Consider the following 461,373-nt stretch of genomic DNA (forward strand, 5'->3'; position numbering starts at 1 on the left):
GCCGAATTCGTCGCCGCGCAGGGGGCCGATGCGCTAAACGAGTTGGTCGGCAAAGCGGTTCCGCTTCTGACGTACGGCATCGAGCGCAGGCTGGCCCGCCACGACCTGGCGACGGCCGAGGGGCGAACCCGTGCGCTGGCCGACGCGCTGTCGGTGCTCGCACCCATCAAGAATTCGCTGCTTGCGAAGGATTACGCCCATCAGATCGCCGACCGCTGCCGCGCGCGGGAGGAGGACGCCCTGGTGATGCTCGCCCGTTTGCGGCCCCCGCAGCGGGCTTCCGAGGATGAAGGCGCTTTTTCCCTGCGGCAGCCGGGCGTTTCCCAGGCGTCCGGTTCGGAGGGGTCGCCCTCTGCCTTGCAGCCATCCGTGCGGATCGAGCAGGCAGAAAGCAACCGACGTCGCATCGAGCGCGATTTTCTGTGTCTGTGCGCGCGGGCGCCCCATCTGGCGCTCGCCAAAGCCGATGCGCTTGTGCAGACGCATTGGCATCTGCCGGTTCACGAGGTTTTGGCCCGAAGCATCGCCGACACCCTTGCCGAGCGCCCGTCTGCCTCGGCGGGCGAGATCGTCACGGCTGCTGCCACCGCCGAGCAAAGGGCGCCGCGCATACTGACGGCCGGTTCGGCTCGCGAAGGGGTCGATGACGCGGTGCTCGCCGACTACCTTGCCGACGAGCTGGCGATCGGTGATATGGAAGACGATATCGAGGCCGTGCGCGGCCAGCTGTCCGGCGCGAGCGGGCTTTCTCCCGATGAAAGAGACCTGATGTTCCAAAGCGTGGTTGCCTCCCAAAAGCAATTGCGCGCTTTGAAGGCGGCGCATAAGCTGCCGGTTTCCTAAGGGCGCGGTTCTTTGAGCCGAGACGTGTTGTTAGGTTGTCGTTTGGCTTTCGTTTGGCAGCGTGGCGGGTTGCCCTCTCTTCGAGACGCTATACTGCACGTAAGTTTTGCTTACCGACGCACCTCGTGCGTTCTTTGATAACTGAAGGATGGTTACGATGCTCAAAGTGGTCCAATCGCCGGATCCCCTGCTGAATACGGTGTGCGAACCGTGCGATCTGGGGGATAAAAGTTTGAAGAGGCTGTCTACCCAGATGGCGCACACGATGTATAAGAACAACGGGGTGGGGATCGCCGCCCCCCAGGTGGGTGTGCTCAAGCGCCTCATCGTGGTCGACTGCGACTGGGACGAGCATCAGCGCGATCCTTTGGTTCTCGTCAACCCCGAACTGGTCGATACCTGGGGGGATCCCGTCGTCGATCACGAGGGCTGCCTGTCTGTTCCGGGCATTTCGGCGCCCGTTTCGCGCGCCCCCTGGGCTCGCGTGCGCTACTTCGACTTTTCGGGCGAGCAGTGGGAAATCGAGAGCGACGGTCTTTTGGGTCGCTGCCTTCAACACGAGATCGACCATCTGAACGGGCGCACGCTTTTCGAGAGTTGCGTTCCCGAAGCGCGCATCAACCTGCTTGCCGCCTACGAGCGGGCGCGTCTCGAAGGCGCTCGTCCCGGTGAAACCGCTATCGAAGTGGGTATCGACTGATGCGCGCAGTCTTTATGGGGACGCCTCCCATCGCGGCGACGATCCTCGAGTCGCTTGCGGAAAGCCACGAGGTCGTGTCGGTGTACTCGCGGCCCGATGCGGTGCGCAAGCGCGGCAACGAGCTGTCGGCGTCTCCGGTCAAGCAATTGGCCGAGCGTTTGGGTATCCCGGTTCGCACGCCCGAAACTCTGCGCGATCCCGATGAAATCGCGTATCTTGAAAGCCTTGCCCCCGATGTCATCTGCGTGGCGGCCTACGGAGCGCTGCTTCCGGAAGCGGTGCTTTCGATCCCGCGTCACGGTTGCCTGAACGTTCACGCATCGTCGCTTCCGCGCTGGCGCGGCGCGGCTCCCATAGAACGCGCCATACTTGCGGGCGACGAATTCGCGGGCGTATGCGTCATGCGGATGGAAGCGGGTCTCGATACAGGCGATTTCGCCTGCTTGCGCGAGGTCGAAATCGGCTCGAGCAGCGCAGAGGATCTTACCGAGCGGCTCGCACGCTGCGGCGCCGAAGCGCTTGTCGAGGCCCTTGATTTGGCCGCCCGCTGCGAACTTTCCTGGACGCCCCAAAACGAAGGCTTTGCCACCTATGCCGGCAAGATCGACAAGGGAGAGCTCGACCCGCAGTTGGGCGACGCCGCTTTGGAGATCGAGCGGAAGGTGCGGGCATCGAGCGCGGCGCATCCTTCGCATGCGGTCATAGCCGGGCGCCCGGTTACCCTTGAATCGGTTCGGGTCCTGACCGAACCCGACGACGAGCAGCTGACTGCGGGACTTCAAGCCGGTCAGGTGCGTTTCGTGCGCAAGCGCTTCGTCCTCAAATGCTCTGATGGAGCCGTTGAGGTGCTGGGGTTGAAACCCAAGGGAAAGACATCGATGGACGCCCGGTCGTTTGCAGCGGGCATCCAAAACGTGAAGAACATCGTCATGGAGTGGGGGACCGAATAATGGGCGAAAGCCAACCTGGTAAGCATCGCGACGACAGGGGTCGCAAGGGGCGTCCGACCGGGCAGGGCGGAGCGCATCGTTCCTTCTCCCGTTCGGGTGGGGAGTCGTCGCGCCCTCGATCGAACCGCTTCTCGTCCGGAGCGGAGCGCGGGCGTGTTCCGCGTACGGAGGGCGGCTCGTCCGGGGCAGCGCCGGGCTCTCGCATCAAGGATCATCGCTCGGTTGGTAGCAGCGCATCTTCCGATGGGCGCTCTTCGCGTTTCGGCAAGGGAGGGGAAGGTCGCGATCGCAGCGAAGGTTCTCGCTTCGGGGGCGCGAAGCGACGCTCCGACGACCGCAGGTCGCTTGACGGGTCGCGCGAACGCGGCGACAAACGCGGGTTCTCCCATCGCGATGACAAGCGAGACGGTAAGCGCGGTTTTGCGGGTCGCGATGAGAGGCGCGGCAATCGTCGCGGCTCGGAGGGCAAGGATCGGCGAAGCGCCTCCAAGGGCAAGGCGGCTCGGGAGGGTCGCGCGAAGAAGGTGTTCGTTCCCCGCAATAAAAAGGCGTTCAACGAACGGCAGATCGCCCGCCTGGTCGACGAGACCGCCGGTATCTACCGCGGCGAGCTCGATCCCAAGCTGGGGCAGCGTACGAAGATCGCGCCGGGCCGCAACACGCGCGAAAAGCTTGAAGAGCTGCGCGAGGTCGAAAGGGAGAAACGCGCCGACGAGAAGAAGCGCGGCGGCGGCCCCGATACCAACGAGGATGGGACGGTGCGGTTCTACAAGAACGCCGCCAGTCCCGCTCGTTTGGCGGCGCTCCAGGTCACGCGCATTGTTCGCATGCGCGAAGCGTACGCGCAGGAAATCATCGAGACCGTGGTCGATTCCTCGAGCATGTCCGAGGCCGACCGGGCGTTCGCCACGCTCTTGTCGCTGGGCGTCGTGAGCACGTACGGCGTGCTCGACGAGATCATCAATCGCGCGCTCGACCGTCCGGCCGACGCCTTCAGCGATGTGCGCGATGCGCTGCGCATCTCCACCTACGAGCTCGTATTCCTGGGAAAGCAATCTCATGCGGCCATCGATCAGGGGGTCGAGCTGGTCCGCGCGATCTCGCCGTCGGCGCATGGTCTGGGCAACGCGATTCTGCATCGGATCGAACGCATGAGGGGCGAGTTCCCCTTCGGTGATCCGAACACCGATCTCGATGCGCTCGCTCGCGTGTACGCCTTTCCGAAGTGGATGACCCGCCGTCTGATCGAGGACATGGGCGCCAAGGATGCGGCGACGTTTTTGCGCGTCTCGAACGACCCGGCTCCTCTTTTCATCGCCGTGAATGCCCTGAAGGCGACCGACGAGGAGGTTTTCGAGACTTTCGCCCGCCATGACGTTGTGCTTACGCCCGCTCTGGCGAACGGTGCCGAGGTTGCCGGGTGCTTTCACGTGTCCAATCCGCGTGTGCTGTCCGAAGCGTCCATCGCCCGTTTGTTCGAAGAGGGCAAGATTCTCGTATCCGATGCATCGGCCCAGCTGATCGCTTCGCGCGTACTGGGTGACGAGAAGCCTTCGTCGGTGCTTGAGGTGGGGGCTGGGCGCGGAACCAAGACCATCCTCATCCAAAGCGATGCCCAGCGTCGTTTCGGGTCGCAGGTCGACCTCACTTCGCTCGACCTTCACGAGTTTAAGGTGGGGCTGCTGCGCGACCGTGCGCGCGTTTACGGTGCCGAGCTCGCCGATGCGGTCGTTGGGAATGCGACGCGTCTTGAAACGGTTCTGGGAGATCGCGCGTTCTCTACGGTATTCGTGGACGCGCCCTGCTCGGGCTTGGGGACGCTGCGCCGCCACCCCGAGATTCGCTGGCGCATCAACGAGCAGCATATCGATGCGGTGGCCGAGACCTCGTTTGCTATGCTGTGCAGCGCAGCCGAGCATGTGGAAGAGGGCGGTCGCTTGGTCTTTTCCACCTGCACCGTTACGTATGATGAGAACACCGGCATGGTAAAGCGTTTTCTCGAAAGCCCCGCCGGATCGCGGTTCTCGCTTGCGCCGCTCGACGGTGCTCCGTGCATATCCACCAAGCTGGACGAAGGGTCTTCCGACGCGCATTTTGCCGCGTGCTTCGTTCGGAAGGGCTAAGGGGCTTCGCGCTTTTGCCCGGCGCCGACCCGATGGCGCCGTACCGCCGCTTTTCGGATGATGAGCCCTGCTGCGGGCAAAAACCTTGTCGCTCGCCGTCTTTTCGGGCGGCGAGCGGTCGTTTAGAGGTAGAATCGCGCTGATTGGGTACCGTCGCATCGAGTTTCAACCGAAAGGTGAGGGGAATGCACAACGCACGCATCATGGAGATTCTGAACGTTGCCGAAAAAGCTGCGATCGCAAGTGCGGAATGGAACGGCTTGGGTGACAAGATGGCGGCTGACCAGGCCGCTACGACTGCGATGCGCGAGGCGTTCAACGAAATCGACTTCTCCGGGCGCATCGTTATCGGAGAAGGCGAGCGCGACGAGGCCCCCATGCTGTTCATCGGCGAAGAGCTTGGTCGCGGCGGCGAGGAGATCGACATCGCGGTCGATCCTTTGGAGGGAACGAACCTGTGCGCTGCGATGAAGCCGAACGCCCTGTGCACCATCGCCATCGCCCCGCGTGGCTCGCTTCTGTTCGCCCCCGACACCTACATGCAGAAGATCGCGGTGGGTCCTGCGGCCGCCGATGCGATCCATATCGACAAGAGTCCTGCGGACAACGTGCGCGATGTTGCCCGTGCTTTGGATAAGCCCGTCGAGGAGCTGTGCGTGTGCATCCTCGACCGCTCCCGCCATGCCGACCTTATCGCCGAGGTTCGTTCCACCGGCGCACGCGTGCGCCTCATCGACGATGGCGATGTGTTCGGCGCCATCGCCACGGCGGTTCCGGGAACCGGGATTGACCTGTACATGGGTTCGGGCGGTGCTCCCGAAGGCGTGCTGGCCTGCACGGGCCTCAAGGCCATCGGCGGTTCGTTCATGGGTCGTTTGCGTTTCGACCTGGATAAGGACGGCGTCGAGAAGCGCGCTCGCGCCGAAAGGACCGCCGAGATCGACCTTGACGGCGTTTTGACCATGGACATGCTGGTGCGTTCCGACGATGCTGCCTTCCTCGCCTGCGGCGTTACGGATGGCGAGATGGTGTCGGGTGTCTCGAAAGCGGGCGGGTCCATCACCACCGAAAGCGTTGTGATGAATGCCGCCGACCGTACGGTGCGTTTCGTGAAAACGTGCCATCGCGGCGAAAACGGCGTGGTGCGTTTCCGTTAAGCCCTTAAGAGGGCGAAAAGCAAGGGGCCGTACGTTTTGTCGGCGGTTATAGGCACGACGGCAGTCTATTTCGCTTTATATCACGGAGAAGTTGCCGCATGGCTGTAAGTCGGAAGCGCCGCTTTGCTTTTCATCGGTTGGGCGAAGTTTCGACTTCGCGGGCGCAGTTTGGCCAGACCCATTCGAGCCTGCTTGCAGACTTAGCCGAACGGGTTTTCGAAATAGATCTCCGTCCCGGGGGGGACTGCGGACATTTTTTGTCCCGTTTATGCGGCTAATTCTATCGATTGTCGGTATTGAGCGGGGCTTTGCCAGCCAAGGTTTTGCTGGATGCGTCCTTCGTTGTAGTAACGCAACCAAGCATTCAACCTGGCGATGAGCTCGTTAACGGTTACACCTGCCCAGTTAGTGGAGTAGAAGAACTCGTTCTTGAGTCTGGCAGGAAAAATTTGCTCCCTGTCTCTCTAGAGAATCAGACGCTCTCTTCAGATTCAAATAGCTATATATTTTCTAGAGTTTTTGGGGAAATATTTGTAAATTTATCACTGGAAACCGGGAAATGTTGACCGACACGGCGAGCTAGGTAAAAATACTTCCTCCATTGCAGTATTCCCGCAAAGAGAAAGAGAGAACACCGCATTGAATACTAAAAAAACCAAATGCCTAGCTGCAGCACTATCACTGGGTATCGGTTTCACGATTGCCACTCCGATTGCCACTCCGAATGCTTTCGGAGCCAATAAACCAGCACCGGACTCCACCCCAGTTTCTTCGACCAATACTAAAACTTCCTTAACCCGTGAGCAGCTACAAGCCGCTATTAAAAACGCTACAAATGAAGCTGCTCAGGCTAAGAAAAATCTTGATGAAAAGACTGCCTTATTGAATGAGGCAAAGAAAACATATGATAAGGCCGTTTCAGCAGTAGAAGCCAAACAGGCCGAAGTTAAAGATTTGCAAACGCAAATTGAAGCTTTGTCGCAGAAAAAAGAAGAAGCTGAAAAAGCCGTTCAAGCTGCAAAAGATAAATTGGAAAAAGCTATCAAGGACTCTGGTGCTGCTGACGAGCTTAAGAGGCTAGAAGAGGCTCAAAAAGTAGCTGCAAAAGAGGCTGAGGAAGCGGCTGCAACCGAGCTTTCAGCAAAACAGAAGCTAGAGAAAGCTCAGCAAGAGAAGAATCGAGCCGACGAAAAAGTTGCTGAGCTTGAAAAAGCAGTTGGCTTAGCTACCGAAAAAGTTAATGAGGCTAAAACCCAGATTAACCAGCTTGAACAAAAACAAAAAACGCTCAAAGAAACCATTGAGCAGTTACAGAAAAATCACCCGAATATTGCTGGTGAATTGCAAAAAGCAAAAAGTCAACTAGCAGAAGCTGATACAACCAAAAAAGAGAAGGAAGCATTCCTTACTAAAAAGACCAACGAGTATGAGAAGCTCGCAGAAGAGGCAGAATCCGCTAGGGACGCAGTCACTACCCTGAACAAGAAGTTGGAAGAAAAACGGGCTCACCATGAGGAGCTTAAGGAAGAGAACAAACAGAGCCTTAAGCAAATTAACGAGCTTGAAAATAAGAAAAAGACATTCCAGGCTGATCTAGAGCAGAAACAACAAGAAATTGAGTCTTGTGACCAGGGTATCAAGCGGGCACAAGCGGATTATGAAGCAGCGCTAGCCGAAGACAAGAAGCAATCTACCGCCGAGACACAGAATAAAATTAAGAATGCTGAAAAGAAGAAACAGCTAGAAGAAAAGAATAAGAAGACAGCCGAAAGGGAAGCTGATGCCCTAAAAGCTGAGGTTGATGCTTTGACAGAAAGAATTCCTACCTTAAGGAATGAACTTCTGAAAAAGGAAGTTGAAAGAGGAACTCTAGAAGCTGACATCAAACAACTTGATCAAGAGCTTCAGACGAAAACGCGCACTGCCGAGAATCTCTTCAAAAAAGCAGACGAAGCCGAAGAAACCCAAAAAGAAGCTAAAAAAGCAGCTGATGCTGCCATAAGAGATTACGAGAATAAAAAACGTACTGCGGATGAGCGAGAGGCAGTTGCAAAGAAGCTAGAAAAAGCCATACAAGACGAAAAAGAAGCTACGCAGGAAAAGCAGCAATTCGAAAGCCTACTAGCTGAAGCCCAAAATAATCTGAATTCAGCGATAAGCAACAAGGAACAGGCCGAGAAAAACGTTGAATTGAAAGATAAACAGCTTAAACAAGAACAGGCAACTGAGAAAAAAGCCGAGGAGGAAAAGCGAGCTGCAGAAGAAACGCTTTCCCAAGCGAATTCTGATTTGAAGAAGGCCATGGATAAGGATGCGTCTGTCGCCTCTGCCAACGAAGCGCTTCAGGAAGCGAAGCTGAACTTGGTCAACGCCCAGGAAACTTGGGAAGCTAAGAACGAGGCGTTAGCAAAAGCGCGGCAGAACCTATCTGAGTTGAAAACTACTGAAGAAGCTGCTAAAGCCGCTTTAGAATCTGCCACATCAGAACTTAACAAAGCTAAACAATCTAGCGAAGAACTAGAGAGCAAGTTAGCTGAACTACGAGCTGATCTGCAGACTACGAAAATGCTTTCTAATGCTACAGACCCCTCTACAGACTCATCTAGTGCGCGAAAAAATAATTCAAAGAACAAGCGCGACAGTCAGCAGCCAAAGGCAGAACAGCTTCCGAATACCGGCGAAGACATCGCACTATTACCCGTGGGAGCAGGTATCTCTTTGCTAGGCATTAGCATCCTTGGAGCTAGAAAACGCCGAGCTGAATAGGAAAGGCAGATTAAGTCAATCTGATATGTGATGCATAAATTTGTATTGACCATCGCTGATGGACAATAACCGCCAGATCCAATACAAGCGTTAGACCTGGAGATAATGCAGGAGCACATACAGAATATAATCAGCAACGGATACATCCAAGAGGGGGCGACTCGTACCACACGGTATGAGCCGCCCCCCTCTTATTTATGGCAAGTCCGTATTATTCGGGCATTGGCCCTTCGGATCCCTACACATCCGCAAAGGCTGGACAGGACGATAGCGAAAGACATGGCGCATGCCTTCGGTATGATTCGAGTTGTCTAGATTCGATCATGCTAAGGCGGCACAGCCATGTTCGCACCCATCGTAACAGTCGATTACGAGGCGATAAAGGCCGACTTGTCCGAGCTCGTGAGAAAAACCGTCGAGGACGCCCTGAACGCACTGCTCGCGCAGGAAGCCGACGACCTCATAGGCGCCGAGCGCGAGGCGTACCGCGCCGGCCACTACGACCGCGGGCTCACCACCACGTCCGACGAGGTGACGATCCACATGCCCAAGTTCAAGGGCATGAGGTTCGCGACGGCCATCATAGAGCGCTACAAGCGCCGGGAGACCAGCGTCGAAGAGGCGATGATCGAGATGTACCTGGCGGGCGTCTCCACCAGGCGCATCGAGGACGCCTTTGGCCGCCGTCCGGTTGGCCTTCATCTCGGCCGCAACCGAAGAGGGCGGCCTTCCGAGGTCGGAGGCGATCCGCCTAGCGCTGAGCCGCGCGTCCGGGCCCCTCTCGATCGCGGCCCTCTCGGCCTCGTCCAGTCTGAGGCACTTCCTTCGTCCCGACATGGATGCTCCCTCCTCTCGGGCGGGTCCCCTTTGGGCCCGCGCCCCAGGAAGGGAACGTTGCATGCTTAACCGAACGCGTACAGCTAAGTTTGCGAGCAAGTCTATGCGTTCGGTTCAACTTGCGAATCAAGCTCCAAATATGTAGGAATTATCGAGACGGCGTTTTCGATCCTGCGGCTGCGGTCGAGGCCTTATCATCGATACAGTCCTTTAAAGACGGTACAGAGAGACCGGCAAGGCACCGCGGCGGCGCACCACGCACTTCACATACCTGCGCCATTGACGAGCCTTTGCCTGATGCAGAGGCATTTTTTGTTTCTGGATCGGGCGATGCGTCTGTCTGTCCGTGCAACTTCGAGCAAGGAGCGCACATGACGGATCCAGGTAAGCTGAAGACGGTCTGCATGGATGCAGACGAGATCGAGCGATCGCTTACGCGCATGGCTCATCAGATCCTCGAGAAGAATAAGGGCGCCGAGGGCGTCTCTCTCGTGGGCATCGTGACGCGGGGCGATTTGCTTGCCAAGCGCCTTGCCGACAAGATCGAGCAGATCGAGGGTACGCGCCCTCCGCTGGGTCGGCTTGACATCAGCTTCTACCGCGACGACTTCGCAACCCATCTCGCACCCGAGGTGCACTCCACCGATATCCCCTTCGAATTGGATCGCGCCCATGTGGTGCTGGTCGACGACGTTCTGTACACGGGCCGCACCATCCGCGCCGCTCTCGACGCCCTGATGGACATCGGGCGCCCCTCCTGCATCCAGCTTGCGGTTCTGGTTGATCGCGGGCATCGCGAGCTTCCGATCCGCGCCGATTTCGTCGGCAAGAACGTTCCCTCGGCGCGCGACGAGAACGTCAGGCTGTACCTGGAAGAGGCCGACGGCGAATCCTGCGTCGAGATCTTCGCCGCCGCTCCGGGCGAGCGGATCGGCTCGGCACCGTTGGGCAGCGCCGGAAAGATCGGAGCATAGCATGGGCTTTCATCATCGCCACCTCATCGACATCCGCGAGTATTCCGCCGACGACATCATGCTGATGCTCCAGACCGCCGAACGGTTCCGCTCGGTGAACGAACGCCGCGTGAAGAAGGTTCCCATGCTCAAAGGGTTCACGGTCGTCAACATGTTCAACGAACCTTCTACCCGCACGCGCTCGTCGTTCGAGATCGCCGAGAAACGCCTGTCGTGCGACAGCCTGAACTTCGGAGGATCCAGCACCTCCTCGGTGAAGGGGGAGAGCCTGAAGGACACGGTCGAGACGCTGTGCGCCTACAAGATCGACATGATCATCGTGCGCGATAAGCATGCCGGAGTGCCCCACCAGATCGCCGAAACGTCCGGCGTCAGCGTAATCGACGCGGGCGACGGCAAGCACCAGCATCCCACTCAGGCGCTGCTCGACCTGTACTCCATCTGGCAGGCGAAGGGAACGCTCGACGGGTTGAAGGTGGGCGTCGTCGGCGACGTGGCCCACTCGCGCGTGTGCGGCTCTCTGGTTCCGGCTCTCAACACTATGGGCTGCGAAGTGACGCTCATCGCTCCTCCGACGCTGCTTCCCGCCGCCCCCGAGGCTCTCGGCGCCCATCATGTCACATCCGATCTCGATGCCGCGCTCGGTGAGCTCGACGTCGTCTACATGCTGCGCATCCAGCAGGAACGTCTCGAGAATTCGCCGTTTCCCAACCTGCGCGAGTACAGCATGCTGTACGGTCTGAACGAGAGGCGCGACAAGCTTTTGCGCCCCGATGCGATCGTGTGCCATCCCGGCCCCATCAATCGCGGTGTCGAGCTGGACGACTTCATGGCGGACCATCCGCAGCGCTCGGTTATTCTCGACCAGGTGTACGCAGGTATCCTCGTCCGCATGGCTGCAATGTACCTACTGCTCGGAGGGAGCGAAGATGGCCTTACTGCTTAAGAACGCCCGCTTTATCGATCCTCAGACCGGTCTGGACGAGGTCTGCGAGATGCTCGTCCGAGACGGCAGGATCGTGCAGATCGGTCACGGTCTGAAGATGGACAAGGGCATCGAGCGCGACCTGGGGGGCAAGATCGTCGTTCCCGGCCTGGTCGATATCCATGTCCACTTCCGCGATCCTGGTCAGGAATACAAAGAAGACCTCGAGTCCGGTACGCGAGCGGCGGTTCACGGCGGCTTCACCGATGTGTGCTGCATGCCCAACACCGCACCTACGATCGACAATGCCGTTGTGGTGGACTACGTGCGCGGCAAGGCCGACCGAGTGGGCAAATGCCGCGTGCACGTGTCGGGGGCCTGCACGAAGGGGCTTGGCGGGGATGTGCTGTCCGATATGGGCGACATGGTCGCGCATGGTGCGGTGGCCTTTACCGACGACGGACGCGGGGTGCAGAGCGCCGGCGCGATGCGCCGCGTGATGGAGTACGCCTCCCAATTCGGCAAAACGGTGATGAGCCACTGCCAGGACGAAGGTCTGGTCGATAAGGGCCAGATCAACGAAGGGGCGGTTTCCACGCGCCTTGGCCTTTTGGGTTGGCCTTCCGCTGGTGAGGAAATCCAGATCGCACGCGATCTAGAGATCAGCCGCCTTGCGGGCTGCCCTTTGCACATCCAGCACCTCACCACCAAGCGCGCGCTCGACATGGTGCGCCGCGGCAAGGAAGAGGGTATCGCGGTGTCGTGCGAAGTCACGCCCCATCACCTGTTCCTCACCGACGAATGCATCGACGAAACGTACGATACGAACCTCAAGGTGAATCCGCCTCTGCGCACGTCCGAGGATGCGCAGGCGCTCATCCAGGGGGTTGTCGACGGAACGGTCGACTGCATCGTCACCGACCATGCTCCGCATGCGATCTACGAGAAAGATCGTGAGTTCGAGCTGGCGCCCTTCGGTATGACGGGGCTCGAAACCTCGCTTTCTGCGGTTATCACCGGATTGGTGAAGCCGGGCCGTATCGATTGGAACCGCCTGGTCGAGCTCATGAGCATTCGCCCGCGCAAGATCATCGGAATCGAACGGGTTGCCTTCGAGCCCGGGTGTCGCGCCGATCTGACCGTGATCGATCCCGACCTCGAGTGGGAAGTGACGAAAGACGGCTTCGAATCGAAGTCGGTCAACAGCGGCTTCATGGGGAAGAAGTTCGTCGGGCGCGCCACCGACGTCTATGTTGCCGGTTACGCCATGCTCGAAGACGGGGTGGTTACCGACGAGGTGCTTCATACGGCGTAGAAGAAGTTGCGGTGCGCTCGAAGCCGTCTTCGGATGGTCCGCATCGCGGTCGAGCGACCTTGAGTTTCCTATCGAATGCGCTGTGCTCTTCGGTGCGCAGCGCATCGTCGCAGAGAGAGGGTGACCCGTGTCCGTACTTGCCAACGAGCCGGCAAGGCTGCTTTCGAACGAACCGGTGGGACCGAGACTCCATATCATGGAGCTCGAGTCCCCCCATGTCGCAAAGACCATACTTCCCGGCCAGTTCGTCCATATGCGTGTGAACCAGATGGCCGACCATATCTTGAGGAGGCCCTTTTCGGTCTATCGCTGCGATCCGGAAGCGGGAAGGATCGCCATCCTCTATCAGGTGGTCGGGTACGGAACCGACTACATGGCCGAACTTTCGCCCGATGCGAACCCCGCTATCGAGTTGGTGGGCCCCGTCGGGCGGCCCTGGGGGGCCCGCATGGGCGGGGAGCTTGCCGATGCGGGTCGCGTCTTGCTGGTGGCGGGAGGCGTGGGCGCTGCGCCTTTGTACCTGCTTGCCGAACAGTTGGCGGCACGCGGCGCGAACGTCGACGTGGTTATGGGGGCCCAAACCGAAAGCGCGCTGGTGACGCTGTCGGATTACCGCGATCGTTTGGGGATCGGGGTCGAATGCGCCACCGACGACGGAACGTACGGGGAGCGGGGGTTCTGCACGGGCCTTGCGAAAAACCGCATGGTCGCGGGCTGCGTTGCGGACGGTTCGCCTTACGACCTGGTTTGCTGCTGCGGCCCCGAGCCGCTTATGCGCATCGTGTCGGATATGGCTGCCCAGGCGGGTATTCCGTGTCAGGTGTCGATGGAGCGGCGCATGGCGTGCGGTGTGGGCGCGTGCCTTTCGTGCGTAGTGGATACGGTTGGGGGCAAGCGCCGCGCATGCGTTGACGGACCGGTTTTCGATGCTGACGAGGTGGTGTGGTAATGGTACGGGTAGAGCGGCTATCTCCGCGGCCTACCGAGGTGGCCCTCGCGGTCGATTTGGGCGGACTTCGCATGAAGAACCCGGTCACGGTTGCGTCGGGGACGTTTGCGGCGGGGCGTGAGTTTCACGATTTCGTCGATGTGGCTTCGTTGGGGGCGGTTACTACGAAGGGCGTATCTCTCAACGGATGGGAGGGCAACGCCTCTCCGCGCATCGCCGAAACCCCGTGCGGAATGCTGAATTCCATCGGTTTGCAGAATCCCGGCGTGCGTCATCTGCTCGAGCACGACGTACCTTGGCTCCAGTCCGTTGGGGCGACGACGATGGTGAACGTGTCGGGCCACAGCTTCCAAGAGTACGTGGACGTCATCGAGGCTCTCGAGCAATCCGACGCGGTCCATGCGTACGAGGTGAACATTTCGTGCCCGAACGTGGACGCTGGCGGTATGGCCATGGGATGCAGCACCGATAGCGTCGAGAAGGTTGTGTCGAAGTGCCGGCAGGCGACCGAGCGTCCCCTGATCGTGAAGCTCACCCCCAACGTCACGGATATCGGCGAGATCGCGCGCGCCGCCGAAAGCGCGGGTGCCGACGGGATTTCGCTCATCAACACGCTTCTGGGTATGGCGGTCGATGCCGAGCGACGCCGCCCCCAGCTCGCACGCGTGGTGGGGGGTCTTTCGGGTCCCGCGGTCAAACCCGTCGCCCTGCGCATGGTGTGGGAGGTATCCCGCGCAGTGCAGGTTCCCGTGCTGGGTATGGGAGGTATCTCGAGCGGCATCGACGCGGTCGAGTTCATGCTGGCGGGCGCTACCGCCGTGGCCGTTGGGACGGCGAATTTCGTTGACCCCCGGGCAACCGTGCAGGTGATCGACGGCATCATCGATTACTGCGAACGACAGGGCGTATCCGATGTGAACGAATTGATAGGAGCTTTGGAATGCTGAGCATCTTCGACGAGATCCCCGCGCGCGAGCGCATCATCGTGGCTTTGGACTGCCCGCGCGACGAAGCCCTGTCTTTGGCCGACGATCTTCGCGGGCACGCGATATGGCTGAAGGTGGGTATGACGCTGTATTACGCCTGCGGCCCTTCGATCGTTTCCGAGCTGCGCGAAAAGGGATTCAAGGTGTTTCTCGACTTGAAGCTTCACGACATCCCGCATCAGGTGCGCGGCGCAGCCGAGGCGGCGGCGCGTTCGGGTGCCGATATGCTCACCATGCACGTGTCGGGCGGGTCGGCGATGCTGGAGGCGGGCCGCCAAGGCGCCTTGGCCGGATCGGAAGGCCGTAGCGAAGGTGACATCGTCACGCTGGGGATCACGGTGCTCACCAGCATGGATGAACCCGCGCTTGCGTCGGTGGGGGTGCCGCGCACACCCGAAGAGCAGGTTGCCCTTCTCGGAGACGTGGCGAAACGGGCTGGCATATCGGGCGTAGTGGCTTCTCCGCGCGAAGCGGCCGCCTTGCGCTCGATCATGGGCGACCGTGCATATATCGTAACCCCCGGAGTACGTCCCAAGGGAAGCGAAAAAGGAGATCAAAGCAGGATTTCAACCCCTTCGGACGCATTTTGCGCCGGTGCATCGCACATCGTCGTGGGCCGTCCGATCACGCAAGCGAAAGACCCAGTTCAGGCTTTTGAGCGTATTTGCGGCGAGATTGCGTAGACGCGGAGTTTTCAATCGGCTACAATCACCGTCGATGGAGCCGTTGGGTGTCCTGTTCAGGTTTTTTGCTACTTGAAATGGGGTTTGTTGTGTTTGCCTGTTGAATTTTTCGACGGCAACGCTAAACTACTCATCGGAATCCGAAATGTGAGGTACGATTTCACCACCGATAGCCAATCTTATAAAGGAGATTACGATGGCCATTCCTCAACTCAGCGCAGAAGAGCGCAAGGCTGCCCTTGAGAAGGCAAAGGCGGCTCGTATCAAGCGCGCCGAGATCCGCGAGCAGCTGAAGAGCGGCAAGCTCTCCGTCAAGGATATCCTGGGTATGAAGGACGACCCCGTGGTCGGACGCATGAAGGTTTCCACGCTGATCGAGACCCTTCCTGGCTATGGCAAGGCTAAGTCCGAGAAGATCATGGCCGAGCTCCAGATCGCCGAAAGCCGTCGCCTGCGCGGTTTGGGCGAGCGTCAGCAGACCGCTCTGCTGGAGCGCCTCTCCTAATTCATGCGGCGCGGAAATCTCTTCGTCATATCTGGGCCATCAGGTGCCGGCAAAGGCACGCTGGTGGCTCGTCTTTTAGACGAACTTCCCGATGCGTGGGTGTCCGTCTCCGCTACGACGAGGAAGCCTCGTCCGGGCGAAGTTCACGGAACCCATTATTTCTTCTTGAGCAACGATGAGTTCGACGATCTGGTGGCCCATGACGGGCTGTTGGAGTGGGCGTCGTATTCGGGAAACCGATACGGTACTCCGCGTGCGTCGGTCGAGGAGCGCGTGGCCGCAGGCGACCAGGTGATACTCGAGATCGAAGTGCAGGGGGCCTTCCAGGTCAAAGAAAGGATGCCCTTCGCGCATCTGGTCTTCGTCGAGCCCCCTTCGCTTGACGAACTGAAGCGGCGCCTCGAGGGGCGGGGCACCGAAGATGCGGCTGCCATCGAGCTGCGCATGCGTACGGCCGAAATCGAGCTCGCACGCAAACATGAGTATGATCACTGCCTGGTCAACGATGATCTCGAGCGGGCGCTCGGGGAGCTCGTCGACTATGTGAACGAACAAGCCGAACGATAACGGGGATGACTGTATGAGCATTATCGAACCCAAAGTGGATGTACTTCTGAATCACGCCGACAACGACCGGTTCCTGTTGTGCGCGATGGCCTCCAAGCGCGCCCATGACATCAACGATATGATGCATGGCCAGCGGGAGCGCGCCATTCAGCTGCAGACCGCGGTGGAGATCGCCCGCGCTGCCGATGCCAAGCCGCTCAGCATCGCGTTTGGCGAGATCGCGCAGGGGGACGTATCCTACGACCCCTCTTCCATCGATGCGATGAACCACTAGATCCGCGCATCCTATGAAACAGGATCATCAGCGCATCTGCCTGATCCACTATCACGAGATCGGGCTCAAGGGTCACAACAGAGCGCGATTCGAGATGAGGCTCCTCAAAAACGTGGAGTCTCTTCTTGTCGGGTACCCGGTGGTCACCATCCACCGCATCTCGGGGCGTTTGTGCGTGTTCCTGAAAGAGGGAACCGATCTCAAGACGGCCGTGCGCGCCTCCGAGGTTGTCTTGCGCGTTCCCGGAGTTGCCCGCGTTTCGTGCGGTTTCAAATGCATACGCGACCTGGATGTTATGGGACAAGCCGCCGTCGATGCCCTTTCCGAGGCAGGGGACTTTGCGAGCTTCAAGGTGCAGGCGCGGCGCAATCATACCGACTTCGAAACCACGTCGATGGATATGAACCGGATCATCGGATCCGTTCTGTGCGCGCGCTTCCCCGAAAAGCGGGTCAAGATGAAGAACCCCGATATCCAGGTGGGAGTCGAGGTCGTGCAGAACGCCGTGTACGTGTACGCGCGCAGCGTGCGCGGAGTGGGAGGACTTCCCGTGGGCAGCTCGGGCAAGGTGGTCACCCTGCTTTCCAGCGGTATCGACTCGCCCGTTGCCACCTGGCGCATGGCGCGACGCGGAGCCATATGCATCGCGGTTCACTTTTCCGGTCGTCCCCAGGCATCCGATGCGAGCGAATACCTGGTTGACGATATCGCGCGGGTTCTCGAGCGTTCGGGGTGCATCGCGCGTACCTACGTCGTTCCATTCGGCGATTACCAGCGCGAGATCTCCCTCAAGGTTCCCCCGCAGCTGCGCATCATCATGTACCGTCGCCTGATGTTCAGGGTCGCCCAGGAGATCGCCTTTCGCGAAGGAGCGGGTGCGCTCGTTACCGGCGAGAGCCTGGGGCAGGTGGCTTCCCAGACGCTTGCCAACATCCGCTGCACCGATGCCGTTGTGCGGCTTCCGGTTTTCAGACCGCTGATCGGTTCTGATAAACAGGAGATCATAGCCGATGCCGAGTCTCTGGGTACGTTTGACATATCCGCCCAGGACGTGTCGGACTGCTGCACGCTGTTCATGCCGCGCAATCCCGAAACGCAGGGCGACCTTGCGGTTGTGGAGGAGGCGGAGCGGGTGCTCCCCGTTTCGGAGTGGGTTTCGGCCCTTGCAGATTCCGCGGAGATTCATGACTACGCGTGTCCTTCGTATAAGCGTCCTCGTGCGAACCCCGCGTCCGCTCATCAAGAGGAATAGCCGATTTCGATTCCACGGAGTTTTTCAGGCGGTAAAAGGAAGATTAGCTGGAAAACCGGCCCCTTGGGCCGGTTTTTCGTTTGATCGGGTTGGTTTTGCCCAGACTTTGCACTGCCTATCGGGTTGGATTCCGATGGATGATGGATGGATGCGCGTAAGGTTCGAGGCCCATTCTTTCCCCGAGGGAAGGAGCCGTTATGCATATCGATACGCGCTTCGAGGCGCTGAAGGATCGAGCGTCGTCGCATGAGTCAACTAAGTCCCTGATCGGATTGGGGTTGCTTGCAGTTGCGATACTTGTCGTTGCGCTTGTCAAAACGTTTGCGTTCCAGCCCGCCTCATTCGATATCGAGGCCAAGGCCGACCAGGCAGCGCCAAGGGAGATCGAGCGGGATTCGGCTTCAACGGTGAATTCAGTTAATGAAGAGCCTCGCAGTATCACGGTTCAGGTTTCGGGGTGCGTGCAAAAGCCGGGAGTGTACGCGCTTGCGGAAGGCTCCAGAGTAAACGATGCCGTGGATCTTGCCGGGGGCCTTGCCTCCGACGCTGCCGATGCGGGGCTGGGCCTCGCTCGAGTTCTAGCCGATGGGGAAGAAGTGCACATACCCTCGAAAGACGATGCGGACCGTGTCGCGCCAAGCGCAGAGGGTTCGGCGCCAAGCGCTCGCTCGAACCCCGGATCTCAAGGTGGGCGCGTGAACGTCAACACCGCGACTGTCGATGAGCTTCAGTCGCTTAACGGGATAGGTCCCTCCCTTGCGAAGAGGATCGTCGCATACAGGACGGAACACGGGAGGTTCTCGGCGGTTGACCAGCTTACCGAGGTGCCGGGCATCGGCCAGAAAACGCTTGCAAAGCTTAAAGACAAGCTTGCGGTATGAGTACTCGGAAAACCGGCGACGCCCAGCGGGTGCGCATCCCGTTTCTCCTCGGGGCGGCGCTGTGCTTCTGGGGAATAGGGGCGGCGCTTCTGGAATCGGGAAGAACCAGCCCTCGATCGGCGTTTGCCATGGCATTCGTACTTTCCTCGACAGCAGTCCTTCTTGGCGTCGCAACGCTGGTCATCTATCGGTTCGTTCGATGCCGCAAGACCGATGAGGCAAATAATCTTGTATTATTTAAAATCAATCAATGGTTATCCTTATATTATCTAAAAGTAATATTTACGCTCATTCTCGCCTTATGCGCAATCGCCTCGTCGTGCGCTGCCTTGGAGCGACTGCATAGGGACGCCGGTTCGACCGAGTGCCTTTCCGAAGAGACCGCGATCGTTCTTACCAGCGATGCCCGGCCGTCTTCATGGAGCGATACGGCATGGGGGTACGTGCCTTCGCGCAGATCGAGGGCCAAGGTCGTGCTCCCGAAAAGAAGCGGTTTGCTGTACGGAGACCGCCTAACGGGGATCGGATCGTTTTCCCCGATCGATTTTACCGACGATGCATCGGCCTGGAGCGCGGGAGCCTCCTGCGTTGTGAGGATGCGCGAAACCAAGCTGGAGCCGGATTGCTACCCCTGGGCTGCAATCGGCAGGATGAGACGGGGTTCGATCGAGCGCCTGAAAGAGCAGGGAGAAGCCTCGGCGGTCGTCCAGTCGATCATATGCGGGTATCGCGGCGATCTTCTGGAAACCGAGGCGGGGGAGGACTTCAAAACGTGCGGCTTGGCGCATATGGTGGCCGTGTCGGGCGCTCATCTCGCGATGGTCGCGGGCATGATCACGGTGGCGATGAGACGATTGCGACTTCCGCGCGCTCTGGGTACCGTGCTGCTCATAGGGGTTTTGCTGGCTTATCTTGTGTTTTCAGCGGCGCCCGTGTCGGCTGTGCGGGCGACGGTCATGTGCGTACTCGCAACGGCGTCGTTCTTCGCACGCAGGAGGCCCGCGTGTCTGCAAGCACTGGCACTGGTTATCATCGGCTGTCTCGCGCTCGATCCGTTGAGCTCCCTCTCTGCGTCGTTCGCCCTTTCGGTTCTCTCCACGTTGGGCATCGTTTTGTTTCAGGGGAGCCTTGCGGCGGAGATTCGGCGGTTCGCACCGTTTTTGCCGGGCGCGGCTGCGGAGGCTATCGCCCTGTCGCTTTCGGCGAATCTTCTATCGCTGCCTTTGTCGATTCATCTGTTTTCCAGGATTTCGCTGGTTTTTCTGCTGTCCAACGTGGTGGCGGCTCCGTTTTTCCCCGCGATATGCGCCTGCGGGCTTCTCGCGTGTATCGTCTCGGAGGCGCTGCCCGCGCTCTCGGGGTGGGCGTTCGCCCCGTCTCTGTTTTTCTGTGGTCTGCTCATCCGGGTCCTTTCCCTGTTGTCGCAGATTCCGTATGCATCCCTCCCGTTTTGGCTATCTTCGCTCGAAGCGCTGGCTGCAACGCTTGTTCCCGCTACTGCGTTCTACCTCTTTCGTCCGCGTTTGACGAAGAGGCACGTCATCGTCGTTCTTGCGGCGCTTCTGGCGTTTTCGGTCTTCACGGTTACGTGGCCTCCGCATTGGTTCTGTTCGCGCATCATCATGCTCGATGTGGGCCAAGGGGATTCTTTTCTTCTGATAGGAAGGGGAAAGACGATGCTCATCGACACGGGGCGCTCGGATGCGAGTCTCGTGAGGGGCTTGGCGCGAAACCATGTGGGTCACCTCGATGCGGTCGTCATCACACACGCGGACGACGACCATTGCGGTTCGCTCGATGCTCTGGGGCGCGTTGCTGAAATCGATCGCGTCGTGCTTGCGCGCGGAGCCGATGAGTGCTCGGAGAAAAAGGTCGAGGACCTTGTTGAGACCGCGCGGCACGTTTCCGACGAGGTGAGCTACGTGGCGGCGGGCGATTCGATGTCGCTGGGTACGTTTTCGATGAAGGTGGTGTGGCCGCACCGTCTCGAGCACGACTGCGGCAACGCCGATAGCGTCTGCCTCGATGTCCGATGCGATGCCGACTCGGACGGGTGTTCGGACTGCAGGGTCTTGTTCACAGGAGATCTGGAATCCGATCAGCTTTCTGCGATCGTGGAGGAAGGGGTGCGCGGCATCGACGTACTGAAGGTGTGTCACCATGGATCGGACTTCGGTCTCGACGAGGCTTCGGCGAGGGCCTTGAGCCCCCGTCTTTCCCTGGTAAGCGTGGGGAAGGACAATCGCTATGGCCATCCCGGCAAACGGGTGCTCTCGCTGCTGGAGGATACAGGCTCGGTCATTATGAGAACCGATTTAAGCGGCGAGGTTTCGTGCGAAATAACGGCTTCGGGTCTGAAGGTTGCCGCGCAACGGTAGAATAGGCGCATGGATACCTCATCGAAACAACCAACGCTTCTGCCCGCCTACCTGATCGTCGGCGAAGACCTGCTGAAGCAGCGCCGTGTAGTCGAGCGTCTGCGGAGCAGCGCGGCAAAGCTCGGGGACCTCGAGTTCAATCACGATCGGTTCGACGGCCAGTCGGTAACGGGTGCCGATGTGGTGGCAGCATGCAACACCTTGCCGTTTATGAGCGACGTTCGCCTTGTCGAAGTGGTTCAGACCGACAAGATGCGAAAAGAGGATTCCGAAGCCCTGGTCGAGTACCTGGCTTGTCCGTCGCCTTCAACCGTGCTGGCTCTGATAGCCGAAAAACTGGCCAAGAACACGCGTCTGTACAAGGCCGTCGCAGCTGTGGGAAAAACGGCGGTTATCGATTGCGCCCCCATGAAATCCTACGAATTGGCCCGGGCAGTGCGGTCCATGGCTCCCGCCCATGGCTTCACCATGACCGCTGCTGCGGCCGACAAGCTTGTCGAGTTCGTCGGGGCCGATACCGTCCGTATCGATTCCGAGCTGAAGAAGATCGCGCTCTCCTGCGCTGGGGCGGCTGCTCCGGTTACCGATCGCGACATCGAGTCCATGGTAGCGCGCACATCCGAGCTCGCTCCGTGGAGCTTCGTCGATGCGCTGGCGCGCCGTGACCTTGCAGCCTGCGTGAATATGTATCCTCGTCTGGGAAGGAATCCCGGCTATGGGTTGCTTGCGCTGTGCGCGACGAGGGTTCGCGAGCTTATTCTGGCCAAGACGATCGAGCAGCGAGGGGATTTTGTGCCGCTCGAGCGCGTTTTGGGCGGCCCCTCGTGGCGTTACAAGAACCATGTATCCGACGCGCGGCGTTTCTCACTGGCCGAACTCGAGGGAGCTCTCGTGTTGCTCAGAGACACCGAGCGGCTTATGAAGAGCGGAGCGGATCCCGATCGGGCCTTCATGGACTGGGTGGTTGCGGTAGCGGGCGGTAGGCGCCCGTAAAACGGGGAAGGGCCCCGTTGGGGGCCCTTCGACCTTGATATGCGGACAGATCCGAGGATCGTGCGCTTTCGCTATTTCGCTATTCGGCGGCGGCTTCGTCGGAAGCGGTTTCCTCAGCTTCGGCAGCGGCCTTCTCGGCCTCGGCCTTAGCCTTAGCCTTAGCCTTAGCGGCCTGGGCTTCAGCTTTCTTCTGAGCCTCGACGCGCTTGGCCTTCTCAGCGTTCCGGGCTTCCTGCGCGACCTTGCGGGCAGCCTTGGCCTCGGCCTTTTTGGACCCGGTCTTCTGGGCCTTGGGCTGGGGCTTCACATAGGCGGCGCGATCGGCGTCGGTCACGATCTCGCGGATGGAGGCCATGATGCCGGACTTGCGGTTGGCGGCCTGGTTCTTGTGGATCACGCCCTTGCCAGCTGCCTTGTCCAACAGGCGGCAAGCGGCGAGAGCTGCGGCGTAAGCCTCGGCGCCGTTGCCGGCCTCGACGGCTTCCCTCACGCGACGAGCTGCGGTTTTCAGCTCGGACTTTGCAGCGCGATTACGCTGACGAGACTTCTCGTTCGTGATGATGCGCTTCTTCTGACTCTTGATGTTTGCCACTCTAATCCTCCGTAGTTATAAACCTTGCGTTTCCAGACGAAACTCGATGATTCTAGCATACAACCCCGCTTTTTGCACAAGGTCAGGCTAAAAAAGGGGATCGAAAAGCCGCACGTATAGGCACTCTACCCGACCTTGCATCGGTCCGGGTTGCCGATTCGCAAGGTTCCACATGGTTTCCGCAGATGAGGTTTTACTATTATGGTCGATTGCCGCAGTCGGGTCGCAGAATGCCCGTCGGGTATAATAGCGACCTTATCGTCTTGCATTGGAAAGTCCGCTTCGTCCCCCGAAAGAGACCCTATGGCCCCTCAACGTTCTCGAAAGTCCACCCACGATCAGAGCAAGATCAGGAACTTCTCCATCATAGCCCATATCGATCACGGCAAATCCACGCTGTCCGACCGCATCCTCGAACTTACGGGGGCGGTTTCTGCGCGCGATATGCAGCAGCAGATCCTCGACACCATGGATATCGAGCGCGAGCGCGGCATCACGATCAAAAGCCAGGCCGTGCGCGTCGAGTACCGGGCCGACGACGGGGAAACCTACGAGTTCAATCTGATCGACACGCCGGGCCACGTCGATTTCACCTACGAGGTTTCGCGTTCGCTCGCGGCTTGCGAAGGGGCGGTTCTCGTGGTCGATGCGACGCAGGGAGTCGAGGCCCAAACCGTCGCCAACGCCATGATGGCCATGAATGCCGATCTGGAGATCGTTCCGCTCATCAACAAGATCGATCTTCCGGCGGCCGAGCCCGAGCGCGCGCGCGAGCAGATCGAGGACGGACTGGCCATCCCCGCCGACGATGCCGTCTTATGTTCGGCGAAGACGGGCGCGGGCGTGCACGACCTGCTGGAGGCCGTCGTCTACAACGTTCCGGCTCCCAGCGGCGACGTCAACGCTTCCCTGCGCGCGCTGATCTTCGATTCGTTCTTCGACCCGTATCGAGGCGTTGTGGCGTTGATCAGGGTCGTTGACGGTTCGATTGCGAAGGGCGATCGTCTGCGCATGATGGCGACCGAAACCGAGACGCTGGTCGAGGAAGTGGGCGCGCGCTGTCCCAAGGAGGTTCCGCTCGATGCGCTGTGCGCGGGCGATGTGGGCTACCTCGTCACCGGGTTGAAAGACGTCTCCCAGGTGAAGGTGGGCGACACGATCACCACCGCATCGGGCGGCGCGCACGAGGCGCTTCCGGGTTACCGCGACGTGAAGCCCATGGTGTTCACGGGCCTGTTTCCCATCGAGGGCGACCAGTTCGAGCCCTTGAAAGAGGCGCTGGAAAAGCTTTCCCTCAACGATCCCGCGCTCATCTGGGAGGCGGAGAAGTCGCATGCGCTGGGTTTCGGCTTTCGCGTCGGCTTCCTGGGGCTTTTGCATATGGAGGTGATCGAGGAGCGCCTCGAGCGCGAGTTCGGGCTGAACCTGCTGGCCACGGCCCCTTCCGTCGAGTACCACGTCTACCGCTCGAACAAGGAGATGGTCTCGCTCCACTCCCCCCAAGAGCTTCCCGATCCTTCCGAGATCGAGCGCATCGAGGAGCCGTTCTTGAAAGTGAAGATTCTGGTTCCGCCCGATTACGTGGGCGCGGTCATGGATCTGACGGTTTCGCGGCGCGGCAACTTCATCACGATGAACTATTTGTCCCCGACCACCGTCGAGCTTCTGTGGGAAATGCCGCTGGGCGAGATGATCATGGATTACTTCGACCGGCTGAAGTCAAGCACTAAAGGCTACGCTTCGCTTGACTACGAGTTCGCGGGGTATCGGGAAAGCAAGCTGGTGAAGCTGGATATCCTGCTGTCGGGCAAGCCCATCGATGCCCTGTCCTTCATCATCCATAAGGACAAGGCCTACGACCGCGGGCGCATCCTGACCGAGAAGCTTAAAGGCATCATTCCGCGCCAGATGTTCGAAGTGCCCATCCAGGCCGCCGTCGGGGGTCGCGTTTTGGCGCGCGAAACCATCAAGGCTAAGCGAAAAGACGTTTTGGCCAAGTGCTACGGCGGCGATATCTCGCGTAAGCGCAAACTCCTCGAAAAGCAGAAGGAGGGCAAGAAACGTATGAAGAACATCGGAAACGTCGAGGTGCCCCAGGAGGCGTTCATGGCTATCCTGAAGGTCGATGAATAGGCTGCGGTTCGAAAGGTGTCCCGATGGGGAGAAACGACGAGGAGACAAGCTGGATTGACGATGCGTTCGACGATAAGAAGGCCGCTCGCGAAGAGGCGTCGTCGGGCATGGGCGGAGGCATGAAGGTCGCTTTGGGGGCGGGATGCCTTGCGGCGTTCGTTCTCATCGCGGTGCTCGTTGTTTTGGCCGTGGCGTCGCTTTCGGCCCTCGCATCGGCGTAGGCGCGCCGCTCATGGGAGGTTTTTTCGAAAGTCCGCGCCTGTTGCTGGCGCCGATGGCGGGCGTTTCCGACGAGGTGTTTCGCTTTTTGGCCAAAGAACAGGGCGCCGACCTCGCGTATACCGAGATGGTGTCGGCCAAGGGCCTGTCTTATGCGAGCAAGAAGACGCGCAAGCTTCTAGAGCTGGGAGACGGCGAGGATCGCATCGCGGTTCAGATCTTCGGCCACGAACCCGACACCATGGCCGCCCAGGCTGCATGGGTGGAAGACGTGTTGGGAGAGGCGCTTGTCTACCTCGATATCAACATGGGATGTCCGGCCCGCAAGATCACGGGCAAGGGCGACGGCGCCGCCTTGATGAACGACCCCGACCTGGCCGCGCGCATCGTCGCGTCGGTATGCGCCGCCATCGAGCACCCGGTGGCCGTGAAGTTCCGACGCGGGTACGACGAAGGCGTTGAGACCTGCGTGGATTTCGCACGCCGCATGGAAGACGCCGGCGCGGCCTCGATGGTTGTCCACGGCCGGTACGCCCGTCAGATGTACCGGGGCCGTTCCGATCGCGGCGCCATCGCGCGCGTCCGCCAAGCCGTCTGCGTTCCCGTGATCGCCAACGGCGATGCGGTCGATGCGGGCTCGGCGCTCGATCTCGTGCGGGAAACAGGGTGCCCCTCGATCATGATCGCGCGCGGAGCGCAGGGGAATCCCTGGGTTTTCTCCCAGGTGAAAGCGGCGCTTGAAGGGCGAGTCGTTCCCGGTTTTCCCACGGTGCGCGAGCGTATCGACATGGCGCGCCGCCACGCGCGGCTGTTAGCCGAGCGCACGGAAGGGGAGATCGTTCGCATGCGCAAGCACGCCATGTGGTATGTTGCGGGCATTCCGGGGGCCTCGGCGGCCCGCGCGCGGTTCACCCGCTGTTCGACGCTTTCCGATTTCGATGCGGTGCTCGACGACATGATCGAGCAGGCCGCGCTTCACGACGCGCTCGATGCGCGCTGCGGCCATGTCTAGGGAGACGACGGCCCTGCTTGTTCCGCACGAGCCGTTCAGGGCACTCTACATCCACATTCCGTTTTGCAAGAAACGGTGCTCGTACTGCGATTTTTCCACCGAAGCGATCGCGCGGGACGACGATGCGGTGCAGTCTTACGTTGAACGGCTGGTGGTGGAGCTGTTCCGCGTTTCGCGCGCAGGCGAGCTGTCGCAGGTCGAGAGCGTCTACATCGGCGGCGGCACCCCGACTCACCTGGGGCTGTCGAAGCTGTCCGGATTGCTGTACGCCCTGTCGCTGTCCATGAGCCTTTCGCCGGAGCGCTGCGAGGTCACGATGGAGGCGAATCCCGAGAGCCTGACCGATCGCATCGTGTGCGATGCCTGGGCGATGGGCGTGAACCGGCTTTCGATTGGGGTGCAGAGCTTCGACGACGGGGTGCTGCAAACGCTGGGCCGCGCGCATGACGCCGAAGGCGCTCTGCGGGCCATCGAGACCGCCAAGCTGAGGTTTCAGAACGTCAGCTGTGATCTGATGTGCGGCATTCCCGGCCAAAGCGAGGCGTCGCTCAGGCGCAGCGTCGAGGCGGCCGTCGAAGCGGGGGTTTCCCATGTGAGCGTCTACCCGCTGTCCGTCGAACGGGGCACGCCCCTTGCGCGCTCGATCGAGGCGGGGATGATGGTCGAATCCGACGACGACGAGCAAGCCGATCATATGCGCGCCGCCGAAGAGCTGCTGGTATCGGCGGGATTCCATCGCTACGAGGTGGCAAGTTACGCCAAGCCGGGCTTCGAATGCCGGCACAACCGCGCGTATTGGACGGGCGCGCCGTATCTGGGCTTGGGCTCCTCGGCGGTCTCGATGCTGCAGAACGGAAGCGAGCGCATCCGCGTGCGCGACGGCGTGGTAGAGGATCGCATGCCGGCTTGCGAGGCCCTTATAGAAGACGTCATGCTGGGCATGAGAATGAGCGAGGGCCCCGCCTCCCAGCTTACGGCTCGGGCGATGGAGGCATTTCCGTGTTTGCAGGCGGCTTTGGAAGACCTCGAAGCGCGCGGCTACGTCGAGCGGGCGCTGGGTTGCTGGCGGCCGACCGATGCGGGGTGGCTGTGCGGCAACGATCTGTACGGGCGAATCATCGACTGCGCGGAATCCCCCGACCAACCGAGAGGCCCCGCGCCGGCGAAGTAACGCTTTGGTTGTGGGGCCTTACCTGGAGGGCGTTTTTTAGCACACGGGATGGCTAACTGCTAGAATACAGCGGACGGTATCGGGTGGGCGCGGGATGCGCGCACGGTTGTATCAGGGAGGTGGCATCGATGCTTTCGGATAGACGCCAACGCGTTTTGGCCGTTCTCATCGAAGAATACGTCGCCCAGGCGCTTCCCGTTGGCTCGCGTACGCTCACCGAGCGCTACAACCTGGGGGTCAGCTCCGCCACGGTGCGCAACGAGCTTTCCTACCTCGAGGATGCGGGCTATATCTCGCAGCCCCACACGTCGGCCGGACGCATACCTACCGATCTGGGGTATCGCACCTTCGTCGACAACTTGCTGGCGAACGGGGCCATCAAGGACGGCGAAGGCGATCGCGAGCTGGTGGAGCGCTTGAAAAGCAGCGCGAGCGAGCTCGACGAGCTTTTGGACTCGGCGTCCAACGCCCTTGCCCGGCTTACCGACTGCCTTTCCATCGTGGTGGCGCCCTTGGCACGGACGGCTACGGTGAAGCAGATCACCCTCATCTCGCTTTCGGATCGCCAGGCGGTGGTCGTGGTCGTCACCAAAGACGGTCAGGTGTACAACCGTCAGATGGAATTCGCCGAGGCGGTCGAGTCCGAACGGCTTTCGGAGGTGCAGCGCATCCTGAACGACTTCTTTGCGGGGCGCTCTGCGCGCGATGTGAAGATGAGCGCCGAGGGTTTGAGCAACCACTATTTCGGAAACCCGCTGGTGCGCCTCGTCATCGACGAGATCATAGCCTGCCTGCACGAGCACGATACCGCGCACGCGTACCGCATCGGGATGAGTTCGCTGGCGCGCAAGCCCGAGTTCAGCGAATCGAGCGCGCTCATACCCATCATGCAGGTGCTCGAGGACGACGCGGTGCTTCTCCAGATACTCGATCCCACCTCTGACGCGGATCGGGGCGCCCCGATGGTGCGCATCGGCAGCGAGAATCCCACTGAGCAGCTCTCCGGCGTCTCGGTTGTGGCGAACCGCTACGGTCGCGGCGATTCGGCGGGCGTGGTGGCGGTTATCGGTCCGACCCGCATGGATTACTCGCGCGTGCTGAAAGCGGTGCGCATCGCCAGCGCGGCTTTGGACGAAGACTAGAATCAAGAGGGAAGCGGGCTTGCTTTGCCCGATAGCGAAAGAAGGTATGCCGAAGCATGGCCAAAGATCTGTACGAGGTTCTGGGTGTCGAGCGCGGGGCGTCTGACAGCGAGATCAAGAAGGCGTTTCGAAGCAAGGCGCGCAAGCTCCATCCCGACGTGAACGGGTCGGAGGATGCGGAAGACCAGTTCAAAGAATTGAACGAAGCGTACGACGTCCTATCCGATCCAGCCAAGCGCTCCGCATACGACCGTTTCGGCACCATTCCCGGCGCCGCAGGTGGATCCAATGCGGGCGGGTACGTCAATCTCGACGACCTGTTCGGCGGTGTGGGCGATATCTTCAGCTCGTTTTTCAACGGCGGGGCGCAGAGTGCCGCCGCCCGCCGCGAAGGCCGCGATATGGGCGTGGGCCTGCGCCTCACGCTCGAAGAAGTGGCCACCGGCGTGAAGAAGGAGATCGTGTACGATCGTCTGTCCCCCTGTCCCGAGTGCTCCGGTTCGGGTTTGGGCGAGGACGGTAAAGAGGTCACCTGCCCCGATTGTCAGGGGCGCGGTCGCGTAGTCACCGTTCAGCGGACGTTTCTGGGCGATATGCAGACCGCAACTACGTGCCCGCGCTGCGGCGGCACGGGTCGCATCATCGAGAACCCCTGTTCGGAGTGCGATGGCCAAGGGCGCGTTCCCGATCGCCAACGGGTGACGGTCGAGGTGCCCGCCGGCATCCGCGACGCCCAGCAGCTGCGCGTGAGCGGTTTCGGCGAGGCGGGCCTGCGCGGGGCGAAGCCGGGCGATCTCATCGTCACCTGTCGCATCCAGCCGCACGAGTTCTTCGAACGAGACGGCGACAACCTGCATGTGCGCGCGAACGTCAGCATGGTTCAGGCGGCGCTGGGCGCCGATATATCGCTGGGCGGGATCATGCCCGACGAACGGGTTTCGGTTCGCGTTCCCGAGGGATGCCAGAACGATCAGGTGGTCCGCGTTAAGGGCTTCGGCCTTCCGCGGTTCCGCAGCGATGCGCGCGGTGATCTGTTCGTCCACATGAACGTGGTTATCCCCAAGAAAGTCACCAAAAAGCAGCGCGATCTTCTCGAGCGGCTTGCCCAGGAGCTGGGCGACGAGGTGGCCGATGCGCGCAGCCCGCTCGAGCGCCTGCGCGACGTGTTCAACTAAGGGCAGCCTTGAAGTTCTCGGTTATCAATCTCGGATGCAAGGTCAACCGCGTCGAATCCGACGACGTAGCGGCCGCCCTCATTGCGCAGGGCGGCCGTTCGGTTCCTTTGGACGAAGCCGATCTCGTGGTGGTGAATACGTGCACGGTTACCGGCGAGGCCGATAAGAAGGCCCGCAAAGCCGTTCGGCAGGCTTTGCGGGCCAACGGGTTTTCCCAGGTTCTGGTGACCGGCTGCGCCTCGGCGATCGATCCTGGCGAGTTCAGGCGCATGGATGCGCGCGTCGAGGTGGTTCCCAAAGGGCGCCTGTCCGATCGCATCCCGTCGAATCCCGAAGCGGGCGCCCTGCGCATGGGGGAGGGCTTTCGCACGCGGGTCAGCATCAAGGTTCAAGATGGGTGCGACCATGCCTGCACGTTCTGCATCGTGCACGTCGCACGCGGTCGCGCGACCAGCGTGCCCGCAGGCCGGGTTATCGCCGAGGCGGTTGCCTATGCGCGCGCCGGGGCCAAAGAGATCGTGCTTACCGGCATCAATCTCGGTTCGTACGCTTCGGAGGGTTTGGATCTGGCCGGTCTTCTGGCGCGGCTGCTCGATCGAACCGCCGGGTTTCGCGATCGCGGTGCTGCCCCCCGCATCCGCGTGTCGAGCATCGAGCCGCAGGACGTGGACGAGGCGCTTATCGACATCATGGCTCGCTCCGAGGGCCGTATCTGCCGCCATCTCCATCTTCCGCTGCAATCGGGAAGCTCGCGGGTCTTATCCGAAATGGCGCGCGACTACTCGGCCGATTGGTTCGAAGCACTGGTTTCCCGTATGTACGACCGCATGCCGATGCTGTCGCTGTCAACCGATGTGATCGTGGGCTTTCCGGGGGAGACCGAGGAGGATTTCCTGATGACCAGGGATCTTGTCGAGCGGTTGCGTTTCTCGCGCCTGCACGTGTTTCCCTACTCGCTGCGCGAGGGAACGCCCGCAGCGCTTAGAACCGACCAGGTAGACGATCGGGTGAAGCGTCTGCGCGCGGCCGAACTGCGGCGGCTGTCGGCAGAGCTCGGGCGTCGGGACTACGAACGGCGCGTGGGAACGGTCGAAGCCGTGGTGGTCGAGGAGGACTGCGCTCTTACCGAAAGCTACCACGAGGTTCCCGTTCCGCTGATGACCGTGCCCGGCGATCTCGTTTCGGTGGTCATCCAGCCGCCTGCGAAGGGGTGCTAGAATGGGTCGCATGGAACAACAGCGGCAGAAGCGGTGCGCGTCGTCGCTCACGGCGCCCCCCGGTACGGATATGGATCTGGTCGTAGGTCCCCATGATGCGAACCTTCGCCTCATCGAAGGTTTGTTCTCCACATGCGTCACGGTGCGCGGGAACCGCGTGTCCCTCGAAGGTCCAAGCGCCGAGGTCGAGGTGCTTCAATCCCTGTTCAGCGAGATGTTTCGCCAAGTCGGGGACGGGGAGGCGCCCAACGGTGCTTCCATTAGGCGCTTCGCCCGCCTGATCGAGGCCTCCGACCTCTCGCCCGCGCAGCTGCGCGAGGACGTGCTCTACGCTCGAGGTGCGGTGGTCGTGCGCCCCAAGACAGCGGGCCAGAAACGTTATGCCGACGCGATACGCAGCCATACCGTTTCGTTCGGACTCGGTCCGGCGGGCACGGGCAAGACCTACCTTGCGATGGCCCTTGCTGTCGCCGCCCTCGAGCGCAAAGAGGTCGGTCGCATCGTGCTTGCCCGACCGATCGTCGAGGCGGGAGAGAACCTGGGGTTTCTTCCGGGGACGCTCACCGAGAAGGTCGATCCCTACATCAGGCCCCTCTACGATGCGCTGTTCTCGCTTGTCGGCCCCGACCGGGCGCGGCACCTCATCGACAGCGGCGCCGTCGAGATCGTCCCCTTGGCATTCATGCGCGGTCGCACGTTCAACGACAGCTTCATCATCCTCGATGAGGCTCAAAACGCCACGTCCGAGCAGCTGAAGATGTTTCTCACGCGGTTGGGCTTCGGTTCGACCGTGGTCGTCACCGGCGACGATACCCAATTCGACATACCGCGCGCGACCTCGGGGCTGAAGGGGGCGCGAGCGATTCTCGAGGGGATCGACGACATCGCGTTTTGCGATCTTTCGGCACGCGATGTGGTACGTCATTCCCTGGTCGCCCGTATCGTGGCGGCCTACGAGCGCACAGGCGAGAGAGGATAGCGATGGACGTTTCGATCAACTGCCCGCACCGTCCCGATGCGGCCCACCTCATCGACATCGAGGGCATAACCCGCCTCGTTGTCGAAAGCGAGGGGAAGCCGGCGTGCACGGAGGTTTCCGTGAACTTCGTGACCGACGAGGAAATCCATCGATTGAACCTCGAGTACCGCGGCATCGATCGTCCCACCGACGTTTTGTCTTTCGAATGCGACGGCGTTTCCGATGCCGGGTTCGACGTCGCCGAGGCGGATGTGTACGAGCTGGGCGACATCGTCATCGCTCCGGACGTGTGCGAGCGCCAGGCGGCGGAATTCGGCACGACGCTTTCCGACGAGCTGAGCCTCATGCTGGTTCACGGATTGCTCCACCTGTGCGGGTACGATCATTGCGAGGACGGCGAAGCCGAGCAGATGGAGCGCCGCGAACGCGAGCTGCTTTCGTCTTTCTACGGCCGACCGTTCGCCCGATGACGCATCAGCATCGTCGGACGGGTGCAAAGGGCGGTCCGTACCGGCCATCCCGCTTCACGCTTGCCGATGCGTTGAGATGCGCGGGCAAGGGCGTTCTCTACGCGTTTTCCACCCAGCGCAACATGAGGATCCACGCCGCTGCCGCCGTCGCGGTCGTCGCGGGCGGGGTCTTAGCGCGCGTCGGGGCGGTCGAATGGGTGCTGCTGGCGCTGTGCATCGGGTTGGTCTTCGCCGCAGAGTGCGCCAACACCGCCATCGAATCGCTGATCGACCTTGTGTCGCCCGACTATTCGGAACTGGCCGGACGAGCCAAGGACTGTGCGGCCGGCGCGGTTCTGGTGTGCTCGATCGCCGCGGGGTTCGTCGGCCTCATCGTGTTCGTCCCGCGTATCCTGGGCATGCTCGGGTTTTAAGAAGGAAGGTTTCATATGGCCTCGAATTTCGACTTCAGCAGCCCGGAGGGGTTCCGCTCTGGATTCGTGACGCTTGTCGGGCGTCCGAATTCAGGTAAATCGACGCTGCTCAACGCTATCATGGGGAAGAAGATCGCTATCACGTCGAACACCGCCCAAACCACGCGCCACAGGTTTCGCGCCGTGCTGACCCGGCCCGATTTCCAGATGATCATGGTCGATACCCCGGGCTTGCATAAGCCCCACGACGCTTTGGGGGAGGAGCTGAACACCTCGGCGCTCAAGGCCCTCGAAGACGTCGATGTGGTGGCCATGCTGATCGATTCGTCAAAGCCCGTGGGTACGGGTGACGAGTGGGTGGCCCAGCAGGTTGCCCGTGCCCGCTCGAAGAAGGTGCTGGTTCTGTCGAAGACCGACCTTGCGACCCCCGAACAGTTAGAGGCCCAGATCGAAGCGGCTCGAAAGCTGGCTGATTGGGATTCGGTGGTGCCGTGTTCGTCCAAGACGCTCGAGCGCGTCGACGAATTCGTCGATGCCGTGGTGGCGCGCCTTCCCGAAGGCCCCAAATGGTTTCCCGACGATATGGAGACCGATCAGCCCATCGAGGTGGTGGTGGCCGAGTTTATCCGCGAGAAGATCCTCCGTACGTTCAAAGACGAGGTTCCGCATGCGATCGGCGTGCGCGTGGAAGAGATGAAGTACACGCGCAAGACGAATCTCGACAGCATCCGCGCCATCATCTACGTCGAGCGCGACAGTCAGAAAGGGATCATCATCGGCAAGCGCGGAGCGGCGATCAAGCAGATCGGGATCGAAGCGCGCGAGGATCTTCAGCAGCTTTTGGGAACGCGGGTGTACCTCGATCTGAACGTCAAGGTGAAGAAGAACTGGCGTCGCGACGCAACCCAGATCCGGCGTTTCGGCTACGGGGAGGGATTGTAGCCCCGCCGCCTTCGACGGTCGGTTTGAAATTTGCACCTTATCGGGTCTTCGGGTCGTATGTGCAGGCAGATTTCGTATAGAATTGTCTGGATCGTACCCAGAGGAGCATTGAACGAATGATTTGTCCCAACTGCCAGAGCCATAACCGCGAAAACGCCAAGTTCTGCGACGAGTGCGGGGCGCTTCTGCGTCCGGCGCTCGGCGAAGACGATTCCGGGACCCTCGATTTCGATTTCAGCGAGATAGCCGATGCGAGCGAAGCGCGCGACGAACGGGATGGAGCCGCTTCGGGTTGCGCTCCTGCCGATAGCGGGTCCGAATCGGTGGTCGAACAGCCCGCCGATCCGCACGTTTCTGATGCGGAGGAGGACGGAGCCGCTCGATCCGGTCGGGTCGGTTCGGCGTCCGACGCGCCCAGTCCGGCACCGGATGCACCCGCAAGCGTGAGGTTCCTTTCGAGTTCGGCGGATGCCACTGCGCGCATCGACCTTTCCGGGCTCGACGCCTCCGGCTACGGGCTTTCCGAGTTCGGCGAGGCGGTCGTCTCCGCCGCCGCCGCGCCTCGTCCGGTATGGAACGATGGGCGCACTATGGAGTTTCCGCGCGTGGCCGATGAGGAGAAGCCCCGATCGAAGGACTTTCTGGCATCCGACGCCAAGAAGAAGCGACTCGGACGCGGCAAGATCGCCATCGCGGCTATCGTGGTTCTTCTTGCTTTGGCGGCCATTGCCGGCGCGGTGACGTATCAGATGGAGCTTTGGGGGGGCAGGACCGTTCCCGATGTGACGGGGCTCACTCAGTCCGAAGCCCAGACGGTTCTGGGAGAGGCGGGCTTCAACGCGAGGGCGCTTCAGGTGAAGTCGGACGAACCCGAAGGGCTCGTGTTGGTGATGGATCCGGAGGCGGGTGAGCGCCAGAGCACGGGAACCGAGGTCATCATCCATGTTTCCACGGCCCGCATCGTCCCCGACATCGTGGGCGAAACCAGGGAGGATGCCGAGCGGCTGTTGAAGGACGAAGGGTTCGCGTCGGTCTCCTTCTCCGAGGAGAAGTCCGACGAAACCGAGGGAGTCGTGTTGGGGGTTTCTCCCGCTGCGGGCGAGCGGGCGGCCAGCACGACCGAGATCAAGGTGGCCGTTGCGATTCCCTATACGGTTCCCGATGTGTCCGGCAAGTCGGCCGAAGCGGCTCAGAAGGCGCTCGAGGATGCGGGATACCGCTGCGAGATCCAGTACTCGTACTCCGACCAGGTGGATAACGGCACGATTCTGGGATGCTCGCCTTCGGCGGGATCCAAGCTGGAGTCGGGCTCCACGGTTGTGGTGAACGTATCGAAGTCGCGCGGGGCCGAGCTGGTGGCCGCTGTTCAGGCGTATGTGTACAAAGGCCAGCATCTTGCGGTGGGCGGCGTCAGCTACGAGGTGCAGAGTCTTACCGGCGTGAAGTACATCGGGAACAACCAGACGTCGGTTCAGTTCGTCGGCAAGCCCTTCGTGAGCTTTTTGGGCGAGACGCTTTCGCTGTCGGCTCGTGATGTCGAGGCGGTTATAACCTGGACCGAGTCGAACACGGTCTCGTCGATTTCATAGCGCGTCTGTGGCCGACCATACTTATCGGGCGCGCGGCGTCGTTCTGAAGAAGACCAAGCTGGGGGAAAGCGACCTCATCGTGACGTTGCTGGCCGAGGACGGTTCGGCGCTCAAGCTGGTGGCGAAGGGCGCCCGCAAGCCCCAGAGCCCGTTTTCGTCGCGCCTCGAGCTGTGCGCGGTCGTCGACGTCCTCGTTGCAAAGGGCCGTGCGTCGCTCGGCATCGCCCGAGAGGTGCGGCTGGTGGCGGGCAACGCCGGGCTGCGGGGCGATGTCGATCGCACCGCTGCGGCCAGCCTTGCAGCCGAGCTTGCCGAGCGGATCGCCCAAGAAGAGCTGGCGGTTCCGCGGTTGTTCGACATGACCTGCGCCGCTTTCTCACGCATGGAAACCGCGGATCCACGGGCGGCTCGGGCCCTTGCAGCCGCTTATCTGCTGAAAGCGCTTTGCGTCTCGGGGTTCTCCCCGTCGCTGCGCGTGTGCGTGAGCTGCGGCGCTCCCGTGCCCGAAACAGCTGATACGGTGCGCTTTTCCCCTGTTGACGGCGGGTATGTGTGCGATGCGTGCGCGCGCTCGGCCGAGGCGGTTCGGGTTGCGGCGCGCACGCTTGCGCTTGCGGAGTCCCTGATCTATTCGACGTTCGAGGATATTTCGGGCTCTTGTTTCGACGTTGCGGCGGTTTCGGAAGTGCTGCAGCTGTGTCGGCGCTGGATCGAGGTCCATATCGGAGCGAATCTGCGATCGTTTCCGTTCGTGCTCTCATCCGCCTCGATGCACTCGTAGCGATTCCGAGCGCATCGTCGTTTCCGTTTTCCTTTCGAGCGTGCCTGCGGGAAGCCCCGGCGTGCAGGGGGGCCGTCTTGCCTGCGCAGGGCGGGCGCGGCCATGCGTTGCTGTTCGATTGATGTAGGTTGCGAAATCCGTTGTGGCGGCAGAGCCGTTCCCGTACAATGGGGCGTGCTGCAAAAGGCAGCGGCTCCCCACCTGGTACGCATGCACCACCGCTTGCGCACTCGGTTCGGAGGCAATCTCCCCGAGATGGGGAACAGACTCGCACGTACGTGCGGAAAGGTGGATATCGTGGCAGAGAAGCTGAGCATCACCAAGGAGCGCACCGCCGAGCTCGTCGCAGAATTCGGCAAGGGCGCCAACGATTCGGGCAGCGCCGAGGTTCAGATCGCGATCCTGACCGAGCGCATCCGCAACCTTACCGAGCATCTGAAGACGCACAAGAAGGACAACCATTCTCGTCGCGGCCTCATGAAGCTCATCGGTCGTCGCCGCGGCCTTCTGAAGTACATCAAGGCCCGCAACATCGAAGAGTACCGCGCGCTCATCAAGAAACTTGGCATTCGCGACAACATCTAAGTCACCGCAGGGGCCCGCTTCGGCGGGCCTTTGTGCGATTCCAGCCTTTCGCTTTGGGTTCACGAAGCACGATGCTTCTTACCGGATGCGGTCGGAGTCATAAGGATGGCTTCGCTCGCGGGAGGGCGCAGAGGGCGGCTTCCCGAAGACGTTTCCCTGCAATAGGGCAGGGGAAGAAGAGAAGGATCTTCATACATGAACAAAATCGTCGAATCATTCGAGCTGTACGGCAAACAGTACCGCTTCGAGACGGGCGAGCTTGCCAAGCAGGCTTCCGGCGCCGTTCTGGTCACCCAGGGCGACACCACCGTCCTCGTGACGGCCGTCGTCTCTAAAGAGGAGAAGGACTACGACTTCTTCCCCCTGACCGTCGACTATATCGAGAAGATGTATGCCGTGGGACGCATTCCCGGCGGGTACCTGAAACGCGAGGCGCGCCCCTCCGAGCGCGGTACGCTTAACGCGCGCATGATCGATCGTCCCATCCGCCCCGGTTTCGCCGACGGATTCAAAAACGAGGTCCACGTCGTCGCAACTACGCTGGTGGCCGATCACGTGAATCCCATCGACACCATCTGCGTTCAGGGCGCGTCCGCCGCGCTCATGGTGGGCTCGGCCCCCTTCGACGGGCCGGCTGCCTGCGTGCGCGTTGCGCGCGATCCTGAAACCGGCGACTTCATCTGCAACCCCACCTACGAGGAAGAGGCCGCTTCCGACCTCGACCTGGTGATCGCCGGCACCCGCGACTACATCTCGATGATCGAGGCAGGCGGGAAGGAGATCTCCGAAGAGGATATGCTGGCCGCCATGTCGTTCGGTCAGACCGCCATCGCCGCGTTCTGCGACGCTCAGCAGCGTTTCTTGGACAGGTGCGAGATCGAGCACGTCGAATGGGCCATCCGCAAGCCCGATGCGTCCATCGCCGAGCGCGTCGAGGCGTTCTACGACGATATGTCCGCCGCATTGAAGGATGCGGACAAGCAGGCGCGCATGGATAAGGTCGCCGCGCTCAAGTCCCGCATCCTCGAAGAGCGCTTCACCCAGGAAGAGCGCGCCGCATGGAAGTCCGACCTGGCCGCCGCTCTCAAGAAACTTGAAAAGCACGCGATGCGCCGCATGATCATCGAGACCGGCGAGCGCGCCGACGGCCGCGCGGCCGATGAGATCCGTCCGCTGCACATCGTCGCGGGATACCTCCCGCGCGTCCACGGCTCGGGTTTGTTCCAGCGCGGTCAGACCCAGGTGCTCTCCATCGCCACGCTGGGCATGCTCAACGAGTGGCAGCGTCTCGATACCATCGAGCCTGTCGAGGGCAAGCGCTACATGCACAACTACAACTTCCCCCCGTACTGCACGGGCGAAGTGGGCCGCATGGGTTCGCCCAAGCGCCGCGAGATCGGCCACGGCGCGCTGGCCGAGCGCGCGCTGATTCCCGTGCTTCCCTCCGAGGAGGAGTTCCCGTATTCGATCCGCGTGGTTTCCGAGGTGCTCGAGTCCAACGGTTCGTCCTCGATGGCTTCGACGTGCGGTTCGACTCTCGCGTTGATGGATGCCGGCGTGCCGATCAAGGCTCCCGTCTCGGGCATCGCCATGGGTCTCATCAAAGAGGACGACGGCGTGGTCATTCTGTCCGATATCCAGGGCCTCGAGGACTTCCTGGGCGATATGGACTTCAAGGTCACCGGAACCGACAAGGGTATCACGGCTTTGCAGATGGACAACAAGGCCCGTGGTCTTTCGGTCGAGATCCTGGCCCGTGCGCTCGAGCAGGCCAAGCGCGGACGCGCTTTCATTCTCGAGGGGATGCTGGCCACCATCGCCGCCCCGCGCGAGCAGCTTTCCGACTTCGCCCCGCGCATCGAAACCATCCATATTCCGGTCGATAAGATCCGCGAGGTCATCGGCACGGGCGGCAAGGTCGTTCGCGGTATCCAGGAAGAGACCGGCGCTCAGATCGACATCCAGGAAGACGGCACCATCCACATCGCCGCGATCGAGGGCAAGGCCGGCGAGGCCGCCAAGGCCATGATCCTCGGCATTGTGAAGGAACCCGAGGTGGGCGAGGTGTTCGAGGGCGAGGTCGTCGGCATCAAGGACTTCGGCGCCTTTATCAAGCTGACGCCGGCCAAAGACGGCCTGCTGCATATCTCGCGCGTGGCCAACGGCCGTGTGAACTCGGTCGAGGATGCGCTCAGCATGGGCGATGTCATCAAGGTTCAGGTGCTCGAGATCGACCCGAAGACGGGCAAGATCTCGCTCGACCGCCTCGAGAAGCCCGATGCTCCCGAAAGTTCGGGGTCCGCATCGCGCGATCGCTTCGATCGCGACGGGCGCGATAACCGTCCCGGTCGCACCAACCGCGCGGGCAACCGAACCCCGCGCCGCCATCACGAGGGCTAGGTTTGTCCCATCGGGCTCTTCGCATATGCGAGAGCCCGTTATAACAGGCGTTTCGGCGGGCGGCGACCATCGGTTTGCCGCCTGCTTTCATTGGTCTGCGATAGGGCGTAGAGGTCAACGCAAAAAAAGGAGCGGCTATGCCTTCCATTCCCAGCGAGAAGCTCGATCCGCGCATCAAGAACATCTGGCGCATCAACGATCTGATTGCCTCTCTTGTCTCCATCAACCTTTTCCTGCTGATTACCGCGGGCGTGCTGCGGCTGGCTGCTTCCGAGGGTGCCGTGGGTTTTCTGAACCAGATCGCAGATGCGCTGATCCCAGCGGACGTCGCTCTTTCCGTCGCGGCGGTTGTCCTGTTCGCCTTCGTTATTCCGCCGGTTCGCTATGCGCGGTGGCGCTATCAGATAAGCGACGATTTCCTCGAGATCATGACGGGTATCGTCTGGAAGAAGCGCACGGTGATCCCCTTCATTCGCGTTCAGAACACCGACACGAAGCAGGGTCCCTTGATGCGGCTGTTCGGGTTGTCGAGCGTGACCGTTTCGACGGCGGCGGGAGAGCATGAGATTCCCGGCCTGGATGTTCGGGTGGCGGACGAACTGCGAAATCGAGCCGCCGAACTCGCCCGCGTGGCGCGAGAGGACGTGTAGGGCGTGTCTGCAGCTTCCAACATCACCCATTTCACGACCGGCGAAATGCGCAAGGTTCATCATTCCTACCTGTGGCTGCGCTTTCTGTCGATCGCGTTCAGTCTGGCCGTTGTGGCCTTCACATCGCTTCCGGGTATCGTTTCGGCGGTGGTTTCCGACGGTTGGAGCGTATCGGGACCTTTCGCTTCGGGCTTCGAGATCGCAGCGGCGCTCGTTTTGTTCGCATTCGTGCTGGCGGCGGCATTCGCTGTTAACGTGATGGAGTATAACCGATTGCGCTACGCGTTCGACCAGGGGGAATTCTCTCTGCATTCGGGGATCTTGACGAAAAAGCGCGTGCATGTGCCCTACGCCAAGGTTCAGTCCGTCAATCACACCGCCACCGTTTTGCAGCGCGTCGCCGGTGTGTGCACGCTGCAGATCGAGACGGCGGGCGGAGCGGGCAACAAGGGCGTGAAGGTTCCTTATGTCAGCTTGGCCGATGCGGAGCGCATTCGCGAGGAGCTGTTCTTGCGCAAGGCGCTTGCCCTGGGTGCGGTTCCACCCTCTGCTGCGGGCGCTTTCGATCCCGCTGCTTCGGCCTCCGGCACTCCGGGCGCACCGGTGCGCGCCGACGCGGTCTCCGACGCGGCGCGTGCTCGGAATATCCTCGATCAGGCTACAAGCGATGTGAGCGATTGGCGCGGCGCTTGGGGAGGGGGAGCGGTCGGGTTGGAGCCGATCGTTGCGGAAGGCTCGCTTACGAACAGGCAGCTGGCTCTCTCCGTCCTCGCAAGTTCCGAATCCCAAGCGCTTGTTGTGCTTCTAGTCATCGTCGTGGGTGCGTGCGCGGTCGCGTCGTGGCTGGTTCATCCCGCCTTCATGCTGCTCGCCGTCGGATCGTCCCTATTGATGCTGTTCATCTGGGCCTGTATTCTCGTTGGGATTGCGGCGCGCTTCGCCGGGTTCAAGATGCGTCGCCGCGGATCGCGCATCGAGGTCGAGCACGGTCTGCTGCGGCGGGTGTTCAGCAGCATCGAGGTCGAACGCATTCAGTCGGTGAATGTCAGGCAGTCCTTCGTGCGCAAGTGCTTCGGATACTGCGAGCTGTCTTTGGGCCGCATCGACTCGGTGGATCTCGAGGAGGGGTCGAAGGGCTCTTCGTCGATGTCTCCAGGGGTGCTGGTCGTCCATCCGTTCCTGAAGCTTTCCGAGGCCTCGGTTCTTCTGGGAAAACTGCTTCCCGAATTCGAAGCCCGCGTTGATCGCCCGGTTTCCCATCGGGTTGCGCCGGTTGCTTTGCGTCGTGCGCTTATCCGGGACTGTATCTGGAGAAACGTCGGGTTCTATGTTGCCGCGGGCGCGCTTGCCCTGGAGTCGATCTTGCGGGAGGCTCCCAACCATCTTTCCGTCGATTATTACGGGGTCCTGGTCATTCAGGGGCTTGCGGTTGCCTGCTGGCTTGCGGTTGCGCTTGGTTTGGTCAAGACGGCGGTGGCGGCGGTAAACGCCGTCATATGGACGAAAGAGTCGGGCATCGACTTCGGTTCGGGCCGTATCGCCATCCTGTCGGGCGGACTGCGCAGCTCGCTTACGATCTGCCCGAAGTCCAAGGTGCAGGATCTGAGGCTCGAGTCCAATCCGTTCCAACGGGCGGCGGGGGTGACCAGCGTGGTCGCCACAACGGCGGCGGGGGTGAGGCGTACCCGCGTGCGTTTGCGCGACCTGTCCGATGAAGATGGATTTGCCATGCTAAGCTGGTTCGCTGGCCGAGTGAAACCGAACTGAAACCTCCTATCCTGTAGAATCGTGCGTAAGGGCAACGTTGAAGCGAGGAAAGAGGCTCCGATGATCAAAGTCGCTGTCGCCGGATATGCGGGACGAATGGGAACGGCCGTGGTCGATGCGGTGGGGGCTGCCGACGATATGACGGTGGTCTGCGGCATCGATCCCAGTGCGCCCGCTCGGGACTTTCCCGTCTTCCCTGCGATTGACGAGGCGTTGTCGGCAAGCGAATTCGATGTTCTCGTTGATTTCACCCAGCCCGCTTCGGTCTACGCGAATCTCAAGGCCGCGCTCGCGCAGGGCAGAGACTGCGTGGTGGGAACCACCGGCCTCACCGACGATCAGCTCGAAGAGCTTGCGGCGGGCGCTGCGGCGGGAGCGTGTCTGTTCTACGCGCCCAATTTCACGACGGGCGCAGTGCTCATGATGCAGTTCGCCCAGGCCGCTGCACCGTTTTTCCCCGAGGCCGAGGTCATTGAGTTCCATCACTGCAACAAAAAGGACGCTCCGTCCGGTACTGCCGTGCGCACGGCGCAGATGATCGCCGATGCCCGAGGCGGACGCGCGTCTGCGGCGCCGGGTCGCGAGACCGAGATGGAGGGCATGGAGGGCGCGCGCGGCGCCCTTGTCGCCGGCGTACCCGTTCACGCGGTGCGCTCGATGGGCTACGTCGCTTCGCAGGAAGTCGTTTTCGGTTCGATGGGGCAAACGCTCACGATTCGCCACGACTCGTGGGACCGTACCTCGTACATGCCCGGCGTCTTGCTGGGTATCCGCAGCGTTGCCGATCGAGAGGGCCTTATCGTCGGTCTTGAGAACTTTATGAGCTGATCTGCTTTCGGCAACCAGCTTTCCACTATCGCGTCATCAGCCATCGCCCATGATTGGAGAAGCCATGTCAGACTCACCGTTCGGTCGCCTGATTACCGCCATGATCACCCCGATGAGGGCCGATCTCGATCTCGATCTCGATCGTATGGGGGATTTTGCCGACCGGCTCATACGCGGGGGCAACGATTCCCTGTTGGTGTGCGGAACCACGGGCGAGAGCCCGACGGTGTTTTACCCGCAGAAGATCGAGGTTGTCAAGGCGGTGGTAAGCGCAACCGCCGGACGCGTTCCCGTCATCGCCAACGTCGGCGACAACTGCACGGTCGATACGGTCGATTTCGCCCGAGAAGTGGAGAAGCTCGGTGTGGACGGCCTTATGTGTGTGGTTCCCTACTACAACAAACCTCCGCAAGAGGGTCTTTACCGCCACTTCCGCACCATCGCCGAGTCGGTGGATCTGCCCGTCATCCTGTACAACATCCCCGGCCGCTGCGTTACGAACATGACCGCCCAGACCACTTTGCGTCTGGCGCACGACGTTGACAACATCGTTGCGATCAAGGAGGCGTCGGGCGATATGGCCCAGGTCGAAGCGATCTGCGCGGACGCGCCCTCTGGTTTCTGGGTGTATTCCGGAGACGATTCGGCAACTTATGACATCATGAGGCGCGGAGGCTACGGGGTTATCTCTACAATAGGCAACATCGCTCCCGATCGCATGAGCCGCATCGTCGGTCTGTGCGCTGCGGGGGAGTGGGAGCGCGCGAAAGAGGAAAACGACGCGTTGCTTCCCCTTATGGAGGGCCTGTTCGAGACCACTAATCCCATTTTGGTGAAAGAGGCGCTCAAGCTTTCAGGCTACCCTGTGGGCGGGGTGCGCCTGCCTCTGGTGGACGCGACGCCCGAGCAAAGCCAACGTCTTGCGCATCTCATGCGAGAGGTCGGTGTTTTGTAGAGAGTTTGTTTGACCGGGTTTGAAGCACCGTAACGGTGCAATGAGATAGAAAGGCCGCGTAAGGCGGCGAAGATCCCTCCCGTGAGGAGGGAACGGCGAGAAGAGAGGCCCGAAGCGGGGCTTCTCTTTTCGTGCGTTGACCAACGGAGTGACTATGGAGCAAAACGAAAAGAAGCCGCGCCGCGCGAAGGCGGTTGCGCCGCGTGACGACGAGCGCAAATCCGCCTCTCCCGCCGCGCTGCGCGAAGGTGCTGCGAGGACCGCGCGCAAACCGCGCGCGTCGCGCAATTCCAATAACAAAGCGGCCAAGGCCGCCGTGGCGAAACGCGCGACGGCGCGTGCCAGGGGTGCCGATCAGCTGAAGAGCCGCACCCCTAAGCGGACGGGTTCGACCGACAAGAACCCCCGCTCGACGATGAAGATCATTCCTCTGGGCGGTTTGGACGCCATCGGAAAGAACATGACCGTGTTCGAGTGCGACGGCGACATGATCCTCGACGATGCCGGACTGATGTTTCCCGACGACGATCATCCGGGCATCGACCTCATCCTTCCCGACTACACCTACGTGTTGGAGAATGCGCATCGTTTGAAGGGCATCTTCATCACGCACGGCCACGAAGACCACACCGGGTCTTTGCCCTACCTGTACAAAGACCTCGACCGTCCCGTTCCCATCTACGGAACCAAGCTCACACTGGGACTCATCGAGGGCAAGTTCGCCGAGCACCGCATCAAGAATGCCAAGCTGGTGGAAATCAAACCGGGCGATTGCGTGAAGCTTGGCTGCATAGAAGCCGAGTTCTTCGCCGTGAACCACTCCATTCCCGGTTCGGTGGGCATTTTCTACCAGACTCCTGCGGGCAACGTCTTGCACACGGGCGACTTCAAGCTCGACCAGTCGCCCGTTGACGGGGTCCATACCGATTTCGCTGCGCTGTCGCGCTACAACGAGATCGGTGTCGATCTCATGCTGTCGGATTCCACCAACTCGATGAACAACACGTTCACCCCTTCCGAATCGGAGGTGGGAAAAGCGCTTACGCCCATCATCGCCCAGGCGAAGGGCCGCGTCATCGTCGCGTCGTTTGCAAGTCATATCCATCGTCTCCAGCAGATTTGCGATGCGGCAGTCGCCAACGGGCGCAAGGTGGTCGTCACGGGTCGCTCTATGATCCAGAACACCGAGATCGCGCGTCGTTTGGGTTACCTCAAGATCAACGACGAGGACCTGGTGGACGCATACGATCTGAAGGGCATTCCGCCCGAGAAGATCGTGGTCATGTGCACCGGTTCGCAGGGAGAGCCCCTTTCGGCGCTTTCACGTATTGCGGGAGGCAGTCACAAAACGGTCAGCATCGAAGAGGGAGACACGGTCATCATTTCGGCCACTCCGGTTCCCGGCAACGAGAAGGCCGTCACGCGCATTGTGAACATGCTGGCCAAGATTGGCGCCGATGTGTACGACAAGCGCCGCGCACTCGTGCATGTTTCGGGCCATGCGAGTGCCGAAGAGCTCAAGATCGTCTTGAGTATCGTGCGCCCCGTCCACTTTATGCCCGTGCATGGAGAAGCGACCCATCTGCGCGCCCATGCCAAGCTGGCCGAAGCGACGGGGGTCGATCCCAAAAACGTCTTCATCCTGGAAAACGGGGAGAGCCTCGAGCTCACCGCGCGCGGGGTGAAGTTCGGCGAGACCGTTCAGAGCGGCGTTGTGTTCGTGGACGGCCTGTCGGTGGGCGATACGTCGCAGGTTGTCTTGGATGACCGTTCTCAGCTGGCTTCCCAAGGCTTTGCTGCGGTCGCGGCCGCCGTTTCGTACAAAAGCAAGAAGATCTGCGGCGAGGTTCTGGTGGAAATGCGCGGCATCACCGGCGGGGACGATCCGTACCTGGTCGAGGAAGCAGTGCGCTGCGTTACCGGTTCGCTGAAAAAGCAACTTGAAAAGGGCGGGAAGGATGCCGAGCTCAAGCGGGCGGCGTGCGATTCCCTCCTGTCGGTTCTGTGGGAGCGAACCAAGCAGCGTCCCATGGTCGTTACGAGCATTTTAGATATTTAAGCTGCTGAAACGGAGTTTTTGCCGTAGCATTGCCCTCGCGAACGCAGCGTAAACGATCACACTGAAGGAGATGGGCGTGGCGAAACCGTCGTCGCTTAAGAACACCGGCAAACCGGCGGCGCGTCCGAAAGCGCGCGCCGCGGCACCCCAGGAGAAGGCGGCCCGCAAAGCGGCCGCCTCTTCGCGCGCCCGCGTACCGGAGCCCGAATTAGCTCCGGTTTTGGAAGAGCGCGCCCGCCGCGACATCGCCGGCATCTCCTTCATCGTGCTGGGCGTCGCTTTTCTGCTGGTGGCGCTTATCCCTGGATCGGCGGTCGTCACCACGGCGCTGTCGACGGTCGTCAAGCTGCTCATCGGCGTAGGATCCTATCTGCTTCCCCTGCTTCTGTTCGTGGTGGGCACGTGCTTTCTCGTGCGCATCGACAACGGACGGGTTCCGGCGCGCCTTGCGATCGGTCTGGGGATCATCTTTTTCGCGCTGCTCGTGATCCTCTCTTTGTTCACGCCCTACCTGGCAACCGACGGAGCCGTTCCCAGTCTGATGTTCGATGAGAGCCAGCTGAAGGCTCGGGGCGGCTATCTGGGTGCCGGGATAGCCTGGGCGGGTCTGAATTTCTTGGGCTTTCCCGTCTCGCTTGTCATCATGGTGGGCGTGGTGCTTATCGGCTTGGCCGTGATCGGCCTGTCCGCCTCGCGCCTTATCGAGCGCGTCTGCGAGAAGGGCCGTTCGCTGCGCAGGGGCGACGACGACGATGCAGTGGTGCCTGCGGCTCCCTTCGCGACCGCGCGGATGGCGGCGCCTTCGGTGGAAGGAGAGCCCACGCGCGCGCTGGATCGGCCTTCGGCCGATGCGGTTCGCGAGCAGATGGTTCCCGCTCCCGATTCTCGCGCCCTGCTCGAACAGGCTTTGGGAAGCAGGCGGTCGAGCGCTTCGGGCAGGGCGTCTACCGGCGCCCTCACGCGTCGTCTGGGGCAGGCCGAATCCCAACCCGCTGCCACCAAGCCGCTGGCGAAAAGACCGTCCGCACCGGGGTCCGCGTCGGGTCCGAAGCCTCAGGATGGATTCGAGCTTCCCGCGATGGATCTGCTCAAGGTCAGCAAGAAAACCAAGAAGTCCCAGGCGTTTGCCGCAGAGTTGGCCGATACCGCCGCTCGTTTGCAACGGACGCTCGAGGACTTCGGCATTATGGCTACGGTGGTCGATTGGATTGCCGGCCCGACGGTCACCCTGTTCGAAGTCGATCTTCCCGCAGGCGTTCGCGTCAACCGAATCACGAACCTCGGCGACGACATCGCGCTTGCCCTGGCGGCACCCGGCGTGCGCATCTTCGCGCCCATCCCCGGCACGCACTACGTGGGCATCGAGGTTCCCAACATCACCCGCGAAAACGTCTTGCTGGGCGATATCTTGAAGGAGGCCAAGGGAGGCCCGCTCGAGGTGGCGATAGGAAAAGACGTCGAGGGCCGCCCCATCGTGTCGGATCTGGCCAAGATGCCCCATCTGCTTATCGGCGGCACTACCGGCTCGGGCAAGTCGGTGGGCATCAACTCCATGATCATGTCCATGCTCATGCGCGCCACCCCCTCCGAAGTCCGCTTCATCATGATCGATCCCAAACGCGTCGAGTTCACGCCCTACAACGGCATTCCGCACCTCTACGTGCCCGTGGTTACCGAGCCCAAGGAAGCGGCCAGCGCGCTTTCCTGGGGCGTTGCCGAGATGGAGCGGCGCCTCAAGGTGTTTTCGAAGGTGGGCGCCCGCAATATCGGGCAGTACAACGACAAGGTTCAGTCGGGCCAGGTCGATGCCGAAGAGTTCGAAGAGCTTCCCTATATCGTCATCATCATCGACGAGCTGGCCGACCTCATGATGAACGTCGGCAAAGAGGTGGAGTTCTCCATCAGCCGCATCGCCCAGCTCGCCCGCGCTGCCGGCATCCATCTTATCGTGGCGACGCAGCGGCCCTCGGCAAACGTGGTGACGGGCCTCATCAAGGCGAACATCACGAACCGCATGTCGTTCAACGTCGCTTCGGGACTTGACAGCCGTGTCATCCTCGATACGGCCGGCGCCGAGAGCCTTATCGGCAACGGCGATCTGCTGCTGTCCAAACCCGAGTTCGCCAAGCCCGTCCGCATCCAGGGCTGCTATGTGGGCGAGGACGAGATCGCATCGGTGGTCGAGGCGATCAAGGCTCAAGGCGAGCCCGAGTACCACAACGACATCCTCAAAACCAACCTCATCACGCTTGGGGCGTCCCAGCCCGATGGATCGGGCGGATCGGCCGAAGATGACGATCCTTTGATCTGGGATGCCGCCGAAATCGTGGTGGCAACCGGTATGGGTTCGACCTCGAACATCCAGCGCAAGCTGAAAGTTGGCTATTCGCGTGCCGGACGTATAATGGACATGCTCGAGGAAAAGGGCGTCGTCGGCCCCGCGAATGGCAGCAAGCCGCGCGACGTGCTGGTCGATGCGATGGAGCTTGAAACACTCAAGGCGTTCGAGCAGAACGACTAGGCGAAAAAGGAGCGTTGAACCGTGTCGAAGAAATCTTCCGGAGCCGTGCTGCGCGAAGCGCGCGAGCGCCAGGGGCTCGACCTCGCCACAGTGGCCCGTCGTTTGCGCATCCGCGCCGATATCCTGCGTTCTATCGAGGGCGGTGACTTCTCGGTGATGCCCCCGCGCGGCTATACGCGCAACATGGTCAACGCCTATGCGCGGCTTTTGGGGCTGAACCCCACCGATATCGTGAACCAGTACCTCGAGGAAGCCTACGCCAACCAGGTCGAGCGGGCGCGCACTTCGTCGACGGGCCGCAGGTTCGATATGAGCTCTCCCGAGAACCGCAGGTCATCTCGGCGTGCGCGGAGGGATGACGACGGGTTTTCGTCCGAGCCCGAACGCCGGCGCAGCGCTCTGGGACGCGACCTGTACGACGATCGCACCGAGTTCGCCCGCGCGGATTACGGCTTGAACGGCGCGGTTCGCCGGACCCGCCGCAGTGCGCCGGAATACGACGACGATTACGGGTTCCCGGCTTCGCGTTCGCGCACCCCGCGCGCGACGAACCATAAGGCGGTGCCCAATTCGTATACCAACCTGGTATCGAGCCCCGCCGTTCAGGGCGCGCTCCATTCGCGTCTGCCCTTCGTCATTGGCGGCGTCGTGGCGCTTGCGGTGATCATAGTCATCCTGGTCATGCTGTTCGGACACAAGTCCGCATCGAATGCTGCGGTGGATACCTTGCCCATCACGGGCATCAGCGATACGACCGGCGAGGACGAGAGCTCGTCTGATACCGCCGCACCGGCGCCAGCCCCCGTCGAGACGGCTCCTACCAGCGTGTCGGTCTCCTATGCGGTCGAAGGGGCCGGGCAGGCCTGCTACATCGAGACCTATGTTGACGGGAAGCTGGAAAACGCGCAGACGCTCATAGGGCCCACCTCCCAGAACGTGTCGGTGACGGGCACGTGGGTGATCACCACGTGGGCGGCCGACGCCCTCAAGCTCACGGTTGATGGCAAGGAGGTTAGCCTCGCTTCCGATCCGAACTACAACGGCATGTACTCCTATACCGTGAATTTCCCCCAGATCCTCGAAGAGTGGAACAAGGCGCACGGCATCGCGACCCCGTCGTCTTCCACCGCAGCATCGACGAACGGTTCGGCCGGCTCGACCGGATCGAAGGGCGCTGCGGCAGGCGGATCGACCGCTCAGTCTTCGGGCAACGGGGCCGCGTCGGCCACATCGGCTCCGACCAGCGGATCGGTGGCGGCGGTGGTTCAGCAGAATTCGTCGGGTGCGCAGGCGCCCGCTTCCCACTAGCTTTTAGAGAGAGGTTTGTTCACATGGCAAAGGAATCCAGTTTCGATATCGTGTCCACGGTCGATATCCAGGAGGTCGATAACGCTTTCCAGCAGACGAAAAAGGAGCTTGCGCAGCGCTACGACCTCAAGGATTCGGGTGCGACGGTCGCTTTCGACAAGAGCGGCAAGACCATGACGGTTCACGCTCCCAGCGATTTCGTGGCCGGTCAGGTGATCGACGTCGTTTCCTCTAAGCTGGTCAAGCGGGGGATCGATCTGGCTGCGGTCAAGTGGGGAGCGCCCCAGGCCGCTGCGGGCTCCACCGTGGTGAGGGCCGCTTCCATCGTCGAGGGCATCGACAAAGAGACGGCGAGCCGCATCAACAAGGACATCAAGGTCCAGAAGTTCAAGGCCAAGGTGACCATCGATGGCGACAAGCTGCGCGTCAGCTCGGCGTCGCGCGATGTGCTGCAAGACGTGATCGCCTTCGTCAAGTCGAAGGATTACGGCCAGCCCCTCCAGTTCAACAACTACCGCTAGGCCCGTTCGCACATGCAGCAATCACAACGCATGGAAACGGCTAGATCCGTCTCGTTCATCACCATGGGATGCGCGAAAAACGAGGTGGATACCTCTCGTATGCGATCTCACCTGATCAAGGCGGGCTATTCCATCTCCGAAGACCCCGAAGCGGCCGATGCCGTCATCGTGAACACCTGCTCGTTCATACAGGCGGCCACCGAGGAGAGCATCGAGGCGATTCTCGACGTCGCGGATTTCGACAGCGTGAGAAGCGGCCGCGCGCACCTTGTGGTGTCGGGTTGCATGCCGGCGCGATACGGGGACGACCTTGCTTCCGAGATCACGGAGGCCGGCGCTTTCGTTCCGTGCTCGAAGGAAGACGACATCGTGGCGATCGTGGACGACCTGTTCGATCTGGATCGCTCGGAGCTTGGCTGCTCCGGTGTCGAGTTGGGGCGGGAGGCGGATCCTGCACCCGTGTCTTCGTATGTCAAGATATCGGATGGCTGCAATCGTTTCTGCTCGTTTTGCTCCATTCCCTATATCCGCGGTCGCTATCGCAGCTTCGGATACGACGAGATCGAATCTCGAATCGACGATCTGGTTCGGCGCGGCTCGCGCGAGATCGTGCTGATCGCCCAGGATACCGGCCGGTGGGGAGACGACTTCGAGGAGCCTCGGACGCTCGCGCAGCTCGTGGGAGATCTTGCCGAGCGCTTCCCCGATACCTGGCTTCGGTTGATGTACATTCAGCCCGAGGGCGTTACCGACGAGCTGATCGAGGCCATCGCATCTCACGACAACGTATGCGATTACTTCGACATACCGTTTCAGCACGTTAACCCTCGTTTGCTGAAGCTTATGCGGCGCAAGGGATCGATCGGGGAGTTCGATCGCCTTACTCGGCGTATTCGCGCGCGCATTCCGGATGCCGCCTTGCGCACGACGTTCATCGCGGGTTTTCCCGGTGAAACCGAAGAGGAGTTCGAAGAGCTTTTGGACTACGTGTCCGAGTGCGATTTCGACTACATCGGAGTTTTCCCCTATTCGCGCGAAGAGGGCACGCATGCGTTCGAGCTGCCCGGCCAAATCGACGAGGACGAGAAGCTCGACCGCGCCCAGCGCTTGCGCGAGCTGGCCGACGCGGTATGCGCCGCCCGCATCTCCGAGCGCGTCGGAAGCGTGCGCAAGGTGCTTGTGTGCGGGGAAGAGGATGATGGCCAGGTGTTCGGTCGCGCGATGTGCCAAGCCCCCGATGTCGACGGCGTAACCTATCTCGATGCGGGAAGCGTGGGAGAGATCGTCGAGGCGCTTATCGATGAAACGCTGCTCTACGAGATGGAAGGAAGCGTGTCGCCGTGCAACGACGTTCTGTAGCGAAGGCACCCCAGGTAAGCCCCGAGGCCGTTCTCACGCCTGCCAACGTTGTGACCGTGGTGAGGATCGCGCTGGTTCCGGTGTTCGTTCTGGTTCTGCTCAGCCCCTGGCCCGAGTGGCTCAACGTGGCCGCGGTCACCGTTGACGCCCAGCGCCTGCTTGCGGCCGGCGTGTTCATCGCCATCTCGGCCACCGACTGGCTTGACGGCTATCTTGCGCGCAGCCGAAACGAAGTGACGAACTTCGGCAAGTTCATGGACCCGCTTGCCGACAAGATCCTCGTGGCTGCGGCGCTGCTGGCCCTGATCGAGCTCGATGCCTTGCCGACCTGGGTGGTTCTGATTATCCTAACGCGCGAGTTCATCGTTTCGGGTGTGAGGATGATGGCTGCAAGCGAGGGAGTCGTTATCGCCGCTAGCTACATCGGGAAGTTCAAAACCGTGTTTCAGATGGCTGCGATCGTTCTGTTCACCGTCGAGGATTCCGACCTGATTCGATTCGTGTCCAGCGCGCTTTCCGACAGCATGTGGTGCATCAGCTGGGTTGTCATGATCATCGCCCTGGTTCTGACCGTCGGATCGATGATCGATTACGTTGCCAAGGCCCGCGATATCATCGGATTGTCGTCGTTTCATCGAAAGAAGAACTGCAGAGGGGACGACGAGGCGGTGCCGGCAAGCATCGAGGAGCTGGCCTCGTCCATCGTCGAGCATGCGCGCGTGCAGGGAAGGACCGTCGGTACGGCGGAAAGCCTCACGGGCGGTTTGATCGCCGGCGCGCTCACTTCGGTTCCCGGCTCGTCGTCGGTGGTCAAAGGATCGGTGGTCAGCTACGTTGACGAGGTGAAGCACGCGGTGCTCGGGGTCGAAGAGCACGTGTTGGAAACCGACGGAGCCGTTTCGCGCCGCTGCGCCGAGCAGATGGCGCAGGGCGCTCGGGAACAGCTGGGAGTGAACCTCGCCGTGGCCGTTACCGGCATCGCGGGTCCTACGGGGGCCGAGCCCGGAAAGCCCGTGGGCACCGTTTGGATGGGCCTCGCTTCCGATCGGGGCGTCAAAAGCTTTGAATTCCATTTCCAGGGCGATCGCGATGAGGTGCGCGAACAGACCGTTGCCGCAGCGCTTTCGGCTCTTCTGGCGAAACTGAAGGAGACCGCGTAGGGGTTTCGTTGGGATGACGCGTACTTTGCTTGGCGTTTTGCCGAACGTGCGCGACTTACCATGTTTCCTAGTCGGGAAAAGCGGGATTTTCGGGTTTGGTTCCGACGGCTTCTCGTTTGCGTTTCGTCGGCTTTTGGTTGGCTGTCCGCTTGATCTTTCCATCAAACTTCCAGCGCAGATCCGATTGCGGGATTGACGCAAACAAATGTTCGAGTAATAATGATCGCCGTGTCGCGAAGAGAAGGTGTGCGTATGAGCGAAGAAAAAGAGAAGATGGTCAAGCTGACCACGGATCAGATCGAGTCGAAGTTCGGCAAACATGCCATCATGAAGCTGGGTGAAAGCGAAAAAGATCTTACGCTTGGGGCGATTCCCACAGGTGCGCTTTCCTTGGATGCCGCGCTGGGTATCGGCGGCGTGCCGCGCGGGCGCATCGTGGAGGTGTACGGTCCCGAATCCAGCGGCAAGACCACGCTTGCCCTGCAGATACTCGCCGAGGCCCAGGCGCTGGGCGGCATCGTGGCCTTCATCGACGCCGAACATGCGCTCGATCCCGTTTATGCGGCGCGTTTGGGAGTCGATGTGGACGAGCTGCTCATCGCGCAGCCCGATACCGGCGAGCAGGCGCTTGAGATCTGCGATATGCTGGTCCGGTCGGGCGCCATCGACTGCGTGGTGGTCGACTCGGTCGCGGCGCTCGTTCCGCGCGCCGAGATCGAAGGGGAGATCGGCGATTCCACGGTCGGCCTTCAGGCCCGGCTGATGTCCCAGGCGCTGAGGAAGCTCGCGGGGTCGCTTTCCAAGTCGAACACTACGTGCATCTTCATCAACCAGCTGCGCGAGAAGATCGGCGTCATGTTCGGAAGCCCCGAAACCACTCCGGGCGGGCGCGCCCTCAAGTTCTTCTCCAGCGTCCGCATCGACATACGACGCATTGAGACCATCAAGAAGGGCAGCGACGTGGTGGGCAACCACGTCAGGGCGAAGGTCGTCAAGAACAAGGTGGCTCCTCCCTTCAGGCAAGCCGAGTTCGACATTATGTACGGGGAGGGCATTTCAAAAGAAGGATGCGTTCTCGACATGGCGGTTGAAGCCGGCGTGGCCAAGAAAAGCGGGGCTTGGTACACCTATGGCGAAGAGCGATTGGGTCAAGGCCGCGAGGCTGCGAAGGAAACGCTGCGTGCGAACCCCGATCTGCGCGACGAGATCGAAACCAAGGTGCGCGTATCGTTCGACATTCCCGTCATCGTGGTGAGCGAAGATTCCACGAATGAAATGAAGCCTCAGCCGAAACCCACCAAGAAGCGCTAACCATGGCGAGGCGCGAGGTCATCGAGTCCATGCAAAGCCGCATGGACTCGATCATTGCCGACAGGCGCGGGTCGATGGAAGAGGGCGATCCATCGCCTGCGACATCATCGGTCGCCGATGCGTTTGCGCGGCTGCTTCGCACGGTGTCCAGTCGAGATCGGTCGGAAGCCGATGTGCGCAAACGTCTTTCCGAGGCAGGTTTTTCAGAGGCCGCCATTGATCAGGCGGTTGACAGGGCCCGAAGCGCCGGCATCCTCGACGATGCGCGATTCGCCGATGTGCTTATTCGCAGCCGCGTGTCCCAGGGAAGGGGAAAGGCGGGTATCGAGCGCGAGCTTGCAGACCAGGGCATCGATGTCGATTCGGTTTCCGGCTGGCCCGACGATTATTTCACCGATGGGCGAAGCGAACTCGATCGCGCTTTATGCTTGCTCGAAAGAAAGCCTCCCGCGGCCAAGAACAAGCGAGAGGCCGCATATCGAAAGCTTGTGGGTAAAGGGTTTTCCAGCGGCGTTGCATCGGAGGCCGCTCGTGTGTTCGCTTTTTCCCAATTGCGGGATAATTAGCTGAAACGCCGTCTTTCAGCTTCCGAAAACGTGCGTTTGCCAGTATTATGTAACTGCATGAGATTATTTGCCCTTAACGGGTTTTTGAATAGTTAATCGAATAGATCTATCGCCTTAAGAGCATCTAACTCTCTTGGCGGCCTTTGGCCGCACCCTAAACGACAATGAATTCAAACGAACAGCGGGAGGGTTGAGATGCTTGTTACCATTCTTGTAGCGATAGTCTGCATCGCAGCGGGTCTCGCTCTTGGTTTCTTGGTTGCGCGCCAGTTGGCTGCGGCTGCCCTGAAGCGGCAAGAGCGGGAGGCCGAAGATATCGTCGCAGGTGCGAAGCGTCAGGCAGAAAACATCAAACTGCAGGCGGAAACGTTTAAGCGCCAAGTCGAGGTGGAAGCGAAAGACGAAGCGCTGAAACTTCGAGCTGAAATCGAGCAGGAGCGCAAGGAACGCCAGAGCGAGGTGCGCGCCGCGGAGAGCCGCGTTGCGCAGCGTGAAGAATCGCTTGATCGCCGCACCGAATCCCTTGACAGCCGAGAGCATCAGCTGTCGTCGATGCAGGGCCAGGTCGAGAAGCGCCAGCGCGATCTGGAAGCTGCCGAAACCGAAGTCGGACGGCGTCTCGTGGCCGTTGCCGGCATGACGCCGGATGAAGCCAAAGAGGAGCTGCTCGATTCGCTTCGCGACGAGGTTGCCCACGAAAGCGCAACCATCATCCGCGATTCGGAGGCCCGTACTAAGGCGGAAGCCGACAAGCGGGCCCGCAATATCCTCAGCCTCGCGATCCAGCGCCTAGCGGCCGATCATACGGTTGAGAACACGGTTTCCACCATTCATATCCCCTCTGACGAGCTCAAAGGACGCATCATCGGTCGAGAAGGTCGTAACATCCGTGCGTTCGAGCAGCTTACGGGAACGAATCTCATCATTGACGATACCCCCGAGTGCGTTACCATTTCGTGCTTCGAACCGGTTCGCCGTGAAATCGGCAAGGTTACGATGGAAAACCTTATCGCCGACGGGCGCATTCATCCTGCGCGCATCGAGGAGATGCACAACAAGGCCGAGGCTCTGGTGAGCCAGCGCGTACGCGAGGCCGGCGAGCAGGCGGTGTTCGATGTGGGCATCCACGATCTGCATCCTGAGCTTGTCAAAACCCTGGGCAAGCTGCGTTACCGCACGTCGTACGGCCAAAACGTGCTGAACCACTCGCTCGAGGTGTCTTATCTGTGCGGAATGATGGCTTCCGAGCTGGGGCTTGATCCCATTCCAGCCCGCCGCGCCGGTCTTTTGCACGATGTCGGAAAAGCTATCGACCGCGAACTTGAGGGCAGCCACGCCGTTCTGGGGGCCGATCTCGCCCGTCGTTTCGGCGAGAAAGAGCATATCGTCCATGCGATCGAGGCGCATCACAACGACATCGAGCCCAACAGCGTTCTCGATGTGCTGGTGCAGGCTGCCGATGCGGTATCCGCCGCCCGTCCGGGTGCGCGTAAGGAGACGCTCGACGCCTACGTCAAGCGTCTGGAAAAACTCGAAGAGATCGCCAGCTCTTACGAAGGTGTGGAGCGTACCTATGCTATCCAGGCAGGTCGCGAAGTGCGCGTCATGGTAGAGCCGGATAAGGTGGACGAGGCGAAGACGGTCGTTCTCGCACACGATATCGCGAACCGCATCGAAAACGAGTTGCAGTACCCCGGCCAGGTCAAGGTGGTCGTGATCAGAGAGTCGCGCGCGATCGGCCTTGCCAAGTAATATGGACGGCGATTCCCTCATCGGTTTCGTAGAGCGCGTTTCGGGCGATGCCCACCTCCGAGTCGAGGAAGATCTCGGGGGTGGGTTCGTTCGTTTGAGAACCTCTGAAGCGGAGCGTCGTCAGGCGATCCAGGATATTCGATCCTCCGAAGACATCGTCATCGAGCTTATGCGCAATGCGCGCGATGCACGTGCTTCCCAGATCTTCGTCGCTTCGTCCCGAGAGGGAAGCACCCGTTCGTTCACGGTGGTCGATGACGGGGACGGCATTCCGCCCTCGATGCACCAACGCGTGTTCGATTCGCGTGTGACCTCGAAGCTCGATAGCTCGCGTCTCGATAAGTGGGGGATACACGGGCGGGGTATGGCTCTGTTCTCCATTTCCGAAAACGCCGAGCAAGCCTTCGTCAAAGATTCGCTTCCCGGTTTGGGGACGTCTGTCAAGGTCGTCACGGATCTGGGGAAGATCGGCGAGAGAAAGGATCAGTCAACGTTTCCCCGGTTCGTCAAAGGGGAGGGCAACGAGGTTTCGGTCAGGGGGCCCCGCAACATCGTGCGCTGCTGTTTCGAGTTCGCGATCGAAGCGCGCGCTTCCTGTCGCGTGAAGGTGGGTTCCCCAACCGAGGTTGCCGCGGCCCTGTATGAATACGGGTGCGCTTCGCTATCCGATATCGATCGCATGTTTTGCTCCGATACCGCCCGGCTTCCGCTTGCGAAGCGCCTTGCGACGGCTCAGGATCCCGCCGACTTCGTTTCACTGGCATCGGGTCTGGGGTTGGACATATCGCAGCGTTCTGCACGGCGTATTTTGGACGGGGAAATAGACTCGGCCCCCGATCTGCTCGACGCAATCGTGATCGAATCCGAGGGGCAGCCGGCAAAGCCTAAAAGGGAGGCTTGCCGATCAAGCTCTGTTCACGGGCCGTCTCTGTCGCTCGATCAGGTTGATATCGACTCCCTGAAGCAATCCACCCGACGGGCGTTCGCCGGTTTTGCGGACAAATACTACCTTTCGGGCGATATCGAGCCCTCTGTTCGCATCGAGCGGGGTCGCGTGGTGGTCTCCATTCCGCTTGTGGGGCGAGACGACGTCCGGTAACGTTTTCCGATCGAGTTGAGAAACGCGCTCCACCAGTGCGTATGCTGCGAATCTCATGTGCGCCATGAGCTGTTTTAACCGAGATGCGCAGCAAGTTAAGGTAAAATGCAAAGGCTATACACGGCGAAGTCAATTCAAAGCAAACGCACGAGCAAATCTAAGGTAATCGTACTATGCCATTTGAAGAAATGCAGGTTGGAAGCTGTCTGAAGGTTTCCTCGAAGTCGTCTCCGGCTTCGGTGGCCGGAGCCATAGCCGGAATGGTGAAAGACGGCGTTCCCGTCGAGATGCAAGCCGTCGGCGCGGGAGCCGTGAACCAGGCGGTCAAGGCCATTGCCATTGCGCGTGGCTTTCTTTCGCCTATCGGCATCGAGGTTGCCTGCATTCCCTCGTTCGCCGATATCGTCATCGACAACGAGTACCGGACCGCTATCCATTTTTCGATTGTCGCGCATGCGGTGCACGGCGTCACCGACATTTCCGCGGAATAGCACCGACACCGCTTTTCCTCCGATCGTTACGCGAGGTTTCTCTTTATGATTTCCACCCAAGCTCCCTTTATGGATCTGAAGTTCCACGTCCAAACCTATGGTTGCCAGATGAACAAGCACGATTCCGAGCGCGTGTACGGCATGCTGGAGAGCATGGGTGCCGAGTCGGTCGACTCTATCGAGGAGGCCGACGTGGTGGTCTTCATGACGTGCTGCGTGCGCGAGGCGGCCGATACGCGCCTGTTCGGTCAGGTGGCTTCGATGAAGAATCTTCCTGTGCGATCGAATTCTCCGCTCGATCAGCGTTTGGTGGCGGTGGGCGGCTGCATCGGGCAACGCGATGGCGAGAAACTGTTCGAGAACCTTCCGAACCTCAACGTTGTGTTCGGAACGCAGAATCTCTCGTCGCTGCCCGCGCTGCTTATGGATGCATATGGGAAAGGGGGCCGTTACGCAGAGGTGATGGAGGCGTCCTCCGAGTTCTCCTCCGAGCTTCCCACCGACCGCGAGCATTCCTGGGCGGCCTGGCTTCCCATCACGGTGGGCTGCGACAACTTCTGCACGTACTGCATCGTGCCCCATGTTCGCGGGCGGGAGCGCTCGCGTGCCATCGAAGACATCGTCAAAGAGGCCGAAGGCTACGTGGCTTCGGGCGTGCGCGAGATCACCTTGCTTGGACAGAACGTCAACTCATACGGTCGCGACCTGTACGGCGAGCCGCGGTTCGCGGAGGCTATCGAAGCGGTGGCCGCGACGGGCATCGAGCGATTGCGATTCGCGACAAGTCACCCGAAAGACCTCACCGATGAGGTTATTGCGCTTTTCGGCAAGCTTCCTTGCCTGATGCCGTATCTGCACCTTCCGGCCCAGTCGGGCTCGAATGACGTTTTGAAGCGCATGAACCGAAAGTACACGGTCGAGCATTATCGGTCGCTTATCGACAAGGTGCGCGCGGTCCGTCCCGATATCGCGCTTTCGACCGATATCATCGTCGGTTTTCCCGGAGAGACGGCCGAGGATTTCGAGGCGACGTTCGACCTTGTTTCCAGCGTGGGATACAGTCAGGTGTTCACCTTCATCTACTCGAAGCGCGAGGGAACGCCCGCTGCGAAATGGAACGATGAAACGCCCCGTTCGGTTATTCAGGAGCGCTTCGACCGTTTGGTGGGAGCCGTCCAGGAAAGCGCCTTCAAGGCCAATCAGGTAGATCTCGGCGCCGAAGTCGAGGTTCTGGTCGAAGGAACCTCCAAGCGCGACGATTCCGTCCTGGTGGGTAAAAGCCCCAAAAACCAAACGGTGCACGCGCCTATTCCGGAAGGTGTTCGCGCGGCGGACCTTATCGGGAACATGGTGACGGTGCGCATCGAGGAGGCGCGAACGTGGTATTTGCGCGGCGCCGTTGTCAAAGGCTGCCAAGCGGCCCGTTAAGCACGCGGGAGGGTGCCCATGAATGACAAGCATGTCGTGTGCATCGTCGGACCGACGGGGTCGGGTAAGTCATCGCTTGCGCAGGCGCTGTGCGTCTCCAAAGGGGGAGAGGTGGTCAGCGCCGATTCCATGCAGGTGTATCGGGGCATGGATATCGGAACCGGCAAGGTTCGCCCGCACGAGCGCATGGTCGCCCATCACTGCCTCGATTTGGTCGATCCGGGAGAACCTTATTCGGCGGCTTTGTTCCAGCGCGATTCTCGCGCGGCTATTGGGCAGATTCAGTCGCGCGGGCTCATTCCCGTTCTGTGCGGGGGAACCGGTTTCTACGTGCGTGCGGCCATTGACGATTACGAGTTTCCCGAGGGCGAGCAGATCGGCAATCCCATCCGCGATCGTTACCTTGCGATGTTTCGCGACGTCGGCGCCCACGGGTTGTGGGAAGAACTTTACCGGGTCGATCCGGCAAGCGCATCGATCATCCCCGAAAACGATGTCAAACGCGTTGTGCGGGCCTTCGAGCTCATCGGGGACGGCACCTCGTACGCGCATCAGAAAAAGAAGCTGGCTTCGATACCGCAGAAGTTTCCTGCGGTGATGTTCGGGTTGCGGGTGACTCCCGACATCTTGCGGAAGCGCATCGATGCTCGGGTTGACCAGATGGCCGAACAGGGTTTGGTAAGCGAGGTGAAATACCTTCTTGACCAGGGATTTCGCGAAGGCATTACCGCGCCTCAAGCGATCGGCTACAAAGAGATCGTCGAGCATCTGGAGGGGCGTGCGTCGTTGGACGAGGCGCTTGACCAGATCAAGACGGCAACCCGCCGGTACGCCAAGCGTCAGCGCACGTGGTTCAATAGGGACGTTCGGATCTTATGGATCGATTACGATTCCATGAATAGCGATGCTGCCTGCGAGTTCATATCGAACAGGCTTGATACACTTGCATGAACGGGTAGACCGAGAAAGGGCCGTCATGAAACTGCATTTCGCCAAGCTTCACGGAGCCGGAAACGACTTCGTCATGATCGATGATCTCGACGAGGCTCTCAACCTTACGCCTGAGCAGGTCGCTTTCTTGTGCGATCGTCATTTCGGCATCGGTGCGGACGGCGTTATCTTGGTTCGTCCCGCAACGACCGAGGGCGCTTCGGGTTTCATGCACTACATTAACGCCGACGGCACGCTTGCCCAGATGTGCGGGAACGGCGTTCGCTGTACGGCGAAATGGATTGTCGATCGGGGTCTGGTCGATCGATCTGCCGCGACAACCGTCATCGACACGCTTTCAGGCCCTAAACCCATCGAGTTCGCCTGCGACGAAGATGCAACGATGCGGGTTGCCACCGTCGATATGGGCGCACCCGTTCTCGAGCCGGCTTGCGTGCCCACGGTGCTTGCGGCTACGGATACCGCCGAGAACGGTTGCGCGTTCGCCGGCGACGTCACGCTTAAATCTCCTTTCGGTGACTTCAGGTTCACATGCGTGTCCATGGGCAATCCCCATGCGGTCGCGTTCATCGAGGACTGGGATGCCCTTCGAGACGGGGCGTTCACCGATCCGGCCAGCAAATCCCTCGCTACGCTCGACGTTGACAAAGTGGGGTCGTTCTTCGAATCCCATGCCGCGTTTCCCGAGAAGGCCAACATCGAGTTCGTCAGCGTCGAAGCAGATCATCTGGCCATGCGCGTGTACGAGCGCGGGGTAGCCGAAACGCTCGCTTGCGGAACGGGCGCTTGCGCGGTGGGCGTTGCGGCGTTCATCACGGGGCGGTCAGGCCGCGTGAACGAGGTGAAGCTTCTGGGCGGTACGCTCCATATCGAGTACGCCGAAGATGGGCGGGTGCGTATGACCGGTCCCGCCGCTCAGGTTTTCGAAGGGGATATCGAGCTCTAGGCTCTCAAGCCAGGGTGCGAACGCGGAGGTGCGCTTGGATCGATTCGAGGGAGTGACCGTCAAGGGGGCGACGATCGTCGAGGCGCCGCGTGAGCGCGCGGTTGTCGTCGGCGTGGACCGTCCCGGTCTTGACTGGCCGATCGATTCGTCGCTTCAAGAGCTGACGCGTTTGGTGGATACGGCGGGAGCGGACGTGGTCGCCTCGTTCACCCAGCGTCTGGCCAAGCCTAATCCGCGCACGCTTATCGGTTCGGGAAAGGTAGCGGAGATAGCTGAGGCCGTTCGTGCGCTGGATGCCGATATCGTGGTGTTCGACGATGAACTTTCCCCATCTCAACAGGCTAACCTCGAGAAGGGTTTCGACAAATCGATCAAGGTGCTCGACCGCACGGCGCTGATCCTCGACATCTTCGCGTTGCATGCAACGACGAAGGAAGGCCGTCTGCAGGTGAAGTTGGCTCAGAACCAGTACCTTCTTCCCCGTTTGCGGGGTATGTGGGCGCATCTCGCATCCAACCGCATGGGCGGCGGTGTGGGGTCGCGTTTCGGGGAGGGGGAGAGCCAGCTCGAGGTGGACCGCCGTATGGTGCGCAAACGCATCACATCGATCAAGCGCGAGCTCGAGCATGTGAAAAGCGTTCGCTGCGTGCAGAGGGAGGAGCGCTATAGCGCCGGCGTGTTCAAGGTGGCTATCGCGGGTTATACGAACGCGGGAAAGTCCACGCTCATCAATCGCTTGACCGGTGCGGGCGTGTACAGCGACGACAAGCTGTTCGCCACCCTCGACTCTACTACGAGACGCTTCGCGCTGCCCGAAGGGCGCGTTATTACCCTCACGGATACCGTCGGGTTCATCAAGAAGCTTCCAACCACTCTTGTAGAGTCGTTTAAATCTACGCTTGACGAGATCAACGGAGCGGATCTGATCTTGCATGTGGTGGATGCTTCAAGCGAGGAGCTGGCATTTCATATCGAAGCGGTGAACGAGGTGCTTGGCCAAATAGGGGCCGAGCGGATCCCTCGTCTTCTCGTGTTCAACAAAACGGATGCGTTGAGCGAGACAACGCTCGGAGCTTTCAACAAACGCTATTCGGAAGGTGTGTTTATCTCGGCTGCAACCGGCGAGGGGATAGACGATCTGCTGGCGGTGGTGTCGCATGCAGCATCTTCCAACGAGGTTCTGCTCGAGGTCGAGATTCCGTATTCATGCGGAGAGTTGGTTTCTCTCGCTCACGAGCGCTGCCGTGTCGTATCCGAAGATTACACCGAGCAGGGTACGCAGCTCTCGCTGTTTGTGCCCCCTGCGTACGAGCGGTTCTTTTACCCTCATAGTATTCGTGAAAGCTAATTGGACCTCTTTCGTACTACCTGCGGTTTAAACTATATATTCTTTTGGTTAATACCTTACGTTGATGATGGTTGATATTAATCAAACCTTAGATTCTTCTGAAAACCGCAACCACTTTTCCTACGATCGTGCAGTCGCGGGTGATGATAGGTTCCATGGAGGAGTTTTCCGGTTGGAGGCGGATGTGATCGCGCTCTTTGTAGAAGCGCTTCACGGTTGCGCCATCTTCGATGAGGGCTACGATGATCTCTCCGTTGTTGGCGACCTTCTGCTCTTTCACCACGACGTAATCCCCGTCGTTTATTCCGGCTTCGATCATGGATTCTCCGCGCACTGAAAGCATGAACGACGGTGAGTCTCCGACTATCTCGGTGGGAAGCGTCATGGTATCCGTTATGTTCTCTTCCGCAAAGATAGGCTCACCGGCGGCGACGTTGCCGACCAAGGGAATCTCAACCGCATTGCCGAACCGCGGAGCGATGATGTTCGTCGGTTCGACGAGCTGCTCTTCACACGGATGCGTGAGTGTTATCGAACGCGACTTCAGGGGATCGCGCTCGATATAGCCCTTCTGCTCAAGCGCTCCGAGGTGGACATGGACGGTGGAGGGGGAGGAGAGGTCGAGTGCGGCGCAGATCTCCCGCACCGTGGGGCCGTATCCCTTTTCACGTATGCATGCTTCGATGCAATCGAGCACCGCACGCTGTTTCTTGGTAAGTTTCTCGGACATGCTTCCTCCAAACACGAACATTTGTTTGAAAAATCTTTGACAAGAACCTTTGTTCGATTTATTATAAACACGAACAAAGGTTCTATGCAAGCGAAAGGCACCGTATGAACGTCAAAGATTCCAAGCGCTGTCCGGTGGTGGGAACTTCGGCTTTGCAGCTTCAGGGGGTTCGTCCCGGAAAGATCATTTCGTTTGACGACATAAGGCATCAAGCCGAACATGGTGAAGCCGATTCCCGATACAGCCGCAGGTACCGGGTTTCTTTCGAGCGGTCGTCGCACCTTGTGGAACCCACGGTTTCTCATGGGTCGATGTCGGTTGTTGACGACCTGCTGAATACGACTGCGCTCGGTTGCAGCGATGCCGTGTGCAGCATCGCTTACGAGGATGCTCGCGGAATATCGTTCGGCCTGCTAACCAAGTATCAGTCTCTGCTGTTCGGTGCCGGGTTGGTCGCACTCATGTCGATCGGTATGTTTTTCGGCATCTAAAGCTCATGTTCGACCTCCTGCGCTCTGTATGGGCTTGACGGTCCCTCGAGCACGAAGCGCTCGTTGCGTGGTACTCTAGTCCAACCGAAGCAAAGGAGCGATATGCGCTGTTCAGCATGTGGAAATCTTGAATCGAAGGTTGTGGATTCGCGTCCTTCCGACGATGGGACTTCGATTCGTCGCCGACGCGAATGCCTTAAGTGCGGCAATCGGTTCACCACCTACGAACGCCTGATAGATACGTCGTTTATGGTGATTAAATCCGACGGCTCGTCTGAAGCGTACGATCGAGATAAGCTGATGAGGGGTCTTTTGATCGCCTGTGCCAAACGCCCCATCTCTCCCGAGCAGATCGAGAGCTTGGTCGATAACATGGAATCGACGTTGAGATCCGAATCAAAAACGGATGTGTATTCGAAGGACCTTGGTTCGATGATCATGGACCGTCTCGCTAAGCTCGACGATGTTGCCTATGTCCGTTTTGCGAGTGTATACAAGCATTTCAACAGCGTTGAGGAATTCGCCGAAGCGCTTGAGGAGTTGAACAAATGACCGGTGTCGAACTGAAAATCATGAAGTTGGATCCTTCGATCGAGCTTCCTTCGTATGCTTATCCGGGTGATGCAGGATTGGATCTGCGCGCAGCGGAAAACGCGGTTTTGAAGCCGTTCGAACGCAAGCTTGTGAGAACCGGCTTGGCTGTTGCCATCCCCGAGGGATATGCGGGTTTCGTTCTGCCCCGAAGCGGGTTGGCTGCAAAGCACGGTATTTCCATCGTGAATGCCCCCGGGCTCGTTGACAGCGGGTATCGAGGAGAGCTGAAGGTTGCACTGCTCAATACCGATGCCGAAAACGAGTTCAAGGTCGAGCGCGGCGATCGTATTGCCCAACTCACTATTTTGGCCACGCCGATCGTTACGTTGGCTCCTTGCGACGAGCTGCCTTCTTCAGAGCGCGGTGTCGGCGGGTTCGGCAGCAGCGGAGTTTAAGGTGCTCGATCCGATGTCAAATCGGTAGGGGTTCTTCGATTTCTCAAATATAGGCCCTCAGAATCGATCTGAGAGCTTTACATAGCATTTCACCAGTTCAAACTATAGGAAACGTATGACTGAAAAGAAGAACGAAGATACTGAAGATCACCTGCATGACGAAGCGGGGGGCGATCAGCGCGAGCAGGGTGCTCCGGAGCCTCCCAAAGGATACGACGAGAGTGATCGCGACAAGGCTCAGAGGATGTTCGATCGGCGCGTGCAGGATGGTTTGGAAAACCTGCTTATGAACGGGCTGTCGTTTCGCGCCACCGACGAAGAGCGCGCTCAGGTAAAGAGCGGACGGACGCTGCTTGCGATTGCGAATATCGCCGGACCGATATCCTTGTTCATCGGCGGTATTTTGCTGAGCGGGGTCGGTATGGTGTGCGGAATCATATCGTTTGTGAAGTTCAAACGCGTCGGTGATAGTCATCCTGAAAAGCCGCTCGTGGGAAAGCTGCTGAAGCGCCAGGCGGCAGTCGGTATAGGGATTTCAGGAATAGCGCTTGTTATCAACTTGGTTGCGGCTATCGTGCTGTTTCCGGTAATCATGGATGCGGTTGAAAGCGGAGACCTGTCGGCTGCGTTCAATCCCCAGGATCGAGCGCTCAACTCATCGGCCGACCACGGTGCGGGAACCGGTACGGACAGCAACTCCACATGGGGCTAAAGCCTTCTTCTCTTGGGCACCATATAAGATTGATAATATATGTTATGTAAACTAAGAGGTTTGACAAAGGGCGGGTCGGCTTGAAGAGAGCCGACCCGCCCTGCTGTCTGTCACAAGTTGCTCCGCTTCGGCGTCAGAGCGAGTGAGCCCGCCTAATCGCTTTCAAGCTCGCATTCGACGGCTTCCTTGTATTTCGCATACAGTTCCGGACAGGATTTCCTCATGTTAAGCGGTTCGAAGGTTTCGGCGTCAACCATGCATAACGTAGTGAATCCCGTTACGCATGGTTTCTCGAATCGAAGATCCATCCCTTTACGGAAGATCTCGTAAGAATACGTGATTCGCACGGCCGTCAGCTTGGATACCCAGATTCTGATGAGGGCGGTATCGCCGTATCTCAACGATGACGAATAGGACAGATGCATTTCCGTTACCGGGGCCATGATGTTCTGACGCTCCAGATCAGCATAAGGGAATCCCAGATCAGAAATAAATTTTTCGCGAGCGTCTTCGAAGTACAGCGGATAGTTCGCATGATACACGACGCCCATGCAGTCCGTTTCCCCGTAGCGTATCGGGACTTCGACCACCTTGACCATAACCTCTCCTTTTGATGAGTTCCGCCGATATTATATTCCCGAGGCAAAACGGCAGACCGAGTGGCGCGCCGGGTTGCCATCATTCCACAATTTAACGTGCTCATGGCAGGTATTGTTGGTCCGCTTATGGCATGATGGTTCAGTATGCGAGAAGAAAGGCGAACCATTGAGTTCAAACGATCGTATGACCAGCGAAAACACAGGACGGCTTACGGCGAAGATGGCGCTTGAGCTTGCGGCGCCCCATACGTGGCCCGCTGCGATCCTCCCCACCTTCGCAGCGGTATGCATGGCATCGGTACTGGTCGGATCGGTTTCGTTGTCGCTGTCGTTGGCCGTATTGGCCATCGTCGTGTTGTTCCAATCAGCCGCGAACACGTTCAACGATTATTACGATTGCATCAAGGGAACGGATGGCGAAGAGGACTTCGTCGACCCGAGCGATTCGGTGCTCGTCTATAACGACCTTGATCCCCGTTCTGCGTTGAGGCTTGCGGTGTGCTTCGTGATCGCTGCGTTTGTACTCGGCATCTACGTGATCGCGCGCGCGGGATGGTTTCCCTTGGCAATCGGCTCGATCGGAGCGGTTTTCGTTATCGTGTACTCGGCGGGAAAGACTCCCCTGTCCTATTTGCCCCTTGGAGAAGCGGTAAGCGGTGTTGTCATGGGGGCGCTCGTGCCCCTCGCCGTTGTTTACGTGCTTACCGGATCGATCGAACCGTTGGTGCTTGTATGGAGCGTTCCCTTCATATTTCTAATCGGACTGATCATGTTTACCAACAACATCAGCGATATCGAACGCGATATTCCCGCGCATCGCAAAACCTTGGCGATCGTGCTGGGACGCGAGCGCGCACGGCGCCTGTATCGGGCGCTCACGGTGGCCGGCATCATCTCGATGCTTGCCGTTTTGACTGTTTGGTTCCCCAGGGGGCTGATTGCGGCGCCGTTCATGGTGCTGGCGGCGCTCCCGCTTTTACAGGCGCTGTTCCGCAATCCGCTTACTCCCGAGAGGCGCCTTCAGTCTATGCCTCAGATCCTCACGGTGAATATCGTGCTGGGGGTGTTTTACGCGGCGGCTATCCTTCTGTCGGCTTCGACCGGCCTGTCGCTGTAGCTGCTTTCCAGACGGGATCCTCGCACCACTCCAATTGTGCCAGGCCGTGTCGCTTCCCAAGCTGCTGACGCCATCGATCGAGGTCGAACAGCGCAAGAACCTCGTCGGGAGAAGCGGGTTCGTCTGTCTTCAGGATACCGGCGATGTGGGCGATATGTCCGATTATGCCTTCGGGAGTTCGGTATCGGCCGATCAGCTCATCGAACGACGCATCTCGGTTGCGCTTGGAAAGCCGCCGTCCACTGGAATCTGCCAGCAAGGGGATGTGGGCGTACGAGGGGCGCTCGAAGCCCAGCAAATCCTGCAGGTATCTTTGCTGAGGGGTTGATGAGAGCAGGTCGCAACCGCGAACGACGCAGGTGACGCCTTGCTCGAAATCGTCTGCAACGACGGCCAGCTGATAGGCGAACGATCCGTCGGCACGCCGCAAAACGAAGTCTCCGCACTCCGTTGCGAGGTTCTGCCCGAACGTCCCCTGTATCATATCGTTCACGCGATACGTTTTGTCGGGGACGCAGATTCTCCAAGACGGTGAGTGCAGCTTGGATCGGCGCTCTGCCTCGTCGGGAGAGATGTTTCTGCAGGTTCCCGCGTAAACGAAGCGTTCTCCGACATGGGGCGCCGATGCGGCCCGCAGATCGGCGCGCGTGCAGAAGCAAGGGTAGACGCGCGCTTGGGAGGAAAGGCGTTCGAGCGCGGCTCGGTACACCTCGTCGCGGTTGTGTTGGAAGAAGGGCCCTCGGTCCCAGGTAAGGCCCAGGGATTCGAAATCGCGCATGATCTGGTTGGCATACGCAGGGCGGGATCGCTCGCGATCGAGGTCTTCGATGCGCAAAACGATGCTCCCCTTCTGGGATCTGACGATCAGCCACGAAAGGAGCGCGGCGTAGATGTTTCCCGCATGCATGCGTCCTGTCGGGCTGGGCGCGAAGCGCCCGACAACCGCCATGACGCGCTAGCCTAGGTTTTCCTGCGCGAATTCCAGCGCAAGATCGAAGGCCCGCGTGTTCGCCTCGACGGTTTTGGGGGGAACCTTTCCCTCGATCGCCTTGATCCAGGCCTCGCGCCCGAACCCAAGACGCGCTTCGAGCGCCCCGAGAAGGACGACGTTCACGGTTTTCGGGTTGCCGGCCTCGCGCGCGATCTTCGTTGCGGGAACGATCACGGCGCCGAGCCGTTCAAGCTTCATACGCGCCTGCGCGGGCATGGACGCACGTCCGCAGGCAACGGGCAGCGGCTTGATGGTTTCGTCCGCGACGAGGAGGTATCCCCCCTCTTTCAGATACGGTGCGTTGCGCAGGGCCTCGGTGGTTTCGAACGACACCACGCAGTCGGTCATGCCGGCGTCTGCAACCATGGTGGAGACGCTTTCGCCGAAGCGAACGACCGTGGTGACGGCTCCGCCGCGCTGGGCCATGCCGTGGATCTCGGAAACCTTCACTTCGAGGCCCGCCGCCAAAGCGGCACGGGCAAGCAGGTCAGCGGCGAGGATGGTTCCCTGCCCCCCGACTCCGCAAAGAAGGACGGTGCGCGCGTTCATAAGACTTCCCCCTTAGGCCGAAAGGCCGGTCAGCTGTTCGATGGCGTTCGAGTGGCAATACTGCTCGCACTGCCCGCATCCGACGCAGAGGGTCTGGTCGATGGAAGCCAGACCGCTTTCGAGATCTTTGGACAGCGCGGGGCACCCGATGGAGGTGCAGGCTCCGCAAGACGTGCAGTTGCCGTTAACGAAGTAGTTGGGTTTGCGGTCTTTGCTGAGAAGCACGCAGGGCGCTTTGAACACGATGACGGTCAGCTTGTCAGCCTGATCCTTTGTCGCAGTGCGCAGGGCGCCGCGAACGGATTTGGCGTTATGGGGATCGACTTCCAGGACATGGTCGACGTCGATCGCGTGCAGCAGTCCGACCAGGTCGAGCTCTCTGCTGGGCCGTCCCTGGAGGGTTTCGCCGTTGAAGGGATTGCCCTGGCGACCGGTCATGGCCGTCGTGCGGTTGTCCAGGATGCAGACGGTGCCCTTCCCTCGATTGTATACGGTTGAGATAAGCGACGAGAGGCCCGAATGCGCAAACGTCGAATCGCCGATGATGCCGACGACGGGCCGGTGCTCGGTTCCCTCGAGGGCCAGTTCGAATCCGTGGGACATCGACACCGAGGCTCCCATGTCGAGGCAGGTGTCGATCGAGGACAGCGGCGCGAGAGCCCCCAGGGTGTAGCAGCCGATATCGCCGGTGACGATGGCTCTCATGCGCGAAAGCTCCTTGAACACCAGACGGTGCGGGCACCCCGGGCACAGCGCGGGCGGACGCGCGGGAACATCGCCCATCGCGTCGGCGTGCGCGGGCTCGCTGAAACCGAAGGCGGTGCGGATGAGCCCGGGCGAAAGCTCTCCGTCGCGCGGAAGAGGGCGCTCGAAGGCATCGAGTTCGATGCCGAGCGCGCGCACCTGGTCGGCGAAGTATTCGGACGCCTCTTCGACCACGTACACCTTGTCAACCGATTCGGCAAACGCGCGCAGCGCATTTGGAGGCAGCGGCCAGCTGACGCCGAGTTTGAACACCGAAGCGTCGGGCAGTGCTTCGACGACGTGCTGGTAGGCGGCCCCGGCGCATATTACTCCGATGTCGGCGCCTTTTCGGATCACGTGGTTGTAAGGGCAGGTTTCCACCCACGCGCGAAGCTCGTCGATGCGCTCGAGCTGGATTTTGCGGCGCGGTTTGGCGAACGCGGGCATCATGACCCACTTGGCCGCATCCTTTTCGTACGGCTTGATCGGACAGGCGCGACGGGGCCCAACCTCGACGGCGGTTTTGGTGTGGGACACGCGCACGGTCGAGCGGATGAACACGGGCACGTCGAATCGCTCGGAGATATCGAAGGCATCGCGGGTGAAGGCCAGCGCTTCGGCCGAGTCGGCGGGATCGAGCATGGGGATATGCGCTGCGCGCGCGTACCAGTGGGAGTCTTGCTCGTCTTGGGACGAGTACATACCCGGATCGTCGGCAGCAAGGATGACGAAGCCGCCGTTGACGCCGGTGTAGGCAGCGGTGAACAGCGGATCAGCGGCGACGTTCACCCCGACGTGCTTCATGGTGGAAAGCACGCGGGCTCCGGCCGCGGAGGCTCCCATGCCCACCTCGACGGCTACTTTCTCGTTTGTGCACCATTCGGCGTACACATCGTCGAAGGTGCAGAAGGTCTCGAGCGTCTCGGTGGACGGCGTTCCGGGATAAGCGACGCCGATGTGGGCGCCTGCTTCCCATGCGCCGCGCGCTATGGCTTCGTTTCCTGATAAAAGTTCCATGTGATGCCTCTCGTCAATTCGACGGCTCTGGGCGTCTGCGGGCCCTCTCGTCGGTAACCCCCTCGGATGGCTGCAAGAACCGGAGCTGTCGGAACAGGATAAACGCTTCGGGTTTCGATGGCGCTGCAAACAGAGCCATCGTTGCGATTTCGCAGTTGTTCGGACGTCGTTCCATACGCCGTTCGGGGATCGTATGGCCGGTCGGTCCGTTTCGGCGCAGCGGGTTGGCCTTCAAAAAGACGCTTCCCTACTGCGCCTCGCAATAGTGCAGGCAGAACTCGCCGATCTGAATCTTATCGCCTACCGTAAGTGTGGCGACATCGACGCTGCTGTTGTTCACCCATACGCCGTTGAAGGAGTTGTTGTCGCGAATCGTCGCGCTTGCACCCTGCACGGTAAGCGTCGCATGATTGCGCGACACCGTCATATCGTTGAGGAATACGTCGCAGCGCGGGTCGCGTCCGATGGAAAGCTCGCCATCGTACAGGTCGATGACGGCTCCCGTGCGCGGGCCGCGCACGACTTTGAGGCATCCGGGTTTGCGCGGCGCGGCGCTTTGAACGGGACGGTTTGCGCCGGTAAGCTGCAGCGGTGCGAACGATTCGGTCGAGCCGTTGAATTTAAAGCCGCATGCAGGGCAGGATGGGGCCGCGTCGTTGGCGATGCTGTTGCAGATGGGGCAGGTTCGGCTCATGGTGCACCTCCGGGCGCGGTTACGCTTGGTTTTTCTGGTTGTTCTTGATTATAGGCATATTGTTGTGCACGGTAACGACGTTCTGGCGGTCATCGCTGCTTCCGAACAGACCCCAGAACCAGTTCGAAACGCGGTCGAATATCCCAGGGGCGTCAACGGTTTCAGCGGCCAGCAGGTCGTATCGGGCTATGGTCTGGTTGTGTTGCTTGAACGATATGGAACCCACCTTCTGACCGGCTTTGACGACCCCCGAAAGCGCCCCGTCGTCTATCTCGACGTCCTGGCTTACGTTTCCGTCGAGATCGAACACGCGCTGCGAGGCGTTCGGATCGGAGATCGTGACGTCGAGGACGGCATCGTGGCGGTCGGCTAACTTAACCTGGGCCACCAACGGAACCTCGGTGACCGTGGAATTCGCCGCCATGCTTATCGTTTGATCGGCGTTTATAAAACGATAGTCGATGTAGTGGCGGTATCCCCACTCGAACAGCGCCTTCGCATCGTCGAAGCGGGTTTGGGCGGTGTCGGAGTGCAGCACGACGGCGTAGAGCTTCATGCTTCCGTCGCTGGCCGCTCCCATAAACGAAGGTCCGGCCAAAAGGGTCTCCCCCGTTTTGACGCCGATCGCACGGTCGTACATTTCAAGGAGCGCATCGGTGGTCTGAAGATCGATCTGGGTGTTAGAGCCGCCCCGCTTGACGACGATCGACGTGCTGCCGCCCTTCACGATGGCAGCGATGACGTCGCTGTCCATGGCCTTCGCTGCAATAAGCGCCTGATCGGATGCGGTGCTGTGGAGGCTTCCGGCAAAAGACCCGTCGTCGAGGCCGTGCGGGTTCTCGTAGACGGTGTCGGTGCATCCCAGCTCTTTCGCCTTTTCGTTCATCTTCGCGACGAAAGCTGCGGCGGGGGTGTCGCCCAAGCCGGGTTCCCGTTCGAGGATGGCCTGGCCTGCAGCTTCGGAAATGGCGACGGCGGCGTCGTTTCCCGAAGGGACCAGCAGCGCTTTCAGCGCGGTTTCGAACGACATGGCATCGCCCGCCCTGAGGTTGGCCGACGATTCGCCGATGGCGGCGGCTGCCTCGCTTACGACGATCTGATCGTCGAGCTTCAGGTACTCCATGCTGACCAGCGCAGTCATCACCTTGGTGATGGAAGCGATCTGTGCGGGTGCGGTTGCCTGGCGCTGGAACAGGGGCCTGCCCGCAGAATCGACCAGCACGGCGTAATCGGAGGCCACATCGGGGCAGTCCCCCACCGAAAGCCCCAGCGCTTCGACGGTGGAGTCGCCGATCTGATCTGATTTTCGCACGTCCGCGAAGGCCGGCAGCGCGGGCAGCGCGAGCGCACCTGCAAGAGCCAGCGCGAAGAGGGTGCGTGCGCATCCTCCCTTTCCGAACGCACAGGTTCGCATGTTAGGCATGTTAGTCCAGTTCATAGATATCAGAGGGGTCGGCGATACGGAATCCGGCGTTCTTCAGCGCTTCCTCGACGGACTGCGGGTTTTCGACTTTCAGGATATCGAGGGCATCGTCGGTGCTGGAGGAAATGCAGTAGAGGTACTCGATGTTCACGCCGGTGCCGTCGAGGGCATCGAGCGCCTCTACCAGCCCGCCGGCGCGATCGGCTACATAGACGCCCAGGACATCGACGGTGCGGGCGCGGTATCCACGCCGCTCCAGCTCGAGTGCCGCCGCTTCGGGTCGATCGCATAGGAAGCGCGCGACTCCGTATTCGGCCGTGTCGGCCAGCACGAGCGCGTGCACGTTGATGCGCGCGTCGGCCAGCGCCCTGCATACAGACGAGAGCCGTCCCTGCTCGTTTGCTAGAAAAACGGTAAGCTGCTTGATCATCGCGCCACCTTCTCCCTCAGATCGAATACGCGCTTCGCTTTCCCCTCGGAGCGCTCGATGCTCATCGGTTCGACCAGCTTTACGTCCACGCCTATCTGCAGGTTGCTCTTGAGCTCGGCTTTGAGGCGGGCTTTGACTTCCTCGAGCTTCCTGATCTCGTCGAAGGGGAACTCGGGAACGGTTTCCACCTGCAGCTCCATGCGGTCGAGGTGCCCGTCTGTGCGCAGGATGATCTTGTACTGGGCCGCGATTTCGGGAATGGCGGTGATCACCTGCTCGATCTGAGACGGGAACACGTTCACGCCGCGGATGATCATCATGTCGTCGGAGCGTCCGACGATGTTGTCGATCATGCGGTGCGTGCGTCCGCAGGCGCACGTGCGATCGACGATGCGGGTGATGTCGCGCGTGCGGTAGCGCACCATGGGGCAGCACTCGCGCGTGAGCGTGGTGAACACCAGTTCGCCGTATTGGCCGTCGGGAACGGGAAGAAGCGTGTCGGGATCGATGATCTCGGCGTAGAAGTGGTCTTCTGCAAGATGGAGCCCGTTGTCGTGCTCGCAGGAAAACGCGACGCCCGGCCCCATGATCTCGGAAAGGCCGTAGACGTTCACGTAGCGGATGCCCAGCTTCCGCGCAAGTTCGGTTTTGAGGCCGTCGGAGGCCGCTTCGGCTCCGAAGATGCCGGCCGTCAGCTTCAGGTCGGTGCGCGGATCCATGCCCATCTCTATCATGGTGTCGGCCAAAAGCAGCGCGTAGGAAGGCGTGCAGGCGATGATGGTGGTGCCCAGATCCTTCATCATCTGGATCTGGCGCTGCGTGTTGCCCGACGAGGTGGGGATAACCGTGGCTCCGGCCCGCTCGCTTCCGGTGTGGGCTCCCAAACCTCCTGTGAACAGGCCGTATCCGTAGGAAACCTGAACGGTCGACTTGGGTCCTCCCCCGGCCATGTAGATGCCGCGCGCGAAGCAGTCGGCCCAGTTGGCCAGGTCGGACGCGGTGCTGCCCACAACGGTGGCCTGCCCGGTGGTGCCCGATGACGCGTGGATGCGCGCAACGCGGTGCTGATCGACCGCGAATAGGCCGAACGGGTAGTTATCGCGCATATCCTGCTTCTTGATGAAGGGGAATTCGGAAAGGTCTTCAAGCGACCTGAGGTCGCCCGGCTCCACCCCCGCCTCCTTCCAGGATTCGCGGTAGAAGGGGATGTTGTCGAAGGCGTGCTGAACCGTCCATCGAGCGCGCTTGAACTGCAGCTTCCTCAGCTGCTCTCGAGACATGGTCTCGATGTCCGGCTGGTAGTACGCCATCATCCTCGCCTTTCTTTCCAAACAGGGTCGCGAAAAAAACATCCCCTGCTGGGGACAACGCAATCATACCAGGTGATTAGCTATTTTCTGGATGTGTTGGATTCGTTAACACACAAGTAATACGTTTGGGGAAAGCCCCTACGACACCAAAACGGCCAGCAGCGGGATGGTGGCAAGAGCGAGGATCGTGGTGATGAACGTTCCTTGCGACATGGCCTTCACGTCGCCGTCGTACATGAGGGCCATCATGATGCCCATCGACGCCACCGGCATGCCGGCACCCACGACGATAACGCCGAGGATCAGCGGATCGTCGATGAAGGGGCGCAGCGCGAAGAACAGTGCGACGGGGATCGCCAGCAGGCGCACGAGAGAGGTGAGGTAGGGTTTGACGTGCGACAGCGTTTCCTTCGGCGACAGGGTGGCAAGAGTCGAGCCGATGATCAGCATCGAGGCGGGAACCGTCATCTGGCCTATGTAGTTGAGGGTGCTGCCCACCAGGCCCCCGTTGTCGGTGATTCCCAGCGATGCCAGCACGAGCGCGACGATGCAGGCGATCATGGCGGGGTTCATGAGGTTGCGCAGGACCTTTTTCGCCCGTCGCTTGAACGACGCCCCCTTTGCGGCGCCCCCCTGCCTGATCATTGATTCTCCGCAGGTGAATGCGAAGATGTTGAACGGAATGTTGTTGATGACGCCGTAGAACACCGCGGCTGGCCCGAATATGGCGTTGAGGATGGGAAGCCCGACGAAGCTGGTGTTTCCGAATCCCATCATGAACGAGTGGGCGCCGCGCGTTGCGGGTTCGATGTTGGGGTACAGGCGCGGCACAAGATAGGAAATGACCATCATCAGCGCGTAGGCGAGCATCGAAAATCCCAGGATGCGCATGATGGTGGCGAAGTCGGGCAGGCCGGTGTTGTTCAGCACCGACGACACCATGAGGGCGGGCAGCGAGAAGTTCATCACGAGACGCGACAGCGCGGTGTCGAACGCGCTGTTCATGAAGTCGAGTTTACGGGCGATAACGCCGGCGGCGGCAAGAAGGGTGAGCTCGATCATCTGAAAGGCTGCGTGCGAAAATATATCCATGCTGAACTTCTTAGTCTCTTTAGTCTCTTCAGGTTCCAACGAACAGGGAGACACCTCGCGCGAAGGTGTCTCCCTGAATTCAATCTATACCAACGGACCGCGGTTTTCCCCTCTTACAACCGAAACCCACAGGTACGTAACAAACGCTTAATTCTTCCGATCGGACAGCAGGCGGTTGAGGGCGTTCACGTAGGCCTTCGCAGACGACACGATGATGTCGCCGTCGGCTCCCCTGCCGGCGAAGACGCGTCCGTCGGATGCGGCCACGCGCACCGTGACCTCGCCGAGGGCGGCCAGGCCGCGGGTGACGGACTGGACGGAGAATTCCGACAGCTCGTTATCGACGCGGATGATCTGATTCACGGCCTTGAACACCGCATCGATGGGCCCCACGCCGTAGGTGCACACCGTGGCATCGGCGCCGTCGGGGTCTTTCAGGGTGACCGTGGCCGTGGGGATAAGGGGATATCCGCTGGACACCTGGACGCTCACGATGGAGTACAGGGCCGCAGCCTCGCGCTCGCGTTCGTTCACCAGGCTTTCCAGGTCTTCGTCGAACACTTCCTTTTTCTTGTCGGCCAGGTCGAGGAAGGCTTCGTAGATCTTGTCGAGCTCGTCTTTTTCGAACTCGTACCCCAGTTCGATCAGGCGGTGCTTGAGCGCTGCGTGGCCCGAGCGCGCTGTGAGAATGATCTTGGACTGTCCCGCGCCAACCTCTTCGGGGTCGATGATCTCGTAGGTCGAGCGCTGCTTCAGCACGCCGTCTTGGTGGATGCCCGAGGAATGGGCGAATGCGTTGGCGCCCACGATGGCCTTGTTGGCCTGGACGTTCATGCCGGTGATGGACGACACGAGGCGGCTTGCCCTCACGAATTCGCGGGTGTTCACATCGGTGTGGGCGTCGAGCTCTTCGCCGTGCATGCGGATGGCCATGACGACCTCTTCCATGGCGGTGTTGCCCGCGCGCTCGCCCAGGCCGTTGATGGTGCACTCGATCTGGGTCGCGCCGTTTCGCACGCCGGCCATGGCAAGTGCGGTGGCCATGCCTAGATCGTTATGGCAGTGCACCGAGATATCGACGTTTTCGATGCCGCGCACGTTGTCGTGCAGGTACTTGATGCGCCGTCCGTATTCTTCGGGCAGCGAGAACCCGGTGGTGTCGGGAATGTTGACGACGGTGGCTCCCGCGTCAACGACGGCTTGGATCACGCGCACCAAGAAGTCGTAGTCGGAGCGGCCCGCATCTTCGGCGTAGAACTCGACGTCATCGACGAAGCGCTTGGCGTACGAAACGCATTCGACAGCGCGCTCGACAACCTGGTCTTCGGTCATCTTCAGCTTGTCGCGCATATGGGAGGGCGAAACGCCGATGCCGGTGTGGATGCGGGGGCGCTTGGCGTATTTCAGGGCGTCGGCGGCGCTGTCGATGTCTTTTTTGACGGCGCGGGTGAGGGCGCAGACCGTGGCGTTGTCACCCGCCAGCTCGGCGATGCGCCGCACGCTCTCGAAGTCGCCCGGGCTCGAAATCGGAAAACCCGCCTCGATCACGTCGACGTTCAAGCGCAGAAGCTCGCGCGCCACCACCAGTTTCTCCTCGGTGTTCATCGATGCGCCGGGCGACTGCTCGCCGTCGCGCAAGGTGGTGTCGAAGATCTTGATCTTCCGAGTCATGCGAGTCTCCTTTCCGGGAAGCAAGGGTTTGCCGAGGCCGGAGGCGCGCCCGCTTCCGGCCTCGAGGGTTTGCTATTTCTTGATCCAGGTGAACATCGAGCGGATCTTCTCGCCGGTCTTTTCGATCTCGTGGTTGTTGATGGCTTCGCGCTGCTCGAGCAGCCACTTGTGGTTGTCGTTGCAGTCGGCCACGAACTCGCGGGCGAAGTCCCCGTTCTGGATGCGTTCGAGGATTTCCCTCATAGCCGCGCGCGACTCGTCGTTGATGACCTTGGGGCCGGCGTAGTACTCGCCGTACTCGGCGGTGTTGGAGATCGAGTAGTTCATGAAGTGGATGCCGCTTTCGTACATGAGGTCCACGATCATCTTCATCTCGTGATAGCACTCGAAGTAGGCAAGTTCGGCCGGATAGCCTGCGTCAACCAGCGTCTCGAAGCCGGCTTTCACCAGCTCGACCAAGCCGCCGCACAGAACCGCTTGCTCGCCGAAAAGGTCCTCTTCGGTTTCCTGGGCGAACGTGGCCTTGATGATGCCCGTGCGGGCGCCGCCCACGCCCCAGCAGTACGACAGCGCGATGTCCCAGGCGTCGCCCGTGGCGTCCTGGTGCACGCAGGCCAGATCGGGAACGCCCGAACCTTCGGTGTATTGGCGGCGGACGATGTGCCCGGGGCCCTTGGGAGCGCACATGATAACGTTCACGTCTTCCGGAGCGGTGATGTATCCGTAGTGCACGTTGAAGCCGTGCGCGAACGCGAGGGTGTCGCCGGCGTGCAGGTGCGGGGCGATTTGCTGTTCGTAGACCTTGGCCTGGATCTCGTCGGGAACGAGGATCATGATGACGTCGGCCTCTTCGGCGGCCTGCTCGATGGAAACGACGTTGAGGCCCGCTTCGCGGGCGGACTCGGCCGAAGAGGAGCCTTCGCGCAGGCCGACGCGGACGTCGCATCCCGAATCCTTGAGGTTGAGCGCATGGGCGTGACCCTGCGATCCGTATCCGATGACGGCGATCTTTTTACCCTTGATGACCTCGGGGTTGCAGTCCTGTTCGTAGTAGATGGTGACAGCCATGTCGTTTCCTTTCGTCTGGTTGGCTGCTGTTACTGGTATCGCGAGCGCGGGCGCGCAGGTGATCGGTTAGCTTTCCTTCGAGCTTCGGCCCATGGCGATCTTGCCGGTGCGCGTGGCCTCCTTCAGGCCGTAGGCGCGGAACAGATCCTCCATGCCCTTGAGCTTCGCCTCGTCGCCCGTGGCTTCGACGGTAAGCGAGGTGCGGCCCACGTCCACGATGTTGGCGCGGAACACGTTGGCGATCTCGATGATCTCGCCGCGCCGTTCGGCCGGGGCGTTCACCTTGAACAAAACCAGCTCGCGCTCGATGGCGCTGTCGTTGGTGAGGTCGCTGATCTTGTGCACGCTGGTAAGCTTGTGAAGCTGCTTGGTGAGCTGCTCGTAGGCCACTTCGTTGGCGTTCACGATGACGGTGACGCGCGACTTGGTGGGGTCTTCGGTGGGTCCGACGGACAGCGACTCGATGTTGAACCCGCGTCGCGAGATGAGGCCGGTGACGCGCGAGAGCACGCCGGGGCTGTTCTCGACCAAAATGGAAAGCACGTGTTTCATCAGTTCGCTCCTTCCGGCGTTGCCACTTCCGGCGAATCCTCGGGTCCTACACGCACGGCGCCTGCCGAGCTGTCGATGGCCCCGGTGACTTCCGAGAGGCCCTTGCCCGGCGCCACCATGGGAAACACGCTCTGGTCGCGCGGGATGCACACGTCTAGCAGGTAGGGGCCCTGCGCATCGAGCATGCGCTTGTAGGCCGCTGCGAGCTCGCTTGCGCTGGTCACCTGTTCTCCTTGCCATCCGTAGGCGTCGGCCAGCTTCACGAAATCGGGGTTGTCGGCCAGTTCGGTGAAGGAGTAGCGGCGCTTGTAGAACAGCTTTTGCCATTGGCGCACCATGCCGAGCGCCCGGTTGTCCAGCACCACCACCTTCACCGGTACGTTGCCGATGGCGGCCGTGGCCATTTCCTGGCTGTTCATCTGGAACGATCCGTCTCCGGCGATGCAGACGACGGTCTTGTCGGGACACCCTATGGCCGCTCCGATGGCGGCGGGGAACCCGAACCCCATGGTGCCGGCGCCCCCCGAACTGAGGAAGGTGCGCGGGCGTTCGGTGTCGATGAACTGCGCGGCCCACATCTGATGCTGGCCCACCTCGGTAACGACGATGGTGTTCTCAGCGTCGATGAGGCGTGAGAGCAGCTGGATGGACACCTCGGGCACGATCACGTCGTTGTCGGGATCGAGGCGCTTGTCGTAGAGCGGGTAGCGGTTGCGCCAGGCGGCCACCTCGGCCAGCCAGTCGGCAGTGTCGGGTGCCTTCTTAGACTTGGCGAAGATTTCGATAAGGCTGGCGAACACGGACTTCAGGTCTCCCACGACGGGGATCTGCGGGTCGATGATCTTGCCGATCTCGGCCGGATCGATGTCGATGTGGATGAGATCGGCGTTGGGCGCGAAGCTTTTCACGTTGCCCGTCACGCGATCGGAGAAGCGCGCTCCCGAGGCGATGATGAGGTCGGCGTGGTTCAGGGTGAGATTGGCGTACTTGGAGCCGTGCATGCCCACCATGCCGAGGTTCAGCGAGTCGTCCGTCGCCATGATGCCCTTGCTCATAAGCGTGGTTACCACGGGGATTTTCAACATGTTGGCGAGCTGGGACACCTCGGCCGCCGCGTTCGACGCGATGGCTCCCCCGCCGACGTAGAACACCGGGCGGCGCGCCTGCGCGATGCGCTCGGCTGCAGCACGGATCTGCTTGGCGTTGCCGCGGTAGGTGGGTCGGTACGACGGGATGTTCACGTCGTCGGGATACTGAAACACCACGTCCTCGACGGTGATGTCGGACGGAATGTCGATCAGTACGGGGCCGGGACGCCCTGTTTTCGCGATATGGAAGGCTTCGCGGAAGGTCGACGCCAGCTGGTCCACCGACTGCAGCAGGTAGCTGTGCTTGACGATGGGCATGGTGATGCCCACGATGTCGGATTCCTGGAAGGCGTCGGTGCCGATGACGGCACGCGGCACCTGTCCGGTGATGATCACCAGGGGAACCGAGTCCATGTAGGCCGTTGCGATGCCGGTGACCGTGTTGGTGGCCCCCGGACCGCTTGTCACCAGCACAACGCCCACGTTGCCCGTGGCGCGCGCATAGCCGTCGGCGGCATGCACCGCTCCCTGCTCGTGGCGCACCAGCACGTGCTTGATGATCTCGGAATCGTACAGGGCGTCGTAGATGCGGATGACCTGTCCTCCCGGGTATCCGAAAAGGGTGTCGACCCCTTCGGCCTCAAGCGAGGCGATGACGGCCTGCGCGCCGGTCATCCGCATCCCCTGCTTGGCGTTGCGGCTTCCCAAACCCTTCGGCGCGCCGGCGCGGGCGACTGTTATGGCCGCGCGCTCGCCGGTGGCGGTGTTCTTGGTGGATTCGCTCACGATACAAACGCTCCTTCATCTGCGGAACTGACAAGTTTTGCGTATTTAGCCAGCACGCCGTGGTTGTGCTTGGGGGCTGGCGGGACGAACGCGGTGCGTCGGCGTTCGAACTCTTCGTCGCTGATGTTGAGGTTGAGCGCTCCCCCTTCGATATCGACGGTGATGGAGTCGCCCTCTTCGACAAGCGCGATGGGCCCGCCCGCCGCGGCTTCCGGGCTGATGTGCCCGATGGCCGGGCCCTTCGTCGCGCCCGAGAAGCGCCCGTCGGTGAGAAGCGCCACGCTGGTGGACAGCCCCATGCCGACGATGGACGAGGTGGGCGTTAGCATCTCGCGCATGCCGGGCCCGCCCTTGGGGCCTTCGTAGCGGATAACCACGACGTCTCCCGGGTTGATGCCGCCTGCGTTGATGCAGGCGCAAGCCTCTTCCTCGCTATCGAACACGCGGGCGGGGCCCGTGTGGGTCATCATGGAGGGATCGACTGCCGATTTCTTCACGATGCCGCCTTTGGGAGCGAGGTTTCCATGCAGGACGCGCAGCGCTCCAACCGGGGAGAACGGGTTTTCGGCAGTGCGGCACACTTCGCCGTCTGCGGGCGCGGTGCAGGTTCTCAGGTATTCGTCGAGCGGACCCATGCAGGTGAGCGCGGTGCGATCGAGCTTCCCGGCGCGGTCGAGCTCGTGCATGACCACGGGAACGCCGCCCACTTCGTAGAGGTCAGACAGGGGGCGCGGGCCCGAGGGCTGGAGCTTCACCAGATGGGGCGTGGTCGCCGAGACGCGGTCCCAGTCGTCCATCGTGACGGGATGCCCTGCCTGCCGCGCGATGGCGGTGAGGTGCAGCACCGTGTTGGTGGAGCCGCCGAACGCCATGTCGCACGACATGGCGTTGTGGATCGCGGGCGCGCTTACGATGTCGCCGATGCGCACGTTTTTCTCGACCAGCTCCATCACTTTCATGCCCGCACGCTTGGCCAGGCGGATGCGTTCGGAGTACACGGCCGGGACGGTGCCGTTTCCGGGAAGCGCGATGCCCAAAGCCTCGCACAGGCAGTTCATCGAGTTGGCGGTGAACATGCCCGAGCAGCTTCCGCAGGTGGGGCACGCCGTATTCTCGAAGTACTTCAGCTCGTCTTCGGGCATGCGGCCCGCCTGAACGGCCGCTGCACCGTCGAACAGCGTGTTCAGGTCGGTAGAGGGGCCGCATCCGCCTCGCTGCTTGCCGGCAAGCATGGGGCCGCCCGATACGAACACCGTGGGGATGTTCACGCGCAGAGCGCCCAAGATCATGCCGGGAACCACCTTGTCGCAGTTGGGGATGCAGACGATGCCGTCGAACGCGTGACCCTCGACGGCGCACTCCAGCGAGTCGGCGATAACGTCGCGGCTCACCAGCGAGTAGTGCATGCCGCGGTGGTTCATGGCGATGCCGTCGCACACGCCGATGGTCGAGATCTCGAAGGGAACGCCTCCGGCCATGTAGATGCCCGCCTTGACGGCGTCGGCGATTTTATCCAGGTTGTTGTGGCCGGGGATGATGTCGTTGCGGGAGTTGACGACGGCGATGAGGGGGCGGCCCATCTCCTCGTCGGTGACGCCGTCGGCCTTCAGCAGGCTGCGATGCGGCGCGCGCATGACTCCCTGCGTGATCTGCGAGCTTCTCAAATCCATCGTGCTACCTCTCTCTTTTTTTTGCCCGGCTGCCGGTAAACCGGCGGCTGCAATAAAAAAATCCCACAGCAGCAAGCCTGCTGGGGACCTCAGAGAGAACTGACGGATACAGGGTACACCGCACCTGCAACGGTGCGGATCCGCTCGTTCAGACCTGTAACGGGGCCGCCGGCTCAGCTTACTGACCATGCAAGCAGAGCGGATGTTGGCCGATACTCGCACAGCGTTCAGAAGAACTGCTCGGAGGGGGCATTCGGAGCATTCACCATCGGCTTGCAGCAACCGCCGACTCTCTTGAAGATGAACTAGCTCGTACTGTCCTCGTCATCGCATTTCATGTAATGAACTGCTGCGCAGTATACGCCGCCCGTCCGGGGCGCGATGGTGAAAATCGGACCCACACAAGGGCAACACATCAGGCGCGTTACGCTTCCTTCATTACGCGCAGGATGGCGGCGTAGACGGCGTGAACGTGCTCGTCGTCGAGGGGACCCTCGTTTGCTTCGGCGGTTTTCTCCAGAATCTCCTCTTCGCGCCGCGCGTCGAAGATTCCCAGGTGCTCGGTGGATTTCAGATCGCGGATCGCCAGGGAGCGTGCGCAGCGTTCGTTCAAGAGACGCACGATCTGACGGTCGATGCGGTCGATCTCGATTCGATTGCGTCCGATCGCATCGAGGTTCTCCTGATTGGTCATGATGCTCCCCTTCCCTTTTCCTGCCTGCGGTTGCTTCCTGTGTCGCTGTTTGCCTCGGCCGGTGCGGCTTTCGGCGCGCGGTGTTTGCCGGCGAATCCTACACGATGGTCTTTCCCAGTGCGGCGGCGATGGCGCGCAGGTCGTTCACCAGCGATTCGAACTGAGGAAGCGATAGCTGCTGGGCGCTGTCGGATTTCGCGGCGCGGGGGTTGGGGTGCACCTCGATCATGATGCTGTCGGCACCCGCTGCGATGGCCGCCTTGGCCAGTGCGGGAACGAGGTCGCGCTGGCCGGCCGCGTGCGACACGTCCACGCACACCGGCATGGTGGACAGCTTGTGGATCACCGGGACGGCCGAGATATCCAGCGTGAAGCGGGTGGCGGTCTCGAAGGTGCGCAGGCCTCGTTCGCACAAAACGATGTTGCGGTTGCCCTCCATCGCAAGGTAGTCGCTTGCGGCCAGCCACTCTTCAATGGTTCCGGCAAACCCGCGCTTGAACAGCACCATCTTCTGGGATGCGGCAGTGGCCTTCCCCACTTTGCGCAGAAGACTGAAGTTCTGAAAGTTGCGCGCGCCGATCTGGATGCCATCGACGTGGGAGTCGACCAGGTCCACCAATTCGGTGTCCATTACCTCGGTGAGCGCTTTGAGGCCATGCGCATGCGCCGAGTCGCGCATGATGCGAAGGCCCTCCTCTCCCAGGCCCTGGAACGAGTACGGGTTCGTGCGCGGCTTGTAGGCGCCTCCCCGGATCCAGGTCAACTCCAGGTTTTTCAAGCAGGCGGCCACTTCGTCGAACTGCTCGAAGGACTCTACCGAGCAAGGGCCGCAGAACAGCGTGACGGTATCGTCTCGCTGCCCCAGGTCGGGAAGTTTTTCGGCAAGGTCTGCGCCCATGGTCACCTCCTTTCTCTCGCTCGCCGTGCTGCGCACGTTCTTATTGCGCGAAGCCGCCCATGAGGACGCCGAAGTAGCCCAGGACGGCCAGGCCGACAAGGATGCGGTAGATGCCGAATGCGGTGAAGTCGTGGCGCTTCACGAAGTTGACCAGGAATTTGATGGCGACAAGCGACACGATGAAAGCGGTGACGATGCCGATGCCGAAGACGGTCCATTCGGCCTGCGTGTAGTCGAAGCCGTGCTTGACGAACTTCAGCAGGCTCCATCCGGCCATGATGGGGATGGCCAGGAAGAATGCGAACTCGGTGGCTATGGTGCGCGAGGTGCCCAGAAGCATGGATCCGATGATGATCGAGCCCGAGCGCGAGGTGCCGGGCACGATGGCGAGGCTCTGGAATACGCCGATGGCGAACGCTTTTCCCAGCGACAGGTCGTCGAACGTGCGGACTTTCGAGATGATCTCGGAGGTGTCCTCAACCTCTTTCTCGTCGGTCCACTTGAAGGAGCGGATGCGCTGGCATTCGGTATCACCGGGCTTGCAGGCGGCGTGGCGGCCCCGCGGAGCCTGGGCGTCGGCGATGCGGCGGCGGTTGACGGCCTCCATGACGATGAAGACGACGCCGTAGGCGATGAGCGCCGCGGCGACCACGATGTAGCCGACTTTAGCATTGTTCATCACATGCTCTTCGAACCAATGGTCCAGCAAGATGCCCACGATGGCGGCCGGGATGGACCCGACGACGATCTTCGCCCAGATGCCCCAGGTGCTCTTGCGCTCGGCGGGAGTCTTGCGGATGGCGAAGGGGTTGAGTTTGCGGAAGTAGGTGGTGATGACCGCAAGGATGGCGCCAAGCTGGATGACCACGAGGAACACGTCGTAGAACGCAGGCGACACGTTCAGACTGACGAACTGGTTCAGCAGCATCATGTGGCCGGTTGACGAGACGGGCAGCCATTCGGTGATGCCCTCGACGATGCCGAACAACAGGGCTTTCAAAAGCTCGATAAGGTCCATGCAGGTAACTCTCCTACTTTTCGCGTCGGTGGCGTGCGGATTGCGGACAGTGAACCATCCTAGCGCAACGGGGTTTCCGGGTGCGCTTTGGCGCGGATGGAGCACCAAAGTACCACGGGGTGCGGGTTTTGCATGGGTTTCGCCGTGACGAGGGCGGTCGGCCTTCCCTGCTGCTGCCGCTGTTTGGCTGTGCCGCGTCGATGAAGCGTTCGGGCGAGGTGCCCGCAGTCCGCTCGCGCAGCTATAATGCACGTAGGTATGTTGTGCGTGCCCGCAGCCCGAAGCGGTGGCGGCGCGTTGCTTTCGCCGGGCGGAAAGCTTGGCAGCGATCGAGAAGGAGCCGTTTTGTCTAACGAAGCCCAGAGCATGCAGAAGGTCGTCGTCCTCGATTTCGGCGCGCAGTACGGTCAGCTGATCGCGCGCCGGGTGCGCGATCTGTCGGTGTATTCCGAGATCGTCCCCTGCGATATTTCCGCCGGCGAGTTAAGCGCGCTCGATCCTGCCGCCATCATCTTGTCTGGCGGCCCGGCCAGCGTGTACGCCGAAGACGCTCCCAAAATCGATCCCGACGTGCTGAACCTGGGCGTTCCCGTGCTGGGCTTCTGCTACGGGCAGCAGATCATGGCGGTCACCCTGGGCGGCGTCGTGGGCCACACCGAGAAGGGCGAATACGGCGCGGCCCAGATTGTGCGCGAGGGCGACAGCTGGCTTCTGGGCGACACTCCCGCACAGCAGACTGTGTGGATGAGCCATCGCGACGCGGTGAGCGAGGTTCCCGAGGGGTTTGCGATCACATCGCGCACCGAGACCTGCCCCGTCGCTTCCATGGAGTGCGCCGAGCGCAACCTGTATGCCACGCAGTTCCATCCCGAGGTGCGTCATACTCCCCACGGCACCGACATGCTGAAGAACTTCCTGTTCAAGATCTGCGGTCTTGAGGCCAACTGGAATATGGACAGCATCATCGAAGAGAGCGTGGCGGCCATTCGCCAGAAGGTGGGCGACAACCGCGTGATCTTGGGGCTGTCGGGCGGCGTTGACTCCAGCGTGGTGGCCGCGCTGTGCGCGCGTGCGATCGGCAAGCAGCTGACGTGCGTGTTCGTGAACCACGGGCTGCTGCGCAAGAACGAGCCCGAAGAGGTTGAAGAGGTGTTCACCAAGCAGTTCGACGTGGACTTCGTGCACGTTCACGCCGAGGATCGCTATGCCGATTTGCTGGCCGGTGTGACCGATCCCGAGCAGAAGCGGCGCATCATCGGCTCGCAGTTCTGGAACGAGTTCTTCAGCGTGGCACAGGATCTGGATGGCGTGAAGTTCTTGGCTCAGGGCACCATCTATCCCGACATCATCGAGAGCGGCGCGCGCAAGACCGGAGGCAAGGCGTCCACCATCAAGAGCCACCACAACCTCATCCCCTTCCCCGAGGGGGTGCATTTCGATCTGATCGAGCCTTTGGACCATTTCTTCAAAGACGAGGTGCGCGCGTTGGGAGAGGCCCTGGGCCTGCCCGACCACATTGTGCACCGTCAGCCCTTCCCCGGCCCCGGCCTGGCCATCCGTATCATCGGTGCGGTTGACAGGGAGAAGCTCGAGACCCTGAAGAATGCGGATGCGATCGTGCGCGAGGAGCTGGACGCGTACAACGCGCGCCTGTTCGAGGAGACCGGCGAGCGCAACGGCGAGCACAGCGTGTGGCAGTACTTTGCCGTGCTGCCCGACGTGAAGAGCGTGGGCGTGATGGGCGACGAGCGCACGTATGCGCGCCCCGTCATCCTGCGCGCGGTGGAGTCGAGCGACGCCATGACGGCGGACTGGGCGAAGCTGCCCTACGAGGTTTTGGCGCGCGTGAGCAGCCGTATTGTGGCCGAGGTGCCGGGCGTGAACCGCGTGGCCTACGACATCACCAGCAAGCCGCCCGCGACGATTGAGTGGGAATAAGCCTGGGTCAGGTTTATAAAACCACCTGCAACCATTCACTGCAATGCATGGCGACGCACTGCGTTTCAACGGTTGCCACGCCACTTGCAACAAACGGGAATAACAATTCCGAATCAGCCTCCGAAACCGCTTGGAATCGGGGGCTGTTTGTGCTGGTGTATGAACGATTTTGATTCGTGGTTACTCTATGGAGTGACGGGCGTTGGCGCGATTTGGCGCTGCCTGAAGATTGCTGGTCGCCATGGCGACTGACCAAGCCACCCGTAACAATTCCCAAGCGCGAAAACGCCGATTTTCGCCTGATTCGAATCAAACCCGAATCACGGTGCTTTCTAAAGATCAAATATCGCAAAACCGCAGGTAAAGCTAAGGGAATAACAAACCACGATTTCACTCGAAAATCCATCTGAATAACGCCCTCGCAGGCGCGAAAAAGTGGCCCGAAAGCCGCCTGTCTGATTCGCAATTATTCCCCGAGTGGCTTGCTCAGGCGCCGAATTCGGCCTTCCACGACTCGAGTTCCGCCTTGGTGATATCCCCGGCCTTCGCCGAATCAAGTACGCCCTTCCACGCTTTGATCGCAGCGGCGAGCTTCGGCGACTTCTCGGAGCGAGAATCGAAGCCGAGCACCATCATCCCGTCGACCTTCATCGGGACGAGCCCGAGCTCCTCGTTGAGTCTGAACAACAGCTCCAGAGCCTGTCTGCTCGATTCTAAGGGCACTTCCCTCAGCGCCTCGGGGGCGATTGCCAGAGCGGAGGCGATCGCCTGAATCTGGGACTCTCCCGGAGTCCTATTGCACAGCTCGTAGTTGCGGATGGCGGAGTCTGTCTGCCCACAGGCGGCGGCGAGCTGCTTCTGCGTCATCTTGCGCATCTTCCTGTACTTCTTTATGAGCTTCCCGGTCTTCAACTTCCCCTCCATGGCGATCTCAGTGCGGACCATTTTAATTCGTGTGGAAACTATAGCACGATATTGAACGGTATGTATTGACCGTTCGAAAATGAACGACTACCATGCAATTGCAAAACAGTTCAGAAACGAACGCTATGAGGTAGCATGGAAAAGCAGGAACCGCGCCTTCTCGGTGCGGCGGAAGTCGCCGACAGGCTCGGCGTCTGCCGCACGAAGGCCTACGGGATCATCCGGGAGCTCAACGAAGAGATGGAGACGCGCGGATGCAAGGTGATAGCCGGCCGCGTGAGCAACGAGATCTTCGAGGAGACGTTCTTCAACCCGAGGGGAGGGACAAAGCATGACCGTTAAGCAGTCCAAGAACGGCACCTGGTTCACGCAGTTCCGGTGCAAGAACAAGTTCGGCGAGGAAGTGCACAAGTGCAAGCGCGGATTCGGCACTGCGGAAGAAGCCCAAGCATGGGAGGACGACTTCATCGCCTCCGCCGGGTGCACGATGGCAATGACGTTCGAGGAGTTCTACGAGGTGTACGAGGCCGACGTGAGGCCACGCCTGCGCGAGCACACGTGGCGCAACAAGGACTACCTGGTCAGGTCGAAGATCATGCCCTACTTCAAGAACCGCCGCATGAGCGAGATCCAGGGCATCGACATCATCCGCTGGCAGAACGGCCTCATGGACGGCGGAAACAACCACGGGCAGGGCTACGCGCCCACGTATCTGCGCACCGTGAACAACCAGCTCTCCGCAATCCTGAACCACGCCGCCCGCTACTACGGGCTCCATCCCAACCCCGCGGTGCGCACCGTGAAGATGGGCGGCAAGGAGACGTCCGAGATGCGGTTCTGGACCAAAGAGGAGTACCTCAGGTTCGCCGACGAGATGATGGAGAGGCCGCGTGAGTTCCTGATGTTCGAGATCCTCTATTGGACCGGGATTCGCGAGGGGGAGATGCTCGCGCTCATGCCGTCGGCCTTCGACCTGCAACGTGGAACCATGCGCATCGACAAGTCGTACCAGCGCTTCGACGGCAGGGACGTCATAACGGATCCGAAGACCCCCAAGTCGATCCGAACCATCAAGCTCTCGAAGTTCCTTGTCGAGGAGATCGCCGACTACCTCAAGCGCCATCCGGAAATCGGCGCAGGAGACCGCATGTTCCCGGTCACCAAGTACCAGATCTCGCGCGCGATGAAGAACGGCTGCCAGAAGAGCGGGGTCAAGAAGATACGCGTGCACGACCTGCGCCACAGCCACGTGAGCCTGCTCATCGACAAGGGCTTCACAGCCCTCGCGATCGCCGAACGCATGGGCCACGAAGCAACCGACATCACGTTCCGCTACGCCCACCTGTTCCCCACGGTACAGGAGGACATGGCGAACGCGCTCGACGACGAGAGAGGAGGGTTCTAGATGCCCTGCCCCAACTACCGCAGGAAGCGGACCATCTCCAAGGCATTCCGCGTGAGCCGCGAGGAAGGCGAACGCATAGAGCTGCTGGCGAAGGCAGCCGGCGTCACGCAGCAGGAGTACATCATGGCAAAGCTCGAGGACAGGGAGTTCACCGTTGTGCCCGACATCCGCACCTACAAGATGCTCCGCGACTCGATGCGCCAGATCTACCAGGAGCTCTGCCGCCTGCGCGACTGCTCGACCATGGACGAGCGCCTGATCGCGAAGATCGAGCTGCTGAGCGACCTTTTCGTCGGCATCGCCGGAGATGCGGAACACGGCGAGCTCGAGAAGGAAGACAGTCTGATCGCGGATATGGAACGAGAGTAAAACAGCCTACATTCCAATCTGAGCCATCAGCATCGATCCTGCGATTTTCACTGCAACAGACTTCACGATTTCGAAGGTAGCGGAACCGACCGTTTCCGAAATCGTCGACTTCGTCTTCATCCAGACCGTATCGTTTCTGACGGCATCAAGGAAGTCGTTACCCTCCCATGTCAGAGACGAAATGAAGCACTGATAATAAGGGTCGTTATCGGCACTCATGATGGAGGCCTTTATTAAGCCGGCATCTTTCATGATGCTTATATGGTAGCCAACGAGTTGCCTATCGTGGTCGCCATCAACGAGAGCGTCGATAGACACAGAGTCGTCCGAGTCGGCTACCTTCATCAGGATAGACCTGACGAGGTCCATGTCGCGTTTCATGTTTCCTCCTCTATCGTTATGAGCACAATCCTTCGTCGATTAAACGTTGGCGTGCCTGTTTAAGCTCCTGGTTCAGCACGTCTACGTATTCCCTGCAAACGTCTTCGTACATGGCCACCTTATAGTCGGCGGTTTTGTTGAAAACGACTTCGACATCATCTTTTGAAAGCTCCTCGAGCAGAGAAGAGAACATCTTTTTCAGCTGCTCTGTGCCGTTGGAGTCCTTGATGTCTACATCGACCGAAGGACTGGTCCCCAAGCGAAACACATCTCTATCGTTTTCGTCTTTTGTGACGGTCATGGTTACTTGCATGATTCACCTGCTTCGTAAATTGTCTGGCGATCTCGAAATGCGTCTGGGCCGCCCTCCAGCGTTGCCATGCTGATCTCGGCCCAATTCAGCTTGTTCGTAGAATCATTGATGTCGACAAGTTCATTGGAGTATGGGTTGCCGATATACGTTCGGTACGTATCCCCTTTGACATGCTCTCGATAAATCGAGCAATATGGAAGCGTCCGCACGGCCAAATTGGCGTTATGAGTGGAAACGATGATAGTCTTCCCCTCGGCCGCACGATTCTGCAGAATCGGCCGCACTACGGAATCGATGTAGAGGTTGCTCATTCCCAGCTCAGGCTCATCGAGAAGATAAGCCGTCGCTTCCTCTCGCAGCTTTTTCTCTATAACGAGAATGCCCTTTTCGCCGTCAGAGGGGACATAGGGATCTTCCGAGCCTCCGATGACAACATACTTCGTCAAGCCAATGAAATCCGAGAGATCCGTAACGCCAGAATCCCGGTGCGTTTCAACGAACGCAGCCACTTTTGCTGGAAGGTCAAAAGAGAGAACGCTGGCCCTAATCGCTTCGAGGTCTCTCTTCCATTTCTTCAACTTGTTGATGCCGATATCAAATTCTTCCGTTTTCGAATCTGAGGTGAGGTACCTGCGCTTGACTACCGTAAAGAGCTCTCCCTTGTCTTCCAGAGTGCCCAAATACGACCGTCGTACCTTTTCGCTCTTGCTTATGGCTCCAAGGATTCTTGAGGAGGCCTTCCACAGACGAATCCGGCCTTCTACAAAGTCCGTGAAGGAAGCGGTGCTCGGTTTTGACTTCGTGTCTGACTTCCTGTCAATAATCGATTTGATTGCATCGAGGGCGGTGTTCGTCATGGTGATAGAGTTGATGGCAAAGTATTCGGCACGCGCTTTGCCTTCGATCTCCTTATTGAGCGATTTAAGAAGCAATGAAAGCTCATTCGCGTGTTCGTTTGAGAGGTATCCGGAAAGGTTCTTCTCGATGTAGTTGTTCGAGAAGCTCTCGACGATTGACTTGTTCGATTTGTGTCTGTGATACTCGTCGTTCGGCCGCTCCGGCAGCTTCTGGCTCTCCGAAAGCTTGAAGCCGTCTTTCTTCTCGCTATTCCCTCTGGTGGCATGCCATCTAACATATTCGCGGAGCGGCGTTGGCGGATTCTCGGCCCAGTTGAGGACAATATCTATGTCATCGGTCCCGTCCTCACGCCCAAAGTCCTTCGAATCCCGAATTTCATCAGCAATCGAAAGCAGCTTCTCGTACTCATCGTATTTTCGACCGCCGATATAGCTGCTGTACTTGATGCCGAGCTTGTCATATTCAGCGCACAGGGACTTTACAATCTCTGTCTTCCCCGTACCCTTCTGGCCAAATACGATGTTCACGTCATTGAATATCGGCAATGAAAGCGTTACGGAGCTATGCGGTTTCGCAGGGAGAATCGATTTCTCTTTCCTCCCAAGCAGGGTTTCAATAACCTGACTGTCCCTGCGCGCAAGCAGGCAAAACTGCTCAAAGCTGTCTACGTGAAGACGAAGGTTGGAAAACGTACACTCCCCATATAGATCCCAGTTCTTCACATCGCTTCCGATGAGCATGCTTCGCCCATGATTTGACCAAATGCCCAAAGTGATTAGAGATCGGGGCTCGAAAAAGAGTCTCCAGCTCTCTTCTCCCGCATCTGCCATGATTGATTCAATGTTGCTTTCAGAGATCGCCGGGCTTTTCTGGTGGCAATGCGAAACGAAAAGCGCATTCAGCCCATGCAACCGCTGCCAAGCTTCCGAGAAAGCACACTGGAAATCATTCGCACTTGCGTTTCCCACGAGTTCGCGGACTGCAGCGTCGAACGATTGCGCCTCCCTTGGAGAGCAAATCGCCAGAGTGTGCCACCTCTGACCATCCTTGCCCGTTACGTCGAGTTCGACGCCGGGCCAGACCAATGCCTTGCCTTTCACGGATTCGGAAAGCTCGAGAAACTGCTCATAGTCGAAATGGTTGTGGTTGGTGATAGCAACGACCTGCACGCCGGCTTGCTCGATTCTTTGAGCAAAAACATTCGGAGGCACGGTCCGGCCTTCTTCACCATGCTTCGTCGTCTTTGTATGGCAATGGAAATCCGCCTTCACTACGTTCTGCCTCCCTAGATGCCCAGCGCTTTGCGTGCGGCGGCTACGACGTCGCCGCCCTGGTTGAAATCGGGGCTCACGCTGCTTGCCAGCTCCATCGACACGTCCTGCAGGTCGCGGATCGAGCTGAACGGGAGCAGGATGCGCTTCGCCCCGGCATCCTTGGCGGCCCTGAGAATATCCTCCAGGCCCTTCAGCTCGTCCATGGGGTCAGAAAGCCTGACTATGCCGGGAATGATCCTGCCTGCAAGCTCTTTATTTCTCGCCATCGAATAGCTCCTTGTTCGCGATGACCTCGTCAACGGCAAGTGAGGTGATGAGAGCGGAGAGGCTCACGCATTTCTCCCGCGCAATCGTCTCCAGCGCCTCCTTGAGTTCCGACGTCGCCGCGAAGATGATCCGCTCGGTCTTCTTCGCGCCGAGGACATGTTTCCTCAGCTCCCGTTCGCCCATCAGAGTCCGCCTCTTCCGGTCGTGTTCCTTTCATAAAAGTTATGAAAGATTCTACCACGGCGGAGTGAGCGCTGAATAGAGCCCCGCGCATATGGTGACAATCCCCGTCGACGTGCGGCTCAGCTTATTTCAACATGGCGCACCATAGGACAAGACAGAAACCTAGGTGTACGCCAATCGTCCCAGCTGAGAATTTCCATCTGAGGTCGGGGAGGTCCAGCATGACGTACACGGTGCCCGATACTGCCTCAGCATTCGGAATTCAGCATCGCTTCGCGCGCTGTGAGAATCGGACCAAGCAGTTGATGCGGCAGCAGCACGTGTCAAGAGCGCGATGCCGTTGCGATTTCTGAAGATGCGAGCGATGACGCTGCTTTAGCCCTACCGAACTCACCAATCTGCCTTCCGCGTCCACCTCCATGCACGGCTTCCCGGATCAACCACGTCGGGCGTTCCCTTCTCGAAGCCGAGCGCCCCATCCTGCTGAGTTTCCGAGTCCCAGACTCAACCACCACTGCGCATTCGCCATCCGACGCCCACTCAGGCAACGACATCCGACCCGCGAAGCGGAAACATGCCACCTTGGAGCCTCCGCCCGTCCGACTGGCAGCCTCCTGGGAGCCAGCGGGAACCCCTTCGGCTCCTGCCTTGGACACGCATCGACGCACGGAACCCACCGGACGCACAAGGGCACGCGATGTTTTCGAAAAACTTTAGCCGGGAGACCGGTTTTCCAGGGCCGGCTAAACTTTTTAGAAAACACCGGAGGACGACTTGTCTTTCAAATCCTCCTTCGCTTTCCACCCTTGCACGCCCGCTGGAGCCCGAGCGTCAGCCGCGCCACAAGGCGGAAGGCCAAAGGGGCGAACTGCCGGAAACCAAGGAGGTCAACCATGTCCGAACTCAAGCAGAAGGCCATCAAGGCAGCGGCAACCTTCCTCGACCGTCGCGGTTACGAGGTCATCGACACCGAGTGGGAGTCCGAGGACGGCGGCTACATCGACGTGGTGGCGCGCGACGAGGACGCGATCGTGTTCTGCGACGTGCAGGCCCGCAGGGGCGTCGAGAAGGGAATGCCCGAGGAGAGCCTGGGAGCCCGCGAGCGCATGGAGGTCAACGCGGCCAAGTGGCTCGGCCAGCACGGGGACGATCCGGAAAACGTGGACGTCGCCATCCGCTTCGACAGCATCGTGATGCTGGTCATCGGCGAGGACCGGGCGCTCCTGAGGCACCACATCAACTGCCTGGGATCCGGAACGATCGCCGCCGCGACCGAATAGCGATCCGCCGGCAACGTTGAGGCCGCCTCGGGCACCGCGCCCGGGGCGGCTTCCCGAACAACCAAGAGAGGAGCGATTCGCATGACGCTAGCGACGATGGAGACTGGGACTCGAGCCGCTGCTCACGATCAAGGACCTGGCCGCCTACCTGCAAGTGAGCACCACGACGGTCTACCGGCTCATCAAGGACGGAGCCCTTACCGGCACGCGCATCGGGCAGAGCCTGCGCTTCACGCGCAAGAACGTCGAGGGCCTGCTGGAACGCCGTGCCGTCGATAGGATTCAACAACAGCGCAACATCGGCCCCGAACTCGCGCAGGTTCGGGGCCAACCATCAGAACGAGATGTCCCCGCAGTACACCGGAACCTGCCCTGACGATTCCGCTTCCCGCCCGGTGTGCCGTTCGTAGAGCCTCCATAGGAATATTCCGAGTGTCGCCGACACGTTGACGACCGTTTCGGCCCAGAGGGAATCGTCCACAACGTACTCACCAGGTGCCTTCCCGTGTGCTGTCGACTTGTCGCTTCGCAAATTGTCAATCGAGCTCCCCAGGCTCCGAAGCTGCGCGGCGAGGGTCTTCACCTCCTGCGGAGTAGACGGATCACAGGCGTCCACCAGCTCTTTCACCACCTTGGAGGTTAGTTTTGAAAGAGATAAGTTTCCCACGGAGGCGTTCGGGTCCATATCTTGGATAATTGCCTTGAAGACCCCTTCCAGCGTCGAGGCCGCAAGAGCAACGGACTGATCGGGGCAATCGTAGACGTCGCGCACTGCGCGCTCAAAGTTTGCATACGCACTTGCGTTGGCCTTGCCCAGGATGTTCTTCATCACCGGGATGCATGGGAGTAGCCCGGGGGTCTCGATGCCGATGTCGGCTGCCATTTTTATCAGAATATCATTGGGCATTTCTGCAAGTGTGCACCCAAGGTCTATGTGGCCGTCCTTTTCGTAGACGGAAAAGTTTTCCCAGAAATTGCCGTCATCTTCATGCCAGCGTCGGACATACTCTTCGACCTGTCTGTATTTCGATTCGTTGAACAGGTCCCAAAGTGCGCTTTCCACCCGGGTTTTCAGCCTCTGCATGTACAGAGGGGATATCTTTCCGTAGTCGTCTTCCATCATGTTCATCTGCTCCATACGGTCGTATCCTAATCGACGAGTATTGGTTCGGGCAACCGAGGAGCTGCTCGAACTGTTTTCCGAATCGCTTAGCGCTGCTGTGGAAATCCGTGTTCTTCTCAGATTGAAGCAAAACTTCCGAATTGCAGAAGAAGAACTATGTTCGGTCGGTGTTGCAACCGTTTTTGTTTTCCTAGCTCATTTATTCTACCGGCGAACACAAGCCCTGACGGTCCCTTCAGCCCGAAAGGCCACAGTAGGAAATGACGATGCATCGCATCAGAAGACTTTCACCGGCATTTAAAACCGTTCGATAATGAACTGTTTGTGGTATAATGCTCCTATCGTAGCAAGTAGCCCATCTTGTATCACGTTCTCCCGAACACTCACAAGATGGCACTTGGCCCGGGGAGTCGGGGAGGGTTGGTCGAGTATGGCACCGACCTCCGCCGTCGACCGCCCCACCCCGCCCCGGGCATACGTCATCCGCCCGCGCCGCTGGCTGCGCAGCGCCTGCAGATGACTGCGGGGGCTGCCCCCGCTCCCCGTTGCTAGCAGACAAGGAAATGCCGGCAGCCTCCACGTAAAGTCGGCGATGCAAAGGAGAACACCATGACGAAACGAAAGTACAGGTTCGTCCACTGCCGGCTCTCAGAAGCCGACTTCGAACGCTTCCACGAGCACGCCGAGGAGCTCGAACTCGCCCCATCGGAGTACCTGCGCTATATAATCCGCATCCCCGTGAAGACGGGCGAAGGCAGCGGCAAGGTCGTCGCGCTGGACACGAAGACCATGTCGCAGATATACGGCGAGCTCGTACGCTGGGGCCATCACTACAACCAAGCCGTGCACGCGCTGAACACCATCGCGCTCTTCGCCAGCCGCGGTGGCAACAACATCGACTACTTCGTCGAGCAGCTCGAGCGCGCCAACCGCAACCTGGAGGATGTGAGGGCCGGCGAGCACGACGTCGAGAACAGGATCCGGAAACTTGAGGGCACTACTCTGGTGGGTGGTCAGTGATGCCGATAGTGAAGGCGATATCGGGGCATACCAACTGCCAGAAGGTGAAGACGTACCTGGAGAAACGCAACCGCGCCCTGGCGCGCGACTTCTTCAATCTGTCGTGGGACGAGCGCGATATGGAAGGCTACGACGAGACGATGAAGGATGCCGTGGAGTGGGCCGACGAGATGGACGCCACGCGGGCCCGATGCGGCAACGACGAGCCATACGAGGGCAGGCGCGCCCGCACCTACAAGCACTTCATCATCTCGCCCGACCCCGACGACCACATAGACCTTCCCGCCCTGCGCGAACTTGCGGGAGCGTGGGCCATGAAGTTCTTCGGCGACTACCAAGTGGCCATCGTGTACCACGACGACAACCAGAACCGGATCCCGCATGCGCACCTGATCGTGAGCTGCACCAACCTGGTCACCGGAAACCGGCTGCACACCGACAACCCTTTCGAGCTGAACCGCGCCCTTCAGGACATGGCGCGTGATAGGGACTTGAGCGGGCTTTCCAACGTGATGGAACACGACGAGGGGCTGTCGCGCCTAGCGGCAAAGGATGAGCCGGAGAAGACCGCCAGGACGATACAGCCGACGTACATGAGCCGCCCAGAACGCGAGCTCGTGGACAGTGGCGCATACTCCTGGGTCGCGGACATCCGAAGCCGCGTATCCGTGGCTAAGGGCCTTGCGCGCAACGAGAGCGAGTTCCGCAGCATCCTGGACATGCTGGGCGTGACGGTGGCGGACAACTCGCCGAAGGCAACCAACCGGGACTGGATCTACTCGCTTGCAGACGACCCCAAGTGCAAGGTGACCGGCGGGCACCTGGGATACCTCTACAGCCGACGCTCGCTCGAAAACGGGTTCGAGAACAAGGCTGCCTACCACCCCGACGCCGCGTCGTCGCGGACGATCCTGAAGGCCGCGAAGGACGCCGTGGTTCTGAACGACCTCGTCGAGCTCGACCGCATGGCGAAGGCGCTGGAAACGTGCTCGCGCTTCGGGATACGCAGCATCGCCGACTGCGACGCCAGGATCGGGATGGTCGAGAAGCGCATCGCGGCAGGCAACGGCAGCGAGGCCGAGCGCAAGTCGCTCGAGGCTCTGCGCGAGGCACGCGACTTCACGGCCGCGAACGGCCTGCTCCCCAGGGCCTCCTCGAAGCCGAAGGGCGTGAAGCCCAAAGCGGACGGCTCGCACGGCAACGGCAAGAAGAGGCCAGCAGAAAAGCGAAAGCACAACCGTCGCGACCCGCAGCGCGGCAACCGCGAGAAGGGAGAGCGCTGATGGAGATCCGCATCAGGTACAGGAGCAACCGCGTCGACGTCTTCGACACCGACACCTTCACCAAGTCGGAGCCCTTCGGCAACGCGAACATGCTCACCGACTTCGAGATCCTGTTCGACCAGCTGGGCAAGACCGGCATCTGGCTTGCCGCCCACAGCTACGACGCGAGCCGGTCGTACCGCGGCGAAGCTGCAGACGACGAGATCCCCGTTGCGCGCCGCAAGAAGGGCTGGCGCTTCCTGCTCGCAGAGAGCGAGGAAGTTGCCGGCATCGAGACCTTGAGCATCGGAAGCGACATCGCCCTGCAGCGGATCTGCGGCGAGCTCGTGGACATGCTGCGGCTCGACGAGACGGCATCGGCGTGGATCGGCAACATCAACGGCCTCTCCGCCGTCGACAAGACAGTGGCGCTGTTTGAGGTGCTCACGAGGGCAGCTCCCGCAGGATCCGCACCCGAAGACATCGCCCGCATGTGCGGCTGCAGCCTTGCGCTGGTGAACACGTTGCAGGCGATGGGGGTCGCACCAGAAGAGGACGAGGAAAACGAAGAGGAAGATGAGTACGACGGCTGGATGGAGGGACTGGGCCATGAGGCCGTTGATCAAGCTGACCGGCGCATTCGCGCGCTTTCTGGTTCGCGCGGTGTTCAGGTTCATGTAGGGGCGGCCATGACGGCGCGATCGGATGCGCTTTCGGGACTCACCGTGTCAATATGATTACGAATACGTATGCTTATGGGTATGTATCATACCCATTTCTGATAGAATCTCTAATCATGAAGTTCACCAGGTACATAGAGACCCACCACGTGTTCACCACCGAGGGCCTGCTCGCGGAGTCCGATTCCGAGGATTCCGCCCGCAAGCAGCTCAAGCTCGCGCTCGCCTCGGGGAAGGTCGAGCGCGTGCGGCGCGGGCTCTACGCATCGCACGCGGGCAGGTTCGAGGGCGTGGGCGTCGACCCCTACGAGGTCGTCACGGCCCTCGACCCAGGCGCCGTCCTCTCGTACCACACCGCCCTCGAAGCCCTCGGCGTGGCGCACAACGTCGCCTTCGAGTGCAGGTTCCGAACCGACCGCGCCAGAGCCCCGTTCTCCTTCGGCGGCATCGACTATGTCCCGCACCCGGCCGACGGCGCCGTGCCCAGCCGAAGGGTGCGTGGCAGCGCATTCGGCAGCGCGCTCGCGACCACGCGGGAGCAGACCATCGTGGACTGCCTGAAGCACCCGGAATGGTCGGGCGGCATCGAGGAGGCGGTCAGGTCCCTTTCCGCCATGCCGTACGTGGACTCGGCGGTCGTCGCCGAGCTCGCATGCGCCGACAGCGCGTCGCTCGCCGCGAGGGCGGGCTGGCTGCTCGAGGCGAGGGCGGAGCATTGGCGCGTGCCCGAAGATGTAATCGAACAACTGCAGGAGAGGTGCGTTGGCGTGACCTCCAAACTCGACAAGCGGTCGTCCGAATCGCGCGGCTGGTCAAATAGGTGGCGCATGACGCTGCCGGAGACGGAGGAGGAGGTGCGCTCGTGGGTATCGTGAGCATGGACGAGTTCCAGCCAAGGACGGCAGACAAGGTGAACAGGCTCCTCGACATCCTCGAGGAGATGGGACAGCATCCCGATCTGCGGGGCAAGCTCGCCATGCACGGAGGCACCGCCATCAACCTCTTCATGCTCGGGATGCCTCGGCTCTCGGTCGACATCGACGTGTCGTACGTGGGCGCCGTCGACCGCGCCGCGATGCTAGCGGAACGCCCCCTCGTCGAGACCGCCATCGGGGAGGTGGCGACCGCGCTCGGTTACGCCGTGAGCCCCGGGGAGGGCGGCCACGCGGGAAGGACCTTCGTGCTGCGCTACGGCGGCGCGTGGGGTTCCGACCACGTCAAGATCGACTGCATCTACATGAACCGCTCGCCGCTCGCCGCGCCCACGCTGCGGTCGTGCCCGCTCCGCCCGGACGCCGGCGTGCTCATGTTCGGCGACGCCGAGCTCGCCGCCGGCAAGGTCAAGGCCTTCTTCGACAGGATCAAGGTTCGAGACCTCTACGACATCTCCAACCTGGGCAAGTACGCCGATGGGCTGGACGGAGACGCCGAGGCCTTCTTCCACAAGGCCGTGCTCTTCTACGCCTCGCTGTCGGCCAGGTTCCCGCTGCCGTTCGAGGGCCGCGCCGGGCGTTTCGGGGACAGGCAGGGCGAGCTGGAGGACCAGCTGCTGCCCATGCTCCGCCTGCGCGACGAGAAGCCCACGCTCGCGGGGCTCGTGGAGGGTGCCGAGGAGTTCGTGAGGCGCCGCGTGCTCCCGAGAGACGATGCCGAGAGGGAGTATCTGGACAGGCTCGCGGATGCGGACTACCGCCCAGACCTCCTCTTCGCGGACGCCGAAACGGCCGGCGCCGCGTCAAGGAGCCCCGAAGCGCTCTGGAAGCTGCGGAACCTCCAGAAGATGGCGCGCGGATAGCGAATCGAACATCTGTCCGACCTCGCGAGGGCCCGGTTTGAGCCCACGACGTTAATGGGCGTATTCCCAAGAGCTCTATCACCGGCCGCACATTCGAGCACGGCAAGGCCAACATGCTTGCCGGTGACCGTGCGAGTTCTTTAGGCTTAACCCCTAGCTGAAAACGGAAGCTGTCCGACCATGACCATGTTCTATGCCTTTCTCTTCTTCGCCTTTCTTTCCGGCAGCTCCGGATACATCGCTTCCACCATATTTTGCAGCGCTATCTTGTTGTCCAAGATGGTTACCGGCAGCATGGGCTTTGCGCCTTCGTATGGGGACTCCGGCTCGCTGTCCGGCATGGACTTCCTGCTGGCCTCTGTGATCTTCACCATGAAGCCGCCCTCGTAAACCCCACCGAATATCCGCTCCCTGTAGTAGAACACATACCCGCCCATCATGGGGATATTGCGTATACCCCCCCAGATCGGACAGCTGGTCCATGATGTAGTCGGCAAGCTCCCTGTTCTTTGGCATGACCCCTCTGCTCCTTCATGCTGTGATTTGCTCACCGTTTAATCTTAACTCCAATAATTTGTTCATAATAGAATCCCTTGCTGAAAACCGGGCCATCCATCCTCCGATTTTCGCCCGGGTATTAGCCGGCGCCCATGGCAGCTGGTTTGGCATACACAACCGTGCGGGAGTTCCAGGTCTCGTAAGAACAGGTTGCGAAGGCGTACAGGTGGTCGACGTCGGTTTGTCGCTCGAGAACAACATCGCTTTGAGCCAAACATGCTGAGACGTGGTCGGCAAGCTCCCCCTCGTCTTCGAACTCCGTCTGCAGGGTTTCGTAGCTCGCGTTGACCACGTCGATCGCAGCGACCCTCAGCTCATGGCGCTGATTGTCTGCGCGGGTGTAGAGGTTGATCATCTGGTGCTCCCGCGCGTAGCTCTCGTCGCTGAAGCTCGCGAAGTCGGCGAAGACGCTGCCGTCGTCCATGTGGTGGCCGTAGACGATGGTGAAGGGCCCCTCCAGGCTGCAGTCGCAGTCGATGTAGGGCGTGCCGTACCCGCCCTCGCCGAACACGTCGGCGTAGAGCCAGCGGTTCGGGTATGCGGGATCGGCCTGCACGATCGGCTCGTCGATCTCGGTGCCGGGGACCTCCACCCATGCGATTATCTCGGGGGGCAGCGAGGCCCAGTCTATCTGCCGGGCGTCCTCGGGCTCCCCGCCGCCGATGTGCTCCGAGACCCAGTAGGACATGTCGTCCCTCTCGTGCGGCGTTGCCGTGACCCAGGTGAGGACGAGGGCTACCGCCACCATCAGGACTAGGCCCCCGAGCGGGAAGATGAGCAGCTTCGCGTTGTGCATCGTTTTCTCCTTAAAAGTCGGAGGGGCGGGCGCGAACGCCCGCCCCGTCCTTGCGGTCGGTCTGGTCCGGGCGCTATTCCCCGGGTTCAGCTCCCGGCTCCTCGCCGGAATCGGCCGCGAGGCCCTTGCGGCGCTTGCCCAGCGCGTACGCCGCGCCTGCGGCCGCGCAGCCGGAGAGGACCACGATGCTCGCGGCTATGGGCGCCACGGGCACAGGCCCGCCGGTCTTGGGATAGCCCTTGCCGGACGCGCCCTCCTCGGGCGTGTAAAGCTCGACCGTCTGGTCGGCGTCGTCGACGTCGGCGTGGACCGCGACCTCGATGCCGTCGCGCGTGAGCGTCTCGAAGGCGACAAGGGTCTTGCCCTCCAGCCCGGTGGCGTCGAACTCGAACGCCACATCGACCGTGCCGTCTGCCTTCTCGGGCGTGAACGCTGCCGTGGAGGTCACGGCGTTGCCCTTGGCGTCCTTAAGCGGCTCGCCGGTGGCCTTGTCCATCAGCGTGCCGGTCAGGATGTATTCCTTGCCAGGAACGAGGTTCTCGTAGGTCACGGTGTCGGTCACCTGCGCGGTGCCGTCCGCCACGACGTTCTTGTCGCCGTCGTCGGCGTCGACCGCATTGGTTTGGATGTCGGCGAAATGGACCGACTGGCCCTCGTCGTCGGCATCCGCGTGGGTCGCCACGGTGTTGCCCTCGGAGTCCAGCAGGCGCTCGAAGAACACGAGCGTGTGGCCCGCGACGCCCTCGGTTTTCACCGTCATGGGCACGTCGACGGTGCCGTTCTTCGCCTCGGGGGCGAACTCGGTCTCGGCGGAGACGACGTTGCCGTCGGCGTCGAGTATCTCCTCGCCCTCCACGGAGTCGTAGAGCGTGGTGATGAGCCTGTACGTGTTGCCGGGCGTGAGGTTCTCGTAGGCCACGGCATCGGTGAGCTCGAGCTCTTCGGCCGTGCTGCCGAGGTCGTCGCCGGTCTCGGGATTGGTGGCCGTGGTGCGGATGTCGATGACCTTCACCGTCTGGCCCTCGTCGGAGATGTCGGCGTGGACCATGTACTCCTCGTCCTCGTAGGTCATCGTCTCGAAGGCGACCACGTCGTGGCCCGCCAGGGCGGTCCCGTCGAACGCGAACTCGATCTCGACGGTGCCGGCGAAATCCTTGGCCTTGAACGTGGCGGAAGCGGTGATCTCCTTGCCGTCCGCATCGAGCGCCTTCTCGCTGGTCGCCTTGTCCATCAGCGTGCCTGTGACGGTGTACTCCTGGCCGGGGATGCAGCCCGAGTACTCCACGGTGTCGATGATGCTCATCTGCTCGCGCGCCTGGCCCTCGTGGATCCCGCTGCTCTTGTCGATGGCGGTGGTGCGCATGTCCTTGGGCATGTTCTCGACGGTCCACTCGAACACGTCGGTCATGTCCTCGTCGCCGTCGAAGGAGATCATGCCCTGGTCGTTGACCGTGAAGTCGTGGACCTTCGCGACGCCTTCGTCGTCCACGTCGTGGATGACGTAGCCCTCGGGCGCTGCGGTCTCCTGCACGTGGTAGGACCCGTGGAGGATGTACTTGATGGAGATGTCGCCCGCCTCGTCGGTGACGAATTCCTCGTCGAAGGTGTCCTCGTCGTTCCAGACGCGGAAGGTCGCGCCGGTCACGGGGACTTGCGCGTCGGTGGCGCTCACCTTGTGCAGCTTGACCTCGGTCGGCGTGTCGGTGACGGGCAGGTCGCAGTCGAAGACCTCGACCTCCTGGCCCTGGTACGAGAGCTCCACGGTCTCATCGTCCACGTTGAGCGCGAAGCCGTCCTTGGCCTTCGCCTCGTAGACGGTGTAGCTGCCCAGGTAGAGCTCGGGCGTGGTAGCGGTGCCGTCCTCGCCCGTTACGAGCGTCGCCACGATGTCGCCGGAGCTCGCGCGCACGGTGCCCTCAGGTGTTGTGATATCGGCTGCCGCCTTGACGATGTAGGTGCTGTCGGGCACGGCCTTGTCGGTGGTGGAGTCGTGCTTGGCTACCTTGATGACGCCCTTCTGGGGCATGTCCTCGAACTCGACGGCGATGGGGTTGTCCCAGCCGTTGTAGACGGTCCCGACCTCGAACTGCTCGCCCTCGAGGTTGAGGACGTAGCCGTAGGGAGCCTGCACCTCCGTGATGGTGTACGTGCCCTCCTCGAGCAGCATCGGCAGCGTCACCTCGCCGTTCGCATTGGTCGTCCAGGTGTCCATCGCCTGCGTCTCCGGGTAATGGCTCTCGTACGTCACGAGGTTACCTTCGGAGTCCTGGAGCTGGAAGCTGCACTGTAGCGGCACCTGCTTTCCGGTCTCGGCGTCGGTCTTGACGACCTTGAGCGGCGTCTGCGGGATGTGGTTGTTCACGAGCGGGGGCAGGCTGTACTGCCCCTCCTCGTTGACGGAGGCCTTCCAGTCGGGGACCGCGATGAGGTCCTTGCCGCGCTCCGCCTTGAAGTCGGCGGCCACGTCGTCGGGTATCACTTCGTGCACGGTGTAGGTGCCGTACGCGAGCGCCGCGGTCCAGTCGCCGGGCTTGCTCCACCCGTTGACTTCCGCGTTGTCGTCCTTCGTGGTCGCGAGCCCGTTCTCGTCGGTGACGATGGTGCACACGACGTCCCCGGGCGCGACCTCCTCGCCGGTCTCGGGGGACACGATCGCGTTCTCGCTGGAGTTGATCAGCTGGAACCGGACGCCCTCGACGAGCGCGCGGGTGGTCTCCTGGGGGTTGCCGTTCTCGTCGTAGATCTCGACCTGCGCCTCCTTCACGAGGCGGTAGTCGCCGCGCTTCACGGTGTCGGGGCTCGTCGGGGAGTTGTACGTGTAGACGCTCTCGCCCTCGACGCCGTCGGATGTGATCTGGATGCTGAAGACCTGCGGGGCGCCGCCCTGGCCGTCGTCGAGGTTGTAACCCGTGGGCGCCTTCGTCTCCTCGACGGCCACGGTGCCGAGCGGGATGGAGGCGTCGCCGTTGGTCTGGCGGTAGAGCGCGGGACCCGAGACCTTGTACTCGTCGGCGTAGCATGCGAAGCCGTCGGAGTCGGTCTTGAAGACCCACGTGTCGGTGGGCTCGCCGGATGCCGCGGCCTCGTCGGCGCTTCCGTAGTAGTCGTCGTAGTACCTCACGGTGAACTGGGCATCGGCGAGCGTCGCGGACCCCTCGGGCCTGTTGGCGTTCGTGGTCGCGTCGACCTTGCCGAGCAGCATCCCGACCGGGTCGGACTGCGGGATCTCGACGGAGCCCTTGTCGCCGTTGACGTGGACGGTCTTGCCGGCCTCGACCTCGACCTCGTAGGACTGCGGGTCGAGCGAGTAGCCCTCGGAGCGCTGGGTCTCCTTCACCCAGTAGGTGCCGGACGTCACGCGCTCGAGCTTGCCCTTGCCGTCGGCGCCCGTGGTGATGGTGCCGACCTCGTTGGTCAGCCCCTCGTCGGAGTAGACAGTGTAGACGGCGCCCCCGAGCGTGTAGCAGCCGTTCCCGTCGGTGATCTGCTGGATGCCGGACGTCTTCGTGACGGCGATGGTCCCCTTGGGCGTGAGCCTGGGGGCGACACACATGTTCTGCGAGTCGAAGCTCGTCCACTCGGTGCCGGAGGCCTCGTACTCGCCCTTGTGCTGGTCGTAGTAGGCATTGGCGTCGTCGTACACGCCGTAGAAGTCGCCGTTGTCGGGCGTGACGTTGTCGCTCATGTAGCCCGGCGCGTACTCGCACCAGATCATGTACTGGAGGTAGCCGCCGCGCTTGAGGTAGGACCATCCTGAGTGCTCCTCGTCGAGGTACTGTTTGTAGAGCCCGATGCGCAGGGCCATGCCCACGTCCATGCTGCGCGGCGAGTACGACGAACCGGCTACCGCCGTGGTCGTGACGTCGATGCAGTACGCGTCCTCGCCGTCGATGATGAACCGCGAGTCGGACCAGTGGCTGCCGGTGTTGCTGTCTGTCTGGTAGAAGTCGAAGCGCTCCCCGGAGTCTACGAGCGTTGCCTCCGCTGCGAACGCCTTCGTCGTCGACGCGGATAGCGTGGCAAGCATTCCCGAGAGCACAAGCGCGAGGGCGAGCCTGAGAAGCTTTTCCTGGATGCTCGCCTGGTCTGTTGTTGTTTCATGCATTCCCGCGACCTCCTTATCGGGACTGCGCGTCAAAAGGGATGTCGTGGTCCACCATTGCGGCGGAGGCTCCACGAGCATGCTGGGCACGCGAGTCGAGAGGCTGTTGCTCTCGATTGCCTAGGTATTCCTTGCGCGCAAGGTCGAGCGCCTCCTTGATCTGGGTTGGCATCACCTTGACGGTGTCCTTTGCGGTGCGGTCTGTGGCCTCGTCCACGACGGGGTTGCCTTCGGCGTCGAGGATCGATTTCTGCAGCCACACCTCCCGTTCGGTAAGCAAGGGCACGTCAACGTAGTTTTCGCCGCGGTACTTCGAGGGATTCGCGAACAACGGGCTGAACTGGTAGTAGCTGACGCCGACGCCGTCGATGACGGTGCCCTTGGGGAGGGTCACGGAATTGAAGGTCTTCTGCTCGCCAGTCCTGGCATCCGTGTACTCGATGTCGGTGCGGACGAAGTTCTTGTGGAGCGTGATGTAGGTGTTCTTCTTTTCTGTTGGCATGAGGATTACTCCTTTGCATCTATGGGGTCGGGGAGTGTTTGTGGAAGCGCCCCACCCCGCCGTATGGATGGTTGGCGGCATTTATATGCGGGCCCCGCCGCCTAGGCCGGCTATCAGCGCATCGGAACCACCTCCTCTCGGTGTAGCTGCTTCTAGAATCCGCTGACGATGTCGCGCGCCCATGTGCCGCTCTTCACGAGCGACAGGATGAGCAGGATGCACATGGCCAGGTACTGCAGCGCGTATGTGAGCCCGCTCGCAATCCCGTCTATGGGCGTGCCGATCCCTGGGCTCGCGCCGGTTAGCCCGCCCAAGATGATTGGGAACGAGACGAGCAGGATCAGGATGATCAGACCCGCGATGCAGACTGCTGTGAAGTTCTTCAGGTACCCGATCCCGATCTGGCGTGTCTCGTCGAGCGCCATCAGCGATAGGGGTATGGGGCTGAAAGCTGCCATGATGTATAGCTGGAGCGCCCTTGCCCAGCAGACGACCAGCGATACGATGTACGCGATGAGGACCACGAGCCAGCTGATGAGGCTCACGACGAGCATGGCGACCAGTGCGGGGATGTCGTCGTCGGTGGTGACTATGGAGACGGTTGCCAGGTCGAGCTGCCCGCCTGTCCCGAATGCGCTCACGGTTCGTTGGATGGCGAGGCCTACGACCTCGTATATCGCCTGCATGAGCTCGAAGCTGTTCTGGATGAGGAAAAGGAACACCGCGAAGAAGACCAGGAGGAACACGACCTCCTTGACTCCTGGCAGGCTCTGGTTTCCGTCCATGCGCTGCGAAATCTGGATTAGCTTGATCATGAAGACGAGCGAGAGCACCCCGCAGCCGATGGGGAGGATGGCGACCTGCCACACCGTGTGAGATATGTCGTACATCGACACTGTCCCCGACGTCGTGAGCATGTTCTGGAAGTCGGCGCCGAGGATTCCCTCGTAGCCGATGGACTTAAGCACGTTCACCTGGGCACCGAAAATCCAGTTGCAGACGTCCCGTAAGATGCCGCACAGCCATTTGTTGATGTCTCCCGCTATGTCGGCGTATGCCGGCTGAGCGGGCACGAGCATGACCGCCAGGAGGGCGAACGTCGCTATGCCCGCAACAGCAAACCGCCTGTCACGAATTGCGGCGATCATGAGCCCACCAGCTCACCGTTTGCGGAAAGGGTCACGCTGACGACGGAGCGGGCGCCATCGTCGAGAACGAACGTCGTCACCTTGCTGCCGCTGCCGTAGTCGATCCAGACCTCTTTGGTCCAGGTCGCCTTCGTCGCATAAGGCGATTTGGCAGAAGCCCATTTCGATATCGCCGCTGCGAAGTCGCCCGATTCCCTGCCGTAAAGGCCTGTTAGGTTCTCGTCCACCCCGGCTAGGGCTATGGACGACTCGCCCGTTTTCATCGAATAGTCCGTCGCCAGCGCGTCGCATGCGAGGGTCATCTGGCCGTTGCCCTTGGTGACGGCGAGTGCCGCCTGGGTTTCCTTGCCACCCTTCTCCTTGGAGACCGAAAGGTTCGCCGTGATGCCCGAGTCCGTTTCGATGATGTCGGAGGCTTCGTAGTAGAGGAGGGACTCCCCAGTCTCGCTCTTCTCGATGAGCACGCCGGGCATCACGGTGAGCGTCGATTTGCCGTCGCCAGACTGCCATTCGGTGTTTTCTATCAGCGAGAGATCCGGGTCTGCGGCGGGGCTGTCGCCAGCGGTTTGCGCTTCCTGCTGCTGGGCTTCCGCAGCCGCGTCCGATGATTGGGGCGCGCTCTCGCTCGGTTGCGTCATTGAGCAGCGTGCCGCGCCCGATGCGATGGCGAGGACCACCGCGCCGATCGCCAGCCCCGCGATGATCTTGTTCTTCTTTTCCATGTATAGTGCCTTTCTATCCCGTGTACCTGAGGGCGCAGCTGAAGTAGCCGATGCCCGTCGAGATCTTGCAGACGTCGCCCGTCTGCGGTTCGTGTATGTACTGGTCGTCGCCGATGAAGATCGCGACGTGGCCCGGCTTGTAGAGGATGTCGCCCGGCTGCGCCTGCGAGAGGGGCACGACCGTGAGCTGCTCGTACTGGGTCTCCGTGTAGTGCGCGATGCTCACCCCCGCCTGCGCGTAGCAGTACTGGGTGAGTCCCGAGCAGTCGAGGCCGACCCCGGGGATGGAGCCGCCCCACACGTAGGGCACGCCGAGTTGGCTGTACGCGGCGGCGATGATCTTGTTGCTGCCCGAATAGGACGCAGCTGGCGACGTCAGCTTGTCGAGGTACTCCTTGGCGTATTCGATGCGCCTGTCCAGATGCGCGTACTGCCCGTTGGCGGGCCGTTCGTAGCACGCCATCCACGAGTAGGTGGCCTTGACCACGTCGTCGGCCTCTTTGAACCCGCCGGCCACGTAATACGCCCCGTCGGTGTAGCCCGGGCAGTTGGAGTAGTAGCCGCTCCTCGCCAGGGCCGTGCCCCAGCGCGACGACCACGTGCCCTCGCAGTTCCCGGAGAAGGTCCATTCCATCTGGGCCTCCACCGTCGACCACGTCTTGCCGTTGGCTGAGCACCACCGTTTGAACGCCCAGTACTCGCCGGTTCCGGGTGACGTCGACGTGTACTGGAAGATTCCGCATGCGCGCTCGTACGCGTAGTTGAATTGCCCGTCCATGTTGGAATCGCTGGCGGGATCCATCCCGCTTTCCGCCTTGAGGTTTCCGAGTATCGCGGCGGTCGCCTCGTTGGAGAATCCGTACCCCTTGAGCGCCGCTGCGATCTCGGCCTCGATTCCGGTGAGCTGCCCCGTGTCCTTCATGGCTTCGTTCTCCCAGAATCCGAAGAGGGCGCTTACCATCTGCGAGACCAGCAGGACGCCGATCACGAAGGCGAGAACGCCCGCGATAACGCCGGCGACGGGCGCCGCCGCGCTTGCGGTCGCCGTTCCGACGGTCGCGGTCGAAGCGGCCTTGCCGGCGGCGCTGGCTGCACGGCCCGCCGGAGCGGCCGCAGCCTCCGCCGCGCCTGCACCGGCATCCACCGCGCCGATCTTGAAGATGCCGGCGGTAGTCGGGGAGGGTTTGCCGGACTTTGCGGAAGGGCGCCCTACCCCGCTCTCGTCAGTAATGGTTTCGTTGGAAGCTTTGCCGTTGGAGTAAGCGACAGAGCCGGGAGCAGGCGCGATCCCGTCCCGCCTTGCCACCTTGGCGCTGCCGCGCAAGCCAGCAGGGTCGTTCCCGAGGGAATGCCTCGTCTTGCCGTCGCCGAGCGCGCTTGCACGGCCCGTAACCGCTGTGGACGAAGATCTCAGCGTTGACTTCGACTGGCTCTCTGCGTCCTTCACCACGCCCTCGTTGACGACGTTGGCGCGCTCGGCGGAGACGACGTCTGCCATGCTGCCGCCTTCGTATGTCGGCCTCGCCGCGCTCACTGGCGGTCCCCCTCGCTTTGCTGCGCGCGCTTGCGCCGCCTGCTACGGCGGTGCGCGCCGCCTTCTGAGCCCTTATTGTTCTCCTCGAACTTGGCGAGCCGCTTCAGCTCCGCGACTTCGGTTGGCTTGGTGTTGAACAGGTCGTAGAGCTTGCCTTTGGGGAAGTTGTCCCTTATGGGGACCCGCACGCCCCCGGCAACGAGGAGGCCTTCGCCGGCTTTGATCGAATCGTCGATGTAGCCTGCCTCGGTGCCCGAGAGCGTGAGCAGGTCGACCCAGCTTTTCCTATCGAGTGGCGACTGCTTGTGGAGCAGGCAGAAATCCGAGTTCAGCACCATGTTGCGGGCGACCTCGTGCGTGAGCATGTAGGTGGAGTTCTGGGTGATGCCCGTGCAGATCAGGTTGAATTTGCGGCCCTCCGCCCAGAATTTGCTGAAGTAGTCGATGATCGCGGGGTGCCCGAAGAGGCTCTGGACCTCGTCTATGTAGAGCCATGTCGTGACGCCCCGTTCGAAGTTGTAGTACATGCGGTTGCGGACCGCCTCGAGCGCGGTGAGCATGCCGAATACGCGCATGTTGCTCGAAAGGTCGTGAAGGTCGATGTTCGTGATGCGGTTGTCGAACGTCACGTTGCTCTGCCGGTTGAAGAACGAGAGCGCGCCCTTCACGAATCGCTCGTAGCGAAGCGCGATGTCGCGCGCCTCGCGTTCGGGCTGCTCTGAGAGTATCGCGTAGAAGTCCTCGAGGATCGGCACCCCGGCGTCGGAGCGGGCGTACGCGGCCTCGACGCAGCGCGTGACGATCGACTTGTCCGCCTCGGGCAGACCCTCGGAGCCTTCGGCCATCATCGCCGACGACAGCGCCAGGAAGGCGTCGATCTTAAACGCCATCTGGACCGCGCTGTTGCGGCTCTCAACGTCGGAGAGGTCGAAGAGGTTCATGTGCTTGTCGGAGTCGGGGGCGAACCTGATGTTCTCGCCCTCCACGGCGTCAACGAGCGCCCCGTACTCGCCGGCCGGGTCGAAGATGATGACCTCGTCGTCGGGGTACGCGAGCACCGTGTTGGTGATCTCGCGCTTCACGGAGAACGACTTGCCCGACCCCGGCATGCCGCAGACGAACCCCATGGGGCTCGCCAGCAGCTTCCGGTTGCAGATGACCAGGTTGCCGGACTGCTTCGACTGGCCGTAGTAGCCGCCGCCCGCCTGGTTGAGCTCCTGGCTCGCGAAGGGCATCTGCATGGCGACCTGGCCCGTGGTGAGGAAGCGCCCGACGTCGAGGTGGTTTATGCCCAGAGGGAGCACCGAGTTGAGGGCCTGCTTCTGGCGGTAGTCGAGCCCGACTATGCCGAGCGAGTTGCCCTGCGCCACGCTCGCCACCTGGTTCACCTGCCGGTCGAGCTCCTCCAGCGCGTAGGCGTACGTGTAGACGGTTCCGGTGTAGCGGAACAGGCGCTCGTTCTTGTTGCGCAGGAAATCGAGCAGCTCCTCGGCCTCCTCCTTGGAGTACCGCAGCTCCGGCGGGAGTATCGAGTAGTCGTACCCCTTCTTCACGGCGGTCATCTGCTCGTCGATGATCTCCTTGTCCATCCAGTCGAGCTGGCGCTTCACCATGGCGAGCGCGTCAGACTGGTTCATGGGAGCCAGGTGGATGGTGACGACCAGCGGTATGGGCAGGTCGATGATCGACGCGACGTAGCTGTCCTCGAGCACGGCGCCGAAATCCCTGATGGAGAGCACGCTGCCGTACACGCCGTCCGATTCGAAGACGTCGGCGCGGCCGGCGGGCGCGAAGTCCAGCAGGTTCGGGGCGATGAGGTCCTTGGTGCGCATTCCGCGGAACTGGGACAGCTTGTCCCAGTCGAACTCGAAGCGCTTGTGCGGTCGGATCACGGAGTCCACCGCTCGCAGGCGATCGGTGCCGTCGAGGCGGGAGACGTCGCAGCGGATGCGGTTCAGGCTGGCCGTGACGTCGCCCCTTATGTGCGCCAGCTTCGGCACGGCGGCGTCGACGTCGTCCGCTTCAACGACGTAGGTGAGGTAACGGTGGCGCTCCAGGTTGGACACGCCCTCGCGCATCTTGTCGTTGAGGATGCGGTTGTACTCCGCGACCAGCGAGTCGGTCTTGCCGCCGGTCTCCTCGAAGAAGCGCTTGTTGCCGATGAGGTGCCGCGGGATGGGCGTGTTGGCGATGGTGAGCTGCACGGACGCGTCCGCACCGAAATAGTTGTAGACGCTCGAGAGTACCGTGAAGATGTTCTCCTGGGTCTCCTTTCGCGCGATCTGGTAGCTGATGTCCGAGAATTCCAGGGTCTCGCTGAAGAGCCCCGGGCACACCTGGGCGATGCCGTCTTTGAACATGGCATCGTAGCCGATGTAGTCGACGATGTCCTTCGCCTTGGAGCGCTTGCGCGATTCGCGTTTGCGATGCTCCTCGCGTGCCTTTCCCTCGTCTGACTTCTTGCGTGACGCGCCGAACAGGAGCGCCATGGTCGACGCCCTCTTGGCTGGTGCGCCGCCCTTGCTATTTCGTTTGTTCTTTGCTCGGCTCATAGAGCTCGCCTCCCTTCTTCTTGAAGCTCCTGCGCTGCCTGCGCGTCTGCTTGGGCCTCTTCGCCGCCGGCGCCGGCCAGATGACGGCGGCGCAGGGGCGGTACTGCATGTGCTGGGCGTTGAGCCGGTGGTCGGCGAGCAGGGGTAGGAACTCCTCGAGCTTCATGTCGAAGGGCCGCCAGAAGCCCGCGAGCCAGAACGGCAGGGCGGCGGCCATCACGGGCAGCGTCGCGTTGGCGACGGGCACCCCGAAGCCGATGTAGACGATGCATGCGGCGGATATCGCGGAGGCGAAGCCGCCTGCGACGCACACCAGGGTCCGGAAGCTCATCTTCCCGACGATCTTCTCCTGGTACTCGCCGATGTCCTTCTGCACTGGTATCTGCAATGACATGGCGCACCGCCTACGCCGGGAGCCAGGACGTGTCGAGCATCCCGAAGTAGACGGCCGCGGCGATGATGATCGCGCCGCCTGCGATGGTCGAGATGGCGCTCGCGATCTGCGACCCGCCCTGCTGCTCGCGGATGGCGAGGCCGAGGGAGACGGCGCCCCAGACGACGAGGAAGCCGCCCAGGAACGTCACGCAGCCGGATACGAGGCTGATGATCTGTTGAAGCATGTTTGCGCTCCTTTGCATCGATCGCGGGATGGGGGGTTTGAAGTGGAAGTGCCCCACCCCGCTGGGTGTTAGAATTCTCACGTGGAGCGTTCGCGCTCCTTTGCATCGGGCGGCCGCCCGGGCCCGAGGAGGGTGGAAGCTCCGCGGGCCCTTCGCGCATCTGCGTGGGCGGTCGCCTCTAGGCTCTTCTAGCCGGCATCTTCGATTCCCTTCCTCGCGGTCCAGTAATCGCCGAAATCGAACCGCTGCCCATACTCTGCCCCGGGATGGCCGGGGTCGACGAGCTTGTAGCGGGGATGGCTTTCGAGCCTGTACTTCTTGTCGCGCACGGGGTTCGCGCCCGCGATGAGCACGATCGCCTCGTCGCGCGGGAGCCTGCCCACCTCGCTGGCCTGCATCAGGTCGCGCTCGGCCGTGTTGTAGTTGCGGGTGGAAGACGAGTGCGACCCGCGCGTGTCGTTGACTGTCAGGGTCGAGAGCGTCTGCTTGCCGATGGCCTTCGAAATCTCCTCGTTGGTCTCGGTCGACTTGCCGCCCAGGAACAGCGTGATGTCGCAGTTGTCGCGGATGACCTGAGCCTTCTCCTTGTCGTAGTTGGCGGCTAGCTGGCCGGACGACTGCAGGATCACCTCGCACGAGATGTTGCGGCTGCGCACGACGGCGATGGCCTTGTCGAAGTCGGGGATGTGGCCGGCGTTGGCGAACTCGTCGAATATGAAGGTGACGTGCGTGGGCAGCTGGCCGCCATAGCGCTTGAGCGCGGTGTCGCACAGCACGTCGAGCGTCTGCCACATGAGGATCGCGAACAGGAAGTCGAAGGTCGAGTTGGTGTCGGACATGCTCGCGAACACGGCGTAGCGCTTGCCGGGGTCGCCGAGGCGGTCGATGTCCATCTCGTCGCGCGAGAGGAGATTCTTGACCTCCTTAATCGAAAGCGGCTTCAGGCGCACGTTGCAGCTGATGATGATGGACTTGAGGGTCTTCCCGGCGGCGGTCTTGAACGCCTTGTAGTTGGACAGGCCGAAGTCGTCCTCCGGCGCTATGGGATCGCCGGTGGTAATCCAGCGGAAGGACCCGCTACCGTCGTCGAAGCGGCGGTGCTCGCTGTCGAAGGGCTCGGCTGCCGAGACGTTCATGTAGCGCCTTCCCGTCTCGAGCTCGTCGAACAGCGTGTCCAGCGGACTGCGGAACGACTCATCCTCCTCGCGCGCCTCGGCGAGCGCCAACAGCGTGAGCAGGCCTGGGATGTTGCGGTTCTGCGCCGGGCAGTGGTCGATGAGGTAGGCGATGAGCGCGGTGTAGAGCAGACGCTCCGCGTTCTCCCAGAACGGGTCGCCGGAATGGTCCTTGTCGCCCGTGGTGTTCTTGATGAGGCACTCGACGAACGTGAGTATGTCAGCCTGGGTGCGCACGTACTTGATGGGGTTGTATTTGTTGGACTGGCCGAAGTCGATGGTGCTGAACTGCCTGATCTCGTACCCGGCGGCGGCGAACATGTGGCCCATGTCGTCGATGAGCGTGCCCTTCGGGTCCGTGACGAAGTAGCTGGCGTTGAGCTGCATGAGCTCGGGCTTCACGTGGTATCGGGTCTTGCCCGATCCGCTGCCGCCGATGATTTCGACGTTCTTGTTGCGGTTCGTCTTCTGCGAGAACTCCTTGGGCACGAGCGCTATCTTGCAGTTCTGTGTGAGGATGATGTTGTTGTCGGGGTCCGAAGCATCCTCGAACATGCGAGACTCCTTCTTCGTCGCCCAACGGGCGCTTCCATGCTCCTCCCCGGCACGGCGCTCCCCAGAGTTGACCAGGTATCGGGCATACGCGAGCCATACCGCGCAGACCAGGAGGAGCCCCACGGCCATAGCCATTGGCTGAACCGTGGGCAGGCCGCCCGACATCACGTATGCAGGCATGGTTGCCGCCGCCGACGTGAGGTTCTCGATGGGGTTCCCGGGCATCGAGAGCAGGTTGGATGCGTAGATGTCGCCCGCCAGGAACGATACGGGGGTTGCCGCGCATGCGGTTGCCAGTGCTGCCTTCATGCGCGCCTACTTGCTTCGGTTCTGGGAGAGGTAGATCTCATGGTCGATCGTGCGGTCGGCTTGCAGCGCCTTCGATGCTTCGCGCGCCGCGGCGACGCGCTGTTCGAGGGGTTCGCTGTCGCGGTCCAGCTTCAGGAAGCGTCCGTACTTGTTGAGGATGTCGTTTGCGGCGCCTATGGTAAGCGCCGCTCCCGCCACGCGTTCAAGTTCTTCTTCGAGGATGACGTTGCGTGCCTGGAGCGACCCTATGTACTCGCGCTGCTTGCTCGTGGCGGGGGCGCTAAGGTCGGGGCCCTTGGTCTGTGATTTCCGACGGTTGCCTTCGGGCTCTACATGTTCTTCCCGGGCTTTATCCCGCTCCGGTATTCCGACCTCCCCGGCGCGCTCTTTCTCCGTGATGACCTGCTCCTCGAGCTTGTGGAAAACATCGGAGATCTCGTGGACGTCCTTCGTCTTGAAGACCAGGAAGTCTTTGTCGGCCTCTCGCGCAAAAACGTGCTCCGCGCCGCGCGGCTCCAGCTCTTTGCCGATTATCTCCTTGAGGGAGTCGTACTGGGACAGCTCGGCGAAGTCCTTCATATCGAGCTTCGCCCATTCCTTGGAGTCCGTATCGGCCGCTTTTATTCCTCCGCCGATGCCCTCGCGGGCCGTGCGGAACGCGTTCGCGAGTTTGTCGGCGCTCTGGAGCATCGCCTTCTCGCCGGCATCCTGCCCAATGCGCAGGAGCCAGTCGAACAGCTTCTCGCCGCTCTCGTCTCCGAAGTCGCTTGCCATTGGCTGTCCTTTCTTCTCGACCGTTAGGGTGTCTGGATCTATATCGCCTGCGCGCCTTGGTGCTTTTCGCGCTCTGGCGCCGGAATCGCCTTCGATGCCAGGCGCGCTTGCAGCGCACGCGATTCGAGTGATTGCAGGTCACGGAGCCTTCCGGGATCGTGCACGTCGTTGTCGATGCAGAGCCTCGCAGTCTCCTGGAGCGACTTTGCCGCGTCCAGTGCGCTGGACGCGCCGTCCGAGCTCACGATGATCCTTTTGGAATCGCGGTCGAACAGCTCTGCGACGAAGCCGTCGGAACTAGGTCGCTCGTAGACCTTGAGCGTGTAATCGCCCATCTGCGTGCTGAAGCTGCGGCACGTGCGCGGAATATGGTCGAAGTCGATTTCGGTCACCTTGCTGAAATCCCAGCGGGGGCTGCCCTTGGGCAGCGAGTACGTGAGGCGCTTGCACTGGTCCGGACTTGCCATCTGCATTGCCCGGATCGAATTGGTGAAGGTGTCGCCTTGCGTTCCAAGGCGGTAGTTTGCGGAAGGCTCGAACGACCAGCTCTCGAAGTCGATCCAGTCGGCCGCGTCGCCGTTGCGGGCCACGCGCTTGAGGGTCCACCATTCGTCGCCACCGTCCACTTGCTGCACGAACGCCAGGTCGTCGTAGAGGAACCCTTGGCGGATCGCCCAGTTGCCGTGAGTGAATGTGCTGCGGAGCTCCTCGAGGTCGGAGCACTCGCTGAACTCGTACGGATATTCCTCCAGGAACGGGTCGTCCTGCCAGGGGTAACCGCCCTTCATGATCCAGCCGTTGTCCTGGCACTTCTCAACGAGGGACTCGTATGTGCACTTGTCGATTTCCATGACCGTGACCTCTTCCGCTTCTCGTCTTTTCCTCCGGGTTGCCCTGCGCGGTTAGAAGCCGCGCAGGGTCCGCAGAGGGGGTTGGCGCGGATGAGTCCGGTTCGATCCGATGTGTGTTTAGCTCTCCTCGCCGCGCCTTGCGACCAAGTCAAGCAGGAACCCTCCCGGCAGGGGGCGGGGAGGGCCGCTTCAGGTGCCTATAGGGTGCCTCTGAGTTCGGATTGCCTTCTCTATCCCCGCCGGCGGCGGTCGGGGTGGCTCAGCAGGACCGTCTCGCACATCTCGCCGATGCGCGAGACGATCGCCCTGGCGCTCTCCGTCTCGCCGCCGCGCGATATCCGGCGCTCGAGGTCGGGGAGGCCGTACTGCGACGTGAAGACGGTGGGCAGCATGTTCTCGTAGCGGCTGTTGACCACCTGGAACAGCGTCGTGACCGCCCACTGGTTGGCGTTCTCCTTGCCCAGGTCGTCGATAATGAGCAGGTCCGCGTTGCAGAAGTCGGCGGTGCCGCGCGTGGGCTGCCCGTGCTGGTTTCCGTAGATCGAGTCGAGCATCGTGAGGGAGGTCGCGATGAGCACGGAGTAGCCCGACCAGATGAACGATCTGGCGATCGCGCTCGCCTCGTGGGTCTTGCCCGTGCCCACGCCCCCGACGAGGTAGAGGCCCTTTCCGCCCGCGTCGGCGAACCCGTTGACGTAGTCGACGCACGGCCTCTGGCTCACCTTGGCCTCGAGGTACCTGCGCCCGATGCCCGCGCGCCTGCACTTCGCCGCCATGGCGCGGCGGGCCGCCTCCTCGCGCGCCCGCCTCTCCTCGGCCTCGACGCGCTCGTTTTCCGCCATCTGGCCCTCGCAGTCACACTGGGTGGTGGCGAACCAGCGGACGACGCCGTCGGTTCCGGGCCGCCCGAGCTGCTCCAGGGGCTTTCCGCAGAACGGGCAGGGCTTCTCCTCCTGCGACTCGAACGCGAGGCCCTCCTTCTCGGCGTCCTCCATCGTGTAGAGCTTGAAATCGGCTTTCATGTGGCTGGTCCTCTTCTATCCGAAGAATCTGTTATCGGTCTTTGATATTGGGTGAACGTCCCTCAGAGGGGGCTCTGCAGGTTCTTCAGAGCAGGCGGCCTCAGGGTCTGCAGCTTCTTCAGATGCGCCCCGCCATGCCCCTGAAGATTCCCCATGGGGTGAAGATGCTGCATCTGCAGTTCCTTCAGACCCTGTGGGCAGGACTCTCGCCTCAGCGAGCGGCCCGTACGCCGGCCGGTAGCACTTGCTGCCGATCCTCACTGCCTCGGCGCACGGATCCGTCTCCTCGATGAGCCCCTTCGCCTTCAGCCGGGCGACCGCGTCGAAGACCGCGCGGTCGCTCACCCCGAAGAACGCGGCGGCGCTGTGCTTGCTCTCGTAGTAGTCGCGGTCCGCCTGGTGGAAGCCGAAGATGCGGGCGTAGACCACGAGGTCGACGCCCTTCAGCCCCAGCTCCTGGCCCATGAAGTCCCAGACCGTGACGAACGAGCGGCCCGAGAGGTCGAACGCGGGCCTGCCGGGTCTTACCATCTCCGGGCCTAGTCGTTCGCGTCTACGACGCAGAGCTCCAGCAGGTCCTCGACGTTCTTGCTCGTGAAGCGCAGGGACTGCCCGATGCGCACTCCGCAGAGCGCGCCGTCCTTGATGAGGCGGTAGACCGTCGTGTTGCTGACCTGAAGGTACTTCGCCACCTCGGTGATGGTGAAGAGCGGCGGCATGCACTCGATCCCGCCGCGCCCTCGCCCCTCGACGGCCTGGGCCATTACTTCCTCGATTTCCTTGTTGTCGCGCATTCGCACACCTTGCTTTCTGTTGATGCCCGCTGCACGGCCGTGGCGGCGGGCTGGTCGATTCGCCGTGCGCACGACGCCATTCAATCGAATTGGGTCCCCGCGAAAACCCAGGGGCACCCGTTCGGGTGCCCCTGGGGTGCCTGTAAGTTCAGGTTTTCTTATTCCGGGTCCGGGTAGCTGGTTTTGGGAAGGTCCGTCACTTCGCGCAGCCAGTCGATGAGCTCCTCCCGGATAACGAAAGACCCTCGGGAGCCGTTGCGCCACTTCCTCAGGGGAAGGGGGTTCACCGCGTCTTTCGCGTAGTGGTAGATCTTGATCGGCTTAACCCCCAGCAGCCTCGCAACCTCTGCCACGGAATAGACGTCCTGTGGCAGGACGGGCTGCTGCACGAGCCTCATCACGAACAGGGCGTTGCCCTCGTCCTCGCCTTCGACCTTGATGTTCGGGACCTTGATTCCCGGCCGCTTTCTCTCAGTCATGACGAAGCGCTCCCGGTTCTCGGGAGGACGGCGGACCGCTTGGAGTGAAGATGCGGCAGGCTGGGGATTTTGCGATGGAAGCCGGCGCCATGTCCTAGACGTCCTCGAACCTGAACACAACGAGTATCGTGTTTCTCTTCACCCAGGCCGCGAGCTCGGACCTGCTGATGAACATGCCGCGCCTGGAGTTCTCGAAGCATCTGAAAGGGAGCGGGTCCGCCTTCCTGCGGGAGAGCTCTCGCACCTTGCCCTCGCTTGTCATGAGCAGCGTCACCACGTCCTGCACTGTGTAGAAGTCCTTCTGAGGTATATGCGGTCTGTCGTATTCTGCCCTTGTCATCGCCATGTCGCCTCCTCGGCTATCGCGGTTTCCCTTCTTTGCGACATGCATCGGGGGCGCAGGTCTACGGAAAACGGAATAGGCCCTATGGGAGCTTTCAGTCTCAGCAGGCACGCCGATATGGGGGTTTACCGTCTCGGCCATACCTCTGTTGTCCCAACAGCCAACGATGCATTCATACAGCAGGAAGCGGGACAGAGGGGCTGGCAGGAGCGCCTTGGCTTTGCTAAGACACCCTAGGGGCTGAAATCCACAACGACGTGGTCTTGTGTGTCGTGGCGCACAGGCCAATCAAACGTAATACTTCAAGCTAAATGGTCGAAAATGAGCCATGCTTAGTCCGCCGGTACCGTCTCCCCACTCTTTGACATTCGTTCGGCGTCGCCTAGAATGAGCAATACTGAATCGATATTCAACATTGAGAGGATTTGAGGAGGAAATCATGCAGGTCCTCAAAGAAGAGGTGCGCGAGCGCATACTTGCCGCTGCCGTCCAGGTGTTCTACGAGAAGGACTTTCGCAGTGCGAAGGTGCAGGACATCGCGAGGATTGCGGACGTGTCGGCAAGCCTGCTGTACTCATATTTCGAAAACAAGGAGAAGCTCTTCGAGGGAGTCGTTTCGTCCGTTCCCCTCGACTTCGACCGTATCGCGCGCGAGGAAGAATCTATCATTGCGGACACGCCCTCTGAGAGGTACCAGATTGCCGCCGAGGGACCGCTGCTCGACATGTTGGCTCACCACAAGTTGCTGGTTATCCTGATTGACAAGAGCCAGGGTACCGCCTACGAGCATGCGAAGGACGATTTCGTCGAGAGCATCGAGCGTCATATCCGATACATGATGAACGAGCGTTCGACTCTGCACTATCCAGACCTACTTGCCCATGTGCTCGCAAGCAACTTCGTGGAGAGCCTGATGGAAGTAGCACGCCACTATAGCAGCGAGAATGAAGCTCGCGAGATGCTCGCGCTCATCGCCCAGTGCTATTACGAAGGGGTGAACTCCCTGTGACAGAACTTTCTGCCACCCTTTCGGATGCCCTGATATTCAATATTGAATTCTGATTCTATAATGATATAGTTAGCCATGTCGATCTTGGATAGGTCTTAATCTACTCTCAATATCGAATCTATATTTAATATTGAAGGAGAAATTCTATGAAAGACAAAAAGGAGTTGGTCAGGGAGATGACGGCGAAAAGTCGGCTCTCTAATGCCATGCTTCTGACCAGGGCGGTCCTTGGGCTCGTTCCCACAGTTCTCGTGATCTTCCTTGTCCACCTGTTTTTGGAAGGGGCCCTCTCGCCCGCTGCGATTGCCTATGCCGCAGCGGGAATGACAGCATGTGTGGCGGGGAAGGCGGTGTGCATGTACGCAGCAACATGGAAGTCTCATCAGGCGGCGTACTCGTGCCTGACGGACATCCGCCTGCGCATCGTGCGCCATCTTAAGAGGCTCCCCCTGGGTTTCTTTCAGGTAAGAAGGCCGGGAGATCTCGCGAACATCATGCGCAACGACGTGGAACAAGTTGAGGTTTACCTTGCCCACGGACTTCCCGAATCGGCCTCGGCCACCCTGTTTCCCGCTGCCGCGTTCGTCCTCATGCTCGCAGTGGACTGGCGGCTCGCCCTGTGCATGATCGCGTCCCCGCCCCTCATCTGGCTCGTGAAGAACGCGGCCGCGTCCGCTTGGGCGAGGGGCTTCGAGATAGTGGCCCAGTACGCCTCCCGTATGCAGAACGGCCTTATGGAATACGTTGCCAACGTAGCGGTCGTCAAGGCATTCGGAAAGGAAGAGCGCAAGACGGAAGAGACAGTCGGGGCGGCGCGCGATTACGTGAGTTGGGCGACGAGCTCGATGAACGACGTCTCGGTCCCCATGGCGCTCATCGCCCTGTTCATGGAGTCCGGGACGGTGCTCGTGCTGATCGTGGGAACATGGCTCCTCTCCACAGGCGGCATATCCATCGAACGTCTCATCTTGTCCATGGTGCTCTCCGCGGCCTTCACTTCCTCGGCGGCCAAGACGGCGACTCTGCAGCACTACCGTTTCATGTTCGACCAGGCGATGACGGGCATCGAATCGGTGCTGGGCGTTGAGGCCGCAGACCCCATCAAGGACTCTGAGGAACCTCGCATGGGAGATATCGAGCTGAACGGGGTCTCGTTCTCCTACCCGCAGAGCGAGGAGGACGGCAGCGAGAGGAAGCNGGGCATCGAATCGGTGCTGGGCGTTGAGGCCGCAGACCCCATCAAGGACTCTGAGGAACCTCGCATGGGAGATATCGAGCTGAACGGGGTCTCGTTCTCCTACCCGCAGAGCGAGGAGGACGGCAGCGAGAGGAAGCGTACCCTCGATTCGATCGACCTCGTGTTCCGCAAGGGAAGCACCAACGCGCTCGTGGGCTCCTCGGGGTGCGGGAAGAGCACGCTCGCGAGTCTGATCATGGGATTCTGGCATCCTGACAGCGGACACATCACTGTGGGTGGACGAGACCTGTCCCGCCTCTCCGAAAGGCAGGTGTCGGGCCTCTTCTCCATAGTCCAGCAGGACGTGTTCCTCTTCAACCAGAGCATCGAGGAGAACATCCTCATCGGCCGGCCGAGCGCGGACCATGTACTCCTTGCCGATCCACGTGCTCTCGCGCAGGCGGGGCTTCATGTCCTTCTTGTACACCTCGAAGAACACGGCGAAGGTGGAGCTGACCGACCCCTCGGCCTCGAGCCTGCCCTTCTCCTCCCACTCGAGGGCAGCCTCCTCGGTGGCAAAGCCGCGCTTCGTCTTGTGGCGCCTGTTCCCGTCGTAGTCGCGGAACCAGAACTGCGAGGTCCACGTCCCGTTGCCCTCCCGCCTCACCGACATGCCGTCCTCCTCCCATAGAGCACGATACTGTGCTGTTTCATCCTTGAAATATATCAGCACGATATCGTGCTGTCAATAATTGCGCACGGAACCGTGCTGCTGTAGAATTCGGGATGATGAACGGCAGGCACGGGACGGAGGCGGGATGGGTGTTGGCGAGCGCATTAGGCGCTATAGGAAGGCGGGAGGCTACACCCAGAGGGGCCTCGCGGAGGAGGTCGGCGTCACCGAGTCGGCCATCCGCAACTACGAGCTCGGTCTGCGCACGCCGAGCGAATCCCAGCTCGAGGCCATTGCCAAGGCGCTGGACATCGCTCCGGAGTCCCTTGCGGACACCGGCCTCGTTGGCGCGCGCGGCGCACTTGAGATGATTTTCAGGCTGGAAAGCGAAATCGGTTTCAGGCCCGTCGAGACGGGAGATGGCATCGGCATAGCAGCAGACCTAAAGGCGGAGGGCTCTCAGAAGCTTTCTCAGGCGTTGAAAGCATGGGCGCGGATGCGAGCCGACTTTGACTCCGGCAAGGTCTCAGAGGCGGAGTACGAGGCTTGGAAGGCGTCCTTCAAGGGCTAGGCGACAGCGCTCTCAAGCCAATCACGAGGTCCTGCGGGACCTCGTTTCTTGTTTCCTCATTTACTCCCCAGTGGAGAATTCGGTCCCGAAATCCATCCATAAGGGTTTCTGGAACGGGAGCGGTGAGTAAATTCAGAGCCATGATTCGGGTTTTGGGACGGGTTTTGAAACTCCCCGCGGCGTTTTTCCCAAAAATTTACTCCCCATCTACGACCTGCGCCTTTGCGAAAATCAGAACCGAAAAAGGGCACTGAGTTCAAACTGAGTTCCAGTTTTGGGAATCGGGGCGCCTTGGACGCGAAGCGCTATAAAAACGCCCGTCGGCATCGTCCATCTATTGGCGCCTTTTAGCACCTCGTGCAAACCAGTCGCATCCTGTGCACGAAATTGAGTTACCTGGGGAGTAAACGAGCAGGTCAATACGCAAAATGAAAGCCCCTGAAATCGATGATTTCAGGGGCTTCGTGGAAATTTTACTCACCAAAACTGGCCGGCGGCTTGCACCTTACCTGCTACTAGATGAGACCAGATGCCACTAGATGGGACAGATGATAAACTCCCAGCTCAGAGGCTTATCTATTCCCACTCAACTGTTGCAGTTGTCCATTTGGCATTAGTTGATTCCACCTCGTGCCACCTCGTCCGTCTCGTGCTGCCTCGTTCGAATCATTCCCGAATCAACCGTTGATTCGGACGGAAAGGAATAATTGCACCTTTGCTGGAAAAACACGCTTTGCGGACTTGATTATTCCCCGAAATCCCAGCGGGAGTAATAGCGGGTGGCTTAAAATCGGTCTCTTCTCCCGAATCAGCATCGAACGGACGCCACTATGGACGGGCTTACTACGATGCAGTCGATAAGCTATGCATGCATTGATGAGGCGGTTACCTGTCTTTGCGGCAAACGGCTTTTCCGGCATGCTCTCCTGCTTCTTCATCCTTATTGCGCCTTCATTACATGAGATAATGCATAATCATCGACGATGGAAAGGGTGCGTGTATGAAGCCTGAATGTTTATCAGAGCAGCTGTTATTCAATACGGTTCGACTTACAGCTAGTAACGGTAGCTGTGGCACTGGATCGTACTTCAACTTCCAAGCAAACGGAAAGACCTTCCCAACCATCATCACTAACAAGCACGTCATTAACAACAACCCAGACGAGGAAATGACATTCTTCGTTCATCTGGTTGAAGAGGGCGGCTCAACCGAAGAGAGTTACCGAGTTACGTACAAGGCACAATGGATTTTCCATCCCACACACGACTTGGCATTTTGCTTCGCAGCTCCCGTCTTCAATGCTGTCAAGCAAATTACGGGTAAAGATGTCTTCTATATCGGGAACGACATGAGCATTATTGCAACGGAAGAAAAGTTGAGAGACGTTCGCGCGGTCGAGGAATTGACCATGGTCGGTTACCCCGTCGGATTGTGGGACGAGGTTAACAACCTTCCGATTTTCCGGCACGGCTACACTGCATCACATCCAGCCTATGACTTCAACAGCCCTGGAATTGGGCTTGTTGACATGGCGTGCTTCCCGGGGTCTTCGGGTTCGCCCGTCTATATCCTCAATGAAGGAAGCTTTCAAGACAAACACGGCAATATGAATATTGGCATTTCGAGATTGATCTTCCTAGGCATACTCTATGCAGGTCCTGAATATACGGCAGCTGGAAAGCTGCAGATACGAGATGTTCCGACGAAAATGATGGTTGAGCCCCAGACCAATATAATGACCAACCTTGGCTACTACATCCGAGCCCACGAATTGAACGCCTTTCAGGAAATTATCGACGGCATAGACTAACGCCGCCCGCATATAAGGCCGTGGCGCGCCAACGCCTTCGATTAGCCTGAGCAGACTCCACCATGATTGTATTGCCCGTGAAAGAAAGAGGGTAGGGCGGCCAGAAAGAAATTAGGCCAGCGAAACACGCGCGATCTCAATTTATCGTATGGCGATGAGAGCCCCCGATGCTCTTTGGGCCATCAGTAGCCATGGGGCCATCCTGTCCCATCTCTCGACTTTCTTGTTGCGAGACGCCCCTTAGACAATCCCCGCCTTCTCAAAATGCTTCCTCATGACCCTCAGCGAGACGAGGGCCCCCACCAGGCTCGTCGCCACCGTAAGGACGACCATCCCTGCGTACATGGGACCCGAGAACATCGCGACGAACTGCGCCATGGTCTCATCGGTGAGTCGCAGTATTTCTTGGCGCTCGGAAAGATACTGAGCAGCTGAAAGGTATATGGGAAGGGTGTAGAGCGCCGACTGCAGCGTGCAACCGACGACGTAAGCCGCAACGAGACCTTTCCTGTTCGAGTACCCGATCCGCGTGGCAACCACCTCCGCAAGGGCCCAGCCCGCGATACTGCCGATGACACCGAATACGTTTGCCGCCATCAGGCCGGGCAGCACGTTTATGGTCCCCATGATGAGGAAGGTCCCAGTCTTCCTGACTTTTGCGGCAAGGAGCAGATAGGCTATCGATGTGAAGAAGCAGACGATGGGTATGTTGGCGACTGTCCCCACGACGGTAAGACCAGCGACGCCTCCCACTACGAGGAAGATTAGGAGGGACAGCGCTCCGAAGACACCAATGGATACGAGATCTCGAGCCCCTATGGTCGAGGTTCCGTCTTTTTTCATAATGAGTCCTTTCTTCCGTTCTGGTTTAAGACGTACAAGTTTGACGAGGCAAGTCTCGTCCTGAGCCCCTCTATCGCGGTCCGAATTGAAGCCACGCAAGTGCTCCGGTTGCCAGGAGGGTCAAGGCGGCCGCCACGGCGTCCCTTCCTCCGAAAGACAGGGGCTGCAGCACCGTCGCTTGGGTCTCGCCGTCTAAGCTGCGGGCAAGCGCGGATGCCGCCAGCTCATCGGATATCCTCACGCTCCTCATAAGGAGCGGAACTATCAGAAGCTCGCATGTGAGAGCTGGGTGTCGGAATGCGAACCCTCCTCCTGCGAGCACGCGCCGCGTCTTTAGGCTTTCCATGAGATGCGAGGCGTCCCTGCGTATAGTTGGGAAGAACCGCAGAATGACCATGCATGGAATGAGAACCGCCTGCGGAGTTCCCATAGACTGCAGCGCAGCGAGAAGATCCTGCATCGAGGCCAGTTTAGAAAGGGAGACGCCCAGGAGAGCCAGAACTACGAACTTCTGGGCCATGTAGCTCAGCATGACCACAGCGGTCATAAGCGTTGTGCTTCCGGCTCCCTCGGCAAGAGCCATCACGGCGGCTATGAGGCCATAGGCGGCAGATAGGGCGATGCACGGCCGCCATGCCCCGGAGACGAGCGCGCATGCCGCACTGATGGCACATGCCGCATGGGCTGCTTCCGGTCGGTTGGAAAGCACTGCAGCAGTGCCCAGAAGGCAGATTGAGAGCAGGGCCGTTCGCGGGTCTATGCGCCTGTATGAGCGTTCCATTGCGCGTCTCCTTTCCAAAGCGACCTCAGGAGTCTCTCCCTCGTCGGGCCACCAAGGGCGAAGTCGTCAACGATGAGCCCACCGCTCAGATGGAGAATGCGATCACAGGCAGAGAGGAGGAACTCAGGATCGTGCGAGACGGCGAATACGACGCTTCCCGATTGTGCGAGCGATCGGATCGCGGAAGAGACTCTCTCCATGTTCTCCCTGTCCAAGCCGCTCGTCGGCTCGTCGAAGAAATAGGTGGCAGTCTCATCGACGAGGGCACATGCTATTGTGAGGCGCTGCTTCTGCCCTCGCGAAAGCGTTGCGGGATGAGCTTCCCTCATATCCCATAGCCCCAGCTTTCTGAGTGCTCGCTCACAGGCATCGGCGTCTCTCCGCCCGCCCAACGAGAGCTCTCCCAGCACGCTATCGGAGAAAAGCTGATAGTCGGGATCCTGCATGACTAGTCGGATGCGCCCCAACCGCTCCTTTGGCGAAAGGGGCCTGCCGTCTACGGACACGGTGCCCCTATCCTCTTTCTCAAGTCCGCAGCACAGGCGCGACAGAGTTGTCTTCCCCGCACCGTTTTCCCCTATGATTCCGATTACCTCGCCGAATCGGGCGGAGAAACTCAGCGGGCCGATGGTGCGGGGTTCGCCCGGTGTCGACCCGGCGCTCCTCGTCGAATGCTGCGAGCCGTATGAGACCGTAAGATTATTTATCTCGAAGACCGCATTCTCACGCTTTGACAAGGTCGGCTCGTGGTTGGGCATGGCGTTTAACGCCGACTTCAGCTGCAAGCTCCTTAGACCCATATGGGCGAGCGTGGCGTCGTCGAGGGACAACGCACTGGCTGCGTCGTATACGTGGGATACAGCACCGTCTTCGATGACGACCATCCGGTCGATGAGGTCAGACAGATAGAAGAGTCGGTGCTCCAGAACGATGACAGTCTTTCCCTCGCGTTTCAGCTCGGATAGTGTCTTCCTGAGGGTCTCCATGGCCCCCATATCGAGGTTTGCGGACGGCTCGTCGAAGACGTACACGGAAGGCCCCATCGCATAGCAGGAGGCTATGGCCACCAGCTGCATCTCTCCGCTCGAGAGCTCGAACACGCTCCTATCCCGCAGGCGCTGGATGCTCATGCGCCGGAATGCGCTTTCGACCCGCTGCGCGACATCGTTGCGTGGCAGTCCCGCGTTCACGCAGCCGAATGCCACCTCGCTCGTCGTGTCGGTCATGAAGAACTGGCTGCGAGGGTCCTGGAAAACCGAGCCGACCATCCTTCCGATGTCTCCGATTCCCATCTCGCGCGTTTCCGTTCCGCCGACTCTCGCCGTTCCTTCCAGCTCGCCCTCGTAGAAATGAGGGATAAGACCATTTATGAGCCGTGCGACCGTGGTTTTCCCGCAGCCGCTTCTTCCTGTCAGGAGCACGAACTCGCCTTCATGGATATTCAAGTCGACGCTGTGGATAGCATTGCTGCTCTTTCCCGAGTACCGGAACGTCGCCTTGCCGAGGGCTACATGCGCAGGGGCGCTCATGCCCGGCCCTCTGCCTTGATTCCCTGCTCCCAGAGAGCCCGATAATAGCCAGACCTCTTCTCGAGGAGCTGTTCGTGGGTACCCCTCTGCACGATTTCCCCCTGTCGCATCACGATTATCTGGTCTGCAGAGCGGATGGTGCTCAGATGGTGCGCCACCACGAGCACTGTTCTGTTCTGCGCGAGCGCAGAAACGGCTTTCTGTATGAGCACCTCGTTAACCGGATCCACGCTGCTCGTCATCTCGTCGAGTACGAGGATGGGGGCGTCCTTTAGGAACGCCCGAGCGACGGACAACCTCTGCTTCTGCCCGCCTGAGAGACCCACGCCGTTCTCCCCGATGGGCGTCTCGTAGCCCTGTGGGAGCGACATCACGAACTCGTGGATGCACGCCTTCTTGGCCGCCTCCACCACTTCCTCGTGCGTCGCATCAGCCCTGCCGATGCGGATATTCCCCTCAATGGTGTCAGCGAAAAGGCGCACGTCCTGCATGACGATGCTGATAGAGGCCAGAAGGTCGTCGTAGGGGATGTCCCTCACGTCCACGCCGCCGACGCTCACGCTTCCTGCATCTACGTCCCAGAATCTCAGCAGGAGGTTGGTCAGTGTGCTCTTGCCCGACCCGGACTCGCCTACGAGTGCTGTCATGGTATGTTCGGGGACCGTGAACGTTGCCTCGGGCAACTCGAAAGAGTCCCTTCCATAGGAGAAGCGCACCTGATCGAACCTGATCGAGTGCGACGAAGGCACACGCGGCTCATCGGGCTCGGGGACAGAGGACGCTCGGATGATCTTCTCTATCCTACGGAAGCTGTCCCTCACCTTGAGGTAGTTCATCCAATGCGACTCCATTGCAAAGAAGGGCTTGTAGAACTCCACGCTCGCGATGATGAAGCCGATGTAGACGAACAGGGACAGGGAACCGTTCTGCACGAGCAGGGCGCCGCCCGCCGCCATGACTACGAAGGCAAGGTCCGCTACAAGGCTGTAGGCGGACAGGACCAGCGCCCTGTTCCGCGACGCCGCCTTGCTGCTCTCGCCGAAGCTCGCCACCGTCGCCTCGAGCCTGCGGTCGAGAGTCTCGCTTTCGGCAAAGGCCTTCAGAAGCGGGATGCCCTTCACGTACTCGACGAACAGGCTCGTCATGTCCGCCGCGTCATCCCCGCATCTTCCTTCGAGGGCCTGGGCCTTCCTCAGCCCTGCTGCAAGGAGTGCAAGCGCAGCGGGCAGGGTCGATACCGTGAGCAGCGCCATGCGCCAATCGACGAGGATCGCAGCCACGAGCAGAATCGCCGCGACGATGAAATCAGCTGCCATCCTCGTCCATAGGTGCCCCACCACCATCTCCATGTTGTCGATGTCCTTGTGAACAATATCGCCGATCTCGCCTAGTCGCTCTCCCGTGTAGAAACCGAGGGAAAGCGACTTCAGCCGCCTGACGACGGCGATCCTGATCTCAAGCACAAGGTCGAAACCCGCGCAATGCTTCTGCTTGTCTGCCACGATGCTGCTTGCTCCTTTGACGAGGAGAAGGCAGATGAGCGCCACCCAGTAGGGAGCGAGGTCGACCGGTCCAGCCAGGATCGAATGGATGGATGCGAGGACGACAAAGGCCATCGCCACGCTGGCTAGTGCATAAATCGTGAAAGCGGCGATGCTTATGGACATCATGCACCGGCCAGTGGGGGTCATCCGTTCTAGGATCTCTCTTACCATGATGCGACCTCCCTGATATCCCAGTTGTCCACCTGCTTTTGCTTGGCGACCATCTCCTGATAGAGAGGACAGGTAGACATGAGCTCTTCGTGGGTTCCAGCCCCAGCGATGCGGCCTTCCCTCATCACGACGATCTGTTCCGCTCCACGAATGGCGTTCAGGTGGTGGGCTATGGTCACGACAGTCTTGTCGCGAGACAGGTCGTCTATCGCCTCCTGTATGAGGGCCTCGTTCTCGGCGTCGACCGCGGCCGTCGCTTCGTCGAGGATGATGATGGGGGCATCTTTCAGCATTACCCGGGCAATCGAGATGCGCTGACGCTCACCGCCCGAGAGCTGAACGCCGCCCTCGCCAGGGACCGTAGCGTAGCCGTGCGGGAGTCTGGAGATGAAGTCGTGGATACGCGCCCTTTTGGCCGCCTCGACCACCTCCTCACGCGTTGCTCCTGGTCGGCCGATGAGGATGTTCTCCTCGATGCTCTGGTTGAAGAGGAACACGTCCTGCTGGACTATGGAGAAGAGGCTCGACACCTGCCTTTCGGAGAGTTGGGAAAGGTCCCGCCCACCTACCGTGACGCGTCCGCTGCCAGGTTGCCAGAATCCCATGATCAGGCTCGCGAGGGTGCTCTTCCCGCATCCCGAGGAACCTACGAGCGCGTTGGTGCTTCCCCTGCGGAACACGAGGTCTATCGAGTCGAGAGCCTGCTTCCTCTCGCTGCCGTCCTCCTCGCTCTGCGGGTAGGAGAACGAGACCCCGTTCAGCTCGATATCTCCCATGCGAGGTTCCTCAGAGTCCTTGATGGGGTCTGCGGCCTCAACGCCCAGCACCGATTCGATGCCCGTCATCGCCTGGTCGAACATGAAACGGTAGTGCTGCAGAGTCGCCGTCTTGGCCGCCGAGGAAGTGAAGGCCGCGGAGAGCACCATGGACAAGATGAGACGTTCGATGGATATGCCGCCTGTGGAGAGGAGCCATGTTCCCACGATCAGCACGAGCACCGTCCCGGACTCCATGAACAGGGCGATGAGCGCCATGGGGACCGAGACGTCGTTCATCGAGCTCGTCGCCCAACTCACGTAATCGCGCGCCGCCCCGACTGTCTCTTCCGTCTTGCGCTCTTCCTTTCCGAATGCCTTGACGACCGCTACGTTGGCAACGTATTCCATAAGGCCGTTCTGCATACGGGAGGCGTACTGGGCCACTATCTCGAAGCCCCTCGCCCAAGCGGGCGCCGCCGCCTTCTTCACGAGCCACATGAGGGGCAGGCCCGCCATCATGCACAGGGCGAGCCGCCAGTCCACTGCGAGCATGAGGACGAACGCGGCAGCGGGAAACAGGGTGGCCGAGGCCGATTCGGGAAGTCCGTGGGCAAGGTAAACCTCAACTTGTTCCACGTCGTTGCGCATGATGTTCGCGAGATCTCCCGGCCTTCTTACCTGAAAGAAACCCAGGGGGAGCCTCTTAAGATGGCGCACGATGCGCAGGCGGATGTCCGTCAGGCACGAGTACGCCGCCTGATGAGACTTCCATGTTGCTGCGTACATGCACACCGCCTTCCCCGCCACACATGCTGTCATTCCCGCTGCGGCATAGGCAATCGCAGCGGGCGAGAGGGCCCCTTCCAAAAACAGGTGGACAAGGAAGATCACGAGAACTGTGGGAACGAGCCCAAGGACCGCCCTGGTCAGAAGCATGGCATTAGAGAGCCGACTTTTCGCCGTCATCTCCCTGACCAACTCCTTTTTGTCTTTCATAGAATTTCTCCTTCAATATTAAATATAGATTCGATATTGAGAGTAGATTAAGACCTATCCAAGATCGACATGGCTAACTATATCATTATAGAATCAGAATTCAATATTGAATGTCAGAGCACCCGAATAGGATGGCAGAAAGTTCTGTCACAGGGAGTTCACCCCTTCGTAATAGCACTGGGCGATGAGCGCGAGCATCTCGCGAGCTTCATTCTCGCTGCTGTAGTGGCGTGCTACTTCCATCAGGCTCTCCACGAAGTTGCTTGCGAGCACATGGGCAAGTAGGTCTGGATAGTGCAGAGTCGAACGCTCGTTCATCATGTATCGGATATGACGCTCGATGCTCTCGACGAAATCGTCCTTCGCATGCTCGTAGGCGGTACCCTGGCTCTTGTCAATCAGGATAACCAGCAACTTGTGGTGAGCCAACATGTCGAGCAGCGGTCCCTCGGCGGCAATCTGGTACCTCTCAGAGGGCGTATCCGCAATGNAATCGTCCTTCGCATGCTCGTAGGCGGTACCCTGGCTCTTGTCAATCAGGATAACCAGCAACTTGTGGTGAGCCAACATGTCGAGCAGCGGTCCCTCGGCGGCAATCTGGTACCTCTCAGAGGGCGTATCCGCAATGATAGATTCTTCTTCACGTGCAATCCGGTCGAAGTCGAAGGGAGCGGACGAAACGACGCCCTCGAATAGCTTCTCCTTGTTTTCGAAATATGAGTACAGCAGGCTCGCCGATACGTCCGCAATCCTCGCGATGTCCTGCATTTTCGCGCTGCGGAAGTCCTTCTCGTAGAACACCTGGACGGCGGCGGCAAGTATGCGCTCGCGCACCTCTTCCTTGAGAACCTGCATGCCCTACCCCTCAATTCCTCTTGCTGTTGAATTATAATTCGGTATTGAATCATTCTAAACGATGCCCAGAGAACGGCGAAGGGCAGAAACCGGGGGCGTTTCCGTTCGATTATCTGGCTTGGCGAAAAGCATTCGTCATACTTTGACTTGCGCCGTAAGCCAGCAAAACAGATTCGAGATGAAGTATTGATGACAAGAGAAAACTACGAAAACTCGGGCAAGCGCGAATCAGTCAACGACCTCTCCTCCATCAAGGAACTAAAACGCAGCGCGTCGGGACTCGAATGGCTCGGAAGGCTGCTCAGGAACGACGAGGCGAGGAAGAGCGCACGGGGAGTCCGAGAAGAGCTCGACGGCCTCGTCTCGCTCGTCGATGGCTTCTACCGTCTGCTGGGCGATAGAAACTGGGCCTTCTCAGATGCGCTGAACCTCGAAAGGATGCGCGCGGTCGTCAGCAAGCCCACGCCCGGGGAAGCCGAGCGAGAGCTCATCGAATACCTCAAGGAGGAAGAGGTTCTGCATCGAATGATCACCAGGCTGAACCGCTTTCCCGACATGCGCCCGCGCATACCGCTCCTGGAGAAGGCCGAACAAGACTACCTCCGGGGGCGTTACTACAGCTCGGTCCTCGTGACGGTCACCGTGATGGACGGATTCGTGAACGACGCCTTCCGGTCCGAAGGGAGGAAGGGCCTCCATGCGAGGGAGTCGGAAGAGCTCCATGCGGGAGACTGCGTCGCGACCGTGTGGGATGGGCTCCCGTCCATCCAGAAGGCCTTCACGAAATCAATCCACGCGAGGATAGATGAACCGGTTTGCGAAGTCTACCGTCACGGAATCATGCACGGGATGGTCACCGACTATGACAACGACGTGGTTGCCTCGAAAGCGTGGTGCATGCTCTTCGCCGTCGGAGACTGGGTCGATGCCGAGGTTAGGAAACGAGAGACTGAAGACGAGGACCCTCGTAATATCGTTCAAGTGCTCAAGGGCCTCTCGGATATGCAGAGGCGCAACGCCGAAAATGACAGGAGACTCGAGAACTGGGAGAAGCACCGTGTGAATCTCGAGCATCCCGCAGGCCCAGACGAAGAGCTCGTCAGAGTCTGCGCGGGATTCCTCGAGGCCTGGAAGGCGAAGAACTACGGGGTGCTGGGGTCGTTCTTCCCCAATTTCGCGAACAAGACGCCAGGCGCGCAGGCCGGTGAAGCGAGAGAGATCTATTCTCCCCATCCGATCGAGGGGTACAAGATAGAGGAAATTATCAGGCCCGCCGCCGCGGTCGCCAGCGCAAAGATAAGGCTCCGCACTTCGGACAGATCGTGGACCGCGGCGATCCGCCTCTCTCGGCTGGAGGGAACCGCTCCGGCTGCTGATTGGGAACCGGGCGCATGGAAGGTGATGGGATACGGGGTCGACCCCTTCGTTGATGCAGAGAAGAATAGACTAGCAGGTGATGTTTCTCCGGCTTGATGGAAGACGCTATGCAGCCTACCCGCGCTGATGCCACAAAGCTGAAGAGACGCCGTGCAACCTGGCTTGAAACCTCGAATCGCGAAACGAGCGCAAATCATGCCATCAAATTGCACTTTCCAACGTCAGTAGTAAATCGACGCGGAACGCACGGTTTTCGACGATTTGGATGTATGAGATTGGGCCAAGCTTGCCGATTTTCACCTTCGCGGACCTGATCGTTTGTTCTCTGGGAAATTACGGAACCCTTGCAGAAGCCAATTCAAAAGAGAAATCGGCCACGTGCAACATGACCACGCTTTCGCAGTCGGTAGCGTGCCGAATGTTGGTGTAGCCACTCGATTTGCGAGGCGCGGGCTTCAGCCCGCCCGAGCGAATCGAGCTATCACCTAGAACCGAGAGCCCGGTTACTGTCGTGCCATGTTATGCCGCCTTCCCGATAGAGTCAACGTTGCCCGACAGGACCAGCGCGATTATCCTGGCCGCATGCTCGGCCGCCGTGCCCTTGTAGGTGGGCTTGGGCGCCGGTTTCCTGCGTTCCGGTTCCTCGCACGCCTCAGATATGGACGTTGCCGTGAACCGCCTGCGCGTCGACCAGTCCTCGTCCTTCTCGGAGAGCACGGCGCCGAGCATCCTGATGAGCGATTTCCTCGACGGGAAGACCTGGACGACGCGGCTGCGGCGCTTGACCTCGCGGTTCACGCGCTCCTGCACGTTGTTGGCGCGAAGGCGGCGGTGGTGCCCGTGGGGGAAGTCGAGGTACGCGAGCGCGTCGGCCTCCGCCTCTTCCAGGAGCTCGGCGGCCTTCGCGTTGAAACCGGCGATCTTCTCGCAGGCCAGGTGGTACAGCTCGCGCACGAGCGCGGGGTCCTTCTCGGCGAAGACGGCGTGCAGTATGGAGCCTATGGCGGCCTTGTGGCGCTGGCTCTTCGCGCATGGCGTCGCGTTTCTCTCCAAGTGAACGATGCAGCGCTGCCAGGCGGCGCCGGGGAAGACCTCCTCTATCGCCTTCCTGAGCCCTTCGTGGGCGTCGCTCGTGACGCACACGACGCCGTCGACGCCGCGGGAGCGAAGCGATTGCAGGAAGCCCCTCCACCCTAGGTACGACTCGGTGTCGATGGCGTCCAGGCCGACGAGGCGGCGGTAGCCGTCGTCGCCGCAGGCGGTCGCGGTGACGAGCGCGGTCGGGCTCGCATGCCCGGCGTCGCGGCACTTGAGGTAGGTCGCGTCGAGCCATAGGTACGGGAACCGCAGCTCCCCGAAAACGCGGGTCTGCAGGTCCTCCACGACGGCGTCGAGCGACTCGCAGATCCTCGAGACCTGGCTGGCGCTCATGCGGCCGATGCCCATCGCGTGCGCCGCCTTCTCGACCTTGCGCGTGCTCACGCCGTTCGTGACCATCTCGGAGACGGCCGCGATCACGGCCCGGTCGACGCGGGAGTAGCGCACGAGCAGGTCCTCGGGGAAGTAGCTGCCCACGCGGAGCTTCGGTATCCGCAGGGTTATCGGCCCGACGCTCGTCACGAGCGTCCGCTCGCGGTAGCCGTTGCGCTGGTTGCCCTCCGCGCACGCTTCGTCGGCCTGCGCGTCCATGATCTCGTTGACGAGCGCCTCGGCCATCAACCTTATTAGCTCCCGCAGGTTGACCATCCCGTCGTCGAATCTCGAAATCCCGGGCGCGACGGCGCCCATCTGCTCTAAACTTTCCATTGCGGTCATCGCCTTTCTTGTGAATCCATCAATCTCGACAATTGACGATTCTAGGCGATGGCCGTTTCCTTCACGAAATCATCCCGCTAGCGAAACGGCCGTTACACCAACTTTTGGGACGCGATCCGTGCTCAGGCGGAGAAGCACTCGCATAACGTTGTCGTTTGCTGCGAGAGAGAGAAGCGACGATGGCGCACAGGTGGGACGCCACGTGTCGACAGGGCGCCCCACGGCGGCAGGGCTCCGCGCGCGGATGGGACGCTTTTGTCATTGACAGAATTTCCCTGGCTGAATGCGGGAGTTTCAAGGCCCGTATAATAAAAAAGTGTGCTGCTGCAAATGCGACGATGGGAGGCGATCATGAACGATGGTCGAGCCGGGCCTGATGTGCGTTTCCAGCGCGGCGTTGACCCTCCCGGTGGACGGCTTGCCGTTCTCGCTGACGACCGCCAGCACGTTCTTGAATGCGTCTATGGCGACGACCACGCAAATCAGGTCCTTCGAGAGCCCGCGCCTGGGCTTTCTCCCGAGATCGTGGAGCAGGTCGGTGTCGTTGAAGTACATCGCGTCGATCCACACTCGCCCGGAGAACACGACCTTCTCCTGCCAGGAGTCTACCGTCGAGAACACCTTGTGGCGCCATAGGAACGCCGTTCCGTGGCTCACCTCCGCGACGAGCTCCATGAGCCTGAGGGAGGCGCTGTGGCACATCACCTCGGCTATTCGCATGATCTTGTGCAACGGCAGCTTCGCGTCGGCGAAAATCGTGCCGGTCAGCGCGCTGAACCTGCATCCGCATTCGCGGCACCGGTACCTCCTGGCCCCGTTGGAGGCCTTCCCGTCGAGCCTCGGCCGGACCGATCCGCAGTCCGGGCAAGCAGGCGCATGCCTCCACTTGTCGAGCAGCCCCTCGATGGTTCTGGCCCCGTACTTCTCGAAGCGCTTCCGCGATTGCGCTACGTCTCATAGCTCAGCGAACTGCCGCTCATCGAGACCGTTGACGAGCGAAGCGAGATCAAGGCGGGCTTCCACCATATCCGCTCCTGACATCCTGCATCGCCCGAACGACCATCTCCCAGGATGTCGCCAAACAAAGAAGGAGATGGCCGATTGGGCGACTTTGTTTGGCTGGAACGATTATATGGCGGCCGTAAGAGTGCCGCTATAGGGAACACCACAACGTAGACCTTCAGAAAACGCGTTTTACGGTCATCCTTGCGATCTGCGCCTGCATGATTGCGGCAATCGGGCTGGCAGCATGCTCGGGAAGCGGACAGGTGCTTCCCAGTCCTCCGAAAAGCAGGAGACCGTCGTAGCCGCGCCCTCGGACGAAGACCTCATCAGGGCGGATATTGAGAGCATCGTCGGAACCAGCGTTTCCAAGGAAGCGCTCGCCGCCAGTTTCAGAACCGATTCCCAGATGGTCGAATTCGAGAAGATAGGCATGGATATCGACGCCTACGCTGAAGCCTTCTCGAAGAAGTGCAAGCTCGAAATCGATTTCATCGAGGTGAAAAGCGATACGGCCGTCGCAAAAGTCACGTTCACCACACCCCGACTCGATGATGAAGCCGAGAAACTGCTCGATGAGACTCTTGATACCGAACTGGAGAATGTAAACATCGAGAACGCTTCCGAAGAGAAGCTGTTCACGCTACTCTTCGGGGTCATGCAGAAAACGATCGAGAGCCCCGACTTCCCCCTGGGAAGCGAGAGTTTCGACATCGAGTACACGAAGACGAACGGGACATGGAGCATGGTCGATCAGAGCTTCGTCGAAAGCAGCTTCGTCGCGGCGGCAGCCAGCGCCGCAAACGTGTAGCCCTCGTCGGCAGCGAGCAGCTTTACATCCCGAAGAAGCGCTTGAGCTTGGCAACGCCCGCCTCGTCCATATCGTAGCGTTCCCGTATCGCACCGTCCTTCAGGTGCACCACCTCATCGCAAACTTCGGCGATGAGCTCGTAGTCGTGCGTGATAACGAAAATGAAGGCGCCTGCATCGCGCAGGCGCCGCAAAATCCGCGCCGTTTGCAGCATATGGGCGTAGTCCAGACCGCTCGTCGGCTCGTCGAACAGCAGGACCCTTTTGCCGCTGAAGCAGGCCGAGGCTATAATGACCCGCTGCTTCTGACCGCCTGAAAGCGTCATGGGGTGGCGCTGCTCCAATCCTGAAAGATCGAGGTCGTCGAGCACATGCTCCAGCTTTCGGGCCCGTGCCGCCTCGTCGGCTTCGCGCGAGCCGAGCGTCACCTCCGTCTCGACGCTATCGGAAAAGATCTGGTGCCCTACCTCCTGCATGACCAGGTAGCTCAGCTTCAGGCGCCTGCGGGCGGACAGGCGCTCGCCGTCAAGCGAACAATCCGCAGACGCCTTCTTAAGCGTCGCGCACAGCGCGGCTGCAAACGTCGATTTCCCGGCCCCGTTAGGCCCTACGACGGCATGGATCCGCCCGGCCTCAAACGTTTCATCCTCCACGCAGAGCACCCGCTGCTTGCCGCGGAACCCCTCAAGGCGCGAGAGCACCAGGCGCTCGCCTGGCACCGCACCCGCACGCATCGCCGCAGTGACATCGCTGTTGGACGCACGAACGGGCACCTCGGCAAGCGAGAGGAATCGCAAGCCCATGCGTTCGCGCTCGGCGGCATCGAACGCTGCGAGCTCGCTTTGCGTGTACTCGGCGCGCACCCGCCCGTCCTCCATGCAAACCGCCCTATCGAACAGGTCGCGCAGGTAGAACAGCCTGTGCTCCGCAATCACGATCGTCGCCCCCTGGCGCTTGAGCAGAGCCAGGATGCGCCTCAACCGCTCGACAGCGGACATGTCGAGGTTCGCGGAGGGCTCGTCGAGCACGTACACGCTCGGCCTCATCGCGTACACGCTGGCAAAGGCGACGATCTGCTTCTCCCCGCCCGAAAGCTCGAAGATGCTCCGATCCATCAGGTCCTCGATTTCCAGGTCCTCGACCGTCCTTTGCACCCGTTCAACGATTCTCTCGCGCGGCATGCCCAGGTTCTCGCACCCGAACGCTATCTCGCTCGTTGTGTTCACGGTGTAGAACTGTGTGCGCGGGTTCTGGAACACCGTGCCGGTCTTCTCGGCTATCGCATACAGGGGAAGCTCGGACACGAGCCGACCGTCGTGGAGCACCGATCCTGTGAGCTCGCCTTCGTAGAAATTAGGGATCATGCCGTTGATCAGCCTGATTACGCTCGACTTACCGCACCCGCTCTTTCCGCAGAGCAGCACGCACTCGCCGTCCGCAACGGACAGCGACACCTCCTTCAAGGCGGGTGCGACCGCCTCCGGGTAGGTATACGTGACGTTCTCGATCTTGATCATAGCACCCCGCATCCTTTGAGGACGGCGACCGCGACGCCGTACGACGCGAGCACGCCGATTGCCAGGTAATCCGCAAGCCCGAACGCCACCTCCACGTACGAGGTATGCTCGCCCGGCGCATCGAGCCCACGGCACAGGGCCGCTGCGGAAAGTTCTTCGGCGACGTTCACCGCCGAGAATATGAGCGGGACCATGATATGCTCGAGCGAGACGCGGATACCGCGCATTTTCATGGCCGCGCGAATAGAATCCCACTCCTCGCGAATCGTCGGGAAGTAGCGAAATGTCACGGATAGCGGAATCACCACCGACTGCGGGAGCCGCAGCTTGCGCATGGCGGCCACGAACTCGCTCACCTCCGTGGTGTCGAGAATCCACTTCCCCAGAATCCAGCAGGGCATGAACTTGCGCAAGGTGAGTGCCAAAAACGACACGAGAGCGAAAGCCATCCCCGAAAGCTGCGGGGCCATCAACCTGTCGACAAGAAGCATGACCAGAAAGACGACCAGGTACCGCACCGCGTTCTTAGCCCGCCTCGACACGAGGCTTACGACCTCGCAGTACAAGAACAGCATGACCTCGAGCACAAGGGAATGGCTCGCAAGGAGCAGGAAGTTCACACCGAGCAGCAGCGCGAACTTCGTTCTCGGGTCGAATCTGGCGATCGGCAGGCTCACGAGACGATGCCGGCTTTCTGGAAGTGCTTCTTGAACATTCTCTCGCTGATAAGCACGCCGACAAATCCGCAGGCCACGGTTGCAACGATCATGACGAGCAGAACCCAGATCGGCGTGATGGAAGCGAGCGCGTCAACGAACTCCTGGCTCATGCCGCGGCTCAGCGTGTCGGCGAAGAAATAGTCCCGCATGACCCAGATCGGCAGAAAGCCGCCGATGAGGTTCAGGTCGAAGAACAAATAGCTTATCGCATTGCGCCCCTTGCTCTTGAACCCGCCGCTCCCGGCGATGACCTCGGCGATGATACCGAACAGGGCCCCGAACGGGACCACGATCCAGATATTGCCCATGAGCAGCAAGAATAGACTCGGCAGCACAGCCGCGATGAAAATCGGCCCGTGCAAGGGAGCCTTCGTCACGAGCATGAGGTACACCGGCGCCCCCACGAGCGCGATGATGCTCGTCATGGCAAGGTAGAGCGGCGGCACGGGCATGCACACGGTCCCGATGACCGCGAACACCACGAAATACAGCGCGATGAACACGCCTGCCGAAACGAGCTGCTTCGATTTCTTAACGTTCGTTTTCCCCATTTGATCGGACATGTTCTTCTCCTTACAATCGATTCATCATGCGACCCACGCGCGGCTTTTCTCCTGAATGGTGAAAAGCCGCGCGTACAGGCCGTTTCTGCCCATAAGCTCGTCGTGCGTCCCAATGTCGTCCACCCGCCCCCGATCGAGCACGATAATCTGGTCGGCATCGGTTACCGTGCTCAGCTTGTGCGCGACAACGAGCACCGTCCTTCCCGCGACCAACCGCGACAGCGCCCGATGGACTTCGTACTCGCTGGCGGGATCGAGCGCAGCCGTGGCCTCATCGAGCAGGATGACCGGGGAGTCCTTGAGCATGGCGCGCGCGATGGATATGCGCTGCCGCTCGCCGCCGGAAAGCGTGCTGCCGTTCTCACCGAGCAGCGTGTCGTAACCGTCGGGCAGCGCGCGCACGAACCCGTCGCAGCACGCCGCGCGAGCAGCGACCATGACCTGCTCGTCCGTCGCTTGGGAGTTCCCGATGCGAATGTTGTTCATCACGGTGTCGTCGAAAAGGACGACGTCTTGGAACACGAAGGACAGGTAGTTCATAAGGTGCTCGGAATCGACCGAGCGCACGTCGATTCCGCCGATGCGCACCGCGCCTGCATCGACGTCCCAGAACCGGGCGATCAGGCGCAGAAGCGTGCTCTTTCCGCTTCCGGAAGGGCCGACGATCGCCGTCACCTTCCGCTCGGGAATCTCGAGGTCGATCCCGCTGAGGACCTCGTCGTTTCCATAGGAGAACGACGCGTTGTCGAAATGGATGTCGAAGCGCTCGATTTCGATCGCCTCGCCTTCCATGCGCGGGATGGCGAACAGCTCCCTGATGCGCTTCGTCGAGGCGATGGTATGGAACAGCATGGGCAGCAGCGTGAGAATGGAGAGGATGGGGCCGTACACCCGACACACGACCGCGCACGACAGCAAGAACGGGAGCAGTTCCATATCGCCGCCGATGAACAGGCGCGCGCCTACGAACACCGTGATGCCGATGCCCGCCTGCAGCACGAACTGAGCGACCGATATGACCACGCCGGTCTTCAGCTCCATCTTCACCGAAGCATCGCGCAGCTCGGCGAGCGCGCTCTTAAGCTCGGACGCCTTTTCGCCCCCGAGGCGGCATTCCTTGATGACCCTGATGCCCTCAAGGTACTCCTGCGTCTTCTCGGAAGCGGCCGCTTTCGCCGCCACCTGCCGCACACTCGCCCGCTGCTGCGCCCTGCGGCTTACGATCACGATGAGCAGTGCCAACGGCAACGTGCAGAATATGGCGAGCGCCATCCTCCAATCGAAGAACGCGATGCCGACGCACACGATCGCCATGGAGATGCAGTCGGCGACGAGCGGCGGAACGATATGGCTCAACGCATGCTCTATGTTGGCACAATCGCCCATGAGGCTCCCCGTCAACTCGGCGAGGCTCTTCTCGTTGAACACGCTCATCGGGAAGTGGCGGACGGTCTCGGCGATGCGCAGGCGGCTGTCCTCGGCCGCCGTATAGCAGCTGACGTAGGTTTTCCGGTAGTCGTTGCGCGAGCAGAAATAGGAAAGGACCATGATGACCAGCCCCGCTCCGAAGAGCATCCACAGACGCTCCCAGGAAACCTCTCCGCCGTCGAGGGGCGCGAGAATCTCCTGGAATACGAGCACGACCACGAGCACGGACAGAAGCGTCACCACGTTCGTGAGCGTGCAGGCGAGAATGCCCCGTCCGAGATCGGCCGTCGCAGCGTCGGATATTTGGAACAGGTCCTGAAGCTTCTTCATGATCATGCTCCCTCCCCTCCTTTCAGCTTCCAGGTCATCGAGGCGCTATAGTGATTCCATAGATCGTAGAAGCGTCCCTTCGAATCCATGAGCTGGTCGAACGTTCCCTGTTCCACAATCGAGCCCTTATCCATGACCAGAATGTTGTCCGCATTGCGAACGGTCGAGAGGCGATGGGCGATCATGATGACCGTCTTGTCCTTCATAAGCTCGCCGAGCGCAGCCTGGATTAGGTGCTCGTTCTCCGCATCGGCGAACGCGGTCGCCTCGTCGAGCACGAGGACGGGCGAGTTCTTGGCAAGGGCGCGGGCTATGGCGAGCCGCTGGACCTGTCCGCCGGAAAGCTTCGCGCCGCCCGAACCGTACACCGTGTCGTAGCCCTGCGGCAAAGCCCGGACGAACTCGTCGCACTGGGCGGCCTTCGCGGCAGCAACCACCTCCTCGCGCGTCGCATCCTTGCGCCCCATGCGGATGTTCTCGAGAATGCTCTGCCCGAACAGGAACGTGTCCTGGAACACGAACCCGACCGTCTTCATGAGGTCGTCGCCTTTCAGGTCGCGCACATCGACGCCGCCGATGCGCACCGAACCCTCGTCCACATCGTAGAAACGGGGAATGAGGCTCGCGATAGTGCTCTTGCCGCCGCCGGAAGCGCCGACGATGGCAGTCACCTGCTTCTCGGGAGCCGTGAACGTGATGTCCGAAAGCGCACGGGAACCCTCGGGGCCTTCGTAAGAGAAACTCACATGGTCGAACGTCACATCGAAACTTTGCGGAGCATTCTGCACGCCTTCGGGAAGGGATTTCTCGGCGAGAATGGCGTCCATGCGCTCCGCAGCGCTTACGAACTGCTGCGCGTTCGCCATGGCGTAGATCAAGCGCATGAGCACGCTTCCGATAACGGGAACGAATATCAAATAGAAGATGAACGAGGCCGCGAAAACCCGGTAGTCCTCCGCATGGGCCCCGATGAGGATGCCCGCCGGAATCAACAGCAGATAAATCGACGAGAACGCCGTGGTCAACGAAGCCGTCATGTTCTCCTGGCTCAACGAATACGGGATGACCGCGCTCGTGTAGCGGTTAATGGATCCTTTCAGGCGCCCGAACGATTCCGCCGTCTGCTGGAACGCCTTGATGACGCCGATGCCGCGCACATACTCGGTCGACGCGTTCCCCATGTCCTCGAGGGCAGAGCGGTACTCCTCTATCATCTGCTTCTTCTGGGCGCCGGCCGACGTCGCTCCGTACAGCACGAACGCGATGACGATGCCGAGTAGCGACACCAGGCCGAAGCGCCAATCGAAGGCGAGGACCACCGCGATCATGAGCAGCGGGGCCACGCAGGCCGACACCATGTTGGCCAGATCATGGGCGATGAACCCTTCCAGGCTCTCGATCTGGTCGTCCATGACCTCGCGCAGACGCCCCGTGCCGGTGCAGAAGAAGAACCCGAGGGGCAGCGTCGCCAAGTGCTCGAGGAAGTTGACCTTGAGCTGGTACAACGTGCCGTACGCAGCAATGTGCGACAGCGCGACCGACACCATGTACAGCACGATGTTCGCGAACACCCCCGCAAGCGCCAGAGCGGCGTAGAGCAGCACCGCCTGCGCATCGAGTGCCGAAACATCCGGGTATACGGAAAGCACCTCCCTGATGACCAGGTAGATGGCCGCGTAAGGGACGAACGAGGCCGCAGCCGAGGCGACCGAGAACACGATGGCCACCACCATCGGCCCCTTCTTCATCATCGCGATTTCGAGCAGACGGGAAAGCCCTGCGTTCCCGCCGTCCCCCTCGCTTTTCTCGCGCATCAGTTGCCCCGCTTTCCCTCGACCATCGAAACGATCCTGCCAGGGGTCTCGAAGTCCTCAAGGCTCAGATCGTCCAGATCGATCGAGATTGAGAAGGCCTGCTCGAGTTTCATAAGCAAGGTCACTACCTCGTAGGAATCCATGTAGCCAGAAGCGATAAGCGAGGTGTCCGCATCAAGGGTCACGTCTTCGAGTTCGTCCACATTCTCGCGCAACAGGCCAATAATCTCATCAAGCATCGTTTCGTTCTCCTTCTAGGTCTTGTATGGTCAACCCGAGCTTTTCGAGCGACTCGCCGATGGCGTCCTGCAGAATGGGGCTGCTGCAGATCTGCAGAGCCCGCTGTCGGGTCATTTCCCCGTCGCGCACGAGCTCGGAAAGCTCCACCTCGTGTTGCGCGTAGCCGAAATCCTTCTCGACCAGGTACTGGGCAACATGGTTGAACAGGCAGTTCGACGAGTTGACTGGCCAACTGCGAGCAGAGCGCTTGAATCCTAGCTCGCGCGTCAGCAGATCCACGATCTCGTCCTCGTCCCACCTCACGTACTTGAACGGGGAGATCTGCGCGATTTCGGGGTAGCGACGATGAAAGAAAGCCGTCTGGTTCTTCACGAGGTCGGACAACTCGCGGTACTGCGGATAGTCGGCAAGGACCTCGACGACGTTCCGGTCCGAGACCTCGTAAATCCAGAACAGCTCGTTGCTCTTGATGTACTGCTGTCCTTTCGTGTAACCGCCGAGAATCAGCTTCACGCCGAAACGCTGGGCTATCTCGTGAATATTCCAGTCGAGAATCGCGTGACACAAACGGCAGTAGTACACGCGCTTCTTGGATTTCAAGAACAATCTGAACAGGTCCTGGATGTCCGAGGTCTTGAAAATCATGCTGTCGACGCCGAGCACGTCGGTCGCATGGGCCAGGTTCTCGGGCATCTCGGGAAGCGCGAACCCGCTGTCGATCATTACGGCAAGCGGCCGTAGCCCGAGCACGTTTTTGGCAAGGTAGAGCGTCATGATACTGTCCTTGCCCCCTGAAACGCTGCACACGCAGTCGTAGGGCCCCTCGGTTCTGAATCGGTTCACCTTCTTCTTCAAAAGGTTCAGGCGCTTCTCCTCGTCGAAACTTGCGAAGTCGGTGCGCTGCGACACCAGCTCGCGGCGACGCTTGCAGATATTGCACACGCACTCGTCGTCGAGCACGACATGGCCGGGCGTCTCGGGCATGATGCAGCAACTGCAATGGTGCCTGGTTGCGCGCGCTATCGTTTCGGTGCTTGCGATCACGGTTGCCATCCTTTCCGGTTACAGTTCAACGTAGCGTGCGAGCTCGGCGCGCGTAGGGTCGTCCCAGGCATCCACATCGAGCCCTTTCTGGGAGAGCAGGGCGAACGCGAGCCGTTCGACGCCGAACGCGAAGCACGACGTGTAGCAGTAGTCGCGCGCCTCGTTGCGAATGGAGAAGGGCTTCGAGAAATGGGTGCGATGGAAGTTCATCGATCCGCACGATATATACGAAGAATGCGCCGGGATATTCCATTTGAACTCGCGTTTCGAGTCGCCGAGCACCTGGAAGAACTTGAGCTTCTTGTAGTTCGACGCGAAAAACGAGTCGTTCGCGGTATCGAGCTTCGTGTTCGCGGAGAACGTCTCGCGCCAGAAATCCCACAGCAGCTTCGCCTTCACCATGCGCTCGCTGCACTGCTCGGGGGACCCGACGAACACGTACTCCTTCATATGGAACTCGTTGATGCGCGCAAGCTCGAACACGTTCGCGCCTTCGTTGCGAAAGCACGTGCCCGACACGAGGAATTCAAGCGGGGCGTCGCTTGGAACCGTGGCGCCTTCGAGCATCTCGTAGACCGGGACGCAGGCGGCATGGCGCAGGACGTTTTCGGGGGTACGGGTCTGTTCGAACACCGATCCGTCGCCGACGCCTTCGCGGGCGAAGCGATCGAGCACCTGGATGTCGTTCTTCAGGGAGGTTTGGAACATCATGTAGTGGGGGAAGTTCTCGAAGTACCCACCCTGCTCGTACCGGGAAATCGGATGGAGCACCGGGAAATCGTGCTCGCAGATGCTCGGGAAAGTCGCACGCCCGTAGTCCTCGATCTTGGCATCGAAGTACTGGAGCGCCTTCAGGAAGAGGCCGCTGTACGCATAGGAGCCGTGCGCCATCTCGCGGACATCGCCGCGCGCGAGCAGCTGCTCGAAGATCGATTCCTCATTCGCCACGGGCACTCCAGAGTAATCCTCGAGCGTCTTCACGGGCACCTCCCTGCCCTTGAGCCCTCCCCCTTCGACCATGCCGTAGAGGATTTCGATCTGAGCCCGCACCTCGCCCTCATCGCACGCGCGGCACGCTACCGCAATGCCACGGTCGTCCTTATCGACGCTAACGATCTTCGGGGAAACGTACGGGAGCATCTCGTAGAAGAACTGCCGGTCTGAGGAGATGCGCTCCTCGTCGCACAAAAACGTCACCATCTGAACAACGACTCCCTGATCGTTCGTGTAATCCTTTTCCATCATCGTCGTGCCTCATGGGCGTCCCGCGCACGACGCCAGCAATCGGGCCAGGGAAGCGCAAGCACCTCGAACCACGTCAAGCCGAACGCGGAGGCAAGGGCGAGGGCGTCCTGCTCGTTTCCGCCCATCTCGACAAGGCTCGTGGCATCGCCGATATCCTTGTCGGGAAGGTGCGCGCGGCAGGTCGCGAGGACGAAATCATCGCCCGAATCCTCGTTTCGGGCGGCGAGCCGTTCCTCAACAAGCGGAATCCAGTCCGCTACGATCGGATTGTTCAGCACGTCGTACACTTCGAGTTCCACGCCCATGCTCCGATAGAGCTTTGAGATGAACTGCATGGCGGCAACCGAATCTCCGCCGATGAAGTAGTAGTTGTCGTCGGGCGCGACGCGATCGAGATGCAGGGTCTCCGCCAACAGAGAGCACACCTGCTCCTCCACGAGGGCCCCTTCGGTCGCAGCGCGGCAACAAGCTTCTTCAGATTGCCCGCGCCCGACGCCGACCTTCCACTCCGCGAGCGCCTTTCGATCGGGTTTGCCGTTATACGTAAGCGGCAGCGCTTCGAGGGCGACGATGTACGCGGGAACCATGTAGTCGATAAGCCTGCTCTCGAGCACAGAGCGCACCTCGGCCGGCGCGGGGAATCCGACGTAGAACAGCGCGATGCGCCCCGTCTCGCGATGGAGCACGCAACAGCTTGCCTCGATACTGGAAAGCTCGGTGACCCGCCGCTCGATCCCTCCGAGCTCGATCCGCTTCCCGTGCACTTTCACCTGATTGTCGGCGCGCCCCATAAAGCGGATGTTTCCGTCGGGCAGGCGCACCCCCCGATCCCCGCTTTCGAACATCCTGGCACGGCGCACCGTGCGGAAGCGAAGCGCAGTCTGCTCGGGATCGCCCGCGTAGCCCGTCGCGACCCCGACGCCCTCGATGAACATCGTTCCCGCAACGCCAAGGGGGCATTCGCGCAGGCGACCGTCGAGCAGGTGGTACTTCGCATTGGGAAACGGACGGCCGTACGGAACGAACCCTCGCTCGATATCCTCCCGCTCGATAGGATGCGAGATGTTCCAGATAGTGGTCTCGGTCGGACCGCCGACGCTGAACGCCCGCACCTCGTCCGAAAGCGAGAGCGCAGCTTCGGCGGTTGCGAGCCGGATCCAATCCCCGCCGAGCACAACGCGCTTGAGATGCCCCAACGCGCGCTTGGCCTCGGACGATTCGGAAGCGAGGGCCATCTCGAACAGCGCGGGCACCGAATTCCAGAAATTCACGCCGTAATCGCAGATGAGCGACGCAAGGTATCTCTGGTCGCGCACGCGCTGGGAGTCCGGCACCACAATACTACCGCCGAGGGCGAGCATCCCAAGGTAGTCGAACAGCGACATATCGTGGCAAAAACTCGTAACCGCAAGCGCCCGCCACGAAACACCCGAATCGAGCGCAAAGCGCTCACGTGAATGTACAAGGCAGTTGACGATACCGGCCTCTCCCAGAAGAACGCTTTTCGGATATCCCGTCGTGCCCGAAGTATTGATGATCACAGCCGCACCATCGGGGTCGTTCAGCACTGCGGGACTCCAAGTCGAAGCCTTGGCTGCCCACGCCTCGGCGATCGAGGACCCGAGCGATCCGTCCCATCTGTTCCCGTCGATCACCGGCACGCCTATCGATGCGGCTTTCTCCTGCAGGGACCTGTCCGCAACGATAAGGTTCACCTGCGCGTGCTCGATGCACCACGCGATTCCGTCCGCAGGCAGCGTGGCTTCGATGGGCATGTAGGCGATTCCCGCGAATACGACGCCTAAAGCGACCTCGATCTGTCGAAGCCCCTTCTCCATGAGGATGCCGATACGCAGACCGCAGGCATCGCGCTTCCAGGCGAGCAGGTCCTCAGCGATTTGAGCGGCACAGGCCCACACCTCGCCGTACGAATGCGCGCGTCCTTCGGCGATAATCGCGGGTTCGTCCCAGTGCGCGCGCACCGATTCCAGCAGAAGGTCGGCAAGCGCAGGCCCCGCATCCGACTCGTCCCCGTTCGCAGAATCCACGACGGCCTGCTCGTCAGAACCCAAGCCGAGCTCTTCGACGTCAAGGACACCCGCATCGCCGCATACCGAGCGCACCAGGTCGAAAAAACGACGAATCACGCGCTCAAGCAAATCGCCGTCAACGCGGTCGGGGCGATAGGTCGTAAGAATGTCGAAGCCGTCCTCGCCGCCGAGAACCAGGGTCTCGACGTCCAACGACGCCGTTTCGACACGGACCGATTTCAGCGAGAAGGGCGCAAACGATGCACTCTCCCCTCCTGGCAGAACGGCCGTGAAGGACCACGGTAACGCAATCGGAGCTCCTTTGCGCTCCTGCAAAAGCCGCACGGTATCGGGCCCGGACAGCGCCGCATGGTCCTGCAGGTCCCAAAGCGTCCCCTGCACCCGATCGGCCGTTTCGCCGAGCGTCTCAGGGCCGTTTGCAGCCTGCCACGGGTACACGAAGAAGTCGGCACACATGCCCACGGTGTTCTCGATGCCCTCGAGCTCGTAGGAGCGCAGCGAACGCGGCATCAAGAGCAAAAACGACGGAGCCTCGCTGTATCGGTCGAGCACGCGCAAATACAGGGAGAGCAGGAGCGCGAAGGACGTGAGGCCGCGCCCGCGCGCGACCTCTTCGAAGCGCGCTCGCTCATCCCACCCGATCGCATGTGCGATATGCACCGTTTCCGCAGATTGAATCGGAGGCGCACAGCGAGTCAGCGCGAACCCCTCCGCCTCCACAGGAACGGCACCTTTCCAGAACCCCCGCGCGCGTTCGGTCTCGGCAGCATCGTGCGCCGTATTCAGGTAGTCGACGAATCGCCCAAACGGGCATTCCTCCTCGACTTGGTCGCCCTGGTATAACATTCCCAGGTCGCGCACCATGATGTGCTGGCTTTCACCGTCCATGCCGATACCATCGGTCAACGTGAGAATCGACGCGCTGCCGTCGGGAAAACGCACGACATGTACCGCCTGCAGCGCCGTCTCCTGCGGGGCGCGCTCCGAGAACACCTTCTGTTTCAGGTTCTCCACCTGCTCCGATGACTTATCGTGGCTCCCTTCGACATCGTGGTAGACAATAGGAACGGCGCCCTTTGTCCCCACCTGCTGGAAGCCCTCATCGACCGAGAAGACGGCCGTGAGCATAGGATGCGTCCGGCAAAGCTCTTCCAAAGCGCACTCGAAACGCCCGGCATCGAAGCTTGAGCAGAACAGCTCGTAAAGCTCCCGATCCGGAGCAGGACCCTGATCCGTGCGGCTCTGCCGCTGCAGAGCGTAGCTTTCCTGCAAGGGCGTGAACGCGATACGCTCGATCGATTCACCCAGCATTACTCCACACCCTGCTCAGTTAGGTATGCGGCAAGCGCGGCTGCGCTCCCCCGCTCGTAGAGGGTGCGGAAATCCACTTTCACGCCGAACCGTTTGCGCATCTCGATCTGAAGCTTCATGGCATCGATCGATTTTCCGCCCAATTCGGAGAACGTTGCGTTCACATCGGGATCCTCCACGCGGAAGACCTCCTCGAACACAGCCTTAACCCGTTCCTCCAAAGCGTTCATCGCCTCTCCTCTCCAGATTCGCGCCCCTCGCATACCGCCGCCGCGGCACCTGCACCCGCCCCTGCTGCCGGGCGCGCCAACAGCTCGTGCACGAGCTTCGAAAAACGTTCGAACCAGGCCTCGATTTCGCCGGCGCCCTCCATTTCCTGCGGAAACACCCAGCTTGTCAGAAGCCCGTCGTTCAAAAGGAAGAACTGCGCGTCAAGGCAGACGTTCGGGGTCTGCGAGATCATGTAGGTCAAATCCCCGAAGGCAGCGCGAAACGTATCGCCGATAAACGTACCGTTCTGATTGAACGAGTACACGAGCGGCACCAGGGAATCCGAGCATGCGTACCGAGTCGGCCGAGCCGATGCGCGCTGCTCGAGAAAGCCGGCGCGTATCTCGCGTGCGAGTGCGATCGCATCCCTCTCGGCCGTACGTTCGACCGAAAGCCAGACAAGCTCGGTCAGATCGCGCACGGGATCCTCTCCGTCAGGAGCCGGCGCGAACCAGGGGATGTTCGCAACGAATCCGTCGCGATTGCCGGACGCAGCGGTTTTCGCCAAGCAAGCGAGCATACCGCAGAACAGATCGCTGCCCGCACCTTCGAAGAGCGCCTGCAAACGTTCGCGACTCGCCTCATCGAAACGCTCGTCAAGGGAGCGGTAGCGGCATCCGCTCAGTCCTGCGGCATTCTTTCCAAAAGCGAACGAGGGGACCAGAGAATCGACTTCCACAACGTTGAAATCTCGCACGGAGGGAGCGCCTCCCCAGATGAGAGGCGGGAGCGCGCAATCAGGATCCTCGTAGATCCGCGCGAGTTCGCCCAACAGCTCCTGGAAGCCGTTAACGTCGCAAAGCACGAGGTCGACATCGAAGCACATCCTCGAACGTCCAGCGGGTAGCAGCACGAGCACGAGCCCGCAACCCTGACCGCGCGAAAGGTCCATGATGCGGTGCGAGAAGTTCTTCCTGCAATCGTCGAGCAACCCGCGCACGTTCTCGTCATCGTGCTCCCGCGCATCGATCAGCCAGAACGTATTGTTCCCTGCATCCGAACCGATGCGAAGATCTCCGTCTTTGTCCACTCGAGCACGCGTCATCGCATGGCGCGCCGTAAGGCGCTTCCACGCCCGTCGCAAACGCGCGCCGTCAACGTCCGCGCCGTCGAACTCCAGGTACGTATGGCACGCGACCCCGCCGAGCGAGCGCTTCAGCTCCCGCCCCACCAGGTAGGACTTCTGCAAGTCGGTCAGCTGCGGACGAACCTCACTTCCCACCATGGACCGCCGCCTCCTTCAGCCCCTCGCGATCAATCTTCCCCACTGCAGTGAGCGGCCAGCTGTCGAGCCGCTGCAGCTGGTCGGGAATGCAGCAGTCCTCCATATGACGGCTGCGCATATACGCGGCAGCCTCGACAAGCTCGATATCCCGCTCGCCGATATAGAACGCGCATATCGCCGTTCCGAGCACCTCGTCCGCAACGCCGACGACAGCGCACTCGGAAACGGCATCCATTCCCATCAGCACGTCCTCCACCTCCGAGGGCATGATCTTCTCTCCCGCGCGATTGATCTGCTCGTGCACGCGCCCGGTAATGCGGATGTCGCCCGAAGGAAGGCGCAGGCCCTTGTCGCCGGGCCGGTAGAACCCGTCCCTGAAGCTCGACTCGTTCGCCGGCACGTCGCCGAAGTAGCGCTTGATGGTATAGGGACCCTTCACGATCACCTCGCCCTCGACTCCGTCCTCGACATCGGCGAAATCCTCGTCGACGATGCGGAAGACGTCCTCAGGCGAACGAGGCCGTCCCTGGGACCCATAACGGACGTCGTCGGGAGCGTCGAGGTCCGTAAGAAACGTCATGCCCTCCGCCATGCCGTATACCTGAACCAAGCGCGCTTCGAATGCGGCTTCGGCCTCGCGGGCCTGAACGGGCGAGAACACCGACCCGCCTACAAGGAAGTATTGCAACGAGCCGATATCGTCGCTCGCATCGATGCTGCGGTAGCGGACGCACAAACTCGACACCGTGGGCACGAAGCTCGCGATGGTCACCTGCTCCCGTCCGATCCAGTCGAGAATCTCGAGGGGACTGGGGTACTCGCACATGACGTTCTTGCCGCCAACCAGCACCGTTCCGATCATGCCGGGAGTGCCCAACGCGAAATTGTGAGCAGCGGGAATCGCCGTGAGCATCACGCTGTCCGCATCCATGCGGCAATGGCGCGCGGTGATGAGCGCATTGTAGCTGTACGCCCCGTTCGTGCGCCCGATAAGCTTCGGTATGCCGGTCGTTCCCCCCGAAAGCGAGAGGAAGGCGACATCACCTGGCTTCGGAGACTCGATATCGCACTCCACGACACGACCGCTCGAAAGCTCATTGCGCAGCTGCACATCGGTGAACAGCCGCTCGAGGCTTCCGCAGCGCTCGAGCATGCGAACGCCGATGGCATAGCATTCCCGGTCGAGCGAGTCTTGCGACGTGACGTAGGCCTTCGGTTGCGACGCTTCGCAGAGCGCCTCGATGACGTGCTCGCGATGCATCGGCAAAATGAACACGGGAAGCGCCCCGAGCGAGAACAGCGCGAAGCACACCACCTCGAACATCACCGAATTCGGCATCTGCACGATGACCCGGTCGCCCTTCTCGATGCTGTGCGCGAAGAAAAAGCCCGCTATCCGCTTCGATGCATCGAGCAGCTCGGCGTAGGTCATGCGCTCGAACCGATCGACGACCGCCGTCCTTTCGCCGAACGAGGCCGCCGTGCGCTCGAGCAATCCCACAAGCGTCTCCGTTTCCCATTCCCGTTCCATGGGAATCCCCTTACGCCCGCTCATCGAGCTTGCGCTCGATGAGCGCGGTCAGAGAGTTCACGGATATGGGCTCCATTAGGTTCAACTCGTCGGCCAGCGTAACGTCGAACGTCTCCTGGCACGTGAGGAACACCTGGACGATGGCGATACTGTCGGCTCCCACGTCCTCGTAGAACAGTGCGTCGTCGTCGAATTCAGCGCCCCCGTCCGAGAGCATCTGCTCGAGCGTCGTCCGGATCGTCTCCTTGATCTGCGTCTCGTTTACCGTGCTCATGCGCGCGCACCTCCCTTCCTCAGCCCGTACCGCTCGAATGCCGTATCCGCACCCTCCGCAGCAGCGAGCAGCGCGGCGACGGCTTTACGGTCGACTTCCTTCTTCGAGGTGAGCGGCAAAGGGGAGGCCGATACGAACGCCGCTTCGACGCGCTTGTAGTGAGGCAGGGCCCCGTTGACCGCGCACAACTCCTCGATTAGCTCGTCCACTTCGCTCAGAGCGCCTGCTAAAACGAGAGCGGGTCTCCCTTCGAAACCGACGGCGCAGTACTGTTCGGCGCGGTCGCGCAGAATCGCGAAATCCTCCTCAAGCTCCTCGACGTAGATGTTCTCGCCCGCGTCCGTAAGAATCATGTTGTCGACGCGACCCAGGTAGTAAAAGTCCTCGCCTTCTATCTGGAAAATATCGCCCGTGTGGTACAGCTCGCCAGCCGTCTCCTGCCGCGAGACGAACTCCCCGGCATCCACGAACCCGTCGGCGATGTTCTTGCCCGTGACCGCCAACTCCCCGATTCCCTGCGGCTGCCATGAGCCGTCTTCCGCGATAACGCCGGGCCTATGGGCGTTGAACAGCTGCCCGGAATAGCTGGCGGGTCCTTCGATAGAGCGGACGTCGTTGAGGAATCCGAGCGTAATGCAGCCGCCGGTCTCCGTCGAACCGTAGGCATTGCCCATATTGAAATCGATCGAGGCGATGAAAGCGCGCAGCTCCTCGTCGACCTTCGCACCGCCGATGAGCCCGTGGCGGAACTGCTCGCCGAAGAACTCCCGGAAGCTCTCCTTGCTCACCTCGCCTGCCTGGTTTCGATACACGTTGAAGATGACCTTCCAGAGCGCCGGGACGCCGTACGTGCTCCAAATGCGCTCCTCGCGAATGGTGCGTACCATTTCGAGGATTCCGGGGTTCTTCGGGAACACGAGCGTGCAGCCGTACCCACCGAAGATATGCGGGACCTCGAAACCGAACACATGGCGCATCGGCAACGTCATCATGACGCGCATCTGCTCGAGCGAAAGGCTCTCGGCGCTTCTCGTAGTGAAGGGGCTTCCGAACACCGTGGAGCGCACCGTGCGCTGAAGGCGCGTGAACGTGCCCGCCTTGAAGACGACCGCCTTGGCGCTTCCCGTGGTTCCCGACGTGCACAGGCACATCGTGTCCTCCCACGCAACCGACGAGGGCTCTCCGTCCTGCACAGCCGTCGCCTCCTCGAAGGGGATGTTCAAAACCGGGTACTCCTCTCCCTGGACCCCGACGATGGCGGCGAGTTTACCCAATTCGACCACGTTCTTCACATAGAGCGGCGTGGCCCCTTCGTCAAGGAGCATCACCTTGTAGCCGATCATCTCAAGACCGTAGAATACGGTCATCCACAAAGGATGGGTCGCGTACTTCAGACCGACCCAGCGGCCCCGCTCCACACCGGCAAGCCGCTCTTCCAGAAACGCGGCGACGGCCTTCGTCTTTACCCGGTAATCCCGCGCGTACATGAGCCGCTTCTCATCGTCGACATAGTATTCGACTAGAGGATAGTCAGGGGAGAACCCTCCGTAGGCGTCCTCGTACATCGTTTCCAGCGTTATCATCGCATCCTCCTGTCGAAATCCACTACATTACCGCTGACAGAACGCCCATGTTCGCCCCTACGGCGCCGCCGAGCATCAAGGTTCTACTTCCCCGCTTCAAAATGCCGAGCCTACGGGCTTCGCAAGCCATAATCGGTATGTTCGCCGCGCCGACGTTGCCGACGCTCTCGACGATTTCCGGCATCACCTCCTTCTCCACGCCTACGATCGCCCGGATGTTCTTCGTGATCCACTTGGCAACCTGGCTCACCACGATGCAGTCGATATCGTCGACGCCCCACCCGCTTTCCTCGAGCACCGGCGGGATGTAAGCTCGTGAAACATCCTGATGCATATCGATCAGGGCCTTCGTGGTCCCCGGGATGTAGAGCTTGTCGCCCGCCTTCGGGTAGACGACCCCGCCGCCCCAGATAACATTGTTGTTCCAAACCTCCGGCACGGTGCGGAACAGCGAGGCCACGATGCCGCGCCCATCCTTGGCATCGTTGCGGCTCACCACGAACGCCCCGCCCCCGTCGCCGACGCTCAGGGCAGCCGGCGCACGTTGCAAGAGCTCGTCTTTGTCCTCGTAATCGAACTTCGTCCAGCGCGAAAGCGCCTCGCCCGAAACCACGAGGACATGCTCGGCCTTGTCGGATTTTATGAGGCTGTCGGCCACGTCGAGGCCGCTCAGAAACGCATTGCAGGCGTTCTTGATGTCGAACGAGTAGGCGTTTCTGATATCGAGCTTGTCCATGACGACGTTCACGGTCGCCGGCTCGGCAAAATCCTGCGTGATGGAGCAGAAGAGCACGGCATCGATGTCCGCAGGAACGATGCCGGCATCCGCAAGCGCCTCTCGCCCCGCTCGAGCGGCTATGTCGGAGCAATGCTCCCCCTCCGTCGCGTAATGGCGGCTCGCACAGCCCGTAAGCATCTTCACCAGCCCGGTTTTGAGGCCGAAGCGCTCGTATCCCGCGCGCCGCTCGACTTCTTCGCTTGAAAGCACCTGTTCGGGAAGGTACATCCCCATACCCGCAATAACGCTTCGTGCCATCGAACCCTCTTTCCGTTTGAAAAACGCCGTTCGAATACCCCTACGCTCCCCTGCGAAGCCCTGCCGCAGCGCTCGCGCGCAAACGCTCGTTCATGAAAGCGACGAGTTCTTCCTCCCGTTCGCGCAGGTAGAAATGGTTTCCATGCATCACTTTTACCTGCGGCGGTACCGCGAAGTAGCCCCGCCAGTCCTCCAATTCATCGAGCGACACCTCAAGATCGTCATCCCCGCAGATAACGCTGCCGACAAGCGGGCGATTCGCGGGATCGGGCGGACGGGGACTGTACGTCTGCAGTATCCGCAGATCCTTCGCGCACAGCCCGATGAAGTAGCGCGCGATGCCCTCGTCTTCTAGGATGAGCTCGGGAACGCCTCCAAGGCGCTTAAGGAAGTCGATCCCGTCCGACTCGCACTGGGCGTAGTGTTCGGGCACCACGCGGCACGGAGGCTTCTGACCGGAGACGAACACATGGAGCGGCCGCAGCCCGTAACGCTCCTGCAAAAGGCAAGCGACCTCGTAGGCCACGAATGCTCCCATGCTGTGGCCGAACAGGACATAGCATCCGTCCTCGAGCCCCTCATCGGCCAAACGAGCGCTCACGCGCTCGACGCAGTCCTGGAAGTCCCGATAGCCCTCCTGCGCCGCGCGCGACCCCCTTCCGGGGTACTCGACGAGGTCGACAAAATCGATTCCCGCAAGGGGGGCGCGTTTGAGGAAGGCATAGTACCCCGACATCCCGCCCGCATGGGGGAAGCAGATCAGCTTCATGCCCGGCTCGCTTCCCGAGCGCGGGCAAGGTCGTTGATGATCGGAATGCAGTTCTGATATCCGTCGATCAGGATAAGGTGCCCTCCGTCGATCACGCGCAGATCGAATTCCCCGCCCGCCATTCGACTCCAGCCGCTCACTGCCTCGAGCGTGGTCATGGTATCGCGGTCTCCCGCGAACACGGTCACGGGCGCCTCGATGCGGAAGTAGTCCTGCGGAGAATTCTGGTATTCCTGCACGATCTTCTGATCGATATCGAGCAGGTCCATCGTATGGTTGGCGAACTCGAGCGCCTTCGACTTTTCGAAGTAGCGCTCCTCGTTGCCTGCATAGTCCGCGAATATCTCTTCGGGACGAACCGCGACTACCTGCCCAGCGCGTTCGTAGCTTTCGTAGCACAGCTGCGTGTACTTCCCGGCGAAAGCCGCAAGGTCTTCGGGGCCTTCGAACAGGGAGGGATGGAAGTAGCGCGTAAGCGTCTCCTTCAGCTCGTCCTCGCGGGCTCGGTCGGTGAAGATAGAGGTCTTGTACGTGTTGCCGTCAGGCGGGTCGCTCGCACAGAAGAACATGTGCGATGGCAGCTTCGTGCCCGACTCCGCAATGCGACGGTACAGCTCGTAACCGGCCACCGCACCGAAGCAGTACCCGAGGACCATGTAGTCCTCTCCATCCTTAAGCTGCGATTGTAGGTTCGAGAACAGATCGTCGGCGACCTCGGCCATATGCGCGCGCGACTCCTCTTTGCGCCGAAGGCCCCTGCCCGGAATTTCAAGCAAGCACAGCTTGACGTCCTTGTCGAGCAGTTTCACCCAAGGCAAATAGGCCGTAGCAGACGCCGCCCCTCCGGGGATGCAGAACAGTTTGATCATGAAAGGCTCCTAAATAAAGCTTCCCGTTGCCATTCCACCGTCCACGGCGATGCACTGGCCCGTTACGTACGACGCCGACTCGCTTGCAAGGAACAGAATAGGACCGACTATCTCATCGGGGCGCCCCGGCCTGCCCGCTGGAATCTGCCGATTGAATGTGGACAGGGCGAAGGAGTTGGAGAAGAAGCCCTGCGTCATCTCGGTCTCGAAAAGACCTGGGCACAGCGCGTTCACCGTGATGCCTGCCGAGGCGTACGTCGAGGATATCCCCCTGGTCAAGCCGCATACTCCCGCCTTCGAAGCGTTGTAGGGATGCCGCGGGACGGTCTTGGACGCCAAAAACGCGTTCACCGAGGCGATGTTGACGATACGCCCCCACCCTCGCTCGAGCATGGAGGGGATTGCAGCGCCGCACACGTAGGCGCACCCGTTGAGGTTCACGTCCACCTCGCGGCGCCATTCGTCGAAACCCGCTTCGGCATTGCCGACGGCGAACTGCCCGCTCGTCCCCGCTGAGTTGACCACGATGTCGACCCGACCGAAGCGATCGAGCACCTCGGCCATCATGCGCGAAACCTCGCCTTCGTCCGAAACGTCGCAAACCGCGTACATGCCGGCGCCACCCTCAAAACGCAAAGCGCCGAGCGTCTCGGCAAGCCGATCCTCCCTCCTGCCCGCGATGCAGACCCGCGCGCCGCGTTCGGCGAAGGCCGCAGCGGCAAAGCTCCCGATTCCGCTGGCACCGCCGGTCACGAGCACCGTCTTTCCGTCGAACTCCCCCATGCATACCCCTTCCTTGCGCATCGCTACCGAACACCGCTACTACCGGACAACCCGTTTGACCATGAGCACCTCCGTAGCCTTGCGCCTGAACAGCCCGTCAAGCTCGGTCACCTCGCGGTAACCGCGCTTCTCGTACATGGACCGGGCGAAGTCGTTGTCCTTGTTCACCAAAAGGAAGGCGTTGGTGCAGACGAGCCGCCTGCCGTCGTCTTCCAGGATCTCGTTCTCGAAAAAGTCCATGAGCGCGCGACCGAAACCCCTGCCCTGACAGTCCTCCCTGACCACGATCAGATGCAGATAGGGAAACGAACGGAAAGCGCCCCGACGCTGAAACCACACGACCCCTACCGCCTCGCCGTCATCGGTGGCGAGAAAGCAATCGTCCTCGCTGATTCCCCGTTCGAGCTCGCGACGAAGGAACTCCTCGGTCGGATAGTAGCCCCTTCCCAGGGCGGTACCGAAGATCAAGCGCGCACACGGGGCCGCTTCTTCCCGTGTCAGCCTTTTCGTTACCACAGCGACCTCCTTCTCCCTGTTTCCAAAAGCTCCTTGGAAGATGTGAACTCCCAGGAAATCGACTCGTCTTCCGCCGTGCAGACGGAAAGCAGGTAGTCCCTTCCCACTGCAAAGGTTCGAAACGACGGCCCTTTGCAGCCGTCCGAAAGAACCGGAACACGACCTTCCAGATCGAAGGAGACCGCCTTCAGGTCGTAGCCCAACCCGCAACCCCGATATTTCCCGAGCGCCTCCTTCAACGTCCAGATAGCGCACGCGAAGCGGTTCCTATGCGCAGGGGCGAGGCGACCGCGCACCGCACGCTCGCCCGCCGAAAGCACGTGGGAGGCGATGCCCGAAAAGTCACGCGACGCATTCTCGATATCGATTCCGACAGGCCCCTCGCCGAGTGCGCAGACCGCATAATCGCCGGAGTGGGCGATGCTGAACTGGATGTTCGGCTCGCTCGCGAACGCGGGCTTCCCCTGCGGCCCGCGCACTATATCGAGCTTGCGGGAAGAGGCCCGCTCGGCCAAAACAAGAGCCAGCAAGTACCCAGTGCTCGAAGCGCTCCGAAAACGTGCACTGGAGGCCTTCTTGTACTGGTTCACCTTCCACTCGGGAAGCGCGCCCCAACACTCCTCAAGGGAAGCTTCTTCGTCGACTTCCGCGATCGAGATGAAGGCCACGCGCTTCTCCTTTCGAAGTTAGCTTTAACTAATCAAGTTAGGCGTTACTAACTGTATACAAAAAAGCGAGTGTGTCAAAGGAAAAATTGCCGCAAATATCTTCTAAGTTGAATAAAACGCGCGAAAGGCAGCGGAACTAAGCTGCCCCGTCCGAAAACGAAGGACGCGCCGCCTGCGACTTCACCCTATAGGGCGCATACAGGAGCAACGCGGCAGCCCCCAGCATATCGGCGCAGGCGAGCATCGCCAGAACGTAAGCGGGATCAAGACCGAGCTGCAAAATAAGCCCGCCTGCAGCTGGCGACGCAACGGCCCCCAAACGACCGAACCCGAGCGTGAATCCGAGCGCCGCAGAACGGGACTCCTCGGGGAAGGCATTCGAAACGAGCGCATTCGTCAAGTTCTGGGCGCTGATGGCGCCCACGCCGGCAAAGAACACCAGAACCACCAGCGCAACGCTCCCCTCGGGACGCGCAGCAACCCCCAGAAGACAGAGAGTCGCAAGGGCGGCGCTCGTCATGGCCACGCCCTTCGCAGAAACCTTCGTTGCAAGCCAGGCCGTCACGAGCGAACCGAGCACGCATCCGAAGTTCAGGACGACCATCATTTGCAGCGAGTTCTCCAAAGGCAGATTGAATTCGCGCATGAGCTGGGCGAGCCAGGTGCTGATACCGTAGTAGGCCATAAGGAACAGAAACGTGGTCAACGCCAGCAGGCACAGGCGGAAGAGCGCGCGACCCTCGAAACGCACCGGGGCCGTCGGATGTCCGTTCGATCGCGCGGTTCGAGACAGGCGCGGCGATTGCTCCACCTGCTTCGCCACGAACGGCATGATGAACGCGAGCAGAACGAGTCCGATCAAGCCGGCGACGAACATGAGGGGCCGCCATCCGAAGACCGAGAGGAGCGCGGCGCACAGAAACGCCGCCATAAGACCCCCGAACGGTATCCCCGTCATAACGATGCTGATGACCAGGGCGGACATACGACGCGTCGAATAGGCGCGCGCAAGCGACATCGCAACGGGAAGCACGACCCCCAGCCCCAACCCCGCCAGCGCGCGCAGAGCACCGAGCACCGCACCCGAGGGAGCGAACGCCGCCGCTGCGACAGCCAGGCTGAACCAGATGACGCCGAAGGCAATCGTGCGAACGTAGCCGAGCCTGCGTTTCACGGCACCTGCCGAAATACCGCCGAAGAACATACCCAAAAAGGTCATGCTTCCGATGAAACCGGCAGCGGCCTTATCGACGCCCATATCGGCATCGCCGATCAGAGGCGGAATCAGACTGCTGTAGATAATCAAATCGAAGCCCTCGCAGAGCATAACGCATGCCATGCCGAAGACGATAGGCCAGTTCACCAGTCGAGAAAACGGTGATGAGATTCCCACGTCGCGCCTCCTTCGCATCTGATGGCATTGCCGCCTTTTTATTAGATGTTCCTAACTTATCACAGGAAGGACCCTATTCCAGAAAAAAGCGACCCCGGCGGGATCGCTTTTCTCGATCGCTTTTCTCGGCGGGATCGCAGGGCATTGCGGCGTCGGGATGCTCAAGGCCTGCGGAACAACGTGCTAGAAAACGGGCTTCTTTCCGTTCTCCAGACGGGCGGGCTTTTTGGGCAGCCTGGCGTAGACGACGACGTCGTACGCTGCGAAGGCGAGCACGCCCGCTCCCATGACGTAATACCACGGGTTGTTCTCGAACGCGAAGTACGGGCTGATGAGGCTCCACATATTGCCCAGCGGGTTGAACGACATGACGCACACGAGCACGAGCGTGACGACGAGCTGCCAGCAGCTCCCCAAAAGCGTATTGCGCTCGCGCCAGAACAGACCCGGGCGCATACGATGATGACCTGCGTGAAGATCCAGAACTTGAACATGCTCGCATCACCGAGCTCCACGCGCAGGAAATTGAGCGCAACGAAGAAAATCAGGATCTGCGCGCAGATCACGAACACGGCATGCCCGACCGTGGCATCCTTGCCCCACATCTCCCAACGCTCGACGGTCACGGTCTTGTACAGGCAGTAGATTTCGACGCCAACCCACACGGCCTCGCCAACCGCCCCGAGCATGAAGAACCAGAAGCCTCCGACCGCATCGTAAGCCGAAAGGAAGGCCCAGACGCCCATGAAGTCGGCCGCACAGTAGAACGTATGCATCCAGACAGGGTACGGACCTGCACCCTCGCGGTTGACCAAGATAACCGAGTACACGTACACCATGAACCCGAGGAAGAACGTGAAGAGCGTAGCGAACAGCGCCATGCCGAAGGCGGGGTTCTCGGGGCTGAGGCTGTACGTGAAGTCGCTCAGCTGAAGCTCGACCCCCTGCGGATAACTCGCGAAAACGCTTTTGATAAGGTCCATTATGCACTCCTCGCTATCGTCGGGCTTCGACAGCTGCCGGGCAGCCACTAACGAACGCCATGATCACCACGGCATTCGGGTCGGCGAAAACATTGGCCATGCCCTCGGCAGTTCTCCTCCGACGCGGAGGGCTCCGTGGACTCCACCTTCGCCGCCTTCTACGAGGTCTACGAGGCGGACATGCGCCCCCGCCTGCGCGAGCACACCTGGTACACCAAGAGCTACATGATTGAGGGCAAGATCCTGCCGTACTTTGGCAACATGCGTGTGGACGAGATAGAGCCCATCGACGTGGTGCGCTGGCAGAACCGCCTCATGGCCTACCGCAACGAGAAGGGCGAGCCCTACGCGCCCACCTACCTGCGCTCGGTGAACAACCAGCTCTCCGCCATCTTCAACCACGCCGTGCGCTACTACGGTCTCAAGAGCAACCCCTGCGCGAAGACCACGCGCAGGGGCTCGTCCAAGGGCGGCGAGATGCTTTTCTGGACGCGCGAGGAGTACCTGCGCTTCGCCGACGCGGTGTCCGACAAGCCGGAGAGCTACTACGCCTTCGAGATCCTCTACTGGTGCGGCCTGCGCCTGGGCAGCTGTTGGCCCTCACGCCGGGAGACTTCGACTTCTCCCGTTCCGAGCTCAAGGTGACGAAGTCCTACCAGCGCCTTCACGGGCGCGACGTGGTGACGCCGCCCAAGACGCCGAAGTTCGTGCGCACCATCGTGATGCCCAAGTTCCTCACCGACGAGCTCGAGCAGTGGGTTGGCTCGCTTCCGACCGGAGAGGACGAGCGCATCTTCACCTTCACCAAGGCCAAGCTCCACCACGAGCTCGACTGCGGCTGCAAGATCTCGCATGTCAAGCGCATCCGCATCCACGACCTGCGCCACAGCCACGTCTCGCTGCTCATAGAGATGGGCTTCTCCGCCGTGGCCATAGCCGAGCGCCTGGGCCACGAGAGCTCGGACGTGACCTTCCGCTACGCGCACCTCTTCCCCGACAAGCAGGGCGAGATGGCGCGCGCCCTCGACGCGACCAGGGCGGGCATCTGATGCCGTGCCCGAACGACCGCAGGAGAAGGAGCGTCACGGTGGCCTTCAGGATGACGCCGGAGCAGAAGCGCTGGCTCGACCGCGTGGCGGCGGAGAGCGGCATGAACAAGCAGGACTTCATCATGGCGAGGCTGCACGACGAGGCCATCACCGTGTTGCCGAACATCCGGGTGTACCGAGCCCTGCGCGAGAACATGCTGGAGCTGCTTCGGGAGCTGTCGCGGATACGGGCCGGCGGCGCCGTCGACGAGCGGCTTCACGACGAGGTTGAGCGCCTGACCAAGGAATTCATCGACCTGCGCGGAGAGATGAACGCCACCACCGTGAACACCGAGCGGCACGACATCCTCGAGATGAGCCGCCGATAGCCCCACGTGCCTGGCAGAGGGCAGAAGCACCGCCCCTCGTGGCGGTGAGAGCAACGTTGCCAGCGCGCGCACCCTCCAGAGCCCGAGACGCCCCTGCGACGCACCCTGACGCTTCCCCTTGGTCCTGTGAGGACATCCAATGCCTCCTTGCACCTTGCCCGCCTCCAGGGGCTCTCCTTGGACTCTTGCAGGCTCGCCGGGAACCGCTTACGGCCGCAAGGGCCGCAAAAACTTTTCGCCGGGCACAGAGCGCCCTTGCGAAAACTCAGGCCCTCTGGGTTTTGCTTTCCCCCTTGCGCCCGCGCGAACCCCGCCGGCATGCGAGCCACAAGGCGCGCCGCCGGGGCGGGCCGGGAGCTAAGGAGGACATTATGGAAGCCATCGACACCAGGGCCAAGAAGGGCATCAGGGTCTACCTCGAGCGCAGGGGCTTCGAGATCTTGGAGGAAGGCTGGGCGCACGGCGGCGACTTCATCGCCCGCGATGAGGACGAGCTGGTCTTCGTCCACTGCCAGGTCACGCAGAACGGCGGCGAGGGATTCCCCGAGGAGGATGCGGATCGCACGGCGCTCGAACGGCTGGCGGCTGCCTACCTCGCCGAGCACCTGGACTCCGAGGACATTCGGATCAGGTTCGACGTCGTGAGCATGCTCATCGTCGGCGAGAGCCGGGCGCTTCTCCGCCACCACCTCAACGCGCTCGGCACGCTCTAAGCGCAGGGCGCCCCCAGGAGCTCCGGCTCCCGGGGGCGTCTGGTCTATAGGCTGCTTGCTCTGTCTACCGGGCGATGATGACAGTAACGAACCCAGGATCTATCTTCTCCAGATCGCGCTTGAGGCCGGTTGGATTGCGGACACGTCTGTCCGGGTCGTAGATGAAGCAGAAAAGCCGCTCGCATCCCGGATGCCCCTTGTAATGGGGAATGTCGATGCTCAACTCATCGCCAAGATTCTTGTCGCGCAAGCCATTACGTGTCATCTTCACCTCAATGAAGCGCGCCTCATCTTTTAGAAAGAGATCAATGCGCGAGTTCTTTCCGGCGAAACTTGGCACGGCTTCTTCATCGCGTACATCGTCGAAGTAGGCTAGGCAAATAGATCTGAGAAGATCTTGGACGTCGTATTCATCATTGATTGCATACCTGTCTCTCCCGTTATGCCTACGATTAATTGAGGCGACAACATCAGGAAATCTGTTGAGCATGCTCTCAATGACCGCATCAACATCATCCTCGTTAGTTTCGTCAAGATTGATAATGCCGTTCTCGATTGCTTCACGCACACCTTGCAGTTGTCCCTGCCATTCCTCGGCAGTAGAGGTGTGATTAGTCTCTTCCTCCTCTAGCTTCTTAAGCAGCGTCTGTTGGTGCTCAGGCAAGACCTCATGCAGCATCATTGCTGCCGTAGCCTGCCAAGGGGAATAAAGCTCCGACTTTACCCAAGGTCCTCCAAAGACGCCGTTGACGAAATAGGAAGTATCGAGTACCGCTTTACCTTCTTCGATTAATGATTCAAGCTTTGCAACGGCATCGTCTTTATTCATGTCATCCTTCATCCCCATCTTGCTCGTCAATCTCGCGCAGCCGCACAAGCCAGCGCCTTATGCTTCCATCCTCAAAGAAGCCGAGCAGAGCTCCATCGCAGAAGCGTTCTGCTCTCACAGCTCCCAGTAAAAGTGCCATTACTGCCTGGCCGCTGAGTTTCGATACATCTGCCTCGGACATTGCCTGGCTATCCCACTCGAGTCCGTTGTGCTCGAGTATGTCGCGGTAATGTGTGAGCTTATATTCCGGGTGCTCGTCCACAAAGCCATAGATTGCCTGGTCAACTTCCGTGACTGTCGTTACATAGTCCACGTAGGGCATCTGGATTGGGTCGTCCATGGTGCCCTTGCTCTCTCGGTCTACGACCCAGCTGCCAAATCTCTCGGCTTTCTCAATGGCAGGTAGGTGCTTCGTTAGTCCTTCAAACATAGGCCGCCTCCCTTGAGAAATGAGCGTATGCAATCTCATCGAGCTGCGAGCGTATCGCCTCAAAGGGCTGGTTCAGATCGAGCGTTTTCACGCTAATCTGGTTGCCGCTCATCTGGTACACGCCGTCCGGCTGGATTTCTTCATCCGTCTTGGCATAGAGCAGCATTCCTAACACGCCATGCGGCTCAGTCGTGTCAGCTAGCTCCGCTTCCTTGTTCTTCACGTAGGTGAAGATCTGGTACAGGTTGCCCGAGTGGACGCTTCGCTTGTCGAACTGCTGTTGCATTGTGCGGCTGTAGTACTTTGCGTCGATGATGAGAACAGTTCTGCCTTGTGCGAGCGTTATGTCGGTATGCATGGCGGGGAGCATGTCATCGAAGCCGTCGTCGAGAGCCCAACTGATGTACGGCGCCCCTGCGGAGAGCTCTGGGTGCTCGCGCCTGTAGTACTCGAGAATGAACTTCTCGTACAGGTGGCTCATGCGCGGCTCGTCTAGGAAGCTCATCATGCGGAGGCTCCCGTCCTCCTGCGTCTGGAGGAGGCCCTTCACGACCAGCCAGCACACGTTCATGAACATGCGGTAGGCCTGGTTGTTCCGGTCGAAGCGCATGTGCCAGTCCTCATGCACAAGGTCTACGTCGTCCACGTCCGCGAAGTACGGGAGCAGCCGCCTTAGCGCCTTCTTACGCGCCTTGTCGATGTCCGAACGGACCAGGAGCACAATCGTCGCCTTGAGAATGCGGTTCATGCGGGTGTCCGTGCTGAACTCGTCGTAGCTGCAGACCAGCTGCCTGCGAAGAATCGAGCGCGCCTTCAGAGACCCGGAAAGTTCGATCTTTCCCCTCGGAGAGGAGAGCGCCTCCTCTCGGTCGACGTATTCCCGGCCAAGGCCGCGCTTGAGCTGCAGGCTCACGCCCCGCGCCAGTATCTCGGCGAGAAGGTCGGCGGTGTTTCCGAACTCCTCGGCGGCGATGTCGCGGTAGCCCTGCCCCTGCAGCGTCTGGAACGCGTAGGCGAGCATGTGGTAGATGTTCTGAATCCGAATCACTGGATGGACCTGCGCAACTTGCCCGCCCACTCATCGACCTTGGAAGGCTCGTCGAACCAATACTCGCGCAGCATCGGCACGAGCTCGTAGTCAACAATTTCCGTGAGCTTCTCGTCCGTCACGTCGTCCGGGGACATGCGGCAGAAGTAGCTGTGGCCGATGCAGAAGCCGTTGCCCAGCAACTCGTCGGACGCGATCGCTTCGTTCAGTTTCACGACACAAGAGATGAGCCTGTCGAATTTCTCGCTGTTCAGTCCCTCCTGATAGGCGATGAAGCTCTCCGTGTCGAAGGCGGGGCGGAGGTCGAAGAACGCGAAGCGGCGGCGCAGGGCGTAGTCGAGCATAGCGAGCGAGCGGTCCGCCGTGTTCATCATGCCGATGAGATAGACGTTGCTCGGGACGTAGAACAGCTCGTGCGAATAGAGGAGCTGCAGCGTGTTTCTGGGCCCGCGCTTATCGTTCTCGATGAGCATGAACAGCTCGCCGAAGATCTTCGAGAGGTTGCCGCGGTTGATCTCGTCGATGATGAAAAAGTAATCGTTGTCGGAATCGTCCTGCGCCTTCTTGCAGAAGCTGTAAAATGCGCCCTTCTCGAGGTCGAAGCCCTGTGCGTTCGGGCGGAACCCCTCTATGAAGTCCTCGTAGCTGTAGCTCTGGTGGAACTGCACCATCATCACGCGCTCGGCGTCCTTCACGCCCATCATGGAGTAGGCCAGGCGCTTGGCGGCGAAGGTCTTGCCCACGCCCGGAGCGCCCTGCAGGATGATGTTCTTCTTCGCGCGTAGGACGTTGACGAGGGTCCTGTAGCGCTCGGCGTCCATGAAGACCTCCGAGAGGAAGTCATCGGGCGTGTACGCCGGGTATTCGGCTTCCCCTGCATCTTCCTCGGCCTCGCCGTCCTCTTCCTCGAAGAATGAGTTCAGCTTCTCGACGAGGTCAGGGTAGGCGGTGATGTCCGTCAGGGTCTTCATGGCGAGGAGGTCTTCCGTGTGCCACTCTCCGCTGTGCGTCCAGCGCACCCTGCGGATGTTCGGATAGGAGTCGCCGTTCTCGTCGAATTGGTAGTCTCCCTCGACGACGCCGCGGCCTATGACCACGCTGCGGCCCCGCTTTGCGAAGACGACGTCGCCCGGCTTGAGCTCGCGCGAGAACTGCCAGAGCGCGAGCGCGGAGTTCTTCTGCGAGTACTTGCTGCTGTACAGGGTGCGCAGGCTCTTGCGGATGTCTTCCTTGCTGGCGTATTGCTCGACGTTGCCGAGCTTGCTCCAGCCGATGCCCATCACGCCGCGTGCGTAGAAGTCATCCCATCTCGCGGCGCCGTCTCCCGGGGAGTAGGTCCAGTAGTGCGTGGTCCTGACCCCCTCGTCTCCGAGGGAATTTTCCTCCGCCTTCTCGGCTGCCGCCTTCTCGGCGGCTTTCTTCTCCCTGTTGACGCGCTCGGACTCCACGAACGCGGCCGCCGTCAACGAGGGGAAGTCCGCATACGGGCATTCGTCGCTTCCGAGCTTCGACTTGACGGCGTCGCAAATGGCGAGGTAGCGCCCTCCATTGTGAATCGGCGAGTCCTTCTCCTTCGGCATGATGCCGGCGATGGTGGCGCCAGTCTTTGCGACGTCAGCCATGAACCAGCGGTTGCGCGAGTCCAGGCTGATGAAGCTGTAGGGTCTCGCCCAGTAGAGACCCATGGTGAGCTTCCAGCCAAGCCCGAACTGGGTAACAGTAGTGTCGAATGCCTCGACGAATGCCTTCCGGTTCTCTTCGTTATCGTCGGCGGCTAGTACAAGTTCGGCCTCGAAAACGAGCCAAAGGTTGTCGATGTCGTGCTTGCCGCGCCGGTCGTCGTTGGCGAAGGCGTAGAAGGTCGCGTTGAGGTTGTTAAGCACGGGAATGCCCTCGAAATCCGTGGGCTGGTCCGCTTCGATGTCGAATACCTCGGCAATGCCTGCGATGATCTTCCGCCTGTTTGCATCTGTGATGCCCTTGTTGAAGAGGCCGAAGACTGTGAACGGATCGATGTCTTGGAGCTCATCTGCCTCAAGCTTTGGCAGCGGCATCCCAATGCGTGAATACACGTCGTCCAGCATGGAGATGAGCGTCTGCCGGTCGTTCAAATATGCGAGCAGCTTGTCTGCGAGTTCCTGATAAAAGCTCGTCCATGTGTGTTGGGTATTCATCCTTAAAGCCTCTGAGCCGAATTTTATTGATACACGATGATTTTAAGGCTTTGACAATTCGAAAAGTTACAGACGATAGCGAACGGAGAGGTGACCGTGCGAACAGAGTGCAGTTGTCACGCTCAAATACTAGATGGAGTTACTGTAGATGGTCGAAAGCAGCAACCTTGTTCAGGCCCAAATCGCAGTTTTGTGCTCTCACCGCTCTGCAGCGATCCGATTGCGAAAAACAGACAGACGGGTATTCCTTTCTCCTCTGCTCCCCTTCGTTTCAGAACTATTCAACGTGAACTCGGTCGCTAGGACTCAAATACTGTTTTCCCAGTTCAGAGCCTTTACTCCCCGGTAGCGAAAATTTACTCCCCAGTAAAACTTTGGGAAGTGCTCGGAGCATCAATTCCGACGTGAACTCAGTTGCGCGCTATCGTTTTATGTTTCCGCTGGTCAGGGATTTACTCCCCGGCAACCTGTTACCATTCCAGCACTTGCGCGTGCTAAAGCGGAACTCGGTACTGAGTTCCAGGTGAGTCCCGGTTTTGAGACGATTTCGCGATGTCGAGAATAAATAAATCAAGTGATCAGACGACTCGTTGAGTTCATGCGTGCTTGAATATCAACGATCGAGTGGGAGTAGTAAAAATACGTGCAATGCACGTGCATGACAGGCTAGATAGCACCCATGGCGCACTGCATCATGGGTGCTATCTTTGCGTATGGGAGCGGGTCACGGCGCATTCCAGTCGCCACGTGACGGATATCCGTCACGCCATGACGGATTCCAGGAACATACCGCCTGCCGCGCGTACAATGGCCGCATGACGCACCCATAACGCAAGGAGGCATCGTTGGAAACGGTCAACGTGACGGTACGCATGGAGAGGCAGACGAGGGACGGCGCGGCGAAGCTGTTCTCGGAGCTTGGCATCAGCACCACCCAGGCGATCAACATGTTCCTCAAGCAGGCCGTGAGGGAACAGGGAATCCCCTTCAAGGTCGCCGCCAGGCCGGCCGAGAGCCTGGAAGAGCAGAACCGGCTTACCGCATCGGCCGCCGCGCCCTCGGAGCCCTTTCACCCCTAAGTGGTTACGACCGACGTGTTATGAACTTGAAATTTGTAACACGTTTCTATACCATATATGCTTGCCAGCAATTAGACGAGAGGAGAAGATAATGGCATGCTTTATCGTTCCTGGAACAGAGGCCATCGTGGCTTCGATAGTAGAGAAAGCTGTTGCGTCCAAGGAAGATGAAAACGGCTCGGCCAAGAAAGCCGTTGCTGAGGGAAAGATTACTTGGAAGCAAAAGCTCTCTTGGCTGACGGCGATGTTGTGGGGAGGTGCCGCCCTTCTGGCGCTTGAGCACATCTGGCATGGTGAAGTCGTGCTCTACCCGCCGTTCCTCACGGCGATGTCAAACGCTGCGGATACATCTGCGATGCTGCATGAAATGAGTACCGTTGGCGTTGCCATGGCTGTAACGGTAACGGTCATTTGGATCGCGATGGTCCTCATTTCGGATCATGTCCCTGCTATCAAGAAGAAGCTAGCGGGAGGAGTGGCATAAGATGACTCTAGTAATCTGCGCAATAGCGGCGATCATCTGCATCGCGCTTCGTTTCGCAAAGCCCGAATGGGCAAAGACGTACTCCATCGGACTTCTGGCTCTCATGTTCGCAGGAGCCAGTCTCATGTGGAGCATGGACATGGTCTTCACGCTCATGGAAGGTGAGGCGTTCATTGATCTGGCCGATGCCGAAAGCACGATGGACGACGCGTTCCTAGGTGCTTTGGTCGTTGTATTGGGGCTTGCTATATGGGGCGTTGTCAACGTCATCAAGGGCACTCGTGCCAGCAAGCGAGCGGCTGCATAACTCGGATTGCATGATGTGTTGTACCACCAGAGCCTTGTCCGAAGAGAGGGCTCTTTTTTTGTAATGGTCGAGGCATGACGCAGTTACATGATCAATGCTTCTTTTCTAGTTCGTTCGTCGGATCATCTGGATGGGCTGATGGCTATCGCGATGAACCTCCAATATCCCACTGTCGTTAAATCGTATAGCATGGCAAGCCCCCCGAATGATGCGACCACATGAATCCTAGCTCGTCGCTTTGCCTTTCTTTGACGGCAAGTCAAGCTTTTGGATCGCGCGGGCGATAACCGCCAGCGAGGGAAGCTCTATCAGGGATCCGACGACCAGGGCGAGTGAGATCAACGGCCTGTTCGGAAATGCGGCTATGCCGATAGCGAGCGCTAGAGGCGAGTTCCTCGCCAGCGTGGTGAAGCTGAGCGGGATAAGGTCGTATCCGCTCAGGCAGAGCCTCCTTCCCACCCATCTTACCAGCATGAAGTTGACCACGTAGAACAAAACGAGCGGAATGAGCATCTTCAACAGCATGTCGGGGCGCTCGAACAGGGATTCGCTCTCTGAGGCGAACATGCAAGCAACTGCAAGGCAAAGGACGATCAATTGCGCGTTGTCGCCCCAAGCGCGCAGCTTCGCCACGATGCTCCTGCCCACGCCCCTCCTCTCGAACAACTTGCAGACGAAAGCCAGCGCGAACGGGACCAGCAAGACGATTGCGATGCTGGGCAGCGCCGACCCCCCAGCGATGCTCGCGCTGCCGCCGAAGAACACCATGAGGTAGACCGGCAGCAATACAATCTGGAGCAGCAGGTTCAGGGGCAGGATGGAAGCACCAAGCGCGACATTGCCCTTCGCCAGGGACGTGAACACGAGGTACCAGTCGGTACAGGGCGTGACCAGCAGCATCAGCAGGCCGATGCGCATATCCACACTCTCGCCGAAGAACAGCAGGCCGAGCAAGAACGCGAACACAGGAGTCCAGACGAAGTTGACGAGAGTGGCGGTCAGGGTGAACCGGACGTTCTTAAAGGCCTCCCTGAGCTTCTGCCCCTCGACGGACAGGAACACGAAAAACAGCAGCGCCATTAGGAAAGGCTCGACGAGGCCGGCGGACACGCCTCCTAAGCCCGTCGACTGCCCTAGCAGGAGTCCGACCAGCGCCGCTCCTATGATGAATAGCGATTGCAACTTCGTTATCAGATCCAAGTGCTCACCTAACTATTCCACAACGTCCGTAATGCCGTACGCGCCTTGCAGCTTCAGTCGATGTAATAATACAAACGGCTGTCTTGGCGTTGCCCGTGACCCGCCGTGACCCACGAAAGCGCCCTGCCCCGCCCCGAAAAACCGTGACCCAGATTTGACCCCATGGATTCGCGGCAATTTTTGAGACTGGGCGTAAATAGGACGAACTGGAGCGAACTGCGACAAACTGGAACAAACTGGAGAGAGATTTTAACGATTGAGTGGGAGTAACGGAAAGGCGATATCGCAAAGCCACCTGCTACCAGTCACTGCAACGCAGAGCGAAGCACAGCGTTTCAATGCATGCCACGCCACCTGCAACAACTCCCGAGCGCAGAAACGCGGATTTCCGGCTGATTCGCAATTATTCCCCAAGTGGCTTGCTCAGGCGCCGAATTCAGCCTTCCAGGCGTCGAGCTCCTCTGGGGTGACTTCCCCCGCCTTCACCGAATCAAGCATTTCCTTCCACGCCCTGATTGCGATGTCGAGCTTGGGTGACTTCTTCGCAGAAGCATCGAAGCCGAGCACCATCGTCCCGTCGAACTCCATCGGCGTAAGCCCGAGCTCCTCGTTCAGCCTGAAAAGCAGTTCCAGAGTCTGCCTGCTGGATTCTAGGGGCACTTCCCTTAGCGCCTCGGAGGAGATGAACAGGGCGGCGGAGGTGGCCGACAGGTTCGGCGTCTGCCGCTCGAAGGCCTACGGAATCATCCGGGAGCTCAACGAGGTGATGGAGACGCGCGGCTGCAAGGTGATTGCCGGCCGTGTGAGCAACGAGATCTTCGAGGAGATCTACTTCAACCCGAAGGGAGGTGCGCGCCATGATTGCTGACATGGAGCGGGGGTAATCGACTCAGCTCGATGCGCTAATGAAGTCAGCCGAGAAGAGCGGCTATCTTGTCCAGTTGTATTTCGGTTTCATGGAACTCACGTCCTAAGTCGAGCGTGTAACAGTAGAGGTCCATGCCGATTTCCTGCCAATGCTCGCTTCTCTCTTCATCGCGATCGGTCAACGCGTACAGGAGCATGCCCTCGACCTCCTTCGAGTTGCCGAACTGCTCATGCGCCACGTACGACTCGATTTGGTTGAGGTGCGCCGAGGACAGGATCTCGTTTCCGAAGGCGTTGGTCTTCAGGATGCGGCCGTAGCATTTCGTGTCGATGATCAGCGTCCTCGTTGACGATGAGAGCGTGATGTCCGTTTGCAGCCTCGGGAGGTACCCGGGGGCGCCGTCGGAAGCTTGTCTCGGGATTTCCTTGGCGGACGCGTGCAGGTTTCGGTGGTGTCACCGGAAGTACTCGAGCACGAACTTTTCATAGAGGGCGCGCAGCTCCTGATTGTCCGCAAAGCTGGCGAAGTGGACGTCGCCCGAATCCTGCGTGGCGAGCTGGCGGCTGATAATCATGCAGCACACGCCCATCAGCAGCTCGTATGACCTGTTGTTCCGATGAAAGCGTAGGGACTCCACTCGATGCAAACTGGCTCGCCATTACCGCGCTTCTCATGGTGCGAGTCATCAGAAACACCTGAAGGCGATCTTGGACTGATAGGTGCCGTGTCGAATGATGGTCGAAGCGATTCCCACATCAGATAGGTATAATGGCCTGAGATTACCCTCTTGGGAAGGATGGATATGCGCCGCTCCGACGACCTCATCGCGAATCTGGAATATGCTCAGTCTCTGATGAGGGACTACTCGCAGTGCATCCGGAAGATTAAAGAGTGCAAGTACGTCCCTATTTGGGAAAAACTGCCGGAGCTTCCAACGCGTCCCCGTCTCCTGAGCGCTGCGGAAGCACCGTTCGATTCGGGTATCGTGTTCGACTTTGCACCCATGTTAGCATTCTCCTCCCAAACAGAACGCACGATTGAAAGCATGGCTCGAGAGGAGCTCGAGTATTGTATTGCGGGCCTCGTCTATAAGGAGCTCGAGCAAAAGCGGTCCGGTGCATTATCCAAATCGAACCACTCCGGCTACTTCAAAATGAGATTCCACGAACGAGAAGCCGAGCGATTCAAGGCTCAATTGGATGCGTTGAACAGATCGTTCGATCGGAGATCCGGAATTTTTGGATTGAACCGCTTCAACCTTCCCCTTGAGGGACGGTACTCTTGGACGATCGCCACACCATCTACGGGCCAAAGCGGTGCCGCCGAACCCCGATTCGTCCTTTCGATCGACGACGACTTGCTGCAAGAGCAATGCGATAGATACGTTGCCCTTAAAACTAAAAAGGCGAAGGAGCGCAACGAAAAAAACTTGGCTGAGTATCGGAAAAGATACGCCGATACCGAGAAACGCAGAAAGGATTATAGGGATCACAACGAAAAAGCCGAACGGAGCAACCAAGAGACCCGCCGAATAGTGAGCGAGCAGGTCGGCGAGATGCACAGGATATACGAAACGTATCTGAGCAGCGTAGACCCCTGGTATCCGCGCGATTATTGCAGCCTCGAAGCAGTAGGGGCGTTCATTAGAATAGCCTGCGATCGATCCTCTATCGACCTGGACGGTTGTATCGACCGTTATGAAGAAGAGTTGCGCCACAGGGAGACCATGCAGGCATTCGACGCCATGGGAAACAAGATCGACCGGTTGACTAACGAAGTCGCTGCAACTCGCCAAGCCGTCATGTCCATGGAAATGAAGCTCGATTGTATTCGCAGTAGCATCATGAACATCGAATCGAGTGCGCGGGAGTCCGTCAAGCTTTCGAGCATGCAGCTTCATCGGGCAGAGGAAGCTCTCCAGCTGCAGCAAGCGGGTAATGTTTTGCTGTGCGACATCGCCGATGTGCAGTGGATCAACACGTTCTTGATGAATAGATAAACCGGTTTGATAGAGATTCCAAGCGAGTCGATAACGGCATCGGATTCGCTTGCGTCATGGATGATCATCCTATCCGCCCAAGCGCCCACCCGACAGAATCGTCGCCAAACAAAGAATCAGGTGGGCGCCCGGGTACATTCTTTGTTGGCTGAAACCATCACTGAATGGTCGCGCGTTTTTTGTCCCCGAGGGCGAAACAGGGCCGTTTCGGGGTCCGTGAAACTCAAATCAAACTCAATAGGCTTTTCGACGGTCTTTGCACGGCGTTTCCCCAGGTGGTTAATGGGGGGGGGTAAAGAATCTCGCTATCTCAAGGAAGACGGGAGTAATCAAGGGAAATGCCGCGGCATACCGCCGTAAGAGGGCATGATCTTGTCGACGATGAACTCCCCAACCTCGGTAGGCGGAAGACCCTGATTTCCGTGCCTTCTGCCTCCCGGGTCTTTGCGCTACATGTTCTCGATGGCGTCATTGAACCTGTCGAGGAGATAGGAATCAAAGTCCTCGTAAACCTCGACGACCCCGCCGCCGTCGTAGGGCGACCAACTGACCACCTTGCCGTTGGAGCAGTCGATGCAATACAACCACTCGTCGCAGTTCTCCACGGCAACCAGGCCGTCGGGGAGGCCGTCGGGACGGTACTCCTCGGTCTCCTCCGCAAAGACCATCGACCCGTCGAGCCCGACGCCGAGTACCGTCACGCCGCCTATGCCGCCGTGGCCGTACCTGCGGAGGAAGTCGACGTACTGCGCGGGGAGCTTCACCCCGAGTTCCGATTCCGCGTTCCTCAACGCGCCGTCGTCGAGCGGGGCGCGGAGGAAGTCACCCTCGCGCTCATACTCCAAGATCAGCGCTTCTACTTGCTGGTTCATCGTTTCCCGCCCTTCCTCTTGTATTCGTCCGCGCGCCATTTCCAGTACGCGCTTCGAAAATTGTTGAACTGCTTGCTGAGAATCGGGTCGTTGCGGAAGCTTCCTCCGTTTCCGACCAATCCGTGCAACGTTTTCTTGTACTCTCGATGAGTCACCTCACGAATCTCAACCACGGGTCCCGATTCCTTCTGGATCACGTGGTGCAACTGGACAGGACGTCCGTCGTTGCCGATGGGAGGCCTGCCCTCTTCCATTAGTTGGAGATTCGTCTTTCGATGCTTTGGATTATACTGCGCGAAATCGATGTCGTTCCTCTGATAGACCCTTCGACTCACGTCGCGCTCTTCTCCCATCACTTTGACGGACCCAGTGTATTCAGTTCGAGTGAAACTATTCGAGCGCCTTGCCCCGACGGTATGGCCGAATCCTCCGTTCGCCCCGGTGCCCATTATTTACCGCCCTTGTGGGCGATGGATGCATCGCTTCCGAAGGCGACGATGCGAATCCCGGCTTTGGAATACCTGCCGAAGATATCCTCTGGGGCGCTGCCGTAGACGACGATCGTCGTTGGGGCGAGCTCTCCGACAATCCAATCGATGTCGTCTCGCATGAAGCTCCGGTCAGCTTCGTCGTCGATGGCTCCGTTAGTCCCGACCGCGATGACGCATCCGTGCGGTGCGCCATCGCAGCAGAGGGGAAATGTCCTCTCGTCTCCGAAACGCATGTTGACGATCACATCAACCCCGTTGTCCTGTAACCACGTCCCGATGGCGCGGCTCCTGTAGATGTTCCAGGTCTGCATGCAAAGGGGCATGTCGCGGTAGAGGCTGAAGTCGGGGAGTATGACGCCTTGAAACCGCTTGAGGATTGGAAGGTACCGTCTCGGGCTGCGCCAGACGCGTTCGAACTGGTAATCGTATTCAAAGAAGTGGACCCACTGGTCGTGGTCCTTTGACGAAATGGCCTTCGAAAACGCGACTAGCCTGCCTGGAACGGAATCGGTCGGTTGAATGACGGGGAATTCCAGGCCGCCATCGTAATAGGCGCGCGATACAAGGTATGAGTTGAACACGTCCTTGTATCCCCTGTTGTCGCAGTTGAGTTTTCCGGCGCGACGCCCGTTTTGTTTCCCGTTGCCATGCAGGTCGGAGGTGTTGGTGTTTTGCCTATTGTTCGACTGGGTCAGGAATCCCGGCCCCAAGCCTAAGCCCGAAAGCCCCGGCAAGCCGGCGAAAAGGTACGGTTGGGAGCTCAAGAAGCTCGCCGTCGAGGAAGTCGCAAACGGGCAAGATATAAGGAGTGTTGCCGACCAGCTCGGCGTGGTCAACTACGCTACCGTTCACGAGTGGATCCGCAAATGGAGGACGGAAGGCGACGTGGGGCTCATGGGCAAGAGGGAGCAGATCGAGGCGGGCGCCTACAAGACCCGCGCGCAGCTCGAGGCCGCCCTGCCTGATGGCGTGGACGAGCTCAAGCGGCTGGCCGCCAGGCTGACGACGGAGAAGGCCGTGCTCGAACGCGAGCTGGAGCTGGCAAAAAAATCCCCGGGCGGCATCCCGGGAAAACTGCCGAACAAGTCGAAAGCCAAGATAGCTGACGAGCTCAAGGGCAAGCTGCCGCTGGCGCTGCTGCTCGAGGTCCTGGAGTTGCCGCCGAGCAGCCACTGCTACGCCGCTGCGGCCGCGAAACGCCCCGATGCCTACGCCGAGGTGCGCCCGCCCATCCACGAGATAGCCGCGGGAAGCGGCAACGCATACGGGTCACCGCGCATATGGCTGGCCCTGCGCGGACGAGGCGTGTTCATATCCGAAAAAGTCGTGCGCCGGCTCATGAAGGAGGAGCGCGTCGAGGTTCGCTACGCCAAGCGGAAAAGGAAGTACCCGAGCTACGCCGGCGAGATCACTCCGGCGGTCGACAACCTGGCCAAAGGCGACTTCCACGCCGAGAGGCCCGACGAGCTCTGGCTCACCGACATCACCGGGTTCGCCGCGATCGACGGGAAGGTCTACCTGAGCCCCATGATTGACTGCCACGACGGCATGGTGGCGTCGTGGTCGACCTCCCGGCACCCGGATTCGGATCTGGCGTCGAAAACGCTCGAGGGATCGGTCGGGACGCTCGACGCCGCCAAACGCGCCTCCTTGAAGCAGGGGGACGGCCGCGATTCCCTCGTGATGCACACGGACCGCGGAGGGCATTATCGGGGCGGAGCCTGGATCGAGCGGCTGGAAGGGCTCGGCATCGCCCGCTCGATGTCGAGGAAGGGCAACAGCGGCGATAATGCGGCGTGCGAAGGCTTCTTCGGGAGGATGAAGACAGAGATGCATTACGGCATCAAGTGGAGGAAGGCCAGCGACCTGGAATCTGCAATCGACGCGTACATCGACTTCTACAACAACGGGAGAATCACGTCAAAACTGGGAGGGATGACCATCGCCGAGCACCGTGATACTCTAACGAAAGTCTCCAAGAAAGCGTCCTAACCCCCTTCCAAACTCGGCTTGCATTCTGGACATTCTTCGATTTCCAGGAATGCGGTGTTTGATGGTATCTACGAGGGCGAGTTTCGATGGGTGCTCTCATTGGGATTGGAGTTGCAGTTCTTCTAAAGAGATTCGCCCTGGAAAGGCGGGGTTTCCAGGGCGAATGAGGATGATTGACGAGGGCTTGGTTTATTGTCGCTGTAGGCGAACCCAGCTTGCAAGGCAGAGCGCAAGCCCCAAGATGGCGGCTAGTCCAAACATTCCCATTGGCGATTCGTCTCCAGTCTGGGGTTGTTTCTTCGGGTTTGGAACATCCGGTTTGGGGGGTTCGGGTATTAACCTGTTGACGAAGATTGCTCGGGAAGTGGTATTCGCTTCGATGGTTCCCAGATTTCCCTCGGAAGTCATTTCGAACTTCGAAGGGTCTACATCGATTTCGTTTACAGTGAAGGTAACGCCTTCGGGAAGAAGGTCGGCTTGAATTGATTCGCCATCGGCCAGTTGGAACGTGGCTTTTCCGTCGACGAAATCCATGTCGCCGTATTTTCCGGTTAGGGGTTGAGAAAGCTCCACCGTAAAGGTGAATTTGCCGTTTGCGGAATTTGGCTTGGCAGGTTCTTCTGATTTTACGATTTTTGATACGTTCAGACTGCCGACGATTTCGTTCTTAAGTTCGATTGCATAGATCTTGGTTTCGGGGTCGGTGGTCTTGCTTACTTCGATGAGGGTGTATTTTCCAGAATCGACTTCTTCGAAATGGACGGGCAGCAGTTGGCCCGTTTTCACATCGATTAGGGTTTCGGGGTTGGGGAAGTTATCTACAATAGCTTCCCATCCATTTTCTTCGGTAAGCACCACGTCTTCGATGTAATGGTTGCCCACATATAGCTTGAGCTTGATTTCGGATGGATGGGATGTTTTTTCATCGACCTTCCAGCTTTTATGAATCTTGAGCTGGTAAGTATCGTCTTCGCCGAAGACGAGCGTTCCATTGTTGGCAATGCCTCCGCCAGAAATGCCCGCATGGGTGGCTTTGTTATTGCGGATGACGACCGTCGCCAACTGTTCGGCTAGGTTCTTCGAATCCTGCGTGGGGACCGACTTGAAGTTTAGCTGGGTGTCCAGTTCAACGTCATAGGCGATTCGGCTGCCTGGGTTGTCGGGGTCGTACCGCGGCAGGAACTTTGCATCGCTTGGCTTGAAGTTCACGTGTATTCCTTGGTTTGAACCGTCTTGATACCATAGTCGGTAGCCACCGCCGAGCATGCGTTCGTCAATCACGACGGGTTTGCCACCGTCCTTCTCTTTTTCCCCGAACGAATACTTCCACATTCCCACAAAGTCATCGCCGGCACCGTAATAGTCTTTGTTGGTTCCGGCATCATTGGCCTTGTTGTCGTAGAGGGCAAGGCCCTTGGTGATGTGCATGGTCGTCTTGCCTGTGGGGCAGTTCCAGATGCCCCCGCCTTGTTCGCTTGGCGGCTTGTTTCCTGCACCCACCAGGAAGGGTTCGTCTATTTGATTGTTGGTTATCAAAGCGTTGTGAAGGGTGAGCTTCGAGTTCGTGTCGTTGTAGATGGCTCCTCCACCCCAAAAGCCGGTTGCTTCGTTTTCGGCGAACAGTCCGGCGGTGATCAGGGCGTTGGCTTTTCCCAAAAAGGAAATGCCACCTCCTGATTTTGAAGCCTTGTTCTGGGTTATCGACCCACCGCTCATTTTGAAGTTCGTGTTTGCGGCTTTGCTTGTGGTGTAGTAAATTCCGCCGCCAAACCCATTGGCTGCATTCTGGGTTATCAATCCACCCGTGAGAGTGAAGTCGGAATCTGCAATGTAAGCACCACCGCCTTTGCCGTTGTATTCGCCGCTGGTATTGCCGGAAATCACGCCTCCGGACATACTCGTGCGCGTGTTCGTGGCGAACAATCCCGAACCTATTTCCGCCGTATTGTCAGAAATAATTCCTCCGGTGATCGTCACGCTTCCACCGTCGGCATGAACCCCGCCACCGAATGCGTTTTTCTCGGGATGGGTTCCTATGTTTTCGGAAATGGAACCTCCGGATAAGATGAGATCGGAATTTTTAAGGTAGATTCCCCCACCCTTGGTCGCTTGATTTCGAGTGATTGATCCATCCTGCATGATTACGGTTGCGTTTACGGCATGAACCGCACCGCCTTCGGGCATGTCATCGCCCGCTCCTTCAATCTTGTTGTTTTGCAGCAGGGCGCCAGATGCTATTTTCAGCGTTCCGCCTTCTACGTACATCAGCGCCTGTTCGGCGATGACGTCATCACCGTTTCCGTCGATGGTGATGTTTGCGAGCGTTGCTTCGGCTCCCTTGATGACTTTCAGCAAGGCGCTTTTGAAAGTGCGCTCGCGCATGAGGATGGCATTGGTCCCCGACAGGGAAATCTCGCCCGACACGTTGGTGGTGCCTACTACCAAAATTTTCGTAATGCCTTGGTTCGCCTTCGCCAGTTCTTTCGCCCTGTCGAAGCTCTTGACCGCGCTTTCGGTGCTGGCACCGTCTTTCGCATCGTCTCCGCTTTCGCCGTTAAGATAAATCACCTGCGAATCGCTTGCTTCCAATTTGAGGGGGAGTGACATGACGGAGCTCCCCACCGATCTTTCTATTTCCTTGGGTTGAATCGAATCGCTGTTCGAATCGGTTGCGGAATAATCTGCGCCAATCGGCGTGCTCGAAGATGGAGCGATGTCATCGACATCAGTTTCTTCTTCAGATGCTTCAGGTTCGGAAGGGGCTGACGGGGGCATGGTTTCCGCCTGGTCCGTTTCGGTGAAGGGCAGGGCAGGATCGCTTTCGACTACAACGCTTTCGATACCGGCATCTTCGGTCGGGGACGTCGCCTGGTTGGCATACGCGCTTGTCGCACCACCAAAGGAAATCGATGAAACGAGTGCCGCAACGAGAAGCGTGGTTAATGTGCGGTGGGCAATTCTCATGGAAAAATCCTTCACTTTAATCGGGATTTGGTTGAGAGCGGGTTTTCTATCACTGCTCGTATATCCAGCTGTTCTGCAAGGATGGTGGAGCTTCATTTTCGACGGTTGCCAATATATCACATTCAGGCATACAAACGGTTTTCTGACGAGGCCATTTTTTTTTGGTTCTATTTGGGGAATTTAGGCCTTGAAGGAGTCCTTCCAGGCAACATACTCGTCTCTCGTTAGCTCATCGCCCTTCAAGTCCCTGTTAGTCGCAGAAGATACACTTTGTCAAGAAGAAGGGAAAGTGATGGACGTGGAGCATACAAGCAAGAGATTCAACCGCACGGAGGAGTCACTGCTGAAACAGATGAAGGGTTCTCGGCTGCTCACCATTGATGCGGTCTTGGCCGCCCCTCCCGACAACAGTTGGAACACAGTGAGGCTGCACTTCGCTGGCTTCGACGTCGACGTCAACAACCGACTTCACGAAATCGTCGTCGACGAGCTCGGCTCGCTGGAGGAGTTCGGACTGCTGTCCATCGCCAAGGCAACGAAGGACACCCTCGATATCCCCGAGGTGGGAACCGACACCACCGTTTTCAAAATCAACGAGGTGGTCAACGGAGTCTCCGTCATCAACGATATCGCGGAGGTCTACGGCGATGGGACGCTCGTCGCGAAATTGGAATACCCACAGGCGATCGCCCTTCGCGCGGAATCCGGCTTCATAATGCTCGACAAGGAGGTCTGGTTCTCCGAGATGATCGTCATCAAGCGGGGAAAAAGCATCGATGAACTCCTCTACGACGAATCGGTCAATTGGGAGGACGACCTCGAAGAGGATCCGACGACCCATTTCAAGTTCCGTACAGAAATCCAACCGCTGTAGTCCCCGAACGCCTCCGCTGGTTCACGCTGCCCCAGTGGAGGCGTCTCCAACTCATGTCCAAGCACTTTAACGCTTTCGCGATACCGCAATACAACAGGGAGAAGAATGTGGCTGAAGAATATAACTCGGTCCACGCATTTGTACCGGTGACTCTTGCGATGTGGTCAGCTTCGTCTCCGACGAATCGCATTTTCTCAGCTCAGAAGCATTATTCTCCTATGGGAAATCTATACTCTCGTATTGGAGCGCCCCGGGCTCCATTTCCGCTGGCATCGGGCATGTAGTCAGTTGCACGCAACCAAATGCCGTTTCCGCAGCTCAAAGGCTCTATTCTCGTATCGCTCGAAAATACTCTCCCGAAGTGACTACATTCCGTGTAGTCACCCCTGACTACACGGTGACTACACGGTTTTCGCGATGGAAGAATAAATATAAATGCAGGTCAGATGCCATGCATGACTACATGCAAACGGCCTATGCAACGATTGAGTGGGAATAAAAGTTGATACACTAGCGTATCGATATATGACCTAAACACTCCTCGATAATAACCTGTTCAAGGGGTGGTTTTGTATTCAAACACGAAGTGAGTCATACGAAGAAATAAAAGGATGACCAACGTAAACTTAGTCATTTTGAAGTTAGCTTGCAGGTGGCTAACAAGTCGAAATACTCGATTTCACCTGTAATTTTTGCCGAATCGAGCAAGCACAGCAAAGAGTAACATTGATACGGATATGTATCATTACCTGCAAATGCACCGTTGCCTGAATAGTTGCAACCCGATAGCCACCTGCAACTCTGAAACTAATACGATTTCGTATCAAATATTGAGGGCATTTATTTTGAAGTTTGGGTCACGAACGGGCCATGGCATAAAAACAGCCTCTGACAAGGCTATTTTCGGTTCTATTTAGGGAGTCTAGGCCTTGAAGGAGTCCTTCCAGGCAACGTACTCGTCACGCGTGAGCTCGTCATCCTTCGGATCTCTATTGTTCCTGTACCAATGATGGAGCGCCCCTGCCAGTGCTTCCCGGTCCTCGTTATCCATGTCTTCCGGAAGAGCCAAGACAACAGTGTCCCCAACCTTGATAGGCTCTAGGCAAAACGCTTCCTCCTGATCGAGCAGCATATGTATCGCATCGTTCGCGTCGTTTCCCCAATCAGACTTGAGAGATGAAAGGTTTACCTCGAGGCATCGCGCAATCTCGGTAACCATAGGCTCCTTCGGCAAACCAGGGCGTTTCGGCCGGAATGTGAAAACGAATAATGTTGCGAGAATATTGACACGCATAATATTGCGAACTATCATAATCGCAAAATGATGCGAAAGAATTATTCACCTGGGATGGGAGATATCCATGGTCGACGCGCTGGAGATAGGCTACGCCATAAAGGACAGGCGCGCTGAATTGGGGATGACCCAGGCCCAGCTGGCAGAGGCCGCGGGCGTGTCGAAGCGCTGCCTTTGGTCGCTGGAGCTGGGACAAAACCCCGGCGTGCAACTGGACAAGCTCACCGCCGTGCTCGGGGCCCTGGGGCTGGGGTTGGAGCTGACCGTCGGGAACCCCTCAGATGAGCCGCAAGCTGAGCAGTTGGGCATCGGAGAGCTGGCGGCTCGCGATAACGCCTCCGCAGGCGCTCTCTCCATCCTGACGGGAGGTGCGCGATGACGGCCGGCGTCCTCGACGTGCTCATCGCCGGCAAGCTCGCAGGAACCCTTTCCCAGGACGGGGCCGGCTCGCTTTCCTTCGCCTACGAGAGAGGCTACCGCGGCGTTCCGCTGTCGTCGTCCATGCCGCTTTCCACCAGGCCCTACCGGGACAAGGTCGTGCTGCCCTACCTCTGGGGGCTTTTGCCAGAGGACCCGGCTGTGAGAAGGCATGTCGCCGCCGACGCCGGCATCTCTCCCAACAACCCCTTCGCGCTCCTCGGCGTCATCGGCCTGGACTGCCCCGGCGCGGTGCAGTTCGTCCCCCAAGGTTCCGACGCCTACCGCGATGAGCGCCTTGTTGCCGTGAGCGACGCCGAAATTGCCCGGAGGCTGGCCATAGGTCGCCAGGATGGCACCGGCTGGATTGCCGACAACGAGCATTGGAGCCTCGGCGGCCAGCAGAGCAAGTTCGCCTTACGGCGCATGGATGGCAGGTGGTACTCCTGCGAGGGCTCTGCGGCAACCACCCACATCCTGAAGAGCGGCGTGCGCGGACTGGCCCATCAGGCGCTCAACGAGTACGTCTGCATGCGGCTCGCGACAAGCCTAGACGTGCCTGCGGCAAGCGTCGAGTACCTGGAATTCGAGGGCGAGAGCGGCGTGGAGCCCGCCATCGTCATCGAGCGCTACGACCGTTTGGTCGAGGGGAACAACGTGACGAGGCTCCATCAGGAGGATCTCTGCCAGGCCCTGGGATGCCTTCCCGACAACAAGTACACCATGTACGGTGGGCCGAACTGCGCCGAACTGCTGGGGCTTCTCACCTCGACCGGGCCCACTGCCCAGGCAAACGCCGCGGGTTTCCTGCAGATGCTCTTCCTCAACTACCTGCTCGCGGCGACGGACGCGCACGCCAAGAACTACTCCATCATGCTCGCCGCCGACGGGTCACACAGGCTGGCGCCCATGTACGACGCGGCATCCATCGCCCCCTACGTCGAGGTGGCGAAGATGAAGGTCAAGCCGCCCAAGCTCGCCATGTCCATCGGCGGCGAGAACCGCGCAGGCCACGTTTCGGCAAACGACCTCGCCAAGCTGGTCGAGCAGTGCAGCCTCGAACGATTCGGCATAACCGTCGAGGGCTGCCGCGACTTGCTGGCACTCTACGCTAGAGAGATCCCCGGCAAGCTGGCCCAGGAGTTCGACGCTTTGGAAAAAACGGGGTCGGCCGACGCAGCCAGGGAGCTCAGGGGGCGCATGGAGAAACCAATCGCGCAGCTGTGCGCAAGGTCGCTGAAAGGACTGGGGAGCTAAGCCCCATGCCGCTCGCGGCCAACTAGCGAATCATGGGGAACGGCCAGTAAGCACGGAAAGAGCCCCTCGGGATGACCCCGAGGGGCTCCCGGCCCTCCAGCGGGGGCCGGGGATGGAGGTCGGTTACTCGATTTCTCCGCCTCAGCGCAAATGGTCGAGTGCCCAAAATGATTGCGACTACCGTAAATCTCAGGTAGGGCTTTATAGATAACGTCAGAGTTTGCCGTTGACCTTCCTTTGAGAAAAAGAAACTTATGGGTCTCCCCCGTCTTACGAAGAGCCAGGAGCTTGTCAGCAATAACTCCACACGCCTAATCCCAGTTCATAGAAACAAAGCCCGGGTCTTCGTTGCGCCCTTTTCTCGGATTAGATTGCGAGGTTTCGGCGAATGCATGGAGCATGGGAGTGCCCAGCGTTGCTGCAGCCACCGATGTTGTCGCGGTCTCGACAAAGCCGCGACGAGTGATATTAATATTCACGCTCATGATTGGCAGGCTCCTTTCGCAAAACACTAGCTAATGACTATCTGAGCAGATGAAGCCGGAATTGCTTTAACGGCTACACTTCCAGCGAGTGAACAAAGGAGAATGGATAATGTGCGAAAGGACGCAATAGGGCCCTGCAAGATCGACTTGCATGCACTCACTTCTATTTGGAAAAGCAATTGCGACACTGCCTGGTTGGCAAATGAAACCTCGTACGGATAGCACGCTTTCCACGGCTTTTCTATGTCCATTTCTGTTTGGAGCTCGATCGACAGCCAAGTTGAAGAGGTGATGCTCGTTCTCAGGCAAGTTTACTGTCTCCCGGCGTACAAACGGTGTCAAGGTCGTCCTTGCCGCAGATGATGCTTGTAAACGTAGATTTCTGCATCTCGACGAGCCGAACAGGCTCGTGCAATCTTCCGTCGCTATCGAGAGGGTGCAACCATCCGGCACTATCGTAGCTCTGAGGAAGAAAAAATGGATAGCAATCGATATCAAAAGGTATGGATGCGCCTCGTCCTGCCGCCACGAACGTCATGCAAGAGAATTCTGCGAGGTCCGCTGGCTGGCCCATCCGGAGAACACCATGACAATTCGCGTCACGCGGGAAGGTGATTTATAGCTCTTGCGTAGACTGACTGGCAGGTTTTGATGCCAAGCTCAACCCCAGCCTACAGAATGAAGCACCGCTGGGACAATTTGTCCCAGCGGTGCTTTTACCATTAGTGTTTCTTTGAGCACCAGGGGCACGGCTTGCCGCCCTTGATCCTCGTCGCAGTGGTCGCCGTCCAGACGTGCTCCGGGTTGTTGCGGCAGACCCACTTGGGAATGAAGTCTAGCTGCCCGTGGGGCTTGGTGTTCCAGGGGCTCACCGGGTTCTCGGGACTCCACTCCTCGGCGAGCTCGGGGTACTGCCAGGCGAACGACCCCATGACCTTCCCGCACGAGGGGCAACGGTTGTTCATCCTCAATTCCCTGTTCCGGACGGTGTCCACCCATTCGTGCCCGCACGCTATGCAGCGCCACCGGACTTTCCGCTTGCTGCCGCTCTTCACCGTCTCGGGCGTGTACTTCGGGCCGTCGACTGCTTCGAGCCACTCCTCGGCGAGCTCGGGGTTGGTCTCCCGCAAACAGGATTGCGTCGACAAGCTCTTCGTGTGCTGTGCGCGGCAGACCATGCAGCCGTCGATGAGGTAGCTCCCCGGGGTCTGGTAGGGAAGGTGTCCGTTCGGGCAGTGAAGGTGCATCCTCATGTAGCTGTCAGCCGGGACTTCTTCGGGTTTGGATTCGTCCTCCCAGGCCTCCACTAGCTCGGGGAAGTCCGCAGCCGACTTCCCTCTGAGGTCCGAGAACCCGTATTTCGATGGATTCTCGACGTGACGCTCCACCCACGCGTTGACGCTTGCCGCGCCCGGCGTCCTAGGCGCCGTCTTCCTGTCCTCGCGTGCGGTCGTGGGCGTCACTGCTTCCTTTCCATACACGACCCCGCCGGTTTTCTTGCCGCCGCACGTGCAGCCGAACTTGACGTCGCAGGGGCGCTCCGCGGTCTGTCGCCCGCACGCCTGGCACTTCACGACCATGACGTCGTCTCCCGCCCTCGCGCCGTGGATGAGGTCCACGAGGTCGCAGCCGTTCTCCTGAGCGAGGGATTCGGCCTGCGCCCACGTCGCGTCGTGCTTTTGGGTGATCACGCCCTGCCGGATAAGCTCAGACCTGGGGACGCCTTCCGCCAGGATCTTCCTGACCGACTGGTCGTACAGGGCATGCGACTGCCCGTACCACGAGAGCCAGTAGCAGGCCCTGCAGATCGGCTCTCCTACGGCGTTTTTGTCGAGGATGTACTTCAGCCTGTAATGCGCTTGCGTGCCGCAGGTCCGGCACGTCGTGAACAGATAAGCGTCCTTGCGGTACTTCCCCTTCGGGTCGTGCGGCTGGGACAGTTTCAGGCCTCCCTGCAGGAGGATTTCGTCGAGCTTGTCATCGCTGAGTTTCATATGTGCGCCTTTCTTGCCTACAGGATCCCCTCTTCGGAGAACGCGTCGACCGCTCTCTCGGCCCAGGCGCGGCCGACGACGAGGGGCCGGTCGCCTGCCATGGACGACCTCGCGAGCGCGTCTGCGTAGAGGTCGTACGCCCCGCGCGGGAGCACTGCGGTGAGGCCCGCGCCGTCAGCTTCCACCTCGAACAGCAGGTCGCCGTCCTCCGTTCCGACGAGGTCGGCCTCGCATTCCCCGTCGGGAGCCACGCTGCCCTGCTGCCTGGCCGAGCCCGCGACCGCCATCTTCAGGATCTCGACCACGCGGTCGTCGAGGCCGTTGGCGAGCGCGACGGCGACGCCCCGCAAATCCCGCCGGTCGAAGACTATGCGCTTCTCGCTGCGCCCGATGGCGCTGTCCTCGCCGTCGAGCCCTTCGAACATCTCCGCGGCCCTCCGCGCCATGCCCTCGTCCACGACGAGGTAGACGCAGGCGTCGTGCTCCGGGTCCAGGTAGAGGCAGGGCGACGTCAGGCTCGCGGAGTACCCGCACTCTGGGCAGCTGAACTCGAAGAGCGTCCCCGCGAGCAGCCGATCGGCGAGCTCGGGGCTCCTCCGCGCGTTCACGAGCGTCCAGGCGTCGTGTTCCACGGTTGCGCCGCACCCGGGGCACGGGAACTTCACCGGGTCCGACTCCGAGCCGCTCCACCCCTCGTCGAGGTCCGCCTCGAAGGCGAGGGTCTCCCTCATGCGCTTCGCCGGAACTCCGATCTCCATCATCGCGTTGTCGAACGTCCCGGGCTGCTGGGCCATCTGCGGGTACCATCGGTCGATCGTGTCCGCGTCGCCGGCGAGCGCCCGGGCGGCCATCCCAGTGGGGTCGCAGACGACCTCCCAGCTTCCGGGGTCGCACGGGTAGAGGTAAGAAGTGAACTCCTCGTCGTCGATGACGCCCTCGTACACCGGCTTCTCTCTCGAGCACGGCCAGTAGTAGCACCTGCCCTTCGTGAGCCCCAGCCCCGGCGCGCCGTCCCCGTCGTACTCGTCGCCGATGTAGCGGACGACCGACCAGTCCTCCTTCACGTTCATGCGCTTTACGGCCCTGGCGAGCCAGGCGATGGACTCGGACAGGTCTGGGTCCTCCTCCCGGTACTTCTCCTCGTATTCGGCGAGCAGCGAGAAGTACTCCGCATAGCTTTGCATGTTGTAGGGGATGAGGCGGCTTCTCCGCCTCTCCGCGTCGGAGCCGTCCTCGCGCTCGGAGATTATCTCGTCGATCGCGTCGAGCTCGGCGGGGTACGAGAACACCTCACCGCCGCTCTCCCTGAGGCCGGGCAGCAGGCAGTACTTCTCGTGCTCGGGAGGGATGTAGGGCCCGGTCTCCATCGCGAAGGTCTCGGACGTCGTCATGCTGCGCTCCTCTCCTGGTGCATCTACGTGCAATTATAGTCTGCCGATCGCCCCCGGCTTCCGGGCTCTGGAGCCTCGTCGCTCCCGCTCGCCCGTACCGGCGTAAAATGTCTACCAAGTCATCTCTATCATGCTCGAGGGAAGGGGCACGGCATGGCCGACAACGGAGAATTCGCGAACGCCCCGACGTTCTACCTGCAGAGGCTCGCAATCGACACCTTCGCCGGCGGCGAGGTCCTCTTCGCGGACGCCGACCTCACGCCGGAGCAGGCGTCGCGCTACGCGCTGGGCATGCTGGTCAGGGAGCCGGAGTCGCTGCGCGTCACCCGGTCGAACGACGCGCCCGCAGGGCGGTTCCGGTTCGCAGTCGCCACGAACTCGGCGGCCGAGGAGGACGGCTCGCGCGTGATACCAGGCGGGGCGCGCTTCAAGGTGCTCGACATCTGCGAGCACGATGGGAGAACGCAGATCGCTCTCCTGCACCTGCCCGGCGACGAGCAATGGCGGCTGTTCGGCGAGGTCGAGTTCAGCTCCGAGCGCGACGCAGTAGACGCATGCCGGAGCGCTTTCGAGGACGCCCTTTCGGGTGAGCCTGCCCAGGGAGCTGAGTGCCCTACCCTGCAGGCGGTCGGGTTCGACGAGGGTGGGGAGCCCCACCCCGTCGAGACGCCGCTCCAGGAGAGGCTGAAGCCCCTCTCCGAGATGGGGTTCCGCGAGGTCGACGGCAGCGTGCTCTACGTGGAGGGCGCCCTGAGCCTGTTCGAAGAGGACTCCGGGATGGGGTCCGCCGACTTCCCTGATGTGCTCGCGTACGGCTACATCGACCAGCAGGCGGGTCTCAGCATGCAGGTCCTCTGCTCCGCCCGCAGGGTCGGCTCGAAGATCGAGCGGAGACGCGACCTGGACGAGCACAGGCTCATCATCCGCTCCGGGGGCACCGGGGAAAGGCTCGCGGCACAGGTCGTCGACTCGTCGCTCTCCGAGTTCTCGGACCTCATTGGGCAGATCGAAGAGATCTACGGGCCGGACGACGAGTCCCTGCGCGACGTCAGGCGCTCGGCGGACATCGATCCGCTGCGCAGTCTCGAGTACCCCGACGACATCCAGGCCTACCTGCTGAAGCAGGGCATCGAGGGCATGGAGCTCGTCTGGATGAGAACGCTCGGCATAAGTGAGGAGGGATCGGTGGTGGGCAGGCTCCTCAACGAGCCCTACGGCGACTATGGCGTCCACGAGGGCGACTGCATCGAGCTCGGCTTCGGCACGGGCAAGGATGGCGGCATCGTCTGCGTCGCGGATGCGGGCAGGGTCGCCGGCGAGCCGGCGGCGGGTTCGAGGGACGTTGCCGTGAACGATAGGCCTCATGAGGAGCCCTACGTGACCTGCAAGCCCAAGGCGGTTAGCGTCTCCGCCGAGGAGTACGCAAGCGGGCGTTGCGACGAGAAAATCGCCGACAGGATGCGAGCGATTGTCGATTCGGAGGCGCCCATCGAAAAGACCTGGCTCTTCAACCTCGTGAGGGCGAGCTTCGGCATAGGCAGGAGCGGAAGGAACGTGCTCGCGAAGAACGAGGAGGTCCTCTCCCGCCTGCCCCACGGGACCACGGAATGGGACGGGCACGAGTTCGTCTGGCAGGCCGGCCAGGACCCCGAATCGTACACTTCATTCAGGGCGAACCCCGAGCGCCAGGTCGGCTGCATCGCCTTCGAGGAGCTAAGAAACGCCATCCTCCACGACCTCCCGTACGGCTTCGCGCTCCAACCAGGTGACGCCGTCTCGCAGGTGGCTGGCACGTTCGGCTACACGCGGGTTGCCTCCCGCATAAAAGACGTAATCTCCAAGGCGATCGAGCGCTGCGTCGCAGACGGGCTGCTCGCGCAGGGCGATGACGGTTCCGTCTCCGCAGCCCCGGGCGAGGGTTTCCGGTTCGCCGCGGGGGTCGAGTCGGGCGACCCCGCACGCGTGACCGAGGGCTACTACCGCGACGGCAAGGCGTTCATCGGCAGCGTCTCCTACGAGAAGCTGCTCATCGTGCTCGTCTCCTTCATCGTCGCCCTCGAAGGGCGGCCGTGCGGCTTCTTCCTTGAAGTCCCCTGCACCGCCGACGAGGAGGACGGGCTCCGCAAGGCCGAGGGCGACCCTCTGCATCTTAAGGTCTACCATACGGGCAGGCTTACCTGCGAGGAGGCGTTCGCGCTGCTGTTCCGCAACCGCGACCTCCTGCTCAACACGGGCCTCGTATCCTTCGGGTTCTTCTCCACCGAGGCCCAGGCCGAGGTCTTCCTCGACCAGTACAAAGTGGTCGCCCTCACGGGGCTCGGAGAGGAAGGCGCCGCGCACGTGTTCGGTATGGCCGGAATCCCCGACGCCAGACCCGTGACCGTGTGGGACACCATCGGCCCGGAGACTCCCGCGAGGAACTTCGCCGTCTCGTGCGGAGGGGCCACGCTCGACTCGGTCCTCAAGGACCTGGAGGAGGACTTCGGGCTCGCGCTCGACCACTACGAGGCAGAGGACGAGGAGGGGTCTGCCGTTCCGGTCGATGTGGACCCGGGCATCGCGGACTACGTAGAGCCGGATGCCACCGGCTACGAGCTCGCGAACGGCGCCGTCGTGACGATGCCCGCCACGTATCGGGAGGTCGAAGCGATGCCGGACGACCCCGAAGGCACCCGCGCGTTCGCCATGAGGAACGCGTCTTCGCAGGCCGTCGTACTCGCATATCCCATCGATGGCGGCCCTCAGATGCCCTGCGACGATACGGACGAGGTGGTGTCCGGCATACGATGCTCGCTCGGCGACGACCAGGGCATCGTGGAGGTCAGGTCCGGCGGCAGCAGCGGCAGTCGGTTCGTGTACAGCATCGTCAAGACCGCGAAGGAACCGTCCGTAATGCCGTACGCGCTCGTGCTCGATATGAGGAGCTCGAAGCGTCCGGTCCGAATACGGGGCTTCTTCGACGAGTCGGGCACGACCGGCGTCCGGGACTCAACGGTCTACTCGATGCTCGCGCAGGCCGGCGGCAACGCGCCCGACGGGTGGGTGCGAGACCCCTACGATGCCGGCTGGGGCAAGGGCCTCCTCGCAAACAAGTCGGAGCAGCCGGAGTTCGACGCGCTCTTCCCGGAGCACCCGCTCACGGAGGCGCGGCGCCTTATCAGGTACGCGACGACCCGCACGGTCGGATAGGCACCTGCCTGTCGACGGGTCGGGGATGGCCCTCATATGGCCAGCGCCGACGACAGCCCGCCAGACGTGAAACGGGAAAAGAACCACAGGAGGACAATTTTGAAGCCTTATGAAGAAGAACTTTTGAGCTCGATGGCCACCAGAATCGAGGAGATGGGCATCGGCACTCAGACGACCACCGCCAGGGTCGCCAAGCAATGCGGATGCGACGACGAGAGCGTTGACATGTTCGGGCTGGACGACGCCCTGCGAAAGGAATGCGCCAGACGGGGCTACCGCCTCGACATGTCCTCTCATGAGAATATGTTCGAAGGCCTGCCCTACAACCTGGAGTTCACCGTGAAGGCGATCCGCGACACCAGCAGCTCGGTGGTCCCGCCGCACGTCCGCGGGAGCATACGGCGCCTGGAGCTCGGCTGGGTGTGCATGGTTGGCAGCATGGTGCGCGACTACGCGTTCCAGAGGCGCGAGGACGGCGGCTACGATGTGAGGGTGGAGCTCGTAGGCGAGCCCTCGCCCGTCTCCGGCACCATGGACAGAGACGAGGCCGAGTCTTTCGACACAGCGCTCCAGCGGATCGGGGTACTCGGTTGGCGCAGGCCGCAATACCAGATGGACCGCGGCTACCTCATCACCGACCAGGAGAAGTGGCACCTCGCTATCGAGCGCGAGGGGTACAAGAGGCGCTTCCTCCTCGATGGAGACGGCCAGTACCCCGCGGGCTTCGAGGACCTCCGATACCTCGTCGAGGGCGTCGGCGCAAAGCTGGGCGTGCCGAGGGCATTCGACGACGATTCCGAATAGATGTTGTGAGCCGCTCGTAGCATGAAGACATTTGCTGATTCGGAGCAAGTCAGCTTCTCTGAATCACTCGAGTTTCCAGCACGCATAGACCATCCCGGACGTGTAAAAACCCGGGGATGACTGCCGCTATTTGAAGGCATTGACCCGCGGTGGCGTGATTCGACAATCGGGGTGACCAGCAAAGCCACCTGCAACTATTCCCGCAGGCAAAACGGGGAATGATTGCGCGTTTTTCGTTGCAGTTCCAACGAAACGTGATTCAAATGTCAACTATTCCCCGCGCTCCGAATCATGGCGTGATTCGGGATTGATTCGCCACTTGGCGCAACTGGGTGGACTGTGGAGCACCATGTGCAACCAGGCGGACGCACGGCGGTGCAGCTGGTCATTGAGTGGGAATAAAATCCTAGTTCAGACGGCAAGCCACCAGATTCTATTCATGGTGACGCAGAGTGTTGCAAAACGTTGCACGAAGCGCCAAGCCACCTGACAAATTAAAGAATAGATAATGAGACGAAGCTCCGAAAATCGCCGTTTTCGGAGCTTCTTTTATGTCATTTCACCTACGATTTTGATTCGGATTTATTCCTTGAGTGTCCGCTTCGACATCATCTCGATGCTGGTGCTGAGCGAGGATCGCGCCCTCCTGAGGCACCACATCAACTGTCTCGGCGCCGACTTCACCGACTCGACCGACTAGCGACCCCACCGGTCGTGGCCGGCTGGCCGCCCAGGGCATCCGCCCTGGGCGGCTTTGCTGTGGGGTGATTGATGTATCTTCGGATGCCCAGCCGCGCACTGACGCGTGCCGGCTTTCCCGCATCTTCGGGTGATGCGAGGGATCGTCGGACTACTGAGACAATTTGTCCCAGTTGGTATGACCTGCGATTTTGTTCGGAAGCTGCTGCTTCGCGCAATCTTCCTTGAGCAGTTTCAGCATGTCTGCGCCGTGCCGTTGACTGATGGCAAGCCACTCGGAATTCCCCGTTGTCAGCTTGCTCATCTCCCTTAGCTTGAGGCTGCCTTTCGCAATCATAGCCTCGAAGGTCGTCCGCTTCGCCATCGGAGCCATGTTGGAGAACCTCGAGTTAACGTTTCGCGTGACGATGCAGAGGTTGCCGAACGAATCGAGGTCGTCCTGCTTCCATTTCTCGAATGTGTTCTCGGAGGGGTTTTGCGGGTACCAATGCTCGACAGAGTTGCGGAACTCGAAGGTGAAAGGAACTCTGTCATTGCGCTCCCACAGGAGGTAATCAAGATAGTTGAATACGACACGTGGAGTGTTCACGCCCATGTGGTCGCGATCCTCAACGTTGAGGTAGCCGCGGCTAATCGCACTTCTGACGAAGCCCTTGGTCACTTCGCAGTACTTGTCGAGCCGCTGCTGATTCTCACCTTCATACAGCCAGGCAAGCAGATAGGTGATCCAGTGCATGTCCTTCGGGGATGTGTAAGAGACCCTGAGCGCTGATTGGAGCATCAAGTTTTTCTTGTTCCTGGCATCCGACGTCGTATCCCGTTCGCGCTTGACTGCGATTCTGGTATTTCGGTAGTAAGCCTTCTTGTCCCCTCCCCGCCCGCTGACCCTCAGCTCCTTCAGGCTCCACTCGCCATCGCTGGCCTCGTTCGCATACTCGCGCTTAACGATGTACTTGTCGAACAGATATCGGCATTTAAGCAGGCACGATGCGAAATCCTCCGAGAAGCGTTCGGGGTTTTCTCCGATGACTGCGCCGTCGATGCGGCCGCGCTCCATGACCTTCTTGAACTCGTCGGTCAGATGTTTGTCGTCAATCGAACTGCGGAGCTCGAAGCCCTCGTCGAACTGCACCTTTTCGACCTGAACGAACACTTTCAGGACATGGAGGAGGAAATACGGGAATTCGATGATGCTCTTGAAGCGCACCCTGTCGTATTTATCGGTCTGACCGTCTGAGATGTCGCATGTAAAGACAGGTGCAAGAATCTGTTCGAGGGACGGGGCGTCTTTTGATGTCGCCTTTCCCTTTTCCAGATTGACGACGGATGGCATTGATCGCCATTCGCCGCCGAAGAGCCTCTTCCTGGTTTCGACATCGAAGTGCATCTGGACGTAGCCGCTCATGTCGCTGCATGCTTCCCATATTCTTGCGAACGCGGCTTTTCTCTCGTTTCCGCTGATGGAGCTCATGAGAGAGGCTTTAAGTACGTCATGCTGCTCAAGCTGCTCGCCGCGAGTGTTCATGATCTCGAAGTAACGGTTCAAGTCTGTTTCTGCAGTGTCGGGGATCGAACATCCGTGCCCTAATTCTTGCATACGCTCCACGACCAATCCTATGCCACAGCCATCAAATATCTTATACTGGTGACGGCCGATGAGCAGAGACGCATCTGCAGGGAGAAAGGTAAATAGCCATGAGCAGGAAGATTCAGTGCCCCGAGTGCCGAAGCACGAATTTCGAAGCGGTTTCTTCCAGCAAGAAACCGTTGTCTCTTGGAAAGGGCATCGCTGGAGGAATTCTGCTGGGCCCAGTCGGCGCCGTCGGAGGAGCAATCATCGGGAATAAGGGGAAGACCACATTCGTTTGTCACGATTGCGGCAATACGTGGAAAATCAAGCTCTAGCCATCGGGCATGAAGGCCCATGGGACAAATCTATCTTTTGAGCATTGATGATTGACGCTCTGATTGGATGACCCCGCCAGCAGCCTCCAAACATTTTGTTGCAACAGGCCCTTCGAATCTGTCGGGCAGATGGATCAGCGCCTCATCGACAACGTCAACGCCGTCGTCGGCCAGCGCGACGCGCTCTACATCCTGGGTGATTTCACCGCTCCAAAAACGAAGCTCGAAAAGGCCATAGCATATCCTCTCCAGGCACGTTCATTTGATCCGAGGAAATTGCGACAAGAACTTCAGGGGAACGGAATGCTTCGAGAGCGACCGTGCTATCAAAAATTAATACTGGCCCGGCACCCCGCACCACGGAAAGGTCGTAGAGGACATCCTGCGCCGTTTCCCGGTGCTCTCCCACGGCAACAAGTTCCATGTAATCTTGGCGACGAGCTCCATCCCAGAGGCGATCGACTACTACCGAGCCTTCAAGGAACGCGCCCCGCAGATGAAGGTGACCGCCCTTTTCGACCCGAGCATCGATAACAACGCTGGCTCCACGGTGAAAGAAGATGTTCTGGTCGAGCCCGTAGAAGACTACAACAAGGCATACGGCCAGGAGTTCACTATCCCCACGTGGCCCGCCATGAAGAAGAACATCTCAGCGCGCCTGTCCCACAAAAAGCCCTACATCAACGTCGACTCCAACCGCGACTCCCGCATCGACTTGCCCATTGTGGTGGACCAGATGCTCACGGGCTTCGACTCCAAATGGCTCAACGCTCTCTACCTCGACAAGATCATCGACTACGAGAGCATCATCCAGGCGTTCAGCCGCACGAACCGCTTGTTCGGCCCCGACAAGCCCTTCGGCACGATCCGCTATTACCGTCGTCCCTACACCATGAAGGGCTATATCGAAGCGGCAGTGAAGCTGTATTAGGGAGATCGCCCGCTCGACATGTTCGTCCAGAAGCTCCCGGACAATATAGCTCTTATGGATGCACGGCTGCAGAAGATACTCATGGCGTTCGAGGCCGCTGGCGTTGGCGACCTCTCGAAACTTCCCGCATCGCAAGAGGCCAGGCGCAAGTTCGCCAAGGAGTTCGTCGAGCTCAACGAGTTCCTCGAAGCCGCGAAGGTGCAGGGCTTCACATGGGAGCAGGACATTTATGAGTTTGAGGAGGAGCCGGAAGAAGGCGAGCTGAGCGGCAAGTCCTTCTTCGTTCAGCCCATCATCGACGAGCGAACCTATCTCGTCCTCGTGCAGCGCTATAAGGAGCTGTTCGCAGGAGGGGGCGACTCTGGCGATGCGCCCGAAGCGCCCTACGAGCTCGATGGTCATATAACCGAGAGTTTGTCTATCCGAGGGGGCGCATGTGACCATGCGTCCCCTCGTTTCATCTTGGGAACAGCGTAAGGCTTCCTATATCTTTAGAACCAAAGGATCGCGTCGAAAAGTTGTTACACCACGATTTTCGATGCGATCTGATTGGGTAAACCCAGCAGGAGCTGATATAGCTAAAATATGCGCCAAGGACTATCCTTTTGAAAGGCGGTTTTTATGGAAACAGTTAGGCGTTCTGGCATTTGGTGCGGTCTTTTGGCTCTTGTAACCGCATTGTGCCTCTTGGTAGGGGGAGCGAACACGGCTGTGGCCGAGCCGGCTGAAGCGGGCCCCGTTCCAACGAGCATCCACGCATATTGTCCCGGAGGGTTCCTGCCGGGGGCGAATGGCAAGGCACCGATCTACGGTTCGGTGAGCGCAACTTGGTCTGGCGGCACCGAGGCCCGCTTGCCTGGGGCCACGGTTAGCCTGTATCCCCATCCCACGTCAAAAGAGGCCAGAGAGTCTGGCACTGCCACCCCCCTCTATCAAGCAACCACCGATAAGAACGGCGTGTACCAGTTCACCGTGGATGCCTCTCCGAGTGGGGACTTGGATTTTGACATAATGATCGAGTATAAAGGCGTCAAAAGGGTGTATGGCAATGATGCAGATTCTGAAAGTGCCACATACGTCAAACGTCGAATAGTCGTTCGCCCCATTCTCACCACTGAGGCCAATTTTGACGAGTCGGGAACTATACAGGGGAAACTGGCTGAGCCCAAGGAGCTCGAGCTCAAGCGCGGCCAGCTAGTTGACTGGGACACGTACCTGTTGGGACGCGGCACAAACCTCGGGGGTAAGAAGGCACCCGGATTCGACGTAATGCCGATCGAGCGGTTGAAGGCTTATGACAAGCTATCGAGTGCCTTTACCGCCCACGGAACCAAGATAACTGCCGTCGATGAGAAGGGGAATTCGGTCGACCCGAGCCAAATCACCGCAAACCCTGGAACCTACACGGTCACCTACGAGATCGGCTTTGAGCTTCCCAAGACGGGCGATGAACCCATAAAGGACTACCTCACGCCCCGTAGTGGTAAAGAGTACCCCGGAGAGTTTCCTGCAGAGGGTAACCGCATGGTGCTGGGCAGTGCCTCCCTCACGGCAAAGGTGCCCTATAAGCTTTCCTACGACGCCAACGGAGGGGAAGGCGCAACCCCCGACGAGGCATCGTTCATGAAGGGCGCTCCGGTTACTGTTGCGGGCCATGGCGAGCTGAACAAGGGCAAAGCAGAGTTTATCGGCTGGAACACGCAGGCCGACGGGAACGGCACGTCGTATGCCGCAGGCCAAGAAGTGACCTTCGACGCCGACACCACGCTATACGCCCAGTGGAAAGAGGCGCCGGCAAGCGATTCTGCCGAGCCCGCCAAGACGATGACGGTCTACAAGCTGCCTCCTGCTGGCAAGCTGCCTGCTACTGGCAGCAATATCCCCTATCTGTTCGAGGCAGCTGCGTTCGCATTGCTCGTAGGCTCTGGCATTGCAGCCTTCAGCATGCTGGCTTGGCGTCGCCGGAATCGGCAATTATAGGCCGACAATCGTAGGCGTCAAAGAAACTGCCGACTGAGTGCTGGAGTGGGCACAGGATTTCTTTCGACTGGCTCTCACCGTATCTGAGCGGCGGCGGCTCCCACAGCGGGACCGCCGCCGCTTTTGCTTACTGGTGCGCGACTGCATGGCTGATTTAAAGGCACGGCGCCGAAGAGCCTCATGGATAACGCTCATGAAAATGCTTGAATTCCCAGCTGTCGTGCTCTCGACACTGGGGATGCAGGTATCCCCCCGCCGCTCTATCGGAGACCTTTCTTCTGCTCGATAAGGTCAAGCAGCTGCTGGCGAGTGTGCACGCCCAATTTCCCATACACCTGACGTATATGGGTCTTTGCCGTGTTGAAGGAAATATTGAGCTTATCAGCCGTAATTTCTATCGTACGACCCTTGCCCAACAGTACCAGCACTTCGCTCTCGCGTTGCGAAAGGTCGAACACCGCTTGATAGGGTGCTCAGGATATACTGGATAACAGGGAATCGAGCGAGACAGAAAGGGAGCCTGGATGGGCCGTGCAAGCGGAGCAGACCCACTCAAGGGGCGGATAGTGGCAGCTTGGGCTGTCTTCGCCCTCGTCCTTGGGGCCGCGCTCGCCATCGCGCAGCTGGTTTCGGAGACGGAAATCCGCTTTTTCGGTCTCCCAGGAAGCGGCCCGTCGAGCACGGCGGGACTTATGATCTTAGCGGTCTCGGGCTGCGTCGCCTGGGGGTTCTCCGTGCATCTGCGCTGCTCGGACATTGTCATTCGAGGCAATTTAAAGATCGTTGCCGCGCTTCTCGCCGCCTGGCTTTTGGATGTGCTGCTGAGATACCCCGTGAGAAGCGACCTTATTGCCTCGGTCATGTGGTACCTTTATTACGCGCCGATGATGTTCATCCCCACGTTTTTCCTGGCAAGTGCCTTTCGCGCCGCCGCCCTTGATCGGCATGCCGCATGGCGAAGGGTCGTCAATATTGCTTGGGTGGTTGACGCAGCGCTCTGCGTGCTCGTGTTGACGAACAACTATCACAACCTCGTGTTTGCGTTCGATTTGTCCGATCCGCATTGGAGCAGGGATTACACCTATCAGGCGGGTTACTGGTGCGTGACCGCGTGGTCGCTTGTTCAGTATGCGGGCTTTTTCGCGGCGGCCTTCCCCGCTGCTCGGACCCAGCTGAAAAGCGTCTTTCTGCCGATGGCCATCATCCTTGGCGTGGGCGTGGCGTACTTCGCGATGTTTATCGCTCGCAAAGCAGGGCTTTTCTCGACGAACATTTCTCTTGTCTATAGTATTTTGGTCATTGTTGCGCTCGAATTATCGCTTGACCTGGGTATTCTTCCCTCATATGCCCGACATGACCAATTCTTCGCAAAACTCCCCTTCGATTTGAAAATCCTCTCGCGCGATCGAGACGTCGTGTACCAAACCGATGTCGCAACCGAGATTCCCGATGCCGTGCGAATGACGCTCGGAGAAATCGAGACCCCGCGCGACGGCATCGTGTCGTTTCGCACGTCTGCCGTTCCCTCGACGCTGTTCAAGGTGTACTCGGTGGCGGGCGGCGATGCGCTTTTGTCCGAGGACATGACGGCGCTCGACGAACGCAGGCGCCTGCTTTCCGAGCGTCAGGCGAAGCTGCGTCGCGCGAACGCCATGCTCAAGTGCGACCGGGAGCTCGCGGTGACCCTCCATCGTCAGGAGGACGCCCGCGCGCTGTTCGCCGAGATCGAACGCGCGCTTGAAAGCAAGACGCAGCGCATAAGCGAGCTGCTCGACGATCTGCCGCAGGGAAGCGACCCCGCCTCCGCGGCCGCTCGTCGGGAGCGCCTCATGGAGGTGAAGCTGCTCGTCGCGTACTGCAAGCGCAAGGGCGGGCTTATCTTGGCGGAGAAAAGCGACCCCGACTTCAACCGCGAGCGGCTTGAGCTCGTCTTCAACGAGACGGCTGCCAACCTGCGCCCACTCGACATCGAGTGCGCGGCCCTTGTGGAGACGTCGAAGGTGCTCCCTGCGGCTACGGTGAACGTGCTCTACGACTGCCTTTACGACTTCGCGGCCGCGGCGTTTTCGGCGAGAAATCCCGTTCTCATGCTGTTCGTGAGCGACGGGAAGTCGGGCGAGGTGGAGATGCGCGCCGCGCTTGAATCGGACGGCACCGCGGGGCCAAGGTTTCAGGAATCGCTCGATGATCTGCGAAAATCGTTGATTGCACAACATGCGGCCTTCACGTTGGAAACGTCGAGGGACAGCGCGAGCCTCTCGGTCTCGCTCGGGGGGGAGAGGTGATCGCATGGGATTTCTCTTTGAGCTGGATACCCCCGTGATCGTTGTGCTCGTGGTCTCGTTCTGCATCGCCGCGGGAGGGCAGCTGCTCCATGTGCTCTTCCTCTCGACGCATCGAGATGCGCGTCCCTTCTCGCTTGTCAAGCTCTACGAGGTGCTGCTTTTCGTGCATCTGCTGCTTGCGGCGGGCACGGCGAACAGCGTCCACAGCGGCTACGGTGTTGCGCTTTTCCGTCTGAAGGCGTTTTCGTTTCCCGTCGAGTCGCTTCTGTGGATAGACGCCGCGGCGGCGCTTTTGGGGCTTGCGCTGGCGATTGCGTACCGACGCCCCATCATGACGAGCGAGATTGCCCTCATGGCGCTTATCACCCCGCCGTCCATCGATATGCTGGGTCATCTGGTGCCGTATCTCTTCATTGGCGATGCGGCGTTCTTCGTTTTTCGCGTGGGAGCTGCGCTTACCCTCGATATGCGCGCCGGGCGGCGCTCCGTTTCGCGTTTATCGATTATCGATTCCATTCGGGCGCTGCCCGAGGGCGTCATCTGCGCCGATGACGAGGGGCGCATCCTCTTCATGAACGAGTCGATGCGCTCGTGCCTGACGGCGCTCGGTCTTGCGAGCGACCTTGCCGAGACGCGCGGGGTGTGGGAGGATCTCGAGGAAGTGGCGAACAAGGCGGAGGGGGGCGCGGACGCGGTCCTGCCCGAGGGCATTCGCCTCGAGATATCGTCCGACGAGACGAGGCTTTTCATGCGCGACCGGGTGCGGCTCGGCCACAAGGAGTACCGCCGAATGGTGGCCTTCGACGTGACCGAGGAGGAGTCCATCAACTCCGACATCGAGCGCATGAACCATTTTCTCGACGTGGCGAACACCGAGCTGGTCGCGGCCGTCGAGAACGCGCGAGAGATCTCGCGCAACGAGGCGATCTTGCGCATGCGCTCGCGCGTGCACGACACCGTGGGCCAGCGCCTGTCGATCCTCCACCGCTATCTGGAAGACGACGATCCCGACCCTGAGAAGCTCGCTCGCGTGGTCGAGCTCGCTCGCACGGTCGTTGAGGACCTCGCTGAGCCCGACGATATCGATGCCGAGGGCTCTCTTCGCGCGATAGAAAGCTCGTTTTCCCTCGTGGGCATTGCGATTTCAGTGGAAGGCGCGCTTCCCGAGCGACCTGAGGTCGCCATCGCCTTCGTTGACGTCGTGCGCGAGGCCGCGACTAATGCCGCCAAACATGGGCAAGCGCACCGAGTCGATGTCTGTCTCGGCAAATCATCAGGTACCTATACGCTTTCTGTCCAAAACGACGGTGCCGCCGCGCGCGGCGAGGTGCACGAGGGCACGGGGCTCCTTTCGATGCGCCAGGCGCTCTCGCGCGTGGGAGGCACGCTTTCCATCGTATCGACTTCTCCGTTCACTATCGAGGCCCAGGCGCCGTGCGTGCCGCTGCATGAAGGAGAGGACCAATGATCAAGATCGTCATCGTGGAAGACCAGACCATGCTACGCGACTCGCTCGCCCAGACCATCGACGCGCAACCCGACATGGAGGTGGTGGCCTCCCTCGGCGACGCCGCATTCGCGCTTGGCAAAGTGGAGAAGACGGGCGCCACCTGCGCTCTTCTGGATGTGTGTACCGAAAACGACTCAAGCGGAATCGTCGCCGCGCGCCGCATAAAGGAATCCCACCCCGAGGTGCGCGTCGTCGTCATGACGGGCATGCCCGAAATCACCTTCATCGAGCAGGCCCGTGCCGCGCACGTCGACAGCTTCGTGTACAAAAACGTTGGCACGAACGACCTTCTGGGCATCATCCGCTCCACGATGGAGGGCTATTCCACCTTCCCGCGTGCCCAGCAGAGCATCTTCTCGGACGCGGCTGCGCTGACCGATGTGGAGATCGATATCCTGCGCCTCGTGTGCGAGACCAAGATGCGCAAGGAAATCGCCCAGGAGCTCTTCCTGTCCGAGCGCACGGTTAAGCGCCACATCTCCGAGATTCTCGCGAAGACCGGCTACGACAACATCCTTCGCCTTGCGGTCCATGCGGTCTCAAGCGGGCTCATCGTCTCAAAATTGCGCGATGAGCAGGAGCCACGCTAAATCGTACCCTTCCCTTCCCGCACGAAATGGCCACGCGGTCGCACGTTGCGTCGCGCTGCGGGCCATAGGGTCGTTGCCGCAACGCCCCCTTTCCCTCACCATGAAGGCAACGAAAACTTCGTTGGATGCGCGGGAAGGAGTGCGGGTATGGGATTGTTTGGAAAGATCTTCGAGAAGAAGAGCTGCGATATCTGCGGAGGGGAAATCGGCTTGCTCGGCAACAGGAAGCTCGAAGACGGCAACCTGTGCAAAGAGTGCTCCAAGAAGCTCTCCCCCTTCTTCAGCGAGCGCAGGCGCTCGACGGTCGAGCAGATTAGCGAGCAGCTCGCCTACCGCGAGGCGAACAAGGACCGCGTCGCGGGGTTCAACACGACGCGCACGCTCGGCGGCGATACTAAGGTGCTCCTCGACGAGGACGCGCAGTGCTTCATCGTCACCTCCTCGTCGCGTTGGCGCGCTGCGAACCCGGACGTGATGGAATTCTCCCAAGTCACCGGGTGCGATTCGGAGGTTCGCGAGGCCCGCACCGAAATCTATCGCGAGAACTCCGAAGGCTGCCGGGAAAGCTACGATCCGCCGCGCTACGACATTGACTACGACGTGTACCTCACCATTCACGTGAACTCGCCTTATTTCGATGAGATCACCTTCAAGGTCAACGATGGCCGCATCGAGGAGCGCTACTCGGTGGAGTTCCGCGAGGCGGAGCGCCAGGCCAACGAGATCCGCGAGGCGCTCACGAGCCTGCGCGAGACGGTGCGCGAGAACGTTGCGGCGGCGAAGGCTCCGAAGGCAGCGGTGACCTGCCCGTTCTGCGGGGCCACCACAATACCGGACGCAAACGGGCGCTGCGAGTTCTGCGGCGGCGCGATTGGGCTTTAACGCTGCGGGCATCATCGTCGGGGTGGCAAGCTCCGGCGTGCACGATAGAGCGGCTGGAATGGGAAAGCTATTCGGAAAGGAAGTGCTACCATGAAATCGAAGTTGAAGGCATTGGGAGTTGTCGCATTCGCTCTCGCGCTGTGCTTTGCGCTCGTCGGCTGCGGCGGAGGCGACAAGGCAGACCCCAAGAAGGCGGTCATCGGAACGTGGGAGCTCTCCGAGTTCACGGACGCCTCTGAAGACGACTTGGCCATGATGAAGGCGTTCGACCTCACCGTCGAGGCGACCTTTGCCGAGGACGGCACGTTCAAGCTCGGTATGTTCGGCGAGACGATGGACGGCACCTGGGATGCCAAGTCTGCCGACAAGGTGTCCCTGACGATCGAGGGCGACAGCGTCGATGCGACGATCAAGGACGGCGTGCTCTCCATCGAGGTTGACGGCGAGGGCATGAAGTTCAAGAAGACGAGTGACGAGGTCAAGGACCTTCGCTCGAGCTCGACCAGCTCGAGCGGAACCGCTGGCGACTCGAGCGCGACGGACGATCAGGCAATCAAGGCCATCGACAAGGAGATTTACAGCGACGACAACATCTCCGTGATGGTTGTCGACAAGAAGCAGGACTGGCTTGACTCTTGCGGTTACACCCTGGTCATCACGAATAAGAGCACCGACGCGGCGATTGACGTCAGCGGCTCTTACGGCACCTGGATGGTAAACGGTAAGATGGTCAGCCCCTCCATCTACGAGACGATCCAGCCGAACGCATACGCCGAGACGTTCATGACCTTCATGGACGACAGCATCAAGAGCATCGACGACCTTGTGAACGTGCAGGGCTCCTTCGAGGTCATGAACTCCAAGACCTACGACGAGATCGTGACGTTCCAGGTTACGATGCCGTAGCGGAATAGCTCGATAGCGGCTCGCCTGCATCTGGTGCAGATGGGCTGACGCAAAAGGCGCCGCGTCCCGGTGAGGGACGCGGCGCCTTTGGGGCTTCGCGGGGATGGGCCCGGAGAGCCCGCGGCCGCATCTCGATCGGCTCGCCTGCTTGCCTAGGGCGAGCTAGGCAAAGGACAAACGGCCCGAAACGGAAGGGGCGGTCCGCCATCCGCTGCAAGTTGAAGCCCATTATCGCAGTTGAGACGGCTTCGAAGAGCACCTGTTTTCTTAACTGTTAAAAAGAATATTTATTGATTGCTTTATAGTCAAATAACTATAATTTCACGGTGAGTTTCAACCCATACGCAGGTAAAAACAAAACCGAAAGCTGGAGGGTAACGATGAGCGAGAACATGCGATCAGCCAACATCGATCGAAGGAGTTTTCTGAGGATATCCGCAGTCGGAGCGGGGTCGCTCGCCGCATACTCCCTCTTCGGATGCTCGACAGGCAAGCAAGAAACCAATGGAAATGAATCCGCAGCTCCCTCCGAAAAGGAGGAGTGGTCTTTCGTCGACCAGAACGGAAACGACGTCGCCGTGAAGGTGCCCTGCGAAAGGATGGTCGTTCTGCAGCATCACTCGCTCGACATTCTGTGTCAGCTGGGTGCCCAAGATCGCATCGTCGGTGTCGTTGACGGCTGGAAGAAGAATCTCGGAAGCTACATGACAGACGTCTTTCCCGGCATCGAGGGCATGCCCACCCCTGGCGGCCTGAAGGAATGGAACGTTGAGAACATCGCCGCGCTCACCCCTAACGTGGTCATCGCCGCCTCCCAAGCGCCTGAAGATGCCATCAAGCAGATTCGCGATCTCGGCATTCCCGTCGTGGTCGTCTCGTTGCGCGGAGAAGGAAAGCAGGAGGAGGCTCAGAATCCCCGACTCGCCAATGCGGATGCAGCATATACCGAGGGCTGCGAATGGGCCGTCTCAACGCTCGGAAAGCTTTCTGGCACGTCGGACAAGGCTGAGCTCCTTTGGAGATTCTGCACCGAGAGCCGCGACATCATCGAGAAGGCGGTCGGCGACCTGGCCGGCAACGAACGGCCTTCCGCAGCGGTTCTCGCCGATGGAATCGCATACGGAAACGACAAGTTCGTCGGATGCATGCTCGTTCGCGCAGGCGCTTCGAACGCAGTTGCTGCTGCAGGGGTCCAAGGCAACACCAAATACAACGCGGAACTGGTCGCATCATGGTCGCCCGACATCATCATCACCCAGGACCGCTACGACGACTTCGCTTCGATCACTTCCGATCCGCAGTACGCCGCGCTTCCCGCCGTGAAGAACGGCAAGGTCTTCAACGCCCCGTATTGGACGAAGCCGTGGGGCAATCCCGACGCCGACTCCATCGCGTTGGGCGAGCTGTGGATGGCTCACGTCCTGTACCCGAATCTCGTTTCCGCCGACCAGGTGAAGGAGCGCGCAGAGGACTTCTACGAGACCTTCTACGGGATTCCCTTCACCGGAACCGTCGAGTAGAGCGCTCGACGGTCCATAGAACCATGAAGGTAGGAAGCGAAACCATGCTGTGGCGGACTGCGACGAGAATCGTCCTCGTCGCTCTCCCCATCGCAGCCTTCTTCGTCTCCCTCTCCATCGGAGCCTACCAAGTCCCGCTTAGCGACGTGTGGTCAATCATGCTGAGAGCCGCATCGGGCACGCTGGCAGACAAGAGCAACCTTGCCGCGAACGTGATCCTGCAGACGCGGCTCCCGCGCGTGATCGCGGCTTCGCTTGTCGGGGCGGGGCTCGCCGTAGCCGGAGCGGTGTTCCAGGGCATCTTCAAGAACCCGCTCGCATCCCCTTATACGCTCGGAGTGTCCAACGGGGCGGGATTCGGAGCGGGACTTGCGATCATTCTGTCACTGGGGGCTGCGTCCATCCAGCTTTTCGCCGTCTGTTTCGGACTCGCAGCCGTCGGACTCACGTTCCTCATCGCAGCGCGAGGACGGAAGGATACCGTCACGCTTGTCCTTGCCGGCATGCTGATCGGCTCGCTCTTCGCCTCGCTCGTCTCGCTTCTCAAGTTCGTCGCCGATCCGACCGAAAAACTGCCGCAGATCGTGTACTGGATTATGGGAACGCTTTCAGGTGTGAGCATCGAGGAGATCGCGCGAATTCTCCCTCTCTTCATCGTCTGCATGACGCTCATCTTCCTGTTTCGATGGCGCATCAACGTGATGTCGATGGGCGACCAGGAAGCACGCTCTTTCGGCGTCGACGTGCAGTTCGATCGCACGATCGTCATCGGAGCGAGTTCCATGCTCACCGCACTCGTCGTCTCCGTTTCGGGGATAATCGGCTGGGTGGGCATCGTCATCCCCCATCTTTCCCGCATGCTCGTCGGGCCCGATTTCCGACGGCTCATCCCCGCCTCGGCATCGCTTGGAATATGCTACCTGCTCGTCATCGACGATATCTGCCGCACATTGACCTCAACCGAGATACCCATCGGAGTGATCACGGGAATCATCGGAGTCCCCATGTTCCTCTACTTCATCTACAAGAAGAAGGTGAACTGGTGATGCTCCTCGAAGTCGAAAGCGCCGAGTTCTCCTATTCCGCAGGCGAACGGAAGATTCTCGACGGAGTGTCGTTCTCCTACGAGTCGCCTGATACGCTCTGCATCCTCGGAAGCAACGGGCAGGGAAAATCGACGCTCCTGCAGTGCCTTATCGGCGGTTTCAAGCTGTCTGCGGGAACCGTGCTGATCGACGGGATCCCTGTGGAGAACTGGAAGCCTCGAGAGCTCGCCCGGAAGATCGCCTACATCCCCCAAACCCATGCGCCCAGCTTCGGGTACCCGGTTGTCGACGTGGTCACTATGGGATGCACGTCGCGCATGAAACGGCTGGCCAACCCCGGCAGAAGCGAACGCAGCCGAGCGATTGACCAGCTCGAATACCTGGGCATAGCCCATCTCTCCGATAAGCCCTACACCGACATATCGGGAGGCGAGCGCCAGCTTGTCATGATCGCATCGGCGCTCGCTCAGGCTCCTGAACTGCTCATCTTGGACGAACCGACCGCCCATCTGGACTTCGGAAACCAGTACAAGTTCCTTGAACTGGTAGAGCGCCTCCGCAGGCGCGGAATGGGGGTGCTCATGACGACCCACTTCCCCGACCACGCCCTTCTCCTGCAGGGAACGTGCGCGATTCTCTCTGACGGAAAGATACAATCGCTCGATGCAGCGGAATCCATCATCACCGACGAGTCGATGGCCCGGCTCTACGGCATCGAGGTACATGTTGAAAGCATCGGAGAACGCAAAGTCTGCGTTCCGGGGTCGCTTAACGGTCTATAATCCGGTTCTGCCTCGTTCTGACTGAACGACCAATTCCCCGATACCTTCCCATTGCCGGGCGATCGATGCGCGCTATCGATTTTCGCCATTGAGAGCCCCAAGGAAAATAATTGTCATTTCACCTGGGCGAACAAAGAAGAAAAACTATTTGATTCCGCCAGCTTCCAGCAATTATCCGAAGAAGATACCTTTCTTATCAGAAAAGGCGGTCTTATTGATGGGGATCGACCGCCGAAAGCGAAAAAAGGAGGGATCATGGCGGAGAAGACCGAAATTCTCAACTCGATGGATGAGGGGAAGACGAAAAGCGCCCATTCCGGAGTATCTCGTCGCGAGGCGATCAAACTCGGCGGCGCGCTTGGCTTCGGAACGCTCGGCATCGGACTGTTCGGCTGCGGAACCGGCGGCTCGAAAAGCGAGTCCTGGGATGAAACCGTCGACGTCGTTGTAGTCGGGTCGGGCTCGGGCGCCTACACCGCTTTGCGCACCCAGCATGCAGGGCTTTCCACCATCGTCTTAGAGAAACGGGACACCTCTGGCGGAGCGACATCGATGTCGTCGTCTGTTGTCTGGGCACCCTGCAACGACCTCATGCTCGCCGAAGGGAAGAAAGACTCGAAGGAAGAGGCGCTTACGTACATCGAAGCGGGCACGGGCGACACTTTCATGCCCGATCTTGCGGCCGCCTACGTCGATCATGTGAACGCTGCCGTCAAAAACTGCGCCGAACTCGCGGGCATCAAATGGAAGATTTGGCCTTCAAGCATCGATTACCTCAGCTTCCTCCCTGGAGGAAAGACCTACGGGCGCTCGCTGCTGCCCGACGCAGGAGAGGGAAAATCGAGCATCGGCGTGCTATCTGCCGGCATTCTTGCAGCCGCTGAAAGCGAAGGCGTCAAATTCATGAAGGGAACCCCTTGCACCGCCCTCGTTTCGCGTACTGCCGACGACGGCACCGTCGAGATCCTCGGCTGCGTAGCGAAAAAAGGCAGCAAGACCATCCGTATTCGCGCCAAGAAGGCCGTGGTGATGGCCACGGGTGGATTCGACTGGAATCAGCAGATGATGAAATCCTATCTGCGAACCCCTGCTCAGCACAGCTGGGGATGTTCGACCGATACCGGCGACGGCCACAAGATGGCAATGCGCGTCGGAGCCGACATGAACATGATGTCGGAAGGCTGGCTCTCCCCAGGCTATAAGAAGGAATTCGACGAATCGCGCGCAGCTGAAGCGAGCAACCTCTCGTCTCTGATCATGGACGACGCGAAACGAGGAATCATCTTCGTGAACAAACACGGAAAGCGCTTCACGAACGAATGCGCCAATTACGACAGCGTCGGACGTTCGTTCTGCGCCATCGAAAATGACGGGGAGGAACGCGGATGGAAGAACCTTCCCGCATTCGCGATCATCGACCAGGCTGCGGCGGATAGCCATACGTTCAACAAGGGAGAACTCGGCAAGCCCGGAGAAAGCTTCACCCGCTTCGAAACGCTTGAAGAGCTCGCCGATGCATGCGGAATCGACAAGCAGTCCCTTCTCGCTGAAGTTTCCCGTTACAACGAAAACGCCGAGATGGGATTGGATCCGGATTTCCAACGAGGTCAGGACTACTACGCTCAACAATCGACCTACTCGAGCAAGGGATTCGAAGGAGCTGCGCGAACGCTCGCTCCCCTGACGACGCCTCCGTTCTATGCGGCAGAAATCGTTCCCGTTCTGCTTGGCACCATGGGCGGAATAAAGGTCGATTCGTCTGCTCGCGCTCTCGACACCGACGGCAAGATCATCTCGCGCCTTTATGCCCAAGGAAACTGCGCTGGAGTCGGAGCGGGCGGGTCGATGTACGTCGGTGGCGGGGGAACGATAGGCCCCGCAATCGCGTTTGGAGAGATTGCCGCTTCCGATATCGAAACCCTCAGCGATTGGAAGTAGCTCCGTAACCGAAAGGAGAGATTGCCGCCGAGCCGTCCTCGTTCCGCCCAGCCCTCTACAGTGGCGGGGCAAGGGCGGCTCGGATAGATATCGGAACTCGTTGGAATTTCATAGCACGAACTTCTGGAAAGAAACACCGATGCGCCTCGGTTGGGTACAATCGCCTTGAAACATCGTTGCGGACATGACGAGTTGCATTTCGCGGTTCTTCGAACCGACTCGCCCCCTTCTTCTAAAGGATCGGATTCTATGCATGTTGACGACGACGCCTCCATCAATCGATCGGCTCACGGCAAAACCTCGGGCAACACCGAAAGGCTCTCGCATTGTCGGAACTGCGACGCCGTCGACGCGCTCATGCGCATGGCATGGAAGCATCCTGTTTGCCGAGATCACCTGGAAGATATGGTCGACCTCGGGGGACTTGATCCCCAATCCGTCTGGGAGGAGCTGATCGCTCGGCGAAGATCCATCGCATACTTCAATCCGTTTGCGAACGCCGTTTTCAAAGAAGAAAGCAGAAGCTGGCACACCGTTCCGGAAAGCCTTCAACTCACCTTGCGGAACATCGCCGAGTTGACCCGAAGCGGCTCCGCGTTGGACGTTCTGGCCAGCGAGAGAGAAGGAAAAAGGTTCATCACTCAGCAATATCTCGAGGAAATGATCGCCAACCTGCGATTCGATGGATATCACGCCGAATACGAGAACATCCGCGCAGTGCTGTTAGAAGAACGTCCCCCTATCTCGACATCGGAAACGCTTGCGCTGAATTTCCATCGGATAATGATGGGCTTCTCGCGATTGGAGGATAGAAGCTTCGACGAAGATCTGCTGAGAGATTTCTATGAGAGGCTCACCAGGGTCGATCCCCTCAACGATCCGATCGATACCACCCCGGAATTCAAACCTTCGTCACCGCTCGGCCTCGATTTTGAGAAGCAGGGCATTGAGGAGATCAGGAAACGCGCTTTGGGCAGCGCGATTAAAACCGCAAACTGGCAGGAGATCGAGGAAACCCGCCACCCCATCATGGTTTCGATGCTCGTCAACTGCCAATTTTGGCATGTTCCGATCTTCGAAGGTTGCAACAACCTCATGGGTTGTTTGGCCAGCCGGTTTTTCTTATACCGAGAGGGCTATCCCGTTTTCAGGTTTATCCCCAAAATCAGGATTCTTGAAAAATGGAAGCTTGGCCTGTACTCGGAGGAAGCAGAAACCACCTTCATCGACGCATTGGAAACCGCATATAGGGATCTGGATTGGACGGTGTACTACGACACCTTTATGAAACTGATGCTCGAAGAAGCGAGGACGCTTGATCATGCGCTCTCGATCAGAAGCAATATCGACGAGCAGGCGATCGAAGGCATCAGGAGGGTTCCGTACCTCAACTACCGTCAAACCGAAGTAGTGAAGGAAGCGGTGCTGGTTCCCGAGCGTGAGTTCCTTATTGCCGAGCATCAAAGAAGGTACGAAGTGGTTTACTCGACCGCTCGCGCCGATCTGGAACATTTGGCGAACATCGGGCTTTTCACTCGAAGAATTAAAGGGGCGGCTTATTCGTATCGGGCAGAAGCCGACCTCAAGAGCATCTTGATCGCTCAGCCTTAATCGAAACGGAGAGAACCTCGCGCGATCAACGAGAACAAAGCACGGCAACGCGTCTCGAAAGCGTCGGCCTCAGATGGCTTTCGGCCTTATCTCGATCGTCACGATGTCCCCGACCTCGGGTTCCGGCATCAGATTGCTCATGAGGAAGTACCCGTCCATGGAGTCGGCTTCCGCTGGATTCAGATGCGAGCTCGGTGCCGGATACGCTTCAAGCACGCCGTCGTCGCCCACTCCGAGTCGCACCTGGCGGACGCCGAAGAATTCCGATCCGGGCGCAACGACGCTCGGACGGTCCTCCCCCGACGCCTTCTCCCGCTTATGCGCGCGCTTTGCGCTGCCCCTTCTCGCCGGGAACGGCTCGGCAAGCCGGGCTGCCTGGAATCTCGGCTGCGTCGGCAGGCCCAGATACTTCCTGATAAGCGGGTAGATGTAGAAGTCAGCGGTAAAGGCCGCGCCGCCCGGAGGTCCCGAGATCCCCACTATCGGCGTCGATCCGACGAGCGCTCCCCAGCTGTGATGGCCAGGCCCATGGCTGGTCTGATGGTAGAGCACGCGGCCGACCTCTTCGAGCATTTCGACGTTCCAATCGTCAGAGCCTTTCGAGGATCCGGCGTTCAGCACGACGAAGTCGCAACGGCTTGCGGCATCCACCACCGCGCGCTTGATGGACTCCTTATCGTCCCGGACGATATCCCATACCACGGACTCGCCGCCCCAGCCTTCGATCTTCCCCGCAATCAGATAGCTGTTCGACTCGATGTTCTTTCCGATCGGAAGCTGACCGCCTGCAGGAAACAGTTCGTTCCCCGTGGGGATCACCGCGACGCGCGGTCGGCAGACCACGTCGACCTCGTCATGGTTGCCCATGGCAAGATAGGAGCAGAGAAGCGGGGAAAGCAGTTGGCCCTTCGAAACCAGCAGCTCCCCTTCCTTCAGCTTGCTGCCGATCTCGGACGTTCCCGCATATTGCTCAGAAGGCAAGGAAACGAACTCGATTTTCGAGAGATCGTCCGACAGCCTCACGTTCTCGATCACGATCGCGGTGTCGAATCCGTCGGGCATGGCGATGCCCGTGTTCGCGAACTCCCATTGAGTGCCGCGCCTCCATGTCGAGGTGTCCGGAGACCCGTCGGCAAAATCGGCCCAGCGGACTGCAACGGAATCCATCTTGCACGACCGGCTGTTTGGAAGATTCACCAGTGAGCGAACGTCGCATGAGGCGACCCTTCCCATCGCCTCCCGAAGAGGGATCCGCTCGGATCTCCGTGTGAAGCTCTCTGAGTCGAGCAGCAACCGGACCGCCTGGTCTCGGCTCACCTCAACATGATTGGAATGGTCTCTCATCGGTGATCCTTCCCGAATTTTCGAATATCGCCGCTCTAAATCAGACAAAACACGGTGCTTTAAGCATTCTTGAATAGGTATAACCTTTCGATACCATGCAGCGGCTTTCAGGTGACGTCTTCCCCCAAGGGAGAACAATTCTCGTCACTCGTAATATCAATAAGATGTTTTAATGCAAATGATCCGTCTTCCAAGACGAAAGAAAGCAGCCCCATGACACGCTACCGAATCCCCATTTCCATCTGGCTTGCCTTCAAAGCGGTCGCCATCGGACACATCTATGCAGATATCTTAGTTACCTTTATGGTTTTGCAGTTATTTCACTTATGAAAATTCTAACAGTTAAGGAGACGGGTGCTTTCTAGCACGCTCCCTCGATGACACCTTCCGCTAGCCGCCATGATGGTTCCAGCCAGCAAGGAACGTGCCCGGGCGCCCGGGCGGATGGGACGATCGTCCATGACGCGGGCGAGCCCCGTCGCGAAGGCCTGCGGCCACGGCCCTGCACGTCGAGGCGATGGCCATGGCGAGCAACCTGCGCCCGCGGCCGAAGCGGCGCCTTTGGCGCTTCGCGGGGATGGGCCCGGAGAGCCTGCGGCCGCACCTCGATCGGCTCGCCTGCTTGCCTAGGGCGAGCCGGGCAGAGGGCAAACGGCCCGAAACTGAAGAGGCGGTCCGCCATCTGCTGCAAGTTGAAGCCCATTATCGCAGTTGAGACGGCTTCGAAGAGCACCTGTTTTCTTAACTGTTAGAGAATAAATTTAGTATGCGATGTTGTCGACCTGTAAATTGCCGAGATTATTCCTGGAAGGCATGTCGTCTGCCGAATACTTCCTCGCAAGCTGGGCGCTGATACAGCGTGCATCCCCGCGATATCTCGTTTCCGTAGCGCACGGTGAACGAATCATCGGATAATTGATAGCTTAGATGCGTTCCGATTTCCGTATCATCGAGCTCCAGAAGCAATTGCCCTGTTCCATGCCAGAGGATCTCTTCGATTGCGTCCAATCCCACTTCGAACGTTCTTTTGATGATCTGCCTCGTCTCATTCGGCATCACCTTATGGGACGCATCTTATGGGAACGCTTTGCAACGGTTATTGAGGACTTCCGAGCCAACGTATGACTCAAGCAGCTCGAAAGGGAGCTCATCGTTAATGGACGAGCACCAGCTGATGCCCTCTAGCATCAGCGGAGGCCAGCCAGCATCCCCTTCGGCGTAGAAGCTCGATGACCAACCATCTCTGTAGCAGCAGTATTGCGATCTCTTGCCCATTTCCTCATTGGTGAGCCCGCGCATCGACTCAATGTTCTTTGCAGAGAGCAGCCCTTCGATCCTTTCTATTTGTGCTTCGTTAAGCTCGTAGCCCCTGCAGGACTCATTCTCTTCTGCGCGTTTGAATATCTCGTAGGCCGCTGTACGCTCGTCTTTATTGTTACTGAAAAGCAGCTTGATGTAGTCGGTCTTGCCGAGTGTCTCCCAATAGCGCAGTATGCCTTCGTCAAGATCGCAGGCGATGTAATAGTTCACGACTCCTGAGGCACTGAATGTGAATCGGCGGGCGCAGTTCTTCATCTCTTGGACACCTCCAAACCTCTCGTGATCCACTGTAAAACAAGAGACCGGTGGTGGTTGACCTTTTATGGGACAGGCGAGATGAAAGCTGGGGCGTCAATGGCGCTTGATCGATAGATTCTCTCCGATATCCGGAAAAACACAGTCTGTTCGATTGATGGATCGCCCTCCAGGGTCCATTATTAAGAGTCCTATTAACGAACATATGTTCCCATTGAATAAGGAGGTGCTCCGTGCGCGAGCGCGTGATCATGCACATAGACATGAACGCATTCTACGCGTCCGTCGCGCAGCACCTCGACCCGCGCCATCCAAGTGCGGGCCACGAACCTCTCCTCGATGGACGACCCGCTGCAGTGCGATTTGTTCGGGGACGCCGAGGATACGCTCAAGGCCGAGAGGTTCAACCTTGCCATAGACGGCAAGATCTACGCCATCGACGACGTGCGGAGCATCCGCCGCTCATCTTCGCGCAAGGTCGGTGGAGACGGCATCTGCTACACCATCCGCATCGGCGAGCGCATCATCCAGCTCTACTACGAGGATCCGCGCTGGTTCGTCGAGGAGTTACTAAGCGACGAGCTCGTCTCCTAGAAGCTCAGTTCCGTCCCACAGCGAGAGCGCCCCACCCTCCTCAGATTCCTGTAGGCGATCTTGTCTACGACGTCGGTGAAGCCCTGTCTCCGAATGCCTCCCTGTTCGTCAGCTGCACCCTTCGCACGCCTCTATCCAGACAACGCTCGCACCGAACCCGCGTTGCGCCGCAAGGCGTACATCTCCCCACGAAACCCGCACAAGCGACCATACATCTACCTGCGTCGTGATGCAGGTTTCGCGAAGACACGCGCTTGACTCCTTGCGGCTCGCGCAGAACCCGTGCAGGTCGTCTGGTCACAAGGCGGTGAGCAAAGGCCCATCGCAAAAGACCAAGGAGGCAAAATCATGGGAAACAGGGCAGTCATCACAACGCCGGACAAGAATCTGGCGCTCTACCTTCACTGGAACGACGGGCGCGACACGGTGGAACCGCTGTTTAGGTACTGCGAGCTGCAAGGGTATCGTCTCCCGAGCTCCGACAGCTACGGCGGGGCGCGGATCGCTCAGGTGATGTGCAACTTCTTCGGCGGCTCGACGAGCGTGGGGATAGACCATTTCAAGAACCTCGGCGACCAGGGCGACAATGGCGTCTACGTCATCGACGGATGGAAGATCGTAGGCCGCAAGGAGGTCTCATACGACGAGGACTGGAACGTCAACGGATGGCACAAAGATGCGGGCAGAGACGGTATCAGTGGCGGACATGAAAAGAGCGCTTTCGAGGAGAAGCTTCGAGAGATAGGCGGGCGCGTTATAGAGGAAACCAATATCCTCGGCATCGATGGAATGAAAAGCGTCCGGTACGAAGTGCCCAAAAAGGATAAGGCGGGGAATCCAACATCCGAAATGAGCACCATCTCCACACCCAAATCAGTCTATGACAAAAACGTCATTAGTGCTGAAGAGTACATGCGCCGTGGCCTCGAAGCCGCGAACAATGCGGCAACGGCCAATAATGGAAGTCTAAGCCGCAGCTGGAATGGCACAGACAACAACGGGATAAAATGGAAGGGGTACCTCGACGACAATGGAAATGTCAGCACTCTATACCCAACGATTTGAGGTGATTATCATGGATATCTGCGTATTGAAAGAAACAGACATCAGCGACCGTAAAGCCCAGTGGCCAGTTCTGTTTGCATTCGACAACGACAGCCCTGCCTTTGTTGAGCGAGCGCAGTCGTATGCGCGCGGTGAGGGCGTCTATAACGAGGACACCTCCACCAGCTTTTGGAACGAGCTAGACGATTAACGAGCATTTCGATGTCTCGTGCAGGTTCTGCGACAATCACTATGATATGACTCATCAAGAGTTTTACGGCTTTTTCGAGCTCGCGTGCGGGCGCTATCTCGAAATGGATCCTAGCGCAGCCGATGATCTCAAAAAGGCCCTGGGCGATTACCGAGAGAAGTTCCTCTTGTAAAGCGACTGGGCTTTAATCTAACGCCTCCGCAGGCAATTCCTGTGGGGCTTTGTGTTTCTATGCTCTCAAAACAGGGGCGCGGGGGATCCCCCGCTGGGCGAACGCGGCAAGATGCTGGCTGAATCTGCTTTGTGGGCGAATGCAACACAAAGCAGGCTACTCGCTAAGTTCGCCGTATGCACAACAGGGCCGAAGGCAAGGAGCCTGGCAGTGAGATGCGCGAAAGCGCGTCTGACGCCACGGGCTACTTACTGGATTCGGCACCTAAGTTCCTTGCCGTAAGCCAGGAAGACTCCCCGCCTGCGGTTCGAGCCTGGGCAGTCTTCCTGGCGGTTGCCCCAGGGCGCAAGCGCCCCAGGGCATCCGTAGGTGACCGCCTTCATGCCGCAAACACCCACCAGCTCCATGAGCTCTCCCGTTCGCCCTTCCCAGGGCGCTTTTCCTCAGGTGACATTATTCGCTCACCATCCCATGTTTCTTGAGATATGCGTCATATTCGCTGCCTTCAAGAACCTTGTCATAGGAGCCACTGACCACGTGAATCTTTGCGGTGTTGCTAACACCTGTTAGGAAATCCCGGAAATCCGGATTGATGTTTGCAAGCCTGTCGACTGTAGACCAGTCGAGCGTTTCTCTTTGCTGCGCCTGGAACAGAATCTCACTCTGCGCGGCATACTCGATATCGAGACGGATGACGCCGATACCGAACGCATTGGAAAGGCGCTGGAGATCCTCCAGGAAGTCCGAGTCGTTGGAAATGGATGAGGCCACGAGATAGCCCTCGTTTGCCCAACTGGAATTCGAGACGGCCTGGAAGAAGTATTCACGCAGCTTTCCGGTACTCAAGGACTTCTTAAGCTCGAACGAGAAGATTCTGTAGGGATTCACGCGCAAGGTGTCCTGCAGTTGAATCGTGCTTTCCTCGTAGTCGTTGAATGGGAAATACGCCCCGACCATATCGGGATGAGTCCATTTGTCGGAATTTTTGGATTTCTTGCTCGACACCTCGTGGTAGATGGTCTTTGCATAGCACCTGAAATGAGGATCGCTGCGCACGTATGTGGCGAGCAGAGGATGGAGGTCTCGCTCGCTCCAGCTTGATTTCGAGGCGCTGCGCGAAGGCTTGGCGTCGTCGACGTCGGTCTTCACATCGTCGCTTGCACCTTCAACCTCGCTCGCAGCGTACTGGAGCGCCTTAAGGCCGAAAAGCACTGGGTGCTTGCTCAGTTGAACGAATTCAGAGTCGGAGCTTTCCTTGATGTCCATGTAAAGCTGCGCCTGGATTGAGCGAGCCGGAGTTTTGCCTTTGGATCCAACCTTCTCGGCAAGACCAAGCTCGCTGGCTTGTTGCCAAATTTGATCGGCGCTCATGGGTTTTTTCTTGACGTCGAGAACCTCACGAGCCATATCCTTGAATGTATACCCGATCATTTTGCGCTCCTCTCGCTCGAGAGCTTCTCAACCAAGCACATACGGATATATGCGGAAAAGCTGACGCCGCTCAGCTTTGCCTCTTCGGCTGCAGCGTCTCGGAGGTTATCGGGGATGCGAATCGTCGTCGAGTGCATATCACCCTGTGAAAGATAGGTTTGAATCGCCGTTTTGTCGGCACCGTTTCCAATGAGTTCCCGATAGCTCATCTTTTCGCCTTTCGCGATATGTCTCACAAATGAATACATTTTATATCGTATCCAATGCACGCTATTCAGTGAATTGGCCGAAGGCTGTGCATCTCACCCAATGCGCAATAAGCATTCACGCCCCTATATTTCTAAGAATCCACCGCCCACCCTTGAGGGTTCTTCCCAATTTTTGAGGCTTCGCCAGTTTGTGTGGGTAGTTTTAGGTAGATTCCCAGATGACGCGGGGAATCTCGGCTAAGGTCTTTTCGCCGAAAAAAAAACCGCCGAGAGAAAGGCCCCGTCTACGACGTGCCGCCGCAGGCGCGCAGGTGGCGCGCGCTCGACTTCGGCGCCACGGAGGTCTTCCTTGAGTACAAGCTGCCCCGCGTCGAGGCCGTCAACAACAAGATCAAGCTCACGGTGCGCATGGGCTACGGCTTCCGCAACATCGACAACCTCATCGAGCTCGTCATGCTGCGCTGCTCGAATCTGCCGATAAAGCTGCCTGAAAGGGCTTAGGCCACTTGAAATCTACCCACACAAACTGGCGAAGCCTCACACTAAATTATAATTCGTAACACTTCCCAGTTGAAAATGAACTATTATAGAGGATAGGAAGTGCAAGTCCTTAAGAGGAAGGAAGTAGACATGGCTTGTTTTCTCGTACCCACAGGAGAGGCGATCGTTGCCAGCATAGTGAAGAACCGCGTCTCCGCAAGCGAGGAGCGCACCGAGCCGGAGGCTGCCGAGACCGGCCTTACAGCAGACGGCAAGTTCACCTGGAAGAAGAAGCTCTCCTGGCTCACCACGATGCTCTGGGGCGGCGCCATCCTGCTCTGCCTTGAGCACATCTGGCACGGCGAGGTCGTCTTCTACCCGCCGTTCCTCACCGCTATGGCAGATCCGGCTGACACCGCCGTCATGCTCTCGGAAATGGGCACCGTCGGCGTCGGCATGGCTGTCATGGTCACGCTCATATGGGTCGCCATGATCCTCATCGCAGACCATGCACCTGCCATCAAGCGCGCGCTCGTATCTGCAAAGGAGGCATAGCATGACGCTCGTTATCACAGGCATCGCCGCCATCATCGCGACAATAGTCCTATACGCAAAGCCCGTGCTCGCGCAAAGGTTCCATATCGGCGTGCTCGCCCTCATGTATTGGGGCGCTTCCCTCATGTGGTGCGTGGACGGCTTCGCAACCCTTGCCGAGGGCGAGGGCTTCATCGAACTCTCCGACGCGGCAGCCATGTCAGACGACGTGCTTCTCGGCGTGTGCGTAGTCGTTCTAGGTCTTGTTGTATGGGGCATCGTCTGCGCCGTCAAGAACCGCAAATCCAATACGGCTGCCGCAGCATAGTGTTCGCGATCAAAAGGAGAAAACCATGAAGTCAAGAGAATAGTCGTAGCCGCGCTTGCGCTCTGCCTCGCAGCCTGCGCACTTGCTGGCTGCTCGTCAAACGTCGAGCTCGCCATCTGCTATGCGTATTTCGACGGTGCAACCGTCTACCCAGATGCCTTCAAGGCCGTCGATCTCACGAAGAAATACGACGAGATCTTCTCCATGATGCTGGGTGCGGACTACTACGAGAAGATGAAGTCGCTCGGCATGGACTTCATGAAGCTCTCCTTCAACTAAGCAGTTCTTAGGGATGCGAAGGGATGGAGACGAGGGACGGCCGCACGGCCCGAATGAACTCGGATGCGCAAAGCACCAGGGGCGCATATAAGGGATACGTGCGCCATAAGCTGCTTGTGATAGCGGTCCTCGTCTTCATAGTCTTCGCGCTGGCAGGCGCTTCGATAATGACGGGGCCTGCAGGCCTCGGGCTTGCAACGTCATTGCTGCAATCTTCGGATAGGGCGACCAGTACAACGTGATCGTCGTATGGAACCTCCGCATGCCGCGCATCCTCACGACCATCATTGGCAGATGTCCCTGTCTCTGGCCGGATGTGCTTTCCAGTCCGTCTTACGGAACTCCCTCGCTTCGGCAAGCACGCTCGGCATATCGCAGGGTGCTGCCCTGGGCGCCTCCATCGCAATCATCGTCTTCGGGGTCGGCTGATCGTCTGCCGCCTACGAAGGCATACCCTCGAGGCAGTCACGCCACATCTATGACTTAAAGAAGCTCAGCGGTGCGGTGGGCATGGATGACGATTTGCTCAACCTGATGACTGTCGTCAGAGATCAGCGCGTCGGTGGCTTTCGCTGTCCTTCAGCTGACGCAAGCGTGAACATCCCAGCCGCGCTGCGCGAAATCGTTTCCACTGCCGCATACAAAGCAGACTATGAGCGCCTCACGATGCCGTTACTCTATGAGGAAATATCCTACGGTGACGCCATCGGCATGCTTGAGCTGATAGCTCGGTCGCTCGAAAAGGACGAACGCTTCGCCTGATGGCGGCTTAGCGGTTGCATCCAATTGTCCTTTAGCGAGATTGCCAGTAAACTTGCCAAAGGACACCCAGCAACCCAGCAAGTTCCTAGTCGCTTAGCATCTTCTTTACTGTCTTTCTTCGCTCGGCTTCTTCGAGGGCTTCGGCAGCCCTTAGCTGAACAATTTACCTGTTGGTTGTATTAAGTGTTGGCGTTGCCTCAGAGAAGGGTCCACATCTGCAAGAACGATATTATCTGCCTTGAAGCGCTGATGCGAACTAGCGAAGCAGGCCGACATGTCCGAATCCGCAAGCATGCCGCCTGCACTCAGCAAGCGCACGCCAGTTATCATCAGCGCGCCTTCCCTCTTGGACAAAAATTGAAACTCAATCCGGCTGAGTTTCGTTTGAGTTTCGGTTTTTGTCCCAGTAACGTGTCGCCATGTCCAAGCAGCAATACAATTTAGAGCAGTCTATACAGCAGGTGAAAAATGCGTTTTACTGAGTGGAAATAAGCTGATAGGGCTTTGACCTGCATTTTTGAATGCCGCATAGTGCCGCTGAGCTTCGTTTCGTACGAGGGTCACGGCAAAGCCACCAGCGACGGCGGTGAGTAAATACGGTAACTGAGCCTACGTTCCCGCGTTGGAACGGAGGCTTTTTCTTTGCCTTTTTACTCCCTTTCACCTGCGATTTTTATGCCCCCACAGAAAAAGAAAGACGAAAAAACGGTATAGCCGTATTTCACGACTATACCGTTTTTTTCGGGATTACAAACTCCCTAAGTTGTACTGTCTAGCCTATTGGTCGCTATTTTTCCTAAGCCTCAGTGCTAGTGCTGAAAGCGCAGATCCTATTAGCGCCATAACACATACATAGAATGAGGTACTCATTGCATCGCCAGTTTCTGGTACAACAATTGCAGGAGAATTTATCCTCTTATTTCCTGTATTTTCATTTACAGAACCTGGCGTTACTGTTCCTGGGTTCTTTGGATCTTTCGGGTTGTCCGCTTCCGCGAAGGTCCAGGAGCCCGTGATGGTCGCGTTCCCGTCGCCCATGGTGCCGTTGTTCGGGTCGGTCCAGCCGCTGAAGGTCCACGTGCCCTTCTTGCCGTCCTTCTCGCCTTCTACGGTGTCGCCCGCCTTGTAGGTGGCGTCCACGTCGTAGTGGTCGCCCTTGTAGTAGCTGCCTGTATCCTTCGGCGCGTCCTTCCCGGCCGGCGCGTCAGCGCCCCAGTCGTAGCTCACTCCGTACTTCGGAGCTTCCGCGAAGGTCCAGGAGCCCGTGATGGTCGCGTTCCCGTCGCCCATGGTGCCGTTGTTCGGGTCGGTCCAGCCGCTGAAGGTCCACGTGCCCTTCTTGCCGTCCTTCTCGCCTTCTACGGTGTCGCCCGCCTTGTAGGTGGCGTCCACGTCGTAGTGGTCGCCCTTGTAGTAGCTGCCTGTATCCTTCGGCGCGTCCTTCCCGGCCGGCGCGTCAGCGCCCCAGTCGTAGGTTACACTATACGACGGGCTATCTTTCCAAATGGCTTTGACTTGCGTATCTTTGTCAACCGTAATTTCAGTGCCTGGCGCTAATTTTTCGCCATTCACTTCCCAGGTGTCAAATTCCTGATTTTCCGGAGCGATGAAAGCATTGTCAGAAAGCTTATATTTCACTCCCTTGTTCAGTTCCTTGCCGTTCGTAACTCCGGTACCGCCATTAGCATCATAGGTTACCTTGGCCGTTTCCAATTTCTTACTTGCTTGATTGGATGTGAGAGGATCGCTGTCTCCCTCAAGACCGCCTTTGTCTTTAGCGGTGGCGGTGATAGTGTCGCCGACGGCTAAATCTTTAATCTGCAGGGTTACTACCCCAGTATCCGCATCAACGGTCGCACCATCCGATGTCCACGCGGTCTTACCTGTGGTAGCGTCTACGGTTCGCGTTGCGGTGACAGTTTTCTCCGCGCCCGATTCGTCCTTATACGTAATCGTGTAGGACGCCAAATCGGTATCATCACCGGGATCTTTGTAAGCTGGCGGGGTAATAGTTACTTCACCCTTATCCGTATCTACCGCAATCGCCGGAGATTTAGGTGCAATATTCTTCACCAGATCTTTGGCAGGGAATTTAGTGACTTGGGATTCATCTATCACTTGATAGGTTCCATCCTGATTTTTGCCGGGGACGAACACTCCACCATTGTTCCAATCCCAGGTACCCTCTACGTTAGATGGATTTATAATCCTTGCATTTCCCTCTTTGTCAAATTCGATAAGGGCAAGTGTACCTTCCCAATCCCCAGTTCCATCGGGGAGTTTAGATACGCCATGTACCGTATTGGCATCTCGAATAGCTTTATCAATGGCTTGTTTATCCGCATCCGTTAATTTGTGAGGATCTCTCACGGCGACTTTGTCGGGGGTTGTTACTACCGGCTCAGACTTCGCGCAAGAACGGAATTTATGTGGCTCTTTGACAATGATACCGAACTTTTTTCCGAGTTTTAAATCATCATCATTGATTGGGAAAGTAACTTTTGTTCCGTCAACGGATACTGCTTGAGACATCTCTCGCGATGTCGATTTGTCCACTATACATTTTCCACCTTCACAGAAACTATTGTCCTCGTTATCCGTAAAATTGTTGACAAAATAAAACTTCGTACCTGCGGCAATCTCTTTATCAAACGTAACGATAATCTGTCCATCTGTTACCTGGACTTTTTGTATTGTCGGAGCAGCAGATGTTTCCGTTACCGTTTTGATTTTTAGGTCCGGAGCTTCAATTTTCCCGGAGGTTGATCCATCGGTATAGGTCACTTCATAGTAGGCATGATCCGTGCCATCGATAGAGAATTTAACACTCTTAAAGTCGCTCGCAATGCTCGGATTGGCGTTCTTCAGCATTTCAATAGCTTCTGCTTGCTCATCGTTATTTATCTGGTTGGAGCTCGTTTGTTCAATCCAGATTTCGTCGGCGGGCATCTTCAATTTGTCTTTATTCTCGGAGGCTTTTGATGGCTGAGCATTTGCGGTCACCACATCAGAGGTAGCGCCATCCAAAGTTTGATAGGCAGTGACGGTATCGCCTGCCGCAACAGTAACGCCGCCAGGTAGATTTACCGTCCAACTAGTTCCACTTTTAGGGGTAACGGAAGCAGTGGCTTTTACGTTACCGTTCTTATCTTTTAGGGTCACATATACAGTCGATCTTACAGTATCTTTGCCAACTCTTTTTCGTTGTACATTAGCGCCAGAAATAGTTGTGGCATCGTAAAAGACTTTGCCAATGGTCGGTGCCGGTAAAGTTGATTGACGCACGGGTTGATCAATAATCTCCGGCCCGATCTCTAGCCCATCACCCTGTTCCTCGTTGGATTTGATACTTGATGGTTCTTCCTTTACAGGAGTGACAATTTGATTTTCAGACTGAGATTTGTCTTGCGAGTTTTCGGCATACGCAATTGGTGTCCATGACATAAACGAAATCATCAGGGACATTAATACAAGCGAAAAACCTCTGATAACATTTTTATGCTTTTTTGTTTTCATAATTACTTTACCCAACTACGGTATAGCGTTGGATTTTCCTTTCTCTGACGTTTCCTCTCAGTTTGATTAGCTCCAAATAATTTTTTACAAAGTATTGTAGATTTGTTTTCACCTTTGAGTATTATTTACGCCTTTCATTACAAATGAATACGTCATACAACTCTAATGAAGGATAACTATACGCTCGCTACATCTCAATCGTGGACTCATTTTTATTTTTTATCAAAAGAGGACACTTGATCCTTTGCCATTTTGGCTCTTATTGCCATTTGGGACTGCGGCGGTTTTTCTGGATTATCCAACATTGCCTTTAAACCTTGGATGCTTTTGGTAGCAAACCAAGGCTTCGTCGATGCTGGCGTGGACTCAGATAACCCAAATCGCTCTTAAGACGAACATCACGATACCGTCTCAGGTACTCATCAAGCATACAGACGAACTTATCAAGACCAATACCACCCCAGTTTTCCCAGAAGAGAAACTCTCCCTTGAGCCCGCCAAAGAAACCTTCAGCGCGAAAGAGATTCCCGCCGACAAGAAGCGCGAGCTTATCAACGCGTTGCTTGATTTCGCCCGCTAGAGAAGGGACTGCATGCGATGGCATTTGACGTCGGCCCGCTACGAGGAGATCCGCTCCACCGTGGCTGACCTCATCGAGGATTGGGGGCATCGACGTCTATCCCTTTTCTGTCTGGGAGCTCGTACGCCGCATGGGCATCCGCACCATTCGCTACTCTGAGCCACCTTAATGGCTGCGTGTCGAGGTTGAGCTTTACTGGCCCGACGCCATCACCATCTACCCGCCCGGCTTCAACCCCGCCGGGACCGCCATTTTCTACAACGACCGCCAGGACCGGGAACACATCCGCTTCACCGTCGCGCACGAGCTCGCGCACCTTGTCCTTATACGCCCGGACACCGGCGAGGACATATACAAGCACGAGACGGACATCTTCGCCAACTACCCTCTCGCCCCTCAGCCCCACTTGTGCTGCGAGACTCGAGGCTCGATGTCGAAGCCATCCACGACGACTTCCAGGTGAACTACAGCTGCGCGCGCTCCATCAAGGACAGGACGGTGAAATGCCGCGACTACGGCTCAAGGACCCTTACCGAATACGAGACGCGCATTCTTGCCTCTTGTTCCGTGAGGGGGAGGTGGTTGCGTTGTCTGTGCTTAGAGCAAGATAGCCACCGGGATTGCCGTCCCCCACGGCTCCTTCTTTCTGAGATGAAGGACTAGGCTCCACAGTGATCGCGGAGCGCATTATCGCTGGCCAGAATGGATAGCAATCTGTGAGAAGAACCACATCATAAGGTTTTACCCTGCTGCTGACAGCCTCCGAGAAAGGGACGATCTCCTCTGGGACCTCGCGGGAAGGGAGGATCTTAGGGATTCGGTAGTATCCGGCTAAATCGGCGCCATCAAGCATGAACTCGTTGAAGACGTCGACGCCGCCCTTTCTAGGCGTTTTCCGCGCCTCAACATTCACAGTCATAGGATTCTCCCGACCGTTCGATCAAGGAATATACATCGAGGGTCTGGCTGGCATAATGGCTGTGTTCCTAGGGCGGCATTATGCCTGTCCAGGCCATGCGCGCGATTGGCTGCTCCAACAGCTGCTACGCGCGCACGCCGCTTTTAGGGAAAAGCCTTGGAAACGACCTCGAGCTGGGATTCGCTTGGCATGCATGGGTGATATGCGCTCGTCAGGGCGCACAGGCGGCGGACATGCCGGCCGGCGGGTGAGAGAAAAAAGGGAGGGCCCTTGGGGCCCTCCCGGTCCTGCTTCTCTGTGGCGCTCGAGCCGTGTGGCGCTTGGGTGCCTTGAGCCTATCTGATGCGGTTTGAGCTGAGGCGACGCCCCAGGAAGAGCGCACCCAGCGCGGCGGTGAGCGCCAATCCTGCCAGACCATAGGTGCTGGTGGTATCGCCCGCCTTGGGGATGAGCGACCTCCCAGGCTTCTTGGGCTGCTCGGGCGTGCCGGGCTCAGAAGGCTTACCCGGCTTGGTATTGGTGATGGTAAAGCCCGCCTCCTGGTTGCCGGTGATAGTGGATTCGTACCCTTCGACGGCGATTTCGTCCACCGTATAGACCACGGGGTTTCCGTTCTCATCGAGCACCGGGAGCTGCTCGAAGCTTCCCGTCCATCCGTGCCCGGCATCCAAAACCAACGTCTTATCCGTGGGTTGACCATTGCGGATTAGGGTGACGGTGATAGAGGAGGGGCGCTCTGCAGGAATGTCGTTTTGCCACTGCTTGGTGACGGCGATGGTGGTCGTCTCGACCTTCTTGTTCTTCACCAGCAGCGGACTTTCGAAGCTCCCCGTGCCCTCGGCGTCGTCGGGCGCCCTCGTCACCTTGACGTCGCTGCCGGTCACCTCAAGCTGCAGCGGGTCCTTGAGCTTGAGGTACCCATCGGGAGCCGTCGTTTCAGTTACGGTGGTGGTGCCCTTGGCAAGTTTGATTACATAGAGCACGCCGTCGGCATTGCTCAACGAGGTGACGGTTTGGTTGGCGTCGTCGGTGTACTGGAAGACGGCCCCTGCGAGCGGGTTGCCCTGCTCATCGACCTTCTTGATGACGGCGTAGGGATAATCCTGAATGGTGGCGAAAGCGGTGTATTCCTGTGTCTTCAGTTCCGCATGACCGCTGGCGCCGGGCTTCTCCTGCTGGGCACTGAGCTCGACGTGGTTGTTAATTACATCGGCGGTCAAATCGACCGGTTTGAGGATGGTCGCATACTCGAATCGGTAGGCATAGGGCAGCGTACCCTCGGGCGTCTCGGGCAGCGTGAAGGTGATGGCGTGCTCGCGCACGTCATAGCGAAGCCCAACCTCGCCGTCTTGCGGGGTACCGGTCACCACGGTAACCGGGGCATAGTTTTCATACTCGCCACTTGCGGCCAGCTGGTTGGATCGCTGAATGGTGAAATTCTCCAAGACGGCGTTTCCCTTTTCGTCAATGGGAATGCCGATGTTCTTGTCCAGCGTGTCCTTAAGCACCACATCGTGAAGTGCGATGTCGAACGGCTTGTAATCGAAGCTCCACGCAAGGCGGTCTCCCACCACCTTTGGCGTTTGCTTAGAAAGCATGGTGGAGGTGACCGAGGCAGAGCCTGTTGCCGAGGCGAGCTTTTGGTCGCCTGCGGTAAGGGTTACGTTGTTTTTGAAGGTAACCTCCTCGCCCTGAGGCGTGCTCTTCATGAGCTTCTCAAAGACGTCTTCCGACACTTTGGCGCGCATGACAATGAAGTAGGGCGTTCCGTCGTACTGATTGAACGTCCAGGTCATGTTCGCTTTGTCGAACGTAAGTTTGGCCTGGTCAGGCGTCAGCTTCTTGACAGCTTTTCCTGGAGGCATGAACGAGGCAAACGGCGCGCTGCCCGGGATAACGACACCGCCGTAGTCGATGAAGCCAGGCGTGCCCGGATCGGCCTGATAGAGGTAGTAGTCAGGCCCGCCATCCACGACAGGCAGCAGTGTGAGGCCGTCTTGCAGGGAGTCTTGAATCGTGAGCTTGGTGAAGTCGCCCGCAGGCTTGGTTCCCCCAAGCTGGGTGAGGTAATCGCTCAGGTTGAGCCCCTGTGGGTTCACGTCGATGCGAAAGAGGATGGTGCGATCCTTGTGGTTGAAGGTCTTGGTGGGGTCCACCTCAGGTATCCCGGTGATGAAATCCCGCCACGAGCTCTTCCAGCCGTTCTTGCTGACATCGTCCATCTTGTCAAGGTTGGCGTCATATTCCATGGCGAACTTGTCGAGGAGATTGCCCGGCAGTTCGTATCTATCGACAGCGGAGAGAATCTTGAGGGTCGCGCCGCTGCCCACGGCGAGTACGGCGGTGTTCTTATACCTGAGTTCAAAGGACCCATTCAGCGTCTTTTGCAGATGCTCGATGATGTTTTGTGCCCGCGTGTTGAGGGTAAAGGTGTACTTCTTGATGTGAGAGAATCCGCTGATTTTGACGATTTCACCCACCTTGGTGCCGCTGGCATTCACGATGGGAAGCACCGATTCGGCAAGCTGTGCGCCCGGCTGGCCTTCTGTGGTGTCCTCGTCCTTGTAGCTCAGCGAGCCTGGCACATACGCCTGATTGAAGTTGAAGAAGGTCTCGTTTCGCTCGCCTGCAATCAGCTTTTGCAGCAGGTCCTGATCAAATGAGCCCTGCACCTGGAGGGCGTTCTTCTCTGCATTGAAGGCGTCTTCGCTTCCATAATAGAAGCATTCATAGACAAAGCGCTCGTCAGACGGAAAGACGTTGGTGAAGTCCACCGTCACCGACCACGGCAGCAACCCTTGGTTTAGCACCGTGGATTTATAGCTTTTCATGGCGTGCTTTTCGATGGTTGCCAGACCGCTGTAAACGGGCGGGTTCTTGGGATACACCACATCGGCGCAGGTGTGTATCTCGGCATCATTCTTGAGCGGTCCGATTTCAGTGTTTGCATCATATATTTGCTTGACGGTGATGCGGTACTGGCCACTGAGACTCTTGATGAAAAACCAACGGTTCTCGATGGGCTTGTACTCATCGTTTGCTTGCATTGGCTTGGTGGGCTCATGCCACCCGGCGCCGAGCTCGTACAGTTCTGCGTTGTAGGCAGATAAGTCCGGACACGTCTTGTCTTTCCCCTGCGGGAAGGTGGGAAATGACGTGGTTTCAGCGGGCGCCTGTACATCGGTGACCTGCGTCCAGCTGCCGTCTTCCCCGGTCATGCTGTGCTCATAGGTGACGTCCACGCGCTTGGGCGCAGCCTGGCTGTCAAGCGACCCACTGAGGATGTCCCCGACCCAAGCCGGCCCGTAGCTCTCATATGGGGTACCGGCAACGATGGTCCAGATGACCTCGCGCTCACCGGTGTTCTTGTTGACGTCAATCTTCTGAAGGTTTTTCTTGAGTTCGAGCGGGTGGTGTACGACAACCGTGGTCTTGTGCCGCTTTTCTTCGGCATTTGGAATCTTGAGCATGGCCTCGTTGGTCACCGAGGCAGTGGTTGCAGGGTCGGGCACCTTGGTTTGAAAGCTGATCTTGGCGGTTGAACCTTGGAAGTCATTGGGGAAGACATATGTCACGGTCTTGGTCGCTGCGTCATAGACCAAGGCATCATCAATGGCCTGGCCATTCACGGTAAAGCTTCCCGCAACGTATTCACCAACAGCCGAGAGGTCGTCGGTAAACGTCTCTCCGCCAAGGTTGGCGGCTCCGGCGCTGGACGTCTTTTTCACAGTGCTTGTCCAGGTGATGGACTCTTTGGTGGATGCATCGTCCAAGGCGCCCATTTTAGTGAGGGTGTACTGAATCTTCTCTTCTACAGCGGGGAAATGGTAGGTCTTATCGAGCACTTTGACGAACCGGTTGTTGCCGCCGGGCGTTTGCGAGGATTGTTCGGAAGCTTGGTAATGGCCGGTAAAGTGGACCGTGAGGTCCCTTCTGCCATCGCTTTCGAACTCAAACTGCCTGTTGGGGTCATGGAAGGTCATGCGAGCTGTGACAGGGCCGTTTCCATCCTGCCTGAGTGTGATGGTGCCAACCTGCTTGCCATCATCGGGGCTGCCTGGCGCCTGCAGATAGACAGGAACGGAGTTGCCGGACGCATCGGTCGCTTTAAAGTTCTCGCCCAAGCTGAATTCTGCGTAATCGCCATCGTTGACCTGCTGGGATGCATCGGTGATGCCTCCTGCCGCAGGCGTCCCAATCATAGTATCTTTGATAATGGGAAAGCTGAAAGTGACGTTTACATCAAAGGGCTGTTTGGGGTCCACGGTGTCAGTAACCGGCTGACCGTTTTGCGAGACCACACCCTTCAGCGTGGGGCTGATAAGTGCCGTTCTATCTTCGGAGTCGGCAGCGCGTGCGTAGTTTGGTAGCACGATGGTCGCTGCGCTCACGAGCATTGCCATCATCACCACCATGGCAAGTATTGAGATGCGACGTTTGAGTTCCATGACAGCTCCTTTGCAGGCAAATGATAGGCACACTGAAAAATATTGTAACAAAAATCGTATCTCTCGGCTCTTAAATGGGGGATGAGTCCCTGGCGCTTCAGCTTCTCGGGCTTCCGAGACCAGGGTTGGATGTGCAACGTCCCGCTTTACGCCATCGGCAGCCTCGACACATGACGCAGGAGGCGTTTTGCGACAACGGACTCAAGCTTCCATGCAACCTGAAGGCGATCTTGGACTGATGGGTGCCGTGTCGAATGATGGTCGAAGCGATTCCCACATCAGATAGGTATAATGGTCTGAGATTACCCTCTTGGGAAGGATGGATATGCGCCGCTCCGACGGTCTCATCGCGAATCTGGAATATGCTGAGTCCCTGATGATGGGCTACTCGCAGTGCATCCGGAAGATTAAAGAGCGCAAGTACGTCCCTATTTGGGAAAAACTGCCGGAGCTTCCAACGCGTCCCGATCCCGTGAGCGCTGCGGAAGCATCGCTCGATTCGGATTTCCTGTCCGATGTTGAACATGCGTTCGCACTCTTCTCCCAAACAGAATGCACGATTGAAAGCATGGCTCGATCGGAGCTCGAGTATGGCATTGCGGGCCTCGTCTATAAGGAGCTCGAGCAAAAGTGCTCCGATGCAATAGACAAAGCGAACCACTCCGGCTACTTCAAAATGATATTCCACGAACGAGAAGCCGAGCGATTCAAGGCTCAATTGGATGCGTTGAACAGATCGTTCAATCGGAGATCCGGAATTTTTGGATTGAACCGCTTCAACCTTCCCCTTGAGGGACGGTACTCTTGGACGATCGCCACACCATCTACGGACCAAAGCGGTGCCGCCGAACCCCGATTCGTCCTTTCGATCGACGACGACTTGCTGCAAGAGCAATGCGATAGATACGTTGCCCTTAAAACTAAAAAGGCGAAGGAGCACAACGAAAAAAACTTGGCTGAGTATCGGAAAAGATACGCCGATACCGAGAAACGCAGAAAGGATTATAGGGATCACAACGAAAAAGCCGAACGGAACAACCAAGAGACCCGCCGAATAGTGAGCGAGCAGGTCGGCGAGATGCACAGGATATACGAAACGTATCTGAGCAGCGTAGACCCCTGGTATCCGCGCAATTATTGCAGCCTCGAAGCAGTAGGGGCGTTCATTAGAATAGCCTGCGATCGATCCTCTATCGACCTGGACGGTTGTATCGACCGTTATGAAGAAGAGTTGCGCCACAGGGAGACCATGCAGGCACTCAACGCCATGGGAAACAAGATCGACCGGTTGACTAACGAAGTCGCTGCAACTCGCCAAGCCGTCATGTCCATGGAAATGAAGCTCGATTGTATTCGCAGTAGCATCATGAACATCGAATCGAGTGCGCGGGAGTCCGTCAAGCTTTCGAGCATGCAGCTTCATCGGGCAGAGGAAGCTCTCCAGCTGCAGCAAGCGGGTAATGTTTTGCTGTGCGACATCGCCGATGTGCAGTGGATCAACACGTTCTTGATGAATAGAGGACCGGTTTGGTAGAGATTCCAAATAGGCATCCCGTTCGGCCTCCAAAGCTTCAAGATGGCCAAGCTTGCGTTCCTCCCCTTTGGTGCTACAGTCGCATAGCAAGAACCGCGTTTGCGGCATAAAATCATAGAACATGATGAAGGCTCCGGCGTTACCCGCCGACCTTCATTGTCGCATGGTCTCGCAGCGGGTATCGGCAATCCGGTCTGCCAACAGTTCTCCACGCAAGGGGCAACATGGGATCCAAAATAAAAAAGCAGCCTCAAGGACGACGCAGAAGACGAAACGTGCCCGATGTCATCATTCCGGAGCGCTGTGACGATGAGTGCCTTTCGCAAACTGCTCTGTGCCCCTGTTGCAGAGAGAGGGTGCCCGTGCGCGACATTGCCGGCACCTACCTGGATAGAAAATGCCCGAGCTGCGGCGGTGCGCTCACTGAGGATGTATACGATTCCGCCGCACAAGACGCCCTCGTCAACCTGCATGCCGCCGAAGAAGCTCTGAGGGACTGCGAAGGCAGGGTCAAGGATTTCGAGGAAAAGATCTCTCGGTATCGACATTTCTGGCAGTTCGCTTTTCGGTTAATCGCAAGGAAAAGGCTCAGACAGGCTGAACATGAGATCGCCACGAAAAGACTGCACGTATCAGAGGCGGCAAAGGTTACTTCGGCGCTCGCCTATGGACGCTATTACTGCGGCGAGTGGTTTCTTCGAACGCACATTTCATTATGCAGCGAGGACGATCGCCATACCGAGCCGTACAGAATCCAACCGAGGTACAGCCTTGATGGGGACGGTGTGCGTTTCTACCTCAAACAGATTAAACGCAGTAGCGACAGCAGGGGCATTCTGGGCGAGTTCGAGGCGTTCGAATTCTTCCGCAAGCAGGTTGTCGATCCTGCGTCCCCTCTTTTCGGAGCACAGTTACTGCCGAACCTTTACGTTCCCAACACGGGCCATGATTCCAACCATTCCAATAGCCCATGGACACAGATAGATCTGGCTATCGCTACGAAGTCGTGCGTATTTGTGGTGGAAGTGAAAAGACGATATGCCGACATCTATGCAGCAGAGCCCTATGAAGAGCTGTTGATTGGCGGACGGGATGCTGATGGAAATGAATCGCTGAACCGTTCGGTCGATGAACTTTCACAAAACTCCAGACATGCGGTGGAATTCTCCAAAGCATGCCCAACATACGATTTCGATCGAGTGTACGAGCTGCTCCTTCTCGTGGGAACTCGAAGCTTCACCTCGGAAGGGTCGAGTTTCGTGGACAACGTTTATATTGGCGGGCTTGCAGGCGGAGGGGCCCAGCTGCTTGATGCAATGCTGGAGGCTTGCTCCTCCGAGCACGAGACGCTATCCGACGATGAGCTGAAAACTCTTGGAGATAACCTTGTCAATCGGTATGGCGATCTGCGTCAAAAGTTGCGCGCCATGCATGTCAGATGGATTGAATCCCAACAATGCCGCCATTGACGGCATTGGATGAAAGCCTAATGGGCTGCGCGTCGCTGCGTATGCAAATGCGTGGTTTAGGTGAATGGCGGTATCGCGTTGGCGACTATCGAATGCTCTGCACCATATTCGACGAACGACTGGTTATCGAAGTCTTTGCCATTGGGCACAGAAGAAGCGTTTGCGGTTAATAATCCACTACCTTACCTTAAGGTAAATCAAGCACGTACACGGGGCAAGGAGAAGGAAAGGTACGGGATCGCCGAGGTGCTTCACGTTATCGTCGAAGGCGAAGTTAAAACTAGATAGTATATAGTGTTGGTAGTATATTGTTAGGAGAGGAAAGGCGGGAACGAAGTGGAAGATAAGAATCGAGCTAACGTTTCGGACGGTAGTGACGTACCTGGTTATCCGGAAACGCTAGCTCGTTGAGAGATGGAAGTCCGTTCTGACGGGCGGACTCCCCTTCCGCGAAGTCTACCGCCTCGAACGCGTACCGTCCAGCGACAGGAGAGAGCCATGACATTGAGCGATGCGCAGAAAAGAGCGAACAACAAGTACCGGCGCGAGAAGGTAAAGCAGGTCGGCATCAGCTTCTTCCCGACTGAGGCGGAGCTGTACGACCACCTGAAGGCCCAGCCCAACATGTCGGGGTACGTGAAGGGCCTTATCCGGGCCGACATGGAGTCAAAGCACATGTGACCTCCTTCCGATCCAGGATGGATCTGCTTCGCCCCGAATTTTCTAGCCGTTATTGCGGCGTGAATGTGTTGGAACCCAGACGCCCCGCTCAGGGGTTATCTAGCAGATCTCATCTCCTGCAGGGATGCAGTCGTCTACCATAACCAGGTTCAAGCGCTCTCCCCCATCGTCGAGCTCCTTGACGGCGGAAAGAATCATGCCGTGAGACTCCAGCCCCATCATCTTTCGGGGAGGCAGGTTGAGAATGGCCAGGACGGTCTTGCCGACCAGGTCCTCGGGCTCGTAGTAGGCATGGATGCCGGACAGGATCTGTCGGGGCTTGCCGCTTCCATCATCCAAATCGAAGCGCAGCAGTTTCTTCGATTTCGGCACCGCCGCCCGAGCCTGCGCAGGAGGCAAGCCCTGGCCAAAGCGCAACCGCGCACAGAGCGGATGCCATCAGCTTGAACTTCTTCATTCCGACCACCTTCTTCTCATAGGGCTTTAAAGCAACCGACAAAACGCCCCGCAGGCCATCCCCGCAAAGACTGCCTTCCTACGAACTAATGGAATTCTCCGAAGGAGGGGTGAAAGAAGAAAGAGTAAAACGACTCCTATTTACTCGGTTATTTTGGATTCATCCAAACGGATGCGCGCTACGGCCTGCATACGGTGTAGCAGATCGCAACGCGCGCCGAGTACACGCGGGATTCCTCGACCGTCCAACCGCGCTCCTCGAGGAACCGCCGGTACTCTTCAGCCGTCCAGTGATGCGTCGGCCTCACGCCCAGCAAACCGAGCACCCTGATCCACGCGCTTCTACCCGAAGCGCTTTCGCGGCTTACGAAATTAGGGGCGATCAGCAGGCCCCCTTTTCTCACCACGCGCCTGATCTCCGAAAGCGCCTCGTCCGGCTCAGGCATGATATGGAGCGCGTTCGCGATGATCACCGCATCGAAGGAACCGTCTTCGTACGGAAGGTCGGTCGCATCAGCCACCGCAAACGAAAGGTTTTCGGGAATATCTCCTTGGTTCGCAACGCGCACCATGCCATCGGAATAATCGGTTGCGACGACCGAGTGAGCGCAGGGAGCGATCGCCTTGGCCAGCTGTCCGGGTCCGCAGGCCAATTCAAGCACGTCCTTCCCCGTTACGCGCTGCGCGATACGCTGAGCGATATCCAGGTTCGCCTCCCGATCGGCCCTCATCGAGCGCGCGTAGAATGGGGCGAAACGATCCCAGGTGCTTTTATTCATGCAGGTTCCTTCCAATCGACCCGATCGAAAGCGCGAACGGGGCGGTATCATGAGTACCCGAGGGCAAAAACAGCCGCATCTTTCATGCCAGCGGAGGCGAAGCGCGTTCACAGCAGGCGCTCGAAGGCATGAAACCATTCCATGAAAGTAAGCATAAACTAATTTCTTTCGATATTACCGCAAGAAAACTTTTCACGCCGCATCAAGCGCAAGGCACGGCCACGCTGGCGCCATCGATATCGACTATCCTGAACCGCATGCCGTACGTTTCGGACACGGCCTCGTCGGTCATGGCATCCCGCCCACCTTGAGTTACCACGCGCCCGTCGCGAATCAGCATGAACCGATCGCAGAACCTCAAAGCGAGGTTGATGTCGTGCAGAACCAGCACGGTTGCAAACCGCTCGCTGCGCGTCACCGAGCGAATCGCGGTCATCACTTCGATCTGGTTCTTCGGATCCAGCGCACTGGTGGGCTCGTCCAGTATCAGAACCTGCGGTTCTTGCGCAAGGGCACGCGCGACCAGCACCTTCTGCCGTTCTCCGCCCGAAAGCTCGTCGCAGAACCGATCTGCGAAATCCTCGAGGCGAAGCATCGAGAGGCATCGGGCCACCGCTTTTCTGTCGCGCTCGGCAACGTTCCAGGTTATGTGGGGTCTTCGACCCAAAAGCACCTGATCGTACACTTTCAAATACGGTACGGTCTGCTGCTGCGTTACGTAGGCAACCCTGCGCGCCGCTTTACGGCGCGTCATGGCAAGCAGGTTCTCCCCCGAAACCGACACCCGCCCCGTCTTCGGCTTGGAGATGCCCGCCAGCAGATCGAGCAGCGTCGACTTCCCCGCCCCGTTGTTCCCCAGCACCGCCAGCATCGATCCGGCGCAGACATCCAGGTTGAAGGAATCGAACACGTTATGGGAAACGCCGCGGTAGGCATACGACAACCCCGTCGCCTGCAAGGTAGCGTCGCTCATCGGCGGTACCCCCGATACAGAAGGTAGAGGAACAGAGGCGCGCCCAGAAACGAGGTGATAGCGCCGATCGGAAGGATGACGGGGGAAATGGCCATCCGAGCCGCCAAATCGGACAAAAGCATGATCAGCGCACCGAGAACCAACGAGGCCGGAAGCAGATACCGGTAGTCGTTTCCCACCACCCGTCGCGCGATATGCGGGGCGATGAGGCCGATGAAGTTGATGAGCCCGACGAACGCCACCATAGCCGCAGCCATCAGCGAGGCGACTGCGACTCCCGCTATGCGCGTGCGCTTCACATCGACGCCGAGGCTCCCGGCGGCCCGCCCTCCGCTTTGCAGCGCATTGTAGTTCCAGCGATTCGCAAAGAAATACACGCTGCAACCGGCGCCGATAAGCGCCATGAACCCGATTTGGGACCAGGTTGCCCTTCCCAGATCGCCGAATTGCCAGAACAGAACCCTGGTAAGCTCGACATCGTTCGCGAAGTACTGGATGATGGTGGAGGCCCCGGCCCACAGGGCCGACAGCGCGACGCCAACCAAGACGATGCTTTCCGGGCGCATCGAACCCAGCTTCGAGAACAGCAGCACCACCGCGCTCGACGTCATCGCGCCCACAAACGCGAACAGGGCGGTCGTGCCCGCTCCAACGTTCGCGCTCGACCCGGCAAGCGCCGGTACGACCACCAATAGAGCAAGCGTGGCCCCGAAGGCCGCCCCCTGGGAGATCCCCACCGTGGAAGACGAGGCCAGCGGGTTTTCCAAAACGCTTTGCAGCGCAGCGCCCGCCAAAGCCAGGCCGGCTCCGGCGACCACGGCGCACACCACGCGCGGCAGGCGGATTGACTGAACCGCTGCGACATCTTGAGGGGCACCGAGACCGAACAGGGCCGAAACGCTTGCGGGCACGTCGATGCACGACGCACCGCATGAGAGGCTGAAAGCCGCAATGCACATCATGGCAAGCGTCAACGCACCGACCACGGCGATGCTTTTTCGCTCCGAACGCCTTGCGGCCCCATCGACGCTCCGTTCGCGCTCGGACAACGCGATGGTCCGATCGGCCGAAGAGCCCACCTAAAAGCCCTCGCGTTCGTAGGCGTCGTAGCAGTCTGCGCATACCGGCTTGCCGTTCTGGATGCGCAAGGCGTATTCCGCCGTAACCTCGCCGCACACGGCGCAGCGTTCCGATTTGAAGAGACGCGCGCGCTCGGGAAGCCCGTACGGCGGGACTTTGACGTCGAACAGCTGATCGTAAGGGGTTGAGATCAGGTATTCCTGGAAAGCCGCGCGATCGAGGTTCGATCCGCAGCCGGGTTTCAGGCACAACCTTACTCCCCGTCCGTTCTCGCGCGTGAAAAACGAGAACGCCATCTTCCCACGCAAGCGCGGGATGAGGTTGCCCTTTCCGTAGGTACAGCTGAGAAGCGCCTGCACCGCGTCGACCCCGCACGCGTCGTTCTCTACGATGCATACCAGCTCCTCGTCGACCGACGATGCGCCGTCAGCCGAAAGCCCCAGCTCTTCGATAGCCCCCTCGCACGCTTTGAACCCCATCGCAAGACCGGGGCACTTGTGTCCGTGAAACTGCGCGGCCTTCTCCCAAAGATCCAATGAAAGCATCGTTCGTCCTTCCGCCCGATTATTGCGAATTCACGCCTTCCCACGTGCGATTCGAGTCTTACTATAACGCTAGAAGTATTACGATTCTAGTATTCGTAATACCAACGGTAAGAAACCCGAAAGGAAAGGAGAACGCATGGTATCGCGTGCAGCGGCACCGCATCGTGCAAACAAAACCAGAGTGGCCGCAACGGCCATCGTAACGGCAATCGTTGCGCTGGCAATAACACTGGGCGGCCTCGTCGGATGTTCGGCGCCCCAAACGCAGGAGGCGGCGGAAACCGCATCGGCCACGACCGTCGTCATCGACCGGCTGGGACGCGCCGTCGAGGTGCCCGGCGATGTCGAACGGGTGGTGGCCGTGGGATGCTCCCTTCGGCCCATCTGCTATCTGCAGGCGGTCGATAAGGTGGTAGGTGTCGAGAAAGCCGAGCATGAGGATATCGTCAGCTGCGCATACCGCCACGTGAACCATGAAGCGTTCTCGCGGCTCCCCATCATCGGCGAGGGCGGATCGAAGGGCGTGACCCCCAATGCAGAGGCCATTATCTCCGTATCGCCCCAGGTTGTCGTTGCGGCTAATCTGAAAGCCGACGAAGCGGACGCGCTCCAGGAGAAAACCGGCGTCCCCGTTGTGTGCATCGACGTACCCGAAACCGTGTTCGGGAAAGAATTTGCCGACAACCTGGCTTTTCTGGGCAAAGTTCTTGGAAAGCAAGAACGCGCGGCCGAAGTGACGACCTACCTCGAGGGTATCGAGCAAGACCTCTCCGATCGCGCGGGACGGTCGTCTGCATATGGAAATGTCACTGGCTATGCTGCGGGCATCTCGTACCGAGGCGGGCACGGCTTCGACGGTACCGAGGCAAACTTCGCGCCGTTCAACGCCTGCGGCGTGACCAACATCGCCGACGGCAAGAAGGCATCGGGGGCCTTCACCATCGATTTGGAGGCGGTATCGGCGGCTCAGCCGAACTTCGTGTTCGTCGAGTGCGGAAACCTTGATCTGGTGAAAAGCGACTACGAGGCGAACCCGCATTACTTCGCCGCACTCGATGCCGTTCGGGACGGTCGCGTCGCCACGCTCATCTCCTACCGGTTCTACGCAACCAACATCGAAATGGCGCTGGCGAACTGCTACCAGGTAGGGTCAACCGTGTATCCCGACACGTTCTCCGACGTCGATCCCACCGAAAAGCTCGATGAGATAAGCGGTTTCTTCCTCGGCGCTCCGCTCTCGGGCGATCTGGCCGAACAGGGGTACACGTTCAAGAGGGTCGATCTTTCCAACCTCTAGAAAAGAAAGCCCATCGCATGCGCGGGCGCTCCTTCCAAGCCCCCCTCGCAGCAGGAGAGCCCGCCTCAACCCCATTCTCAAGTTGTTAAGAATATGTGAGGGCCATTGAACCGCATCGTCTCTCGATGCAAGATTGCCATCGAAAGTTAGCCATATATAATTTTGGCGTTAACGACGGTGTAAGGAGCACAGAATGAAGATGAAGGCATTGAACAAGGCCTGCTGCGCGACGGCGGCCCTGGGCATCGCACTTGCGCTGACCGGATGCGCGGGCCAGGCCGAGAAGGGACAGGCTGAGAACACGTCGCAGGGTACGACGGCTTCGCAGCCCGCCGCCAAAGAAGAGTCCTCCTCCAAGATCACCCTTGCCGGGTGGGAGGGCACCTGGAACGACTTCAGCTCCTATCTCAACAAAGACGAAGTCGCCGACGCCTACGACGAGGCCGCCAAGAACAGCAAGACCACGGCCGCCGAAGTGAAGGCAGAGCTCGAGGAAAGGCGCTTCTGCGACTTCCACGGCTTGAAGATCGAGGGCGACACCGTGACCTTCCTTAACGGGTTCGAGTCCGAGGGCGGCACCGAGGTCACCAAGGCGACGTACGAGTGCGTCGATTCCAAGAAGGTCATGCATGGCGGACACGAGCTCGAGTGGGACGTCTTCAAAGCCAAGGAGCCGAACGCGAAGTACCCCGTCCTCCTTATGATGCCCGTTCACGGCGAGGAAGAGCTCACCCACTTCCACATGCGCTACGGTAACAGCGTCGATGAGCTGATGAGCAAGGAAACCTGGTTCCCGACCTTCGTAGCCCCCAGCTCCACGATCGATCAGATCAAGGACGAGATCAAGGAATAAAACGCAGCGATCGAGGGGCGCCGAGAGGCGCCCCTCCCCTTCTAGGAGAGCGCAACATACCATGAATCATACGCGCAGAGAATTCTTGCAGGTCTGCGGTTGTCTGGGAGCGGGTCTGGCCGGCGCCGCCCTGCTTCCCTCCTGCACGGGCGCCAAAGGCGGCGCCCGAACCAAGCCCGTGGTCTACGCCTCGTTCTACCCCGTGTTCGATCTGGTGCGCGAGGTGGCGGGAGATGCGGTGGAGCTGCATTCCTTCATGCCCACGAACAAAGACCCTCATGTCTGGGAGCCCACCCCCAAAAACCTCAAGGATCTTTCCCAAGCCGACTTGCTGGTGGTAAACGGCGCCAACATGGAGCACTGGATCGATCAGGTGCGCGACAACCTTCCCAACCTTCCCGTGCTCACGCTTTCAGACAGCGTCGATCTCATCACCTACCGAGGCGCGGCCGCTATGGGAGAGTTCCAGTACATCGCGAGCCTCGAAGTGGGACCGGGCACCTACGGCTTCGAATTCGGACATACGCACCAAGACATCATGCGCGTGGCCTTCTTCAGGGGCGACTCGAGTGCGTCTGCAGCCGAGCTGGCAAGACGCGGGCGGGCCATTATGAGCGAGAAGGGCCGAACGATCGCGCAGCACGACACCATCCAGGTGGAGGATGGCAAGGTCTACGCTTTGGAGATGGGTCATGAAAGCGGATACATTGGGTTCACGCTGCCCGAAGGCGACGACTGGATCCTTCTTTCGGATCGCGCAAGCGCAAACCTGCTTTCCTATCGGCTGGTAACACGCGAGAACGGCGACGAGATCCCCGCAAGACAGCTTATGGAGGGGTCGTCGTCAGGCACCGACAAGGTAACCTACGACCCGCATTCCTGGCTGTCGCTTGCGAATGCGAAACGCTACTGCAACGCCATCCACGACCGTCTCTGCGAATCCTGGCCTGATCGGAAATCCGATTTTTATCAGCGCAAGGTGAACGTGGTAGCGCGCATCACCGAACTGGACGCATCGTTTCAAGAGAAATTCAAGGATCTCGACCGCCGCGAGTTCGTGGTCACCCACAACGCCTACGCTTATCTCTGCCGCGATCTGAACATCAAGCACTTCCCCCTGCAGGGCCTTACCTCAACCGAATCGCCCGCACTGAAGACCGTGCGCAAAGCCGTCGATTTCTGCAAAGAGCACCGGACCACCACGGTGTTCTACGAGCTGGGCTCCAATCCCAAGGATGCGGAGACCGTAGCAAACGAGATAGGCGGGAAGGCCGTGCCGCTCGCGTCGATGGAATACGTCGGCGAAGAGCAGGGCGCCCAGATGAACGGCTATGTCGAGATAATGCGCACCAACATAGAAGCCATATACCAGTCCCTGCTCTAGTGCCGAATCCGGCGCATGGCGGGGCGATGAACCACCGCGAAAGGAACCGCATGGATGCCATCAAGGTGTCCGGGCTCTGCTTCGGCTACACGACGCAGCCCGTTCTCAAAGACCTGAGCTTTACCGTTGGCGAGGGCACGTTTTGCTGCCTTACCGGAGAAAACGGCTCGGGTAAATCGACGCTCATGAAACTTGTTCTGGGAGAGCTCAAGCCCGATTCGGGCACGGTGGAGCTTTTCGGGAAGAGTCCCAAAACCTACAGCGACCTTACCTGGATCGGGTACGTCCCCCAAGCAAACGTCCTGGGAGCCGTCGCCTTCCCCACCACCTGCAGAGAAATCGTAGTGCAGGGACTGTACCGTCAGTTCGGGTTCGTGCGCATACCGCGGGCGCGCCATTACGCCGCCGCGGACGCGGCGCTTGAGAGCATGGGGTTGTCCGCCTATGCGCGCACGCCCTTCAACCAGCTCTCGGGCGGATTGCAACAGCGCGTCATGATCTGCCGCGCCCTGGTGAACGATCCGAAGCTTTTAGTGCTCGACGAGCCCACCGCAGGTGTGGACAGCGAAAGCAAGCTGAAGTTCTTCGAGCTTCTGGCGAACATCAAAGAGCAGCGCGCCATCACCTGCCTCATCATCTCCCATGAGTTCCAGCTTGTGCGCGACCACGTTTCGCTGGACGCAAGCTATCAAATCGTAGACGGAAGGATGGTCGAGCATGCTTGAGTTCGAGTTCATGCGACGGACCCTTATGGCGGGAATCATGTTCGCCGTCGCCCTGCCCCTTATCGGCATCGTGATGATCAACCGCAAAACGTCTATGGTGAGCGACGCTCTTTCCCATGTTTCGCTTACCGGTGTCGGGTTGGGTCTCATCTTCGGTTTCAACCCCGTATGGGGAGCCGTAGCCAGCTGCATCGTCGCGGGCTTTTCCATCGAGGCGATTCGTTCCCGCCTGCCCCAGTTCGGCGACATGGCCGTCGCCATCATCATGAGCGCGGGTTTGGGCCTTGCGGTTATCCTGGCCGATCTGGCGCCCGGCGGAAACACTTTCGAGTCGTACCTGTTCGGGTCGATCTCATCGGTGACCGCGGAAGATCTTATCGGAACCACGGTGGCGACGCTGTTCACGATCGCCCTGAGCGTCGTTTTGTACGCCGGGCTTTCCGATATCGCCATCGATCGCACGCTCGCCCGCATCGCGGGCGTCGATGAACGCATAGTGGACGGCCTGTTCACCGCCCTTTCCGCCATCATGATCGGCCTTGCCTGCAAGGTGGTCGGCGCTTTGCTGGTGGTCTCTTTGGTTACGCTGCCGGTGGCCACGGCGCTTATCCTGTGCCGCAGCTACCGACAGACCTGCATCGCGTCGGTGGTGCTGGGGATCGTCTATACTATGTCGGGACTTGTGTTCTCGTACCAGTACGACGTTCGTCCCGGAGGATCGATCGTCATGGCCGCCATTGTCGGCATCCTGATCTTCCTGGCTGTCAAGCAGGTAAGAAAACGAGTGAAGCCATCTCGGAAAAACGAGATGCGAATGTGAGAAATACAGCCGCCGGAAAGGCCGTCGAGCACCCCGTCGATGGAGGTCCCATGATCGAAAGCGAACCGTACCTCGAAGTATCTTGCCTGAAGAAGCACTACGGCGAGGAGGGATCCCGCGTAGATGTGCTGAAGGGAATCGACTTAACCGTCGATCGCGGTGAGATATGCGTTTTACTGGGACCTTCGGGGTCGGGCAAGTCGACGTTTCTGAACATCATCGGGGGCCTTGAGCACGCCGACAGCGGTACCGTTCGGGTTGACGGCTGCGAGCTCACCGAAAGGAGCGATGCGCAACTGGGAGAGTACCGCCGCTCCCAGCTTGGTTTCGTCTTCCAGTTCTACAACCTTCTCGGCGATCTGACGGTTCGCGAGAACATCGAGGTCGGAGCGCATATCTCTGAAAACCCCCTGGATGTCGATGAGCTCATGGAGTCTCTGGGGTTATGGGAGCACCGTTTCAAGTTTCCCTCGCAGATATCGGGAGGCCAGCAACAGCGCTGCGCCATCGGCCGCGCTTTGGTGAAGAATCCGGGGTTGCTGCTATGCGATGAACCCACGGGGGCCCTTGACTATAAAACTTCAAAAGAGATCCTCTGCCTTATGGAGCGCGTCAACCGGCAATACGGATGCACCGTTGTCATCGTGACCCACAACGCCTCCATCAAGCATATGGCCCATCGCATCCTGCGCCTGCGGGACGGCAGGCTCGTATCTAACGAGAAAAACGCCTCCCCGATTGCCGCAAGCGAACTAAGCTGGTAAGAAGATGAGAACCCTATCTCCGCTGAACAGGCGGCTCCCCCGCGAATTCAGAAGGAATCCGGGAAAGTGGCTCGGAATCACGCTGCTGCTGACGCTGAGCATTTCGATGGTCTCTGGATTCCTTATGGCCAGTTCATCCATGTCCCGTATAGTGAGCGCCGTAGACAGCGACTATAACCTGGAAGACGGTCGCTTTACCTCGAATTTCGAACTGAACGACAACGTTATAGGAAGAATCGAGTCCCTCGGTGTCGCAGTGCATGACAATTTCAGCTATGACATCCCTCTGACCGTAGCCGATGGCGGAGCCGTCATGACGGCACGCGTGTACCTCAATCGGCAAGGATTCGATCTCCCGGCGTACTTCGAGGGCAAAGCTCCCGATGCTCCCAACGAGATTGCTTTTGATCGAGTATTCTGCCGAAACAACGGTCTGGCGGTAGGCGATGTCGTCACGGTGGGTGGAAACAGGTTCGTACTGTCGGGCATCATGTCGCTTTCCGACTACCAGGCTCTGTTCGAGAAGAACACCGACTTCGTATTCAATGCGCAAACCTTCACTGTGGCCCAGGTATCGGAATCCGGCTTCTCCACGTTTAAGCCCGATACCTGTACGTACACCTACTCGTTTACGGCCGACGACCGAACGTTGGACGATGGCGCTCGGGCGTCTCTCGAACGGGATATTCTCGATACGCTGCAAGACGAGAACGTCTCCCTTGCCGACTTTGTGGACAAAGACGCCAACAACGGCATCGGGTATGCCGAAGACGACCTGGAAGGCGACCGGGTCATGTGGGTGGTTATGCAGTACATACTCATAGCCATTCTCGCCTTCGTGTTTGCGGTTCTGACCTCATCCATCGTAGAAGAGGAGAGCGCCGTTATCGGGACGCTTATGGCCCTGGGATACCGAAAAAGCGAAATCATCAGACACTACCTGGCTCTTCCGCTTATCTCGGGAGCTGTCGGCGCGGTGGTGGGCAACACCTTGGGCTATGTCTTCCTCATCGAGAAGATGTCCGATCTGTATTACAACAGCTACAGCCTGCCCCCCTATCAAACAATCTGGGATTGGGGCGTGTTCGCGCAGTCCACCCTACTGCCCCTGTGCCTTTTGGCCGCGATCAACTTCGCCGGCCTTGCGCTCAAGCTGCGCTGCACGCCCCTGCAGTTCCTGCATCGGGAAACCAGCAGGCGCAATCGCGGCGGAGGACGCAAGCTGCCCGAAGCCCTTTCGTTTTCCATTCGCTTCAGACTTCGCATACTGGGTCGCAACGCATCTCATTTCGTCACGCTTTTTGCGGGGATCCTATTCGCATCACTGCTTCTTCTGTTCGGATTCTGCATGCTGCCCACCATCGACCGCTATGCCGACTCGCTGGCTGAAAACCTGGTATCGGAACACACGTACACGCTGAAAGCCCCTGTAGAACTGAGGGGAACCGCAGAGCAGCGCGAAGCACACGCGGCCGCTTTGAAGCTGGCCGATACCGTGGATATGTCGTCGTTCAAATTCGATGACACCGATCCGAACGATGCCGACCTGGGAGGACTCTCTTTGCAAGAGTTCTTCGATTTGACGCAGAAGGCATCCCATATCGACAAGGATGCCTATGCGGTGAACACCCGAGAAAACAGCGAGGAGGCCATAGCCCAGGCTGAAAAGTTCTCATCGGCGCGCCTCGAATTCAATCGAGGCGGCGGTGCAGGATGGGAAAGCGTCGTTCTCTACGGCATTCAAAGAGATTCGCACTATTACAACGGCCTGGAGTTTTCAAACGATACGGCAACCATAGGCTACGGGCTCGCTTCGAAGTTCAACCTTGACGTCGGGGATGTCGTCTCGCTGTACGATAAATACACGGATACAACCTACGATCTTGCTATCGGATCGGTTTGGGGAAGCGATGGAGACACGAACGTCTACCTTCCCCTCGAGACGATGAATAAGCTTTTGGGGAATGACGATCGTTACTTCACGGGATACTTCTCAGATACGGAGCTCGATATCGACAATCACTACATGGGCAGCGACATCACGCCCAGCCAGATGGATAAGATCGGCGCGCAGATGCGGGATTCCATGGGAGATATGGTGTACGTGATGGTGGGCGCGTCTCTAGCCATCTACATCGTGCTTATGTACCTGTTGACTAAAACCGTCATAGAACGTAACGCGCGCTCCATTTCCCATATGAAGGTATTCGGCTACACCGATCGCGAAATCAACGGGCTCTACGTGCGCACCATCACCGAGGCGGTAGCGATATCGCTGGTAGCGGCTGTGCCCATTGTGACAGAGCTTATAGTGCTGTTGATCAAGCTGGTGTTCATGCACTACAACGGCAACTTCGTGATCAGCCTACCCCTCGATCGGGTGGCCATCGAGTTGGCGTTGGGGGGCGCATGCTACGGTGCGGTTGCCTACCTGCATGTTCGCCGCATCAGGAAGGTTCCGCTTGCCTTGGCGATGAAAACCCAGGAGTAAGGCGGCTTTTCTAGCGAACGAAGCGCACGACCTCGTCAAGCGGACGGCGGCGCTGCTGTGGTTCGAAATGGCTTGCATCATGCCGCCCGAACTGCACGATGAGCGTCGGCGCGTACTCGCTTGGGTCCATAAGACCGCGACGTGCCAGCAGATCGGCAAGGGCGGCTACGTCGAAGCCCTCCACAGGCGTGGAATCGATACCCAGAAGCGCCGCGCTGGTCAGCAGGTTTCCCAGCACGATATAGGCTTGGCGAGACGTCCATTCCAGCAGCTTTCCTTCGTCGCCCTCCATGGAAAGGTCGTTGCGCTGAAAGGCGGCAAGGAAACTGCGACGCTGATCGAAAGCCTCTCCTTCTGCACCCTGGACGTCGCGCAGGGTGCGTTCGACGAATTCGGAATCGGCCGACGCCCCTTTGCGCGACAGGATCACCATCGTCCTATCGGCGTTTTTCTTCGCACCCCACGCAAGGTCGAGAAGTTCGCTTTTAACCGTCTCGTCCTCGATAACGAGGAACTTCCACGGTTCGAGCCCAAACGAGCTGGGAGAGCGACGTGCAACCTCCAACAATGTTGCGAAATCCTCGTCGGAGACGCGCCCGTTGGGGTCGTAGCGCTTGCAGGTGTAACGTGTGGCATACGTTTGGAATACAAGATCCCGAAGCTCTTCGTGGGTTAACTCGGCCATAGGACAACACCTTTCTGTATTGGGGGCGCAAACGGAGTTTTCCTCCGTTCCTGCGCCGTGCCCCGAACTTAGTCGTTTTCCGAGGGCGAGGCAAGCGCATTCAAAAAAATCCCCGTCTCGAAACGAGACGGGGATTTTCACGTTGCAAAACCGCGCCGAAGCTCTTTAGGCGGATTCGCGCAGGCGAAACGCGAGTGCGGCGCCCGAGATGGACAGCACAGCCAGTATCGCCATTACGGCAACGGAGCAATCATCCCCCGTAACGGGCATCGCAGTCTTAATGGGCATCGAAGGCATCACATGGATCGCCGCGTTTTCGGACTGGGAGGGAGCCGGAGCGGGTTTATCGGGCTCCACCTTCTGGAACTGGGCATACAGCTTCAAATCGGAGACGATATCTTTCACCTCGGCACCGGGTTCGTACGAAGTGCCGTTTCCATCGGGACTGGTGTTCCAGCCCGTCAGCTTCAGGTTCTCGGGCACCTTGCCCTTGATTGCCTCGGCATCCCACAACGTTGCGCTCTGCCCGGGCTTAAGGTAGCTTCCCTCCATCATCGAGTTCTTGTCGTCATCGAGGTTCAGGTTGTACCCGACGGTCAAAAGCTGCCGCAGATAACGGAACGCTACTCCCGGCTTCGCGGAAGACTCCAAGGTATCGGAAGAGCTGCTCATGAAATACTCTTCCTGACCGGCTTTCGGGTGGGAATACCGAGGGAAGGTGACGAGGGAATCGTCGTTGAAAATGGCGCCGCCTTCGGCAACGTAGTAACGTCCCGTACCCTGGGAGGGGTGGCTAGCCGTCAAGCCCGGCTCGATCGCAAGCGGCAAAACGAGTTCGATGCAGTTGCTCCCTTCGGAATAAAACACACCGGATTCGATGCTGTCGAGGTTTCCCTTTTTCGAAGTGGAGCTGCAGGATACAGCGGCCGTTTTTCCCACAAACACGCCATCGGCGATCTTGTCGATGCTGCCCGAATTGTAAAGACCGCGCTTGGCACCCTCGAACGTACCGCCGGTTATATCGCCCATCTTGCCAATCCACGCAGGAAGACTGGATTCATCGTTCTCGTTATACAAACCGTCGCTAGAAACGCCCTTGAATGTTCCGGACTTGATGTGGTTGATGGTTCCCAAATTGTATATACCGCACGACGCTCCCTCGACCGAAGCATTCGAGATGCTTCCGATTTCGGCGTTTCCGCAATTGCGGATACCGGTGTCGGTAATGCCCTTGAACGAGCCGCCGGTAATTTCGTTAACCTTCGCGACTCCCGAAGCGCCCACTAACAGCATGGCGTTGTAACCGGAAAACGTGCCGCCCGTTATCTTTTCCACCACCACGGGATCCGAGCTGTTGCGTGCGTACAAAACAAGTCCCGAAAAGTACGGAGCGCCGTTCGAACTCGCAGACACCTCCTTGGGTTCTGAATTCCCTTCGAACATACCTCCGGATATAAGCCCGACCGAGGCCCCGGATTCCATCTGAAGCCCTCCGAAGCGGGCCGCTTTGAACTGACCGCCCGAAACCTCGTCTATGCGGGCGTTGTACTCCAGCAAGAAAGCCGGTTGGGATTGGCGCGACTCAACGTTGTTCGCGAACGTGCCACCTCGCACCTGTTTGACGACGGTCCCCTTGCCACCAACAGAAAACCCGCCGTACAAAGCGCGGTACTGCCCGCCCGATATCTCGTCTACCGAAGCGCCCATGGTAACCTTGACGGCCCAATCGGGGGCACCGCTTATGACATCGGGGCAATCGATAGTCCCTCCGTAAAACGACGCCTTGGACTGGTTGCCCGCCACCTCCACCATTGCGGATATCGAGCTGTTCTCGAAAAAGATATGCGCTCCGTCCTTGAACGCGAACGACCCCTGAGTGACCTTGACGCCGACGTTTTTGATGTCGAGGGTATGGCTCGAATCCCCCGAACCCAAGGTAAGAGAGCCTCCATCCGTCACGTTAAGATAAGCGTGCTTCGGATGAAGGTTCTTCAGGGTTCCTCCCCCTTGCGCAGCCACCAGCGTCACGCTTTTTCTGAACGAAGCATCCGAAGCGCAACCCACTTCTCCGTTGACAACCAAGGTGTCCCCATCCTGTGCGGCATCCGCAGCGGCACCAAGGGTGGGATAGGCAACCCCCGTTCTCTGGATGGATACCGTTCCCTGCTGGGCATCGCCCGCCGTGCCCGGATCCGCCATCGCATTTGGAAGCCCGATGCCGAGCGCCAGCACGACGCCCATGAAAGCGGCCAGCTTTCCCTTCATAACACCCCTTTTTTCCGACTGTTACCCGGGTTGCGCTCGGTAGGTTGAATCCGTAGTTCATACCAACTTCACCTGGTAAAATTGATATTCGCGCATTGATTATACCCCCCCCCCGAAAAAGATCAAGGAGTTTTCAAGGAGCCGTGGGCTACCGAAGCCAGCACAGGCCGCATCGCTGGAAAGACCGGGGATTCTTTACCGTTCCTTGACGAACTCATGACGTCGCTTTTACCCGCGCTTTGCGCTTCCTTTTCATGCAGGCGGTTCAATTCTTCGCAGGGCGAAAACAGCCAAAAAGGGAACCGAGCGGAAAGGAATCGAATGAAACGAGTAGGAATAGCGAAGACGCTGATCGGCCTTGCGGCCGCATCCGCATTGGCGTTCGGTCTGGCAAGCTGCGGCACGTCGGATTCGGCTTCGGGGGTGTCCGGAACCGTCTCGACCAATGGATCCACCTCGATGGAGAAGGTGATCGGCTCTTTATCGGAAGCCTTCATGGCCGATAACCCCTCCGTGAAGATCACCTACGATGCAACCGGATCGGGTACGGGCATCGAATCCGTCTCGCAGGGAAGTTGTGACATCGGCCTGTCTTCGCGCGCGCTTAAAGACAAGGAGACGGGGCTTCGGCCCATCACGATCGCGCTCGACGGAATCGCCATCGTGGTGAACCAAAGCTGCGGCGTGAGAAGCCTCACCCTTCAGCAGGTAACCGACATATTCACCGGAAAGATCCGGAATTGGTCGGAAGTAGGTGGTAAAGATCTCGAGATAGCCTGCATCGGACGCGAGAGCGGATCGGGAACGCGCGATGGGTTCGAGTCCGTCACCAAAACCTCCGATCAGTGCGTTTTGACCCAAGAGCTCACCTCTACCGGCGCGGTGATGACCGCGGTTGCCAGCTCCCCCAACGCGATCGGATACGCCTCGCTCTCGTCGGTCGAAGGCCAGAAGGGCATCTATTCCCTGGACGTGGATGGCGTAGCCTGCAGCGAGAAGACCGTCCTCGACGGCACCTATCCCATCCAGCGGCCCTTGAACCTCATCGTACCCGAAGACTCGAAGCTCTCCGACGAGGCCCAGGCCTTCGTGGACTTCGCCATCAGCCCCGCAGCTGCCGACCTCATCAGAACAGCGGGAGCCGTCCCCCTTGCATAGGCGCGATGCTCATCGCCCCGATGCGGAAATGCCATCCGGGGGCGCGACCTTCGCGCCCCTATCCATCGATCGAAAGAACCTCGCGATGAAAAAGAAAAGCTCGTCTATCGAAGCGCTGTTTCACGGAGTATTCCTGCTCTCGGGCTTGCTGTCGGTATTTTTCGTACTGGGAATCACCGTCTACCTCGTTGTTTCGGGGACGCCCGCGATTGCGCGCATCGGTCTGTCCGAATTCCTTCTGGGGCAGACGTGGAATCCCGGCAGGGAGCAGTTCGGCATCCTGCCGTTCATCCTCACAAGTGTCTACGGAACCTTGGGGGCGCTTGCGTTGGGGTTTCCCTTGGGTATCATGACCGCGCTCTATTTGTCGAAATTCGCCCATAGAAAGGCAAGCCGCGTCATTCGATCGGCCGTCGAGCTTCTTGCGGGCATTCCGTCGGTGGTCTACGGATTGGTGGGAATGATCGCGCTGGTTCCCGCGATCCAGAATGCCTTTGGCCTCTCGTCGGGTGCAACCCTTCTTGCGGCCATCGTGGTGCTTGCCGTCATGATCCTTCCCTACATCGTCAGCGTTTCGACCACTGCGCTTGACGCGGTGCCCAAAGAATACGAAGAGGGCTCGTTCGCCCTGGGCGCAACCGATGCCGAAACCTACTTCGGGATTTCGGTCCATGCCGCGAGAAGCGGCATCGCGACATCGGTGGTTCAAGGCGTGGGACGCGCGTTGGGAGAGGCCATGGCCATCATCATGGTCGCGGGGAACGTGGCCAACATGCCCGCCCTCTTCGACCCGGTGAGGTTTCTCACCACCGCGATCGTAAGCGAGATGTCCTACGCCTCCTACGGAAGCCTCCACCGCGACGCGTTGTTCTCCATAGGGCTGGTGCTGTTTATCTTCATCGTCGCGGTCAACGTTGCGTTGAACCTCGTCGTTCGCAGGAAGTCCGCATGATGGAGGCGAGGGTACGCAGATTCAGGAGGATAAGATCCTCTTTGCTCAAACTGCTGGTCCGCCTGAGCGGTGCGACGGTATGCCTCGCCTTAGCGGCTCTCATCGGATACATCCTGGCAAACGGAGCGGCCGGCATCACCGCGGAGTTTCTCACCACGCAGACCAGCTACGTCCATGACACGATCGGAATCCTTCCCAACATACTCAACACGCTCTACATCGTGCTCGTCGCCATGGTGATCGCGATTCCCTTCGGAACCTGCGCGGCGGTCTACCTTAACGAGTACGCCTCCAACAAGCGGGTCGTGCGCGCCATCGGTTTTGCCGTCGAAACCCTTACCGGAATCCCCTCGGTCATCTTCGGTTTGGTTGGCATGCTGTTCTTTATCCAGATCATGGGGCTTCAAGCGGGCATCCTTGCCGGCGGTCTCACCTTGGTGGTCATGGTTTTGCCCACCATCATCAGCAACACGCTTGAGAGCCTGAAAACGGTGCCCGACGCCTACCGCGAGGGATCGCTTGCCTTGGGTGGCGGAAAATGGCACATGATTCGCACCGTGGTGCTGCCCAACGCCATCGACGGCATCGCAACCGGATGCATTCTGGCCATCGGCAGGATCGTGGGAGAATCGGCCGCTTTGCTCTACACCGCAGGGTTCGGGCTGATACTGAACAGCTTCATGACCGCGCTGTCGTCGTCAAGCGCGACGCTCACGGTGGCGCTCTACGTCTATGCAACCGAGCGAGGCGAGCTGTCCGTCGCCTTCTCGCTTGCAACGATTCTCTTGATTCTCACGCTGCTCCTGAATATCGCCGCAACGCTTTGCGCGCGAAAACTCGGTACGAAAGAAGGCTGATATGGATGCGTTCCAGATAAACGGATTGAACCTGTGGTACGGCGGAAACCAGCATGCGCTCAAAGACGTGTGCATCGACGTGCCCGCACACGAGGTGACCGCCCTCATCGGGCCGAGCGGATGCGGCAAGTCCACCTTCTTAAGGACGCTCAACCGCATGCAGGATCTGATCGAGGGTGTGCGCATCGAAGGAGAGATCCTGTTCAGAGGTGAAAACATATACGCGCCCAAAACCGATGTGAACGAACTGCGCAAGCGCGTGGGCATGGTGTTCCAGAAAGCGAACCCCTTCCCCATGAGCATCTACGACAACATCGCATACGGACCGCGCATCCACGGGGTGCGCGCGCGGCGGGATCTTGACGACATCGTGGAGAGATCGCTGAGGGCCGCCGCGCTGTGGGACGAGGTGAAGGATCGGCTGAGCAAAAACGCACTCGGGCTTTCCGGAGGGCAGCAGCAGCGCCTGTGCATCGCCCGCGCCTTGGCGGTCGAACCCGAGGTGCTGCTGCTTGACGAATCGACCAGCGCGCTGGACCCCATTTCCACCGAGCAGATAGAAAACCTGGTCGGAACCCTGAAAGCCCGCTATACCGTGGTTATGGTAACCCACAACATGCAGCAGGCCGTCAGGGTGTCCGACAACGCCGCCTTCTTCCTTCTGGGCGAGCTGGTCGAATTCGATCGGACTGACGCGCTGTTCAACCACCCGAAAGACCAGCGCACCCTCGACTACGTTTCGGGACGCTTCGGTTGATCTAACGTGCGGACCCCGCGGCGGGATCCGGATTTTCGGCAGGCGCCGAGGGAGAGCCCTCTACAGCCTTGCCGGAATCGGAGGCTTCGGGTACCTCGGGTGCCGCAGGGTTCCCGACGCGGTCGGCCGCCTCGGGAACCGATGCCTCCTTCTCGATGATCTGATCGTCGGTCATGCCGGCAGAGCCGCCCGCGTTAGCGGAGTCCTCCACCTTCACGCCCGGATAGCGACTGCTGGGATCTTTGAAGACGATCTCGGTTTTTCCGTTGCTGTAGTACAGAACCCAGCACTTGGCCTCTTTCACGATGCGCACGACGGTCTTGACCTCGTCATCGGCTCGGTCATCGCCCGAGTTTCCGTGTTCCCCCTGATTCCCGTTGTCCGATCCGCTCGCGTTTCCCACTTCGGCATCGCTGCCCCATCCGTTCTTGCCCTTGGGCCGGGACTCGGGATGCAGCACGAGGTACTTCAGCGTGGCCACCACCTGACGGGCCGTATAGCCGTGGAAGTAACCGGGATCCTCGGAAAGCCAGATGATGGTGTCGATCGAAACGTAATGGTAATGGTCGTGATGGGGGATGATGAAGCGCTGGCGCTCGTGGTCGAACCCGGTGGTGTGGGTGACGTTTCCGTAGGTGATGTACTCAAGCGGGACGATCAGCTTTGCCTCCACCTCGTCATAGGTGAAGCGCTCGTCCTCTTTGATCGAGCCGGAGCCCCTGTTCTCATCGTACTCGACGATCTTGATATCGGGGTACAGCTCGCTCGGATCGGTATGCGTTACCTCTTCGGTGCCATCCGCGCGGTGGATGTGCCAATGGTCATCGTGATGCTCGATCTTCACCACGCGCTTGGGATCGTTGGGATCCTGCTTGATAGGCTTTACCGGCTTGGCCGGTTTGGTTCCGGCGTTGCCGCCCGCATGATTGCCCTTGTACTCCCCTATCTTGATGTGCGGAAATGCCGAGGAGGGGTTGTCGTACGTGATGAATTCGCGGTTGTCTGCGGTGTAGGCATGGTAGTGGTCGCCGTGCTTCAGGATCTTCACGATGGGCTGCTTTGCCAAATCGGCAAGGGAAACCACCTGGACGAAGGGAAGCTGGGGGCCGCCCGGCACGGGCGCCGGCTCCACATGCGGGATTCCGGGAACCGCGCTTGATCCCCCGCTGCCTGCACTGCCGCCCGGGCCGTAACCCGCTCGGTGCCACGAGCCGCCCGACGCGCCTCCGTGGCCGCCGTGACTGCCGGTATACGTGCCGATCGAGATGCCGGGGTACAGCGCGCTGGGATCTTCGTACGTGATGAACTCGCGCCCGTCCGCGGTGTAGATGTGGTAGTGGTCGCCGTGCTTCAGGATGCGCACGACCCCGTTGCTGGCGATGGACTTCAGCTGGCTGACGGATACGACGTTTGCGGTCGATCCCAGGTTAGCGGCACTGCCCGCCTTGCTGGGATCGGTGTAGGTGATGATCTCCCGGCCGTCTTTGGTGAACACGTGCCAATGATCTCCGTGCTTGACGATCTTGACGATTTCGTCAGAAGACACCTCAGCATCGAGCAGAACCTCGGTGGTCTCGTCCGTCTTGTACGTCGGGGCAGAATGCGCACCGGGCGCCTCGTCCCCGGCTGAGGCCGCCAGCACCTGCTGGGCGCTGCGGGATGCCTCGTCGCCCGTAAGCGCGCCGGTAGCCGCGAGAGCGCCCGTGGTCACCGAGACCGTCAGAATTGCAACGGCTCCGAGGGCCGCCTTCGTTCTCTTCATAGAAAGCTCCTTACTTTCGTTTTGCGAACAAAGCCACAAGAAGACTGATTACCGATATGAGGACGATCACAGAGCCGGGTCGAAGATTTCCGTAATACGAGACGATGAGCCCCGCGTACACGAATGCGACCGACAATGCGACCGACAGGGCCAACGTGCCCCGATAGGTACGGGCGAACTGCATCGCGCAGATCGCCGGGATAACGAGAATGGACGAAACGATGAGCGAGCCGATGGTTTTGGCCGCAATCGACACCGAAAGGGCAACGATCAGCGCGAACGCGAAGTTTAAAGCGCGCTGATCGATACCGAGAAGGCGCGCGGAGCCCGCATCGAACACGCTGAGGTACAGCCTGCGGTACAGCACCCGGTAAACAGCCAGCACAACCGCCGCCACAACCAAAACCAGGCAGAACTCCAGGTCGCTGATGGTAACGATGGAGCCGAATAGGTAGCCGGCGATGGCGTTTCCCCCTCCGGCGAAGCTGCTGAAGATACCGGCAAGCCCGATAGAGGCCGCCAGCACGACGACCGTCGATATCTCCTGATACGACCGCAGCCGAGACCTGACGGCTTCCACGCACAGAGCCGCCGCAACGCACGCAGCCACCGAGCCGAGAAGCGGGTTGAATCCAAAGCACAAACCCGCCGCCACGCCCGCAAGCGACGAATGCGACAGCGTGTCGCCCATCATCGAAAGGCGCTTGAGCACGATGGGAAGCCCGATGAGCGGCAAGACCACCGCCAGCACGGTTCCGACGACGAAGGCGCGCTGCATGAAGTCGTAATCGAAGGGGTTCATAGATCCGCTCCCACCTTCGAAAGATCCAGCTCGCTTGCGCGTCCATCCGACAGATGCAGCGCGCGATCGATGAACGGGACGGCTTCGGACAGATGGTGCGTGATCATCACCACGGTCCGCCCTTCGTCGCACAGCCTGCGCAGGATGCCGTACAGTTCGGCTGAAAACGACCGGTCGATCCCCGTTGTGGGTTCGTCCAAAAGAATCAGGCGGGCGTTCTTGATCAGCGCAGCAAGGATGCCCACGCGCTGCAGCTGCCCGCCCGACAGCTCCCTCAAAGCGCGCCCGCGCTGGCCCTCGAGGCCGACGAGCGCCAGCAGATCGCCGATGCTCGCCTTCGACTTCAGATGAGCGCAATGGACAGACACAAGCTCTTCGATGGTGGTCGGAAAGCCACGGTATCCGCGCACCGCGTCCTGAGAGACGTAGGCGATGTCGGCGTGATGGTCGTCCCGTTCGATGGAATCGCCGAACAACCTGATGGTTCCCGCGTTAGGGGTAAGGTTCCCTAAAACCAGGTTCATCAGCGTGGATTTTCCGACTCCGTTGTCTCCGACGATGGCTGCGAACTCCCCTTCGGCGATCGAGAGGGAAACCGATTCGAGCATCGGCTCGTCGTCGTAGGAAAACCTCAGGCCGACCGTTTCCAGCGCGCTACTCACCGAACGATTCCATCAGGTTGGTGAGATTGCGCTCCATTAGGCCCAGGTAACCCAGTGCCGCCTCTTCGTCGGTCAGGCGCTCCATGGTGTAGAGCGTCGAAGTCCGAGTCCCGGTGCTGCGAGCTAGCGTCTCGGCCACTTTGGGCGTGGCCGTTCCCTCGAAGAAGATGGTGCTGATACCGTGCTGCTTAACGAAGTCGGAAATAGTGGCCAGCTGACTGGCGGACGGCTCGTCTTCGGGTGAGATGCCAGTCACCGCAACCTGCTTCAAGCCGTAGTCGTCGGCCAGATAGTTGAAGGCCGCGTGCGAGGCGACGAAATAGCGCTTTTCGGCGGAAACGGACGAAAGCTCGGATTCGAACCGCTCGTCAAGCACCTTGAACTCGGCCTGGGCGGCCTCGAGATTACCCCGGTAGTATGCGGCGTTGGCAGGGTCCATCGCGCTTACCTTCTCGCAGATGGACTTCAGCTCCACCTGAGCGTTCTTAACGCTGAGCCAGGTATGGGGATTCACGGCAGCGTGGTCGGCGCCCGCGGCCTCTTTGCTCTGGAGCAGCGTGAGGCCCTGCGACAGATCGAGGAACTTGCCCTGGTCGCCCACGGCATCGCGCAGATCGTCGATGAAGCCCTCCATGCCGGCCCCGTTGAACACGATAAGATCGGCCTTCGAGATCTCGGCGCGATCGCTTGTCTGCAGCTCGAAATCGTGGGGCTCCTGATTGCCCTTGATAATGGTTCTGACTTCCATCTTGTCGCCGACGATGCGCGACGTGAGGTCGGTCACCGGGAAAAACGTCGTGTACACGACGGGCTTTGCGGCGCTACCCTGGCCGCTCCCCATATCTCCCGATGTCCCCGCCTTGGCGCACCCCGCAAGCGAGAACGCGAACACGAAGGCCGCCAGAGCGGCGACCGTCGGCTTGAACAGCTTGTTTCGCACGGTTTTCTCCTAACAGATACGTGGCTCAAAATGAATTTGAACGCTCTTTTCATATTTGTCAGAAGACACTAACACCAATCGGCGGGTTCGTCACCCCTCGATTGAAGCTAAATTATGCGAAAAACCCAAGAACCTCTTCGACCGACACCACGCGCGTGTCGAAGCAGCGCGTGAAGTACGCAAGGCCCGCCTGCTGATCGCCCACCAGAAACGTCGCCGTGGCCTCGGCGGCAACGATGGTGCGGTACCCCCGGAAGTACGCGCCCGCAAGCGTGTGCATCACGCAGATATTGGTGTCGCACCCCGCAACAACCAGCGTATCGACGCCCAGCTCGCGCAATGTCAGATCGAGATCCGTCTGGAAGAAGGCGTCGTAGCGCCGCTTAGGCACGATGTAGTCGCCATCCCGCACCCCGAATGCATCAAGGGGCTTCGCTGCCTCCGAACCGGCAACTCCGTGGTCGCCCCACAGCTCCAACTCGCGATCGATTCCCGGAAGATGGGCATCGCAGGCGAACACGACCGGGACGCCTTTCGAACGCGCCGCCTCGACGATGCCGACGCAGCACGCGGCCATATCCTCCAAAACCGGCAGGGTGCCCTCCGAGCCGCCCAGCACATCGACCACGATGACCGCCGTTTTACCTAGATCGACCCCCGACTCTTGCTGCCATGCCGTATCCATGGGCTTGGGTACGTACGCCATGTGTCCTCAACTCCCCTTCCTACAAAAACCCTCGGTTCTCGAACTCTATCGGTGTGTCCTCCTGCGTGCGAATCGAAGCGCCGATCCCTCACAGCGCGACGGGCAACAGCGCGGCAAGCGGAGCCAGTATCAGCGCCGGAAGCATGTTCAGCACCTTGATCTTATCGCCCCACACCAGGTTCACGCCCACGCAGAATATGAGGATGGAGCCGACGAGGCCGAGATTCGCCAGTGCGGCTTGCGTCGCGAACGGACCCGCCGCCAAGGCCGCAATGGTAACTCCTCCCTGCACGACGCCCACCGAAACCGCCGAGAACACGCATCCCCGACCCAGCGAGCAAGCCATCGCCATGACGATGACGAAGTCGAGCACCGCCTTGGTAGCGAGAATGGACAGATCGCCGAACAGCGCATCGCTCACCGCTCCGATGACCGCCATCGCCCCGACCGCCACCGTCATGGACGCGGTCGCGAACCCCTCGACGAAGCGCTGTTCCTTTGCATTGCCGCTCTTGTCCTTCAGCCATTCTCCGAAGCGCGCGACCAACCCGTCGAGATTCGCCAGCTCTCCCAGAAACGCCCCGGCCACCACGCATCCCACCACCAGCATAGCACGACCCGAAACCAGAAAGCCGCCTTGAATCGACAGCATGCCCGCCAGCGCCCCTGAGCATCCGATGAACATGACCGCCACTCCGTTTGCCGACAAAAGCGAAGCTCTCATCTGCGCAGACATGCGATCCCCCACAGCTACGCCCAGCGCGCCGCCGAGGATGATCGCAACCACGTTGACAACCGTTCCCAATCCGGGCATGGGATCTCCTTTCGAATATGCAGCCAGGCCAGTATAAACGTGAAAAAGAGGACGATCCCGGGAAAAGGGGCCAGCTGCCTTCAGGCGCTTTGCGGTTGCGGCCCAAGTGCGCTATCACGGGAAGCGACTACAAGCGCGCCGTATCCGACCTCAAGCACTACATCGAACGCGGATATACCTACGTCGGAAACCTCACCCAGAGGATAAGGGTGAGAACAGGTTGGGATCCCCGCGCAGCCTATCGCATTCTGCGCGAAAGCTCTCCCGCGCCCTACAGCGCCTACCTCGACGGGGGTTCTTGGAAGGTTCTGTGCTCGTCGATGGAGCGCTTCGTGAAATCGGATGGTTCGACCATGGAAACCAGGCCCATCAAAGGCACCCGAAAACGGGGGGCTACACCTGAAGAGGATGTCGCCGATGTCCTGAGTGCGCTCTACCACCCGTTTAAGTTTATCGACGCGATCTGATTACCCGTCAGGGACCCTTAAGCCATGCGCCACGTCGAAACGAGTTCGGCGGCGGCGCGGGCGGGATCGTCCGCAGCGCACACGGCGGACACCACGAAAAACCCTGCCGCGCCCGTATCTCTGAGAGCCGCGAGGTCGTCTCGTTTCACGCCCCCACCGACCACGATGGGAACCGGACTGGCCAAAACCAGCGCTTCTATCTCCGACAGCGTCTTAACGATGACGCTTCCGCCTTCATCCAATCCGCAATCGGGCTTGGTGGCGGTTTCGTGCAAGGGACCGACGCCGAAATAGTCTACGCACGAAACATCGGCGGTCCGCACGTACTCGAGCATCTCGTCGGGACGCGCAGACAGGCCGACGATTCCGTCGGCACCCAGAAACGCGCGGCAAACCTCGACAGGGACGTCGCTTTGCCCAACGTGCACGCCGTCCACCTTCACACCCGCCTCGCGTGCGGCAAGCGCCACATCGAGCCTATCGTCAACCAACAGCGCAACCGATTCCTCCGCCCCGCAACGTGCGATGGAGGCGGCCGCCTCGGCCGTGCATGCCATCAGCTCGCGTGCAGAACAGACTTTCGAGCGAACCTGGATACAGGTAAATCCCTCCGAAACCGCAGCGCACACGACGTCGCCGACCGATCGACCGACAACGTTTTCGGGCCCCAGCACCAGATAGGCCGATATATCGAGCTTCTCGCGCATGTCTTATCGCCCCTTCAGGATATCGTCCACCCGCTCGACTTTGGCACCCATCATCTTCGAGAAACCCGGACGGATATCGGCCTTGAAAACCACTTCGGTGCGAATGCCCTTTTCCGCCAACACGAACGTAGCGCGCTTCACCACATCCATAACCTCGTCCCATTCGCCTTCGATCTCGGTGAACATGGAATACGTTCGATTCGGAAGGCCCGAAGCGCGAATCACCCGCACCACCTCGGCCACCTCCGAAGACAGCTCGTCACCCACACCGAAGGGGGCGATTGCCACGGCAACCAGCGTGTTCACGGTTTAAACCTCCTCAAGCTCGAAAGGCTGCGCGGCAACGTCTTTCCCGGTTGCGCGATACAGCTCGTCGATGAACGCCGCCTGAAACGACGAGGGGGCATCCGCGATGGCTTCAGCCCGCCTACCCGCACGGTTGTACGCCAGCACACCGGTAAGCGCAGCTGTGAACGGATCGGCCTGCGCCGCGTACACGGCCACCACCCCGCCCAGCGAGCACCCCATTCCCGTCACCTTCGTCATGAGGGGGCTCCCGCCGCCGCAACGCACGATCCGAGACCCGTCGGTCACAAGGTCGATCGCCCCCGAAACCGCCACGGCGCCACCGGTAAAGCGGGCCAGGGCAAGCGCTGCGGGTAAAGCGTCTTCAACCTCGTCTGAGGCATCTACTCCGCGCGGACCGGCACCGCCTGCGGAAAGCTCGAGCTCCCATAGGCGAGAAAGCGCGATGATCTCCGAGGCGTTTCCCCTCACGACAAGCGGACGCGTAGATTTCAAATCGAGAAGGATACGGGTGCGAACCTCTCCCAAGCCGATGCCAACCGGGTCCAGCACCAGGGTCTTTCCCCGATCGCAGGCAGCGCGAGCGGCCTTCGGGATGCTTTCGGCATGCACGGGGAAAAGGGCGCCCATATTCACATAAAAGGCGCCGCCGACTTCGATCAGGCCCTCCGCCTCGTCGGCGAAGTTCACCATCGCCGCCGATCCTCCGACAGCGAGCTGGGCGTTGGCGACCAGGTTCACCGTGACGGCGTTGGTGATGGATCCCGCCAGCGGGCACGACGCCTTCGTCTTCTCCACCGTCTCGGCCACGCGAAGCGCCAATTCTGAACGTGTCATGCGGAAAACCTCCCTCGGTCAGGCTGATATCGGTACCGACTTTACCATGATCCCGAAAGACGGCGGGCGCCTAAACGGAGGGCGGTTCGATCGGGGCGCTTCCGGCGAAGTGCACCGAAACGAACCTGCGATGTCAGCACAGCTCTTCCACGGCAAGCAGGCGGATCTCGAAGTTCAACGCCTTGCATATGGCTTCGTGGTTCATGTCGAAAACGGCGCTGTCCTCGGTCAGCTCGATCAAGCGAGCGGGATAGGTTTGCCCCGAAGGGGTCACCAGATTCACCATCTCCCCCACAACCAGGCGCACGCCTTTCGGAATACCCGAGCGGGGCACGGTTTTAACGCGCTCGTCGGTATGCTGTTCGTACGCCTCGTCCGCCCCGACGTGCACGGTTTCAACTTGGCCCGGAACCATCGTGCGCACGGTGTCGATGAACGCCGGGGGCATCCATCCGTCGAGGCAGGGAAAGCTGATGGGGGCGCTTTCCCCCACCTCCATGAACACGGAACCGTCGTCGAAAAAACCTCTGTAGGCCACCGTGACCATCATGCCCGAATTATCGGTCGACAAGCCGTCTGTCTCCATGCGCGCCCCTTTCCGCCGCTACGCTTCATCGATCACCATACCACGCCGCCGGCCGTATGGAGTATGCTGCCAGGCGATAGAAAGGAGTGCCCGATGAATGAAACTCTCGATGTGGTCTGTGCCCTCATCCTCAGAGACGGAACCGTCCTTGCCGCCCAGCGCGGGCACGGCGCGTTCGCGGGGAAATGGGAGTTTCCCGGCGGAAAGATCGAGCCCGGGGAAACACCCGAAGCCGCCCTTGCGCGCGAAATACGCGAAGAGCTGGACGCCGATATCGAGATCGACGGCCTGTACTGCGTCGTCGAGCACGACTACGCAGACTTTCACCTGCGCATGCGCTGCTACCGCACCCGGCTCGCAAGTCCGACCTTCAGCCTGGTCGAACACCGCAGTGCGCTTTGGGCCGATGCCGACGCCCTGGGAGATCTCGACTGGGTCGAAGCCGACGTAGACCTTATCGAGCAGATAAAGCAAGACGGGCTCGTCCGTTGAAGCGGACGAGCCCGGATGCGCGCGAAACGCCTTGCCGCGCGCATCCGAGGATGGCTACTCTGCGTCCAGATCGATGCGACCGATGCGCTGGGCGAGATCGTTTCCGCGCTCGTAGAATCTCAGAGCCTTGTTGTGCTCGAAATACGCATCGCATCCGTGCTCGTTGATGAACTCCATGCCGTAGCGGCTGACCGATAGGTCGGTAACCAGCATGAGCATCTCTTGATCGTCGCCGAACGCGGCATCGACGAATCCGAAGGCGCCCTCGAGGGAACGGGAAGCATCGTCGATGCGAGCCTCGAGGTTATCGACTATCTGCGAGAACAACCCTTTCACGCGTTCAAACGAAAGGGGCTGCCCTTGTGCGGCATCGGACATCAGCCGATCGATCAGCTGCACCGCCCGCTCGTAAATGAAATACCGCTCGCCCGACAAAACACCCGCCGCGCGCTCGCTGCGCGAGGTATCGGACAGCTCCGCCGCGATCCGCGAAAGCTCCCGTGACATATCCGCATCGGCATCCGCGCCGTCGCGCAGCTCGGCGAGCTTCCCGTGCAGAAAGGCGATGGCCTTCTCTTCCAGCGTCGCTGTGCGCACGGACTGATCGAGCGCGTCGGTGATGAGCCCGATCAGCGAAACGCGCTCGTCGAACGACGCTTCCCGAGCGCGCTCCACCAAATCTTCGCCCGCCTGGCCCGACAGGATGCGATCGACCTGATAGTCGGAGCGGTACTTGGTGAAAAGCGCATAGTAGGCAGCGAACCGCCGCGCAACCGTCTCGTCTTGAAGGTACTGCGACACCAAAAGGTCGTCCACGGCGATGCTCTGCTCTTCAGCCAGCTTCAACATGGAAGATAGGTCGTCCCAGCCGCGCGCGGTGACGAACGACACGCCATCGACCGTGGTTTCCATCCGGTAAAAATGGTCGCGCTCGATATCGAGGTAGGTGAGCACGGCCGGATGCACGCCCGCGGAGACCGCGTAAGCATGCCACGCGTCGAAATCGGGTTCGACGTCGATGCGCTTGAGTCGGTCCCAAGTAGCGATGTCGAAATCCCGCGCGGTGCGATTGTATTCCGCGGGGTTTCCAGCCGTAACCACGATCCATCCGTCGGGAACGCGATGGCGGCCGAATTCCTTGTACTGGAGGAACTGAAGCATCGCCGGATTCAGCGTTTCGGAAACGCAGTTGATCTCGTCGAGGAACAGGATGCCCTCGCTTTTGCCCGAGCGCTCGATCTCGTCGTACACCGCGGCGATGATCTCGCTCATGGTGTATTCGGATACGTCGTACTCGACGCCGCCGTACGTGCGCTTCGTGATGAAGGGCAGGCCCAGCGCGCTTTGGCGCGTATGGTGGGTCATCGAATACGACACGAAGCCCACCTCGAGCTCTTGCGCGATCTGCTTGATGATGGCGGTCTTGCCGATGCCGGGCGCGCCCATGAGAAACACCGGGCGCTGCTGCTCGATCGGGAGACGGTAGTTGCCGAATCCGTCCTTCGAGAAGTACGCCGTCATGGCGTTTTTGATTTGGTCTTTCGCCTGCCTGATATCCATAGGAGAACTCCTTGTCCCGTTGTTTATCGAGATGATGCGCCCGCACCGCGGGCCCGAACCGCGTAATCCGCCGAAGCGTCCTACTTCGGGGGCCTTCGCCTGAACCCGAAGGGCTGCTCGTCTTCGAGAACGGCCTTCATGGCCCACCCCGGCACCGTTGCGGCGGCCGCCGATTCCTCGTCGACGAACACGAAGGCCGTCTGGTAGTCGGGCGCCTTCGACGGATACGTGCCGAACCCGTCGGTTAAATACAGCAAGCCGGCCAGATCGGGAGCCTCCCCCGTCGCCACCAAGCCGTCCACGTAAGAAAAAACCGGTCGGAAATCGGTGCCGCCCAATCCCTTGATCTCCAGCCTATCGAGATAGTCATCCAGATCGCGCCCATTGCGTATGCGGGCAACGTCGGTGATGGCGGCATCGCACTGGATGATGAAGACGTTGAAGTCCGCAAAGAAGCTGTCCTCGTTTCCCAAAACGCTGGCCGTCGTTTCAAGGAAGCGGCGCACCAGGCCGTCTTTGGTCGAAGCCGAGGTGTCGATCGCGATCGCGAAGTCGCGAATGCGGCGCTCCTCCACGTATTCCAACGGCTCGATAAGCGGAAGGTTCCCGTAGCGGTTAAGCCCGTAGCAGTAGAACACGTAGTCGAATTCGTCGTCGTTCACGCGAATATGCTCGCCCTGAGTGGTGAATTTGCGCAGGAACTCCCGATAGCTGCGACGCTTGCGCGTGACCATATCGAGGTTCATGGACAGGTTCGAGCCTTCGGTTCCCCACAGCTTCAGATAGGAATCCATCTGCACGCCCATCTCGAGCGCGGCATTTTCCCACTGCTCGCGAGACCGGTCGAGGTTGATCGTGTCGGCAAGGCGCTCCCCTTCGGCAACGGCCGCGTTCTCGGGGGTTTCTTTCTGCTGAATGTCTTCAGGCGCCATGCCCCGATGAGAAGCGTGCGATTTCTCCTTGTCGGCGGCCTCCTCCGGTATGTCGATGTCGGTTCCGCTCTCACCCGACCCGACAGCCGCCTCGCCCGAGCGGGCGTCGCCTTCCGATACGCTGCCATCCTCAGAAGCGCCTCGCTCGCCCTCCTCGACGACCACGCGATGCCAGGGGCTGTGATCGTCCACCAGGAACGGGGCGCGAATCTCGTCGAGCTCGTCGGTCGTAAGCGCGGCATCTTTCAGCGCGCGGTAGAGCGCTTCGGCGGTGGTCGCAGACAGAAGCTCGGAACGCGAAGCGAGGATATGGGCCTGATCGGCATCCTGGGTTACCGATCCCCCCAGGTTAAGCTGAGCTATCGCCTTCTCGACCGCGATATCGCAGGCTGCGTCCCAGCACCGCTGATCGACCCCTTCCCCCGCATAAGGGTGGAGAAAGACGTTGTGGAGCAAGACGTGGAGGTAGGCGTGCGCCACCGATCCGGGGTCTTGGGCATACGACCGCGCCAAATCGACGGGGTCGAACCGGATATGCGTCCCGTCGGTTGCCAGCGAGCCGCCGCGCACCGCCAAAGGCCGTAAAAGATTGGATGCGCCGTTCAGGAACCGAAGGTGCACCAGAACCTCGCGCCTCGAAAGCTCGAACGCCTGCAGCGCAAGCGCCTCGACCGTCTCAGTCGCCATGCGTCACCTGTCGCTTTCACCGTAAAGTCGGCATCCGTCACGCAAGGTGAGGGCCGAGCGGAAACAAACGTACATCATGTATGATGAAAATGTAACACATGCACGTAACGCATGTAAGCTGCATGGCGCTCCCTTTCAGTAAGGCGGTACGGAAATGGCCGAGAACAACCTGCTGTTTGCCGATGACGACACGAAGCTGTCCGATCTCGTCGCGCGAGCCCGCACAACCCGGGCGACCCTTGCCCCGGCGCTTCTGGTCGACCAAACCCGCGCCGACGGGTCGGAGCGCGTATGGGAAGAGGAAACCCCCGCCGCGCGCGCAACCTGGGAATCACCCGAAACAAGCAGCGACGACTTCACCAAGGGCGATCTGATGTCCAGCGGATCTTTGAACATGGGCCTGGACGAGGAGGTTCTCCACGAGCTTATGAGCGATATCGAGCTCGAGCGCGAAGCGACCGAACCCCGTCCGCATCGCCCCGCCGATCGCCCCTCGGCGCTTGAAAACGTGTTCAGCGCCGTCGGATGCGAGGGAGGTTGCAAGCTAACCGGCATCAACCTGCATCGATTCGCCGACAATACGGGAACTCGCCGCGACATCGTGGTGAACGTTCCCGCGAGGATCGGCGATGCGCCCGTCGTGCGCCTCGGCTCCGGCTGTTTCGGACGCCTGAAGACAAGGGGCATCGCCGTGCGCGCCATCATCGTGCCCGAAAGCGTCTGCTACATCGAGGACGGGGTGTTCTCGCACGTATCGGTCGAGTTCATACACATCGGGAAGGGAGTTGCGCACCTTGGCTCGCATCCTTTCGACATGTCGTCGGCCTCACCTCGCTCGAAACGACGCACCTGGTCTGTCGATCCGGAAAACGAAACGTACCTGCGCTTGGAGAAAACCGGGCAAGACGGGTGCGCGGGCATAATCACGCGAGACGGGCGGCGGCTCGTCTGCGGGGATGCCCCGTGCGAGGCGAACCTCGTCCTGCCCGACGGACTGGAGGAGATCGATGTCGGCGCCTGGCCACAGGGATGCCCCGCGCCCGGCTGCGTACACTACCCTTCGTCGCTTTGCCAGGTAGAGTCCACCACGTTCGACCGATCCCTCTGGGTGGGCGCCGGCGCGGCATCCGTAAGGCAGCTTGCGCGCCGGGGAGCACGCATCGCAAGCCCCCATGCGATCCACCTCGACGAGGCGTGGTACGATTTCGACGGCGACGAGGCCGTCTTGGTATGCGGCCCGGCCGTGGGGTTGTCGGTGTCCCAGAAGTTCGCAACGAACGCCATCCGAAAACTCGAGGGAGCGCACGCCATCGTTCCGTCCGCCGCAACCGCTTCGGGCGTATCGCGCCACGACGGGCACGCCAAAGTGTTCGCGCCTCCCCGTGCGGTCGAGGGCCGCACCTTGCGCCGCATAGCCCGCAACGCCGTGCAGCACGCGGCTGAAACCGTAACGCTTCCCTCCACCGTGCGCCGCATAGAGGACGGTAACGCATTCAAGCGCACACGCAACCTCAGTCTGCCCGAAGGCCTCGAGACCATCGGCGCGCACTGCTTCTGCTCGCGCGAGCTGGAAGGAATCGTCCAGATACCCGCCTCGGTTCGCTCGATCGGCACCGGAAGCTTCGAGTACGCCGTATGCCGTTTCGTCCGCAGCGGGGCGATCGTCCACATCCCCGCGGATCAATTGCTCAACTGCTTCATCGGACCGGGAAGCGGGCACGACGAGGAAGCTTTGGATGCGGATAAGGACCCCTTCGACTTCGCGCGCTACGATGCGGTGCTCGAAGGCGGAAAGAACATACCCGACCGTCTTGGGGCGCTCATCCACCGAATCGAAACGCCCGTCGAACTTTCGGAGGCGACGCTTCGAACCCTGCTCGAAAAGCTCGAAGGGTTCGGAAACGAAGCCCTTGTGCGCATCGCCCGGGAAGGAAGCCTTTCCCAGGTGGCCAAACTGTACGAAACCGGGTTCTTGGCAAACGGACGGTTCGACGCCCAGATCGAGCTGCTTCGGCGACACAACCGCATCGATTGCGTCATGTACCTCATGGATCAGCATGCAAAAACCCAGCCGAAACAGGTATCATCGAAAAGCAGGTTCTCGCTCTAGGTGGAGTCGTGCGCCCGTCTTGTCGTCTTGTTGCAAAGGCGCATGACCCCACCCTGGCGAAAAAGCGCGATGGTATGGACGGGGCGAGGTTGATCGGCTCGCCCCTCGCGCGCTTTACCGAAAATGCGGGGAGAAAGCGAAGCGCTTCGACACTTCGCAGAACACGGCTCCTCCGACAACGAGCAGGGCGCCGGCCCATTGGATAACGACCATGCTCTCTCCCAAAACCATGGCCGCCATCACCACGGCGGTTACCGGCTCGACGTAGCTGCACACCGCCACGCTCTGAGCCGAAAGATTGGTGACCGCGCTGAAATACAGGTAGGATCCGATACCGGTGTTCACCAGCCCCAAAATGAGCGCCGGGACGATATCGGAGCTGTCGGGCACCTGAATGCCCGTGCCGGACAGCGCCATACCCGCCGCTGCGGTGGCGAATGCGGCCACCAGCTGAACGGTGGAGCTTTCCAGACCGTCGGCGTCTCCCGCCTTCTTGCTGAGAAGGATCATGGAAGCGTAGGCAAGTGCCGAGCAGATACCGTGCACCATGCCGGCCGCCGCGCCGCCTTCCAGCTTCCCGCCGTTGGCAAGGACCACGCCCGCCAAAACCGCAAGGAAGCCGATGATCGTCCGCTTGCGCAGCCCATCGCCGAACAGGAGCGGCGAGAGGGCCATGACCACTACCGGACCGAGAGCGATCAGAATCGACGTCAGGCCGATGCCCGCCTCGGAATACCCCATATAGGCGAACAGCCAGCACGCGCCCATCGACACGCCCGACAGCGCGATGAGGCCGAGCTTGCGGGGATTGTTCAGCAGCTGGGGCGTGCGCAGGATGCAAAACGCCGAAACAAGGAACAGAGCGCCCAGGCCCGCTCGGAACAAAACGATCTCGTAGCTGGGCAAACCGATTCCGCTGGCAACGATTCCGTTGGTTCCGAACAGCAGCAGCGCCGCGATGTATTTCAGGTAGTCTTTCTTCATAGCGCGGAGTATGCCCTTTGATTTAACTACTGAAAAGTGAGAATATCGATATGTTGTTTTGCATAAACTGCAAAGATAGGGGAAATCGTGATGGATACCGAGACAAAAAAACTTCGTGCTTTCGTTTGCGCAGTTGAGAGCGGTAGCATTGCCGCAGCCGCCGATAAGCTCGGCTATTCGGTTTCAAGCATCAGCCGCATGATTCACGATCTTGAAACATCCTGTACACTTCGTCTCCTCGAAAGATCCAAAATCGGCGTGCGGCCTACGTCGGACGGACGAGCGCTCCTCCCCCGTGCCCGCCGCATCCTGTCCGAATGCGACGGCTTCGGCGAAGAAGCCGCCAACATCGCGGGGCTTCAATCGGGAACCGTCCGCATCGGCACCGTCTCGAGCGTGGCCACCCACGTTCTTCCCACCGCCATCAGCACGCTGCGAAAAACCCATCCCGCGCTGGGTTTCGAACTGCTGCTGGGAAGCTATTCCGAAATAGAGCTGTGGCTGGCCGAGGGGCGCGTCGATTTGGGGACGCTATGGCTTCCCGTGAACGAAAGCCTGAGCGCAGACGCACTGGTCACCGACTGTTACATCGCCGTCGTGAACCCCTCCCATCCGCTGGCAAAGGTAAGCGCGGTTCCCATATCCTCGCTCGAAAACGAACCGTTCATCGAGCTTGACTACGGAGACGAGTCGGAAGTGGCCCAGCTGTTCGAAGATCGAGGCCTTCACATCGATCCCATCCTGTCAACCTGCGATAACCACGCCGTCTTGGCGCTGGTCGAAGCGGGGCTGGGCGTGGCTATCATGCCGTCGCTGTCGATACGGCGCACCACCTACAACGTGAAGTGTCTGCCCCTCGACATCCCGGCGCTGCGAAACATCGGCATCGCCTGGCGCGGAGACGGTATACCGACTGCCGCCGCGCGCGCCTTTATCGAGATCCTTCGGGAAAACGAGGGCAAAACCCGCTGGACCGACGCCTTCACCGTAAGCTAGCGGCGACGAGGGCACATGATGTTCGGCCGCGACAGTCATGCTTCGACGCGCCCCTTCGCTCTGCTTGGAAAGGCACGCGCGCACGACGTAGCTGCGCGCAGCCAAACATGCTAGGCTTTGGTCGAACCGTCCGATATGAAAGGAACTGTATGAGCGAATACGTTGTATACCGAACAAAATACCTGTTCACAGGTTTGGATGATGATGCGCACCCGGGATCGTTCTCCGTCGAGAACGGCAGGTTCTCAGCCGTCGGATCGTACGAGGACGCCGATGCTCTGAGCGGGCGGGCGGGGGGACGCATCGTCGATCTGGGCGATGCCTTCGTCTGCGCGGGTTTCCACGATTCCCATCTGCATTTCTTCCACTCGGCGCTGTACTCCTCCCCTCTAGCCCTGCATTGCCGGGGAAGAAACGAGCAGGACTGCGTCGATGCGCTCGCACCGCTTGCGAACCGTCGCCCCGAAACAGGCTGGCTTCTGGCCCAAGGATGGCGCCAGCCCCATTGGGATCCGCCCACCACGCCGTCCAAGCGCTCCCTCGATGCCGTGTATCCCGATCGCCCCGTGGCGATGTACTCGGGAGACGCCCATACGCTGTGGCTGAACAGCTTGGCTATCGAAGAGCTGGGGCTCTCGGACGAATCGGTCGCCCCTGAGGGTGGAAGCTACGATCGCGACGACGAAGGTCGCCTTACCGGCATCGTGCGCGAAGCCGCGGCCATGGCGCTCATGCCGCGCATCGTGGCGTCGTTTCTGACCGAGGAGCTTTTGGACGCCTACCGCGGCTTTCTGAAGAAGCTGGCCGAAAACGGCGTGACTTCGGTCTGCGATATGTCGCTCATGGCCGCACCCGGTCTGGATTTCGTGCGAGACGACCTGTTCGCCGAACTGCTGGCCCGCGAAGAGCTCACCTGTCGCGTGCACCTGTTCCCCACGCTGCTCGACGATCGCAGCCGGCTTCACGACCTGCAGAGAAACCTTGTCGGAAACCGCCTTCGGGCATGCGGCTTCAAACAGTTCTTCGACGGCGTGTCCAGCCAGCATACCGCCTGGGTGAACGAACCCTACGCAAACGCTCGCTTCGAAGGCGATTGCGGGCGGCCCACCGTCGATCCGTCCGTTATGCGCGACCTGGTGCTTGCGGCCTGCGCCGAGGGGCAACCCGTCCGCGTGCACGCGATCGGCGACGAGGCCATCCACGTTATCCTGGATATCTTCGAGGAGGGCCTGAACACGTTCGGACCGCTTCCGGAAGGACGTCATCACTGCATCGAGCACCTCGAAAACTTCCAGCCCGACGATATCGCGCGGTTGGCGAAGCTCGGCGTCGTCGCAGCGGTGCAGCCCATGCATATCACGCTCGATCCCGGAGCGCCCGAAAAAGACCTCGGACCCCAGCGCGTTCCCTATATGTGGCCGTTCGCCGCGCTGCTCGAGTCGGGGGCGACGCTTGCCTTCGGAACCGACTCGCCCGTAGCCGATATCGACCCGCGCGCGGGTCTGTATACGGCTATCACGCGCAAGACCATCCCCGACGGCAATCCGCCCGAGGGCTGGGTTCCTCAAGAAAAGATCGGGGCCGCCGATGCACTGCGCGCCTATACCCTGGGGTCGGCGCGAGCGGCCGGGCGCGAACACGATCTGGGTACCATCGAAGCGGGCAAGCTGGCCGATTTCGTGGTGATCGACCGCGATTTGAGCTCGTGCGATCCCGAACTCATCTTGGATGCGCGCATCGAGGCCACCTACGTGGAAGGGGCGTGCGTCTACAGCCGCTCCTAGACCGGCTTTCCCTTGCAGTGGTCGATCATATGCTGGACGAGCTGCGCGGTCCACCCGCGCAGCTCCTTCTTACGGGGCACGAGGGCGCCGTCTACCAGCTCGTCATAGGTGACGAGAATCTGATCGAAGCGCGTCGATTTGGTGGGAGCCTCGTGCGACAGGCAGGCTTCCTCGACGCGCGAAGGGCGCAGTCCCCTTTTGAGGGCGGGGTTGAACATGACGCGGGGACGGTCGCTGGAGTCCAGATACACCACCACCTGCTTGGCTTCCCCGATCTGGTTCGCGGCTAAGCAGGCCGCCTCGTCAAGCGACGCAAGGGTGTCCAGCAGATCCTGCGCAAGCTGGGCGTCGGCGGTGCTTGCCCGTTCGCAGGGAACCGAAAGCGACTCGACGTCTTTCACCAAGGGTTTGATCATCTGTCCACCGCTCCTTCCCGCATGTGTGTGCGGATACCGTCGTGCTTTTCTCACGGGCGAAGTATCGCATAAAGAAACCCCGAAAGAAACGCTATCGCTCGATCCGCGCTGCTTCGATGGACCGCTCCAGCGATCGCGCCGCGCTCACCGCGTCCGAGTGGGAAAAGCGAGAAACATCGGCGACAATCCGCACCTGCCCTCCGCGGTATGCGTGCTTACGCGAAAACGAGGACAGCAGCCGAAGGGATGCGCAGCGCCTGAAAAGCTCATCGGACAAGACATCGGCATCCACGGCCAGGGCCCGATCCAGCGCGATGAGGAAATGAAGGCCGCCGTCCATGTTCTCGAAGCTGACGAAGCGCCCCAGATCCGTGCTTCTGATCTGGCGTATGAACTCGTCGCGCACCGTTCGGTACGCCGTTTTCAGCTTCAACGCATGACGCTCGAACTCCCCTGTTTCCAAAATGCGCGCAAGCGAATCCTGCAGAAGCGAGCTGACCGTATTCGAATAGAATCCCAACCGATCGTCGAAGCGCTCCATCAGCACACGCGGAAGCACCATGTAGGCGATGCGCATATCCGAACCCAGGCTCTTGCTGAACGTGTTCGCGTAAACGACCGAACCGGTCGAATCGATGCTTTGAAGCGACGGAACGGGTCTGCCCGCCATCCTGAATTCGCAATCGTAATCGTCTTCGACGATGATGCGCGCCGGATCCTCGGCCGCCCAGGACAAAAGCTCGTAACGGCGGGACACCGACATGATGGCTCCGGTTGGAAACTGGTGGGAGGGCATAACGTGGGCGACATGCGCCCCGCATGTGCGCAGACCCTCGACGATCATCCCGCTCTCGTCTACGGGAAGAAAGGCGACGCGCGCCTCGTTCGCCTCGTAGAGCCGGGACAAAAGCGGATACCCGGGGTCTTCGACGGCGTAGATGCGGTCGCGGCCCGCAAGTTGGACCAGCAGGTTGTACAGCACCTGGGCGCCCGCGCCCACGACGACGCGCGCCGGATCGACGTCCATGCCCCGAAATCTTCTCAGATGCCGGGCTATTGCGCGACGCAAACGCGGCGAGCCCTGGTGCGGCATCGCTCTGGACAATCCGGCGTCTTGCAAAAGCGCGAGCTCGCGACGCACGGCACGCGCCCACACCCGAGCCGTGCGCGCCTCGAAAGGCGCGCTTCGGCTTTCCTTGTCGTACCGATCGTCGCGAATGCGCTCGGAGAAATCCCCCTCAACGCGCTTATCGCCCGTCCCGGGGCCGTTCGGGCAACCATCGCGGCCTACATTCGCCGATTCTCGAAGATCGTCCGCGGACGGTATCGCAGGCAGCGCTTCGGCAAAGTAGCCCGTACGCGGCACCGCGCGCACATAACCCTCGGCGACCAGCTGAGCGTAGGCCCCCTCGACGGTAACCAGGCTCACGCCCAGGTGTTCGGCAAGCGATCGTTTCGAGGGAAGCTTCTGGTTAAACGCAATGGCTCCCTGTTCGATATCGCATCTGATACAACGGTACAGGTAATCATAGAGCGCCGCGCCGTCGCGGCGGGACAGATCATAGGTCAGCATAGGCTGTCGGCCTCCCGGTTTGAAAACTGGCCTTATTATTTAATCGTAAACTGACTATAACGCTATATCCAAAAGTATCTTACCCTAGGCAAAGGCCAAACCCGCGAAAGGAGATCGCATGGAAGAAACCAAAGAAGATCGCGGCAAGCTCAACCGCGAACTCGCCCAGATGCTCAAAGGCGGCGTCATCATGGACGTCACCACGCCCGAGCAAGCGCGCATAGCCGAGGAGGCCGGAGCAGCCGCGGTCATGGCCCTCGAACGCATCCCCGCCGACATCCGCGCCGCCGGCGGCGTGTCCCGCATGAGCGACCCGCGCATGATCAAAGGCATCCAGCAAGCCGTGTCCATCCCGGTTATGGCGAAGGTCCGGATCGGGCATTTCGTCGAAGCCCAGATCCTCGAAGCCATCGACATCGACTACATCGATGAGAGCGAAGTGCTCTCCCCCGCCGACAACGTCTACCACATCGACAAGACGGCGTTCAGGGCGCCGTTCGTCTGCGGCGCGCGCGATCTGGGCGAGGCGCTGCGCCGCGTTGCCGAGGGAGCCTCGATGATCCGTACCAAAGGCGAACCCGGAACCGGCGACATCGTGCAGGCGGTCACCCACATGCGCCTGATCAACAGCCAGATTCGCCACGTCGTCTCGCTCAGGGAAGACGAGCTGTTCGAAGAGGCCAAACGCCTCCAGGTTCCCGTCGAGCTGATCAGGTTCGTCCATGGCGCAGGCAAACTGCCCGTGGTCAATTTTGCCGCAGGAGGCGTTGCCACCCCGGCCGACGCCGCCCTTATGATGCAGCTGGGCGCCGAAGGCGTATTCGTCGGATCGGGCATCTTCAAAAGCGGCGACCCCGAAAAGCGTGCGCGCGCGATCGTGGGGGCCGTCACGAACTTCGAAGACCCCGAGCGCATCGCGGCGCTGTCGGAGGATCTGGGAGAAGCCATGGTCGGAATCAACGAAGGCGAAATCGAGATCCTCATGGCCGAGCGCGGCAGGTAGCCTCATGACCGTTGGAATACTGGCCATCCAGGGAGCGTTCGTCGAACATAAGAGAAAGATGAGCGCCCTGGGTGCCCCCGTCGTCGAAATCCGTCAGGCTCGCGACCTCGACCTCCCCTTCGATCGGTTGATCCTACCCGGTGGGGAAAGCACCGTGCAGCGAAGACTGATCCATGAGGACGGCCTGTTTGAAACTTTGAGAAGCCGCATCCTCGACGGAATGCCGACGTTGGGCACCTGCGCGGGGCTCATCCTGCTTGCCGAGAGGATCGAGGGGGAGAAAGACAGCCCCTTCCCTTCCTTCGCGACGCTTTCCGTGTCCGTCGCGCGCAACGCGTACGGCCGCCAGCTGGGCAGCTTCCGTACCGTGGGAACGTTCGCGGATGCAGGGGAGCTTCCCTTTACCTTCATCCGAGCGCCCCGCATAACGAAGGTGCGAGAATCTGCGCAAGTTCTCGCCTTCCATCGGGGAGAGCCCGTCGCGGTGCGCCAGGGAAACCAGATGGGCCTCGCGTTCCATCCCGAGCTCGATGCAGACATGGGAGTGCACGAGCTGTTCTTGTCGCTTTAAACTTTACACTCCCTTTACCTTCGACTTAATGCCCCCTTACGTCGATCGGTCACCATGAAGGCCGGCACCTAGAGTGCGTCGGGCTCGCAGCCAAGCGGCCCGGCATCGACGGAAGGAAACTCATGGGCATCGACATCGTCGCAGTTGGCTCTGCAATAGCGTCCAACCCGGTTTTGGGACTCATCGTCTTGTTGTGCATGGGGGCAACCGTCGTCAACGGAGCAACCGACGCCCCCAACGCCATCGCAACCGTCGTCGGAACCAGGGCTATGCGCCCCGCACCCGCCATCGCCATGGCGGCGGTGTTCAACTTCATCGGCCTGTTCGCCATCACCATGGTGTCCACGGCCGTGGCGCAAACCATCTTCGGCATGGTCGATTTCGGCGGGGACAACCGGCAGGCCCTCGTCGCGCTTGCCGCCGCGATGGTCGCCATCATCGTCTGGGGAGCGGCGGCCTGGGCCTTCGGGATTCCCACCAGCCAAAGCCATTCGCTTATCGCCGGCATCACCGGGGCGGCGATAGCGCTGCAGGGCGGCCTGAGCGGCGTGAACGGGGCCGAATGGGTCAAGGTTATCTACGGTCTGGTCATTTCCACCGTGCTGGGCCTTGCCACCGGATGGCTGTTCACCCGTCTTATAAAGATTACCTGCGCCGACGTTCCCCGACCGCATGCCGAGCGTTTTTTTAAGTGGGCTCAGATCGTATCGGGTGCCGGAGTCGCGCTGCTTCACGGAGCCCAGGACGGTCAGAAGTTTCTCTCCCTCAGCATGCTGGCCATCATGTTGGGGGTCTACGGATCCGCCGACATGAGCGGCGGATTCCCGATATGGCTCGTGCTGCTGGTATCGGCCGTCATGAGCCTGGGTACCGCCGTGGGGGGTCGCAAGATCATCAAATCGGTGGGCATGAGCATGGTGAAGATGGAGCAGTACCAGGGATTCGCAGCCTGCTTGTCGGCCTGCTTCTGCATCGGCCTGGCCACGTTCACCGGCATGCCGGTATCCACCACCCACACCAAGACCACCGCCATCATGGGCGTCGGCGCCGAGAAGCGCCTGCGTGCCGTGAAGTGGAACCTTGCAGGCTCGATGGTGCTCACCTGGGTTCTGACGTTTCCCGGGTGCGGTCTTCTGGCCTACGCGTTCACCTATCTGTTCCTGTTTCTGATGTAGGGACGATCCGGTCTTTGGGAAGGCGCACCGTAAACGTAGCGCCTCCTCCTTGCGTTTCGCTCAGCTCGATGGTGCCGTCATGCAATTCCACCACATGCTTGACGATGGCCAGCCCCAATCCCGTGCCGCCCGTTTCCTTGCTGCGGCTCTTATCGATGCGGTAGAAGCGCTGGAACACCGCTTCGCTCAGCTCGGGCGGAATTCCCGGACCACGGTCGATCACCGACAGCCCAACCGATTCCCCCCCACTTGAAATGACGACATCGATTTGCGAATCGGCGGGAGCGTACCTGATCGCATTGTCAAGGAGGTTGTATACCATCTGCTCGAGCAGCATCCTGGCGCCCGGCACCTCGCACAAAGACGCGCTGTCGGTCGATACGCGCACGACGACCCCCTTCGGGGACGAAATGGCGATAAGACGGGTTTTCACCGCCTCGGCAAGAGCGTAAAGGTTCACCGGCATCATCTGCCGATCAAGCGTCGGTTCATCGAGCTTGGAAAGCGTGAGCACATCGTCGATGAGAGCGCGCATGTTCTGAGCCTCTCTGTGGATGATCCCTCCGAACCGCTCCTGGTCGGGGACAGATACCAGCCCGTTTTCCATCAGCTCGGCATAACCGCTGATCACCTGTAATGGCGTCTTCATCTCATGGCTCACGTTGGCCGAGAACTCGCGGCGCATGTTCGCAGCCGATTCGAGCTCTTCGTTCTGGGAGCGCAGCAGAACCCGCTGTTCGTCCATGCGCACGAGAAGCGGACGCAATTCGGGATACACCCGGTTGCTGAGGGGCGCCTCCACGTCGAGCGAAGCGATGGGATCGACGATGCGGTTCGAGAGAACCCGCGAAAACGCCAGCATGACAAGCATCATAGCTCCGAGAGCCGCCGCCAAGGGAAGGATCTCCCCCTGAACGAGCGAGGCCAACGACTGGCGGGTCTGACCCAGGCGCACAAAACCCCCGTCGTCAAGCTGGACCGCAGCGAACAGAATATCGGTGTCGAGCGTCTCCGAATGTCGGAGCACCACCGCATCGGGTCCGTTTTTCGCGCGCTGGATCTCGGGACGCGTCCCGTGGTTGGAGAGAGCCGCATCGGGAGCCTGCGAGTCGAACACCACGTTACCCTCGGCATCGATGAGCGTGATGCGGTCGGCGGCGAACTGATCGATCGCGACGCCCGCACGCTCCTCGACCGGCAGCGGTCCGAGCACAGCTGCTGCACGCGCCACCTCGTCGCGCAAAACGCGCTCGGCCGATCCCTCGTATACGCTGTAGGAAACCGCAGACGCGATAAGAAAGAACACCAGCAACGCCACGGCTGTGACGATGGCGAGGCTTGCAAAGATACGACCCGTAAGCGTATCGAAAAACGCCCGGATGCGCGCGAAGCGCCTCATCGACCCGCCTCGGGATCGAAGGAGTAGCCCACGCCGCGCACGGTGCGGATAAGCGACCCGGCACCCGAGTGCGCCTCGGAGAGCTTGCGGCGCAGCGTCTGCACGTGAACATCGACCGTTCTCGTCTCGCCCACAAACGCGATATCCCATACCAGCTCGAGCAGAACCTCGCGCGTGAGCACCGTTCCCGCATGCTCCATGAGGGTCTTCAGAAGATCGAACTCTTTGACCGTCAGATCGAGCTGGGCTCCCGCAACCGAAACCCTGCGCGCCTGAGGCGAGAGCGACACCGCTCCGCACGTCACCTCCGGCTCGCCCGAAGCTACGGCCGGAGCTCCGGCGCGCCTGATCAACGCCTTGCAGCGGCTTACCAGCTCCATCATGCCGAAAGGCTTCACCAGGTAGTCATCCGCTCCCGCATCAAGCCCGATCACCTTGTCGTACTCGGTGCCTTTGGCCGTCAGCATCATCACGGGAATGTAGGCGGTTGCATCATGGGCGCGCAGGCGCCTCAAGGTATCCAACCCGCTTTCCCCCGGCAGCATGATATCGAGCATCACCAGATCGGGCTTCGATTCCCCCAAAGCCTCCCAAAACGATGCAGCCTCCGAAAAGCCGCGCACCTCCAAACCGGCTTGGCGCAGCGCGTACAGGGCCAGCTCGCGGATATCGGTATCATCTTCAACGTAGTAAATCAAGGCGGAGCTCCATCGCGCGGTTCGAAGAACATCGAGAGTAGAAGATACCACGGAACCCTTAGCTTGAACGCGATTCCGAGGACGCGCTCCCTCCCCGCTTCAGAAACCGCAGGCCATCGGTGGCCACGTATACGATCATGCCCACCGCCAGCAAAAACGGGTAGAACAGAAACGGAATGATGGATACCGATGAGATGCCCGCGATAGCCGCGGCGATCAGCAGCTGGGCTCCGTAGGGTATGATGCCCTGCCCGATACACGACCAGGTATCGAGCAACGACGCCGCCTCGCGCGGGGAAACGCCGTACTCATCGCTGATCTGCTTGGTAACCGATCCCGACATAACGATGGCCACCGTGTTGTTCGCCGCTGCCACGTCCAGCAGCAGCACCAGCAAGCCGATGCCGGCCATGCCGCCGCGCCGCCCCTTGAAGTGCCCCTTGATGAAGCGCAGAATAGCCGCGAACCCACCGTGCTGGCGCATGAGCGCGCCGATCGCGGCGACCAAGATGGTGACGATCATGGTCTCGAACATGCCGGTGGCTCCCGAACCCATCGCCGTGAAAGCCGTGATGAACGAGAGGCTTTGGGCCCACGCTCCGGCAAGCGTCATGAGCACGATGCCGATAGTGAGAACCAAAAGCACGTTCATACCCGTCATGGCCAGCACCAGCACCGCGAAATACGGGAGGGCCAGCACGACGTCGAACTCGTAGGCCCCAACCGAGGCCGGCGCCGACGAAGCGCTCGCCAACGTGATCACGGCAAGCGTCGCGATCGCCGCCGGAATGGCGATCTTGGCGTTCTCGTAGAACTTATCCTTCATGGCGGCGCCCTGGGTCTTCGTCGCCGCAATGGTTGTGTCCGAGATGAACGAGAGGTTGTCTCCGAACATGGCGCCGCCCACGACGCTGGCCACGCAGAACGCGAGGTTGAGGTCGGCATTGACCGCCGTAGCCACCGCGATGGGCGTAAGCACCGAAACCGTGCCCGTGCTCGTTCCCATGGCAAGCGAGATAACGGCCGCGATGAAGAACAGTCCCGGAACCGCGAAGTTGCCGGGAATAACCGACAGCATCATGTTCGCGGTGCTCTGAGCGCCTCCCGCCTGGCTGGCAAGGCCGCTGAACACGCCGGCGAACAGGAAGATGAACAGCATGATCACGATGTTCTCGTCTCCGATGCCGCGCGCGCAGCAGCGGATCTTCTCGTCGAAGCTCAAGCCCCGGTTCTGAACGAGCGCAACGCCGAGCGCGATCATGAAGGCGACGACCACCGAGATGATGTAGAAGCCCATCTGGCCTTCGATGGGGCTGATGTACTCGAAGTACACACCCGTCCCCAGATACAGGGCAAGAAACACCGCGATGGGAAGCAACGCGGCCGCATTGGGCTTGATGCCAGCCCCTTCCTCCATACGGACCTTGGCCTGCTCGACGGCAGTGGCCGCAGCGGCGCTCTCAGCCTGACCCGTTTCGCGCTTCTCGTTCATGACACCCTTTCGTTTTCGACGGTAGTTATCGGATTATCTCATAACGCCACCGAGGATGGCTCCGAAACCGCGACGGAGGCCATCGCGCGGGTGCGGCCAGGTCGGCATCAAACGACACCGCCGCAACCGCAGTTGAAGGCGCTCGCGGCCGATCAGCCCAGTTCGCCTGCGATGGAGCGCTCCATCCACCTCAGAAACTCCCTTCCCCGAAAACCCTGGGAAAGCAGGAACGCCGCCTTGGCGTAAGCGGCCTCGAACGTCATATCCCGGGCACCTACCGCCCCTTCGCGCGGAAACGCCGTGCTCGCCTCGTAGCGCCCCAGGGCGACGGATGCCTGCGCGCACTGAGAGCATATAACGATGGGCACGCCGGACGCGAAAAGGCGTTCGAACGGCTCGGAGAAACCGGGTTCGCCGACAGGGGCGTTACCCACTCCGTACGCGCGCACCAAAACCGCCTCGGGCAGCGGATCCAGAACCGTCTCGAGGCGCGCGACCGAAATGCCCGGCACGATATCGACGACCGCGATATCGCAGCGGCGAAACGGAAGCGGATCGGGCCAGCCCGAACAGACCGCATCGACACCCGCCCACTCCCACGGGGCACCCGCACATGCCAAAGGCGCTGCACAGGGCGATTCAAATCCTTCGAAATCCCAGGTAGATCGCTTGATAACGCGATTTCCCCGAAACAGGTGCCGACCGAAGAACAACGACACGCCCTCTGCACGTCCGCTGAGAACCGCCGAGAGGGCGCCCGCCATGTTGGAAAAGGCATCGGATCCCGCGCTTCGGGCGGGCAGCTGCGACCCCGTGAAAACGACGGGCTTGCCAAACGACGCCAGGGCAAAGCTCAAGGCGGACGTCGCATAGGCCATGGTGTCCGTTCCGTGCAGCACGACGAACCCATCGGCCCGATCACGGTGGGCCGTAAGATTCTCAACCAGCGACCGCCACTGATCCGGTCCGGCGCTCGAAGAATCAATGGGAGGTTCGATCTGGGAAAACCCGATGGATGAATTTTCAAGGCCGGCAAGGGCGGCAACCTCGGAAAGCCATGTGCGCACATCGGCTCCCGGAACCAGGCCCCTAACCGATTCGACCATGCCGATCGTACCCCCGGCATACGTCACATGAACGCGCATTGAACCTCCGTTTCCACATATGTGCGATGTGCGGTCATCCTCGATGCGCACAACGGCCTCCCGAAGCATACCCGAAACGCACTCCGCTTCAAAGCACGGGCCCTCGCCGCATCCGACAGCTTCGCTCGACACCCCGGAACTTCCCAAAACGCGCTACACTCTTCTTTTTGCAATTACACGTGAAAGCGGGCGCAAGACACGATGGGCAACGTCAAACGTCGCATGGGCGACAGGCAAACGGTCATGCTGGCAAGCATCTGGATAACGGTGATCTGGCTTGCAGCCGACATGTACCTTCCCGCCCTTCCCACCCTCGTCGCCGAATTCAACACCACCGAAGCCGTCATCAACTCCACCATGATGGCCAACACGCTCAGCCTCGCATTCGGATCCCTTCTGGGCGGTCCCCTTACCGACAAGGTGGGTCGGCGCGCGCCTTTGCTGATCGCCGCCGTTCTCGTGATCGTTGCGAATGCGGCGTGCGCGTGCGCCACCTCGCCCGACCAGCTCATCGCCTTGAGGATTTTCGCAGGAAGCGCGGGCGGCCTCATCATCTCGACCGTCATGGCGGTGCTGCGCGATCGGTTCAACGCCGACAAGCTCGCCTCGGCCGTAACGGTCTCGCAATCCTTCGCGGTGCTCGGCCCGCTGGTCGCTCCGTTCCTGGGATCCCTCCTGCTCACGTTCGCCTCATGGAGGGGCATCTACATCCTGCTTGCAATCCTGTCCGCCGCCTGTTTTCTCTGGACGCTCGCCCTCGAAGAAACGCTCCCGCTCGACCAGCGCGCCGATATCAGCATCGTCGGTTCCCTGGGACTGGTGTTCGATATCGCGCGCGACCGCTCGTTCATGCTTGTTCTGGGCGCTCTCTGCATGGCTCCGCTCACGTTCGGCACCTACCTGCTCACCTGCTCTTACGTCTATCTCCAGTTCTTCTCGCTGGACTACATCGGATACAGCATCTGCTACTTTATCGCCATCCTCATCGAGTTGGCCGCGCCCTTCATCTACGAGCGGCTTTCGAGAAAGGTGTCCCCCCTGGCCATCATGATCACCATCGGAGGGCTGCTCGCGCTCGCAGGAGGGCTCGTCATCGCCGTCGGCACCACCTCTCCGGTGGCCTTCCTCTTCGGATGCGCCTTCTTCATCATCGCCAGCGGCATGGGGCGCGCGTTCGCCTACGTCGTCCTCATGGGCTCGTGCAAGCGCAACGCCGGGGCCGCTTCGGCCCTCATCACCTTTTCGCTGAACCTGTTCGCCGGATTCGGAGCGCCCATCGCCTCGATTCCGCTGTGGCCCAACCACGTCATCGGCACCGGGGCGCCCTCGCTGTTTGCCGGCATCATGCTTTTGGCGATCACGTTCATCCTGGTCGGTCCCGTAGGATCGAAGATCCTCGATAAAATGCCGAAGGCGCACGGCGAATCGTCTTGATGTAAGCGATAATAGCCGATCTGCGCCCCGATTCGACAAGGAGCCCTCATGCCGCTTTTCCGACGCATCCTCATTGGCCTCGGCGCCTCGGTGCTGGCCTTGCTGCTGGCGCTTGCCGCCTATGCCGCATACCTTCAGGCCACGTATTACCGCGTCCCCGACAACCAGGCCATCGAAATAGAGAACAACTCGTCCGAAGGCCTCAAGGCTCGTGCGACCTATACGGCGGTTTCCTACAACATCGGCTTCGGGGCCTACACGCCCGACTACACCTTCTTCATGGACGAAGGCGCGATGGCCGACGGAACCGAAACCAAGGGTGTCCACGGCCGTGCCGTAAGCGAGCAGAGCGTACGGGATTGCACGACCGGCGACATCGATCTGGTCAAGACGATCGATCCCGACTTCGCGTTGCTCCAGGAAGTGGACACCGACTCCGACCGCAGCTTCCATGTGAACCAGAAGTCCCAGTTTGAGCAGGCCTTCCCCGCTCATGCATCAGCCTGGTCGTCGAACTTTCACAGCGCGTTTCTGGCCTATCCGTTCAACGAGCCCCACGGAACAGTGAACGCGGGGCTTCTCACCCTTGCAAAGGCCGGTATCAGCAGCGCCCAAAGGCGCAGCTATCCCATCGACGAATCGTTTCCCACCAAGTTCTTCGACCTCGATCGCTGTTTTCAGGTGATGAGGATGCCCGTCGACAACGGAAGGGAGCTCGTCCTCGTCAACAGCCACATGTCGGCCTACGACAAAAGCGGCCTGGTGCGCGCTCGCCAACTGGAGCTGCTGAAATCGCTGCTCGAGGAGGAAGCGGCGGCCGGCAACTACGTCGTCTGCGGAGGCGATTGGAACCACGCACTTGCCGGAAGCGTCGATCTGTACCCATCCGAACAGCAAGTTCCCGCATGGGTGGCGGTCATGGGCGATGAGGACCTGCCGGCGGGCTTTTCGATTGTGAAACCCGGCAACCTGGCCGATGTCGCCACCTGCCGCGGCTGCGACATCCCCTACGAGAAGGGCGTCACCTACACCGCTACGGTTGACGGATTCATCGTTTCCGACAACGTGCGTGCCACCGCCGAAAACATCGAAAACGATTTCTCCTTCAGCGACCACAACCCGGTGAAGCTGACCTTCGAGCTTTCCTGATTTCGACGGGAGATCCCATGACGCGCACCGCTCGATCGCGCAAGCACGCTAACTTCGACCTGGAAAAGCGCCTTTCGGCCGTCGAAGCATGGGTCGTCCGCGACCCGCAAACCTTCAAAGGCGCCTGGTGCGCTTGCGCGCGTCCCAACCGCGCCCCCTTCGAGCGCATCTGCATCGATCTGGGATGCGGCAAAGGCTCGTTCATCGCCGGCCGCGCACCCCTCCAACCCGACACCCTGTTCGTGGGCGTCGATGCGGAGCCGGTGTGTTCGATGCACGGCGCCGAACTTGCATGCGATGCCGATCTGGAAAACGCGCTGTTTCCGTTGGATAGCGATCCGAGACTCGGCCGATTGTTCGGCGCCGGAGAGGTGGACGAAATTACCATGAACTTCCCCACCCCGTTTCCCCAGAAGAAGAAAGCCGCCTTCAGGCTCACTCATTACCGCAGGCTGATGGAATACCGCGGTGTCTTGAAAGACGGGGGCAGCATCCTACTGCGCACAGACAGCCGCCCGCTGTTGGACTACAGCCTCACCCAGTTCCAAGACGCCGGTTACACGATCACTTGGGTTTCGTTCGACCACCGCAGCTCGGCCTCGCACCTTCCCGCAACCGAATACGAACGCAAACTCACCGCCAAGGGAGCGCGCGTACTCGCACTCGAAGCCGTGCCCGACCGCACCCCCCTCGACCAAGCGCGAGCTCAGGCGCGCTATGACGCGAGCCTGTTCGACTTTTTGCCCGATAACCTGGACGACCTCCGCTACATCCCCCACGGGATGGAAAACGCTATCGAGAACATGAGAAACCGACTTGCCCGAAAGCGCGCTCGATGCGCGCCGCCGCGTTAGGGAGCGGAAGGCGGGTGCCGCTTCCTAGTCTTCCGAGGAAGATCGATCCTCGGATACCAGTGCCCCGCTCACGTGCATGGTATCGGGCAGGACGTTGGCCATAACCAGCGCGACCACGAACGCCAGGGCGACGCTGTTACCCACGAAGACGGTCTGAACGATATCGGGAAACGAGGCGAATATACCTCCTACCTGGGTAAACCCGATGCCGATAGCAAGCGAGGTTGCCGCGATGGTGATGTTGCGCTGGGAGAACCCGGCGTTGGCGATCATCTGGAAGCCGGCGACGATGATAGAGCCGAACATCATGATGGTGCAGCCGCCCAGAACCGCATCGGGAAGGCTGCTGAACACGGCGCTGATGGCCGGAACGAACCCTGCAAGCAAAAGCACGCCCGCCCCGCACGCCAAAGCACGGCGATTCACCACGCGCGTCATCGCGATCAGGCCGATATTCTGAGCGAACGAGGTCAAAGGCGTGCATCCGAACACTCCGGCGACCGCCGAAGTGAACCCGTCGGCTGCGATAGAACCCTGGTACTCGCGCTCTTCGGGTTCGCGATCGAATCCAACCGACGTGACCGCGGCCGTATCGCCGATGGTTTCGGCGGCGCTCACCAAATACAGCAGCACGAGCGAAGCGATGGCCCCAACGTTGAACTCGGGTGCGAACGGCATGATATGCGGAAGCGAGACGACGCCGATCCCGTTGAAGGCCGAAAAATCGACCTGACCCGTAACGAGGGCGGCGATATAACCCACAAACAGGCCGAACAGAACCGAGAGCTGCTTGAGCGACCCGCGCGCAAACGCCTGGAACGCCAGGCAGGACACCAGCGAAAGCGAGCCCAGCGCGAGGTTGGCAGGCGATCCCAGATCGGCTGCACCCGCACCGCCCGCAAACGACGTCGCTCCCACCGACAGAAGCGAAAAGCCGATGGAGGTCACCACGACGCCGGACACGACCGGCTTGATGAAGCGCCGCCAATACTTGGCGAACAGGCCCAGGACCCCCTCTACGATGCCGCCCGCGATTACGGCGCCCACTACCGTAGGATATCCGTACGTCGCCGCGATGCCGCAGATCACCGTCACGAACGTGAAGCTTACGCCCATGACGATGGGAAGCTTGCCTCCCACGCGCCACGGCCCGTACAGCTGCACCAGCGTCCCGATAGCCGCGACGATCATCGCATTTTGAACGAGCATGGCCGTCTGGGCGGAATCGAGTCCGGCGGCCCCGCATACGATGGCGATGGGGGCGAGGTTCGCCACGAACATCGCAAGGACGTGCTGAAGGCCGTAGGGCAAGGCCCGGGCGATCGAAATGCTTCCCCTGAATTTCCCGAGCTCGGCGCTCACGGCGGCCTCGGCGGCGTTTGAATCTGACGGCACGATCATCCTCTCTCGCTATTCAATGGAACATGCCGTCGCCCTTCATGGCGCGAACGGCACGTTTGCGCAAAATCGGTTATCGAAACGAGATCTCCCCCGTTTGGTCGTCCATGCTCTCGATGACGGCAAGCGAATCCACGCGCAACCCGCGAGCGCGCAGCTCCGCCCCTCCCTGCTGAAACCCCTTCTCGATGGCGATGCCGATGCCGACGACGCAGGCTCCAGCCTGTTCGCATATCTCGACGAGACCGTCCATGGCACATCCGTTCGCCAAAAAGTCGTCGATGATGAGCACCCGGTCCTGCGCTCCGATGTACTTTTTGGAAACGATGACATCGTAGTCGCGCTGATGGGTGTACGAGTGGATCTTCGAGGTGTACACCGAGCCGTCCAGATTGATGGAATGGGCCTTCTTCGCAAACACGACGGGCAGGCCGAACTCGGCTGCCACGATCGCGGCGATACCGATGCCGGACGCCTCGATGGTCATGATCTTGTTGACGTCGACACCGGCGAAGCGACGCTTCCATTCTCGCGCCATCTCCTGGAACAGGGCGATATCCATCTGATGGTTGAGGAACGAATCGACCTTGAGCACCCGGCCCGGCTTCACGACGCCGTCCTCGATAATGCGCTTCTTCAAAATCTCCATGATCGCCCCCTGCGACAACGATAAGCGCAACGGGCGGCTGCGCTTAGGCTACGATACGTCAATTTCTCTATTCTGCCACATTGCACGACCGATCGGACTCGGAGTTCGCATCGATCGATACGTTATCGGATACGCGTTTCCGACGCTACCGCTTCCCCTCCATCGAACGCGATTCGGGGGCAAGAAGCACATCGAGCGCTTCGGACACCGTATCGGCGGGCATGCCGGCGTACCCGATAACCAGCCTGCAGCCGCCCTGGGTCCCGCAGCTTCGTTAACGAACCGAACCGCAAGATGAGGCGGCAGGACCAGATATCCCGCCCTCACGCCCAGAGCGATCGTGCGGGATCATTCCCTCATCGTCGATGCGCACGCGCACGGTATCGATCCCTCACCCGCTTGCGAGCCGAGAATAGCGGTTCCACCGCAGCCGAAGGGCCCTGCTGGGCTACGCGACCTTCCTCAATCATCGAAGGCCGCGGATCTAGCCGACGACGGCGATGACTTCGACTTCGACCAGAACGCCCTTGGGCAGACGCGCCACCTCGATCGCCGAGCGACTGGGAAGGTGCGAGGAAAAGCTTTCCGCATACACCTCGTTGAACGCGGCGAAATCGTCCATATCGTCAAGAAAGCAGGTAGTCTTCACCACCTGATCGAGCGAAGAGCCGGCAGCCTCGAGAATCGCAGACACGTTCCTCATAACCTGAGCCGTCTGCGATTTGATGTCGCTTCCGACGACTTCTCCGGTTTCGGGATCGAGGGGGATCTGGCCGCTTGCGAACAGAAAGCCGCCGGCCACGTTGCCCTGGACGTAGGGCCCGATTGCGGCGGGAGCGTGAGGAGTGCTGACGATTTGCATGACGCGGACCTTTCGAGCGCGAATCAGGAGGATACTGAGAGCTTGCTTGTTTTATCCTATACCGCACGATGCACGATAGTAAAGCTGAAAGGGATCTTGCATGTTGACGTTGGAAAAATTCGAAGAGGCCGCCGAAATAGTCCGTCAGGTAACGCAGGAGACCAAACTCATTTACAGCGCCCACTACTCGGAGGTGACGGGCAACCGCGTTTGGTTCAAGCCCGAGAACATGCAGCGTACGGGGGCCTACAAGGTGCGCGGAGCCTATTACAAGATATCGACCCTCTCCGACGAAGAGCGGTCGCGGGGCCTGATCACGGCAAGCGCGGGCAACCACGCGCAGGGCGTGGCCTACGCCGCTCAGAAGTTCGGCGCAAAGGCGACCATCGTCATGCCCACCACCACGCCGCTCATCAAAGTCGAGCGCACCAAGGCCTACGGCGCCGACGTCGTGCTTGCCGGAGGAGTGTACGACGAGGCGTGCGAACATGCCTACCAGCTAGCCGATCAGCATGGATACACCTTCATCCACCCGTTCAACGACCTTACCGTGGCTACCGGCCAAGGAACCATCGCCATGGAGATCGTCCAAGAGCTGCCCCTCGTCGAATACATCCTCGTGCCCATCGGAGGCGGCGGGCTGGCCACGGGAGTGAGCACACTTGCCAAACTGCTGAACCCCAACATCAAGGTGATCGGAGTCGAACCGGCCGGGGCGGCCTGTATGAAGGCCTCGTTCGCCGCAGGAGAGGTGGTGAAGCTCGATCACGCCAACACGATCGCAGACGGCACCGCGGTGCTCGAGCCGGGCGACAAGCTGTTTTCCCATCTTTGCGACAACCTCGACGATATCGTCACGGTCGAAGACGACGAGCTGATCGTCGCCTTCCTCGACATGGTGGAGAACCACAAAACCGTAGTCGAGAACTCGGGCCTGCTTACCGTGGCGGCGCTGTCCCATCTCGGCGTGAAAGACAAGAAGGTGGTAAGCATCCTATCGGGCGGCAACATGGACGTCATCACCATGTCGTCGGTCGTTCAGCGCGGCCTCATCATGCGCGACCGCATCTTCACCGTATCGGTGCTTCTGCCCGATCGTCCCGGCGAGCTGGTTCGCGTAGCCGAAACCGTCGCGGCCAGCAACGGCAACGTCATTCGCCTCGATCACAACCAGTTCGTCTGCGCGAACCGCAATGCCGCCGTGGAGCTTCGCCTCACCATCGAAGCGTTCGGACACGATCACAAGTACCAGATCGTTCAAGCGCTCAAGGATGCGGGGCTGGAAACCGAGATCATCCAAACCCAGCTCTAGCTTCGGAAACGGCCGTTTCGCAACCGCTTTCGGCCCCCGATGAGCCCGGGAAAAGGGAGGTACCGTGAAAGACGACGTCATACGACTCGCCAAGACCGCATAGGGAGCCGAAGCCGACTACTGCTTTGTATACAAGCACCCGGCGCGCGGCAGCGCCGCGTGCGACCAACCGACAAGAGGGATTTAATGCTTTCAGAACGCCTGCTCACCAAGCTCATCAAGAACATGACCAAAAGCCATCTGGCGATGGTTCCCACCACCGAGACGCATCTGCCGCAGGCCGATCCCGCACGCACGTACATGCTGTACCTGCACGTGCCGTTCTGCCAGGTTCTGTGTCCCTACTGCAGCTTCAACCGCTACCCGTATCGCGAGGAGGTCGCTCGCCCGTATTTCAAGAACATGCGCCGGGAAATGCTCATGCTCAAAGATCTCGGCTACGACTTCGAGAGCATCTACGTGGGCGGCGGAACCCCCACCATCATGATCGACGAGCTGTGCGAAACGCTCGACCTGGCTCGCGAGACCTTCAGCATCAGGGAGGTGTCGTCCGAAACCAATCCCAACCATTTGATACCCCCGTACCTGGAGAAGATGAAGGGGCGCGTCCAGCGCCTGTCGGTGGGCGTCCAGAGCTTCGACGACACGCTGCTCAAGCAGATGGACCGCTACAAGAAGTACGGAAGCGGCGCGGAGATCCTCGAACGCATCGGAGAGGCCGCGCCTTATTTCGACTCACTCAACGTGGATATGATATTCAACTTCCCCTCGCAGACCGAAGACGTGCTGTTCTCCGATCTCGAGAAGATCTCGCTGTGCGGATGCCAGCAAACCACGTTCTCGCCTCTGTACATCTCGAACGCAACCACCCAGAAGATGGTCGAGCGCCTGGGGTCCATGGACTACGACAAAGAGTACCGCTTCTACCAGATCATCGACGGCGTTTTGACCGGAGGCGACGACCCGTTGTTCGAGCGCCGCACGCTGTGGACGTTCAACCGCAACAACGAGCTTGCAGAACGCGAGCGCAACCTGATGGTGGACGAGTACGCCGTCCAGTACGACGAATACCCCGCCATCGGATCGGGAGCCATCACGCACCTGAACGGAACCCTGTACGTCAACACCTTCAGCCTCGACGAATACAGCTCTTGCATCGAAAGCGGGCGCATGTCGGTAAAGCAGAAGTGCATGATGAGCGCAACCGACCTCATGCGCTACCAGTTCGTGCTTAACCTGTACAACCTGCATCTGGACAAGAAGAAGTTCCAGCGCGTGTTCGGCACCACCGTCGAGAACGGCCTGCCGATGGAGATGGCGTTCATGCGCGCGCATCGCGCATTCGCAACCGACGACGAGTTCGAACTGACGCTTACGCCCAAGGGGCGCTATCTCACGCTGGTCATGTATCGCCAGTTCCTCAGCGGCTTGAACAACCTGCGCGACCAAGCGCGCGCGGCGCTTTCCGGCGACGAGCGCATCCTGCAATTCGAAGACGGAGCGAACGCGTAAGGAGGCTTCCATGCAGCGAGCGGCGATTATAACCGGAGCCTCGGGCGGGCTGGGAGCAGCATTCGCACGCATCTTCGCACGCGAGGGATACAACCTGCTCCTTGTTGCGCGCTCGGAGCTCGGTTTGCGCGAGAAAGCCGCCGAGCTTGCCGAAACCTACGGAATCGAAGCGCGCTGGATCGCGCTGGACCTCGCCCAGCCTGACGCGCCGCAGCGCTTGCTCGCATTTACCCGCGCGCAGAAAATCGAGGTGGAGGCGTTGGTAAACAACGCCGGGATCGGCGATATCTCCCCGTTTGCCGATGCAAGCCGCGAGAAGACCCTGCACATGGTGGATCTCAACGTGCGCTGCCTCACCGAGCTTTGCCGCGGCGTGCTCCCCGATATGCTAAAACGCGGATCCGGCGCGATCCTCAACGTCGCTTCGGTGGCCGCGTTCATGCCCGGACCCCTTATGGCCTCGTATTTCGCTACGAAAGCATACGTTTTATCGCTTTCCGAAGCGCTCTTTGCCGAACTATCGGGAACCGGGGTATCCTGCACGGCGCTTTGCCCCGGCCCGATCAGAACCGGGTTTTGGAAGGTTGCCGGCGCCGAAGCGTCTCCTTTGCTTGACGCCCTTCCCTGCAAAACGCCGGCGCATATCGCCGAAGAGGGATTCAGGGGTCTGTCGCGAGGAAAGGCGATCGTCGTTCCGGGGCTGACCAACAAGATCGTCGCCTTCGGCGTGCGGTTCCTTCCTCGCGCGGTTGTGCGCCGCCTTGCCTTTCGGACGATGGGAACGCAGAAGGCGTAAAGGTCTCGAAAAACACCTCGGGCCGCCCCCCTTCCAGGACGGCGGCCCGAGGTTTCGATGGGACGATGCGATACAGCGCTTCCTTGCTTACACCAAGATCAGAGGCACGGCGGCCAGAACGACGATCAGGCGCAGGCAGAAGCTGCCGGCCAGCGCTCCCACTTCGCCGGCGGCTCCCAGAGCCAGACCGAAACCCGACTCGGGCGAACCTTCGCTTTTCAACTCGGCAACGGCGATCGCAAGGGGGGCCACCAGGCCGATGGCCACGATACCCACCCAGAACAGGCCCGCATAGGCACCCGTCAGCATAGACGATACCGCCATGGCGCCCTCGACGCTGTTCGAAAACACGATCACGCACAGGGCGAAAAGGGCGATGCCCTCCAAAACGGCCAGACCGACGTGGATCTGCTTAAGCAGCACCATCTTCTCGAATGCCACGCGCTCGGCGAACATACCCACCAGACTCACCGCGGCAAGGCCGGCCGTCAGGGCCGATGCCACGAACAAGATGGGCAGAACCGAGTTGTTCCATAGCGGGTAGTCGTTCACCACGCCCAGCAAAAACCCGGTATAGGCCGCAACGGCGAACGCGAACGCGCTTCCAACGAGGCTCAGCGCTCCCGGAACGGGCCTCTTCAGGAACTCCAGCACGCAGGTGGCGAAATCGACCGCCATGAACACGCAGATGAAGTAAACGCCCAGAGTCATGACCGACCCGGGGTTCATCACCAGATAGATGAACCGCAGCGGGTTCTTCAATCCAGCCTCGGCATCGATCATCAGCATAACCAGACCGATTCCCAGAAGCACCAGGCCGAGAACGCGGCCCGCAAAGCGCATGATCCGCGCCTCGGGGTTAAGCCGCTCGACCAGCACCGACGTCAGATAGGCGCCCGCGGCGGCGCCTGCGAGGAACAGATACCCCGCGATCAAAGGTCCCCATACCATTGTCATCACCTCACGTAGAAGATCTTGGATTCGGTCAGGTTTCCTGCGAGAGGCAAAGCGTTATGAGCGACAATCGCCTTTGAGATCTCGCTTTCGGGATCGTCCAGATCGCCGAAGATACGCGCCTTCGAAATGCACGTGCTCACACACGAAGGTTTGCCCACTTCCCCGTTCTCGTAGCAAAAGCGGCACTTCTCGATGACGCCCGTGCTCTCGATCTGAACGCGCGCATGGTAGGGACAGACGGCCATGCAGTACTTGCAGCCGATGCAGCGTCCCTCTTCAACCAGCACAACGCCGTCATCGGTGGTGTAGGTTGCATGGGTCGGGCACACCGTCTGGCACGGAGCGTCCTCGCAGTGCATGCACTGCATGGGCACGACCTCGGCATGCACGCGGGGAAACGTGCCCTTCTCGACTTCTTCGTAATGAATGAACGACTCTTTGGCTTCGAGCTCGTTTTTCATCTGGCATGCAAGTCGACACGCAAAGCATCCGACGCATTTCTTTGTGTTGATCAGCATCCCGTAACGCGCCATTATGCCTGCACCTTCCTTACCTTGACCGCGATCTCCTGACTCATGATCGAGCCCACATGGGGCTCGAAATCGCCCTCGAGGTAATCGGACAGGTCGATGCCGTATCCGTACGCAAGCGCAAGATCCTTGGACTTGCCGCCGTAATGCGACGGCACGAACAGCACGCCGGGCATGATGCGCTCGGTCACCTTGACCGCCACCTTATCGGAATGGATGTCGTTGTAGACCTCCACCGTATCGCCCGTCTCGATGCCGAGTTTCTCGGCGTCTGCAGCGGCCATCCAGATGCGCTCCATGTTGTATTCGCGCGAGATGGCGTTCAGCGACTCAACCGGCAGCGTCATGGTGTGCGAATGGATGCTCTGCTTGCCGCCGACGACGAAGAACTCGCCGTCTGCAGGCACGACCTTGCGCGGGATGTAGCTGATGACCGGGTTCATGCCGGTGGCGCCCACCTTCTCGTTGGAAAGCTCCACCTTGCCCGATTTCGTCTTGAACTTGGGAACCTTGTATTCGAAATGAGGATCGGGAAGCGCCACCACGCCCTTTTCGCGCACCTCGGCAACCGAAGTCCCCAACGTGTTCAGCTGAGCCTCGGACAGCTCTTCAACGCTGAACCGGAAGTACTCGCCCACGCCGCACGCCTCGGCAAGCCCGGCGAAGATCTCGTCGCACGACTTCGTCTCGGGATGGATGCGGTCGATGATGGGAAACCTCATGGCCACGGCGTGCTTCTTGCCGCCCAGAGGCTCGGGAACCTCCATGCGCTCGATGTAGGAGCACTCGGGCAGCACGAAATCGGACTGCATCGCGGTCTCGCTCATCTGGATGTCGATGGTGACCACGAGCTCGGCGTCGTCGAGGGCCTTCGTCCACATCTTGGGGCTGCCGTAGCCGCGCGCACCGTTGGAATTGTAGAAGAAAAACGCCTTCACCTTGCCCGAAGCGGCGGCAGCCGCAGCCGAGCCCATGTTGCTGACAGCCAGCGGGTACTCGGCATCTCCCACGCGCTTGGCCTTGGGCTTGGGAACCTTGGGGAATTTCTCGGGATCGAGATCTCCGAACGCAGGGGTCGAGGTCAGAAGAGCCCCGCCCTTTTGGCCGAAGCTGCCCAGAAGGGCGTTCACCGCGCAGAACGCGCGGGCGGTCTCGAACGAGTTGGCGTACGAGCAGCCATTGACGGCTCGCCAAGAGGGCTCCACGCTTGCCGCCGGGGCCGCTTTTGCCATGGCGCGAGCCAGTTCGCGAATGCGATCGGCAGAAACGCCGCAGATACCCTCGGCCCATTCGGGCGTGTACTCTTTGCACTGAGCCGCAAACTCGTCGAAACCGACGGTCTCGTTGTCGATAAAGTCGTGGTTATACAGGTCCTCCTCGATCAGCACGTTGCACATGCCCAGAAGGAATGCCAGATCACCGCCGGGAACGATGGGCACCCAATCGGTTGCGAAGATACCGGTGCTGTTCAGACGCGGATCGACCAGCACCACGCGGCAGTTCGCATCGGCCGCCGCCGCGACGCTTTGAACCGACGAAGGGCGGATGCCGTCGCCGTAGCTGCGGCCGACGAACATGACCATCTTGGCCTTGCCGAAATCGGTCGAGTACTTGCCGGTGCCGATAACCTGAGTGAGACCGCTTTCCTTCGACAGATTGCAGGCGCACCCGTGCGTGTAGAGGTTGGCTGAACCCAGCGCGTTGATGAAGCGTTTGGAATAGTACTTGCCCGACGGGCGCGGGTCCTGGATCATGGCGATGGACTCGGGGCCGAACTCTCCCTTGATCCTCTTCACGCGCTCGCCGATCTCGGCGAACGCCTCGTCCCACGTGCAAGGGACGAACGATCCGTCCTCGGTTTTGCGCAGCGGCGTCGTGATGCGGTGCGCACTGTAGGCCATCTGGGCCACACCGTGAGCGCGACCGCAAGCCGTTCCCTTCGCATTCGGATGATCCTTGTGGCCCTCGACGGTCCACAGGCGCCCGTCTTTGACGGTGCATACCAGACCGCACTTGCTCGAGCAGCCGTTGCACAGCGTGAAGCCGCGAGAAACCTCGGCGCCCCCTCCTTGCTGATCGGGGCTTGCAGCCCAGGCTGCGTACGACGCGCCGCTTGCGGCCGCCACAGCCGAAAGCGCCGCGGCGCCCTGCAGGAACCCGCGCCTCGATAAGGCATCCCTCATCTTCTTCCTCCCTCTTTCATCTCTCTCTATCCATTCGCACGCTTACAGACGCTGCATCAGATCGAGCACATGCGATACGGCACGCAGATGCCCGATCATGACGTCGATCCCCTCTTTCAGCAGCCCGCGTGAGAATTCCTCGTCCCCTGGGGGCATCCCCGCCCCGCTTGCGTCCTCCCCGTCGCTTTCGGCGGTCGGTCCCACCGAAACATCCGCGTCGTCGCCGAGCGCTCGGTCGCGCACCGATGCGAGCTGCGCTTCGTATTCGCCCAGCCACCACAGATGGTCGCCCGCAACCTGGCGAGCCGCATCGAATTCGCCCGCTTCCACCAGAAGCGCCACGAACTCGCTTATGAGCGAAAGGTGGTCGGGCATCGCCGAAAACTCGCTGGGAACGCGCTCGATCCCCGCCAAGGAGTACAGATACTCCAGATGCTGCGCCGATGCGGATCCGTACATTCCCCTGACATTGGGAAGCCCGCTGCCCTTATCGCCAAACGAGCGGAAAAACGACTCGACGGGAAGCGAAGCGTCGGGAAGACCCGCAACAAGCAGCGTCTTGCGAGCCTCGTCGAGCGCGCGATCGCGCCTGCTGCAAGTCGCTGGATTCTCTGCAGGTTCGTACGGGGCGAACGCCTCGGCTGCTTCGCGCAAGATGCGCACCGTCTCGGTCGACGGAACCGTCCCCTCGGTGATTCCGGTCATAACTCTCCCCTCTCGCTCTTAGGGAGACTACGTTCACCCGCGCTTCACAACCTCGTCACAAATTGATGATTTTTCACATAAGACCTGATGGGAAACTAATATCATCAAAAACTGACGACACCGGTCTCGGTGGGGCGCGGCTTCCATCTAATATCATGGTTCGACACGCGAACAACAGGGGGTGGTTCTCGCATGACGCTTACATCGTCTTCCAGGTCGGAAGGCATCACCGCGCTTAAGTCGCTGCGCCCCAGCGACGTCGGAATGGCGTTTTTCTGGGCATGCAGCATGCTTACGTTCAGAAGCTCGGTGCTTTTGAACGGTCGACTCGACACGCCCCTCGTGCAGACGATCGTCGTCGTCGCGTCGTTCACCGCGAACATGACGGTTCTTATCCTGGTTTCGTTTTGGATCGAATCGCGCGACCGGCCGCTTGGAAAGAGGCTGCCCGTAGCCGCGCTCGTCCTCACGCTTGTGGGATTGTTCGGTATCGCGCTCGCCGATCTGCTCCAAGAACCCTTGGGAGATGCCGCTGTGGGCTTCCTGGTGGCCTCCTCGATCGTTACCGGTGCGGGCTACGGTCTGTTCTGGGGTTCGTGGGCCGAAAAGCTGGGCAAGAAACACCCGACGAAGCTTGCTCTGATCATGCCCCTCGTATTCATGCTATCAGCGGCGCTCTTCCTCGCCGTCAGCATTCTCTCATCCGATCTGAAGATCCCCTCGGTTGCGCTGCTGGCCGTCTTCGTGGTTGTCAGCTTCCTCACGCTCTCCGAAAAGGAGCGCAGCGACTCTTTGGTCGATCATGCAGTGCGCATGACCAACAGCCGCCCCGCTTTCATCTCGCTGTTCGACCTCATGGCGCTTTCCATCATCGTAAGCTTCCTGTTCGGATTCATGTGGGAAAGCACCGTGCTCAACATGCAGTCGGTCAACGATGCGCACCGCATGCCCATGTTCGCCAACCTGGCGCTGTCCTTGGTGCTGGTGGCCATTGCCTTGTGCGCCAAACGCCATATCGACTTCGACATAGCCTACCGATTCATCATCCCCACCGTTATCGGCCTGTTCGCCATCCTGCCCCTGTTCGGGAAATCAAATCCCGTCTTCATGAACACGCTCACGACGCTGGGATACGGATTCTTCGATGTCACGATGATGTACGTCGCCTTCTCGGCCGCCTACGATCGGGCCGCCTCGGGTTTTTTCGTGGGAGGCCTCATCAGGGCGATCTCCATCTTCTCGCGCCTCGCCGGCATCGGTATCGGTTTTCTGTCGGCGCTGATTGCCCGCGATCAGCAGTGGATCGCCATCCTGTCGGTGTCGGTGGCATCCATGTACGGACTGCTGCTCGCGTGGATGATCTACCGTAAAGGCGGTGCCCGACGCACGTCGCTTCATGCTGCACCAGCCGCCGGCCCCGATTCCGTGCCTGCGCCTACCGCGCAGACCGAGCACCGAGCAGAACCGATCGATCCGCTTACACGCCTCTCCGAGGATTTCTCCCTCACGCGGCGCGAGGCCGAGGTCCTTCCCTATCTCGCTCAGGGGAGAAGCGCGAAGGCGATCGCGGCCGAGCTATTCGTTTCCGAGAGCACGGTGCGCACCCATACGCGCAAGATCTACGAAAAAGCGGATCTCCACTCACGCGAAGACCTCTTCGCGCTGATCAGAACCTACGAGAACGACCAAGACGGCATGTAATCCCCTCGGCGCGCGACAAGGAGCCCTTCATGAACATCCAGATATTCGGTACCGGTAAAAGCTTCGACACCAAGAAGGCTCAGCGCTACTTCAAAGAGCGCCGCATCCCGTTCCAGTTCATCGATATGAAGGAGAAGGGTCTGAGCAAAGGGGAGCTCTCCTCGGTCGCCCAGGCAGTCGGAGGAATCGATGCGCTCATCGATTCCTCCTGCAAAGACGATTATGCCCGCACCCTGGTCGAGCATACGCCCGATGTCCTGAAATTCGACAAGATACTTGAAAATCAGCAGGTCGTTCGCACGCCTATCGTGCGCAACGGCCGCAAGGCCACCGTAGGGTACCAACCCGACGTGTGGAAAACCTGGGAATAGCAACGACGCCGCATCCCAGATGGGATGCGGCGTCGAGCGCGATGCGGCGTGAGAGGGAAGAAGGGCTAAACCTCGAGGTTCTTGAACGCTTCGGGAACCTCCTTGTAGCCGCGCGATCTCACCGCGCCCACGATAAGGCCGATCACCAGCCAGGACACGCCCACCGCATAGGTAAGCGCGCTGAATCCCGTGAACACGTAAGCCAGGATAAGGATGCCGACCCAGGGGCATACCAGGTACTTCACGATATCGCCCAACGTCGTGCGCTTTCCCTCCTTCACCGCGAAAAACCAGAACACCGCGAAGTTCAGCATGATGAACGAAGTCAGTGCTCCGAAATTGACCAGCGTCGCCAGCTCGCCCATGTCCAGGAACAACGACAGCGCGAGCGCGATGCCGCCGATAAAGAGCGCGCCCACATAGGGAGTCTGGAACTTCTGGTGAACCTTGCCGAACACGCTGGGGATGGTTTTATCGCGACCCATGCTGTACAGCAGGCGCGAAGCGGCCGTCTGGGCATTCATGATGTTGGCGATACCCACCGCCACGATATTGATGACCAGCATGATCTTTTGGAACACCGGCCCGCCGATCATCTCGACGCCCACGAAAAAGGCGTTGTCCTGGTCGATATTGCGCCAATCGGGCTGGATGAGGGCCGCGATATAGGTCTGGGCGATGAACACCACGATGATGATGCAGAGCGCGATGATGATGCCCCGGCCGATGTTCTTCTCGGGATGCTCGGTCTCTTCGGCCAGCGTGGAGATGCCGTCGAACCCGAGGAAATTCAACGCGGCGATCGAGATGGCCGCGGCGATGAAATGGGCGTCGATCTTACCCGGCTGATAGATCGGATCGATCGTGAAGGCGCCGGTGCCTCCGCCCCCGGCGATGAACATGCAGCCCAAAGCGACGAAGGCGATAACCGCCAAGATCTCGACCGCGAAGATGACGATATCGACTCCGCGCGTGATAGTGATGCCGCGAATGGTGATGAACGTGTTCAGCGCCACGAAGGCAATGACCCATACGTACCAGGGGCTGCCGGGGACCAGCATAACGCCCCAGTTCGCCACCATCACGTACAGCAGAGCGGGAGTGATGCAGTAATCGAGCAGGATAACCCAACCGGAAATGAATCCGACATGCGGGTTGATGCCGCGCTGCACGTAGGAATACACCGAACCCGCGATGGGAAACCTATTGCTCATACGCATATAGCTGAGCGCCGTGAAGCTGATGGCGATGAAGCCGATGATGTACACGAGCGTCGGCAAACCCTGAGACTGATAATCAACCAGGCCGTAGATCGAATGCGGCGCGATGATAACCATGAACAGAACGCCGTACAGAACCACGTCGCTCAGTCCCAGCGTTCGCCGAAGCTCTTGCCTGTACCCGAATCTCTCGACGCCCTCACCGGGCGTCTGCTGCTCCTTTGCCTGTGCCATATCCTCCCTTTCCTCCTTAAAAACCTTGAAGCCTTATCTAAAACCGCACATCAGCATCGATGAGCGGCTTTATACTGGGATGTTTGGGGGCGCCGAAGCGCAAAGACATCTCGACGTCGCATGGTTTGCAGCCCTGGTTGATCTCCAGATCGCACTGGACCGACATGTACATGTAGGTGTCGGAAGCGCTCCAGCCCGTCGCGCGCATCAGCAGGCGGTGAAGCTCGCATGCGGCGTTGCGGCAAGCTTCTCGGTATTCGGGAGCGCTGGCGTTCACATACCACGCGTCCTTGGTCTCGAGCACCGGCCAATTAAGCTCGTATCCTTTAACAAGGGCGATGCGAACCGTGATGGACGCCGGTATCTCGATTCCCGTTCCGCATATCTCGGAATCGCCCATGGCCGCATGGACATCGCCCATCTGCAGCAGCGCACCTTCGACGCGAACGGGCAGGTACACCCTCGCACCGCGCTCGATGAGCTTGCAATCCATGTTCCCGCCATGGCTTCCGATATACCCGTCGATAACGTCGTCTCCGCTGGGCGCGGTTCCGATCACGCCGATCATCGGACGGATGGGGAAACGAACACCGTTGAAGCAGGCGAAACCCCTCTCGATCCGAACCTTCTTAGTGGCGTACGGCATACCCTCGTAAAGGGGCCCGCAATGATCGTCGGTGGCGATGGTGCCCTCGTCGGCCACATCGATGTCGAGGATATCGACCACCAACACGTCACCGGGTTCGGCGCCCTTGACGAACACCGGCCCTGCGGCAGGGTTGGCCACATCGTAGCCGTAGTCCAAAGACCGCATGGTGACGGACTCGTCCGTAATCCGGTTGGAAAAGCAGTCGAGCGTTTCGAACACCAGGGTCTCCCCGGGATCCGCCCAGGCGCACGGCTGGCTGTCCTTGGAGAATCGGTAAACCTGATCGGTGATGACCTGCATTGCCGCCCCTTTCTGGTAAGAATGCTTTGCGGCATTATGCGCCTCCGCCGTGCGCGCAGCCTGCCGGAAGGGTCCGCAATATGCGTGATCGGGCTCTATATTAGGTTAACGGCACGATCGACCACTTCGGCCGCCATGCGGTCCCACCGAAAGACGGGTATCCTGTGAGAATCATCATCTCTCCCGCGAAAACCATGGTTTCAGGCGACTTTCTCGCGCCGCAGGGCATCCCGATCCTCTGCGAGCGTTCGCGCCTGATCGCCGATGCGCTGCTGTCGATGACGAAGCGAGAGCTGCAGGCGCTGTGGAAATGCAGCGACGTTGTGGCCGATCGCGCGTACGCAAGCACACGGCAGCTCGCGACGTTTGACTGGCTGAACCCGACCAACGCGCGGCTCACTCCCGCCCTGTTCGCCTACGAAGGGCTTCAGTACCAAAGTCTCGCTCCCCGCGTCTTGAGCGAACGCGCACTTGCGTACCTTCAACGGAACCTGCGCATCCTGTCGGGGTTCTACGGCGTCGTCAAACCTTTGGACGGCGTGGTGCCCTACCGCCTCGAAATGCAGGCCAAGCTTTCCGTCGACGGATGCCGCAACCTGTATCAATTCTGGGGCGACGCGCTATTTCGCGAAGTAACGGATGAAGAAGGCCTCGTCGTCAACCTGGCCTCCGCAGAATACGCCAGGACGATGACGCCGTTTTTCGGAAACGGGCGTCCCTGCGCGCTGGTAACCTGCTCGTTTTATGAAAACGACGGAACCGGACGCCTCGTCTCGCGTGCCGCCCATGCGAAGGCGGCACGCGGCAGCTTTGTTCGCTGGTGCGCCGAGAACAATATCGAAAGCGCCGAGGATCTGCCCCGCTTCGACATCGGCTACCGCATCGACGAGGGGCGCTCGAGCGCAACCGAACTCGCATTCGTCCGTACGGACGAGAACGCCCCGTCCCTCACCTGAACCGACGCCCCCGGCAACCCTCTCGGCCCTACAAGCCCCAGCCGGCGGCGTCTTTCTGCAGACTCACCATGCGGGCGAACATGCCGTTTTTCGCAAGCAGGTCGGCCGGCCTGCCCTGCTCGACCACGCGCCCGCGGGAAAGAACCACCACTTTGTCGGCGTTTTCCACCGTGCGCATACGATGCGCGATGACGAGCACGGTTTTACCCCTCAAAAGCTCGCAGAGAGCCGCCTGGATCTGCGTCTCGTTCTCCACATCGAGCGACGCGGTTGCCTCGTCCAGCAAAACGATCGGAGCGTCTTTCAAAAGGGCGCGCGCAATCGATATGCGCTGGCGCTCACCGCCGGACAGGCGCGACCCGTTCTCGCCGATAGGGGTGTCGTACCCCTGGGGAAGACGCTCGACGAACTCGTCGCACATAGCCGCCGCAGCAGCTGCGCGAACCTCCTCGTCGGTCGCATCCATCTTTCCCAAGCGGATGTTTTCCATCACGCTGGCATCGAACAGAACGACCTCTTGAAACACTTCGGCATAATCGGCAAGCAGGGTTTCGGGATCGATCGTCGATATGTCGATGCCGCCCACGAGCACGCGGCCGCCTTCGACGTCCCAGAAACGTGCAGCAAGCTTGGCAACCGTCGACTTCCCTCCTCCCGACGGGCCGACGAGCGCGGTTACCTCGCCCTCTTTCGCCGTGAAGGACACGTCTTCGAGAACCGTCCCGAGATCGTCGGCGTACGAGAACGTCACATGCGAGAATTCGATATCGTGTCCCGCCGGATCAAACGACAGGGCGCCCTCCTGGATGGGCTGCTCCTCGATGGCCCTCATGCGAGCGAGGTTGTGACGCAGGTCGATAAGCTCGGCGGTGGACGCGAGGATCACCGAAGCCGGATCGTACAGGCGTGTGACCACGAGGAGGTAGGCGAAAAAGACGACGAGGCTCGTCGATCCGGCAAGCATGAGGCTCGATCCCACCAGGACGGTGGTGGCAAGGCCGAGGCGCAGAAACGCCTGCGAACTGGACACCACGACCCCGACGCCGATCTCGCAGGCGAACTTCGCCCGCTCGATGCGGCGAGCCCTCTCGCGCAAGTCGGAAAGGGCAGCTTCTATCCGGTTGGTCGAGCGTATCTCGCGGGCGCACTCGATGTACTCCTGCAAACCGTCGATATAGGACAGCGCCGCATCGTTTTTCATCCGTATGCCGCGATCTTGATAGCGAGTCGACAACACCATCGCGCAAACCGCAACGGGAATGGGCCACAAAGCTGCAAGCCCCAAACGCCAATCGAACGCCAAAAGCATGACGGCGACAACGATCGTGGAAATCCCCGCACCTATGAGCTGGGGAATGATATGTGAAAAGATACGCTCCTGATCGGCGCAATCTTTCATGATGACCGCTGTCAGATCCGATAGGTCGCGTTTCCCGAAAAACGACAGGGGAAGCCGTCTCAAGCGCTCGGCGATGAAGATGCGTTTGCGGGCGCTTTCCGCATACACAATCGAATAGGTGTTGTCGTATTCGAAAAGCTGGGTGAGAAACAAAACGACCAGCACCGCAGCGACCGCGGCCAGATACGGCGCCAATCCGGGCAGCGCCGCCGCGGAATCGACCAGGTGCCCCAGAAACGCTTCGGTGCACACGTAAAGGACCATCACCGGCGCCATGAGGGCGAGGTTCGCAAGCGCGCAGGCCGCTGCTCCTTTTTTCAAACAGGCGTACCCTTCTTCGGTCAGAGCGAAAGCCTTACGCAACATCGACCGCACCTCCTCCGATCTTCCACGAGACCGACTTCCGGTAACTCTCCCACAGAGCGGCATACGCCCCCTGAGCGCAAACGAGCTCGTCATGCGCGCCCATCTCCACGATCCGCCCGGCTTTCATAACGCAGATGCGATCGGCGTTCACCACCGTCGACAAGCGATGCGCGATCATGAGAACCGTCTTGCCTGCGCACAGATGGCCCAGCGCCTTCTGGATAAGGATCTCGTTTTCGGGATCGGCGAAAGCGGTCGCCTCGTCGAAGATGACGATGGGGGCGTCTTTCAGAATGGCGCGCGCGATGGCGATGCGCTGGCATTCGCCTCCCGACAGATGCACCCCCTTCGAACCGACCAGCGTGTCGAGACCATCGGGAAACTTGGCGATGATGTCGTCGCACTGAGCCGCCTTGGCCGCCGCCTCCACTTCGGCGTCGGTTGCAGACGGGCGGGCAGCCCGGATGTTGTCGCGCAGGGTCTGTTTGAACAAGCGGTCGTTTTGGAACACGAAGGCGACGTGATCCATAAGGGCGGGCGTCGGAATGAGGCGCACGTCGGCACCCCCGACCTTCACCGTGCCCTCCCCCGCATCCCAGAAACGGGGAAACAAGCTGGCCAGCGTAGTTTTCCCGCTTCCGCTTTCTCCGACGAGGGCAAGCGTTGCGCCGGACTCGACCTCAAGCGACACGCCATCTATCGCGCGGACGTCCGATCCCGGGTACGAGAAGGATACATCGACAAGAGACAGCGACGCATCTTCGGGGTAGCGGGCCTTGTCGGGCGAAACCTCGGTGTAGGGCTCGACGCTCAGAACGCCTTCGATGCGGTTGACCGCATCCTGGGCGACCAGGACGGTTTCGGTGGCATACATGATCTTGGTCAGAGTAGACGTGGTAAACGCCGAGAAGAACACGTAGAAGAGGAAGTTCGTCAGAAACAGCGGAAAGTCGGTCGCCGCATGGGCGAGCAGGATACCCGCCGGAACGAGCACCGCGAACGTCGCGTTGATGGCGACGAGCTGCGCCACCTGAGGGATCTTGCAGAAATCAACGTAGCGCGTCGCCATCCGACGGTACTCTTCGATCGCCTCGTAAAACGAGGTGAACGAACGCACAGTTTGCTGAAACACCTTCACGACGGGGATGCCGCGCACGTACTCGGTCGCGCTTTCGCTCATGCGCGTGAGGGCGGCTTGGTATTTGCCCATGAAGTAACGCCCGCCCTCGGGAACGTCGCGACCCATCATCCACCACATGGAAAACGCGGACACGAAGATGGGGACCAGGCACATCAAACCCATCACCCAGTCGAAGACGAACATGCACGCGATAAACGCAAGCGGTGCAACCAGCGAGCCCACGAAATCGGGGAGCTTATGGGCGATCATATCCTCGGTCTGGGCAGCCGACATGTCTATGACGCGCCTCAGCTGCCCCGACGAATGGGAATCGAAATACCCCAACGGTACGCGTGAGAGATGCTCGGCGCAGCGGTTGCGCATGTTCAACGCGATGCGAAACGCGCACATGTGAGTAAGCAGAAGCCCTGCGGCGTAAACGAAGATGCCCGCGGCCACCGCGACGAACGCTCCCCAGACATAACCCTGCACGGCGCCCGCTTCTTCCCAGCGGGGGGCCACCTGAACGAACTCGCGCATCACGAACCACACAAGCACGTAGGGAACGACGCCGAGAATCCCGCTGGCCGCCGAGAGGACGGATCCGACGACGGCGAAGCCCTTCCGGTCTTCGGCGAATTCCAAAAGCTGGAGAACGGGGTTGCGCCCGCCCTTTTCCTCCTCGCCTCTCTCGTTCATGAGAACACGCCTCCTTTACCGGGAAATCTTGGAGAAATGCTTCGCGAACACCTTGGTGCCGATGAGGCCTCCCAGCGCGCAGAGCACAGGGGTTGCCGCCATGGTGGCGAAGAACAAAGGCGAGCGCGACCACGACACCAGCCCCTCCCCGTATTCGCGCGTCATGCCCATCCGCACGATCTCCTCGACGTAGCTATCGCCCGCCAGGAGAAGGAGCGAGACGTGACCGACCCACCAGCACAGGACGAAGGCCGCAAACGACGCGATGACGGCCGCTTTCGACCGCTTCCCCAAGCCAAGGATCGCCTCGGCGACAGCGCCTCCCGCAAGCATGCCCACCGGACCGGTCCAGAACATGCCCATGAGATAGGCGACAAGCGCCATGAGAGCGCCCGTCGCAAGCGCAGCGCCCCGCTTGGGAACGCGCATCATGAGATACACCCAGGGGATGCCCACGACGATGCCCCCGATGCCGTGCGTGGCGAAAGCCGTGTTGGTGTTGAAGCTCATAACGATCGCTAAGACCATCATGAACAGGAACATCACCACGGTGAATGCCGCTATGACGATGAAGTCCTTGGCGACGAGACGGCCCTGCGACCCCGTCTTCACCACCGCATTGAAACTCCGATCAGACATATTCTCACTCCTTTTCTCTCAGTGCGCCGAACCCGAAGCGTCGTTTGACCCTCGCGGCGCCTTCTTCATCCAGAGGATAGGCACGCAAAACGCGCCCTTCCTCCAACTCGATCACCCGATCGCACGCCGCCGTCAGGAACTCGTAGTCGTGAGTGACCACGATCGCGGAGGTCCCTTGGCAGGCTGCGCGGCGCACGAGGCGTGCGACGGCCGCCATGTTGGCAAGGTCCAGACCGCTCGTCGGTTCGTCTAAAACCATGACCGGGGTGCGCCGCGCCGCCGCGGCGGCGATGGCAAGGCGCTGGCGCTGTCCACCCGACAGTGAAAGCGGATGGCGCTCGCGCATGCCGCCAAGCGAAAACGCGCCGAGAAGCCCCTCGACCTCGGCCGCAAGACGCCCGGCTTCGTCATCGCCTCCGCAGCGCGAGCAACGCCGCTCGCCCGAAAGCAGGGAGCACTCGATCTCGCCCGCGACGCTGTCGGAGAACAGCTGGTAGCCGGGTTCCTGCATGACCAGGTGGACAAGATCGGGACGTTTTCCCAAACCGACAGGGCGGCCGCCGACGGCCACGCTTCCCGACCGTTCGCGCTCCAAACCCGCAAGGCAGCGCAGAAGCGTGGTCTTGCCCGCGCCGTTGGGACCGATCAAGCCGACAACCTCTCCTCCCTTGCAGCAAAGCGACGCGTCCTCCAGCGCCTCTCGCCCTTTGCGCCCGTAGCGCACCGTCAGCCCCTGCACCTCGATGTCGGCGGCTCCGGATGAAAAGCGGCGGTTCGGCTTTTCATCCGGAAAGGCATCTTCGGCGCCTCTGACGAACGAGCGCATCCGATCCATCTCGTCAACCGACCATGCGCGCATGCCCCGGCTCGCGCGCTCGGAAAACGCAAGGGCGGCGTACTGATCGCCCGTCCAGTCGCCTGCAACTTTCCCGCGCTCCATGAACACCACGCGATCGGCCACCCCGCGCAACCACCAAAGGCGGTGCTCGGACACCAGCACGGTCCTGCCTTCCCGTTTGAGGCGCTCGATGGACCGGGCCAGGCGAATCATGCTGGGCACATCCAACGATGCGGTGGGTTCGTCCAAAACGAGGACGGAGGGATCCACGGCGTGGGCCGAGGCGATGACCACCGACTGGCGCTGGCCTCCGGAAAGCTCGTCGATCGTGCGAAACAGCAAGGGCTCTATGCGCAGGGCGCATGCGCTGTCGGCGACCCTTCGGATCATCTCCTGCCGCTCGATACCCAGGTTCTCGCATCCGAACGCGATCTCGGAAACAACGTCTTGGTTCACGAACTGGCTGCGCGGGTTCTGGAACACCGTTCCCACGCTTGTCCCGATCCACGACGCGCAGACATCGGCGAGGTCGTTTCCCTCGACGTGCACGCGTCCTGTCATAGACCCTTCGTAGATATGGGGGACAAGGCCGTTGACCAGGTGCGTGAGCGTCGTCTTCCCGCACCCCGACGCACCCGTCACCACCACGCATCGCCCGCGTTCGACCCGAAGGGAAACGTTGTCGAGGGCAGGTTCGCTCTGTCCTTCGTACCAAAACGACACGCCCTCGATGTCGATCGCGCAATCGCCACGCGAAACCGCCGCCATGTCAGCCCATCCTCTCGACGACCGCCGCGATCGCAAGGAGCGCCGTAGCGGCAAGAGCCACCTTGTCGGCCGGAGACAGGAAAAGCTCGTAAAGCGACGTGCGCCCAGCATGCGATTCGGCTCCGCGCGACGTGACGGCGTTGCCCAGCTCGTCGGCCACCGTTGCTATGCGGTGCAGATAGGGAACCATGAACCGCTCGAACAGCGCCGCCGGATCGCGGGCGAACGACACCGGGGTAAGCGCCATGCCGCGCGATCTCAAAGCTTCGCGCACCGCGCGGGCCTCGCTGCGCGCAGTGGGAAAGAAGCGCAGGGCCACGCCCAACGCGATCGTCATGCGCAGGGGAACCCCGCACCTCGTCAAAGCAGCCGCCAGCTCCCCGAAGCGCGTGGAGGTTACGAACAGCACCCCGAACGCAGCGGGAGGCATCACGCGCCACATCATCAGCAGCGTCGATACGTATACGGAAAGCTCGACGGAAAGGGCCATGAGGGCAGACATCGCAGCGCGCATCAGAACGAACGCAACCAGCCAGCTCAGGGCCATTCGATAGCGGCCGCAACGCAGCATGCAGGCGAAGGAGAAGAAAAAGGCCGCAGCCACCACGATAAAGCTCGGAGAGATCGCCACCGCGGCGTTGAGACCCACCAGCGCGACAAGCGACACGCGCGGATCGAGACGGCCGCGCGCCGACCCAGACAGCCGTTCCCTCATATCGGTTTGAAGCGTCGAAGACGCGCTCGACGCGCACGCTGTCGCCATAGGTGACTCCCGAACCTCAAGGGTCTCTCCGCGAACCGCTCGAGGCTCATCCAAGCCCCCGCAACAGACCGCCCTCGAAGAAACCGCATCGTTTATCGGCTACCAATCTAGAGCTGCGGCTAAAAAATAAACTAGTGCTAACATTTAAGGGGATATATTCGGCTAAGTGTTGGGGATGTTGGGCAAAGCGAGACGAGACGAAAGGAACCGTGTGACATCGTTTGCACTCGAAGACAACCTGAGGGCCCTTTACGAACCCCAGCTGGAACAACTCGGTATGCCCGTCGTCCAAGACCGACTGGGGCTCATCGCCCAGGGAGCGCGCGACTGGGGGTACGGCTACCTGCGCACGCTGCCCATCACCAAAAACGCCGCCCTGTTCTTCCTCGATCTGAACGTGATATCCCCCCAGACCATATCCCCAAAATCGGTCCCCTACGCATGCGCCGCTCTGATGAGCCACCAGTCGGTGCGAAACTTCCCGCTTCCCTTCAAAGAGGTCGAACAGGGGCAAGACGCCATCGCGGCCTTCGCCTACGCGGAGGAAAGCAAGCCTTTCGTCATCGAAGGCGGCACGACGTACCGATCGGCATCCTTTTGCTACCTCCCCTCGTTCTTCGACGATATGAACGAACGGTTCAAAGACGGCTTCGACACCTTGTTCGCAGAGCTGTCGAGAACACCCGCCGACGAGGTGCCCGGAGAACTTGCCACGATCATGGCATCGTTGGCAGTCGAACGCACGTTTCGCCCCGGAGCGCTTCCCTACTTCCAAAGCAAGGGATTTCTCGTGGCCGCGATCCTCAACGACTACGCGAAGGGCAAGGCCGAAGCGGACAACGGCCTGGGCTGCGACCGCCAAGCCCGCATGGTCGGGAATGCGCGGTCGATCATAGAACGCGACCTCGCGCGACCCCCCTCGGTGTCCGCGCTTGCCGAACAGCTCTACGTCAGCAGAAGCTACCTATGCGCAGCCTTCAAGCGGGAAACGGGGACGACCATCTCGGAATGGGTGCGCAAAGCGCGGATCGAACGTGCGACGGCCATGATGGAAAATCCCGCCAACAGCCTTTCCCATATCGCACGCAGCGTAGGGTTCGAGCACCTCAGCAGCTTCTCGAAAGCTTTCCGCAGAGAAACCGGCGCCTGTCCCACCGAGTGGCGTCGCAACCGCTAGCCAACCGAAGCCCGCTTTCGCCGTTTTGCCGCGCGCAGACGAGGCGTGTTGACCGCTACAATGACCACCGATACTGCTTCATCGTTTCCTGGACACCCACAGATTCAAAGGAACCAGAGAGGAGGGATTCGTGGACTACGGCGCCATGCTCGAGTACCTGCCGCTCTACGCCCACGCCGCGCTTCTCACGCTGCGCATCGGCTGGATAGGCATCGCGGGCTCGATCGTCATCGGACTGGTTTCGGCACTCGTCACCTCCTTCCGAGTTCCGATCCTGCATAGGATCGTACGGGTCTACGTCGAGCTGTTCCGCAACACACCCCTGCTCATTCAGTTGTTCTTCATATATTTCGGGCTGCCGCGCCTCGGATTGCCCGTCGATGCCGAACTATGCGGATGCCTGGGGTTGGCGCTTCTGGGAGGCGCCTACATGGCCGAGACCTTCCGCAGCGGACTGGAAGCGGTCGAGACCGGCCAGACCGAAAGCGCCCTGTCGCTCGGTATGAGTCGACGCCAGGTCATGCACCATATCGTGCTTCCCCAAGCCATCGCGCTCAGCATCCAATCGTTCGTTGCCAACGTGATATTTCTACTGAAGGAAACCAGCGTGTTTTCCGCTATCAGCCTGCTCGATCTGATGTTCGTCGCGAAGGACCTCATCGGCCTGTACTACGACACCACCGAATGCCTCGTGATGCTGGTTCTGTTCTACCTGATGATCATCGTGCCGGTTTCCATCGCGGGAACCATCCTCGAGAGGAGGTTGCGCTATGGAGCTTTTGGGGCTTGACGTCCTTCTCAAGGGAGCCAACGCGGCGCGTCTCCTTCAAGGTCTGCTGGTCGCAGTAGAGATAAGCGTCGTTTCGGTCGTCGTCAGCATCGCGCTCGGACTGCTCTTCGGCGTTTTCATGACATGGAGGAACCCGGCGGCTCGCTTCGTAAGCCGCCTCTACCTTGAAACCGTGCGCATCATGCCGCAACTGGTCTTGCTGTTCGTCGTGTTCTTCGGAGCCACGCGCGTATTGCATGCGAACCTCTCCGCCGAGGCTTCGGCCATCATCGTGTTCAGCTTCTGGGGAATCGCCGAGATGGGCGATTTGGTTCGCGGAGCGCTCGGAAGCATCCCGGCCCAGCAATACCAAAGCGCCCGCGCGCTTGGAATGACCGATGTGCAGATGTACCGGCACATCATCGTGCCCCAAACGCTACGCCGGCTCGCCCCTCTGTCCATCAACCTGGTCACCCGCATGATCAAAACCACGTCGCTCGTCATGATGATCGGAGTGGTAGAAGTGATGAAAGTCGGACAGCAGATCATCGAGGCAAACCGAATGATCAGCCCCAATGCCGTATTCGGCATCTACGGCACGATATTTGCCCTGTATTTCCTCATATGCTGGCCCATCAGCCTGCTGGCGGGCAAACTCGAGAAGAAATGGAGCATGTAGATGAGCGAGACGCCCGTACTGCGCATCGCGCACCTGCGCAAAGCCTACGGCGACAACGTCGTTCTGAAAGACATCAGCCTCGATGTCGATCAGGGCGAGGTCGTCGTCATCGTCGGCCCCTCAGGATGCGGCAAGTCCACGTTTCTACGATGTATCAACGGGCTCGAGGATATCCAGGGGGGCACGATCGAGCTTGACGGAAAACCCATCGACGGGTCTTCGAAGGGCATCGCGGCCGTTCGCCAGCGCATCGGGATGGTGTTCCAAAGCTACGATCTGTTCCCCCATAAGACGGTCATGGAAAACATCACGCTTTCGCCCCTGGTGGTGCAGAGGCGCAGCAAGGCCGACGTCGTGCGCGAAGCCGAGTCTCTTCTCGAGCGCGTGGGGCTCATCGATAAGCGCGATGCGTATCCGCGCGAGCTTTCGGGAGGCCAGAAGCAGCGCGTCGCAATCGCGCGGGCCCTTGCCATGAAACCCGAGGCGATGCTGCTCGACGAGATCACCGCCGCCCTCGATCCCGAAATGGTGCGCGAAGTGCTCGACGTCATCCTCGATTTGGCGCGGGAGGGAAAGACGATGCTCATCGTCACCCACGAGATGTCGTTCGCCCGCGCCGTAGCCGACCGCGTGCTGTTCTTCGACGGCGGCGAGGTGGTCGAGCAAGGCGATCCCGAGCGGTTCTTCACCCAACCGAAAACCGAGCGGGCCAAACGTTTCCTGCGCACCTTCACGTTCGAGGCCGTCAAACACCGCGAGCCCTCATAGCGCAAACCCGCCCCATCGATGAAACGACACGCCGTGGGGCCCCGATGAACCAGACAGACGATGCGAAAGAGAGGTACGTGAACATGTTTGGAGCCAACAAGAGAACGAAAGCCGCCCTTGCCGCGCTGGCAACGGCGGCGCTGGCGACTGCGCTGCTTGCCGGATGCGCCATCAAAGACGCCGGAGGTCCCGCAGGCAACAGCCCTCGCAGCGTCGAGCAGATCAAAGAGTCCGGCACCGTGCGCATCGGCGTGTTTTCCGATAAGAGCCCCTTCGGTTACGTGGACGAGCACGGCAGCTACGCCGGATACGACATCGAGCTCGCCAACAGGATCGGTGAGGATCTGGGCGTGAAGGTCGAATTCGTCTCCACCGAAGCGGCCAACCGCGTCGAGTACCTGCAGACGAACAAGGTCGATATCATCCTGGCGAACTTCACCGTCACCGACGAGCGCGCCCAGCAGGTCGATTTCGCCGCACCCTACATGAACGTGGCTTTGGGAGTGGTGTCGCGCACCGACAACCCGATCACCGACATGGCGCAGATCGGTCCGAACGACGAGGTCATCGTCATTTCGGGAACCACCGCCGAAACCTACCTCACCAAGAACATGCCCAACGTGAAGATGAAGAAGTTCGACACTTACGCCAGCGCCAAAACCGCCTTCGAAAACGGTGAAGGCGTGGCCTGGGCCAATGACAACACCGAGGTGATCGCTTTCGCGAAGGCCGACGCAGGCAGGTACGTGGTGGGCATCGACGCGCTCGGAAACGCCGACACCATCGCTCCGGCCGTGACCAAGGGCAACGACTCGCTGCGTTCCTGGCTCAACGACGAACTTGCATCCCTGGGCTCCCAGCGCTTCTTCCACGACGCTTACGACAAGACCCTCGCCGCCACGTACGGCGAAGCCTACCGAGACACCCTCGTCGTAGAGCCGAAGTAACCCTGAATTCGAGGACCCTGCTGAAAACCCGTGATGACGCGGCCTTCCCGGTTCCCGGGAAGGCCGCGTTTTTTGTTAACTTGTCGCTCCGCAGACCGAAACCGCCCCCTCTGCAGCGGCTTTTACCGTATGCTTATGCGCGAGCATACGCTGCGTTCGCTTTCCCTCGAACGCACCTAGTCGATGCGAACCCGATGCCCTACGGAAGGATGGATCCATGTCCAAGATCTCGGAGATCTACGGCTCAAACGTCTTCGATAAACGCACCATGCGCGAAAAACTGCCTTCTGCAACCTACAAGAGCCTTTTGAAGACTATAGACGCAGGCGAGCCGCTCGATCTGGACGTGGCCAACGTCGTGGCCCACGCGATGAAGGAATGGGCCATCGAGAAGGGCGCCACCCACTTCACTCACTGGTTCCAACCTCTGTCGGGCACGACTTCCGAAAAGCACGATGCCTTCCTCTCTCCCGAGGAAAACGGCTCGGCCATCACCAGTTTCTCGGGCAAAGAGCTGATCCAGGGAGAACCCGACGCCTCCAGCTTTCCCTCGGGCGGCCTGCGCGCCACGTTCGAGGCGCGCGGTTACACCGCATGGGATCCCACCAGCTACGCCTTCATCAAAGACGAGGTGCTGTGCATCCCCACGGCGTTTTGCAGCTACACCGGCGAAGCGCTCGACAAAAAGACGCCGCTTCTGCGTTCGATGGACGCGCTTGAAAGCCAGGCCCGCCGCGTGTTGGCTCTGTTCGGAGAAAACCCCCGGCGCATACTGACCACCATCGGCGCCGAACAGGAATTCTTCCTCATCTCAGAAAAAGACTACGCCGCCCGCGAAGATCTGGTGCTTACCGGGCGCACGCTGTTCGGCGCCCCTCCCTGCAAGGGCCAGGAACTCGAAGAACACTACTTCGGAGCCATTCGCCCCACGGTCAACAACTTCATGAAAGAGCTGGACGAAGAGCTGTGGGCGCTCGGCATCCCCGCGCGCACCAAGCACAACGAGGTCGCGCCCGCCCAGCACGAACTGGCGCCCATCTTCTCGAACGCGAATCGGGCGATCGACGAGAACCTGCTGACCATGGAGAAGATGCGCCTGCTCGCATCCAATCACGGCCTGGCCTGCCTGTTGCACGAAAAGCCCTTCGAAGGCATTAACGGCTCGGGCAAGCACGACAACTGGTCGATGAGCGCCGACGGCAAGAACCTGCTGGATCCGGGCGAGAATCCCAGCGAGAACCTGCGCTTCCTGGTGTTCCTCACCGCCGTCATCGAGGCGGTGGACAACTACCAGGAGCTCTTGCGCATGTCGGTGGCGTCTGCCGGCAACGACCACCGTCTCGGAGCCCATGAGGCGCCGCCCGCCATCATGTCCATCTTCCTGGGCGACGAGCTGGGCGCCATCATGGAATCCCTCGTCAACGGGGCAGAATACAAAAACGCCGGCCAAGTCGCCATGGATCTGGGCGTAGCGGTGCTGCCCAACTTCCTAAAGGACAACACCGATCGCAACCGCACCAGCCCCTTCGCATTCACGGGCAACAAGTTCGAGTTCCGCGCCCCGGGCTCCAACGTGAACCTCGCCGACGCGAACACCTGTCTGAACACCGCCGTGGCGAAATCCCTGAAAGGATTCGCCGACGCACTTGCCAGCACGCCGCCAGCTCAGTTCGAAGCGGCCGCCATCTCCTACGTCAAGCAGTCCCTTACCGACCACCAGCGCATCGTGTTCAACGGCAACGGCTATTCCCGGGAATGGGAACGCGAAGCGCAGCGCCGCGGCCTGGCCAACCACCGCAACACCGCCGAAGCGCTGCCCAGCTACATCGACCCGAAGAGCATCGCGCTGTTCGAGGAATTCGGCGTGCTCACCGAAAACGAGGTACGCAGCCGCTACGAGGTGAAGCTGGAAAAATACACCAAACTGCTCAATATCGAATGCCGCGTCATGAAGCGCATGGCGCGCCGCACCTACATTCCCGCCATCAGCCGCTACGCCTCCGACACCGCAGAAGGCGTAGCGCGCCTCGAAGCGATCGGAATCGAGTGTTCGTCCCAAAAAGAGCTTGCCAAGCGCCTGGCCGATGGCATCGTCGCTGCAGCCGCGGCCACCAACGAGCTGCACGAACTGCATACGAAAGCCGCGGCCATGGAGGACAAGCAGCAGGCCGCCGACTTCTACGCCGACACGGTGGTTCCCGCGATGAGAAAGCTACGCAGCGTCATCGACGGCCTGGAGATCATCACCAGCCGCGATTACTGGCCTGCGCCGTCGTACAACAACCTGCTGTTCTACGTGTAGGATCCTCACCTGCAGCCGATGCGCTCCCGTGCGGGGGCATCTGATTCTTCGCGCCCCGTCTGCCCGAGCGCTCGGGCAGACGGGGCGCAGTGCCTTTCAGGCTACTCGTCTTCGGATGCCGCGCGCGCAGCTGCCTCCTCGAACTTCGCCCTCATCGTGGGGTTGCCTCTCGTGAGCTTTTTCACCGTTATATCTTCGAGCTTGCGGTTCGCCAGATCGATGTTCCTGTCCGAACTGGTAAGCTCCGCCTTTATCTTCTCGAGCTTCTTGATGGTGGCGTCGATGTCGTCGATGGCGGCTTGGAACTTGCGTCGCGCGATGTCGACGTTTCTACCGAACTTCTCCTTCATGCCGTCAAGCTGATCTTCGAAGTTGGATACGTCGATGTTCTGCTGTCGCACGCGCGCGAGCTCGCGGCGGTACGAAAGCGACTTCATGGACGCGTTGCGGATGAGCGTGATCATGGGAATGAAGAACTGCGGGCGAATAACGTACATCTTCTCGTAACCCGACTCGTAGGACACGTCCACGATTCCCGTGTTGTAATACTCGCTGTCGCGCTCGAGCAGCGACACGAGCACCGCATACTCGCATCCCTTGTTCCTGCGATCTTGATCGAGCTTCTTGAAATGGTCTTCGTTGCGCTTGCGGTGCGCCGAGCTCTCGGACTCGTTTTTCATCTCGAACATGATGGAGACGACCTCGATGCCGTCCTCATCGATCTCGCGGTATACGTAGTCGCCCTTGCTTCCGTCCACCACCTCGTTGTCCTTGCCGAAACAAGCCCGCTGAAACCCCGTGGCGCGCAGCTTGTTGAACTCCGTTTCGCAGAAGCGCTCGAGACTCTCGCCCACCATCTTGGTGGAAAGCTCGGCGCGCATGCGCCGGATTCCCTCGATCTCCCGATCGCGCAGGGCTATGGCCTCGTCTTTCGCACGCAGCTGGATGGACAGTTCGCTCTGATGGGCTTGCTTGAGACGCTCCATATCCGCTCGGTCGCGTTCGATCCGAGCAGCCAGCTCGTCGCGCGCACGCTCGGCTTCGCGCAGCTCGTCCTTCATCGCTTCGGACGCCCGCGCAACCGCAAGCTCGGACTGCATGCGCGCGTGATCCGCCTGAGACTCCAGCTGCGCGGTGAGCTTCTCGACCAGCGAGCGGCTTTCTGCCAGCTGTTCGCGCAGCAGGCTCTCGGCGCGGGCCACTGCGGTCTTCTCGCGCTCGGAAAACGCCCGCTGCTCGATCTCGATGCGCTCGGCCACCTCGCGCCTGAATTCCCGGTCGCGCACCTGGCGCACCAGGTCGGCGTACCCGCTTTCGTCAACCGTGAATGCTTGGCCGCAATGGGGGCATACGATCTCGCCCATATCGAACTCCTCTCGTTTTTCGCTTTCGCTCCATTATCCCCTCTTCGGGTGCGGGCAGCGATGAGGAAGCGCCGAATGAGAAGACGGATCAGTCGCCGAGGAATTTGGGGGGCAGCACGTAGCCGGGACGCAGGTTCGCATACATCGCTTCGGCAGGCTGGATGGTCTTCGACGCGAGTATCTTCGACGTTCCGTGCGCCAGTATGCGCCCCTCTCCGTCGAACACGTCGCACTCACATAGAATGACGGTTCCGCCCATCTTCACCACGCGGCCTTCGTAAGAAACGCGGTCTCCCGCAGTGCAGGACCTCAGATAATCGCCGTGCACGTCAAGCGTCGTTGCGCCCATGCCTTCGGGAAGCAGCGCATACATCGCCCAGTACGTGATATTGTCGATCAGACTGGCGAACATGCCCCCGTGCATGCCGCCGAACGCGTTGAGGTGCGTCCGTTCGACGGTCAAACCGCCGCGCGCGTACCCTTCGCCCAGCTCGTTCACTTCGATACCGAGGGCCTGCAGATACGGGCTCTCGTTGATCAGCTCGAGCACCTCTGAAACCCATGCCGGATTAAGCTCTTTAGCCATCGTCAACCTTCCTGCATTCTGGAGAAATCGCATGCACGTCTATCTTATGCGGCGCGAGGCCGCTTGTTAATTGTCCGATGCGGCCATTCTGCCCTAAAACCGATCGCATCTCGGAAAACTCATCTCGCTCTTTCCCCGATATCCTGCCGTATTCGGATATTCGTCCAACTTATATAACGTTACGAGAACTAAGTAATCTATTGAACAGATAACAAATGGTCGGAAATACCAATAAGCAAAACTGTTGTATCTGAAGTTCGGGAGTCTTAGCATGGCACACGCAAACTTGAACGACGAACGAACGGCCTTGTCGGCCCAATGGAAAGGATATGCCATGACCTATCAGATCTCCCGTCGCGGATTCGCAAGGATCGCGGGGATAAGCGCCGGAGCAGCCGCACTCGCCGGATTCGGCCTCGTCGGCTGCTCCGGCGCCCCCGAAGGCACCAAGGCCACCGGAAGCGCTCGCAAGACCATTAAAATCGCCGCCAGCCCGACGCCCCATGCCGAAATCCTCAGCGGAGCCGTGAAGCCCCTGCTCGAAGGGAAGGGCTATACGCTTCAGATCGACGAGTTCAACGACTACGTCCAGCCGAACCTCGCCGTCCAAGAGGGCGAGGAGAACGCCAACTACTTCCAGCACCAGCCCTACCTCGATAACTTCAACAAAGAGAACGGCACCGATCTGATAGTCGTGGCGGCCATCCACTACGAACCCTTCGGCTTGTACGCCGGTAAGAAGAAATCGCTGTCCGAGCTTTCCGCGGGCGACCAGGTAGCCGTACCAAGCGATGCCACCAACGAGGCGCGGGCCCTGCTTCTCTTGCAGCAGGAGGGCATCATCAAGCTGAAAGACGGTGCGGGAATCGAGGCCACCGTGAACGACATCGCGGAAAACCCGCTGAACCTTTCGTTCAAGGAGCTGGAAGCCGCGCAGGTGTCCCGATCGCTTCGGGACGTCGCCATCGCCGCCATCAACGCCAACTACGCCATCGAGGCGGGGCTGAGCGTATCCAAAGACGCCCTGGCGGTCGAGAGCGCCGAAGGCAAAGCGGCCAGCACATATGCCAACATTTTGTGCGTGAAGAGGGGAAGCGAAAACGACGAGGGCATCAAGGCGCTGGTCGAGGCGCTGCGCTCGGATGAAGTGCGCGATTTCATCAACGCAACGTTCGACGGAGCCGTCCTCCCCGTCTTCTAGGCGCCGCCTGGAAATGCCGTAATCTCGTCTGCAGGATCCGCCTATCCGCATAACCCAAAGAGGTGCCCAGGGAGTCTTCCCTCGGCACCTCTGCTTGCTTTTTCGCATATTGCAAACATCTTCTTATTTTATTTACGCAACACGTTATGATTAAACAAAATGGAAATGGATAGAACAAGAGGGAGGCGGACGTGAGGCGACCGACGTTCGTGCGCTGGGCGAAGCGAGAGGCGCTCCTTGCCGCAAACGCCAAGGCGTTCGGATTCAAGCGTCTTGCCGGACTGCTTCAAGACGGATTCGAAAACGTGAAGGCCCCACTTTTCCTGTATGCCTACGAGACCGACGACCTCGCGCGACTTCGCCGCTATATCCTCGACGCCTCTCTACTCGACGAGCTTAAACGCGTTGAAAACGTGATGGGCGAACGTTCGGTCGAAAAACTCGCCCTGCGCGGCACGCCGATGCGGCTTCTGCCGCCGGAATACCAAGCATGCCTCGACGCCTTTGCCCGAGCCTACCGTACACCCGAGCGGCTTGAGGCCGAAAAACGGGTACTGTGGGAGCAAACGACGCATGAACAGAAACGCAAGGGCATCCCCAACAGCACGGTGTATCAGCGGCTGGGTCTCAATCCCGGCAACGTGAACGCTTACCTCAAAGACGGCGCCGTCGAAAAACTATCCTTGGAAAACGCCCGGATTCTTTTAGAATTCGTAATGGATTACTGAGCCTCGGCCGCACGCGTGGCCCGTCGGTAGGATTCGCCCATGTCGCTTCACACCAAAGGTATGGTTTGTACCCTCGCAGGAGCCGTTCTCTGGGGCTTCTCGGGCACCTGCATCCAGTACCTGCTTGACGACGTCGGACTTGCCCCGCTTGCCCTCACGTCCATCCGCACGCTCATCGCCGGCATCCTGTACGCGGTGCTTATATACGCCACCCAGCACGATAAGATCGCCATGCTCGCCCACGACCCGCGCTCCATCGGACGCATCATCGTATTCGGCGTGTTCGGCCTGTTCTGCAACCAGGCTTCCTACGCTATAGCCATCGGGTTCACCAACTCGGGAACCGCAACCGTGCTCTCCGGCCTCAGCATCGTGTTCGTCATGATCATCAGCTGCGCCCTGTTTCGAAGGCTTCCCCGCCCGCAGGATATGGGAGGGCTCGTTCTCGCCATGGCCGCCACCTTCTTCATAGCCACGAAAGGCGACCCCTCCGTACTCTCCATACCCGCGATCGGCCTGTTCTGGGGAATCATGAACGCGGTGACCGTCACGTTTTACGTCATGTTCCCGCGCAAGACGATAGAGCGATACGGTTCGATCGTGGTGATCGGGGGCGGCATGCTCACGAGCGGCGTGTTTTCCACGCTTGTCGTGATCGTGCTGAGCGCGCTTGCGGCCCAGGGCGTCGAATCGTCGATGTTCCCCGTAACCATCCCCCCGGTCAGCGTAAAGCTCGTTGCGGGAATCATCGTCATCAGCGTGGTGGGAACCTTCGCCGCCTACGGGCTGTTCCTTCACGGCATCTCGATCGTCGGCGGGGTGAAGGGCACCATGCTGGGAGCGGCCGAACCTGTCAGTGCCACGGTGTTTCCCGCCGTTTTGCTGGGAACGGTGTTCGTATGGGCCGACTGGCTGGGGTTGGCGCTCATGCTGGGCACGATCGTGCTGGTGGGGCTTCCCTCCAGAAGAAAACCCCGCACGAACGAAACAAGAGCGGCTACCGAACGGTAGCCGCCGAAGAGAGGTTATCGAAGCGCTTACGAGAACGAGGGGGTCTCGAAGCCCAGTCCGGAGTTGTCCATCGAGATACCCTGAGAGCGATACACCGCCGCCATGGAAACGGCGATACCGTACGTCCACGTAGGCGAGGTGGCGTACTGGTGTTCCACCGCATCGGTCGAAGCATTGTAGTTCCAACGCATCTTGAAGATGGTGTTCTGAGGGTATCCGTTCCTCAGATAATGATCGCTGATCCACTTCGCGGCGCCCTCGATGCCCAGCTCGGGTGTGGTCCACCCTTGGCCGTGCGCGTAATGACCGCCGTTGTTGGGGTTGTCGTCGAACGCGGCGATGCCGAAGAAATTGTACGAACCTTCGGCCCCGGGAACCGTTCCCTGGGCGAACTGCGAGCATCCCCACGCGCTTTCAAGTCCGGCGTGGCACAGCAGGTACACTTCGTTCACACCGTATGCGCGGGCCGCATCGATAAGGGGCTGCCCCATACCGCGCAAGGTGGAGCGCACGCCGTACTGACCTTCCTGGTATCTAACCACCCGGTCGATGTAGGCGTTCAGCTGATCGGCGGTAACGGCGCCCGAATAACCAGCGGTGATCAGCGCGTGCTGGTAGAAGGCGGAATCGCCGAAGCTCACGTTGACGGAGTCTTCGAAGCCGGAACGCACCTGATCGTCTGAGAAATAGGGATTCGACCGCTGCTCGAGCTGGAGCATGTGCTCGAACGAGGTGCCCACGGAAAACGACCTCACGCCGCCGGTGGGAACCGAGTCGGAATCATACGGATCGTCCTTTCCGCTGAAGCGCGCGAAGATGGAGTTGGCCACCGACTCGGACACCGCCGCAGAACCCCCGAACACGCGCACGCGGGTCACCTCGAAGCGGTGTTCGGCCGCTTCCTTGATGGTCGAACGGAAGTATTCGTCCACCAGAAGAAGGGGCGCTTTGGTCCTGCCCTGGAGAACCGATCCGGCCAGCGCGTCGTAAGGAAGCCTTCCTGTCGAAAACGCCAGGTTATCCCAGCTGAATCCCTGAGAGTCCGTCGCCCACCGGGCGATGGCCGAACTGGTGGAGTACTGGTCGTCGCCCGCAAGGCGCTTGACGGCTCCGCCCCTGGCGCGGGCAAGCCCCGCAAGGTAATCCTCATCGTCCTGCGAGATCGCGGCGGTGCCGCCTGCAATCACCGCGTTTTTCAGCGAACCGGCGGAAAACGCCTTCGACAGAGCAGACGTCTGCTCGGACGTAAACCCGCTCACACCGCTCGCCAGAAAGATGGGGGCCTTGTTTGCAAACGCCACGGGCGACAGCGACAGCGCGTCGCCGAAACCGAGGGCCGTAGCGACGAATACCTGGTCGTTCGACCACAACCCGCGCTCTTTTCCATAATCGTAGATGGCCATCTGCGTGCCGAAGCAGTCGATGCCGCCCAAGCGCGTCACGGCTTTACCCGACGCGCGCAGCGCGTCTTCCACTTCGGCCCCCACAGCGGCCGTCCCGCCCAGAATGACGACATTGCGCGCGCCCAGGCGCTTAAGCTCGGCAGCGGTGTCGCCGTCAAGCGAATCGAGCCGCGTGAACAGAATCGGGCCGAGCGATCCGGCAAGCCCGCTTCCAGCCAGCGCGTCGATCCACGCGTCGCCCGAACCCACCAAGATGGCGGTATCCGATCCGTCGGGGTAGGCGGCCTGAGACTCTGCAACCGCGGTGGTGAACATCGAGTCCCCCTGATAGCGCTCCACATCGGAGCGGGACGAAAGGCCCTGCGCAGAAAGCGCGAAGGTTTCCGCCGCGCGTCCGCCCGAAGCGAAAGAGGCATCCTCGGTTTGGGACAGGATGTCGAACACGGGCTTCAGCGATTCCCGAAGCTGCTCTTCGGTTTGCTGCACCGTACCGGCGAGGGGATCTTTAGCCGGATCCGTCGACTGGGACGACACATCGGCCGATGGCGCTATCTCGTCCGCTGTAAAAGCGGCGGCCCTTGCGGGCGCATCCGTCTGCGCAGCAAGCGCGGCGGAGGGAAGCGCGCACGTTGCGACCAGGGACACGGCGACGGCGCAGCGCACCGGAACGCGCACGATAGAGGCGAGCGCCTCGTCGTTCATCATGTTCATGTGTTGCGTTTTCCTTCTGCGTTAGGCGAACAAGTTCGCCCATTGTAGCGGCGCCCGCAGACACCCGAACGCGCTCCACAGTAAAACCCGACGATGCCCATCGTCGATGAGCGCACACCGGCCTGCAAGGCGGGCGGCCCGCCCCAGAGCAAACGATCGCGGAGCAAAGCGAAGGATAAACGCGCTAGCGGGCCTTAAACGCCGCAGCCGCGCTCACGCCCGCAATGCATCCGTCCGCCACCGCCGTCGCAACCTGAAACACCTGCTTGTCCCTAACATCGCCCGCCGCATACACACCGCAGACCGACGTCTCCATCCTATCGTCGACCGCAATGCGGCCGCCGCAGAGCCCCACCTGATCGGAAACGAGACCGACACACGGTTCTCCACCGGCGTACACGAACACCCCGCATCCTTCATCATGCACCGTGCGGACCTCGCCCGTCGTCACCGACTGAAAACGCAGACGGGAAACGGACGACCCGTCCCCTTCGATGCCGACAAGGCTGGTTGCGGGCACGACCTCGATATTGCCCGCCGCCTCGACCGACGCGCGGAACTGCGCGATGCAGGCAAGGCGCTCCTCAACGCATACCAGATGCACCTTCGAGGCGATTCCCGACAGAAACAGCGCCTCTTTCACGGCTCCATCGGCTCCTCCGATCACGTACACGGATTTTCCGGCGAAAGCGGGGCCGTCGGCAACCGCACTCATGCTGCGGTATTCGCGCTCACCCGGCACGCCCAGAAAACGAGGGGACGTGCCCAGAGCCAAAACCATGAACGGAGCCCGATACTCTTCCCCGCTCGCGCATACGGCGCGCTTCTCGGCGCCCTCGAGATCGATCCGGACTATCGGATCGACAACTACGCGAACCTTCGCACTCGCAAGCTGGTCTAACATGAACTGCGCGAACCGCTTCCCGGTCATACCCTCGGGCAGCGCAGCGTAGTGCGTGACCAGCGATACGCCCCCGATCACGCCGCCCACGCGGCGAGCCTCGAGAAGAACCACGTTCAAGCCGCGGCTCGCCGCGTACACCGCCGCGCTCACCCCAGCCGGACCTCCGCCCGCCACTATCAGATCGCATGCAACCACAGCCGCTCCTTTCTCTTGGTAACCTATTCATTCTACCCCTTGGGAAAAGCCCGAGAAAACGCGGTCGGGCGCGCCAGGTATCTCTTGAAACAACCTGTTGGCAACCTGCTTTCGCGTTAGAATATCCGTATGGCCGCCCGATCGGTAAGGAGACCCATGGAAGCTTTCGCCCGCACTGTCGTTCGCTACCGTCGCGCCGTTGTCGCCGTATTCGCCGCACTTACGCTCGCAAGCGCTTATGGAATAACGTTTGCACAGGTCAACCGCGATATGTCTTCGTATCTCCCCGACTCGATGCCCAGCCGGGCCACCCTGGTCGCGTTGTTCGATGCGTTCGGAGAGACAAGCGAGCTGTCGATCATGGCCGAAGGGATTGCCGAAGACGAAGCAATCCAGCTTGCCGATCGCATCCGGAAAGTAACCGGCATATCGGATGTTGCGTACGACGGAAGCGACGAGCGCTACCGGAAAGACGGATCCTCCCTGTTCGAGGTTAGCCTCGAAGGAAGCACCTATTCGCAGAAGGCCGCCTCGGCGCTTGAAAGCGTGCGCGACGAATTGCGCGATTTCGGGCTCGAGACCGATGGGGAGCGGCAAAGCGCGTTTCTGGGCGGGGCCGTAGTGCAGGCCAACACCGACAATCTTTCGGTCACCATCGCGCTTGCGATGGCGTTCCTCCTGGTCATCCTATTAGCCATGAGCCGATCGTGGGTCGAGCCCTTCGTGTTTCTGGGCACCATCGGCGTCGCCGTCGTTTTGGGGATGGGGACCAACCTCCTGCTTCCCAGCATCTCCCAGCTCACCTTCTCCATCGCGGCCGTGCTCCAGCTGGTCTTGTCGATGGATTATTCCATCATGCTGATGAACTTCTACCGCGAGCAGCGCGAGGCCGGCGAAGGACCGGACGAAGCGATGGTACGAGCCCTGAAGCGGGGCGGATCCGCCATCTGCGCAAGCTCCGCAACCACGATAGCCGGGTTGCTATGCCTTACCGTCATGAGCTTCGGCATCGGAGCCGATCTGGGAATCGTTTTGGCCAAGGGGGTCGGATTCAGCCTGCTGGTGGTGTTCACGCTGCTTCCCGCCGTCATCCTATCCTGCGACACGATCATCCTGCGCACCGCCAAACGGACGCTCCGCCCGCAGCTGCGCGGCCTTTCCCATATGCAGTTCGCGCTGCGCACCCCCCTCGCCATCGCCTTGGTGGCCCTGCTCGGATTCGGCATGGTCCTCAAAGCCGGCATGGGCGTAAGCTTCTACACCCAGCCCTCGACCGCAGACGACAAAGCCATCGCCCAAAAGTTCGGAGACAGGACGCGCATCGCGCTGCTGCTTCCCGCCGATTCCAGCGAAGCGGACGCAGCCCTGGCCGAAATCGGAAAGCTCAGCGAAGTTGCCCGCTTAACGAGCTATGCGACAACTGTCGGGGCACCCCTTCCCCCCGAACAGCTTGCCGCCACCCTCGGGCTGGATGAAAAAGCGACCGAAGCGCTTCTCGGAGTATACGCGGCGGAAAAACAAACCGGTCCCGTCGAGGCCATCTCGCTTTACGACTTCTTGAGCTGGCTTGCCCATGACGCTTCGAGCAGCCCGGCTCTCGCCGGTCAGATCGATCCCGCTTCTTTCCGGCAGGTGAACAGCGCTTTGAGAACCGTCGAAGCGGCCCGCGGCAAACTGGTGAGCGATGACATCCAGCGCGCGGTGATCGATATCGACGACGGAGCCGAGTCGGACGGGGCCCGCGCGGCCGTATCCGATATCCGCTCCATCCTCCAAAGCCGACTGGGAAGCTCGTTTGGCATGACGGGTGATCCGATCGTGGCCGACGAGGCGCATGCCCCCTTCGACCGCGACCTCGCCTTGGTCACCGTCCTCACCATCGCCGCAATCTTTTTCATCGTGGCCCTCTCGTTCCGCTCCATCGCGGTTCCCCTCATCCTGGTCGCCCTCATCCAAGGCTCCATCAACCTGACATCGGGCATCACCGACATGCTGGGGCACGACACCTTCTACATCGCGGTTGTCGTGGTACAGGCCATCCTGATGGGGGCCACCATCGATTACGCCATCCTCTACACGGAAAACTATCGCCACGCCCGAAGGGAAAGCGACGTCGCCTCCTCGATCGCAAGCGCCCACCGCGCGTCGATCCCCACGTTCATGACATCGGGAACCATCCTGTTCGTCGCCACGCTCGTGCTAGGGCTCACCTCGTCTGACCCCACAACCGCCCAGGTTTGCCTCACTCTCGCGCGCGGAACCGCCATAGCCATCGCCTCGATCCTTCTTCTGCTGCCCGGATCGCTTGCCGCCCTCGACCGCTTCACCGCAGCGAAAGGCGACGCCCTCCGCGCGTAGACACGCTCCATGGCGATTTCGCAGAGAACGAGGTTCGTCCAAGCGGAGCGGGCGCGGTGGGGTATCGTAGCAGCGCATTCGCCGCACCGGCCTTACGGCCGCCGAGAGGAGAACCATGCCGTCTACGATCCCGTTCGCGCGATTCGGAACGAAAACCCTGATCGCTCTGTCGGTAGTCGCGCTCGCCGCGACTCTATGCGCTTGCTCGGCCCCTTCGGTCGACAAGGAAAACGCGCCTCAGGCCATCGCCGCCTCGATCGGGCGTTTCGATGAGGGTCTCTCGTTCGCAACCGACGATGCCGACGAGACCATCAAAGCCGCCCTTGAAAGCAACCCGCGGCTGTTCTATTTCTACAACGGATACAACGGCACGCTCTCGCAAAACGGCACAGCCCAGGTGAAGTGGGAATACAAAAACAAAGGAACGAGCATCGACGACGTGAGGCTGATGGATACCGCCGCAGACCTCGACTCCATCGTGGCCGAGCAGACTGCCGCCCGCAAAACCTCCATCGGGATCGTATCCACTTCATCCGACCTCAACCGCGAATCGATCGATGCCGCCTTCGGCAAGATCAAGGAATCGGGCGCGTGGGAAAGCGCGGGCGTCGCCTCCTACGCCGTCTCGCGCGGAACCTCTGACTACAACGCATTTTACGAGGTGACCATCAGCGTAGAGTACATCGGATCCGGCAGCGGCGGCACCTCTGCTGCGCCCTCCGCCCAACCGGTTGAAAAGTAGATTGTGCGAATAAGATTCCTCAATTACGTCAAATCGGTAACGAGAATCTGTATAAACGCGACGAGAGGTTTACCGCATCGGCCCTCTTTCATCGCACATGCTAATATCACGACAACAGACGCGGAATAAAGCGCCGCAACCACAGTCGGGAAGGTGTCCGATGCTTTTACGTCAGATTCAATGCTTTTGCGCGGTGTGCGAAACCGGAAGCTTCACCAAAGCAGCCCAAAGCCTCTACATCACCCAGTCCGCCGTTTCCCAGCAGATGAAGAACCTCGAAACCGACCTGGGCGTGTCCCTGTTCAAGCGAAGGGGCCGCAACCTGTCCCTCTCCAACGCCGGAAAGCGCTTCTACGAGGAAACCAGCACCATCCTCGCCCAGATCGACGCCGCTAAGAAAAGCGCGCATCAGGTCGGCGAAGAAGCCGACGAGCTTATCAAGTAGTACGGAGTTGCAAGCGCACCGCCCGCTTCGACGGTTCTCCATCGGGGATCGCCGTCGAAGCGGGCTTTTCTCGTTTCCGAGCTGTGCGCTTTAATCCAACGGGAGGAAGATCGCGATGGCGAACCCTCCGGCAGCCGGGGCGTACACCCGCACCCGCCCCCCATGCGCGGCGGCGATGCGCGCAACCAGCTGCAAACCCAGCCCATGTTCGGGATCGACCCCTTTGTGATCGGCCGCTTCCGATACGCGCTGCTCGAACAGAAACCCCAACGGCGGCTCGGGCGCACCCGCGGGCGACGGGCTGTCCGTAAAGCGCCTCACCGCCAGCTTAGAGCTTTTCTGCGCATCGTCGATCTTCTGCTGCAGCAGGGCGAGTTTTTCGGGTTCCACCCCCACCCCGTCATCGCTGATCGCGATGACGGCGCAGGGAACGGGCAGGCCTTCGGTCCCTTCGATCCGATCCAGCGTAAGCGATATCCCGCACCCTTGTGGGTTGTGGTTCATGGAATTCTGCACGGCGTTCTGCACGGCGCGGTACAAAAGCCGCACATCTCCGGTAACCTCCGCGCGCCCAACACCGGAGCTTGCCCGAAACCCCAATTCATAGGTGCTCGGAAGTCCGCCGTTAAGGTACTCGGACACCAAGCTGCGCAGCATCGAGGGAAGCGCCACGCTCTCTTTGTTCAGCGGCTGGGTGTCGTATTCCAAGCGCGCGGCGGCGTTCAGGTCGTTCACCAGATCCTTGATGCGAAGCCCTTGGGTGCGCACGAGTGCCGCCTCCGTGCGCGCATCTTCGGGCAGGCGTAAATCGTTTGACAGCTTGTCCGCCCGCCCGGTGATCACCGACAGCGGCGTGCGGATGTCATGCGAAACGCCCCGAATCCACAACTCGCGCGCGCGGTCCTTCTCGCGCATGATGGCCGATGCCTCGTTGAGCGTCTGGCCGATCACCCCCATTCGACCGCCCACGCTCACCGATACGGGTTTTCCCTCGGACAGATCCTCAAGCGCTTCCGATATGGGACGGATGGAGCGCTGGGTGCTGAGATGCGACACCACCACATACACGAACACGATCATAAGGTTCAGTACGAGGATCCCCGCCAAAAACAGCGGAATCCTTGCGATCTCGGAAGCGGGCAGCGTCTGGATGATGTTGACGTACTCCTCGCTGGGCGCAACGATCATCAAGACGCCCTCGTCGCGCTGCCAGAAAAACGCGGGAGAGGATCCAACGTAGCCCGAACGGGCGAAGCGGGCCATATCGCCCAAGGTGAAATGCCGTTGCGCATCTTCGGGGGCGTTCATTTCCCACAAGGTCTCTCCGGTCTCGTCGGAGACGAGCATCGCCCAAAAACCGCGCCGGGTCAGATCGTTTCCCACAGCGTAATCGGTCAGGCTGTACGTTCCGTCCTCCTGAAGCGTCAGCGCGTCGTCTATCGAGTTGGCAACCCGAAACGGAGATTCGTACTCGCTTCCCGGGGTTGCGGTGGCCACCCCCACCGCAACGGCCAGCACTGCAAGATCGATGGACACGACAAGCACACTCACCATGAAAAACATCGCCAGCTGACCGGTGATGAACGCGGGAAATCCGAAGCTTTTCCGCCGCCGATCCCTTCGGTTGAACCCGGATGCCACGCTATCCCCTGACATTCAGCTTGTAACCCAAACCGCGCGCGGTAACAAGCGACGTCGGGCTGGAGGGATCCTCCTCGATTTTCTCGCGCAGGCGCCGCACGTGCGCCATCAGGGTGTTCTCGTATCCGAACGAATCGCCCCAGCATGCGTTGGAAAGCGCATCGATCGTGACGATGCGTCCCCGGTTCTGGGCCAGAACCTCGAGGATGTCGTGCTCTTTAGCGGTGAGCATGACCGTCCCGTCGGGACGCACGACCTCCGCGGTGTCCAGATCAACCTTGCAAAACCCCAGGTCGATGGAAGGACTTTCCCAAGCGTAGCATCGACGCAGCACCGCAAGCATACGCAGCACCAGCTCTTGGGGCAAAAACGGTTTCGAGATGTAGTCGTCGGCCCCGCGCCCCAGACCATCTATGCGGTCGGACGGCTCGTCTTTGGCCGTCAGAAACAGCGCCGGAGTCCGCTGAAAGCCCTGGATCGCGCGTATCTCTCCCAGAAGCGCGAACCCATCGAGCACCGGCATCATGACATCGAGCACGAACAGATCAACCATCCGGTCGTTCGCCTTAGCCTGGCGGCAGTACGCCAAAGCCTCGAGCGGAGATGCGAAGGTGGTAACGTGCGTGAAGCCCTCCTGCTCGAAGATCGACGCCACCAGGTCGCGCAGCGCGGCCTCGTCATCGACCACCACGATATGCTTCTCGAGCAGATACGATTCCACCGAACCCATGAACCACCTCGTTTCGTCTTGTGCAACGAAACCATTAAACCATGTCGGACAAACGCGTCGTCAGCATGAACGGCGAAATAAGGGAAATGTAAGGAGAAGCCAAGGTTGACGCAAACCCCCCTTCCTAACCTGTGAGATGCGCTCGAAGCAAGCGATGCGCAGCACATCGGAAAAGCAAGCCCGAGAAGCAACGGCGCTCGAAGCAAACGCCGCATGTATCCGAAGGAGGAGACAATCCATGAAAAGCCCAATCGTGCTCGAAGCCAGGGGCCTTACGAAAACCTACAAGGCGAAGTCGAAGCGATCGAAGGGAGCCCCGGGAGGGACGCGCGCCTTGGCAGGCGTCAACTTCGACGTGCGGGAAGGCGAGATCGTCGGCATCATGGGACCGTCGGGATCGGGAAAATCAACCCTGCTGAACTGCATTTCAACCATCGACAAGCCCGACTCGGGATGCGTGCGCATCGACAGTCGCGACATCTCCAAGCTCAACTCCCGGGAGCTGGCTTTGTTCCGCGGACGCGAACTGGGGTTCATCTTCCAGGATTCCAGCCTGCTCGACACCCTTACCTGCTACGAGAACATCGCCCTGTCGCTCACCATCCGCAAGGTCAGCCCGCGCGAAATCGATCACCGCGTCCGCTTCATCGCCGAACAGCTGGGGATCTCCGACGTGCTGGACAAGTTCCCCTACCAAGTGTCCGGCGGCCAGAAGCAGCGCGTCGCCACGGCGCGGGCGGTGGTGGGCAAGCCGCGCCTCGTTTTGGCCGACGAACCCACCGGGGCGCTGGACTCGAAGTCGGCGCGCTCCCTGCTGGAAACGTTCGAGCGCATCAACCGCCTGGGATCGACCATCCTCATGGTCACCCATGACCCGATGTCGGCGAGCTACTGCCAGCGCATCGTGTTCATCAAAGACGGCAAGACCGCGCTCGAAGTCGCCCGCGATGGGCGACCGCGCGAGCAGTTCTACGCCGATATCGTGAGCGCAGTTGTGAGCATGACCGAGGAGGCCGTGCATGTTTGCTAAAATCGCCTGGGGAAACGTCCGCAAGTCGATAAGCGACTTCAGCATCTACTTCCTCACCGTGGTACTGGGCGTAACCGTGTTCTACGCCTTCAATGCCACCGCCGACATGGACGTCGCCAACGCCATCGATTCGCGCGCGCTGCTGGCCGAGACCATTCGTTTCGCCACAGTGCTCGTCACCATCGTGTTCGCCTTCCTCATCCTGTACGCCAACAGCTTCCTCATCAGGCGGCGCAAGCGGGAGTTCGGCCTTTACCTGGCCTTGGGAATGCACACGTCGCAGGTGGCCCTCATCGCCGTCCTCGAAACCGTCATGGTGGGAGCGGCATCGGTGGTCTGCGGGCTTGTCGTCGGATGGCTGTTCTCGCAGGTGCTCGTCAATATCGCCGCGAACATCTACAACACGGGTGCCTCAGCGGCGCTGGTGGGCATCTCGCTGGGCTCGGTCGTGCGCACCCTCGTCGTGTTTGGCGCACTGTTCGTGCTGTCGTCGCTTATGAACGCCGTATCGGTTTCGCGCACCACCCTCATCGACCTCATGAAGGCCGGTCGCACCAATCAGGAGATGAAGCTGCGCAGCCTGCCTTTGTCCGTCGTGCTGTTCGCCGTCGCCATCGGCCTTATCGGCCTCGCATATAAACTGCTGCTCGATACCGGACTCGACTTCACGTCGCCGAACTTCCTCGCCTCGACCGTGATCGTCTGCGTGGGAACCTGGCTGTTCTTCTACTCCATATCCGGGTTTCTCCTGCGCTTCATCCAGTCGTTCAAGGGCATCTATCTAAACGGCCTGAACATGTTCACCCTGCGCCAGATCAACTCGCGCATCAACGGAGCGACCGCCACCATGACCATGGTGTGCATGACCTTGTTCTTCGCGCTCATCTGCGTATGCGGGGGCATCGGGATCACCACCGCTTTGAATTCCAGTCTGCAGCGCACCACCTCCTACGATGCAACCCTGTCCACCCAGTGGGGCCTCTACCTGAGGGGTGCCTACCAGCAATTCACCGATGACGACCAGGTTGCGGGCGCCCAGGCGGCTCATTGGGATATGAAGACATACCTCGATGCCCGCCTGGCACGCGAAGGCCAGATGAGTCTTGCAAGCCTTGCCACCAGCGCCCAGCAGATCGACACGTGGATCGATCCCGAGAACCCACTTACATTCGCAAAGACCGACAAGCTGGTCGGAGACGAGCTTCCGCGCATCGCGGGGCTTGAAATGAAGTCAGCCTACAAGGAGGGGGGCGTCCCCTTCATCAAGCTCTCCGAAGTCAACGCCGTGCGCTCCCAGATCGGCAGAGAGCCGCTTGATCTGAAGCCGGGCACCTGCCTGGCGATCGGAGACACCGACTACACGGCAGGCTACTTCAGGCTGCTGGCCGAAAAAGGCGCGGCGGTGGAAGTCGGATCCACGAGGCTGATCGTCGACCGTTACATCAACGAAGCCCTGGCAACCGAGTTCGTGCCCATGCAGACGGGCGCCATCGTGATCCCCGACGAGGCCCTTCCCGCATCCGCCGTGCGTCTGTCCAGCTCGATGAATATCATGCGCGCCGACGGCGTGAACGAAAAGACCCTCGGAAGCGCGCTCGAGTTCCTGGACGGCGAGGAGAAAGCGCAGGATTGGGGCGCCATCATGATCGCCACGCGAGAAGCCGTCCAAGAACAGGGATTCGGCCTCAACGGCATCGTCGCCTTCCTTGCGATATATATCGGGTTCGCACTCGTCATCGCCTGCGCCGGCATCCTGGCCATCCAGCAGCTTACCGAAGCGTCCGACAACGCCCAGCGCTACCGGATGCTGCGCAGGCTGGGTGTGGACAACGCAGCGATAGGCCGAAGCCTCGCCGTTCAAGTGGTCGTGTACTTCCTGTTCCCGATGGCGCTGGCCGTATGCCACACCGTTTGCGCCCTGAACGTCGTAGACGACCTGGTAAGAATGTTCGGCATCTTCAACCTGGAGACCACCGCGCTTATCGCGGCCGCCGCCTTCGTCGCCACCTACGGAGCCTACGCCCTGCTCACCTGGATAGGCGCCCGATCACTCACCTCCGAGCGCTCGGAAGGTGCGATGGCCTAGGAAAGCGGGCGCTCGACCGCCGCACCCTGCCTTTCCTTCTTGAACACCAGATACTCGTTGAGACGCCCGCTGCGCCCGTCGGCCCGAAAACGCCCGACGGGCGCAGCAACATCTGAGATCGAGCGAACAAGTCGCTCCACCTCGTCGTCAGAAAAACTGTGGCAGAAACGCAGCGCGTCGGTATCCTGCCACCCAAGCAGATAGTCGCCCGGCTCCAGATCGGCACCGTCGATACCCAGCCGCCCAAGCCCCTGCGCAGTCGCTGCGCGCGCCTTGCGCGCAAGGCGCGCGTCGTCCATAAAGCGCCAAAGCGACAGGCACAGGCACCCTCCCCCCTTCGTTTTGGCGGCAAGCAGGCGAAGCGCCGCCATGCGGGCTTCCTCGGAAGGCACGTGGTGGAAAAACCCGAAGCTCACCGCGATCGAGCACGGAGGCGCAACCAGCTCGTCGGCTGCATCGCATCCCGTCAGCAGCATCGAGCAGATATCCGCGCTCTGATAGCGCACCGCGCAAGCATCGGCGCCCCCGGCGGCCGGTACGAGCGCATCGCAGTTGTCAGCTGCGTGGAAATCGAAGGCGACGCTTTCGACGGCGCTTCGAAGATACGCCTCGAACCTCATGTTCCCGCAGGCGAGATCGAATACGGATATGCGCGAGCCCTCGCAGCAGCCTTCCCGCCGCACGATATCGGCGCAGCGGCCCCACCCCTCCCAGGGCGCCTGGCGCGTGGCGGAAAACGAGTGCGCGTTATCGCGGTAGAACCGCGTGTTCAGGCTGCAAAGTATTTTCGCAACGGAGGCATCCATAGTCATGGCCTCTATTCTATAGGATAGAATGACCCTACCGTGGAAGCCCTTTTACTCGACATACTGGCCCTGCTCAAACAGGGAGAATCGATCGATGCGCCCAGGCTTGCGGCGCTCGTGCGCGCACGCAACGAAAACGTCGCCGACGTATCGAAGCATCTGGCGAAAAAACGGCTCTTTCCCTTTTACCTGCGCGTGAAAACCGAAGATCCCGCACGTTGGAGCAGCTGGAAGATCGATGCCGACCTGGAGAAGCGGCTTTTGGCCGTCATACAGATGAAGCCCCGCAGGACGGCAAGCGGAGTTGCCACCATCACGGTCATCACGAAACCCTGGCCGTGCGGCAGCGACTGCCTGTACTGTCCCAACGACGTGCGCATGCCCAAAAGCTATCTATCCGACGAACCGGCGTGCCAACGAGCCGAACGCAATTTCTTCGACCCGTACCTCCAAGTGCTCTCGCGCCTGCATGCCCTGCGCGAAATGGGGCATCCCACCGACAAGATAGAGCTGATCGTATTGGGAGGAACCTGGTGCGATTACCCGGAAGGCTACCGGATATGGTTTATCCGCGAGCTGTTCCGCGCATTGAACGACCCGCTCGAGCAGAGCGCCGACGAAGCGAAGCGGATCCGAGAGCGCTATCGAAGCTGCGGGGTCGAATCCGATGCGGGAACCCTCGCCCAGAACGCCAAAACCGAGCAGGAACGCGTGACGGAGGGCGAGGCGACCTACAACCAGGCCGTTTCGCGCCTCTACGGGCAGCACGTCGGATGGAGGCGGATCTCGACCGTGCAGACCGCGGCCTTCGCCGAACTCGAAAGCCAGCATCGATTGAACGAATGCGCCAAGCGGCGCGTCGTAGGACTCGTCATCGAGACTCGGCCCGAAAACGTCACGGCAGGCCGCCTCACCCACATCCGACGTCTTGGCTGCACGAAGATCCAGATGGGCATACAGAGCCTCGATAAAGCCATCCTGCACGACAACAACCGCGCGGGGGATCCGGAGTCGGTGGCACGCGCGTTTGCACTGGCCCGGGCGTTCGGATTCAAGATCCACGCGCACATGATGGCCAACCTCTACGGAGCCTCCCCTGAAAGCGACCTGGCCGATTATCGCCGCCTTACCGGCGAGGCAGCCTATCGACCCGACGAGGTGAAGCTCTATCCCTGCGCACTGGTGGACGGCACCGGACTCGTCCGGCACTTCGCCGACGGAACCTGGCGCCCCTACGAAGAAGACGAGCTCATCGAGTTGCTGACCCGCTGCGTGCTGACCACGCCGCCCTTCATCCGCATCTCGCGCATGATCCGCGACATATCGGCTCGCGACATCATGGCGGGCAACAGGAAAACGAACCTGAGGCAGCTGGTCGAGGCCGCGGTCGCTCGCTCGGAAAAACCGGTCGGCGAGATCCGCTACCGTGAACTGAGCACGAGAAACGCGGCCCCTGAAACCCTCGAGCTGTCGGTGCTGCCCTACCGTACCGCCAATGCAGACGAGCACTTCCTCCAATGGACGATGGAATCGGACGGCTCCCGGAAAATCGCCGGGTTTCTGCGCCTGTCGCTTCCCCACGCCGCCTTCGTCTGCGCGCACCGAGACGAGCTGCCCGCGCCCCTCGGCGACGCGATGATCCGCGAAGTGCACGTTTACGGCAAGATGGCCCAGCTGCACGACACCAGCACCGGAGCCCAGCATCTGGGCCTCGGCCGCAGGCTGGTGGAAGAGGCCTGCACGATCGCGCGGAACGCCGGATACCACCGCATCAACGTGATCAGCGCCGTAGGAACGCGTGCCTACTACCGCAACCTGGGATTCACCGACTGCGGCCTTTATCAGAGCCGCAAGCTGTAAGCAACCCAGAAGCGCGGTGCGAGCCGTTCCGCAAGGCCCGGTCTAGAAATGCTCCACCATATACCGCACGACCGCCGCGCACCGATAGGCGGCTTCTTTCTCGAACACGGGGTAATCGACGCGCGCCGACCCATCCGCCTTGTCGGATACAGCGCGGACGATGACGAACGGCACTCGGTTCAGTGCGCAGGCCTGAGCGATGGCCGCACCCTCCATCTCGCAGCACAAACCTCCGAATGCGGTCGCGATGTCGTTTTTGTCGTCTTCATCGGCAACGAAGCGATCTCCCGAGAGGATCCGGCCCTCATGCGTGCGCACCTCGGGCGCAACCGCCTTTGCCGCCTCCACGGCGCAAGCGCGCAGGCGCTCGTCGGCACAGAAGAACGAGTCGATGGGCATCTGGGGCACCACCCCGCGTTCGTACCCGAAATTCGTGGCATCCATATCGTGCTGGACCGCATCGACCGACACCACCAGATCCCCAATGTCGATGGATGTGTCAAGCGATCCGGCGATCCCCGTGTTCACGATGTAATCGACCCCGAACACGCTGATCAGAACCTGAGCGCACAAAGCTGCGTTCACTTTGCCGATCCCCGAGCGCACCACGACGACCTCGGTGCCCCCGAGCGCCCCCGAGCAGAATTCGGTGGACATGTGATGACTCGCAACGAGCGAACCCATGGAGTTCTTCAGCTGCTCGGCCTCGACTTCCATTGCGGCGATGATTCCGAATCTGGTCATGGCTTATACCTCTATCTGCGGATAAGTCGTATGCGCCTCGTCAAGCGACGACAGCGTCTTGTCGAGATAGTGACGCGCCCACCACTTGGCGCCCATAAGGTCGCTGTCATGATAGTTCCCGCATTCCACCGGCGTCGCTCCGGGAACCTCTCCCTCGAAATCGCGCACGAACGCGAACATGGCGCGCACGAGATCGGCCACGTCCGCAGATTCGTACGCGCCGAACACAACCAGATAAAAACCCGTACGGCACCCCATGGGACCGAAGTACACAACCCGGTTCTTCCAGTTAGGATCGTTGCGCAGATACGTGGCGATCAGATGCTCGATGGCATGCACGGAGGCGGTGTCGATGACCGGCTCGCGGTTCGGCGCCGTCATCCGCACGTCAAACGTGGTGACGGGATTGCCGTGCTCGGGATCGCGGTCGATGCGCGACACGTACACGCCGGGCTCGAGCCGCAGGTGATCGATGGTGAAGCTTGAAATGCGCTCCATAGCTCTCCTTCTTCGCAGACGTCGTTTCATCGTTGCGCTCTGTAGTATAGCGAGGATAGCATGCAAAACCCGAAACGCCGCAGTTACAGAAGACGTCCCTTCGCTTTTGGAAGAGGCGGCCGAAACGGACCTGCGCTAGAATGGGCGGACAACCGCAACGCAATCGGAGGTCCCATGTACGAACTGAAAACCGAAGCCGCCTTCGACGGCGCCCATTTCCTCACCGACTACTACGGCAAATGCGAGAACCTGCACGGGCACCGCTGGCGCGTGGTCGCCTACATCGGCAAGGAATCGCTTGAGACCGCCGGCACCCACAAGGATATGGTGCTCGACTTCAGCGTGTTCAAGCGCACGGTGCGCGCAGTCGTCGAAGAGCTCGACCACACGTTCCTGGTGGAAGAAGGCTCGCTCAAACCCGAAACCATCGCGCACCTCGAATCAGAGGGGTTCGAGCTTACCGTCCTTCCCTTCCGCACGACCGCCGAGAACCTGGCAGCGCATCTGTTCGACCGCATAGCCGCCTCCGGATTGCCCGTCACCTGCATCGAAGTGTACGAAACCCCCAACAACTGCGCGATCTACAGGCCCTAATGCGCAAATGCCGCGCCTGCGATCGATGCGCGGGCGCGGCTCTTCGCTTTGCGGGAAGGCCCTTCTATTCCCTCAGGAACCCGTCGGCGACCTTCTTGGCAGCCTCGGACGCCCCTACGTGCTCCATATGATCAAGCTTCTCACGCGGCGTGGCCCAGCACTGCGTTGCAGGCAGCCCTTCGATCTGCGCCGCCTCGAACACCGGATCGAGGCCCTTTTTCTTCTGCGCAGAATAATCTTCGAGCGCGGCAAAGGCCCACTTGCCCAAAACAAGGATCACGAAGATGTTGATGATGGCTTCGATGCCCATGAGGATATCGGCGAGGTTCCAGGCAAGGTTGAAGTTCGACGTTGCTCCGAAGAACACCGCCACGCAGCAGCAGCACCGAAACACCAGCAGGAAGACCCGGTTGTTCTTGATGAACTTCAGGTTGCTCTCGGCATAGAAGTAGTTGCCTATGATGCTGGAGAACGCGAACGCCACGATGGCGAACGTGATCACGTAGATACCCGCCTCGCCGACCGCGTTTTTAACCGCGGCTTGGACGAGAGGCATGCCGTTGAGGTCGCCGGGAGCACCGTTCACGTAAAACAGCAAGATGATCATAGCCGAGCAGGTGCAGATAACGGCCGTGTCGATGAACACCGACAGCGTCTGGGCAAGACCCTGTTTGGCGGGATGCGACACCGAAGCCGAAGCCGCCGCATTGGGGGCCGAACCCATGCCGGCCTCGTTCGAGAACAGGCCGCGCTTGATGCCGATAACCACAACCGATCCGGCGAAACCGCCGAAGATGGAGTTGAAATCGAACGCCGAGGCGAAGATGAGCGCGAATATCGCGGGAACGTCTCCCAGGTGCGTGATAGTGAGCACGAACCCGAAACCCAAATACGTGAGCGCCATGACCGGAACGATGAGCGAAGTAAGAACGCCGATGCGCTTCACGCCGCCGAAGATGATCATGGCCGTGAACACGGTGACCAGCGTGGCGATGACGAAAGGAACGCCCGACGTCTTGAAATCGGGAACGAAGTACTCGAACGACGAGGCGAGGTTGTATGCCTGCAGGCCGTTGAATCCCACGGCGAAGCACAGGATCAGCGATACGGCGAACACGATGCCGAGCCAGCGCATGCCCAGCGCCTGCTCGATGTAATATGCGGGGCCGCCGCGAAACTCGCCGTCCTCGCCGCGCACTTTCCAGATCTGGGCGAGCGTGGACTCCACGAACGCGGAGGCGGCGCCGATCATGGACATGATCCACATCCAGAACACCGCACCCGGACCGCCCGTGGCGATAGCGGTGGCAACGCCGGCGATGTTGCCGGTACCCACACGGCTTGCAGTCGATACCATCAGCGCCTGGAACGACGACACGGCATCGTGGCCGTCCACGTGCTTCTTCTCGGTGAGAACCGTGAACATGTCTTTGAAATAGCGAAACTGGACGAACTTCGTCCTGACGGAGAAATACGCACCAACCGCGATCAGCAGAAACACCAACAGGTACGTGTACATGACGGTGCTTACCTGATCGGTCAGACCAACCCAGAACTCCATATGCCTGCCCTTCTCAAGGTAACGAAACAATGACGCACATTGTACCGTTTCTTCATGATTTGGAAAGCCGGTGGCTCCAGATGGGAAAGGCTACCTCGGCGCGTTTCGCAGCCGAAGGGACGAATCAGATCTCGTAGCCCGGGACACGCCTCTTCGTCGATTGGCGCACGTTCACTTCCTGCCCGCGCACCGACACGCGCGAGTTGGGGGGCACCGATTCGGTTACGAACGCGCTGCCTGCGATGATGGACCCCTCGCCCACCACGGTCTCGCCGCCCAGAACCGAGGCGTTGGAATAGATGGTGACGTTGTCCTCGATTGTGGGATGGCGCTTGACGCCCGAGAGCTTCTGACCGCCGCGGGTGGACAACGCCCCCAGCGTCACGCCCTGATAGATCTTGACGTGGTTGCCGATGCGCGTGGTCTCTCCGATCACCACGCCCGTCGCATGATCGATGAAGAAATATTCGCCCACCTGGGCGCCTGCATTCAGATCGACGCCCGTTCCCTGATGGGCGTACTCGGTCATGATGCGGGGGATCAGAGGCACCCCCAAAAGATACAGCTCGTGAGCGATACGGTACACCGTGATGGCGAAAAAGCCCGGGTAGCAGAAGATGATCTCCTCTTTGCTCTGCGCGGCCGGGTCGCCGTCGAACGCCGCCTGCACGTCTTTGAGCAGCATCGACTGCAGATACGGGATGCGGGCAAGGAAGGACTTCGTAATGCGCCGCGCCTCTCCTTCGGCGGCGTGGAACGACAGCGTCTCGGAGTCGCGGAACAAAAGCGCCTCGCGCACCTGAACGAACAGGGCGTCTCCCACGCGATCGAGCATGCTGCCGGCGAAGTACTCCAGATTCGAGCACGCGGCCATGTCGTCGACGAAGTATCGGGGGAACATGATGGTGCGCACGTCCTTGACGATTTCGATGACCTTCTTGCGACTGGGAAAATGACGATCGGGTCGCGTGAAGAACACGTCGCCCGTCTCGTAGTTCTCCATAATGCCGCGAACCGTTCCCTCTAGATCCTCGCGATGCATGAATACCCTCGTTTCACAAAAGCAGTCGGATAACGCTGCCATACTATCAGGTTTGCGCGCCGCCGCGGCGCTTTTGTACCCGAACAACGCGCCTTGAGCCGCATACCGCAGCGACAGAGGCGGCGCAAGCCCTCTAGAAAGCCGCGAAACGGCGATGGCGCTGCTCGATCAGCTGGTCGGGCGTCATCACCGACAGCTCCTCGATCTGCTCGATCAGGAAGGCGCGCACCTCGGCGGCGGCCTTGTCCGGATCGAGGTGCGCAGGTCCGCTCCCCTCCGACAGCACGCGTTCGACAAGGCCCATGCGCGCCACCTCCTCGGCGCTCATGCGCATCACAGCGGCCGCCTCGGGAGCGCGCATGCGGTCCTTCCACAGGATGGAGGCGAATCCTTCGGGGGAAAGCACCGAGTAGACGGCGTGCTCTTGCATGGCCACGCGGTTCGAAACGGCAAGCGCCAGCGCTCCGCCCGATCCGCCCTCCCCGATGAGCACGCTGACCACCGGAACCTTCAGGCCCGCCATAGCGAACAGGTTTTCGGCGATGGCGTTTCCCTGCCCCCGCATCTCGGCCTCGGCGCCGCAGAAGGCGCCCTGGGTATCCACTAAGCACACGATGGGCCGTCCGAACTTCTCGGCCTGGCGCATCAGGCGCAGGCTCTTGCGGTAGCCTTCGGGCTGCGGGCATCCGAAGTTGCGCGCCACGCGCTCGCGGACGTCGGCTCCCTTCTCCTGCGCGATCACCGTAACCGGGCAGCCGGCCAACCAGGCCACGCCGCCCACGATGGCGCCATCGTCTCCGAACATGCGGTCGCCGTGCAGCTCGTGAAAGCCGTCGAATATGCGTTCGATATAGCGCATCGCCGTGGGACGGTTCACATTGCGCGCCAGCTGCACGCTCTCCCACGCCGCGCTCGCGTCGGCCGCAGCGGCACCCTCGCGGGGAAGCGCGATGCGCTCGGGAATCCGGCGCTCGCACTGCGCTCGATCGCGCGCCCAGGCGGCAACGGGCGCGGTGGCGAACCTAATCGCGGCTGCACCGCGACCGACCGCGCTCGCGATCGACCCGATGACGCCCCGCACGGTAAGGTCGCCCGCGTCCACCACAACCGGAATTCGCCCGTAGGTAACGTAGTTGAAGGTTCCCTGACCCAACTCGAGCGCCCGGCGCACGCTCTCGTAGCTCACGATGGCCTTGGTGCACCGCGCACCGGGCGCTTCGGACGCCCCCAGAACCTCGAGGCACGACGCTTCGTGGACGGCCAGAAGGTGAGCCAGGGAGCTGCGCATGCGCTCGCGCGGCACCACCGCATCGATCAGGCCGTGGGCGAGGGCGAACTCGGCGGTCTGAAACCCTTCGGGCAGCTCTTGGCGTATCGTGTCCTGAATAACTCGTTTACCGGCGAATCCGATGAGAGCGCGGGGCTCGGCCACGACGATGTCCCCTTGCAGCGCAAATGAAGCGGTCACCCCTCCGGTGGTCGGATCGGTGATCACCGAGATATAGAGCAGGCGCGCGCGGCTGTGCCGTTCGACGGCGCACGACACCTTCGCCATCTGCATAAGCGAGACGAGTCCCTCCTGCATGCGAGCCCCGCCGGAAGCGCAGAAAACGACCACGGGGAGACCCAGATCGGTCGCGCGATCGAACGTGCGAGCCACCTTCTCCCCCACGACCGAGCCCATCGACCCCATGAAAAAGGTAGAATCCATCACGGCCAGGGCCGTGCGTATCCCCGCAATGGCGCCCACTCCGCAGCGCACGGCCTCTTCGAGACCCGTTTTCGCGCGCTGGGCGACCAGCTTGTCCAGATACCCCGGAAAATCCAGCGGATCGGTCTGCTCGATTCCGCAGAACCACTCCTCGAAGCTGTCCATATCCAACAGGTCGTCGATGCGCTGCTGAGAAGTCATGCGCATCGGCCCTCCGCAGTGGGGGCAGATGTAATGGCTCGAGGCGATGCGGATCTCTTCGAAGGATAGGCCGCAGTGGGGACAGGCACGCCACGACTCGGGCTGATCGTAGGCCTTGTCGGTGGAGCACTCCGTCCATCCCAGCAGAGGATGGCGACCGTCGAGCGGCGCATACACCTTCAAGCCCCGCTGGGCCGCCCTGAACAGGAACAGATCGACCGACGAGAGGGTTATCGCCTCGTCGCACAGAAAAACGGCCGTCGCCCCGCACGCCTCGGCGGCGGTGAGAACGGCATGGGCGTTGGAGAACAGCTGGTTGGAGTATCGCTCGCCGATGCACACCGTCCCCTTGGCGAAACGGAGATGCGATTGGTTGCCGTGATCGGCCGTGAACGGGACGAACGGAGCCATGCCCGACGACGCCACGGCCGAAACGACCTCGCGCGCGTCGCGGCCGCGCACCATCACCAAAACCGGCGGACCCGCAGGCTCGGTCGGCTCGTCGGCGAGGCGGCCGCATCCTTGCGCAGACGTATAGGCTGAAAGGCCCGCCGAGCGCACCGCATTCGGGGCGGAAAGCGCATCCGGAGATGCCAGCTCTTCGCTTATGCGATGCAAACGATAGACGACGTCGCAGCCCTTCGGCGCGACCTCGCTTCCCAACCGCCGAACCCCTCCCTCGGAAGCATAGGTGATGTAACTACGTTTGGCCATAGTGTCCGATGCCCCTCCTCGATGGCGGCTACGCCCGCTCGGGCGCAGCCAGCACGTACTTCTGCGTTGCCGTAGCACACACCTCGCCGTCCACCAGCGCAGTCGTTTGAGCCACGCACAGGCGAGACGACGACTTCACGATGGTCGCCTCGAGGCGCAGCACGTCTCCGGGACGCACGGGCCGGCGGAACTTAGCCGCGTCGATCCCCGTCAGAAACCCGATCGAGCCGTTCGCCCCGCGCCCCAGAAGTATGGAGATCGATGCGGCCTGGGCGAGCGATTCCATGATGATGACGCCCGGAAGCACCGGGTGGGTAGGAAAATGTCCTTTGAACAGCTCGAGAGACCGATCCACATCGAGTTCGGCCACGATCGACTTCCCCGGATCGCATGCAATCACGCGCGATACCCACAGAAACGGATCGCGATGCGGTAGGATCGACTCGATCTGGGCGCGCCCAAAGGGAAGGTCCTTAATCAATGCCGATGCGTCTTGCATGCCCAACCTCCTCGTTCGCTTCGTACGGAGAAAACGCCAAGCAGGCATTGTGCCCTCCGAATCCCAGCGAGTTCGACAGGGCCACCTTCTGCTTCAGACCCGTGATCGCGCTTCCCGCCACCACCGACACCGGGCAGTCGGGATCGGGCTGGGAGTACCCGGCGGTCGGCGGCACCGTGCAGCGCGCAACCGACAGGGCGCACACGATAGCCTCGAGCGCGCCGGCGGCTCCCAAGGTATGACCCACCGTACCTTTGATCGAGGTCACGGGAATATTGCGGGCGGCGTCTCCGCACAGACCGGCGAGGGCGCGCGCTTCGGTCGAATCGTTGGCGAGGGTTCCGGTCCCATGAGCGTTCAGGTGGCCCAGATCCTCCGGGGAAAACCCGCCTTCCGCAAGCGCCATCCTCATGGCGCGCTCGATGGCGTCGCTGTCGGGATCGGGGGCAGTCATATGGTAGGCATCGCCCGTGCACCCGTATCCCGCGATCTCGGCGATGATGGTCGCGCCGCGCGAAAGCGCATGCTCGAGCGACTCGATCACCAACGCACCGGCACCTTCCCCGGCAACGAACCCCGAACGGCGGGCGTCGAACGGCAGCGAAGCGGCCCGGGGATCCGACGACTTCGACAGCGCGCCGAGATTCGAGAAGCCCGCAATGCAAAGGGGGTTCACCGCCTCTTCGGTGCCGCCCACCAGAGCGACGTCGGCGTATCCGTGGCGGATGTCGCGGACGGCGTGGCCGATGCAGTTCGTTCCCGTCGCGCACGCGGTGACGATATCGAGGCACGCGCCCTTCATGCCGTAGCGGATCGCAAGGCCGCCCGCCGCTATGTTTCCGATCATCGTGGGGATGAACAGCGGGCTCACGCGCTTGGGTCCCTTTTCGAACAGCGCTTTGAACCCGCACTCCAGCTCATCTATACCGCCGATGCCCGTGCCGAACACCACGGCGACCCGATACGGGTCCTCCGCCTCCATATCGAGACCGGATTGGGCGATCGCCTCGTCGGAGGCAACCATAGCGTACTGAACGAACCGGTCCATGCGGCGCGCTTCCTTCTTGCTCAGCCCGTGCTCGGTCGCGTCGAACCCACGCACTTCGGCGGCAAGCGACACCTCGTAGCCCTCGGTATCGAACGACGAAATGGGCGCGATGCAGGTGTGGCCTGCGCACACGGCGTCCCACAGCGCCCCCACCCCCACGCCGGCCGACGATACCGCGCCCGTTCCGGTTACAACCACGCGGCGGGTGCCGTCAGCGCGGCGCAAACCGAGATCCTCGATAGCTTCGATCATAGCGACAGCCCTCCATCGATAGTCAGCACCTGACCGGTTATATATCCGGCCTCCTCGCTTGCAAGGAACACCACCGCCCGCGCGATATCGGATGCGCAGCCGAGGCGTCCGATCGGTATCCTGTCTGCAATAGCCTCTCTTTGCGTGTCGGAAAGGGCGGCAGTCATATCGGTCTGGACGAAGCCGGGCGCGATGGCGTTCACCGTGATGTTGCGCGACGCGAGCTCCTTGGCAAGCGACAGCGTGATGCCCACGACACCCGCCTTGGATGCGGCGTAGTTCGCCTGCCCGGCATTACCGTGAAGGCCCACGACGCTGCTCATCTGGATGAGGCGTCCGTAACGCTGCTTGGCCATCACCTTGGCGGCTGCCTTGCAGCAGTGAAACGTGCCCTTCAGGTTCACGTCGATCACCGCGTCGAAATCCTCTTCCCTCATGCGCGCCACCAGCTTGTCGCGCGTGATGCCCGCATTGTTCACCACCACGTCGAGCCGGCCGAACGCCTCGCACGCGCGCTCGACCAAAGCCCGAGCCTCGTCGGCAACCGCTACATTGGCCGCAACGGCGATGGCACGCACGCCGTAATCGGCCGCCAGGCTGTCGGCGAAGGCGGTCGCTGCCTCCAGACCCGCCTCAGACGAGCAGTTCACACACACGTCGTACCTCGCCCGCGCGAGTTGGACGGCCACTTCGCGGCCAATTCCGCGCGTGGAACCCGTGACCAGCGCACTGCGGACAGGCGCGGTCGATTCGGTACCGGCCATTAGAAGCTCCTTCCTTGCAAAAGGTAAACCTACCTGCGGTTTTCCGATGCGCTCTGCGCAAGCAGCGCGAGACACGAGTCGAACGATGCGCGGTCCTGAACGCACATGCGCTGCGCATCCTTATCGATGCGCCTGATCAGACCAGCCAATACCCCGCCGAAACCCACCTCGACGTAGGAGGCGGCGCCAGAATCAGACAGCAGACGGATGCTTTGGGAGAAGCGCACGGCGCTCACCAGATGGAGCGCCAGGTGGTCGCGAACCGTCGATGCGGACAACGGACTCGCATCGACGTTGCAGATCAAAGGCGCGCTCGGCTCACAGAACTCGACGCTTTCCAAATACGACGAGAACGGTGCGACCGCATCGGCCATGAGGGGGCTGTGAAATGCACCCGAGGTCGGAATACGCGAAAAGCGGCCGCCCGACGCCGCCCACGCCGCCTCCGCGCGTTCGATGGCGCCGACCGATCCCGAGATCACGATCTGACCCGGACAGTTGAAATTCGCCGCCACCAGCACTTCTTCTTGCGCGCACCGGGAAACGAGCTGCGCGACCGCGTCCTCCTCGGCCTTCAGAAGCGCCGTCATGGCCCCGGGATTCGCATCGGCCGCCTCGCCCATGAGGCGCGCCCGCACCGATGCGACGGAAAGGGCCCGCTCGTCGGTCAGCATGCCGGAAAGCGCCAGCGCAGAGACCTGCCCGAGGGAAAACCCCACGAACGCCGAAGGAACCACGCCGCGCGCCTGGAGAGCGCGACCTATCGCGATCGACAGCGTCGCAATCGCCGCTTGGGCGTTGCGCGTGTCGTTCAGCGCGGCCGCATCACCGCAGGCGCACAGAGTCGCCACATCGACGCCGAACACGTCGGATGCGCACTCGAACACCTCGCTGACCTCGGGAATACCCATCATATCCGCACCCATGCCGGAACGCTGCGCACCCTGTCCCGAGCATGCGAAAACCGGACCCGCCGCCAACCGGAAAGGTTCGCATGCAGGTTGCGCTGCTCTGTTGAATGTCATGAAAACCCTTCTCGCTAGGTTAGCTGCGCTCTATCCGCGTTCAGCGCCGCAAGCGCCTCGAGGCGATCGCCACCCAGCCCGAGCGCCCCGTCGACCATGCGGTCGATGACCTCTGCGGCCGAGGCGCGCTGGGAAACGATACCGGCCACCTGCCCCGCCATGACCGATCCCCCGTCAACGTCGCCTTCGACGGCCCGCCTGAGCGACCCCGCGTAAAGCGCTTCCAGCTCGTCTGGCGAGGCGGCCTCGGCCTCGAGCTGACGCACGCGACGGGAGAACCGGTTTTTCAGGCAGCGGACGGGATGACCCGACCCGCGCCCGGTGACGATCGTGTCGGAATCCTTCGCATCGAGAACGCGCTGCTTGTACGCATCGTCCACCGTGCACTCGCTCACCGTGAGGAATCGCGTACCCACCTGCACGCCCTCGGCTCCCAGCGCAAAGGCCGCCAGCATGCCGCGCGCGTCGGCGACACCGCCCGCACCGATCACGGGAATGGACACCGCCCGCACGACCGAGGGAACGAGCGCCATCGTGGCCAGCTCGCCCACATGACCTCCCGCCTCGGTTCCCTCGGCTACCACCGCATCGGCTCCCAGGCGCTCCATACGGCGGGCCAGCGCGGCGGAAGCGACGACGGGAACCACCTTGATGCCCGCCTCCTTCCACATGCCCATGAACGCCGACGGGCTGCCCGCACCCGTGGTGATCACGTCGATGCGCAGATCGCGCAGAAGCTGCGCGAGCTCGGCGGCGTTGGGATCCATCAGCATGACGTTGGCGCCCAGGGGCCTCGACGTCTTCTCGCGAGCCAACCGAACCTGCTGCTCGACCCATTCGAGGGGTGCACCGCCGCATGCGATGATGCCCAAGCCTCCGGCCTGGCTGACCGCTGCGGCGAGGTTCGCATCGGCTATGCGGGCCATGGCTCCCTGCACGACGGGCTTCTCGATCCCCAGGATATCGGTAACGCGCGTTCTCATGCGATCGACCGCTTACAGAGAGTCGATGTAGGAAACCATGTCCCCGATGGTTTCGATGCCCTCGGGCTCGCCGAACTCGATATCGAGCTTCTCTTCGATATCGCAGATGAGCTCGACCATGTCCAGCGAGTCGATGCCCAAAGAATCGAGGGTCGCCTCAGCGGTGACGGCCTCTTCGTCGATGTCGAGGTTCTCGGCGAGGGTGGACTTGATGACGTCGAGGGTTGCCATATTCGTTGTTCCTTTCGTTCGTGATAAATAGTTAGACTATCTAACCAATCTCATAGTAGGTGCGCGATCGAACCGCCGCAAGAACCTCCATCATTTCTTGCGAACACAGTTCCTACGCGCGGGAATCGAAAAACGCCTTCAGCTTGCTGAGCGCTTCGGCCAAAAGGCGCGCCTCCCGGTCGTTCAGTTCGGACAGCGCGGCCGCAAGCATCTCCTCGTGAAAGATCCGGTGCGCCCGATAGACCTTTCGCCCGCGCGCCGTAAGCGACAGCAGTACCTTGCGCCGATCGGCCTCGTCGCGCTCGCGCCTGACGAATCCCTGGGACTCGAGCTTCTTCACCGCCGATGTGAGCGTGGCAAGCGTGACGCCGAGCCGGTTCGCCGCGACGTTCATGGGATTACGCTCGTACATGCCCACCGCCACGATGGTATGGACGTCGGTGATGGAAAGACCTTCGGTGAAGCGGTTCTGGAGGGCCTGCTCCTCAACGCGCAGGATCGAGTTGAACGTACCCGACAGCAGCTCGTCCAAATCGAGGTTTCGATCAAGCAGATGCTGGTAGTTATCGGTCACTGACCCTCCCGGAATCTTGGGCGCCCCTCGTTTCGCGCGCGAACGGATGCGAGTGGAAGTAGCGTGGATTTCTTCGCGACTCCCCCGTCACGCACAGATTAGTTAGATAATCAAAGTAAATCTAGATCTGTCGAGACATATCGACAGTTTTTACGCAATTCGACCGAGGAGGGCGCGTGGGCTGCACCATCGTGGGCTGCGGAAAAGCCGCACCGAGTCTTGTTGTGACGAATGACGATATCGCGCATCTGGTAGATACCGACAACGAGTGGATCGTGCAGCGCACAGGCATCCGGTGCCGGCGTATCGCCCAAGGAGAATCGACCACCGACCTGGCGGTGGCGGCAGCCGAGGCGGCGTTGGGAATCGAGACGGACGGTCCCGTCGGAAAAAGCGGATGGAGGTGCGCGCACCAGGGCGCCGCGCCCCTCGATCCCTCATCGATCGACCTTATCATCTGTATGACCATCAGCCCCGATGCGACCATGCCCTCGCAAGCCGCCCTCGTGCGCCAGCGCTTGGGGGCGACGGACGCCGTGTGCTTCGACCTGAACGCCGCATGCTCGGGGTGCGTGTACGGCCTGAGCGTGGCCGAAAGCATGATGGCCGCAGCGAACGCAACCCGCTCCTGCACGCGCAATCCCGTAAAGCGCGCCCTGGTGATCGGCGCCGAGCGGCTCAGCCGCGTGGTGGACTGGACCGATCGGACGACCTGCATCCTCTTCGGCGATGGCGCGGGCGCGATCCTGCTCGAATGGAGCGACGCCCCATTGGGAATCCTCTCGACGTTTTTGAAGAACACCGACGATACCGATGGACACCTGACGCTTGGGGCCGCCCACGGGGCGAACCCTTCCCCTCCGTTCCCGATCGAAACGCCTGAAGCCCGTCTGTCGCGCGCCGCTCGACAGACAGACGTCCTCGCCGATGCCGCCGATTCGCGAAGAAACGCGAGCGCAACGCCGGAAAGCGGACTAGATCCGGAAGGGTTTTCCCCGTACATCGCCATGAACGGCCAAGCCGTGTTCCGGTTCGCCGCCGCAGCGGTCGTCGAGGCTGTCGAGGAGGCCTGCGCACGGGCGGGCGTATCCGTCGACGACATCGATCTGATCGTTCCCCACCAGGCAAACGAGCGCATCATCCGTTATGCCGCCAAGAAGCTGGGGCTTCCGATCGAGCGGTTCCAGCTCTCCATCAACGCATCCGCCAACACCTCGGCCGCCAGCGCGCTCATGGCTCTGACCGACGCGCTGGCGCAGGGGAAGCTCCGCGCCGGCGACACGGCCGTCATGGTGGGTTTTGGCGGCGGACTGACCGCCGGATCGGTTCTTTTCCAACTGTAGGGAAAACCCTATTTAATCTTTTGTAAGAATAAATAAGAACCGCGCTTTTACAAAACGGCAACGAAAATTCCCTTCCGCTAAACCCTACGTTTCTCGATCCAAAAACGCCTGGTTACCAACTCACTACGTTGATAACCAGGCGTTTTGTTATTACCATGACCCTATTGCCAACAAAATGGCAACAAACGAGGGGGATCCGGCGCGGCGTGCGCGAACGCAGCGCTTGGGAAGACGAGTGCGAAGGGCGGGCAATGAGAGGGCGGACGATCGTCGCAGTTCTTGCGGGAGCGGCCTGTGCGGTTCAGGGGGCGCTCGTCGCGCTGGGGGGCGATCGAAAACTGCTCAGGCCGCCCGGTTCCCAAGGAGAGCGCGACCTCATGGCACGCTGCGTGCGCTGTGGGAAATGCATGCTGGCCTGTCCCTACACCGCCATCGCGCCCGCGGGGTTCGATGCGGGGATATCCCAGGGAACTCCCTTTATCGACGCGCGCACCCAAGCGTGCCGTCTGTGCGAGAACACCCCCTGCGTCAAAGCCTGCCCCACCGATGCCCTGCGCGATATCGATAGGATCACCGACATCCACATGGGAACCGCCGTCATCGATGAGAGCCGCTGCCTTTCCTACCGAAGCCTGCGCTGCGAAGTGTGCTATCGCACCTGCCCTCTTATCGATTCGGCTATATCGATCGAGTATTCGATGCGCGAGGGCGATGCGATCCACGCAACGTTTGCCCCGGTTATCAACGAAGAGAACTGCGTCGGATGCGGGCTGTGCGTCGAGCGCTGCCCCGTAGACGACGGAGGGTCCGCCATCGTCATCGAACCGCGCACCGGGCGTTTGCGCGCAACCAGTTAGGTTTTCCGCGGCTCGTCCGCGTCAGGAACACGTAAACGGAGGGATAATCATGGATCTGACACGACGTTCATTCGTCAAGGCGACAGCCGTCGCACTCGCCAGCGCTGCCGCCGGGGGAAGCAGCGCCGCCCTTTCCGGGTGCGCACCCCGTTCGCTTTCCCAGGAAACCGAGATGCACCAGGCGGTCTGCCGCTTCTGCGGCTGCGGCTGCGGCGTTTTGTGCGAATCGAGGAACGGGAAGCTCGTCTCGGTCACGGGCGACCCGGACAACGGATCGAACCGGGGACTGAACTGCATCAAGGGCTACTATCTGGCCAAGATCCTCTACGGAGAGGATCGCATCGTCAAGCCGCTCATCCGCGACGACGCCTCCACCAAGGGAACCGACGAGGGGCTGCGCGAGGCCACCTGGACCGAAGCGCTCGAGCTGGTGTCCGAGAAACTTCGCGAGACCTGGAAGAACGACAAGAGCCGTCTGGCGTTTTGGGGTTCGGGCCAGCAGCCCATCCTCGAGGGGTACTGCACGGCGAAGTTCTGGAAGGCCGGACTGCTGTCAAACAACATCGACCCCAACGCACGCCTGTGCATGGCAAGCGCCGTCGTGGCCTTCATGAACGTTTTCCAGACCGACGAGCCCGCGGGCTGCTACGCCGACATCGACGAGGCCGACGTGTTCGTAACCTGGGGCGCCAATATGGCCGAAGCGCACCCCATGCTGTACTCGCGCCTCACCGCCCGCAAGCTTTCGGGGAACAACGTGCGCCATTTCGATCTGGGAACCATGCGCACCCGCACGTCGGCCAGCGCCGACAAACTGCTTTTGTTCAAGCCGGGAACCGATCTGGCCATCGCCAACTGCATCGCGAACTACCTGGTGGAAAACAAGCTATACGACGAGAAGTTCGTCACCGACCACCTGCAGTTCAAACAGGGCTCCGAAAACATCGGCAACGCCCAGGACGACGGCTACGACGCAAGCGACGCGGGTAAGAGCGCGGGAGCCGTTTCGGGCATCACCTTCGAGGAGTACGCCGAGAGGCTCAAACCCTACACGTTCGAATACACCGCCGAGCTTTCCGGGGTGCCGATCGAAGACCTCAAAGAGCTCGCTTCGGTGTTCGCCGAGCCCGGCACCCGCATCATGTCGCTGTGGACCATGGGCGTGAACCAGCACAACCGCGGCACCTGGATGAACCACAACATCTACAATATCCACCTGCTCACGGGCAAGATCGCCCAACCCGGCTGCGGTCCGTTCTCGCTTACCGGACAGCCCAGCGCCTGCGGAACCGCGCGCGAGGTGGGCACGTTCAGTCACCGCCTCCCCGCCGACCTCGTTGTGAACAACGAGGCGCATCGCCGTTACAGCGAGGCGGTATGGGATCTGCCCGAAGGTTACCTGGACCCCATATCCAAGCCCGGCTTCCACACCGTCAAAATCTTCCGAGAGCTGTCCAAGGGCAATATCGACTTCCTCTGGAGCGCCCACAACAACTGGGCGGTTTCCATGCCCAACCTCACCCGCACCCTCGGACGGGGCGACAAGAAGGGCATCATGGACAGCTTCATCGTCGTGAGCGAGGTCTACCCCACCCTATCCACCAAGTACGCCGACGTCGTGCTGCCCTCGGCCATGTGGGTCGAGCGCGAGGGCCAGTTCGGAAACGGCGAGCGCCGCACCACGGTGTTCGAGAAGGCCGCCGACGCACCCGGCGAGGCGCGCTGGGATCTGTGGATGCTCATGGAGGTGGCCAAGCGGGTTCTCGACGGCGAGACGATCGACGGCCAGGACGCCTTCGACAAGCTGTTCGGCTCCATCTACGACAAAGACGCCGCGGACTTCAAGGCCGACATGCGCGCAACCAACACCGCCCTGTGGGAAGAGTACCGCACGTTCTCGAATCCCGAGCTCAACCCGCGCGCGGCGGCCATCAACCAGTCGGCCAAGTTGAAGATGGAGGCCAAGCAGCTGGCCCCTTACGAGGCCATCATCAAGGGCCATGGGCTCACCTGGCCCGCACGCGAGGTCGACGGGGAATGGAAGCCCACGCTGTGGCGCTTCTGCGACGGTCCCCAAGACGACGGATTCGACCAGTACGGCGTCGATAAATACGGCACGCGCGATCTGGCCGGCGGCATCTCGTTCTACAAGAGTGCCAACCAGAAGCCCTCGGTGGTCTTTCGACCCTACGAACCTCCCGCCGAGACGCCTGACGCGGAATTCCCCTTCTACTTCTGCACAGGACGCCTTCTGGAGCACTGGCACACCGGATCGATGACACGCCGCGTTCCCGAGCTGGACAAGGCGCTGCCCGAAGCCCTGCTTGAAATGAACCGCGACGACTGCGCGCGCCTGGGCATCGCCAACGGAGACCGCGTGAAAGTCAAGTCCCGCTGGGGCGAATTCGAGATCAACGTCTCGACGGCGGGACGCATGGAACCGCCCGCAGGCGTGACCTTCGCTCCTTTCTTCGCCGAAGAGGCCCTGGTCAACCTTGCCGTTCAGGATACCTACTGCCCCCTGTCCAAAGAGCCCGACTACAAAAAGACCTGCGTGTCCATCGAGAAGGTGGCGAAGGGAGCATGAGAAGGCCCGTCATGATCGCACTGTGCGCAGGGTTCGTCCTCGCACTCGGAGCCGGCGTGGCGGGATGCGCGGTACCGGCGGAGAAGGCATACGACGCCTCTGCCCACGCGCCGGCTCTCATGCCCGCAAGCCATAACGGGCGCTTCGCCGAATTGGGAGCGCAGGGATGCTACGGATGCCACGGATCCAGCGACCAGGCAGACCCGCTGCTCGCCTCCGCCCCCAAGATGCCAGCCGACCACTACTCGAACTCCGAACCCGCATCGCGCGAGATCGATCCGGTCAGAATGCAATGCAACACTTGCCACGGACAGGAATGAGGATCGCCATGGAAGACCCTATCGTCATATCGAGCCTCGTGGTTCGCGCTCTTCCCGATCGGATCGAGGATGCGGCGGCCCGACTGGCCTCCATCGAGGGGGTGGAGGTTCATGAAACGCTCGACAGCAAGATCGTCGTGACCATCGAGGCGCCCACCGTGGACGCCTCCCACAGCACGGCGGCCTCGTTCAGCGAGATTCCCGGCGTCATCGGCGTCGATCTGATCTACGTGAACTTCGAGGAGGACCCCGTCGTCAAGAAGGGGTTGAAGCGATGAAACGCCCAAGCGCGGCCTGCACCCGCATTCGCCGCGCCGTCCAGATCCTGGTTGCGGCCCCGTTCGTCGCGAGTCCCCTCGCGGCGGGCCGGGCCCTCGTCGGCGCCGCAAGAGGGGCCGAGACGCCGACGAGCGTCCCGGCCGACCTCCCCTTCTGGGGAACGCTGTCGTCCTCGCAGGTGGGGCCCGTAACCCTGCTCGACCCGTTCGCCGCCGTCCAGGCGATGGCCGCCTCGCTGTCCGCCGATCCTTCCTGGCTGGTCGCGACGGTTCCCGTCGTCGCCTTCTACGGCCTCGTGCGCGCCCGGGCGTTTTGCGGATGGGTCTGTCCGGTGAATCTCGTGCTCGAGCTCGTCGACGCGCTGCGTCGGAAGCTCGGCCTCGAGGTGAGCGAGCGTGTTGTGCCGCGCCGCGCGAAGATGGGCGCGGCCCTCGGCATCGTCGCGGGCTCGGCGATCGTCGGCATTCCGCTGTTCGAGGCCGTATCGCCCTTGAGCGCGCTCAACAAGTTCATCGTGGTGGGCAGCCTCGTCGGCGCGATCACGCTGACGCTCATCGTCGCAGCCGAGCTTTTGTGGGGACACCGCGTCTGGTGCCGATCGCTGTGCCCCCTCGGAGGGTTCTACCAGACGCTCGGCCGCATCGGCGTCGTCCGCATCGGAATCGACGCCGATGCCTGCACGCGCTGCGGTCGCTGCAAAAAGGCATGCCTCGCCGACCCCGAAATTCTCGATCCCGCCATCTACCGGGGTAAGAGCACGGTCGATGCGGGTGATTGCATGATCTGCGGAGCCTGCATCGACGCCTGTCCCGAGCGCGCGCTGCGCTATACCGCATGCATCCCCTGCTCGGCCCTGCTCGACCCCTTCACCCTATCCGCCACCAACGAGAAGGAGGTGTCGCGATGAGCGACCAGAACTCCGCCGTTCGGCCCGACAATGCGGGCGAAAACCCCAAAGAGCCGCTTCGGAAAACCAAAAAGCCCCTCATCTACGGAATCATCGCCCTGGCCGTCGTCGGGCTGGGAAGCGCGTTTTGGGTATGGCACGAAACGCCCGGCTTCTGCAACGCCGTCTGCCACTCCCCCATGGACGCCACGGTGGATACCTACAACTGCTCGTCAGGCTCCCCCGCAACCGACAAATGGGGAAACCCCGTGCCCGACGGCAGCGACATGCTGGTTGTCGTGCATAAGGAAAAAGCCGGGGCCGACTGCCTGACCTGCCACATCCCCACCATCCAAGAACAGGTGACGGAAGTGGTGGAATGGACTACGGGCAACTACTACGACCCTCTGGCAGAGCGATCCATCGCCGATCTGAACGCCTACGGCGCTCGATCCGATGCGAATGCGCTGTGCATGAACGAAGCATGCCACAATACGACTCGAAACGATCTTGCCCGCGCCACCTCGGCGCTTGCGCGCAACCCGCATGCCGAGATCGAGGGGCATCCCCATTTCGAATGCAGCGACTGCCATAAATCCCACCGTCAGTCGGTGAACGCCTGCTCGGGCTGCCACGAAGATGCGAAGATCCCAAAAGGATGGCTGACCGTCGCCCAAGCCACGGCGCTCGCGCCGCACGCCGGACGATAAAGCGCCCGCATCGCTGAAAAACGCAGCCGACCTCTCCCGCCCCGCACGACCCTCTCTCGCCTCTCGCGACGGGATCGTGCGGGGCGGAATCGTTTCACATAGTAGGAAAAGCCTAGAAAAGCCGATGGCGCACGACGTAGTCGAACAACTCGGGCTTCGACTTCAGACCGAGCTTCGCCATTACCTTCGCCTTGCGGCTCTCGACCGTCTTCACCGACACCGAAAGCGCCTCGGCGATATCGGCATTGGAAAACCCCTTCACCGACAGCGCGGCTATCTCGGATTCGTGAGGGGTCAGAATGCTGGGAACGTCTTCCGCGCGCCTAACCGAATCCTTGATGAACGGCGAGATAAGCTCGCGGCACAGATGGCACTCGCCCGACGCCGCCGCGCGCACCGCGCAGAACAGGTCGTCATCCGACGAGCTTTTCAGCACGTAGCCCCGCGCTCCGTGCCGAAAAGCCTGATGCGCGAATTCCAATTCGTCGTGCATGGTGAGCAGCACCACCCCGCAGCGCACCGACGACCCTTCGATGCGCTCGGCCAGCAGCAGGCCCGATTTCTGACCGCCCATCGACACGTCCGATACCAAGACATCGGGAGCGAGCTCGATCAGCATGTCCATCGCCTCTGCAGGCGAAGACGCCACGCCCGCCACTTCGAAATCGGGTTGCTGGTCGAGGATCATCCGAAACCCCTCGGCCACCATCGAATGGTCGTCGGCGAGAACGATCCTAATCATGAGCGTCTCCATCCAACGGCATAATCGCTCGGACGGTCGTTCCTTCTCCTATGGTCGAGTGAACGACCAGCTCTCCCCCGAACGCCGCCGCGCGCTCCCTCATGCCGGCGATTCCCAGGCCGCCGCCTTTCGCCTCGGGATTGCCCGCGTCGAACCCCGAACCGAAATCCCTGATCGACAAAACGAGGCTTCCCTCGACGCGGCGCAGCGTCACCTCGATGCGCTCCGTTCCCGAATACTTGCAGGCATTCAGGCTCGCTTCTTGGAAAATCCGATACAGGGCCACCTCGCAGTCGGGATTGAGGCTCTCGCACGCGCAGACGTCCACCGAGAAGCAGACGCCGAAATAATGGTCGTACTCCTTGCACTCGGCTGATACGGCGGGCCCCAGGCCCAGTTCGTCCAGTTCGGCGGGACGCAGGTTGCGCGCAAGCGAGCTGATGTGCGCCATGGCATCGCGCAGCTGATCGCACGCCCGATCAAGTGCGGCATCCTTCGCCTCGGCGTCGAGGGCGCGGGCGCGGCGCAGTCCGATCTGAACCAGCAGGAGCTCTTGGGCCAGGCCGTCGTGAAGTTCGCGCGCGATGCGTTTTCGCTCGTCTTCCTGCGCCTGGATGATACGATGCGTGACCTCGGCGTATTGCGGTGTGAGGCTCTCGCCGCTCAACGTGAGGGCCGGCCTCGTCGATATCCCGCATGCCGCCAGGTTCCCCGCCGTTTTTTGAACCCGTTCGATCAGACCGCGATCGAAGTTGAATGACGACCTGAACGCGCAGATCACAATGGATGAGAGTCGATCTTCGTCAAACAGGGGAAAACACAGGAAGCTCTCCAGCAACTCGGCGGCCACGATGGGAAACTGGTACCAGATGTCTTGCTGCATATCGCGCTCGACACTGCCCACCAGAAGCGCGCGACGGGAATTCGCCACCATGCCAAGCGCACCCACTCCTTCGGGCAGATGGACCCGCAGATAGCGATCGGATATATTACCCGCAACATAATCCCACGACAGAGACTGCCAGCTTCCGCGCGGAACGCGGGAAACCCCCACGAAATCGAATGCGAACTCCCGTTTCAGTGAGAATGCGAGATCCTGCCTATCCATAACCATCCTATCGAGTCGAAACGCCGAACCTGAATCCTAGCACGGGAACGGAGCTTTCCGCCGAGCGTAAGCAAACCAGGTGAGCGCTGCCGTCGCCGCTGTGAATACGGCGAGAGCCGCAAGCGCCTGCATGTAATCGAGCCTGAACAGCATGGGGACGAAGAAGGCCCCGTACGCCGCAAACGCCGATACCGCCCCCGTCACCTGGCCGGCCGTCGTACGCGACTCGAACAAGTGCGGGATCATGCGAAACGAAGCCCCGTTCACCAGACCCGTCCCCAAGAACAAGGCCGTCATGCACCAGAAGAAGATCGCGAAATCGCCCTGCGCGACACCGATCGCAACGCCAAGCGTCGCCGCCAACATGACGACGAGCGATGCGAACGCCACGCAGGCCCCCGATTGGATGCGGTCGGACAGCCACCCGCCCACCGGACGGATGCCCGCACCCGCAAGCGGTCCCAGAAAAATGAACCAGTCCGACCCTGATTGAGGAAAGACCATGGAAACAATCAAGGGAAACGCCATCGAATAGCCGATGAACGACCCGAACCCGCACGAATAGACCACCGCCATAAGCCACAGGTTCATCCGTCTGAACGGATCGAGGGCCTCTGCCGGAGACTGCCGTGCAACGGGAACGTCGTCCATAAGCAGCGCGACCAAAGCAAGCGCGACCAAGATGGGCGGTATCAGAAGAAAGCACGCCCTGTGCAGCGCGCACGGCGAACAGTCGAGCGCAGGAGAGAGCGACGACCCGACAACAAGCGGCGCCATCAGATATGCGGCGGCGACGCCGAGGTTCCCAACGCCCGCATTGATTCCGTTGGCTGTGCCCCTGTTGCGCTTCGGGAAAAACTCCCCGATGTTGGCCATCGACCCCGAAAAGTGGGAAAGCGCCGGGCCGAGCAGAGAAAACCACAGTGCCATCAGCCAGAACGGCGTGGAGGGATCTTGAAGCGCCAACCCAAGCCCTATGAGGGGAACCAGCATGGATGCCATGCTGGCAAGCGTGAAGGCACGCCCGCCCATGAGGGCGGGAAGATACGTGTAGACCAAACGCCCCGTCGCGCCGATCAATCCGGGCAGGGCCGCGAGCAAGAACAGCTCTTGGCGGCTGAAATCAAATCCCACCTGGTTCAACCGCACCGCCACGAGAGCGCCCAGCGTGCTTACCGAAAACGAGAGAAACAGCGCAAAGGTTGAAACCGCAAGGTTTCTCAAGGCGATCGAGCGGCCCGACACGCGCCACATCGATTCGTCCTCCGGATCCCAACCTCCGCCGACCCTCGGTATCGACATGCTTTTCAACCCCGCCTTCACCTGCGATGCTTCACTATAACGGTGCTGAAGTACGAAACGCCCTCCGACAGATCGGCGTCGGCGAAACGGAGGTGCACCGCTTCGGTGGGAAGCCCGCAATCGCTCACCATGGACGCGTCGTCCAACTCGCCTCGCTCGGCAAGGTCGTCGCGCAACTTCGCCAAGCGACTCCCCGATTTAAGGTACACGCGTGTCGCACCCGAGAAGCCGCTGCGCCCCTCGCACAGGGCGGAACCCGGTTCGACAACCAGGCTCTCGGCTCCGTCGCACAGCGACACGCCCAACTTCGCCGCGCTCGCGCAAAACGAGGTGACGCCGGGAACGACTTCGGTTTCGTACCCGCGTGCCGCAACCCGATCGCGAATATAGGAAAACGTCGAATACACGCTTGCGTCTCCCAAGGTCACGTACGCCACCGATTCGCCCCGATCGAGCGCGGCGCATACGTCATCGGCGATGCGATCGTATGACGCCTCCGCGCGCGTGCGATCGCGAGCCATCGGCGTGCTGCAATCGAGAACGCGCTTGGAGCCAAGGAGGTCGGACACGATGGAAAACGCGGTCCGACGGCCGTTTCCGATATCGGGAACGGCCACGATCGGGCACTGCCCTATGACGCGCACGGCCTTAAGCGTTATCAGCTCCGGATCTCCCGGTCCCACGCTCACGCCGTACAGCACGCCCTTTCCGCGCGCAGGCGGCAAGTCGATGCCGATTCGATCGCCGCCGTCTTTTCCCGCAGCCGCGCGAGACCGCGTCGGATCCGTCATTCCCGCTCGTCCCCCGATGCGATATAGAGCAGCGCGTTGCAGATGGCGGCGGCAACGTTGCTGCCGCCTTTCCTGCCGCGCGCCACGATGTAGGGCACGTCGAGCTCCATGATCAGCTCCTTTGACTCAACCACGTTCACGAATCCCACCGGCACCCCGATGATGAGGTGGGGACGGACCAGCCGACCCGCCTCGATCAGCTCGTAGAGACTCGTAAGCGCCGTCGGAGCGTTGCCGATCGCGAAAACGAAAGGCCGGGACAGGCGCGCGGCGAACTCCATGCTCACCGCCGAACGCGTCAGCCCCCGCTCACGTGCCTCAGCCGCTACCTGCGGATCGGCTATGAAGTTCAGCACCTCGCCGCCGAATCGGGAAAGCACGCGCTTATTCACGCCGGAAGCAGCCATAGAAGTATCCGTGACGATCGAAGCGCCCCTCTTCAAAGCATCGGCGCCAATCGATGTTGCGTGCGAAGAGAACGCGAGGCTGTCCGCATAATCGAAATCGGCCGTCGTATGGATGCAGCGCTTCACGACCGGTTCGTTTTCCGGATCGATCGGCTCGCCCTCCAACTCGCGCCCGATTATCTCGAAGCTGCGGCGCTCGATATCGGCCGGATCTATGCTGACCAGCCTATTCAGCGCACTCATACGCCCTCCTCCAAAACTCGCCTCATCATATCCATGTCAAGTGCACCGCGCACCGCAGCCGCCAGCCTATCGTAGTGCCTTGTTCGGTACGCTCCCATATCGAACGCCCGCACCACATCGGCGGACAGCCCCTTGGCCTCGAACAACCCGCGCACGAAGCGCTCGGTAAACGCGGGAGAGTCGAACAGGCCGTGCAGGTAGGTTCCGCACACGTTGCCCACCACGCACCCGTCGTAGCGCTCTCCTGCCGAAGAGCGCACGGTGCAGAACGCCTCGGCCTCGGCATCCTCCAACGCGGTCTCGCCCATGTGGATCTCGTAGCCTTCGAGAGGCGCTCCCGTCGCGCCGGCGGCGATTCCCGAAACCGCGCTCACCCGCCCCTCGACGCGCACCTGCCGCTTCTCCTCCGAAAAGCATGTGCTCACCGGAAGCAACCCCAGACCCGCAAGCGAACCTGCACCCTCGACGCCTTTGGGATCGGACACCGCGCGACCAAGCATCTGGTAGCCTCCGCAGATGCCGATAACGGGTACTCCGCTTGCCGCCAGGCGCTTTACCAGCACCTCCATCCCGCTTTCGCGCATCCACCGAAGATCGGCCAGCGTGCTTTTGGTTCCCGGAACGATCAGCAGATCGGGAGAGCCCAGATCGCGCGGGACGCGCACGTACCGCACGCCCACGCCCTCGATGGCATCCAGAGCCGAGAAATCGGTGTAGTTCGACAGATGGGGAAGCCTGACGACAGCCACGTCGATAAGGGAATCCACACGCCGGCGACCGATACGCTCCGACTGGCTGTCCTCTTCGTCGATATCCACATCCACATACGGAACCACGCCGGCCACCGGAACGCCCGTGAGCAATCTGAGCTGGTCGAGACCAGGGGCCAGAATGGCGGGGTCCCCTCGGAACTTGTTGACCACCGTTGCTTTCACCAACGCGCGCTCGTCGTCATCGAGCAGCATCATTGTGCCTGCCAGCTGGGCGAACACGCCGCCCCTATCGATGTCTCCCACCAAAACGACCGGCGCTTCCGCTCGTTTCGCCATACCCATGTTCACAATGTCGTCCGACTTCAAGTTGATCTCGGCGGGACTTCCCGCACCTTCGATCACGATCACATCGAACCGGCTTGCCAGGTCGCGATAGCACTCCATGATGACGGGAACCAGGCTGCGCTTGTAAGCGAAATACTCCCGGGCCGCCATAGTGCCGATAGGACGGCCCCTCACAATGACCTGAGAGCCCGTATCGCTCGTCGGTTTCAGCAAAACGGGGTTCATCGCCGAAACGGGCTCGATCCCGGCGGCTTCGGCCTGCATCGCCTGCGCTCGGCCCATCTCGGACCCATCGGCGCAGATAGCCGAATTCAACGCCATGTTCTGGGATTTGAAAGGAGCCACGCGGTACCCGTCTTGCGCGAATATCCGGCACAGACCGGCCACGAGCAGGCTCTTGCCCACACCCGACATAGTGCCTTGGATCATAATCGCCCGCGCAGTCACGGCAGCGGTCCCCTCCTCTCGGACATGCGTTCTTATGCCCATGGTACCGCAGCGCACGGCTAGAACGAACAACATCCCAGCATATGCAGAGCTTGGGCGGCGGCAGCGAACAAAGCGAGCGCAAGCGCCGACGCGGCAAGCATCAACACGTTCGCACGGCGGATGTCGGCCGGCTCGATCGCACGAACATCGTCGCCGATGAAGGGCTTTTCGACCCGCACGCCCGCATACACCGCATCGCCCGCCAAACGCACGCCGAGGGCCCCGGCGCACGCAGACTCGCCATGAGCGCTGTTCGGCGACGCATGGCGAAGCCGATCGCGTCTGAACACGCGCCACGCCCGCAGGGCGTCGAACCCCGGCAGACAGGCCGCTGCGCACATCAGAGCACCGGTGATCCGAGCGGGAAGAAAGCTGGCCGCATCATCGAGCTTGGCTGCGGCGAACCCGAAGTCTGCAAACCGTTCGTTCCTGTACCCCACCATCGAATCGAGGGTGTTGGCAACTTTATAGCACACCCCCCCTACCGGACCGAAGAAGGCCAGATAGAACAAGGGAGCAATCACGCCGTCACACGCGTTTTCGGCCACGGTCTCGACCGCCGCCCGGCACACGCCCGCCCGATCGAGCGAAGACGTGTCGCGCCCGACGATCATCGACACGGCATGGCGCGCGTCTTCGATGCCGCCCTCCCGCAGCGCGTACAGCACGCGCATGGACTCGTCGAACAAAGAGCGCGCGGCCAGGCAGTAGTAGCAGATGATCGATTCGAAGGCCAGCTGCAGCTGCCACGCCACCGCGCCCGCCGCAGCCCCGATGAGCGCGCATCCTCCTCCGAACAGGGAAAGCGCGGCCGCAACCAGGAAAAACCCCGCTGCACGCTCGCGGCGCGAACCCGCGCCGATCAGACCGACGCTCCCAAGCAGTCCCTGGAACCACTCGATGAACGAACCCATCCATCGAACCGGATGCACGAACCCGTGAGGATCCCCGAACAGCAGATCGAGCACCGCTCCGATCAGCAGGGCGACGATATGAAGCGCCATGGCTAGACCCCGACCCCCTTGGCATACCGCGCGCACGCGGCGACGAAGCGATCCGCCAACCGCGCATCGGAGCACAGGTTCACGTGGGGAAAACCTGCGTACATGGTAGGCGTCGCATGGCCGCATTCCCAGAAGCGATCGCTGCGGGGCTTGAGCGCCGTCAGATCGGCACCCGCGCAGTCGCTGTCCCAGTAGTGAAACTCGTGCGCACGAACCGCCTCCCCCTCTCTGAACAGCATGGAGTCGCTGCGAGGACGCAGGGTCACGTACCCGAAGCGCCCCAAACGCCCCGTGGGAAACGCGGTTCCCTCGATGACGCCCACCCCGGAAAACCGGTTGCTCTGCGAATCTTCGATGAACGTATGCAGATATATGAATCCGCCGCACTCGGCGATAGCGGGCATTCCCGCTTCGACGGCCTTGCGCACGCTGCGGCGCATCGAAGCGTTCGCCTCCAGCTGCGCGGCGTGCAGCTCGGGATACCCCCCGCCCAGATACAGTCCCGACACCCCTTTCGGCAGCGCCGAATCGGACAGGGGCGAAAACCGCCTGATCGTGCACCCCCGCTGCTCGAGTTCGAACAGAGCGTCGGCGTAGTAGAAGCAGAACGCCTCGTCGTGTGCCACGGCAACCGCCAGCTCCCCGAACCCCCCGTTGCCGAAGCGAAGGGCCTGCGCGTCGGCATCGATCGCGGGCGCATCCTGCGCAAGGGCGATCAGCGCCTCCATATCCAAGGAAGCCTCCACCGCATCGGCCAGCCGGTCGATCTTCCCGTCGATGCCGGCGATTTCGGATGCAGGCACCAAGCCCAGATGGCGGCTATCGAAGCCGACGTCGGCAAGCGGCGGCAGATAACCCGCAACCGCCACGCCGCACTCCTCTTCTATCAGCTGCTTCATGCGGGGAAAGAATGCATCCGAACACCGGTTCGCAATCACGCCCGCAATGTTGGACGGCGTGCGCAGCTCCAGAAACCCCCGCACTTCGGCGGCCGCAGACAGAGCGCGACCCCTTCCGTCTATCACCAGCAGCGTCGGCGTCTGAGTTGCCGCCGCCAGGCTCCATGACGACGCCTCGTCGCTTGCGGCGATTCCGTCGTAATAACCCATCGCTCCCTCGATAACGGCGATGTCGCACCCGCATGCGTTGCGGGCCAGCGATGCGCGAACACCGTGCTCGCCCAGCAAGAACAGGTCGAGATTGCGGGCAGGCGCACCCGTCACCCGTTCGAAGAACAGCGGATCGACGTAATCGGGGCCGTTTTTGAAGGCGGCCACCTTCAGTCCGCGGCGCTGAAGAGCCCGAATGATCCCGCAGGTCAAAGAAGTTTTACCTACGTTTGATCCGGTTGCCGCCACCATGAGGCGCGGAATGCGGGCTAGCACGGGCCACCTCCGGCTGAAACCAGGTACACCGGATTGTTCGCCATCATCATATGGGAAGACCCCGTGCGGCGGGCGCGGGCGATCGACACGCTGACCACCTCGACTTCGATCCCCCGCGCGCGAAACGAATCGAGGGTTCCCGACAGCGTTTCGAGCACGATGGCCGATACCACGATGCGCGCCTGCGGATTCGCATCCAGCACCGCATCGACGATCGAAGCTATGCGGCCGGTCGATCCGCCGACGAACACGCAGTCGGGTGCGGGCAGACCCTCCAAAACCTCGGGCGCGTCCCCGCCGACCACGAACACGTTGGATGCCCCGAACCGAGCGGCATTGCGCTTTACCAGCTTGCAGGCCTCGTGGTTTCGCTCGACGGCGAACACTCGACCTTCGGGTGCGGCCAGCGCGCATTCGACAGAGACCGATCCCGTTCCCGCCCCCACGTCCCACACCGTCGCGTCGGGCGCAATGCGCAGCTTGGACACGGCAAGCGCACGCACTTCCTCCTTGGTCATGGGAACCTCGCCGCGCTCGAAGTCGTCATCGGATATGCACGGGGCTCCGAACGGGCGGGAGAGCGGGTGCTCGTTGACGGCCAGCATGACCGCCAGGTCTCCGAAGAGCTCTTGAGCCACCCGATGCGCAGGACCGGATACGATGCGCTCGTCGTTCGCACCGAGGTTCTCACCCGCATGCACCGTCACATCCGCCAGCCCGGATTCGACCAGAGACGCGCACAGATCCTGCACGCGCAGATCCCCCCCGGTCAGAAAGAAGGTCTTCCCATGGGTCCTTACCGCGCCCGAAGCGTTGCAGGCGCGGCCGTGGGCAGACACAAGGTGGGCGTCGTGCCACGACACGCCCAGCTTTCCGCAAAAGACCTGAACCGATGACACGCCCGCGATCAGCTCGACGTCGCACCCTTCGACATGCGCCAGCCGCGCGGAAAGCAGGCGCGCACCGCTGTAGAATCCGACGTCGCCCGACATCAAGACCGTCACCGTCGATACCCGTCCGCCCTTCGCAGCCGCTTCGACCTCTTCGGCTATACGAGCCGTACCGGTCAGTGCCGCGCAACGCGCAGCCGAATCGGGCGCCACAAGACCCAGGAGACGCTTCGCTCCGATAACCAGATCGCTCTCGCTGAGCGCGCGCAGACCGGCGACGGTGAGCGTGTCGCGATCGCCCAGGCCGGCCCCGACGATGCAGACCCTCATACCAACTTCCCCTTCTCCTCGATCAGCCCATCGATATGGGAAAACGCATCGAGCAGCGCGATGCCCCCGCCATCGGGCGGACGGCTCACCACCACGCAGACGGCACCGCAGCGCTTCGCCGCATCGATCTTTTCCTGAAACCCCCCGCTTGCACCAGCGGCCTTGGTAACCACGACCGCAATGTCGTACTCGCGCAGAAACGCCTCGTTAAGCTGCTGCGAAAACGGACCCTGGACGGCAATGGTGCGGCACACGGGCAATCCGGCCTCGCGTGCGGCGGACACCGATTCGGCCACGGGAAGCACGCGCGCCCACACGCGCTCGGAAAACCCCTCGATACGCTGCGCATAAACGCCGAGGTCCTTGGTCCCCGTCGTCAACAGCACGTTTCCCTCCATTCGATTCACCATGTCGGCAGCGACCTGCGCCGAAGGAACCGTTGTCTGCGAATCGGATCGCACGTCCTCGCGTTCCACCCGCACATACGCCACGCCCGCCGCCTCCGCAGCCGCTTTGATGTTGGCCGTCGCCTCGACGGCGTACGGATGCGTACAGTCCACAACCAAATCGAACGAACCATCGGAGATGTCGGGAGCAAAACCCCTTATAAGGCGAGTCATGTCCGCCGCATTCAACCGGGAGCAAAGCACCGCGACGTTTCCGGCCTCGGGTAGAAGCGAAGCTCCGTACTCGGTCGCGCAGCTAACCGCAAGCTCGACGCCGGGCGCATCCGCATAGCGCTCGACCAGCTGCCTTCCCTCGGTTGTTCCGGCGAACACCAGGATCCTCATCGACCGCACCCCGTTTCGTATCCGCGCGGCGTGACCATGCGGTCCCCGATTCGGCGCGTCTGCGCGTTTCCCACGAACACGGTGGTGAACATATCGACCGGCTTGTCGCGCAGCTCCGCCAGCGCGAGCACCTGCGCGTCTTGCCCCGGGCGCGCGATGTTGCGCACGTAGCCGCACACGGTAGCGGGGCTCTTCGACTCGAGCAGGATATCGCATGCTCGGCGCAGGTAATCGGATCGCTTGCGCGACGAGGGATTGTACAGGCACAGTGCGAAATCGGCGCGCGAAGCCGCGTCGAGACGCGCGGCGATAGCATCCCACGGCGTGAGCAGATCGGAAAGCGACACAACCGCGAAATCATGCATGAGCGGCGCTCCCAAAACGGCAGCTCCGGCAACGGCGGCCGTCACGCCCGCCACCACCTCGATATCCATGGGATCGAAGTCCTCGGCCAGCTCGAAGCACAGACCCGCCATTCCGTAGACGCCCGGGTCGCCCGAACACACCATGGCAACCTCCCGACCCGTCGCCGCCTGGGCAAGCGCGATGCGACAGCGATCGACCTCCGAACGCATGGGAGTGCTCATCAGCTCTTTTTCGGGAAACCGATCGCGAATGAGATCGACGTACACCGTGTAGCCGACGATGAGGTCGCTTGCCGAAAGCGCCATGCGGGCGCGTTCGGTCATATCCAGCCCGGATCCCGGTCCTATACCGACGATATGCAAAGCCATAGCGAGAACTCCTTTGAAACGAACGCTAAAACGTCGCCGTCACGCGCTTCAGGCCCAGCGCGACCGTACAGCCCCGGTCGGCCTGCTTCGCAAGCACCAGGGACTCTCCCCGTGCCGTCGCCGCACGTTCGCACACGTTGCCCACACCGACGCTGCACTTGACGAAATCCGACGACGAAAACGCTCCGGGCACCGAATTCAGCTCGTCAGAGCTGAAATAGGAGATATCCAACGCCCAGCGCGCCGCCAAGTCGCGAATGGCGGGCTCGTCGCGCTTCACGTCGATGGTGGCGATCCCGGCCAGAGCCGCCTGTGGACAGCCGACTTTCCGCAAGGCCCGTTCCACCTCATTCCGCAACACGTCGAAGGAAACGCCCCGTCTGCATCCCACACCCAACGTGATGCAGCGCGGAACCAGGTGAAGCGTACGGGGAAACGGCCGATCCCCTGTGCGCCAATCCAGGCGCACGCCCACGTCCCCAACGGCGCAAGCCCCCTCGGAGACGGCGACGAACCCTGCGGGCAAAACACCCGCAAGCGGGAAGACCGACGAAAAGCCGACCGGCTCTCCCTCCAGCAGCGCAGCCGCCACCTCTTTGGCCCGCACGCGCTCGATAATGGAGAATCCTTCCCGAACCGCCCATTCATCGATTGCGAACACGCCGTTCACATCGGTTGCCGTCGATACCACGGCGCAACCCCCCGTCTCGCACGCCAAGAAACGAGCAAGATCGTTGGCGCCGCCCACGTGACCCGACAGAAGCGGAACGCAAAACGCCCCCCGTTCGTCAAGCGTGACTACCGCAGGATCGGTCAGCTTGTCCGAAACAAGCGGGGCGATCGCGCGGACCGCGATGCCGCACGCCGACACGAACACCAGCGCATCGCAGGCGGCGAAGTTCTCTTTCGTCCACGCGGCCAAAGATTCGAACGGCTCCACGCCCGCATCGCGGGAGAGACGAGCAGGGCCGGACACCGACGCCTCGTCTGCGAAACCGCGTGATTCGACCGTACGGGCAAGAAGGCGGGCCAGATCGCACCCCACGCGCGTGAACCCTGCAAACGCGATCTTCCTCATGAGGCGCCCATCTCGGGCGTATGACGCAAAGCGGCGGATCCGGATGCCTGATCCGACGCAGCGCGCGAACCTTCTCCAGCCAAGCGGAACCCGTGGGAGAACCCGGGATGATACAGAAGCGATCGATCGTATTCGCTTCCCAAAAAGCGCCCTACCAGCACCAGAGCCGTTTTAGAGATACCGGCGTCACGCGCGGTTTTCGCAAGCGTGCCCGCGGTACAGCGAAAGACGCGCTGATCGGGCCACGTCGCCTTGTAAACGATGGCGGCCGGCGTCGAAGCGTCCACACCGCCCTCCTTCAAATCGGCCTCGACCTTTGAAAGCAGACCCGTTGAAAGGAACAGGGCCAGGGTGCACCCGTGCTTCGCCATCGAGGCGAGCGATTCTCCCGCAGGCACCGGCGTGCGCCCCTCGGCGCGCGTAACGACGAGCGACTGGGAAACCCCCGGAAGCGTGAACTCGGCCCCCAAGGCGGCTGCGGCTCCGAACAGCGACGAGACGCCCGGCGTCACGTCGTAGGAGATCCCTCTCCTATCGAGCTCGTCCATCTGTTCGCGAATGGCCCCGTACAGCGCGGGATCTCCCGTGTGCAACCGCACCGTCGACCACCCTTTCGCCTCGGCGTCCTCCATAGCCCCGACAACCTCTTCCAGAGTCATGGACGCCGAATCCATGATGGAACACGTCGGACTCGTTAGCTCCAACAACTCGGGATTGACCAGGGAACCCGCATAGATAACCAGATCAGCCTGGGCAAGAAGCCTTGCCCCGCGCACCGTCACCAGATCGACCGCGCCCGGGCCCGCGCCCACGAAACGAATCATGCTCCGTCCTTTCCCGCGGCATCGTCGCACGCGTCGAGCTCCTCGTCGGCATCCGGATGCGGAAACGCCGTGCGCGCCAGGTTCCGCGCACCGTCCGATTCTCCAAGCGAGCCGTAAGCCGACGAGAAGAACACCAACTCCGCACGAACGCGCGATCCAACCCGCTTGCGCAGGTGATACGTCATACGCTGGGCAATAGACGCCATAACCTCCGACCGAATCCCCTGTTCATCGAGGATCCCGATCGCCTCGTCAACCGTAACGCAGTCCATGATCCGCGCAACGGCATCGGAAGACGCCCCGAGGCGCGCCGCATGGGCGGCAAGCACTTCCCCGCGTCCGTCCACGCACCTCGAATGCGTGTTCATGGCACCCGCCGCAAGCTTCACCAGCTTGCCCGCATGACCCACCAGCAGGATGGATTCGAACCCCGCCTGCACCGCGTAATCGAGCGCTGCGCCCAGGTAGTTCGAGCACTGGACACACTCCGAAAAATCTATCCCCAAATCGCCGTGAGTAAAATCGCGACCGTAGTTACCGGGAACCAGAAGGAGGCCGCGTCTACCGGCGGCGCGGCGCATCCTCATCTCCAGCTGAATCGATGCGATCAGCGCCTCTTCGCTCATGGGCCTCACCACGCCCGTCGTCCCCAAAATCGAGATCCCGCCCTCGATTCCCAAACGGGGGTTGAAGGTCTTGCGGGCGATGCGCTCCCCTTCGGGAACCGACACGGTTACGGAAATGCCCCCGTTTGCACCGGCCGCACGCTGCGCGGCAAGCGCTTCTCGGGCAATCATCTCGCGGGGAACCCGGTTGATGGCCGCCGCCCCGACCGGCTGGTCGAGACCGGGACGCGTGACGCGGCCCACCCCCTCCCCTCCGTCCACTGCAACGCCCGAAGCCTCGGTGCGCGTCACGCAGGCGAACACCAGCGCTCCGTCGGTCGCATCGGGATCGTCTCCCGAAAACTTCCTCACCGCGCAGCGCGCCCATCCCAGGCCCGCCTCCGCGCACTCCACCTCGACGCGTATATCGAACCCGGCGGGAACCTCGATGGTGACGGCGACGGGGAACGCACCTGCGAACAGGGCTTCGGCAGCTGCGCGAGTCGCGGCAGCGGCACAGGTTCCCGTCGTATAGCCACAGCGCAAGCGCTTCTGACCCACCTCGATATAGTGTTCCCACACCGCAGACGCTCCTTTCGACGCCGATTCCTCGGACATCGAGACGGCGCTGGGACGAGCGAGATCCTTCAGCTCGGAGAACCGGTCGTATACCATGCGCGTTCCCTCGTCACGCACATGGGGCAAGAAGCAGTCGGTGCACACCTTCACGCCCTTGTCGTTGTACCTGAAACGGCCGCCGCACGCATCTCCCAGCGCGTAGAGCGGACAGTAACAGAACAGGCAGTTGAAGTTCTCGGGTGCCAGACCCTTGTGGCAGGGAAAGTACGGACACGCCGTATGCGAGAAGAACGGATAGGCCGACGAAGCGGAATCCGCCCGCGAAGCGAAAGCCCCGCCGTTTTCTTTTCCCACGCGTCCCGCCACGAAACCCCTTCGATGCGACTGCAACCTACGCTTCCATCATAACAAGCGCCAAGCGGATCCGCCTTATTTCCCGCCGATACCACGACCCGCTCATACCGAGGCGGCTCATTGGTATCATGGATACGAACCGATCCCGCAAGGAGCCGCATGACCGCCGACGAAGCATCCGCATACCAAGCCGCCCTCAGTCGCTGGGCATCGATAGCGCACCCCCTGGGAGGACTCGGAACGCTCGAAAAGACCGTTGCGCGCATCGCGCGGCTGAAGCGCACGACCGACTTTCGGCTGGATAGCCGCACCGTAATCGTCATGTGCGCCGACAACGGCGTGGTCGCCGAAGGCGTCAGCCAATCGGGCCCCGAAACGACCGCCGTCATCGCGCGGGCCCTCGCAGCGGGAACCTCTTCGGTATGCCTGCTTGCCCGCGCCGCGCGCGCACGCGTCGTCGCGGCCGATGTGGGGATGGCCCACCCTCCCGATACCCCGTCCCTCATCGCCAGCAGCGTTGCGCGCGGAACGCAAAACATCGCCGAAGGGCCCGCCATGACCGAAAGCCAATTCGATCGCGCGCTCAAAGCAGGAGCCGACATCATGATCGGAATCGCGCAACAGGGCTGCGACATCGCGTGCTTGGGAGAGATGGGGATAGGCAACACCACCACGGCAGCAGCGGTGGCCTGCGCTTTGCTGGGCCTCGACCCCGATCGGGCAACCGGACCGGGGGCGGGTCTGCCGCACGGCATGCTCGCGCACAAAGCCGAAACGGTAAGGCGCGCCCTGAAGGCGAACGGCTTTGCGATCGGGCGCGGAATCGAAAGCTGGGAGGCGGCGCGGGTGCTGAGATGCCTGGGCGGGTTCGACCTCGTTGCCATGGCCGGCGCCGCGATCGAAGCGCGCAGATTGCGCATACCCGTTGTCGTCGACGGGGCGGTCGGGCAGGCCTCCGCATTAGCCGCCCTGCTCATAGCACCCGAAACGGCCGACGCGGTCATCCTCTCGCATCGATCCAGCGAACCTGCCGGCAAAGCGCTTTCCGACGCGCTGGCACGTCGCGTCGGGGTCGCCCCTGCGATCTGCGCCGATATGCACCTTGGAGAAGGGGCTGGCGCGGTCTGCCTGCTGGGTCTTCTCGACGCCGCGCTGGAGCTGTTCGCCCATGGAGCCACCTTCGCCGATCTGGATATGGAAGCCTACAAGGACCACCGCCTATGCTGATACTCGTAACCGGAGGCGCGGCCAGCGGAAAGAGCGCGTTTGCCGAACGGCTCTGCGAACGCTCAAGCGGCCCTCGCTACTACCTCGCAACCATGTCGCCCGAAGGGGCGGCGGCGCAAGAGAAGATCGAACGGCACCGCGCCCTGAGAGCCGGTCGCGGCTTTCGCGTGATCGAGCGAGAGCGCAACCTATCGACGCTAGAGCTACCTGCCGACGCGCGCGGGGGCGTCGTTTTGGTCGAGGACATGGGAACCCTCGTCGCCAACGAACTGTTCTCGCCCGCGTCAAGCGCCCGCCCGACCGAATCGGATGCGCTCGCCGCCGCCCAACGCGCCGTCGAAGGCGTGCTTCACCTGGAAAGCCAGTGCGAGCTGCTTATAGCCGTCACCATCGAGTCGGGACTGGGAGGGCCCGCGCCCTCCGTAGAAACAGAGTGCTACCTCCGTGCGCTGGGAAGCGCCGGATGCATGGTGGCTGCGCGGGCAGACGAGGTGCATCGGTGCTGCGCCGGCATTCCAACCCGCATCAAAGGAGGCCTCCATTGAGCTTCCTCCGATCGCTCGCCGTCGCGTTCTCGCTGTTCTCGCGCATACCCGTCCCGACCGTCGCCTGGGAGGCCCGCAACATGCGCTACGTCGCAGCGTGCATGCCGATTGTCGGCGTCCCGCTGGGCGCATTGGTGGGTGCGTGGTGCGTCGCGCTTGCCCATGCGCACGCCGCGCCTGCGCTGATCGCGCTGGGGCCGACCCTCATCCCCGTCGTATTCAGCGGAGGGATCCATCTCGATGGCTTCGCCGACGTCGTTGACGCGCAGTCAAGCTGCGCCGACCAGAAGCGCAAGCGCGAGATCCTGAAAGATCCCCATATCGGGGCGTTCGCCGCCATAGGAGTCGCAGCCTACCTCGTGGCTCTGTTCGCCATCTCCAGCCAGATCGCCTTCGATGCTCGCATGGGAGCGCTTCTGGGACTGGTCTATGTCGTAAGCCGCGCGGCAACCGGTTTTGCGGTGATTGCGTTTCCCCGCTCGCCCGAGCAGGGCATGCTCGCGCTCGAGCAGGATTTCGCCTCGGCGGCCTCGAAACCCGCGCTCGCGGCGCTGTTCGCCGCGGCGGCGCTTGCGGCCGTCGCGCTATCCCCCATCGCGGGGGCGCTCGCGATAGCGGCTTCGCTTGCCCTTCTCATCCGCACCAGGCGCCTCGCCCAGAAAGGCTTCGGAGGCATGAGCGGAGACATCGCGGGGTTTCATCTTTGCCGCTGCGAGCTCGCCTGCATAACCTGCATAGCGTTTTGCCAGTTGGCAGGTGTCGCATGATCCTCGTCATAGGAGGCGCCGCTTCGGGAAAGACCACGTTTTTGAACTCCCTCACGCAAACGCACGGCGTAAAGGGGGAGGATCTCTCGGTCGTCGATGACGCCGAACGACTTTTCGCCGATGCGTCCGATGCCGAGGCGATCCTCATCGCCGACCAGCTCGCAGGCCGTTTTGCCGTCGCCTGCCGCCTCGTGGGCGGCGGGATCGTCCCCTGCAGCCGCGACGAGCGCTGCGAACGAGACCGCATCGGACGCGGTACCGCGCTTTTGGCCGAACGAGCCGACACCGTCATCGAGACGGTTTGCGGCATCGCCATCGTCCTCAAGGAGCCCTCATGCGCCTGACCATCTTCCGCCATGCGCAAACCGCAGGCAACCTGGAGAAGCGCTACCTCGGTGCCACCGATGAGCCCTTATGCGAAACGGGCTTGGAAACCGCTTGCCGCCGTGCCAACGAGCTGAGGGAAGCCTGGAATCGAGCGAGGGTATCCGCAAAGGACCCCATCGCCGCCGGAAAAGCGCTTCCAGTCGAGCCGGACGTCGTCTACGCAAGCCCGCGCCTGCGCTGCCTGCAAACCGCGCGCATCCTGTTCCCGTGCGCAGACATCGTGATCGTGCCCCAGCTTGCCGAGATGGACTTCGGGGTGTTCGAGGGAAAGAACTGCTTCGACCTCGCAACGGACGAGGATTACAGAGCCTGGGTGGAAGGCGGATGCGTCGGACGCTGTCCCGACGGGGAAAACCGTGCGGAATTCGTCGAGCGCATCGTAGCAGGCTTAGCCGCGGTGGAAAGCGAAGCGGCCCGTCGGGCCAACACGCAGGCCGTCATAGCGGCCCACGCGGGAACAGCCCTGGCAGCGCGGTTCGCCGAGCGGATGGGAACCTGCGACTACTTCGATTTGCGCTTGGGGTTTTGCGAATCGATCGACATCGAGTTCCCCTTCGGGGCGGCACCGGGGAACGCAGGTGCCCAACGTTAGATGATCCTCTTGCGCCGCAGCATGTACAAAGCAACGAACACCAGCAAGAACGCCACGGCGATCGGACCGAACCACATCTCGTCTAACGGCAGTTCGGGCACGTTCATGCCATAGAAGCTGAATACGATCGTCGGAATCGAAAACACCAGGGTGACCACGGTCAGCGTACGCATGACCTGGTTCACGTTGTTGTTGATGATCGTGCCGAACGTGTCCATCGTACTTTCCAGAATGTTGGTGTAGATGCTGGTCATCTCGATAGCCTGGCGAATCTCGATGAACACGTCGTCAAGCAGATCCTCGTCTTCCTCGTACAACCGGATGATGTGGCGGGTCTTGATGCGCAAAAGCGTCGCCTCGTCGGCTTTGAGCGACGTGGAGAAGTAAACCAGCGATTTCTGGAAACCCAGCATCTTGACCAGCTCTTCATCTTGAAGCGTTTCGCGCAGAAGCTTCTCGTTGCGGTTGAACTGGCGCTCGATGTTGCGCAGGCACTGCAGGTACCGCTGCGAAATATGAAGCAGCATGCGCAGGAGCAACCGCGCGCGCTGATTGGTGTTCACGTTGCGCATGCGGCCCGACGCGAACATCTCGATGGTCTCGTTTCGACGCAAACTGACCGTAACGATAATATCCCTATCGGGGATGAACAGCACCGACAACGGCTGGGTTTCGTACTGCACCGCCGAGGGGTCGTCGCTTTCCTGATCGTCTTCGATCGCAGGGCAGTCGATGATGATGAGCGCCTGGCGCGTTTCGTCGTCGAAGTCGGTATGAGAGCTTTCCTCTTCGTCGAACGCAGAGCGCACGAACCCGGGAACGATGCCCACCTCTTCTTGCAGCCATGTGCGTTCCTGCTGGTCGGGAGCGACTACGCTGATCCAGCATCCGGGTACGGGACTGGGTATCTGCACCGTTCCCTCCGGGCCGGTTTTGAAGCACTCGATCATGTACCCCTCCTTAGATGCTCGCAGCCACCTCGGCCGATTGTCGGGACAGCATTAGGAAGTATACCCCTCGACGCGTCGATCCCGACGCACAGACCCCATTGAACACAAGCGGCCTCGGTCGGGGCGCGCGGGCCGACCCCGTCAAACGCTCTTTTTCTCGCTCCGATGGCGGGTGCGCATCGTGTCGAGGGCATGTGCGAAAGCCTTGCCCGGGTTCACCAGCAGCATGCGTGGACCCGCATAGCGCATGACCTCGCGAATGCGCTCGCGCATCTCGGGTCGATAGCAATGAACCGGACACGACGAACAGAAGGTCTTCGATTCGGTCAACGGACACCGCTCGATACGCTGCACCACGTAGTCGGAAAGCTCGCGACAGTGCGCGCAGAGCTCGCCGCGCTCGGTTGCGTGATGGCCCTGGCAGTAGATGCCGATCATGCGCTGCACGGTATCCAGTTCGCGCTGACGCTTCTTCGCAGTCGCTGCATCGTCGGCGCCGTCGCATCTGCACCCCTTGCAAGCGAAAGGCCCGTCCGCTTCGCCGCCCGCGCGATCGCCGCCCTGGCGCGCTCTCATCATCGCAACCCCCTTCCGCATCCAGCCACACCCTTAACTGACACGGCCGCCGTCCATCGACACCACCCGATCGGCCACGCCCATGGTCGAGGCGCGATGAGAGATCAGCGCCACCGTGCGCTTCCCGCGCTGCGCGTCGATGCTCTTCAGGATGGCCGCTTCGTTCAGAGAGTCAAGGTTGCTGGTCGGCTCGTCAAGCAGAAGGAACGGCGCGTCGTGCAGAAACGCGCGCGCAAGCCCCAGCCGCTGACGCTCGCCTCCTGAAAGCGTATCACCCAGCTCTCCCACCATCGTGTCGTAGCCGTCGGGAAGCGACATGATGAAATCGTGAACCGAGGCGGCTTTGCAAGCGGCCTCGATTTGTTCCTGGGTCGCGCCGGGACAAGCGATCAGAAGGTTGTCTCGGATAGAATCGTGGAACAGATGCGTATCCTGCTCCACGAACGCCTCGGCGGCGCGCAGGCTTGAGGTCTTGATATCGCGCACCGACCGACCCGATAGGGCGATTCGACCCTCATCGACATCCCAGAAACGCATGAGCAGGCGACACAGGGTCGATTTTCCCGATCCGCTTCTGCCCGATATGCCTACCACCTGCCCGCGGGGAATGTCGATGGTCACGTCGTGCAGCACGCGCTCGCCTCCGTAGGAGAACCCCGCGCCTTCCACCGACGCCCCGTCGAACACGATATCGACCCCCTTTTCGCTCTCTTCGACAAGCGGAAGCTCTTCTAAAATCCCGATGACGCGCTGACCGGAGGCAATGGTTCCCTGCAGCGTGGTACCCAGGTTGGCCAGCGCCACCACCGGTCCAAACGAGCTGAACAGAGCCACCGTCGCAATCAGGGCGTCTGCGCCGGACACCGCGTGCGCCCCGTACAGCCGAACTCCCAGGGCCATCTGCCCCAGACTGAACATCAGGATAAGCGCATTCGTGCAGGCAAGGGCCGCTCCGGTTTTCCCCCGCAAGATACGCTGAGCGCCAAGCAGCCGATCAGACCGCCGTTTCATACCCGAGATACGCGCCTCGCCCGCCGAAAACTGCAGCACTTCGCGCAAACCACGCAAACTCCCCAGCACGAAGCCGGACAGCTCGCCCGATCCCCTGCGGATATCAAGGCCGACATCCCCGGCGCTACGGTAGATCCATACGGGAACCACCAGACCGACAACCACGTAGGCGCACAAAGCGACCGCCGCGAACAGCACGTGGATGCTTCCCGCGAAACCGACCATGATGGCACTGGTGAGGACCGCAATGACGACCGGCGAGATGGTATGGGCGTAAAACACCTCGAGAAGCTCGACATCGGAGGTGATCATGGATACCAGGTTGCCGCGATCGGCCCCGGCCAGCTTGGCGGGCGCAAGCCGGCGCAGCGCTAAAAACACGCGGTCGCGAATGCTGGCCAGCAGCTTGAAGGCGATGTAGTGGTTGCACAGCTGCTCGAGGTAATGCAGCACCCCGCGCAAGACAGCCAGGGCGATCAGGCAGCCCGTAACCTCCCCCGCCCCCAGAAACGCCTCGTGGTTGAAAACGGCAAGCCCCCCGTAAACGGCCAGAACGGGAATGAATATGGCGCACAGAAATCCCAGCACGCCCAGCGCGCAGGCAAGTACGACAACGCCCACCATGGAGTCTACCAACCCCAGCATCCGGCGCACGGTCTTAAAGCTCGACATGGGCCTCATGAGCTGCACCTCCTCGATACGACTCGAGATCTCGCTGATGGCTCCATAAGGCGGCGTACTGCGCGCAGCTTTCCAGAAGCTCGTCGTGAACGCCGAACCCGACTACGCGGCCCGCGTCCAACACATAGATCCGATCCGCCGCCGCCACGTTGGCGAGGCGGTGCGATATCACGACAACGGACTTCACCCGAGAAAGAGCGCGCATCACATCCATGATGCGCTCCTCGGATTCGACGTCGATATTGCTGGTCGCCTCGTCGAACACGTACACGTCGGCATCGTGCAGAAGCGCGCGCGCCACCGCCAGGCGCTGGCGCTGACCGCCCGAGAGATTCGACCCTCCTTCGTCGATCACGGTATCGAGGCCGTCCTGAGCGCGCAGGTAGTCGGCAAGCGCGGCCGACTCCAGCGCGCTCCACATCTCGTCGTCGGAAGCCTTTCTTCCGGCTATCGCAAGATTAGCGCGAACCGTCCCGCCGAACAGGTAGCTCCCGATCCTCACCGCGACGATGCGCTCGGCCAGGCTATCGGCCGAAATCGAGCGAATCTGCTTGCCGCCCACGAGAATATCGCCCGCATACGCATCGGATCCTCCGGCCAGCAAATGGGCGACGGTCGATTTTCCCGATCCCGACGCACCCACGATCGCGGTCATGCCCGCCGCGGGAACATCGAGGGAAACCCCTTCGAGAACCGTGCGATCCCCTTTGTAGGAAAACGTCACGTCGCGCAGCTCGATCGCATCACCCCTCTCGAAGCGAAGAGGCTTGTCGGGCGGTTCGGGAAGGTCGAGCAGCGAAAAGATCTTCTCGCTAGCCGCCATCCCGTTCATGGCGATATGGAAAAACGAACCTAAAAGACGCATCGGAAGAAAGAACTCGGCCGATAGAAGCACGATGAACAGGAAGGCGAACAGATCGATCGACCCGGACGCCAGCTGGGAGAGGGCCACCCCGACGCCCACCGCCGCGCCACCCAGCGCGACGACGTCCATCACGATGATCGAATTGAGCTGCATGCGCAGCACTTTCATGGTGATGATGCGGAAGCGCTCGGCCGCAGCGTTCATGCGCTGGTGTCGCGCGGCATCGGCCCGATAGATCTTAAGCGTGGTGAGACCCTGCAGGTTCTCGAGAAACCCATCGCCCATCTGAGTGTACTGATCCCAGTATCGGGACAGCAGCCGCTTGGCCACGCGCTGGACGATCATGATGGTGAGGGGAATCAGCGGCACGAAGGCGAACAGCACGGCAGACGCCTGCCAGCTGAACGAGAACAGCACGACGAACAGGGTGAGCGGAGCGATCAGCGCATAGAGCAACTGGGGGAGAAACTGACCGAAATAGGTTTCGAGCTGCTCGGTGCCCTCGACCGACACCTGCACCACCTCGGCCGTCGTCAGGCTCTCGGAGTAAGCGGGGCCCAGACGCAGCAGCTTGCGGTATATCATTTCACGCAGCACGAATTTGATATCCTCCGACGCCTTGAAGCTCGACTCCTGCGACAACGCCGATGCAGCAACCTTTCCCGCGCACGCCCCCGCGCACAGAACCGAGGCGGTTGCGACGGGTAGGTCGCCTCCTGCGGCCAAGGCGGCCAATATCGATGCGATGCCCCAGGCCAAAGCGATATTGGACAGCAGGCCGACCCACTGCCATCCCACGGTTGCGCATACATGCCCTATCGCCTGCGGAACAAGCGACAGAAGCCTTCGATCCATCACGAAACGAACCTCGCTCACAACATCGCGGCGACAAGGCCGCGTCTTTCTCGGAAATACCTGCAAGACATATAAACGTTTTAGCGTTGAGGCCATTCTACCCAAGAAAGCTAGAGACGGTCGCATCGAATCGCCACGACACGCCGACGTAACCTTGGCGGGCCCCTCTCCCCTTCGATGGAGGGTTGCCTACCGCCCAGCGACAACGAGAAAGTTCTCTTGCGCGCGAACGGTATGATGGCGCTGAAACGCCGGCCGACGCGCCGGCAGCACTCGACCCAGCAAAGGAAGCGCCATGAACCCTCTGGGAATCCGCGACATCATCGGCCCCATCATGATCGGCCCCTCGTCCTCCCATACCGCCGGAGCCTGCCGCATCGCGCTCATGACGCGCAACCTGCTTTCGGCGCCGCCCGCCGAAGTCGAGTTCGTTTTGTACGGATCGTTCTCCCACACGTACCGCGGACATGGGACCGATCGGGCTCTCGTCGCCGGTATACTGGGTCTTCTACCCGACGATCTGCGCCTGCGCACCTCGTTCGACCTCGCACGCGAGCGAGGCGTGACCATCGTCGTCACCCCCGACACCGTTTCGGAAGCACCGCATCCCAACACGGTGGACATCCGCGTGACCGACTCGGAGGGTGCGCGCACCGAAGTTCGGGGCATCTCGATCGGGGGCGGGGCGGCGCAGATCACCCGCATCGACGGAATCGACGTGGCCGTTACGGGCGAATTCAACAACATGATCGTCTACCAAAACGACGCCCCCGGCGTGCTTGCGCATATAGCCGGCTGCCTTGGAAACCGATCCATAAACATCGGAACGGTCACCATGCACCGCACCGAGAAAGGCGGCGACGCGTTCACCGTTTTGGAAATCGACGACGAAGTGGATTCAGCTACCATCGACTGCATACTGGCCTTCGATGCCGTGAAATCGGTACGGTTCATCCCTGCCGCCTGCGCATCGAAAGCGGCCGACGCCGTAGCGCCCACCCTGTACCCGGTCGATGCGCAGGCACGGTTCAAAGAACTTGATTTCTCAAGCGCCGCCGAGCTGCTTGCCTACTGCGAGCACCACAGAAAGTCTATCAGCGAGGCCTTCTCGGATCGAGAGGAGGCCCTCATGGATGCCCGCCCCGCCGACGGGCGCGCAACTTCCCAGTACCTCTCGCATGCGCTCGAGGCGATGCGCGAATCGGCTCGCAAGCCCCTGTCCCAACCCGGCAAATCGATGGGGGGACTCATCGGAGGAGAGGCGGCGCGCGTCTGCGCTTTGGGCGAGCGCGGCATCGCGCGCGGCACCTTCTCGAAACTGACCGCCTATGCGCTGGCCGTCCTGGAAACGAATGCGTCGATGGGACGCATCGTGGCCGCCCCGACGGCCGGATCCTCGGGTGTTATTCCCGCAGTCTTGCTCTCGTTGCAGGAAACCCACGGATTCGATGACGAGCAGGTGAAGAAAGCCCTGATGAACGCCGGTGCCATCGGGTACCTCATCGCGCGCAACGCCACCGTCGCCGGCGCCGAGGGAGGATGTCAGGCCGAAATCGGGTCGGCAGCGGGCATGGCGGCAAGCGCGGCGGTCGAATTGATGGGCGGCACGCCTCGCATGTGCCTCGATGCCGCGAGCACCGCCCTATCCAATACGCTGGGATTGGTGTGCGACCCCATAGCGGGCCTAGTAGAAGCGCCCTGCCAGATGCGCAACGCCTCGGCGGCGGCGGGCGCCCTCATCGCCGCGCAGTGCGCGCTTGCCGGAATCCAGCATATCGTGCCGTTCGATGAAACCGTCGATGCGATGTACCGTGTCGGACGCGCCCTGCCCATGGAATTGCGCGAGACGGCCCTCGGCGGAATGGCGGCCTGTCCATCCTGCACCAAATTCAGCAGCATCGGATAGCCGCCCGACCGTTCTTTTACTTTACTGGCACCCGTTCAAACTGGAGAACGCCCCGAAACGCGAGCACGAACCGATGCACAGATTGAGCGCGATGAGACCGCAGCAGCACTGCAGGCAGCCCGTCGTCCCCAAATCGAACCCTCGAGTGCGGGCCTCCTGCTCGTAGGCCCGCCCCGCCGTCTGAAACGACGCGAGTACGCGGCGGTAGTCGCCGTTGCCCGGATCGTTCTGAACAGCACGTCTAATCTGCTCGTATGCTAAAACCGTGTGACCGGCGCCGTAGTTTGCCAGCGAAGCCAGGTACAACCAGCGTGCAGTGCGCTCTTTGGGGGGGATGCCGTCGAGGGTGGCCTTTGCGCGCACGTAGTTCTCGGCGTTGATATCATCGATCGCCGAGCGCATCGCCGCAGAATCGGCAGCCGAGGCCTCGGGGTGGACATCGTGCGGCCCGTTACCCGCATAGGTGTAGTCGCCGAAGATATCCTCCCAGGTGAATGTGGTGTACACCCATCCGTTCTGTCCCTGGTAGGTGCGCGGGCCCCATCCGTTTCCGCCCGGGGCGTACGCAGAGCCCCCGGCGAAGGGGTTGCCGTAGGGGCCCGCCTGCTGCGCCGCGGCGCTCGAACCCCCGCGCGCATAGGCCTCCTGGGCTCGTCGGCGCGCATCTTCCCGCGCATATCGCTCGGGGTTGGTCAGACGGTCATAGGCCTCGTTGATCTCGTTCATACGCGCGGCGGCGCCCTCGTCCCCCGGGTTCAGGTCGGGATGGTTCTCGCGCGCCTTCTTCCGGTACGCCTTCTTTATATCGTCGGGGCTCGCCGACGGGGACACGCCCAAAACCTCATACGGAGTCTTGCTCACGAACCCACCTTTTACCTCGCTGCGCGCGAACGCGCCCCTTCGTCTTGCTCGGTACCCGTACCGCGTCGTTGCACAGGCGCCGTGTCGCGCGAAGACGTCGCTTCGCACGTCTCGTTGAATGTAGCCCAAATACCCGAATAAAGCACGCTTCTCATGAGATGAGCATCCTTTACCAAAGGCAGCTTCTCGAACGCAGCAGCAGCCCAGGCCGCGTATCCTGAAAGAACGCCGCGAACCTCTTCGACCGACAAACCCGTCTGCAAAAGCGGGTTGTACGACCCGGTGCGCGCATCCTGCTCGCGGTCGAGCACCGCATCCATCACATACACGAACTGCCCCAGCCAGAAACCGAGCTCCCTCAGAAGCGGCGCCCAGCGATCCTCGCGGTAGGCGAACAGCTCTCCCAGCACCGCGCCGAAGCAGCGGGCCGCCTCGTCGCCCCCGAACGCCTCCCCGCCTACCGGGCAGCTCCGCTCGATAAGCTCGATCCGATCGAGTCCCAGTTCGATCGCGCGGCACTGAACGGGCCAGCGAGCTTCGACGTCCCGATAGCGCGCTTCAAGCGCCTTCGCATACAGGCGCGCGGCGCGGCTGCCATCGTCGGTCCAGTCGTCAAGCGATTTGCGGTAAGCCATGACCACGTTCATATCGGCTGCATAATCGATGCAGGCCGATCGCGCAAGCGAGCGTCCCCCGATGGGATGAAACGCGCAGGCCCCGTGGTCGGTTAACTCGCCGTCCTCGTAAAGCGATGAAAGCACGAGCGCCAGAAACGTCAGGTCGTTGCTTAAAGACAGGCGGCTGACCTGCCCCGAGCGCTCCTTCAGCGCGTGGCACACCCCGCAATACACTTGCCGGTACCGAGCTCGCTCGGCTTCCGACAAGACCTCGTTGTTGGGAATAACGATGCCGAACACCGATTCTAACCTGCTTTCAGCGGAGAAGGGGGCGCCGACGCCCAGACGGTTGCAGCCGGTTACGTCGTATGGATGGACTGTTTGTGGCAATGGGGGCAGGTCGCACGGATCTTACCTTTCCCCTTCGGCAACGAGAACACCTTTCTGCACCGGGGGCATTTGATGTAGCGCGTGGTATGCCGATTGGTCCAGCGCTTGTCGAGAAGCGAGAACCAAGCGCGCTGCTTCTCGGTCTTCCGAAGAAACGCGCTGTTTTCGCGCGCGCGCGCCGGATAGTTGCGCGAATACATGCGGAACAGCTCCCACAGCAGAAGCGCAGTCGAGAGAAACCAGAAGAGCCGAACGTGCGAAAACGAGGCGACCATGCACGCAATCGCCGCACTCAGTAAAAACTTCCCCAGCTCATCCATACCATATCGGCCTTGATTCAAAGCGATGAAACCTTCTCTCATCCGCCGTGCGAACGAATCGAACCGCTCGTTGCCTCTCGCCATCGCAAACCCACCTCGCATCCAACCGCCCCGGAAGGCGGATCCGTTAATTCGCATGTCCGCCGCGCTTCGTAAGCCTCATGCGCGCGTCCTCCCGTTCGTTGAAACGCGGATCGGACGCGTCAAAGCCCTCCTGGCGAGCCCTCAGCTTCCGACGCGCGCGCTCACGATCATCCGAAAGCAGCGCGTCGCCCACCACGCTCGCAGAAAGCGCATGCGAGTTGACCTCGGGCGCATGCTTCACATCCAGCGCTTCGAACCCGGGTTCGCGCTCGTAGGCGATGCGCACCGACACGTATTCGCGAACCAAAAGCACGAACAGGATGCTCATGATGATGAGGTACCCGATCACCGCCCCCTCCAAACCGGTGATGTTCACCATGAGCAGCAGCACCAGAAGCGAGAACCCGAACGTGATGAAGTACAGCTCGGTCACCACACGCTGACGGCGCAGGATCACGATGACCTGATAGAGAAAGTCGATTCCCGCCGTCACTCCGCCGGCAGCCAGCATAATGAAGGCCAGATCGGCGTACTGGGAAAAATCCAAACCGTACATGAAGCTGAGGAGCGTGATGCCGATCCAGCTCATGCCCCCCGCAGCCAGAAGCGTGACGGCCACGATAACGAGGACCATCACCAGAATCATCACGTCGAACCGGCGGCGGTGCGACACGTCGGCCCACAGCTCTGCCATGCGCACCAGCTGGGGCTTGTAGATGAAGCCAACCGTCAGCAGCACCGCCTGCGCCGGGAAGTACAGCGCATTGAAGTACAGCTGGTTGTCGTAGGAAAGCACGCCGTCCATCACGAACTTGGGCATGTTGTCTACCAGTGCATACATAAACAGCGCAAAGAACAGAGGAGCGCAGGCTCTGAACAGATCCGATACGCCCCGCGCCCTCAATGGCTCGGACTTGGGGGTCTCGAACAGCGCCAGGGGAAACGTCACAATCAGAAACGTCAGCGCCGCAGCGACGAACATTCCCATGGATGCCGCCACCAGGCTACCCGTGATGGCCAGCAGCACGACGAACACCACCAGGGCCAGAAGCGAGCGAATCGTCTGCGAGATGCCGCCCAAATACAGCTTGTCGGCCTGCTGAAGACGCCCTTCGTACACATCCGCCAGGGCATCGACCATCTTGAACAGCACGACCGCCGCGCACAAGTCCGTCATCGCCGGATCGTAGCCGCGCCACGCGCACCACGCCGCACCAGCAACCACCATGAGCACGCAGGTGATAAGACGATTCACCTGATAGTCCTTGAACGAATGAAGGCCTTCGAGGTCCGAGATCTGATACGTGCGCACACCGTAATTGCCCATGAAATACAGCAGGTTCGCCGTGACGAAGGCGATGGAGAACATGCCGGCCCGCTCTGCGCCCGAAAGCTGCGTGACCACGATGGTGAGCACCGGGAACAGAGCCCCCCAGGATATAAGCCCGATCGTGTTCCACACGTAGTCGCGCGAGGTGCTGTGCGCCTCGTACTCTTCGGCGGCATCCGAGAACCCGCCTCCCGAAGCAGCGCCCAGAAGACGATCCCACCAGGCGTTCATCAAGGCGACGGCCGGGTTGGGCCGCCGCGGGCGACGACGCGCGGAGCGAAAGCGCTTGGTGCGGGAAAAATCTTCGGTCAAAGCCATGTCCTTCGATGTCTGCCGTGCCGATTCGTTCCTTTCCATTATAGGGGCAGCCGCGCGGCCCTTGGAAACCCCCGCAGAACCACCAAACGCGCAGCAGGACGGATGCCGGGCGCAGCGAGGCGTCGGCATCGACTCGATGGCCGTCCGCGCGGCGCGCACAGCGGCGACACTGCGCCTTCCACGCCGAAAATCCAATTCACCTGCCTTGAAGCGCCGTCCGTATCTTAGAATGGATGCGTTTGCACAACAGGGAGCGAGCGAGGCCCGAAACGGGCCCGGTTCTTCCAGAAAGGACGGTTACCGTATGTCAACCGCGACATCGAGCACCCAAGAGCCCAAGCAGAAGAAGAAGCTCAACGACACGACCTGGATTCTGCTTGCGCTTCTCGCCGGTGCGGCTTTGGGGATCATTCTGAACGGCGTCGTCGTCAAGGGCGATTTCGTCAGCACGTATTTCATCGAGGGCGTCTGCTACGTCATCGGACAGGGATTCGTCCGCATGATGCAGATGCTCGTCGCGCCTTTGGTGTTCTGCTCGATCGTCGTAGGGGCGGCGTCCATGGCCGACCCGAAGATGCTGGGCAAAATCGGCGGAGGCACGATCGCGATGTACCTGGTGACCACAGCCATCGCCATCCTCATAGCCATGGTGCTCGCATCGTTTACCAACCCCGGCCTCGGCCTGGATATGGGCTCCATCGTCTCGGTCGAACCCAAGGCGGTCGAGTCGAAACCCTTCCAGGACGTTCTTCTGAACATCATTCCCACTAACATATTCGAGGCACTGTCCAAGGGCACCATGCTGCAGATCATCTTCTTCGCTTTGCTGCTGGGCTTCATCCTGGGCGGCGTCGGGCACAAGGTGGGAACGGTCAACCGGTTCTTCACGCAGTTCAACGCGATCATGATGAAGATGATCGCCCTGCTGCTGAAAATCGCGCCCATCGGCATCTTCTTCCTCATCACCCGCACGTTCACCAACCTCGGCATCGGGGGCATCGTTCCCATGCTGAAGTTCGTGCTCACCGTCTACGGCGGATTGCTGCTTCAGCTGTTCATCGTGTACATGCTTATCCTGTTCTTGTTCACGCGCCTGAATCCCCTCCACTTCCTGAAGAAGTTCTGGCCGGTCATGCTGTTCGCGTTCACCACCAGTTCCTCGAACGCCACTATCCCGCTGAATATCGAGACGCTCGAGAAGCGCATCGGCGTCAACCACAGGGTAGCCTCGTTCACCATCCCCCTGGGCGCGACCATCAACATGGACGGCACCGCCATCATGCAGGGAGCCGCCGTCATCTTCTGCGCCCAGGCCTTCGGTATCGACCTGGCCACCTCCGCGCTTCTGTCCGTTATCGTGACGGCCACGGCGGCCTCCATCGGCACCGCCGGCGTTCCCGGATCGGGAACCATTATGCTCGCCATGGTGTTTTCGAGCATCGGGCTTCCCGCTGAGGGCGTCGCCATGATCATGGGCATCGACCGCATTCTCGACATGGGCCGCACCGCCATCAACGTCACCGGCGACGGCGTGGTCACCACCTGCGTGGCCAACGCTGCGGGCATGCTCGATCGCGACGTGTTCAGAAACGACCGCATCGAGGAAGTCGATATGGAGGCGCTGCCGCTGTCCGAAGATCCCCACACCGCCGAGGCGTACGTGGAGACGCCCGCCGGATCCGAGATCGGAGCTTCGGGCGACCTCGATCGCTTCGCCGATGTGGACGACCCTTTGCATCGCGACAACTAAACCGCCCGCGATACGAAAGATACGAAACCCCCGGCAGCATCGTTCAGGCTGCCGGGGGTTTCTCCGTTTCCGACTTCGATGCAGTCGGCCGCTCTGCACTGCGAAAGACTAGCCTTCAACCTCCACCAGGGTGATCTCGAAATTGAGATCCTTGCCCGCAAGCTCGTGGTTGAAATCGAACGTGATAGTGCCGTTTTCAAGCGCGGCAACCATCGCGGACATGGGCATCCCGTTCGGACCGCTCAGCATGACGCGCTGCCCCACCGTGCAGTTCTCGGCTCCGGGAAGCTGAGCCACCGCAACAGTCTGCACGGCGTTGGGATCGACCTCGCCGTACGCTTCAGCGGCCGGAATGTGAACGGTTACGGTCTGGCCTACCTCCATCTCGGCGACGACGCGATCGAACCCCGGGATCATCATCCCCGCGCCAACCGTGAATCCGATCGGCTCGTTGCGCGAATACGATGAATCGAACTGGGTGCCGTCGTCAAGCGTTCCGATGTAGTGCGCCTTGACCTTCTTGCCCTCGTTGCTCATGAAGAGCCCCTTTCGTTTGAAAACAGACTGACCCAGTGTACAGGAAACCGAACCCCGAACTAGGGGCGCTTGCCGATTGCGCACACGTACCCCGTTTCGGAATCGCGATAAGCTTGCACATCCGAAAACCCCGCATTCAACATGAAAGCTTCGAGTTCGGAGGCGGTATACACGCTCATTCCCTCGATGGAGCGCGCGAACTCAACCGTCGAGGGGTCTTCTCCATCGGCCTCGTTGCAGATGAGCAACGAACCGCCCGGCCTCAGAACGCGAAACGCCTCGGAAAGGGCCCCTTCCACATCGGGCCAGAAATACACGGTTTCAAACGCCGTGACCGCGTCGAACTCCCCTGCGCCGAAAGGCAGAGTCGACACGTCCCCCTGCACCACCTCGCAGCGGCCCTCGGCGATGGCCCGTCCATTCCTCTCGCGCGACACTTCAACGCTCAGCTCGGAATAGTCGAGACCCGCCGCGAAACCGCCGCTCCCCATGCGATCGAGCAAGCGACCCAGATTGGCTCCTCCGCCGCAACCCAGATCGAGAGCGCGGCGTGCACCCGCACACGACAGGTGGTCAAGTCCCCAGTTCGCCAATTGCTCGTGGTTCCCCGTATTCATGCGGTCCAGCATGACGCGCCCCGCCTCTCCGTCCGGACAAGCGGGGTTTCCCTCAGGGTGTACAGGCGCTGTCGGCTCCATATCGGTGCCTCCTCTGTGTTCTTTTCGATACGAAAGCGAATCGTGCGGAGCCCGAGAGGGCTTCGCGGCGGCATGCGTGCAGAATCTCTAGACGCGGTAGGCGGGATCGATCTTCTGGAGCTCGGCGAACGAATCGATCTCGTCGATATCGTCGAACGAACACTCCCTCACCCGCACGCGATACCGATCGCGGCACATAACGCAGGGCACGTCGTCCCAGAACCGCTGACGATTCTCGTCTCGAGCGAACTCGCGCGGAAGATCCTCGGCCAAACGATCCCCCGCCTCGGCGGTCCAGTACGACACGCCGTACATGTGGTGGCAGTTGCGGCCGCCTTTACGCAGATCGGCAACGTAGCCGTCTTCGGTATGGAAGCACCAGTCCTCGGTCGATTCGACCGGAACGCCCAGGTACCAGCTCTCGTAGTTGTACTTCCTCAGCAAACCGGGGTTCGACAGCATCAGATCGCTCTCGAACGCATACGCGTTGCGAAAGTGATCGTGCGCGCACACCGCCGACGAGATGTTGTTCGTGGTGTCGTACAGATCGTTTCGGATGAGGGTGACATTCGGGTAATCCCTCTTCAAAAGCTCGAACTCATCGGCCAGATACCCTACGACGATGTAGATCTCCTCGATGTCGATAGCCGCCAAAGCGTCGAGCAGGCTCTCGATGATGCGCCGCCCCTTCACGCGCACCAGCGGCTTGGGCGTGTTGATGGTAATGGGCAGCATGCGGCTTCCGAAACCCGAAGCGAACAGCACCGCCCGCCGAGCCCGATACGGCTCGAGCGCAGCCAGGTCCTCCTCGGTTGCCCGACCCTGCTCGTACTTCTCCTCCAAAAGCTCGAACTGACGAGCCGATAATCCAGCCATGTCTCTCCCTTCGCCGAACCCGCTTCCAGCAGGTTCGGTCTGCTGCGCAATCACGTTCGCTATTCTAGCGAAGTTCCGCCTCGGCGGCTGCGAGGCGCGCAAACTCCTCCTCGGGAGAATTCGCCACGAGGTGCCGGCAGGCATACAGGCGAAAATACCCCAATCCCGCCGCGATCACGACGACGGCGCACGCACCGCAAAACCCCCGGCCGGCCGGCTCGCGAACGCGCCGCCCGTTTCCTTTTCGCTGTCCTTCATGTCGAATTATCTGGCATACCCGTCGCAAGCGGCAGCGGCGAACTTGGAAGCCGCCTTGTACCAAAGATAGAGCCAATCCCCGACGGGATGGCCCCGCGCCTCTTTGTAGATGGCCCATACGTACCAATGCCAGCCGACCACGGCCACGCAGCCCAGAAAGTGGCGGGCTTGCGAAGCGGCGGGATCGCACCTCAAGTAGACGGCGTAAACGTCCAGCGCCTCCTCAACACTGCATGGAGGACCCTGCGCGACGAAATTCGCAACGTCGCACACCGGATCGCTCATACCGGAGTACTCCCAGTCGATGAGCCACATGTCGTCGCCGCGCACAAGGATATTGGGGGCGTAGAAGTCGTTGTGGCACAGAACGCGGCTCACCTCGTCGTCAGCCATGAGTTCCCACAGCTCGTCGATGCGCGCCTCGAGTTCGCAAAAACCGCGCGGAAGCGGGTAGGACTGCTGCTCCAAAAGACGCTTCAGAGCCTTCGAGTTCTCGTAGAAATCGAAATCCCAATCCGACTCCTCGCCGCTCTCGTGAAGCGTCCTGATCATGTCCATAGCACGCTCAACCTGATCGGTATCGGAAACATCGAACTCGGAGCATCCTTCTATGAACTCGGATATCTTCCAACCTTCGGTGGAGTCTTCGAACACGAACGTATCGTCGAGGCCCAGCTTCTTGGCCACCTCGAGCGACCGGGCCTCGGAAGCGCGGCTGATGATCTCGTCGGTTCCGTTTCCCGGATGACGGTACACGTACTTCCTCCCGCAGGCGGTGAACAGAACCGACAGGTTCGACAGACCGGCCTTGATCGGTTCGACGTCGGCGATGTCGGTGCGCTCGCATGCGAGCGTGCGGCAGATGTTGTCGAGAATGCGGGAGTCGACGTTGACGAAGAAGTCCTCATCGAACGCGGTGAGGTCGGTCACGTAGTCGAACTCGTAGATGACGCCCTCCTCGTACGGTTCGATATAGACGGTAAACTCTCCCAGATGATCCGACAGTACCTCTTCCCACAGCTTGTCGGCGGTTTCGGGCAGGTCGTATTCGTCTGCAATGATCTGGGAGAACCGCCGCGAGAACTCGGGGGAGAAGCAAGCGGGGCCCTGCAGGGCGACCCCCGCCTCTTTCCCCATCTGGATCGAAGAGATGCGGGACTTGGTGTTCAGTCGCGGGATCAGCCTCTCGGTCCGTCCCGCGTTAGGCGAAGCCGAAAGATACGTGTCGAACGCATAGGGGCTGAAGATGTTTCGCTCGTAGTACTCATCGGAGCTGAGAACGTAGGTGCGATCGAGGTAATCGCGCGCGCACAGCAGAGAAGCATGGTTGTTCCGATGGACGTAATCATCGGTGAACAGCAGCTTCACCCCCAGCTCTTCTTCAAGGTAGAAGAAGCACTCCTTCATGTAGCCCGCCACGACCACGATCTCGTCGATACCCGCCTCGCGCAGCTGGCGAACCAATCGCTCGATCAGAACCTCGCCCCGAACCTCGAACATGGCCTTGGGTTTCTCGAAGGAAAGAGGCGTGAACCGCGTCGAAGACCCCGCCGCCAAGATCACCGCATTGCGGACGCGATACTGTTCGAGCAGCTCTTCTCCCGCAGGGGCAATGTGGAAATCATGGTTGAGCAAACCTTCTTTTCGCAGGTAAAGACAGGCATGATTCACCGTACCCAGAGAAAGACCCGTCTCGAGGGAGACGTCGCGCTGAGTCGGCCGATCTAAAAGCTTGTAGCATGCAAGCACCTTGAATTGGTTGCGGTTGAGCATAGGGTCCCCGTTCGTGCGAAATCGAGCGATCGCGTTGTTTCGGACAGGCATCGAGTCTCGATATCGCTGCATCACCGAAACTCAAGTTCATAAAACTATATCACGAAACTTTTTTGAACACGATACGGGAGAAAAGAACGGGTCGCAAGCGACCCGCGGATTGCCCTGTGCATTCATGCACGCGCTCTCGAGAGCTCCGGGCACGCTAAATGCGACCCTTCCCCATCATGCCCCTGGCAACCGCCGCGAGAAAACCCTGCGATTGGCGGCGGTACGGGCGCCCGCCCAGCAGGAGCCGTTCGACCTTGATGCGACCCAGGTCAGAAACCGACACTTCGTAGGGATTCTCGGATAGAACCACCATATCCGCAACTTTTCCCGTTTCAAGCGAGCCGCGCGCATCCTCGTCGAACGTCGTCCATGCGCCGTTATACGTGCACATGCGCAGAGCCTCGCGCGGCGTGAGGGACTGACCCGCAACACTGTGGTTGCAAGCGCGCTGCATCCACAGGATCGGATCGGGATCGGTGCAGGGCGCGTCGGATCCCGCCGACATGACAACCCCCGCATCCCACAGCATGCGCAGGGGGTTCAGTCGCTCAGCGCGTTTGCGCCCCATGATAGACGCGAGATACGAATCGGGTTCTTGCGGCCAGTCGATGAAGCTTGCCTGCATGGGAAGATGAATGCCGTACGCTGCGCAGATGCGCACGCCTTCTTCGGTTGGAAGGCACGCGTGGATGATGCCGTGGCGGTGGTCTTCGCGGGGAAAATCTTCGAGCGCGGCCTTCAGAACGCGCGCAGCCTGATTAAACGCCGCGTCGCCGATGGCGTGCATCTCGATTTGGAGCCCGGCGCGGTTGGCCTCGCAGCAAAACGCGATCAGCTGCTCGTCGGTGTAGTACAGCACGCCGGTGTCGTCCGAACCCTCGTAGGGTTCGATCATGGCGGCGTCGCGACTGCCGAAGCACCCGTCCAATGCGCAGGCGAAGCAACCCCCGATACGGACAAGACCGCGCTTCAAAGCGGCCTTCACCTCAAGCGACTGGGGAAACACACGCACCTGAAACCCGCTTTGAGCGCTGCGACCCACCCATTTCTCGAGCGAGATGTCCAAATCGGCCGGAAAACCGACACCGCTGACGGTATGCACCATACCGATGCCTCGTGCGGCAAGGTAGTCCATCGCCCGCTGCATATTTCCGATGAGCCGAGGAATGGAAATGGATCCGGTAATGTAGTCGAGCGCCTTGAAGAAGGCCTCCTGATTCATCTCTCCGGTATCCGGGTGATATCCGCGCTGATCGCTCACGCGCCCTTCGATCAGACCGAGCAGCGCCGAGTTCACCACGCAGGCGTGCCCGTCGTACTTGACCATCATAACCGGCTTGTCGGGGCAGGCCTCGTCCAGCTCGGCACGCGACAGCAAGCGCCCCTCGGCAACCGAATACGGCGAGGCCCCGAAGGCGATGAGAACCTTTCCCGCATACGTGCGGGAAAATTCGGCCACCAGGCGCTGTATCTCGTCGTTCGAACGGGCTTCCATAACGTTGAGTCCTGCGTTGAACGTTGCGAGGCTCGCGAAATGCTGATGGGTGTCGACAAACGATGGGCACAGCGCGCGGTTTCCCAGATGCTCGCGCGCGGCATCCGCGTACTGCTTGGGAAGCGCATCTCCCACATAGGCGATCAGACCGCCGTCTTCCACCAGATAGCGCGCAACCGTATCGCGCTCATCCACCGTGAGAATCGATCCTTCGTAGACCTTCATGCCGCCCTCCCTCTCCTGAAAGGGTCGTCCACCCTATTTGCCGGGGTCTTCTCCCGCATCGACCTTCTGCATCATGGCCCTCCACGCCGCTTCGTCGGTGATAACGTAGCTGACGCCGTCGATCGTCTCCGTACTCGACGGGGCAAGCGCCGAATAGACGGTAAGATCGCCCGCAGACCGGTACGCCTGGGCAAGGCCGATGACATCGGTAACGGACATATCGGTGGTCACGCAGGAAGCGAGGCGCTGAACGATGGAGGGCATTTCGAGCGCGGGAGTCTGCAGAACCTGCTTCATGATGGCCGTGGCGACAAGCCGCTGGTTGTCGGCGCGCTGGAAGTCGCCGCGCGCGTACCCGTAGCGCTCGCGGGCGAACGCAAGCGCCTGCTCGCCGTCGAGCAGCTGGTATCCGGCGCTCAGCTGAATACCGGTGTTGCTGGCGCCCGTCTGGTCGTTGGACACGGGCACATCGACGTACACGCCGCCCAGGATATCGACCAGGCTCTCAAGCTCTTGGAAGTGAACTTCGGCGTAATGGGTGATGGGCACGCCGGCAAACTCGGAGGCGGCCTTCACCGCGCCGGCCACACCGCCGTACGCGTAAGCGGCGTTGATTTTCTGAGTGCCGTATCCGGAGATCTCGACCTTGGTGTCGCGCGGGATGGACACCATGGTGACCTTGCCTTCAGAGGGAACCGTGCGGGCCAGTATAAGCACGTCAGAACGCGACGCCGTATCGCCGCTGCGCGCATCGGACCCGATGAGCAGCGTGTAATACGCGTCGGTTTCACGGGGATTCGACGATGCGGCGGGAGCCTGCAGCGCCTCTCTGATCTCCATGGCCTCGTCGCTGTCCTTGATGGAGATGGCATCGTTCAAGGAGTTCAGGTACAGGGCCGCAGCCGCTCCGGCCCCCACGACGAGCACGAGAACGGCCACGAGGACGCCCAGCGCGACCTTACGGGCGCGCGACGCCTTCTTCTTGGGACGCCCGGCTCCGTACCGCGACCGATCGTAGCCTTGGACGCTCGGAACGCCACCCTCTCGCTGCTGGGGCATGACCACAGGACGAATGCCGGGTCGATGGTTGAATTCGGAGCGAGGCGCCCCCGCCGAAGGCATGCGACGATTAGAATCGGGCTGCTCGGGTAAGCGCGCATGCTTTCCGCGCCTCTCGTTGTTCTGTCCCACGCGTCCCCTCGCTTCTCTCGACCTGCGCAATGCTGAAAAGGCGCCGACCTCGTACACAACCGAAGTCGACTCCCCTATTTTATACGACCGGTCGGACAAACCCGGAAATTATACGCCTCGCCCGAAAACCGAAGAAGGGGACGAGGCGACGCGAAGCCGACCTTTCTCGAACATCGATGCAGCTCGATTGCCGATCAATCCCTATGAAAGCGCGGATCGAGCGCAACCCGATCAAGCTTGGCCATCACCACGTCCTCGACATCGAGGCACATCGCAACCTGCAGATCGTCTTGGAACGCCACGCGCTGGTAGCTTCCGCACGCATCGCAGGTCTGCAACCGGTGTGCCGCATCTCCGTCCAGGTGATGATAGTGCAGGTCGCCTTGATCTTGAGACCCGCACGAACCGCAGCGGATGCGCTCGAAATGCCATGCGGTTCCACAGGCCGAGCAGAACTGCAGGCGACCCGCGCCCTGAAGGGCTTCCGGGGCGCCCACATGCGACAAGCTTGCCGCGCCTCCGCATACCGGGCAGCGCAGAGGACGGGCGTGGTTGCCCTCCTTGGCATCGGTTGAAACCGCGTCCATCAGCCGCTCAGCCGTATTCTGAACATGGGTCCTCACCGCGAAGGCCAGCACCAGAACCGCGACGTCGAGTGCGCGGCCGAACGATTCTCTCGCAGCACCATCGCAGCGAACGGCCTCGACGAACCCACACGGATCGACTCCCGCCAGGGCAAGATCGGCGGCGCGGGAGAACCCGTCCCAGTCGATTCCGCCCAAAGCCCCGGATACCTCATCGGACAGGCCGGCCCGTCCGATGAGGTGCGTAGAAATCCGACGGCAGGTTTCGGCGAAGGCGGGCGCCTCGATAGTCGCGGGATAAAGCTGCAAAAGAGGGCGGCCCGACAGGTACGCCTCGTCGAATCCCTCGGATTCGACGAGAACAGCACCCGCCGCGCCCTCCAATTCGTCGCAGCGCTCCTGCTGCAACGCGAACAGGCCGCGGAAAAACTCGAGCCGCGCGGCATCGGAGGGTTCGGCGTCTTTCAGGTACGCTTGAATCGCCCGGTCTATTCTCTTCAGATCCATCCGTCTGGTCCTTCCATGGCAGCCGCCCTCGAACGAACGCGCTCGAGGGCGGCTGCGATCACGCGGAAACGTCGCTTACCGGGAGGCCTTTTCCAGGCTCCCTTTAATCTCGCCCGGCTTCTTATCGTCGTCGGCAACCTCGTACTCGATGACGTTTCCGCCCTCTTCTATCTCTTCACGAGCCCAGAAACCCCAGTGATACAGGGCGTCGGACTCTTTCACGCGCCCGTTGCCGAACATCAGCGAAACCAGGCCGCGATACGGCTGGAACACGCCGGCGCCCAGATAGGCATGCGCGATCACGAAGATCACCATCAACAGGAAGAACAGCTGATGAACGAAGCGCATCGCGATCAGCAGCTGCGGGTCGGCGCGAAACGCGCTGGTTCCCAGCCACAGGATCATGCCCGATACCGCCATCGCCAGCGAACTGATGATCAGCATGCCGTCGGCGAAACGCTGGCCCGACTTGACTTCGTCCTGGTCGGGCATATGCACTCGTTTCGGCCCCAGCATGTAGGGGACGAACTTCAAAACGAACTCCACGTCTTCTTTCGTCCACGCCGTGATGTACTTCTTCCACAGGCGCACGACGCCCTTGGGCGCCAGAACGGCGCTCACAAGGGGGGCGATCACAAGCACCGCGCCCACCACGCGGTGGGAGAAGCGGAAGAACTGGGTGAGGTCGGATCCGATCGCGGCCCCGGCACCGGGGATCATGACGAACAGACCCGTGATCGACAGCCACAGGATCGAGAACACCACGATCCCGTGCGTAATCCGCGTCTGGAGGGAATGCCTTTGAATCTCGCGTTTGACTGCCATTAGCGCTCCCCCGCTTCCTTGTCGATATGCTTGACGACCTCGCCGGTATCGACGTCGATAACGTCGTGGGACACCTCGTCGTAGCGCTGCTCGTCGCGATGGTACCCGATGCCGGTCGCAAACGACAGACCCAGTCCCGCCACGACGCCCGCAGCGCCCACCGCCGTTAGCGTCTTCATAAGGTTCTCGGTTTCGATCATGCCGTGAACCTGCGGGTTCTCGGGCAGCTGATAGCGATCGAGACCGCGCTGCAGCACGTGGATGATGTGCGTGCCGCCCGCCTCTTCGGCGCCGTACACCGACGCGTCGACATAGCCGCGCTCTTTGAGCCTGGCGACCTTCTCGTAGGCCTTCGCCAGCATCTCCTCGCGCGTGCCGAACTGAAGGGCCCCGGGCTGGCACGTGGACACGCAGGCCGGCTTGCGCCCGTTCGCCACGCGATCGGAGCACATGGTGCACTTGTTCACCTTGATGCCCATGCCGTCAAGCCCTACGCCGGTGTGGCGCGGGATGTCGAAGGGACAGGCCGAGCGACAGTACTGGCACCCGATACACTTGTCGTCGTCGACGACCACGAACCCATGCTCGTCATGCGACAGACACCCGGTCGGGCACACCTCGACGCAGCCCGCATCCGTGCAGTGCATGCACGAGCGGCGACCGAACGTCCAATCCACACCCCAGCGCTTGCCGTTGTCGGCCTCGTTGAAGGTGATGATCATGCGCGTGGTGTCGTTGACGTCGGCGGGGTTTTGCAGAGAACCGCTCCACTCCTGGGAGTTCTTCACCAAGGGGGAGGGAAGCTCGTTCCACACCTTGCAGGCCACCTGGCAGCCCTTGCATGCGGTGCAGACGGACGAATCGTACAGCATTGCCATTTCAGTCATGTCTCCCCCTCCCCTATGCCTTCTCGACGTCCACGAGGAACGCCTTGTATTCCGGGATGTAGCTGTTCGGATCGCCCACGTTCGGCGTGAGGTCGTTGACCACGTCACCCGTTGAGTAGATGTTCGCCCAACCCCAGTGGTGGAGCATGCCGATCTGGTGCACCGTCTCGCCGTTGATGATGAACGGGCGGATGCGCTTGGTCACCATCGCATGGACGTTCACCGAACCGCGGTTGTTGAATACGCGAACCGCATCTCCGTTCTCGATGCCCTTTTCAGCCGCCAGCTCGGGCGAGATCTCGATGAACTGCTTGGGGGCGATTTCGTCGAGAGCGGGGCAGGCGCGGGTCTGCCCGCCGGACTGCCAATGCTCGGTGATGGAGTACGTGGTGGCCACGATCGGGTACTGCGAGCGATCGCCCTTGTTCACCGACTGGTTCTCGGCGAAGCGGATCATGGGCGAATGCTCGGCGCCGTTCATCACGTTGCGCGTCGGCGACTCGAAGGGCTCGTAGTGCTCGGGCAAAGGCGCGTCCTTCATGCCGGTGGTGATGAGGTTGCCTGCGCCCTCCCACTTCATGATGAACGCCTTGGAGTCCGGTGCGACCGGGACCATCGTGCCGTCGGCGCCCTTCTTCTCGAAGGTGAAGTCGGGGGTGTCGTAGTGACCCCATTTCTTGCCGTCCCACCACACGAGCTTCTTCTTCTCGTTCCAAGGCCTGCCGCTGGGATCGGCCGAGCAGCGGTTGTACAGGTGACGGCGATTGTTAGGCCAGGCAAACGCCCAGTTGGGATAAACGCCCAGGTTGCCGGGATCCTCGTGGCTTCGCCGACCCGTGGGTTGGGCGCTGGGGTTCATCTTCTCGGCATCGTTGTTGTAGAAGCCCGAGTAGATCCACATGCCGATGGCTGTGGAGCCGTCCGCCTTCAGGTCGCCGTATCCGGACAAAAGCCTGCCCGTCTTGGCATCGTAGCCGTTGAGGGCCCAGGCAACCGGACGCGGGTCGATCTTGCCGTTGATGTAGTAATCCCACTGCGCGTTCAGAATGGGCTCCGGGCACACGCCGCCCTCGGTTCTGTACAACTCGCAGATGCGCGTGCGCAGCATATCGACGATCTCGTAGTCGGGCTTCGCGTCGCCCACCGGATCGACCGCCTTGTAGCGCTGCTGCAACCAGCGACCCGAATTCAAGATGGTACCCGCCTTCTCGTAGATCAGCGCTGCGGGAAGAAAGTAGCACTCGGTGTCGATCTTGGAGGCGTCCATGTCGGGGGCCTTCCAAAACGTCGCCGTCTCGGTATGGGACCAGTCGGCGACCACCAGCCAATCCAGATTGCACATCGCGTTGCGGACGAACTTCGTGTTGGCGTCGGAATGAGCGGGATTCTGGCCCCAGGCGAAGTACCCCTTCATGATGCCTTGGTCCATCAACTCGAACGTACCGGTGGTGGTGAAGGTCTCGCCGTTTTCGGGCACCTTGGGCAGCCAGTCGTAACCGTAGTCGTTGTCGGCGGTGGCGTGTTCGCCGAAGAACTCCTTCAGGAAAGACACCATGAACTTGGGCTTGTTGGTGTAGTAGCCCGCCGCGTAGGTTTCGTGCTCGCACCAAGCACGCAGGCTGGGGCTTTCCTCGACATGGGGCCAATGCAGATACCCCGGAAGATCGAACACGGTCATGCCCATGTCGGTGGCTCCCTGAACGTTGGGCTCGCCGCGCAGGGCGTTCAGGCCGCCGCCGGGATTGCCCACGTTGCCCAGCAGAAGCTGGATCATGGCCATCATGCGCGTATTCTGAGCGCCGTAGTGGTGCTGCGTTTGCCCCAACGCGTAAAGGATGGTGCCCGTCTTGTCGGCGGCGCTGGTCGAGCAGTACAGATCGTAGACCTCCTTCAGGGTCTCTCGGTCCATGCCGCACACCTCGCACACCTTCTCCAGCGTATAGCGGGAGTAGTGCTTCTTCATGATCTGATACACGCAGTTCGGATCCTGAAGCGTCTCGTCTTTTTTGGGAACCTTGACCTTCGGCGTGGTGAACGAGGGAACGCCCTCGCCCTTCACCCAAGCATACGCCCCGCCCTCGGAGGTATCCCACTCGGTGGTCGATTCAACCTGGTATCCCCAGGTAGTGGTATCGTATGCGCGCTTTTCCTTATCGAAGCCGCTGAACAGGCCCGTTTCGACATCGAAGTTGAAATCGGGGTTGATCAGGTAGCTCATGTTGGAATACGCCATGACGAACTCGCGATGCCACAGATCGTTCTCGATCATGTAGTTGATCATGCCGCCGTAAAAGACGATATCGGTGCCCGAGCGGATGGGGCAGTAGATATCCGCTTTCGCAGCCGTGCGCGTGAAACGGGGATCGACCACGATCCATTTCGCGCCCTTGTCCAGCGCGCGCTGCGTCCATTTCGAGCTGATCGGATGATTCTCAAGATTGTTCGAACCGCAGGACAAGATGACGTCCGTGTTCTTGAAGTCGCAATAATGACCCGTCATAGAGCCGCGACCGAATGTGGGTGCCAGACCGACAACCGTGGAGCTATGTCAAACGCGTGCCTGGTTGTCGATGGCCACGAGGCCGAGCGTGCGCATGGCCTTCAAGATGAGGAACTGCTCCTCTGAGTTCTGCTGAGAGCCGCCCATCGAGCCAATGGCCGGGGTGTAGTTCACCGTCACGCCATTATGCTCGGTGATGAAAGACTCGTCGCGGGTTTTCTTCACATGAGCGGCGATCTCATCCATCGCCTGATCCCACGTGATGTCTTCCCACTTAGACGAGCCGGCGCGTCGAACCTGGGGCTTGGTCACGCGGTTGGGGTTGCGGATGGTTTTTCCCGTCGCCGGATCAACCACGTTGCGCAGCTGGAACATCGCCGCGCCTTTGGGACACAGAGCCCCCTCGTTGATGACGTGGTCGGGATCTCCCTCCAGACCCACCAGCTCGCCGTCGCGCACCGAGCAGATGACTCCGCAACCGCCCGAACAATAGCAGCAGATGTTGGTGTACTCCTCGGTGTTCACCAGCTTCCAGTCGTCCTTGACGGCGTTGAACGCGAACGCCTCGGACTGACGCGAGAGCTCGTAGGCGAACGACCCGGCTGCCGCCAGGCCCGTCGCCTTGAGGAACCCCCTTCTTGTAATGCTCATACGCACTCCTCTCTCGTAATCGCGGATCGCGTGCGATCTGCCCACTCCTGCATGCGATCTGCGCCGAACCCCCGGTCCCACGGTTCTCCCACGCATACGAATCGGAACCGCGAAACCCATGCCCTTCGCGAAAACCACCCTACCGTCCGTCAAGGTGCCCTCTGAACGCAGCTAACGCTGCGTTCCCCCTTCGAACTTCCTTCGCGAAACGCAGCAGCGTCGCACTGCGCAACCGCCTTCCGATCTTGGGGAAGCGCACGAAAAGAGCGCGAACGCAGAAAAACCGCGCCCGCTTGCCTCAAATCGGACGATGCGTCCCCAATACCTGCGATTATGTTAACTTCAAGGAGAAGAGCGACCTTGGTAACGCACAAGTAACGGTGGGGTTGAAGCGAGGCAGAGAGGCCCACCGCCCGCGCACCCTCGTCGGTATAGAATGTTTGATCAGGTCGTAATCATTCTTTAGCAAGCATCATCAGTTTCTATCGAGCCCTCCAGACAGGTATTGTCGACACCTCTTTGGTCAAATCAGTGTTACGTATACACTACTTCTTCACAATCAAGTTAACGTGTCGTCATAGTTCGATGGAAATTGGCATAGCGGACCTTGAAGTGCCAGGTCGATTGCATCACATCGTATAGGACGCCACCTTTTTCAACGTCGCTCCCTCGCTCAGTGCCGCGAAGCGCAAACGGGCACCGCTGCCGCTCCCTCCCGTGCAAGGGGACAACAGCAAGTCGCCACCCGATGTCCGGACCGCCTGTTTGGTACAATGGGTCGAAGGAGGCGCCTATGGATCCCAACAACCTGTGGCTCGGCGTCGCCCTCATCATGGGCGTCATCGAAGCGGGAACGATCAGCATCATCACCGTGTGGTTCGTCGTCGGGGCCTTGGCCGCCTACGTGGTCTCGTGGTTCGGGGCCAATCAGGTCGTCCAAGCGCTCGTTTTCGCAGCCATCTCGATTGCATGCCTGCTTGCGTTCAGGCCCCTGGTCCTGAAGCACCTGGCATCGAAGAAGGCATCCGACCCTACCCCGGTCGGGCAATGCGCCTTGGTTACCGAGAGCATCGACGCCGCATCTCACACCGGGCGTGTTGAAACGCCCGACCGCATGTCGTGGTCCGCCGATTCCTGCGACGGATCGACCATCCCCGCCGGCACCAAGGTGCGCATCGTCGAACAGCGCAGCATCAGGCTCGTCGTTCAACCCGAAGGGGCAGACGGATCCTAGGCTTCGTGCGGCCAAGCGCCGCCTGTCGCGCTCTCGATCGATACATCGCAACCCAGAGAAAGGTTTTTCATGGAACTCGTGGTCGTCCTCATCGCATTGCTCGTATTCTTCTCGATCACCTGCATCAAGGTGGTTCCCCAGGCCGAGCGCGTGGTCATCGAGCGTCTCGGCTCGTACTTGACCACCTGGGATAACGGCCTGCATGTCAAGATCCCCTTCATCGATCGCATCCGCGCGCACGTCAGCGTCAAAGAGCAGGTGGCCGACTTCCCTCCCCAGCCCGTCATCACCAAGGACAACGTGACCATGTCCATCGACTCGGTCATCTACTTCAAAGTTATGGACCCGCGCCTTTTCTGCTACGGTGTGGAGAACCCCATGGTCGCAATCGAGAACCTCACCGCCACGACGCTGCGCAACATCATAGGCGACCTAGATCTGGACACCACGCTCGTGTCGCGCGATACCATAAACGCCCAGATGCGCTCCATCCTCGACGAGGCCACCGATGCCTGGGGAATCAAGGTCAACCGTGTCGAGGTGAAAAACATCACGCCGCCGGCCGCCATCCAGCAGGCCATGGAAAAGCAGATGAAAGCCGAACGCGAGAAACGCGAGGCCGTCCTGCTTGCCGAAGGCCAGAAACAAAGCGACATCACCATCGCAGAGGGCAACAAGCGGGCGAAGATCCTTGCCGCCGAAGCCGACAAGGAAGCCATCATCCTCGCTGCGGAAGCCGAGAAAGAGCGTCAGATTCGCGAAGCCGAGGGTCAGGCGGAGGCCATCCGCAGCGTGCAGCAGGCAACCGCCGCCGGCATCGCCATGGTGCGAGAAGCCGGAGCCGACCATGCAGTGCTCACCCTGCAGTCCTTCGAGGCACTCAAAGAAGTGTCCAAGGGTCAGGCCACGAAACTCATCATCCCCTCCGATATCCAGGGAATAGCCGGCTTGGCCGCCTCCCTTAAGGAAGTTGTGTCGGAGAAGGGTAACGATCAGGCATAACGCGCACACCCGTTTGATACGGGCGTATAATGTCTTGCAGGCAGTTTGAGAAGCGCCCCTCGTCGGGCGCTTCTTTTTGGAGTGAGCAGGGTAAAACCGACAGACCTTCGACCCTGCCCGCATCATCTGCGCATAACGCGGGAGAGGCGCGTAGCGGGATCGAACGAGATGGGGCTATGGGAAAGAAGACGGATGTTACGGCAAGCGGGCAATCGGTCACGCGCCGCACGCTACACTACTTCATGAGAGTGACGGCGAACCGCAAAGGCGTGTTCGCAGCCGCCATCTTGGTATCGGTGGGCTACTCGCTGTTCCTCAGCTACGGAAACCCCTACCTCATGGGGCGCATCGTCGATCTGGTCAGCGTCGAGCGCGTCGCCTCCGATCAGGTTCTACCCACGTTCGGCCCTTTGGTGGCCGCGCTCATCCTCACCAATTTACTCGGACAGATCTGCAGCAAGCTGCAGGACTATATGAACTGGAAGCTGCAGATCGGAGCGGCGTACGACCTTGCCCGCCTGTGCTTTGACACCCTGTCGAACCAATCGATGACCTTCCATACGAACCGCTTCGGGGGAAGTCTCGTGGCGCAAACCTCAAAGTTCATAGGCGGATATCGGGATCTGTGCCGATCGTTGCTTTTCAGCATCGTTCCCACGTGCGCCAGCGTGTTCTTCACCATGACGATCCTTGGCAGCGTGGTGCCCGCCTACGCCGCCGTGCTGGGAGCGCTGCTCGTTGTCTACCTCGCAGCCGCCTACCTCATGTACAAGCGGGTGCTTCCCCTGAACGCCGGCGCCGCAAGCGCCCAAAGCCGCCTTTCGGGCGAGCTCTCCGACAGCGTCACCAATATCCTGGCCGTGAAGACCTGCGGGCGCGAAGGGTTCGAGCGGCAGCTGTTCGATGTCGCAAACGAACATGCGCGCAAGGCGGAATCGGCCCGCATGCGCGCCAGCATGAACCGCGGCGTGGTCACGGCAGGCATCATCGTGATCATCATGGCCACCGCTTCGATATTCACCGCAGGCGGAAACGCCTGGTTCAACATCACACCCGGCAACCTCATCATGATGTTCACCTACACCTACACGCTCACCCAACAGTTCAACTTCATCAACATCGTGTTCCAGAATGTAAACGGAGCCCTCGGCGACGCCCACGACATGACCGTCATCCTGGACGAGCCCAAGTTGGTGCAAGACGCTCCCCACGCGCGGTCTCTCGTCGTGCGAGAAGGCGCGATCGACATCGACGACCTCACCTTCTCGTACGCAGACGGACAAGAAGGCGGATTCGCACTCGACCATTTCGACCTGCACATCCCCGCAGGTCAACGTGTTGGCCTCGTCGGACGAAGCGGATCGGGAAAAACCACGCTCACCAGCCTGCTCCTTCGCCTCGCCGATATCCAGTCGGGAAGCATACGCATCGACGGCCAGGATATCAGCCAAGTCAAGCAGGTCAGCCTGCGCAGTCAGATCGGCTACGTTCCGCAAGAACCGCTGCTGTTCCACCGCACCATACGCGAGAACATCGCCTATGGGCGCCCTGATGCAACCGACAAGGAAATCTGGGCCGCCGCGCGCGACGCCAACGCGCTGGAATTCATCGAGAAGCTTCCCGCGGGCATGGACACGCAAACCGGCGAGCGCGGCGTGAAGCTTTCGGGTGGTCAGCGCCAGCGCATCGCCATCGCACGGGCCATCCTCGCCAACTGCCCCATCCTCGTGCTTGACGAAGCGACCAGCGCACTTGACTCTGAAAGCGAGCATCTGGTACAAGATGCGCTGAACAACCTGATGAGGGGGCGCACCTGCATCGTTGTGGCGCATCGCCTGTCAACCGTGGCGTCACTGGACCGCATCGTCGTGATGAGTGAAGGGCGCGTGGTCGAGGACGGCACGCACGACCAGCTAACCGCAGACGACGGGATCTACGCGAAACTCTGGGACCGCCAAACCGGATCGTTCCTCGAATCGTAGCCGAATCGTAGCGCTGCGCGCGGTGAAAAACGCACAGGCAGCCGCCCGAAGACGGCCCCCTGAAACATGCGGCGGTGCGCGGCGGTCGATCTCGGCCTGCCGCGCACCGCATCCGCCAACCGAAAAGCCGACGAGAAACCCCCTTAGGCCCTCGAAGCCCGGTATTCTTCCACCAGCTTCGCAGAGACGTTGGCCGGAGCTTGCTCGTAGCCCTCGACAACGATGGAGTACTCGCCCGCACCGTGGGATAAAGCACGCAGGTCGCGCGTGTAACCGATCACTTCGGCGTAGGGCACGCGCACGATGATGACGGTATCGCCCGCATCGTTGGAGTCGGTGCCCACGATACGGCCGCGACGCGTGGAAACATCGCCCATAACCGCACCGGCGTACTCTTCGGGAACGCACACTTCAAGCGAGGCCATCGGCTCGAGCAGCACCATACCGGCTTGCTCACACGCCGCCCGAAAACCGATGCGCGCAGCGGTTTTGAACGCCATCTCGTTCGAGTCGACCGAGTGGTAGCTGCCATCGTACACGGCGCATTTCACATCGACCACCGGATAGCCCGCCAAAACGCCTTCTTCCATGGCATCGCGCACGCCCTTGTCGACCGCGGGAATGTACGAACGGGGAATCTTGCCGCCCACGATCTCGTCGATGAACTCGTATCCGGCGCCGGAGTTGGGCTCGAGGCGCAGCCAGCAATCGCCGAACTGACCCGACCCGCCCGTTTGCTTCTTATGACGGCCTTGGGCCCGAGCCGTTTTCGTAATGGTCTCGCGATACGGAATGCGCACGGCAACCAAGCGCGCTTCCACCTTCGCCTGCTCCTTAAGGCGAATCATCAGCGTATTGACCTGCTCATCCCCCATAGCGGTGACAACGGTCTGATGGGTCTCCTCGTTGCGCTCGATACGCAGGGTCGGATCGTTTTCGGCTGCGCGGGCGAGGAAGGCTCCCAGCTTGTCCTCTTCCTTTTTATTGACGGCTTCGATAGCTACCGGGTACTGGGGTTCGGGCAGGGGAAGCGGGGCCACTTCAAGCGTGCCGGTAACCGACAGGGTGTCTCCCAGACGCGTATCGACCAGCTTTGGGATAACGATGATGTCACCGGCCTTGGCGCTTTTCACGTCAACCGCCTCTTTGCCCATCATCACGTACAGATGCCCGATGCGCTCGCGCTTGCCCGTACGCACGTTCATCAGCTCTTGGCCGGGCTCAAGCACGCCTGAGAGCACCTTCACGTAGCTGAGGCGCCCGACGAACGGGTCGGCTACCGTCTTGAACACGAAACCGGCGGGCTGACCGAGTTCGTCTATGTGCATATCGGCTCCGTCGGCCAAGGAAAACGCCCCGTGGTCGCGCGGGTGCGGGAAATAGGTGCAGATGTCTTCCATCACGCCCTTGATGCCCTGCTCGATGATGGTGGAACCGACGAATACCGGAATGATCATCTCCTGGGTGATGGCCTTGCTCAGAAGAGACTCGAGCTCTTCCTGCGTAAGGCGGTCCTCCCCTTCCAGATACTTCATCATCAGCTCGTCATCGGCTTCGGCAACCAGATCGCACAGCTTGTCACGCGCATTTTCCGCTGCATCGACGTACTCGGCGGGAATATCCTCGACGCGCTCGGCGCCGCCGTCCTTGTCGAAATAACGGGCCTTCATGCGCAGGATATCAACGACCCCGGCAAAGTCTTTGTCGACTCCGATGGGAATGGCGACCGCTCCCAAACGAGAACCGAAGCGCGCATGCAGCTGGGCCATCGAGATGTCGAAATCGGCATTCTCGCGATCGATGTGATTGATGAACACGGCTCGCGACAGGCGGAGGTTTTCTGCTTCGTGCCAGAGCTTGGTGGTCATGACCTGCGGGCCTGTCACGGCATCGACCACGAACAAGGCCGTTTCCGCTGCGTTCATGGTCGCGATGGTGTCTCCCACGAAGTCGGGATGTCCCGAGGTGTCCAGCAGGTTTATCTTGTAATCCTTATAGGGAACAGGGGCGATGGAGGTGCTGATCGTAAATTTGCGCCGGATCTCTTCCGCGTCGTAGTCGAGGTAAGATTTCCCGTCGTGAGTCGTTCCCATGCGAGGCGTTCGACCCGAGACGTGCAGCATCGCCTCAGCGAGCGATGTTTTGCCGGCGCCGTCTTGGCCGACCAGCACGATGTTTCTGACGTGTTCGGTAGCAGGAGCTGCCATATTGACCACCAACTTTCCTGTTGAGCGGCCGCGCCGATCGGCACCATTTCCGAGGGGCACGCACCGCAATCGAGCCAATACCCAACGAAGACGAATCAAAAACGCAAAAACTCACAGGAAAGAGTATAGCGCCGCAACCGCGATGCGCACAAGGAAGCAGGCACCTTGCTTGAATCGGCGATGCGCATCGAGGCGCACCTCCTGTCCCCAACCGCGGAGCGCGCAGCCGAACTGTCGGGCGCATGAACGTTTGCGCAGCAAGTTACCGGATATCAACAGCGCATAACGAAACGGAACCCAATCCGGATGGGAAAGCGAGCCTCTTTTAGAATGAACGCACGCAAGAAAAGGAGCCCTGTGAACCGAACCGACGACATAATCGACATCACCCCTGTGGAGAGTTCCTCTACGCGCATCACCGACGCGAAAACCCCCTTGAAGGGAGCCTCAGCTTCATACCCGTGCGCAACGAAAGACGGCGCATCGGCGGCCACCTGCCCCCGCTGCTTTTTCTGGCGCATCAAGGGATTGGTGATGATGGTGTTCGGCGTCATCGCCGTGCTTATCGGCATTCCGCTGCTGATCCTGCCCGGACCGGGACTACTGCTCATCGTAGGCGGCGTCGCCGTCGTGCTGGCCGGTTTTAAGCGCCTGATCACCTGCAAGCACGCCGAGCGATAGGCTCCTTAGGCGCTCCGAGCGCAAAAGACGACCGAACGACGAAACAAACCATGTCGTCCGCAGGTTTTTCGCTACAATAGCGACCACGACGCTCAACCGTAAGGAGAACCGTGGACGCTCAATCCGAGAAACGCGCATCGAAGCGCGACAGCTTCATCTCGAAAAGGGGATTCATCCTCGCCTGCATCGGATCGGCAGTGGGAATGGGAAACATCTGGCTGTTCCCCACGCGCGTCTCCGCCTACGGCGGGGCGACGTTCATCATCCCCTACCTCCTCTTCGTCGTCCTTATCGCCTCAACCGGCATCATCGAGGAGATGTCGTTCGGACGGGCGGCAAAAGGCGGCCCGGTCGCGGCGTTTGCAAACACCACGAAGAAGCGGTTTGGAACAAGCAGGGTCGGAGCGGCACTCGGACTGGTTCCGGTGGCAACCTCTCTCGCCATGGCCATCGGGTACTCGGTAGTCGTCGGGTGGATCTTCAAGTACACCTTCGACTCTCTCACCGGAGGTGCCGCAAACGTCCAGGGTGCCGAGCAGTTCGCAGCTCAATTCGGTTCGGTTGCATCGGGCAACGCCCTGTGGCAGACCATCGGCATGCTGGCCGCCATCGGCATTCTCGTGTTCGGCGTGAGCAAGGGCATCGAGAAGGCCAACAAGGTTATGATGCCGCTGTTCTTCTGCCTGTTCGTGGGCCTGGCCGTCTATGTGGCCACCCTCCCGGGATCGATCGAGGGATACCGTTACATCTTCCTGCTCGATCCAGCCGGCCTGGCCGATCCGATCGTCTGGGTGTACGCACTGGGTCAGGCGTTTTTCTCGCTGTCCATCGCTGGAAGCGGAACGCTCATCTACGGCTCGTACCTCTCCGATGCCGAAGACGTCCCCAACAGCGCTAAATACGTGGCGCTGTTCGACACGATCGCCGCGGTCGTCGCCTCGCTCGTGATCATCCCCGCCATGGCGTTCGCCGGTCAGCAGCTTTCCCAGGGAGGCCCCGGACTGCTGTTCATATACCTGCCCAATCTGTTCTCCACCATGCCCGGAGGCGCGCTGTTCATGGCAGTGTTCTTCGTCGCCGTCCTGTTCGGCGGCTTAACGTCGCTCATCAATCTGTTCGAAGCGCCCATCGCCACCCTCGAAGAGATGCTGGGGGTAGGACGGCGCACGGCGTGCCTCGCCATCGGGGGAATCGGACTGGTTGTAGGCATCGCCATCCAGGGAATCGTCTCGTCGTGGATGGATGTCTGCTCGGTGTACCTCTGCCCTATAGGCGCCTGCCTCGCAGCCATCATGTTTTTCTGGTTGTCCGACAGGGAATGGGTTTTGGAGCAGGTTAACAAGGGCCGCTCGAAACCCCTGGGCAGCTGGTTCTACCCGTTGGCCAAATACGTGTTTGTCGGCGTCTCGGTTCTGGTGCTGGTACTGGGCTCTGTTCTAGGCGGCATTGGATAGGCTTCCCCCCGCAGGACAAAGTCAAGATGGACCGACTTTGCGTGAAGCCTTCCCGCCCTGCTCGAGCAAAGCCTAATGAACCATCATGTAAGAAGAAGGGCCCTCGGTATCATCCGAGGGCCCTTCCTAACCGAGAAGAGGGTTTGAAGTCGCCTGCCTACTGGTACCGAAGCGCCTCGATGGGATCCAAACGCGCGGCACGCGAAGCGGGATAGTATCCGAATATAACTCCGATCAGCACCGATACGCCCACGGCGACCATAACCGCCACAGGATCGATGACAGGCGAAAACGCAAGCGACGGATTAATCGCGCTTATGAGCTTCGTCAGGGCATACGAGCCGGCATACCCGCACACGATACCGACCACGCCGCCGATCACCGTAAGCGCCACGGCCTCGATGAGGAACTGCCGCACGATGTCGCGTGCATGCGCTCCCAGCGCCTTGCGCAGACCGATCTCGCGGATGCGCTCGCTTACGTTGGTGAGCATCATGTTCATGATGCCGATGCCGCCAACCAGCAAGCTGATGGCCGCCACGCCGCCCAGCAAGACGTTGAATCCGGCCAGCACCACCGATATCGTGTCGAGAACGGCCGACATCGAGTAGACCATCACTGTCTCTTCGGGCTTGGCCCCTCCCAAAATCTTGGTAAGGACCTTGCCCGTCTTATCCGACAGATCGTTCATCTCCTCTTTAGTCGGCTCTCCCTTGGCCACGCCCAGAGCCTGGTAGAAATCGCCCGCCCCCAGGCGCGTCTCGGCGGTCTTCAGGGGAACGTAGGCTGCTTCGTAGTTGACCGAACTTGCATTACCATCCAACACGCCGCAGATCACATAACCGTCTCCGTTCAAGAACACCTCGTGTCCGAGCACCTTGGCATCCTCATCGTCGAACAGCTTCTTAAGCATTCCGCGGCCCACCACGATCACACGGTCGCCCCGTTCCTCCTCGGCTGCCGTGAAAAACTTCCCCGAAGCAAGCTTCAACGACATCGCATCGAAAAACGGGTTCTCGACGCCCTTCAGAACAGGCGCGGCGGCTTTCGACTTGTACGACAGCTCGCCCGATGCCATCTGGATCAAGATGATCTGCTCGTATTCGGGCATCTGCTGCTGCAGCGCCTCGTAGTCGCTGCGCTTGCTTTCGACCAGGGGGCTTATGTTCACCACGCGCATCTGGTTGCCGCCGATATTGGAGGTGAGCAACTTGCCTACACCGCCGATGAGCGCGTTCATGGTGATGACCGAAGCGATGCCGATCACGATGCCCAGAATGGTGAGAAGCGACCTCATTCGGTTCACCGAGAGCGCATGGTACGCCTCGTACATCAGATCCTTCAGTTTCATGTGCAGATCACCTTTCCGGCGCGACGCATCCCCTCGTAGCTTTCGTACAACAGTCCGTCGCGAATGTAGAGCGTTCGATCGGCATGCTCGGCGACGTCGGGCTCATGCGTGATGAGCACGATGGTCTTTCCGACGTCGCGCAGACGCGAGAACGTGTCGAGCACCTGGTCTCCCGTCGCGGTGTCCAGATTGCCCGTCGGCTCGTCGGCCAGAATGAGCGCCGGGCTGTTCACCAACGCTCGGGCGATAGCCGCGCGCTGCATCTGGCCGCCCGATATCTCGTTGCTCTTATGGGCGAAGTATTCTTCGGGAAGCGCAACCGCCGCCAAGGCCGCTCGAGCGCGAACCTCGCGCTCGGAAGCCGGACACGAGGTGTACATCAAGGGCAGCATCACGTTGCGCAGAACCGTCGTGCGCGGCAGCAGGTTGAACGCCTGGAACACGAACCCGATGCGCGTCGCCCGGATGTCCGCCAATTCATCCTGGGTGCACCGGGCGATATCGCGTCCCTCCAGCAGATACCTTCCGCTGGTAGGGGAATCGAGGCATCCCAACGTGTGCATGAGAGTCGATTTACCCGACCCCGAAGGGCCCATGATCGCCACGAACTCGCCAGGCGCAATGGAGAAGCTTACCCCGCGCAGGGCATGGGTCTGCCCTGCGGCGGTTTCGTACATGCGATGGATGTTCTCCACCTGAATAACCGGTTGAGCGCTCATCAGGCACCCACCATCACGCCGGGGGTCGCGTCGCCTTCCGTTGCTGCCTTTTTACCGGAAACGATGCCCAGCTTATCCCCCGCAGAAAGGCTTCCCTCGACCACTTCGACGGCGGCCCTGCTCGTGTTCTGAGCGATCACCTTAACCTTGACGTACTCAGCATCGGTGCCTTTGGCCGCAGCGGAATCGGAGCCGGAGGGGATCTTCGCCACAGCCGTCTCGCCGTCGACATCGGTAAGGGCGATAGCAGGAACGATAAGCGTTTTCTCAAGACTGAGCGTGGCGATGTTCACATGCGCCGTCATGCCGCTCTTCAGACGCTCGTCGGGAGAATCGATCTGCAGCGTGACCTCGTAACGAACCGTCGAAGAGGCCGATCCCGCACCGGCAGCGCCCGCAGCAGGGGAAGCCGTGTCGGCGGAGCTTGTCTGGGAAATATGGGTAACCGTGGCCTCCGAAGCGAGATCGGGATACGAATCGAAAGTCACCTCGCCTTTCTGACCCTCCTTCACCTTCACGATGTCGATCTCGGAAACAGGCACCTTCACCTGGAGCGACGTCATATCCGCCACACGCAGCGGGGCCTTTCCCTGGGTAGAGAGGGAGGCAAGCGAAGACCCCTCGGTGATGTTGCACTCGATAACCGTACCGGATACCGTAGCGCGCACCGTGCGCTTGTCCGCCTTTTCGACAGCGGCATCGTAAGACCTCTGAGCCGAGGTGAGCGTGGAGTTCGCCGTATTCAACTGGGACTGCGCGTCGGAGATCTGGACGGCGGTGTTATCGATGAGAACAGTGTTGCCCTGAGCGTCCATCGACTGGGTGACCGAAGGGGTCGCCTTGGCCGTGTTCAGACGATTCTGCGCCTGGGTCACGCCGTCTTTGGCGCTCTGAAGCTCGGATTTGGCCTGGGCGACCGCAGTATCGAGATCGTCGTTTTTGACCGTGTAGAGAACGTCTCCCTCCTTCACCTGCTGACCCTCGGAAACCTTGAGCTCGGCGACGATACCGTCGACCTCGGATGACGCGACCATGGTGCGAACCGGCTGCAACGAGGCCTTGCCCTGCACCAAGTCTTCGAAGGGCCCCTCGATAACATCGACCGTCTCCATCGCCTTCGGAGCGGCAGCGCCCAGCAGACCGTTGATCGCAAACCCGATCACGGCGACAAGAACCACCGCCACGACTGCGATGACGACCGCTTTTTTCGGTCCTTTCTTCTTCGCCTTTGACGCGCTGGCCAGCGGAGCGAAGCTGTTCAGCTCGACTGCGGCGCTCGGGTCCTTTACAGACGGGGGCATAACCGGCAGCTTACCGTGCTCGGGGATCGGTGGGTTCATTCCGGTTCCTTTCTTCTGGTTCGCGCAGTCCAGACGAACGAATACAAACTAACAAGATTATCCTATCAAAGAGCGTTTCTATCATCCTTACAGAAACCTTAAACCTAGCTTGCATTTCCCGTCGGATCGATTGAATCCGCGCTGGTCTCGGCGCACCAGTCACGCTTGCCGCAACGCGGACACAAAAGCTTGCGCGCAACGGGATTATGGCTCGAGAACATGAACTCCCGCAGGCTGGGGCGAAGCGTCTCGCGGCAATGCGGACACACATAGCGCGCATCGCGACGGTACGCTCTTGCAAGCTCGGTGGCAACAAGCGCGGCCAGAGGGGCGACCAGAACGAGGAAAAGCCACTCTCCCCTGGTCGCACCCAGCACCACTGCCGTAATCAGCACCGCATCGAGCACTATCCCCTCGACAACCATCCTGCGCTTCACCCGATAGAGCCTTGTTTTCTCGGTTGCCTGCTTCATCATGATGCTTTCCATGCCCGTTTCGGATCCCATCCGGATACGGCCGCTTCGCTCTAAATCGGTACGGGCGTCCCTGATCGAACGCAGCATCCCCTGCCGTTCCTCGAGATCCGCGGTAAGCGCTTTTTCCTGCTCATCCAAAATGCATGCAAGAGCAGCCGCATCATCGGACCTGTCCAAAACCTCGCGGATGGTTTTCAAACTCAAGCCCATCGCCTTCAGAAGACATACGGTACGCAATCGACCGAGCGCATCTTCGTCGTAGAGCCGCCGACCGCCCTCTGACCGGACGTAAGGAACCACAAGACCCCGATCGTCGTAGTACCGAACCGTTCTCACCGAAATCCCGCACAACTCGGCAATCTCACCGGTGGTGAAGAGTTTTCCGTTCTCTTCTTGCGACATGGATATCACCTCCTTCGCTCATCCAACACCCTCACGCTACGTCACAAGCAAGCTTTTTTTCAAAAAAATTCAGGTGACGCAACGTAACGAAGGGCTCCTTCCCGTATGGGAAGGAGCCCTATCGGAGTACGCAGCATACGTTCGAACCTCGTACGCTGCGCAGACGAACCGGTTCGATCAGATCGAAACTCGACCTTACAGCGGTTCGCCGTCGTCGCCGTGCGAGGAATCCTCCCCGTTGCGATTGATGACCAGCTTCACGAACAGCGTCGATGGCCAGTCGCACAGGAACCTAAGCCGTCGGTATTCTCTTTATGCTCGGCCAAGAGGATCCTTTCAGATGCTTTCCTGGAAAATAGGTTGTTTAGGCAAGCGCGCCCATGGGATCCCAAGGGGCAAGCTCGATGGGTTCCATGGTCTCGAACGCCTCGCGCTGCTGATCGGTAAGATACTTCTTGTCAACCACCACCTGGTACACGTACTCGTCGAACCAAGCGTCGGTCAAGGTATCGAACCCGTCTTTGGCATGGTCCTTTCCCCAGCTGTTCTCGACCTTCCAGAGCGTGGGCCGACCCTTTCCGTCAAGGTTGACGCCCTCGAGCACCATCGCATGGGTCATCAGCGACTCGCCGTAATCGAGGCGCGCGGCCTTGTCGAAGTCGCCCACGACCGAAAACCCGAACAGATCGTCGATAGCCAGGGCGTCGAGATCCATGATGCCCTCTTCTTGGATGAAGGACTGGTCAACGTCGCAGCCGAACCACACCGGCAGGCCGTCCTCAAGCTGCCTGATAGCAGCGCGCTTCAACTCGGCAGGCTCCAGGTTGAGGTAGCGCACGCCTCCCGCCTCCACGACGTTGCCCAGGCGAGACACCGTGTACGTGCAACCGAAAGGCTTATCGACCGTAGGGGCCGAGATCAGCGATACGTAATCATCCAGATTCAACCCCACGGCGCGCTCATAGAACTCATGCGGGGTGAACGTTCCCGACAGGGCCATCTTGTCGTCTTTATCGCGCAGGCGCACCGAAAACGACGCCGGGGGCTCTCCCAGGCACGTGACCAGAAGCGCATAGACGTTGGCCATCATCTGCTTCTTCTGCGCACGCAACTCGTCTGCCGAAGCACCCGCCTCGAACGCGGATCTCAGCTTGCGGGCACTCGACCTGAGATAGCGCGTAAGATATCCGTCCAGATCGCGCGTATTGGAGGACGAGGCCGATTCGGGCATGGCCTCCTTGGGAACCACGCCGTATTTCTTCACCAAGGCCTTGAACATATCCCACTGCCCCCCGTCGCTCACCGGATCGGTAAGCAGAAACGATACGAGGCGCCCATCAAGCGGCTGGTCGGCGGTATCGATGATGTTCTCGAAAAAGAAGTTGCTCTTTTCCAATTTATCCCAGAAAAGAGGGTAGGCCTGGGAAAGCTCGAAATCCTTCAGCTTGTACGCATCGATGACGCGCATGCGCATGGTATTCAGCGATGCGAACATCCAGCAGCGCCCCGACCGCTTCTGGTCGGTGCGCGCACCCTGCTTCACTTCGATGTCGAACGTCGTGGTATTGAGAGCGGCGGCCTCGGGAACGCGCGCGACGGCGCGCACCCCCTTGGCGGTAACGGCGTTTTTCGCCACGATGTTGGCGCGCTGGCTGAAAAAGCACTCGGAAGCGGCCGAAACGTCGGCGGCGGTGACGGTCGAAAGGTCGTCCATGGTCATCAATCCTTTCTGAAAAGCGGGCGGAAAGGCCCCTGTCTAACCCCACAAGAATACCATGCGGCAACGTATCGTTCACAATGCGTTTCCCAAGCGCAAGAACGGTTTTAGAGCCCGAAAGGGCCGTGGGCCTTGTGCTATCATGCTGGCAGTTCGACGAGAAACGACCCATCGAAAAGCGCAGACGGGCCGGACGGTTCGCGCTTCGCGCGTACGGAAAGAGGTAACCATGTCTGAAGAATGCAGCGCTTCGAGCTGCTCGAGCTGCGGCGTATCCGGTTGCGGATCCCGCACGGCCCCCGAAGAGAAGCCCAAAACGGCCCGCGCCAACGTCAAGCACGTCATCGGCGTCGTTTCCGGCAAGGGAGGCGTCGGCAAGTCGCTGGTCACCAGCCTGCTCGCCAGTCAGATGCACAAACGCGGCTTCAAGGTCGGCATCCTGGACGCCGATATCACCGGGCCTTCCATCCCCAAGGCCTTCGGCATGAACGGCCGCTTGACCGCCGACAACGACGGCATCAACCCCGGCCTCACCGACAGCGGCATCAAAGTGATGTCCGTGAACCTGATGCTTCCCCAGGAAGACATGGCAGTCGCCTGGCGCGGACCGGTTATCACCGGCCTGCTGAAGCAGTTCTGGGAAGAGACCAACTGGGAGGATGTAGACTACCTGTTCGTCGATATGCCCCCGGGAACCTCTGACATCTTCCTCACCGTCATGCAGTCCTTCCCGCTGGAAGGTATCGTGACCGTATCCGCTCCCCAAGAGCTGGTGGCCATGATCGTGGGCAAGGCCGTGAACCTGGCGCACGATATGAACGTTCCCGTTATAGGCCTGGTCGAGAACATGGCGTACTTCAAGTGCGACGAATGCGACAAAGAGCACTTCATCTTCGGAGAGCCCCAGGGCCGTTTCGTGGCGAAGCGCTATCAGATTCCGGCGTACTCCACCCTGCCCATCGATCCCGAGTTCGCGCGTTTATGCGACATGGGCAAGGTTGAGGATTACGACGTGTCCGACAAGCTCGATCCCATCATCGAACAGATCGAGATCGCCTCCCGCCTCGCCGACGCCAAAGGCGAAAGCGCGCAGACCCGAAGCTAGGGCCCGCTAAAACCGAACGGCCCCGTTTTGGACAAAGGAAACGGGGCCGTTCAAACCTAAACCGCAGGGCCTTTGACGATACGGGGCCCTCATCACCTACAGATAGTACAGAAACGAGCCGAGCTTTTCCGCAAGGGACGAATCGAGCGAACCGTCGAACGAAAGGTGCAGACACGGCGTCGAGGGTTCTACGCGCGATTCCATAAGCTGCAGCATCACATCGGTGTTCTCGTACATCGACGCCACCGCGACAACTCCGTCGAAACGATCGGCGAAGTCGTGCATCTTGCTCATACGGTAGCGCGCATTGGCGGCACGCACGTTGCCCACCAGCGCGTCAGCGCGCGCCCGCAGCGCCCGCACATCGGCGGCAAACGGCGAGGCGGTTCCAAGCGCGCGATGGATCCGGCCCATCCGCTCCCTTAAAACCTCGAGCAAAACCTTTTGATCGGCCTCTTCTCCCACCGCATCCATCCATAAGAACCAGCAATACTCGGCAAACGGCATGCGCACGAACCGCGCATGGGCGTGCGCCGCATCCGCGAAAACCCCTCCGGTCAGGAAGTCGTCCACCACGACCGGCCACTCGCCCACCACGCCGATGCGCTTCACCGCCTCCGGAAGCGCCATGCATCCGATCCTCGCCGCTTCGTTGGCAACCGCCTCGAAGGAAAACGCAGACCCCTTCACCCGCTTAAGCATCCGCTCCCGTTCATCGACGGGAAGAAGCGCGGCTACATCGGCGGCCATCAGGCAGTTGAACAAGCCTTCGGGATCTTCGGCCACCTCCGGCAAACGTTCCAGGCGCGGGGCCACGTAAAGGGTCTTGACCGCAGCCCGCGACTCGACGATGCTTCTGATCACCCTGTCGTACTGACCGTCCGCATCGGCGCCTTCCCCCGAAGGAAGCAGCAGCTGAATTGGCCCGTCTGCGATCGATCGCGCCTCAAGCGCAAGGCCGAGCAGCGCTGAAAACGACAGGTACTCTTTGGTGGTCGAGAATTCCTTGCCGCGCGCAAGCACCGCATCGCTCAGCGATACCGCACGGACATCGAAGCCGCGCGCACTCAACCAAGCAGCGAGCGCCTTCCCATGAAGCCCCAGCGCGGGAACGGCTACCGGCAGATCGCGTGAAAGGCGGCGCGTGTTCTGATCGATGCGCCGAAGCGAGGGATCCGACGCGTTCGGCCCAGCAGCCGCTGTGTCCGGAGCATCGGCTGCTTTGCGCTGCAGCGCCTGGTAATGGTCGAGGCTGTTCAAAAACGCCTCGATGCGCGTGATCACACCCACCTTCGAAAAATGCTCGTCCACTTCGATCTGCAGATAGGGCTTGTCCCCCATCTCCTCGGCCACCAAATGGGAAAGCATGGTGTCGGGTCCGCACCCGTGGTTGGTCAGGTACACCGCGAACAGCCGTGGATCGCGCGCAATAATCTTCACCGAGGATAGGATATGCTGGCCAAACGGCCAGTACACGTTCGGATAATCCGCCGAGATGTCCAAGTCGTGACCGTGCAGATGCGAGATGGAGATCACCTTCTGCCCTCGATCGATCAACGCATCGGGTATCCCCATGTTCAGCACCGCGTCTTCGATGCCGTAGTTACGCGTCACCATCACGATCACGCGCTCGTTAGGCGCAAGCGTTGAAAGCAGGCGCTCGCCCAGCTCTTCGGTCTTGCGCGTAAATTCGGCAACCGCCTGGCTTCCCGACAGAAGCGCAAGCGCCGCCGAGCGCCGATCGCATCCCAGCTGCTCGCCGACGCCGAGCATCGCATCTGCCATCGCCCGCTGTCCGAAGTCCAAATCCAGCAGGGGCGAAAGCAGCGTCGCACCATGTTGTTCGATCTTCAGGCCCTCGGCCACGATACGCGGCGCCTCATGCATATACGGGCACCCGTAGTTGTGCGCGAGCTTCGAATGCTTATGACGTATGGTATGAATAGAGGGCATGAAGATATAGTCAACCCCCCGATCGAGCAGCTGCTGCATATGCCCGTATATCAGCTTCACGGGATAGCAGGTTTCTCCCTGAGCGGCCTGCTGGGAAAGGCGCACGATATCTTCGCCGCTCTCGTCGGAGATGATCACGTTGAACCCGAGCTGACGGAAAAACGCGTGCGCCAAAGGAAACAGTTTGTACGCCATCAGGCTGCGCGGAACGCCCACCGTCTTCTTGCCGGGGTCAACCGCTCCGTCGTAGTCGGAAAGCAGAAGAGCGCGGCTCTCGCGGAACAGGGCGCGGTTCTCCTCGATGGAAACCGCCGCGTCGTCGGCCTGCGCCGCCGCACCGGAACCCTTCAGGTCGAAGCCTTTGAAAGCGGTTTCATCCCCCGCCGCTTCGGCCGCCAAAAGCGCCGCGCCCACCGCGCCGCTCACCGCGAACCAAGGGGAAACCGTCAGGCGATCGCCGTAGAACTGCTTGAACGCCGCCACGATTCCCGTGTTGTAGGCCACGCCGCCCTGAAGCACGATGCGCGCGCCCACGGGGTTGGCCCCTACCACCCGATGAAGGTAGTTGCGCACGATGGACTGGCACAGACCCGCCGCCACGTCGCGCTTGTCCGCCCCCTTGGCAAGGGCCGCATTCACAGCCGTCTCCACGAACACCGTGCAGCGCTCGCCCAGATCGACCGGTTCGAGCGCCGAAAGCGCCAGGTCGCCGTAATCGGACAGGGGAATACCCAAGCGCGCGGCCTGCTCTTCCACAAACGAACCGGTGCCCGCCGCGCAGATCTTGTTCATCTGGAAATCAACCACCGCGCCGTCTTTCAGCGCGATGTACTTGGAGTCCTGCCCCCCGATTTCGAACACGGTGTCAACCCGGGGATCGGCCTGAGCGGCCGCCCGCGCTTGAGCGGTGATCTCGTCGCGTACGATATCGGCCCCCACGAACGCGCCGATCAGCGAGCGGCCCGATCCGGTGGTGGCCGCCGCGCGCACCGCCACGCGATCGCCCAGGCGCGCGCCGAGCGATTCCAGCCCGGTGCGCACCGCCTGCCGGGGGTTTCCGCGCGTACGCAGGTACTGGGCGTCCAGCAGGGCGCCCTCTTCGTCCACCAGCACCAGGTTGGTGCTGGTGGAACCCACGTCGATACCCAGGAAACAGGGCGTCAGGCCCGTCTGATCGACCGGCCACGGCTCGGGACGCAACCGAAAGCCGCATCCGGGATCGAAGGAAAGCGCGGGAAGCGGATCGGTCCGCACGAGCGGCGCACGGCCCACCTCCGCGCCCAGCGCGTCAACCAGAACCGCAAGGGGGACATCGGGACGATCCCTTTCTCCATACGGTGCGCCCGGCACCTCCTCGGCGCAGATGTCCTCATCCGCACCGCTCCCGATCGCGCGGCCGCAAGCGGATCGCGCAATAACGCGCGCATGGAGCGCCGCTCCCGCCGCTTGGAAGAACAGCTGACCTTCGTCTATCAGAAGCTCGTGCTCGTCAAGGCCGAACACCGAGCGCACCGCCGAAACGACGCCTTGGTTGCGCAGGCACCCCCCCGAAAGGGCCACCGGACGCTCCACCGGCAGATTGCGCACGATAAGCGCTTTGTAGCTTTTCACCAGAGCGTAGCAAAGCCCCAGCAGAATATCTTCGACGGGAACACCCTCTTGCTGACGGTGGATGATATCGGTTTTGGCGAACACCGAGCAGCGCCCCGAAAGCCGCGGGACGTAAGAGGCACGCGCAACCAGCCGCGAATAATCCTCGATCCGTGCGCCCAAGCGCTCCATCTGATCCTCGAAAAACGACCCGGTTCCCGCAGCGCATCCATCGTTCGCCGAGAACCGCGGAGGCTTGCCTTGGTTCATCCCGGTGATGAACAGCGCTTTCTGGGCGCCGATCTCGATGAGAGATCGCGCCTGGGGAGCCAGAAGCGCCGCGCCGCGCGTAAGCGCCGGAACCTCCTCGAGCACCGGGGTTCGGGGGTCGCGATCGCGCACGATGCACGATCCCGATCCCGTCACGCACCAGCCTCCGCAGTTCTCGTCGGATAGTTCAAGAGCACCGCGCGCCAACCCCACCAAAGCGGCTGCCGCCGACGCGGCGGCCCCCTTGTGAGCCTGCGAGGCCGTGTGGCGCAGCGCTCCCGCATCGTCGATAACGGCCAGCTTCACCGAAGAAGACCCTATGTCCAAACCCAGGTAAAACACGTATCCCCTAAAAGCAAGCGAAACGCGGTCCGTCACAGCCTTCGGGAAGAACCCCTCCGTTTTCGCGGTACGCTTCGTATTCGGCCAGGAACTCCTCGCGATCGATGTTGCGCATCTGCACCACATCGGAGAAGTTCACCAGTTCGGTGATGGGGTTTTCGATCGAGAAGGGAAACCCTTTATCGACAAGAAAATCGCCGAAGAGCGGGTCGGCAAGCACCACGTCGCGCATGCACAGCGTATCGTCTATTTCAATCATACAAACGCCTTTCATCTCTCTCTTACCGCCAAGGAACGCTTGACGGCGATGCGCCATCGAAGCCCTGCTCCCTGAACACGGCCCCTCATCTGTCCCCTGCGCTTACCCCGTCGCGCTCAAGCCCGACGATGTTCACCGGACAGATCGAACAATTCGACCCGTCGCGCGCCCAAAAGCTCGGCATCGCGCTCTCCGTGGGTCGATACCAGCAGCGTGCGCCCATTCAGATGCCGCAGAACGAAATCGATCACCGTGCGCTTCGTCTGCATATCGAGCCCGGTAAACGGTTCGTCCATCACCACCATCGTACCGGGATACGCCATCGCGCGCGCCAGGGAGACGCGTCTGCGCTGTCCCCCCGATAGATTGATAACCGGTTTGTCAAGCGCTTCGGAAGGCAGGATCTCGGAAAGCAGGGCGCGCAATTCCCGTCGGCTCGCCCGACCGGGCATGACAAGAGCCAGGTTCTCGATCGGCGTAAGCGCGTTGCACAGGCGATCTTCCTGGAACACCACCGAGGCGTCGCCGATGTCCAAACCCTCGACCGCGCCGTCGTCGGCCGCTTCAAGGCCGAGCATAATCCGCAGAAGCGTGGTCTTTCCCGCACCGGAGGGACCCATCAGACACCATGTATCGCCCTCGTCCATCTGAAAACTCACGTTTTCCAACACGCGCAGCGCACCGAACGATTTGCAGACGCCGCGCACCCGCACGCTCATCGACCATCCACCTCCGTATTGCGCCGAGCGCGTGGCCCGCCCTCGTCATGGATGCCCAGAAATCCACCGAGCGAGGCGCCCGCCTTCTTCAGAAGCTCCATGAACAGCCGCTCGAACAACCAGCTGAGCACCATCACCACCACGGTCCAGGCGAACAGGTCGGGCGTGTTCAGGTACGTGCGCGCCTGGGCCATCTCCTTGCCGATGGAAGGCTTCGGCGTGGCCAAAACCTCGGCCATGATGCCGCTTTTCCAGGTCAATCCCAACGAGATCTTGCTCGAGCTGTTCAGAAACGGCATGAATGCCGGACGGTACACGTACATGAACGTGCGCCACCGCGACATCCTGTAGGTGCGCGCCATCTCAAGCATCTGGGGATCGGTGTTGTCGAACCCGGCCAGCATGTTGGTATAGATAAGCGGCAGCACAACCAGAAACGACAGGTATATGGTCAGCATCTGGTTTCCCACCCAGATAAGCAGCATGATGATGATGCTGATAACCGGAATGGTGCGCAGAAGCGACACGACCGGCTCTACGAAATCGCGCACCAAAGACACGCGATACGATGCGAGCGCCAACGCGATGCCCACCGTGAACGAAAGCAGAAACCCTAAGGCGATGCGACCCAGCGATGCAAGGCTCACTACCCAGAAATCGGGTCTGACCGCCTGATCGGCCAGAGCCTGCGCCACGCGAATCGGCCCCGCCAGCACAAGCCGGTTGTCCATCGCCATATCAAGCAGCTGCCATACGGCCAGCCAAAACAGAACGATCGCCGCTTTCTTCGCGAGGTCCCGACGCGCCCGGCGAGCCGCCGCATCGGCGTTGCCGCGACTGCGTTCGCGTTCGCGCGCAAGCAGTCGATCCGCCTCGTCGGAAGCGATGACGCCGTGAACCTCCATCATCTGCACAACCGATTCCGCACTCACCCCCAAGGAGGTAAGCAGCGCATACATTTTATCTGCGGGCATACCCTTCGAAGAGGCCATCGCGACCATAGAGCTCATCTGAGCCTCGTCCATGCCGTTCTTGCGCACCATCTGAATCATTTGGGCCACTTTTTCCTCGGGCAACCCGATGATCCGGGACACCTCGGAAATAGGAACCGACATCGGTGTCGAAGAGGAAAGGGCTCCGGACGACGTTCGATCCGAACCGAACGGAAAGAGTCGCGCTATCTCCTTGAGCAACGCCATGTCGAAAGCCTACGCCCGACCCGCCGCAGCCGCTTCGCGCTTGCCGATCGCGTCGTCGTCGATCGCACCGGCGGGGGGAAGGTAGTAAAACGCCCCGTCGGGCACCTTGCCGCCGATGGAATCGGGATTGGCTTTGTACAACTCTTCGAAGAAACCGGCGCAAGCGGTGCGCATCTCCACCCCGGTTAAGCAGGTCATGGAAATATACGGCAGCGCATCAAGCGCCACGTTGTTGTTCATGAAGGTTCCCAGATCCTCCTGAAGCGCGGCGGCCTGCTCTTTGTTCTGAAGCGACCACGCAACCGAAAAACCCGCCATCTGCAGATACTCCACCACCGCCTGCTCGTGGGCTTCCACGAAAGCGCGGTTGGCTACGGTGATGGTGGTAACCGCCTGGCTGCCCGTATCGGCGAAGGCGCGGTCCCACTCGGCAGTGATGTTCACCGGAACGTAGAGCGGATCGACCATCAGCTTGGAAAGCGACACGAACGGCTGGGGCAAAATGGCCACGCAGTTCTCTTCCTGCTGCAACAGGTTCAGCACCTCGAACGGAGTCGATTTGAATTCCAGCGAGAAACTGCCCGCCATCCCGTTTTTCGCAAGAAGCGCCTCGATGGTGTATTCGGGCGTGCCCCCCTCGCCGTAGCTGTACACGCGGCGGCCCTTCAGGTCGGCAAGCGACTTCACCGACGCATCGGTGGTCATCACGTACAGCACGCCCAGATTGTTCACGCTGATGATCTGGTACTGGTTCTTCAGTTCGCGGTTGTTGTACAGAATAGGCCCGATGTTTGAGGGGAGCGTGGCAATATCGTAGGTTCCCTGGTTGAGCGCGGCGGAAAGCCCGATGTAGTCGACCCCGTTGAAGTCGAAATCGAAGCGGTTCTCGGTACGGCCGTTCTGGGCGGCCAGAAGAAACTGGGTCAATCCCATGGAGGGCGGCCCCATGATCAGGCCCACCCGCACGTCGCACGGTTCGGGAGAACCCATCGGCTCGCGCTGCTCGAGACCCGCATCCATACCGGTTGCATCGCCTGCGCCGTTGACGTTCGGATCGTTTCCAGACGCGGCGGAACCGCATCCGGTAAACGTCGAGGCTGCCGCTCCGGCAGCCAGCAAACCTCCCAGCGCCACGAAGCCGCGCCGTGAAATGTCATTCGTCGTCATATCTGAAAACTTCCTTCTATAAATTAGATTCCGTTAACATCTCTCGAATCACTTGTACCATCTCATGCCGCTTCGCACCGTTGCCAAAGTCACACATTGCAAACTTTTTTCGATTTTTTTCGCATCATGTCACCCGATTCCAACCGCATTCGCCACCGGCAAAACCACGGCAGAAGCGGGCGAAAACGCGGGAAGGCCCCACAAGGGGCCTTCCCGCCGCAGCGCGCACCGAAAGAGCGAAAGAGCGCGTCACGTTCTCTTCAGACGCCCGGCCTAGCCGCGGCGCCTCCAGTACAGCAGATACCAGCCGACTATGACCGCAGCGACAACGCCCAGCGCGCCTGCGGCAAGCGCCGCGGGATGGATACCGAAAGCACCCTGCGAAGACTCGTCGCCCTGACCGGTATCGGACTTCGCCAAGCCGGAAAGCGCACCAGAAGACGCGGATTTCGCATCCTTTCCGTCAAGCGCCTTCAGCGCAGCGTCCTTGGCCTCTTCAGCCTTGGCCACGGCATCCCTCGCCTTGCCGTCGGCACCCTGGGCCGCCAAAATGGCGCGGACGGCCTCGGGGACGGTGCCGCCGCCCGAGGAAGGCAGGCCCGAGAAGTTCATCTGGAACGTGCACGCCCAGGTGCGCGAGCGCTCTCCGCCGATGATGGTGGAGGCCAGATCCCCCAGATACACCGAGGCGGTGCAGCTGCGCCTTACCACGGTGTCGGCAGAACTCAGCACGCCAAGATCGATGGTAACGCTGGTAAGGCCACCGTTCTCGGAAGACGAGGACACCACCGGCAGCCCGCTGATGGAGCGCACCTGCATGATCTTGGACTGGATGACAATCGGAACCGTCACGCGGGCGCGTCCCTCGGAGTCGACGCGCAGGGTTGCATTGTCCGCAACCGGGTTCATGGGCGGGAACGACGCGTTGGTGAAGTGCGGCTGCAAGGGCAGACCCGACGTCTCCTTATTCACCCAGATATTGGCAGAAACGGTGTAGGTGCCCGCGGCGATATGGGAAGGGGTCGGCCGGGGCTGCGGCTCGGGAATGGGATCGGGAGAAGGCCCCGGCCCCGGTTCCGGCTCGGGAATGGGGTCGGGGGAAGGTCCCGGCCCCGGCTCGGGGTTCGGATCGGGAACCGAACCGCCACCGAACTGAGGCACACCCGCCTCGGAGGACTCCCACTTCATGCTGTCGTAATCGACCGTCAGCTCGAGAGCCACCTCCCCGGTCGGCGCGAGCTCCTTGTTCAGGGGCACGGCATACAGCAGGCTGTCTTTGAAGCTGTAGGTGTGCGACCCGGATACCTTCGAGTCGGTGAGCCGCGCAATCATCTTGTGGATGCGATCGGACTTCGCCCCGTAGCTGCCGCTGAACCGGCCGCCGCCCGCCGTGGGTTTCACGCGCTCGGTCCGCACGTCGGGCAAATCGGCGCAGGTTCCCAGGCTCTGGGTGGTGAAGATGGGGTTCTTGATGGGCAGCACCAGGTGCCTCTCGCCCGCCGGAGTAACCACCAGCTTCGCATTCATGGACAGCGGATCCTTAGGGATAGCGTCTTTCACTTCAGCCGGATCGTTCTCGTCGATAGTGGGGCCAAAGGGGTTATTGGGGTTGTTGGGGTACACGCTCAGACCCGGGATGAGCGGATTGTACTCACCCGGCATCTTGAGATTGGCCGTGATCGTATAGGTTCCGGGCTTGAACGCGCCGACCTTCAGCACGCCGCCCACATACGCGAACGCATAGTTGGCCGCTGTGCCACCTGAAGGCAGGAGGTCGTAGCTCTTCCCTGCCTCCAGAGCAGAGGGAGCCACCACCCGCGGAGCCACGTAATCGCGGGCGCTTTGCGCCGACTCTCCGTCCACAAAACCCGTCACGTCAACTTTGAGCGCAGGATCCACCCCTACAGCCACCGACTCACCTGCGTACCTTGCTGTCAACTGAGCGGGAGCGATAGACCATGAAACAGTCTTGATGCGGCCCTTCGTTTTATCGGCCCAGGTATATCCCTCTTTCAGCGTAACAACGGTCGTATGCTGCCCAGCATCGACAGCCGTTGCACCCGAAAGCGTCCAAGCTGCGTTTTCCTGCACACCGCGCTGCTCTTTACCGGTGTAGACAAGCCCGGTCGCCACGGAAGGATCGGCAACCGAACCTTTGGGCAAGACAGTGAGAGTGCCCGGCTCGTAATGAGCAAAACGGTAGTTTTTGGCACTGCCGCCCGATACGGAAAGCGGATAGGTTTTACCTGGCTCGAGCGTATCGGCAGTCACCCCACGAGGAAGCGATACCTCAGGTGCCACGTAATCGGCAGAGTTCTCAGCTGTATCGGCCGCCTTGAACCCGGTTACCTCGGCTTCAAGCTTGACCGCATCGCCATAGGTGATGGTGACGTCCTTCGCTTTGGCAACCAACGGTGCCGGAGCGATGGACCACTGTGCCGTGATCACGCGAGCATCACTTAAAGGTGCCGGATTTTCTCCGTACCACGAATCCTTAGAAACAAACCATCCTGTTCTGCCATCATCGAGCACCACGGTCGCCTTATAGGTGCCGGCATCGACCGCCTGCCCCTGGGCAACCACCTTGCTCCCGGTGCGCGCCTTTACGCCCGTCTGAGCAGAACCGGTATACTCCAACCCCGGGTACACGATGGGAAGAGCAGCACGATAAAGCCCCGAGGCATCCCCTATCAACCACAGTTCTCCGCCTACGTACTTCTTGAACTCATAATTACGGGCACTTCCCCCCTGAGGGATGAAATGCGATTGAACGAAGGAATCGGGAACCCATTCAGAAGCCTTCTTTTCGGTCGGCTTTCCCCTCTTCGTCTCGTAAAGCTCTGGAGCAACATAGTCGGCCACCGTCCCATTCTCAGGGCTTTCCCCGTTCACGAAGCCCTCGACCGTTACCCTGAACTCAGGCCAGTCGGCCTTCTTTTGTATATCGGCACGCGACACGGTCTCATTCAGATACTTGGCGACAAGCGGAGCCTTGGCGATGCTCCATTCGAAGCTCCTCGTGCGATCGGTGCTGCCGTCGCTCCATGAAGCGTACCCCGCATCAAGGGTGGCAATCGCAAGGTAGGTTCCCGCATCCCGCGCGGTTGCATTCTGTACCGTGCAACCATGAGTAGCGATAACGCCCGTCTGCGCAAGGCCCGTGTACGCCAGTCCCTCCTTCACCATGGGAACCGCCGCAACGTCGGCAGGGATCACATGGAGCGTAGCATTCTGGTATTCGAACCGGTAGTTATCTGCGCTGCCACCCGAAACCACAATGGGACACGTATCCCCCGCCTTCAGAGACGAGAACTCCACCCCGTCTTTCAGCGCGGCCGCAGGTGCCACGTACCCTGCAGCGTTTCCCGCATTCTCTTCTCCCACAAAACCGGAGACGCTAACCGAAAACGTCGGCTCCTCACCTTCATGCACGTATACATCGGAAACCGTCGCCTTCAACGGGGCGGGCGCGATATTCCAGGTGTACTTTTTTGGCTCCTTGGTCTTATCGGGCCAGTACCCATCGGCGTACCCGAACGTCTCCGAAACACTCAGAAGCGCTTCGTAAGAGCCTACGTTCTTGTGCTCACGCGCATTGAGCGTCAAAAACGGCCCCTTTGAAAAATCATCCCATGGTTGGACGAATATTTTAGTTGACGGAAACGGTGTGCCGTCGGCACGCTTGAGACCGATCTGGTTCTTGCCGTTGTATACGCAATCGAAGGCGACCGGCATACGCCGGGGTGCAAGGGACACATGGCAGAACGCCTGGGTTGTCACCTCGTAGTTCGCAGTGCTCGCATCGGTGCCCGCAAGCTTTCCCACATACTTTTTCGGGGCAAGCTGATCCACCTTGTCGCCTTGGAGCATATCGCCGTAGGCGAGGTATTCCACGCCGTCCCAGGACTCGAACGTTTTCGTTTCAAGCCCGGCAACCGTATCGGGGCCCTCTCCTTCAACGAAACCCTCGTACGAGAATCCGGCGTTCACCGTCTCAGCGCTCGGCATGAGAGCGGCCGTCGCGGATATAGGCTCCTGGCAAGCCACCACCGTCTCGAACTTCTTCACAAGCTTCGCTTTGTGGATCTCCCACGACACCGCGCGCTCGGCGGTGGTGCCGTCGAGCCAGGTGTATCCTGCTTTCGGCTTCAGAGTGGCCTCGTAGCTGCCTGCGTCCCGGGCGAACGCAGTACCGCCTACCACATCCACACGTTCTTCTTCGAACGCGACGCCCTTTTGCTGCTTGCCGTTATACGTTAAATCGTTGGCCACTGGGTCGTTCGCGTACATGTCCTTCACGGTCACCTGGGAAAAATCTACCGTCAGGTTCATGTTCACGTGCCAAGTCTGATCGAGCAGCGTGGGATACTCGGCGCAGTTCGAAAAAACATAGCCGTGACTGCCATCAACCGTGTGCCCGCTGTCTTTGGTGAGCTTCACCGTCACCATGCTTATGCGGCTTTCATACGCAGGTTTGGGTACCGTACCGCCCGGACCGTAGGGCCCGTAGCGTCCTGCGCGCCTTTTCACGCTGAGCACCTCGATGCCGTCGCCGCTGCCGATTTCCTGCAACGTGAACACAGGGTTGCGAATGGGAATAGTGAGCACCAGCGAATCGTCATCGCCCACCGTCAACGTAGCGTTGTTCTTCACATGGAAGATAGGCACCCCGCCGTTTACCTGAGAGGGATCGTTGTCCTCCACGATGGAGACCGGGTTGTTCGGGTTGGTCATGTACGCCTGAATGGAAGTGTTGAACGGATTCTGAGATGCAGGAATGAACACGTTGGCCGTCACCGTGTAGACGCCAGGCGCGTACTGGCCCAGCTTCACCGGCTCGTTCGGGTTATCAGCATCGTAGCGCGCACCCGCCGACGCGCTTTCCATCAATCGCAGGCTGTGCGCACGAGCGCTCTCGGAAGCATCCTCGGCTTCGTCTTCCGACTTGTCGGAAGACCGATCGCTATCAGGTTTTTTCGTTTGAGGACTTTCGGATGGAATGAGAGCCGTCTCCCCTTCCACCTTGTCCGCAGCCGATGTCCCGGAGTTACCCCTCGAGTCTCTTCCCGCAAAATCGCTCGGATTAGCAGGGTTGTGCTTATCGACGCCCGCTGCACCTTCATCTACCGAGTCAACAGAACCCGAAGCGGAGGGATCGGACTGAGCCGACCCCTCCGATTTCAACTCTTCCGCTGACGAAGAGTCCTCGATCGATGATGGGTACTGAACGGCGCTCGAAGCCACCCCCGATACCGAACCTGCAGCATCATGGGCAAACGCCGGCGCGGGAACAAGCGAGGCAACCAACGTCGCCGCACAGGCTATAGAAAGAACCTTGCGCAGAATCGCGCTCTTCGCCAGCGTTTTCATTACGCGCGCACCGCCGTCGAGAAGTCGACCGTCAACGTTGCGGTCCAATACAGATAACCCGGAACGAGCAGACTCATCGGAAACGGCGGGTTCTTATAAGCGGCGTACTCCTCGCATGCACCCAGTTCGTACGTTCCATTCGTGTCAGCGAGGTTGAACGTGATCTCAGTAATGCGCGTGAGGGAGTTTCCTTTCGTATCATTGTATTCCGCCGTTTTCGTCTTCGTTCCGGCAATCGAAGCTGCCGATCCGTTCTCGGCGGAGATCAGCATGAAGCACTCGTTGATCAGCGGCACGGTCACCGTCGCCACGCCGCCAACAACCGTCATCTGGGCGTTAAGCTCCGTGTTTGGAAACTCGGGTATTCCGTTCCCGTCATTGGGGTCGGTCGGATTAGTGAAGTACGCATTCTTCTTGATGAGCACCAGGTTCTTGCTGATAAACAAATTCGCGTTCACCTTGTAGGTGCCGTCAGCCAGATTACCCGCCGCATACGCTCGGGGCAGAGCGAAGGCGCCTTCGGCATCGAGAGCTGCAGGCACCGCACTGGCGACCGCCACCGCAGCGGTGGTGCCGCCGACCAGCTTCAGAAAATCGCGACGGGAAACGGAGCGTTGCTGTTGAGACATGACGATCCCCTTTCGTGTTCAGCGTCTAATCAAGTTAATTAGACACAGCTAACAAACGCTTCCTTTGTATCATGGCGGAAAAACCCGCGTTGTTGCCACGATCACATCCCAGCGATTTTTTTAAAAAAAATTTTCAGTTCTTTTGTCAGGTTCCCTTAGCTGCCGCCGTTTCCCCGAACCGAAACTGCCTATTCCATAAAAAACGGGCGCTGACTTGCGTCAACGCCCGAAATCGAACATATTTTCCGCCCTGCAGGCCTTATCGGCTCGATAGTCGCAGCTGGTTCGTCAGCGGCGGCATCGTCGCTCGAGCAACCGTTGTGCGAAACTAGCTCAGCGGTGCGTGCGTATTGGCCTTTGCGTCGGCCAGGATGCGATCTCCTTCGGCCTTGGTCACCCAACCAGACGGCATCGAGACGCCTTCATGCTGATGGCAACCCGTGCACATCATCACGCTCGCACGGTGGCCCTTGTGGCACTCTCCGCATTCGACCTTCAGGTTCTCATGATGCTGGGCATGAGGGTTGAAGTCCATCCACGACGTGGATTCTTCAAGCTTCTTGCGATCAACCAGCCCGTCAGAGCCGCGCAGATACGAATGGCACCCCGAGTTCACGCAGAACTGCGTTCCCTCGGTTCCCTCCCAAGCCGTCAGCTGACCGAGCGTGGGCTCGGTTTGGGGGAACTCGTACCCGCCCGTGGTCTGCTGAACCGCTTCGCTTATCTGCTGCTTGATCACGGGATGATGGCAGGCCATGCAGCGAATCTCGGGCTTGCCCGTCGCGTTGGTCTCGCGATGGCGCGTCGAAAGCAAAGCCGTGGTGTCGGACACGGCGTTGCCGTACTTGTCAACTCCGGCAACACCTTCTTCCTGAAGGTAGGTTTCCAGGTACGGGTCCATATTGTGGCAGATGGAAGCGCAGAATCCCGGAGTTTCGTGCCATTCCCAAAACCCGATGCCCACTGCGGCAACCAGCACGGCGGCTATACCGACGATCGCAAGCCGGCGGCCTCTGGGCGCCTTCTTCCGGGGAGAGGCAGCCTCGGCAGCCTCTCCCGTTTCGATCTTGTTCTCAACCATGTCGATTACCTCCGATTACCGCTGATCGTGTTTCGCGTAGTACTCTTCGGAAGTTTCCTCGAACTTATAGTCTTTCTCCGGATCGTATTCGCTGACGAACTTATCGGGCGACGACTCCTCGCCCAGAATCTTGTCGCCCTCGTCCAAAAGCGCCTCGGACTTAGCCAGAACCTCGTCGAACAGAGCCGGGTTATGGCAGCCGTTGGAGTTCTCGGCATAGGCGGAGTTCCAATAGAACGTAGACTCACGCTGAATGATGCGCAGACGGTCGAGCTGCTCGTCGGTGAGCGCGCCGGCCTTGACGGCCTTCACGAAATTCTGGACGAAGCTGGCGTTGCGCATACCGTTTTGATGGATGGCGTCGTCGTACTTCTCCATGATGGTCTTCATCTCGGACTTGATATCCGCATGGCACTTGGAGCAATCGTTCTTGATCAGCTCTTCGTTCTGAAGCGGGCTGGTCCAGTAGTGGCTATGGTAGGCCTCGCCATCGGCGTTGGTCTTGACGGCCATGTGGCAATCGGCGCAGTCGTAACCCAGTTGAACCATGTGGTTGCCCATGCCGCCGTTGGTGTACTCGAACTCGGAGTGGCGCACCGCGATCATCTTGGCGCCCGTCTCCGGATAGGTCCAGTCAACGTAGCCGTGCTCGTCGTACCACTTCAAAGCGTTCTCGGGCGTCATGGTGGTCACGTCGTCGTAGGGGCTGGTGGGTTCACCGGTAACCGCGTCCATCGAGTAGTCGCAGTGGCACTGGCCGCACACTTCGCTGGACAGGTGGCGCTTGCCGGCGTTATCGCCCAGGGCACGCTTCCAGTCGGCACGCTCGATGCGCAGAGCGGAGGGGTTCTCGTTCTCGTGGCACATCGCGCACGTGATGCCGTCCTCGCACTGCTCGGCGGCCTCGAAGAAGTTCGACTTCCATGCCGACTCGCCCTGTTGGGCCACCATCTCGTGGATGTCGGGCGTCTTGCAGGCCAGGCACTGGGCTTTGGTCTTCTCGCCCACGCGACCGTTATGGGTCACGGTGTACATTGAATCGGTATGCCCGCCCGCATCATAGAAGAACTTGGCGTAACCGTACCCTTTTCCAAGCGTGACCATCTCGGGGCACCTGGTATTGCGGTTGCCGTCCTCTTCGGGCCACTCGTTCTTCTCGTTCTCGTAATACGAAGCGTACTGATCGGGATACTGATCTTTCCACGCCTCGGTTCCGATAAGACCGAACTTGTTCTTCTGATCGACCGGCACCGCCGTGGGCGCCTTGCCCACGGGAGTCGGGTTCCCTTCATTGGCCTTCGGAGCGCATCCCATAACGCCGACGACAACCATCACCGCAACGAATGCTGCAACGGTGATTTGGAGCTTCATGCTCCTTTTCCTGCTTCCCATCATTGCTCCCCCCATTCAGCAGATGTAAGGACGCTTTCATTCTACTGAACTGGAGAACCTATTAATATTGACAGGTGTATACGATTAAACGATAGATCAGCAATAGGTTTTAACAGGTTATCTGTAAAACAGTTATTTTAGTAATCTATTCTATCGAATATATCTTTACAGACTATATTTTATACTGTATCCGAATTCTTAGCATTCCGTTCGATTCCAAGCGCTTCAATCGACGCATCATCTTGCTGCCGGCCCAAAAAACAATCGAACATTTTTAAAAACCTTCTTGACCCCCGCTGACATTCTGCTAAAGTATCCCTTGCACGTTTTCGGGGCCTTAGCTCAGCTGGGAGAGCGCATGGCTGGCAGCCATGAGGTCAGGGGTTCGATCCCCCTAGGCTCCACCATCATAAAGAGCGTCGGGGTATATTTCACTTGATGCTTATATATAGATCCGAGAGTCATACCGATCGGCTTTCGAATACGAGGGAACACTGATCCAAGTCAGTGTTCTTTTTTTACTGAAACTCTCTTGTTCTCACGCACCTTTATGAGCCGACGTCATTGCTGCGCGGCGATTTACCCTATACTACCTACCATCAGCCTTCCCGCGCGAGTACGCAGCGATCCTCGCCAAGCTCAAATGGCCTCTGCTGACAATAACAACGGTGTTCAGCCTGACGATCCCCTATCACACGATAGCAGTGCTGCTAACGGCCCAGTAAATAAGCAAAAGTTGAGTACACGGACAATCGCAAACTTCAGAAGGGACGCTTTCGGGCGTCCCTTCTGAAGTGTTCTTCCTTTTGCGCGCTTGAGCGCCTTTGAACGGAAAGGCTCGCTCTACGCACGTTCTACCGTAAAGCGAGCCTTCGCATACGCCCCAAACGCTATCAATAAAAAACCTCCGGTTCCGCAACCTATGCGGATGTAACCGAAGGATAGAACACGGCACGATCGAACACCGATGAGATGGTATCGGTTCCTCCGCCGAACGGAACGTCGAAGAAATCGAATACTGAAGAAACCAGCTCGCTGCAATCGACGTAGTGCCCCTTCTCGTTCAGCTTCGACGTATCCTGAACGCGCCAGTAACTGTCGTTCACGTCAGTGAGGTAGTAGCTTGAGCCATCGACATCCATGTACACAGAATGCTTCGCGAGCAGGTACGTCGACAGCTCCTCGAATGATACGTCAAGAGCATCTCCGGCTTTCATTCCCATTGCGACTCCTTTCCGAACACAGCTATCCAACCTGAGGTCATAATAGCAAGAACGAAGGATATTCACACTACCCTATCGTGAAAGCCGGGCGGTCGTCTGACGCTTCGATGCGGCGACGTACGAAATCCCCGAAAGAAAGCTCGACGTCGCTGTAAAACACGTAATGCTCGCTGGCACGGTTCGCAACGTTGCAGGGTTCCAGCCTCGAAAGAGGGAGCACCTCGTCAAGGGAAAGCTTGCGCTCCACGAACGGCAGACCCCCATCTGCAGGAACCATCAGCCCGAGGTCGCTCACGGTACACGAGAACGAAGGTTTGCGCGGCGTGATCACTTCAAGCCGGTCGCCTTCGAAGAAACGGTTCTGACACAGCGCCGTCACGCGCCATGCTCCCGCCCGCTTCCCTTCGTGCACGAATTCGGAACGCTCGATCGTCGCGACATGCAGGCACTCTTTCACGTATCCGTCGCGATACGCGCTTTGATTCGGCCGTCCAAAATAAAACCCCGTTCCATAGGGACGATGGGATATGGTGAACAGTTCTCGCTCGGCCTCCCCGGCATCGCCCCCATCAAGAGCGCGACGGTACGCCCCTACAACAGTGGCCACATAGAACGCACGCTTGTTCCTTCCCTCGATCTTCAGAGAATCGACTCCGATCGATCTGAGCTCATCGAGATGCCGGACCATGCACAGATCTTCGGCGTTCATGATATAGCTGCCGCGTACGTCCTCTTCGATCGGAAAATACTCGCCCGGGCGCTTTTCTTCTACCAACGCATAACTCCACCGACATGACTGCGCGCACGCCCCCTTGTTGCCCGAACGGCCCGTCATAGCCGAGCTGAGCAGACATCGTCCCGAATAGGCCATGCACATGGCTCCGTGAACGAACACCTCGATCTCGAGGCTGCGCGGTGCTTTCGCGCGCATATCCGCGATCTGCTCCATGCTCATCTCCCGCGCACACACGATCCGCTTCGCTCCGAGGGAGTGCCATAAAGAGGCGGCTTCCGCGTTGGAAACGCTTGCCTGAGTGCTGATATGCAGGTCAACTTGGGGTGCATGGCGCTGCGCAACCGCAAAGGCGCCCATATCCCCCACGATGAACGCGTCGGAGCCCGCCGCCGCCAAAGCCTCGCAGTACGCGGGCAGTCCATCGAGGTCGCGATCGTTCATAAGGGTGTTGAGGGTGATGTACACCTTCGCGCCCGCCTGGTGCGCCCTTCTCACTGCAGCCGGAATATCGTCTAAAGGGAAGTTGTCGGCACGCGCACGCATACCGTACCGATCCGCAGCCAAAAACACGGCATCGGCTCCGAAACGAAGGGCGGCGTCAAGCTGGGACGGCCCGCCCGCGGGCGCCAGCAGCTCCGGCATGAAACGATCGGGCGAACCCGCAGAAGCCTTCTTTGAATCGAAGTCGCTATGCACGGGAAACGCGCGCGCCCTGAGGAGTGTCTTCGATCGTGAAGCCAAGCGACGACATGCGATCGCGAACGGCATCGGCAACGGCCCAGTTCCTCTCGGCACGGGCGGCGGCACGGGCGGCTATCAGCGCATCGGCGGCATCGGCACCATCGTGTCCCTCGAAGCCCGCGATCTCGCGGGCAAGTTCGATAAGCTCGACAGGGTATTCCTCGGCAGAGCCCGCTGCGTCCGATTCAAGCGCTCGATCCATGTCGATGCCCAAAACCCCCATGATCTCTTTCAGGATACCGATGAGGCGTTCAGCCGCAACCGCATCGAGTGAACTGAGGGCGCAACCGTCCAGAAGCGAGTTCACATCGGAGCAGTAATCGAAAACGGCACTGAGAGCCTTGCTGGTATTGAAGTCATCGTCCATCGCCGCCAGGAAGTTGAACCTGAAGCCGCGCATAAGATCCTCGACGTGCCCCTCGTCGAGAACCGAACGGTCTGCCGAGGCGTTCTCGCACGACCACTGGGCGTTTCTCACCGTGGTCTTGATGCGCGCGAAGGCAACCGCCGCTTCCTCCAGGCGCTCTTCGGAGAAATCGAGAGACGAGCGGTAATGGGTTTGAAGCATGAGGAAACGCAGGTTCCAGGGATCCACCGTTTTCAGCACGTCGCGCAACAGTTTGAAATTACCCAGCGACTTGCTCATCTTCTCGGAGTTCACCTGCAACATGCCCGCATGCATCCAGTAATTGGCGAAATCGCTGCCCGTGGCGGCCATCGCCTGCGCGCGCTCGTTCTCATGGTGAGGAAAGATGAGGTCGCAGCCGCCACCGTGGATATCGAAGGGATAGCCCAGGTATTTCTTCGACATGGCCGTGCATTCCAAATGCCAGCCAGGACGCCCCTGCCCCCAGGGAGACTCCCATGAAGGCTCGCCCGGCTTGGCGGCCTTCCATACCGCGAAATCCTGGGCATCGCGCTTGCGATCGGCGATGCCCTCGGTACGCAGCTCGCGGTGCCCGGCCTCCATGTCGTCCAGGTTGCGCCCCGAAAGTCCGCCGTATGCGGGAAGCGCCCGCACGCTGAAATACACGTCTCCATCCACTTCGTATGCGTAACCCTTATCGATAAGAGCTACGACCAGCTGGATCATCTCGGGGATTTCCTGCGTTGCCTTGGGCCTGATGGTGGGATCGAGAACATTGATGGCCCTCATGTCCTCGATGAACGCCTCGGTATATTCGGCAGCCACCTCAGAGGCCATGCGTCCCTCTTCATGAGCGCGCGCGATGATCTTGTCGTCGACATCGGTGATGTTGGAAACGTAGATCACCTCGAAGCCGCGCCATTGCAGGTATCGGCGCACTACGTCGAAGCTTATGAACGTGCGGGCGTTTCCGATATGAACGTAGTTGTACACAGTCGGACCGCATACGTACATCTTGATGCGACCGAATTCGCTTGCCTCAAAATCGCGCTTCGCACGACTCTCGCTATCGTAAATCTTGATCATGGTATCCCCGAATCCTCGCGTGGACGAACACGCGCAACAAATAGGCGAACAGGGGAAATTCTAGCATAGCGCTGCCGCCTAAGAGCTTGAAGCCATGTGCAGAGCGCAAAAAGCGGGACGGTCGAAGCGACCGTCCCGCAGGTAGAACCATTCGGTTCGAAAGCAAAACCACACGCGGTGGCAACCTCTTTCAATCGGCTTTCAGTAAGCCGAAAGAAGGCCCCTAGTCCACCGTGATGACCGTGCCGGTCTTGCCCTCGATGGCGTCCTTGGCCTTCTCGAGCGAGGTGACGATGGCCTTGCCGGAGGGGCAGTCGGCCAGGTACTCGAGGCAGGCCTGGACCTTGGGCAGCATCGAGCCGGGGGCGAACTGGCCCTCCTCGATGTAGCGCTCGGCGTCGGCGACCGACATGCGGTCGAGCTCCTCCTGGTCGGGCTTGTTGAAGTTGANCCGGCGCGCTTCATGTCCTTGAAGTTCTTCGAGAGCTTGAGCAGGTACTCGATCTCCTCGGTGGTGAAGTCGAGCAGGCGGACGAAGCTGCGGCCGCTGAGGTTGACGCCCATGGTGGTTCCTTTCTCTAAATACAAGGTATTGCTTTACCTTTTGCTCACGCACGTAACGTGCGGTTCGCACCTGATTGAACGGTCCGCCGTGCGGACCTTGCCGGAAATGCTCGAGGTTACAGGGCCTCGCGCCACAGCGGCATGCTCATGCAACGCGGGCCTCCGCGTCCACGGGACACCTCTGCACTGGGGATCTCGATAAGATCGAGCCCCTTCTTGTACAGGAGGTCGTTGGTGACGTTGTTGCGCTGGTACACCACGATCGAGCCGGGAGCGATGCACAGCGTGTTGCTGCCGTCGTTCCACTGTTCGCGCTCGGCGGCGATGCGGTCTCCCGCGCCGCACTGAAGCAGCTCGACGGGCTGACCCACGTAGTGGGAAAGGATCTCTTCGAGGCTGGAATCGTTGCGGTTGACGCGAACGCCGCCCTTCCCGTCGGGGGTAAGCTCGTAGACCGTAAGGGGCCCGAGAATGCCGGGATGGATGGTGAACTTGTCATGGTCGATCTGGGTGAACACCGTATCGAGATGCATGAATGCGCGGGTGTTCGGGATATCGAACGCCAAGACGGTGTCGATGGTGCTGGTCTCGTCGCCGAACACGTTATGGGCCAGTTCGTCGATAGCGGCGGCACACGTGCGCTGGGAGATTCCGATTGCCAGGACGTGATCGTTGATGTTGAGGATGTCGCCGCCCTCGATGGAGAAGTGGCTCGCACGATCGTAATACACGGGCGTGCCGACCAGATCGGGATGCTTCTCGAAGATGTACTTGCCGTACAGCGTCTCGCGGTTGCGCGTGACGGAGTACATGCGGTTGATGCTGACGCCGTTGCCGATCATGGCGAAGGGATCGCGCGTGAAGTAGAGGTTCGGCATCGGATCGACCAGCATGCTGGTGGGATCTGCCACGTAGTCGGCCAGGCTGGCATGGCGATCGTACTCGATCTCGGCCAGCGTGATACCGGTCATGGTCTTCTCAACCAGAGCCTTGGGGTCTTTGTACTCGCTGTTGAGGAAGTCCGCAATGATCTTGCGCCACGCGGGGACGTAGATACCCGCCTCGGTAGCCCACTCGTCGATGAACTGGGCGCGAACCTCGGGATCGGCCACAACGTCGGCCATGAGATCCTCAAGATACACGACCTCGGTACCGCGATCGCGCATGGCCTGGGCAAAGGCGTCGTGTTCTTTCTGAGCGACCTCCAAGAAGGGGATATCGTCGAACAGCAGACGCTCGAGCGTATCCGGGGTGAGGTTGAGCAGCTCGTTGCCGGGACGGTGAAGAAGGACCTTCTTCAGGCTTCCGATCTCGCTCTTTACATTCACTTTGAACATACGTACCCTTTCTCTTAGATTGAATCAAACCGAAAAAGGAATCTCTGTTTCGCGTCGATTTCAGCAAACAACGCCGACCAACGCGAACATCTCAGATGAACTATCGCATCTTTGGATTTAAATTACAAGTCGAAAAATGCAGCAAATGCCTGATTTGATGAAATTTTTCTAAAAAAATAATTATTGTCCCCAGCTGCCCTCGTTCGACTTTTTCTTAAGTCATCCCTTCCCCTTTGCAGCTTCAACGATCTCAATTCAACTATTGTAACTGGTGTTTTAATAAGTTATATCAAACTAATCATTTTAGTATTATTTGATTTAATTTTTTTAAAGTCAGTTTGAACCGTTTGCAACAAAATGCATTGTGTTGTATTTTTATGCATAATTTAAAACAAAGATCCCTTAAGACACCGCATAAAGCGCAAGCAAAAATCTCTCATTTATCTTATAGTGTGTACAGTCTTGTTGCATAGTCGGAGCGCCAAGAGCGTTTGTCTTGCTAGTTGATCCAAGGCAAGGGCTCTCTGCCTTCGGCAAGAAGGGAGGTCTCCCATGAGCTCTACCCCATCGCCCGAAGATCTAGTTGAAATCAGCGATCACGAGAAGCACAAGACTCTCAAGCGAGTCGCTGTTTCATCCTTTTTGGGCAACTTCATCGAGTGGTTCGACTACGCCAGCTATTCGTATCTGGCAACCGTCATCGCGGTGGTGTTTTTCCCCAGCGAAGACAAAACCGTCGCCACCATGAGCGCGTTCGCCGTGTTCGCGCTCGCATTCCTCGTCCGACCCATTGGAGCGGTCTTCTGGGGAAACATGGGCGACAAGAAAGGCAGGAAGTGGGCTCTGTCCACATCGATCCTGCTTATGAGCGGAGCAACGTTCCTCATCGGCTGCCTTCCGGGATATTCGACGCTGGGCGTCGGCGCCGTCATCTTGCTCCTGCTGCTCCGTATGGTGCAGAGCTTCTCCGCATCGGGGGAATACGCGGGAGCGGCCACCTTCCTGGCCGAGTACGCCCCCAAGAACCATCGAGGGTTCTACTGCTCGTTCGTTCCGGCATCGACTGCATGCGGCCTTCTGATTGGCTCCCTGTTCGTCACCTTCATGTTCAACGTCTGGGGATCCGATTCGTCCTTCGTGACCGACTGGGGTTGGCGCATCCCCTTCCTCTTTGCCCTGCCGCTGGGCTACATCACTCACTACATCCGCAACCATCTCGAGGACTCGCCCGTATACGTGAAGATGCGCAAGGCCCTCGAAAAGGGAAACCGCGAGACGGAAGCCACGCCCGTGCGCTCCCTGCTTAAGAACTACCGCCGTCAAACCATCCTGGCATTCGGCGCCTGCGTGCTCAACGCGGTAGGTTTCTATACGGTGCTCACCTACCTGCCCAACTATCTTGAAGTGACCATCGGCTACGATCCGGCATCCGCCTCGGTCATCACCACCATCGCGCTGGTTGCCTACATCGGATTCATCTTCCTATCCGGCCTCATCTCCGACCGCGTCGGACGCAAGAAGATGCTTATCGGAGCCTGCCTGGGATTCATCGTCTTCACCGTGCCCGCCTTCCATCTGCTGGCCACCAAGGACTTCACCACCATCCTGTTCGTCGAATTGGTGATGTGCCTGATCCTGACGATCAACGACGGCACGCTTTCCAGCTATCTGACCGAAACCTTCCCCACCAAAATCAGGTACTCGGGATTCGCGTTCAGCTTCAACCTGGCGAATGCCCTGTTCGGCGGTTCGGCTTCGTACATTTCCTTCCAGCTTATCAAGATGACGGGAGACAACTTCGCACCCGGCTACTATATGGTCGCCCTCGCCCTCATCGCTTTGGTCGCCATGTTCTTGTCCCACGAGCAAACCGGCAAGGATCTAAGCGAAGTGTAAAAGCGTCGCCCACGCAACTATATGCAGAAAGCCCCCCTGCCCTTGCAGGGGGGCTTTCTTGTTGGAGGAACCCGAACTGGGACGAAGCGCCAAGACGGCGCTCAGAAGACGAGAAGGCGAAAGCTACCCGCATCAGAAAAGACCCCGACTAAACCCGCCAGTAATAAACTGGGAATTTCAACCATCTTAAAACCCTCTATCTACTTGGTATCTTAGCTTTAACTAACTTTTATTGGAAAAGATGACCGATTATGTATGCACCCGCTAAATAACGGGTTGCAGAGCCTTTCTACAGCGCCTTTACCCTCATGACCCCCACCCTCGGCGCACCCTTTCTGATTTTTAAGTTTCAATCGATATAAAAATTGAAAATTAGTTGAATTTTTTCCTTGAATATACAGAATAAAAAGCATAGTATGCATACCATAAGCGAAGCGGCAAGTTTGATCGAAGATGCAGATAGCGAGCCGAACCAGTTCGTTTTCTCCGTCCCTCACGATCTCTAGACTTTCCCAAGGCTTATGTCGTTTTGTGTGGTCAAGAGGGGAACAAGAGGTTCCCCCCAACGAAAGGAGATCTACATGGCAAAGATCGTCAGCTCCTGGAACGACTGGGACCCCCTGAAGCGCGTCATCGTTGGTCGCTGCGACAACTCGATGATCCCGCCCGAGGAGCCCGCCACCTCTGAGAAGGTGCCCGTTGACTCTGAGATGCGCGGCATGTGGGGCCTGCGTCCCCTCGCCACCGTCGAGCGCGGCAACGAGTGCCTCGAGAACCTCGTCAAGATCCTCGAGGATCACGGCGTTGTTGTCGACCGCCCCACCCCGCTGCAGTGGAACCAGGCCATCGGTACGCCTGACTTCCGCAACGACTCCATGATGACCTGCATGCCTCCCCGTGACATCCTGCTCACGGTCGGCAACGAGATCATGGCTTCCGCTAACTCCTTCCGCTGCCGCTACTTCGAGTACCTCGCGTACTGGCCGCTGATGAAGCAGTACTTCGATGAGGATCCCGAGTTCAAGTGGACCCAGGCTCCCCGTCCTCGCCTGACCGACGCTTCCTACAAGCACAACTACTATGACGAGAAGATCTCCCTCGAGGATCGTCTCGTCCGCACGGCCAACAAGGACTTCGTGACCACCGAAGTCGAGCCGATGTGGGATGCCGCCGACGTTATGCGCATGGGCAAGGACCTCTTCATCCAGCACGGTCTGACCACCAACCGTACCGCCATGGAGTGGTTCCAGCGCTACTATCCCGAGTTCCGCGTCCACGCCGTCAACTTCCCCGGCGACCCCTATCCCATCCACATCGACGCCACCTTCGTGCCGCTGCGTCCGGGCCTGATCATCAACAACCCGCAGCGTCACCTGCCCGAAGAGCAGCGCGCTATCTTCGAGGCCAACGACTGGCAGATCGTCGACGCAGCGAAGCCCGCTCACACCGAGCCTCCCGCGCTCTGCTACAGCTCTGTCTGGCTGTCCATGAACTGCCTGGTTCTCGACCCGAAGACGGTTATCGTCGAGGCTTCCGAGGTCTATCAGCAGGAGCAGATGGACAAGCTCGGCATGAACGTCATCCCCTGCGACCTGCGCGACGCGTATCCGTTCGGCGGCGGCCTGCACTGCTCCACCGCTGACGTCTATCGCGAGGGCACCTGCGAGGATTACTTCCCGAACAGGGTTGCCGATCCCACGCTGATCCACCCGGAGATGTGGGACTAATCTCGCACCGAGGGTTCTGCGAATCACTCGCTGATTCCGGATAGTTTTGAAAAGGAGGCCTGGTTTTCTTCGATGGAAGCTGGGTCTCCTTTTTCTTCGCACTTTTCACGTTTGATTTCAATAAATCTGGGGGTAAACGATCCCTTTAAGGGGATATCTGTCTTAAAAAGGAGGGTTATAATGGCTGATAATGTTACGGAGACCACCGTATCGCCCGAGGCTTCTTCGTCGGGGAGCGGCGAATACCAGATGGATCGCCGCTGGGGCACCATCGCGATGCTCATTTCCGCTACCGGCATGGGCCTCGTTCCCCTGTTTAGCCGCATGGGTACGCGCACCGAGTTCCTTGACGGCAAGATGGGCCTGAACGCCGGCGACAGCGTGGGCGCCCTGATGGCTACCGGTCGCATGAGCATGGGCATCCTGTTCTTCGTGATCCTAATGTTCGCCACGCATAAAACCGGCGTGTTCAAGAAGCTCAAGCTTACTCCCGCTATCGCGCTGGGCGGCGTGATGATCGGCCTGTCCCTTGCCTGCTACGTCACTTCTACCCTGTTGACGTCGGTTGCAAACGCCGTTCTCTTCATCTACACCGGACCGGTCTTCTGCGTGCTTATGGCACGTATCTTCAGAAAAGAGCCGATGTCGGGTCTGCAGTGGATCTGCCTGTTCGTCGTGTTCTTCGGCATGCTGTTCGCAGAAGGTCTCGTCGGTTTCTCCGATGGCGGCTTCATGGTCGACTTCAGCCTGGAAACCTCCACGCCCGAGTTCCCGCAGAAGGGCCTGGGCGATATCTTCGGCTTGCTGTCCGGCGTGTTCTACGGTTCCAGCATGTTCTTCAACGGCTACCGTAAGGATGCCGACACCACCGCTCGCGGCGTTTGGAACTTCATCTTCGCTGCCCTGGCGGCAGGCTCTCTGACCTTCGTCCTCAACACCTTGGGCACCTCCGGTGCCGTTCCTCCCAACTGGGCGCTCGACCTGCATCTGACCACCGCTAACTGGATCGGTGCGGTGCTGCTGTGGATCATCTGCGGTCCCGTCGCTCTGGGCTTCCTGCTGGTTGCCGGCCGCAACCTCCCTGCAGCGGACTACTCCACCATCGCTTACTGGGAAGTTCCCGTCGCGCTGTTCATCGGCCTGGTGATCTTCTCCGAGCCGTTCACCATCAACTCCGCGATCGGTACGGTTCTCATCGTCGGCGCTGGCGCGATCCCCGCTATCAAGGGTATGCGTGCAGCTCATAAGGAAGCGAAGCTGAACGCCGCTGCTGCCAAGTAAGGTACGCAATCGCTGCTTTTATGCAGAACCACACCTAAAAATGTAATAAGAAGGGCGCTGGCAAGGGCGCCCTTCTTTATGCATCGGAACAACTATTAACCTGCTTTTATGTTAGAATTCCCTCCAGTGGCCGTAAGCGCTCACTGGTTTTTATTTTTTATATCAATGCACAATCAATGTTGGATACGAGGTTCGGGAGCATCCTATGAAAAAAAGCATCCACCGCCACGATGTCATCCGTGACATCGTTCGACGAGAAGCAATCCACACCCAACGCGATCTCGTATCCAAGCTTCAAGAGCTCGGATACGAGTGCACCCAGGCTACCGTTTCGCGCGATATCGCCAATATCGGCCTTCTGAAGTCGCAAGACGGTCTGTACGTCCTGCCCGAGGACATGCGGCTCTACCACATGCTCTCCGAGATCGCCGGCGAGATCCACGTTGCAGGCCACAGCGTAGTGGTTCGCACCAACCCCGGCATCGCATCGGGCGTAGCCGATGCGATCGACAACGTGCATATCGAAGGACTTCTGGGAACCGTTGCAGGCGATAACACCATCCTCATCATCGCCCGCACCCCCGAGGATGCCAAATTCGTCAAGCAACGCCTCTTGGAACTCAAACGCCACTTCAAGCGCATCTGACACAGAAGAAGCGGGCTTTCAAGCCCGCTTCCTTTTTACCCTCGAACCCGAAACGAAACCAACTTCAAGTTTTTACATCACAGATCTATATCGATGCTAATCTGCGAACCCTCAGCTTGCCTGAGCACCCGGTTCTCCGACAGCTTCTCTGCGAACCCTCCGATAGGGTGCATGTCGTTGATATAGCTTTCCTTCGTGCGATGGATGACCGTACCCACGCCGGAAGACGTGAGCAGTTCGATAAGCAGCGCATGCGGAGTGGTTCCATTGATGATATGAGCACGCAAAACGCCGCTGTCGATAGCGGCGACGCAGCTTTTCAGCTTGGGGATCATGCCGGACGAAATGCGCTTCTCATCGATGATGCGATGCGCTTCATCGCGCGTGATGTTCGAGATAAGAGACGTCTTATCCTCGAAATTCGTATAAAGGCCGTCCACATCGGTAAGATAGATGAGCTTATGGGCCCCTATGGCACCCGCAATCGCGCTTGCCGCAACGTCAGCGTTGATGTTGAAGTATCCGCCGTCTTCACCCAAAGCCACGCCGGCGATAACGGGAATGAAATCGTTTTCGATGATGGCGTTGAGGTATTCGGTGTTGACCGCCGTGATGTGACCGACGCGACCCAGCTCTTCGCATACCTGATCGGCGATAAGCGTGCCCCCGTCGCACCCGGATACGCCAACCGCCAAATTGCCGTGACGGTTGATCTCGCGCACGAGGTTCTGGTTAACCGTCCCCACCATCACCGAGCGAACGATGTCCATGGCCGCAGGGGTGGTGACGCGCTGTCCGTCCTTGAACTCCACCGGGATCTCGGCGCGCTCCATGGCAGCGCTGATGTCCTTCCCGCCGCCATGCACGATGACCAGGTTGATACCGATGATCTTCAACAACACAACATCGCTCATAACCTGGGAGCACAGTGCCGGATCGTTCATGGCCGATCCACCGTACTTGATGACGATGGTCTTACCGGTAGCCTCTTTGATCCAAGGAAGCGCATCGGCGAGCACTTCGCCGAAAACGGGAAGGCTTCCACGGCTTTGCGTATCTCGAGCGAGCTTCATAGACAGTCCACCTCGTTGGTTGTCGGATCGCGTACGACGCTTCGAGGCTCCCGCTCAACGAGCTTACGCCCGTATCGAACGACCCGCACCCAGCGCACGCAATTGACCGGAGAGCCACCGCCTCGCTGAAAAGCAGATCGGAAAGAAAACCCGAAGCGTACAACACCTCTGTGATTATAACCGTTTCATTACCCATCACCGCTGCGAAGACGTTTTGCACAGCAAGGCGACCGCCGTTGCGGATATCCCTTCTCCGCGGCCCTCGAAACCCAGATGTTCAGTAGTGGTGGCCTTGACCCCGACGCTTTCAACCGGGATACCCATCGCTTTGGCGAGATTTTCCCGCATGGCCTCTCGATGCGGCGACATCTTGGGGGCCTGAGCCGCGATAACGGAATCGACATCGAGGATCTCGTATCCGCACTGGCGCACGTAGCGGGCGACGCCGGCAAGCAGGACCATCGAATCGGCTCCTTTGTAGGCGGGATCGGTATCGGGAAAGAGCTTTCCCACATCCCCGCCGCGCACGCCGCCCAAAAGCGCATCGCTCACCGCGTGGGCCAGCACATCGGCGTCCGAATGCCCCAGCAGACCCTTCTCGAAAGGTATATCGACGCCGCCGATAATGCACTTCCGACCTTCAACCAGCGCATGAACATCCATTCCCTGACCGATGCGCAGGCAACCGAAATCGGACATGCTCACCCCCTCATCCCGAACAGACGCATAACCGCCGCACTAAGCAGCTCGTAGTCTTCGGGAACAGTGAGCTTGATATTGTCGCGCGTCCCCTCTACCACAAGGATATGCCCGCCCAGCCGCTCGATAAGGGATGAATCGTCGGTTCCCACGAACCCCTCCGAGAGCGCTGCGGAATGGGCGCGACGATAGATTCCCGTACGGAAAACCTGCGGGGTCTGAGCGTTCCAGAACACCGTGCGATCGGGAGTTCCCACAATAACGCCGTTCTCCACGATCTTGAGCGTATCCACCGACGGGTGGGCCACCACGGCCCCATCGCAGTCGATATTGCCCTTCACCGTGGCTATGGTGTGCTCGATGAGGTCGGGAGTGACAAGGGGTCGCGCGCCATCGTGCAGCACAACGTACTCGAAATCGTCGGGAACGAACTCGAGCCCGGAAAACGCGCTTTCCTGCCGCGTGGCACCCGCAGGCGCGATAACGATGGGTGTGACGAATGGAAACGGATCGATGGCGCGATGCAAGTACTCGTCGATGCGATCCTGCGGACACACCACCACGATAAGCCCGATATCCCCCACCGCATCGAACGATTCCGCCGACCAGGTAAGAACCGGCTTGCCGGCTATTTCGATGAGCTGCTTGCCGCCTATCTGACCGAACCGCTCGCCCGTTCCCCCCGCCAGGATGATCGCAGCCGTTCGGGGATTCTTATCCATCTTCCCTTCGAGACCCGACATGGCCTCGGTAAACAGGTCGCTTTGCAGACCCGAGGAAACGATGTGCGGCTCGCGAAGCCCCTGCGGCGCATAAACCGGATCGACCGTGTTCGCCATATCAGCCTCTTTTTCTCATGCAGTGAAAACCAGCCGCAAACGACCGGTCTCCGATAAAACAACTACGTCAGGGATTATCTCACAATACCGGCCGGCCGCGACGCCGACCGACGCTCGCCCCTGAAACGAAAGCGGAGGTCGAAACCTTCGGAATCGACCTCCGCTGAAAACCAGGCGTCCGCCCGCCGCGCGTTCCAACCAATCGGGAAAAGCGGACTGTTCGCCTTGCGACGCCGCAACGCGCGCCTGGGGCTTAGTCGGCCGCGCCGCCCGAAAGCAGGCCGCCCGACGGAACACCGGCGTTGCCCAGATTGTAGCCCTTCAGCATCGTTTCGGCTTCCCGCGCGATGCTGTCGCGCTTGCGAGGCTGGGGGATCTCTCCGGTACCGCGCGTGAATACCAGCTTGCCGTCTTTCGCGTCGACTTCCACGATATCGCCCGCCGTCCAGGCGCCCTCGAGTATCTCTTCGGAAAGACGGTCTTCCAGCATGCGCTGGATGGCGCGACGCAAAGGACGTGCTCCGAACGCCTTGTCCACGCCCTCCTTGGCAACAACCCTGCATGCCTCGTCGCTGAGGTTGATTGACATTCCCTGGGCGATCATACGCTCACGCAGGTCGTCGACCATGAGGCGAACGATACGGGCGATCTGGTCTTCGGTAAGCGACTTGAAGACGATGATCTCGTCCAAACGGTTCAGGAACTCGGGCCTGAACAGCTTTTTAAGCTCGCTCATAACACGGCCCTGAATCTCTTTGTCCGACAGGCCCGCACCCTCGTCGGCACTGAATCCAAGGGTCTGGGTGGCGGCGATCTCGCGGGCACCCACATTCGACGTCATGATAATAACGGTGTTGCGGAAATCGACCGTGCGCCCCTGTCCATCGGTCAGGCGGCCTTCTTCGAGAATCTGGAGCAAGATGTTGAATACGTCGGGATGCGCCTTCTCTATCTCGTCGAACAGCAAAACCGAATACGGGCGCTGGCGCACCGCCGCAGTAAGCTGGCCGCCTTCGTCGTACCCCACGTAACCCGGAGGCGAGCCCACCAGGCGCGACACCGTGTGCTTCTCCATGTACTCGGACATATCGAAACTCAGCAGCGCATCTTCGCTGTTGAACAGGAACTCGGCCAGCGTCTTGGCCAATTCGGTCTTTCCCACGCCCGACGGGCCCAAAAAGATGAACGAACCGCTGGGGCGCTTGGGATCCTTCAGACCCGCGCGGCTGCGGCGAATAGCCTTCGAAAGCGCCGTAACCGCCTCGTCCTGGCCGATCACGCGTTCGTGCAGCACCGATTCCATGCGCAAGAGCTTCTCGGTCTCGGCTTCGGTGAGATTCGATACGGGCACGCCGGTGGATTGGGAAACGACATCGGCGATGTCTTCGACCGTGACTTCCTGCACGGTCTTGGCCGACTCGTCCTCCCATTTCTGCTGCGCCTCATCGCGCTTCTGCTTGATCTGGCCTTCTTCGTCGCGCAGCCGGGCCGCTTCCTCGAAGTCCTGAGCCGCGATGGCCTCTTCCTTGCGCGCCTTTACCGAACGCAGCTCTTCGTCAAGCTGGTGCAGCTCGGGAGGAAGCGTCATATTGCGAATGCGCATCCGCGCACCGGCCTCGTCGAGCACGTCGATGGCCTTGTCGGGAAGGAAGCGATCCTGGATGTATCGGTTCGACAGCTTCACCGCGGCATGCAGCGATTCGTCGGTGAAACGCACGCGATGATGCGCCTCGTAACGATCGCGCAACCCCTCCATGATGCGGATAGCCTGCTCTTCGTTGGGTTCGCCCACCGTAAGGGGCTGGAAGCGGCGGTTGAGCGCCGAATCCTTCTCGAAGTGCTTGCGGTACTCGTCGATGGTGGTGGCGCCGATCACCTGAATCTCGCCACGAGACAGGGGAGGTTTCAGAATAGCCGCCGCATCGATGGAGCCCTCCGCCGACCCTGCCCCGATAAGCGTATGGATCTCGTCGATGAACAAGATGATATCGCCCGCATCGGCGACCTCGCGAACTACCTTCTTCAGGCGCTCTTCGAACTCGCCACGGTATTTCGACCCTGCCACGAGCGCCGAGAGGTCGAGCGTCACCACGCGTCTGTCGCGCAGGATGTCGGGCACCTGGTTCGACACGATCAGCTGGGCCAAGCCCTCGACCACCGCGGTTTTGCCCACACCGGGCTCGCCGATGAGCAGCGGGTTGTTCTTCTGGCGGCGCGACAGCGTCTGCATGATGCGCTCGATCTCTCCAGCGCGACCGATAACCGGATCGAGTTTTCCCTCACGCGCCTTCTTGGTAAGGTCGGTGCCGAACTCCTTCAACGGAGAATCGCCCCTCTGGGGGTCTTGAGTAAAGGGGTTGCGACCCGCATACACCGGGCTTTGTCCCACCAGGTCGTTCAGAGCGCCGCGGATATCGTCGCCCGAGACGTTCAGACGCGACAAGACGCTAAGCGCCGTGCCCTCGCCCTCGCGCACGATGCCCAAAAGCAAATGCTCGGTGGAAATGTAGCTCTGGCCCATCTGCATGGCTTCGCGCAGCGCGTTTTCCAGAACCCGCTTGACCCGGGGCGTGAACGAAAGGTGCCCCGACACATCGGCATCTGCATCGATGGTGACCACCTGGCGAATTCCCTGGACCACCGCTTCATGCTGCACGTTCAGACGTTGAAGCGCCTGTGCGGCCAAACCGTCTTTTTCCTGTATGAGTCCCAAAAGAAGGTGCTCGGTACCCACATAGGGCTGATGAAGGACACGCGCCTCGTCCTGGGCGAGGACGAGAACCTTGCGCGCCTTGTCGGTGAATTTCTCGAATGACACAGGCAACCTGCCTTTCTGTCGTTTCAGGTTTCTGCAATCCTAGCACTCTTCATTTTTGAGTGCCAATTCGACACCTTCCCGACACCGGAGAACAAGGCAAAACCACAGTGATCGGTTCGAATGCGAATAGGTTGGGCACGCCCTGGAAACGGCAGACGCCGAATCGAAGGAAAACCACTTCGATTCGGCGCGAAAAAGGCTTTACCGCCCGAAGCCAACAACAGGGACAGTGTTGCCTGGTGTTACTTCTCGGGTTTGGCTTGAGGATACAGAGCGTCGAAGTCTTTCTTGTACTTGTTTATGCCGTCTGAATCGTTTTGAGCAACGATGATGCCGTCGATCTCCGCACTATGCGCTTTGGGATTTCCGTACGACAGGGCAACATTCAATGCCTCATGCATCACATCGACCCTCTGATACAGATCGTCGTACAGCTTTTGGATATCCGTCCAATTTTGATAATACTTCGAGGTAGAGGGTACCGATAGGCCGGCGATCGTCTTCTGTGCATCGGAAATATCGCTTCTGACTTTCGATGCATCGCTTCGGACCGCACTGCGACCGCTCGATGAGCTTGAATAGATAGTATCGGTGTACCGAGATGCGAGAGCCTTCACCTTCGCATCGAAATCTCTCGCCTGGTCATAAGCGTTCAGAAGCTTCTGGTAGAGGGAATCGTCTTTCGCATCGCTTGCCGAAGCGCTGTCTGCAAGGGGCTTTCTCTCCTCAACCGGTTGCTCTTTATCGGCGTTTTCGCCTTCCCCTTCCTGGTCGTCGACCACCTTGATCTCAGATGCGCCATCGGCTTCGGGAGCCTGGTGATGATCAAGCGCAAAAAACCAGACAGCGCCGAAGCAGGCTGCAACAAGAAAAACCGCTGCAACGATAATGACAACCAGCCTCTTCTTGTTCAAAGAAGATCCTTCGCCGGATCGGCTATCGCTGCGCCCCTCGCGTGCAAGCCCGCCTTCCCCCGATGGCAGAACGACGGGAATGACGCGCGTGGATTCGGAATCGAGAGGGTTCTGCGCGGCGAAGGCCGGACCTGCGTCCTGCAGATGCGGTTCCAGAAGAACTTCGGTGTCTCCATGGACTGAAACACCGTCAGTGCCGGCCTCTTCTTCGGCGCATTCCGCAACCGGCAGAACCGCAGCTCCACATGAACCGCAAAAAGCAGCTTCGGGATCGAGCTCTTCCGAACAAACCGCACAGCGCACCTGGACACCGCACTGAGGACAGAACGCATCCTCTTGGCTTACCTGGGTTCCGCACTTATAGCACCACACGATACGTATCCTCCTCGTCTATTTCGCTCCGATAATATTAGCAATATTTTCCATTAAAGAAAACGCTGCCTGAGCATTGATCGAGCCGGCTTTGCTTTGGCAAAACACGACGAGGATGAAGGGACGATCTCCCCCGGCTATCCCCCCGTCGTTTTGCACCGCGGAAAGAGTTCCCGTCTTGTGCGCGAACGTCATCCCCTCAGGCAGCCCATCCCTTATCCCCCGGTTATCGGTCTGTCCGTTAAGGGCGTCAAGCGCAAGCTTGTTAAGAGCGGGGCTTGCAAGATCATTCTGGTAGATGAGCTTCAGTATATGCATGGCGTCAACGGCGGACATGTAGTTTTCGACTCCAGATGAGACGGCGGCCACGTCCATCATCTTTCTGTTCAGCCGGGTCTCCGAAAGACCGAGTCTCTGAGATTCCCCGTTGATGGCATCCATACCGAGTCGGTCTATCAAAACATTAGTAGCTACGTTATCGCTTTCCGCAATCATCTTTTCAGCAAGCTCTGCGTACGTGATCGACGCTCCCGCACCCCTGCTCTGAAGACTTCCCGTCCCCCCTACGATATCGCTGCGCTGAAGCACATACCTATCGTCCAAACCAATCGTTCCGGCATCGACTTGGCGGGCGAATTCGGACAGTATCAGCAGCTTGATCATGCTCGCGGAAACCTGAGAGCGGTATCCGTTGATCTCGAAACGCGCTCCATCGGCATCGGGATGAGAAAGATCGAGGTACGCGACGCCTACCTCCATGCCGAACTGGGCTTCAGATCGGGAAACCAGAGCCTCGATAGCCGCCGCTTTGCCCGAATCGAGCCCAGCATCTTCCGACAACGGATCGACCGGGAGTTGTTCTGGGGGAAAATCCACGCTCGCGGTGTCGGCGATATCGACCGAGGAATCGAACTCGGTTCGGTCGACCGTATCAGGATTCGATGAACAGGAAACCGTAACGACAAGCGCCAGGCCCATAAAAGAGCAGACAAGCAGGTTGATCGGCCGTACAGTCATATGGCTACCTCGAATAAGGGTTTCTAACAAACTCCATAGTACCCCACCATGCACGGGAAAAGTCCTCGATTCCAACGGGGTATCCCAATCAGAGCGATAAACCTAGATACCCCGCCTAACCTTCGAAAAGAATCACAGCGCTTCGTTGCGCATATGGGGGAAAAGAAACCTGCCCTCATGTAAGTCTTCGCGGCTCTGCCGTCCATGCTCACTATCTGGGCAAATGCTCATAAGGCTCCTGCTTCCCTCATACATACTTAACGCCAGATTTACTCAAAGGTTTGTAAATCGTTTGTACTGTTGTTTGTAAGCTTCTCTATCTCGCTACGCTTGAAATCTTCTTGCGCAGCTGCATAGATATTAAGCGTAGTCCTTGCATCGGCATGACCGAGCAGACCTTGCGCCGCTTTTACGTTCACTTGTGATTCTACCAGACGAGTAGCGAACGTATGGCGTAGCCAATGGCAACTGAACGGCGGCAGCAACACTTCGCTTCCCTTGTTGAGTTGTGCTAAGTTGCAGTCCCTGATTATCCGCCGCAGTGCCTTGTTGATCGTTCCTTGATTCAGGCAATCGCCAAATCTGTTCACGAACACAAAGCCACTATACCCATCTATGACCATGCGCGATTTGATACCTTCGCCTTCCTGCCGCTCACGCTCGTTTCCAATAGCCTCCGCAACCACGGGAAGCATCGGAATCAGGCGAAAACCCGCTGGGGTCTTGGTGTCGTTGATTGCATACTTCACTTCTCGCCCCTTGCCCTTGCTGTAATGCACAAGGGTATGGCTTATCGAAATGAAGCCGTTATCTTCGTCGATGTCGCACCATCTTAGACCCGTCAGCTCTCCAACCCTCATACCCGTATAGAGCATCACGACGAAAAGAGGATGCCAGCGCTTGAACGTCTCGCTATCTTTCAGATAATCCAAGAACAACTGCTGCTGTTCCACAGTCAATGCTCGTTCCTGTGATGACAGCCCTGTTTCCTTCTTCTTATAGGCTATCTTTGTCTTTCTCATAATGCCCTCTACGGGATTCTGGCGTATGTAGTTGCTATCAACAGCAAGCTGCATAATTTGCTTCAACGGGACGTGTACGCCATCAACAGAAAGCACCTTCAAGCCACGCTCTGAAATCAGAAACTTGTAGAACGCTTCGAACTTCGCAGGGGTCGCATCTTTAATCTTCGCATTCCCGAAGTCTGGCACTACGAACTGCTCGACCATGTAGCAATAATTCCTGAATGTGTTGTCGCGAAGCGTTCCACCCTTCACGTCCATTTCTCGGAGCTGCTTCCAGCGCTCATACATCTGATTTATGGTAACGCGCGAAGCGTCGGGCTTAATCCCGTCCATCAGATCGCGCGATACCTCTTCTTCCTTCTTGCGCAGCTCCTTTAGCGTTGGCGCATAGACTGTGTTCTTCTTTCCCAGCTCGCCTTTGTAAACATACATATAGGTATTGTCTTTGCGCTGATATTCGCCCTTGCGCAAAACACGCCCTTTGCTGTCTTTTCTTCTTTGAACCGTCATCATCTACCTCAAATCAATCCATCATGTGGCTATAAAGAGAACTGGGAGTCGATGAACGCTTCCAGCTTCTTGCGCTTGAACAATCTTTTGCTTCCGACCCATACCACGAAATCGCAATCGTCCTCGTTCGATATGTCGCGTAGCCGATTTATGCCAATGTTGGTATACGCTGCCGCTTCCTCAAGCGTAAGCGTCGGTTTCTCCCAGATTGGCAACTGCTTCTTCTCGTCCATCTTCAACACCTCCCGCCTCTACCTTTGATATATGCCTTTGTCTTCTTCGGCAATCAGCCCTAAGCCATCGAATCTGTATATACGGCTGATACGTCTAAGAAAAGCGTTCCATTGCTTCGGCGAAGCTTTCCTATACATCGAGCTTGGCGGCTCATTGCTTATGAAGATGACCGTCTCGAACTCTGGAACGAGATTGCTATAGCGCCTCGTCAATGCCGCACCCAGCGGGAAACGGTCTGTCAGCTGCAAGATGCTGGATAGGTTCATCGTATGAGCCTTATGGTCGAATTCGTCATAGACGATTGTCTTTTCGCCCGAATACCCTTCATAGGGGTGTTCATAGTCGGTCACCCTGTATATGCCGCCCTCGCTATGATTCTCATACGCCCAGGTTGTCTTACCCGTAGAAGTGTCTCCGTGCAACAGATACACTTTCACGTCCCGCCACCTCACCTTGCTCTTCTCTGCCTTGCATCTGGCAACTAGCGTTTCTATCTTGTCGAGCTGACCTGCAAGCGACGGGTTCTCTTCGAGAATGTCCAACGCCGAGAACTCGCCTGTCTTCGCCATCGCGTACACGGAAGCCCAAACGCTATTACGCTTCTCTGTTCGGTCTTTCGGTCTCTCCCCTATCTCCCAGAAGCTCCCTTCAACCTGCGTTTCTTTCTTTTCTGCCAAGGCTTCGCCCGACTTCTCGCAATAGGCGATGCATTGCGAATGGCTTCCTTGCGCCTTGTCTATGTGAATGAAGTTCCCGAATACGTTTTTGACTGTTGAAACTCTTACTTGATTATCGAACACGAGGTATGCATGAGCATGAGGAATGCCATTATTTGATACCTCTAGATCGAAGCAACCATAAACAAGCGACGTAAAGGATCGAATGGCCTTTTGTATTCCTTCATGGTCAAGACCATGGTTTTGGTAGTTCTCCATGGTGAGGAACATGCGCAAGAACCTTGGCTCTTTTTTCTCTTCCTTCGTCATGCCCTCACCTTCCTTTCTGTCTAATTTGTCTAGTGTTCGGCATAGGGCAATGCTTGCCTATGCCGAAGGACTGGCGGCTTGCGTCTGCTCTTGCCTGACGGCAAGCAGACGCGCCGCCGCCCTTATTGCTCAAACGGGCTTTCCACTGACCACGACAAGCCGACATCGCGCTTGTCGCATGAGTAGGCGTTCGCAAGCTCTGCCGCTTTACCGTCTGTGGTCATCCAAGTTTTGCCTTTGACCCACTTCGAGTAATCCCCATCGGAGTAGTAAAATTCCCCAGCAGTTGGAATGAGCCATGCTGGGCAGCACTCCTCCATACCCTCCGCCATCATCTTCGCTTCTTGTATTCCAGACTTCATCAAGATGCGCTGCTGTAGCTGCGACCTTGCCACGGTGGGCATGCACACATCGGCAGCAAAGCTATGAGATACGCAGATTGCTCCCATGTTCGCCGCTCTTGCGCGTGATAGATAGGTCATATACCACTCGCGTATAGCCCCCTGTGCGCTTTTCGGAATATCTGGATTATTGGAAATCGAAACGCACTCTTCTAGTACACAGAGTATTTGCGGGAACTCCTCGCCATCGCGCAAGGGATCTATCTTCGAGATTCCGCGCTTGCGCATTTCCGCCAGCCTATCCAACAGAAGCTGTTCCACCCTCTGCATCGTTGGTAGGAAGTCGGCAGGTTCGCTCACTATTGGAATGGTGCAGCGTCTCTCCATCGGCAGCAGCGATGAAAGCTTGGGGTCGAAGCATACGAGCTGTATGCGCTCGTGAAGGGTACGGCAGAGTTGCAGGAGGATATTGAGCAGCAGAACGCTCTTCCCGCTACCGCTTGCCCCCAAAAGCCCCAATCTCAATGGGTCTTTCAGGTTCAGCTCTACGTCCGCACCTGTTTTGGATTTGCCGATTATTATCTTTTCACCTGCCATGCGAATCACCAAGGAGCTACGTCCTTCAATCCCTTCTCGTATGAGTTCGTTCCGTACCAGAGCATCAAGCGGTAACAGGTTCTCTTCCCTCTGCGTTTGTATATCTCTACCGCCGCATCTTGACTTCTATGAAAACCAGCTATGCATTGCTCTAGCTCTTTGAATGTTTCTGGCTTTGCTTTGACCGTTCTACAATCGAACAGCAGCGTGTATAGCTTCTCTTGCCTGCTGTATTTGCCGAACGGTGCGCACCAAAAGACGCCACGCCATCTTCTCGTATCATCGCCATCAAGCAGACCAAGGTCTATGAGCGCTCTTTGCAATTCAACCTTCACGCGCCATGTTGCGGGCGGAATCCTGAAACGGCTTATAAGCTCTGCGGCTATGGCAGCTATCGCGGACGCTCCCGCTATCGCAATCCATGCCCGTTGTTCTAGAGGTATGAAATGAAGCCATGCGAACAGCGAGTAGGTTTGTGCATCTGGCTGGTCTCTGATTGCTTCCAACATTGCGATAGCTAGTGCAATCACGGCGAATACCGAAAAGAGCATCGTCCAAAAACTCGTTTGTCTCGGCTTCCAGCGGTGAAGCTCCCTTTGAAGCTCCACCGCTCCTTCTACAGTCTCCATCGACTACACACCCTTCACACTGTCAGCTCTGTAGCTGTAGAATTTTTTGCCGTTGCGCATCTTGCCTACATTCAAAATGACGTTCTTGAATGCAACAGGCGACATGACCTCTAGCCCCTCTACGGGATTGGCTGGCGAAACAATCGTGATTTCCACCTCTTCCAAACCGTACTCGCCCTTTGTCACGTTCTTGATTGGGTAGTATCTGTTCCCCTTCTCGTCCTCGATAATCTCTTTCGTATCGAAGTCGGTTTTAGGAAACGGGTTGTTGTCTGCCAGATACAGAGGTTGGTCAAATGTAACTGGGTGCTTCATTGCAATCACTCCTTCCTTGGCACTGAAGCTCTTACCATGGCTCATTCAGACGGTCTATGAGCCTTTGCGCTTGGTCTCGCACGTTATAGGCGTGCTGGCGCATTTCATCTCTGTCCTCTGCTTCCATGAGGTTGCAGAGCATCGCGCCAATCATGCGAACGTTGTGCTTGATTGGCAGCTCCTCTTCGTACACCCCCTCGTCATCAATCGTGAAATCTTTGCCGTCATACTTGATTCCAAACTTGCCGTTCATGACATCGCCTTTCTACTAGATGTTTGTCATTAAACATCGTTAATGTTAGTGATTGACGTGTTCTTTGTCAAACACTGTTTTTTTATCACAAACATTTTTTATACAAAAAGAAAGAGCCTGTTCGGCTCTTATCTAGTGAAATGCAATCTCGATTACTTACTCACCGTCGCGGATAGATAGCATCCTTCTGGGAATACATCAGCTCGGTGCTTTCCATGCTTTTTATGAAAGTCTTCGTCCTCAACGAGTTTATAATAGTCCCAAATTAGCTCTGCTGGCTCAACCTTATCCCTCATGCGCTCGAAGTGCTTAATCAAGTCTTCACGGTTGTAGTATGTAGCCTTGCCTGTAGGGTCTGGCTTATAGTGCAGCAAATAGAGCGGATTGCCTTTGACTTCACGGGCGAATACTCCCGTGGACGTTCGCATAATATCGGTAGTAACTTGCTCTCTTGTAAGCCTATCGCGCTTGTCTTTTTTCAGACGCTCGATCGCTCCCTCGTAATCGTCCCAAATGGCTCGCATTTTCACTCCTGCATCATTCGCTCAATTGTTTGCACAAACACTTCTTTGCAGTTATGAGCTTCCCTAGTCGTTGCTTCTTCTCATAACGCCCCATAAACGCCCAGTCGGGGCTTCCGTACTTATCTGCTGGTAGCATCACGCGATCGTTCGCCAATCTTTCAGCAGAACGTTTGTGTCCATGACTGTACTTCGCTTTAATCATATCTTGAGCAACAATGAAGAACCTACCTGTTGATTCATTGAGCCAGTCAGCATATCCGTACATGACATCAGAGGTAGACACGAACTCTCTAGCCCTGTATATCGCATAGCCAGCAGACCCGTCACCATTGCGAATAAATCCGATGCAATTTCCCTCTTGCACCATTCCTTCATTTCTAGAATCTTTCTCTACGAAGCAGAGAACGCCATCGTTGCGATTCGTCGCACCGATATATTCAACGCCGCCTTGCTGTGCCTTTCTTAAATGATTCAATCCTTTTCCTTTTCCATTCACGAAGGTATGGAATAACTCACCGACTGCAAATGCTTTCCATTCAAAGCAGTCATCGAGCTTAATGTCTAGCTGGGAAGACCCCCCCCGATAGCCTTAATTTCTTGCTCCAGGAATGCAATTTGCTTCTTGATTAACACTTCTTTTCGTTCTTTGATGTAATCGTCCATGAATTGCCAGTCAGGTTCGCCCAACGTATTCACAGGCAGCATAATTTTCATACGGTTCAGACGTTCGTCATTTATCTCACGATTAAAGCTGAAATTGACGGATTGCATTTCTATAACGGCTTTCAAAAACAAGTACTGCTCTTCTGTTGCTCCGTCTTTTTTCAAATGAGTTATGTGATCGCTGGCTACAAACTCAAACGGCTCATAAAACGCCTTACCCACGCTTCCGCTATTGTTAAGACTTATGCAGTCTTCAAACGTTCTACAGCCATCAGCTTTGGCAATAAATCCATCAACGCCGTTATTCATGGCTGTAGACGAAACGTAGGGTATATCCCCGTCTTCATGGTCTGCCCTCTTTAACCGTTTTCCTCTTTGGCTCTCGTCAAACACGTCTACGATATAAAAGGAATCCCATCCTCTATCTTCGAGACTAAGCATCTTCATCACCGAACCCGAACAGATAGCCGCGACCATGCCCCACCATATCAATTTGAAAGGTTAGATAATCAGCTATCGCATTATCGAAATCTTGCTCTGTTGGTATCTCGTCATTGAAATAGAAGAATGAGTGCAACCATTCATCATCAGCTTTCACAGTTGACTTAACGCAGAAAGCGGACGGAGCTTCATCTATCCCTTCCCATACATCAAGCAGATGTTGCTTCTTATCCAGTACATCATTTCCCGCTACCAAGCCCACATGCTGACGAACAATATACCCATCGTCTTTGAAATCTATGAACATGGCTTCTGCTTCTGGGTCTTGTGGCTCATGTGCCGTGAATACCGCTATGACTGGATTAGTTCCTACGTTGTAGAACGTATTCGTATTGCAAGTGATAACGCCGTTCAATGTGTGGTGCTTCAATATCTCTGCTTTGATTTTCTTCTCAGCTTTGCTCTTGCCTGTCATTGCGGACTGCGGCACGATGACGGCACATCTCGCACCTTCAACAAGCGAATCTAACAGGTGCTTAGTAAAGGCAATCTCGTACTGATCGGGATCGTCCTTCGTGCCTTGAGAATAGGGCGGGTTCATCAAGCCGACCGTTGCGCCCTTCAACTGTAGCTTCTTCGGTGAATCTGCCAAGAAGTCCCCGCATACGATATTAGCGTTTCCGTCATCACGCAAAATCATGTTCGTTACTGCCGTAGCGAACATATTAGATTGAAGTTCTATACCGTGAAGCTGTTTTTTCTTAATGTCCCGAACTTGCGATATTCCATTGGCATCATGAATCATCTTATGCATGGCAGAGATAAGAAAACCGCCAGTGCCACACGTTGGGTCTAATACTGTATCGGTAGGCTTCACGTCTACAAGCTCGCACATCAAATCAGTTATGTGTCTGGGAGTGAGGATAATCCCTAATGCCTGACCGTCACCACCCGAATAGCTCATGAATTCGCTATAGAATCGCCCTATGAAGTCTTCCGAGCTTTCATGGAACTTGATTCGCCTGAAAATCTTGTCATAAAGAAACTGGGTATAGTATTTCAGCGGCGTTTTCCCCAGCGTGTCGTTTATGGTGTTAAGCCTGAAAGATGTTTGGATAATAGAGAACTCTGCTAGCAGCGTATCGCACTTTGCTGGTGGCGAGACATTGGAGCGCTTCAAACGCCTTTTAATCGCGTCCATAATCTTATCGCCGTCTCGTGCTCCTTCTACGTCATCACCTTTAAGCGAGTCGATTGAGAAGCCGCCTTTATCTATCTCATCAAGAGCAAGCATAATGCCAGCAACGACCAAGGCTTTATCTTGATCTTTCAGAGTGCCATAAGTCCTTAGCTTCTCATGCAGCTCACCCGCATCATGCAGGAGCTCTTCGGTTGCTTTTTCCGTATTCGTGTCTACACCTAGAACGTTCATAACGTAATACTGCGTTATGTTCTCTGGCGAGAAGCTCACGAAGGTTTCGAGGTCTGGAAGCTGCTTGTAAGATTCTCTATCATCCACATACAAAGGGGTTATCAAACGATGTTTATCATCACCCGAAACCCCTACTGCAAACACTTTCTTAAAAGTGGAGTTTTGCGCTATATGTTTTGCGTACCAGAGAGCACCATTTACCGCATAGTCTTTCACGGAAGCGGTATCTAGCGATACAACACCATACTCATATCGAGCTTGTTTAGATGTGTCGGCTTTGTCTTCTATGACGAGAACGAAATCATCAATAACTGCGGTGTATTCTGGATACCCTTCTTTACCCGTTCCGTTCTTCGATGCCGTTTTCAGTGCTTCATCAATCTCCAAAACGTCGGAACCTTGGGCACAATATTTGATGTGGTTATCGTCTAGTTGTCTTGCAACCCACAAATCAACATTCACTTCTTGCTTAGGCATACCAGACTCCCATTCAAGCCAACACTAAACAGTATACTTTTTGTCAGAAAAAATACCTGTCTAATCTCAAAAATCTTATATTTATAAAAATAGAGCCGACAATCACAATCGGCTCTATCTCATATCACGAGCAAGATTGCTCCAAAAGTTTGTAAATCGTTTGTAAGTTTGTAGGTCAAACGCTTATTGTGAGAGCGTTTGACCTGTTCAAGTACCTATTGCTTACGCTTCATTCCTCATATGGGGGAACAGCAGCACATCGCGGATGGACTCGGAATCGGTGAGCAGCATGACCAAACGATCGATGCCGATGCCGACGCCTCCCGCAGGAGGCATGCCGTACTCGAGCGCGCGAATGTAGTCCGCATCGTAGCCCATAGCCTCGTCATCCCCCAGATCCTTCGCCTCCACCTGCGCACGGAAGCGCTCGGCCTGATCGATGGGATCGTTCAACTCGTTGAACGCGTTGGCGTACTCGTGGCCGCAGATGAACAGCTCGAAACGCTGCGTCAAAGCAGGGTTGTCTTCTTTCTTCTTGGCAAGCGGAGACACCTCGAGCGGATGATCGCACACGAAGGTGGGCTGCACCAGCGTATCCTCAACCACGGCCTCGAACAGCTCGCCGATGATCTTGCCGTTGCCCCACGCGTCCTCGATCTGGCCGACGCCGTTTTCCCGCGCTATGCGAACGAGTTCGGCGCGATCCATGGAGATGTCGATCGGTTCGGCGATGCGCTCGTTGATGAGCTCGGTCATGGTCGCATCGCGCCATTCCCCGCCCAGGTCGATCTCGTGGCCCTGATACGTCACCTTCAGCGTACCGCAGGCAGCCAGAGCCGCCGCCTGAACGAAACCGCGGGTCAGCCGCTTCATACCCTCGAGATCCGTAAACGCCTGATAGGCCTCCATCGTGGTGAACTCAGGGTTGTGGTAGGGATCCATGCCCTCGTTGCGGAACTGCCGGCCGATCTCGAATACGCGCTCGAAACCGCCCACCAGAAGGCGCTTGAGGTGCAACTCGGTGGCGATGCGCAGATAGAACTCGCGATCGAGGGCGTTATGGTGCGTCTCGAAGGGCCGCGCGTTCGCCCCTCCGGGAATGGCGTGGAGGATGGGGGTTTCGACCTCGTAGAAACCGTTGTCTTCCATGTAGCGGCGAATGGCCGAGATGATTTTGAACCGCCTTTCGAACGTCGAGCGCACCTCGGGGTTCACCACGAGGTCGACGTAGCGCTGACGGTAGCGCACCTCTTTGTTGGAAAGCCCGTGGAACTTCTCGGGAAGCGGGCGGATGGACTTGCTCAGCAGCTCGAAGCGATCGACGGCAACCGAGAGCTGCCCGCGCCGCGTGCGCATGACCGTGCCGAACGCGCCGATCCAGTCGCCCAGGTCAACATCTTTGATCTGGGCATACGCCTCTTCGCCCAGCGCGTTGATCCGGCAGAACAGCTGGATGTCGCCCGTGGTGTCGCGCAGGGTGATGAACGTGATCTTGCCCTGAACGCGCTTGGCCATCACGCGACCCGCCACCGCCACCGCATCCTGGGTTGCATCCCCATCGTCCAGATGCCCGTAGCGCGCTTCGAGATCGGTAACGTGGTCGGTGTAATCGAAGGCATGCCCGTAAGGGTTTCCGCCCGCCTCGATAGCGGCCGCGCGCTTGTTCTTGCGCACCTCGACGGGGTCGTCCTCGACAGCCTCGCAAGCCCGCGCAGCATCCTGCGGCAAGCCGGCAACCTCGACCTGCCCGATAGCCGCCGCCTTCTCTTCGGTCGATTCGTTTTCAAATTCAGCCATGGTATTCCCTCTCGGTTCAGAAACGACGCGGCGGCGCCAGCTCGAATAGCTGCGCCGCCGTGCGGAAGTGCTTCGGGAGCAGCCTGTGCGCCCCTACGGTTTAGTGCTCGATCTTGACGATCTCCATCACGATCTCGCGACCGGTCGGGCCGACCGTGGTAACCGAGTCGCCCTTCTTGCGCCCGATAAGCGCAGAACCGACCGGGGATTCGTTGGAGATGCGGCCGTCGGCGACGGAAGCCTCGGCAGCGCCCACGATGGTGAACACGCGCTCGGATCCGTTAAGGTTTACGTGAACGATCGATCCGATGTTCACCTTGTTGGAGCGTTTCGGCACATCGACAACCGTGGCCTCGGACAGGATGTGGTTGATTTCGGAGATGCGCGCCTCGACCATGCCCTGCTCGTTTTTCGCATCATCGTACTCGGAGTTTTCGGAGATATCCCCGAACTCGCGGGCGACCTTGATACGCTCGCCTATCTCGGCGCGTTTCTCGGTCTCGAGGTAACGAAGCTCGTCTTCGAGCTTCGTGCGTCCCTCGGGCGTGAGTATCAGATTCTCGCTAGCCATGATGTCCTGCTTTCGATGAACGGCCGCGCAGGCCGTGTTCCGCCGCAGCGGAGCCTACATGAAAAACGGTGCGTACCCTTCGGCGCGCACCGCAGATGGTTCGTACCGGGAACTTACGCTTCGGTAGATTCCTTGGACTTGACGACCTTCTTCACCGTCTTTCTGGAGGTCTCCTCGACCGCCTCTTCGACGACATCCTTCTCGTCGTCCAGATCCTCGGAAATCTCCTCTTGGACTTCCTTCATACCCGATCGGAGCCCCTTGACCGATTTTCCAATCGCGCTGCCCAACTTGGGAAGCTGTTTGGGACCGAAGATGAGGAGCACGACCAGAAGGATGATAACCAGTTCGGGCACACCCAGACCAAAAAGTTTCACGATAGCCTCCAATAGCCTTTCACAATGCACGCCTCTCGATGAGGTGCGATGCTATAGAAAAGGGGATGCTGCATAGATAACAACATCCCCTTCCATAACCATGGTCGGGTTGACAGGATTTGAACCTGCGGCCTCTGCGTCCCGAACGCAGCGCTCTACCAAGCTGAGCCACAACCCGTTGTGCCGATTAACAGCGGCTGAAATGATAGCACAACGTCTTTGGATAAAAAAGGAGCGGAATCAAAAGAAATGCGCTGAATGAAATGCTGGTAGCTACCTGCTTAAACCGATAAGCTTGCTCAGACGGGGCCAAAACGCGGTGACAAGGGCGAAAACCCCGGCCAACCAAGCGAAAGCAGTCGGCTCCAACAGCTTCGCGAACACGAAGGCCTGCTGCGCATTGCCTCCGAACGCCGTCAGCATTTCAGACTCGATCTGGGAACTTATCATCAACGTCGCCACACACCAGACAAACGCGAGAATCCCGACGGGAACGAGCACCATGGCATCGAGGTTTTTCGACGCCTGTATCTCGGAAAGCTTCTCGTTCTTGATGAACGGGCGAGCGATGGAAAACACAACTCCGACCAGGCAGGCAACCCACAAAACAGCCGCCAAAAGCGACACGGGTCCCAAGGTTTCAAGTCCGGAAACCTTTCCTGGCGTGGCCACATTCATCCACTTGATCAGTGAAGAGATGAGGCTGTGAAAGTCCATAACGCTCCATTCGCCTCTGAAAAGCAGATCGAAACCGGGGATCTGGGCGGCAACGGATGCAATGTCTTTCACCCCGAAAGAACCCAGAGCACTAGAGGAGTCGCCCATAGTGGCCTTGGCGAGTTTAAGAGCCGGAGATGAAACCGCAGGCATAAGCAGCAGCGCCAACGTGATGACCTTACCCACCAGCGACGCCACTCCATACGGGGTCGACCACTCCGATTTGGCTCGATCGGCTATCTTGTTCGCATGAACTTTCGCCGAAGCTGAAACATCGCTCCACGACGTCGGGTTGACCTGCTGCGATTCGAAAGCCGTGCCAAACGCCGCCTGCACGTTTTCGGCCACTTCGACAACTCTTTCCTGAGCTTGCTGATAAGCGGATTCGATCGGAACTCCGGACGAATCGGAAACCCCGTCTTTCGCAGATCCCGCCGAAGTTCCGCATTTGGTGCAAAACCTCGCCCCTTCCTTCAGTTCGCTTCCGCATTTGGTGCAAAACATATGACTCCTTTCAAAACAACGGCACGCGGAGGTCTGCCTTCCGCGTTCGCCTCTGACAGCCTACGCAGACTCGTACAGTTTCACCCTGGTTGTAACCGGGACCGAAAGATCGCGCAAATCCTGCATTTGCCCATCGGCAACCCCCTTGCCCTCTCCGTCGGTAACCCTTAGACAAATCCCTGTGGAAGTAGAAGCGTAATCACCGATAGAGTATGGCTGACACACTACCCTCAACCCATCCGAACAGGGAATCAAAACCAGCTGTTTGGAAGCGATCATATCCTTTGCTTTTCCGTACACGCCCGTCCACGCACCGCCCTCGTGTTCCCTCTCGAAAGCCATGATGGATGCTTCAACCAAATCGCAACCGTAGCTTTCATCGATATCCATCGTTTTGAAGCCGGACAGCTCATCGCCCGTGACAAGGTCGAAATTGCGTACGACGAAGCTGCCGACCCCATGAGCGGCACCGCTCGAATTCGAATACCGGGACTCGTAGATGGTAGCGCGCCTGCCGGAAAACCTCGTCACAACGATCTTATTTGTCTTTTCGACGCCGAACATCCCGCTGGTCTTGACGTTCTCGGTTTCAAAATCTCGTTTTATGGCGGCGTTTACGGACTCTATCGCACGATCGTTTTCCACCGAAGACCGAATGACCGGATATCCCGCAGCGTCATCCCAGGAGTACGAGGCTACACGTATCTGATCGCTTGATTTCGCAAGCTCGTCTACCCGACTGGCGGTCATACCCGACTCGATTGCCGCAGCACGCGCTCTGCCGAGCGCATCATCGGTCATCCGGGAAGGATCCATGACCGTGAATTGGATGCTCAGAGGTTCTGACGAGTTCTTTTTCTTTGCACCCAGATCGGAGACGACGATCTCCTCCTTTACGGCGTCGGTTTCAAACAGATGACCGTTTTCCATCAAAGGGGACGCAGGGACCGTGACCTCGTATGAGCCTCGCGGAATCTGAAACGACGCCGAAGCGGCCTCGTCAAGGTAAAAATCCCGATCAATCGACTCGCCGCCTACCGTCTGTCCCGATACATGGAGGGGTATCTTGGAATCGGAAGCCGATTCGTACCCGGGAGCCTCGATATAAACGGGTACCGAAACAGATCTATGGGTGCCGTAATACTGCCAACCGAACACGGCACCGACAAGAACCAGAACGCCGACGATGCCGCCCACAACGAATTTGGTCGCGCTTGCCTTTCGATAACCGGCCTGAGGGGAAGTGCCGTGTGCATCGGCCCTTCGTTTGCCAAGATCGCGTTCGGGGATCCTTGCCTCATTCGGATTACCCGCACCGTCATCCCGGGTGCAGGGCGCTTGCCCCCCATGTTGAGGAACATCCCTCGGTGCCCCGCAGCGAGTGCAGAACAACGCTTCATCCACCAGCTCGAATCCGCATTGCCTACAGAACATAGATTTCACCCACCATCCCGAAAACGCACGATCTCAAGGATTAACGATACTAACACAAAACGAAAGAGGGGGTCGAGCTCCCATCCAGCCAACCCCCCTTCCTCATCTATCGGTTCCAATCTTTGTCGAACGCCGTTTCTTGCAGGGAGGGTGATCGCCGTCGAACACATCGTCGATAAGCTCGGGTATAAGATCGACGTCCTTCGATGCCGTGAGCACCTTTTCCCTCTTGAACGTCGAAGTCATCTGAATCAGAACCGCGCCGATGAGGAAAGGCATCCAAAACACAATGGATCGATACACCAGCCCGATGGACAAACCGGCCGCCGAAGACTGGCCGAACGTCGTGAACGCCACCGTCACCGCGGTCTCGACAAAGCCCACGCCCTGGGGCGTGAGCGAGAACATGGCGAACAGGGTTGCCACCACGTACCCGCACACGAGAGCCTGGATGCTGTCCACGCCGAACCCGATGCCCACCAGCACAAAGCACACCAGCTCGCACACGCTTGCCCCGATGGAGCAGGCCAGCGACATGAGCGTGGGTTTCGGATTCGCCACGATGAGGCCGGCCGCCTCGGCAAACGATTCGGCGGTCCGATCGGCCCAGGGCTTGAGCGGATCGCGCTTCATGAGGGCGCGCAGCTTGGTGACCAGCCTGTCGGCACGCCCAAGGATTCCCTTCAGCAAATCGATGTTGATGCGCCCCAAAAACAGGACGCCCACCATGACCGACACCACCGCCAGGTCGATCAGCACCAAAGCGAACCACCCCAGGGGGATTCCCACCGTCAGGGCGACGGCGCTGAAGCCCACGAGGATGATGACGGCAAAGCCCGTATCGATGGTGATCTGCATGAGCAGCGCCGCCGAACCGGCCTTGCCCGAATCGATGCCGCGCCGACGGGCATCGTCGACCACCAGCGTGATGCCCGCCAGATTGGCCGAAGGCGCCACCGTGTTCATGAAAAACGTGCCGAACACCAAAGGCAGGGTGTTGCGCGCCGAATACTTCTCCCCCACCGCATCGAACGCATAGGTGTACGCGATGGATTGCAGGAAGTATTTACCCAGCTGGATAACGAGCGCAACAGCCAGCGGGAGCATCGATCCGCGCTTCATGGTCTCGGCAAGCTCGACCAGCTGATCGCCGCGCAGTAAAACCACGGCGAGCACAATTATGATGACGACGCCCATCAAGAGCGTGCGGATGCTGACGTTTGGCTTCAAAGCCGACCCTCGTTCCTAATGCTTGAAGTGGCGCCGCCCCGTGAACACCATGGCGAGGCCAAGCCGATCGCACGCCTCGATGCATTCGTCGTCGCGAATAGATCCGCCCGGCTGAATGATAGCGGTGATGCCGCGCGCATGGAACGTCTCTACGTTATCGGCAAAGGGAAGAAACGCATCTGATGCCGCCACAAGGCCTTCCGAAGACATTCCCAAACGCGCGCACGCCTCATGCGCGCGATCGCACGCAAGCTGCGCCGAATCGACGCGGTTGGGCTGTCCGGGACCCATGCCCAGACCCGCACGGTCTTTCGCCACCAAGATGGCGTTGGATTTCACACCCTTCACCACGCGCCAGGCGAACAGAAGATCGTCCAGCTCTTGGGCGGTTGGCTTGCGCTTGGTCGGGACGGTGAACTCAGCCGGGTCCTCGGTCACGCGATCGACGTCTTGCACCAGCAAGCCGCCGTCCACGGTGCGCATCTCGATGCAGTCGGCAGCATCGATGCCGCCGGTTTCAAGCACACGCAGGTTGGCCTTCGCGCGCAAAAGCTCGAGTGCGCCCTCCGAGAACGAAGGCGCGATAATGACCTCGACGAACTGCTTATTCCGATTGATATGCTCGACCAAGGATGCGGGAACCTCGACGTTGACCGCGATGATGCCGCCGTACGCGCTTTTCGGATCGCATGCGAAAGCCCGGTCGTAGGCCTCGGTTGCATCGGCAGCTGTTGCCGATCCGCAAGGATTCTGATGCTTCAGGATGACCACCGAAGGCTGATCGAACTCGCGCGCGATCGCCCAGCACGCATCGGTGTCGAGGATGTTGTTATAGGACAGCGGCTTTCCGTTCAGCTGGCGGGCGTTCGCCAGCGAATGGGGGGAGGCACCCGGCATGCGGTAGAACGCCGCGACCTGATGGGGGTTCTCGCCATAGCGCAGATCCTGCTGCTTGGGGGCGGAAAGGCTGATGGAGTCGGGCGCGGAAAACCCGGAAACACCGTTGCGGTCGGCTTGGCAGCTTTCCATCCACGCGCAGATCGCACCGTCGTAGACGCTGGTGGTTTGAAACACCTTCAGCGCAAGGGCACGGCGCGTGGCAAGCGTGGTCGCCCCGCCCGTCGCGCGCATCTCGTCCAAGATGTCGCCGTAGCTTTCAGGATCGATAACCACCGCGACGCTCGCGAAGTTCTTTGCTGCCGAGCGCAACATGGAAGGACCGCCGATGTCGATGTTTTCGATGCAAGTGGCGAAATCGGCACCCGAGGCGACGGTCTTCTCGAATGCGTAGAGGTTCACGACAACCATGTCGATCATCCCGATGCCGTGCTGGGCAGCCTGGGCCATATGCTCGGGATCGTCGCGCCGTGCAAGCAGACCGCCGTGAACCGCCGGATGCAGCGTCTTAACGCGGCCGCCCATCATCTCGGGAAACTTGGTAACCTCGTCGATCTCGGTGACCGGAACCCCGGCCTCTGATATAACGCGGGCCGTTCCGCCCGTCGAGATGATCTCGACTCCGAATTCGTCGACCAACGCGCGCGCGAAATCCGCTGCACCCGTCTTGTC

422 protein-coding genes, 2 tRNA genes and 6 pseudogenes (2 of these 430 cut by a window edge) are annotated in these 461,373 nt (G+C 60.1%); 189 read left to right on the forward strand and 241 right to left on the reverse strand.

Annotation, left to right across the window (positions count from 1 at the left end; all coding sequences use genetic code 11):
- The 5 genes from dnaG to glpX form a co-directional block, all read left to right on the forward strand.
- Positions 1-843, forward strand: the final stretch of a protein-coding gene (gene dnaG, locus EIH26_RS05485) for a DNA primase (RefSeq protein ID WP_124061240.1). It extends 1,053 nt beyond the left edge of the window; only the last 843 of its 1,896 coding nucleotides appear in the window; its start codon lies off the left edge, out of view; the stop codon is at positions 841-843.
- Positions 844-1,000: 157 nt separating this feature from the next.
- Positions 1,001-1,543, forward strand: coding sequence for a peptide deformylase (gene def, locus EIH26_RS05490; RefSeq protein WP_370453757.1), 543 nt, complete (start codon positions 1,001-1,003; stop codon positions 1,541-1,543).
- Positions 1,543-2,493 (forward strand): methionyl-tRNA formyltransferase, encoded by a 951-nt coding sequence (fmt, locus tag EIH26_RS05495; RefSeq protein WP_124061242.1) that lies wholly within the window; start codon positions 1,543-1,545, stop codon positions 2,491-2,493. The genes def and fmt overlap by 1 nt, the downstream gene beginning before the upstream one ends.
- Positions 2,493-4,616 carry a transcription antitermination factor NusB gene (locus EIH26_RS05500; protein WP_124061243.1) on the forward strand — a complete coding sequence of 708 codons (2,124 nt, stop codon included), beginning with the start codon at positions 2,493-2,495 and terminating at the stop codon, positions 4,614-4,616. The genes fmt and EIH26_RS05500 overlap by 1 nt, the downstream gene beginning before the upstream one ends.
- A gap of 185 nt (positions 4,617-4,801) precedes the next feature.
- Positions 4,802-5,773: a class II fructose-bisphosphatase gene (glpX, locus tag EIH26_RS05505; protein WP_124061244.1), complete on the forward strand. Its 972-nt coding sequence runs from the start codon at positions 4,802-4,804 to the stop codon at positions 5,771-5,773.
- A 266-nt stretch (positions 5,774-6,039) separates the two neighbouring features.
- Here the strand turns inward: glpX and EIH26_RS08670 are convergent, their stop codons facing one another.
- Positions 6,040-6,222 carry an IS3 family transposase gene (locus EIH26_RS08670; RefSeq protein WP_124061799.1) on the reverse strand — a complete coding sequence of 61 codons (183 nt, stop codon included), beginning with the start codon at positions 6,220-6,222 and terminating at the stop codon, positions 6,040-6,042.
- 190 nt (positions 6,223-6,412) lie between these two features.
- Between EIH26_RS08670 and EIH26_RS05515 the strand changes: the two genes are divergently transcribed.
- The 15 genes and pseudogenes from EIH26_RS05515 to holA all read left to right on the forward strand — a co-directional run bounded on the left by EIH26_RS05515 (position 6,413) and on the right by holA (position 22,058).
- The gene (locus EIH26_RS05515; RefSeq protein WP_124061245.1) at positions 6,413-8,539 is read left to right on the forward strand and encodes an LPXTG cell wall anchor domain-containing protein; all 2,127 of its coding nucleotides are present in this window, start codon (positions 6,413-6,415) and stop codon (positions 8,537-8,539) included.
- Between the two features lie 342 nt (positions 8,540-8,881).
- A pseudogene (locus EIH26_RS08675) lies at positions 8,882-9,211 on the forward strand (transposase); the annotation flags it as partial.
- Positions 9,212-9,747: 536 nt separating this feature from the next.
- Positions 9,748-10,350 carry a bifunctional pyr operon transcriptional regulator/uracil phosphoribosyltransferase PyrR gene (pyrR, locus tag EIH26_RS05525; protein WP_124061247.1) on the forward strand — a complete coding sequence of 201 codons (603 nt, stop codon included), beginning with the start codon at positions 9,748-9,750 and terminating at the stop codon, positions 10,348-10,350.
- A gap of 1 nt (position 10,351) precedes the next feature.
- Complete coding sequence (locus EIH26_RS05530) at positions 10,352-11,296, forward strand: aspartate carbamoyltransferase catalytic subunit (protein WP_124061248.1); 945 nt, start codon at positions 10,352-10,354, stop codon at positions 11,294-11,296.
- Positions 11,280-12,590, forward strand: coding sequence for a dihydroorotase (locus tag EIH26_RS05535; protein ID WP_124061249.1), 1,311 nt, complete (start codon positions 11,280-11,282; stop codon positions 12,588-12,590). Before EIH26_RS05530 ends, EIH26_RS05535 begins: the two co-directional genes overlap by 17 nt.
- Before the next feature lie 127 nt (positions 12,591-12,717).
- Positions 12,718-13,539 (forward strand): dihydroorotate dehydrogenase electron transfer subunit, encoded by an 822-nt coding sequence (locus EIH26_RS05540; protein ID WP_241152779.1) that lies wholly within the window; start codon positions 12,718-12,720, stop codon positions 13,537-13,539.
- A complete protein-coding gene (locus tag EIH26_RS05545; protein ID WP_124061801.1) occupies positions 13,539-14,486 on the forward strand; it encodes a dihydroorotate dehydrogenase in 948 nt (315 codons plus the stop codon). Before EIH26_RS05540 ends, EIH26_RS05545 begins: the two co-directional genes overlap by 1 nt.
- Positions 14,480-15,208 carry an orotidine-5'-phosphate decarboxylase gene (gene pyrF / locus EIH26_RS05550; protein WP_124061250.1) on the forward strand — a complete coding sequence of 243 codons (729 nt, stop codon included), beginning with the start codon at positions 14,480-14,482 and terminating at the stop codon, positions 15,206-15,208. The genes EIH26_RS05545 and pyrF overlap by 7 nt, the downstream gene beginning before the upstream one ends.
- A 196-nt stretch (positions 15,209-15,404) precedes the next feature.
- Positions 15,405-15,713 carry an integration host factor, actinobacterial type gene (mihF, locus tag EIH26_RS05555; RefSeq protein ID WP_039688882.1) on the forward strand — a complete coding sequence of 103 codons (309 nt, stop codon included), beginning with the start codon at positions 15,405-15,407 and terminating at the stop codon, positions 15,711-15,713.
- A 3-nt stretch (positions 15,714-15,716) separates the two neighbouring features.
- Positions 15,717-16,280 carry a guanylate kinase gene (gmk, locus tag EIH26_RS05560; RefSeq protein WP_124061251.1) on the forward strand — a complete coding sequence of 188 codons (564 nt, stop codon included), beginning with the start codon at positions 15,717-15,719 and terminating at the stop codon, positions 16,278-16,280.
- Between the two features lie 13 nt (positions 16,281-16,293).
- Positions 16,294-16,554 carry a DNA-directed RNA polymerase subunit omega gene (locus tag EIH26_RS05565; RefSeq protein WP_124061252.1) on the forward strand — a complete coding sequence of 87 codons (261 nt, stop codon included), beginning with the start codon at positions 16,294-16,296 and terminating at the stop codon, positions 16,552-16,554.
- Positions 16,555-16,567: 13 nt separating this feature from the next.
- The gene (gene thiI, locus EIH26_RS05570) at positions 16,568-17,806 is read left to right on the forward strand and encodes a tRNA uracil 4-sulfurtransferase ThiI (protein ID WP_124061253.1); all 1,239 of its coding nucleotides are present in this window, start codon (positions 16,568-16,570) and stop codon (positions 17,804-17,806) included.
- 197 nt (positions 17,807-18,003) lie between these two features.
- On the forward strand, positions 18,004-18,687 hold the full coding sequence (locus EIH26_RS05575) for a helix-hairpin-helix domain-containing protein (protein WP_124061254.1): 684 nt from the start codon (positions 18,004-18,006) through the stop codon (positions 18,685-18,687).
- Positions 18,684-21,065 (forward strand): DNA internalization-related competence protein ComEC/Rec2, encoded by a 2,382-nt coding sequence (locus EIH26_RS05580; protein ID WP_124061255.1) that lies wholly within the window; start codon positions 18,684-18,686, stop codon positions 21,063-21,065. Before EIH26_RS05575 ends, EIH26_RS05580 begins: the two co-directional genes overlap by 4 nt.
- A 9-nt stretch (positions 21,066-21,074) precedes the next feature.
- The gene (gene holA, locus EIH26_RS05585) at positions 21,075-22,058 is read left to right on the forward strand and encodes a DNA polymerase III subunit delta (RefSeq protein WP_124061256.1); all 984 of its coding nucleotides are present in this window, start codon (positions 21,075-21,077) and stop codon (positions 22,056-22,058) included.
- 79 nt (positions 22,059-22,137) lie between these two features.
- Here holA and rpsT read toward each other — a convergent pair whose 3' ends face one another.
- Positions 22,138-22,650 (reverse strand): 30S ribosomal protein S20, encoded by a 513-nt coding sequence (gene rpsT, locus EIH26_RS05590; RefSeq protein ID WP_124061257.1) that lies wholly within the window; start codon positions 22,648-22,650, stop codon positions 22,138-22,140.
- Positions 22,651-22,953: 303 nt separating this feature from the next.
- Here rpsT and lepA point away from each other — a divergent pair, with 303 nt between their 5' ends.
- From lepA to hflX, 34 genes are all read left to right on the forward strand, one after another.
- Positions 22,954-24,783 (forward strand): translation elongation factor 4, encoded by a 1,830-nt coding sequence (gene lepA / locus EIH26_RS05595; RefSeq protein WP_124061258.1) that lies wholly within the window; start codon positions 22,954-22,956, stop codon positions 24,781-24,783.
- Positions 24,784-24,806: 23 nt separating this feature from the next.
- On the forward strand, positions 24,807-25,004 hold the full coding sequence (locus EIH26_RS05600; protein ID WP_124061259.1) for a hypothetical protein: 198 nt from the start codon (positions 24,807-24,809) through the stop codon (positions 25,002-25,004).
- Positions 25,005-25,015: 11 nt separating this feature from the next.
- Positions 25,016-26,014: a tRNA dihydrouridine synthase DusB gene (dusB, locus tag EIH26_RS05605; RefSeq protein ID WP_124061260.1), complete on the forward strand. Its 999-nt coding sequence runs from the start codon at positions 25,016-25,018 to the stop codon at positions 26,012-26,014.
- Positions 26,007-27,185, forward strand: coding sequence for a radical SAM family heme chaperone HemW (hemW, locus tag EIH26_RS05610; protein WP_124061261.1), 1,179 nt, complete (start codon positions 26,007-26,009; stop codon positions 27,183-27,185). The genes dusB and hemW overlap by 8 nt, the downstream gene beginning before the upstream one ends.
- Positions 27,186-27,313: 128 nt before the next feature.
- Positions 27,314-28,327 (forward strand): heat-inducible transcriptional repressor HrcA, encoded by a 1,014-nt coding sequence (hrcA, locus tag EIH26_RS05615; protein WP_124061262.1) that lies wholly within the window; start codon positions 27,314-27,316, stop codon positions 28,325-28,327.
- A 56-nt stretch (positions 28,328-28,383) separates the two neighbouring features.
- Entirely contained in the window at positions 28,384-29,502 is a 1,119-nt protein-coding gene (gene dnaJ / locus EIH26_RS05620) for a molecular chaperone DnaJ (protein WP_124061263.1), read from the forward strand.
- Between the two features lie 8 nt (positions 29,503-29,510).
- On the forward strand, positions 29,511-30,719 hold the full coding sequence (locus EIH26_RS05625; protein WP_124061264.1) for a MiaB/RimO family radical SAM methylthiotransferase: 1,209 nt from the start codon (positions 29,511-29,513) through the stop codon (positions 30,717-30,719).
- A gap of 10 nt (positions 30,720-30,729) precedes the next feature.
- Positions 30,730-31,698, forward strand: a complete 969-nt coding sequence (locus tag EIH26_RS05630; protein WP_124061802.1) for a PhoH family protein — start codon at positions 30,730-30,732, stop codon at positions 31,696-31,698.
- A 2-nt stretch (positions 31,699-31,700) separates the two neighbouring features.
- Positions 31,701-32,168, forward strand: coding sequence for an rRNA maturation RNase YbeY (gene ybeY / locus EIH26_RS05635; protein ID WP_124061265.1), 468 nt, complete (start codon positions 31,701-31,703; stop codon positions 32,166-32,168).
- Positions 32,165-32,581 carry a diacylglycerol kinase family protein gene (locus EIH26_RS05640; RefSeq protein WP_124061266.1) on the forward strand — a complete coding sequence of 139 codons (417 nt, stop codon included), beginning with the start codon at positions 32,165-32,167 and terminating at the stop codon, positions 32,579-32,581. Before ybeY ends, EIH26_RS05640 begins: the two co-directional genes overlap by 4 nt.
- 15 nt (positions 32,582-32,596) lie before the next feature.
- Positions 32,597-33,523 (forward strand): GTPase Era, encoded by a 927-nt coding sequence (era, locus tag EIH26_RS05645; protein WP_124061267.1) that lies wholly within the window; start codon positions 32,597-32,599, stop codon positions 33,521-33,523.
- Between the two features lie 116 nt (positions 33,524-33,639).
- Complete coding sequence (locus EIH26_RS05650) at positions 33,640-35,112, forward strand: PASTA domain-containing protein (protein ID WP_124061268.1); 1,473 nt, start codon at positions 33,640-33,642, stop codon at positions 35,110-35,112.
- Positions 35,113-35,119: 7 nt separating this feature from the next.
- On the forward strand, positions 35,120-35,893 hold the full coding sequence (recO, locus tag EIH26_RS05655; RefSeq protein WP_124061269.1) for a DNA repair protein RecO: 774 nt from the start codon (positions 35,120-35,122) through the stop codon (positions 35,891-35,893).
- Between the two features lie 255 nt (positions 35,894-36,148).
- On the forward strand, positions 36,149-36,478 hold the full coding sequence (gene rpsO / locus EIH26_RS05660; protein WP_370453758.1) for a 30S ribosomal protein S15: 330 nt from the start codon (positions 36,149-36,151) through the stop codon (positions 36,476-36,478).
- Positions 36,479-36,673: 195 nt separating this feature from the next.
- Positions 36,674-38,878 (forward strand): polyribonucleotide nucleotidyltransferase, encoded by a 2,205-nt coding sequence (locus tag EIH26_RS05665; RefSeq protein ID WP_124061271.1) that lies wholly within the window; start codon positions 36,674-36,676, stop codon positions 38,876-38,878.
- Between the two features lie 137 nt (positions 38,879-39,015).
- Complete coding sequence (locus EIH26_RS05670) at positions 39,016-39,528, forward strand: PH domain-containing protein (RefSeq protein WP_124061272.1); 513 nt, start codon at positions 39,016-39,018, stop codon at positions 39,526-39,528.
- Positions 39,529-39,531: 3 nt separating this feature from the next.
- Positions 39,532-41,295: a PH domain-containing protein gene (locus EIH26_RS05675; RefSeq protein WP_124061273.1), complete on the forward strand. Its 1,764-nt coding sequence runs from the start codon at positions 39,532-39,534 to the stop codon at positions 41,293-41,295.
- A gap of 60 nt (positions 41,296-41,355) precedes the next feature.
- Positions 41,356-42,123 (forward strand): 4-hydroxy-tetrahydrodipicolinate reductase, encoded by a 768-nt coding sequence (dapB, locus tag EIH26_RS05680; protein ID WP_124061274.1) that lies wholly within the window; start codon positions 41,356-41,358, stop codon positions 42,121-42,123.
- A gap of 64 nt (positions 42,124-42,187) precedes the next feature.
- Positions 42,188-43,078, forward strand: a complete 891-nt coding sequence (gene dapA / locus EIH26_RS05685; RefSeq protein ID WP_124061275.1) for a 4-hydroxy-tetrahydrodipicolinate synthase — start codon at positions 42,188-42,190, stop codon at positions 43,076-43,078.
- 154 nt (positions 43,079-43,232) lie between these two features.
- Positions 43,233-45,137, forward strand: a complete 1,905-nt coding sequence (locus EIH26_RS05690; RefSeq protein WP_124061276.1) for a ribonuclease J — start codon at positions 43,233-43,235, stop codon at positions 45,135-45,137.
- Positions 45,138-45,213: 76 nt separating this feature from the next.
- Complete coding sequence (locus tag EIH26_RS05695) at positions 45,214-47,658, forward strand: DNA translocase FtsK (RefSeq protein WP_124061277.1); 2,445 nt, start codon at positions 45,214-45,216, stop codon at positions 47,656-47,658.
- A 21-nt stretch (positions 47,659-47,679) separates the two neighbouring features.
- Positions 47,680-48,966, forward strand: coding sequence for a RodZ family helix-turn-helix domain-containing protein (locus EIH26_RS05700; protein ID WP_124061278.1), 1,287 nt, complete (start codon positions 47,680-47,682; stop codon positions 48,964-48,966).
- 23 nt (positions 48,967-48,989) lie between these two features.
- A complete protein-coding gene (locus EIH26_RS05705; protein ID WP_124061279.1) occupies positions 48,990-49,487 on the forward strand; it encodes a YajQ family cyclic di-GMP-binding protein in 498 nt (165 codons plus the stop codon).
- Between the two features lie 30 nt (positions 49,488-49,517).
- A complete protein-coding gene (gene rimO / locus EIH26_RS05710; protein WP_124061280.1) occupies positions 49,518-50,846 on the forward strand; it encodes a 30S ribosomal protein S12 methylthiotransferase RimO in 1,329 nt (442 codons plus the stop codon).
- Positions 50,828-52,006, forward strand: coding sequence for a CDP-diacylglycerol--glycerol-3-phosphate 3-phosphatidyltransferase (pgsA, locus tag EIH26_RS05715; protein ID WP_124061281.1), 1,179 nt, complete (start codon positions 50,828-50,830; stop codon positions 52,004-52,006). The genes rimO and pgsA overlap by 19 nt, the downstream gene beginning before the upstream one ends.
- A gap of 252 nt (positions 52,007-52,258) precedes the next feature.
- The gene (gene recA / locus EIH26_RS05720) at positions 52,259-53,317 is read left to right on the forward strand and encodes a recombinase RecA (protein ID WP_124061282.1); all 1,059 of its coding nucleotides are present in this window, start codon (positions 52,259-52,261) and stop codon (positions 53,315-53,317) included.
- A gap of 2 nt (positions 53,318-53,319) precedes the next feature.
- Positions 53,320-53,883 (forward strand): regulatory protein RecX, encoded by a 564-nt coding sequence (locus EIH26_RS05725; RefSeq protein WP_124061283.1) that lies wholly within the window; start codon positions 53,320-53,322, stop codon positions 53,881-53,883.
- A 195-nt stretch (positions 53,884-54,078) separates the two neighbouring features.
- Positions 54,079-55,635 carry a ribonuclease Y gene (rny, locus tag EIH26_RS05730; protein WP_124061284.1) on the forward strand — a complete coding sequence of 519 codons (1,557 nt, stop codon included), beginning with the start codon at positions 54,079-54,081 and terminating at the stop codon, positions 55,633-55,635.
- Between the two features lies 1 nt (position 55,636).
- Positions 55,637-56,734, forward strand: a complete 1,098-nt coding sequence (locus tag EIH26_RS05735; RefSeq protein ID WP_124061285.1) for an ATP-binding protein — start codon at positions 55,637-55,639, stop codon at positions 56,732-56,734.
- Positions 56,735-56,907: 173 nt separating this feature from the next.
- A complete protein-coding gene (locus tag EIH26_RS05740; protein WP_124061286.1) occupies positions 56,908-57,225 on the forward strand; it encodes a stage V sporulation protein S in 318 nt (105 codons plus the stop codon).
- A gap of 45 nt (positions 57,226-57,270) precedes the next feature.
- The gene (gene miaB / locus EIH26_RS05745) at positions 57,271-58,653 is read left to right on the forward strand and encodes a tRNA (N6-isopentenyl adenosine(37)-C2)-methylthiotransferase MiaB (protein WP_124061287.1); all 1,383 of its coding nucleotides are present in this window, start codon (positions 57,271-57,273) and stop codon (positions 58,651-58,653) included.
- 18 nt (positions 58,654-58,671) lie between these two features.
- On the forward strand, positions 58,672-59,604 hold the full coding sequence (miaA, locus tag EIH26_RS05750; protein ID WP_124061288.1) for a tRNA (adenosine(37)-N6)-dimethylallyltransferase MiaA: 933 nt from the start codon (positions 58,672-58,674) through the stop codon (positions 59,602-59,604).
- Between the two features lie 25 nt (positions 59,605-59,629).
- Entirely contained in the window at positions 59,630-60,550 is a 921-nt protein-coding gene (gene dapF, locus EIH26_RS05755; RefSeq protein WP_206424681.1) for a diaminopimelate epimerase, read from the forward strand.
- 34 nt (positions 60,551-60,584) lie between these two features.
- On the forward strand, positions 60,585-61,898 hold the full coding sequence (hflX, locus tag EIH26_RS05760) for a GTPase HflX (RefSeq protein WP_124061289.1): 1,314 nt from the start codon (positions 60,585-60,587) through the stop codon (positions 61,896-61,898).
- Positions 61,899-61,986: 88 nt separating this feature from the next.
- Here the strand turns inward: hflX and lexA are convergent, their stop codons facing one another.
- Complete coding sequence (gene lexA, locus EIH26_RS05765) at positions 61,987-62,628, reverse strand: transcriptional repressor LexA (protein WP_124061290.1); 642 nt, start codon at positions 62,626-62,628, stop codon at positions 61,987-61,989.
- A 104-nt stretch (positions 62,629-62,732) separates the two neighbouring features.
- Here lexA and EIH26_RS05770 point away from each other — a divergent pair, with 104 nt between their 5' ends.
- From EIH26_RS05770 to EIH26_RS05785, 4 genes are all read left to right on the forward strand, one after another.
- Positions 62,733-63,119, forward strand: a complete 387-nt coding sequence (locus tag EIH26_RS05770) for a hypothetical protein (protein ID WP_124061291.1) — start codon at positions 62,733-62,735, stop codon at positions 63,117-63,119.
- 102 nt (positions 63,120-63,221) lie between these two features.
- Positions 63,222-63,671 (forward strand): transcriptional regulator NrdR, encoded by a 450-nt coding sequence (gene nrdR, locus EIH26_RS05775; protein WP_124061292.1) that lies wholly within the window; start codon positions 63,222-63,224, stop codon positions 63,669-63,671.
- Entirely contained in the window at positions 63,668-64,108 is a 441-nt protein-coding gene (dut, locus tag EIH26_RS05780) for a dUTP diphosphatase (protein ID WP_124061293.1), read from the forward strand. The genes nrdR and dut overlap by 4 nt, the downstream gene beginning before the upstream one ends.
- Before the next feature lie 115 nt (positions 64,109-64,223).
- Positions 64,224-64,820, forward strand: coding sequence for a hypothetical protein (locus EIH26_RS05785; protein ID WP_124061294.1), 597 nt, complete (start codon positions 64,224-64,226; stop codon positions 64,818-64,820).
- A 152-nt stretch (positions 64,821-64,972) separates the two neighbouring features.
- Here the strand turns inward: EIH26_RS05785 and EIH26_RS05790 are convergent, their stop codons facing one another.
- On the reverse strand, positions 64,973-65,419 hold the full coding sequence (locus EIH26_RS05790) for a thioesterase family protein (protein ID WP_124061295.1): 447 nt from the start codon (positions 65,417-65,419) through the stop codon (positions 64,973-64,975).
- A gap of 166 nt (positions 65,420-65,585) precedes the next feature.
- On the opposite strand from EIH26_RS05790, the gene EIH26_RS05795 reads away from it, so the two are divergent.
- Positions 65,586-66,536, forward strand: a complete 951-nt coding sequence (locus EIH26_RS05795; protein ID WP_241152780.1) for a prenyltransferase — start codon at positions 65,586-65,588, stop codon at positions 66,534-66,536.
- Here the strand turns inward: EIH26_RS05795 and gluQRS are convergent.
- The 16 genes from gluQRS to EIH26_RS05875 all read right to left on the reverse strand — a co-directional run bounded on the left by gluQRS (position 66,499) and on the right by EIH26_RS05875 (position 84,231).
- Complete coding sequence (gene gluQRS / locus EIH26_RS05800) at positions 66,499-67,485, reverse strand: tRNA glutamyl-Q(34) synthetase GluQRS (RefSeq protein WP_124061296.1); 987 nt, start codon at positions 67,483-67,485, stop codon at positions 66,499-66,501. The genes EIH26_RS05795 and gluQRS overlap by 38 nt on opposite strands.
- Before the next feature lie 6 nt (positions 67,486-67,491).
- On the reverse strand, positions 67,492-68,076 hold the full coding sequence (locus tag EIH26_RS05805; RefSeq protein WP_124061297.1) for an indolepyruvate oxidoreductase subunit beta: 585 nt from the start codon (positions 68,074-68,076) through the stop codon (positions 67,492-67,494).
- A gap of 12 nt (positions 68,077-68,088) precedes the next feature.
- Positions 68,089-69,837 carry a thiamine pyrophosphate-dependent enzyme gene (locus tag EIH26_RS05810; protein WP_124061298.1) on the reverse strand — a complete coding sequence of 583 codons (1,749 nt, stop codon included), beginning with the start codon at positions 69,835-69,837 and terminating at the stop codon, positions 68,089-68,091.
- A gap of 247 nt (positions 69,838-70,084) precedes the next feature.
- Positions 70,085-70,531, reverse strand: a complete 447-nt coding sequence (locus tag EIH26_RS05815; protein ID WP_124061299.1) for an FHA domain-containing protein — start codon at positions 70,529-70,531, stop codon at positions 70,085-70,087.
- Between the two features lie 19 nt (positions 70,532-70,550).
- Positions 70,551-71,954, reverse strand: coding sequence for a D-alanyl-D-alanine carboxypeptidase family protein (locus EIH26_RS05820; protein ID WP_164470986.1), 1,404 nt, complete (start codon positions 71,952-71,954; stop codon positions 70,551-70,553).
- 1 nt (position 71,955) lies between these two features.
- Complete coding sequence (locus tag EIH26_RS05825) at positions 71,956-72,384, reverse strand: amino acid-binding protein (RefSeq protein WP_124061301.1); 429 nt, start codon at positions 72,382-72,384, stop codon at positions 71,956-71,958.
- Positions 72,381-73,697 (reverse strand): phenylacetate--CoA ligase family protein, encoded by a 1,317-nt coding sequence (locus EIH26_RS05830; protein WP_370453759.1) that lies wholly within the window; start codon positions 73,695-73,697, stop codon positions 72,381-72,383. Before EIH26_RS05830 ends, EIH26_RS05825 begins: the two co-directional genes overlap by 4 nt.
- Positions 73,698-73,832: 135 nt before the next feature.
- Positions 73,833-74,786, reverse strand: coding sequence for an AEC family transporter (locus tag EIH26_RS05835; RefSeq protein WP_124061303.1), 954 nt, complete (start codon positions 74,784-74,786; stop codon positions 73,833-73,835).
- 147 nt (positions 74,787-74,933) lie between these two features.
- Positions 74,934-76,457 (reverse strand): 2-isopropylmalate synthase, encoded by a 1,524-nt coding sequence (locus EIH26_RS05840; RefSeq protein ID WP_124061304.1) that lies wholly within the window; start codon positions 76,455-76,457, stop codon positions 74,934-74,936.
- A gap of 72 nt (positions 76,458-76,529) precedes the next feature.
- The gene (ilvC, locus tag EIH26_RS05845) at positions 76,530-77,525 is read right to left on the reverse strand and encodes a ketol-acid reductoisomerase (RefSeq protein ID WP_124061305.1); all 996 of its coding nucleotides are present in this window, start codon (positions 77,523-77,525) and stop codon (positions 76,530-76,532) included.
- Between the two features lie 66 nt (positions 77,526-77,591).
- Positions 77,592-78,077, reverse strand: a complete 486-nt coding sequence (gene ilvN, locus EIH26_RS05850) for an acetolactate synthase small subunit (protein ID WP_124061306.1) — start codon at positions 78,075-78,077, stop codon at positions 77,592-77,594.
- The gene (gene ilvB, locus EIH26_RS05855) at positions 78,077-79,846 is read right to left on the reverse strand and encodes a biosynthetic-type acetolactate synthase large subunit (protein WP_124061805.1); all 1,770 of its coding nucleotides are present in this window, start codon (positions 79,844-79,846) and stop codon (positions 78,077-78,079) included. The genes ilvN and ilvB overlap by 1 nt, the downstream gene beginning before the upstream one ends.
- A gap of 101 nt (positions 79,847-79,947) precedes the next feature.
- Positions 79,948-81,621, reverse strand: coding sequence for a dihydroxy-acid dehydratase (ilvD, locus tag EIH26_RS05860; protein WP_124061307.1), 1,674 nt, complete (start codon positions 81,619-81,621; stop codon positions 79,948-79,950).
- A gap of 424 nt (positions 81,622-82,045) precedes the next feature.
- Positions 82,046-82,315, reverse strand: a complete 270-nt coding sequence (locus EIH26_RS05865; RefSeq protein ID WP_124061308.1) for a chorismate mutase — start codon at positions 82,313-82,315, stop codon at positions 82,046-82,048.
- Positions 82,316-82,412: 97 nt separating this feature from the next.
- Positions 82,413-83,213, reverse strand: a complete 801-nt coding sequence (gene aroF / locus EIH26_RS05870) for a 3-deoxy-7-phosphoheptulonate synthase (protein ID WP_124061309.1) — start codon at positions 83,211-83,213, stop codon at positions 82,413-82,415.
- Between the two features lie 40 nt (positions 83,214-83,253).
- Positions 83,254-84,231, reverse strand: coding sequence for an undecaprenyl-diphosphate phosphatase (locus tag EIH26_RS05875; RefSeq protein ID WP_124061310.1), 978 nt, complete (start codon positions 84,229-84,231; stop codon positions 83,254-83,256).
- A gap of 366 nt (positions 84,232-84,597) precedes the next feature.
- On the opposite strand from EIH26_RS05875, the gene guaA reads away from it, so the two are divergent.
- On the forward strand, positions 84,598-86,169 hold the full coding sequence (gene guaA / locus EIH26_RS05880) for a glutamine-hydrolyzing GMP synthase (protein WP_124061806.1): 1,572 nt from the start codon (positions 84,598-84,600) through the stop codon (positions 86,167-86,169).
- A gap of 486 nt (positions 86,170-86,655) precedes the next feature.
- On the opposite strand, the gene EIH26_RS05885 is transcribed toward guaA, so the two are convergent.
- Positions 86,656-87,093: a helix-turn-helix domain-containing protein gene (locus tag EIH26_RS05885; RefSeq protein WP_241152782.1), complete on the reverse strand. Its 438-nt coding sequence runs from the start codon at positions 87,091-87,093 to the stop codon at positions 86,656-86,658.
- Positions 87,094-87,228: 135 nt separating this feature from the next.
- Between EIH26_RS05885 and EIH26_RS05890 the strand changes: the two genes are divergently transcribed.
- From EIH26_RS05890 to EIH26_RS05900, 3 genes are read left to right on the forward strand one after another with little or no spacing between them, the layout of a single operon-like run.
- Positions 87,229-87,435, forward strand: a complete 207-nt coding sequence (locus tag EIH26_RS05890; RefSeq protein WP_124061312.1) for a hypothetical protein — start codon at positions 87,229-87,231, stop codon at positions 87,433-87,435.
- Positions 87,425-88,498 (forward strand): site-specific integrase, encoded by a 1,074-nt coding sequence (locus tag EIH26_RS05895; protein ID WP_124061313.1) that lies wholly within the window; start codon positions 87,425-87,427, stop codon positions 88,496-88,498. Before EIH26_RS05890 ends, EIH26_RS05895 begins: the two co-directional genes overlap by 11 nt.
- Positions 88,499-88,867 (forward strand): mobilization protein, encoded by a 369-nt coding sequence (locus tag EIH26_RS05900; RefSeq protein WP_124061314.1) that lies wholly within the window; start codon positions 88,499-88,501, stop codon positions 88,865-88,867.
- Between the two features lie 6 nt (positions 88,868-88,873).
- On the opposite strand, the gene EIH26_RS05905 is transcribed toward EIH26_RS05900, so the two are convergent.
- From EIH26_RS05905 to EIH26_RS05925, 5 genes are read right to left on the reverse strand one after another with little or no spacing between them, the layout of a single operon-like run.
- Positions 88,874-89,248: a DUF2513 domain-containing protein gene (locus EIH26_RS05905; protein WP_124061315.1), complete on the reverse strand. Its 375-nt coding sequence runs from the start codon at positions 89,246-89,248 to the stop codon at positions 88,874-88,876.
- 16 nt (positions 89,249-89,264) lie between these two features.
- Positions 89,265-89,561, reverse strand: a complete 297-nt coding sequence (locus EIH26_RS05910; RefSeq protein WP_124061316.1) for a hypothetical protein — start codon at positions 89,559-89,561, stop codon at positions 89,265-89,267.
- The gene (locus EIH26_RS05915) at positions 89,552-91,690 is read right to left on the reverse strand and encodes a hypothetical protein (RefSeq protein ID WP_124061317.1); all 2,139 of its coding nucleotides are present in this window, start codon (positions 91,688-91,690) and stop codon (positions 89,552-89,554) included. Before EIH26_RS05915 ends, EIH26_RS05910 begins: the two co-directional genes overlap by 10 nt.
- A 14-nt stretch (positions 91,691-91,704) precedes the next feature.
- Positions 91,705-91,959, reverse strand: coding sequence for a hypothetical protein (locus EIH26_RS05920; protein ID WP_124061318.1), 255 nt, complete (start codon positions 91,957-91,959; stop codon positions 91,705-91,707).
- Positions 91,946-92,143 carry a hypothetical protein gene (locus EIH26_RS05925; protein WP_124061319.1) on the reverse strand — a complete coding sequence of 66 codons (198 nt, stop codon included), beginning with the start codon at positions 92,141-92,143 and terminating at the stop codon, positions 91,946-91,948. Before EIH26_RS05925 ends, EIH26_RS05920 begins: the two co-directional genes overlap by 14 nt.
- A gap of 893 nt (positions 92,144-93,036) precedes the next feature.
- On the opposite strand from EIH26_RS05925, the gene EIH26_RS05930 reads away from it, so the two are divergent.
- Together EIH26_RS05930 and EIH26_RS08680 are read left to right on the forward strand one after the other, a co-directional pair.
- Positions 93,037-93,423 carry a YraN family protein gene (locus EIH26_RS05930; RefSeq protein ID WP_124061320.1) on the forward strand — a complete coding sequence of 129 codons (387 nt, stop codon included), beginning with the start codon at positions 93,037-93,039 and terminating at the stop codon, positions 93,421-93,423.
- Positions 93,424-93,541: 118 nt separating this feature from the next.
- Positions 93,542-93,799, forward strand: a complete 258-nt coding sequence (locus EIH26_RS08680) for a helix-turn-helix domain-containing protein (protein ID WP_370453766.1) — start codon at positions 93,542-93,544, stop codon at positions 93,797-93,799.
- Here the strand turns inward: EIH26_RS08680 and EIH26_RS05940 are convergent.
- Positions 93,758-94,561 (reverse strand): abortive infection family protein, encoded by an 804-nt coding sequence (locus EIH26_RS05940; RefSeq protein ID WP_241152783.1) that lies wholly within the window; start codon positions 94,559-94,561, stop codon positions 93,758-93,760. The two genes, EIH26_RS08680 and EIH26_RS05940, sit on opposite strands and share 42 nt — an antisense overlap.
- 594 nt (positions 94,562-95,155) lie before the next feature.
- On the opposite strand from EIH26_RS05940, the gene EIH26_RS05945 reads away from it, so the two are divergent.
- The 5 genes from EIH26_RS05945 to EIH26_RS05965 are packed head-to-tail and all read left to right on the forward strand — an operon-like array spanning position 95,156 to position 99,303.
- Positions 95,156-95,566 carry a hypothetical protein gene (locus EIH26_RS05945; RefSeq protein WP_124061321.1) on the forward strand — a complete coding sequence of 137 codons (411 nt, stop codon included), beginning with the start codon at positions 95,156-95,158 and terminating at the stop codon, positions 95,564-95,566.
- Positions 95,566-96,849, forward strand: a complete 1,284-nt coding sequence (locus EIH26_RS05950; RefSeq protein WP_124061322.1) for a relaxase/mobilization nuclease domain-containing protein — start codon at positions 95,566-95,568, stop codon at positions 96,847-96,849. Before EIH26_RS05945 ends, EIH26_RS05950 begins: the two co-directional genes overlap by 1 nt.
- Positions 96,849-97,565: a hypothetical protein gene (locus tag EIH26_RS05955; protein ID WP_124061323.1), complete on the forward strand. Its 717-nt coding sequence runs from the start codon at positions 96,849-96,851 to the stop codon at positions 97,563-97,565. Before EIH26_RS05950 ends, EIH26_RS05955 begins: the two co-directional genes overlap by 1 nt.
- Positions 97,566-97,624: 59 nt before the next feature.
- Positions 97,625-98,383, forward strand: a complete 759-nt coding sequence (locus EIH26_RS05960) for a hypothetical protein (RefSeq protein WP_124061324.1) — start codon at positions 97,625-97,627, stop codon at positions 98,381-98,383.
- Positions 98,371-99,303 carry a nucleotidyl transferase AbiEii/AbiGii toxin family protein gene (locus tag EIH26_RS05965; RefSeq protein WP_124061325.1) on the forward strand — a complete coding sequence of 311 codons (933 nt, stop codon included), beginning with the start codon at positions 98,371-98,373 and terminating at the stop codon, positions 99,301-99,303. Before EIH26_RS05960 ends, EIH26_RS05965 begins: the two co-directional genes overlap by 13 nt.
- Before the next feature lie 191 nt (positions 99,304-99,494).
- Here EIH26_RS05965 and EIH26_RS05970 read toward each other — a convergent pair whose 3' ends face one another.
- From EIH26_RS05970 to EIH26_RS06055, 18 genes are all read right to left on the reverse strand, one after another.
- Positions 99,495-99,800, reverse strand: a complete 306-nt coding sequence (locus tag EIH26_RS05970; RefSeq protein ID WP_206424682.1) for a TfoX/Sxy family protein — start codon at positions 99,798-99,800, stop codon at positions 99,495-99,497.
- Between the two features lie 140 nt (positions 99,801-99,940).
- On the reverse strand, positions 99,941-100,549 hold the full coding sequence (locus EIH26_RS05975) for a class B sortase (protein WP_164470990.1): 609 nt from the start codon (positions 100,547-100,549) through the stop codon (positions 99,941-99,943).
- Between the two features lie 181 nt (positions 100,550-100,730).
- Positions 100,731-104,762: a VaFE repeat-containing surface-anchored protein gene (locus EIH26_RS05980; RefSeq protein WP_124061327.1), complete on the reverse strand. Its 4,032-nt coding sequence runs from the start codon at positions 104,760-104,762 to the stop codon at positions 100,731-100,733.
- Positions 104,763-104,775: 13 nt separating this feature from the next.
- A complete protein-coding gene (locus EIH26_RS05985; protein ID WP_124061328.1) occupies positions 104,776-105,261 on the reverse strand; it encodes a DNA gyrase in 486 nt (161 codons plus the stop codon).
- A gap of 152 nt (positions 105,262-105,413) precedes the next feature.
- Complete coding sequence (locus EIH26_RS05990; protein ID WP_124061329.1) at positions 105,414-106,409, reverse strand: conjugal transfer protein TrbL; 996 nt, start codon at positions 106,407-106,409, stop codon at positions 105,414-105,416.
- On the reverse strand, positions 106,406-107,131 hold the full coding sequence (locus tag EIH26_RS05995; protein WP_124061330.1) for a hypothetical protein: 726 nt from the start codon (positions 107,129-107,131) through the stop codon (positions 106,406-106,408). Before EIH26_RS05995 ends, EIH26_RS05990 begins: the two co-directional genes overlap by 4 nt.
- A 13-nt stretch (positions 107,132-107,144) precedes the next feature.
- Positions 107,145-108,629 carry a phage tail tip lysozyme gene (locus EIH26_RS08510; protein WP_241152784.1) on the reverse strand — a complete coding sequence of 495 codons (1,485 nt, stop codon included), beginning with the start codon at positions 108,627-108,629 and terminating at the stop codon, positions 107,145-107,147.
- Positions 108,630-108,661: 32 nt separating this feature from the next.
- A complete protein-coding gene (locus tag EIH26_RS06005) occupies positions 108,662-111,154 on the reverse strand; it encodes a VirB4-like conjugal transfer ATPase, CD1110 family (protein WP_206424683.1) in 2,493 nt (830 codons plus the stop codon).
- A gap of 34 nt (positions 111,155-111,188) precedes the next feature.
- Entirely contained in the window at positions 111,189-111,611 is a 423-nt protein-coding gene (locus tag EIH26_RS06010; RefSeq protein WP_124061332.1) for a PrgI family protein, read from the reverse strand.
- A gap of 10 nt (positions 111,612-111,621) precedes the next feature.
- Positions 111,622-111,837, reverse strand: a complete 216-nt coding sequence (locus EIH26_RS06015; protein ID WP_035097494.1) for a hypothetical protein — start codon at positions 111,835-111,837, stop codon at positions 111,622-111,624.
- 188 nt (positions 111,838-112,025) lie between these two features.
- Positions 112,026-113,876, reverse strand: coding sequence for a VirD4-like conjugal transfer protein, CD1115 family (locus EIH26_RS06020; RefSeq protein WP_124061333.1), 1,851 nt, complete (start codon positions 113,874-113,876; stop codon positions 112,026-112,028).
- A gap of 6 nt (positions 113,877-113,882) precedes the next feature.
- The gene (locus EIH26_RS06025; protein WP_124061334.1) at positions 113,883-114,650 is read right to left on the reverse strand and encodes a hypothetical protein; all 768 of its coding nucleotides are present in this window, start codon (positions 114,648-114,650) and stop codon (positions 113,883-113,885) included.
- Between the two features lie 38 nt (positions 114,651-114,688).
- Positions 114,689-115,501 carry a hypothetical protein gene (locus tag EIH26_RS06030; RefSeq protein ID WP_124061335.1) on the reverse strand — a complete coding sequence of 271 codons (813 nt, stop codon included), beginning with the start codon at positions 115,499-115,501 and terminating at the stop codon, positions 114,689-114,691.
- 230 nt (positions 115,502-115,731) lie between these two features.
- The gene (locus EIH26_RS06035) at positions 115,732-116,523 is read right to left on the reverse strand and encodes an ATP-binding protein (protein WP_124061336.1); all 792 of its coding nucleotides are present in this window, start codon (positions 116,521-116,523) and stop codon (positions 115,732-115,734) included.
- A 15-nt stretch (positions 116,524-116,538) separates the two neighbouring features.
- The gene (locus tag EIH26_RS06040) at positions 116,539-117,054 is read right to left on the reverse strand and encodes a hypothetical protein (RefSeq protein WP_124061337.1); all 516 of its coding nucleotides are present in this window, start codon (positions 117,052-117,054) and stop codon (positions 116,539-116,541) included.
- Positions 117,055-117,062: 8 nt separating this feature from the next.
- Positions 117,063-117,317 carry a helix-turn-helix domain-containing protein gene (locus EIH26_RS06045; RefSeq protein ID WP_206690262.1) on the reverse strand — a complete coding sequence of 85 codons (255 nt, stop codon included), beginning with the start codon at positions 117,315-117,317 and terminating at the stop codon, positions 117,063-117,065.
- 158 nt (positions 117,318-117,475) lie between these two features.
- Positions 117,476-117,796, reverse strand: a complete 321-nt coding sequence (locus EIH26_RS06050) for a DNA-binding protein (protein WP_124061338.1) — start codon at positions 117,794-117,796, stop codon at positions 117,476-117,478.
- A 94-nt stretch (positions 117,797-117,890) separates the two neighbouring features.
- Entirely contained in the window at positions 117,891-118,142 is a 252-nt protein-coding gene (locus tag EIH26_RS06055) for a helix-turn-helix domain-containing protein (protein WP_124061339.1), read from the reverse strand.
- Positions 118,143-118,578: 436 nt separating this feature from the next.
- On the opposite strand from EIH26_RS06055, the gene EIH26_RS06060 reads away from it, so the two are divergent.
- Together EIH26_RS06060 and EIH26_RS08440 are read left to right on the forward strand one after the other, a co-directional pair.
- Positions 118,579-119,148, forward strand: coding sequence for a TetR/AcrR family transcriptional regulator (locus tag EIH26_RS06060; protein ID WP_124061340.1), 570 nt, complete (start codon positions 118,579-118,581; stop codon positions 119,146-119,148).
- A 206-nt stretch (positions 119,149-119,354) separates the two neighbouring features.
- Positions 119,355-120,752, forward strand: a pseudogene (locus EIH26_RS08440) (ABC transporter transmembrane domain-containing protein); the annotation flags it as partial.
- A 153-nt stretch (positions 120,753-120,905) separates the two neighbouring features.
- Here EIH26_RS08440 and EIH26_RS08685 read toward each other — a convergent pair.
- Positions 120,906-120,998 (reverse strand): annotated as a pseudogene (locus EIH26_RS08685) (Arm DNA-binding domain-containing protein); the annotation flags it as partial.
- A gap of 145 nt (positions 120,999-121,143) precedes the next feature.
- Between EIH26_RS08685 and EIH26_RS06075 the strand changes: the two are divergent.
- Both EIH26_RS06075 and EIH26_RS06080 read left to right on the forward strand, forming a co-directional pair.
- Entirely contained in the window at positions 121,144-121,569 is a 426-nt protein-coding gene (locus EIH26_RS06075) for a helix-turn-helix domain-containing protein (protein WP_124061341.1), read from the forward strand.
- A gap of 1,000 nt (positions 121,570-122,569) precedes the next feature.
- Positions 122,570-123,379 carry a trypsin-like peptidase domain-containing protein gene (locus EIH26_RS06080; protein ID WP_124061342.1) on the forward strand — a complete coding sequence of 270 codons (810 nt, stop codon included), beginning with the start codon at positions 122,570-122,572 and terminating at the stop codon, positions 123,377-123,379.
- 240 nt (positions 123,380-123,619) lie between these two features.
- On the opposite strand, the gene EIH26_RS06085 is transcribed toward EIH26_RS06080, so the two are convergent.
- From EIH26_RS06085 to EIH26_RS06110, 6 genes are all read right to left on the reverse strand, one after another.
- Positions 123,620-124,222, reverse strand: coding sequence for an MptD family putative ECF transporter S component (locus EIH26_RS06085; protein WP_124061343.1), 603 nt, complete (start codon positions 124,220-124,222; stop codon positions 123,620-123,622).
- A 70-nt stretch (positions 124,223-124,292) separates the two neighbouring features.
- Entirely contained in the window at positions 124,293-125,003 is a 711-nt protein-coding gene (locus tag EIH26_RS06090; protein WP_124061344.1) for an energy-coupling factor transporter transmembrane protein EcfT, read from the reverse strand.
- Entirely contained in the window at positions 124,979-126,532 is a 1,554-nt protein-coding gene (locus EIH26_RS06095; protein WP_124061345.1) for an ABC transporter ATP-binding protein, read from the reverse strand. The genes EIH26_RS06090 and EIH26_RS06095 overlap by 25 nt, the downstream gene beginning before the upstream one ends.
- On the reverse strand, positions 126,529-128,247 hold the full coding sequence (locus EIH26_RS06100; protein ID WP_124061346.1) for an ABC transporter ATP-binding protein: 1,719 nt from the start codon (positions 128,245-128,247) through the stop codon (positions 126,529-126,531). The genes EIH26_RS06095 and EIH26_RS06100 overlap by 4 nt, the downstream gene beginning before the upstream one ends.
- The gene (locus EIH26_RS06105; protein WP_124061347.1) at positions 128,241-130,001 is read right to left on the reverse strand and encodes an ABC transporter ATP-binding protein; all 1,761 of its coding nucleotides are present in this window, start codon (positions 129,999-130,001) and stop codon (positions 128,241-128,243) included. Before EIH26_RS06105 ends, EIH26_RS06100 begins: the two co-directional genes overlap by 7 nt.
- Positions 130,002-130,148: 147 nt before the next feature.
- Positions 130,149-130,856, reverse strand: coding sequence for a TetR/AcrR family transcriptional regulator (locus EIH26_RS06110; protein WP_241152785.1), 708 nt, complete (start codon positions 130,854-130,856; stop codon positions 130,149-130,151).
- Between the two features lie 189 nt (positions 130,857-131,045).
- On the opposite strand from EIH26_RS06110, the gene EIH26_RS06115 reads away from it, so the two are divergent.
- On the forward strand, positions 131,046-132,329 hold the full coding sequence (locus tag EIH26_RS06115; protein WP_124061348.1) for a hypothetical protein: 1,284 nt from the start codon (positions 131,046-131,048) through the stop codon (positions 132,327-132,329).
- A gap of 423 nt (positions 132,330-132,752) precedes the next feature.
- Here the strand turns inward: EIH26_RS06115 and EIH26_RS06120 are convergent, their stop codons facing one another.
- A complete protein-coding gene (locus tag EIH26_RS06120; protein WP_164470991.1) occupies positions 132,753-134,039 on the reverse strand; it encodes an IS256 family transposase in 1,287 nt (428 codons plus the stop codon).
- 303 nt (positions 134,040-134,342) lie between these two features.
- On the reverse strand, positions 134,343-134,780 hold the full coding sequence (locus tag EIH26_RS06125; RefSeq protein ID WP_124061350.1) for a hypothetical protein: 438 nt from the start codon (positions 134,778-134,780) through the stop codon (positions 134,343-134,345).
- 517 nt (positions 134,781-135,297) lie between these two features.
- Between EIH26_RS06125 and EIH26_RS06130 the strand changes: the two genes are divergently transcribed.
- On the forward strand, positions 135,298-135,861 hold the full coding sequence (locus EIH26_RS06130; RefSeq protein ID WP_124061351.1) for a hypothetical protein: 564 nt from the start codon (positions 135,298-135,300) through the stop codon (positions 135,859-135,861).
- Positions 135,862-135,883: 22 nt separating this feature from the next.
- Here the strand turns inward: EIH26_RS06130 and EIH26_RS06135 are convergent, their stop codons facing one another.
- From EIH26_RS06135 to EIH26_RS08445, 22 genes are all read right to left on the reverse strand, one after another.
- Positions 135,884-137,377 carry an ABC transporter ATP-binding protein gene (locus EIH26_RS06135; RefSeq protein ID WP_124061352.1) on the reverse strand — a complete coding sequence of 498 codons (1,494 nt, stop codon included), beginning with the start codon at positions 137,375-137,377 and terminating at the stop codon, positions 135,884-135,886.
- Positions 137,374-138,054, reverse strand: a complete 681-nt coding sequence (locus EIH26_RS06140; protein ID WP_006361659.1) for an energy-coupling factor transporter transmembrane component T — start codon at positions 138,052-138,054, stop codon at positions 137,374-137,376. Before EIH26_RS06140 ends, EIH26_RS06135 begins: the two co-directional genes overlap by 4 nt.
- Entirely contained in the window at positions 138,051-138,659 is a 609-nt protein-coding gene (locus EIH26_RS06145; protein ID WP_124061353.1) for an MptD family putative ECF transporter S component, read from the reverse strand. Before EIH26_RS06145 ends, EIH26_RS06140 begins: the two co-directional genes overlap by 4 nt.
- 24 nt (positions 138,660-138,683) lie before the next feature.
- Positions 138,684-140,423: an ABC transporter ATP-binding protein gene (locus tag EIH26_RS06150; RefSeq protein WP_206424685.1), complete on the reverse strand. Its 1,740-nt coding sequence runs from the start codon at positions 140,421-140,423 to the stop codon at positions 138,684-138,686.
- Complete coding sequence (locus EIH26_RS06155) at positions 140,420-142,231, reverse strand: ABC transporter ATP-binding protein (protein WP_124061354.1); 1,812 nt, start codon at positions 142,229-142,231, stop codon at positions 140,420-140,422. Before EIH26_RS06155 ends, EIH26_RS06150 begins: the two co-directional genes overlap by 4 nt.
- Positions 142,231-142,470 (reverse strand): acyl carrier protein, encoded by a 240-nt coding sequence (locus tag EIH26_RS06160; protein WP_006361663.1) that lies wholly within the window; start codon positions 142,468-142,470, stop codon positions 142,231-142,233. Before EIH26_RS06160 ends, EIH26_RS06155 begins: the two co-directional genes overlap by 1 nt.
- On the reverse strand, positions 142,463-143,515 hold the full coding sequence (locus tag EIH26_RS06165; protein ID WP_241152786.1) for an FAD synthetase: 1,053 nt from the start codon (positions 143,513-143,515) through the stop codon (positions 142,463-142,465). Before EIH26_RS06165 ends, EIH26_RS06160 begins: the two co-directional genes overlap by 8 nt.
- 18 nt (positions 143,516-143,533) lie before the next feature.
- Entirely contained in the window at positions 143,534-144,760 is a 1,227-nt protein-coding gene (locus EIH26_RS06170; protein WP_124061355.1) for an aminoacyl--tRNA ligase-related protein, read from the reverse strand.
- The gene (locus EIH26_RS06175) at positions 144,757-148,122 is read right to left on the reverse strand and encodes an AMP-binding protein (RefSeq protein WP_124061356.1); all 3,366 of its coding nucleotides are present in this window, start codon (positions 148,120-148,122) and stop codon (positions 144,757-144,759) included. Before EIH26_RS06175 ends, EIH26_RS06170 begins: the two co-directional genes overlap by 4 nt.
- The gene (locus EIH26_RS06180; protein ID WP_006361667.1) at positions 148,122-148,352 is read right to left on the reverse strand and encodes an acyl carrier protein; all 231 of its coding nucleotides are present in this window, start codon (positions 148,350-148,352) and stop codon (positions 148,122-148,124) included. Before EIH26_RS06180 ends, EIH26_RS06175 begins: the two co-directional genes overlap by 1 nt.
- Positions 148,349-149,617 (reverse strand): non-ribosomal peptide synthetase, encoded by a 1,269-nt coding sequence (locus EIH26_RS06185; protein WP_124061357.1) that lies wholly within the window; start codon positions 149,615-149,617, stop codon positions 148,349-148,351. Before EIH26_RS06185 ends, EIH26_RS06180 begins: the two co-directional genes overlap by 4 nt.
- Positions 149,604-151,148 (reverse strand): AMP-binding protein, encoded by a 1,545-nt coding sequence (locus tag EIH26_RS06190; RefSeq protein WP_164470993.1) that lies wholly within the window; start codon positions 151,146-151,148, stop codon positions 149,604-149,606. Before EIH26_RS06190 ends, EIH26_RS06185 begins: the two co-directional genes overlap by 14 nt.
- A 10-nt stretch (positions 151,149-151,158) precedes the next feature.
- Complete coding sequence (locus EIH26_RS06195) at positions 151,159-151,422, reverse strand: acyl carrier protein (protein ID WP_124061359.1); 264 nt, start codon at positions 151,420-151,422, stop codon at positions 151,159-151,161.
- The gene (locus EIH26_RS06200) at positions 151,419-153,005 is read right to left on the reverse strand and encodes a class I adenylate-forming enzyme family protein (RefSeq protein WP_124061360.1); all 1,587 of its coding nucleotides are present in this window, start codon (positions 153,003-153,005) and stop codon (positions 151,419-151,421) included. The genes EIH26_RS06195 and EIH26_RS06200 overlap by 4 nt, the downstream gene beginning before the upstream one ends.
- A gap of 22 nt (positions 153,006-153,027) precedes the next feature.
- The gene (locus EIH26_RS06210; protein ID WP_241152787.1) at positions 153,028-154,041 is read right to left on the reverse strand and encodes a ketoacyl-ACP synthase III; all 1,014 of its coding nucleotides are present in this window, start codon (positions 154,039-154,041) and stop codon (positions 153,028-153,030) included.
- Positions 154,042-154,081: 40 nt separating this feature from the next.
- Positions 154,082-154,810: a thioesterase II family protein gene (locus EIH26_RS06215; protein ID WP_124061361.1), complete on the reverse strand. Its 729-nt coding sequence runs from the start codon at positions 154,808-154,810 to the stop codon at positions 154,082-154,084.
- Positions 154,807-155,679: a thioesterase II family protein gene (locus EIH26_RS06220; protein WP_124061362.1), complete on the reverse strand. Its 873-nt coding sequence runs from the start codon at positions 155,677-155,679 to the stop codon at positions 154,807-154,809. Before EIH26_RS06220 ends, EIH26_RS06215 begins: the two co-directional genes overlap by 4 nt.
- Before the next feature lie 9 nt (positions 155,680-155,688).
- Positions 155,689-156,462: an SDR family NAD(P)-dependent oxidoreductase gene (locus EIH26_RS06225; protein ID WP_164470994.1), complete on the reverse strand. Its 774-nt coding sequence runs from the start codon at positions 156,460-156,462 to the stop codon at positions 155,689-155,691.
- A gap of 39 nt (positions 156,463-156,501) precedes the next feature.
- Positions 156,502-156,978: a GNAT family N-acetyltransferase gene (locus EIH26_RS06230; protein WP_164470995.1), complete on the reverse strand. Its 477-nt coding sequence runs from the start codon at positions 156,976-156,978 to the stop codon at positions 156,502-156,504.
- Positions 156,972-157,646 (reverse strand): 4'-phosphopantetheinyl transferase superfamily protein, encoded by a 675-nt coding sequence (locus EIH26_RS06235; RefSeq protein WP_006361677.1) that lies wholly within the window; start codon positions 157,644-157,646, stop codon positions 156,972-156,974. The genes EIH26_RS06230 and EIH26_RS06235 overlap by 7 nt, the downstream gene beginning before the upstream one ends.
- 136 nt (positions 157,647-157,782) lie before the next feature.
- Positions 157,783-159,039: an MFS transporter gene (locus EIH26_RS06240; RefSeq protein WP_164470996.1), complete on the reverse strand. Its 1,257-nt coding sequence runs from the start codon at positions 159,037-159,039 to the stop codon at positions 157,783-157,785.
- A 183-nt stretch (positions 159,040-159,222) separates the two neighbouring features.
- Positions 159,223-159,495: a hypothetical protein gene (locus tag EIH26_RS08445; protein WP_206424686.1), complete on the reverse strand. Its 273-nt coding sequence runs from the start codon at positions 159,493-159,495 to the stop codon at positions 159,223-159,225.
- A gap of 351 nt (positions 159,496-159,846) precedes the next feature.
- Between EIH26_RS08445 and EIH26_RS08600 the strand changes: the two genes are divergently transcribed.
- The 5 genes from EIH26_RS08600 (at position 159,847) to EIH26_RS06260 (ending at position 162,152) form a co-directional block, all read left to right on the forward strand.
- Positions 159,847-159,972, forward strand: coding sequence for a hypothetical protein (locus tag EIH26_RS08600; RefSeq protein WP_255409485.1), 126 nt, complete (start codon positions 159,847-159,849; stop codon positions 159,970-159,972).
- A gap of 185 nt (positions 159,973-160,157) precedes the next feature.
- Positions 160,158-160,667 (forward strand): N-terminal phage integrase SAM-like domain-containing protein, encoded by a 510-nt coding sequence (locus EIH26_RS08515; protein ID WP_241152788.1) that lies wholly within the window; start codon positions 160,158-160,160, stop codon positions 160,665-160,667.
- Positions 160,664-161,071 carry a tyrosine-type recombinase/integrase gene (locus EIH26_RS08520; RefSeq protein WP_241152789.1) on the forward strand — a complete coding sequence of 136 codons (408 nt, stop codon included), beginning with the start codon at positions 160,664-160,666 and terminating at the stop codon, positions 161,069-161,071. Before EIH26_RS08515 ends, EIH26_RS08520 begins: the two co-directional genes overlap by 4 nt.
- On the forward strand, positions 161,071-161,439 hold the full coding sequence (locus EIH26_RS06255) for a DUF1778 domain-containing protein (protein WP_124061366.1): 369 nt from the start codon (positions 161,071-161,073) through the stop codon (positions 161,437-161,439). The genes EIH26_RS08520 and EIH26_RS06255 overlap by 1 nt, the downstream gene beginning before the upstream one ends.
- A 371-nt stretch (positions 161,440-161,810) precedes the next feature.
- Complete coding sequence (locus EIH26_RS06260; RefSeq protein WP_124061367.1) at positions 161,811-162,152, forward strand: YraN family protein; 342 nt, start codon at positions 161,811-161,813, stop codon at positions 162,150-162,152.
- Between the two features lie 64 nt (positions 162,153-162,216).
- Here EIH26_RS06260 and EIH26_RS06265 read toward each other — a convergent pair whose 3' ends face one another.
- The 4 genes from EIH26_RS06265 to EIH26_RS06280 are packed head-to-tail and all read right to left on the reverse strand — an operon-like array spanning position 162,217 to position 166,633.
- Positions 162,217-162,981 carry a hypothetical protein gene (locus tag EIH26_RS06265; protein WP_124061368.1) on the reverse strand — a complete coding sequence of 255 codons (765 nt, stop codon included), beginning with the start codon at positions 162,979-162,981 and terminating at the stop codon, positions 162,217-162,219.
- A 1-nt stretch (position 162,982) separates the two neighbouring features.
- Entirely contained in the window at positions 162,983-163,411 is a 429-nt protein-coding gene (locus EIH26_RS06270) for a DUF6508 domain-containing protein (protein ID WP_124061369.1), read from the reverse strand.
- On the reverse strand, positions 163,404-164,489 hold the full coding sequence (gene mcrC / locus EIH26_RS06275) for a 5-methylcytosine-specific restriction endonuclease system specificity protein McrC (protein ID WP_206424687.1): 1,086 nt from the start codon (positions 164,487-164,489) through the stop codon (positions 163,404-163,406). Before mcrC ends, EIH26_RS06270 begins: the two co-directional genes overlap by 8 nt.
- Positions 164,456-166,633, reverse strand: a complete 2,178-nt coding sequence (locus EIH26_RS06280; protein WP_124061370.1) for an AAA family ATPase — start codon at positions 166,631-166,633, stop codon at positions 164,456-164,458. Before EIH26_RS06280 ends, mcrC begins: the two co-directional genes overlap by 34 nt.
- 845 nt (positions 166,634-167,478) lie before the next feature.
- Between EIH26_RS06280 and EIH26_RS06285 the strand changes: the two genes are divergently transcribed.
- From EIH26_RS06285 to EIH26_RS06295, 3 genes are all read left to right on the forward strand, one after another.
- Positions 167,479-167,712, forward strand: a complete 234-nt coding sequence (locus EIH26_RS06285) for a type II toxin-antitoxin system RelB/DinJ family antitoxin (protein WP_124061371.1) — start codon at positions 167,479-167,481, stop codon at positions 167,710-167,712.
- Positions 167,713-167,803: 91 nt separating this feature from the next.
- A complete protein-coding gene (locus EIH26_RS06290; protein WP_124061372.1) occupies positions 167,804-168,196 on the forward strand; it encodes a hypothetical protein in 393 nt (130 codons plus the stop codon).
- 1 nt (position 168,197) lies between these two features.
- A complete protein-coding gene (locus EIH26_RS06295) occupies positions 168,198-168,503 on the forward strand; it encodes a hypothetical protein (protein ID WP_124061373.1) in 306 nt (101 codons plus the stop codon).
- 225 nt (positions 168,504-168,728) lie between these two features.
- On the opposite strand, the gene EIH26_RS06300 is transcribed toward EIH26_RS06295, so the two are convergent.
- Both EIH26_RS06300 and EIH26_RS06305 read right to left on the reverse strand, forming a co-directional pair.
- Complete coding sequence (locus tag EIH26_RS06300; RefSeq protein WP_206424688.1) at positions 168,729-169,703, reverse strand: arsenic resistance protein; 975 nt, start codon at positions 169,701-169,703, stop codon at positions 168,729-168,731.
- Between the two features lie 423 nt (positions 169,704-170,126).
- Positions 170,127-170,363: a hypothetical protein gene (locus EIH26_RS06305; protein WP_206424689.1), complete on the reverse strand. Its 237-nt coding sequence runs from the start codon at positions 170,361-170,363 to the stop codon at positions 170,127-170,129.
- A 22-nt stretch (positions 170,364-170,385) separates the two neighbouring features.
- On the opposite strand from EIH26_RS06305, the gene EIH26_RS06310 reads away from it, so the two are divergent.
- Positions 170,386-170,571: an ICEBs1 excisionase gene (locus EIH26_RS06310; protein WP_124061374.1), complete on the forward strand. Its 186-nt coding sequence runs from the start codon at positions 170,386-170,388 to the stop codon at positions 170,569-170,571.
- 43 nt (positions 170,572-170,614) lie between these two features.
- On the opposite strand, the gene EIH26_RS06315 is transcribed toward EIH26_RS06310, so the two are convergent.
- Both EIH26_RS06315 and EIH26_RS08605 read right to left on the reverse strand, forming a co-directional pair.
- Positions 170,615-170,809 carry a hypothetical protein gene (locus tag EIH26_RS06315; RefSeq protein ID WP_124061375.1) on the reverse strand — a complete coding sequence of 65 codons (195 nt, stop codon included), beginning with the start codon at positions 170,807-170,809 and terminating at the stop codon, positions 170,615-170,617.
- A 216-nt stretch (positions 170,810-171,025) separates the two neighbouring features.
- A complete protein-coding gene (locus tag EIH26_RS08605) occupies positions 171,026-171,160 on the reverse strand; it encodes a hypothetical protein (protein WP_255409486.1) in 135 nt (44 codons plus the stop codon).
- 213 nt (positions 171,161-171,373) lie between these two features.
- On the opposite strand from EIH26_RS08605, the gene EIH26_RS06320 reads away from it, so the two are divergent.
- Entirely contained in the window at positions 171,374-172,570 is a 1,197-nt protein-coding gene (locus EIH26_RS06320) for a hypothetical protein (protein ID WP_124061376.1), read from the forward strand.
- Positions 172,571-173,019: 449 nt separating this feature from the next.
- Here EIH26_RS06320 and EIH26_RS06325 read toward each other — a convergent pair whose 3' ends face one another.
- Genes EIH26_RS06325 through EIH26_RS06335 form a run of 3 tightly spaced genes read right to left on the reverse strand, consistent with a single transcriptional unit; the run spans position 173,020 to position 174,514 of the window.
- Complete coding sequence (locus tag EIH26_RS06325; RefSeq protein WP_124061377.1) at positions 173,020-173,442, reverse strand: SMI1/KNR4 family protein; 423 nt, start codon at positions 173,440-173,442, stop codon at positions 173,020-173,022.
- Entirely contained in the window at positions 173,439-173,891 is a 453-nt protein-coding gene (locus EIH26_RS08525) for an HNH/ENDO VII family nuclease (protein ID WP_124061378.1), read from the reverse strand. The genes EIH26_RS06325 and EIH26_RS08525 overlap by 4 nt, the downstream gene beginning before the upstream one ends.
- Positions 173,891-174,514: a DUF4417 domain-containing protein gene (locus EIH26_RS06335; protein WP_124061379.1), complete on the reverse strand. Its 624-nt coding sequence runs from the start codon at positions 174,512-174,514 to the stop codon at positions 173,891-173,893. The genes EIH26_RS08525 and EIH26_RS06335 overlap by 1 nt, the downstream gene beginning before the upstream one ends.
- Positions 174,515-174,611: 97 nt before the next feature.
- Here EIH26_RS06335 and EIH26_RS06340 point away from each other — a divergent pair, with 97 nt between their 5' ends.
- Positions 174,612-175,925 carry an IS3 family transposase gene (locus EIH26_RS06340; protein ID WP_164470998.1) on the forward strand — a complete coding sequence of 438 codons (1,314 nt, stop codon included), beginning with the start codon at positions 174,612-174,614 and terminating at the stop codon, positions 175,923-175,925.
- A gap of 189 nt (positions 175,926-176,114) precedes the next feature.
- On the opposite strand, the gene EIH26_RS06345 is transcribed toward EIH26_RS06340, so the two are convergent.
- Positions 176,115-178,889: a DUF5979 domain-containing protein gene (locus EIH26_RS06345; protein WP_124061381.1), complete on the reverse strand. Its 2,775-nt coding sequence runs from the start codon at positions 178,887-178,889 to the stop codon at positions 176,115-176,117.
- 292 nt (positions 178,890-179,181) lie between these two features.
- On the opposite strand from EIH26_RS06345, the gene EIH26_RS06355 reads away from it, so the two are divergent.
- Positions 179,182-179,763 (forward strand): hypothetical protein, encoded by a 582-nt coding sequence (locus EIH26_RS06355; RefSeq protein ID WP_124061382.1) that lies wholly within the window; start codon positions 179,182-179,184, stop codon positions 179,761-179,763.
- A gap of 922 nt (positions 179,764-180,685) precedes the next feature.
- Here EIH26_RS06355 and EIH26_RS06360 read toward each other — a convergent pair.
- Entirely contained in the window at positions 180,686-180,982 is a 297-nt protein-coding gene (locus EIH26_RS06360) for a hypothetical protein (RefSeq protein ID WP_241152790.1), read from the reverse strand.
- Positions 180,983-181,124: 142 nt separating this feature from the next.
- Between EIH26_RS06360 and EIH26_RS06365 the strand changes: the two genes are divergently transcribed.
- Both EIH26_RS06365 and EIH26_RS06370 read left to right on the forward strand, forming a co-directional pair.
- Positions 181,125-181,436 carry a helix-turn-helix domain-containing protein gene (locus EIH26_RS06365; RefSeq protein WP_124061383.1) on the forward strand — a complete coding sequence of 104 codons (312 nt, stop codon included), beginning with the start codon at positions 181,125-181,127 and terminating at the stop codon, positions 181,434-181,436.
- Positions 181,433-182,731 (forward strand): type II toxin-antitoxin system HipA family toxin, encoded by a 1,299-nt coding sequence (locus EIH26_RS06370; protein ID WP_124061384.1) that lies wholly within the window; start codon positions 181,433-181,435, stop codon positions 182,729-182,731. Before EIH26_RS06365 ends, EIH26_RS06370 begins: the two co-directional genes overlap by 4 nt.
- Positions 182,732-183,042: 311 nt before the next feature.
- On the opposite strand, the gene EIH26_RS06375 is transcribed toward EIH26_RS06370, so the two are convergent.
- The 3 genes from EIH26_RS06375 to EIH26_RS06385 all read right to left on the reverse strand — a co-directional run bounded on the left by EIH26_RS06375 (position 183,043) and on the right by EIH26_RS06385 (position 186,601).
- Positions 183,043-183,216, reverse strand: coding sequence for a twin-arginine translocation signal domain-containing protein (locus EIH26_RS06375; protein WP_124061385.1), 174 nt, complete (start codon positions 183,214-183,216; stop codon positions 183,043-183,045).
- Positions 183,217-183,938: 722 nt separating this feature from the next.
- Positions 183,939-185,210, reverse strand: a complete 1,272-nt coding sequence (locus EIH26_RS06380) for a zinc-ribbon domain-containing protein (protein WP_124061386.1) — start codon at positions 185,208-185,210, stop codon at positions 183,939-183,941.
- A 17-nt stretch (positions 185,211-185,227) separates the two neighbouring features.
- Positions 185,228-186,601, reverse strand: coding sequence for a CpXC domain-containing protein (locus EIH26_RS06385; protein WP_124061387.1), 1,374 nt, complete (start codon positions 186,599-186,601; stop codon positions 185,228-185,230).
- 153 nt (positions 186,602-186,754) lie between these two features.
- On the opposite strand from EIH26_RS06385, the gene EIH26_RS06390 reads away from it, so the two are divergent.
- Both EIH26_RS06390 and EIH26_RS06395 read left to right on the forward strand, forming a co-directional pair.
- Entirely contained in the window at positions 186,755-189,790 is a 3,036-nt protein-coding gene (locus EIH26_RS06390; RefSeq protein WP_124061388.1) for a DUF3320 domain-containing protein, read from the forward strand.
- A 99-nt stretch (positions 189,791-189,889) separates the two neighbouring features.
- A complete protein-coding gene (locus EIH26_RS06395) occupies positions 189,890-190,594 on the forward strand; it encodes a hypothetical protein (RefSeq protein WP_124061389.1) in 705 nt (234 codons plus the stop codon).
- An 850-nt stretch (positions 190,595-191,444) separates the two neighbouring features.
- Here the strand turns inward: EIH26_RS06395 and EIH26_RS06405 are convergent.
- A complete protein-coding gene (locus EIH26_RS06405) occupies positions 191,445-192,698 on the reverse strand; it encodes an HNH endonuclease family protein (RefSeq protein ID WP_206424690.1) in 1,254 nt (417 codons plus the stop codon).
- A gap of 930 nt (positions 192,699-193,628) precedes the next feature.
- Here EIH26_RS06405 and EIH26_RS08530 point away from each other — a divergent pair.
- The 3 genes from EIH26_RS08530 (at position 193,629) to EIH26_RS06420 (ending at position 196,109) form a co-directional block, all read left to right on the forward strand.
- Positions 193,629-194,129, forward strand: coding sequence for a hypothetical protein (locus EIH26_RS08530; RefSeq protein ID WP_241152791.1), 501 nt, complete (start codon positions 193,629-193,631; stop codon positions 194,127-194,129).
- Between the two features lie 18 nt (positions 194,130-194,147).
- Positions 194,148-194,606 (forward strand): hypothetical protein, encoded by a 459-nt coding sequence (locus tag EIH26_RS08535; RefSeq protein WP_241152792.1) that lies wholly within the window; start codon positions 194,148-194,150, stop codon positions 194,604-194,606.
- A 480-nt stretch (positions 194,607-195,086) separates the two neighbouring features.
- The gene (locus tag EIH26_RS06420; protein ID WP_164471000.1) at positions 195,087-196,109 is read left to right on the forward strand and encodes an InlB B-repeat-containing protein; all 1,023 of its coding nucleotides are present in this window, start codon (positions 195,087-195,089) and stop codon (positions 196,107-196,109) included.
- Between the two features lie 260 nt (positions 196,110-196,369).
- Here EIH26_RS06420 and EIH26_RS06425 read toward each other — a convergent pair whose 3' ends face one another.
- Positions 196,370-196,567: a helix-turn-helix transcriptional regulator gene (locus tag EIH26_RS06425; RefSeq protein WP_124061393.1), complete on the reverse strand. Its 198-nt coding sequence runs from the start codon at positions 196,565-196,567 to the stop codon at positions 196,370-196,372.
- A gap of 108 nt (positions 196,568-196,675) precedes the next feature.
- Here EIH26_RS06425 and EIH26_RS06430 point away from each other — a divergent pair, with 108 nt between their 5' ends.
- The 10 genes from EIH26_RS06430 (at position 196,676) to EIH26_RS06475 (ending at position 209,179) form a co-directional block, all read left to right on the forward strand.
- Complete coding sequence (locus tag EIH26_RS06430; protein WP_124061394.1) at positions 196,676-198,394, forward strand: hypothetical protein; 1,719 nt, start codon at positions 196,676-196,678, stop codon at positions 198,392-198,394.
- Positions 198,395-198,398: 4 nt separating this feature from the next.
- On the forward strand, positions 198,399-199,862 hold the full coding sequence (locus EIH26_RS06435; protein ID WP_124061395.1) for a hypothetical protein: 1,464 nt from the start codon (positions 198,399-198,401) through the stop codon (positions 199,860-199,862).
- Positions 199,859-200,494, forward strand: a complete 636-nt coding sequence (locus EIH26_RS06440; protein ID WP_124061396.1) for a response regulator transcription factor — start codon at positions 199,859-199,861, stop codon at positions 200,492-200,494. Before EIH26_RS06435 ends, EIH26_RS06440 begins: the two co-directional genes overlap by 4 nt.
- Positions 200,495-200,641: 147 nt before the next feature.
- Positions 200,642-201,376 carry a DUF4428 domain-containing protein gene (locus EIH26_RS06445; protein WP_124061397.1) on the forward strand — a complete coding sequence of 245 codons (735 nt, stop codon included), beginning with the start codon at positions 200,642-200,644 and terminating at the stop codon, positions 201,374-201,376.
- Positions 201,377-201,466: 90 nt separating this feature from the next.
- Positions 201,467-202,282 carry a hypothetical protein gene (locus tag EIH26_RS06450; RefSeq protein WP_124061398.1) on the forward strand — a complete coding sequence of 272 codons (816 nt, stop codon included), beginning with the start codon at positions 201,467-201,469 and terminating at the stop codon, positions 202,280-202,282.
- A gap of 380 nt (positions 202,283-202,662) precedes the next feature.
- Entirely contained in the window at positions 202,663-203,802 is a 1,140-nt protein-coding gene (locus EIH26_RS06455) for an ABC transporter substrate-binding protein (protein ID WP_206424691.1), read from the forward strand.
- Between the two features lie 44 nt (positions 203,803-203,846).
- Positions 203,847-204,848 (forward strand): iron ABC transporter permease, encoded by a 1,002-nt coding sequence (locus EIH26_RS06460; protein WP_124061399.1) that lies wholly within the window; start codon positions 203,847-203,849, stop codon positions 204,846-204,848.
- Entirely contained in the window at positions 204,848-205,630 is a 783-nt protein-coding gene (locus tag EIH26_RS06465; protein ID WP_124061819.1) for an ABC transporter ATP-binding protein, read from the forward strand. Before EIH26_RS06460 ends, EIH26_RS06465 begins: the two co-directional genes overlap by 1 nt.
- Before the next feature lie 255 nt (positions 205,631-205,885).
- Positions 205,886-207,568, forward strand: coding sequence for an FAD-dependent oxidoreductase (locus EIH26_RS06470; protein WP_241152793.1), 1,683 nt, complete (start codon positions 205,886-205,888; stop codon positions 207,566-207,568).
- Between the two features lie 150 nt (positions 207,569-207,718).
- Positions 207,719-209,179: a hypothetical protein gene (locus tag EIH26_RS06475; protein WP_124061400.1), complete on the forward strand. Its 1,461-nt coding sequence runs from the start codon at positions 207,719-207,721 to the stop codon at positions 209,177-209,179.
- A gap of 69 nt (positions 209,180-209,248) precedes the next feature.
- Here the strand turns inward: EIH26_RS06475 and EIH26_RS06480 are convergent, their stop codons facing one another.
- Positions 209,249-210,523, reverse strand: a complete 1,275-nt coding sequence (locus EIH26_RS06480; protein WP_124061401.1) for a molybdopterin molybdotransferase MoeA — start codon at positions 210,521-210,523, stop codon at positions 209,249-209,251.
- Positions 210,524-211,597: 1,074 nt separating this feature from the next.
- The gene (locus tag EIH26_RS06485; RefSeq protein ID WP_124061402.1) at positions 211,598-212,053 is read right to left on the reverse strand and encodes a hypothetical protein; all 456 of its coding nucleotides are present in this window, start codon (positions 212,051-212,053) and stop codon (positions 211,598-211,600) included.
- Positions 212,054-212,437: 384 nt separating this feature from the next.
- On the opposite strand from EIH26_RS06485, the gene EIH26_RS06490 reads away from it, so the two are divergent.
- The 3 genes from EIH26_RS06490 to EIH26_RS06500 all read left to right on the forward strand — a co-directional run bounded on the left by EIH26_RS06490 (position 212,438) and on the right by EIH26_RS06500 (position 213,947).
- The gene (locus tag EIH26_RS06490) at positions 212,438-212,692 is read left to right on the forward strand and encodes a hypothetical protein (RefSeq protein ID WP_124061403.1); all 255 of its coding nucleotides are present in this window, start codon (positions 212,438-212,440) and stop codon (positions 212,690-212,692) included.
- Positions 212,693-213,040: 348 nt separating this feature from the next.
- Positions 213,041-213,757: a CdiA family toxin C-terminal domain-containing protein gene (locus EIH26_RS06495; protein WP_124061404.1), complete on the forward strand. Its 717-nt coding sequence runs from the start codon at positions 213,041-213,043 to the stop codon at positions 213,755-213,757.
- Positions 213,758-213,767: 10 nt separating this feature from the next.
- Positions 213,768-213,947 (forward strand): hypothetical protein, encoded by a 180-nt coding sequence (locus EIH26_RS06500; protein WP_124061405.1) that lies wholly within the window; start codon positions 213,768-213,770, stop codon positions 213,945-213,947.
- 420 nt (positions 213,948-214,367) lie between these two features.
- Here the strand turns inward: EIH26_RS06500 and EIH26_RS08450 are convergent, their stop codons facing one another.
- Genes EIH26_RS08450 through EIH26_RS08690 form a run of 3 tightly spaced genes read right to left on the reverse strand, consistent with a single transcriptional unit; the run spans position 214,368 to position 215,798 of the window.
- Positions 214,368-214,526 carry a hypothetical protein gene (locus EIH26_RS08450; protein ID WP_206424693.1) on the reverse strand — a complete coding sequence of 53 codons (159 nt, stop codon included), beginning with the start codon at positions 214,524-214,526 and terminating at the stop codon, positions 214,368-214,370.
- A 46-nt stretch (positions 214,527-214,572) separates the two neighbouring features.
- Positions 214,573-215,526 (reverse strand): HTH domain-containing protein, encoded by a 954-nt coding sequence (locus tag EIH26_RS06505; protein ID WP_164471003.1) that lies wholly within the window; start codon positions 215,524-215,526, stop codon positions 214,573-214,575.
- A 20-nt stretch (positions 215,527-215,546) separates the two neighbouring features.
- The gene (locus EIH26_RS08690) at positions 215,547-215,798 is read right to left on the reverse strand and encodes a YlcI/YnfO family protein (protein WP_124061407.1); all 252 of its coding nucleotides are present in this window, start codon (positions 215,796-215,798) and stop codon (positions 215,547-215,549) included.
- 252 nt (positions 215,799-216,050) lie between these two features.
- Between EIH26_RS08690 and EIH26_RS06515 the strand changes: the two genes are divergently transcribed.
- The 5 genes from EIH26_RS06515 (at position 216,051) to EIH26_RS06535 (ending at position 218,142) form a co-directional block, all read left to right on the forward strand.
- On the forward strand, positions 216,051-216,260 hold the full coding sequence (locus tag EIH26_RS06515; protein WP_124061408.1) for a transposase: 210 nt from the start codon (positions 216,051-216,053) through the stop codon (positions 216,258-216,260).
- A gap of 129 nt (positions 216,261-216,389) precedes the next feature.
- Positions 216,390-216,794, forward strand: a complete 405-nt coding sequence (locus EIH26_RS06520; protein ID WP_124061409.1) for a hypothetical protein — start codon at positions 216,390-216,392, stop codon at positions 216,792-216,794.
- A gap of 1 nt (position 216,795) precedes the next feature.
- The gene (locus tag EIH26_RS06525; protein WP_124061410.1) at positions 216,796-217,101 is read left to right on the forward strand and encodes a hypothetical protein; all 306 of its coding nucleotides are present in this window, start codon (positions 216,796-216,798) and stop codon (positions 217,099-217,101) included.
- 573 nt (positions 217,102-217,674) lie between these two features.
- The gene (locus EIH26_RS08695) at positions 217,675-217,809 is read left to right on the forward strand and encodes an iron chelate uptake ABC transporter family permease subunit (RefSeq protein ID WP_370453767.1); all 135 of its coding nucleotides are present in this window, start codon (positions 217,675-217,677) and stop codon (positions 217,807-217,809) included.
- An 81-nt stretch (positions 217,810-217,890) separates the two neighbouring features.
- The gene (locus EIH26_RS06535) at positions 217,891-218,142 is read left to right on the forward strand and encodes a hypothetical protein (RefSeq protein ID WP_124061411.1); all 252 of its coding nucleotides are present in this window, start codon (positions 217,891-217,893) and stop codon (positions 218,140-218,142) included.
- A gap of 777 nt (positions 218,143-218,919) precedes the next feature.
- On the opposite strand, the gene EIH26_RS06540 is transcribed toward EIH26_RS06535, so the two are convergent.
- On the reverse strand, positions 218,920-221,673 hold the full coding sequence (locus EIH26_RS06540; RefSeq protein ID WP_124061412.1) for an SHIRT domain-containing protein: 2,754 nt from the start codon (positions 221,671-221,673) through the stop codon (positions 218,920-218,922).
- Positions 221,674-221,968: 295 nt separating this feature from the next.
- The gene (locus tag EIH26_RS08700) at positions 221,969-222,328 is read right to left on the reverse strand and encodes an IS3 family transposase (RefSeq protein WP_124061413.1); all 360 of its coding nucleotides are present in this window, start codon (positions 222,326-222,328) and stop codon (positions 221,969-221,971) included.
- Positions 222,329-222,488: 160 nt separating this feature from the next.
- Here EIH26_RS08700 and EIH26_RS08705 point away from each other — a divergent pair, with 160 nt between their 5' ends.
- On the forward strand, positions 222,489-222,701 hold the full coding sequence (locus tag EIH26_RS08705; protein WP_370453768.1) for an ImmA/IrrE family metallo-endopeptidase: 213 nt from the start codon (positions 222,489-222,491) through the stop codon (positions 222,699-222,701).
- 66 nt (positions 222,702-222,767) lie between these two features.
- Here the strand turns inward: EIH26_RS08705 and EIH26_RS06555 are convergent, their stop codons facing one another.
- Complete coding sequence (locus tag EIH26_RS06555; protein ID WP_124061414.1) at positions 222,768-223,157, reverse strand: hypothetical protein; 390 nt, start codon at positions 223,155-223,157, stop codon at positions 222,768-222,770.
- An 80-nt stretch (positions 223,158-223,237) separates the two neighbouring features.
- On the opposite strand from EIH26_RS06555, the gene EIH26_RS08380 reads away from it, so the two are divergent.
- Positions 223,238-223,408, forward strand: coding sequence for a hypothetical protein (locus tag EIH26_RS08380; protein WP_164471005.1), 171 nt, complete (start codon positions 223,238-223,240; stop codon positions 223,406-223,408).
- Between the two features lie 84 nt (positions 223,409-223,492).
- Here EIH26_RS08380 and EIH26_RS06560 read toward each other — a convergent pair whose 3' ends face one another.
- On the reverse strand, positions 223,493-227,605 hold the full coding sequence (locus EIH26_RS06560) for a Cna B-type domain-containing protein (RefSeq protein ID WP_124061415.1): 4,113 nt from the start codon (positions 227,603-227,605) through the stop codon (positions 223,493-223,495).
- Between the two features lie 325 nt (positions 227,606-227,930).
- Between EIH26_RS06560 and EIH26_RS06565 the strand changes: the two genes are divergently transcribed.
- The 5 genes from EIH26_RS06565 to EIH26_RS06585 all read left to right on the forward strand — a co-directional run bounded on the left by EIH26_RS06565 (position 227,931) and on the right by EIH26_RS06585 (position 231,289).
- Positions 227,931-229,139 carry a hypothetical protein gene (locus EIH26_RS06565; protein ID WP_124061416.1) on the forward strand — a complete coding sequence of 403 codons (1,209 nt, stop codon included), beginning with the start codon at positions 227,931-227,933 and terminating at the stop codon, positions 229,137-229,139.
- Positions 229,140-229,154: 15 nt separating this feature from the next.
- Positions 229,155-229,226: a YccF domain-containing protein gene (locus EIH26_RS06570; RefSeq protein WP_241152827.1), complete on the forward strand. Its 72-nt coding sequence runs from the start codon at positions 229,155-229,157 to the stop codon at positions 229,224-229,226.
- A 275-nt stretch (positions 229,227-229,501) separates the two neighbouring features.
- Complete coding sequence (locus EIH26_RS06575) at positions 229,502-230,608, forward strand: nuclease-related domain-containing protein (RefSeq protein ID WP_164471006.1); 1,107 nt, start codon at positions 229,502-229,504, stop codon at positions 230,606-230,608.
- Between the two features lie 47 nt (positions 230,609-230,655).
- Entirely contained in the window at positions 230,656-230,778 is a 123-nt protein-coding gene (locus EIH26_RS08610) for a type II toxin-antitoxin system RelE/ParE family toxin (protein ID WP_255409495.1), read from the forward strand.
- 328 nt (positions 230,779-231,106) lie between these two features.
- Positions 231,107-231,289 carry a hypothetical protein gene (locus tag EIH26_RS06585; protein WP_124061419.1) on the forward strand — a complete coding sequence of 61 codons (183 nt, stop codon included), beginning with the start codon at positions 231,107-231,109 and terminating at the stop codon, positions 231,287-231,289.
- Positions 231,290-231,388: 99 nt separating this feature from the next.
- On the opposite strand, the gene EIH26_RS06590 is transcribed toward EIH26_RS06585, so the two are convergent.
- From EIH26_RS06590 to EIH26_RS06610, 5 genes are all read right to left on the reverse strand, one after another.
- On the reverse strand, positions 231,389-231,661 hold the full coding sequence (locus EIH26_RS06590; protein WP_241152794.1) for a hypothetical protein: 273 nt from the start codon (positions 231,659-231,661) through the stop codon (positions 231,389-231,391).
- Positions 231,662-231,924: 263 nt separating this feature from the next.
- Complete coding sequence (locus tag EIH26_RS06595) at positions 231,925-232,524, reverse strand: class I SAM-dependent methyltransferase (protein ID WP_124061421.1); 600 nt, start codon at positions 232,522-232,524, stop codon at positions 231,925-231,927.
- A gap of 202 nt (positions 232,525-232,726) precedes the next feature.
- The gene (locus tag EIH26_RS06600; protein ID WP_124061422.1) at positions 232,727-233,497 is read right to left on the reverse strand and encodes an ABC transporter ATP-binding protein; all 771 of its coding nucleotides are present in this window, start codon (positions 233,495-233,497) and stop codon (positions 232,727-232,729) included.
- On the reverse strand, positions 233,494-234,576 hold the full coding sequence (locus EIH26_RS06605) for an iron ABC transporter permease (RefSeq protein WP_241152795.1): 1,083 nt from the start codon (positions 234,574-234,576) through the stop codon (positions 233,494-233,496). The genes EIH26_RS06600 and EIH26_RS06605 overlap by 4 nt, the downstream gene beginning before the upstream one ends.
- Positions 234,577-235,122, reverse strand: coding sequence for an FmdE family protein (locus EIH26_RS06610; RefSeq protein ID WP_124061423.1), 546 nt, complete (start codon positions 235,120-235,122; stop codon positions 234,577-234,579).
- Between the two features lie 136 nt (positions 235,123-235,258).
- Between EIH26_RS06610 and EIH26_RS06615 the strand changes: the two genes are divergently transcribed.
- The 7 genes from EIH26_RS06615 (at position 235,259) to EIH26_RS06645 (ending at position 243,456) form a co-directional block, all read left to right on the forward strand.
- Positions 235,259-236,419, forward strand: a complete 1,161-nt coding sequence (locus EIH26_RS06615; protein WP_124061424.1) for an ABC transporter substrate-binding protein — start codon at positions 235,259-235,261, stop codon at positions 236,417-236,419.
- Between the two features lie 193 nt (positions 236,420-236,612).
- Positions 236,613-237,272 carry a ZinT/AdcA family metal-binding protein gene (locus EIH26_RS06620; RefSeq protein ID WP_241152796.1) on the forward strand — a complete coding sequence of 220 codons (660 nt, stop codon included), beginning with the start codon at positions 236,613-236,615 and terminating at the stop codon, positions 237,270-237,272.
- 61 nt (positions 237,273-237,333) lie between these two features.
- A complete protein-coding gene (locus tag EIH26_RS06625; RefSeq protein ID WP_124061425.1) occupies positions 237,334-238,656 on the forward strand; it encodes a metal ABC transporter solute-binding protein, Zn/Mn family in 1,323 nt (440 codons plus the stop codon).
- A 50-nt stretch (positions 238,657-238,706) separates the two neighbouring features.
- Positions 238,707-239,381: a metal ABC transporter ATP-binding protein gene (locus EIH26_RS06630; protein ID WP_124061426.1), complete on the forward strand. Its 675-nt coding sequence runs from the start codon at positions 238,707-238,709 to the stop codon at positions 239,379-239,381.
- Positions 239,374-240,201, forward strand: a complete 828-nt coding sequence (locus EIH26_RS06635) for a metal ABC transporter permease (RefSeq protein ID WP_124061427.1) — start codon at positions 239,374-239,376, stop codon at positions 240,199-240,201. The genes EIH26_RS06630 and EIH26_RS06635 overlap by 8 nt, the downstream gene beginning before the upstream one ends.
- Positions 240,202-240,251: 50 nt before the next feature.
- Positions 240,252-240,965, forward strand: a complete 714-nt coding sequence (locus EIH26_RS06640) for an ABC transporter ATP-binding protein (protein ID WP_370453769.1) — start codon at positions 240,252-240,254, stop codon at positions 240,963-240,965.
- Positions 240,966-240,969: 4 nt separating this feature from the next.
- Positions 240,970-243,456 carry an ABC transporter permease gene (locus EIH26_RS06645; protein ID WP_124061428.1) on the forward strand — a complete coding sequence of 829 codons (2,487 nt, stop codon included), beginning with the start codon at positions 240,970-240,972 and terminating at the stop codon, positions 243,454-243,456.
- A 10-nt stretch (positions 243,457-243,466) separates the two neighbouring features.
- Here the strand turns inward: EIH26_RS06645 and EIH26_RS06650 are convergent, their stop codons facing one another.
- Both EIH26_RS06650 and EIH26_RS06655 read right to left on the reverse strand, forming a co-directional pair.
- On the reverse strand, positions 243,467-244,141 hold the full coding sequence (locus tag EIH26_RS06650) for an NAD(P)H-dependent oxidoreductase (protein ID WP_124061429.1): 675 nt from the start codon (positions 244,139-244,141) through the stop codon (positions 243,467-243,469).
- Between the two features lie 165 nt (positions 244,142-244,306).
- On the reverse strand, positions 244,307-246,406 hold the full coding sequence (locus tag EIH26_RS06655; RefSeq protein ID WP_124061430.1) for a hypothetical protein: 2,100 nt from the start codon (positions 246,404-246,406) through the stop codon (positions 244,307-244,309).
- Positions 246,407-246,727: 321 nt separating this feature from the next.
- On the opposite strand from EIH26_RS06655, the gene EIH26_RS06660 reads away from it, so the two are divergent.
- The 4 genes from EIH26_RS06660 to pstB all read left to right on the forward strand — a co-directional run bounded on the left by EIH26_RS06660 (position 246,728) and on the right by pstB (position 250,130).
- On the forward strand, positions 246,728-247,564 hold the full coding sequence (locus tag EIH26_RS06660; RefSeq protein WP_124061431.1) for a phosphate ABC transporter substrate-binding protein: 837 nt from the start codon (positions 246,728-246,730) through the stop codon (positions 247,562-247,564).
- A gap of 85 nt (positions 247,565-247,649) precedes the next feature.
- Positions 247,650-248,516, forward strand: a complete 867-nt coding sequence (pstC, locus tag EIH26_RS06665) for a phosphate ABC transporter permease subunit PstC (protein WP_124061432.1) — start codon at positions 247,650-247,652, stop codon at positions 248,514-248,516.
- Positions 248,517-248,557: 41 nt separating this feature from the next.
- Complete coding sequence (gene pstA, locus EIH26_RS06670) at positions 248,558-249,373, forward strand: phosphate ABC transporter permease PstA (RefSeq protein ID WP_241152798.1); 816 nt, start codon at positions 248,558-248,560, stop codon at positions 249,371-249,373.
- A 1-nt stretch (position 249,374) separates the two neighbouring features.
- Positions 249,375-250,130: a phosphate ABC transporter ATP-binding protein PstB gene (pstB, locus tag EIH26_RS06675; protein ID WP_124061433.1), complete on the forward strand. Its 756-nt coding sequence runs from the start codon at positions 249,375-249,377 to the stop codon at positions 250,128-250,130.
- Position 250,131: 1 nt separating this feature from the next.
- Here the strand turns inward: pstB and EIH26_RS06680 are convergent, their stop codons facing one another.
- From EIH26_RS06680 to EIH26_RS06705, 6 genes are all read right to left on the reverse strand, one after another.
- A complete protein-coding gene (locus EIH26_RS06680; protein WP_124061434.1) occupies positions 250,132-251,892 on the reverse strand; it encodes a hypothetical protein in 1,761 nt (586 codons plus the stop codon).
- A gap of 10 nt (positions 251,893-251,902) precedes the next feature.
- Positions 251,903-252,694 carry a metal ABC transporter permease gene (locus tag EIH26_RS06685; RefSeq protein WP_124061435.1) on the reverse strand — a complete coding sequence of 264 codons (792 nt, stop codon included), beginning with the start codon at positions 252,692-252,694 and terminating at the stop codon, positions 251,903-251,905.
- Positions 252,691-253,356, reverse strand: coding sequence for a metal ABC transporter ATP-binding protein (locus EIH26_RS06690; RefSeq protein ID WP_206424695.1), 666 nt, complete (start codon positions 253,354-253,356; stop codon positions 252,691-252,693). Before EIH26_RS06690 ends, EIH26_RS06685 begins: the two co-directional genes overlap by 4 nt.
- On the reverse strand, positions 253,349-254,296 hold the full coding sequence (locus EIH26_RS06695; RefSeq protein ID WP_241152799.1) for a metal ABC transporter solute-binding protein, Zn/Mn family: 948 nt from the start codon (positions 254,294-254,296) through the stop codon (positions 253,349-253,351). Before EIH26_RS06695 ends, EIH26_RS06690 begins: the two co-directional genes overlap by 8 nt.
- 112 nt (positions 254,297-254,408) lie before the next feature.
- Positions 254,409-255,002, reverse strand: coding sequence for a cysteine hydrolase family protein (locus EIH26_RS06700; protein ID WP_124061436.1), 594 nt, complete (start codon positions 255,000-255,002; stop codon positions 254,409-254,411).
- A gap of 88 nt (positions 255,003-255,090) precedes the next feature.
- The gene (locus tag EIH26_RS06705) at positions 255,091-255,816 is read right to left on the reverse strand and encodes a DUF554 domain-containing protein (RefSeq protein ID WP_124061437.1); all 726 of its coding nucleotides are present in this window, start codon (positions 255,814-255,816) and stop codon (positions 255,091-255,093) included.
- 17 nt (positions 255,817-255,833) lie between these two features.
- On the opposite strand from EIH26_RS06705, the gene EIH26_RS06710 reads away from it, so the two are divergent.
- Positions 255,834-256,283, forward strand: coding sequence for a chorismate-binding protein (locus tag EIH26_RS06710; protein ID WP_124061438.1), 450 nt, complete (start codon positions 255,834-255,836; stop codon positions 256,281-256,283).
- 17 nt (positions 256,284-256,300) lie between these two features.
- Here the strand turns inward: EIH26_RS06710 and EIH26_RS06715 are convergent, their stop codons facing one another.
- The 4 genes from EIH26_RS06715 to EIH26_RS06730 all read right to left on the reverse strand — a co-directional run bounded on the left by EIH26_RS06715 (position 256,301) and on the right by EIH26_RS06730 (position 258,719).
- Positions 256,301-256,990 carry a thiamine phosphate synthase gene (locus EIH26_RS06715; RefSeq protein WP_124061439.1) on the reverse strand — a complete coding sequence of 230 codons (690 nt, stop codon included), beginning with the start codon at positions 256,988-256,990 and terminating at the stop codon, positions 256,301-256,303.
- A gap of 3 nt (positions 256,991-256,993) precedes the next feature.
- Complete coding sequence (locus EIH26_RS06720) at positions 256,994-257,296, reverse strand: thiamine-binding protein (protein ID WP_124061440.1); 303 nt, start codon at positions 257,294-257,296, stop codon at positions 256,994-256,996.
- A 3-nt stretch (positions 257,297-257,299) separates the two neighbouring features.
- The gene (locus EIH26_RS06725; protein WP_124061441.1) at positions 257,300-258,133 is read right to left on the reverse strand and encodes a hydroxyethylthiazole kinase; all 834 of its coding nucleotides are present in this window, start codon (positions 258,131-258,133) and stop codon (positions 257,300-257,302) included.
- 133 nt (positions 258,134-258,266) lie between these two features.
- Positions 258,267-258,719 (reverse strand): peptidylprolyl isomerase, encoded by a 453-nt coding sequence (locus EIH26_RS06730; RefSeq protein WP_241152800.1) that lies wholly within the window; start codon positions 258,717-258,719, stop codon positions 258,267-258,269.
- 93 nt (positions 258,720-258,812) lie between these two features.
- Here EIH26_RS06730 and EIH26_RS06735 point away from each other — a divergent pair, with 93 nt between their 5' ends.
- Positions 258,813-259,211, forward strand: coding sequence for a (deoxy)nucleoside triphosphate pyrophosphohydrolase (locus EIH26_RS06735; protein WP_124061442.1), 399 nt, complete (start codon positions 258,813-258,815; stop codon positions 259,209-259,211).
- Between the two features lie 54 nt (positions 259,212-259,265).
- Here the strand turns inward: EIH26_RS06735 and EIH26_RS06740 are convergent, their stop codons facing one another.
- Both EIH26_RS06740 and EIH26_RS06745 read right to left on the reverse strand, forming a co-directional pair.
- On the reverse strand, positions 259,266-260,771 hold the full coding sequence (locus EIH26_RS06740) for an ATP-binding protein (protein WP_124061443.1): 1,506 nt from the start codon (positions 260,769-260,771) through the stop codon (positions 259,266-259,268).
- A gap of 80 nt (positions 260,772-260,851) precedes the next feature.
- Complete coding sequence (locus tag EIH26_RS06745; RefSeq protein ID WP_124061444.1) at positions 260,852-262,390, reverse strand: VWA-like domain-containing protein; 1,539 nt, start codon at positions 262,388-262,390, stop codon at positions 260,852-260,854.
- Between the two features lie 154 nt (positions 262,391-262,544).
- Here EIH26_RS06745 and EIH26_RS06750 point away from each other — a divergent pair, with 154 nt between their 5' ends.
- On the forward strand, positions 262,545-264,500 hold the full coding sequence (locus EIH26_RS06750) for a leucine-rich repeat protein (RefSeq protein ID WP_124061445.1): 1,956 nt from the start codon (positions 262,545-262,547) through the stop codon (positions 264,498-264,500).
- A 114-nt stretch (positions 264,501-264,614) separates the two neighbouring features.
- Here EIH26_RS06750 and EIH26_RS06755 read toward each other — a convergent pair whose 3' ends face one another.
- On the reverse strand, positions 264,615-265,484 hold the full coding sequence (locus EIH26_RS06755) for a DMT family transporter (RefSeq protein WP_124061446.1): 870 nt from the start codon (positions 265,482-265,484) through the stop codon (positions 264,615-264,617).
- A 90-nt stretch (positions 265,485-265,574) separates the two neighbouring features.
- Between EIH26_RS06755 and EIH26_RS06760 the strand changes: the two genes are divergently transcribed.
- A complete protein-coding gene (locus tag EIH26_RS06760; protein ID WP_124061447.1) occupies positions 265,575-266,480 on the forward strand; it encodes a LysR family transcriptional regulator in 906 nt (301 codons plus the stop codon).
- Positions 266,481-266,629: 149 nt separating this feature from the next.
- On the forward strand, positions 266,630-268,264 hold the full coding sequence (locus tag EIH26_RS06765) for an amidohydrolase (protein ID WP_124061448.1): 1,635 nt from the start codon (positions 266,630-266,632) through the stop codon (positions 268,262-268,264).
- On the opposite strand, the gene EIH26_RS06770 is transcribed toward EIH26_RS06765, so the two are convergent.
- Both EIH26_RS06770 and EIH26_RS06775 read right to left on the reverse strand, forming a co-directional pair.
- On the reverse strand, positions 268,261-268,680 hold the full coding sequence (locus EIH26_RS06770) for a peptide deformylase (protein ID WP_124061449.1): 420 nt from the start codon (positions 268,678-268,680) through the stop codon (positions 268,261-268,263). The genes EIH26_RS06765 and EIH26_RS06770 overlap by 4 nt on opposite strands.
- Positions 268,681-268,771: 91 nt before the next feature.
- Positions 268,772-270,253: a PLP-dependent aminotransferase family protein gene (locus EIH26_RS06775; RefSeq protein ID WP_124061450.1), complete on the reverse strand. Its 1,482-nt coding sequence runs from the start codon at positions 270,251-270,253 to the stop codon at positions 268,772-268,774.
- Between the two features lie 118 nt (positions 270,254-270,371).
- On the opposite strand from EIH26_RS06775, the gene pdxS reads away from it, so the two are divergent.
- The 3 genes from pdxS (at position 270,372) to EIH26_RS06790 (ending at position 273,002) form a co-directional block, all read left to right on the forward strand.
- Positions 270,372-271,256: a pyridoxal 5'-phosphate synthase lyase subunit PdxS gene (gene pdxS / locus EIH26_RS06780; protein ID WP_124061451.1), complete on the forward strand. Its 885-nt coding sequence runs from the start codon at positions 270,372-270,374 to the stop codon at positions 271,254-271,256.
- 4 nt (positions 271,257-271,260) lie between these two features.
- Entirely contained in the window at positions 271,261-271,827 is a 567-nt protein-coding gene (pdxT, locus tag EIH26_RS06785) for a pyridoxal 5'-phosphate synthase glutaminase subunit PdxT (protein ID WP_124061452.1), read from the forward strand.
- A gap of 122 nt (positions 271,828-271,949) precedes the next feature.
- Positions 271,950-273,002, forward strand: coding sequence for an inorganic phosphate transporter (locus EIH26_RS06790; RefSeq protein WP_124061453.1), 1,053 nt, complete (start codon positions 271,950-271,952; stop codon positions 273,000-273,002).
- Here EIH26_RS06790 and EIH26_RS06795 read toward each other — a convergent pair.
- The 4 genes from EIH26_RS06795 to EIH26_RS06810 all read right to left on the reverse strand — a co-directional run bounded on the left by EIH26_RS06795 (position 272,974) and on the right by EIH26_RS06810 (position 277,736).
- A complete protein-coding gene (locus EIH26_RS06795) occupies positions 272,974-274,401 on the reverse strand; it encodes an ATP-binding protein (RefSeq protein ID WP_124061454.1) in 1,428 nt (475 codons plus the stop codon). The two genes, EIH26_RS06790 and EIH26_RS06795, sit on opposite strands and share 29 nt — an antisense overlap.
- The gene (locus EIH26_RS06800) at positions 274,398-275,099 is read right to left on the reverse strand and encodes a response regulator transcription factor (RefSeq protein WP_124061455.1); all 702 of its coding nucleotides are present in this window, start codon (positions 275,097-275,099) and stop codon (positions 274,398-274,400) included. The genes EIH26_RS06795 and EIH26_RS06800 overlap by 4 nt, the downstream gene beginning before the upstream one ends.
- Before the next feature lie 58 nt (positions 275,100-275,157).
- Complete coding sequence (locus EIH26_RS06805; RefSeq protein WP_124061456.1) at positions 275,158-276,591, reverse strand: Na+/H+ antiporter NhaC family protein; 1,434 nt, start codon at positions 276,589-276,591, stop codon at positions 275,158-275,160.
- Positions 276,592-276,743: 152 nt separating this feature from the next.
- The gene (locus EIH26_RS06810) at positions 276,744-277,736 is read right to left on the reverse strand and encodes an asparaginase (RefSeq protein ID WP_124061457.1); all 993 of its coding nucleotides are present in this window, start codon (positions 277,734-277,736) and stop codon (positions 276,744-276,746) included.
- 201 nt (positions 277,737-277,937) lie between these two features.
- Between EIH26_RS06810 and EIH26_RS06815 the strand changes: the two genes are divergently transcribed.
- Genes EIH26_RS06815 through EIH26_RS06825 form a run of 3 tightly spaced genes read left to right on the forward strand, consistent with a single transcriptional unit; the run spans position 277,938 to position 281,173 of the window.
- Entirely contained in the window at positions 277,938-279,170 is a 1,233-nt protein-coding gene (locus EIH26_RS06815) for an MFS transporter (protein ID WP_124061458.1), read from the forward strand.
- A gap of 48 nt (positions 279,171-279,218) precedes the next feature.
- Positions 279,219-280,319, forward strand: coding sequence for an endonuclease/exonuclease/phosphatase family protein (locus EIH26_RS06820; protein WP_124061459.1), 1,101 nt, complete (start codon positions 279,219-279,221; stop codon positions 280,317-280,319).
- A gap of 17 nt (positions 280,320-280,336) precedes the next feature.
- The gene (locus EIH26_RS06825) at positions 280,337-281,173 is read left to right on the forward strand and encodes a tRNA (guanosine(46)-N(7))-methyltransferase TrmB (protein WP_124061460.1); all 837 of its coding nucleotides are present in this window, start codon (positions 280,337-280,339) and stop codon (positions 281,171-281,173) included.
- Between the two features lie 24 nt (positions 281,174-281,197).
- On the opposite strand, the gene EIH26_RS06830 is transcribed toward EIH26_RS06825, so the two are convergent.
- The 3 genes from EIH26_RS06830 to EIH26_RS06840 form a co-directional block, all read right to left on the reverse strand.
- On the reverse strand, positions 281,198-282,568 hold the full coding sequence (locus EIH26_RS06830; protein ID WP_241152802.1) for a uracil-xanthine permease family protein: 1,371 nt from the start codon (positions 282,566-282,568) through the stop codon (positions 281,198-281,200).
- Positions 282,569-282,644: 76 nt separating this feature from the next.
- Positions 282,645-283,220, reverse strand: a complete 576-nt coding sequence (locus tag EIH26_RS06835; protein WP_124061462.1) for a xanthine phosphoribosyltransferase — start codon at positions 283,218-283,220, stop codon at positions 282,645-282,647.
- A gap of 484 nt (positions 283,221-283,704) precedes the next feature.
- Positions 283,705-284,082 carry a RidA family protein gene (locus tag EIH26_RS06840; protein ID WP_124061463.1) on the reverse strand — a complete coding sequence of 126 codons (378 nt, stop codon included), beginning with the start codon at positions 284,080-284,082 and terminating at the stop codon, positions 283,705-283,707.
- A gap of 100 nt (positions 284,083-284,182) precedes the next feature.
- Between EIH26_RS06840 and ilvA the strand changes: the two genes are divergently transcribed.
- The 3 genes from ilvA to EIH26_RS06855 all read left to right on the forward strand — a co-directional run bounded on the left by ilvA (position 284,183) and on the right by EIH26_RS06855 (position 287,702).
- Entirely contained in the window at positions 284,183-285,394 is a 1,212-nt protein-coding gene (ilvA, locus tag EIH26_RS06845; protein WP_124061464.1) for a threonine ammonia-lyase, read from the forward strand.
- A 186-nt stretch (positions 285,395-285,580) separates the two neighbouring features.
- Positions 285,581-286,906, forward strand: a complete 1,326-nt coding sequence (locus EIH26_RS06850) for a coproporphyrinogen III oxidase family protein (protein WP_124061465.1) — start codon at positions 285,581-285,583, stop codon at positions 286,904-286,906.
- Between the two features lie 10 nt (positions 286,907-286,916).
- On the forward strand, positions 286,917-287,702 hold the full coding sequence (locus EIH26_RS06855; RefSeq protein ID WP_124061466.1) for an SDR family oxidoreductase: 786 nt from the start codon (positions 286,917-286,919) through the stop codon (positions 287,700-287,702).
- 87 nt (positions 287,703-287,789) lie between these two features.
- Here EIH26_RS06855 and nrfD read toward each other — a convergent pair whose 3' ends face one another.
- Genes nrfD through EIH26_RS06875 form a run of 4 tightly spaced genes read right to left on the reverse strand, consistent with a single transcriptional unit; the run spans position 287,790 to position 292,077 of the window.
- Complete coding sequence (nrfD, locus tag EIH26_RS06860) at positions 287,790-288,653, reverse strand: NrfD/PsrC family molybdoenzyme membrane anchor subunit (RefSeq protein WP_124061467.1); 864 nt, start codon at positions 288,651-288,653, stop codon at positions 287,790-287,792.
- 5 nt (positions 288,654-288,658) lie between these two features.
- Positions 288,659-289,192, reverse strand: coding sequence for a 4Fe-4S dicluster domain-containing protein (locus EIH26_RS06865; RefSeq protein WP_124061468.1), 534 nt, complete (start codon positions 289,190-289,192; stop codon positions 288,659-288,661).
- Positions 289,192-291,372: a molybdopterin-dependent oxidoreductase gene (locus EIH26_RS06870; protein WP_124061469.1), complete on the reverse strand. Its 2,181-nt coding sequence runs from the start codon at positions 291,370-291,372 to the stop codon at positions 289,192-289,194. The genes EIH26_RS06865 and EIH26_RS06870 overlap by 1 nt, the downstream gene beginning before the upstream one ends.
- Before the next feature lie 42 nt (positions 291,373-291,414).
- The gene (locus tag EIH26_RS06875) at positions 291,415-292,077 is read right to left on the reverse strand and encodes a molecular chaperone TorD family protein (protein WP_124061470.1); all 663 of its coding nucleotides are present in this window, start codon (positions 292,075-292,077) and stop codon (positions 291,415-291,417) included.
- Between the two features lie 192 nt (positions 292,078-292,269).
- Between EIH26_RS06875 and EIH26_RS06880 the strand changes: the two genes are divergently transcribed.
- Both EIH26_RS06880 and EIH26_RS06885 read left to right on the forward strand, forming a co-directional pair.
- Positions 292,270-293,778 (forward strand): helix-turn-helix transcriptional regulator, encoded by a 1,509-nt coding sequence (locus EIH26_RS06880; RefSeq protein ID WP_124061471.1) that lies wholly within the window; start codon positions 292,270-292,272, stop codon positions 293,776-293,778.
- A 29-nt stretch (positions 293,779-293,807) separates the two neighbouring features.
- Entirely contained in the window at positions 293,808-294,149 is a 342-nt protein-coding gene (locus EIH26_RS06885) for an arsenate reductase family protein (protein ID WP_124061472.1), read from the forward strand.
- A 65-nt stretch (positions 294,150-294,214) separates the two neighbouring features.
- On the opposite strand, the gene EIH26_RS06890 is transcribed toward EIH26_RS06885, so the two are convergent.
- Both EIH26_RS06890 and EIH26_RS06895 read right to left on the reverse strand, forming a co-directional pair.
- The gene (locus tag EIH26_RS06890; RefSeq protein WP_124061473.1) at positions 294,215-295,603 is read right to left on the reverse strand and encodes an APC family permease; all 1,389 of its coding nucleotides are present in this window, start codon (positions 295,601-295,603) and stop codon (positions 294,215-294,217) included.
- Positions 295,604-295,640: 37 nt separating this feature from the next.
- A complete protein-coding gene (locus EIH26_RS06895) occupies positions 295,641-296,552 on the reverse strand; it encodes an acetamidase/formamidase family protein (RefSeq protein ID WP_124061474.1) in 912 nt (303 codons plus the stop codon).
- A gap of 164 nt (positions 296,553-296,716) precedes the next feature.
- Here EIH26_RS06895 and yaaA point away from each other — a divergent pair, with 164 nt between their 5' ends.
- Positions 296,717-297,508 carry a peroxide stress protein YaaA gene (gene yaaA / locus EIH26_RS06900; RefSeq protein WP_124061475.1) on the forward strand — a complete coding sequence of 264 codons (792 nt, stop codon included), beginning with the start codon at positions 296,717-296,719 and terminating at the stop codon, positions 297,506-297,508.
- Positions 297,509-297,536: 28 nt separating this feature from the next.
- Here yaaA and EIH26_RS06905 read toward each other — a convergent pair whose 3' ends face one another.
- The 5 genes from EIH26_RS06905 to EIH26_RS06925 are packed head-to-tail and all read right to left on the reverse strand — an operon-like array spanning position 297,537 to position 304,100.
- Positions 297,537-299,273 carry an ABC transporter ATP-binding protein gene (locus EIH26_RS06905; protein ID WP_124061476.1) on the reverse strand — a complete coding sequence of 579 codons (1,737 nt, stop codon included), beginning with the start codon at positions 299,271-299,273 and terminating at the stop codon, positions 297,537-297,539.
- Positions 299,263-301,092, reverse strand: a complete 1,830-nt coding sequence (locus tag EIH26_RS06910) for an ABC transporter ATP-binding protein (protein ID WP_124061477.1) — start codon at positions 301,090-301,092, stop codon at positions 299,263-299,265. The genes EIH26_RS06905 and EIH26_RS06910 overlap by 11 nt, the downstream gene beginning before the upstream one ends.
- A 15-nt stretch (positions 301,093-301,107) precedes the next feature.
- Positions 301,108-301,731: an MptD family putative ECF transporter S component gene (locus tag EIH26_RS06915; protein ID WP_124061478.1), complete on the reverse strand. Its 624-nt coding sequence runs from the start codon at positions 301,729-301,731 to the stop codon at positions 301,108-301,110.
- A gap of 4 nt (positions 301,732-301,735) precedes the next feature.
- Positions 301,736-303,337: an ABC transporter ATP-binding protein gene (locus EIH26_RS06920; protein WP_164471007.1), complete on the reverse strand. Its 1,602-nt coding sequence runs from the start codon at positions 303,335-303,337 to the stop codon at positions 301,736-301,738.
- Between the two features lies 1 nt (position 303,338).
- Positions 303,339-304,100, reverse strand: a complete 762-nt coding sequence (locus tag EIH26_RS06925) for an energy-coupling factor transporter transmembrane protein EcfT (RefSeq protein ID WP_124061480.1) — start codon at positions 304,098-304,100, stop codon at positions 303,339-303,341.
- Between the two features lie 211 nt (positions 304,101-304,311).
- Here EIH26_RS06925 and EIH26_RS06930 point away from each other — a divergent pair, with 211 nt between their 5' ends.
- From EIH26_RS06930 to EIH26_RS06955, 6 genes are all read left to right on the forward strand, one after another.
- On the forward strand, positions 304,312-305,277 hold the full coding sequence (locus EIH26_RS06930; RefSeq protein ID WP_164471009.1) for an AraC family transcriptional regulator: 966 nt from the start codon (positions 304,312-304,314) through the stop codon (positions 305,275-305,277).
- A 130-nt stretch (positions 305,278-305,407) separates the two neighbouring features.
- Positions 305,408-306,067 (forward strand): amino acid ABC transporter permease, encoded by a 660-nt coding sequence (locus tag EIH26_RS06935; RefSeq protein ID WP_124061482.1) that lies wholly within the window; start codon positions 305,408-305,410, stop codon positions 306,065-306,067.
- Positions 306,048-306,725: an amino acid ABC transporter permease gene (locus EIH26_RS06940; protein ID WP_124061483.1), complete on the forward strand. Its 678-nt coding sequence runs from the start codon at positions 306,048-306,050 to the stop codon at positions 306,723-306,725. Before EIH26_RS06935 ends, EIH26_RS06940 begins: the two co-directional genes overlap by 20 nt.
- Entirely contained in the window at positions 306,726-307,493 is a 768-nt protein-coding gene (locus EIH26_RS06945) for an amino acid ABC transporter ATP-binding protein (protein ID WP_124061484.1), read from the forward strand.
- Positions 307,494-307,537: 44 nt separating this feature from the next.
- Positions 307,538-308,440: a transporter substrate-binding domain-containing protein gene (locus EIH26_RS06950; RefSeq protein ID WP_206424696.1), complete on the forward strand. Its 903-nt coding sequence runs from the start codon at positions 307,538-307,540 to the stop codon at positions 308,438-308,440.
- A 217-nt stretch (positions 308,441-308,657) separates the two neighbouring features.
- Complete coding sequence (locus EIH26_RS06955; protein WP_124061485.1) at positions 308,658-310,742, forward strand: glutamine synthetase III; 2,085 nt, start codon at positions 308,658-308,660, stop codon at positions 310,740-310,742.
- A gap of 101 nt (positions 310,743-310,843) precedes the next feature.
- Here the strand turns inward: EIH26_RS06955 and EIH26_RS06960 are convergent, their stop codons facing one another.
- Together EIH26_RS06960 and EIH26_RS06965 are read right to left on the reverse strand one after the other, a co-directional pair.
- Entirely contained in the window at positions 310,844-312,106 is a 1,263-nt protein-coding gene (locus EIH26_RS06960) for a DUF2130 domain-containing protein (RefSeq protein ID WP_124061486.1), read from the reverse strand.
- Positions 312,107-312,194: 88 nt separating this feature from the next.
- Complete coding sequence (locus tag EIH26_RS06965; RefSeq protein ID WP_164471010.1) at positions 312,195-312,692, reverse strand: PaaI family thioesterase; 498 nt, start codon at positions 312,690-312,692, stop codon at positions 312,195-312,197.
- A 334-nt stretch (positions 312,693-313,026) separates the two neighbouring features.
- On the opposite strand from EIH26_RS06965, the gene EIH26_RS06970 reads away from it, so the two are divergent.
- The 3 genes from EIH26_RS06970 (at position 313,027) to EIH26_RS06980 (ending at position 315,632) form a co-directional block, all read left to right on the forward strand.
- Entirely contained in the window at positions 313,027-313,893 is an 867-nt protein-coding gene (locus EIH26_RS06970; RefSeq protein WP_124061488.1) for a MetQ/NlpA family ABC transporter substrate-binding protein, read from the forward strand.
- Positions 313,894-314,198: 305 nt separating this feature from the next.
- The gene (locus EIH26_RS06975) at positions 314,199-314,621 is read left to right on the forward strand and encodes a hypothetical protein (RefSeq protein ID WP_124061489.1); all 423 of its coding nucleotides are present in this window, start codon (positions 314,199-314,201) and stop codon (positions 314,619-314,621) included.
- A 39-nt stretch (positions 314,622-314,660) separates the two neighbouring features.
- The gene (locus tag EIH26_RS06980; RefSeq protein WP_124061490.1) at positions 314,661-315,632 is read left to right on the forward strand and encodes a DMT family transporter; all 972 of its coding nucleotides are present in this window, start codon (positions 314,661-314,663) and stop codon (positions 315,630-315,632) included.
- Positions 315,633-315,658: 26 nt separating this feature from the next.
- On the opposite strand, the gene EIH26_RS06985 is transcribed toward EIH26_RS06980, so the two are convergent.
- Entirely contained in the window at positions 315,659-317,746 is a 2,088-nt protein-coding gene (locus EIH26_RS06985) for a cell wall-binding repeat-containing protein (RefSeq protein WP_124061491.1), read from the reverse strand.
- 184 nt (positions 317,747-317,930) lie between these two features.
- Entirely contained in the window at positions 317,931-318,845 is a 915-nt protein-coding gene (locus EIH26_RS06990) for an NAD(P)/FAD-dependent oxidoreductase (protein ID WP_124061492.1), read from the reverse strand.
- A 156-nt stretch (positions 318,846-319,001) separates the two neighbouring features.
- Between EIH26_RS06990 and EIH26_RS06995 the strand changes: the two genes are divergently transcribed.
- The 3 genes from EIH26_RS06995 (at position 319,002) to EIH26_RS08620 (ending at position 322,390) form a co-directional block, all read left to right on the forward strand.
- Entirely contained in the window at positions 319,002-321,203 is a 2,202-nt protein-coding gene (locus EIH26_RS06995) for an RND family transporter (protein ID WP_164471012.1), read from the forward strand.
- Between the two features lie 115 nt (positions 321,204-321,318).
- Entirely contained in the window at positions 321,319-321,945 is a 627-nt protein-coding gene (locus EIH26_RS07000; protein WP_124061494.1) for a hypothetical protein, read from the forward strand.
- Positions 321,946-322,105: 160 nt separating this feature from the next.
- Positions 322,106-322,390: a LysR family transcriptional regulator gene (locus tag EIH26_RS08620; RefSeq protein WP_124061495.1), complete on the forward strand. Its 285-nt coding sequence runs from the start codon at positions 322,106-322,108 to the stop codon at positions 322,388-322,390.
- A 90-nt stretch (positions 322,391-322,480) separates the two neighbouring features.
- On the opposite strand, the gene EIH26_RS07010 is transcribed toward EIH26_RS08620, so the two are convergent.
- Entirely contained in the window at positions 322,481-324,031 is a 1,551-nt protein-coding gene (locus EIH26_RS07010) for a sensor histidine kinase KdpD (protein ID WP_206424697.1), read from the reverse strand.
- A 1-nt stretch (position 324,032) separates the two neighbouring features.
- Positions 324,033-324,761 (reverse strand): response regulator transcription factor, encoded by a 729-nt coding sequence (locus tag EIH26_RS07015; RefSeq protein ID WP_124061497.1) that lies wholly within the window; start codon positions 324,759-324,761, stop codon positions 324,033-324,035.
- Positions 324,762-324,999: 238 nt separating this feature from the next.
- Between EIH26_RS07015 and EIH26_RS07020 the strand changes: the two genes are divergently transcribed.
- Together EIH26_RS07020 and EIH26_RS07025 are read left to right on the forward strand one after the other, a co-directional pair.
- Positions 325,000-325,791, forward strand: coding sequence for an ABC transporter ATP-binding protein (locus EIH26_RS07020; protein WP_124061498.1), 792 nt, complete (start codon positions 325,000-325,002; stop codon positions 325,789-325,791).
- Complete coding sequence (locus tag EIH26_RS07025) at positions 325,781-327,877, forward strand: FtsX-like permease family protein (protein ID WP_124061499.1); 2,097 nt, start codon at positions 325,781-325,783, stop codon at positions 327,875-327,877. The genes EIH26_RS07020 and EIH26_RS07025 overlap by 11 nt, the downstream gene beginning before the upstream one ends.
- Here EIH26_RS07025 and EIH26_RS07030 read toward each other — a convergent pair.
- The gene (locus tag EIH26_RS07030) at positions 327,874-328,689 is read right to left on the reverse strand and encodes a class I SAM-dependent methyltransferase (RefSeq protein ID WP_124061500.1); all 816 of its coding nucleotides are present in this window, start codon (positions 328,687-328,689) and stop codon (positions 327,874-327,876) included. The genes EIH26_RS07025 and EIH26_RS07030 overlap by 4 nt on opposite strands.
- Before the next feature lie 33 nt (positions 328,690-328,722).
- Here EIH26_RS07030 and EIH26_RS07035 point away from each other — a divergent pair, with 33 nt between their 5' ends.
- Positions 328,723-330,543 carry an elongator complex protein 3 gene (locus EIH26_RS07035; RefSeq protein WP_124061501.1) on the forward strand — a complete coding sequence of 607 codons (1,821 nt, stop codon included), beginning with the start codon at positions 328,723-328,725 and terminating at the stop codon, positions 330,541-330,543.
- Positions 330,544-330,585: 42 nt separating this feature from the next.
- On the opposite strand, the gene EIH26_RS07040 is transcribed toward EIH26_RS07035, so the two are convergent.
- On the reverse strand, positions 330,586-331,287 hold the full coding sequence (locus EIH26_RS07040; RefSeq protein ID WP_124061502.1) for a 5'-methylthioadenosine/adenosylhomocysteine nucleosidase: 702 nt from the start codon (positions 331,285-331,287) through the stop codon (positions 330,586-330,588).
- 3 nt (positions 331,288-331,290) lie between these two features.
- Positions 331,291-331,785 carry an S-ribosylhomocysteine lyase gene (locus EIH26_RS07045; RefSeq protein ID WP_124061503.1) on the reverse strand — a complete coding sequence of 165 codons (495 nt, stop codon included), beginning with the start codon at positions 331,783-331,785 and terminating at the stop codon, positions 331,291-331,293.
- Between the two features lie 174 nt (positions 331,786-331,959).
- Between EIH26_RS07045 and EIH26_RS07050 the strand changes: the two genes are divergently transcribed.
- On the forward strand, positions 331,960-332,379 hold the full coding sequence (locus EIH26_RS07050) for a 6-carboxytetrahydropterin synthase (RefSeq protein WP_124061504.1): 420 nt from the start codon (positions 331,960-331,962) through the stop codon (positions 332,377-332,379).
- A gap of 64 nt (positions 332,380-332,443) precedes the next feature.
- Here the strand turns inward: EIH26_RS07050 and EIH26_RS07055 are convergent, their stop codons facing one another.
- The 10 genes from EIH26_RS07055 to EIH26_RS07100 all read right to left on the reverse strand — a co-directional run bounded on the left by EIH26_RS07055 (position 332,444) and on the right by EIH26_RS07100 (position 342,984).
- The gene (locus EIH26_RS07055; protein WP_124061505.1) at positions 332,444-333,940 is read right to left on the reverse strand and encodes a sodium:alanine symporter family protein; all 1,497 of its coding nucleotides are present in this window, start codon (positions 333,938-333,940) and stop codon (positions 332,444-332,446) included.
- 124 nt (positions 333,941-334,064) lie between these two features.
- Complete coding sequence (locus EIH26_RS07060) at positions 334,065-334,982, reverse strand: serine O-acetyltransferase (RefSeq protein ID WP_124061506.1); 918 nt, start codon at positions 334,980-334,982, stop codon at positions 334,065-334,067.
- A 133-nt stretch (positions 334,983-335,115) separates the two neighbouring features.
- A complete protein-coding gene (locus tag EIH26_RS07065) occupies positions 335,116-337,608 on the reverse strand; it encodes an acetyl-CoA carboxylase carboxyltransferase subunit alpha (RefSeq protein WP_124061507.1) in 2,493 nt (830 codons plus the stop codon).
- 28 nt (positions 337,609-337,636) lie between these two features.
- Positions 337,637-338,107 (reverse strand): 3-hydroxyacyl-ACP dehydratase FabZ, encoded by a 471-nt coding sequence (fabZ, locus tag EIH26_RS07070; RefSeq protein WP_241152803.1) that lies wholly within the window; start codon positions 338,105-338,107, stop codon positions 337,637-337,639.
- Positions 338,082-339,407 (reverse strand): beta-ketoacyl-ACP synthase II, encoded by a 1,326-nt coding sequence (gene fabF, locus EIH26_RS07075; protein ID WP_124061508.1) that lies wholly within the window; start codon positions 339,405-339,407, stop codon positions 338,082-338,084. Before fabF ends, fabZ begins: the two co-directional genes overlap by 26 nt.
- Positions 339,404-340,171 carry a 3-oxoacyl-[acyl-carrier-protein] reductase gene (gene fabG, locus EIH26_RS07080; protein WP_124061509.1) on the reverse strand — a complete coding sequence of 256 codons (768 nt, stop codon included), beginning with the start codon at positions 340,169-340,171 and terminating at the stop codon, positions 339,404-339,406. Before fabG ends, fabF begins: the two co-directional genes overlap by 4 nt.
- Before the next feature lie 29 nt (positions 340,172-340,200).
- Positions 340,201-341,196, reverse strand: coding sequence for an ACP S-malonyltransferase (locus tag EIH26_RS07085; protein WP_124061510.1), 996 nt, complete (start codon positions 341,194-341,196; stop codon positions 340,201-340,203).
- A gap of 14 nt (positions 341,197-341,210) precedes the next feature.
- On the reverse strand, positions 341,211-342,179 hold the full coding sequence (locus EIH26_RS07090; protein WP_124061511.1) for a nitronate monooxygenase: 969 nt from the start codon (positions 342,177-342,179) through the stop codon (positions 341,211-341,213).
- A gap of 12 nt (positions 342,180-342,191) precedes the next feature.
- Positions 342,192-342,410, reverse strand: a complete 219-nt coding sequence (locus EIH26_RS07095; RefSeq protein ID WP_124061512.1) for an acyl carrier protein — start codon at positions 342,408-342,410, stop codon at positions 342,192-342,194.
- A gap of 112 nt (positions 342,411-342,522) precedes the next feature.
- Positions 342,523-342,984 (reverse strand): MarR family winged helix-turn-helix transcriptional regulator, encoded by a 462-nt coding sequence (locus EIH26_RS07100; RefSeq protein WP_124061513.1) that lies wholly within the window; start codon positions 342,982-342,984, stop codon positions 342,523-342,525.
- Between the two features lie 176 nt (positions 342,985-343,160).
- Between EIH26_RS07100 and EIH26_RS07105 the strand changes: the two genes are divergently transcribed.
- The 7 genes from EIH26_RS07105 to EIH26_RS07135 all read left to right on the forward strand — a co-directional run bounded on the left by EIH26_RS07105 (position 343,161) and on the right by EIH26_RS07135 (position 349,966).
- Entirely contained in the window at positions 343,161-344,327 is a 1,167-nt protein-coding gene (locus EIH26_RS07105) for a 3-oxoacyl-ACP synthase III family protein (protein ID WP_124061514.1), read from the forward strand.
- A 251-nt stretch (positions 344,328-344,578) separates the two neighbouring features.
- Positions 344,579-345,184 (forward strand): 4Fe-4S dicluster domain-containing protein, encoded by a 606-nt coding sequence (locus EIH26_RS07110; protein WP_124061515.1) that lies wholly within the window; start codon positions 344,579-344,581, stop codon positions 345,182-345,184.
- A gap of 49 nt (positions 345,185-345,233) precedes the next feature.
- A complete protein-coding gene (locus EIH26_RS07115; RefSeq protein ID WP_124061516.1) occupies positions 345,234-347,771 on the forward strand; it encodes a molybdopterin-dependent oxidoreductase in 2,538 nt (845 codons plus the stop codon).
- Positions 347,768-348,091, forward strand: coding sequence for a nitrate reductase cytochrome c-type subunit (locus EIH26_RS07120; RefSeq protein ID WP_241152804.1), 324 nt, complete (start codon positions 347,768-347,770; stop codon positions 348,089-348,091). Before EIH26_RS07115 ends, EIH26_RS07120 begins: the two co-directional genes overlap by 4 nt.
- An 8-nt stretch (positions 348,092-348,099) precedes the next feature.
- The gene (locus EIH26_RS07125; RefSeq protein ID WP_241152805.1) at positions 348,100-348,369 is read left to right on the forward strand and encodes a chaperone NapD; all 270 of its coding nucleotides are present in this window, start codon (positions 348,100-348,102) and stop codon (positions 348,367-348,369) included.
- Complete coding sequence (locus EIH26_RS07130; RefSeq protein ID WP_124061517.1) at positions 348,366-349,277, forward strand: 4Fe-4S binding protein; 912 nt, start codon at positions 348,366-348,368, stop codon at positions 349,275-349,277. The genes EIH26_RS07125 and EIH26_RS07130 overlap by 4 nt, the downstream gene beginning before the upstream one ends.
- Positions 349,274-349,966: a cytochrome c3 family protein gene (locus tag EIH26_RS07135; protein ID WP_164471013.1), complete on the forward strand. Its 693-nt coding sequence runs from the start codon at positions 349,274-349,276 to the stop codon at positions 349,964-349,966. The genes EIH26_RS07130 and EIH26_RS07135 overlap by 4 nt, the downstream gene beginning before the upstream one ends.
- A gap of 112 nt (positions 349,967-350,078) precedes the next feature.
- Here the strand turns inward: EIH26_RS07135 and EIH26_RS07140 are convergent, their stop codons facing one another.
- Genes EIH26_RS07140 through cbiD form a run of 14 tightly spaced genes read right to left on the reverse strand, consistent with a single transcriptional unit; the run spans position 350,079 to position 364,692 of the window.
- Positions 350,079-350,708 (reverse strand): response regulator transcription factor, encoded by a 630-nt coding sequence (locus EIH26_RS07140; RefSeq protein ID WP_164471014.1) that lies wholly within the window; start codon positions 350,706-350,708, stop codon positions 350,079-350,081.
- The gene (locus tag EIH26_RS07145; RefSeq protein WP_164471015.1) at positions 350,701-351,816 is read right to left on the reverse strand and encodes a sensor histidine kinase; all 1,116 of its coding nucleotides are present in this window, start codon (positions 351,814-351,816) and stop codon (positions 350,701-350,703) included. The genes EIH26_RS07140 and EIH26_RS07145 overlap by 8 nt, the downstream gene beginning before the upstream one ends.
- 36 nt (positions 351,817-351,852) lie before the next feature.
- Positions 351,853-353,118 carry an MFS transporter gene (locus EIH26_RS07150; protein WP_124061521.1) on the reverse strand — a complete coding sequence of 422 codons (1,266 nt, stop codon included), beginning with the start codon at positions 353,116-353,118 and terminating at the stop codon, positions 351,853-351,855.
- Between the two features lie 17 nt (positions 353,119-353,135).
- Entirely contained in the window at positions 353,136-353,909 is a 774-nt protein-coding gene (gene cobI / locus EIH26_RS07155) for a precorrin-2 C(20)-methyltransferase (protein WP_124061522.1), read from the reverse strand.
- A complete protein-coding gene (locus tag EIH26_RS07160) occupies positions 353,906-354,559 on the reverse strand; it encodes a precorrin-8X methylmutase (RefSeq protein ID WP_124061523.1) in 654 nt (217 codons plus the stop codon). Before EIH26_RS07160 ends, cobI begins: the two co-directional genes overlap by 4 nt.
- A complete protein-coding gene (locus EIH26_RS07165; protein WP_241152806.1) occupies positions 354,556-356,064 on the reverse strand; it encodes a cobyric acid synthase in 1,509 nt (502 codons plus the stop codon). The genes EIH26_RS07160 and EIH26_RS07165 overlap by 4 nt, the downstream gene beginning before the upstream one ends.
- 59 nt (positions 356,065-356,123) lie before the next feature.
- On the reverse strand, positions 356,124-357,110 hold the full coding sequence (cbiB, locus tag EIH26_RS07170) for an adenosylcobinamide-phosphate synthase CbiB (protein WP_124061525.1): 987 nt from the start codon (positions 357,108-357,110) through the stop codon (positions 356,124-356,126).
- Positions 357,111-357,112: 2 nt separating this feature from the next.
- On the reverse strand, positions 357,113-358,495 hold the full coding sequence (locus tag EIH26_RS07175; RefSeq protein ID WP_124061526.1) for a cobyrinate a,c-diamide synthase: 1,383 nt from the start codon (positions 358,493-358,495) through the stop codon (positions 357,113-357,115).
- Complete coding sequence (cbiT, locus tag EIH26_RS07180) at positions 358,489-359,715, reverse strand: precorrin-6Y C5,15-methyltransferase (decarboxylating) subunit CbiT (RefSeq protein WP_124061527.1); 1,227 nt, start codon at positions 359,713-359,715, stop codon at positions 358,489-358,491. Before cbiT ends, EIH26_RS07175 begins: the two co-directional genes overlap by 7 nt.
- On the reverse strand, positions 359,712-360,506 hold the full coding sequence (cobK, locus tag EIH26_RS07185) for a precorrin-6A reductase (protein ID WP_124061528.1): 795 nt from the start codon (positions 360,504-360,506) through the stop codon (positions 359,712-359,714). The genes cbiT and cobK overlap by 4 nt, the downstream gene beginning before the upstream one ends.
- The gene (cobJ, locus tag EIH26_RS07190) at positions 360,503-361,240 is read right to left on the reverse strand and encodes a precorrin-3B C(17)-methyltransferase (protein WP_124061529.1); all 738 of its coding nucleotides are present in this window, start codon (positions 361,238-361,240) and stop codon (positions 360,503-360,505) included. The genes cobK and cobJ overlap by 4 nt, the downstream gene beginning before the upstream one ends.
- A gap of 25 nt (positions 361,241-361,265) precedes the next feature.
- Positions 361,266-362,318, reverse strand: a complete 1,053-nt coding sequence (locus EIH26_RS07195; protein ID WP_124061530.1) for a cobalt-precorrin 5A hydrolase — start codon at positions 362,316-362,318, stop codon at positions 361,266-361,268.
- A complete protein-coding gene (cobM, locus tag EIH26_RS07200; RefSeq protein WP_124061531.1) occupies positions 362,315-363,142 on the reverse strand; it encodes a precorrin-4 C(11)-methyltransferase in 828 nt (275 codons plus the stop codon). Before cobM ends, EIH26_RS07195 begins: the two co-directional genes overlap by 4 nt.
- Positions 363,139-364,692: a cobalt-precorrin-5B (C(1))-methyltransferase CbiD gene (gene cbiD, locus EIH26_RS07205; RefSeq protein ID WP_241152807.1), complete on the reverse strand. Its 1,554-nt coding sequence runs from the start codon at positions 364,690-364,692 to the stop codon at positions 363,139-363,141. Before cbiD ends, cobM begins: the two co-directional genes overlap by 4 nt.
- A gap of 147 nt (positions 364,693-364,839) precedes the next feature.
- Here cbiD and EIH26_RS07210 point away from each other — a divergent pair, with 147 nt between their 5' ends.
- Genes EIH26_RS07210 through EIH26_RS07230 form a run of 5 tightly spaced genes read left to right on the forward strand, consistent with a single transcriptional unit; the run spans position 364,840 to position 368,198 of the window.
- Complete coding sequence (locus EIH26_RS07210) at positions 364,840-365,907, forward strand: nicotinate-nucleotide--dimethylbenzimidazole phosphoribosyltransferase (protein WP_124061532.1); 1,068 nt, start codon at positions 364,840-364,842, stop codon at positions 365,905-365,907.
- The gene (locus tag EIH26_RS07215; protein WP_124061533.1) at positions 365,901-366,452 is read left to right on the forward strand and encodes a bifunctional adenosylcobinamide kinase/adenosylcobinamide-phosphate guanylyltransferase; all 552 of its coding nucleotides are present in this window, start codon (positions 365,901-365,903) and stop codon (positions 366,450-366,452) included. The genes EIH26_RS07210 and EIH26_RS07215 overlap by 7 nt, the downstream gene beginning before the upstream one ends.
- Positions 366,449-367,219, forward strand: coding sequence for an adenosylcobinamide-GDP ribazoletransferase (locus EIH26_RS07220; RefSeq protein WP_164471016.1), 771 nt, complete (start codon positions 366,449-366,451; stop codon positions 367,217-367,219). Before EIH26_RS07215 ends, EIH26_RS07220 begins: the two co-directional genes overlap by 4 nt.
- Positions 367,216-367,563: a cobinamide kinase gene (locus tag EIH26_RS07225; protein ID WP_124061535.1), complete on the forward strand. Its 348-nt coding sequence runs from the start codon at positions 367,216-367,218 to the stop codon at positions 367,561-367,563. Before EIH26_RS07220 ends, EIH26_RS07225 begins: the two co-directional genes overlap by 4 nt.
- Complete coding sequence (locus EIH26_RS07230) at positions 367,554-368,198, forward strand: histidine phosphatase family protein (protein ID WP_124061536.1); 645 nt, start codon at positions 367,554-367,556, stop codon at positions 368,196-368,198. Before EIH26_RS07225 ends, EIH26_RS07230 begins: the two co-directional genes overlap by 10 nt.
- Here the strand turns inward: EIH26_RS07230 and EIH26_RS07235 are convergent.
- The 4 genes from EIH26_RS07235 to EIH26_RS08555 form a co-directional block, all read right to left on the reverse strand.
- Positions 368,195-369,148, reverse strand: coding sequence for a magnesium transporter CorA family protein (locus EIH26_RS07235; protein WP_124061537.1), 954 nt, complete (start codon positions 369,146-369,148; stop codon positions 368,195-368,197). The two genes, EIH26_RS07230 and EIH26_RS07235, sit on opposite strands and share 4 nt — an antisense overlap.
- A gap of 141 nt (positions 369,149-369,289) precedes the next feature.
- Positions 369,290-369,727: a nitrous oxide-stimulated promoter family protein gene (locus EIH26_RS07240; protein ID WP_241152808.1), complete on the reverse strand. Its 438-nt coding sequence runs from the start codon at positions 369,725-369,727 to the stop codon at positions 369,290-369,292.
- Positions 369,728-369,757: 30 nt separating this feature from the next.
- Entirely contained in the window at positions 369,758-371,416 is a 1,659-nt protein-coding gene (locus tag EIH26_RS08550) for an amino acid ABC transporter ATP-binding/permease protein (RefSeq protein ID WP_124061538.1), read from the reverse strand.
- Positions 371,394-373,136, reverse strand: a complete 1,743-nt coding sequence (locus EIH26_RS08555) for an ABC transporter ATP-binding protein/permease (protein WP_241152829.1) — start codon at positions 373,134-373,136, stop codon at positions 371,394-371,396. The genes EIH26_RS08550 and EIH26_RS08555 overlap by 23 nt, the downstream gene beginning before the upstream one ends.
- 295 nt (positions 373,137-373,431) lie before the next feature.
- Between EIH26_RS08555 and sdaAA the strand changes: the two genes are divergently transcribed.
- Entirely contained in the window at positions 373,432-375,042 is a 1,611-nt protein-coding gene (gene sdaAA, locus EIH26_RS07255; protein WP_124061540.1) for an L-serine ammonia-lyase, iron-sulfur-dependent, subunit alpha, read from the forward strand.
- Between the two features lie 21 nt (positions 375,043-375,063).
- Here sdaAA and EIH26_RS08625 read toward each other — a convergent pair whose 3' ends face one another.
- The 4 genes from EIH26_RS08625 to EIH26_RS07275 form a co-directional block, all read right to left on the reverse strand.
- Positions 375,064-375,903 (reverse strand): J domain-containing protein, encoded by an 840-nt coding sequence (locus EIH26_RS08625; RefSeq protein ID WP_164471017.1) that lies wholly within the window; start codon positions 375,901-375,903, stop codon positions 375,064-375,066.
- Positions 375,904-375,914: 11 nt separating this feature from the next.
- Entirely contained in the window at positions 375,915-376,820 is a 906-nt protein-coding gene (locus EIH26_RS07265) for a DUF5685 family protein (protein WP_206424698.1), read from the reverse strand.
- A gap of 59 nt (positions 376,821-376,879) precedes the next feature.
- Positions 376,880-377,230, reverse strand: a complete 351-nt coding sequence (locus EIH26_RS07270) for a hypothetical protein (protein WP_206424699.1) — start codon at positions 377,228-377,230, stop codon at positions 376,880-376,882.
- Positions 377,231-377,357: 127 nt separating this feature from the next.
- A complete protein-coding gene (locus tag EIH26_RS07275; RefSeq protein WP_206424700.1) occupies positions 377,358-378,956 on the reverse strand; it encodes a lipopolysaccharide biosynthesis protein in 1,599 nt (532 codons plus the stop codon).
- A gap of 310 nt (positions 378,957-379,266) precedes the next feature.
- Here EIH26_RS07275 and EIH26_RS07280 point away from each other — a divergent pair, with 310 nt between their 5' ends.
- Entirely contained in the window at positions 379,267-380,712 is a 1,446-nt protein-coding gene (locus EIH26_RS07280; RefSeq protein ID WP_124061542.1) for a dicarboxylate/amino acid:cation symporter, read from the forward strand.
- 108 nt (positions 380,713-380,820) lie between these two features.
- On the opposite strand, the gene EIH26_RS07285 is transcribed toward EIH26_RS07280, so the two are convergent.
- From EIH26_RS07285 to EIH26_RS07335, 10 genes are all read right to left on the reverse strand, one after another.
- Complete coding sequence (locus EIH26_RS07285) at positions 380,821-381,249, reverse strand: peptidylprolyl isomerase (RefSeq protein WP_124061543.1); 429 nt, start codon at positions 381,247-381,249, stop codon at positions 380,821-380,823.
- 59 nt (positions 381,250-381,308) lie between these two features.
- Entirely contained in the window at positions 381,309-381,947 is a 639-nt protein-coding gene (locus tag EIH26_RS07290; RefSeq protein WP_124061544.1) for a class I SAM-dependent methyltransferase, read from the reverse strand.
- An 87-nt stretch (positions 381,948-382,034) separates the two neighbouring features.
- Positions 382,035-382,823 (reverse strand): NTP transferase domain-containing protein, encoded by a 789-nt coding sequence (locus EIH26_RS07295; RefSeq protein WP_164471018.1) that lies wholly within the window; start codon positions 382,821-382,823, stop codon positions 382,035-382,037.
- Positions 382,824-383,087: 264 nt separating this feature from the next.
- A complete protein-coding gene (locus tag EIH26_RS07305; RefSeq protein ID WP_164471019.1) occupies positions 383,088-384,854 on the reverse strand; it encodes a phosphotransferase in 1,767 nt (588 codons plus the stop codon).
- Between the two features lie 205 nt (positions 384,855-385,059).
- Complete coding sequence (locus tag EIH26_RS07310; RefSeq protein ID WP_124061548.1) at positions 385,060-386,625, reverse strand: amidohydrolase; 1,566 nt, start codon at positions 386,623-386,625, stop codon at positions 385,060-385,062.
- Positions 386,626-386,658: 33 nt separating this feature from the next.
- Complete coding sequence (locus tag EIH26_RS07315; RefSeq protein WP_241152809.1) at positions 386,659-387,816, reverse strand: LCP family protein; 1,158 nt, start codon at positions 387,814-387,816, stop codon at positions 386,659-386,661.
- Between the two features lie 194 nt (positions 387,817-388,010).
- Positions 388,011-388,907 carry a formate dehydrogenase accessory protein FdhE gene (locus EIH26_RS07320; protein ID WP_124061549.1) on the reverse strand — a complete coding sequence of 299 codons (897 nt, stop codon included), beginning with the start codon at positions 388,905-388,907 and terminating at the stop codon, positions 388,011-388,013.
- 75 nt (positions 388,908-388,982) lie between these two features.
- The gene (locus tag EIH26_RS07325; protein WP_124061550.1) at positions 388,983-389,732 is read right to left on the reverse strand and encodes a cytochrome b/b6 domain-containing protein; all 750 of its coding nucleotides are present in this window, start codon (positions 389,730-389,732) and stop codon (positions 388,983-388,985) included.
- Complete coding sequence (locus EIH26_RS07330) at positions 389,732-390,619, reverse strand: 4Fe-4S dicluster domain-containing protein (RefSeq protein WP_124061551.1); 888 nt, start codon at positions 390,617-390,619, stop codon at positions 389,732-389,734. The genes EIH26_RS07325 and EIH26_RS07330 overlap by 1 nt, the downstream gene beginning before the upstream one ends.
- Before the next feature lie 13 nt (positions 390,620-390,632).
- On the reverse strand, positions 390,633-393,770 hold the full coding sequence (locus tag EIH26_RS07335; RefSeq protein ID WP_164471020.1) for a molybdopterin-dependent oxidoreductase: 3,138 nt from the start codon (positions 393,768-393,770) through the stop codon (positions 390,633-390,635).
- Positions 393,771-394,563: 793 nt separating this feature from the next.
- Between EIH26_RS07335 and EIH26_RS07345 the strand changes: the two genes are divergently transcribed.
- The 3 genes from EIH26_RS07345 to EIH26_RS07355 all read left to right on the forward strand — a co-directional run bounded on the left by EIH26_RS07345 (position 394,564) and on the right by EIH26_RS07355 (position 397,988).
- The gene (locus EIH26_RS07345; protein ID WP_124061554.1) at positions 394,564-395,004 is read left to right on the forward strand and encodes an NfeD family protein; all 441 of its coding nucleotides are present in this window, start codon (positions 394,564-394,566) and stop codon (positions 395,002-395,004) included.
- A gap of 69 nt (positions 395,005-395,073) precedes the next feature.
- Positions 395,074-396,006 carry an SPFH domain-containing protein gene (locus EIH26_RS07350; RefSeq protein WP_124061555.1) on the forward strand — a complete coding sequence of 311 codons (933 nt, stop codon included), beginning with the start codon at positions 395,074-395,076 and terminating at the stop codon, positions 396,004-396,006.
- Positions 396,007-396,182: 176 nt separating this feature from the next.
- Positions 396,183-397,988: an ABC transporter ATP-binding protein gene (locus EIH26_RS07355; protein ID WP_124061556.1), complete on the forward strand. Its 1,806-nt coding sequence runs from the start codon at positions 396,183-396,185 to the stop codon at positions 397,986-397,988.
- Between the two features lie 143 nt (positions 397,989-398,131).
- Here the strand turns inward: EIH26_RS07355 and EIH26_RS07360 are convergent, their stop codons facing one another.
- Entirely contained in the window at positions 398,132-400,195 is a 2,064-nt protein-coding gene (locus EIH26_RS07360) for a translation factor GTPase family protein (protein WP_164471021.1), read from the reverse strand.
- Positions 400,196-400,552: 357 nt separating this feature from the next.
- Here EIH26_RS07360 and EIH26_RS07365 point away from each other — a divergent pair, with 357 nt between their 5' ends.
- Positions 400,553-400,876 (forward strand): hypothetical protein, encoded by a 324-nt coding sequence (locus tag EIH26_RS07365; RefSeq protein ID WP_124061558.1) that lies wholly within the window; start codon positions 400,553-400,555, stop codon positions 400,874-400,876.
- 110 nt (positions 400,877-400,986) lie between these two features.
- Positions 400,987-402,330, forward strand: a complete 1,344-nt coding sequence (locus EIH26_RS07370; protein ID WP_206424701.1) for a sodium-dependent transporter — start codon at positions 400,987-400,989, stop codon at positions 402,328-402,330.
- 157 nt (positions 402,331-402,487) lie between these two features.
- Here the strand turns inward: EIH26_RS07370 and EIH26_RS07375 are convergent, their stop codons facing one another.
- The 5 genes from EIH26_RS07375 to EIH26_RS07395 all read right to left on the reverse strand — a co-directional run bounded on the left by EIH26_RS07375 (position 402,488) and on the right by EIH26_RS07395 (position 408,332).
- Positions 402,488-403,681, reverse strand: a complete 1,194-nt coding sequence (locus EIH26_RS07375) for an ABC transporter permease (RefSeq protein ID WP_124061559.1) — start codon at positions 403,679-403,681, stop codon at positions 402,488-402,490.
- Entirely contained in the window at positions 403,678-404,400 is a 723-nt protein-coding gene (locus EIH26_RS07380; protein WP_124061560.1) for an ABC transporter ATP-binding protein, read from the reverse strand. Before EIH26_RS07380 ends, EIH26_RS07375 begins: the two co-directional genes overlap by 4 nt.
- Entirely contained in the window at positions 404,400-405,740 is a 1,341-nt protein-coding gene (locus EIH26_RS07385; protein WP_124061561.1) for an efflux RND transporter periplasmic adaptor subunit, read from the reverse strand. Before EIH26_RS07385 ends, EIH26_RS07380 begins: the two co-directional genes overlap by 1 nt.
- A 104-nt stretch (positions 405,741-405,844) precedes the next feature.
- A complete protein-coding gene (locus tag EIH26_RS07390) occupies positions 405,845-406,618 on the reverse strand; it encodes a MerR family transcriptional regulator (RefSeq protein WP_124061562.1) in 774 nt (257 codons plus the stop codon).
- Positions 406,619-406,982: 364 nt separating this feature from the next.
- On the reverse strand, positions 406,983-408,332 hold the full coding sequence (locus EIH26_RS07395; RefSeq protein ID WP_124061563.1) for an aminopeptidase C: 1,350 nt from the start codon (positions 408,330-408,332) through the stop codon (positions 406,983-406,985).
- 232 nt (positions 408,333-408,564) lie between these two features.
- Here EIH26_RS07395 and EIH26_RS07400 point away from each other — a divergent pair, with 232 nt between their 5' ends.
- The gene (locus EIH26_RS07400) at positions 408,565-409,440 is read left to right on the forward strand and encodes an Mrp/NBP35 family ATP-binding protein (RefSeq protein WP_124061564.1); all 876 of its coding nucleotides are present in this window, start codon (positions 408,565-408,567) and stop codon (positions 409,438-409,440) included.
- Between the two features lie 96 nt (positions 409,441-409,536).
- Here EIH26_RS07400 and EIH26_RS07405 read toward each other — a convergent pair whose 3' ends face one another.
- The 9 genes from EIH26_RS07405 to EIH26_RS07445 all read right to left on the reverse strand — a co-directional run bounded on the left by EIH26_RS07405 (position 409,537) and on the right by EIH26_RS07445 (position 425,390).
- Entirely contained in the window at positions 409,537-413,595 is a 4,059-nt protein-coding gene (locus EIH26_RS07405; RefSeq protein ID WP_124061565.1) for an acyl-CoA dehydratase activase, read from the reverse strand.
- Between the two features lie 7 nt (positions 413,596-413,602).
- Complete coding sequence (locus EIH26_RS07410) at positions 413,603-413,854, reverse strand: nitrate ABC transporter ATPase (protein ID WP_241152810.1); 252 nt, start codon at positions 413,852-413,854, stop codon at positions 413,603-413,605.
- Between the two features lie 116 nt (positions 413,855-413,970).
- A complete protein-coding gene (locus EIH26_RS07415; RefSeq protein WP_124061566.1) occupies positions 413,971-414,573 on the reverse strand; it encodes an ATP-binding cassette domain-containing protein in 603 nt (200 codons plus the stop codon).
- Complete coding sequence (locus EIH26_RS07420; protein ID WP_124061567.1) at positions 414,570-415,772, reverse strand: ABC transporter permease; 1,203 nt, start codon at positions 415,770-415,772, stop codon at positions 414,570-414,572. Before EIH26_RS07420 ends, EIH26_RS07415 begins: the two co-directional genes overlap by 4 nt.
- 9 nt (positions 415,773-415,781) lie before the next feature.
- Positions 415,782-416,939: an ABC transporter substrate-binding protein gene (locus tag EIH26_RS07425; protein ID WP_124061568.1), complete on the reverse strand. Its 1,158-nt coding sequence runs from the start codon at positions 416,937-416,939 to the stop codon at positions 415,782-415,784.
- Positions 416,940-417,212: 273 nt separating this feature from the next.
- On the reverse strand, positions 417,213-422,309 hold the full coding sequence (locus EIH26_RS08385) for an MBG domain-containing protein (RefSeq protein ID WP_164471022.1): 5,097 nt from the start codon (positions 422,307-422,309) through the stop codon (positions 417,213-417,215).
- Positions 422,309-422,938, reverse strand: a complete 630-nt coding sequence (locus EIH26_RS07435) for a twin-arginine translocation signal domain-containing protein (RefSeq protein WP_124061569.1) — start codon at positions 422,936-422,938, stop codon at positions 422,309-422,311. The genes EIH26_RS08385 and EIH26_RS07435 overlap by 1 nt, the downstream gene beginning before the upstream one ends.
- Before the next feature lie 328 nt (positions 422,939-423,266).
- Positions 423,267-424,019 carry a cytochrome c3 family protein gene (locus tag EIH26_RS07440; protein ID WP_124061570.1) on the reverse strand — a complete coding sequence of 251 codons (753 nt, stop codon included), beginning with the start codon at positions 424,017-424,019 and terminating at the stop codon, positions 423,267-423,269.
- A 15-nt stretch (positions 424,020-424,034) separates the two neighbouring features.
- On the reverse strand, positions 424,035-425,390 hold the full coding sequence (locus EIH26_RS07445) for an ammonia-forming cytochrome c nitrite reductase subunit c552 (RefSeq protein WP_124061571.1): 1,356 nt from the start codon (positions 425,388-425,390) through the stop codon (positions 424,035-424,037).
- A gap of 352 nt (positions 425,391-425,742) precedes the next feature.
- Here EIH26_RS07445 and EIH26_RS07450 point away from each other — a divergent pair.
- Positions 425,743-425,818 (forward strand) — tRNA-Ala (locus tag EIH26_RS07450).
- Between the two features lie 513 nt (positions 425,819-426,331).
- On the opposite strand, the gene EIH26_RS07455 is transcribed toward EIH26_RS07450, so the two are convergent.
- From EIH26_RS07455 to EIH26_RS07480, 6 genes and pseudogenes are all read right to left on the reverse strand, one after another.
- Positions 426,332-426,634, reverse strand: a complete 303-nt coding sequence (locus EIH26_RS07455) for a CDP-alcohol phosphatidyltransferase (RefSeq protein WP_124061572.1) — start codon at positions 426,632-426,634, stop codon at positions 426,332-426,334.
- 67 nt (positions 426,635-426,701) lie between these two features.
- Positions 426,702-428,066, reverse strand: coding sequence for a U32 family peptidase (locus EIH26_RS07460; RefSeq protein ID WP_241152811.1), 1,365 nt, complete (start codon positions 428,064-428,066; stop codon positions 426,702-426,704).
- Positions 428,059-429,564, reverse strand: a complete 1,506-nt coding sequence (gene cysS / locus EIH26_RS07465; RefSeq protein ID WP_124061573.1) for a cysteine--tRNA ligase — start codon at positions 429,562-429,564, stop codon at positions 428,059-428,061. Before cysS ends, EIH26_RS07460 begins: the two co-directional genes overlap by 8 nt.
- 223 nt (positions 429,565-429,787) lie before the next feature.
- Positions 429,788-430,012 (reverse strand): annotated as a pseudogene (locus EIH26_RS07470) (carbamate kinase); the annotation flags it as partial.
- Between the two features lie 8 nt (positions 430,013-430,020).
- A pseudogene (locus EIH26_RS08710) lies at positions 430,021-430,128 on the reverse strand (ornithine carbamoyltransferase); the annotation flags it as partial.
- 116 nt (positions 430,129-430,244) lie between these two features.
- The gene (locus EIH26_RS07480) at positions 430,245-431,465 is read right to left on the reverse strand and encodes an arginine deiminase (RefSeq protein ID WP_124061574.1); all 1,221 of its coding nucleotides are present in this window, start codon (positions 431,463-431,465) and stop codon (positions 430,245-430,247) included.
- Between the two features lie 552 nt (positions 431,466-432,017).
- Here EIH26_RS07480 and EIH26_RS07485 point away from each other — a divergent pair.
- The 4 genes from EIH26_RS07485 to EIH26_RS07500 all read left to right on the forward strand — a co-directional run bounded on the left by EIH26_RS07485 (position 432,018) and on the right by EIH26_RS07500 (position 437,015).
- Positions 432,018-433,361: an MFS transporter gene (locus tag EIH26_RS07485; protein WP_124061575.1), complete on the forward strand. Its 1,344-nt coding sequence runs from the start codon at positions 432,018-432,020 to the stop codon at positions 433,359-433,361.
- A gap of 581 nt (positions 433,362-433,942) precedes the next feature.
- Complete coding sequence (locus tag EIH26_RS07490) at positions 433,943-435,088, forward strand: serine/threonine protein kinase (protein WP_124061576.1); 1,146 nt, start codon at positions 433,943-433,945, stop codon at positions 435,086-435,088.
- Positions 435,089-435,268: 180 nt separating this feature from the next.
- Positions 435,269-436,369, forward strand: coding sequence for a DMT family transporter (locus EIH26_RS07495; protein WP_124061577.1), 1,101 nt, complete (start codon positions 435,269-435,271; stop codon positions 436,367-436,369).
- Positions 436,370-436,574: 205 nt separating this feature from the next.
- The gene (locus tag EIH26_RS07500; RefSeq protein WP_124061578.1) at positions 436,575-437,015 is read left to right on the forward strand and encodes an arginine repressor; all 441 of its coding nucleotides are present in this window, start codon (positions 436,575-436,577) and stop codon (positions 437,013-437,015) included.
- A gap of 77 nt (positions 437,016-437,092) precedes the next feature.
- Here EIH26_RS07500 and argB read toward each other — a convergent pair whose 3' ends face one another.
- The 26 genes and pseudogenes from argB to purH all read right to left on the reverse strand — a co-directional run.
- Positions 437,093-438,088, reverse strand: a complete 996-nt coding sequence (gene argB, locus EIH26_RS07505) for an acetylglutamate kinase (RefSeq protein WP_124061579.1) — start codon at positions 438,086-438,088, stop codon at positions 437,093-437,095.
- Positions 438,089-438,283: 195 nt separating this feature from the next.
- Positions 438,284-438,787: a 2-C-methyl-D-erythritol 2,4-cyclodiphosphate synthase gene (gene ispF, locus EIH26_RS07510; RefSeq protein ID WP_124061580.1), complete on the reverse strand. Its 504-nt coding sequence runs from the start codon at positions 438,785-438,787 to the stop codon at positions 438,284-438,286.
- 2 nt (positions 438,788-438,789) lie between these two features.
- Positions 438,790-439,626, reverse strand: a complete 837-nt coding sequence (gene ispD / locus EIH26_RS07515; RefSeq protein ID WP_124061581.1) for a 2-C-methyl-D-erythritol 4-phosphate cytidylyltransferase — start codon at positions 439,624-439,626, stop codon at positions 438,790-438,792.
- 253 nt (positions 439,627-439,879) lie between these two features.
- A complete protein-coding gene (locus tag EIH26_RS07520; protein ID WP_124061582.1) occupies positions 439,880-442,444 on the reverse strand; it encodes an ATP-dependent Clp protease ATP-binding subunit in 2,565 nt (854 codons plus the stop codon).
- A 242-nt stretch (positions 442,445-442,686) separates the two neighbouring features.
- Positions 442,687-443,730 carry a zinc ribbon domain-containing protein gene (locus tag EIH26_RS07525; protein ID WP_164471023.1) on the reverse strand — a complete coding sequence of 348 codons (1,044 nt, stop codon included), beginning with the start codon at positions 443,728-443,730 and terminating at the stop codon, positions 442,687-442,689.
- Between the two features lie 18 nt (positions 443,731-443,748).
- Positions 443,749-444,747, reverse strand: a complete 999-nt coding sequence (locus tag EIH26_RS07530) for a serine hydrolase (RefSeq protein WP_124061584.1) — start codon at positions 444,745-444,747, stop codon at positions 443,749-443,751.
- A gap of 269 nt (positions 444,748-445,016) precedes the next feature.
- Positions 445,017-446,285, reverse strand: coding sequence for a tyrosine-type recombinase/integrase (locus EIH26_RS07535; protein ID WP_206424703.1), 1,269 nt, complete (start codon positions 446,283-446,285; stop codon positions 445,017-445,019).
- 26 nt (positions 446,286-446,311) lie between these two features.
- A complete protein-coding gene (locus EIH26_RS07540; RefSeq protein ID WP_124061585.1) occupies positions 446,312-446,515 on the reverse strand; it encodes an excisionase in 204 nt (67 codons plus the stop codon).
- An 18-nt stretch (positions 446,516-446,533) separates the two neighbouring features.
- Positions 446,534-447,502 carry a hypothetical protein gene (locus EIH26_RS07545; protein WP_124061586.1) on the reverse strand — a complete coding sequence of 323 codons (969 nt, stop codon included), beginning with the start codon at positions 447,500-447,502 and terminating at the stop codon, positions 446,534-446,536.
- A 122-nt stretch (positions 447,503-447,624) separates the two neighbouring features.
- Positions 447,625-448,449: an FtsK/SpoIIIE domain-containing protein gene (locus tag EIH26_RS07550; RefSeq protein ID WP_241152830.1), complete on the reverse strand. Its 825-nt coding sequence runs from the start codon at positions 448,447-448,449 to the stop codon at positions 447,625-447,627.
- On the reverse strand, positions 448,446-449,069 hold the full coding sequence (locus tag EIH26_RS07555; RefSeq protein WP_124061588.1) for a hypothetical protein: 624 nt from the start codon (positions 449,067-449,069) through the stop codon (positions 448,446-448,448). Before EIH26_RS07555 ends, EIH26_RS07550 begins: the two co-directional genes overlap by 4 nt.
- 3 nt (positions 449,070-449,072) lie before the next feature.
- Positions 449,073-449,384: a hypothetical protein gene (locus EIH26_RS07560; protein WP_124061589.1), complete on the reverse strand. Its 312-nt coding sequence runs from the start codon at positions 449,382-449,384 to the stop codon at positions 449,073-449,075.
- Between the two features lie 31 nt (positions 449,385-449,415).
- Positions 449,416-449,637: a hypothetical protein gene (locus EIH26_RS07565; protein WP_124061590.1), complete on the reverse strand. Its 222-nt coding sequence runs from the start codon at positions 449,635-449,637 to the stop codon at positions 449,416-449,418.
- A 152-nt stretch (positions 449,638-449,789) separates the two neighbouring features.
- Entirely contained in the window at positions 449,790-450,167 is a 378-nt protein-coding gene (locus tag EIH26_RS07570; protein WP_124061591.1) for a hypothetical protein, read from the reverse strand.
- A 7-nt stretch (positions 450,168-450,174) separates the two neighbouring features.
- Positions 450,175-450,636, reverse strand: a complete 462-nt coding sequence (locus tag EIH26_RS07575) for a hypothetical protein (protein WP_124061592.1) — start codon at positions 450,634-450,636, stop codon at positions 450,175-450,177.
- 86 nt (positions 450,637-450,722) lie between these two features.
- Positions 450,723-451,301, reverse strand: coding sequence for a restriction endonuclease subunit S (locus EIH26_RS07580; protein WP_124061593.1), 579 nt, complete (start codon positions 451,299-451,301; stop codon positions 450,723-450,725).
- Positions 451,258-453,174 (reverse strand): class I SAM-dependent DNA methyltransferase, encoded by a 1,917-nt coding sequence (locus EIH26_RS07585; RefSeq protein WP_124061594.1) that lies wholly within the window; start codon positions 453,172-453,174, stop codon positions 451,258-451,260. Before EIH26_RS07585 ends, EIH26_RS07580 begins: the two co-directional genes overlap by 44 nt.
- A gap of 222 nt (positions 453,175-453,396) precedes the next feature.
- Positions 453,397-454,971: a lysine--tRNA ligase gene (gene lysS / locus EIH26_RS07590; protein WP_124061595.1), complete on the reverse strand. Its 1,575-nt coding sequence runs from the start codon at positions 454,969-454,971 to the stop codon at positions 453,397-453,399.
- A gap of 100 nt (positions 454,972-455,071) precedes the next feature.
- Positions 455,072-455,542, reverse strand: a complete 471-nt coding sequence (greA, locus tag EIH26_RS07595; protein ID WP_124061596.1) for a transcription elongation factor GreA — start codon at positions 455,540-455,542, stop codon at positions 455,072-455,074.
- A gap of 113 nt (positions 455,543-455,655) precedes the next feature.
- Entirely contained in the window at positions 455,656-455,919 is a 264-nt protein-coding gene (locus EIH26_RS07600) for a TatA/E family twin arginine-targeting protein translocase (RefSeq protein ID WP_124061597.1), read from the reverse strand.
- A gap of 101 nt (positions 455,920-456,020) precedes the next feature.
- Positions 456,021-456,097: transfer RNA gene (locus EIH26_RS07605), tRNA-Pro, on the reverse strand.
- Positions 456,098-456,192: 95 nt separating this feature from the next.
- Positions 456,193-457,140 carry a zinc ribbon domain-containing protein gene (locus EIH26_RS07610; protein WP_124061598.1) on the reverse strand — a complete coding sequence of 316 codons (948 nt, stop codon included), beginning with the start codon at positions 457,138-457,140 and terminating at the stop codon, positions 456,193-456,195.
- Positions 457,141-457,200: 60 nt separating this feature from the next.
- Complete coding sequence (locus EIH26_RS07615) at positions 457,201-458,337, reverse strand: hypothetical protein (protein WP_241152812.1); 1,137 nt, start codon at positions 458,335-458,337, stop codon at positions 457,201-457,203.
- 174 nt (positions 458,338-458,511) lie between these two features.
- Positions 458,512-458,574 (reverse strand): annotated as a pseudogene (locus EIH26_RS08715) (zinc-ribbon domain-containing protein); the annotation flags it as partial.
- A gap of 102 nt (positions 458,575-458,676) precedes the next feature.
- Positions 458,677-459,804 carry a lysylphosphatidylglycerol synthase transmembrane domain-containing protein gene (locus EIH26_RS07620; protein WP_241152813.1) on the reverse strand — a complete coding sequence of 376 codons (1,128 nt, stop codon included), beginning with the start codon at positions 459,802-459,804 and terminating at the stop codon, positions 458,677-458,679.
- Between the two features lie 15 nt (positions 459,805-459,819).
- Positions 459,820-461,373, reverse strand: partial view of a bifunctional phosphoribosylaminoimidazolecarboxamide formyltransferase/IMP cyclohydrolase gene (gene purH / locus EIH26_RS07625; protein ID WP_124061600.1) — the 3' portion only. 42 nt of this gene lie beyond the right edge of the window; 1,554 of the gene's 1,596 nt are visible here — the last part of the coding sequence; its start codon lies off the right edge, out of view; the stop codon is at positions 459,820-459,822.

Source organism: Gordonibacter sp. Marseille-P4307 (assembly GCF_900604965.1).
Taxonomy (GTDB): Bacteria; Actinomycetota; Coriobacteriia; order Coriobacteriales; family Eggerthellaceae; genus Berryella.

Bases quoted from the DNA above. Each gene is read 5' to 3' on its own strand.
- sdaAA (WP_124061540.1), top strand. From the start codon at position 373,432: ATGAACCCTCTGGGAATCCGCGACATCATCGGCCCCATCATGATCGGC.
- EIH26_RS05840 (WP_124061304.1), bottom strand. From the start codon at position 76,457: ATGACTCGGAAGATCAAGATCTTCGACACCACCTTGCGCGACGGCGAG.
- EIH26_RS07420 (WP_124061567.1), bottom strand. From the start codon at position 415,772: ATGGCGTTGCTCAAGGAGATAGCGCGACTCTTTCCGTTCGGTTCGGAT.
- EIH26_RS08610 (WP_255409495.1), top strand. From the start codon at position 230,656: ATGCGTGGTTTAGGTGAATGGCGGTATCGCGTTGGCGACTATCGAATG.
- EIH26_RS05725 (WP_124061283.1), top strand. From the start codon at position 53,320: ATGGCGAGGCGCGAGGTCATCGAGTCCATGCAAAGCCGCATGGACTCG.
- EIH26_RS06565 (WP_124061416.1), top strand. From the start codon at position 227,931: ATGCGCCGCTCCGACGGTCTCATCGCGAATCTGGAATATGCTGAGTCC.
- EIH26_RS05500 (WP_124061243.1), top strand. From the start codon at position 2,493: ATGGGCGAAAGCCAACCTGGTAAGCATCGCGACGACAGGGGTCGCAAG.
- EIH26_RS07345 (WP_124061554.1), top strand. From the start codon at position 394,564: ATGGATCCCAACAACCTGTGGCTCGGCGTCGCCCTCATCATGGGCGTC.
- EIH26_RS05790 (WP_124061295.1), bottom strand. From the start codon at position 65,419: ATGGTCAAGGTGGTCGAAGTCCCGATACGCTACGGGGAAACGGACTGC.
- EIH26_RS06950 (WP_206424696.1), top strand. From the start codon at position 307,538: ATGAACCAGACAGACGATGCGAAAGAGAGGTACGTGAACATGTTTGGA.
- EIH26_RS07195 (WP_124061530.1), bottom strand. From the start codon at position 362,318: ATGAGGAAGATCGCGTTTGCAGGGTTCACGCGCGTGGGGTGCGATCTG.
- EIH26_RS07350 (WP_124061555.1), top strand. From the start codon at position 395,074: ATGGAACTCGTGGTCGTCCTCATCGCATTGCTCGTATTCTTCTCGATC.
- EIH26_RS06345 (WP_124061381.1), bottom strand. From the start codon at position 178,889: ATGAGAATTGCCCACCGCACATTAACCACGCTTCTCGTTGCGGCACTC.
- EIH26_RS07115 (WP_124061516.1), top strand. From the start codon at position 345,234: ATGGATCTGACACGACGTTCATTCGTCAAGGCGACAGCCGTCGCACTC.
- EIH26_RS07140 (WP_164471014.1), bottom strand. From the start codon at position 350,708: ATGATTAGGATCGTTCTCGCCGACGACCATTCGATGGTGGCCGAGGGG.
- EIH26_RS06620 (WP_241152796.1), top strand. From the start codon at position 236,613: ATGAAGATGAAGGCATTGAACAAGGCCTGCTGCGCGACGGCGGCCCTG.
- EIH26_RS05945 (WP_124061321.1), top strand. From the start codon at position 95,156: ATGACGAAACGAAAGTACAGGTTCGTCCACTGCCGGCTCTCAGAAGCC.
- EIH26_RS06655 (WP_124061430.1), bottom strand. From the start codon at position 246,406: ATGAAGGGAAAGCTGGCCGCTTTCATGGGCGTCGTGCTGGCGCTCGGC.
- EIH26_RS07065 (WP_124061507.1), bottom strand. From the start codon at position 337,608: ATGGCCAAACGTAGTTACATCACCTATGCTTCCGAGGGAGGGGTTCGG.
- EIH26_RS06880 (WP_124061471.1), top strand. From the start codon at position 292,270: ATGACGCTTACATCGTCTTCCAGGTCGGAAGGCATCACCGCGCTTAAG.
- EIH26_RS07580 (WP_124061593.1), bottom strand. From the start codon at position 451,301: ATGGTCGCGGCTATCTGTTCGGGTTCGGTGATGAAGATGCTTAGTCTC.
- EIH26_RS06835 (WP_124061462.1), bottom strand. From the start codon at position 283,220: ATGGAGATTTTGAAGAAGCGCATTATCGAGGACGGCGTCGTGAAGCCG.
- EIH26_RS06225 (WP_164470994.1), bottom strand. From the start codon at position 156,462: ATGGGGGAGTTCGACGGAAAGACGGTGCTCGTGACCGGCGGTGCCAGC.
- ilvB (WP_124061805.1), bottom strand. From the start codon at position 79,846: ATGCGGATGACCGGCGCGCAGGCCGTCATCGCCTCGCTTGAGGCCGAA.
- EIH26_RS07120 (WP_241152804.1), top strand. From the start codon at position 347,768: ATGAGAAGGCCCGTCATGATCGCACTGTGCGCAGGGTTCGTCCTCGCA.
- EIH26_RS07395 (WP_124061563.1), bottom strand. From the start codon at position 408,332: ATGGACGACCTTTCGACCGTCACCGCCGCCGACGTTTCGGCCGCTTCC.
- EIH26_RS07375 (WP_124061559.1), bottom strand. From the start codon at position 403,681: ATGAAACTGAAGGATCTGATGTACGAGGCGTACCATGCGCTCTCGGTG.
- EIH26_RS06200 (WP_124061360.1), bottom strand. From the start codon at position 153,005: ATGATAACGCTGGAAACGATGTACGAGGACGCCTACGGAGGGTTCTCC.
- EIH26_RS06660 (WP_124061431.1), top strand. From the start codon at position 246,728: ATGAAACGAGTAGGAATAGCGAAGACGCTGATCGGCCTTGCGGCCGCA.
- EIH26_RS05565 (WP_124061252.1), top strand. From the start codon at position 16,294: ATGAGCATTATCGAACCCAAAGTGGATGTACTTCTGAATCACGCCGAC.
- EIH26_RS06615 (WP_124061424.1), top strand. From the start codon at position 235,259: ATGGTATCGCGTGCAGCGGCACCGCATCGTGCAAACAAAACCAGAGTG.
- nrfD (WP_124061467.1), bottom strand. From the start codon at position 288,653: ATGGTATGGGGACCTTTGATCGCGGGGTATCTGTTCCTCGCAGGCGCC.
- lexA (WP_124061290.1), bottom strand. From the start codon at position 62,628: ATGTCCGAGAAACTTACCAAGAAACAGCGTGCGGTGCTCGATTGCATC.
- EIH26_RS05815 (WP_124061299.1), bottom strand. From the start codon at position 70,531: ATGAGCCGAACCTGCCCCATCTGCAACAGCATCGCCAACGACGCGGCC.
- EIH26_RS06810 (WP_124061457.1), bottom strand. From the start codon at position 277,736: ATGCGCGTTCATGTGACGTATGCCGGGGGTACGATCGGCATGGTCGAA.
- ilvA (WP_124061464.1), top strand. From the start codon at position 284,183: ATGTTGACGTTGGAAAAATTCGAAGAGGCCGCCGAAATAGTCCGTCAG.
- EIH26_RS06445 (WP_124061397.1), top strand. From the start codon at position 200,642: ATGGGATTGTTTGGAAAGATCTTCGAGAAGAAGAGCTGCGATATCTGC.
- EIH26_RS07130 (WP_124061517.1), top strand. From the start codon at position 348,366: ATGAAACGCCCAAGCGCGGCCTGCACCCGCATTCGCCGCGCCGTCCAG.
- EIH26_RS06215 (WP_124061361.1), bottom strand. From the start codon at position 154,810: ATGAAGCTGATCTGCTTCCCCCATGCGGGCGGGATGTCGGGGTACTAT.
- EIH26_RS06365 (WP_124061383.1), top strand. From the start codon at position 181,125: ATGGTCGACGCGCTGGAGATAGGCTACGCCATAAAGGACAGGCGCGCT.
- EIH26_RS05535 (WP_124061249.1), top strand. From the start codon at position 11,280: ATGGCCTTACTGCTTAAGAACGCCCGCTTTATCGATCCTCAGACCGGT.
- EIH26_RS08385 (WP_164471022.1), bottom strand. From the start codon at position 422,309: ATGAAAACGCTGGCGAAGAGCGCGATTCTGCGCAAGGTTCTTTCTATA.
- EIH26_RS06440 (WP_124061396.1), top strand. From the start codon at position 199,859: ATGATCAAGATCGTCATCGTGGAAGACCAGACCATGCTACGCGACTCG.
- EIH26_RS05995 (WP_124061330.1), bottom strand. From the start codon at position 107,131: ATGGAAAAGAAGAACAAGATCATCGCGGGGCTGGCGATCGGCGCGGTG.
- EIH26_RS07270 (WP_206424699.1), bottom strand. From the start codon at position 377,230: ATGGATGAGCTGGGGAAGTTTTTACTGAGTGCGGCGATTGCGTGCATG.
- EIH26_RS07445 (WP_124061571.1), bottom strand. From the start codon at position 425,390: ATGAAGCTCCAAATCACCGTTGCAGCATTCGTTGCGGTGATGGTTGTC.
- EIH26_RS06640 (WP_370453769.1), top strand. From the start codon at position 240,252: ATGATCGAAAGCGAACCGTACCTCGAAGTATCTTGCCTGAAGAAGCAC.
- EIH26_RS08510 (WP_241152784.1), bottom strand. From the start codon at position 108,629: ATGGCAGACGTCGTCTCCGCCGAGCGCGCCAACGTCGTCAACGAGGGC.
- EIH26_RS07565 (WP_124061590.1), bottom strand. From the start codon at position 449,637: ATGAACGGCAAGTTTGGAATCAAGTATGACGGCAAAGATTTCACGATT.
- lepA (WP_124061258.1), top strand. From the start codon at position 22,954: ATGGCCCCTCAACGTTCTCGAAAGTCCACCCACGATCAGAGCAAGATC.
- EIH26_RS06910 (WP_124061477.1), bottom strand. From the start codon at position 301,092: ATGAACGAGAGAGGCGAGGAGGAAAAGGGCGGGCGCAACCCCGTTCTC.
- EIH26_RS07500 (WP_124061578.1), top strand. From the start codon at position 436,575: ATGAAAAAAAGCATCCACCGCCACGATGTCATCCGTGACATCGTTCGA.
- EIH26_RS05830 (WP_370453759.1), bottom strand. From the start codon at position 73,697: ATGATGGCGTACTACCAGCCGGACATCGAGACCATGTCTCGAGAGCAG.
- EIH26_RS05740 (WP_124061286.1), top strand. From the start codon at position 56,908: ATGCCATTTGAAGAAATGCAGGTTGGAAGCTGTCTGAAGGTTTCCTCG.
- EIH26_RS07235 (WP_124061537.1), bottom strand. From the start codon at position 369,148: ATGATCGAGTGCTTCAAAACCGGCCCGGAGGGAACGGTGCAGATACCC.
- hrcA (WP_124061262.1), top strand. From the start codon at position 27,314: ATGCTTTCGGATAGACGCCAACGCGTTTTGGCCGTTCTCATCGAAGAA.
- EIH26_RS06015 (WP_035097494.1), bottom strand. From the start codon at position 111,837: ATGCTTCAACAGATCATCAGCCTCGTATCCGGCTGCGTGACGTTCCTG.
- EIH26_RS07225 (WP_124061535.1), top strand. From the start codon at position 367,216: ATGATCCTCGTCATAGGAGGCGCCGCTTCGGGAAAGACCACGTTTTTG.
- EIH26_RS06495 (WP_124061404.1), top strand. From the start codon at position 213,041: ATGGGAAACAGGGCAGTCATCACAACGCCGGACAAGAATCTGGCGCTC.
- EIH26_RS07560 (WP_124061589.1), bottom strand. From the start codon at position 449,384: ATGAAGCACCCAGTTACATTTGACCAACCTCTGTATCTGGCAGACAAC.
- EIH26_RS05835 (WP_124061303.1), bottom strand. From the start codon at position 74,786: ATGGATATATTTTCGCACGCAGCCTTTCAGATGATCGAGCTCACCCTT.
- glpX (WP_124061244.1), top strand. From the start codon at position 4,802: ATGCACAACGCACGCATCATGGAGATTCTGAACGTTGCCGAAAAAGCT.
- EIH26_RS05600 (WP_124061259.1), top strand. From the start codon at position 24,807: ATGGGGAGAAACGACGAGGAGACAAGCTGGATTGACGATGCGTTCGAC.
- EIH26_RS06535 (WP_124061411.1), top strand. From the start codon at position 217,891: ATGGATGACGATTTGCTCAACCTGATGACTGTCGTCAGAGATCAGCGC.
- EIH26_RS06705 (WP_124061437.1), bottom strand. From the start codon at position 255,816: ATGCCCGGATTGGGAACGGTTGTCAACGTGGTTGCGATCATCCTCGGC.
- dapB (WP_124061274.1), top strand. From the start codon at position 41,356: ATGATCAAAGTCGCTGTCGCCGGATATGCGGGACGAATGGGAACGGCC.
- EIH26_RS07210 (WP_124061532.1), top strand. From the start codon at position 364,840: ATGACCGCCGACGAAGCATCCGCATACCAAGCCGCCCTCAGTCGCTGG.
- rpsO (WP_370453758.1), top strand. From the start codon at position 36,149: ATGGGGAACAGACTCGCACGTACGTGCGGAAAGGTGGATATCGTGGCA.
- EIH26_RS07435 (WP_124061569.1), bottom strand. From the start codon at position 422,938: ATGTCTCAACAGCAACGCTCCGTTTCCCGTCGCGATTTTCTGAAGCTG.
- EIH26_RS06360 (WP_241152790.1), bottom strand. From the start codon at position 180,982: ATGGTTACCGAGATTGCGCGATGCCTCGAGGTAAACCTTTCATCTCTC.
- EIH26_RS06465 (WP_124061819.1), top strand. From the start codon at position 204,848: ATGCTCCTCGAAGTCGAAAGCGCCGAGTTCTCCTATTCCGCAGGCGAA.
- EIH26_RS05975 (WP_164470990.1), bottom strand. From the start codon at position 100,549: ATGTCCTACTGGGTCTCGGAGCACATCGGCGGCGGGGAGCCCGAGGAC.
- EIH26_RS06005 (WP_206424683.1), bottom strand. From the start codon at position 111,154: ATGGCGCTCCTGTTCGGCGCGTCACGCAAGAAGTCAGACGAGGGAAAG.
- EIH26_RS06955 (WP_124061485.1), top strand. From the start codon at position 308,658: ATGTCCAAGATCTCGGAGATCTACGGCTCAAACGTCTTCGATAAACGC.
- ispF (WP_124061580.1), bottom strand. From the start codon at position 438,787: ATGTCCGATTTCGGTTGCCTGCGCATCGGTCAGGGAATGGATGTTCAT.
- EIH26_RS06295 (WP_124061373.1), top strand. From the start codon at position 168,198: ATGACTCTAGTAATCTGCGCAATAGCGGCGATCATCTGCATCGCGCTT.
- EIH26_RS07455 (WP_124061572.1), bottom strand. From the start codon at position 426,634: ATGGGAATGAAAGCCGGAGATGCTCTTGACGTATCATTCGAGGAGCTG.
- gluQRS (WP_124061296.1), bottom strand. From the start codon at position 67,485: ATGGCGGTTGTCGGGCGCTTCGCGCCCAGCCCGACAGGACGCATGCAT.
- EIH26_RS05985 (WP_124061328.1), bottom strand. From the start codon at position 105,261: ATGCCAACAGAAAAGAAGAACACCTACATCACGCTCCACAAGAACTTC.
- era (WP_124061267.1), top strand. From the start codon at position 32,597: ATGGCCTCGAATTTCGACTTCAGCAGCCCGGAGGGGTTCCGCTCTGGA.
- EIH26_RS07145 (WP_164471015.1), bottom strand. From the start codon at position 351,816: ATGGATAGGCAGGATCTCGCATTCTCACTGAAACGGGAGTTCGCATTC.
- EIH26_RS07055 (WP_124061505.1), bottom strand. From the start codon at position 333,940: ATGGAGTTCTGGGTTGGTCTGACCGATCAGGTAAGCACCGTCATGTAC.
- EIH26_RS06130 (WP_124061351.1), top strand. From the start codon at position 135,298: ATGCTCGGGAAGCGGACAGGTGCTTCCCAGTCCTCCGAAAAGCAGGAG.
- EIH26_RS06020 (WP_124061333.1), bottom strand. From the start codon at position 113,876: ATGAAGGCAGCACTGGCAACCGCATGCGCGGCAACCCCCGTATCGTTC.
- fmt (WP_124061242.1), top strand. From the start codon at position 1,543: ATGCGCGCAGTCTTTATGGGGACGCCTCCCATCGCGGCGACGATCCTC.
- EIH26_RS06855 (WP_124061466.1), top strand. From the start codon at position 286,917: ATGCAGCGAGCGGCGATTATAACCGGAGCCTCGGGCGGGCTGGGAGCA.
- EIH26_RS07530 (WP_124061584.1), bottom strand. From the start codon at position 444,747: ATGACTGTACGGCCGATCAACCTGCTTGTCTGCTCTTTTATGGGCCTG.
- EIH26_RS06630 (WP_124061426.1), top strand. From the start codon at position 238,707: ATGGATGCCATCAAGGTGTCCGGGCTCTGCTTCGGCTACACGACGCAG.
- EIH26_RS06840 (WP_124061463.1), bottom strand. From the start codon at position 284,082: ATGCAAATCGTCAGCACTCCTCACGCTCCCGCCGCAATCGGGCCCTAC.
- EIH26_RS07305 (WP_164471019.1), bottom strand. From the start codon at position 384,854: ATGCTCAACCGCAACCAATTCAAGGTGCTTGCATGCTACAAGCTTTTA.
- EIH26_RS06150 (WP_206424685.1), bottom strand. From the start codon at position 140,423: ATGATCATGAAGAAGCTTCAGGACCTGTTCCAAATATCCGACGCTGCG.
- EIH26_RS07060 (WP_124061506.1), bottom strand. From the start codon at position 334,982: ATGCATCGCGAGGATCTAGAGGGAACGGTTCGCGGCATTATGGAGAAC.
- EIH26_RS07535 (WP_206424703.1), bottom strand. From the start codon at position 446,285: ATGATGACGGTTCAAAGAAGAAAAGACAGCAAAGGGCGTGTTTTGCGC.
- EIH26_RS05905 (WP_124061315.1), bottom strand. From the start codon at position 89,248: ATGAAACGCGACATGGACCTCGTCAGGTCTATCCTGATGAAGGTAGCC.
- EIH26_RS05960 (WP_124061324.1), top strand. From the start codon at position 97,625: ATGAAGTTCACCAGGTACATAGAGACCCACCACGTGTTCACCACCGAG.
- EIH26_RS06625 (WP_124061425.1), top strand. From the start codon at position 237,334: ATGAATCATACGCGCAGAGAATTCTTGCAGGTCTGCGGTTGTCTGGGA.
- EIH26_RS07290 (WP_124061544.1), bottom strand. From the start codon at position 381,947: ATGGAGCCGACAGCGCCTGTACACCCTGAGGGAAACCCCGCTTGTCCG.
- EIH26_RS06925 (WP_124061480.1), bottom strand. From the start codon at position 304,100: ATGGCGACAGCGTGCGCGTCGAGCGCGTCTTCGACGCTTCAAACCGAT.
- EIH26_RS06040 (WP_124061337.1), bottom strand. From the start codon at position 117,054: ATGGTAAGACCCGGCAGGCCCGCGTTCGACCTCTCGGGCCGCTCGTTC.
- EIH26_RS05920 (WP_124061318.1), bottom strand. From the start codon at position 91,959: ATGGCGAGAAATAAAGAGCTTGCAGGCAGGATCATTCCCGGCATAGTC.
- EIH26_RS05895 (WP_124061313.1), top strand. From the start codon at position 87,425: ATGACCGTTAAGCAGTCCAAGAACGGCACCTGGTTCACGCAGTTCCGG.
- EIH26_RS07110 (WP_124061515.1), top strand. From the start codon at position 344,579: ATGAGAGGGCGGACGATCGTCGCAGTTCTTGCGGGAGCGGCCTGTGCG.
- EIH26_RS06450 (WP_124061398.1), top strand. From the start codon at position 201,467: ATGAAATCGAAGTTGAAGGCATTGGGAGTTGTCGCATTCGCTCTCGCG.
- EIH26_RS06320 (WP_124061376.1), top strand. From the start codon at position 171,374: ATGCGCCGCTCCGACGACCTCATCGCGAATCTGGAATATGCTCAGTCT.
- EIH26_RS07150 (WP_124061521.1), bottom strand. From the start codon at position 353,118: ATGTCGATACCGAGGGTCGGCGGAGGTTGGGATCCGGAGGACGAATCG.
- EIH26_RS06905 (WP_124061476.1), bottom strand. From the start codon at position 299,273: ATGTTGCGTAAGGCTTTCGCTCTGACCGAAGAAGGGTACGCCTGTTTG.
- EIH26_RS06500 (WP_124061405.1), top strand. From the start codon at position 213,768: ATGGATATCTGCGTATTGAAAGAAACAGACATCAGCGACCGTAAAGCC.
- EIH26_RS05670 (WP_124061272.1), top strand. From the start codon at position 39,016: ATGCCTTCCATTCCCAGCGAGAAGCTCGATCCGCGCATCAAGAACATC.
- EIH26_RS07030 (WP_124061500.1), bottom strand. From the start codon at position 328,689: ATGACTATGGATGCCTCCGTTGCGAAAATACTTTGCAGCCTGAACACG.
- fabF (WP_124061508.1), bottom strand. From the start codon at position 339,407: ATGATCGAAGCTATCGAGGATCTCGGTTTGCGCCGCGCTGACGGCACC.
- EIH26_RS06220 (WP_124061362.1), bottom strand. From the start codon at position 155,679: ATGATCAAACTGTTCTGCATCCCCGGAGGGGCGGCGTCTGCTACGGCC.
- EIH26_RS06960 (WP_124061486.1), bottom strand. From the start codon at position 312,106: ATGGGCGAGATCGTATGCCCCCATTGCGGCCAAGCATTCACGGTTGAC.
- ilvD (WP_124061307.1), bottom strand. From the start codon at position 81,621: ATGGATTTGAGAAGCTCGCAGATCACGCAGGGAGTCATGCGCGCGCCG.
- EIH26_RS05690 (WP_124061276.1), top strand. From the start codon at position 43,233: ATGGAGCAAAACGAAAAGAAGCCGCGCCGCGCGAAGGCGGTTGCGCCG.
- EIH26_RS06885 (WP_124061472.1), top strand. From the start codon at position 293,808: ATGAACATCCAGATATTCGGTACCGGTAAAAGCTTCGACACCAAGAAG.
- cbiT (WP_124061527.1), bottom strand. From the start codon at position 359,715: ATGAGGGTCTGCATCGTCGGGGCCGGCCTGGGCGATCGCGACACGCTC.
- EIH26_RS07355 (WP_124061556.1), top strand. From the start codon at position 396,183: ATGGGAAAGAAGACGGATGTTACGGCAAGCGGGCAATCGGTCACGCGC.
- EIH26_RS05925 (WP_124061319.1), bottom strand. From the start codon at position 92,143: ATGGGCGAACGGGAGCTGAGGAAACATGTCCTCGGCGCGAAGAAGACC.
- EIH26_RS06455 (WP_206424691.1), top strand. From the start codon at position 202,663: ATGAGCGAGAACATGCGATCAGCCAACATCGATCGAAGGAGTTTTCTG.
- ybeY (WP_124061265.1), top strand. From the start codon at position 31,701: ATGGACGTTTCGATCAACTGCCCGCACCGTCCCGATGCGGCCCACCTC.
- EIH26_RS06095 (WP_124061345.1), bottom strand. From the start codon at position 126,532: ATGAGCGCCCCTGCGCATGTAGCCCTCGGCAAGGCGACGTTCCGGTAC.
- EIH26_RS07440 (WP_124061570.1), bottom strand. From the start codon at position 424,019: ATGGTTGAGAACAAGATCGAAACGGGAGAGGCTGCCGAGGCTGCCTCT.
- EIH26_RS06090 (WP_124061344.1), bottom strand. From the start codon at position 125,003: ATGGAACGCTCATACAGGCGCATAGACCCGCGAACGGCCCTGCTCTCA.
- cobJ (WP_124061529.1), bottom strand. From the start codon at position 361,240: ATGGCTTTGCATATCGTCGGTATAGGACCGGGATCCGGGCTGGATATG.
- EIH26_RS05950 (WP_124061322.1), top strand. From the start codon at position 95,566: ATGCCGATAGTGAAGGCGATATCGGGGCATACCAACTGCCAGAAGGTG.
- EIH26_RS06025 (WP_124061334.1), bottom strand. From the start codon at position 114,650: ATGGCAAGCGACTTCGGAGACGAGAGCGGCGAGAAGCTGTTCGACTGG.
- EIH26_RS07490 (WP_124061576.1), top strand. From the start codon at position 433,943: ATGGCAAAGATCGTCAGCTCCTGGAACGACTGGGACCCCCTGAAGCGC.
- EIH26_RS07320 (WP_124061549.1), bottom strand. From the start codon at position 388,907: ATGGATCTGAAGAGAATAGACCGGGCGATTCAAGCGTACCTGAAAGAC.
- EIH26_RS06380 (WP_124061386.1), bottom strand. From the start codon at position 185,210: ATGAAACTCAGCGATGACAAGCTCGACGAAATCCTCCTGCAGGGAGGC.
- EIH26_RS07495 (WP_124061577.1), top strand. From the start codon at position 435,269: ATGGCTGATAATGTTACGGAGACCACCGTATCGCCCGAGGCTTCTTCG.
- EIH26_RS05630 (WP_124061802.1), top strand. From the start codon at position 30,730: ATGGAACAACAGCGGCAGAAGCGGTGCGCGTCGTCGCTCACGGCGCCC.
- greA (WP_124061596.1), bottom strand. From the start codon at position 455,542: ATGGCTAGCGAGAATCTGATACTCACGCCCGAGGGACGCACGAAGCTC.
- rimO (WP_124061280.1), top strand. From the start codon at position 49,518: ATGGAAACGGCTAGATCCGTCTCGTTCATCACCATGGGATGCGCGAAA.
- EIH26_RS06435 (WP_124061395.1), top strand. From the start codon at position 198,399: ATGGGATTTCTCTTTGAGCTGGATACCCCCGTGATCGTTGTGCTCGTG.
- EIH26_RS06685 (WP_124061435.1), bottom strand. From the start codon at position 252,694: ATGAACCCCTTCGATTACGACTTCATGCAGCGCGCCTTCGTCGTCGGA.
- EIH26_RS06075 (WP_124061341.1), top strand. From the start codon at position 121,144: ATGGGTGTTGGCGAGCGCATTAGGCGCTATAGGAAGGCGGGAGGCTAC.
- EIH26_RS05810 (WP_124061298.1), bottom strand. From the start codon at position 69,837: ATGGAACTTTTATCAGGAAACGAAGCCATAGCGCGCGGCGCATGGGAA.
- recA (WP_124061282.1), top strand. From the start codon at position 52,259: ATGAGCGAAGAAAAAGAGAAGATGGTCAAGCTGACCACGGATCAGATC.
- EIH26_RS06385 (WP_124061387.1), bottom strand. From the start codon at position 186,601: ATGACGACGTCCGAGACCTTCGCGATGGAGACCGGGCCCTACATCCCT.
- EIH26_RS06520 (WP_124061409.1), top strand. From the start codon at position 216,390: ATGGCTTGTTTTCTCGTACCCACAGGAGAGGCGATCGTTGCCAGCATA.
- EIH26_RS06135 (WP_124061352.1), bottom strand. From the start codon at position 137,377: ATGATCAAGATCGAGAACGTCACGTATACCTACCCGGAGGCGGTCGCA.
- EIH26_RS06755 (WP_124061446.1), bottom strand. From the start codon at position 265,484: ATGAAGAAAGACTACCTGAAATACATCGCGGCGCTGCTGCTGTTCGGA.
- EIH26_RS06680 (WP_124061434.1), bottom strand. From the start codon at position 251,892: ATGAAGAGAACGAAGGCGGCCCTCGGAGCCGTTGCAATTCTGACGGTC.
- EIH26_RS08620 (WP_124061495.1), top strand. From the start codon at position 322,106: ATGCTTTTACGTCAGATTCAATGCTTTTGCGCGGTGTGCGAAACCGGA.
- cobI (WP_124061522.1), bottom strand. From the start codon at position 353,909: ATGACGGATCCGACGCGGTCTCGCGCGGCTGCGGGAAAAGACGGCGGC.
- EIH26_RS05885 (WP_241152782.1), bottom strand. From the start codon at position 87,093: ATGGAGGGGAAGTTGAAGACCGGGAAGCTCATAAAGAAGTACAGGAAG.
- EIH26_RS06255 (WP_124061366.1), top strand. From the start codon at position 161,071: ATGCCGTGCCCGAACGACCGCAGGAGAAGGAGCGTCACGGTGGCCTTC.
- EIH26_RS05940 (WP_241152783.1), bottom strand. From the start codon at position 94,561: ATGGAGCAGATGAACATGATGGAAGACGACTACGGAAAGATATCCCCT.
- EIH26_RS06775 (WP_124061450.1), bottom strand. From the start codon at position 270,253: ATGCTGACCTATGATCTGTCCCGCCGCGACGGCGCGGCGCTCTATGAT.
- EIH26_RS06795 (WP_124061454.1), bottom strand. From the start codon at position 274,401: ATGAGGCGCTTCGCGCGCATCCGGGCGTTTTTCGATACGCTTACGGGT.
- EIH26_RS06160 (WP_006361663.1), bottom strand. From the start codon at position 142,470: ATGCTTGATGAGATTATTGGCCTGTTGCGCGAGAATGTGGACGAACTC.
- cbiB (WP_124061525.1), bottom strand. From the start codon at position 357,110: ATGGCGCTTCATATCGTCGCCCTGCTGATCGGAGCGGTGCTCGATCTG.
- miaB (WP_124061287.1), top strand. From the start codon at position 57,271: ATGATTTCCACCCAAGCTCCCTTTATGGATCTGAAGTTCCACGTCCAA.
- EIH26_RS07230 (WP_124061536.1), top strand. From the start codon at position 367,554: ATGCGCCTGACCATCTTCCGCCATGCGCAAACCGCAGGCAACCTGGAG.
- EIH26_RS06700 (WP_124061436.1), bottom strand. From the start codon at position 255,002: ATGGCGTACGTACCCAAGCCCATGGATACGGCATGGCAGCAAGAGTCG.
- EIH26_RS05705 (WP_124061279.1), top strand. From the start codon at position 48,990: ATGGCAAAGGAATCCAGTTTCGATATCGTGTCCACGGTCGATATCCAG.
- dapF (WP_206424681.1), top strand. From the start codon at position 59,630: ATGAAACTGCATTTCGCCAAGCTTCACGGAGCCGGAAACGACTTCGTC.
- EIH26_RS06725 (WP_124061441.1), bottom strand. From the start codon at position 258,133: ATGACACGTTCAGAATTGGCGCTTCGCGTGGCCGAGACGGTGGAGAAG.
- EIH26_RS06170 (WP_124061355.1), bottom strand. From the start codon at position 144,760: ATGATGGAAAAGGATTACACGAACGATCAGGGAGTCGTTGTTCAGATG.
- EIH26_RS07085 (WP_124061510.1), bottom strand. From the start codon at position 341,196: ATGACATTCAACAGAGCAGCGCAACCTGCATGCGAACCTTTCCGGTTG.
- lysS (WP_124061595.1), bottom strand. From the start codon at position 454,971: ATGGCTGAATTTGAAAACGAATCGACCGAAGAGAAGGCGGCGGCTATC.
- EIH26_RS05930 (WP_124061320.1), top strand. From the start codon at position 93,037: ATGTCCGAACTCAAGCAGAAGGCCATCAAGGCAGCGGCAACCTTCCTC.
- EIH26_RS05580 (WP_124061255.1), top strand. From the start codon at position 18,684: ATGAGTACTCGGAAAACCGGCGACGCCCAGCGGGTGCGCATCCCGTTT.
- dut (WP_124061293.1), top strand. From the start codon at position 63,668: ATGACCGGTGTCGAACTGAAAATCATGAAGTTGGATCCTTCGATCGAG.
- EIH26_RS06895 (WP_124061474.1), bottom strand. From the start codon at position 296,552: ATGCAGGTCATCACCGATCAGGTTTACCGATTCTCCAAGGACAGCCAG.
- rny (WP_124061284.1), top strand. From the start codon at position 54,079: ATGCTTGTTACCATTCTTGTAGCGATAGTCTGCATCGCAGCGGGTCTC.
- EIH26_RS06600 (WP_124061422.1), bottom strand. From the start codon at position 233,497: ATGAGCGACGCTACCTTGCAGGCGACGGGGTTGTCGTATGCCTACCGC.
- EIH26_RS08550 (WP_124061538.1), bottom strand. From the start codon at position 371,416: ATGAGGCCCATGTCGAGCTTTAAGACCGTGCGCCGGATGCTGGGGTTG.
- EIH26_RS07125 (WP_241152805.1), top strand. From the start codon at position 348,100: ATGGAAGACCCTATCGTCATATCGAGCCTCGTGGTTCGCGCTCTTCCC.
- EIH26_RS05545 (WP_124061801.1), top strand. From the start codon at position 13,539: ATGGTACGGGTAGAGCGGCTATCTCCGCGGCCTACCGAGGTGGCCCTC.
- EIH26_RS07295 (WP_164471018.1), bottom strand. From the start codon at position 382,823: ATGGCTGGATTATCGGCTCGTCAGTTCGAGCTTTTGGAGGAGAAGTAC.
- EIH26_RS08695 (WP_370453767.1), top strand. From the start codon at position 217,675: ATGTCCCTGTCTCTGGCCGGATGTGCTTTCCAGTCCGTCTTACGGAAC.
- EIH26_RS06865 (WP_124061468.1), bottom strand. From the start codon at position 289,192: ATGGCGCGTTACGGGATGCTGATCAACACAAAGAAATGCGTCGGATGC.
- EIH26_RS06715 (WP_124061439.1), bottom strand. From the start codon at position 256,990: ATGCGCGAGAAGCTCGATATATCGGCCTATCTGGTGCTGGGGCCCGAA.
- EIH26_RS06490 (WP_124061403.1), top strand. From the start codon at position 212,438: ATGGACGACCCGCTGCAGTGCGATTTGTTCGGGGACGCCGAGGATACG.
- EIH26_RS06805 (WP_124061456.1), bottom strand. From the start codon at position 276,591: ATGAACGAGAAGCGCGAAACGGGTCAGGCTGAGAGCGCCGCTGCGGCC.
- EIH26_RS06915 (WP_124061478.1), bottom strand. From the start codon at position 301,731: ATGTCTGATCGGAGTTTCAATGCGGTGGTGAAGACGGGGTCGCAGGGC.
- EIH26_RS05640 (WP_124061266.1), top strand. From the start codon at position 32,165: ATGACGCATCAGCATCGTCGGACGGGTGCAAAGGGCGGTCCGTACCGG.
- aroF (WP_124061309.1), bottom strand. From the start codon at position 83,213: ATGGGCGCAGACCTTGCCGAAAAACTTCCCGACCTGGGGCAGCGAGAC.
- EIH26_RS06980 (WP_124061490.1), top strand. From the start codon at position 314,661: ATGTCGCTTCACACCAAAGGTATGGTTTGTACCCTCGCAGGAGCCGTT.
- EIH26_RS05735 (WP_124061285.1), top strand. From the start codon at position 55,637: ATGGACGGCGATTCCCTCATCGGTTTCGTAGAGCGCGTTTCGGGCGAT.
- EIH26_RS07045 (WP_124061503.1), bottom strand. From the start codon at position 331,785: ATGGAGCGCATTTCAAGCTTCACCATCGATCACCTGCGGCTCGAGCCC.
- pyrR (WP_124061247.1), top strand. From the start codon at position 9,748: ATGACGGATCCAGGTAAGCTGAAGACGGTCTGCATGGATGCAGACGAG.
- EIH26_RS06945 (WP_124061484.1), top strand. From the start codon at position 306,726: ATGAGCGAGACGCCCGTACTGCGCATCGCGCACCTGCGCAAAGCCTAC.
- EIH26_RS07215 (WP_124061533.1), top strand. From the start codon at position 365,901: ATGCTGATACTCGTAACCGGAGGCGCGGCCAGCGGAAAGAGCGCGTTT.
- ilvN (WP_124061306.1), bottom strand. From the start codon at position 78,077: ATGAAACACGTGCTTTCCATTTTGGTCGAGAACAGCCCCGGCGTGCTC.
- EIH26_RS06505 (WP_164471003.1), bottom strand. From the start codon at position 215,526: ATGGCTCGTGAGGTTCTCGACGTCAAGAAAAAACCCATGAGCGCCGAT.
- EIH26_RS06260 (WP_124061367.1), top strand. From the start codon at position 161,811: ATGGAAGCCATCGACACCAGGGCCAAGAAGGGCATCAGGGTCTACCTC.
- hemW (WP_124061261.1), top strand. From the start codon at position 26,007: ATGTCTAGGGAGACGACGGCCCTGCTTGTTCCGCACGAGCCGTTCAGG.
- EIH26_RS07380 (WP_124061560.1), bottom strand. From the start codon at position 404,400: ATGAGCGCTCAACCGGTTATTCAGGTGGAGAACATCCATCGCATGTAC.
- EIH26_RS06155 (WP_124061354.1), bottom strand. From the start codon at position 142,231: ATGCGCGAGAAAAGCGAGGGGGACGGCGGGAACGCAGGGCTTTCCCGT.
- EIH26_RS06765 (WP_124061448.1), top strand. From the start codon at position 266,630: ATGAGCGAATACGTTGTATACCGAACAAAATACCTGTTCACAGGTTTG.
- pstB (WP_124061433.1), top strand. From the start codon at position 249,375: ATGGATGCGTTCCAGATAAACGGATTGAACCTGTGGTACGGCGGAAAC.
- EIH26_RS07015 (WP_124061497.1), bottom strand. From the start codon at position 324,761: ATGGGTTCGGTGGAATCGTATCTGCTCGAGAAGCATATCGTGGTGGTC.
- EIH26_RS05650 (WP_124061268.1), top strand. From the start codon at position 33,640: ATGATTTGTCCCAACTGCCAGAGCCATAACCGCGAAAACGCCAAGTTC.
- EIH26_RS06460 (WP_124061399.1), top strand. From the start codon at position 203,847: ATGCTGTGGCGGACTGCGACGAGAATCGTCCTCGTCGCTCTCCCCATC.
- EIH26_RS06555 (WP_124061414.1), bottom strand. From the start codon at position 223,157: ATGACTGTGAATGTTGAGGCGCGGAAAACGCCTAGAAAGGGCGGCGTC.
- ispD (WP_124061581.1), bottom strand. From the start codon at position 439,626: ATGGCGAACACGGTCGATCCGGTTTATGCGCCGCAGGGGCTTCGCGAG.
- EIH26_RS06175 (WP_124061356.1), bottom strand. From the start codon at position 148,122: ATGCTGGGTGAATCGATCGAGCGTATCGCGTTCACGCCCTTGCAGGAA.
- EIH26_RS06635 (WP_124061427.1), top strand. From the start codon at position 239,374: ATGCTTGAGTTCGAGTTCATGCGACGGACCCTTATGGCGGGAATCATG.
- EIH26_RS07025 (WP_124061499.1), top strand. From the start codon at position 325,781: ATGTTTGCTAAAATCGCCTGGGGAAACGTCCGCAAGTCGATAAGCGAC.
- EIH26_RS05875 (WP_124061310.1), bottom strand. From the start codon at position 84,231: ATGGACCTTATCGAGCTTTTGAAAGCCCTGTTGTTCGGCATCGTCGAG.
- EIH26_RS06085 (WP_124061343.1), bottom strand. From the start codon at position 124,222: ATGAAAAAAGACGGAACCTCGACCATAGGGGCTCGAGATCTCGTATCC.
- def (WP_370453757.1), top strand. From the start codon at position 1,001: ATGCTCAAAGTGGTCCAATCGCCGGATCCCCTGCTGAATACGGTGTGC.
- EIH26_RS07050 (WP_124061504.1), top strand. From the start codon at position 331,960: ATGTACGAACTGAAAACCGAAGCCGCCTTCGACGGCGCCCATTTCCTC.
- EIH26_RS07555 (WP_124061588.1), bottom strand. From the start codon at position 449,069: ATGGAGACTGTAGAAGGAGCGGTGGAGCTTCAAAGGGAGCTTCACCGC.
- EIH26_RS05820 (WP_164470986.1), bottom strand. From the start codon at position 71,954: ATGCCTAACATGCGAACCTGTGCGTTCGGAAAGGGAGGATGCGCACGC.
- cysS (WP_124061573.1), bottom strand. From the start codon at position 429,564: ATGATCAAGATTTACGATAGCGAGAGTCGTGCGAAGCGCGATTTTGAG.
- cobK (WP_124061528.1), bottom strand. From the start codon at position 360,506: ATGAGGATCCTGGTGTTCGCCGGAACAACCGAGGGAAGGCAGCTGGTC.
- EIH26_RS06920 (WP_164471007.1), bottom strand. From the start codon at position 303,337: ATGGCGGCGGTTTCGCGTGGCGATTGCGCGATCGACATCGAGGGCGTG.
- EIH26_RS06480 (WP_124061401.1), bottom strand. From the start codon at position 210,523: ATGAGAGACCATTCCAATCATGTTGAGGTGAGCCGAGACCAGGCGGTC.
- EIH26_RS06710 (WP_124061438.1), top strand. From the start codon at position 255,834: ATGCAGCCAGGCCAGTATAAACGTGAAAAAGAGGACGATCCCGGGAAA.
- EIH26_RS06190 (WP_164470993.1), bottom strand. From the start codon at position 151,148: ATGGAACGGGAATGGGAAACGGAGACGCTTGTGGGATTGCTCGAGCGC.
- EIH26_RS07095 (WP_124061512.1), bottom strand. From the start codon at position 342,410: ATGGCAACCCTCGACGTCATCAAGTCCACCCTCGCCGAGAACCTCGAC.
- EIH26_RS06585 (WP_124061419.1), top strand. From the start codon at position 231,107: ATGACATTGAGCGATGCGCAGAAAAGAGCGAACAACAAGTACCGGCGC.
- EIH26_RS06055 (WP_124061339.1), bottom strand. From the start codon at position 118,142: ATGGCGATGACAAGGGCAGAATACGACAGACCGCATATACCTCAGAAG.
- EIH26_RS06595 (WP_124061421.1), bottom strand. From the start codon at position 232,524: ATGAATAAAAGCACCTGGGATCGTTTCGCCCCATTCTACGCGCGCTCG.
- EIH26_RS06650 (WP_124061429.1), bottom strand. From the start codon at position 244,141: ATGGCCGAGTTAACCCACGAAGAGCTTCGGGATCTTGTATTCCAAACG.
- EIH26_RS07310 (WP_124061548.1), bottom strand. From the start codon at position 386,625: ATGAAGGTCTACGAAGGATCGATTCTCACGGTGGATGAGCGCGATACG.
- miaA (WP_124061288.1), top strand. From the start codon at position 58,672: ATGAATGACAAGCATGTCGTGTGCATCGTCGGACCGACGGGGTCGGGT.
- EIH26_RS07410 (WP_241152810.1), bottom strand. From the start codon at position 413,854: ATGATTGAAATAGACGATACGCTGTGCATGCGCGACGTGGTGCTTGCC.
- EIH26_RS07240 (WP_241152808.1), bottom strand. From the start codon at position 369,727: ATGATGAGAGCGCGCCAGGGCGGCGATCGCGCGGGCGGCGAAGCGGAC.
- EIH26_RS06405 (WP_206424690.1), bottom strand. From the start codon at position 192,698: ATGAGCGGCTACGTCCAGATGCACTTCGATGTCGAAACCAGGAAGAGG.
- EIH26_RS07610 (WP_124061598.1), bottom strand. From the start codon at position 457,140: ATGTTTTGCACCAAATGCGGAAGCGAACTGAAGGAAGGGGCGAGGTTT.
- cobM (WP_124061531.1), bottom strand. From the start codon at position 363,142: ATGATTCGTTTCGTGGGCGCGGGCCCGGGCGCGGTCGATCTGGTGACG.
- EIH26_RS07480 (WP_124061574.1), bottom strand. From the start codon at position 431,465: ATGTTCAAAGTGAATGTAAAGAGCGAGATCGGAAGCCTGAAGAAGGTC.
- dapA (WP_124061275.1), top strand. From the start codon at position 42,188: ATGTCAGACTCACCGTTCGGTCGCCTGATTACCGCCATGATCACCCCG.
- pstC (WP_124061432.1), top strand. From the start codon at position 247,650: ATGAAAAAGAAAAGCTCGTCTATCGAAGCGCTGTTTCACGGAGTATTC.
- EIH26_RS05530 (WP_124061248.1), top strand. From the start codon at position 10,352: ATGGGCTTTCATCATCGCCACCTCATCGACATCCGCGAGTATTCCGCC.
- EIH26_RS06770 (WP_124061449.1), bottom strand. From the start codon at position 268,680: ATGATCAAACCCTTGGTGAAAGACGTCGAGTCGCTTTCGGTTCCCTGC.
- EIH26_RS06375 (WP_124061385.1), bottom strand. From the start codon at position 183,216: ATGAGCGTGAATATTAATATCACTCGTCGCGGCTTTGTCGAGACCGCG.
- EIH26_RS07415 (WP_124061566.1), bottom strand. From the start codon at position 414,573: ATGAGCGTGCGGGTGCGCGGCGTCTGCAAATCGTTCGGTGCGCTGCGC.
- EIH26_RS07160 (WP_124061523.1), bottom strand. From the start codon at position 354,559: ATGAGTGCGCTGAATAGGCTGGTCAGCATAGATCCGGCCGATATCGAG.
- nrdR (WP_124061292.1), top strand. From the start codon at position 63,222: ATGCGCTGTTCAGCATGTGGAAATCTTGAATCGAAGGTTGTGGATTCG.
- EIH26_RS07425 (WP_124061568.1), bottom strand. From the start codon at position 416,939: ATGACGACGAATGACATTTCACGGCGCGGCTTCGTGGCGCTGGGAGGT.
- EIH26_RS06035 (WP_124061336.1), bottom strand. From the start codon at position 116,523: ATGAAAGCCGATTTCAAGCTCTACACGATGGAGGACGCCGAGAAGGAG.
- EIH26_RS06740 (WP_124061443.1), bottom strand. From the start codon at position 260,771: ATGGATATCAGGCAGGCGAAAGACCAAATCAAAAACGCCATGACGGCG.
- EIH26_RS06265 (WP_124061368.1), bottom strand. From the start codon at position 162,981: ATGAATAAAGACGATGCCGTTGCAAAGCTTGAATCATTAATCGAAGAA.
- EIH26_RS05910 (WP_124061316.1), bottom strand. From the start codon at position 89,561: ATGCAAGTAACCATGACCGTCACAAAAGACGAAAACGATAGAGATGTG.
- EIH26_RS08380 (WP_164471005.1), top strand. From the start codon at position 223,238: ATGCCTGTCCAGGCCATGCGCGCGATTGGCTGCTCCAACAGCTGCTAC.
- EIH26_RS06270 (WP_124061369.1), bottom strand. From the start codon at position 163,411: ATGTTTGAAGGACTAACGAAGCACCTACCTGCCATTGAGAAAGCCGAG.
- EIH26_RS06115 (WP_124061348.1), top strand. From the start codon at position 131,046: ATGACAAGAGAAAACTACGAAAACTCGGGCAAGCGCGAATCAGTCAAC.
- EIH26_RS05825 (WP_124061301.1), bottom strand. From the start codon at position 72,384: ATGATCAAGCAGCTTACCGTTTTTCTAGCAAACGAGCAGGGACGGCTC.
- EIH26_RS07325 (WP_124061550.1), bottom strand. From the start codon at position 389,732: ATGGCAGTCAAACGCGAGATTCAAAGGCATTCCCTCCAGACGCGGATT.
- EIH26_RS06185 (WP_124061357.1), bottom strand. From the start codon at position 149,617: ATGGTGGGAAGTGAGGTTCGTCCGCAGCTGACCGACTTGCAGAAGTCC.
- EIH26_RS06730 (WP_241152800.1), bottom strand. From the start codon at position 258,719: ATGGAGACAGACGGCTTGTCGACCGATAATTCGGGCATGATGGTCACG.
- pyrF (WP_124061250.1), top strand. From the start codon at position 14,480: ATGCTGAGCATCTTCGACGAGATCCCCGCGCGCGAGCGCATCATCGTG.
- EIH26_RS06610 (WP_124061423.1), bottom strand. From the start codon at position 235,122: ATGCTTTCATTGGATCTTTGGGAGAAGGCCGCGCAGTTTCACGGACAC.
- EIH26_RS08700 (WP_124061413.1), bottom strand. From the start codon at position 222,328: ATGCCCCCAATCCTCGATGAGGTCAGCCACGGTGGAGCGGATCTCCTC.
- EIH26_RS08535 (WP_241152792.1), top strand. From the start codon at position 194,148: ATGTTCGTCCAGAAGCTCCCGGACAATATAGCTCTTATGGATGCACGG.
- EIH26_RS07135 (WP_164471013.1), top strand. From the start codon at position 349,274: ATGAGCGACCAGAACTCCGCCGTTCGGCCCGACAATGCGGGCGAAAAC.
- EIH26_RS06890 (WP_124061473.1), bottom strand. From the start codon at position 295,603: ATGGCACAGGCAAAGGAGCAGCAGACGCCCGGTGAGGGCGTCGAGAGA.
- EIH26_RS06120 (WP_164470991.1), bottom strand. From the start codon at position 134,039: ATGGAAAGTTTAGAGCAGATGGGCGCCGTCGCGCCCGGGATTTCGAGA.
- EIH26_RS06030 (WP_124061335.1), bottom strand. From the start codon at position 115,501: ATGGAAATCGACAAGTGCACATACGAGTCCCTCGTTGAGAAGTGCCAG.
- EIH26_RS08555 (WP_241152829.1), bottom strand. From the start codon at position 373,136: ATGGATCGAAGGCTTCTGTCGCTTGTTCCGCAGGCGATAGGGCATGTA.
- EIH26_RS06970 (WP_124061488.1), top strand. From the start codon at position 313,027: ATGACCTATCAGATCTCCCGTCGCGGATTCGCAAGGATCGCGGGGATA.
- dusB (WP_124061260.1), top strand. From the start codon at position 25,016: ATGGGAGGTTTTTTCGAAAGTCCGCGCCTGTTGCTGGCGCCGATGGCG.
- EIH26_RS06995 (WP_164471012.1), top strand. From the start codon at position 319,002: ATGGAAGCTTTCGCCCGCACTGTCGTTCGCTACCGTCGCGCCGTTGTC.
- argB (WP_124061579.1), bottom strand. From the start codon at position 438,088: ATGAAGCTCGCTCGAGATACGCAAAGCCGTGGAAGCCTTCCCGTTTTC.
- EIH26_RS06560 (WP_124061415.1), bottom strand. From the start codon at position 227,605: ATGGAACTCAAACGTCGCATCTCAATACTTGCCATGGTGGTGATGATG.
- EIH26_RS05865 (WP_124061308.1), bottom strand. From the start codon at position 82,315: ATGACCAATCAGGAGAACCTCGATGCGATCGGACGCAATCGAATCGAG.
- EIH26_RS08445 (WP_206424686.1), bottom strand. From the start codon at position 159,495: ATGCGCCCGGGTCTGTTCTGGCGCGAGCGCAATACGCTTTTGGGGAGC.
- pdxT (WP_124061452.1), top strand. From the start codon at position 271,261: ATGACCGTTGGAATACTGGCCATCCAGGGAGCGTTCGTCGAACATAAG.
- EIH26_RS06940 (WP_124061483.1), top strand. From the start codon at position 306,048: ATGGAGCTTTTGGGGCTTGACGTCCTTCTCAAGGGAGCCAACGCGGCG.
- fabG (WP_124061509.1), bottom strand. From the start codon at position 340,171: ATGGCCGGTACCGAATCGACCGCGCCTGTCCGCAGTGCGCTGGTCACG.
- EIH26_RS07330 (WP_124061551.1), bottom strand. From the start codon at position 390,619: ATGACTGAAATGGCAATGCTGTACGATTCGTCCGTCTGCACCGCATGC.
- EIH26_RS07280 (WP_124061542.1), top strand. From the start codon at position 379,267: ATGTCAACCGCGACATCGAGCACCCAAGAGCCCAAGCAGAAGAAGAAG.
- EIH26_RS07000 (WP_124061494.1), top strand. From the start codon at position 321,319: ATGCCGTCTACGATCCCGTTCGCGCGATTCGGAACGAAAACCCTGATC.
- EIH26_RS05900 (WP_124061314.1), top strand. From the start codon at position 88,499: ATGCCCTGCCCCAACTACCGCAGGAAGCGGACCATCTCCAAGGCATTC.
- EIH26_RS06820 (WP_124061459.1), top strand. From the start codon at position 279,219: ATGCCGCTTTTCCGACGCATCCTCATTGGCCTCGGCGCCTCGGTGCTG.
- EIH26_RS06325 (WP_124061377.1), bottom strand. From the start codon at position 173,442: ATGAACCAGCAAGTAGAAGCGCTGATCTTGGAGTATGAGCGCGAGGGT.
- EIH26_RS07485 (WP_124061575.1), top strand. From the start codon at position 432,018: ATGAGCTCTACCCCATCGCCCGAAGATCTAGTTGAAATCAGCGATCAC.
- guaA (WP_124061806.1), top strand. From the start codon at position 84,598: ATGCAGAAGGTCGTCGTCCTCGATTTCGGCGCGCAGTACGGTCAGCTG.
- EIH26_RS06825 (WP_124061460.1), top strand. From the start codon at position 280,337: ATGACGCGCACCGCTCGATCGCGCAAGCACGCTAACTTCGACCTGGAA.
- EIH26_RS05955 (WP_124061323.1), top strand. From the start codon at position 96,849: ATGGAGATCCGCATCAGGTACAGGAGCAACCGCGTCGACGTCTTCGAC.
- EIH26_RS07585 (WP_124061594.1), bottom strand. From the start codon at position 453,174: ATGCCTAAGCAAGAAGTGAATGTTGATTTGTGGGTTGCAAGACAACTA.
- EIH26_RS06180 (WP_006361667.1), bottom strand. From the start codon at position 148,352: ATGAACGCTTTGGAGGAACGGGTTAAGGCTGTGTTCGAGGAGGTCTTC.
- EIH26_RS06390 (WP_124061388.1), top strand. From the start codon at position 186,755: ATGGCCGACAACGGAGAATTCGCGAACGCCCCGACGTTCTACCTGCAG.
- EIH26_RS06525 (WP_124061410.1), top strand. From the start codon at position 216,796: ATGACGCTCGTTATCACAGGCATCGCCGCCATCATCGCGACAATAGTC.
- EIH26_RS06210 (WP_241152787.1), bottom strand. From the start codon at position 154,041: ATGGCACGAAGCGTTATTGCGGGTATGGGGATGTACCTTCCCGAACAG.
- EIH26_RS05575 (WP_124061254.1), top strand. From the start codon at position 18,004: ATGCATATCGATACGCGCTTCGAGGCGCTGAAGGATCGAGCGTCGTCG.
- EIH26_RS06850 (WP_124061465.1), top strand. From the start codon at position 285,581: ATGCTTTCAGAACGCCTGCTCACCAAGCTCATCAAGAACATGACCAAA.
- EIH26_RS05990 (WP_124061329.1), bottom strand. From the start codon at position 106,409: ATGATCGCCGCAATTCGTGACAGGCGGTTTGCTGTTGCGGGCATAGCG.
- EIH26_RS06010 (WP_124061332.1), bottom strand. From the start codon at position 111,611: ATGTCATTGCAGATACCAGTGCAGAAGGACATCGGCGAGTACCAGGAG.
- EIH26_RS07040 (WP_124061502.1), bottom strand. From the start codon at position 331,287: ATGACCAGATTCGGAATCATCGCCGCAATGGAAGTCGAGGCCGAGCAG.
- EIH26_RS05665 (WP_124061271.1), top strand. From the start codon at position 36,674: ATGAACAAAATCGTCGAATCATTCGAGCTGTACGGCAAACAGTACCGC.
- EIH26_RS06870 (WP_124061469.1), bottom strand. From the start codon at position 291,372: ATGAGGGATGCCTTATCGAGGCGCGGGTTCCTGCAGGGCGCCGCGGCG.
- dnaJ (WP_124061263.1), top strand. From the start codon at position 28,384: ATGGCCAAAGATCTGTACGAGGTTCTGGGTGTCGAGCGCGGGGCGTCT.
- EIH26_RS07540 (WP_124061585.1), bottom strand. From the start codon at position 446,515: ATGGACGAGAAGAAGCAGTTGCCAATCTGGGAGAAACCGACGCTTACG.
- EIH26_RS06985 (WP_124061491.1), bottom strand. From the start codon at position 317,746: ATGAACATGATGAACGACGAGGCGCTCGCCTCTATCGTGCGCGTTCCG.
- EIH26_RS07390 (WP_124061562.1), bottom strand. From the start codon at position 406,618: ATGTCGCAAGAAGAGAACGGAAAACTCTTCACCACCGGTGAGATTGCC.
- EIH26_RS06750 (WP_124061445.1), top strand. From the start codon at position 262,545: ATGGCCGAGAACAACCTGCTGTTTGCCGATGACGACACGAAGCTGTCC.
- EIH26_RS07360 (WP_164471021.1), bottom strand. From the start codon at position 400,195: ATGGCAGCTCCTGCTACCGAACACGTCAGAAACATCGTGCTGGTCGGC.
- EIH26_RS07090 (WP_124061511.1), bottom strand. From the start codon at position 342,179: ATGAGAACGCGCGTTACCGATATCCTGGGGATCGAGAAGCCCGTCGTG.
- EIH26_RS08605 (WP_255409486.1), bottom strand. From the start codon at position 171,160: ATGGGCGTGTGCTGCATGATTATCAGCCGCCAGCTCGCCACGCAGGAT.
- EIH26_RS06815 (WP_124061458.1), top strand. From the start codon at position 277,938: ATGGGCAACGTCAAACGTCGCATGGGCGACAGGCAAACGGTCATGCTG.
- EIH26_RS08450 (WP_206424693.1), bottom strand. From the start codon at position 214,526: ATGGAGCTGGTGGGTGTTTGCGGCATGAAGGCGGTCACCTACGGATGC.
- EIH26_RS05785 (WP_124061294.1), top strand. From the start codon at position 64,224: ATGACTGAAAAGAAGAACGAAGATACTGAAGATCACCTGCATGACGAA.
- EIH26_RS06060 (WP_124061340.1), top strand. From the start codon at position 118,579: ATGCAGGTCCTCAAAGAAGAGGTGCGCGAGCGCATACTTGCCGCTGCC.
- EIH26_RS06080 (WP_124061342.1), top strand. From the start codon at position 122,570: ATGAAGCCTGAATGTTTATCAGAGCAGCTGTTATTCAATACGGTTCGA.
- EIH26_RS06760 (WP_124061447.1), top strand. From the start codon at position 265,575: ATGGATACCGAGACAAAAAAACTTCGTGCTTTCGTTTGCGCAGTTGAG.
- EIH26_RS07285 (WP_124061543.1), bottom strand. From the start codon at position 381,249: ATGAGCAACGAGGGCAAGAAGGTCAAGGCGCACTACATCGGAACGCTT.
- holA (WP_124061256.1), top strand. From the start codon at position 21,075: ATGGATACCTCATCGAAACAACCAACGCTTCTGCCCGCCTACCTGATC.
- EIH26_RS05890 (WP_124061312.1), top strand. From the start codon at position 87,229: ATGGAAAAGCAGGAACCGCGCCTTCTCGGTGCGGCGGAAGTCGCCGAC.
- EIH26_RS08690 (WP_124061407.1), bottom strand. From the start codon at position 215,798: ATGTATTCATTTGTGAGACATATCGCGAAAGGCGAAAAGATGAGCTAT.
- EIH26_RS05805 (WP_124061297.1), bottom strand. From the start codon at position 68,076: ATGAACGCGCGCACCGTCCTTCTTTGCGGAGTCGGGGGGCAGGGAACC.
- ilvC (WP_124061305.1), bottom strand. From the start codon at position 77,525: ATGGCTGTCACCATCTACTACGAACAGGACTGCAACCCCGAGGTCATC.
- EIH26_RS06965 (WP_164471010.1), bottom strand. From the start codon at position 312,692: ATGGCTAAAGAGCTTAATCCGGCATGGGTTTCAGAGGTGCTCGAGCTG.
- EIH26_RS07385 (WP_124061561.1), bottom strand. From the start codon at position 405,740: ATGAACCCACCGATCCCCGAGCACGGTAAGCTGCCGGTTATGCCCCCG.
- EIH26_RS07020 (WP_124061498.1), top strand. From the start codon at position 325,000: ATGAAAAGCCCAATCGTGCTCGAAGCCAGGGGCCTTACGAAAACCTAC.
- gmk (WP_124061251.1), top strand. From the start codon at position 15,717: ATGCGGCGCGGAAATCTCTTCGTCATATCTGGGCCATCAGGTGCCGGC.
- EIH26_RS06735 (WP_124061442.1), top strand. From the start codon at position 258,813: ATGAATGAAACTCTCGATGTGGTCTGTGCCCTCATCCTCAGAGACGGA.
- EIH26_RS06050 (WP_124061338.1), bottom strand. From the start codon at position 117,796: ATGACTGAGAGAAAGCGGCCGGGAATCAAGGTCCCGAACATCAAGGTC.
- EIH26_RS06045 (WP_206690262.1), bottom strand. From the start codon at position 117,317: ATGCGCGACAACAAGGAAATCGAGGAAGTAATGGCCCAGGCCGTCGAG.
- EIH26_RS06355 (WP_124061382.1), top strand. From the start codon at position 179,182: ATGGACGTGGAGCATACAAGCAAGAGATTCAACCGCACGGAGGAGTCA.
- EIH26_RS06195 (WP_124061359.1), bottom strand. From the start codon at position 151,422: ATGAGCACGGTAAACGAGACGCAGATCAAGGAGACGATCCGGACGACG.
- EIH26_RS06745 (WP_124061444.1), bottom strand. From the start codon at position 262,390: ATGGCGACTGAGACGGTCGAGGCGCTTGCGCTGCAGGCGTTCGAGCTT.
- EIH26_RS06645 (WP_124061428.1), top strand. From the start codon at position 240,970: ATGAGAACCCTATCTCCGCTGAACAGGCGGCTCCCCCGCGAATTCAGA.
- EIH26_RS07400 (WP_124061564.1), top strand. From the start codon at position 408,565: ATGTCTGAAGAATGCAGCGCTTCGAGCTGCTCGAGCTGCGGCGTATCC.
- fabZ (WP_241152803.1), bottom strand. From the start codon at position 338,107: ATGCAAGACGCATCGGCATTGATTAAGGACCTTCCCTTTGGGCGCGCC.
- EIH26_RS06310 (WP_124061374.1), top strand. From the start codon at position 170,386: ATGAACAGGGCGGCGGAGGTGGCCGACAGGTTCGGCGTCTGCCGCTCG.
- EIH26_RS05770 (WP_124061291.1), top strand. From the start codon at position 62,733: ATGAACGTCAAAGATTCCAAGCGCTGTCCGGTGGTGGGAACTTCGGCT.
- EIH26_RS06470 (WP_241152793.1), top strand. From the start codon at position 205,886: ATGGCGGAGAAGACCGAAATTCTCAACTCGATGGATGAGGGGAAGACG.
- EIH26_RS06100 (WP_124061346.1), bottom strand. From the start codon at position 128,247: ATGGTAAGAGAGATCCTAGAACGGATGACCCCCACTGGCCGGTGCATG.
- thiI (WP_124061253.1), top strand. From the start codon at position 16,568: ATGAAACAGGATCATCAGCGCATCTGCCTGATCCACTATCACGAGATC.
- EIH26_RS06290 (WP_124061372.1), top strand. From the start codon at position 167,804: ATGGCATGCTTTATCGTTCCTGGAACAGAGGCCATCGTGGCTTCGATA.
- EIH26_RS06370 (WP_124061384.1), top strand. From the start codon at position 181,433: ATGACGGCCGGCGTCCTCGACGTGCTCATCGCCGGCAAGCTCGCAGGA.
- EIH26_RS08525 (WP_124061378.1), bottom strand. From the start codon at position 173,891: ATGGGCACCGGGGCGAACGGAGGATTCGGCCATACCGTCGGGGCAAGG.
- EIH26_RS05980 (WP_124061327.1), bottom strand. From the start codon at position 104,762: ATGCATGAAACAACAACAGACCAGGCGAGCATCCAGGAAAAGCTTCTC.
- pdxS (WP_124061451.1), top strand. From the start codon at position 270,372: ATGGAAGAAACCAAAGAAGATCGCGGCAAGCTCAACCGCGAACTCGCC.
- EIH26_RS06105 (WP_124061347.1), bottom strand. From the start codon at position 130,001: ATGAAAGACAAAAAGGAGTTGGTCAGGGAGATGACGGCGAAAAGTCGG.
- EIH26_RS06280 (WP_124061370.1), bottom strand. From the start codon at position 166,633: ATGAATACCCAACACACATGGACGAGCTTTTATCAGGAACTCGCAGAC.
- mihF (WP_039688882.1), top strand. From the start codon at position 15,405: ATGGCCATTCCTCAACTCAGCGCAGAAGAGCGCAAGGCTGCCCTTGAG.
- EIH26_RS06790 (WP_124061453.1), top strand. From the start codon at position 271,950: ATGGGCATCGACATCGTCGCAGTTGGCTCTGCAATAGCGTCCAACCCG.
- EIH26_RS07545 (WP_124061586.1), bottom strand. From the start codon at position 447,502: ATGACGAAGGAAGAGAAAAAAGAGCCAAGGTTCTTGCGCATGTTCCTC.
- EIH26_RS06875 (WP_124061470.1), bottom strand. From the start codon at position 292,077: ATGACCGGAATCACCGAGGGGACGGTTCCGTCGACCGAGACGGTGCGC.
- EIH26_RS06145 (WP_124061353.1), bottom strand. From the start codon at position 138,659: ATGTCCGATCAAATGGGGAAAACGAACGTTAAGAAATCGAAGCAGCTC.